This window comes from Bradyrhizobium erythrophlei (genome assembly GCF_900129505.1).
In the GTDB taxonomy this organism is placed as follows: domain Bacteria; phylum Pseudomonadota; class Alphaproteobacteria; order Rhizobiales; family Xanthobacteraceae; genus Bradyrhizobium; species Bradyrhizobium erythrophlei_D.
On record NZ_LT670818.1, the window covers coordinates 8,668,712 to 9,124,011 of the forward strand.

Here is a 455,300-nt window from a genome sequence, read left to right on the forward strand (position 1 = left end):
CCGTTCTTGGCGTCCTATTTTTCCTTGCGGCGTTGACAGGGTGCTCGGGATTCGGAGACATCAGGCAGTGCTTTAAGGGTTAACCGCTCGCCACGGCTGCACTCCGTCGCTACATACGGCTTATGACTTTGAACCACCTGTGGCTCGCTGCACCGCATCCATATGAGGCTGAGCTTTCTAAGCCTGCCGCGATGACCCTTAGGAATACGCGGCGCGAACACCTCGATGTCGCCGCCAAAGCTAAGAAGGACAGCGTTTGGCTCTTGCGAATGGGCGACAGTGGCTCGGCAGCTCCTTCAGATTTTCCTCCAGCAGTGAGTCAGTTCGTTGTCGGCGTGAGGTTTCTTCCGATTGTCGAACCCGGTTTGAACGACGCACGATCGGGCGCCGCTTGGGCAAGCGCCGTCTTTAAATTCCCGCGTGGCAGGAGCGTCGTTGGGGGGATTGAACGTTGGTGGCGTCCCTATTGGGAGCTGTTGCTGGAGGCGACTTTACGCAGCCGGGTTGTATTGATAAAATTCGCCGACGCTCGCGAGGAGCCACGATGAAATTTTCGGCCGATGCAGCTACGTACAAGGGGTGGTGCGATAGATTGATAGAGGGTTTGTTGATCGCTTTCTGCGTGATCATGGCACTTTTTCTAACCGGCCCGATCAAAGACGCGGTGGTTGCCGTAATCGGTGACACTCCAATATTTTCGACCGTCAAATGCGGCCTTGTCGAGCGCGCATTGAGCAGCCCTTATTTTCCCGACTCACTAAAAGAACATGAGCTTGGGATACGCTACAGAACAGGTTGCTATAAAAACTGAACGGCAATTCTAGCAAAGATATGGTGTTCGCATTCGAAACTCTCAACAAACGCCCGAGTGGTGCTCAGTCGAACTTAGGGCGGAACTCCCTCGGGTTCCAGCCGAAGTCCTCCTTTGCGGGCGCGGAATCAAAAATCATATCCTTGGCCATGCGGTTTCCCATCGCCACATTCGCGTTCGGGACGAACGGCTTGGCCACCGAAAACGCTGCTCGCCACAGCGCCGGCGGGATTGGGATGATACGGCGCGGTTTGTGCAACCCGTCAAAAATTCGTCCAACCATTTCGCGATAGGTTATCGTGTCTTTGCCTGGAATTGCGTAGATCTTATTGGCAGCGGCGGGACTGGCTGCTGCAGCGAGAGCGCCGATCGCCAAATCTTCTGCATGTACCGGCTGACGCAGACCTGTGCCTGAACCTGCAAGCGGTATGAAGCCTAGCCTCTGAATTAGCCGCGACAATCGCGTGATGTTTGCATCACGACCCTCGTCATAAATAATTGTCGGGCGCAACACAGTCCAGGCGACGCCGAGGCTGTCGCATGTAGAGATCAATTTCTGCTCGGCCTCCGCCCACAACCGCACGCTCTCGCGCTCAGCCGCAATATCCGAGTCGATTTTTGTGACGATGCTGGTCGACGTGAAAGCAACAACACGTGTTAGCAGTGGGCTGTACAAATGTGGCAGCGCATTGGCGAGCAACCCTGCGTGGGCCGTGCAATAGAGCGTCGTAACCGGCGGCAGTTCGAAGACATCGGGCTCGGCAAGGTCGCCCTTTAACCACTCGACGTCTGTCACACTGCTGTGCGTAGAGCGTGACAATGCGATTGGCCTTTCGCCGGCTTGCAGAAGCCGGTCAACAATATAGCCACCAACGATTCCGGTAGCGCCTATGACTAGGCTGGTCATCACATCATCCCGCAAGGTGACCGCCGGAATCGGTCCGCCTTGGTAAGCCCCTCAGACGCAAAGCCAATTCCGATCCTTGCTTTGATCCCTGTCCGACAGTAAGAGTTTGCCCGAATGATAGCAGCCTTCCTCAGATCCGGACTAATCCAGCAGCTGAGGCGATTTTTGCCTCAGCCACCGATGTGGTCGTTTGAACAGCATGCCCCTAAGCCCCTCCGCCTTAGTTCGGTTCGAGAACTGCCGACGCTGACCAATCCCCCGCCCCGAATTGCAATTGTAACGCCGAGCTATAACCAGCGCAAATATCTGGAAGCAACCGTCGCGAGCGTTCTGGGGCAGAATTACCCTGCCCTTTCTTATCATGTTCAGGACGGCGCTTCGCAAGACGGAACCGTCGAGCTACTGGATGCGTATGGTGGGCAAGTCAGCTGGCGTAGCGAACCCGACAGTGGCCAAGCCAACGCTATCAATGCCGGCTTCAAGACAGCCGCTATCGATTGCGACATCATGGCCTATCTGAACAGCGACGACACGCTGCTTCCGGGCACGCTGTGCTATATTGCACATGTTTTTCAGACGCGGCCAGACATCGATATCGTGTACGGACATCGAATATTTATCGACTCGGACGGATCGGAAATTGGGCGGGCGGTCTTTCCGCCTCACGACGCCAATGCTCTCCTTTACGTTGGATACGTTCCGCAAGAGACAATGTTCTGGCGCCGCCACGTATGGGACCAGATAGGACCAATCGACGAAACCTTTCGTTTCGCGCTGGACTGGGACTTCATGTTGCGGGCACAACAGGCAGGGTTCAAGATGGTCCGGCTTCCGCGTTTCCTCGGATGCTTCCGCATTCATGCAGAACAAAAAACCTCCGCAATGATTGATGTCGGACAGGAAGAGATGCAGCTTCTTCGCCGAAGATATCTTGGACATACTCCAACGCAGCCTGAAATCTACCGCGCAGCTATGCCATTTTTGGCTCTCCAACTTTGCTATCATTGGATGTACCGGCTAAAGATCTTGAAATATTAGAAGCCGCGATCCGGATTTCCACGGACTTCTTTATGTAAGAGGCACATCTTAGGAACTGCGCAAATGGAAAACTCGTCGGCTAAAGCTAGCGCGCCGAGCCTGCTAGCTTTCTTCTGGGCCCTGCTGTATTTTTGACTGATGGCCGCCCTCGTCAGTTCCACTCAGATTACAAAATTGAGCGACGTCATCACGCCCGAAAACCTCGGCGCCAAGCGCCGCATTCATACTGTGCTACTGATCACATTATTTGCCGTAGAAGCGGTTATTTTTTTTGCGCATGTCGCGCGCAACATTGCGCCGTTCTATCCTTCGAATTTCGACCAGTTGTCTTATTATTTGGCGACGTATGATTTGATCAGCGCGTTTCACGCCAGGGGCCCGAGCGTCCTTGTCGAGGAATTGCTTCAGCCCAATAGCGCCACTGGCACCACTTTCGTTTTGCAAGGCGCCCTGCTGTCTCTCATCGGCGGAGAAAATCGCACGGCGATCCTGAGCATCAATCTGGTTTACCTGTTCGCCCTGCAATTCGTATTCTTTGTCGTCATCCGAACCCGCACCGGTCGCACCGATCTCGCCTGGGTCGGAATGGCCTTCCTGCTGTCATTGTCCACCCTGTTCAATGGCGCGGGAGGCATCTACGACTATCGTATCGATTTTTCGGCATTTTGCCTTTACGGCATCTGGACCTGTCTCCTTGTCTGGTCCCGCTCGTTTCTCCGGACGAGCCGAGCACTCCTTGTCGTAGCGATCGGCATACTGTTGGTCTATTCGCGTTTTTTTACGATTATTTACATAGGCGGCGTATTGGGCGCGCTGTTGGCAATCAACACGTATGTGATCTGGCGGAATCCTTCGCAATACCGAACTGCTGTGGCGGCACGGCGCATACGCAACATATTATTGTCAGGTACGATCATCGCGGCCATTTGCGGAGCGCGATTATTCCTCTCGAGAACCGCGATATACGACTATTACGTGATAGGACATGTGCTCGGCGAAGAAAAGTTCATTCGAGCTCATGAATTGGGCATCTACACTGTCGCGGGTCATCTATTCTACTATCCGAAATCAATCCTTGAGAAGCATGTCGGACTGCTCACGCTTTTGATGGCCGGTGCACTGGGGGGATGGTCATTTTGGAACGACCGCGTGACGACAAGCGAATTGTTCAACCGCCTGCGTCGATTCCGGCAGGAGTTCGTCACCCTTGGCCTCGCGATTCTGATTCCGGTCGCTCTCCTGACGATCAACGTGTCGAAGTCGCCGGTGGTCGGCGGAATCGTCGCCGTTCCAATTCTGCTCGCGTTGGTCCTATTCGGCGCCGCTGTCTGGCCGCGCGAGGGGCGGCTGGAGCTGGCGCCGCCATGGGCGAGAATGCTCCCTGCTCTTGCAATGGCAATCGCGCTCACCGCCTTTGTTTCGAAGGGGTTATCCTCGAAGCATCTCCCGGCCCGAGCCGATCTCGAACGTATCACGCTTTTGGCCAAAACAATCGCGAGCTATGCGGCGGAAAATAACCTCACCCGGCTGAGCATGTCGCAGGATCGTGTCGTTGACTACCAAAATGCCGCCACGCCTAAATTGTTTAGCATTGAATTGCTCCATCGGAATTTGGACATCGATCCGCGGTTCGGTCACGGCATCTACGGCATTTTTGCCACTTCACGCGAAGATGCGTTGCGGCTTTTTGCAGACAGCGATGTCATTGTACTCACCGATGCCGTCACTGACCGATCGTATCCCTACCCGATGAACACCAAGATTAAGGAATATTGGGACGAGCTGTGGCAATGGACAAACCAGAATCGTGTTTTGCTATTTTCGACGGAAATCCACGGCATCCCCTATCGGGTCTTCGTGCGACCACTCACCGGTGGAAGACCTCTATCGGAGAGACCATCGACCGGTCATACGCATCTGCACTAGGCGAGTCTGCGACTCGTTTGGGCAACAATGCCGAGACGCCGCCCCATCAGACTGAAACATCGAGGATTGGGCGGTACCGCGCGCAGCCGATTCGGCGACCGGCCCCATCTGGCGTTTGTGCGGCCCCCCTGTTATAATTCGAGGAGATGAAAAACTTAGGTGCCAACCCGTATGAAGATCGGCAATCGGCCCAAGAGAACAACCGCGGAATTGATCGCCCTTATCAATCAGCGACAAGCGGATTGGTGGCCGGCCGAATTCCGACTCACGATTGACCGATCTGCCGAGCATGATTGGGTAGCCATCGTGGATGCTCAAGCGAGCGACATCAATAGAAATCGGGGTGCTGATTTTTCAAACAGCCTTGCGCAAGTTGTAGCCGAACTCAGGCTTCGCAACGCCTGGGCTGGGCACTAGGAGGAGTTTCTGACGGCCTTCGCTACCGCATGGCCAAGACCACCAAGCTTCGACTTGCTAGCCCTGAATTGGGCTTTACCTCGACCACAAACTGATGGATCTCCCGCACGATCTTGCTGTGAAAGCCTTCACCGCTGGTCAGCGAGCCGATCACGCTCTCACGCGCCGCGGTAGGGCTCGGATGGGTTCACCCTGAGGCCTAGCATTGCGCTTTGCGCAAACGGACACCCGCTCCCCCACCGTTTTCATCAATGAATTCGATGCCGGCCTTTTCGAGGGCCTCCTGCACATCTTCAAGCGTACGCGGATATGGTTCCCTTGCCCCGCGTTCAAAGTCCGCAATGGTCTTTGTCGCTGTTTTGCTTGCCTCTGAAAGATCCGCTTGGGACCACCCTAAAAGGCCGCGAGCACCACGACATTGCGGCGGGCTAATCGACATTTTTAATGTAACCTTACATTTTTATTGACTTTTCATTTCATGTAGCATTACATTAATGATGTAATTAGCCAACTCAAATTCAGGAGCGACAATGAATAACAACACCAATTCGGTGAACGGCGGAGCTATGCCCAGAAACGGCCGCGCCACCGTAATAACGCGCGACCGCACCCAATTCATCGGAGGCTCGGACGCGCGGATCATCATGGGAAAGGACGAGAAGGCGCTTCTGCGCCTTTGGAAGGAAAAACGAGGTGACGAAGCTGCTCTCGACCTGTCGGGCGTTCTGATAGTCCAGCTCGGTCTGGTCACCGAGGACCTCAACCGCCGCTGGTATGAGCTCAACTCCGGCCACCGGATCGGTGACGTCCAACGCCATGCGATCCATCGGACCATCCCGTGGATGGCCGCCACGCTGGATGGACTGGTCAAGGAAACCGGCGCCGTCTTCGAGGCCAAATTCATGCTGCCATGGTCGTTCTCGGAAGAGGCGGCAGCGGAGAAGCACATGGCCCAGCTCCAGCACAACATGCTGGTCGCTGGCACCAAGAAATCAGTACTCTCCATTATCAGCGGCGGCGGCAAGTGGGTCGAACTGTCTGTTGAAGCCGACCCTATCTACCAGACAATCCTGATGGCCGCCGAAAAGGCTTTTTGGCGGGCGGTCAAGACCGGCGAAACCCCTGCCCTGTTCGATTGCGAACCTCCGAAACCAAGAATCGAAGCCGTCCGCGTCGTCGACATGAACGCTTCCAATTCTTGGGCCGAGTTTGCAGCCCTGTTTTGCGAGACCCGAGAGGCCCACGCCGACCACGAGCGCGCAAAGAGCGAGCTCAAGGGGCTGATGCCGGAGGACGCCAAGGAGGCCATGGGCCATGGCATCCGGGCCAAACGCTCCAAATCAGGCGCCGTCAGTTTCGATCTGGTCGAGCTGGAGGTTTCGCATGGCATCGGTCCAGTGAAAGCGTCGCCGCCATCGCAACGGCGCTGGCGAAAGCCCAGACCGAACTCTCCAACCCCGAGAAGGCGATGGTGGGAATCGTTTACAACAATCGTACGGACGCTCCGCAAAGCTTCCGCTATGCTTCCCTGTCGAGTGGACTGGACATCGTCAGAAAGGCCCTGGGCGGTCACCAGATCGCCATTGCGCAAACCACTGACATCGATCGAGCCAGCGGCACGGTCAACTTGACGACCGTCCTGCTGCACACCTCGGGGGAGTGGATCTCCTCGGACTGGCCGGTCTGCCAGCTATCCGAAACCTCTGCGCCCCGCAGGATGGGTGCGGCGCTGACCTACGCCCGGCGCTACGCGCTGTTCACCCTCGTGGGGATTGCAGGCGAGGACGACCTCGATGTGCCGCCCGACGTCACCAACGACCCGCCAGTGGCAAACAATTCTGCCGCCACCGGCCTTACTCCCATTCTCACCCCTGTGCGGGTACCTGTCCGTCCGATCCACCTCCAAACACGGGGCGAACCCGCCAGTCCAGCAAAAGCTTAGCGCCGAGGAGTCCGCCGCGAGCAGGGCACAGCTGCTCGAGAAGATTGAAACCCTGCCGAAGGATGACGTCCACTCCCGCGCGATCTCTATCCTGAAGGCCAAGAACCGCCTTTCAGCGGATGATGCCAGGCTGGTCGAGAAGGCCTTCGCCGCTAGGATGGCCGAACAGGAGCCGTCGTTAGAGGCTGTGACGACGGATCCACCGGCGTACGTGCAAGCTGGCCCGATCCTGCCTCAGCCCCTCCCGGCACCAACCGGTGTCGTCAAGCGGCCAAGGGGACGTCCCAAAAAGATCAGGCCTGTCGCCGAACCATCGGCTCCCTCCCAGGTCGCCTCGGAGCCGATGATCGATGATCGCCCTGCGACTCCGGTCCCTGTCCAGGCCGATCCGGCTCCCGGCAAGATCGACAAGAGCGTCCTTACGATCAGCGAACCGCGCCGGTTGCGCGACAAGGCGCACCTCAAATTCGTCGGATCGCAGCCATGCCTGATCTGCGCGAGAAGCCCCGCTGACGCCCACCATCTAAAGTTCACTCAGCCGCGCGCCATGGGGCGGAAGGTCAGCGATGAATTCACGGTACCCCTGTGCCGAACCCATCACCGTGATATCCACAACTTCGGCGACGAGGCCGCCTGGTGGGAAAGGCGGGCCATCGATCCCGTCGCCACGGCGCGAATGCTCTGGATTTCGACGCGCCGTATCGAATGACGCATGGGTGGACAAGCCCGTGTCCTCGCGGGTTTCGTGCGGTCACGCGAAATCGAACAGGGGGGATGACGGGATTGAGGGGTCATTTGGCGCCCCCCAGAATTGGCAGCACGGCGCGCGCCGCCGCCGTGTAAGAGAAAGAAACTGACAATTTTGGCGGCCTGGCTGAAACAACCCCTTAATCCCCTCATCCCCCTTCTTGAACGAGCCGTCAGAAGTGGCGCAATCTATTTTCAAGATGATGGACGTTACCCGCACAACCCTCAAGGCAATAAAGCCGTCTGGCTAGACCGGAAATCGGCCTTTCCGGCCCCCCTCTGATCGCAGATGATAACAGTCGCTAGCACATGCTGTGCAGGGTCGATCCCGTCCGCCCTTTAGGCGCTCGCCGAATCTAAGCCGGGCCGCTTCCCCTGCGAGCAGGTGCCCAACCGCGCTACTGCCTCTTATCGACAGGGCAGCGCGACATCAGTGCATAACGCCAGTCTTCAGTCCCCTTTGCAACCCGCCGTCGCCCTAGGATTCTATTTTTATCGAGGGTCACCAATCCGCCTCCTCGCCAATTAATGGCGGCAATATCCAAACTCAACTAGAGCGAGGGCGCAAGCGCACACCTAGTCCAAAACTGGATTTTCCACGTTCTGGCGTTTGCTGTGTTTTCCCAACAAATCATTAATCACAGTGATCTCGATGAGTTAAAAGGTGCAGGATATCCTATAGTTTCTATCTGCTCCATCCATTGAACTGCCGTTGATAAACCGCCCGTGCATCGACTAAATAGCGCAGCCCCGCAAATTCCCGCTTTCGCGGTAATATCCGTCGCTTCGGCGGTCTCCATCATTCTCATTTCGACATTGGCTTATGTGTCGTGGCGCTTCGTCGAACTGCCCGTCATTCCAGCTAAAGCACAAACGCGAGTCCGCGCCAAAGAGCTATTCAAGCCTATGCCGGTGCAACGCTCCTGTGGATAAAACCGAAATCGCTCTCGGACTCTGGCGCTGCAGCTGCGAGGTTATTGGCCTTTGCGATGGTCAGCGCCGTCATCGCGGTGAGGTTCCTGCATCACTGACGCGTCGCGGCTGTGGTTGGTGGACCAAGAACTTCCATAGTTTGGCGCGAAGCGGCCGCTGGAGCGCGACGAACGAAGAGCTCACGGATACGAGCATTAAGAGGATCAGAGAAGTATCGCTGAACGCCAAGACCCGCACAAAATGCCGCTACGAGCGCGGCCGCGACGTTAATGTAAGATCCTGCACCGAATATGCCGGTCAACCCGGGAGCAACCAGCACAAAAACGGAGTAGTGAAACAGGTAAAGCTCATAGCTGCATTCTCCGATAGTTCCGAGGAGACTGAGCCTCTCCGGCCGTGTCGCGCGATCCTCTTCCACCTTGAGCGCATACAGCATCATGACACCGCCTAATGCGATCAGGCTTGGACCTACGGTAACGTGTTCGGCTACTGGCAGAAACAAGTAGGCCGATAAGGTGATCACCGCTCCGAGCCATTTCGCCCACACTAACGACCATTGCGGCGCTAACACCCTATGGGCTGCAATTGCGGCAAGTGCGCCCATCGCGATGAGGTCAAAACAACCCCGGTATGTGTAGAGATTGCCCGGAGTGGTGCGACCGGAAACGCCATACGCGATGATCAGGAGCAGCACGCCGATCAGCACTTGTTCTTTCCGAAGAACAATCGCAATGACCGGATAGAGAACGTAGAACGCTTCCTCAATTGACAGAGACCATAGAACGGACCACCCGAGTGGACTGTTCATACCAGACTTGTTGAACGATAGAGTGAGAACACTCCAAATAGCCTTACCCAAAGAATCGTGCCCTTCTTCGAAGACAAATCCCGGGTAGCGGACGATCGCAAGGGCGGAAAGCAGCACGATAAGTAGCGTCAGGCTAGGCAGGATTCTCGCGGCCCTCATCACGTAGAAGTCACGTACGTTAACGGCGCCAACGGCGCCGTAACGGCGCAGAATGTTCGTTGTGATCAAAAATCCTGAGATCGCAAAAAAGAGTGAAACACCATAGTAGCCCGATGCGTAAAACGGGGCCGCGGACAAGTCTACAGGCAGGACCATCACACAGTGCATAAAGACCACCACGAGGGCCGCGAGACCTCGCAGACGACTTATTCCAAGAATCTGACCGGATTTTTTCAAGTCTCGCCTTGCACGGATAAGGGGGTGACTAGATTGGCAGCGTGAACGGGAAGCGTACCTCACTATTTTCGAGGAGGAAACCGTCGTCTGCAATTTGCGCTTCACCAAATACGCGCCGCAGGCCCGCGCCGTGCTCGATGCTCTGCTCGAAAAGTACCGGGACGAGGGCGTGCTCATTGTCGCGAGCGAGTGGCGTCGAGAGATTTTGATCCGTACTGCCAGTATAAAATTCATAAGTGGCTGACTGGCGCACAAAGTTCTATGAGGTGATTGTTGTTCGATTAAGGGAAATGCAAAACTCGATCCAGGCTGAGGATCGGTAGCAGCAGGATGGTGATGATTTTTTTGACTTATGATTTCGTGTGGTTCGCCCTGACATTTCTTGGTGTCTACTCACTCACACGATGGCCGCAGGCGCGCCTTTTGCTGTTGATCGCAGCCGGCGTTTGGTTTCAGGCATTTTATGGCGGTGTCGCGAGCCTATCGGTCGTCCTGGTCCTTTCGGCAATCTCATATGCAGCGGCCCTGACGGAAAACAAAACTATCATTGGAACAGCAATAGCGGCGTGCGTTGTAACATTGCTATATTGCAAGTACATGCTGTTTCTGGCGAGCAGTCTTTTGGCGCCGTTTTTACCTGTAAGCACAGGCGCCATAGAATCCTGGTTGCCCTCGGTTATCCCACTCGGTATCAGCTTTTTTACGTTCGAGTTCGTGCATTATTTGGTTGACGTGTATCGCGGTGACACTCCCGTCAGAAGTATCCGCGACTTCGCAAGCTTCGTACTCTTCTGGCCAACGATGATTTCCGGACCGATCAAGCGATACCAGAAATTCATCCCTGCAATGCATCACGGCATAAAAACCCAATCGAGCTCCGACGCCATGCAGGGTCTCATCCGCATCGCCATCGGGCTTACAAAGAAGTGGGGAGCCGACAATCTTACTGGCTTGATTAATTACGCTGAGCCTAACTTGCATCAGCAACCATTGGCGTTGCGCTGGATATTCCTCATCGCAATCGCCGCCAGAATTCTTCTCGACTTTAGCGGGTATAGCGACATGGCGATCGGCTATGCCAAGGTCATGGGCATCACGGTGCCCGAAAACTTCAACTGGCCATATCTAGCGAGGTCGCCGATCGAATTCTGGCAGCGCTGGCACATGTCACTCAGTCTGTGGATTCGAGATTACGTATATATCCCACTAGGCGGCAACCGTCTGGGCGTTCCGCGCAGGATTGTAAATGCTCTCGCCGCAATGACCATCTGCGGGTTCTGGCACGGCGCCGCGTGGAATTTCGCGGTATGGGGATTTTACCATGGAATCGGGCTGGCTACCGCTGCCGGGCTGCAGCGCGCATTCTCTGAGACAACACCAGGGCCTGTGGTCAGCTTCGCCGGTTGGTTAGCAACGATGATCTTCGTCTCGGTCGGGTGGCTACTGTTCTTCTACCCAATCGATAAGGCGGTTACGATCGCGAAGATGCTGGTGATACCATGAAACCAATCCCATTCTTCCTGGGCCTGGTAATCGGGCTTTTTTCACTATCGATTGTCGGTTGGTCCATTCAAAATACGCCGCTGGCCCAAGGTTTTGTCCGATTTCATGCACATAACAATGCGGAGGCTGGCTTCCTGACGACCGCTGCCGAGTTGGCGACAATTATAGATCAACAACCGCCACCACGCGCCTACATCATCGTTGGCGGCTCATCGGTTCTTAACGGAGTCGGGCAAAGTCGAGACCTCGTTTGGACTCGACGTTTACAGAACCTCCTCGGCAAAGATTTTGTTGTTCTCAATTTTGCTAATCGTGCCGGTGGTCCGATAGACTTTGGATCTGTGGCGGCAGAGATGCTGTTGCGGCAACATCGCCCGGTCATTTATGTCGCAGACGCCAATGAAACGGTCTACGCCAACAACCCGCGGACTTCGTTCTACCGGCACATGCTTTTCGACGGCTGGCTCCGATCCTATTTATTGCCGTGGCCTCCACGTGATGCTTATCTGCGCTGGGCTGCATTTGATGGAGATGAAGGCGTGCGCAATGTTGCGCTTGGTGAATGGCTGAACTCGTTCCTGCGCTTCAACGAGCTTTGGAATTATATCACCTTCAACTTCGTGGGGCTGCAGTGGAATAATACGATGACCGCAAAATCCTTCTCTCCCTTCCGCCGGAGGTCAGACCCCGGATGGACGGCAAGATACGGGGGAAATAAGGAAGCTGAACTTGCGATCGTAGCAGCCCAGGCGGGACGACCGATCGAGCGGATGATCGACTACGCGAGCTTGACCGAACAGTTCGTACCCTTACAACTTCGGTCGATAACACTGGTCGTAGTCGATCTCCTCAGTCCCTACTATCTCGACATGCTCCCAGGGAGCCGTGAGGCTCTTTTGGCCAGGGCGACCGAGCAGCAGACGGCGATGCAGAAAATGGGCTTCAGCAAAGTGATGATCCCGGCCAAAGATTTTACCGCTGACGACTACGCAGATCGAGTGCATCTTTCGGTCGACGGCGGAGACAAATTGGCGGCGGCACTGGCGCCGGTCGTTCGGCAGATGGCTTCGGATTTGGGGTATCTGCGATGACACTTCGAAGGGCGTTTTCTTTTTGCGCCGGCCTGGCCGTTGCCGTCGTCTTCCACTACGCACTTTATCGGATCGCGCAACCAGTGACACCGTTCATTTACGTCGTGTTTTAGTACGCCGTTTGGTGCTTGAAATGCTTTAAGTTCACCCAACCCCGCGCCATGGGCCGGAAGGTCAGCGACGAATTCACCGTCCCCCCGTGCAGGACTCATCACCGCGACATCCACAACGTCGGCGACGAGGCCGCCTGGTGGGAGAAGCGGGCCATCGACCCCGTCGCCACGGCGCGGATGCTCTGGATTTCAACTAAGAGAATCGAATGAACCGCACATTGCAACTATCGACATTAAAAATAAGCCGGTTACAAAAGTCCCGAAGCTTGGCCTTCACGCACGGTTTATTACGCTAACGGCAAAACGTACAGCCTCATTCAAAATGAATGAACAGTGGTCGTGTCGTACGCGGCATCCGAAATGATGGCATTGCCGCCCCGACGGCAGTGGCTCGGGATTTCGACCGACAGTCTTAATAAAGCAAAAGCCAGGTTTGGTAAAATCGGCCCAAGTCGCACATCCGTGTACCCGTCGAGAAGCTGTCCCCCATGCTACCGACGGAAATCTTCGCGGGCATAGGGACAGGGACTGGAAATAGTCTCCATGTCGCTTCTTGGCAGTGCGCCCCGAAGGCGCGGATCACTAGTGGAGGAAGATTCCACCCAGAGAGTTGTCGATTGATCTGGTAGCTGACGAGCGGTTCGGCCGGGTAACCGGCAGGGCTGGAGCCTCGTGACAAAGGCCGCTTTTAGGCGGTTGAGCAATCCGGCGGGCCGTAACGTGAGTGAAGCCTGAGCAGGCCTCGAAAGTGACAATGCGGATGCCGACCCTCCTGCCATTTGGGGAAGGCTGTATGAGCGGGGAAGCAATCGACACGCGCACCCGCTCGATCCGCCGGGGTAGTGGGCACGGCACGTCGGAAAGGTGGTTCGGGTAATCGGGGGAGACCCGTCAAGGGTGAGGGTAGCGGCCTCAACGTCGCGAAAGGCGGCGGCCATGGCGGGAGTCGGACGGGGTCGTATGACCGTTGAAGCCGGGTAATGCTGGCTGAGGAAAGGGCCCCGACTTCTGGTGCGCTTTCGAAGATGGCGAGGTCGTGGTGATTGGCGATGAGCCTGCAAACACCATTAACGACAGGCGCCGCCGGAGATTGCTGTGTCGAGGGGCGAAGGAGAGTTACTCACTGCGCCGAAGCCGCGTGCGGTTAGTTTGCTCTCCGTGTGCCTCACGGTGAAGCCAGTCGGAGAGCCGGATGCCTTAATCGGGCACGTCCGGTTCGATGAGCGGGGATGGGAAACGGAGCGTTGCCGAATGGCCCAAGCTACCGCGCCCATCCTCGACTCTACCCCCGAACCGGACATTCGGGCCGCCTCCTAGCGCCGGATTAAGCTCGAAAATTCGAGCGGACGAATTGGTCGGTTCATTGCTTGCTGTCGCAACATTGGCTAAAGCCTGATAACCATCCAAATCGCCAAATGACTGCACCGATCAACACAACTACTCTCGACCACAACTATCGCCCCGATATCGACGGATTGCGGGCGATGGCTGTGCTTTCGGTGGTGGTCTTTCACGCGTTCCCTGATGAAGCGTGGCTTCCTGGCGGCTTTGTTGGCGTAGACGTGTTTTTCGTCATCTCCGGATATCTCATCTCGAAAATCCTGTTCAGTGAAATCGAGCAGCACCGGTTCTCCATAGCGAGCTTTTATGGGCGCCGCATCAGGCGCATCTTTCCCGCCCTCGCCGTCTGCCTCGCCGCGGTGCTGGTATATGGTTTCGTCGTGTTGGTGCCCTCGGAACTTGCTCAACTCGGCAAGCAAGTCTTTTTCGGGGCCAGCTTCCTGTCCAACTTCGCACTCTGGAGCGAGAGCGGATATTTTGACAGGGCCGCTACTTCAAAGCCGCTACTGCATCTTTGGTCTTTGGGCATTGAGGAGCAGTTCTATATCCTCTGGCCACCGCTGCTTTGGATCGCCTTCACACTAAAGGCCGCGATCGGGCGATTGATAGTTGGGCTGCTGGTGGCTTCCTTTTCGGTCAATATCGCGCTCTCGCTCACTGACATGTCGAGCGATTTCTACCTGCCGATCTCGCGCTTCTGGGAACTGCTGGCCGGTGCAGCACTGGCTTGGCGCCGGGATATCAATCTCAAAGCGGGCCTGAAGCAGGTAATTTCATTGGCGGGCATGGCAGCCATCTTGATGTCCGCGAGATTGTTTGCTTCGGAGATGCGCTATCCCGGCTGGCTCGCTTTGCTGCCCGTGGCGGGTTCGGTTGCGGTCATCCTGGCCGGATCAAATGCCGTTGTTAATAAAACCATTCTTTCAAATCGCGTCGCGGTGTCCATAGGGCTTATCAGCTATCCTCTATACCTATGGCACTGGCCACTGATCGCCTTCTCTTATGTTATCCGAGGGAAGCCCCCGACCTCTTTTATGGCCTTCGGAATTGTGATCGCGAGCTTGCTGTTAGCCTGGGCCACATACCGTTTCATTGAACGCCCTGTTCGCCTTAGTTCTAATCGCTTGCGACGCACTTACATTGTCGCGGCCTGCGTCGCCGTGCTTGGTGCTTGTGGCTTGGCGGTATGGGTCACAGGTGGTGTGCCGCAACGTTTTACCGCCAACCTCGATCTGGAAAAGATGAACGCCGCCACTCTCGACGAGATCTACGCGCCGACGAAGGGCATGAACGTTCTTGCGTATAATAGCCGCGGATATTCCATGGTGGCTCAAATCGGCCAGGGCGCTCGCAAAGTAGCACTGGCTGGCGACAGTACGATGTTTCACTACGGCCCTCGTTTGCAGCAACTCGCAGACGAAGGGCGGTTAGCGGTCCGTGCTTATTTCGTCACAGGCCCAGCATGCCCGTTGGTGCCTGGTGTGATCGCCCGCGATTTATATGCATACTGCGACAACGTCGCGAACAGATTGTCGGAACTGGTACAAAGAGAGAAGGTGCAAACGGTCGTTATCGGTCCTCATTATTCGCCCAGGAAAAATGCCTTCATCGAACGGGAGGGCAAGTCTATTCCTCTGGATGGGGAAGAGGAAGGGAGGCGTGCTTTTTATGCCAACCTCGAAGATTATGTTCGCGAACTGAAGCTGAACGCGACAGTTTACCTCGTGCTAGGTACGCCGCAGTCTCCCACAGGCCTAAACCCTCAACGTATGGTCACGCGAGGTGTCACCGGGATTCGCGTCGATCCGAATGCTGAGAAGTCCGTGCCGATTGCCGACTTGCGCGCGGTTTATGCTCGACATGACGCTGATCTGCGTGCCGTCGCGGAACGCACCGGAGCAAAGCTGCTAGATGTCTTTCCCGACGTCTGCGGGAACGGTGAAATGTGCTCACCTTTTTTCGGAGCACGCGAGCCAAAATTTACAGACGGTGTCCATCTGCGTCCTGTCTTCGTACGGGAGCACTTGCACTTCCTCGATTTTTTATTGATGTAGTTGTCTCCCGCCTTCCCGGAATGTCCGAAGATGACACCAAACGGACATGGCGACGCAGTTGCTCGTTCGCTGTTGAGCGATGAGCGAATCTACCTCGGACGCGGTTAGAGGTCCGATGACCGTTCTCGGACTTCCCGGCATGCCCCTGCGCATTTCAGTGGAAAACTGGCTCCGGCTGCCATATTCCGATGGCAAGCTGGATCTCCCACATTCAGGGAATCGCGCCCCGAAGTCGGGCAGCCGATCGGACGCCGTGGGTGGCAGAGCATGCAAAAAGCAAAAAAGCTGAAGGAATATTATGCGCGCCTTCCAAATATTGAACGCGCGCGACACGCCGCGATCGAATACGCCGTAGACCCGAGTCATGAGGAACTAGCAGCCATACTCGGAAGCGCCCCGCAGATTTTTGCAGACGAAGGCGTGCTGGGCTCCGCGTTTGCTTCCGAATTGAAGAATATACCAGGAGCGCAGATTATTCCTCTGAAAGCAGGCGAAGCGTTGAAGTCTGCTGGTTTCGTCAAGCAGATCCTTGGCACGATCGACCAACGCGGGAGCGGAAACCTTATCATCTTCGGTGGGGGCACGATTATAAATCTAATAAATTACGCGGTCGCGACTTTTCGCGAAGCCGGAACTGAATCGCGATTTTCCCGTAAGTTGATAATTCTGCCGACAAACAGCATGTCGATCGCAGACGTTGCATATGGAAGCCTTGGTCTTTTGAACGATGACGATAACAACCTTAAAAATGCAAAGAGGAAAGTTATCGACCCGGATATGATCATTTTGTGCGAGGCGGTTTTGGCGGGTGGCGACGATCAGATGCAGAAGGAGGGGCTTGTTGAGACATTGAAGCATTGCCTACTTCAGGACAGGCAAACCGTTTCCGCCGTCTTGGAGGTGCTAGGGTCACCAACCTACGACTACCGCCAAGTATTCGATTTGGCCGCCTGGGGATTGAAACTGAAGGCAGATGTTGTAGCATCCGCGCATGCGAATCCCGGAACGAATGTGGAGCTCGCAAAAAATTATGGTCACCTCCACGCGACTGTAATTGAAGAGAGCTACGAGTTCGGCGCCTTACATGGTGATTGCGTGATCATCGGACTGATCATAGACCTCAAGCTTGCCGGCGAGTATGGACTGGCGCGCGATCTAAAAGACTCTCTCAACGGAAAACTTAGGGACCGCATTGCGGCGGTTATGAATAAACTGCCTATCGCAGAGCTGGACGCGTTTTATGGACGAGCCCGTCGATTTAGACGAACTGACGGGTTATTCGATGTCATCGAATTACCGGAACATGGTGATTATCAGCTGTTCGATGACTTCAGTGGATTCCGCACGGCTGCCGTCGACCTGCAATCAATAAAGGGAGAGCTTCAATCGCTTAGATGCGCACTGTGCTCGGTAAATCAAAACAAAGTGGAATGATCACAACGCCAGCAGTTCAGGCCGCGCGCGAGATCGAGAATCGATCGTGCTTGAGAGGTGGCCGCGCGCTCACCGCTAGTTTGCGGCTGCTCAATCTAGCACCTCATATTCGAATGCCACGTCTTCAGGATCGTTCTTCTGGAACCACCCGTCCGCGGCCTTTGGATCGGCGAAGGCTTGATGTGGTCGGGATGGCCGACTTGATATCGAGGCAAGGTGGCTATCTGCAAGAAAAAGCCACCATCCATTTCTAAAGTGCCGCTGCTATCTCGAAGAGGAGGCGCATAAATCATGGACGCTCTCTTTTGGTATTCTGGGGTCGCCGCGTGGTTATTGATCGCGCTCGTCAGCGCGTCGATACTTGCTGCTGAGGTCAACGATCGTGTCAGGAGGCGGGTCCTTAAGTCCACGATCACGTGATGCCTTAAGGTTTTAGGGGCTTCCAAAAGGTCACAATCGACATTATCGCGCCGGATATTCTGATCTGCCCCGGACAACTGCTGAGCATGAGTAAACATTATTGCCAGCAGCGGTACAGTCTTGAACCGTCTCTCGACCAACCCAAAAGGGTACGGCGAAAACAACCAGAACGAAAATTGCTACGCAAGAAATACCATTTTTGCCCATAGGTGAAGTCTCGGGTAGTGGTTTCGCCACGTCAGAAGCGGCGGGCCCGCGGATTCCGCATCGCCCGGGCCGGTAAGGTCAATAGGACCGGACGGCCACGGCGGGCCGCCGATCAGCCGGCGCCGCGGATGGCGGCGTTATCCCCATGTTGGCGCCGAATCTCGCTGTACGGAACGCCACCTGTCATCATAAGAGCGCTCGACATCCCGCTCAGTGTTTCAATCCGTTTCTGACCTAAACATAGTTTAACTCGCGCTCTTCATCGAGGGGTTTTTAGATACGACTCGACTCGCAGCGGCGCCGTTGGACACGGGCCGTTGCTGTTTTAGTAGAGGCGAGCGGGCTGCGATGGTGTTGGATGATCTCGGACTCATTTTTGTTCACATCACTCGAACCGGCGGAACTAGCATCGAGGTCGCCTTAGCCGGTCAAGATTGGTGGCAGCTTTCGCCGCAGACAAAACATTTGAGTGCTCACCAAATCCGCATTCAGGTCGGCGAGCAGAAGTGGTCCGACTATTTTAAGTTCAGCATCGTTCGAAACCCCTGGGATCGGGTGGTGTCAATGTTTGCTACTGGTTGGTGGATGGATGACGATCGACAACTATGTGCCGAGGCCGAGTTTGAAGTTTTTATAAAGAACCTCGCTCCGCATCCGCACGAAATCTACTCGAGCTTGATGTACTCGGAAATTATCAACGAAAAGCTCGACATGACTATTCGGTATGAGGCACTTCAGCAGGGCTTCGATGAGGTGTGCGAAGCGATCAACAAACCAACCATACTTCTCGGTAGAGAGGAATCCAGGGAGAGGCTCCACTATTCCACGTACTACACCGATACAACGCGCCGGCTCGTGGGCAAGTTATTTAAGCAGGATATTGAAGACTATCAGTACGTGTTCGAGCACAAAGATAGCTTCAGTCACACCGAACTGACCTCGCTTTGCGAGGCCGCGATCAAGCGCCGACCACCGCCGCCGGTCCCTCCAGTAAAGGAAGCATCTGATCGCCTTTTATGGCTTGGACCAAAACTATCCGTGGCGGCGACCAGGCTGTTGCGACAGGCCCGAAGCAGTCTGATTACGGACCGTGCTCGGGGCACATGATCAAGCTGACCGAAATGCATGAGATTACGATCGAACCTAAGATGGCCCGATAACTCTTTTGCCGATCACAGTGGCCATCGAACTGACGACGCCGCCGAACATGAGAACTTGCAGTTTCTCTAACTCCGGTACTGATGCCTACGCTTGGACGGATACGCTGAACCTTGCAGATCAATTCCGCCTTACCGTATACGATGCCGCCTACCTTGAGCTTGCGCGGCGAAAAATACGACCACTCGCTACGCTCGACCAGGAACTGCGAACTGCTGCGACTGCCATCGGCATGACAGTGCTCGGGAACTGAACCCATCACCGTGACATCCACAGCTTCGGAGATGCAGTCGCTTGGTGGGAGAGACGGCCTATCGATCCCGTCGCCACGGCGCGGATGTTCTGGATTTCAACCGGGAGAATCGAAATGAACCGCAACATTGCAACTATCGGCATCAAAAATCAGGCGGTTACAAAAAGTCCGAAGCTTGGCCTTCACGCGCGGTCTAATACGCTAACGGCGAAACTTACAGCCTCATACAAAATGAAAGTCGCTTTGGTAAGCCAGCAACTGCGCGGTGGTGACGTTCTGAATAGTGATCGTGTCGTGCGCGGCATCCGAAATGATGGCGTTGCCGTGCGCGTCGTCATGGGTCGCTGTCAGCAGAGAGCTTACATCTGCAAAAACTGAGTGGCTGATCTGGATTGTGTCCGTTGCGGGTTTGAAGTTTGCGATGTTGACCTGGCCGAAATTCGGCGCGAACACGAATGTGTCCTGGCCGGCTGCCACGGAGACATTCAACGCGCTGATCGCGGCGACTTGGGCCGCAGCAGTCCCATCCCCCGCGCTCGTGGGAATCGGTTGGCCGGTGGTTGGTAACGCGTAGACAACAAATCCGCCGCTGCCGTCGCCCGCAAACTTGAAACTATCCTGGGAATAGTTCCCAACGAATTGAAGATTCGCAGTGCTCGTTCCGTCGTTGAGTTCAAGCATGCCGGTAGAACTGGTGTAGCTGGAATGCAGCGTGGGGTAGTTCATGCCAGGCAAATCGATCTGATCCGAGCCCGCGAGGGTCCCGTCTCCGGTAAAGCCAACGATATGGCCGCTGTACGCCGACGGCGTCTCAAGTGTCAGGATGCTTGGCGACCCCGTGAACATCACCGAGTCAGAACTCGCACCGGCCGTTGCGAGCGGTGCGCTCGTGGGGCTGGGGGGAATGCCGATCATGCCGTCGCCGTTGAGGTCCTGATGGAAGGTGGTCTCGAGGGATTCCAGCGCTGTGCTGGTTCCCGAAACGGCAGGGATGAGATTCAATTGGTAGTTGCCGTTGCTGTCGGAGCCCCACACCGTGTACAGACCGGTGCCGGGGTCTTTCCACGCAACGTCGTAGCCGCTGCTCACCTGCACCGCGCCGATCGGTGTCCAGCCACCGAACTCGCCAGCGGTGACGGCCGCGCCAGCATATTTCAATTCAGGGCCGGTCCCACCGCTGTAAAGGTAAAAATTGTTTCCAATCTGCGTCAGGGCGGTCGATCCGTCGGTCTGCATCACCACTGTGCGAACACCGATCGTGCCGTCGCCGTTCAGGTCCTGATGGAAAGTGGTCTCCAGCGATTCCAATGCGGAGCTGGCGCCGGATGCTACCCCGATGATATTGGAGATGTAGTTGCCGTTGCTGTCTGCACTCCATACCGTGTATTGATCGGCGCCGGGGATCTTCCAGGCTACGTCGTAGCCGCCTGCCGTCTGCTCCGCGCCGATCGGCGTCCAGCCGCCGAACTGGCCGGCCACCACGGCCGCACCGCCATAGTTCAGTTCGGGTCCAGTCCCGCTGCTGATGCTATCAAGATAGAAATTATTGCTAACCCCGACCAGACTGGTCGATCCGAACGCCTCAATTACGCTGGTAAAAACACCGATCGTGCCGTCGCCGTTCAAGTCCTGATGGAGAGTGGTCTCTAGCGATTCCAGTGCAAAGCTAACGCCGGATACTACCCCGATGCTATTGGAGACGTAGTTGCCGTTGCTGTCTGCACTCCATACCGTGTATTGATCGGCGCCGGGGATCTTCCAGGCTACGTCGTAGCCGCCTGCCGTCTGCTCCGCACCGATCGGCGTCCAGCCGCCGAACTGGCCGGCCACCACGGCCGCACCGCCATAGTTCAGTTCGGGTCCAGTCCCGCTGCTGATGCTATCAAGATAGAAATTATTGCTAACCCCGACCAGACTGGTCGATCCGAACGCCTCAATTACGCTGGTAGAAACACCGATCGTGCCGTCGCCGTTCAGGTCCTGATGGAAAGTGGTCTCCAGCGATTCCAATGCAAAGCTAACGCCGGATACTACCCCGATGATATTGGAGATGTAGTTGCCGTTACTGTCCGCGCTCCATACCGTGTATTGATCGGCGCCGGGGATCTTCCAGGCTACGTCGTAGCCGCCCGCCGTCTGCTCCGCGCCGATCGGCGTCCAGCCGCCAAACTGACCTGCTATAACGACCGCGCCGCCATATTTTAATTCCGGGCCAGACCCGCTGCTGATGCTATTGAGATAAAAGTTATTGCCGACCTCGACCAGCTTGGTCGATCCAAACGCCTCGATCACCGTCGTAACAGGCGGCGCTATATGAAAGCCCAACGCATCGAGCAGTTCTTTGTCGACAGTCGTGAGCGTCTGACTCGTACTACCGGTATAGAATTCATTGAACGGATCGTTGGGGCCCTGCACACCGCTATTGAGGAAGTCGCTCGGATCTGAGGTTTGGCCGAAGTCGGCCAATTTCGTGTTGCCTCCGTCCGCGGAAAAATAAGCGGCCGGCGCAGTATTGCCACCCGTGATCAGCCGCGTGCCTGAGCTCGTAAAGCGAAACAAGTCAAAAATATCGGGTTGCGAACCATAGGGCGGACCGTAAGGGACGCGGCCCATTGCGTGGGTCAACTCATGAAGCGCGACGCCAACCAGCAGGTTCGAATTGATGTCGGTCGCAAAGGTGGCACTGCCGTCGTCAGTGGTGGTGTCGTTGGCGCCCAGCAACCCCCAAAGCTTCAGCTGCGCGTTCCAGACGGCGACATTGGATTGCCCCTGGATTGATGACCCACTCGGCAGCGCGTTGAAAATCGTATCGCCCGGCGTCGCGTTGTTGATCAAGTCGGCCTTGACCGACGTATAACTTTCGAACAGGCCACTGTCGGGTCCGGCCGCAGCCCCGCCGCCAGTGCCACTATAGTCGATTTTTATGTTTACAGTGATCTTGTCGGAAATCGCCGACGTTAGAATCGATGCCGCCTGCTGTATGCCCGCCCGGAAACTTGCCGGCGCTGCCATTGCTGCGGCATCAAACAAGAGATTGATGATGATGCCGCCGGACGTCAGGGCGACGAGGGAAGTCGGGCCATTTTGAGCGCTTGAGGATTCGACAGCTTCGCTCGTAAGGACCGGAGTCAAAATCTCCAACGGAGCACTGGTGGACAGATTTCCGCTGCTATTCAGCGCCGGAGGCAGGTAACTCGCATAGATCTCGGCCCAGGCGGTATCGAAAAGGCCGTCAAAGGGGTCTTGCGGGTCAGTGATGAATTTGGACATCGTCACTTAGTCCTTAGACCTCAACAAGAGTTTTGGGCCATTCAACTGCGTCCAAAAACCCTTTTCGGTGCCCGCAGCCATGAGCGGCATGCTAATATTGACCGTGTCCACATGCGGAACATTTAAAAAAGACACCAGCTATTGAGCCAACAAGCATGACGACAAATACTGCAATGGCGACCCGGCCGACAAGCCTCGACATTCGATCAATTTTAGCGTGCCGCACGAGCGCTTCGACACATTTCTTTTTGATCATTTGATCGTTAGCATGTTCCATAACTTCGCGCGCTGCCTCGCGTTCTTGATAGCTCCCAGAGACCTAACATACCAGTTCCAGACGATCCAGATAATCCAGTCAGCTTTGGTCACGGTAGGACGAGGATTTCTCCTCGACCACCGGGTCACCGGAGGCGGTCGCCCGCCCCCGGTTCCCACAAATCGTGGCGTGCGGATTTCCGCACCACGCTAACATTTCAAGTTTCGTTTCCATGGTCAGCTGATCTTCTCTTAGAATGACCGGACGCCATACAAGACTCGGTTCGCGGCTGCTCGCAGGCTTTGCTGCTGGCCGTCATCGCAGAGGGCAGACTTCAACGCGCTAAAAGGCGCAACCCGCACAGATCCCGACGGGCGCTGCTAACGCACCGGGCTGCTCCCTCGAGTCAGACTGAGCAATGGCGGCTTCATTCGATTACCCGATCGGAACAGTTCCAACGGCGTCTGCTGACCGCGCACACCGCGACTTGCGAGCCGACGCGCGAAAGACCTGGCGGCGGGAGTTAAAGGAATTTGCTGAGCATGCCAAGGCAGGGCAAGCTCCCGGTCCGTTTGTAGCAGCAAACGGGTGCGGGGAGACTGTGCCCATTGGTTGGGCATCGTCGAGAGAGAATTGGCCTGAAGTGGACGTCTCCGGCAATTGTGATTCTGGGTAGATCCGCCGCAGAAATATGTTAACGCATCCGCACTGTCAGCTACCGTCAAATTCGGAGATAAAATGAAGGCAAAGAGTTTGCCCGAAAGACTGTTGATTGGCCGTCAGATTGCCGCGGTAGCAACCGCGTTCATGATTCCCGTGAGTACCAGCGGACAAGCAATCGCACTGTCAATTTTCATTTTACTCGTCGCTCTAACAGTAAAGCGCGAGGAGTGGCTGGTTACCTTCGCGACGCCCGCAGCGGCCATTCCGGTTGGTCTATTCGTGCTAATATTGATTGGCATGTCGTGGTCGCCAACCCCGTTCGCCCCCGGGGGCGGTTTAGTGCACTATGCAAAATTGTTGGTCATCCCGATTGCGATGGCGTCTTCTTTCACGCCGCGGCAGGCCCTTCAAATCGGCTACGGGTTTTTGGCGGGATGTCTTGTGGTCCTAGTCCTTTCTTTTTTGTCTTTCTTCATACTTCTACCGCCCCCGTTTCGCCACGCGATGGACGGAGTGCCGCTGAAAGACAATGCCGTTCAAAGCGGATGTTTTGCGCTGTGCGCCTTCGCGCTGGCTTTGGGAGGGGTCAGCGTGTGGGTTGGGGGAAATCGGCGGCGTGCAGCTGCAATGATTATCTTGGCATTAGTATTCCTTGCGGACATCTTCATGATTTTCATCTCGAAGACCGGGGTCCTTATGACGGCAGCACTTATTGGGTTGTTTGTCGTACATGTTGAGGGTTGGAGACGGTCACTGTTGATCGCGGCGCCGATCGCACTTGTCGTCGCGATTGCGCTTTGGTCGTCGGTTCCAGCACAGCGTCGTTTGGCAGAAATTGCGACCGATATACATGCCGTCGACGGTGACAAAGCGAGTTCCGAAGCAACCCTCTCGACAGCGAGCCGGCTCGACTTCTGGAGCAAAGCTGTCGAATTCATTAAGGAAGCCCCGTTGTTTGGTCACGGCACTGGCAGCACGAAATCGCTGTATCAGTCTCTCGAGGCTACCAGGCCGTCTCCATATGGCGAGGCAGTGCCCGACCCGCACAATCAGTTTTTTGCGATCGCTATTCAGGTCGGTCTGGTAGGCGGCGTGATACTACTCGTTATGTGGGCCGTGCATTTTTCAATGTTTATCGGCCGTGGTTTCGCAAGCGCGATCGGGCAGGCGATCGTCATACAGAACTTCATCGGGTCGCTTTTCAACAGTCACCTATCGACCGTAACGCAGGGAATGCTGTATTGTTTGGCTGTTGGCTTGCTTGGAGGCATTGTGCAGCGAGCGCGTCGCCGACAATTGATCGCTGAAAGTCCGTCCAGCCAGCTTAAAAGCAACCCACAAAATGAATGATATGGCCTCGCGATTGACTTTTATCGACAATGCGCATTTTTTAATTCGGTGCCTACGTTATCGTTTTCGGACCGAAAAGCTGCAAATCAAGACGATGATGGGGCTCCTTCTGAAGGGCGCGACGGTGCTGGATATCGGGGCAAACCACGGAATCTATTGTTTCTGGATGATGCGGGTGGTTGGACCTTCGGGCGACGTCATCGCGTTCGAACCGCAACCCGAGATGTGCGACGGCATTGAACGTCAGAAACTTCGATTTAATTGGTCGAATCTTCGAGTGATCAACGTCGCCTTATCGGATTTGGAGGGGCAAAAGAGTCTATCGCGACAAAGGATCGGCGACGGAAGCGCGACCCTCGAAGCGACGCGTCGTCGTAACACGGATGCGACGCTCAAGGTCCAGGCAACCAAATTGGACACGATTGCCGACGAAACATTCTCGAAATTGAAATTCATTAAATGCGATGTGGAAGGGCACGAACGTAACGTGTTTTTGGGTGGCGAACAGACGATCCGACGCTATCGACCGGTAGTACAATTCGAGAGTACGGTTACAGACCCAAAAACACAGGATATCTTTCAATTTTTCCGCGGTCTCGGATACTCAGGGGTGCTTTTATTAGGAAACACGTACCTTCATTATTCCAATCCTGACAACGTTCCTCACTACAAGTTTGGGATGGTAGGCCATCGTGATTTTCTATTTTTTCCGCCGGAATCGATCGGGACGACGATCCCGACCAATCTGTCGCGACAATTTCCGCAGAGCGCTCTCGATTTTTAGGGCGAAAGATCGACCACTATGCATTGCCGGATCGGTTGTGATCTCCACGAGCATCGGCAGCGACAAGTGCTCCCTTGATCGCGACGGCGCGGCGCGGTGCTTGATCGTAAGGAGATATCCAGCGAACAGCCGCAGCGGGCGAGGCTCTCCCCTCAGCCACAGCCAGCGCACCTCCGGTCAACCCGATTAATCGCTTGTGTTTCAACACAGACCACGGTTTATCCTTTTCCAGAGAGCACCATCGGATGAAGGCAACGCAGAGGCTCGGATGCACAGCGTTCTGATCACCGGCGGAGCGGGTTTCATCGGCCAGAACCTGGTGCATGCCTGGCGCACCGCGCGTCCGGACGACCGGTTGACCGTCATCGATGCGATGACCTACGCAGCCAACGTCCGAAGCCTGGAGCTGCTGATCGCCGATCGCAGCATCCACTTTGTCAGGGGCGATATCCGGGATGCGGAGCTGATACGACGCCTGTTCGACGAGCATAGATTCACCCGGGTCGCCCACCTCGCCGCCGAATCGCACGTCGACCGGTCCATCGTCGATCCCGAGGCCTTCCTGCAGACCAATGTGCTCGGCACCTTCACTCTGCTCCATGCGGCGCTGGACGCATGGCGCGCGTCGGGCGTGATCGATCGCGCGCGCTTTCTTCACGTGTCGACCGACGAGGTCTATGGCTCGCTTGAGCCGAACTATTCCGCCTTTTCGGAATCCTCGCCGTACCGTCCCAACTCGCCCTATGCCGCAAGCAAGGCGGCGGGCGACCATCTGGTGCGCTCATACGTTTCGACGTATGGGATGCCGGCGCTGATAACCAATTGCTCGAACAATTATGGTCCTTACCAGCATCCCGAAAAGCTGATCCCGCTGATGATCATTCACGCACTGAAGGGCAAGCCGCTGCCGATTTATGGCGACGGCTCCAACGTCCGCGACTGGCTGCATGTATCCGATCATTGCGAGGCGCTGATCAGCGTGATCGAGCAGGGCCGCATCGGGGAAACCTACAATATCGGCGGGGGCAACGAACGCAACAACCGCGAAGTGGTCAGACTGATTTGCGACACGATCGACCGGGCCTTTGCAGCCGATAGGGCCCTCGCGGCGCGTTTTCCATCCTGTCCGGCGGCGTCAGGGACGAGCTGCCGTACGCTGATTTCCCACGTGACCGACAGGCCGGGCCACGATCACCGTTATGCGATCGACGCCACGAAGCTCAAAACCGAAATCGGCAACCAATGCAGCGTCGGCTTCGAAACCGGACTGCTTCAGACCGTTCGCTGGTACCTCGACCGGGAGGATTGGTGGCGCGACGTGATCAGCGGCGCCTATCAGGTTTGGATCGACAAGAATTACGGCTTTCGGATCGAGATATAGAATAATTAGGACGGCGTAAGCGCTGCCGCGATGATTGAATCGCCGTCTGTACCGCGTGCACAAAATCGCTGGCGAAGGCCTGATCGACATCTGCTTGCTGGTGGGTCGGCGTGGTATAGTCTAGACAGATGCCGGCCTGCCCGGAATCGGCCGCCTCGAAAAGAATCTACCCCTGAAGGTGGATGCGCCGCGAGAACTGAAACTCGCTTTTGTGGGCTGATCCGGAATCGACCGCAGCGGCTCCAGGGATCATTTTGAAGCGTTTTCCTCACGCGAACCGGTACCCGCTTCGGTCAAGAACGCGATGCCGTTGACCTAAACGCGTCAGCCGGGGTTAGCTCAGAGGCCGTCCGATTCGCCGTTCTTCGGTGTCGAGCGTGGGACGACGAAGGGCGCGTAGGAGGTGTTGCCGCCGGCGGCCGCCGGGACCACCAGTCCGGGTGCCGCCACAGCGCCGGCAACCCCCGCAGGACCGTCCTGACGCTTGAGGCTCAGGATTTCGGTGCGCTCGGCCTTCTTGAAAGTCGCTTCGCGGGGCGCCACCGCGCTTAGCTCCCAGCCGGCATGGCTTTCGCCCAGGTGCAGCCGGACAATCTTCTGGTTGGTCTGATCGAGGAAAACCGCAATGGCGTCGCCTTCCCCGACCACGGCCCCGATCAGCGCCAAGGAGGGCCGTTCCGGCGCTGCGGCTTTCTGGGGAGGCGGCACACTGGCCTGATCGACCGGTGGAGCAACCACGGCGCGCGGCGCCGGCCTCCGGGACGCCGAGAAGATGGGGCGCTCCTGGGTGGCCGTCAGGACCGAGAGCGGGATGGCCCATAGCGGGTTTCCACTCGGCAGCGGCCCGGCCCCTTCCCGGCTCGGTCCCGAGATCGGCTTCACGCTGCCGAGGTCCACGGTATCGGGCCCCCTTCCGGCCGTGTCGTCGGGCAGGATGTCCAGCGTAGCCGAGGTCGCAGCCCACGCCTGCGGCATTGGGCCGGCCGTCAGCGCCCCCGCGGAAAGCAGGGTCAAACCGAGAATTTTGAGCCACCTGAGCATGTCAGTCCCCAGCCCCCCTTGGCGAATTTGCACGCGAGCCTAACCCCAACCACCCTCTCCATCAACACGGTCCGACTCAACGTCAGGCTGCCAACGCTTGATGGCTTAAGTGGCTCGGACGAAAGGTATTTCGTGAACTTTCCAACCCCGCCGACCAGGCAAATGTTGCCAAACGGTCACGTCGACAAAAATACCAAACTGCGGGCCCTCCGACAGCTTCGCAAAATCAGCCCGTTCGCGCGACCGGTGCAGCGCTGGTCAGCGCCGAAATGAAGTGGCTAAAGGGCTTCTCGCTGACCGCCACATTCGAAGGCGAATTCTCCGGCAACCTCACGAGCCAAATACGCTTGGTGAATTTACGCTTGGTGAATTCGGGCACCCCTTGACGGCACCTTATATTGTAGCTACAATATAAAGTGTGAAGATCGTTTGGGATGAACCAGAACGCCTCGCCAACCCTGCGAAGCACGGGTTGGACTTCGCCGATCTCAATGAGGCATTTTTCGACGATGCGCTGGTTTTGCCTTCGTATCGTAGACGTTGGGCTGGCATCGGCAAAAGCATTCGCGGCGTAATCGTCGTCGTGTTCGTTTCCTTGGGTCAGGAGGCTATCAGCGTCATCAGCATGCGCCCAGCCAGCAGGAACGAGAGGAAGCTATATGCGGAACATCAAGAACACTAAGAAGAAGGGTTATGGGGCCAGCGATCTTCGCGAAGTGAGCAATAATCCGGAATGGACCAGGAAAGACTTCGCCAGGGCGCGACCATTTGCAGAAGCCTTGCCCGAACTCGCTGCATCGATCCGTAAAGGTCGCGGCCCGAACAAGGCTCCGACGAAAAAGCTGGTTTCTCTCCGGCTATCCAGGCAAGTGCTTGAAGCGTACAAAGCCAAGGGACCGAACTGGCAGTCACGGATCGATGAGGACTTGCGCCGCATCAACAAGATCAAATGACCCGTATGGTCCCGCCGGCCCTGACTCGGTGGCGGCGCGGTTATGCAACCGACAAGCGCTGGATGCTTCCCTCTATTTATTCCCCTGCCATTGCCCGGAAACGCCGAGCACGACCCTGACCCGGCCTGAGCCACTTTCATTCAAGGCCGTGGTCTGCGGCACCTGCACGTCGAGCTGTTCGACGAACAGGAAAGGCATGCCGGCCTCGAGATCGTAGAGCAGCTTCTGCAAGGCGGGCTGTTCCATCTCGCAACTGACGACGAGGCCTACGAGGCCGTCCCTCGCCTGGGTGCCGAGCACATCGACCTGCGACGACTGGATGGTGCCGCCGACTTTGCCGACGGCGGCGGCGACCCGCTGCAGCAGCGTGGCGCCGGCGACGGTCACCGTCGGCCCCTCCAGGAACGGCGTGCCCCGATGCTCGGCCGCGAGTGCTGCCGCATCGCCGCCGCGCGGCTTGCGGCCCCGCAACTGGTCGAGCAAGTCGGCGGTTTGCGTCAACGCCTGCCTGTGATCGAGGATATCGGAGATCGAGAAGCTCACCGTGGCCAGCAAGCCGCCGAACACGGCGAAATACAGCACGACGGCGATCAGCGGCGAGCGCGTCAAGGTGCGGACGATGGTATCTGCCGAGTTCATGGGTTCGCCGTGTTCTTCGGTTCGATCCGCGCCTCGATATGGAAACGCTCGCCGGGATCGGAGGGCGATCGCGTCGTCGGGGCATAGAAGGTGGCGCGGGTGAAATGCCGGGACTGCTCGATCAGCGGGATCAGCGACGGCGCGTCGCGGGTGATGCCGGCGATCTGCAGCTTGTTGCCGGCCAGATGCAGTTCGGTGACATAGGTATTGTCAGGCAATATCTGGCTCAGCGCGTCGAGCACCAGTACGCTGGCGGGCGTTTCGTGTTTGCGCCGCTCCAGCGCCGCGATCGGCGAGCGGTCACCGTCACTGCCTGAGCGAATGGCGGCGCGCCACTTCGAGATCTGCAACGCAAGCTCGCCTTCCTGCGTCCCGAGATCGTTCCCGATGTAGGTCGCCGCCATCGCCGACAGCAGCGCGGCCGCGGCGGCGATGCCGAGCGCGATCAGGAGCGCCCGGCTCAGGCGCGCGGCATCCAGATGTCCCCGCGCCTTCTGTTCGAATACCTTGACGCGGCCGGCGTTGCGCCCGGCGACATCGGTGCAGACGGCGACCGCGGCGGGATAGAAGCCGGAGACCGCCTGCACATAGCTCATCGCGACCTTGCGCGTGGTGGCCGCGATCACCGTGGTGATGCTCTCGGTACCGCTTTCGACGGGCGCGCTGCAACCGAACACGGCCTCGCTGGCGTTCCACGGCGTCAGGCGGTCGATCTGGGCCCGCACGATGCCCTCGAGGAAATCCGACGCCCGCGCCGGCAGTTCAAGCGGACGAAACAGGAAACGCGTCGGCTGGAGCACGATCTCGACCCGGCTTCCCTTCAGGACCGGCCCGAGGTTGGGCGCGGAAAACGCGCCATCCGCGAACGCGAGCCGCGCCGGCAGATTGTCCGACTTTGCCGCCTCGACCGCGAAGCCGCCCTGTTCGTCCTCGATCAGCCTGACCACGCGCGGCGACACCACGCGGTCGAAACCGGCGATAATCGCGGCGGCCACGCTGCCCACCCATGCCTTGAGGACCGCGCCGATGGTTTCAAATTGCTTCATCCCGGAAAGGCCCTTTGCGGCGCGGCGCTGCCGTCGGAGGCGTTGCGCCACGACAATACACGATAAGGCTCGGCGCCGGTTTCGAGAAGCAGGATCACGGCTTCCGCCGCGCTGCGCCGTCCGTTGCCGGCCTCCACGCCGACCGTGATCCGGTAGGCTTTGGAACCGGCCAGCGTCGCCCCCTCGCTGCCGGCGATCCCGAGCAGCGATTGCCGGTCCTGCGCCGGATCGGCCCGCTGCGAGAGTACGTCCTGCAACTTCTCCGGCGTCATGCCTGGCAGCGCGGCCACCACCTGGGGTGCTGCGTCGAGAATATTGACCGACGCAAGATTGCTGAACACCGTGACGAACGGCAGCATGCGCTCGACGATCGCTGGCGGAATTCCTTTCACCAGCCACAGCTCTTCGGCGGCCGGAAACGGCGCGTGCCGCGGCAGATAGGCGGCGCCCGAGGTGCGGTAGAAGGAATTTTCAGGATCGTCGTCGCCCAATTCCGTGGGCGCGCGCCATGCCAGGATGCGGTCGGCATAGCCGGCCGCGTCGGAGGGTGCTGCGCCCAATCCGGCGATGAAGCCGGCGAGCAGGCCTTTTGGCGCGGCATTGAGATCGATGCGCGCGCCTTCGGAGCGGAACGTCACGGTCACCCTGCCCGCACCCACTTTGGCATTGAAAGTTCCGCTGGTCGGACGTGTGGCCTCGTTGACGGAAGTCAGCTGATAGACCGCGAGTTCGACGCCGGCGCTTTCCAACGCCTCGGCCTGGACCCGGTCGGCGCTCCCGGTCACCACGATGGCGGTGTTGGTGACATAGGTCAGATAGATCAGCACCAGCGCCGACAGCGCCGCAAGGATCCAGAGCACGACGACGACGATGAAGCCCCGCGTGTTCTGCCGTTTGCCGCTGAATACGAAATCAGGCTCCATGCCGTCAGATGCAGCTCGCTAGAGCTGCTCCTCCTTTTTCTGGGCGGCGGCCGGTTTCAGCCGCGCGGTCAGGCAGGCGGTCGCATTTTTGGCCCGCGCGCATTCGGCCCAGGCGTCGGCGTGAACCATGATCGCGCTGGACATGCGAAGCATCTGGCCTGTCGCACCGTCACGGACGGCGATACGGATTTTTTCCGGCAGCTGCATCTGGCCGCGCCACTCCGGCTGCCAGACCTGATCCGGTCCCGCAAAGGAAAACGTCACGCGAAACGGCGAGCGGACCAATACCACCTGGTCGGCAAAACGGATCTGCGCGTCCCCCGCCATCGGCACGAACGGCGCCCGCTCACGCACCAGCGCGAGACCCTGGCTGTCGGCCTTCTCTACCAGCCTGACGATTTCGAGGCCGGGACGCATGTTGGGACCGACCGCGGTCCGCACGAAGGTGACGGCCAGTTCGGACCCCTCGAACAGCGGCACCTTGGCATTGCCATTGATCGGGACCATCTCGGCGACCGCGAGGTCGGCGACGATGCGGTCGAGGCCGAGCGCCAGCCGCTCGGCGCGCTGCACCCGCACCATCCCGCGGTTCCAGTTCGGCATCCACTGCGCCGTCACGGTGGCGAGCGCGGCGAGGATCATCGTCATCAGCAGCGTTGCCACCAATACTTCGATCAGCGTGAAGCCGGCCTCGCTGGCCAGCGCACATCGCGGCTTCGCGCTCATTCGGCAGTCCTTGGCACCAGCCGGACGGTGGTGAGCTGGATGGCCGGGCCATTCGGCGCCTGCAGCCGCATGGTGACGGCAAGCGGCACGAAGCGGGTATTTTGCGGGGCGTCGTCGTTCGCTGCAGATGTATTCGCCGGCGAGACGTCGATCCGCCAGCGATGGCCGGCGAGTTCGCCGGACTGCTGGCCCGCCTTCAGCAGATTGCGCGCCGGCAATTCGGCAAGCAGCATCTCGGCGGCTCCGGTCAGGGCAAGGCGCTGGTCGATCGAGCGCGTGCCCTTCACGCTGGTCGCGATGACGGCAGCGATCGGCGACAACACGGCGGCGACGATCGCCAGCGCCACCAGCGCTTCGATCAGGGTGAACCCGGCGATGTCAGAGCAGTTTCTTCGGGACAATATCGACGCCTCCCGTCAGCCAGTTGACGCGAATTTCATATCCCATCCCTGGACGCGCCAGCGCGATCGCGCCGCCACACGACATGCCCGAGGGAAAGAAATCGATCGACCTGCCGGCGGTTCGATCGCCGCATCGCGATGCCAACATCGCCTCCAGCGTGACATCCTTGGGCAGGCGGACAATGCGGCCGGTGACGCCGGAACGGATCGAGCGCGCTTCGGCGTCGATCGTCGTCTTGACCGGGATTTGCCGGCGCAGCGCCGTGTTGCGATCGGCCTTCAGCAACGCCGCGGTCTCCACCGCGTAGCTTTCGAGCTTGGCCCGCGTCGTCGCCCGCGGCAGCGCCGGCAGGATGATGGCCGCGAGCAGGCCGATAATCGCGAGCATGCACACGATCTCGATCAGCGCGAAACCACGCTCGCCGCTTCGCTCAGCGCGCGCCACTGGCAATATCGGTGGCCGTTCCACTGCCGCCTTCCTGACCGTCGGAGCCGAGCGAGATGATTTCGTAGGGCGCGCGCTCGCCCGGCGAGCGATAGACGTAGCTGTGTCCCCAGGGATCGTTGGGCACCACGCCGCCGCGCAGATACGGCCCGTTCCAGCCGGGCGTATTGTTGCTGCGGGCCAATGCCGCGAGGCCTTCATTGGAGTTGGGATAGCGGCCGAGATCGAGGTAGTAAAGATCAAGCGCGCTGGAAAAACTCTCGATCTGGATTTTCGCGGCCTTCGCCTTGGACTCGCCGAGATAGCCGAGCACGCGCGGTCCCACCAGCGCCATGATCATCCCGATGATGGTAATCACCACGAGCATCTCGACCAGCGTGAAGCCGGCCTGTCCGCGGCGCCGCCGCTGTATTGCCGAAGCTCGAACCTTTCGACCCACCGCAGTCGCCTCCTCGAATTTCATTTTACGTCTTCCGTGCTAGCCGACAATCTGACTGACGGAAAGCAACGCCGTCATGACAGACACGATCAAACCGCCGACGACGATGCTGATCGTGATGATCGCCGCAGGTCCGGCAATGCCGACCACGCGATCGAGCGTGCGTTGCAGCTTTGCCTCGTAGAACTCGGCGACCCGGCTCGCCAGCATCGGCAATTGCCCGGTTTCGTCGCCAAGCCGCAGCATCCGCACCGCCATCGACGGCAACGCCTTGGTATCGGATAGCGCATCCGACAGTTTTGCGCCATGGCGAACACGATCGGCGGCGTCGGTCCATACCACGGATGGACCCGTTGACGACATCATGTCGACGAGAATCCGCAGCGTGGTCGTGAGATTGACGCCGCTTCCGAGCAGGAGTCCGAGATTCCGGCAAAATAGCGATGTCCGATAGAACATCATCACCTCCCGGATTGCCGGTAATTGTGTAATCGCGTTGACGATGCCGCGGCGGATCCGCTGCTGTCGCAGCAGCAGCCAGCCCCCGGCGATGGCGATCGCGAGGCCCACCAGCAGCAGATCGGAATTGTTCCGCAGGAAGCTCGAAAGGTTCAGAAAGGTGAGAACGATCGGATCGACCTTGGCGCCGAAATCCGTCAGCACGCTGGCGAATTGCGGCAGGACGAACGTGACAAAGAACAGCAGGACGCCGCCTGCCGCGCTGAGCACGAACAGCGGATAGCGGATGGCGTCGCCGAGCCTTTGCTTGAGCGCCTCGGTGCGGCGGCGTTCGTCGGCGAGCACCTCGAGCACCTGGTCGAGCGATCCCGACGCCTCGCCGACCCGGATCAGCGCCACATACATCGGCGGAAACAATCCCTCGTGCCGCGACAGCGCTTCCGCGAAGCTCTCGCCGGCAATGACGTGCGAGCGGATATCGACGACCACTGGCCGCAGCCTGCCGAAATCGCCGTCGGCGGCGAGCAACTCGAGGCCGTCATTGATCCGCGCGCCGGCGCGCAGCAACAGCGCGAGATCGCGGGTGAAGATCGTGACGTCCTCGGCCTTTGGCTGGTTGAAGATGCTGAAAAGGCTGCGGGTCGAGCCGGCGCCCCCCTCGAGCGTGACGTTGTCGACCAGCACCAGGCCAAGACGCTCGATTCGCTGCGCGACATCGCCCGGCGCGGATGCCGCGATCGCACCGGAAACCAGTTCGCCATTGCCGTTGAGAGCGCGATAGCGGTAATTCGGCATGAGATCACCGAACCGTCGTGACGCGGAAAACCTCGGGCACGGTGGTCAACCCAGCTCGGCATTTCGCGATGGCGTCGGCCAGCATCGTGGTCATGCCGCCCGCTATCGCCGCGGAATCGACGACGTGCGAATCCGTCTGAGGTCCGATCAGCTTGCGGACCTCCTCGGACATTTCGAGGATCTCGAACACGCCGTTGCGGCCGCGATAACCGGTGCCGCCGCAGCGCTCGCAGCCGCCGGCCTCGTGAATCATCTCGCCGGCCTTGAAGCCGATCACGGCGAAGCGCGGGTCCCTGTCGATGTCGGCTTCCGTGAGCCGGTGCGGCACCTTGCAGCGATCGCACAGCACCCGCACCAGCCGCTGCGCCACCACCGCGCGGAGTGTCGACTTCAGGAGAAAGCTTTCGATACCGAGATCGATCAGCCGCGGCACCGCGGCCGCCGCGGTCTCGGTATGCAGCGTCGTCAGCACGAGATGACCGGTCAGCGCCGCATGGATGGCGATATGCGCGGTCTCCGCGTCGCGGACTTCGCCGACCATGATCACGTCGGGGTCCTGGCGCACGAAGGCGCGCATCGCGGATGCAAAGGTGAGGCCGATCGACGGCTTGACCTGCGATTGGTTGACGCCGGGGATTTCGTATTCGACGGGGTCCTCGATGGTGAGGATATTGCGGGTCGGCTCGTTCAGGATCGACAGCATGGTCGCAAGCGTCGTGGTCTTGCCGCTGCCGGTTGGCCCCGTCACCACGATCATGCCGTGCGGCAGCGCCAGCAGACGGGTCATGATCGCTTCGTCACGGGCGGCAAGTCCGAGCTTGCCCATCTCCAACAGACCGCGGTCACGCGGCAACAGGCGGATCACTGCGCTCTCGCCGGCCTGCCTCGGCATGGTCGCGACGCGGACGTCGAGCTCGGAACGGCTGACACGCACCCGCGCTGCACCGTCCTGCGGCAGTCGCCGCTCGGCAATGTTGAGACCGGCAAGGATTTTCACGCGTGAGATCAGCGCCTGCGGCGGAATGCCCGCGGGCACCGGCATCGCGCGCAGCAGGCCATCGACGCGCATCCGCACCACGAGGCCGGTACGAAACGGCTCGATGTGGATATCGCTGGCGCGCAGCTCGACCGCGCGCTCCAGCAGATCGTTGAATGCACGCACCACCGGCGCGCCGCTGGCGAGGTCGCGCAGGCTCTCAATGTCGTCGTCGGATTGCTGACTAGACCCTCTCGCGCTTTCATCCGCTTCAGCGCCGTCCGCCTCGGCGCGCTGGTCGAGCACTGTCGTGATATCCTCGAACGAGGCCACCGCAACCTCCACCGGAGCACCGAACACGATTTCGGCGGCGCGAATCGCCGCGGTATCGGAAGGATCGGCGACCGCGAGCCGATAGCCTCCGTTCGGCGTTCGCACCGGGAAGATGGTGGACTCCCGCAGGAAGCGTCTTGAAAATCCGTCGAGGCACGGCGTCGATGCGAGCAGCTGCGGCAGGTTCAGCCGGATGACGCCCCAATAGTCCGCGACTTCGTCGGCGAATTCCGCGGCCGACAGATCGGTGGCTTCCCACAATTCCCGAAGCGGCCGGGCGAGCGTGGAGTTGGCCGGGTTTGCGACGCGCGCGCGCGCCTTCGGCGGCAATGAATATTTCTCGAGTAGATGCTGCCGGAAGGTCTCTGCCGAAAGGTCTCGCATCGAGCTCACAACGCTAACCTTGTTACTGGAAAGCAACAGCGCTCACGCGCTGCAACAGGCCCTTTTCTCTTGACTTGTTTAGTAGCAAAAACATAATCATCAGGCAAATTTTTGAACGTCCGAACCATGGGGGGTCGGGCGTGTTTTCCAGTTCGCAGCGTTGGTGGGCGTATCTTGAAAAAAGTGGTCGAACCGCTTTCGCGCCTGCGTTCAGGGTTGGCTGGAGCGCTCGTAATATTCCTGTCATCGTTCCTGCTTACAGCCTGCATCCTCACCGGCGATCAGTCTGTCGAAGGCAATCCCAAGGATCCCCGCGCGCAGGGTATCGTCGACAGGGTCCGCTCAATCGATTTGATGCCACGCGAGACAGCCGATGCCGGCAGTACCGGCGTCGCGCAGCCGACGTCGTCGCGCCCTGCGGTCTATCTCAGCGACGGCACCACACCGCCGGGCTCGACCGCGATCGAACGCGAGGATACCGGTTCCGGCAGCGGCTATGACCTCAACTTCGAAAACGCGCCGGTCGCGACGGTGGCAAAGGTCATCCTTGGTGACGTACTTGGCGCCGGTTATACCATCGACCCCCGCGTGCAGGGCACGGTGACGCTGGCGTCGGTTCGTCCGGTGGCGAAGGCGGATGCGCTCTACGTGCTAGAAAACGCCTTGCGGATGTCCGGCGTGGCGCTGGTGCGCGATCGCACCGGTTACCGCCTGCTGCCGGCCAACGAAGCCGGTCCCGGCGGCATCGATCGGGCGGCTTCGGCCGAACCCGGCCAGGGCATCAGCGTCGTGCCGCTGCGCTACGTCTCCGCGCAGACCGTCTTCAAGCTGCTGGACGCATTCGGCGTCAAGGCCACCACGCTGCGGCCGGACAACGGACGCAATACGCTGATCGTCACCGGCAGCGGCTCCGACCGCGCTTCCGCCATCGACACCATCCTGAGCTTCGATGCCGACTGGATGCGGGGGCAATCGGTCGGCATCTTCCCGGTGCACAACTCCGCGCCCGAGCCGGTGATTTCCGAGATCGAGAAGATCATGGATTCCGGCGAAGGCGGCCTCAGCCAGAATGTCATCAAGTTCCAGCCGATCGGCCGGCTCAATTCCATCCTGGTGGTCAGCCAGAAGCCGGAATATCTCAAGCGCGCCCAGACCTGGATCGCGCGGCTGGACAAGTCGGATACCGAAGGCTTCAATCTGAAGTCCTATCCGTTGCGCTACGGCAGCGCCAAGCCAGTCACCGCGCTGCTCAATGAAATGCTGACCGGTCGTAGCGCCGCGAGCGAAACCAACCTCGACAGCGCATCGAGCCAGATTTCACCCGGCGCCGGAGTTTCGATCTCCTCCTCCTCCCCCTCCTCCTCACTCAGCAACAGTCCGATGGCGCAATTGAGCGCGCTGCCGACGGCGGCCTCGGGTGCCGCGCCGCCCGGCTCCGCGCCGTCGCTGAACGTTCGCGCCGCGCCTTCCCCCACCTCAGGCAATTCGAGCAATCAAGATAATTCATCGGGTGGCCTGCTCGGTTCGGGCGGCAAGCCGGGCAACGGTATCCTGCCCAATATCCGGATCACGGCAGACGTCACCAACAACGCGGTGCTGGTCTACGCCAACGGGGAATCGCAGCGCGTGGTCGAGCAGACCATCCACCAGATCGACCGGCCGCAGCGCCAGATCGCGATCGAGGCGACCATCGCCGAAGTGACGCTGAACGATCAGTTGAACTACGGCGTGCAATATTTCCTGGCGAGCCAGAAGGGCTCGATTTCCCAAGTGTTTCCCGGCGTCACCCCCAGCAGTACCGCGATCGGGTCCGCGACCACGACCACGACTGCGACCACGACCGGCACCACCACCCCCACCACAGCGATCGAGCCCGCCAGCAACGCGGTCAACGCCGCCGCTGGTGCGTTGCTCGGACGCGTGCTCCCCGGGTTCAATCTTTTGATCGGATCGGAGAACTCGCCGCGGGTCATTCTCGACGCGCTGCACGGCGTCACCGACGTCAAGGTTCTCTCCAATCCGTCGCTGGTGGTGCTCGACAACCAGCCGGCGACCCTGCAGGTCGGCGATCAGGTGCCGTTCTCGACCGGCAGCGCGACGGTGCTGACCGCCAACAACACCGTGGTCAACACCATCGACTACAAGAATACCGGCATCATCCTTCGCGTGTTGCCGCGCGCCAATGCCAACGGCAATGTCGTGCTCGACATCGAGCAGGAAATCTCGAGCGTGGCGGCAGGGAGCGCGGGCTCGCTGACGCCGACGATATCGCAGCGGCGCGTCAAGAGCTCGGTCGCGGTCACGAGCGGCCAGACCGTACTGCTCGCCGGACTCATCAGCGAATCCGAAAACAAGCAGCGGCAAGGCATTCCCTTGCTGGATTCGATTCCTGGCGTCGGCGATGCTTTCGCGCATCAGACCACTGCGCGGGCGCGAACCGAACTGATCCTGTTCATCCGGCCGACGGTGATCAGGGACGCCGTCGACGCGCACGTCATCGCGGAGGAAATGCGCAGCAAGATGAACGGCCGGCTGGTCGGCACAAGCCTGCCGGTCGTGGTGGTCGATCCGCCGAAGGCCACGCGCTGAGCTACGTCAACCATCGACCGGTCTGGCAAGTCGCTCTCGGCCTCGCGCTCGCGGCGGCGGCGACGGCTGCCAGTGTTTTCGCCGCTCCCGGCCCCGATGGGCTGTTCGGGGCTTTGCTGGCAGTCCTGATGCTCGCCATCGCCGTCATCGACTCCGAACGCTACGTCATTCCCAACGAACTAAGCGGCGCAGCACTGGTGCTGGCGCTGTTGCGCGCCGGCCTGGTCGGACCGGAGGCGGATTGGCATGCCGTGATCTGGGCGGCCTTCAGGGCCGTCGCGATTACGCTACCCTTGATTCTGCTCATGACCGGATACCGGCGCTGGCGCGGCCGCGACGGGCTGGGACTCGGCGACATCAAGCTCGCTGCGGTCGCAGGCGCGTGGCTCGGCTTCGCCACGATCTTCGCGGTGATCGAACTCGCCGCGCTCTCGGCCCTCGCGGCTTATGCCGTCATCGCCTATTGGCGCAAGCGGCCGCTGCGAGCCACCGCATTTCTTCCGTTCGGGGCGTTCCTCGCGCCGGCGATCTGGATCGGCTGGCTGGCCGAGGCGCTGTTGAGCCCGGGCGCGTACTGACATGTCGAGCTTGATTGGCGCGGATTGCCCGGTGTCCGCTATTTTCGCGATAGCGTCCAAATTCTGCAGCGCAACGAAAAATGTCGCGATGTGCCAGGAACGGGCGTTGGCTCGCAATCAGTGGGGCGAAAAGCGGAAATGATTTCAGGGCGCCACTCCGCCGCTGGTTGATGATGCAGCCGTGGGAAACTGCAGCCTCGAATGTGAAGAAGCCAAATCAGTGCTCGCGGCTCGGCGCCCATTCGAGCGCTCGCAGGCGCGCCCGCGCAAGTTCGCCGCGCGTCATCTTGGTGGTCACGGCATCGCGGATCCGGACGCGCGCTTCGCGGGCGCGGCGCGGCGCGGCGGCGGCGGAAAGATTGAGCCACTTGCTGGCCTCGATGATGTTCCGCGGCACCCCAAAACCCTTGTCGTAGAGCAGGCCGAGCGAATATTGCGCGCCGCTGTCGCCCTGCTCCGCGGCGCGACGGTACCACATCGCGGCTTCCGTATAATTCTGCGGCACGCCACGCCCGGTTTCAAACATGAAACCCAAATAGGATTGCGCGGCGGCAACGCCCTGCTCAGCCAGTGGAATCAGGATATGCGACGCCGACACATAGTCCTGCCGGTTCAAGGCGGAGACGCCCTGGCGAACGGATTGGGCGTCGGCAAGGCCCGCGGTCGACAGCGCCAGCAGCGCTGCGCCAAAGGCAACGCGCAGCATCCTGATCAGGCATGCGGCTGTTGGCCTGCGTGCGAGCAAGGCCATTCGCGCATCAAAATTTGCCGTCCGGGCCCAGCTCACGCTCATCTCGTATCCTGCCGTCGATCACGCGCACACTAATACTGCAGTCCGGAAATATCCATACCCGCGCGGCGCCGCCGGCGCGCGAGCGCGCCGACCGCCCGGCGCAAAAAACTGCTTTGCCATGATCGAACGAGACTAGTCACGCTCTCCGAGCCAAGATACCTGTCTGTCATCAATGTGACGCAACCGCATCGCACTAACGGAGTATCCTGAGATGGCATTTCCGAGGGCATCTTCGGCCCTGTCCCGCTTCACCGTGCTCGATCTCACCCGTGTCCGCTCCGGGCCGACCTGCGTGCGACAGCTCGCGGACTGGGGCGCCAACGTCATCAAGATCGACGCCCTGACGGAGGACGCCGGCGGCGAGCAGCCGGGCGGCCCGCGCCAAGGTTCGGACTTTCAGAACCTGCACCGCAACAAGCGCGCGATGACGCTCAATCTGAAGGATCCCCGAGGGGTCGACGTGTTCCGGCGGCTGGTGGAGAAGGCCGACGTCGTGGTCGAAAACTTCCGCCCGGACGTGAAAGCGCGGCTCGGCATCGATTACGATGCCTTGCGCAAGATCAATCCGCGCCTCGTCTATGGCAGCATCTCCGGATTCGGCCAGGATGGCCCCTATCACAAACGTCCCGGCTTCGATCAGATCGCGCAAGGCATGGGCGGGCTGATGTCGATCACGGGCGCGCCGGGAGAAGGCCCGATGCGGGTCGGCATTCCCGTCGCCGACCTCACCGCGGGCTTGTTCTGCGCGATCGGAATTCTCACCGCGCTCTTGGAGCGCGATGTCTCGGGCGAAGGCCAGTGGGTGCAGACCTCGCTGCTGCAGGCGCAGATCTTCATGCTGGATTTCCAGGCCGCGCGCTGGCTGATGGAAAAGGACGTCGCCAAGCAGGCCGGCAACAACCATCCGACCAGCATTCCGACCGGCGTGTTCAGGACCTCCGACGGTTATATCAATATCGCGACCACGGGCGGGCGGATCTGGGAACGCTGCGCGCAGGCGATCGGCGCGCCCGAACTCGCCGCCAATCCCGACTACGCCACCGCACCCGCGCGTTCCAAAAACCGCGACGCGCTCAACGCGGAGATCAACAAGCACACCGAGCAGAAATCGACCGAGACCTGGGTCGACGAACTCAACGCCGCCGGTGTCCCCTGCGGGCCGATCTATTCGATCGACCAGATGTTCGAGGACGCGCAAGTCAAGCATCTCGGCATCGCCCAGGATGTGCCGAACGCCGAAAGCCGCCACATCCGCCTGGTCGGCCAGCCGGTAAAACTGTCGCGAACCCCAAGCAGCATGGCGGCGCGGCCGCCGGAGTTCGGCGAGCAGACCGACGAGGTGCTCGCCGAGTTCGGCTTCGACGCGAAGGAGATCGCGGGACTGCGGCAGGCGAAGGTGGTGTGACGAAAGCCGGCTGGGCCCCACTCAGGGGACGCAAAAATGCAAAAAGCCCGGCACAAGGCCGGGCTTTTGAATTTCCGAGAACTGGAGGCTCAGTATTTCGCGACCACCGGTCCGGCAGTGAATTGGTAGTTGATGCCGGCGCGGACGATCTGGTCATGGAAGCTGACGTCGATGTCGTTCCCGGTTCCGCGAAAATACGTCTTGGTGCCGAAATCGACATACAGATATTCGAGTTTTGCCGACCAGTTCTGGCTGAACTTCTTTTCCAGGCCCACACCGGCCGTCCAGCCGACCCGGGTCTGACTTTCCGACAGCGACGCCCCCACCAGCGTAACGGGACCCCCAACGGGAATCGTTCCAGCGGTGCCAGGGCCGAACAGCTGAGCCGTCAGCGTCCCCTGGGTCGTATACTTCACTTCACCGACCGCAAGACCGCCGGTTGCGTAGAGCAGCAAGCTCGGATCGGCGAGGAAGCCAGCTCTGCCCCTGAACGTGGCAAACCAGGGGAGTTTGGTTTCGTTGCTGAGCGAGGCGGAGGCCAGAACATTGAAATCGTTACCCGGAGTGGGGAACCTGATCGAGCCAAGAAAGTCGTTGCTGCTGCCGCGTTCGCCAGTCCACTGGCCGTCCGCTTCGAGGCCGAGCACCCAATTGCGATCCACCTGCCAGTTATAGCCAATCTGACCTCCGAAGAGGCCACCATTGACGTTTTGTTTGACGGTCGCAGAGGCATTTGCAGGAAATGGCGCACCGATCAAAGCCGTTTCGCTGGCCCGGCCCCAGCTATAGCCACCATTGAGACCCACGTAAAATCCGGTCCAATTGTAGCCGGGCTCGGCTATGACCGGCGCCTTAGTGTAGGGCCGCGGCGCCAGATCGGCCGCGAACGCAGCCGTCGAAAGCAGCCGTCGAAAGCAGAGATGCGATCACGACAATCCCGGTGGAAATCGACTTCATAAAAATGGTCCTCGGATGAATCAACTGACGGAAACATACGGATACAAAACGCCCAAGTCTGTCGCGCGAGGGCCACAGTCGGCGGTAATCCGATCTGGCTCGCTCTTGGAGCGAATATTCAATAGACGAGACAAGCCTTTGATAACACAATATATTACACAGTCGAACGGTTAGCCGGCCGTTTTCAGCGGCCGCCACAATCGCCCCAGGCTGCCGAACGCCTTGTCGATCACCGGCCAGAACAGCAGCAGGATCGCCAGCGTGGTGATGGAGCCGACGAGGCCGTTCGACCAGAACACCTTCATGTCGCCACCGGAGCCGATCATCGACAACCGGAACGCATCCTCGGCGCGGTTGCCGAGGACCAGCGCCAGCGTGAACGGCGCGAGCGGAATTTTGATCTTCTTGAAGACATAGCCGACCACGCCGAATCCCAGCATCAGCCAGATGTCGAACATCGCGTTCTGGATCGCATACGCGCCGATCGCGCAGGACACCACGATCATCGGCGCCACCGCGGCGAACGGCACCCGCAGGATCGAGGCGAAGATCGGCACCGTCGTCAGCACCAGTACCAGGCCGACGACATTGCCGAGATACATTGAGGCGATCAGGCCCCAGACGAAATCCTTGTGCTCGACGAACAGCAGCGGGCCGGGATTGAGCCCCCACACCATGAGACCGCCGAGCAAAATGGCCGCGGTGCCGGAGCCGGGAATGCCCAGCGCCAGCATCGGCAGCAGTGCCGCGGTGCCGGAGGCGTGGGCCGCCGTTTCCGGCGCGAACACGCCCTCGATGCGGCCCTTGCCGAAACTCTCGGGATCCTTCGAAAAGCGCTTTGCCAGATTATAGCCCATGAAGGAGGCGGCGATCGCGCCGCCCGGGGTGATGCCGAGCCAGCAGCCGATGAACGACGACCGCAGCAGCGTCACCCAGTATTTCGGCAGGTCCTTCCAGACCGACAGCACCACGCGCAGGCTGATCTTGGCCGCATGGCCGCGCAGCGCCAGGCGCTCCTCCATGGTCAAGAGGATTTCGCTGATGCCGAACAGTCCGATCACCGCGACCAGGAAGTTGATGCCGCGCAAGAGGTCGTTGGAGCCGAACGTCATGCGCAACTGCCCGGACACCGTATCCATGCCGACGCCGGCCAGGAGCAGCCCGAGCGACATCGAAATCAGGGTCTTGTGCTTTTCCTCGCGGCCAAGGCCGACAAAGGAGCAGAAGGTCAGAAGATAGACCGCGAAGAATTCCGGCGGCCCGAATTTGAGCGCGAACGAGGAGATCAGCGGCGCCAGGAAAGTGATCAGGAGCACTGCGACCAGCGAGCCGATGAAGGAGGAGGTGAATGCCGCCGTCAGCGCTTCGGCCGCCCGGCCCTGCTGCGCCATCGGATAGCCGTCGAAAGTGGTCGCGACCGACCACGCCTCACCGGGGATGTTGAACAGGATCGAGGTGATGGCGCCGCCGAACAGCGCGCCCCAGTAGATGCTCGACAGCATCACGATCGCGGATGTCGGGTCCATGGTGAAGGTCAGCGGCAGCAGGATCGCAACCCCGTTCGGGCCACCAAGCCCCGGCAGCACGCCGACGAAAATGCCGAGCACGAGGCCAACCATCATCAACGTGAGGGTTTTCCACGTCATCAGGACGGCGAAGCCGTGAATCAACAGGCCGAAGGCTTCCATTACAAAGTCCCAATCAATTCGTCATTGCGAGGAGCGAAGCGACGAAGCAATCCATACGTGTCCCGGTAGCTTCTGGATTGCTTCGCTGCGCTCGCAATGACGATAAGTGAATGACTAATAGCCGAAGGCCGCTTCCAGCGGTCCCTTCGGCATGATGACGTCGAAAGCGATATCGAAGGTCACGAACATCGCGGCGGTGAAGACGAAAGCGGTGAGCAGCGATTTCCACCATGCGATGCGTCCAACCATCCGCATGAAGCCGGCGATCAACAGGAAGCTCGCGACATAGAGTCCGAGAAATTGCGTGGCCAGGCAAAACAGCAGCGTCGGAACGAACACCGCCATGACCCGGCGCGCTTGCGCGCGGGTGACGAAGGTTTCCACCGCCTCGTTGCGCGACAGCCAAGCGGCGACGAGGCCGTAGAGGCTGGCGCCGGCGAGGATGACCGACAGATAGAACGGGAAATAGCCGGCCTGCGGGCCGGTCGAATCCCAGGAGATGCCGGTGCGCCAGTTGTCGTAACCGAGCGTGGCGGCGAGCGCGATCAGCAGCAGCGATACCGCGATATCGACGACGCGGACGTCGGTGACGGCGGGCGAGTCGCCTTGCGGCGCGGTCGGATCGTCGACGACAATTTCAATTTCGGAATCTGACATTAGTGGCACACCGAGTGGGAGTTCTTGACCTCGCCCCGCTTGCGGGGAGAGGTCGGATTGAACCGGCGATGCGCAGCGTCGTCGGTTCGATCCGGGTGAGGGGGACTCTCGGCGATCTGACCTGGTGGAGAGTCCCCCCGACCCCAGCCCTCTCCCCGCAAGCGGGGCGAGGGAGAAGGAAGCGCCCTACTTCGCGACAAAACCGGCCTTGGTCATCAGAGCCGTGTTGAGCGCGTCGTCCTCTTCGAGGAACTGCAGCATGTCCTTGCCGGTGAGGAAGATCGGCTTCAGCGCCTGCTTTTCCATGTAGTCCTTGTATTCGGCGGTTTGCGTCACCTTCTGGAACAGATCGACGTAGAACGCCTGCTGTTCCGGCGTGACCTTGCCGGGCAGGAACATGGCGCGCAGCATCAGGTACTGGACGTCGAGCCCCTCCTCCTTGCAGGTCGGGATGTCGTGCCACGACTGCGTCTCCGTCACCTTGGTGGTGTAGGAGATCCGCTCCCTGTCGAACACGCAGAGCGCGCGGACCTGGCCGGCGCGCCAGACCTCCAGATTTTCGGACGGGTTGTTGACGTTGGACTCGGTATGGTTGCCGACCAGTTGCGTCGCCGCCTCGCCGCCGGACTTGTAGGGCAGATAGGAGAATTTCGCGCCGGTCTTCTGCTCCATGAACACGGTGAGCACGTTGTCCTCGCGCTTCGATCCGGTGCCGCCCATCTTGAATGGCGAAGGGGCGGCCTTGGCGGCTTCGATGAATTCCTTCACCGTCTTCGGCCCGGCGGCATTGTCCCACAGCACGAACTGGTCCAGCGCCACCACCGACACCGGCGTCAGCTCGTGCCAGTTGAAGGGAATCTTCGCCGACAGCGGCAACATGTAGATCAGCGAATAGGCGATCAGCACCTTGTTGGGGTCGCCTTCCGAGGATTTCATGTACATCAGCGCTTCGGCCCCGGAGGCGCCGCCCTTGAGCGACACCACCATCGGCTGCTTCATCAGATTGTTCTTCTGGATCGCGGCCTGCATCATCCGCGCCATCTGGTCGGAAGCGCCGCCGGCCCCGGCCGCTACCACGATTTCGACGGGCTTGGTCGGCTCCCAGGCGGCGATTGCCGGCGCGCTGACCAGCATGGCCGACAGCGCGGCCACGGCTTTCAGGATATGTCGCACGTATTTTCTTCCCTGTGACTTTTTTTTGCCCCGGATCCGCCGGCACGGATTGATGGGACCCATTGTGCGGGGTTGCGTCCCCGAGTTCAAGCTGGCCTCGAACTCTCCGCTTATGACTTTCGCATGAGATCGCAAGCGCTTAAGGAAACTACTTGCCCTTCCAGTTCGGCGTGCGCTTGTTGAGGAAGGCGTCCATGCCCTCGCGAAAATCCTCGCTCATATAGGCACGCAGGATCAGATCCCGGCCCTCCTCGCGCGACAGCGTGCGCCGGATGCGCAGCACGGCTTCCTTGGCGGTTTCCATCGTGATCGGCGCATGGCCAGCGACGAGTTTCGCGGTTTCGTCGGCGCGGCGCTGCAGCGTCGGAAGGTCGGGCACGATTTCGTTGAGCAGGCCCAGTGCAAGCGCCTCGGGCGCCTCGACCAGCCGCGCCGTGAAGATCAGATCCTTGGTCCGCGCCGGACCGACCAGCGCCACCATCCTGGAGATGTTCGACATCGACAGGCAGTTGCCGAGCGTGCGCGCGATCGGAAAGCCGAACCGCATCGCCGCAGTGCCGATCCTGATATCGCAGCAGGCGGCGATCCCCGCGCCGCCGCCGGTGCAGGCGCCGGCGATCGCCGCGATCGTCGGCACGCGCACCTTCTCCAGCGCGCCCAGTACGCGGTCGATCCGCTCCTCATAGTCGATCGCGTCCTGCGCGGTCTTGAAGGCGCGGAACTGGGAGATGTCGGTGCCTGACGCGAAGGCCTTGTCGCCGGTGCCAGTAAGGATCATCACCTTGATCGAGCGGTCGTCGTTGACGCCAGCGCAGATCTCGGCCATCCGCTCGTACATCGCGAACGTCAGCGCGTTGCGCGCCTGCGGACGGTTGAAGGTCAGCCGCGCGATGCCGTCCTCGACGACATAGAGAAGGTCTTCAGTCGCTGCTACCGGGGCGTTCATCGCGCGCTCTTTCTGTTGTTCGCGTCACAAGGCTTTCGAAGCGCGCGAGGATCGCGCACTCCGGAACGATTGCATACTGGCTTTTTACGCAACCGCGGCCTTCGATTTCGGCATCGCGACCACGTCGCGTCCCTTCAGGACGTCCATGGCGGCGATCACCCCGCCGCCGCGATGCGGCACCTTGGCGAGATCCAGGCCCATCTCCACGCCCGACAGCGTTCCCATCAGCATCAAATCGTTGAAATGCCCGATATGGCCGATCCGGAAGGCCTTGCCCTTGAGCTTGCCGAGGCCGGTGCCCAGCGACATGTCGAAATTTTCCAGGATCACCTTGCGCAGGGCGTCGGCATCGCAGCTTTCCGGCACCATGACGGCGGTCAGCGCCGCCGAATAGCCGTGCGGGTCGAGGCAGACGAGATCGAGGCCCCACGCCTTGACCGCGGCGCGGGTCGCCGCGCCATGGCGCACGTGCCGCGCCCAGACGTTTTCGAGCCCCTCCTCCTCCAGCATCGCGATCGCTTCCCTGAGCGCGAACAGGAGATTGGTGGCCGGCGTATAGGGGAAGGTGCCGAGCTTGTTGATCGCGATCATGTCGTGCCAATCCCAGTAGGACCGCATCGACTGGTTCGCCTTGGACGCGGCCAGCGCCTTTTCCGAGACCGCGTTGAAGCTCAGGCCCGGCGGCAGCATCATGCCCTTTTGCGATCCGCCGACCGAAATATCGATGCCCCAGGCATCGTGTTCGTATTCGAGCGAAGCAAGCCCTGAGATGGTGTCGACCATCAGCAGCGCCGGGTGGTTGGTGCGATTGAGCGCCTTGCGCACTTCGAGCGGATGGGTGACGCAGCTGGTCGAGGTCTCGTTGTGCACCACGCACACGGCCTTGATCTTGTGCTCGCGGTCGGCGGCTAATCTCGCCTCGATCTCCGCCACGTCGGCGCCGCGGCGCCAGTCCGTCGGCATGAACTCGACGTCGATCTTGAACTTCTCGGCAATGCCGCGCCACAGCACCGCGAACTGCCCGGTCTCGGCCATCAGCACCTTGTCGCCCGGCGACAGCGTGTTGACGATCGCGGCTTCCCAGGCCCCGGTTCCCGACGACGGATAGATGATGACAGGCTGCTTGGTGCGGAAGATGCGCTGGCACCCCACCAGCACGGCATGGCCGAGTTCGGCGAATTCCGGACCGCGGTGATCCAGGGTCGGCATATCCATGGCCCGCAGCACCCGGTCGGGCACGTTGGTCGGTCCTGGAATCTGGAGAAAATGCCTTCCTGTGTGCAGGGTCATCTGGCGTCCTTCCCGGGGGCGGTATTTGTGGTTTGGCTGCGCTCGAATATCACTATTCGGCGGGCTTGTCCCCTGCCCGGCGGGAGACGTCAATCCCTGAAAAGATACGCTTTTACCGGTTTTTATACCCCGCGGGAGCGCGCCTGCCGCGGGAGGTGCGACCTCGTCCTGCTCGAACGGCGTTTTGGGGTGCATCAGGAACGGCGAGACAGGCCGAGCAGCAGCAATCCCATCGACCTCAGGAACGGCAAATACCAGTTGCAGGTGCCACCAACATTCGCGGCGCAGGGTTCGTTCTCGCTGCGGGCGCCTATTCCGGAGAACAAAGCGCGCGATCAACTTCGCGCACCCGCCGCTCAAGATTGTCGGCCAGTCGATCGAACCGTTGAGCCATCGCACGGTCGGCGCTCTCAGCCGCAAGGCGACGGCATCTGATGATCTGACCTTGAACTCCGCTAAGGTGGTCTAAAACGTCCATGGCGGGTCTCATCTCACCAGCTTCGGAATCGTGGACCCGTCCTGAACCTCGTGCGTGGCGGCATTGCCGGGTTTGATGGCAGGTTGCCGCTTCGGCCAAGCCTCAGTCACGGCACTCTCGATAATGTGGCGCTGAACCCTTTTGCATTCCGGGCAGGTAAACGTCCGCAAATCTTGGCCCGTCGCGCTCGGCTCGATCGCCGACAACTTCATCGGGGAACCGCAAGCGGTGCACTGCGGACCCTGGTTTTGTTGGTCCAGCATGGCGTCGGCCCTCAATTCGGCGGCTTGAGTTCACCCACAAGCCAACCCGCCGCCCTTGACCTGAAGGGATCAGATGCATTGACGTCGATCTCGACGTGATCGCATCTAGGGCATTCGAACAACCGGTGTTCGAAGCCCGTTGGCCCCGCGGAGGTCCGTTCAAGCATCATCCGAGTATGGCAGCGGGGACAGTGCGGGCGCTCGATAGGGGTCGGGGGTTGGTAAGTTTTGAACATGGCGCTCACCCTGGATCAGGCGGGAGCACAACACTCTCAGTCACCGATGACTGCCGATGGCGGGGCGGTGATGTCAGGACGATGCGCCCTTTAAGTCGGAAAAGCGACTCAATTCGCAACGGACGCTGCATCAAATAACGGCCCTGCGGGGGGGCAGCTGGGGCCGTGTTGGGTGTGTCGAGTGGGGGGCGCGACACGCCGATTTAACCCCCGGCGATATGAACCGTTCCATGCAGACCGCCAATCAACAGCGAATAGCGGGCCGACGAGAAACAACGCCCAGGCGCCGCCATGCCTCCCGAGCTGCGGATCGTTATCGTCAACGGCGCCACGGCGCCCAAGGTCATCGGACCCGAGCCGTCCCCCGCGCCGGCTGCGCGCCCCACGCGCACCATCGACCACGACGCCGCAGTGGCCGAACAGACCACCAAAGAAAGATACAGGCCTGTTTCGACCCCTAGTGGCCTGATTTGAAATTGGCAGGGGCCCCATTCGCGTCAGAACGTGATATCCTGCGCTCCTGGAATGCAATTGGCTGATCCCCGCATTTCGGAGGACAAAGCTATGAGGATTTCGTCACTCTTCGTTGCGAGTCTAGCTGTCGCTATCTTGTCGATTGCACCGCTGCTGTTCGGCCTAAGCAGCACAGCAATGGCGCAAAACGCAACACCCTCGGGCGGCGCCACCACCTCGCTTCCCAACGTCGTGGTCGAAGCGCCGAAGCAAGTAGCCCGGCCACAGAAGCCGAAGCAGCGTGCGGTGGCCCGCAGCACCGTATCCCCTCGGACATCGTCAACCACCCCAGCGTCGTCGGCCTCGCCGATGTCGCCAACCGCGCAGCTTGAAAAGCTTCCGAATGCCATCACCGGCAGTTGCGTCGATGGTTGCGTATCAAGCCTTCCATCAGGAAACAAACCCTGGGTAGGATGCAACCTATCCGCTGGCGTATATTCGTCAACATGCAGAAACGTAGGCCACTACAAAACCTACAACGAATGCACGACGGCCGGACTGGCAATCGGTTGGAGAAGCAACGAAACCTTATGGTATTGCACCAGCCTGGCGTTAAAGTAACAAAAAACCGCGTTTAGAACTAACGAGGCCCGCCAAAACTGCGCTCCCAACGGCACCTCGGGCCGCTGGGCCAAATTGAAATTGGCAGCGGGTTAATTTGCTGGCGCGGGATGTTTTGCTTTCCTCCGTCCGAAACTCCGGGCATCTCCAAAAGAAACGGAAAAGGACGAATACTCCGAGACTGTAAGCGATTATCACAGCCGCGGCCGCTCGGAGGAAAGCCTTCTTCTCGGGCGCTCTGTTCGATGTCAAATATCTGAACAACATCACGACCGCTTCTTCGATCAAGGCCGCCGCAGTTTGCGGCCTCCTTCATGTCAGACTAAGACCTGCGATGTCGCTTGTTGGGACATCGCGTCACTTGGGAAGGTGTAGCGACATGTCCGGAGTTGGGGGTAGACCGGAAGCGAGCGAGCTGCGGTCAAAACGGCGCTTTTGACCCAAGGGGACCTGGATCAGGATATTGCGGTGCACCACGCTATTCCCGGACTCGATTCTGGTAATTCAGGATAGTTGTGGCATCACGATCTCTGGATCGATTCATCGGCGTCGATGATGTGGACTCTCCCCGGTCAACGCCGGTGATTTGTGGAAATATTGTTCGGACAACAGGAGTCCCATCATGTCTCCTATGGATTCCAACGAAGCAAAGCCCCGACACACATTCGATTCCGCCGAAATGGGCGCCATCGCTCATCTCTACCGGGGCGAAGTCTATCGCTCGACGATCTGGCGAACGCGGCTCGACAACACGACCAATTGGGCGATCGTCACGATGGGCATCGCGCTGTCAACGACCTTTTCCAGCCCGCAGGCTTCACCCCTGCCCCTCCTGCTCGTAGGGCTGCTCATTGCCGTGTTTCTCGGCATGGAGGCGCGGCGCTATCGCTATTTCAATGTTTGGCGCGCCCGGGCTCGCTGGCTGGAGATGAATTTCTACGCGCCAATATTCACTGGTGAAGCCCGCGACGATAGCTGGCGGGCGATTCTCGCGCGCGACTACACTGCGCCCCGTCACCACATTTCGTTTGTCCGCGCGGCGGGGCGGCGGTTGCGTCGCAACTACGTTTGGATTCTTGCCGTACAGGTGATTGCCTATTACGGCAAGATAGCGATCCATCCGACGCCTGCGGCGACCTGGGCGGAATTCTCCGATCGCGCCGCCGTCGGGCCGATTCCCGGCTGGATCGTTCTGATGGTAGGCTTTGCCTACAATTTCGGTTGGCTGGCGTTCGCGCTCGGTACCATGTGGCTCGACCAACGCAAGCATGGTGTCAAGGGCGAAGCGGTGGCGATGGGTTAGTGACAATGAGTAAGAGCCGGTACGCTCGCTAATGCGGCATGGTTGAGCGAACAGTCTGACGCCAAAGCGTAGCTTCTTGACCGCCCCAGCAGCCTTCGTTGCTCGCCCGCGCCGACGAGGTGATCGAATAACTTCGCTGTTTTGCTGCGGTGCATGAGTCTCTTCCTGGCACATGGCGTCATGTCACTGCGCCGCGGAATTTGGCCGCTATCGGTGCCTCGCGGACATCGATCACTCCGCAGCGAGCGGTCCGGGTGCGACAGCCACGACCCCGTCCTCCTCGAACGGCGTCTCCGGGTGCATCAGGAACGCCGAGAACAGGCCGAGCAGCAGCAATCCCATCGACATCAGGAACGGCAAATACCAGTTGCCGGTGACGTCGATCACGTAGCCGGCCACCAGCGGCGAGACGATCGCCGCCAGCGCCGAGCCGGTGTTCATCAGGCCTGCGGCGGTCCCGGAATATTTCGGGGCAATGTCCATCGGGATCGACCACATCGGGCCGATGGTAATCTCGGCGAAGAAAAATCCGCCGGACAGGCACAGCGCCACCACCGTGATGTCGCGGGTAAACAGGATCGGCAGCAGGGACAGCAGCGCCCCGGCGAAGCCCGCGACCGTGACGCTCAGCCGCGCGAAGCGGACGTCGCCCGTTCTCTTGAAAATGCGGTCGGACAGGATGCCGCCGAGACTGTCGCCGACCACGCCGGCAAAGAACACGCCCGAGGCGAACAGCGCGGAGTTCTTGATGTCGAGGCTATAGCTGTTCTTGAAGAACAGCGGCAACCAGTTGAGGTACAGCCACAGCGTCCAGCCGTAGCAGAAATAGGTCAGCGTGACCGGCCACATCCGGCGCAACAGCGGCCTCCAGGGAACCTCGGGCCGCTTGTCCTGGGAGCGTGGCGGCAGCGACGCCAGTTCGGCATCGGTAATTCCGGGATGATCCTTGGGGTCGTTGCGGAAATAGAGCGCCCAGACCACGCCCCATGCGAGGCTGACGAGCCCGAGCGCGACGAAGGAGCCCCGCCAGGTCAGCCAGGCCATCAATACCGCGATCAACGGCGGCGTGGCGGCATTGCCGAGCCGCGCGAAGGCGTGGGTGAGGCCTTGCGCGAAACCGCGTTTGTCGGCCGGCGTCCAGTACTGCATGGCGCGCGTTGCGGTCGGGAAGGTCGCGCCTTCGCCGAAACCGAGCGCGACGCGGGCAATGAACAGCGTCAGCAAGCTCGTGACAAAGCCGGTAGCAATGGTCGCGACCGCCCAAATCAAGCCGCACCAGAACAAGGTCTTGCGCGGCCCCAAGCGGTCTCCGATCCAGCCGCCGATCACCTGGAACAAAAGGTAAGGATAGGCAAACGCGGAAAATACCAGGCCAAGCTGGGTATTGCTGAGGTGAAGCTCTTTCTGGATCTCGCTGGCGGCGGTGCCGATATTGACCCGGTCGACATAGGTGATGAAGTACATGACGCACAGCATCGCCAGCACGACATGGGTGGCCTTGAACCGAAGGCGCATTTGTTTCACTCCCGAACTTCTTGTTGCTTTTGTGTGTTGCTTTTGTTGCGGCATCGACCGGCCCGCCGGCGCGGTCATGGCGAGCGTCAGGTCTTGACCACTTTCAGATGCCCGGGAGAATTCGTCGTCGGCCGCTCTTCCAGCGAGGCCATCGCGGCATCGACGCCGCCGGCCCGGTGCGGCACGCCGGCGGCGGCAAGCCCCATCTCCACGCCCGACAACGCACCCATCAAGGTGAGTTCGTTGCATTCGCCGAGATGGCCGATGCGAAACACTTTTCCTGCGACCTTGCTCAGCCCGGAGCCGAGCGACATGTTGTAATTGTCGAGCACGATCTTGCGGAACTTGTCGGCGTCGTGCCCCGGCGGCATTAGCACCGCCGTCAGCACCGGCGAATATTCCGACGGATCGAGGCACAGCACCTCGAGGCCCCAATGCGTGACGGCGGCGCGCGTGGCGGCCGCAAGCCGCTTGTGCCGCGCGAACACCTGATCGAGCCCCTCCTCGAGCAGCATCGCGATCGCCTCGCGCAGGCCGTAGAGCAGGTTCGTCGCCGGCGTGTAGGGAAAAAACCCGGCCGCGTTGGGCTTGAGCATTTCTTCCCAGTCCCAATAGGACCTCGGCATCTTGTTGGTCTTGGCCGCCGCGCGCGCCTTTTCGGAGACGGCGTTGAAGCCGAGCCCCGGCGGCAGCATGAATCCCTTCTGCGAGCCGGCGACGGTGACGTCGACCTTCCACTCGTCGTGCCGGTAGTCGACCGAGCCGAGCGAGGAGATCGTATCCACCAACAACAGCGCGGGATGTCCGGTCCGGTCGATCGCGGCGCGAACATCCGCAACCCGGCTGGTGACGCCGGTCGAGGTCTCGTTATGCACCACCATGACGGCCTTGATGGCCCGCTTGGTATCCTGCGCCAGCTTCGCCTCGATCGCGGCGGGGTCGACGCCGTGGCGCCAGTCGCCCGGGATGAAGTCGACCTCGATACCCCAGCGCGCCGCCATCTGCTGCCACAGCGTGGCGAAGTGGCCGGTCTCGACCATCAGCACCTTGTCGCCCGGCGATAGCGTATTGACGATCGCCGCCTCCCAGGCGCCGGTGCCCGAGGACGGAAAGATCATGACTGGCCCGGCCGTCTTGAAGATCTTCTGGCAGCCCTCGAGCACCGCCTTGCCGAGTTCGGCGAATTGCGCGCTGCGATGGTCGATGACCGGCATGTCCATGGCGCGAAGCACCCGATCGGGCACCGGGCTTGGACCGGGAATCTGCAAAAAATGGCGTCCCTGCGCTGTCATGGCTATTTCCTCACGTTCGATCTGGCCCTTCGCCCATATTGCATTCAATTTTGGCTGCGGCAACCAAACAATTGTTTACATTTTTGCATCGACGGCGCCACCGCCAGGGCCTATGTTCCGCTCCATGAAACCCCTGATTCCCGGTGACGCCGCCTCGACCGCACTTGCGGCCCATGCGGTTCCCGACCGCGAGGACCAGTCGCTGCATGACGAGACCCTGACGCGACTGCGCGATCACATCGTCGAAGGCCATATTCCGGACGGCGGCCGCATTCCCGAACGGCAGCTTTGCGAGATGCTGGGCATCTCGCGCACGCCGCTGCGCGAAGCGTTGAAGGTGCTGGCCGCCGAAGGCCTGGTCGAGCTGCTGCCGAACCGCGGCGCCCGGGTGCGCCCGTTGAGCGAGCGCGACCTTGCCGAATTGTTCGACCTGATGGGCGGGTTGGAAGGCCTCGCCGGGCGGCTCGCCTGCGAAAACATCACGGAAGCCGAAATCGCCGAGATCGAGCGGCTGCACTACGAAATGTACGGCTTTTACCTGCACCGCGACATGCACGGCTATTTTCGGGTCAACCAGGAGATCCACCAGAAGATCGTCGAGGCCTCGCGCAATGCGGCGCTCAAGAGCACCTATGCGAGCCTCGCGGGACGGATTCGCCGGATCCGCTACGCCGCCAATTTCGCCCGCCAGCGGGAGCGCTGGGGCGAGGCGATGCGCGAGCACGAGACCATCCTGGACGCGCTGCGGCGCCGCGCCGGCAGCGAGCTCAGCGATATCCTGTTCAGGCACCTGCGCAACAAGCGGACTGCGGCAGTCGAACATCTGAATGAGGGCGCGCCGGCAGCGTCCGAGCCGGCCTGATCGGCCCATATCAGACCCAATTTTGCATTCAAAATCCAAAAGCGAGCTGGACGGCTGCATTTCATCCCCGCTCGGCTTCCGGGCAAGCATAATCCAGCCGCAGCCGTAACGGGGACAGGATGGCCAAGGGCTCAACGACACTCGAAGACCGGCTGAAGCGCGAAATCTCGGGCGACGTATTGTTCGATGCCTTCAACCGCGGCCGCTATGCGACCGACGCCTCGTTCTACCAGATCATGCCGGCGGGCGTGGTGGTGCCGAAAACCATCGACGAGGCGCTGCGGGTGCTGGCGATTGCCCGCGACGCCACGCGGATCGTGACGCCGCGCGGCGGCGGAACGTCGCAATGCGGCCAGACCGTCAATGACGGCATCGTCGTCGATTTCTCCAAACACCTGAACCGTATCATCTCGCTCGACGTCGAGAACCGCACTTGCGTGGTCGAGCCCGGCATCGTGCTCGACGACCTCAACCGCCAGCTCAGGAAGCACGGCCTGTGGTTTCCGGTCGACGTCTCCACCGCGTCGCGCGCCACCATCGGCGGCATGGCCGGCAACAATTCCTGCGGCGGCCGTTCGCTGCGCTACGGCACCATGCGCGACAACACCCGTTCAATGGATGCAGCGCTGGCCGACGGCACGCTGTTGCATTTCGGCGAGGTCGCCCGCGATCTGGCGCAAGCGAACGCTGGCGACAGCGGGCTTGCGCTGTTTCGCGACATGCTCGATCTCGGCGCCCGCGAGGCCGACGAGATCGCCGAAAGATTCCCGAAAGTGCAGCGCCGCGTCGGCGGCTACAATCTCGATGCGCTGGTGCCGCGCAACACGCCGAACAATCTGGCGCACCTGCTGGTGGGTTCCGAAGGCACCCTCGCCTTCACCACCCAGGTCAAACTAAAACTCTGGCCGGTGATCCGCAACAAGGTTTTGGGCGTCTGCCACTTCGGCAGCTTTTACGAGGCGATGGACGCCGCCCAGCACCTGGTAAAACTCCGCCCGATCGCGGTGGAGCTGGTCGATCGCACCATGCTGTCGCTGGGGCGCGAGATCGAGATGTTCAAGCCAATCATCGGAACCGCCGTGCGCGGCGATCCCGATGCGGCGCTGATCGTCGAATTCGCCGAAGAGGACCAGGCCGACAATCTCGGCCGGTTGAAGGCGCTCGGCGAACTGATGGCCGATCTCGGCTTCGGCTGGAACAATCCCCAGCGCAAATGGGGCGGCGTGGTCGAGATCACAGAACCGGCCTTGCAGACCGGCATCGCCGAGTTTCGCGCCGCCGGCCTCAACGTCATGATGTCGATGAAGCAGGAGGGCAAGCCGGTCTCCTTTGTCGAAGACTGCGCCGTGCCGCTGCCGCATCTCGCCGACTACACCGCGCGGCTCAACGAGATCTTTGCGAGGCACGGCACCCGCGGCACCATGTATGCGCACGCCTCGGAGGGCTGCCTGCACGTCCGCCCGGTGCTCAACCTGAAACTGGAAAAGGACGTCAAGGCGATGCGCGCCATCGCCGAAGAGACCTTTGCGATGGTCAGGGAATACAAGGGATCGCATTCCGGCGAACACGGCGACGGCCTGGTGCGCTCGGAATTCCACGAGACCATGTTCGGCTCCCGCATCATCGAGGATTTCCGGGAGGTCAAGCACCGCTTCGACCCGGGCAATGTGCTCAATCCCGGCAAGATTGTCGACGCGCCGAAGATGGATGACCGCGCGCTGTTTCGCTATCCGCCGGACTACCGGGTCGGCGAGCTGACAACCGCGCTTGACTGGTCGGCCTGGCCCGGCGCCGGCGGCGGCTTTCAGGGCGCGGTCGAGATGTGCAACAACAACGGCGCCTGCCGCAAGCTCGAGGGCGGCGTGATGTGCCCCTCCTACCGGGCCACCCGCAACGAGAAGGATGTCACGAGAGGCCGCGCCAATACGCTGCGGCTGGCGATCTCCGGCCAGTTGGGTGCCGACGCGCTGTCCTCCGACGAGATGATGGACACCTTGAAACTCTGCGTCTCCTGCAAGGCCTGCCGCCTGGAATGCCCTACCGGCGTCGACATGGCCAGGATGAAGATCGAGGTTCTGGCCGCGCGGGCGGCGAAGCATGGGCTGTCGCTCAGGGACCGGCTGGTCGGCTATCTGCCGCGCTATGCGAGCCTCGCCGCGCGCTTCGCCCCGCTCGCGAACTGGCGCAATAAAAGCCCCCTGCTTCGAAAATGGTTCGAGAAATTCGCCGGCATCAGCGCGCAGCGCAACTTGCCGGAATGGCGGCGCGATGTGTTCAGATCCGAGACCGAGACGGTCGGCCCGGCCGATGGCCACGAAGTGATCCTGTTCGCCGATACCTTCAACCGCGCCTATGAGCGCGAAAACCTCGACGCCGCGCTGCGCGTGCTGGTCGCCGGCGGCTATCGCGTCCACATTCCCCGGCCCGCCGATGGCGGAAGGCCGTTATGTTGCGGACGGACGTTTCTGTCGGCAGGTCTGGTCGATCAGGCGCGCGTGGAACTCGACCGGCTGGTGGCGACCTATGCGCCGTTCGCCGCGCGCGGCGTTCCGATCATTGGTCTCGAGCCGAGCTGCCTGTTGACGCTGCGCGACGAACTGCTCTCGCTGCGCTCCGACGACACCGCAAAAAGCATCAGCGCGCAGGCGCTGCTGTTCGAGGAGTTTTTGGTACGCGAGGCCGAGGCCGGGCGTCTTGCGCTGCCGCTCGGCCCTGTCGCCGGCAAGGCGCTGGTGCACGGCCACTGTCATCAGAAATCCTTCGGCGCCTTCAAGCCGGTCGAGCAGACGCTGCGGCTGATTCCGGATCTGAAGGTCGAGACCATCGAATCCAGCTGCTGCGGCATGGCCGGCGCCTTCGGCTACGGCGCCGACACCTATCAGGCCTCGATCGACATGGCCGAACTCTCGCTGCTGCCGGCAGTGCGCGGTGCGGAAGCCGCCGCGCTGATCGTCGCCGACGGCACCTCGTGCCGGCACCAGATTGCCGACGGCACGGACCGCGCGGCCGTTCACGTCGCCCGCGTGCTGGCGATGAGCCTCGACAGGGCGCCGCCGACCCCTTAAATCCTCGTCAACCGCAAAGGAACCGATCCATGTCCGAACTGACCCTCGATGTCGCCCGCAAGATTCTCGATGCCGCGCTCGCCAAGGCGATCGAGAAGAAGCTCAAGCCCCTCGTGGTCACGGTGCTCGACGCGCGCGGCTGCGTCAAAATCACCGCGGCGCAGGACGGCACCAGCCTGCTGCGCAGCGAGATCGCCCACGGCAAGGCCTATGGCGCGCTCGCGATGGGCATGGGTTCGCGGGCGCTGTTCCAGCGTGCGCAGGAGCAGGCCTATTTTGTCGATGCGGTGAACACATTGGCGCAAGGCCGGCTGATCCCGGTGCCCGGCGGCGTGCTGATCCAGAGCGGCGGCGTGCTGCTCGGCGCCGTCGGCATCAGCGGCGACACCTCGGACAATGACGAAGCCTGCGCGATCGCCGGCATCGAGGCGGCGGGGTTGAAGGCCAATCCGGGATAGCAGGCGAGCCGCGCTGCTTACAGGCGTGAGCGGATGTCACCCACCGCAAAGGCAGCTAAAAAAAGGCCGCCCGAAGGCGGCTCTCAATTCAAACCCGCCGATCGTCGTTCACTTGGTGGCTACCTTGTGGATTGGAATCAACGCCTGGGTAATGACGCCATGACCGCGCCCGCGTCAGCATCCTCGACGCAAGGTGTGACGGTCAACTGGAGCACGTCGGCCCATTGGGCGACCCACTCATACATGGCTTTCGCATCGGTCGATTCGCTGACCGCAAATCCCCGGCTATCCATTCCATGCCAACGCCCCAGCATCGTAACGCCCTTGGGTGGGGCACCGCCGGTCTCGAGGAATCGCGCAACCGCCGCATTGAACGTGCTTTGCGGCACCGTCCAGCTGATAATATACTTCATAATAAATGCCTTTGCTGTCTAAGAGGGTACCTCATAATTCGTGGCACACAGGATACGTCTGGCAACGGTTCCAAAGGTTCATACAAATCGAGCTGGTGGCGAAAGCCGACAGGCATTGTGCCTTAAACAATGACGAGACCGAATGTCGCCTTGGGTCAAAAGCCCCCGTTTTGACAATGGGCCGGCCACTTCTGGTCTTCCCCATGAGCAGACCTTTTCAGTGTCCGCCGAAATGTCTCAAAAGTGCCAAAAGCGGTAGTTCAACCAGAGTTGTCTGAGTTCACAATCCGATGTCGGTCGGGCGACTTATCGACCCGACAAAAATCCAAGCACCGCCGCGTTAAACGCCTGAGCGTTTTGGCGGTTCATGCCGTGGGCGGCATTGGGTATGATGATCAAATCTTCCATGTTGTCAGGCAGGCAGAGCCGCATCGCTCGGAGCGTCTCCTCGGAACGTTTTGGACTCTTCTCGCCTACGATCGGCAGGATGGGAAATCGGAATTTGCGGATCGCCTCGCGTGCAAGGCTTGGTCTCGGTTCGGTGCGGGTTGAGGGTACCGCATTGTCCAAATGGATTAGCTTCTGGTCGGCGCTAATCTGATCCCATCGCCCCGGCCCGCTTAGCGCGTCGACATATGCTCGCAATGCGGCGTCACGATCACCTTTGGCCAGATCGGCCGCCAAGCGCTCGGCATTTGTTTGCCTTTCGGCCGCCATGGCGCGGCTTTCAGGCGTGTCTGGCAATAGCTCCTCGAGTCCGCCTGCATCCGCCAGGATCAATGTCCTAATCACCTCAGGGTAACGCGCGGCGACATGGAGCACCACCGCACCGCCGCGCGAATGGCCAAGCAAGTGAACAGGCGAAAGGTCAAGTCTGCGAATGAACTCAGCGACATCGTCGGCATGCTGGAGTATGGAAAAGTCGTCGCCACGTCCATCCCATGGCTCGGGAAAGTAATGCCGAAGGCTGACGGCGACGGTGCGATAGTGCGCAGCAAACGGCTCGATCTGAGGATTCCAGTGCCGATAGTCATTGATCACGCCATGTACCAGAACGAGCGGTGTTCCGCCTCCGCTCTCCCGGTAAGCCATGGATATCCGTTCACTTCGACCGATTTGATGCCCTCTGGAAGCGGCCAAACGCTCTGTAGTGCCATAAGCGACCTCATGTGTTGGAGCCGACGCACGAAATCTAGGTTAGGTTGTACTTTAGCGCACGCGCCTATCGGAGAAATAATTGTGTGGTCCGGGTTGGGTCAATCGCGTTGTTTTCGCCATGCAACCGAGGAGTCTGGTTTACCCCGAATAGCGGACATCCGTCGGCCGCATGCGAGAGCGATGCATCATTGCGGTCAGCCGCCCCCGCCGCCGATCATCGCGGTTATGCACCCGCTTTTTCCCGATTAAGCAGAAGCGCCACCAAATCGCCCGACTCAGAACCGCGTTCTAGTGCGAGTTGTGTTGTGGGGAGTTGGCAGATGCCGCATATGTCCGCAAAGAAGTCCTACGTAGCAGTCACCGCCAGCGCGCTCGCTATCGGCACGCTGCTGTCGCTGGGCACGATCCTAATTCGCGATGTCGTCGCGCCTGACAGGGACTGCCGCATCACGTCGGGGACTGCACCAATTGCAAAATTGACACTGGACTGAGCTTCCAGGCACCGCGGATCAGCGCAGATCGTGCAACAATGCTTTTGCCGCCGTCAGGTCGATGGTGTCGAGCCCGTCGGCCGTTGCGTAAAAGTCCTCGAACAGCGTCTTTCAAAAGACGCGCCACGGCGTAGGTCCCCGCGTTCGCGGGGACAACGATTGGGGTTCACTTCCCCGGCCAAACGGGTTTGCGCTTTTCGCCGAACGCCTTGAGGCCCTCTTTGGCGTCTTCCGTCAGCGCCAGAAGCGCGATCTGGCTTTCGGTATAGGCGATGCTTTCGTCGAACGACATCGAGGCGATTGCGCGCATGGCGTATTTGCCGCGGCGGATCGCGGTCGGCGATTTGTCGACGATGCGGCCGATCAGCCAGTCGACCTTGGCGTCGAGCTCGGCCGACGGCACCACGTAGTTGAGCAGTCCCGCGGCCTGCGCCGTCTTCGCATCGAAGGGCTCGCCGGTCAGCGCCCACTCGTTGATCAGGCGGCGCGGCGCGACCTCCTGCAACAGCGCCATCACCTGCATCGGGAACACGCCGACCTTCACCTCGGGCAGGCCGAACATCGCGTGGTCGGCTGATACCGCCATGTCGGTCATGCACAACAGGCCCATGCCGCCGGCCATGCAGACGCCGCCGACCCGCGCGATCGCGGGCTTGGTCGCGTTCTGCGACAGCCGCAACAGATCGGCGTAGTCGACATTGGGCCTGGCGAAATCCATCGCGAAGGCAGCGCCCGAATTCTGCAGATCGGCGCCGGCGCAAAATGCCTTGTCGCCCGCCCCGGTCAGGACGATGACGCGGACGTCTTTGTCGTCATGGGCGTCGCGATAGCCTTTGGCGATGCCTGATATCACCTCGCCATTGAGGGCGTTGCGCTTGTCCGGCCGGTTGATGGTGATCCAGAATGCCTGCCCGCGCTTCTCGCACACGACGCTGTTGGTGTCGGTCATTGTCCTGCTCGCTTCTCTGCACTGTCGGCGGACATTAACGGCAGGACGGGGCAGGACTGCAAGGACGATTTAAACCGCCGGGTTCGCGGATACCGCGGCCTTCTTCATCCAGACCTTGTTGTCATGGAATGCAGCACCGCCGATCGGCGCCACCGCCTCGGCGCCGGTCAGCGTGTTGATGCCGCGGCCTCCGATATGGGCCTTGTTCGGCTGGATCGATTCCGCGATCAGAACACCACGGCGAAGGCCCTCGAACAGTTTCGCGGTCAGCGTGGTCTCGCCCCTGTCATTGCCGAGGGTGACGGCGTCGCCATCGGCAATTCCAAGCGAGGCAGCGTCAGCGGGGTGGATCATCACCGAAGGCGCGCCCTCGCGGGCCTGCGACGACGGCGTCTCGTTGAAGGAGGTATTGAGGAAACTGCGCGACGGGCTGGTGGCGAGCCGGAACGGATGGGCCTCATCCGCCTCCTCAATGATGGTCCAGTGGTCCGGCAGCGCCGGCATTTTCTCGAACTCGCCCATCAGCCGGCCGAATGGCGGATGTGCCCAGTCCGCCTTGAAATGGAATTTCTTGTCGGCATGCCCAAAACCGTCGAGATAATGTGCGGTGCGGAAATCCGGCTGCAGGTCGCGCCAGAGATCCGCCTCCAGCGTTGCGATGTCGCCATGGCCGCTCTTCTTCAGGGTGGCGTCGATCAGTTCGCGCGGCGTCATCTCGAACCCGGGATGCACGGCGTTGAGGCGGCGGCCGAGGCCCTGCAACACCCAATGGTTGGAGCGGCATTCGCCGGGCGGTTCGATCAGCTTGGCGCCAACCGAAATGTGCTGGTGTCCGCCGCCGTAATAGAGATCGTCATGCTCCATGAACATGGTCGCGGGCAGCACGATGTCGGCCATTTGAGCCGTCTCGGTCATGAACTGCTCATGCACCGCCATGAACAAATCTTCGCGGGCAAATCCCCTGCGCACCAGCGCCTGTTCGGGCGCGACCGTCACCGGGTTGGTGTTCTGGATCAGCATCGCCTTGACCGGTGGGCCGCCGTGCAGCGCCTCGGCGTCGCCGGTCAGGATGCGCCCGATCTTGGATTGGTCGAGCACCCGCGTCGAATGATCGATCGCGTCATGGCCCTCGATGATGGATTCGTTGAATTTCCACAGCGCGAAATTGTTGAAGAAGGCGCCGCCGCCCTCGTACTGCCAGGCGCCGGTCACCGCCGGAATGCACAACGCCGCATGCATCTGCGCCGCCCCGTTGCGGCTGCGGGTAAAACCATAGCCGAGCCGGAAGAACGAGCGTTTGGTCTGGCCGACCAGGCGCGCAAAAGCCTCGATCTCCGCGACCGGCACGCCGCAGATCGAGGACGCCCATTCCGGCGTGCGGGTGGCCAGATGCGCCTCGAGCTCGGCGGGGCAGTCGGTGTAGCGCTCCATATAGGCCCGGTCCGCAAAACCTTCGCGGAACAGCACATGCATCACGCCGCAGGCGAAGGCGCCGTCGGTGCCGGGCCGCAGCACGATCTTGATATCGGCCTGCTTCATGGTGTCGTTGTTGTAGATGTCGACCGCCGCGATCCTGGCGCCACGTTCTTTCCGCGCGCGCATCGCATGGGTCATCACATTGACCTGGGTGTTGACGGGATTGGTGCCCCAGATCACGACCAGGTCGGAGACGCCCATCTCGCGCGGATCGACGCCGGCGATCTTGCCGGTGCCGATCGCAAATCCGACGCGGGCGACATTGGCGCAGATCGTCGAGTAGAAGCGGGAATATTTCTTCACATGGGCAAGGCGGTTGATGCCGTCGCGCATCACCAGTCCCATGGTGCCGGCATAGTAATAGGGCCAGACCGACTCCGCGCCGAACTCGCGTTCGGCGGCGTTGAAGCGATCGGCGATTTCGTCGAGTGCCTCGTCCCAGGAAATCCGCGCGAATTGGCCGGAGCCCTTCGCGCCCGTGCGGCGCATCGGGTGCATCAGCCGGTCGGGATGATGGATGCGCTCGGCGTAACGGGCGACCTTGGCGCAGACCACGCCGGCGGTATAGGTCTGCTGCTTGGACCCGCGCACCCGCCCGATGGTCGAACCGTCGATCACTTCGACATCGAGCGCGCAGGCCGACGGACAATCGTGCGGACAGGTGGAATGCCGAATGTCTATCTTGGCCTGCTGGTTCATGCCCTGATTGCTACCATCAAAATGGGGGACCGCCGAGCGCATTTATCCGGCATCCAGCGACGAAAACAGCAGCGCCCCATGCGCTACGCGCCGAGGTAGGCCCCGCCATTGCTGTGGATGGCCTGGCCGGTGATATAGCGCGCCCCGGGGCCGCACAGGAACCGCACGGCCGCGGCGACGTCCTCCGGTCTGCCGCGGGCGCCGGTGAGGGTCTGATGGGTCATATGATGCGCGGGTTCCGGCTTGTCCTTCGGCCGCGGCGTGCCGATCAGGCCCGGAACGACGCAATTCACGGTGATGTCGTCGGAGGCCAGGTCGCAGGCCAGCGCCCGGGTGAAGCCGATGATCCCCGCCTTGGCCGTCACCACATGGGCGCGGTCCTTGGCGCCGGTATGCGCGGAGAGGCCGCCGATATTGACGATGGTCCCCGCGCCGCTCTTTTGCAAAGCAGCGAGGCAGGCCTTCACGCAATGGAAGGTACCATCGAGGGTGACATCCATGATTTCGCGCCACTCGGCATAGCTCATCTCGGCGAACGGCCTTTCGCGCCGCAGCGCCGCGTTGTTGACGAGGATATCGATGCGGCCGAACTGTTTTATCACCGTGTCCGCCATCGCCTGCATGGCCGCGGCGTCGGCGACATCGCCAATATGAACGAGCGCCTTGCCGCCCCTGGCCTCGATCTCGCGCGCGACGGCGTCCGCTTCGGCGCGATTGCTGCGGGCATTCACCAGAACGGACGCGCCGGCCTCCGCCAGCGTCAGCGCGATGGCGCGGCCGATGTTGCGTCCCGCCCCGGTGACGATGGCGACCTTGCCGCCGAGTTCTTTGGTGCCGGCCATGTCGTCCCCCTCGGTAGTCATCGTCCGCGAAAGCGGACGATCCAGTAAACGCCGGCGTCCGCGTTCATCCGCTAATCCTGCGATTACTGGATGCCCCGCCTTCGCGGGGCATGACAGCTACTGACGCAACGCGGTCAGATCGATCTTCCCATGATACAATCCCGCCAGCAATTTCAGCGTCGCATCGCTTTGCGCCTTGGTCCAGCCGCCATGCCGGGCGTTGAGCGTGAACTTATCGGCGACGTCCTGCCGGGTCAGTGGCTCCTGCGCACCGCCGCGCAAATGCGGCTGCCGCTCCTCGATCACGCTGCCGTCCTTCAGGGTCGCCCGGATGTGACCGGTATAGTTGGCGGGATAAGGATTTTGCGGATCGATCACGAATTTCACCTTCGCCGCCAGCGCCAGCACACTTGCGTCGTGGATCGCAGCTTCCGTGAATGCACTGAGGCCGACCCCGCCATGGACAAAACCGGTCGCCAGCAGATAGGGCGTGGCGAATTTGGCCGCATAGCCATTGGGCGGGCGCTGCTTGGAAGCCAGGGGCTCCCACAGCCGGTGCACCGTCCCCTCCGCCACCTCGCAGACGATCTCGGCGATATCCTCCGCCTTGACACCCCGCGCGGCCAGCCGCCGCGCGCAATCGATGTAAGGCTGCGCCATTGTCCCACAGGGGTAAGGCTTGAACGCCAGCGTGTCCGTGACCCAGCGCGTGCCGAAATCGCCGATCAGCGCGTCGTAATCGCCGTCCATCGTGTGGGCAAAACCGTGAAACAGCCCATGCACGCCCTCGAACACCGTGCGCGGCCCGACAAAGCCCTGCCGCGCCAGAAGCGCCGCACGCAGACCCGATTGCGCCGCCCAGCCCGCATGCAGCCGCTTGGTCCAGGCGCCCTCGGCGAGATATTCGATGATGCCGCCGGCCATGCTGCCGGCAATCCCGAACGCGTCGACGATCTGCCGGGCATCGAGCCCGATTGCTGCGCCGACGCCGGCCGCCGCCCCCATCGCGCCAAAAATCGCGGTCGGGTGAAAGCCGGCCTTGTGCACGGCCTTCGGCACCACGAGGCTCAACCGGCAGAGAACCTCGGTGCCGACCGCAATGCCCGTCAGCGCCATGCGGCCATCCGGATTGTGCCGCTCGCATGCCGACAGCACCGCCGGCACGATCACCGCGCCGGCATGCACCGGGCCACCCTCGAACGTGTCGTCGAAATCCTCGCCATGCGCCGCGGTGCCGTTGACGAAGGCCGCGCCCGCCGCGGTCAGCGTGCGCGCGTGGCCGATCGCCGTGCAGGGGCCGTCGTCGTCCCAGCCGGCCAGCGCACTTGCGACATAATCCTCGTTACGTGCGGTGACACAGAGACCGACAACGTCGATCAGCAGGTCCTCGCATTTGCGCGAAGTCACCGCTGGCAGAATCCCCAGTTTCAACGCAACGATCCTGTCGGCGAGCGTCTCGGCGACCGATATCTTGGGCAGTTGAGAAGTCATCGCGCGTCAGACATGAAACAGCTTGGTGTAATGCGTTTTGATCGCATCGCCCTGTTGCTCCACCGCGGCCGCGTCGTCCTTCATGGTCTTGATGTCCTTGAACGGCGTGCGACCCGGCTTTTCCTCCGTCTGCGGATGCACCGAGCGCAGGCCGCCGACATCGATGATGAGCTGCTGGGCCTCGCGGCTGAAGCAGAACGACTGGAACAGTTTTGCCGCGTTCGGATTGGGCGAGGACTTGAAAATGCCGTTGGGGCCGATGATCAAGGGCGAGCCCTCGGTCGCATAGACCGGCTCGACCGGACGCCCTTTCTCCTTGAGCTGGAGGATATTGTACTCGTTGCCGTCGGCCATGACCGCGCGTTCACCGAGGTCGAGCTTCTTGGGCGGATCGGCTGACGATTGCACCTGCATGATGTTTTGTTTGGCGAGCTGCTCGAACCAACTCCAGCCGAGATCGCGCTGCATCTGATAGGTCGCGGTCATGATGGTGCCGCTGTAGCCAGGATGGGCCTTGACGATCTTGCCCTTCCATTTGGGATCGAGCAGATCGGCAAAGCTCTTCGGCGCTTCCTCGGGCTTCACCATGCCGGTGTTGTAGGCGATGATGCTGAGCCAGACGCGCCAGCTCGCAAACTGGCCATCGGCATCCCGGTGCTCGGCCGGATAGAACTTCGCGACGTCTTCCGGCACATAAGGCGCCAGAATGCCGTCGCGCTTCCAGACGATGAAATGCGCGGCGTCCGACGAATTCACCACGTCGACCGCATGGATGTTGCTGGAATATTCCTGGCCGATGCGCTGGAACACCCGCTCGGCGCCGGTGCGCTCGACGTGAACCGCAATCCCCGGATATTTCCTCTCGAATGCCTTCGCCAGGTTCTCGGCGACCGGCAGGTCGGTCGAGGTGTAATAGTTGACCTGGCCTTCCTTCGTCGCCGCCTCGATCAATGCCGGCGTGACCGGCTCCGGCGGCGGCGCCGCGGCCATCACGCGGGTCGAGAATGCCGCACCCGCGAACAATGCGCCCGATCCCCTGAGCACGGCGCGACGCGATATCCCCCGACGTTTCATCTTCTTGTCCCCTGGTTCGGGCGAGACTTGGTACCCCGGAAACTACCCTTTATTCCTATCGGGCACAGCGAGTCTTTCGTCGACAGCGCGGTGTTTGCCGCTAGACTTTTCTCCCGGAGTTGGCCAACAACCGGCACAGAACAAGACCAGAATATTCGGGAGATTGAAATGACGGCCCCAAGGTTTGTGCTGGCGTTAGCGGCCATCCTTCTTGCGCTGCCGAACCTTGCAGCGCCGTGTGCCGCGCAGGATTATCCGACAAGGCCGATCCGCATCATCGTTCCCTTCGGCGCCGGAGGGCCGGCGGACGTAGCGGCGCGCCTGATCGGCAACGTCCTGCAGGAGAAGTTCGGCCAGGCGGTCGTGGTCGAAAACCGCACCGGCGCCGGCGGCGTGATCGGCACGCAAGAGGTCGTCAAATCGCCGCCGGACGGCTACACGCTGCTGATGATGTCCAACACCCAGACCGCGAACGAATCGCTGATGGCGCCGGCGCAGCGGAAATACGAGTTGATGCGCGATCTCGCGCCGATCGCGCCGGTCAACTCCGCCGACCTCGTCATCGTCGTCCACCCGCAAGTCGCTGCCAAGACGCTGGCCGAATTCATCGCGCTGGCCAAATCGCAACCGGGGAAGCTGAATTACGCCTCCTCCGGCACCGGCACGCCCTATCACATGGCCGGCGAGTTGTTCAAAGCCATGGCCGGCATCGACGTGGTGCACGTCCCCTACCGCAACAGCGGCGAGGCGCGCTCAGGCGTGATCGGCGGCCAGGTGCAGATGATGATCGATGCCGTGACGACGATGGCGCCGAACGTCACCGCGGGCCAGGTCCGGGCTCTCGCCACCACCGGCAAGAGCCGTTCCGATGTGCTGCCCGATGTGCCGACCGCCGGCGAAGCCGGCGTTCCCGGCTATGAGGCGACCATCTGGCTCGGCCTGATGGCGCCGACCGGGACTCCGAAACCCATCATCGACAGACTGAATGCGGCCGTTAACGAGGTCGTGAAGCGGCCGGACATCGTCAAGCTCTGGAAAGACCAGGGCGCGGTCCCGATGTCGATGACGCCTGAAGCGTTCGACAAATATCTGCGCGGCGATATTGCGAAATGGGCCGAAGTGGTCAAGAAATTCCCCGACAAGCCGCAATAAGATCAGATCCGGGTCAAGGTCCTCGATGCCAAGTGTTCGCTTTCGCCTCAATGGCGTCGAGACGGAGGTCGACGCCGATCCAGATTCATCGCTGCTCGCCATCCTGCGCGGGCGGCTCGGCATGACCGGTCCGCATTTCGGCTGCGGCGCCAACGAATGCGGCGCCTGCAACGTCATCGTCGGCGATCATGCGGTGGCCTCATGCGACACCCCGCTGTGGTCGGTGGCGGACAAGGACGTCACTACCCTCGAAGGACTCGGAAACGCGGAAAAGCCGCATCCGCTGCAGCGCGCCTTCATCGCCGAGCAGGCCTTGCAGTGCGGCTATTGCGTTTCCGGCATCCTGATGAGTGCTGCGGCGCTGTTGATGCAAAACCCCACCCCGTCGGGTGCAGAGGTCAGGGCCGCGCTCGACCGCAACCTTTGCCGCTGTGGTTCGCACAACCGGATGGTGCGGGCGGTGCTGCGCGCGGCGGCCGAAATGGCGGTACCATGACCAATCCAGCGCCCTCGCCCGCACCGAGCCTGCCGGTCAGCCTTTCGGCCAACCCGGTGCTGTCGTCATGGATCCGGTTCTCGCCCGAGAGACAAGTGATGGTCTCGCCGGGCAAGGTCGAGATCGGGCAAGGCATCGTGACGGCGCTCGCCCAGATCGCCGCCGACGAGCTCGATGTCGAGATCGGCCGTGTGCAGATGATCCGCGCCTCGACGGCGGGCAGTCCCAATGAGGGCGTTACCTCGGGCAGCCTGTCGGTCCAGCAGTCCGGCCGCGCCATCCGGCATGCCTGCGCCGAGATCCGGCAGATTTTCCTGACTGCGGCGTCCGATCAGTTCGGCGTCGGGATCGACGCGCTCGACATCAAGGACGGCACGATTTCCGGACCCGGCAATATCAGGACCAGTTACTGGGAACTGGCCGACAGGATTTCGCTGGATCGTGACGCCACGCCGGGCGCCGTGCCGAAACAATCGGCCAAGCGCATAGTGGCCGGAAATTCGGTTCAGCGGCTCGATATCCCCGACAAGGTCTTTGCCCGTCCGCGTTTCATTCACGATTCTGCGCTGCCGGGGATGCTGCATGGACGCGTGCTGCGCTCTGAACTCTCGGCGGCAAAACTCACGGGCCTGAACGAAGTTGGCGCGCGCGCTATTCCTGCTCTAGTCGCCATCGTGCGCGACGGCGATTTCGCGGGAGTCATAAGCGCAACCGAGGATGGCGCCGAGTCGGCGCTGAATGCCTTGCGCAAAGGAGCGAACTGGACGGCGGGCGAAACGCTGCCCGATGAAAACGGGCCGGCAGAATGGCTGAAAGCCCAGCCGTCGGAGACGACGGTGATCGACCGGAGAACGGCGCCGGCATCAAGCGAAAAGCAGCGCACCATCCGGCGGCAGTATAACCGTCCCTATATCGCGCATGCCTCCATCGCGCCCTCCTGCGCCATGGCGCAATGGAGCGGCGACCGCGTCCATGTCTGGACCCACAGCCAGGGCGTCTACTTTCTGCGCGCCGACCTCGCGCTGGTTCTGAAATTGCCGCTCGAGAACATCACGGTCGAACACATGGAGGGCGCCGGCTGCTACGGGCACAACGCCGCCGACGACGTCGCACTCGATGCGGTGCTGCTGGCCAAGGCGGCCGGCGGCCGGCCGGTCCGGGTATTATGGTCGCGGGCGGACGAGCTGTCGCACGCCCCGTTTGGTGCGGCGATGACGATCGAGATCGAGGCCGACCTGGATGCGGCGGGCGAGATCGTCGACTGGCGTCACTCGATTTGGAGCAATGGTCACACCGCGCGGCCAGGCCGCGCGGCGCAGCCTGCCCTGCTGGCTGCGACCGAACTGCAAAACCCCTTCCCGCGCTATATCGCCACCAATCCGCCGCAAGCCAATGGCGGCGGTGCCGACCGCAACTCGGTGCCATCCTATGATTTCCCGTCCTGGCGGATCGAATGCCACCGCCTGCTCACCATGCCGATCCGCACCTCGGCGCTGCGAACGCTGGGCGCGCAGGGCAACGTGTTTGCGATCGAATCCTTCATCGACGAACTCGCCGCCGAGCGTGGCGAGGATCCGGTCGCGTTCCGGCTGCGGCATTTGAGCGACGAGCGGGCAAAGGACGTCATCCGCATCGCGGCAAAGCGCGCCAAATGGAAGCCTGACAGGCAGACCGGCCGCGGCTGGGGACTCGGCTTTGCGCGCTACAAGAACACCGGCGCCTATTGCGCCGTGGTCGCCGAGGTCGAGGGCGCCGAGGACATCGGCGTCAGGCGGCTGACCATCGCGGTCGATGTCGGCGAGGCCATCAATCCCGACGGGGTGATCAACCAGATTGAAGGCGGCGCGATCCAGGCCACCAGCTGGGTACTGAAGGAACGCGTACGGTTCGATCGCACACGCATTACCAGCAACAGCTGGAGCGAGTATCCGATCCTTCGCTTCAGCGAGGTGCCGGAGGTCGACGTCGAACTGATCGAGAGGCCCGACAGCGACCCGCTCGGCGCCGGCGAAGCGGCCCACGGTCCGGTCACGGCGGCGATCGCCAACGCCGTTTACGATGCGCTGGAGTTGCGCATCCGCAATCTCCCGATCACCCGCGACAGCCTGATCGCGGCGATGGAATTGAGCACATGACAAGCCTGAACATCTTAAGCGGCGGCGCGGCCCAGGGCCTGGTCGCGAGCCTTGCGGCGAAATTCAAGGCGATGAGCGGGTTCGACATCGCGGGCGAATTCGGCGCGGTCGGCGCCATGGCCGACAAGTTACGCCAGGGCACGCCAACCGACATCGTCATTTTGACGGCGGCTATCGTTGCAAAACTGGCGGAAGAGAATCTTGTCGTCCCCGCTTCGATCGCCGACGTCGGCCTGGTTGAAACCGCGCTTGCGGTCCGCGCCAATGATCCCCTGGTTACGGCCAGCGACGCCGCAAGTTTGCGCGCTGCATTGCTGGCGGCGGATGCGATCTTCGTTCCCGACACCAAGGCCTCGACGGCCGGGATTCACGTGGCAAAGATGCTGCGGCAACTCGGTATCGCCGACGAGGTTGCGGCCCGGCTCAAGATCTATCCGAACGGCGCCACCGCGATGCGCCATCTGGCCGCCTCCGACGCGGTCAGGCCGATCGGCTGCACGCAATGGACCGAAATCATCAGCACGGTGGGTGTGGTTTTGTCGGGTTCGCTGCCGCCGGGCTGCGAGCTCGCGACCACGTACACGGCGGCGGTTACTATCGGTGCCGCTAATGCAAAACAGGCCCAAAGCCTGATTGGCTTGCTGACGGCCGCGGAGCAGCGCGCCCTGCGTGGGCGCGCCGGCTTCATCAGCGGAAAATAGCGAGGCTCTGCCGCAAAATCTGTTGGCCGGTTGCGTCAGGCGTCAGTAAGCCTTGACGGTGCGGACTTGCCCGGCTGGTCGTTCGGCTTCCGCGGGAACAACTCCCGTCGCCTGACCCGAGGCGACGAACTCGGCCTGCACCGCTTCCGATATCCATCGGGATCCGTCCGGCTTGGCTATCGCCAGTCCGACGAGAAAGGCCACCAGAAGTAAGGGCAGAACAACGATTCCAATGCCAAAGCTTCGCGTAATGCTCTGATCGGTCGTTTCGTCCGATTTGTCGAATCTGCCGTGCATCGACGCCTCCAGTGTGTGGAAGTCCTCGGCGTGGCTTAGCTCATGGCGCGCAAGGCCGATGTGAATTGCTTCACATGGGATGCGATCACAGTTTCGGGATCGTGCTCTAGCTGTCTTCGCCGCCGGCTTCAACGAGCTCCCGAAGCATCTCGACATTCAGCACGACGATGGCACCGTGCTCCAGCCGCACCCATTCGCGCGCGGCCCAGGCCCGCAGTTGCTTGTTGATGCTCTCGCGGGTCATGCCGACCATCTCGCTGATCTCCTGCTGGGTAACGGCGATGGTTCGACCCTTGGGCTCCTGCTTGTGCTTTTCGGTCAGACGAATGAGCGCGCTGGCGAGCCGTCCCGGCAGGTTCTGAAGGATGACCTGCTCGACCTGGTCGCTGGTCCAGCGCAACCGCGCGCACAACAGCTCGATGAATTTCATCGCCAGCGCCGGCTGGCTTCGCACAAAGGGAAGAAATTCGCGGCGATCGATGGTAAAGATCTCGCAATTGGTATTGGCGATGGCGTCGGCGGAGCGCGGCTGTCCATCGAGCACCGACATCTCCCCGAAAATCTCGCCCTGGCCGATCAGGTTCAGGATCGCGCTGCGGCCATCGACGGAGGAGACGCTGATCTTCACCGTGCCGCTGATGACCGCGATCAGACTGTTGCCGGGATCTCCCTTGGAGACGATCGTCGTTCCCCGCTTCAGCGTGGAGTGCTTGGCGTAACGACAGAGCTGGTCGAACGCCTCGGGATCAAGATCGCAGAAATACGGATGCTTGCGCAGGACCGAAAGCTTGCTGCTCGAAAACGGCCGAGTTTCACCCGTCTTTTCCTGAGGCACGCCGGTTACAACTCCAAGAGCGGAGCCGGCGAGATGCCGGCTCCCTGGATCAGATCATTTTTTCAGTGACGTATTCGGACAAAGCATGTGCAGACCGATGTGGTCCTGGCCCTTATGCCTGAAGGTCTTGACATGCAGATCGTGGTTCGCGTCGACGTTCTCGCCGACTTTCAAGACCATCGGTTTTGGCTTTTTGGATCGGAGATTGGCCCTGATGACCCGGGTCAGCTTGTTGCGAATCTTCACCGGTATATCGCCGGAGTTCTTCTCCCACTTGCTGTGTCCCTTGGTCGATCCCGATTCATCCGTCCAGTGCTCGGTCTTGGGGACCAAAACCTTCGTATAGCTCTGTCCGAATTTATAGGGCCCGTGCTTTTTCTCATACTCCGCGAATGTCTTCGCGGTCTTCTGAATATTTTTCGGACTATACAAGTCATTAATGTGTTTTTCGAATTTTCCGCCGTAGGTAAATGCCATTTGTCACTCCTTGATAGGCCGCTGAAAATACGGGTGGCTGCAATACGTCATCAATTCGAGAACTTGGAGAGCGCTGCTTTAGCACGTTCCAGATGAACAGTCATTCGAGACCGGTCAAAAAGCGCGATCGCCTGGACCAGTTCGTCTTGAGCCTCGGCCGTCCTGCCGGAAGCGGCCAGGACGCGGGCCAGCAATCCCCTGGCGGAGCCGAGCAGCGGCCCCGCTTCGAGCCTGGAGGCAATTTCGATGGCCCGGCTCGCGCACCCGATGGCCTCCGGCGCCGCGGCGCCCCCCTGTGACGCAAGAATATTCGCTTCGGAAAGCACCGCGATCGCCTCGATACCTCCGTAGCCCTTTTGCTTGGCGCTGGCCTGGCAGGCCCGCACCATCGGCAACCCGCGCTGGATGTCGCCGAGCTGGCAGTAGGCCGCCCCGAGATACGCCGACACCGCAACCATGCTGGTGGCGTGGCCGACGGCCTCGGCTTCGTCCTTGGCCTGAAGCAGGATGTCCCGCGCGCGCGCGGCCTGGCCTTGCTGAGAATAGAGGTTGCCGAGCGCGAGCATCACGAGGGGCAGAAACAGCCGGACTTCATTCTCGCGCGAGAGCAAGAATGCGCGATTGAGGACGATTTCAGCTTCCTCAAGATGACCGCGCATGAGTTGCACCAGGCCGCGGCCATAATCCGCCGCGATGATGTCGTAGGGGCGCTCGCTCTGTTCGGCGAGGCCTCTGGCCTGCGCCAGGCATCGTTCGGAGTCTTCGAATTCGCCCAACCAGCCATGAACGATGGCTCGCATCATATGGCAGAGCACGAGCAGGCTCGAGCCGGTCGTCCCCGGCGGCACGCTTTCCGGCGCGTCGGTCAGACGCGCGCTGGCTTGATCGAGACTTATCATCGCATCGCGATAATGGCCGGCGATGAAATGAGCCTGACCAAGCACGTACTGGGCGTAGCTGAGCCAGGCCTGGTCGGACGAAACATTGGCCAGGGCAACAGCCTCCTCGGCCGCGCTGATGCCTTCGAAGGGTGTCCCATAGAAATTCAGCGCAACCGCCTTGGCGACGATCGAAGCAAGCCGGCGCCCTTCGTCACCGATCTTCCCGGAGCGCGCTTCCGCATCCCGACAAAGCCCGAACCATTGCTCCATGCTTCCCAGCGGCGCAAAGGCGAGACGAGCCTCGATTCGCAGGTCAATCGCCTGTTGCTCGCGCGCGACCGTTTCCGGCAGCCTGTCGACCGCGTTGATTGCGGTCTCAAAATAACCCGTGGCATCCCGGAATGCCGATCTCGCCAACGCCTTTCGCGCCGCGAGCTGGGCATAGTGGGCCGCTTTCACCCAGTCCCGCGCCTCGACCGCGTGATGACAAAGCGCTTCCGCGACTTCCTGCTCGCGCCCCTGGGAAAGCGCCTCCAGAGCCGCTAAAATCCGGCGGTGCAATTCCTCCCGCTGCGGGCGGAGGATCGAATCATAGGCGACCTCGCGAATGAGATCGTGCGCAAAGCCGTATTCGGTCGAACCGAGCCATTGCGTCTCGATCAGGAAATCCAGAATCTCCAGCGACCAAAGCCGGCTTTGCAGCTGGGCGGCGGGCATGCCGGTCACCGCCGTCAAGACGGCCGGCGAAATCCGCGGCCCGACCACGGACGCGAGTTGGAGAAGGGCTTTGTCCTCCTTGGAGAGGCGATCGATTCTGGACGCGATCACCCCTTGGATCGTGGGAGGAATCCCCAGCGCGTCCCACGGCGCCTTGGCGGCAAACCGGCTGGCGTCTCCTTCGAGGACGCTACGATTGACGAGCTGGCGGGCGACCTCTTCGATGAAGAGCGGAACCTGTCCGGTGTGGCGAAGAATGTGCGCCTTGAGGGCGTCGAGATTGGATGCCGTGCCCAGGAGATCGCCGAGCAGCGCATTGGCCGAGGCGATATCGAGGGATCGCAGCCATATCCTGCGAACGTCGAGCCGCGCCAGCCAACCCGGCGTGTCTTCGGTCCGCCATGTCAGCAGGATCAGAAGCGGACGGCTTGCCGCCAGCGACATCAGGGCCTCGACGACGTTCTCGCTTTGGCCATCGCCCCAGTGAAGGTCCTCCAGCAACAGGATGGTCGGGCGGGTCGAGACGACGCTGTCGATCGTGTTGCATAAGGCGTCGGTGATCACGCGACGTCGCAGCAGGGGTTCGAGATCGTTCCAGCGCGGATCGCTGATCGGCTGGTCGAGTACGGCGCAAAGGGCCGCGGGCCAAAGATCGGAATGCACCGGCGCCGAGCCCTCGGGCAAGTCGGGCCCGACCTCCGGCAAGATGTCGCCCGCGCGTAGCGCGCTCTGGAGCAGCTTCTTCACCAGTGCATAGGGAACAGCCTGTTCCAGCGGGTTGCCCTCCGCTTCCAGGACCTGCCAGTTCTGCTGCCGCTGCGTGGCGACAAATTCGTGGACTATTCGGGATTTTCCGATACCGGCCGTACCAACGAGGGCAATGACCTGCCCGGCCGCGGCAACGTCCCTTGCCGCCCGCTCGAGCAGGGAAATCTCCTCCGCCCGTCCGACGAATGACGAAAGGCCCTTGGTCGACCGCGCGCGCCAGCGGGTCAGGCCGCTGATTTCGACAAGCTCGTAATGGGGAACCGGCGCGGAAAATCCCTCCAGCAGCCTCGGAGGCAGCGCGTTGAAGGTCACGAGTCCCGCGGCCAGGCTTTGGCAGGATTCCGACACTAGGATCTGGCCGGCCTGCGCCGCGTTCTCCAGCCGCTTGACCAGATGGACCGCCGGACCGCCGGCCTCATAGATCGAGGAGAGGTCGGCCTCGATGACGTGCGCGACGACATAGCCGGAATGAACGCCGACCCGGACCCGCAGCGCCGGATCGTTCAAGAGCTTGACGCGACGAACCAGTTCGACCGCCGCATGACAGGCCATGACGGCATGATTGTCATCCGCGTGCGGTGCACCAAAAAGCGCGATTAGGCCGTCGCCGCCTTCCTTGCTGACGATGCCGCGGTTGCGACGAACCGAGACTCGCATGGCGGTCAGAGCCGGCTCCAGGCGCGAAATCGCAGCCTCCGGATCCAGTTCAGAAATCAGATCGGTTGAGCGCTGCAGGTCGGCGCAGAGCACGGTGAGATACTTCCGCTCGCCGGCGATCCGGCCGCGCACTTCTGCAGCTGGCGGCTTTGCGGCGTTTTCCGGAACCACCGATCCACAGGACGAGCAAAATACATCGCCCGGCTTCAGGGTCGAGAGACAGACCTGACAAAACACTCTCGGCTCCTTCATCCACCCGCTTCAGATTAACGAAAGATCACGACAGAACAAGCGTTTGCGGCATCTGTGGGGGCCGACAACGCTTCGAATATGGAAGCGTTATACAGGAGGATTCGCGAGCGCAAAGATTAGACAACAATTTTAGACAATGACGCGGGGGGTGGCTGCCCCACGGCCACAGTATCCGCAAGGATGCCGCCGCCGCGAACCTTGCGGGAATACGCTCTCTTTATTCAATGGCGATGCCCATCTCTTTAATGACACGTGCATATTTGGCGAGTTGTTGGTGCGTCAGGGCGCCCAGTTCCTCGGGCGAAGTGCCGCGCACCGAAAAACCCAGATCCTCGAGCTTGTGCCGCACTTCGGGATCGCCAACCGCTTTGAGGGTTTCGGCGTTCAGCCGGGCGATGATGTCCTTCTGCGTGCCGGCCGGCGCCAGCATTGCGAACCAGGAATTGAACAAGAACCCGGGCAGGCCGGATTCCGACACCGTGGGCACATCCGGGAATTGCGGCAGCCGCTTCTCGGTGGTCACCCCGATCAGCCTCAGTTGGCCGCCGCGCACCAGGGCGGCGACAGTGCCCAGCCCCTGGAAGCCGACGGGAATCTGGCCGGAGGCGACGTCGGTCGCCGCCTGCGTGGCGCCCTTGTAGGGCACATGGGTCAGCGATATGCCGGCGCCGGATGCAAACATCGCCATCGCCAGATGTTGCGGGCTGCCGGGGCCGCCGGAGCTGTAATTGATCTTGCCCGGCGCGGCCTTGGCGGCGGCGATCAGGTCGGCCGCGGTCCTGTATCCGGTATCGTTGCCGGCGATCAGTCCCCACTCCACCGTCGCCACCAGCGATACCGGCTCGAAATCCTTCAAAATGTCCCAGGGCATTTTCGCATGAAGGTTGGGCACCATGGTCATGACGCTGTCGTTGAACCCGCCGATCGTGTAGCCGTCCGGCGCGGCTCTCGCGACCTGCTCGGCGCCGATCAGCCCCGATGCGCCGGCCTGGTTGATGATGACGATCTGCTGGCCCATATTTTCGGCCATCTTCTGCGTGACGATCCGGGCTGCGACATCGACGGCGCTCGCCGCCGCCAGCGGCACGATCATCTTGATCGGCCGTTCGGGGTAGGCGGTCTGCGCGACCGCGCCGGAACCGGCCAGCAGCGCAAGCGCCGCAACCAGCGAACCAAACAAACGCATCCCGAAGCTCCCCGTGGTGAATTGGATCACGTTTCCCCTGTAAGCGGCCGTGACCTCTACCGGAATGATTGCCCTCCTGCCCCCGGCTTGGCAATCTGTTCGACAAAGAAATCAAAATGGGCCGTTCGATCGGACGGGCCGCGAGAAGCGCCGGTTTCCGGCCACCGAGGGAGGGACGGATGACCACGCGCAGAAGCTTCTTGAAGGGCGCGGCCGCGACCGGAATTGCCTTTTGCAGTTGCGGCCTGGGCGACGAGGCCCGCGCCCAATCAAAGGCGCCGCGCCTGCCGGTCAAGGTTGGCGGCAAGCGCGTCCTCACCGTCGATGTTCATGCGCACTGCTATTTCCACGAAGCCATCGATCTGATGGGGGACGCGGCCGACAAGGTGCTGCCGCCGGTGAAGGGCGTTCCGGAGCATTTCATCGTCATCGAACAGCGTCTCAAGGAAATGGACGCGATGGCGATCGACATGGAGATCCTGTCGATCAATCCGTTCTGGTACGGCAAGGACCGCGATACCGCGGCTGACATCGTCAAGCTGCAAAACGAGAAGCTGGCCGAATTATGCGCGTCGCGGCCGGATCGTTTCGGAGCGTTCGCCTCGCTGACGCTGCAATTCCCCGAGCTGGCGGTGCAACAGCTGGAAACCGCGATCAGGAAGCAAGGCCTGCGCGGCGCCGCCATCGGTGCCAGCGTGCTGGGGGAGGATTTTTCCGACCCCAAATTCCATCCGGTTTGGGTCAGGGCCGAAGAGCTCGGCGCCGTTCTGTTCATCCATCCGCAGAGCACGCCCGAACTCGCCAAGCGCTTCAAGGGCAATGGCTGGCTGTCGAACACGATCGGCAATCCGCTCGACACGACGATTGCCCTGCAGCACCTGATCTTCGAGGGTACCCTGGACCGTTTCCCCGGTCTCAAAATCCTTGCCGCGCATGGCGGCGGCTTTCTCCCGTCCTATGCGGCGCGCGGCGACCATGCATGCTTCGTGTCGCCGCAGAATTGCAACGCGACGATCACGCTGAAAAAGAAGCCTTCGGAATACCTGAACCAGCTCTATTTCGATGCCATGGTGTTCACGGCGGAGGGCCTGCGGCACCTGGTGGCACAAGTTGGCGCGAGCCAGATCATGCTCGGAACCGATCACCCGATCCCCTGGGAGGATCACCCGGTCGACCACGTCCTCGCCACCGCCACCCTGTCGGACAGACAAAAGGCGGCGATCCTGGGCGGCACCGCCGCGCACCTGTTCGGGATCAAGGAAGCCTGATTGCGCCGTGGTACGGCCTAAGGCCTCGGAAGCTGCGCCGGCAGGAGTACTCTTGATGTTCCTGGTGTTTGCGGCCGGGAAAGACGGTCTTTGATCCGGATCAATGCACGGAAATTGGCTGGGGAAACAGAACCAGCCCTTGGCTCACGCGGCGGGAAATCCCGCGATGCCGGAGGCCGAACTCAGTCCCGACCAGATCCACGACCTGCTGACGTTCCTGAAGACCCTCGAATAACCTCGACCAGCATGATTCAACCGGGTTACTTCAGGCTCGTCGTCCATCTTCTTGTTTATGCGTGATCTTTCCGGAAAACCGGTGGCCACTTTTCCGGATCGTGCGTTGGCGGTTTTACTGCAGCGCCTGCACGGTCCACCCGACCATCTCCCTGGCGATCCGGCCGAACGCCTCGTTGAACGCGGCAACCGCCGCCGGCGGCTCGAGCTTGTCGAATTTCTCGCTGTCCTCGAACAGGCGCGAGGCGATAACCTTGCCGTTCTTGTCGACGATCCGCGCCGACAATCCGATCTCGGCCGCAGGCGCATCGGTTGCGATCCGGTAGCGCCGGACATCGATCAGGAGCTGGGAGTCGGCTTGGCCCAGATCCGCGACCCGCAGCGGCGCGTGGGCTATATCGTAATTCTCGAAACTTTCGATCAATCTTGCCTGCAGCAATTTCGGGATGGCATCGGCCCAGATCGAGTCTGCAAAGCCGGGATAGTCCCCGGCAGGCGCGAACAGGAACCGCTGCGTCTCCAGCATCGCGACGGCGGTCGGCTCCGGGATTGCCAACTGTCCCTTGAGGGTCTTGCCCGGCGTTCCCAGATTTCGCGGGGCGCGCAGGTCATAGGTGATCTTTTGCGCCGGCGTGCCGCCACCCACCGTCTTGTCGAGGCCGGCAAGGATGCTGTCGATTTTTCCGGTATTGCGCGCCAAACCGTCGGTGAAGGTCTCCAGATTGGCAAAGGTCTTCTTCAGCGGCTCCGAATTTTCGCTGAGCACCGAATCGACCTTGCGCAACGCATCGCGGGCGGCCTGGGTCATGCTCTGCCCAGCGCCCTGATCGGCAATCAATGTCGGCACCGGGCCGGAATTGGTCAGCTGGGTGCCGCCTTCGAGCGCGATCACGGGAACGCCCGTCAATCCCTGGAAGTCCAGGCCGACCTTGGTGTCGGCGCGCACCGGCGTCGTCGAGGCGACCGAGATCGTCGCATTGACGCGGCGCGGATTGTCCGCCGCAAGCGCGAGATCCGTCACCTCGCCGACGCGGATGCCGTTGAACAGCACGCCGGCGCCGATCAACAGCCCGGGCACCGAGCCGTCGAACTGGACATGATAGGCCGTGCGCGGACCGAGCCCGCCGGTGTTGTGAAGCCAGTAGACGAAGCCGAACAGGGCGACGATGGTCGCCAGCACGAAGGCGCCGACGACGACGAAGGGAGCGCGGGTTTCCATCTCTTTAGCTCGCTTTGGGTTGCAGCATCTGGGAGCGCTTGCCGTGGAAATAGGCCCGCACCCAGGGATGCTCGGATTGAAGCAGTTCGCGCATCGGTCCGATGGCGACGATCTTGCCGTCCGCGAGTGCCGCCACGCGATCGCACACGGTGTTCAGGCTGGCGAGGTCATGGGTGACCATGAACACCGTCAGCCCCAGCGTTTTCTGCAAGGTCTTGATCAGGACATCGAAGTCGCCCGCGGCGATCGGGTCGAGCCCGGAAGTCGGCTCATCGAGAAACACAATCGCTGGATCGAGCGCGAGCGCGCGCGCCAGCGCCACGCGTTTGGTCATGCCGCCGGACAGTTCGGAAGGATACTTGTCGCCGTCCTCCGGCGAGAGTCCGACCATTTCCAGCTTGGCGGTGGCGATTTCGTCCAGCAGCGCCGGCGACAGCACCAGATTCTCGCGCAGCGGAAACTGGATATTCTGCCGCACGGTGAGCGACGAAAACAGCGCGCCCTGCTGAAACAGGATGCCCCATCGGCCCGCCGCACTCTGGGTGCTGCGATCTTCGCTGCGCCCGATCGAATTGCCCATCACCTCGATCTCGCCGCCCTGGCGCGGAATCAGCCCGATGATGGTTCGCATCAATACCGTCTTGCCGCCGCCGGAAGCGCCGACCAGGCCGAGGATCTCGCCCCGCCGGACGTCGAGCGACAGATGGTCGATCACGACCTGGCGGCCGAAGCCGACCACGAGATCGTGCACGCGAATGGCGAATTCCGGAGCGGCTTGCGGCATCGCTACATTCCGATCGAGGCGAAGAAGACCGCAAACAGCCCGTCGAGCACGATCACCAGAAAGATCGATTTCACTACCGAGGTCGTCGTCTGCTTGCCGAGCGACTCGGCGCTGCCCTTCACGCGCAAGCCCTCGCTGCAGGCGACGATGCCGATCGCCAGCGCCATGAACGGCGCCTTGATGATGCCGACCTGGAAGCTGGTCACGGACACGGCGTCATGCAGCCGCGCGATGTAGATCGCCGGGCCCATACCGCCATAGAACTGCGCCACCAGGCCGCCGCCATAGAGAGCGGCCATCGATCCGATGAAGCTCAGGATCGGCAGCGCGAAAATCAGCGCGACGATGCGGGGCAGGATCAGGACTTCGACGGGATCGAGGCCCATGGTCGACAGCGCGTCGATTTCCTCGCGCATCTTCATCGAGCCGAGTTCGGCCGTGTAGGCGCTGCCCGACCGGCCGGCGACCATGATCGCGACGATCAGCAGGCCGAGTTCGCGCAGCACCAGGATGCCGACCATGTCGACGACGTAGGAGTCGGCGCCGAACTTGCGGAAATGGAAGAAGCCCTGCTGCGCGATGATGGCGCCGATCAGGAAGGTGATCAGCACCATGATCGGGATCGCCTGAAAGCCGACCCTGTACAATTGATAGATCAGCGAAGTCAGCCGCAGCGATCTCGGCCTCCGCAGCACGCCGACCAGGGCCAGGAACAGCGAGCCCAGCATCTGCAGGAATGCGCTGACGTCGTCGGTCGCGTTGACCGCGGAGCGGCCGACATCGTTCACTCTGGCCACCACCGGATTAAGTGCGGGCACAGGCGCCGGAGTGCGGCGGTTGACCTGACGGACCTCCTCGATCAGCCCGGCGTAGTTTTCGGCGACACCGACCACCTCGGTACGATGACCCGCTGACGCCGCGCGCCGCGATATCTTTTCGAGCAACCAGGCGCCGAGCGTATCGAGCTCGCGCACCCCGGCCATATCCACTTTGACGGCTTTCGACCGCTCAAGCTGATCCGCGACGCCGTCCGACAGCGCTTCCAGGGTGGTCACATTGGCCGCGGTCCAGGACCCGCCCGGATGCAGTTCAAGCACATCGCCGGACGGCGTGGCCGTCAACAGAGGTGGGGACGCCAAGATCTCAATTCCTTAATCACGAGGGAATGTCTGTTCCCATGGCCTCTTACTAGGCCCTGGCGCGACGGCGGGATTGACCTGCCTCAAACCGGTACCGGCCCCTGCCCGGTTGACGCAAATCAATAGCCTTGTTCAAGGCCCGCCTAGATTGGGTTCGCATCGAATTTCGGCTGGATTATGCAGCAAGGGCAAGAACGATGTTCGACTCACACGAACTCAGGGACGAGCTGGAAGCGCTCAAAGGCGACGTATCGCGCCTCTTGAACACGACGAGCGAGGGCATCTTCGACACCACCAGGAATCGCGCCGAGGCGCTCGCCGATCAGATCAAAGCAGCGCTCAACGAGCTCGGCGAAACCCTGGGCGAGCAGGAGGAAAATCTCGAAGGCATCATGTCCGAGCGGCCGATCACCTCGCTTGCTTCCGCCTTTGCGCTTGGCGTGGTGGTCGGCTTCATGCTGAGGAGACATTAAAAGTGAATACCGAGAACGTCGTCAAGCATTTGCGTGTGCTCTGGCGCACCGACAGGATTATCGCCGAAATCCAGATGCGTCACATGCTGATCGGCCTGGGCTTGAGGGCATTTGCGGCACTGATCGCCGCGTTCGGTCTCCTGATGCTGGAGCTGTCGGCGTATTTCGCGCTGGTGCAGATATGGAGCGCGATATCGGCCGCGGCCATTCTCGGCGCCGTCAACTTTGCGATCGTAGCGATCCTGTTCCTGATTGCCGGAAGGCCGCCAAGCGGGCGAGAGCTCGACGAAATCCACGGCAGCTCGATCGACGCGCTGCAAATCGAGGCGCGGGCGCTGCAGTCGCAGGTGTCCGCGGCAATTCACAATCCACTCAACAGCGTCCTGCCCCTGCTGATCGTTCCTTTGATCACGATCATCATCAAGAGCCTTCGGAAGCCGGCAGCCAAGCCCGCCGCAACGGCAACCGCCGCCGAACAAAAATAACGGAGCCCAGCAAAATCCACCGCAGCGCGTCGGTGACGCGCCTCTAGGCTTCGTCATTCCGGGGCGTGTCGCAGACACGAACCCGGAATCTCGAGATTCCCCGATGTACAATAGCACATCCGGGGTTCGCGACTTTCGTCGCGCCCCGGAATGACTTCAAAGCTTGAGCCTCACGTCGCAGATGTCGTGCTCGACGGAATCGGCCTTCACCTCAAAGCCGAGGTGCCGGCACATTTCCAGCATGACCGTGTTTTCCATCAGCACGTTGCCGGAGATAGTTTTCAGACCCTCGGACTTGGCGTATTCGATGATCAACTGCATCAGCGCCCAGCCGAGCCCCCGGCCCTTGAGATCGGACCTGAGCAGGATCGCGTATTCGCCGCTCTCGTAGATCGAATCGGAGTGAATGCGAACCACGCCGACCATCTGATTGGTGGCTTCGTCGAACGCCACGAAGGCCATCGCACGGGCGTAGTCGAGCTGGGTCAGACGGGCGATGAACTCGTGGGTGAATTCCTTCATCGGCGCGAAGAACCGGAGCCGCAGATCATGGACGGTGACGTGCCGCAATAGCTCATGGATCAGCGGTTCGTCCTCGGGGCGGATCGGTCGCACAAAGACCCGCCAGCCGTCCTTGACCTCGATGTGCCGCTGCCATTGCGACGGATAGGGGCGCACCGCGAAGTTGGCGGGACCCTTGCCGGCCAATTTCTGCTCGACCTGCCCGACCGAGACCCGCGCATCGACGGCCAACACGCCGCTTTCACCCGCGAGCAGCGGATTGATATCCAGTTCCCGGATCTCGGGGATGTCGGCGGCCATCTGGGCAAGCTTGACCAGAACCATCGCCACCGCGTCCGGCTTGGCCGCGGGCACATCCCGATAGGCGCGCAACAGTCGCGAGACACGGGTGCGCTCGATGAGGTCGCGAGCGAGCTGCAGGTCGAGCGGCGGAAGCGCCAGGGCCTTGTCGTTGATGACCTCGACCGCGGTACCGCCACGGCCGAACACGATGACAGTGCCGAAGGTCGGATCGTCGGCGAAACCGAGGATCAGCTCACGCGCTTTCGGCCGCAGCACCATCGCCTGCACGGCGACGCCGGAAACCCGCGCCTCCGGGCGCAGTTTCTTCGCCCGCGCCAGGATATCGGCGGTCCCGGCACGCACGGCCTCCGGGGTGGTAAGATTGAGTATCACGCCGCCAACGTCGGACTTGTGAATGATGTCGCGCGACATGATCTTGAGCACCACGGTGGCGCCTTGCGCGAACAGCTCGGAGGCGCAGGCGACGGCCTGCCCGGCGTCGGCAGCCGCGAAGGTCGGCACCATCGGGATCTCGTAGGCCTCGAGCAGCCGCTTGATCTCGACCGGATCAAGCCACTGGCGATCGTCGGCAAGCGCCGCGGCGACGATGGCCCGGGCGGTAGCGGTATCGGGCTCGAACTCCCTCGGCATCTCCGGCGGAACCTGCGCCAGTTCCGCTACCAACTCGCGATGCTGCACCAGATACATGAAGCCCCGCACCGCGTCGTCTTCGGTGGGATAGTTCGGAATCCCGGCGCCGCTCAACAGCTCGATGGTCTTCTGGTTCGCACCGACCCACACCGCGAGCACGGGCTTGGCCGCACGATGGTGCTGCTGGCGATATTTGCTGACCAGGCCGGTCACGGTGGCGGCGATGTCGTCCGCGCTGGCAATCGCCGTCTGCACGTTCATCACAAGGATCGCGTCATTGCCAGGGTCGGCCAGCAATACTTCGAGCGCCGCCGCGTACCGCGCAGCGTCGGCATCGCCGACGATATCGACGGGATTCGATCCGGACCAGTTCCGCGGCAGGACGGCATCGAGCTTCGCGCGCGTGGCCGGCACGATCGCCGCCGGATTTCCACCGAGCTCAACCAGGCGATCGATCGCGAGAACCCCGATGCCGCCGCCATTCGTCAGCATCATCAGGCGCTTTCCCGGAGGCGATCCGACACGCCCGAGCGTCTCGGCGCAATCGAACAATTCGCGCAGATCGGAAACCCGTAAGATTCCGGCGCGGCGGAACGCGGCGTCGTAGACCGCGTCCGCGCCGGCCAGCGCGCCGGTGTGAGTCGCGGCGGCTTTCGCGCCCTGCGCCATTCGCCCGGATTTGACCACCACGACCGGCTTGATCCTGGCGGCGGCCCGCGCCGCCGACATGAACTTGCGGGCGTCCTTGATGGCTTCGACGTAAAGCAGGATGGCGCGGGTCTTGCCGTCCAGTGCGAAGTAATCGAGCAGATCGGCAAGATCGACGTCGAGCTGATCGCCGATCGAAACGATGCCGGAGAAGCCGACCCCGCGCTGGGCGGCCCAATCCACCATCCCCGTCGCAATCGCCCCCGACTGGGAGATCAGCGCCAGATTTCCCGCGCAAGCCATGTGCGCCGAGAAACTGGCGTTGAGATTTGAACCGGGCATGATGATGCCGAGACAATTCGGCCCGATCAGCCTCATGCCGTACTTGCGTGCGGCGAGCTCGGCCGCCTCCGCCAGCGAGCCCGCACAGTGGCCGAGCCCCGAGGTGATGATGAGAACGCCCACCGCACCCCGCGCGCCCGCTTCCTCGATGAGACCAGGGATGGCGGCGGCCGGCGCGGTCATGATCACGAGTTCGGGTACAAACGGCAATTTGCCGATGCTGCCGACCGTGGCAACGCCCTCGATCTCGGGGTAATGCGTATTCACCACCCCGAATTCGCCCTTGAATGCGGCCTTGCGAATATTGCCGAGAATGGCCCGTCCGACCGAACTCGGGCGCGGACTCGCTCCAATCAGCGCGACCGAACGAGGTGAAAGCAGACTTTTCAGTCGATAGGTGGACATGCGCTCAATTGCCCGGCTGGCGCCGGCCTGGATGTTATGAATCTTAACGCGGTTCTATGCGCGTGACCGGGCCGCCTAACGCGACATCATGACCCAGCACGGTGGCCGCCCTATGACGGTTTTTGTCGCACCACCCCAAACGACTTCGTTGAGCCGGGAGTGGCGGTAGGCGCCCATGACCAGAAGATCGATGGCTTTTGCCTTCACATAGGCCTCGAACACTTTTCCGACCGAGCTGCCGTCGATCTCTGCGGTTTCGAACGAAGCCTTGATGCCATGTTCGAGGAGATGGTTCACCAACGCGAGCCCGGATTCCTGCTCGGTGGGCGTCATCTCGTCGGTCGCCGTGAAGATACGCACGTTCGCGGCGGCCTGAATCATGGGCAGCGCGTCGGCAACGGCTCGTGCCGCCGGCGCGGAATGGTCCCACGCGATCGCGGCATTGTCGAACGCCACCGGAAGCTCGGTGGCGAATTCATCCGGACATAGCAGAATTGGCCGGCCCGATTCGAAGATCAAGGCTTCGACGATCTTTTCAGAGAGACCATCATGCGCGCTCACCGGGACCAGCGAGAGATCCTTCAGCCGCGCAGCCTGGGCAAAATGCACTGGAATATCCGTCGTCGCCAGCCGGACGAGCTTTTGCTCGTTGCGCACGCCAAAGCGATTTGCCGCAGCGTCGAATGCCTGCAGCAGACGGTGCGCGCTGGATACGCTGCGCACGGCCTCGGCCGCCGCGCTATTCTCCAGATCGGACGAGATCGTTACCTTCGGCCGGACCATCACTTCCGTTTCGACGGCCATTGCCGTCACCCGGGCTCCGATATCGCCGGCCACCGCCGCGCATTTGTCGATTGCGGCAATCGCCGCTGCATCTGGTTCGCCGACGAGCGGCAGCAGGATATCCCTGATCGGCATCGCTACTCTCCAATCCTGCCATCACGATAGGTACCGGCACGGGGCCGGTGTTGATCTCCATCAAACGCCCCCTTCCAATTCATGGCTGCCGCCATGCATTTTGAGGGAGGTCAAGGGCTCCCCGGCCCGCGGCCCTATGCATATGCTACTCCGTTCGGGCCCAGGTTGGGAGAAGCAGATGCGTGCGATGGTGTTGCCGGCTCCGGGGGAACCTCTCCGGATGCAAGAGCGCCCGAATCCGCTTCCAGGCGACGGAGAAATTCGCGTCACCGTGAGCGCCTGCGGGGTTTGCCGGACCGACCTTCATGTGGTCGACGCCGAGCTTCCCGGCATCAAATATCCGATCGTTCCCGGCCATGAAATCGTCGGCCGCGTCGACCTCGTCGGCCGCAACGTCACCAGCCACCGGATCGGCGAGCGGGTGGGAATCCCCTGGCTCGGATACACCTGCGGCGTCTGCCGCTTCTGCAGGGAGGGCATGGAAAATCTCTGTGACCACCCGCTCTTCACCGGGTATACGCGGGATGGCGGTTTCGCCACGCACACGATTGCGGATGCGCGCTATGCCTTTCCGCTCGGCGAAGAGGGCGACGATGTTGCCATCGCGCCCTTGTTATGCGCCGGCCTGATCGGATGGCGTTCGCTTGTCATGGCAGGCAACGCAAAGCGGCTCGGCATCTATGGCTTCGGCGCGGCAGGACACATCGTCGCCCAGGTCGCGCGCTGGCAGGGCCGCTCGGTCTACGCCTTCACCCGATCCGACGACGTCGCCGCGCAGGACTTTGCCCGAAGGCTTGGTGCGGTATGGACCGGAGCCTCGGATCAGATGCCTGACACGCCGCTCGATGCGGCCATTATCTACGCGCCAGCCGGAGAGCTGGTGCCAGCGGCGCTGCGCGCCGTACGCAAGGGAGGCCGGGTGGTGTGCGCGGGGATTCACATGAGCGATATCCCGAGCTTCCCCTACGACATCCTCTGGGAAGAGCGGCAACTGGTGTCGGTGGCCAATTTGACGCGTCAGGACGGGCTGGACTTCCTCAAAATCGTCCCCCTGGCCGGGATCCGGACCCAGACCACGGCGTTTCCACTCACCGAGGCCAACGAGGTCCTGAAAAAACTGCGGACCGGACAAATCCTGGGCGCCGCGGTCCTCAAACCCTAAAACGCGGACCGGGATGACAAATTCAGCACCAGCCGACGTCCGGATGCAGGAGAAGGTGTTCGCCTTTTTGAGCGATCCCGCGATACGTCCGCGTGTCCATCGCATCGATACCCACGCGGCATCGGTTTTTCTTTGGGACGCCCGCGCGCTGAAGATCAAACGCGCCATCCGTTTTCCCTTCCTTGATTATTCGACGCTGGAGAAGCGAAAAGCCGCCTGCGACGAAGAGATCAGGATAAACCGCCGGTTCGCGCCGCAGGTCTACCATCGCGTGGTGGCGATCACGCTAACGCGCGATGGATCGTTCGAGATCGACGGCACGGGTGAGCCGGTCGAATATGCCGTCGAAATGAGCCGCTTCGACGAAAGCCAGACCATCGACCATCTGGCCGAGGCTGGCCCGCTCGATCCCGGTCTGGTCGATGCCATCGCGGAAGCGATCGCGGCCTCCCACAGGATGGCGCCGCTCGCGCCGGCAGAACGCTGGATCAATTCGATTCCGGGGATCATCGAGGGCAATTCCTTAGCCTTTCGGGAAGCGGCCTGTTTTGCCGCCGGCGACATCGACGATCTCACGCAGGCATCGCTGTCCGCCTTCGCCCGGATTCGCCCGCTGCTGGAGCAACGCAGCCGGCAGGGCTATCTGCGGCGCTGCCATGGCGATCTGCATCTGGCCAATATCGTTTTGATCGATCGCAAGCCGGTCCTGTTCGATGCGATCGAATTCGATCCGGTGATCCCTTCGACCGATGTGCTCTATGACCTCGCCTTCCCGCTGATGGATTTGATCCACTACGGCCGGCAGACCGCGGCCAACGCCCTGCTCAACCGATATCTGGCGCTGACGGCAAGCGAGAATCTCGACGGGCTCACCGCCCTTCCCTTGTTCCTGTCGCTGCGATCGGCGATCCGCGCGCGTGTCCTGCTCGCCCGTCTTGGCCGCAACTCTCGTGACGATCATGAGACAATGCCGTCCGCTCGGACCTATTTCGCACTCGCATGCCGGACGATTGCGCCAGAGCCACCGGTGCTGGTCGCGGTCGGCGGATTGTCCGGGACAGGGAAATCCCTGCTGGCACGCACGCTGGCGCCTTCCGTGTTGCCGCAGCCGGGCGCGGTGCTCCTGCGCAGCGACGTCCTGCGCAAGCAGCTGTTCAAGGTCGCTGAAACCGACCGGCTGCCCGAAAACGCTTACCGGCCGGAGATCACCGAGCAGATCTACGAAATCCTGGTGCAGCGCGCCGCTCACGTTCTCTCGCAGGGCCATTCCGCCGTGGTAGACGCGGTGTTTGCCCATGAAGCCGAACGCAACGCCATCCGCGATGCCGCCCGCAGGCTGCATGCACGGTTTGTCGGGCCGTTCCTGGTGACCGACCTTGCGACCAGACAAAGCCGTGTCGGCCACCGGCAGCGAGATGCATCGGACGCGACGCCGGAGATTGCCGGCCTGCAGGAAAAATATGATGTCGGCAAGGTCGATTGGGCTGTCATCGATGCCTCCGGCACGCCCGAACAAACCCTCCAACTATGCCAGAAGGCGATAGCCCATCCCCCCGATTTCGCCGCCAAAACCAGATAGCAAGACGTCGACGGCTGCGCTATCCTGATTGCTGCAGCGCGTGCAGCCTGCGCGGCGATGCAATGACCCTCTCAATGCCACCATCCCTAAAGAACAAAGCCGCCAGCCGCCCCGGGCCGGCGCAGAAGCGATGCCCACCTCCGGCGCCGCGTCTTTCTCCGATGATGGCGTGCGAAACGGCATTTCGAATTGTTGCCCGCCGCTATCTCGGGGACTTGACGGCAAACCGTGATGCGACTTGCAAAGGCGATCCGGTCGCGCTGCATCAAATGCGCGTTACGCTGACGCGCCTGCGCACCGTGATATTGTTTTTCTCTCCCATGGTTGCGGACTCGCAGCGGACGCCAATCAGGAATGGGCTGAAATGGCTGAACGCGCATCTTGGCGCGGTACGCGATCTTGACGTCGCGATCGAACGGCTCGGCGCCGTCGACAAGCGGCCGAGGGCCGCTCTTTATCGTCGCTCCTGGGGCGACAAGCGTGCGGACAGCCACAGCCTTCTGGCACGGGCACTCCAGTCAGCCAGGTATCGGCACCTGATCAAGGATACATCCGCCTGGATCGAGAACGGTCCCTGGTCCGCGCGCGGGGGAACGCAGGCGGCAAGGGAGCGCACCACCCCCATCGCCGAATACGGTGTGGAAAAACTCACCCGGTGGCAGGAAAAAATCCTGAAGAGAAGCGGCAAGCTTCTGAAAATGGATGCGGCGCAACGGCACCAGGTGCGCCTGTTGAACAAGAAACTCAGCTATTCGATCGAAGCATTGGAAGACCTGCGTTCGGATGAAACATTTTCGCGGCTGCTGGCTGGATTGAAACATCTGCGCAAAGCGCAGCGAACGCTCGGCCAGTTGAACGACGATGAGAGAGCCCGCGCTCTGACGGCTACAGTGAAGCGGGACGGGGCTCGCGCGCCCTGGCGCTTCATCGGCCCAAAGCGCGAAAGGCACCTGTTGCAAACCGCCGTCACCGCCTACCGGAAGGTGGCGGCGCTGGAGAAGTAAGACGGTCCACTACTTACTGGTGGACGTAGTCGCCGGGCGCATCCGGCAGGCTTTCACCGTCAACCGGACCAACACCGATCCGCGGCGGCTCGCATGGCTCGCCCGATCGCGCGGCCAGCCATCTCGTCCATTCCGGCCACCACGATCCTTCGGTCCGCGGCGCCGCCTTCAGCCATTCATCAGGGCCGACATAGGGCGCATCCTGCGGCTTGTGCTTGACCTGATAGGAGTGGCCTTGCTGACCGGGGGGCGCGACGACGCCTGCATTGTGACCACCGCTGGTCAACAGGAACGTGACATCGGCGTCCACCTCGTAGTGGATCTTGTAGACGGACCTCCATGGCGCCACGTGATCGCGCACCGTGCCGACCACAAACATCGGCGAGTGAATACCCGACAGCGCGATCGGCTTGCCCTCGACGAGGTAGCGACCCTCCGCCAGGTCGTTGTCGAGGAATAGCTTGCGCAGATATTCGGAATGCATCCGGTATGGCAAGCGCGTGGCGTCGGCGTTCCAGGCCATCAGGTCGCTGGGCGGAGCCTGTTCGCCCATGAGGTAATCGCGGCTGACCCGCGACCAGATCAGATCGTTCGAGCGCAGCAGCTGAAAGGCCCCTGCCATCTGCGTGGTGTCCAGCACGCCCTGTTCCCACATCATGTCTTCGAGGAACGTAACCTGGCTCTCGTTGATGAACAGCGTCAGTTCGCCGGCTTCGGTGAAGTCTGTCTGCGCCGCCAGCAGTGTAATCGTCTGCAACCTGTCGTCGCCGTCGCGCCCCATCGTTGCGGCCGAAATTGCCAGCAGCGTGCCTCCCAGACAATAGCCGAGCGCATGGATTTGCCGGCCCGGAACGATCTGACCGATGATGTCGACCGCGGAGTTCACACCCAGCTTGCGATAATGGTCAAAGGCGATTTCGCGGTCGCCGGTTCCCGGATTGCGCCAGGAAATCATGAACACGGTGTAGCCTTCGCCGGTCAGGAACTTCACCAGCGAATTGTTCGGCGACAAATCGAGGATGTAGTATTTCATGATCCATGCCGGCACGATCAGGATCGGCTCCGGACGTACCTTGCCGGTGGTTGGATAATACTGGATCAGTTCGATCAGCTCGTTGCGGTAGACGACCTTGCCGCGTGATGTCGCCACGGTCTTGCCGACGACGAATTTCTCGTCCGCGGCTGGCTTGCCGGCCGACAGCACACGCATCAGATCGTTGCACCAGTTCTGCCAGCCGAACACGAAATTCTCGCCGCCGCTCTGGAAGGCCTTCTGCAAGACCTCGGGATTGGTGACAGCGAAATTCGATGGCGCCAGCATGTCGAGCACCTGGCGCAGCGTGAACTCGACCACCGCCTCGTTCGCCGGCGACACGCCGCGCACGCCCGTGGTCGCGTTGTGCCACCACTGCTCCCTCAGCAGAAACGCCTGGGCGAGCAGATTGAACGGCGGACTTTCCCACTCCGGTGCGGCAAAACGCCGGTCCTGCGGCTTCGGCTTGATCAGGGACCACGGCCCCTGACCCGGCGCGAAACAACGCATCGCAGTTTCGAAGAATCCGGCCGCGTCCCGCATTCCCTCCTGAGCGATCTCCGTTCGCCGCTGCGGCGCAGCCGCCAGATGTGAGGCCCAGTCGATAAAGGCCAGCGACAGCGCGACCGGCGATATGCCGCCTGTCAGGCGAGCCGCCAGCGCATGAAGCGCGCGGTCGGCCTGATAGGTCTCCACCGGTTGGGTTTTGGACGCGGGCTGTGCATGAGGCGGCTCGGCAGCGACCGCGGCGCCGCGGCTTTCGGCATAGCCTGGGGCGTGGGCGGGACACGGCAATCTCGGTGCCTCCGCCTGCGGCAGAGTCGATGTCGACGGCATGGCAACGGCCTCTTTCACGTTACGCCGGGTAAATGGATGGTGACCCATGACAGCCGGAAGACGGATCAGTTCGGCTTGTTGCCGAACAGACTGGATGCGCGCTCGAGCATCCGCTCACCATGCCTAAAAAGCCGTTCGCTGTCGCGACGGACAAAGTCGATCTGGTGCTGGCCGCATTCCGTGCACATCGTCCTCAGATCCCTAACCGAATGAGATCCGGCCATTTTCGAGACGAATTCGGAGAACAGGTGTGTTTCGGTTTGCGCCCGCTCGAGCATCTCATTGGCGGCGAATACCATCTCCTCAAGCACCACCTTTTGCGCGCCCATCAGGAAATCCAGAGCGTGCCTGTTCGCCTTGGTTAATCTAGCGGCGGCGTCGGCCACAGATTGCTCGAAAATCTCGGCACGGGGTTCGGAAGGCTCTGGCATCGTAACCTCCGCTTTTTATGTTTTTACAGGATACGCCCCTGACCCGGCGGCGCATTGAGCTGCATCAAGTGGATCGCTGCCCGCCCTCCCCTTGACCTGCGTCAAATCGGAGCAGGACGGCTGGCATAACCCGTCAAATATCAACTTTGATCTCGAACTTGCGGAGGCCCCCATGCGCGCCCACCAGATCATGACCCGGCCGGTCATATCAGTTACACCAGACACCAAGGCCAATACCATGCTGGCGAAGCACATCAGCGGACTTCCGGTTGTCGACCCAACCGGCAAGCTCGTCGGCATCGTCTCCGAAGGCGACTTCATCCGCCGCAGCGAAATCGGCACTCAGCGCAAGCGCGGCCGGTTCCTGAAATTCATTCTCGGTCCCGGCAAGGCGGCGGCCGATTTCGTTCATGAGCACGGCAGCAAGGTCTCCGAAATCATGACATCACAGCCGCTCACGATCACCGAAGACACGCCGCTCGAAGAGATCGTCGAACTGATGGAGACGAACAACATCAAGCGCCTGCCGGTGATGCGCGCCGACAAGATCGTCGGCATCGTGTCGCGCTCCAACCTGTTGCAGGCAGTCGCGAGCCTGGCCAAGGAAATTCCTGATCCGACCGCCGATGACGATCACATCCGCAACCGCGTCATCGATGCAATCGAAAAGAACGACTGGTGCCCGTTCGGGCTCAGCGTGATCGTGCGCGACGGCATCGTCCATCTCAGCGGCGTCATCACCGAAGAACGCGCGCGGAAGGCCGCGGTGGTCGCCGCCGAGAACGTCACCGGCGTGGTTAGGGTTCACGACCATCTGTGCTGGGTCGATACCATGTCCGGAATGTATCTGAACTCCCCGGAAGACGACGACCTGGCAAAGGCGAGCTGATCGGCAGGGGCCGTCAGAGTATCGGGCGCGTTTGGATCGGGAGCGGCTTCTGCAAGTAGCGATTATCCGGGTCTAAACGCGCTCGATGATGATCGCCGGCGCCATTCCGCCGGCCGCGCACATGGTCACCAGCCCGCGCTTGAGGTCGCGCCGTTCCAACTCGTCGAGAATGGTGCCGATCAGGATGGCGCCGGTCGCGCCGATGGGATGCCCCAGCGCAATCGAGCCGCCGTTGACATTGACCCTGCTGCGCTGGAGGCCGAGATCCCGGATGAATTTCTCGGCTACCACCGCGAAGGCCTCGTTGATCTCGAACAGGTCGATATCGTCCAGCGTGAGGCCCGCCTTCGCCAGCACCTTGTGCGCCGCCGGCACCGGCGCGTTCAGCATCAGGGTCGGCGAGTCACCCATATTGGCCATCGCCACCACGCGTGCGCGCGGCTTCAGGCCGTGCGCCTTGGCGTAACTCGGCGACGCCAGGAGAAGTGCTGCCGAGCCATCGACGACGCCTGACGAGTTGCCGGCATGGTGCACGAAATTGATGTCGAGGCCGGGGTGCTTCTGCAAAATCAAATTGCGATAGGTCGTACCCTTGTCGTCGAGCGGATAGTCCGCCACCGCCGTGAAGGCGGGTTTCAGGCCGGCCAGCCCTTCGAGCGTGGTTTGCGGCCGCGGATATTCCTCGCGGTCGAGCGCCAGGCTGCCGTCCTCGCAATAGACCGGTACGTGGCTCTTGTCGAAATGGCCGCCCTTGATGGCGTTCGCCGCCCGCTGCTGGCTCTCGTATCCCAGCCGGTCGACATCCTCCCGCGTAATGCCTTCGAGCGTCGCGACAGCGTCGGCGCAGACCCCTTGATGCGACTGCGGATGGATGGCGCGCAAATGCAGGTTGCCGGCGTCCATCATGAACGGGCCCTCGCCGCGGCGTCCCTCCATCGACATCATCTCGGTGCCGCCGGCGATCACGAGATCCTCGGAGCCCGACATGATGGAGGCAGCCGCCATGTTGACGCTGGTGATCCCGGAACCACAAAAACGATCCAGTGTCACGCCGCTGGCGCGGACATCGTAGCCGGCATCGAGCGCCGACATCCGGCCGAGATCGCCGCTCTGCGCGCCCCTCTGCGAGCTGGTGCCCCAGATGATGTCGTCGACGTCAGCCGTGTCGATCCCCGTACGGTCGGCCAGCGCCCGCAACACGGTGGCGCCCAGCCGCTGCGGATGAATACCCGAGAGCGCGCCCTTGCCCGCCTTGCCGATGCCCCGCGGCGTTCTGCATGCATCGATGATCAGCGCGTCAACCATGGTGTTTCCCTTGAAGATTTTGTTTGCGGCATCTGGATTACGAAATCCGCCCTCTCAAAGCAACTTGCCGTCCGGCCCGAAAAACGGATGCGGTCCGTCGAAATGGCCGATCGGAACCTGATGGGTGACAACGCTTCCAAAACCCTCGCCGGGAAACCAGCTATGGAGATGGAAGGCCGGCGGCTCGACCTTGAAGGAGGGCTCGCGCAATTCCGCCAGATCGAGATCGACGGCGTGATTTGGCGCCGGACAGATCGTGGTCGCGACGCCAGCGAACAGCGACAGCGCCGCGCGGTGGACGTGGCCGGTGGCGATCCGCTGGATGTGCGGGTGGCGTCTGATGACGGCTGCGAGCCCGGCGCCGTCGATGAGATTCTGGCGGTCCATGTGCCAGATGCCGGTCTTGAACGGCGGATGGTGCAGGAACACCAGCGCCGGCTTGCCGCGCGAATCCGCGAGCGTCGCGTCCAGCCATTGCAGGGTTGGCGCATCGAGCTCGCCATGCGGCTTGCCGGGTACGCTGGAATCCAGCAACAGCAGATCGAGTCCGCCGATTTCGATCCGCAGATTGAGTGGGCCGGATGAAAACACATATGGTTGCGAGGCAAACGCGGCCCGCATCAATTCGCGGGAATCGTGATTGCCGGGAATCCCGGCATACGGCAACGCCAGCGGCGCCAGCAGGCGCTGGAGATGCTGATATTCCCCGGCCATCGGCGTGTCCACGAGATCGCCCGATATCACCAAGAAGTCGGGCTTTGGCCTGAATGCATTCAGGGCCGCGACGCAGCGCTCGAGCGCGGCCGCGGTATCGACACGACCGTAGGCCAGCGACCCCGGTGACTTGATATGCAGATCAGAAATCTGCGCGATGAGAACTGGTTTTTCCGGCATCGGGATTCTTCAACTTTCCGGTGGCAAGAGGCGGATGGCATCCGGCGCGATCAATAGTCCGACGCGCTCACCGATCGCGGCGTTGACGGTGTTTGACGCGTCGACGGTAAGAGCCTTGCCGGAGGCGCCGCTGACGACCATGCGTTGCCGGTCGCCGATAAAACTGACGCTGTCAATGGTTCCCGACAGCGGCGCGCTCCCGACCTCGACCACACGGATGGTCTCGGGGCGGATCATCGCGACCGCCGCCGGCAGGCTTGCATCGCCGCCGATCGGCTGCCGGCCGCCCGGCAGCACCAGATGACCGTTCTCGACCGCGGCTTCGATGATGTTCGCGGCGCCGATGAATTCCGCCACGAAGCGATTTTTCGGCTTGAAATAGATCTCGCGCGGCGTGCCGATCTGGGCGATCGCGCCCTTCTGCATGACGACGATGCGGTCGCCGAGCTCCATGGCCTCGGACTGATCGTGTGTCACGTAGATGGTGGTGATGCCGAGCGCGCGCAGCAGGCGATTGAGTTCACCGCGCAGGCGATCGCGAAGCGCAGCATCGAGCGCGGTCAGGGGCTCGTCGAGCAGCAGGATGCCCGGGCGGATCGCCACCGCGCGCGCCAGCGCGACGCGCTGGCGCTGGCCGCCGGAGAGCTGGTTGATCCGGCGGTTCTCCAGCCCGGTGATATTGGTTAGCGCCACCAGTTCGGCGACGCGCGCGGCCCGCTCCTTAGCGCCCATGCCCCGGATCTTCAGGCCGTAGCCGATGTTGTCGGCGACGCTCATATTGGGGAACAGCGCGTAGGACTGGAACACCATGCCGACATTGCGCTTCTCGATCGGCACCGAGGTCATGTCGTTGCCATCGAACAGCACCCGTCCGCCCGCATCAGGCAATTCGAGCCCTGCGATGATGCGCAGCATCGTGGTCTTGCCGCAGCCGGAGGGGCCGAGCAGCACCAGCGTTTCGCCGCGCGCGATGTCGAGTGTCGCGGGCTCCAGCGCGCGGGTGCCGTCGGCAAAGGTCTTGCCGCACGCCTCGACGCGGACCGAGGAGCCATGTCCCGCCGCTACCTTCATCGTGCCTGCTCCCTGTCGGCGAACATCTGCATCGCGACCAGAAGCGGAATGATCATGATAAAGAAGATCAGGGTATAGGCCGACGCCACTTCCAGCCGCATCGAGGCGTAGCTGTCGGCAAGCCCGATCGGCAGCGTCTTGGTCAGCGGCGTGTGCAGCATCCAGGTCAGGTTGAACTCGCCGAGCGACAGGGTCACCACCATCAGGCTGCCCGCCAGAATTCCCGGCAGGGCGTTGGGAACGATCACGTCGCGAAAGCGCCGCCAGGGCGAAGCGCCCAGCGACGCCGCGCCCTCGTCCAGCGTCTTGATGTCGACGGTCGAAAACACCGCCATCACCGATCGCACCATGAACGGCATGGTGAAGATGACGTGACCGGTGAGGATGAACAGCCACGAGCGACGAAACTCGCTGAAACCCTGATAGGTCAATAGCAGCGCCAGCGCGATGGCGAGGCCGGGAATTGCGAGCGGCAAGGTAATGATTTCCTCGACGATCCGCGACAGCCGCCCTCCCTTGACGTGCAGCGCGTAGGCGGCGGGAACGCCGGCGACCAGCGTCACGGCCAGCGTCGCAAAGGCGATCACGAACGACAGCAGGATGGTGCCGGCATAGAGATCCCAGACCTGGAACACCCATTGCAGCGTCAGGCCTGAGGAGATGCCGCGAAAGTAATTCACGGTGACGCCCGCGGCGATCGACTGGATCGCGGGCACGACCAGGAAGGCCGCGACCAGCAGCGTGAATAGAAGTTGGCCGGTGAAGATCAGACGGTCGCGCATGGGTTCATCCGGCCGCCGCAACCGTGCCGCCGCTGAACGAGCGCGCCAGCGCCAGGATGGCCCAGGCGATAATTCCGAGCCCGACCGACAGCGCCGCGGACGTTGCAAAATTCGCAGCCAGCGTGAACTCGGTATAGATCAGCATCGGCAGCACATCGATATTGGTCGCCAGCGTAAACGCCGTCCCGAACGCGCCCATCGCGGTCGCAAAGGCAATGGCCCCGGAGGCCACGAAAGCCGGCCCCAGCGCCGGCAGCACGACGTCGCGCTGCACCTCCCAGGGGCTCGCGCCGAGCGAGCGGGCGGCTTCTTCCAGCCCGACGTCGAGTTTCTGCACCGCCGCCATGATGGTGAGGATGACGCGCGGGATCGAGAAATAGAGATAGCCGAGAAACAGCCCATAGATCGAATAGGCAAAGACCAGCTTCTCGCCGAACAAACGGCTGGAGATGTCGCCGATCAGGCCCTGACGGCCGGCGAGCAGGATGATCAGGAAGCCGACGACCACGCCGGGAAACGCCAGCGGAAAGGTCAGCATCGCGATCAATCCCGTGCGGCCGGGAAAGCGATGGCGCTGCAGGAACATTCCCGCGATCGTGGCGATGACCAGCGTGGCGATCGTGGTCGCTGCCGCCAGCAAAACGGTGTTGATCAGGGTGGCGCGGTAGCGCGGTTCGGTGAGGATGGCCAGATATCCGGCCAGCCCATGCGGCCCCTCGGCGCCGGTCACCACCAGCCGCGCCATCGGCAGCAGGAAGAATGCCACCGTCACCACGGCGAGCGGCAACAGACACAGCCAGACGAAGGTTTTATGCGGCATGAAGAAATGGCGCTCTTAGAAAAGAGCGCCATATTGCATCAGCGGACCTCGGCGAGATAGCGGTCGACGAAGCCTTTTTGCACGTTTTCCATCTGGCCCCAGTCGACGCTTTTGGCGCGGGCATAGTCGCTGTCCGGCAGGAACTTCTTCTTCACGGCTTCCGGCAAGTCAATCGGGCGCGCCGGGCGCAGATAGGCGTTGGTCCAGATCGCCTGCCCCTTGTCGGACAGCAGATAGTCCAGCACCTTCTTGGCCTTTTCCTTGTCGGGCGCGTTTTTCACGAGGCCAACGACGTAAGGGAACACCACCGAGCCCTCGCAGGGAATCACAAACTCGAAATTGCCCTTCTCCGAATATTTGGCGCGATAGGCGTTGAAGTCATAATCCAGCAGGATCGGCATCTCGCCGGACACGACGCGCGCATACGAGGTCTGCTTGGGAACGATCGGATCGTTCTTGCGCAGCTCCTTGAAGAAGGTAATCGCCGGGTCGAAATTCGAAGCGGACCCGCCGAGCGCCAGATTGATCGCCACGGCGCCGACATAGCCCACCGCGGCCGAGCTTGGATCGAGATAGCCGACCATGCCTTTATAGTCCGGCTTCAACAGATCCTTCCAGCAGGCCGGCACCGGTTTGCCGCCCAGCGCATCCTTGTTCACGAACAGGCCGAGCGTACCGGAGTGGATCGTGGTCCAGTAGCCGTCCGGGTCCTTCAAGCCTGCGGGCACCTGGTCCCAATTGGCGGGCTTGTAAGGCTCGAGCGCGTCCTGCGCTTTCGCCTTCATGCCGAAGGTGACGCCGAAATAGCCGATATCGCCGACCGGATTGCTCTTCTCGGCCAGGATTTGCGCCAGCGCCTGCCCCGAATTCTTGTTGTCGTGGGGAATGTCGTAGTTGAGATCGGCCTTGATGGCCTTGAGCATCGAAGCCCAGTCCGCCCATTCCGGCGGGCAATTGTAGCAGATCACGTCGGCCGCCTTTGCAGGCTGCAACGGCGCCACCAGCGCCAGCACAAGCAAGGCGAGGACGAAACGCACGGTCTTCATGAATGGCTCCGAAGGCAAAGGAAGGCGTTCCCGAGGGTCGGGACATCAACCCTGACGGCCGATCAAGTATAGGCCGCGTATGAAGGATTTGCGACAAGCGGTCTTTTGCTGTGCAGCAAAGCTGTGAAGCGGACCTGCCGCTCCGGCCACGGATCATTCGCCGACGGCTGCGCGCCGGCGATGGCTGAGTTGCATCGATGGTTGCGACACTACCTTGCGGCGCAACTTGAGTTGCAGGTATCGTGAAAGCCAATCGGGCGACCCCAAGCCTTCACGAAATCACCCGTTGCAGCGGAGACGTTCCATGACCCCTCCCGTCAATTCTCCCGCGATCAAAGTGGTAAGATCGGTCCGCGAGCAGGTGAGCGCGGAGGAATGGCAAACCCGCGTCGATCTCGCGGCCTGCTACCGCCTCACCGCGATGTACGGCATGACCGAGATGATCGCCAACCACATCTCCTGCCGCGTTCCCGGCTCGCACGGTCACTTCCTGATCAACCCTTATGGGATGCTCTACGAAGAGATTGATGCCTCCTGCCTGATCAAGATCGATCTCGACGGCAACGTGCTCTTCAACGCTTCCGACTACGGTGTCAACGCCGCCGGCTTCGTCATTCACAGCGCCATTCACATGGCCCGGCACGACGTCGACTGCGTCGCGCATACGCACACGCCGGCCGGCATGGCGGTCTCGGCGATGGAATGCGGGCTGCTGCCGCTGGCGCAGACCTCGATGCGGTTTCTCCATATCGCCTACCACGACTTCGAGGGCATCGCCGACGATGTCGGCGAACGCGAGCGGCTGGTCAGGGACCTCGGCGATCACGAAGCGATGGTATTGCGCAACCACGGACTGCTGGTGGTCGGACGAACCATCCCCGCCACCTTCAACCTGCTGTATCGGATGGAGCGCGCCTGCGAGGTGCAGGTGATGGCGCTGTCCTGCAACACCAAATTGGTCTACCCGCCGCGGGACGTCCTGGAAAAGACCTTCGACAAGGTCAAGCCGCGCCCCGAGCTGCCCAACCGCAACGGCGAACTGGCCTGGCCGGCGTTGTTGCGCAAACTCGACCGCGCCGATCCATCCTACCGGAATTAGACTGGCGGAATCAGCGCGGCACCACCGCCGTCGCCTCGATCTCGACCCGCGCTGCCGGCTCGACGAGGCGCACCACCTGGACCAGCGCCATCGCCGGATAATGCGCGCCGAAGATCTCGCGATAGATCTGGCCCAGCATCTTCAGGTTCGCCAGATATTCTTCCATGTCGACGACATACCAGGTGAGGCGGACCAGATGTTCGGGCCGCGCACCGCCCTCGGCAAGAATGGCCGAGATGTTGCCCAGGGCCTGACGAACCTGCGCGATGAAATCCGCCGGCAGATGACCGTGCGGGTCCCAGCCGATCACGCCGCCAGTCACCACAAGGCGGCCGTCGGCTGCCATGCCGTTGGCGTATCCCTTCGGCATCGGCCAGCCGCTCGGCTGCAAAATCTGCGCGCGCCCTGGCGAAGGCTCGTCCTTCGCCGCCGGCAGCACCGCAAGCGTGGGCCCTTGAGTGCTCACGACCAATTCTCCGTCATTCCAGATGCATTCATTCCGCGGCCATGCCCGGCGAGCCGCCGCCTGCCTGCGCGATTTGCCGCAGCGCGAACCGCTTCAGCTTGCCGGTCTCGGTCTTGGGCAGTTGCGCGACAAATTCAATTGCACGCGGATATTTGTAAGGCGCAATCTCGCGCTTGACATGATCCTGCAGCGCCGTCGCCAGCGCGTCATCGGCGGTGACGCCGGACATCAGAACCACATAGGCCTTGACGATCATGCCGCGCGCTTCGTCGGGCGCGCCGACCACGCCGCACTCGGCTACGGCCGGATGGCTCAGCAGGGCGGCCTCGATTTCCGGGCCTGCAATGTTGTAGCCGGAGGAGACGATCATGTCGTCCGAGCGGGCCACGAAGGAAAACCGTCCCTTCTCGTCGCGCACGAACGTGTCGCCCGTGAGATTCCAGCCATCGCGCACATAGTTCGACTGCCTGGAATCCGCGAGATAACGGCAGCCGGTCGGACCGCGAACCGCAAGCTTGCCTGCGGTGCCCGCCGACACTTCGTTCATGTCATTGTCGACGACCTTTGCCTCGTAACCCGAAACCGGGCGGCCCGTCGTTCCGGCGTTGGCGTCCCCTACCCTGTTCGTGATGAAGATATGCAGCAATTCCGTGCTGCCGATCCCGTCGAGAATCGTCTTGCCCGTCTTGCGCATCCAGCTTTCGAAAACCGGCGCCGGCAGGGTCTCCCCGGCCGAAACCGCAAGGCGCAGCGACGACAGATCGGCGCCCTTGTCCATCGCGGCCATCATCGCCCGATAGGCGGTCGGCGACGTGAAGCAGATCGTGGCCTTGTGGGTCTCGATGATCTTGACCATCTCGCCGGGGGCTGCATTTTCCAGCAGTGTCGCGGTGGCTCCGAACCGCAACGGAAAGATCGCAAGGCCGCCGAGCCCGAACGTGAAGGCGAGCGGCGGCGAACCCACGAAGACATCGTCCGGCGTGACGTTGAGGACTTCCCTGGCGTACCCATCCGCAACGATCAGGAGATCGCGATGGAAATGCATCGTCGCTTTCGGCTCACCCGTGGTCCCGGATGTAAAGCCCAGCAGTGCGACATCATCCCGGCCGGTCTTGACCGCATCGAACCGCACCGGCTTGCTCAGCGCCACGCGGTCGAGCTCGGCATCATGGTTCGACGTTCCGTCGAAATTCACGACCTGCTTGAGGAAGCGGCTGGTCTTCGCGCACGCAACGAGTTCGTCGGCGATACGGCTGTCCGTCAACGCCAGCGCGATCTCTGCCTTGTCGATGATCTTGGTCAGTTCACCGGCACGAAGCATCGGCATGGTATTGACGACGACGGCGCCTGCCTTTGTCGCCGCCAGCCATGCAGCGACCAGGGCCGGATTGTTGCCCGAACGGATTAGGACGCGGTTACCGGGTTTTACGCCGTAATTCTCCACCAATGCATGTGCGAGGCGGTTCGACCAGTCGGCCAGCTCCTTGTAGGTGCGCTGGCGACCGTTGCCGATCAGCGCGACCTGATCGCCCATCCCCTGCTCGACGATCCGATCGGTCAGTTCGACGGCGGCGTTGAGATATTCGGGATACCTGAACTCCGGCCGGTCGAGGATCAATTCCGGCCATTGGTCAAACGGCGGAAGATTTCGCCGCGTAAAATCATCGACGTGACCGGATGGACCAAGGCTCGTTGGACCAAGGCTTGTTGGGAGAAGGCTTGTTGCACCAGGGCTATTTGGGACAAGGCTTGTCTCAGCCGACATGTTCACTGCCCTCCTTTTCGGGACGAAAGGCTTCAGTCCAATAGGCCGTCCGACAGCGCGCCATGCGAAACATTTTATACTTAAAGTAATTTGGCGCAATAGTCCAAATCCGGGCGACCCAATACTTTTTTGCTGCCTAGCGTTTCGCCAGTTCCTTCAGGCGCAAGGTCATCGGCGAGCCCGGAACGGCCAGCGGGGCAATCGCGGTGAAATGATTGGCGGCGGGGACGACGCCGAACCGGGTGGCGAGGCCCGCCGCGCCCCAGTGCTCAACGATTGTTCGGCTCTGCCTAAAATATTCCGCGCTCTCGTTTTCGCCGACCACCGCATCGAGGCTGCCGCGCGAAGGCGCCTTCCAGAACAACGGGCTCGCCGCCCGGGCGGTGGCGTCATCGAGCTGCAATGCCCCGTTGATCGACGTTGGAACCAGCGGCCCCAACTCGAACAGGCCAGAAATCGCGTAGGCCGCAACGACGAGATTTTCGGGCAGCGACGCGTCGTAGGCCGGCCAGTCGGTCGCCAGCATGCAGGCGGCGAGATGCCCGCCGGCGGAATGGCCGCTGATGATGAGGGAGCGTCCCATGCGCGCCAACTCACGCGTCGCCATCCGCATCTGCTGGATGATCTGATCGACCGTGACCGCGGGACACAGGTCGTAGCTAGGAATGGCGACACCGATGCCGTGGGCATTCAGCCCGCCCGCGAGATGGCTGAAAAAGGAGGCGTCCAGCGCCTGCCAGTAGCCGCCATGGATGAAGACGACGATCGGCCCTTGATCGCTGCCGGGAAAGAAATCGATGCTGTGCCGCGCGCCCGGGCCATAGGCGATCACCTGCGGCGCGTGCCGCTCGCGATAGGCGGCCGCGTCGGTTGCCCAGCCAGCCATGATCGCGGCATTTTCCGGGACCCGCGCCCGGTTGTTGTATTCGGCTTCGTAGTCGACGGCGGCGGCCAAGACGCGACTAAGCCCGTTTTTGCGCGGACTTCTGCGCCGAGGCCTTGGTCTTGGCCAACAGCCGCATCAGTTCGCGCACGTCTTTCGGGGTCAAATCGAAAAATATGTCGGCGATCCAGGTTTCGTGCTCGGTGGCCATCTTGCGAAACTCGGCGCGGCCGGTTTTTGTCAGCCGTATCACCTGCACGCGGCGGTCGGTGTCCGATGTCCGCCGGTCGAGATGGCCGGATTCGACGAGACGCTCGACCAGCCCGGTGACGTTGCCGTTGCTGACCATCATCCGCTTCGAGACGTCCGACAGCGTCATGCCGTCGGGCGCCTTGTCGAGCTGGGCCATCAGGTCGAACCGCGGCAGCGTGACATCGAACCGCTCGCGCAGCCGGCCGCGCACCTCGCCTTCGATCAGGGTGGTGCAGGTCAGCAGGCGCAGCCATAATCTGAGTTCGTTGCCGTGATCTTCCGGGAGTTCGACGGCCTTGGTCTCGGAATCAAGGATCATGATGCAATCACACCTGCCTGGGTCGTCACCGCAGCACGGATGCCGGTGCTGCCAACCTCGCATTTCGGGCTTGGCTATTGTTTTGACCTTCAAATAATTCGCGACGCACTGCAAGTCAAAAGGCTGCAGGCCCCGCATCCCGTGCCGAGATATGCAAATTTCTTTAGGCTTCAAACAATTGGCGTGCCGTTTGCATGCTGGTCTCGCGGTGGGCTCGGACCTGGCGCGGCTCTGCTTGCGGCAACAGCCGTCATCAGAATAAGCTCCAGCCTCGAGCACGGGTTGGCGTAACGGGGGAATGGGTCATGAAGCAGCAGTGGAAGTTGGCAGGGCTCGCGGTTCTCTTGAGCGTCGCGGCCGGTCAGGCCACAGCCCAGGAGAAGCTCAAGATCGGCGTGATCGTGACGCTGTCGGGCCCGGCGGCGGTGCTCGGCCAGCAGGCCCGCGACGGCTTCATGCTCGCGGTCAAGGACCTCGGCGGCAAGATGGCAGGCCGCGATGTCGAGGTCGTGGCGGTCGATGACGAACTCAAGCCGGACGCCGCGGTGACCAAGGTGAAGGGCCTGCTCGAACGCGACAAGGTCGATTTCGTGGTCGGGCCGATCTTCTCCAACATCCTGCAGGCGATCCACAAGCCGGTTACGGATACCAAGACGTTCCTGATCAGCCCGAATGCCGGCCCGTCGAGCTATGCCGGCAAGAATTGCAGCCCCTTTTTCTACGTGACCTCCTACCAGAACGATCAGGTGCACGAGATCCTCGGCAAGGTCGCGCAGGATCGCGGCTACAAGCGCGTCTACATCATGGTGCCGAACTACCAGGCCGGCAAGGATTCCGCGGCCGGCTTCAAGCTCGACTACAAGGGCGAAATCGTCGAGGAGACCTACGTGCCGCTGGGCACGCTGGATTTCCAGGTCGAACTCTCCAAGATCGCCTCCACCAAGCCCGATGCGGTCTTCACCTTCATGCCGGGCGGCATGGGCGTCAGCCTGGTGAAGCAGTACAGCCAGGCCGGTCTCGCCGACAAGATTCCGGTGCTGTCGGCGTTCACCGTCGACGAATCGACGCTGCCGGCGCAGCAGGATGCGGCGGTCGGCATGTTCGGCGGCGCGAACTGGGCGCCCAATCTCGACAATCCCCAGAGCAAGAAATTCGTCGGCGCCTATGAGGCGGCCTACAACAGTGTGCCCGGCACCTATGCCATGCAGGGCTACGATACGGCGCTATTGATCGACAGCGCGGTCAAGGCGGTGAAAGGCGACCTCTCCAACAAGGAGGCGGTTGCGGCGGCCTTGAAGAAGGCCGACTTCACCTCGCTGCGCGGCAGCTTCAAATTCAACACCAACGGTTATCCGATCCAGGATTTCTATCTGACCAAGGTGGCAAAGCGCGCGGATGGCAAATTCCAGACCGAGATCGTCGAAAAAGTGTTCGAGAACTACGGCGACCGCTACGCCAAGGAATGCACGCCGGGCAACTAAGAAATTCAAAGCGTTTTCGAGCGAAGTGGATAGCGGTTCGCATAGCAATCAAGTTTACGCAGATTGCGTAGACTTATCTGCGGTAGAAAACGCGTCGCCATAACGATGGGAAGGAAACACAGCCATGACCAGCGAGATCACCGGCATCACCCGCGCCAACGAGGGTATGCAAGGCATTTCCTGGAACATCCTCGGCCAGACCTATGTGCCGAAAAATCGCAGCGACCATTGCTTCTCCTGGCACGCCACGCTGCCGCCCGGCACCTTCGTCCCGCCGCATATTCATCCCGATCAGGATGAGTATCTCTATATGCTGGAAGGCAAGCTCGACTTCATGCTGGGCGGCGCCGAGGCCCAGGCGACGCCGGGCGACCTGATCCGGCTCGGCATGGGTGTTCCCCACGGCATCTTCAACAAATCCGACCAGACCGCGAAAGTGCTGTTCTGGGTTTCGCCGACCCAGAAGTTGTATGACCTGTTCTGGGGCCTTCACAACATGAAGGAGCAGAAACCCGAGGACGTCGTGGCGATGGCGGCCGAGTTCAACATCCACTTCCTGCCGCCGCCTCCGGGGGCGTGAGATACACGGCACCGTGGCGCCTTGAGACCGTCATTGCGAGCGAAGCGAAGCAATCCATCGCCCAACAAGGAAGTATGGATTGCTTCGTCGCTTCGCTCCTCGCAATGACGCGGGAGATTAGCGCGCTCTGCACATTCTCGATATTTTTTACGGCACCTCGCTGAGGGCGGATTAGCTAACCCACCTTACGCGCTGGGCTCAAACCTTGAAGTAACCCGGCTGGCCGATGTCGGCGATCAAGTTAGTCCCAGTGGGCGTCCAGCCCAACCGCTGCTGCGTCAAAGCGCTGGAGGCCGGCATGTCCAAACCGGCGAACATCGCCAGTGGCCCGTAATAATCGCCCGCCTCTTCTTTCTTGATCGAAACTACCGGCACATTCAGCGCGCGGCCAATCACTTCGATGACCTGGCGCATGGGTACGCCTTCCTCGCCAACGGCGTGGTAGATCCCGTCTACCGCGCCCTCCTCCAACGCAAGCCGGTATAGGCGGGCGACATCCAGCCGGTGCGCCGCAGCCCAGCGTTCGGCGCCTTCGCCGACATAGGCGGCGGCGCCTTTCTGACGCGCGAGCTCGAGCAGATAAGTGATCAACCCAGCTTTTCCGTCGGCGCCATGCACTTGCGGCAGGCGTATCGCCATCGCGCGCACGCCACGCGACGCATAGGCCAAACCGGCCTGCTCCGACACGCGCGGAACATGCGGGCTGGAATCGCGCCGCATATCTTCGGTGATCACCACACCTGGCGCGATGAGGCCCGTTCCCGAGGTGACGATGAAAGGCTTGTTGGTGCCTGCCAACACATCGCCCATTGCTTCGATGGCGGCCTTGTCGATCGCGCCATTCTCCGCGAATTTCGAGAAATCAGCGGCGCGAAGAAGTGGCGCAGCGCGCGAATGTGAGCGCCACCTGGTACACCTGGCTGGAGCAGGGGCGCGGCGGTGCGCCCTCCGCCGATGTGCTGGATCGCATCGCCCGCGCCATGATGCTGACCGACGTGGAGCGCGAACATCTGTTTCTGCTCGGTCTGGGCCGGCCACCCGAAGTCCGCTATCACGCGCCCGAAGGTATCTCACCCCGTCTGCAACGCGTGCTCGACACGCTGGAATACAGTCCCGCTTTTATTCGCACGGCGACATGGGATGTGATCGCGTGGAACAGGGCCGCCGCTGCGGTCCTCACCGACTACAGCACACTGCCGGATGGGCAGCGCAATGTTCTGCGCATGATGTTCCGCGACAGCGGCGTACGCGCCGCGCAGCCCAACTGGCAAAGTGTTGCGCGCTATGTGGTGGCGTCCTTTCGCGCGGATGTGGCGCGCGCCGGTGCAGCGCGCAATGTGCAATCGCTGGTCGATGAGCTCTGCGCGACAAGCCCCGAATTCGCGGCGATGTGGCGTGACAACGATGTGCAAGGGCATGGCGATGGCGTGAAAGTCCTGCATCATCCCATCGCCGGATCGCTCTCGATGGAATTTTCGGCATTCGCCGTCGATGGCCGGCCCGACCTCAACATGGTGATCTACAATCCTGCAACGCCCGCGGACGCGGACAGGATCCGCGCGCTGCTGATACGCAACGCTTAACTCTTTTGCCCAAGCTCGCGCGCGTTATCGGCTTCCTCTTTCAACCAATTGATGGCTTTGGTGACTCGTTTAAACTCAACTTCAGCGGCGCTCGGTATGGTATCGGATGAGTCTTTCGTTGTTGTCGCTGGCTCCGGTGGTGCGTCCTTCAGACCGCCCCTCAGGCCGGCGAGGATATCGCGCGACCAGTTGGCCTTCTTCGTTTGTGCATCTTCATCTTCGGCGGTGCGCGGTTGTACGGTTTGAGGCAAATCTCTCGGCGTTATCGCTGGTTCCTGTAGTGCGCCTCCCTTCAGACCGGCGACGATCTGGCGAGCTTCGACGATCTCGCGCGGTTCATCGGCATCCTCTTTGAACCACTTGAAGGCGTTAGTAACTCGTGTAAGCCCATCTGCAGTGGTGCTCGGTATGGCATCGGGTGAGTCTTTCGGCGTTATCGTTGGCTCCGGTGCTTCAGTGTTGTTGGCGATTGGCTCACGCATTCGTTCGCGTTCAGAGCTTATTCGGCTTGGCTGAGGAGCATTTCGGCCAGCTAACCACGCCCTTAGCGCGACGATGCGCAGCCGCTGCTCGTTGAGAAGTCCGCGCAGCTCATTGACCTGACCGCGTAGTTCCTTGATGTCTCTTTCGCGACCGATAGTGAGAAGTATCGTCAGTAGTTGGGCGACTGCGATTGCGATTACGCAAACGGCAAGTTCTAGATTGCTCATCCAACCTTCTCCGCTGGAATGCTCCGCTGCACGATGCGGGCCCTACCGCAAACAGCTTGCGACAGCCCCAAGGCAACAATACACCGATCCGTAGGACGCTCCATACATCATCGCGGTTTCGGGTTACCCTTAACGGACCGACATGTGTAATTCAGCGCCGGGAGCACACGGAACTTTATGAGTTTCGAGTAATGTTTCGGGGCGGCGCCCGCCTGGATCCGCGTACCAAGCTCAGGCTCCCGCCGCGCAGCCTCTGGGCACAGCAGATTAACGGCTCGTGGCATGTGTGTTGGATTGGGTCGGCCGTCGTTCCACGCCATGTCCGATACCGGTCATACACGTCGCTTCCGCTACGCAACACCGAGGTCGGGTTCGCGAACTGGGGCAGCAGGCGGCGACAGAGCGCATCCGCGACCCGACGGGCAAATCACCTGGGCAATTCATCGACCCCTCTGTCCAGCCCCTTTTGCAAAAATATTCTGATTTTCCGAAGACGCAAATCACTTTATAACCACGGCCGTCCTGTCCCACAGAGGGGCGGCTCGAGATCGTCACGGACGCGGGACAGGATGCGGTGGACGCAAGCGGCGCCAAAGACGAGGGCGCTCGCTTTGCGGACGGCAAAATCGTGTGGTCCTGACGCCTCGACGCTGGCGTCAAGCTCGTGAGAGGCAAGCTTCTCAGGGGTGACGGCGGCAAGAAAGCCCGATCGCCGGGGAGAGTACGACATAAGCCGTAAAACCACTGCGCGGGGAATGCCGGGCGATTCCGGTGTGACCTGACTAACGCGTGTGCGCAACACCCACTATCTCTGCACACGCGGCTTGCGGGCGCATCGGGCGCCCGGCATTCCCTGCGCCGATAGGAGAGGGCCGAACGAGAAGGCCAAAACTCGCGCGACAGGCGCGGCGAGATCGTGAAGGTGTGTCCCGGTTGTCATCGTCCGCCATCCGGTCCGGCCTTTTGGCCGGCCGAACGACAGGCTCCGGCGGACGATCCAGTATTCCAGAGATGTTAGCGATCGAACCGAGAAGTCGCGGCGTACTGGATCCCCGCTTTCGCGGGGACGACAACCGAGTTTAGTCGTTGGACAATGCCGCCGTTCAAATTCGAATGCGTCGTGAGGACAAGCGCGTATCTGCACCGCGCCCACCCTATCAGCGCAAAGCGCAACGGTGGGCTCGCTTCGCTCAGCCCACCCTACGCCCTCACCGCCGTCAATCCCGGCACGGCCGCAAAACCGGCCTTGCTGGCATAGCCGCGCACGATGGCCTCGCGCTGCGAATAGCTCAGCACGTTCTCGACATTATCAAAACCGTCGGGCGCCAGTTGCTCGACCGCGTCGATCACGCCCTCGGGGCCGCCGCGGCGGTTCGAGCGCACGATCTCCGCCGTCATCGGCAACCGCTTCTGCTCATAGGCCAGCAGGGCCTGGCGCGGATGTTCGGCGCGCGCCAGCGCGTCGGCAAGACAGCGCGCGTCAAGAATGGCCTGCGAGGCGCCGTTCGAGCCCACCGGATACATCGGATGCGCGGCATCGCCGAGCAGCGTGACGCGGCCGCTGGACCACCAAGGCAGGGGATCACGGTCGCAGGTCGGATATTCGTAGAATTCTGGTGTCGCCGAGATCAGGCCGGGCACGTCGACATAGGGCACCTTGAACCGCGCCACGTGCGGCATCAGTTCCTCGCGCTTGCCCGGCCGCGACCAGTCCTCACGGCGCGGCGGCGGCGCATTGCCGTCGCCGACCTTGACCAGCACCGCCCAGTTGGTGAGGCGGTTGGCCGGGCTCGACCCTTCGGCGATCGGGTAAACCACGACCTTGGCATGCAGGCCGCCGGCCACGATCATCGATTTGCCGGTCAGGAAGGCCGGCCAGTCGCGCGCGCCGCGCCACAGCATCAGCCCGTTCCAGCAGGGCGGACCTTCCTCGGGAAACAGCATCTCACGCACCCGCGAATGAATGCCGTCGGCGCCGATCAGGATGTCGCCGCGCACGGTTTTGGTGTGGCTGCCGGCGCGATCGAAGAAATAGGCGGTGACGCCGCCCTCGTCCTGGGTGAAGGCGCCGAGCCTGCAACCGGTATGGATGGCGTCGTGTCCAAGCCGCTGCTCGACGGCGCGATGGATCACGCTTTGCAGCCGGCCGCGATGGATCGAGAATTGCGGCACGTCGTGGCCGGCATCGATGCCGCGCGGATCGCGCCAGACTTCCTGGCCGTGGCGATTGAGATAATACAGCACGTCGGTGCGGATCGCGATGTCATCGAGCTTCTGCAACAGGCCGAGACCGGCGAGTTCGCGGATCGCATGCGGCAGCGTGTTGATGCCGACGCCGAGTTCGCGGATGGTGTCAGATTGCTCGAACAGTTCGCAGCCGATGCCGCGGGCCCGCAGCATCAGCGCGGTGGAGAGGCCCCCGATGCCGCCCCCGACGATAATCGCCTTCATGGCCGCAAACTCCACTCAAACCCTAAATGCCACGCGAACGCCTTAGGCTGGCACGGCCGGTCACTCCGCCGCAAGCGGCTTTGTCGCCTCCGCCTTCAGCTCCGCCCGGGTTTTCGGCTTAGCCTTAGTTTTCAGGTCCTCAAAATCCTGCCGGTCGCGCACGCTGTTGCGGAAAATCTGCTCCTTGCCGGGCTGGTATTGCGGCGGGCAGAACACGCCGTCGGCGCCATACCAGGCGGCGGCCTTCAGCGTGAACGCGGGGTCGACCAGATGCGGCCGGCCGAGCGCCACCAGGTCGGCGCGGCCGGCGGCGAGGATGGTGTTGACCTGATCGGCGGTCGTGATGTTGCCGACACACATGGTGGCGACCCGCGCCTCGTTGCGGACCTGATCGGAGAACGGGGTCTGGAACATCCGGCCGTAGATCGGCTGGGCATCGCGCACGGTCTGGCCGGTGGAGACGTCGACCAGATCGACGCCGGCTTCGGCAAAGGCGCGCGCGATCGCGACGGCGTCGTCACCGGTGATGCCGCCCTCGGCCCAGTCGGTGGCGGAAATGCGCACCGACATCGGCTTGTGGGCCGGCCACGCAGCCCGCAACGCCTCGAACACTTCCAGAGGAAAGCGCAGGCGGTTCGCGAGCGAGCCGCCATAGGCGTCGGTGCGGTTATTGGTGAGCGGCGAAATAAAACTCGCCAGCAGGTAGCCGTGGGCGCAATGCAGCTCCAGCATGTCGAAGCCGCAGGCCTCGCCGCGCAGGGCGGCCTGAACGAAGGCCGCCTTCACGGCGTCCATCGCGGCGCGGTCCATCTCGCGCGGCACCTGGCTGTCCGGGAAATAGGGAATCGGCGACGCCGAAATGACGTCCCAGCCGCCCTCTTCCAGCGGCCGATCCATGCCGTCCCACATCAATTTGGTGGCGCCCTTGCGGCCGGCATGGCCGAGCTGAAGGACGATCTTCGCCGCGGAATTGGCGTGGACGAAATCAACGATCCGCCGCCACGCGGCTTCCTGCTCGTCGTTCCACAGCCCGGCGCAGCCCGGCGTGATGCGGGCGTCACGGCCGACACAGGTCATTTCGGTGAAGATCAGACCGGCGCCGCCGATGGCGCGCGAGCCGTAATGCACCAGATGGAAATCGCCGGGCACGCCCTCCTTCGCCGAATACATGCACATCGGAGAGACCACCGCGCGGTTGGCAAGCGTCATCTCGCGCAGCCGCAGCGGCTGAAACATCGGCGCCAGCGGTTTCCTGAGGTCAACGTTGAAGCCCTTGGCTTGAACCTGTTTCGCAAACGCCTTGTCGACCTCGCTGACAAAATCCGGTGCCCGCAGCGTGAGATTATCGTAGGTAATCGCCTTGGCGCGGGTCATGACGCCAAAAGCGAACTGCACCGGATCGAAATCCCAGAAGCGGTCGACGTGCTCGAACCAGACCAGCGACACGTCGGCGGCGTGCTGGGTCTTCTCCACCTCCTCGCGGCGGCCGGTCTCGTATTCCTCCAATGCGGCTTCGAGGGTCGGCGCCCGATGCATGGCATCGGCCAGTGCGATCGCGTCTTCCATCGCAAGCTTGGTGCCGGAACCGATCGAGAAATGCGCGGTCGCCTTGGCGTCGCCCAGCAGCACCATGTTATCCTTGACCCAGCGCTTGCTGCGGATCATCGGAAAATTGCGCCACATCGAGCGGTTGATGAGGAGCTGATGTCCGTCGAGGAACCAGTCGAAGATCTCGGCCATCCGGTCGGCCGATTGCCGCTCGTCCAGGCCCTCGAGCCCGGCACGCTTGAAGGTCTCGGGATCGGTCTCGAAGATCCAGGTCGAGTGTCCCATTTCGTACTGGTAGGCGTGGGCGATGAAAGGGCCCCACTCGGTCTCCTGAAAAATGAAAGTGAAGGCATCGAGCGGCCGGGTCGAACCCATCCAGGCGAACTTGTTGGAGCGAAGGTCGATTTCGGGCTGGAAATGCTCGATATATTTGTCGCGGAAGCGGCTGTTGATGCCGTCGGCCAGCACCACCAGATCGGCATCGGCGAAGCGGGCCTCATCCTCGATGTCGGCTTCGAACAGCTGGGCGACGCCGAGTTCGCGCGCCCGCTCCTGCAGGATCAACAGCAGCGTGCGGCGCGAGCAGCCGCAGAAACCATTGCCGCCGACCCGGTGCACCGTGCCGCGGAAGTGCACGGCGATATCGTCCCAATAGGCGAACTGCTCGGTGATGCGGCGATAGCTCGGAGCGTCGTATTTCTCGAAATTGTCCAGCGTCGCATCGGAAAACACCACGCCGAAGCCGAACGTATCGTCGGCGCGGTTGCGCTCATAGACCGTGATCTCGGCCTCCGGCCGCTGCTTCTTCAGCAGGATCGCGGAATAGAGGCCGGCCGGCCCACCGCCGATGATTGCGATCTTCATGAGAGCCTCCGGCGCAGCGGGACCAATCCAATTATTTTAAACCTAAAACAATTTGGCTGGCAAGCCCCCGCCGGACGGCTCAATTGCCCTGAAACACCGGCTTCGCCTTGTTGGAAAACGCCTCGAACGCCCGGGCGAAATCGGCCGTGGTCATGCACAGCGCCTGCGCGACCGCCTCGGCCTCGATCGCTTCCTCTACCGACATCGCCCATTCCATCGCCAGCATCCGCTTGGTCATGGTGTTGGCGAAGGTCGGCCCCGCGGTGATTTCTTTGGCCAGAGACTGCGCCTGCGCCAGCACCTGATCCGGCGCGACAATACGGCTGAAGAACCCCCAGCGCTCGCCCTCCTCCGCGGTCATGAAGCGGCCGGTATAGAGCAGTTCCGAGGCGCGGGACTGTCCGATGATGCGCGGCAGGATCGCGCACGCGCCCATGTCGCAGCCGGCAAGCCCGACCTTGTTGAACAGGAATGCGACCTTGGCGCCGGTAGCCGCCAGCCGCAGGTCGGAGGCCATGGCGACGATCGCGCCGGCGCCGGCGCAGATACCTTCAACGGCAGCCACGATCGGCTGCGGACACGCCCGCATTGCCTTGACGAGATCACCGGTCATGCGGGTGAAAGCGGTAAGACCCTTGGTATCCATCTTCACCAGCGGGCCGATGATCTCGAACACGTCGCCTCCGGAAGAAAAATTGCCGCCGGCGCCGGTCACGACGACCGTCTTGATCTCATCGTCCATCGCGCAGGCGCGAAAGAAATCCGTGAGTTCCCGGTAGCTTTCGAAGGTGAGCGGATTCTTTCGCTCCGGGCGGTTCAGCGTCACCGTCGCCACGCCATCCACCACGTCAAGCAGGAAATGCCTGGGCGAATATTGCGAAAGCGGCAGCGTGACGGGATTGGCGGGCGTGTTCATGGGATCTCCCTTGCAGGTCGTTCGTTGTTGTTGCGCGCGGTCGACGCTTTCCTAGACTTCTCCGCCGGCCACCGCGATGGCCTGTCCGGTAATCGCGCTTGCTCCTTCGCCGCACAGCCACAGCACGGTGTCGGCGACTTCGGCAGGAGCGACGATACGGCCTTGCGGATTGTGCCGGGAAAGGTCGGCGACGGCCTGCTCATGGCTGCGCCCGGTCTTCTTCATGATGTTGTCGATGCTGCCGGCGAGCAAATCGGTATCGGTAAAGCCGGGACATACCGCGTTGACGGTCACGCGGGTGCTGGCGAGTTCCAGCGCCAGCGAGCGCGTGAGCCCGACCACCGCGTGCTTGGCCGCGCTATAGGCGCTGGCATAGGCGTAGCCCCTGAGGCCGGCGGTCGAGGCGATCGCGACAATGCGGCCATAGGGGCGGTCCTTCATCCCCGGCAGCACGGCCTGGACGGCATGAACCACGCCCATGAAATCGACATCCATCATGCGCCGGAACAGCGCGGCATCGGATTTTGCAAACGGCGCGGATTCCGCAACGCCGGCATTGGCGATCAATATATCGATCGGCTGGCGGCTAGCGGCCTCCGCAATCGCGGCGTTGACCGCGGCCTGGTCGGCGACATCGGCGACGCCCGCAAAATGCGCGTCGCCGGCAGCGACGGCTTCATCCAGCGTTGCACGATTGCGGCCAAGCACCGTGACGGTTGCGCCCGCGCGTACCAGCGCCGACGCGATGGCGCGGCCGATGCCTCGTCCGCCGCCGGTGACGAGGGCGTGGGAGGAACGCGGCAGTCCGGACATGCGTGGCCTCCCCGAGTGCATTCATCGACGTCGCGAGCATATATTTTAAACTTAAAGCTGTTGCAAGAAAGGCAGGAATTGTTGGTGCCCCGGCTACCGGCTCTTGCGCAGCGTCGCCGAGGGGCTTTCGCCGAATTTGGCGCGGTAGACATGGGCCATGCGACCGGGATGGCTGAAGCCGAGATCGAAGGCTATATCAATCACGCGCTCGCCCGGCCGGGCCTTCGACAGCCGCGCGTTTAGCTGTTCCAGACGGATATCCTGCAGCACGCCGGATATCGACTCGCCGAAATGACGCTTGAAGCCGAGCTGCAGCGACCGGACACCGATGCCGGACAGCCGCGCCAGTTTTTCCAGATCGAGCGGCTCGGCCGCATGCGCCTCGAGCGCGGCCCGCGCCCGCCTGTACGCCGCGGGCAGCGCGTCGCAATGCCGCGCCGATCGATTGATTGCCGCACTAAGATTATTGGGCTGGCCGGTGAGAAGCAGTCCGACCATGGACTCGCGCAGGGTCGCCAACGCGGCCGGCGACTGATGCGACCCGCCGTGCTCGGCAAGATCGACCAGATATTCGAGATGGAATTGCAGGGCGCGGCCAAAAGGCGTGTCGAGGTCGATCCGCGGGTCGAACTCCACCGGGTCGGCCGGCCGTTCCGCCAGCGCCGCCGCCCGGCTTTCGATCCGGTGCCGGTCCACCAGCAGGATCAGTTGCGCACAATCATCGTGCCAGATCATCCGGGTCGGCAGCGTCGGCGACAACAACGACGCAACCCGGCCGGGGCCGGACTCGATGTCGCGGCCTCCGGTCCTGATCTGCGCCCTGCCATGGATCGGCAATTGCAACAGAAAGAAGCGATCGAGGCAGCCGGGATCGATCGATACAGAACCGCCATAGGCAACGTAGTTGACCGAAAATCCGTCGAACGCGGCGGAATTGTGCAGCGCATGAAAATCCGGCCAGGAATGTCTGAGCGGGTCGAGCGCATGCGGACAAAATATCCGCCCGATCGACTCCGCGGCCTCATCGACATCGGCAGTGCGAACCCGCGAAAAGGCCGCCAGCCTTGCGCCGGCGGAGGCACGGTCGATACCCGAAACGGCTGCGCCCATGGCCCGATCGCCCGAATTATTTGAACCCTATAATATCCGGACCGCGGCATTTGGAAAGCCGTACCTGTGACCTAATTGCACTCGTTTCCCGCCCATTGGATGGGCAGCAGCCCCGGCCATCAGGCGCTGAACGGCGGCGTTCCGAGCTTTCGTCAGACGGACAATGGATTCGTCCGGCGGCTAGACGAAGGGCGGCGGACGTAGCAGGCTGCGGGTCGTCGCAAGGCAACGCAAGAGAGGATCATCGCCGTGTCAGCACTTGAAAAAGGCATCACCCGGAAGGGCGAAGGATTTGCGGGTACGTCCTGGAACATTCTCGGTCAGATTTATTTTCCGAAGGCCGTCTGCGAGGCGACCTTCTCCTTCGAGGCCAATACGGAGCCGGGGCAATTCGTCCCCGTCCATATCCATCCCACCCAGGACGAATTCATCCTGGTCCAGGAAGGCACGCTCGACCTGAAACTGGACGGGGTCTGGACGCAGGCCAAGGCCGGCGACCTCGTGCGCATGCCGCGCGGAATTCCCCACGGCTATTTCAACAAGTCGGACAAGCCGGTGAAAGCGCTGTTCTGGGTTTCACCGGCCCGCAAGCTGGAAGCGCTATTCCAGCACCTGAACAATCTCACGGACGTGGCTGAAGTCGTTCGTCTTTCGGCGGAGCACGAAGTGGATTTCCTGCCCGAAGACGCCAACGCCTGACGCTTCGGGCTGTCGTAACACTCCAACAAGGGCGATCAACGTCCGACTGGCGATGGTGCACGCGATAGCCGGCGCGCACGCCTGAGTTCTATTGCCCGCATTAAGCGGGCGTCCGCAAGTGCAGTCAAACCAGGAGGGCGGGTTCATGGTCAAGCAGAAGAATGTTTGTGTTATTGGCGCCGGCGTCTCCGGACTGGTTGCGGCCAAGACATTCGGCGCGCGCGGACACAAGGTGACGATCCTGGAACGCTCGGGCGACCTCGGCGGGGTCTGGGAGCCGGCGCGTTCCTATCCCGATGTGCAGACCCAAAGCCCGAAGGATCTCTATCGCTATACCGACAAGCCGATGCCGGACTCCTATCCCGAATGGCCCAAGGGACCGCAGGTTCATGCCTATTTGAACGACTATGCCAGGGATCACGGCCTGCTGCAGCCGCTGCGGCTCAACACCGCCGTGGTCGGGATGGCGCGCCGCGCGTCAGGCCTGCCGGGGTGGACGCTGGAAATCAGGAATCCCGATGGCGGCCTTACCCACGAGGAATTCGATTTCGTCGCGGTCTGCACCGGCCAGTTCAATGAACGCCAGACGCTCACCCACCCCGGAGAAGATGCCTTCAAGGCCGCGGGCGGCCGGATCCTGCATTCGGCCGAGCACACCGATGCCGCAACCGCCAAAGGCAAGAAGGTCGTCGTGCTCGGCGGCTCGAAATCCGCTACCGACATCGCGGTCAATTCCGTCGATGCCGGCGCCAGCGAGGTGACGCTGGTCTATCGCGAACCGGTCTGGCGGATCCCCTACTTCATCGGAGGCCTGATCAACTTCAAGCGAATTCTCTACATTCGCGCCCAGGAGGAAATGTTCCGCGGCTGGGGCCTCAGCGCGATGTCGCGCATCTCGCACGCGATCGCCAAGCCGTTCATCTGGGCGAACTGGCGCGGGCTCGAAAGCATGCTCAAGTTGCAGTTGAAGCTGAAGAAGTGCGACATGGTCCCCGAACAGCGCATCGAGGACGGTATCAACTGCTCGGTACCGATCGCTACGCCGGATTTCTTTCCGATGGTGGCCGACGGCCGGATCAAGGCTATTCGCGGCAGCTTCGACCATTACGACGGCAAGACCATCGTCATGACCGGCGGACAAAAAGTTGCCGCCGACGTCGCCATCCTCGCGATCGGCTTCAAGCTTGGTGTTCCCTTCCTGCCGGAGGAATACCGCAACAGACTGGTGCAGCCGGATGGCCAGTACCGGCTGTACCGGGTGATCGCCAATCCTGATCTTCCCGACATGGGTTTTGTCGGCTTCAACTCCAGCTTCTGCACGGTGTTGTGCGCGGAGCTGGCCGCCAACTGGCTGGTGCGCTATTGCGACGGTCAGCTGGCGAAGCAGCCGACCGCGGCCGAGATGTATGCGAGCATGGATATGATGCTGCACTTCAAGCGGGTCGAGCGGCCGGCCGCGGGCGTTTATGGTGGACTCTGCGTTGCGCCCTACCACTTCAAGCATTTCGACGAATTGCTGGACGACATGGGAACCACAATACGCCGGCGCGGCGCACTGGCGGAAAAATTCACCCCGCCCGACGCCGACGCCTATGCACGCTTCCTGGCATCTGCCCCGGATTACAAGGTCGAACCGCCATTGGAGGCCGTGGCCGCATAAGTGCCATGCGAGCGGCGAGGCAAGACGAGGCAAAATGCTTTAACTCTAAAACTTTCTCTTTTTCATGCCCGACAGGCCAGCTAGGATCGGACGTCCCCGCAAGGAGGGAAGTCCGGCGTGCCAGCCTCTGCCCCCATGAAAACCAGCGACGGCCGCTTCGGCTATGAAGCCGCCGGCGATCCCGCAACTCCACCGCTGGTGTTCCTGCATGGCATTGGCGGCGCGGCGCGGGCGTGGCGCGGTCAGATCGAAGCCTTCAGCGACCGCTATCGCGCGATGGCCTGGGACATGCCGGGCTATGGCGGATCGGCGCCGCTGCCAGCCGTCAGCATCGCCACGCTTGCGGACGCCCTGCATGATTTCCTCCGAGCGGTCGGCGCGGCAAAACCCATCCTGGTCGGGCATTCGATCGGCGGCATGATCGTTCAGCAATGGCTGACCAAATACCCTGATGCTGCCGGCGCTATCGTGCTCGCACAGACCAGCCCGGCGTTCGGTAAAGCCGACGGCGACTGGCAGAAGGAATTCATCGGCGCGCGGCTCGGCCCGCTCGATCGCGGCGAAACCATGGTTTCGCTGGCGCCGACCCTGGTGAAGGAATTGGTCGGCGACGACCCTGATATCCGGGGTATGGAGCTTGCCCGCGACTGCATGGCCGCCGTGCCCGAGGCGAGCTATCGTGCCAGCATGCTGGCGCTGCTGGGATTCGACCAGCGCAACGCCTTGAAGAATATCGCGGTGCCGACGCTGGTATTGTCGGGTTCCTGGGACAAGAATGCGCCCGCGCCCATGATGGCGAAAATGGCAACCTACATTCCATCGGCCACTTGCGTCGAACTCGAAGGCGCCGGCCATCTGGTCAACCTCGAGCGTCCAGCCGCCTTCAATTCCGCGCTGGATTCCTTTCTGAAAGCCCATGCGGCTGCAACCGAAGTGACGGCATAATGACGGTACAAGCGAGCAAGAGCGTGACTGCGGCCGACAATATCAATCTGGACGCGCCGATCTTCGACCCCAGCGCGTTTCGCCTGAACAACGAACAGGCCGGAATTATCGCTCGGGCGCGCGAACTCGGCCAAAGCGTGTTCGCGGGCCGCGCGGCGACTTACGATCGCGAGGCGAAATTCCCAACCGAAAATTATAAGGACCTGCATCGCTCGGGCCTGCTCGGCATCGCCATTCCCAAGAAACACGGCGGCTTCGGCGCGGACTACCAGACCTATGCCCTGGCGGCGGCCGAGATCGGCCGCTATTGCGGCGCCACCGCGCTGACCTGGAACATGCATGTCTGCTCGACGCTGTGGTCGGGTCCGCTGGCGGACGATCTCGATATGGATGCCGCCACCCGCGCCGAGCACGAACGCCGCCGCGCCGTACATTACAAGCGCATCGTCGAGGACGGCGCGGTCTATTCGCAGCCGTTCTCGGAAGGCGGCGCGGCCGCGGCCGGCGGCGTCGCATTCGGCACCGAGGCCAAGCCTGTTCCGGGCGGATGGATCGTAAACGGCAAGAAAATCTTTGCCTCACTGGCGGGCCATGCCGATTATTACGGCGTGCTCTGCACCGAAGTCGCAGAGGGTGAGAAAGCCTCCCGCCGCAACACGCTTTACCTCGCGGTGCCCGCCAAGACCGACGGCGTCTCCGTGGTCGGCGACTGGGATCCGCTCGGCATGCGCGGCACGGTATCGCGCACGCTGCTGTTCAAGGATGTGTTCGTGCCGGAGGATGCGGCGCTGATGCCGCGCAGCGTCTATTTCCAGACGGCGATGCGCTGGCCGCATATGTTCCTGACGCTGTCGCCGACCTATATCGGCCTCGCGCAGGCGGCCTACGATTTCACCGTGCGCTATCTGCGCGGCGAGGTGCCGGGCACGCCGCCGGTCAAGCGCCGGATGTATCCGACCAAGCAGATCGCGCTGGCGCAGATGCAGATCAAGCTGGAGCAGATCAAGGCGATCTGGTTTCAGGCCGTCACCGAGGCGCGTGCCAACCCCAGCAAGGAGCAGGTGCTGCGCGCTTACGCCGCGCAATATTCCGCGATGGAAGGCGCCAACGAACTGGCGACGCTGGCGATCCGCACCTGCGGCGGGCAGTCGATGCTGAAATCGCTTCCGCTGGAGCGGATCTATCGCGACAGCCGCTGCGGTTCGCTGATGCTGCCTTGGACCGCCGAACTCTGTCTCGACCGCATCGGCCGCGAAGCGCTGTACGAGACCGGCGAGACGGACGACTAGTTCGAAAATGGACCTTTCCGATCTCATCGAACGGAACGCGGCGTTTACGCCGGACAAACCCGCGACCATCTTCGAGGGCGAGACGCTAAATTACGCCGCATTCAATTCGCGCATCGCGCAGACGGCACGCGCGCTGAAGTCCGAATGCGGCGTCGGCCGCGGCGACCGCGTCGCGATCCTCAGCCTGAACCGGCCTGACTATCTGGTGCTGCTCTATGCCTGCGCCCGGCTTGGCGCCATGCTGGTGCCGCTGAACTGGCGGCTGGCCGTGGCCGAGCAGGTGTTCATCCTGTCAGACGCCTCGGTCAAGGTGCTGGTGCTCGAGCAGGCGTTCGCCGACGTTCTTCCCGTGCTGGAAAATAGCCTGCCCGACGCCAGCATCGTCGGGCTCGATTTCGAGCCGTCACGAGGAACCGCGTTCGATACGCTGTTGGCGCAGGCGCGCGGCGACGGCCGTAATCCGCACACCGATCTGACTTGTCCGCTGCTGATCGTCTACACCTCGGGCACGACGGGAAGGCCCAAGGGCGCTGTACTGCGGCAGGAGGCATTGTTGTGGAACGGGGTGATGAGCCAGCACATGCACGGCCTCACCTCGGACGATCACGTTCTGACCGTGCTGCCGTTCTTCCATGTCGGCGGCCTCAATATCCAGACCACGCCTGCCCTGCACCAGGGTGCCACCGTGACCATCCATTCGCGCTTCACACCGGATACGACACTCGCGACCATCGCGCGCGACCGCCCGACCTTGACGGTGCTGGTGCCCGCGACCATTCAGGCGGTGAGCGACCATCCCGCCTGGGCCACGACCGATCTGTCCTCGCTGAAAGCGGTCTCGACCGGATCGACCATCGTGCCGCCGCATCTGGTCGACCGCTTTGTCGCGCGCGGGGTGCCGGTGCTGCAGGTCTATGGTTCGACCGAAACCTGCCCGGTCGCGATCTACACAAGGCTCGGCGGCGATCTTGCTCGGGTCGGCTCGACCGGCCTGCCCGGCCTGTGCTGCGAGGCGGCCATCACCGATGATGCCGGCAACGAGCTGCCGCCGGGCACGCCGGGAGAAATCGCGGTGCGCGGTCCCAACGTTTTCTACGAATATTGGGGCAATGAGGAAGCAACCCGCGAGGCGCTGCATGACGGCTGGTATCGCACCGGCGATATCGGCCTGCGTGACGCCGACAGCTATTTCTGGGTGCACGACCGCAAGAAGAACCTCATCATCTCCGGCGGCGAAAACATCTATCCGGCGGAAGTCGAGCGCGTGCTGCTGGAGCATCCCGATGTCAGCGAATGCGCCGTGATCGGCCGGCCAGATCCGCGATGGGACGAGGTGCCGGTGGCTTACGTCATCAGGCGAACGGGGTGCTCCGTGGAGGCGGAGGATTTGAGGGCGCATGTACTGACACAGCTCGCGCGCTTCAAGGTGCCGCGCGATATCGTTTTTGTCGATGACCTGCCGCGCACGGCGCTGGGCAAGGTCCAGCATTTCATGCTGAGACGGCTCGACGCGCCGGAATCCTCGCAAGGAGAAGCCATTTGAAGATCGCGGTACTCGGCGGCGGCAACGGCTCGTTCGCGGCCGCGGGCGACTTTGCGTTGCAAGGTCATGAGGTACGGTTATGGCGGCGCGACGCGACTGCGGTGGCGGAGCATCGCTCGGCGGGGTCGCGCGTTATCCTGAAGGATTCAAATGGCCGGCACGAGGTGAAGCTGGCGCTGGTCGCCACCGACATCGCCGAAGCCGTGCTTGGCGCCGAGCTGATCCTGTGCCCTGCCCCGGCCTTTGCACAGCCCGATATTGCCAGGCTGCTGGCGCCACATCTCAGCGATGGGCAAGTGGTGTTCCTGCCGCCGGCGACATTCGGCTCGATGATTTTTGCGAAAGCCGCGCATGACGCCGGCAATCGCGCCGCGGTCGCTTTTGCGGAGACCGGCACGCTGCCATGGCTGACGCGCAAGCATGGCCCGTTCGAGGTTGCCATCACCATCCGCGCCAAGCGGCTTCCGGTCGGTGTCTTTCCGCTGAAAACTGCCGACCACGCGCTCGATGTGATCGGCCGCGCCTTCCCCGGCGCGATCGAGCCCTGCGGCAACGCACTGTCGGGCGCGCTGATGAATGCCGGGCCGATCATCCATCCGCCGCTGATCGTGATGAACGCCGGCCCGATCGAACATTTCGAGCGCTGGGACATCCACAAGGAAGGTACGCAGGCCGCGATCCGCCGGGTCACCGACGCGCTGGATGCCGAGCGTATCGCCGTGCGCGAAGGCATGGGATATGGCGGCCCGCATTTTCCGCTCGCGCATCATTACGCAAGCGAAGGCGAGCAATGGATGTATGGCCGCGGCTCGCACGGTCGCCTGACCGATTCCGGCGATTGGCGCGAGCGGATCATTCTCGGGGAGCATCGCTACATGCGGGAGGATCTGCGGCTCGGTCTGTCGTTGCTGGTCTCGGTCGCTGAACTGGCCGGCGTCGCCACGCCGCTGGCCAAGGCTTTTCTTGCGATCGGCGGCGCAATCTGCGGCGAGGACTTCATGCAGCACGGCCGCACGCTGGCGAGTCTCGGCCTCGGCGGCCTCGGCTGCAGTGAGTTGCAAACCCTGTTGCGCGATGGATTTGAGCAATGACCGCGCCCCGCCCCCTGGTTGCCTGTCTCGGCGCCGGCCGCATGGGCCGCGGCATCGCGGTGGCCTTCGCCTATGCCGGCCACGCCGTCACCATGATCGACGTCAAGACGCGCTCCACAGCCCAGTTCGCGACGCTCGAAGCCGACGCGCTCGGCGAGGTCAGGAAGACGCTGGCAAGCCTGGCGCGGTTCGGATTGCTGTCGGAGGGGGGTGCCGATGCAGTCATCGCCCGAGTCTCCGTGGCGCCTGCACAGAATATGGCTGCAGCGCTGACCGGCGCCGGCATCGTGTTCGAGGGCGTGCCCGAAATGGTCGATCTCAAGCGCGAGGTGCTGGCGGCCGCCTCAAAATGCGTCGACCCCGAGGTTATCATTGCCTCGACCACTTCCACTATCCTGGTCGACGATATCTCAGGTTCGGTGCAGCGCCCCGAGCGTTTCCTCAACGTGCACTGGCTGAACCCGGCCTATCTGATCCCGCTGGTCGAGATATCACCGGGCGCGGTGACGGATCCGGCTGTGATCGCCCAGGTGAAAACGCTGCTCGAAGGCATCGGCAAGGTGCCCGTGGTGTGCGCGGCCACGCCCGGCTTCATCGTGCCGCGGATCCAGGCGCTCGCCATGAACGAGGCGGCACGAATGGTCGAGGAAGGCGTCGCCAGCGCCGAGGACATCGACAAGGCGATCCGCTACGGCTTCGGTTTCCGCTACGCGGTGCTGGGCCTGCTGGAGTTCATCGACTGGGGCGGCGGCGACATCCTCTATTACGCCAGCCGCTATCTCGAGGGTGCGCTCGGCAGCGACCGCTATCGCGCACCCGAGGTGATTTCGCGCAACATGCGCGACGGCCGCATCGGCATGCGCACCGGTGCGGGCTTCCTCGATTATTCCGGCCTCGATGTCGATGCCTATCGCGAAAAGCGCCTTGCGGAGATGGTCGAATTGCTCCGGCATTTCGGCCTGGCACGGCCGCCGGTGCTGGATCGGGATTAGCCGAACACGTCCTGCAGCACGCCCTCGCGCACCACGGCGACGCCGTCGAGCTCGATCGTGGTTCCCATCATCGGCAGGTCGAAATGCCCGGCCGTATGACGGCCGGCGAACTCGTTGGCGCCGGTGGAGAACAGGAAATTTCCGGAGACCGCGCGCAGCTCCGTGCCGTTGGTGTCGCGCTGGTCGTACATCGTCAGCGCCTCATAGCGCGCGCCGGGGTTCATGCCGAAGCCGACATGCGACACCGCATAGGCCTCGCGGTCGCCCCAAGCCGCCAGATAGGAGCGCATCATGGTGGCGTCCGCGCCCTCGCCTTCGAGATCGGTGACGTAATCGTTTTTCAGGGTCATCTTGATAGGCGAGGTCAGATAGCGCTTGAAGGTGAGGTTGATGTCCCCGGCCGCCATCACCAGCGTGCCGTTCACGGTACCGCTCTTGGGGAAACTGACGACGATACCGCCGGGCCAATGCGCCAGCGTGCCGGGTCGGTCGGTCCAGCCCCAGACGCCGACGGTGGAAGCACCGACCATATCGACGTCGAGATCCGTGCCGGCTTTCGAGGTCACGCGCATCCGTTTGGTTCCGCGCAGCATCTTGGCCGCCGCGCGCACCCGCTTTTCCAGCGCCAGGTCAGGCACCATGCGCTCGAGCGCTTCCGGATGTTCATTGGAGATGTTGAGAATACGCGCGCCCGCTTTGAGGATTTCCGGCGTTTCCGCCGCATGCATCAAGCCTTCGATGGTGCAATCGACCACGAAACCCGCCTGCTGCAACGCCGTGACGACAGGCCCAAGGCGCTGGATTGCGATGCTGGCGCCGGTGGAGCGGATCGGCACGGCCTCGCGGTTGCGCGGCGTCGGCACGATGATGTGAAAGGGCTTGGCGCCCATTCTCAATAAAGCGAGTTCGGCGAGGTGGACATTGAGCGCGCGCGACTGCGTTTCCGAAAGGATCGCGGCGGTATCGCCCGGCTTGACCGCGCAGCGCTCGAAAATCTCGCAGAACGCGTCGATCCATTTCGCTTCGATGCGATCTGCCAGCATGTCTTATCTCCACTCATGCCATAGTCGTCATGCCCGGCCTCGTGCCGGGCATCCACGTCTTAACAGCATAGCAGCAAAGAAGACGTGGATGGCCGGGACAAGCCCGGCCATGACGAGAAAATACAACACCGCACGACCCGTCATCAGACTTCCGGAAACCCGCGCAGCAGATAGGTCCGCAAGCTTTCCAGGAGACCATTGAGGATCAGGCCCAGCAGCGAGATCGTGATCAGCGGCACGAACATGTCAACCGCCTGGAAGGTCCGGGCCGCCGTCACCAGCACATGACCGAGGCCGTCGGTCGACGTGATCATTTCCGCGAGAAACACCACGATACAGGAGATGACAAGCCCGATGCGGCAGCCGGTCAGGATCGACGGCACCGCGGCAGGCAGCACCACCTTGAACAGGATTTGGCCCCGCGGCGTGCCCGCGGCCATCGCCGACCAGATCAGCTTTTGCTCGACCATAGAGGCGCCGTAATAGGTCGACAGCAGGATCGGAAACAGCGCATCCGCGGCCACCAGCATGATTTTCGATTGATGCCCGAATCCGAGCAACAACAGCAGCGCCGGATACAGAGCCACCTTCGGTAAGGGCGCCAATACACGAACGATCGGACGGACCACTGCGTTGATCGCGGGGTTCGCCGCCGCGGCCAGGCCGATGGTGACGCCGAGGATCACCGCAATCGAAAATCCGGCGAACAGACGAAACAGCGTTGCGGCAATCTCCTCCTGGAACGTCGTGGTCGCGAGTTGATTCACCAGCCGCAGGAACACCATCCCCGGCGGCGGCAGCAGCGCAGGCGGCGCGTAGCCGAATGACGAAATCGCCTGCCACAGCGCGATCAGGACCGCGATCGGCGCGATCCCGAGAAGAACATCCGTGGTGACGGCGCGAAGGTTCATGCGAAGCTCAAGGGAATGTCGAAGCCCGGCTCGGACCATTTTACCAACCTGCCGCGCATCTTCTCAAACGCAGCGTCAAGACCTATGCCCATCGCGCCGATGATGATGATCATCGCGTAGACGGTATCGTATTGCCCCATGTCGAGTGCGTTGAACAGGATGTTTCCGGCACCCGACTGCCGTGCGATCATCTCCGAGGTGACCATGGTGATCAACGCCAGCACCAGCCCGGTGCGGCAGCCTGTAAGAATTTCGGGCAATGCCGCCGGCAGCACGATCCAGATCATGCGCTGCGCCGCGGAAAGTCCCATGGCGGCGCCCGACCACAGCATCTTTTCCTCGACCGCCTTGGCGCCCTGAAAGCTGTGATAGATCACGGGCAGGCTGACGCCGAGGAAGATCACCAGCGTCTTGGCGACGTCGCCGACTCCGAGCCAAAGCATGATGATCGGCATCAAGGCTGCCTTCGGCACCGGATAGATCACCATCAATAGCGGATTGAAGAACGACGCGACACCGCGCGAACGACCCATCATCAATCCCAGTGGAATCGAAAAGATTACGCCGACGCCAAAGCCGATCGCCATGCGGCGCAGCGAGGCCAGAATGTTGATCAGGGACTCCTTGTCGCCGAGGATGGAGGGGATCGCCCGGACGGCCTCCCACGCGGTTGGAAAGCTCTCCGTGTTCAGGATCAGCGCCCCGATCTGCCAGACCCCGAGCAGGCCGAGACAGGCGAGCCACGGCGCCGAGCGCGAGAGCAGCGCGCGCCCTGACATCATGGCCGCAACTCGTCTTCGCTCGAGTCGTCGAACATGCGCTCGATATCGACCACGTATTTCTGGTAGCGGGGATCGAGCAGCAGCTCCGTCCGACGGCGCGGCCGCGGCAGGTCGATATCGATGACCTCCTTGATGCGTCCGGGTGAACGCGTCATCACCACGACCTTGTCCGACAGATACACCGCCTCCTCGACCGAGTGGGTGACGAACAGGACGGTCTTGCGGTCGCGCTCCCAGATATTGAGCAGGTCGTTCTGCAGCCGCGTGCGGGTATGCGCGTCCAGCGCGCCGAACGGCTCGTCCATCAGCAATACCGCGGGGTGATAGGCCAGCGTGCGCGCCAGGGCGACACGCTGCTTCATGCCGCCGGACAATTCCTTGGGGTAAAAATGCTCAAAACCCTTGAGGCCGACCATCTCGATCAGCGCCCGGCTTTGCGCCTCGGCCTCGGCCGGCTTCACGCCCTGCTGGCGCGGACCGTACATCACATTGCCGAGCACGCTCTTCCAGGGAAACAGCGCGAACTCCTGAAATACCGGTCCGCGATCGGGCCCGGGCCCGGTGATCGCTTTGCCCTTCACCCTGGCGACGCCGGCGCTCGGGCTGACAAAGCCACCGACGATATAAAGCAGGGTCGATTTTCCGCAGCCGGAGGGGCCCAGAATGGAGACGAAGGCACCATCCTCGATTGTCAGTGAAATCTCCGACAATGCAAGATGGTCCTGACGGCCGGAAGTGCGGAAGACCTGCGAAACCCGGTCGATCTCGATCATGGCGGCCGCCTGCTGCCGCGCAGGCGGGGCCTTCGCCTCGATGTCTGGTCGCGATGGCACCAGCTTCATTTCCGCTTTTCTTCCCGGCATGGATCCGTCAGGCACGGATGGTTAAACCGAGCATAGCGGAAACTTGCAAGGCCCGACGATGTCCATTTGGCTTAGTTGCCGCCTGCTGCCCCTTCCGGATTTCACGACCCATGATCATTTTCATCGCCTGAGTACCGCTCGAACAGGTGCTGCGTCGAGACCTCTTAATTTCAACGGCAGCGCGATCAATTCGTAATCGCCGGGCGCGACGTCGGCGAGCAAGAGATTTTCGATAATGCGAAGATCGTGTTGCCGGCAGACCATGTGCGACGGCAGGCTTTTCGACGTTTCCGGATCGACGGAGGGAACGTCCACGCCGATCAGGCGCGTGCCGCGAAGCGCCAGGCGCTCCACCATTTCCGGAGCCAGCGCGCGGAAACCTGTCGGCCAATCCAGAGCGTCGCCCCTATCCATCAATTTAAAGAGGAGGCGCGGCGGAGCGCCATCGAGCGCGGATGCGATCTCATCATAGCCACAGAGAGCGTCAGTCCCGCGCGCGTCAATGACCCTTGCCGGACCGATGAAATTGCCGAGATCCAGCCTATCGATACTGGCCCCTCGGGCATCGTAGTGCAGCGGTGCATCGACATGCGCGCCGCAATGGGTGGACATCGAGATGCTGGCAACATTGACCGGACATTCCGGCCCGATCGAGAAGGTCTGGCTGACCTCGAATGGCGCGTCGCCCGGAAACACGCCCATGCCGACGCGCAGCGCGGGCGAGATGTCGATCAGCGTGCTCACAATTGTGTCCTGACCTGCCAGAGTTCAGGGAATAGCACGACATCCAGCATCTTGCGCAAATAGGAAACGCCCGAGGTGCCACCGGTGCCGCGCTTGAACCCGATGATCCGTTCGACCGTCGTCACGTGGTTGAAGCGCCAGCGGCGGAAATAGTCCTCGAAATCCACCAGCTTTTCGGCGAGTTCATACAATTCCCAAAACCGCGCCGGCTCGCGATAGACCGACAACCAGGCGTTCAGGACGCTGTCGTTTTCGACGTGCGGCACCGAGACATCACGCCCAAGAACGGTTTTATCGATACCGAGGCCGCGACGATGCAGTAGCTGTATGGTGAGATCGTAGATGCTGGGAGCAAGGCGGACCGCTTCCAGCCGCTCGGCAACGGCCTTGTCGTCGGCATGAACATGCGCCATCGCGGCATTCTTGTTGCCCACCAGAAACTCGATCACACGATACTGCCAGGACTGGAAGCCGGAGGATTGCCCAAGGAGGCTACGGAATTCCGTATACTCGCTGGGCGTCATCGTGCGAAGCACATCCCAGGCCGAGTTGAGCTGTTCGAGGATACGGGATACCCGCGACAGCGTCTTGAAAGCGGGTTGCAGATCGTCCGCGGCGATCAGCCGGCAGGTGGCACCGAGCTCGTGAATCGCGAGCTTCATCCACAGCTCCGACGTCTGGTGCTGGACGATGAACAGCATCTCATCGTGCGCGGTGGAAAGCGGCTGTTGCGCCTGCAAGATACTGTCGAGCTGGAGATAGCCGGAATAGGATATTTCCTTGCGTTGCCTCATCGCGGTTTCGCCAGGTTCAACGACATCATCCCGTCTCATCGTCGGCCACGGATCGGCTGCAGTGAAATCTCCACCACGACTATCTCGTCCGAACCGCCCTCGAGGCAAGGATTTGCCTCTACCTGAAAGCACCGGCGGGTGATGTTTTAAGCCTAAAAGGATAGACTTTTGCTGTCAATCGGGATTTCCTTGGCGGGTTGAACAGAAAGAGAGCTGCGCAAGCGAATGAAACAGGCAGTTACTAACGTCTCGACTGCGGGGCACTCATGACATCGTCAGCCGACCTCACTTCGCGCGAGGCATGCGTCGCGCGCGATTCCGCCGATCCGCTTCGCAACTTCCGGGAGCCCTTCGTGATCCCCGAAGGCATCATCTACCTCGACGGCAATTCGCTCGGCCCGATGCCGCGAGGCGCCGTGGAAGTCCTGGGCCGTACCATCGAACAGGAATGGGGCCGGGATCTCATCAAGAGCTGGAACAGCGCCGGATGGTTCGACATGCCTGCCCGACTCGGCGACCGCGTCGGGGCGCTGATTGGGGCCGCACCAGGTCAGACCCTCGTTTGCGACACCACGTCGATCAATCTGTACAAGGCGATCCAGGCGGCCATTGGATTGCGACCCGGCCGCGACGTCATCATTGCCGAGGACGAGTCGTTCCCGACTGACCTCTACATCGTCGAAGGTGCGATGAAATCCGCAGGCCGTTCGATGAAGAGACGATTGATCGGCGCCGACAGCCCATCGATCGAGGCCCTGCTCGACGAAAAGGTCGCGGTTGCCGTGCTCTCCCACGTCAATTACCGCACCGGCGCGCTGCTCGACATGGCCGCCATCACCAGGCAACTGCACGACGCGGGTGCGCTGGTGGTCTGGGACCTCTGTCATTCGATCGGCGTGGTCGAAATCGCGTTCGACCTGGATGCCGTCGATTTCGCGGTCGGGTGTACCTATAAATATCTCAATGGCGGTCCCGGCTCTCCGGCATTTATTGCCGTCGCAACGGCCCATCAGGCCACCGCTCAACATCCGCTATCGGGATGGTGGGGTCATGCCGCCCCCTTTGCTTTCGATCGCGACTTTCGACCCGACGCAGGCATCAAGCGATTCCTCTGCGGTACTCAGCCGATCATTTCCCTGCGCGGCGTCGACGTGGCTCTCGACGCCATGGAGGGCGTCGAGGTGGCGGCGTTGAGACAAAAGAGCCTCGCGCTGACGGAACTTTTCATGGCGCGCGTTGCCGCGCTTTTGCCCGGCCTCCAGATCGTGACGCCGCGCCAGCCGGCGCTGCGCGGCAGCCAGGTGGGAATCTGCCTGGATAAGGGCTATGCGGTGATTCAGGCGATGATCGCGCGCGGCGTGATCGGCGATTTCCGCGCGCCCGACCTGATGCGCTTTGGCTTCGCGCCGCTTTACGTCCGGTTCCAGGACGTCTGGGACGCTGCCGAAATTCTTGCTGAGTGCATCAATGCAGAGGTCTGGCGCGATCCGCACTTCAACCGCAAGCTCGACGTGACCTGAGGCGGCTTGCTACCCACGGCTTGCGTGTCAATCGAACCACGGCCATTCCGCCGCGCCGTCATGGGTGACGGCTCCGCCGGGCGCCTGGCCGACCAGACGCGCATATTTCGCCAGCGCTCCCGCCCGGTGCCGCGGCGGCCGTGGTTTCCAGGCCTGCCGGCGTTTCGCGAACTCGCCGTCGTCGATCAACAGGTCCATGCGACGCGCGGCGGCATCGATCCGGATATGGTCGCCGTCGCGCACCAGTGCCAGCGGCCCGCCGATAAAGGATTCCGGAGAGACATAGCCGATGCACATGCCTCGCGTGGCGCCGGAAAAGCGGCCATCGGTGATCAGCGCGACCTTCTCGCCCATCCCCTGCCCGTAAATCAGCGCGGTAACGCCGAGCATCTCGCGCATGCCGGGACCGCCGACCGGCCCCTCATTGCGGATGACGAGAACCTCGCCCGCCGAATATTTTCGGTTGCGCACGGCAGCGACGCACTGCTCTTCGTCTTCGAACACGCGCGCGGTGCCTTCGAATAGCAGGTTCTTCAGACCAGCCACCTTGATGACCGCACCGTCGGGGCAAAGATTGCCCTTGAGAACCGCGACGCCGCCATCCGGCATGATCGGCTTGCTGGTATTAAAAACGATCTCGCCGTCCGGCGCGTTCGCCTCGCCGTATTCTTCCGCGATCGTCCGTCCGGTAATGGTCAGGCAACCGCCGTCAATGTGACCGCTCTCGACCAAAGCGCGGATCACAACGGCGGCGCCGCCAATGTCGTAAACGTCCTTGGCGGTGTACTTGCCGCCGGGGCGCAGATTGCCGATCAGGGGCGTGCGCGCAAACACCTCGCCGACATCGTCGAGCGTGAAGGATATGCCGGCCTCGTTTGCCAACGCCGGCAGATGCAGTGCGGCGTTGGTCGATCCACCGGTCGCGGCGACGATGGCGGCGCCGTTTTCCAGCGCCTTTCGGGTGACGATATCGCGCGGCAATGGCCCGCCGCGCCCGAGCATCTGCATCACCAGCCGCCCGGCCCGGCGCGCCACCTGCGCGCGCTCGGCGTAGACGCCGGGGATCATCGAGACGTTGGGCATCGACAGCCCCATTGCCTCGGAAACCATGCCCATGGTGTTGGCGGTAAACTGTCCCGCGCAGGCGCCAATGGTCGGCAGGCAGGAACGCTCGATACCTTCGAGTGTCGCCGCGTCGATCTCGCCCGTCATGAAGCCGCCGACCGCCTCGTAGGAGTCCAGCACGGTGAGGGTTTTTCCCTCGAACCGGCCGGGCAGCGCGCTGCCGCCATAGATGAAGATCGCCGGCACGTTGCAGCGGATCATTCCCATCATCACGCCCGGCAGCGTCTTGTCGCAGCCGCCGAAGCCGATCAGCGCGTCATAGGCGAGGCCATGCACCACAGCCTCGATCGAATCCGCGATCAATTCGCGCGACAGCAGCGAGAACTTCATGCCCTCGTGGTTCATGCTGATGCCGTCGGAGACCGAAATGGTGGCGAATTCCCGCGGCGTTCCACCGGCCTCCGCGATCCCGGCCTTGGCGGCATCAACCTGGAAATCGTGGGTCATGTTGCAGGGCGTCTGCTCGCCCTTCATGCTGACCACGCCGATCATCGGCTTGCTGAGCGCCTCGTCGTCGAGCCCCATCGCGCGCATGAAGGCGCGGTGGGGCGCACGATCGAGGCCATCGGTCGTCACGCGGGATCGCCACTTTTTCATCGGTCAAAATCTCTTTCCAGGCCGTCCCGGCCCTCGCCGGGACGACGCGTGGAGCCTCGCTTACTGGATCGGCGCGACGATGGTCGGATGCTTGAACTGCGCGACGTCCATCTTCGGCAGCATGCCTGTTGCCGCGTAGATATCGAGCATCTTCTGGATCGCCTCGAAATTCGGCGCCGCACCGGGATCCCTGCCGAAATCATTGTCCTTGAGCAGATAGGTATCAAGAACGGGGATCGGTGCTTTCAGAACCTCGGAAACCACCTTGAGCGTCTCCTCGCGGTTGGCCAGCGCTTTCTTCATGCCAGAGGTGATGTCGCGAACATAGGCTTTGACCAGATCCGGATTCTTGTCGACGAAGTCGGCGCGGCAGGCCTCCAGAATGTGAACGATGTTCGGCATTTCCTCCGAAAGCGAAAACAGCTTGCGGGTGCCGCCCTTCGCCTCCGCGCGCGCCGCGAACGGCTGATTCATGTTCACGGCATCGACGCGGCCTTGGCGCAGCGCGTCTTCGGAGACGGCGAAGCCGACTTCGACCAGCTTGATGTCTTTTGCGGGATCGACGCCATTCTTTTTCAGGAGCATCGCGAACGGGCCGTAGGTGCCGCCGCCGATCACCGAGATGCCGATGGTCTTGCCCTTGAGATCGGCAATGGTCTTGATTGGGGAATTATCCATCACGGCCCAATAGACCGAAAAACCGCCGGGCTTTTCATAGACGTGCTGCGCCACGATATAGGCCTTCAGATTTCCGCCGACCACGCCGTTCGCCAGCGACAGCGGCGCCTGCGTTGCGCAGTCAAGCGCGCCCGCGGCCAGCGCCTGCGTCATCGGCGCGGTGCCCTGGAATTGGGTCCATTCGATATTGTAGGTCTTGCCGAGATCGGGAAATTCCGCAGGGCGGCGCATCATCCAGTATTTCGATTCCTCGGCCGGAATGGTCCAGCCGACGCGGATCGTCTGCTGCGCCTGCGCCGGGCCCAGGCTACCAAGAATCGCAGCGAGAGCCCCGGCAGCCAAAAGCCATTTTGAAGATATCCGCATCAATCCTGCTCCACTTTTTTCGATGCTGCCCGGCGCCAGCGCATCTAACATGGCCCAAGCCTTTCATGGTTCAAACAATCAGGCAAGCCACCGGAGCGTGCTTGTGGCGGCCAGGGCTCGGCCGGAATGTGTGGTAAAGCCACTCCGTGAGATAAGGTTTTGTGGCGACGAATAAGGGAGAAGTGGAATGGCTGGTGTTCGCGGGACGGACGGGGGAAGAGCGGAAAAGGTCGGCTATCTCGGGCTCGGGATGATGGGATTTCCGATGGCGCGGCGCCTCCTGAGCGCCGGCCACGATGTCACCGTCTGGAACCGTTCCGCCGGCAAGGCCGCAACACTGATCGAGGCCGGCGCGAAACCCGCCAGCCGTCCGCGCGACGTGGCCGACGCCGCCAGCATCATCTTCATGTGCCTCACGGACGCTGCGGCCGTCGAGGAGGTGGTATTCGGCCGCGACGGTCTGGCGACCGCAGGCTGCCAGGGAAAACTCGTCGTCGACTTCTCCTCGATTCACCCGGATGCGGCGCGCGCCATCGCGGCGCGGCTGAAGACGACGAACGGCATGGGATGGATCGACGCGCCAGTGTCCGGCGGCACCATGGGCGCCGAGGAAGGCACGCTCGCGGTGATGGCCGGCGGCGATGCCGCCGATATCGAACGGGTGCGGCCCTATGTTCTGGCGATGGCACGGCGGCTCACCCATATGGGAGCGACCGGCGCGGGCCAGACGACAAAACTCTGCAACCAGGTGATCGTCGGCTGCGCCATGGCGGTGCTCGCGGAAGCGACCCGGCTTGCCGTGAACGCCGGTATCGACGCCAAGCGGCTGCCCGAGGCACTTGCCGGCGGCTTTGCCGATTCGATTCCATTGCAATTGTTCGTGCCGCGCATGGTGCAGGGCATTCACGCCCCGCCGCTCGGCCATATCGCCACCATGCTCAAAGACCTCGACACGGTGATCGACGTCGCGCGCGACACATCGAGCCCGGTACCTATGGCGGGCCTCGCCGCGCAATTGTTCCGGCTGGCCAAGGCGGCGCGCGGCGCGGACGCCGACGCGCTCGAAATCTACAAGCTGTCGGCCGAGCAAACCGGATGAGGCAGCCTGATTTGCGCAACAGGGAATTTCGCCGCGCAACGAATTCCGATAGGCTTCCGCTACACGGGGATAATCGCCAATGTACAAGCCTGCCGGCGTCAAGACGTCACCCGAATTTGCCGTTCCCACACACATGAAGGCCTGGGTTCTGGGCGACCCGGACCAGCTGCTGCTGCGCGAGAAGCCGACGCCCATCCCGCGCCGCGCGGAAGTTCTGGTCCGTATCGACGCGGTGGCGATCTGCGCCACCGATCTCGAGATCATCCACGGCGGCTCGCCCGCGAGCATCGGCGGCGGCCTGCCCTTCAACAAGGATTTCACACCCGGCCACGAATATATGGGCACGGTGGCAGCACTCGGACCCGACGTCGACGAGTTTGGGATCGGCGAGCGCGTCAGCGTGGAAATCCATGCCGGCTGCGGCCAGTGCAAGCGATGCCGGCAAGGCATGTACACCTCATGCCTGAACTACGGCAAACCCGAGAAGGGTCACCGCGCCAACGGCTTTACCACCGATGGCGGCTTCGCCGAATACGCGGTCAATCACATCAACACGCTGGCGCGGGTGCCGGACACCATGAGCGACGCGGAAGCAACGCTGGTGGTCACCGCCGGGACCTCGATGTACGGCCTCACTGAACTCGGCGGGCTGGTAGCCGGCGAAAGCGTTGTCGTGATCGGTCCGGGCCCGATCGGGCTGCTCGCGGTCGCCGTTGCCAAGGCGCTGGGAGCAAGTCCCGTGATCCTGACGGGAACGCGCAACAGGCGCCTTGCGATCGGCAAGGAACTGGGCGCCGACCGCGTCGTCAACATTGCGGAAGAGGACGCGGTCGATGTCGTGAGGGCGCTCACCGGCGGCATCGGCGCGGATTATGTGGTCGAGTGCGCCGGCACCGAGGCCACCGTCAATCAGGCCATACACATGGCTAACCGCGGCGGCAAGATCTGCCTTGCCGCCTTCCCGCACGATCCCGTCACCACCGATCTCGCGCATCTCGTGAAGAACAATATCTATGTCTACGGCATTCGCGGCGAAGGCCGCAGCGCCACGCGGCGTGCGATGGCACTAATGGCGGAAAAGCGGTTCGACGCCACGAAGATCCACACCCATACGTTTGCGCTGGCCGACCTGCCAACCGCGCTGCGCTATGCAAGGGACCGAGTCGAGGACGCCATCAAGGTGGTGGTTACGACGAGGCAGGCAAACATGCTGAGCGGCGTCGCAGCAGAGTGAGGCGCGGGCCCGTATCCCGCGCGAGACTTGGGGCGTCGTCGTAGATCCAGGCCCCGGCCTGCTTCAATAATGCGGGTGGTACATCTGCGACTGAACGAACGCCATCAGATCGTTCGGCGCCGGCGCGGTTGCGAGACCGCGTTTATAGGCCACCTCGGCGACCGCCACGGCGATATGGGCCGAGACTTCACGGATGCGCGGCAGCGCCGGGTAGAGGCTGCCCTGCTCGATGTCGTCCTTGTTGACGAGATAGGCCAGCGTGTGCGCGGCGGCCATGAACATCTCGTCGGTCACCAGCCTCGATCCACTTGCGATCGCACCAAGTCCGACGCCGGGGAAGATGTAGGAATTGTTGCCTTGGCGCGGCACGAAGGTCTTGCCGTCGAGTTTTACCGGATCGTAAGGGCTACCACAGGCGAACAGCGCGCGACCGCCGGTATGGCGATAAGCTTGCTCGGCGGAGCATTCCGCTTTCGACGTCGGGTTGGAAAGCGCAAACACGATCGGCCGCTCGTTGATCGCGGTCATGGCCTGCAGCACCTCCGGCGTGAAGGCACCGCCGACGGCTGCAACACCGATGATCGCAGTGGGCTTGAGCGTCTGGAGCGCGGTCAGGAAGTCGCCGATCGGCGCGTGATCATGCGCGTAACGCAGCTTGTGGTCGGTAAGGCCTGCCCTGCTTTTCACAACGAGGCCGCGCGAGTCCACGAGCCAGGTACGCTTGAGCGCGTCGGCCTCGGACGCTCCCTCCGCCATCATCGCCGAGACCACGAGGTCGGCGATACCGGTCGCGGCCTCGCCCGCGCCCAGGAAAAGCACCCTCTGGTCGGCAAGTTTTCCGCCGGTCACCCGCAATGCCGAGAACAGGCCCGCGAGCGCCACGGCGGCGGTGCCCTGAATGTCGTCGTTGAAGACATTGATCCTGTCGCGATATTTGTGCAGCAGCCGGAATGCCGAGTGATTGGCGAAGTCCTCGAACTGGATCAGCACGCCGGGGAAAGTCTCGCGCGCGGCGCTGATGAATTCGTCGACCAGATCGTCGTAAGCCGCACCGCTCAGGCGCTTCTGGCGCATGCCGATATAATAGGGATCGTTCAGGAATTCCTCGTTGTTGGTGCCGACGTCCAGCATGATGGGCAGCGTGTGCTCCGGATGGATGCCGGCGCAGGCCGAATAGAGCGAGAGCTTGCCGACTGGAATGCCCATGCCATGCGCGCCGAGGTCACCGAGACCGAGGATCCGCTCACCGTCGGTGACGACGATAAGCTTCGCCGGATACGGCCAGTTGGCGAGCATTTCCGCGATACGCCCGCGATCATTGGCGCTGATGAACATGCCCCGCGGCCGCTGGAAGATGAGGCCATAACGCTGGCAGGCAAGGCCTACCGTCGGGGTATAGATCAGCGGCTGGATTTCATCGATGTTGTCGCATACGACGCGGAAGAACAGCGCCTCGTTGCGATCGTGCAGCGAGTTGAGCGCGACGTATTTTTCGAGATCGCTGGGCAGCCCGCGCAGATTGACCAGCACACGCTCGACCTGATCCTGCATCGAAAGTACATGCGCCGGCAGGAAGCCCCGCAGCCCCAGCGCGTCGCGCTCGGCCTCCGTGAAGGCCGTACCCTTGTTAAGCAGCGGATCGCGCAACAGCGCCAGGCCGCGCGGTGTTTCGGGAGGGCGTGGGCTGGGCCGCGCCCGCACTGGCTGCACGCTCATCATATTCCTCCCAAGGCAGGCTGATTATTGTTCTAGCTTCTACTCGATTGAAGCAGAAAGCGTTGATTGAGATCAAGGCAGGAAGAGGGCTTTCCGGCTCTTCGCACCTGCGCATCTGCCTGTTACGTTGCAATGCGACAAGGCCGAATCATACCGAGCAGTAGCGCTCCTTGATCTCGTTGTCAGCCAATAGTTCGCTCGCGGCGGCGTGATAGACCACGGCGCCCTGGTCCAGAACGTAAGCGCGGTCGGCGATATCGAGCGCCAGTTCCACATTCTGCTCCACCAGGAGCACCGTCGTCCCCTGCGCCTTCATGGCGCGAAACAGCGCGAACATTTCGTCGACCAGCACCGGCATGATGCCTTCCGAGGGCTCGTCGAGCATGATCAGGTCGGGCTTGGCGATCATCGCGCGGGCAATCGCCAGCATCTGCTGTTCGCCGCCGGACATCGTGACCGCTTCCTGGTCGAGGCGCTCGGCAAGCCGAGGGAAGATGCTGGCGATGTTCGCGATCAGTTCGACCTCGCGCTTCTTTTCAGGCGACGCCACGAGACCAAGCCTGAGATTTTCGCGCACCGAAAGTCCCTGCACGATGCGGCGCTCCTCCGGCACATAGGCCAGTCCTTGCGCAAAGCGCACGTGGGCGGGCTGCGTCAACAGCTCCTTGCCCTTGAAGATCACCGACCCGCGCGTCCTGTCCATCAGACCCATGATCGACTTCAGCGTCGTGGTCTTGCCCGCACCGTTGCGGCCGATCAGGCAAACGATCTCACCCTTCGCCACCTCGATGGAGATGTCCTGCAGCACATGGCTCGCGCCATACCAGGCGTTCAGATTGCTGATCTGCAACATCCGGTCAGTGCTCCCGCTGGCCAAGATAGACCCGCTTTACCGCCTCGTTCTGGCGGACCTCCAGCGGCGTTCCCTCCGCCAGCAGTTCGCCATGGTGCAATACCAAAATACGGTCGCTGATCCCCAGCACGAGTTTCATCTTGTGCTCCACCAGGATGACGGTGCGCTCGCTGGCGAGCTTTACGATCAGGTCCATCATGGTCCGGGTTTCCTCCGGGCTCATTCCCGCGGTCGGCTCATCCAGCAACAACAGCCGCGGCCGGCTGGCCAGCGCCATGCCGATTTCCAGCGCGCGCTGTTCGCCGTGCGCCAGCGTCTTGGCCGTTCGCTCCCGCGACTCCCACAGGCCGACCAGCGCCAGCAGTTCGTCAGCCTGCTCGATCAGCTCGGTATGCCTCGCGCGCGGACGCCACATGTCGTAGCGCGACACCAATGCCTGCAACCCGATGCGGATGTTCTCGCGGGTCGAGAGCTGGGGGAACACGTTGGTGATCTGAAAGGATTTTGCCACGCCCATATGGGCAAAATGATGCTGCGGACGCCCTGTCACATCCCGGCCTTCGAATTCCACGCTGCCGCTCGTAGGCCGCAGCGCGCCGGAGAGCAAATTGAAATAGGTGCTTTTTCCCGCACCGTTGGGGCCGATGATCGAGGTAATGGCGCCCTTGGTGAATTCGGCCGAGATATTGTGCAGCGCGACGAATTTGCCGAAGGTCTTGCCAACGGCCCTGGTGCGCAGGATCGGCTGCAGCCGCGATTGGGAAGACGCCGCCGTCATGGCTTGCCCCGCGAAATCAACGTGCCCCAGATTCCCGCCGGAAAGAACAGCACGCAAATCATGAAGACGGCGCCGACGAACAATTGCCAATGCACCGTCCAGAGCGAAACGAGATTCTCGAGCAGCAGGAATGCCGCCGCGCCGACCATCGGTCCGAAGAACGTTCCCATTCCGCCGAGCAGCGCGATCATCACGACAATGCCCGAGGTGTCGTAGTGCATGATTTCGATCGGCACGATCGACAGATGCAGGGCTTGCAGCGCCCCAGCCAATCCACAAAACCCGCCTGACAGCACGAACGTCAGCAGTCGCGTCACGGTGACGTCGTAGCCGGACGCCCGGGCACGGGTCTCGTTCTCGCGCACCGCCTCGATCACCGCACCGAAGGGGGACGCCAGAATCCGCGACAGCACGAAGAACGCCGCGATAACAAAGGCCGCGATCACATAGTAGCGCGTCAGCGGATTGATGAAATCGAGCTTGATGCCGAGGATATCGATGGTGCGGACATTGATGCCGCGCAGGCCGTTCTCGCCGCCGGTCCAGTCGACGGCCTGGTAGAACAGGTAGTAGACACATTGCGACAGCGCCATCGTCACCATCGCGAAGTAGATGCCGCGGGTCCGGATCGCCAGCACGCCGATCAGCGCCGCCATCAACAGGCCGCCGACAATGCCGATCGGGATAGCGAGGTACCAGGGCAGCGCGAAATGCACGATCGCGATGCCGCAGAGGTAGGCGCCGGTGCCGAATAGCGCGGCATGGCCGAAGGACAACAGGCCGAGATAGCCGTAGACCAGATTGAAGCCGAGGGCGTAGAGACCATAGATCAGGATGTTCACCGCAAGCGCCGTGAACGGCATGACCAGCGGAAACACCAGCACCACGAGGCTCGCGATGCTGGCGCGGTGCCGGGTCGCGAACTGAAACCAGCTCACGGGCGGCGGCTGCGCCAGTCGAATTGGCTGGGTCATCTCGTTCATGCGCTGATTTTCACCTTCAACTCATCAACCCGGCGCGGCCGAAGAATCCCTGCGGCCGGACGATCAAAACAATTGCCATCAGCGCGAAGATCGAAACCTTCCCCATTTCCGGGGCAAACAGCGAGGTCATGCTGACGACGACGCCGACCAGGAGACCGGCGAGCACTGCGCCGCCGATCGACCCCATGCCGCCCACAACCGTCACGACAAAGGCTTCGGCGAGAATGGTGCTGCCCATCTCGGGAATGACGCCCTGCAACGGCGCGGCCAGCAATCCCGCAAAGCCGGCGATTGCGGTGCCGATGCCGAACACGATCAGCCAGACCCGCGCGACGTCAACACCGAGCACGCGGACGATCTGCGGATCACGGGCGCCGGCGCGGATGATCAGCCCGAAACTGGTCTTTTCCAGAAACAGCCAAAGCGCCAGCAGAACCGCGGCCGTCGCGCCGATCACGAACAGCCGGTAGAGCGGGAAATAGCCGACCCCGATATTGACCGCACCTTGCAGGATTTCCGGGGTGTCGAACGGAAATCCGGTCTTGCCGAAGGCAATCCGGACGAGTTCGACCATTACGTAGCTGAGCCCGAACGTCAGCAGCAGCGGGTAATCGATCCCCCGGCCGTAGAGCGGCCTTATCAGGACGCGCTCCACCGCCAGACCCAACAGGCCAACGGCCAAGGGCACGACGATCAGGCAGATCCAGAAGTTTCCGCCGAGCATGAGGACGTAAACGCCGACGTAAGCGCCGACCATATAGAACGCGCCATGGGCGAAGTTGACCACGGTCAGCATGCCGAAAATCAGCGACAGGCCGATGGCAAACAGCACGTAAATCGCGCCGAGCGCCAGCCCCGCAAACAATTGCAGCGCGATGAGATTTAGGCTCAGACCGGCCATTGGCGTCCCCCAAAAGCGGTGTGTGCCGTTACAAAGGCACACACCAACGATCGCATCAGGCCTTGTGGCCGAGCTCGGCACAACTGCGCAGATTTGCCTCATTGGGCTCATCGGTGCTGATGACCTCGAACACGTCGGACTCGTTCTTCATGTCTTTCGACTTCGACTTGATGACCAGGACCGACTGCACCGACTGATGGTCGCATGTACGATAATATTGCGGCCCCTTGTAGAAGTCGTACTTCAGGGCTTCCATCGCCGCGATCACCTTGTCGGTGTCGACGCTGCCGGCATTCCTGACGGCGGTAAGCACCGTGCGCACACCGCCATAGCCGAGCGCGCCGTAGTCCGACGGCAGCCTGCCGTCATACATCTTCTTGAAGGCGTCATTGAAGGCCTTGGTGGAGGCGAACTTGTCCTCGATGCCCCAGTAGAACGAGCAGCCGCCGATCACGCCCTCGAACGCCTGCGGACCGGCCGCGACGCGGCTCGCGTGCGACAGCAGCGGCGCGATGATCTGCGTCGTCTGCTTGATGCCGAAATCGGTCGCCTGCTTCAGCACGATCTGCTGGTCGCGGCCAAAATTGCTGATGCAGAGAATGTCGGGCTTCAGCGCCTGAATGCGCGGGAGCAGCGTCGAAAAGTCAGACGTGCCGAGCGGGTGACGGATGTCGCCGAGATTCTCGACATTGAAGGCTTTGCCGACCTCGAGGAAGCCGCGGACCATCTCATGGCCGTAGGCATAGTCGGCGGTGAGGAACGCGACTTTCTTGCCAAACTTGGAAAAGGCGTAGCGGCCCACCGCGCCCGAAGTCAGATGCGGGTTCAAGGCCTCGTGGAAGGTGTATTTGCTGAAGTCGGCCACTTCGTTGATGGCGTCGGACTGGCTGATCGAATTGAAGATGATGCCGCGCTCTTTGGTAACGTTGTTGATCGCAAGCTGCACGGCGGCGGAAAGACTGCCGACCACGAAATTCACCTTTTCCTTTTCGACCAGCTCCAGCGTCCGCGTCGCCGCTTCGCCGGGATTGAGCTTGTCGTCGCGCACCACCAGCTCCGCCTTGCGACCGTTAAGCCCGCCGGCGTCGTTGAACTGGGCGACGGCCAGTTGTCCGGCCCGCACCTGATCCTGCGCCTCGGTGCCGTACGGCCCGGTCAACGGAACGGGAAAGCCGATCTTGATGTTGGCCTCCTGCGCCTGCAGCAGATTGATGCGAAATGGCGAAGCGGCGAGTGCGACGCCGGCGCTGACCGTCGTCAGCAAGCGGCGTCGGGTTATCGGTGCGGATTTGGCGGCCTTCTTGGTCATGGTGTCCTCCCCTGGATTTTATGTTGTTGGCTTTATTATATTCGGTTTTGCGGCCTCGTCCTTGTTCAAATTTTTCGCAGTGCGGTCAGGATGACCTGCGGCGTCAACGGAATCTCCGTGATCGCAGCGCCGAACGGCCTCAGCGCATCATTCACCGCATTGGCCACCGCTGCGGCGGCGCCGGCTGTCCCGGCCTCGCCCGCGCCCTTTGCCCCCAACTCGGTCTCCGCGGTCGGCGATACCACGTGGCCGATATCGATATCGGGCATTTCGCCGGACATCGGGACCAGATAGTCGGCCATATTGGCGTTGGTCAGCTGGCCGCGCTCGTCGTAAGCGCATTTTTCGAACAGCGCCGCGCCGAGGCCCTGCACTACCCCACCCCGGATCTGCTCGTCGACCAGCTGCGGATTGATGATGGTGCCGCAATCCTCGACCACCCAATGCCGAAGCAGTTTCACGAAGCCGGTATCGGTGTCGACCTCGAGCCAGGAAGCCTGAACGCCGTTGGTGAAGGCGAACGGATATTCGCGCGGCACGAAATGCCGTGTCACCATCAATTCCGGTTGGATGCCGGGTGGCAGCGTGTCCGGACGGAAATAGACGATCCTGGCGAGTTCGCGCAGCTCGATGCGCGACGAGCCGTCGTTTGCGTTCACCACCGCACCGTTGGCGATGTCGAGTTCGGCCGGCGACGACTGCAGGATCGCGGCTGCGACATCGAGGATGTTCTTGCGCAGGATTTTCGCGGCCTGAAGTGCCGCCTCCCCGCCAATGCCGGCGCCTCGCGATGCCCAGGTGCCGCCGCCATAAGGCGTGTTATCGGTATCGCCCAGAATTACTCGGACCCGCTCCATCGGAACGCCGAGCACGCTGCCGACGATCTGCGCGGTGAGCGATTCGGAGCCCTGCCCCTGCTCGGTGATGCTGGTCTGGCAGACCACCGAACCCTGGGCGTCCAGCCGTACCGCGACGCCATCCTGCGACGAGATCCGGGCGCCGCCAACCCCGTAAAACGCCGCGCTGGGATTGGTGACCTCGATGAAACTGGCAATACCAATGCCGCGATGAATGTTCTTATTTCGCAACGCGGCCTGTTCGGCGCGCAGCGCGTCATAATCCATCATCGCCATCAGCTTGTTCATCGCCGCATGATGCGACAGCAGCTCGAACCGCAGGCCCGACGGCGACGCACAGGGATAGGCATCGTCGGCAATGAGATTGCGGCGGCGGATCTCCACGGGATCCATCCCGATCTTTGCCGCCGCCAGATCGACCAGGCCTTCGGTCACCGAGCAGGCGATGGGATGGCCGACCGCGCGGTACTGGCACATTACATTCTTGTTCTGGAACACGACGCGGGCGCGGGCGCGATAGTTTTTCGTCACATAAGGGCCGCCGACGAGATTGACGACCTGGTTCGCCTCGATGGCGCTGGTGCGCGGATACATCGAATAGGGACCAATGCCGGTGAGATCGTCGATCTCGAACGCGGTGATCGCACCGTCGCGCTTGACGCCGATCCTGCCCTTGCAGCGATGGTCGCGGGCGTGGATATCGGTGTTAAAACTTTCGACCCGGTCGGCGACAAACTTTACCGGCCGGCGCAGCAATTTCGACAGCGCGTAGGTCGCCATTTCGTCGGCATAGATGTGAACCTTGATGCCAAAGGACCCGCCGACGTCCTTGCAGACTACGCGAACTTGCTGTTCCTCCAGCCGGAGATGCAGGGCCGCGATGTTCTGCACCATATGCGGCGCCTGTGTGCCCTGATAGATCGTGAGCCTTTCTTCGGCAGCGTTCCAGTCGGCGACCACCGCGCGCGGCTCGAGGGTGACGCCGGTGTGCCGGCCGAAGACAAATTCCGCTTCCACCACCGCGTCGGAATCGGCGAACGCTTGATCGACCTTGCCGGCGTCGAGATTACGCTCGAAGGCCAGATTGTCGCCGAGCGAGGGGTGGATCACCGGGGTTTGCGGATCGAGCGCGGTGCGCATGTCCGTCACCGCCTCCAATTCCCTGTATTCGACCCGCACGAGTTCCGCGGCGTCCTCGGCCACGGCGCGATTGGCCGCCACAATGGCGGCGACGGCCTCGCCCTGCCAGCACACACGATCGATCGCAATCGCGTGCTGCGGCGCCGATTTGAGGCCCTTCAAATGTGAGAGTACGCCGACCCAGGGCGTAATAACCGCTGCAAGCTCCGGGCCGGTCACGACGGCGATGACGCCGGGCAGCCGCCGCGCTTCGCTGGCGTCGATGCCGACAATTTTCGCGTGCGCATGCGGTGAGCGCAGGAACACCACATGGGCCATCCGCGGCAATTCCATATCGCTGACATACAGCCCGCGCCCCTGCATCAGCCGCTCGAGGTTGGGCCGCGGCACGACTTTGCCGATATAGGAGTTCGGCCGGTCAAGCTCAGAGAGAATTTCGGGATTGGCTGATGTCACGCTCATGTCTGGCGCCCTGCGCGCCTGCGGGCCGTGGTCTCGACCGCGTCGACAATGGCCTGGTAGCCGGTACAGCGGCAGTAATTGCCGGAAAGGTGCTCGCGGATCTGCTCGCGGCCCGGCTCGGCCTGCTGCATCAGCAAGTCCTGCGCTGCCATCAACATGCCCGGCGTGCAATAGCCGCACTGCAGCGCGTTGCGGTCACGGAAGGCCGCCTGCAGATCGGCAATCTCGCCGCTGTCGGACAATCCCTCGATGGTCTGGACCGATGCGTCGTGCGCCTGCACCGCCAGCATCAGGCAGGAACGAATGATGTCGCCGTTGACGCGCACCGTGCAGGCGCCACACACGCCGTGCTCGCAACCGACATGGGTGCCGGTCAGCTGAAGATGCTCGCGCAAGAAGTCCGCCAGATTGAGACGCGGCAAAACATGCGCATCGACGCGCTCGCCATTGACCTCGAGCGAGATTGGAACGGAAGCCGTCACGCAGATCCCCCGGCGTCGAGATCCGTGCGGCCGAGCAGCGCGGCCACGCAACGCCGCATCAGCACCGTCGCCAGATGCCGGCGCATCGAAGCCGAGGCCTCTTGATCCTCCTGGGGATCGAGCTCCTCGGCGAGCGCCGCCGATGCTTCCGACAGCACCGCGGGCGTGATGGAGATGTTGACCAGCCGGTTCGCGGCCAGGGCCAATACCGGCCGGTCGCCGACCGCAAAGAAGGCCAGCCGCAGGTCGGCAAAGACATTGGCGCCCATGACCGCCTGAGCCGCCAGGCCCGCGATGGCGTAGTCGCCATGCCGCCGGGCGAATTCGTGGAAAAAATACGCGGAATTCGTACGCTGGACCGGCAGCTCGACGGCAATCAGCAATTCGTCCGGCGAGAGCGCCGTCTCATAGATTCCCATAAAGAAATCCTCGGCCGCGATTCGCCGCTCGCCCTTTGGACCGCGCACGACAATTGTCGCATTCAACGCGACCATGCAGGCCGGCAATTCGGAGGCGGGGTCGGCATGCGCCAGGCTGCCGCCGATCGTTCCCCTGTTGCGGATCGCGGGATGCGCGACGTGGGCGATGGCTTCCGTCAGGAGCGGCGCGTGCCCAGCAACATCAGACGATCGCTGCAGATCGACATGGCGGGTCAGCGCACCGATTTTGAGAGTATTGCCATTGACGGCAATGCCCCGCAGCTCCGCGAGCTCGCCGATATCGACGATCAGCTCCGGAGAAATCAGGCGCAGATTCATTGCGGGCATCAGGCTCTGGCCGCCCGACAGCACCTTCGCCCTGTCCCCATGCGCAGCCAGCAGCTCCAATGCGTCGGCAACGCTGGTTGCGCGTGCGTAACTGAAAGCCGAGGCTTTCATTGTCATGACCTCCCAGGCCGGTTTTTCGCCGCATTTTTCGCGGGATTAGACGGTGCTGCCCCTCAAAGGTCAAGTTTGTTTATCGAGCGATTATTTGGCAGCATTCGACTTTTGGACATGTCATGATATCACGAACCACGCACGGTTCGCGCTCATCAAAATCGGGCCCGGGGGAGGAGCAGGCAATGAATCTGGGTTTCTTCACGATGCCGATCCACCCACTCGGCAAGGACTGGAAGCTCTCCTTGCGGGAAGACCGCGAAGCGTTCCTGTTGGCTGACGAACTTGGGTTTACCGAGGCCTATGTCGGCGAGCACGTCACCGATCAGGCCGAGAACATCACTTCCTGCGTCGCGTTCCTGGCCTGGATCGCCGCCGCCACCAAGCAGATCAGGCTCGGCACCGGCACGATCAACATGCCGAACACCCATCCCGCCACCGTCGCTGCCAGCATGGCGATGCTCGATCACATACTGGACGGACGCCTGATTTTCGGGATCAGCCCGGGCGGACTGCTGTCGGATGCGGAACTGTTCGGCAATCTCGACGCCGACCGCAACGCCATGTTTCTCGAATCGATCAACCAGGTGCTGGAAATCTGGGCCGGCGAGCCGCCGTATGACATTCAAGGAAAATACTGGAACGTCTCGACGCGGAAGACCCTGATCAAGGACATCGGGCAGGGATTCATTGGGCGGCCGTTGCAGCAGCCGCATCCGCCGATCGTGGTGACCGCGGTTGCGCCTTTTTCCAAAGGCGTCACCGAAGCCGCGGCGCGCGGCTGGGATCCGATCTCGGCCAATTTCCTGATGCCGGCCTGGGTGAAAAGCCACTGGCCGAAATATGTCGAGGGTTGCGAACGAAGCGGCCGTGCCGCCGATCCCCGCAACTGGCGCGTCGCCAAGAGCGTGTTCGTCGCCAAGGATGCGGCAACCGCGAAGGCTTACGCCACCGATCCCGACGGCCCCTACGTCTATTATTACCGCTCGCTGTTCACCAAATTGAAAATGAACGGACGCATCGAGCTGTTCAAGACCCGCCGCGACCAGCCCGACGACGAAGTGACGCTGGAAATGATCTGCGACAGGCTAATCATCTACGGCACGCCGGACAGCGTGGCGGATCAGTTGCTGGCGTTCCAGGACGAAGTCGGCCAGTTCGGAACATTGTTATATGCCGGCAAGGATTGGAAGGATCGCGAGCTCGGACGACAGTCCATGATCCTGATGGCTGAAAAGGTCATGCCGCGCGTCAACGCGGCCACGTCGAAGCAGCCGACATCCGCGCAATCATCCGCAGCCAGTTGAGGGCGCCCCGTGGCTCTTTCCGACCGCATCCCCTATCAGGCTCAAATCGATCGGCCGAAACTGAAGCTGCCGGGCGGTAAGAAGCTCGCGGTATGGGTCATCCTCAATGTCGAGGAGTGGCGGATCGAGAACCCGATGCCGCGGACCGTGCTGAGCCCGCCGATGGGACAGCCGCTGTTGCCGGACGTGCCCAACTGGTCATGGCACGAATACGGGATGCGCACTGGCTTCTGGCGCCAGTTCAAGGCGCTGACCGAACGCAACATGCCGGTCACGCTGGCGTTGAACGCCAACGTCTGCAACTCCTATCCCCGGGTCGCTTCCGCCGCACTCGAAGCCGGCTTCGAGTTCATGGGCCACGGCTTCGTGCAGGGCCCGATGCACAAGCTCGACAACCAGGCCGATGCGATCAAGCGGGCCGTCGACACCATTGCAGAGTTCAGCGGCAAGCCGCCGCGGTCGTGGGAGAGCCCGGGGCTGACGGAAACCGGCGAGACGCTGGATCTCCTGCGCCTCAACGGCATTGAATATGTCGCGGACTGGGTAATCGACGACCTTCCGCAGGATATCGCGACCCCTCACGGCACCATCACAACGATCCCCTATTCGGTCGAAACCAACGATATCGTCATCCATGCGCTGCAGCACCTGCCGTCAGAGCAGTTTTTGAAACGCTGCACCGATCAGTTCGACCGCCTGTACCTTGAGGGCGCAAGCAATGCGCGGATCATGGCGATCTCGATTCACCCCTACATCACCGGGGTCCCGCATCGCATCAAATATCTGGAAGCGCTGCTCGACTATGTCCTCGGCCATGACGGCGTGGCACTGATGACCGCGAGCGAGATCGGCGATTGGTACCGGGCCGAAATGGCGAAGTTGTAGAGATTCACCGAACCGGTCTCGTTGGAAGAGATGCTGGAAAATGTGCGAAGTTTCGAGGCGATCCAGCGGTCGATGAAAAGCGGTGCGATCGAGAGCATCAGAAGCCGGTTCAGCCAACCGCCTTCACCGGCGCAGGCTTGGGCGCGGCCGGCGCGGCAAGGACGCGCTCGAAGCCCGCCAGAAAGACGTCCAGCGCATCGCTGATCATCTGTCCCTTGTCCTCGAGCACCGGAGATTCGTAGATATATTTGCGAACCCCGTAATAGAAGATGCCGCCGTGGAATACCCACGCCATCTCCAGTTCGGAAGCCGTCGGCTTGCTCTGCGCCGGCAACCCCGCTTCATGCCGGCATTCCCTGATGATGCGCGTCAGAATCTTGTCCCGCACCACGCCGACATACCAGCGGTTGATGTCGAGCCCCTTCAGACCTGAATAGAGATAGATACGCAGCCATTTGCGGGTGAAGATCACGTTGGTGTAGGCGTTGTAGAATTCCTGCAAGCGATCGCGGATCGGCCGGGAGCGGTCGGTAAGCAGTTTCTCCCAGCCGGTATCGAGCGGCTCGAGATAGACCGTGCGATAGACTTCCTTGATTAGGTCGTCCTTGCTCGGAAAGTAGCGGTACAGCAACGGCTGGGTCACGCCGAGCCGTCGCGCCAGATCGCGCGTACCGCCGCCAAATCCCTCCTCCGAGAAAAACTCGGTCGCCTTGGCAACGAACTCCCTGCGGCGATCGTCGGGAGATAGGCGCTTCTGCTTCGCGCGAGCGCGCTTGGGCGGCGGCCTCTTGCTCATGGCTTCGACGCTGAACCGCCGTCACCGGGGAGAAACCGGCCGTAGCCGCCGCGCGCGAACAACAGCGGCTCCTTTCGGTTATACGCATAGGCCTCGACGGCACCCAGGAAGATGATGTGGTCGCCGCCATAGTAGCGCCCAGCGGAGCGGCATTGAAAATTGGCCACACTATCGGCAAGAAGCGGCGCGCCGCCAAGCCCGGGAGTCCAGTCGACGCCGGCAAATTTGTCGTCCGAGGATTTCGCGAACCTGTTGGCGAGCGCCTGCTGCGATGCGCCAAGCACATTGACCGCAAAATGGCTGGCGTTCTGGAACGCACTCATGCTCGTGGAAAAGATCACCAGGCTCCACAGCACCAGCGGCGGGTTCAGCGACACCGAGGCAAAGGAATTGCAGGTGATGCCATAGGGTTTTCCGCCGGCGCCGGCGGCGGTGATGATGGTGACGCCGGTGGCATAGGTACCGAGCGCGTTGCGGAAATCCCTGGGATCGATCGGCGAATGGTCGCTCGCCAGCTCGTTAGCCGGATCCGGATTGATCGGATGCTTCGGGGCGTCGGTCATTGCACCTGCCTCAAAGCGTCAGATTTTCGGAGGGCAGGCCGAGCGCAACGCGGCCGTAATTGGTGCCAGCCGCATCAAAATTGAACGCAAGGTGCGAATTGATGGCGTGGGCGTCGCGAAACTGCCGCTGCAACGCGGCCGTCGTGAATAAACCCCGCGCGCCGCTCGCCGCAAACAGCAGCGACACCGCTTCAGTGCAGAGATTGACGGCAAAAGCGCCGTCGCGCCGCGTTTTGGTCTTGGCGGCGATATCCGGAAAATGACCGCGCCTCGCATCGGCCATCGCCTCGATACAGGTCGAGCGCATGATCAGGCGGGCCGCATCGATCTTGGCGGAAGCTTCCGCAATCTTGATCTGCGTGCTCTGAAGGTCGCCGAGCTTGGTGCGATTGTAGGTCGAGGCGCGGTGCCGGGCGACTTCGACATAGTCGTCGAGACAGGCCTGTGCGTTTCCGAGCGCCACGCCCGACAGCACGTAGGGAAACAGCGAGAATACCGGCAGCGCGTAAAGCGCATTCGGGTTGACCGCGCTTCCCGGCGTCGGACCGCCGGCCAGATCGTTCACCGCAACCGTCATCGGCTCGGCAACAAAGGCATCTTTGACCTCGACATCGTTCGATCCCGTTCCCCTCAGTCCCGCGGCATTCCAGGTATCATTGATCTTGTAATCGGTCTTGTTCAGCAAAAAGATCCGGTACTCGATGCCGTCGGCCTCATCGTCGGAGGAAACAACGCTCGCCAGCATATTCCATTCGCAGGAATCCACTCCCGACGAAAACGGCCATCTGCCCCGCAATACATATCCGCCATCGACCTTCCTGGCGCGACCGGCCGGAAAAATGAAGGAGGATGCGATCAGGACGTTGGCATCCTTGTTCCAGACCAGATCCTGAGCACGCTTGTCGAACATGGCCAGCATCCAGTGGTGACTGGCCAGGTTGGCGAAATTCCAGGCCGCCGAGGCATCGGCCTGTCCGATCGCATCGCCGCAATCGATCAGCGCGACATAGTCGAGTTCGGAGCCCCCCACCCGCTTCGGCTGCACGATCCTGAACAAGCCCGATTCGTGCAGCTCGCGTTCGGTCTCCGGCGGGAGCCGACGCAATTCTTCCGTCTGGGAGGCACGATCGCGCAATCGCGGAATAAGCGCCCTGGCACGGGCAATCATGGCGGCATACGTGCCGTCCGCCTCCGGCCCCGCGGGCAGGCTTGCATTGGGTCTTCGGCCGGCACCTGGCATCTTGGCGTTCCTTGCTCGCCCTTGTTGCAGCCTTGACACGGACGATACAGGTTTCGGTTTATCGCCTGATCAACGATTGTTCAAGACGCGGGAGCGCCCTTTAATCTGCTGGGGGTGCCCGCTGCCGCTCCGCAAGACGATCCCGGGCAAACAGACTTGACCTCACAAAGCGACTTGGTGATTACCTATCGTCCGATCACTGACTGTTCAGCGCGCCGCCGGCGCCGCCCGTAAAACCGAATTCATTGGCTGGGAGCGAACCTCATGGACAAGACTGTTGGAATAATTGGGCTTGGCATCATGGGTGGCGCGATCGCGCGCAACCTCGTCGAGCGCGGTTGGCGGGTGGTCGGCTTCGATACCGACGCTGAGCGATGCGCGGAGCTTGCGCAAGCCAATGTCGAGATTGTCGGCGACGTCGCCCGGGTCGCGCGCTCCGCTCCCATCATCATGACCAGCCTTCCCACGCCTGCCGCCGTCGAGGACGTCGCGCAGAAGATCGCCGGCTCCGGCCAGCCTCCGCGTATCGTGGCGGAACTCTCAACGCTGAGTATCGCCGACAAGGTTCGCTTCGAGGCCATTCTGAAGAAAGCCGGCCATATCGCGCTGGATTGTCCGCTGAGCGGCACCGGCGCGCAGGCGAAGATTCGCGATCTCATCGTCTATGCCAGCGGCGACGGCAACGCCATTGCGCAGTGCAAGGATCTGTTCGCCGATTTCGCCAAGCAAAGCGCCGATCTCGGCAGATACGGCAATGGCAGCCGCATGAAATTCATCGCCAATCATCTGGTGGCCATCCACAATGTCGCCGCGGCCGAGGCGATGGTGCTGGCGGAACGCGCCGGGCTCGATCCGAAAATGGTGGTGGATATGGTCGGCCCGGGCGCGGGGGGCTCGCGGATGTTCCAGATGCGCGCGCCGATGATGGTCGAAGGTGTCTACGAGCCCGCGACCATGAAGGTCTCTATCTGGAAGAAAGATATGGCGGTCATCGCCGAATTCGCCGACGAGGTCGGCTGCGCGACTCCACTGTTTACGCTGACGCAGCCGGTCTATGCCAAAGCCCTGGCCATGGGGTTGGGCGACCAGGATACGGCAGCCGTATTTGAGGTCCTGAAAAAAACGATTGTCACGGCTCCCAAATCAACCGCGCGCGAGCCGGACTAGTCTTCGATACCGCACTGCATCAAAGAGCACCCGCGGGTAATCCCCCGCTACGAAAATATCAGGCGCCGCCAAGTCGATGACGTGGTTATCACTTGATCATTTACGGCTTACATCGGATAAATCGCTCAACCAATAAAAATAGCTGATGGTATTCAGTTTGTAGCGTTCCGGGGAGGATCCAATGACGATATCGCGGCGTCAGTTTGTCGGCGGCGTGGCCGGCGCGGGTATCGCCAGCCTGGCAGCCCCTCGTGTCGCCTTTGCCCAGAACAGCGGACCGATCCGCATTGGATTGCTGGCGGCCAAAACCGGACCGCTCGCCTCCGGCGGCATCGACATGGACCTTGCGCTGACGATGTTCATGAAAGAACGCGACAACATGCTGGCGGGCCGCAAGGTCGAATTGATCGTCGCCGATACGGCCGGTGCTCCTGCGACGGCGCGGACCAAAGCACAAGAACTGGTCGAAAAGAATGATGTCCATTGCATCATTGGCCCGCTTGCCGCCTTCGAGGCGCTGGCGATCGCCGACTATCTCACGGAAAAGGAAATCCCCACGATCGGTGTAGCCGCGGCGGAGGACATGACGCAGCGGCATCCAAGTCCATGGTTTGTGCGCGCGACGTCAACGTCGGCGCAATGCGCCTACCCGCTGGCAGATTATGCCGCCAAGGAACTCGAGTACAAAAAGATCGTCACTATCGCCGACGATTTCGCCTATGGACATGAAATGTGCGCTGGTTTCCAGCGCGCGTTCGAGGATAGTGGCGGCAAGATCATCCAGAAGATCTTCACGCCGCTGGCGACGCCGGATTACGGCAGCTACGTTGCCCAGGTGAAGAGCGCGGACGCGATCTTTCTCGGCACCGCCGGCTCGAACGGTTTCCGCTTCCTTCGCCAATTCATCGAATATGGCCTCAAGGACAAGATGGCCGTCATCGGCGGTATGACGGCGCTCGATGAATCCGTGCTTCGCAATATGGGCGATGAGGCGCTGGGGATTGTGACCACCAGCTGGTATTCCGCCGAACTGGACAACGCGCTCAACAAGGCCTTCGCGGCGGCGTTCCGCAAGCAGTTCAAATACGATCCCGGCTATTATGCCGGGGGCACCTATGTTTCCGGTGAAGTCCTGGAAGCCGGGCTAAAGGCCACGAAAGGAAATGCGGAGGACAAGAAAGCACTGATGACGGGGATCCGCAACAGCAACGCAGAGACGGTGCGCGGCGTCGTCAAGTTCGACGAATTCGGCAACGCCGTCGGCGATGTTTATATTCGCAAGGTAACGAGAAAGGACGGGCGGCTGGTCAATTCCGTCATCAAGACCTACCCGGATGTCAGTCAGTTCTGGACCTATGACAAGACCGCATTCCTGAAGAACCCGGTCTATTCGCGCGACTATCCGCCGGCAAAAAATCTGGAGCAATAATTCCATTTCCGTCGCGGGCACCGAAGCGCGCAACTTTCCGGACGAGATCGGCAGACGATGCAGTTTTGGATCATCCAGGGTCTCAACAGCCTGTCGCTCGGTGGTCTCCTGTTCCTGCTCTCGTCGGGCTTTTCGCTGATTTTCGGCCTGATGAGACTGGCCAACCTGACGCACGGCGCCTTCTTCATGCTCGGCACCTATTTCGGAGCAACTGCGCTGCGCTCGTTCGACGGCCTGAATATCTGGGTGACGGCGCTGGGTGCCGGAATTGCGGTAGCTGCGATCGGCGGTCTGTTCGAGCGGCTGGTGCTGACCCGGCTGAAGACCAATCCGCTTGGACAAGTGCTGGTGACGCTCGGCATGTCCTTCATCATTTCCGACGCGTGCCTGCTGCTGTGGGGCGGCGATTCCATTCCGGTGCCGACCCCTCGCAACCTGCAGGCGCCGACACGGGTGCTCGGTTTCGTGTTTCCGACCTATCGGCTGGTGCTGGTGGGCTGTGCCGTCGCCACCGCGATCGCGCTGTATTTCCTGCTGGAGCGGACGCGCCTGGGGGCGATGATCCGCGCCGGCGTCGACGACCGGCAAATGGCCCGCGCGGTCGGAATTCCCGTCTCGAATTTGTTTACGATCGTGTTTTGTCTGGGTGCGGGCATCGCCGGCGCCGGCGGCGTGCTGGGCGGACCGATCCTTTCCGCCTATCCCGGGCTCGATGCCGATATGCTGCCATTGGCGCTGATCGTCGTCATCCTTGGTGGCATCGGAAGCCTGCTCGGCGCGTTCATCGGCAGTTTTATCATGGGCTTCGTCTACACGTTCGGCACCGCGCTGTTTCCGGAACTGGCCTATATCATTCTGTTTCTGCCGATGATCTTCGTCATTGCGTTCCGGCCCCAGGGCCTGTTTGGGCGCGTCGGCGCATGAAATGGATCGGCGTTGCCCTCCTTGCGGGATCGCTTCTGCTGCCGCCTTTTTTTGCGGGCGATTTCTACATCAACCTCGCCAGCCAGATCCTGATTGCGGCAATCTTCGCGCTCAGCCTGAATTTGCTGGTGGGCTTTGGCGGCATGACGTCGCTCGGACACGCCTCCTATCTCGGCGTAGCCGCCTATATTTCTGCGCTGCTGACAAGCCGATACGGGTTCGGACATGGTGCAGCCGCCCTCATCTCGATCGGGGGCACCACCGCGATGGCCGCGTTCTTCGGCGTCATCGCACTACGCGCCACCGGGCTCGGCTTCCTCATGATCACGCTGGCGTTGTCGCAGGTACTTTGGGGACTCGCCTACCGGATGTCCGGCGTCACCAATGGCGACAATGGAGTTGCCGGTCTGACCCGACCGATGCCGTTCGGCCTTTCGCTCGAGAGCGCGGCGTCGTTCTACTGGTTCGCGCTGATCGTGGCCACGTTCGCCTGCCTGATGATGGCGATCTTCGTGTCGTCGTCGTTCGGATCATCGTTGAAGGGCGTGCGCGACCAGCCGCGCCGGATGGCGGCGCTCGGCTTCAATCCCTGGATGATCCGCTGGATCACCTTCATCTACGCCGGCTTCTGGGGCGGCGTGTCCGGGCTGCTTTATGTCTATTACAACAAATATATCCACCCCACGTCGCTCTCCACCACGAGTTCGGCGGAGGCCTTGCTCGGCGTGATCGCCGGAGGGTCGGGAACATTGGGTGGCCCCGTCGTCGGCGCGGCGCTGGTGCTGCTGTTGAAGAATTACGCCTCGGCCTATATCGAGCGCTGGAACATGCTGCTGGGTCTGGTGTTCCTGTTCATCGTTCTGGTGATGCCGACCGGCATCGTTCCCGGCCTGAGCAGGCTGGCGGCGACGCTGCGCAGGGGACCGCGATGATCCCGCTGACATCCGATTACGCCCTTGAAGTCGTCAACCTGAAGAAGGCGTTCGGCGGCCTCACGGTCACGCACAACGTTTCGCTTGCGATCAAGCCAGGTGAACGCCGCCTGATCATCGGCCCGAACGGCGCCGGCAAGACCACGCTGTTCAACCAGATCAGCGGCGACCTGCGGCCGAACGCCGGTGCGATCCGGCTGTTCGGCACCGACATCACGTTTTTCACCCCTTACAAGCGCGCGCATTTCGGGCTTTCGCGCACCTACCAGATCATCACGCTATTTTTCGGCGATACGCTCGAACACAATGTCACGCTCGGCCTGCTCGGCCTGCGGCCCTCGCGTTGGCAGATGTGGCGGCCGATTTCCCATTACAGCGATCTTGCGACCGAAGCCCGCCGGACCCTCGACGCGGTCGGACTTCTGCATCTGGCGGAACATCCGGTGTCTGATATTGCCTATGGCGAAAAGCGCCGCGTCGAACTCGCCATGGCGCTGGCGCAGAAGCCGCGGGTGCTGCTGCTGGACGAACCGCTGGCGGGTCTTTCCAACACCGAGCGATCGCAGGTGAAGTCGCTGATCGCCTCGATCCCGCGGGAGACCACCGTGATCATGATCGAGCATGACATGGATACGGCGCTCGACCTTGCCGAAACCGTGACACTTCTGAATTACGGCCGCGTCATCGTCGATGGCGAACGTGACGCCGTGATTGCTGATGCGCGAACGCGTGAGGTGTATCTTGGCGCCTGACGCACTCAGCCTGACCAATGTGCATTCCTATTACGGCGACAGCCACATCCTGCACGGCGTAAGCTTTTCCTTGGCTCCGGGCGGCGTACTGGCGCTGTTGGGGCGCAATGGCGCGGGAAAGACCACCTGCATCTCGACGATTATCGGCTTCCTGAAACCGCGGGATGGGGAGATCAGGCTGTTCGGTGAGCCGATCCAGGGGCTCAGCCCCGAACGCATCTCCCACCTCGGCATCGGTCTTGTTCCGCAAGGCCGCCGAATTTTTCCGTCACTGACGGTTCGGGAAAACCTTGTGGTGGCCCAGCAGCGCGGGAGCACCACGGACAGGCCGTGGAATGTCGAGCGGATCTACACTATGTTTCCGCGGCTGCGCGAGCGCCACGCTCAAATTGCCGGCACACTGTCGGGCGGCGAACTGCAGATGCTGGCCATCGGACGGGCACTGATGGGCAATCCACGGGTGCTGCTGCTTGACGAGCCGTCGGAGGGTCTGGCGCCTTTAATCGTCGCGGAAGTGGGCCGCACCATCCGCCGTCTGAAGGAAGAAGGACAATCGATCGTTCTGGTCGAACAGAACCTCCAACTGGCGCTCGACGTTGCGGATCAGGCTGTCATCCTCAACACCGGACGCTGTGCGTTCGCCGGGCCAGCTGCCGGCGTCTTGACCAACGAAGATTTGATCGCGCAAAATCTTGGCGTGTTTCATGCTCAATAATTCAATATCCAGTCAAAGATGAGGTCAGACCATGAAGATCGGTATATGCGGAACTGGACGAATGGGATCGGCGATCGCGCAGCGATTGATGTCGGCAGGACATGAAATCGAGGTGTGGAATCGCAATTCGGCCAAGACAAAGCCTCTGGTCGATGCCGGCGCGAAGGCGTTCGCGTCGCCCGCCGAACTCGTCGACGGGTCCGAAGTCACCATCGTGATGTTGCTGAACGACGCCGCGACAGAAGCGGTTTACGGCGCGCCGAATGGCATCCTGAAGGCCAAACTCGCGGGCAAGCTCGTGATCGATATGAGCACGATCCGCCCCGAGACCATGAAGACGAACGGTTCTGCGGCATTGCAGCAGGGCGCCGCCTTCGTCGAATGTCCGGTCGGCGGAAGCACCGCGCCGGCGAAGGAAGGCAAGCTGCTCGGCCTTGTCGGGGGATCGAAGGCGGACGTCACCCGGGCGATGCCGATCATGGAGCAAATGTGCCGACGCATCGAACATGTCGGCGACATCGGCGCCGGTTCGATGATGAAGCTCGCGGTCAACCTGCCGCTTCTGGTGTATTGGCAGGCGCTCGGCGAAGCCCTGACGATCTGCAAGCCGCTCAACCTTCCGGCCGACCGGCTGATCGATATCCTGACCGACACATCAGGCGCGCCGACCGCCATGAAGGGCCGCGGGCCGGTTATCGCCAAGGTGCTGGGCGGTGCGCCGCTCGGCGAAACAGCTTTCGGTCTCAATGCCGCGACCAAGGACCTCGCCTGTGCGGTTCAATTCGGCGCATCCCTTCATGCCGAGATGCCGGTCACGGCCAGCGCACTCGCCTGCTACCAGGAAGCGGAAGCCGCCGGCCTGGGCGACGCCGACGCCACCGCGGTATCGACCCGCTGGACCCAGCGCAAGGCCACGTCGTAGTCCCCTCAAGCGTCACGTTCCCCGCACATTCATTCAACCGCAGAGCCAATTCAGATGATCGATCGCAAGAACCGTTATGGACGTACCGCCGCACGTATCCACGACGCCGACGGCCTGGCCCGGCGGCCGTCTTCCACCACGATCGACATTCACGCCCATATCGTGGTGCCCCAGGCCGCCAAGCTGGCGCAACCGCATGTTGATATCAGCCGGATTCCGCTGGCCTACTTCGCCGATGCTGCGACCAAGGAGATCAATGCGCAGCAGGAGAAGGACGTCAGCGAGGTCATGACCACGATCGATCGCCGTCTATTTGACCTCGACAAGATGGGCATCGACATCCAGGTCGTGGCGCCGGCACCGGGCCAGTGCTACTATTCGGTCGATCCGAAAATCGCGGAAGCCGCCCACCGCCTCGCCAATGACGGCGTGGTGGAATATTGCGCGCGCAAACCCGACCGCTTCGTCGGGCTCGGCGTCGTCACCCTGCAGGAGCCGGAGATCGCGGTCCGCGAACTCGACTACATCATGAAGGATTTGAAACTAAAGGGCGTCGAAATCCTGACCAATGTCGACGGCCAGGAACTGTCCGATCCGAAGTTCCGGCCGTTCTTTGCCAGGGCCGAACAGCTCGGGGCGTTCATCATGATGCATCCGAACGGATTCACCCATGGGGAACGCCTGACGCATTTCTATTTCAACAACGTGCTCGGCAATCCCCTGGATACGACGCTCGCGCTCCACAATTTGATCTTTTCGGGAACGCTGGCGCGCTTCCCCGACCTGAAGCTGATGGCCGTGCACGGCGGTGGCTACCTGCCGGGCTACTCCGGGCGAATCGATCACGCCTGGGGCGCGCGGCAGGATTGCCACGGCGACCTGCCGCTGCCGCCAACAACCTACCTGCGGCAGGTCTATCTCGACACCGTGGTCTTCTCCTATCACCAGCTGGCCTATTTGATCGACGTCTTCGGGCCCGATCGCATCGTAATGGGTACCGACTACCCCTTCGACATGGCCGAATATAATCCGGTCGGACATATCGCGGGGGTGCAAGGCATGGACGAGGTAACGCTGGCCCAGATCGCCGGCGGCAATGCCGCGCGGGTGCTCGGGATCGATGTCTAGCCGGGCATCAATGCGCGGCCGATTTCTTGAACCCGGGCTGCTCGAACGGATGGGACGTCTTGAAGGCCGGCAGCTCAAAGCAGCGGTCGGCCAAGCGTGCGACCACCGGAAAGGCGCCGAGCTCGAGCTTGAGGAAATGCGCGCCGACCACCTGCCCCGCGATGCAGATATCGGCAAGGCCGGGCTCGGCGCCAAGCGCAAACGGCTCGGGCCTGCGTCGTGCCAGCAGCCGTTCATAGGTCGCAAGTCCCTCGTTCGTCCAATGCTTGCCCCAGTCCTCGATCGCCTTGGCATCCGCGCCGAAGGTCTTGGCGAGATGATTGCGGACCCGCGGCACCACCAGCGGGTGCGCGTCGGCGATCGTCATCAGCGCCAGCGAGCGCGCATAGGCACGCTCCCGTGGGTCTTGCGGCAGCAGGCGCGGCTCGGCCTGGATATCGTCGAGATATTCGATGATCGCCAGCGACTGGAAGATGGAATGGCCGTCGTGAATGAACGTCGGCACCACGCGCTCGGCGTTGACTGCCTCGTAGCCCGGCTTGAATTGCTCACCGGAAAGAATGTCGATCGGGATTTCCTCGAAAGGCAGCCCCTTGAGCCGTAAGGCGACGCGCACACGAAACGAGGCAATCGACCGCCAAAATCCGTAGACCGTTATGCTCATCGGGAGACCTCCGCCTGGCGAATATGCGGCCCCAGTCTACTCCACCATATTGTGCTGCTGCCAGCGCAACAGATAGGCCTGCAATCGCCAAATTATGGCCGACAACACCACGCCGACCAGCATCAGCACGATCACCGCGACCATCATGCCCGAGGCCTCGGCCCGCGCCTCCGATTCGATGATCAGGCGGCCGATGCCCCGCTCCGCACCGATGAATTCACCGACGATGACGCCGATCAGCGCGAAGGAAATGGCAGGCGAGAGCGAGGCGAATACCCAGGCCATGGTCGACGGAATCACCACTGTGCGGGTGATCTGCCATTCGCTGGCACCAAGCAGCCGCGCGACATTGATGAACCCTTCGTCGATCGAACGCGCGCCCTCAAAAGTGTTGAAGAACACCAGAAACACGACCACGATCCACGACGTGACGACCTTCGACATGTCGCCGATCCCGAACGCCAGCACGATGATCGGCGCCAGCGCAATCCTGGGAATGGAATTAACGGCGGTGATGAAGGGCTGGAAAATGGCGCTGAGCCGGTCAGAGCGGCCGAGGATCAGCCCGGCGATGAAGCCGCTGGATACGCCGGTCAGGAAGCCGAAGAAGGTATTCTTCAGCGTGATGGCGGTCGCAATCCAGAGATTGTTGTCGTTGCGCGCCATGCACTTGGCGAAGTCGCCGTTGAACCAGCCGTTGAAGGCGCCCATCTTGGACTTGAGGCAGCTCAGAATGAGAAAGTGCTGGAAGATCTCGGAGGGTTTTGAAACGAAATACGGATCGAGCAGATCGGGCACCAACCATGGCACGACGGCATGCAGGTCATAGCCCCACTGCCAGACCGAAAGCACGGCGACGCAGATCGCTAACTGCCATACCAGCGCATTGACGGGCCGGCGCGTCCTCATGGGTGGCGTCCCCTGACGAATTCTTCGCCGAGCGAGTGCCATATCTTCTGGAACAGCTCGGCATAACGGGGCGTTTCGCGCACTTTCACGGCATCGCGCGGCCGCTCGAAGTCCACCTCGAACGTGTCCTTGATCTGGCCGGGCCGCGCCGAGAACAGGATGATGCGGTCGGCGAGCGTCAGCGCCTCGCCGAGGTCATGCGTCACGAATAACACCGTTTGCTGCTCGCGCTCCCATATCCGGAGCAGGACTTCGTGCATGTCGATCTTGGTATGGGTGTCGAGCGCGCCGAACGGCTCGTCCATCAGCAGTATCTGCGGCTCGACCACCAGGGTCCGCATCAGCGCCGCGCGCTGCCGCATGCCGCCCGATAGCGCCGAGGGATAAGCATGCTCGAAACCCTTCAGGCCTGCCTGTCCCACGCAGGCCGCGATGCGGTTTTTCCGCTCGGTTTCGGGAACGCCGGCCAGTTGCAGTCCGTACCCGATGTTGTCGGCGACCGTGCGCCACGGAAACAGCGTGTCGCGCTGAAACACATAGCCGACGTCCGGTGTCGCCCTGCCGGCGACGACCGGCCGGCCGTCGATCAGGATCTGACCGCTGGTCGGCCTGATCAGGGTCGCGATCATGTTGAGGATGGTGCTCTTGCCGGAGCCGGACGGCCCCAGCAAGGCGACGAATTCGCCGCGCCGGACGGTGAAGGAGATGTCGCGCACCGCCTCGATGGCCGTGCCAGCCAATTGGAACGATTTGCTCAAACCCCTGACGTCGATCCGTCGTGCATCCGACGAGTGAGGTTGCGGCGTGACCATCTTTGCCGTTTTCAACCCGGATACGCCTTCCGTGCCGCTTCGATGAAGGTGGGGCTGACGAGATCGGCAATCGCAAGCGGCTTGATGCCGGTCATTTCCCGGAACCAGACCTTTTCGCCGCGCGCCCAGCCCGCCGCATCGATGGTACCCTCGTAGTCGGCGACCTGCTTCAGCGTCGTGATCTCCAGGATATTGGCATCGCGCGACGTGCTGCCGACGTAAGGTTCAATGGCGTCATAAATGTCTTCGGGCGAATGCGCCTTGATCCACTGCGTGGCGCGCCATAGTGCCGTGACGAAGGCCTGCATCTTCGGCGGGTCCTTGTCGATGGTCGCCTGCAAAGTGAAATGCGCCGTCACCGGGACTTTGCCGCCGATATATTTGTTCCAGATCACCTCGTCCGTGCCGTCGAAGAGTAGCGCTCCCCAGCCTTGCGCCACCGAATCGTTCAGCAGGGACAGCGAGTTCACGAGCACATCGACCTGCTTGGTCTTCAGCGAACCCAGCATGGTCTCGACATTGCCGGTACCGATCCAGGTGACTTTATCGTCCAGCCCCATGGTTTCCATGTAATAGGACGCCCAGACGTGATTGGTGCCGCCCAGCGACGACACCGAGACGATCGGCTTGCGGCCGTCCGGCCGTTTCCAGGCCGCCAGTTGCTCCAGTGTCGCGATGCCCTGGTCCTTGAGGTCCTTGCGGATGATGAATATCACCGCGCCGCTCCTGGTATCGACCGGCATCAAGACGCGGCCGGCGCGGCCATGATTGCTGAGCTGCATCGGATGGGTAATGTCGCCGATGCCGATGTCGCCTTGCGAAGAGGCGATGATCTCGCGGGTTTTGACGCCGCTGCCGCCCTGGATCAGCTTGCAGTCGAGGCCGGCCTCCTTGAAGAAGCCGATTCGGTCCGCCACGTACTGGGTCTGATAGACGGGCACCGCCACCGGGTATATCGCGCGGGCGGTCTTGTCTTCGGCGAAGGCCCGGCCCGCGGCCATCGAAGCGCCGCCGGCGGCGATGATCGTCAGCGCCGATCGCCTGGTGAAATGCTTTGCCATCACGCATGCTCCTTTTCCTTGCTGGCGACCTGTTCCAGGGCATTCAGCACTGCGTCGCCCATTTGCTCGGTCGAAAGCCTGGTTGCGCCGGATTCGGCGATATCGGCCGTGCGTGCGCCAGCGGCGAGCGCGATACCGACTGCCTTCTCCAGCAGGTCGGCATCCTCGGGCCGGTTCAGCGTCAGACGCAGCATCATGGCGACACTGAGGATGGAGCCGAGCGGATTGGCAATGCCCCTGCCCGCGATGTCGGGCGCGCTGCCGTGGACCGGTTCGTAAAGCGCCTTGCGGCGGCCGAACTTGTCGACCGGACCGAGCGAGGCCGACGGCAGCATGCCGAGCGATCCCGACGCCATCGCGGCGCAATCGGAAAGAATGTCGCCGAAGATATTGCCGGTCACCATCACGTCGAACTGCGATGGCTGCCGGACGATCTGCATCGCGGCGTTATCGACATACATATGGCTGAGTTCGACATCGGAAAACTCCGCGGCGTGCAGCGCGATGACCTCCTCGCGCCACAGCACGCTGGTCTCCAGCACATTCGCCTTGTCGACCGAACACACCCTGCCCTTGCGTGTGCGCGCCAGCTCGAACGCCGCCCGCGCCACGCGGCGCACTTGATGGGTGGTGTATTGCTCGGTGTTGAAGCCGCGGCGCTGCCCGTCCGCCAGGGTTTCGATACCGCGGGGTTCGCCGAAATAGATACCGCTGGTCAGTTCGCGGATGATGACGAAGTCGACATCCCTGAGCACTTCGGCCTTGAGCGGCGCCGAGTCTGCCAACGCCGGATCGGCGACGATCGGCCGGAGGTTGGCGTAGAGATCGTATTTGCTGCGCAGCGACAGCAGGCTGCCCGCCTTCCGCGCTGCCGCCGGAACCCCTTTCGTTTCCGGCCCGCCGGTGGCGCCCCAGAGAATGGCATCCGCCTCGTCCATCGCCTCGGCAGTGTCCGGCGGCAAAACCTTGCCGGTCGCCAGATAAGGAATGAGCCCGTACTGCGCCTCGCGCAGCACCATCGGAACGTTTCTCCTGGCGGCGAACCAATTGAGCACGCGATGCGATTGCGCGGTCACTTCCGGCCCGATGCCCTCGCCACCGACCACCGCGACCTTAATCATGTTGGACAGATTATTCATGCCGATTTCCCTGCAAAATGGATCCACGGCCGCACGGCGCGGTCGGCCGCCTGAAAAGCGCGGATTTCGTCGTCACGCTGCAGCGTCAGCGCGACTTCATCAAGACCGCCAAGCAGCCCGGTGCGCCGACGCGGATCGATCTCGAAACGGATTTGTTTCCCCGAGGGCGAATTGATCGTCTGTGCCTCGAGATCGATGCCGATACGCCCGGCTCCCTGGGAGTGCTCGACCTCGGCGGCGAGGCTGTCGACGACCTCCTTGTCCACCACGATCGGGAGGATGCCGTTCTGAAAACAATTGGCGAAGAAAATATCGCCGAAGCCCGAGCCGATAATGGCGCGGATACCCATTTCCTGCAGCGACCACACCGCCCCTTCACGGGAAGAGCCGCAACCGAAGTTCGGACCGGTAAGGAGGATTTCCGCCTGCCGGTACGGCTCGCGGTTGAGGATGAACTCCGGGTTCTCGGAACCATCGGGCAAATAGCGCAGCGAACCGAACGCCCATTTTGCGAGAGTGCCGCGGATGGAATTCCCGACAAGACGCTCGATACGGATGATGACATCGGTGTCGATATTGCTGCGCATGATCGGCGCCGCAACCGACGTTAGCGTGGTAAAGGGTTTCGGCATGCTAGCGCTCCAGGGTCCGCACGTCGGCGATGGCGCCGGATATCGCGGCAGCCGCCGCCATGGCGGGGCTCGCCAGATGGGTACGTGCTCGCGGCCCCTGGCGGCCGATGAAATTGCGATTGGAAGTCGAAACCGAGCGCTCGCCGGGAGCAACCGTTTCGCCGTTGGCGGCGAGGCACATCGAGCATCCGGGCTCGCGCCATTCGAAACCTGCCTCGGTGAAGAGCTTGTCGAGTCCTTCGGCCACTGCTTCGCGTTTCACCGTTTCCGAACCCGGTACTACCCAGGCGCGCACGCCGGGCGCGACCTTGCGGCCACGCGCGACCGCGGCCGCCGCGCGCAGATCGCTCAAACGGCTATTGGTGCATGATCCGATGAACACCCAATCGACGGGCGTGCCGGCGATCGGCGCCCCACCCTTGAGGCCCATATAGTCGAGCGCGGTCTCGACCGCGGCCCGCCGCGCCGGATCGGCAATCTCCCGGGGATCGGGAACATGACCGTCGACGCCGATGACGTGTTCGGGACTGATGCCCCAGGTCACCTGCGGAATGATCTTCTCGACGTCGATGACGACTTCCCTATCGAACACCGCGTCGGGATCGCTCGGAAGCTCGCGCCACGCCGCAACTGCCCGTTCCCACATCGCGCCCTGCGGCGCATAGGCCCGTCCGCGGATATATTCAAAAGTCTTCTCGTCCGGCGCGATCAGACCCATCTTGGCGCCGAGCTCGATCGAGAGATTGCAGATCGTCAACCGCCCTTCGACCGGCAGGTCACGGATCGCGCTGCCAGCATATTCGACGGCATAGCCGGTGCCGCCGGCCGCACCGACATGACCGATCAGCGCCAGGATCAGGTCCTTGGCCGTCACCCCGAACGGCAGCCGGCCCTCGAACTTCACGCGCATCGTTTTCGGCCGCCGCTGGATGATGGCCTGGGTTGCCAGCACATGCGTTAGTTCGCTCGACCCGATACCGAAGGCCAGCGCCCCCAGTCCGCCATGAGTGCAGGTGTGGCTGTCGCCGCAGACGATCAGGCAGCCCGGCAGGCTGAGGCCGAGTTCGGGTCCGATGACATGGACGATGCCCTGACCGGGTTCGTCGATATCGAACATCGCAATGCCGCTGGCCGATGTTTCAGCCCTCAAGGCCGTAAGCAGTTCCTGCCCGATCTTGATGGTACCGGCCCGCCCGCGGGCCGTCGAAATGGCGTGGTCCGGCGTCGCGAACGTCAGTTCGGGATTGTGGACCGAAAGGCCGCGGCTTTTGAGATCGAGCAAGCCACGCGAGCCACCGAGATCGTGCAGCAAATGGCGATCGACGTGAAGCAGATCGGTATCATCGCCAAGTTTTGCGATGACATGCTGGTCCCAGATCTTGGCCAGCAACGTACGGCCGGGCTTTTGCAACGCCTGTGCTCCCTTTGGCTTCTTTGGCCGGCGGCGTCAGCCGCTCACCGCGTTTTGCACGGCTTATGTTCAGGCCTTAGCCTCCCCGGTATCAAAGCACAGCCGACGGCCATTCGACTAGAGCCTAAGCCGAATAACAGCTAAACGGGACGATGCCAGCCCGATTGTCATTTGCGATGCAATATCGCAACATCCGGCGCCTGAAATCACCGAGCAAGTCATGCCCCGTCCCAAAAACGTTCTCTGGATCATGTGCGATCAGCTTCGCTTTGATTATTTGGGGTGCACGGCGCATCCCACCCTGAAGACGCCGAATATCGATGCCATGGCAAAGCGCGGGGTACGTTTCTCGAATGCTTATGTGCAGTCGCCGATCTGCGGCCCGTCACGGATGTCGTTCTATACCGGCCGCTACATGCGCTCGCATGGCTCGCACTGGAACGGCTGGCCGTTGCGCGTGGGTGAGCCGACGCTGGGCGATCATCTCAAGAAAATCGGCGTGCGCAATGTGCTGGTCGGCAAGACCCATATGGCGGCGGACCTCGAAGGCCTGAAAATGCTGGGGATTGCGCCGGACTCGATCATCGGCGTGCATGTTGCCGAATGCGGCTTCGAGCCCTATGAGCGCGATGACGGCCTGCATCCGACCGGCAGGCCGCGTCCGAAGTATGACACTTACTTGCGCCAGCGCGGATATGACGCTTCCAACCCGTGGGAGCACTGGGCCAATTCCGGCGCGGCGAACGACGGCACGCTGCAGAATGGCTGGTTGCTGGTGCACGCCGACAAGGCAGCCCGCGTCGCCGAGGAGGATTCCGAAACTCCCTACATGACACGCCGTGCAATGGACTTCATCACGGAGGCGGAAACGGACGGGCGGCCGTGGTGTCTCCATCTGTCCTACATCAAGCCGCACTGGCCCTATATTGCGCCAGAGCCCTATGCCAGCATGTATGGCTCAGCCGACGTCATGCCGATGGTCCGCTCCGAGCAGGAAAAGCAAAGCGCGCATCCGGTTTTCGCTGCCTATATGGACATGCGCTATTCCCGCAACATGGCGCGTGACGAGGCGCGGGAAAAAGTAATTCCGACCTATATGGGCCTGATCAAGCAGATCGACGACCAGATGGGCGTGCTGATGCAGTTCCTGGAAGCGCGCGGCCTGCTCGATACCACCATGATCGTGTTCACTTCCGATCACGGCGACTATCTCGGCGATCACTGGATGGGCGAGAAGGATCTGTTCCACGATCCATCCGCCAAGATCCCGTTGATCGTGATCGATCCGTCCGATGCGGCTGACCGTACGAGGGGCACGGTCTGCGATGCGCTGGTCGAGGCGATCGATCTGGCACCGACCTTCATCGAATATTTCGGCGGCAAGCCGCCGGATCATGTTCTCGAGGGGCGCTCGCTGATGCCGCTGATACGCGGCGAGGCGCCGGCCGACTGGCGCAAGGTGGTGTTCTCGGAATACGACTATTGCATGCAGGATGTCCGGCTCAAGCTCAACCAGCCGATCGAGCAGTGCCGGCTGTTCATGGTGTTCGACGGACGCTGGAAGTACATCCACGCCTCCGGCTTCCGGCCGATGCTTTACGACCTTGCCCAGGATCCCGGGGAATTGACCGACCGCGGCGAAGACCCCTCTTGTGCCGACATCATTGCCCGGATGCAATCGGCCTTGTTCGAATGGGCGCTGCATCCCAAGGGCCATATCACCACCAGCACCGAGAGGATCGCCGCCTATGCCAGCCAGCAACTACAGGTCAAAGGCGGAATCCTGATCGGGATCTGGGACGAGACGGAGTTGTCCGCTATCAGGAAAAAGATCGGGATCGGCGAACTCAATAGGTGATCTTGTAGCCGGTAGCCTTGACGATCGGCTGCCAGAGCGCGGTGTCGGCAGCCAATTCGCTGGTCAAGCCATCAGGCGTCGTCCCAACCGGAATCAGGCCGATCGCCAGCAATTTCTCGCGCACCTCCGGCCTGGCGAGCGAGGTGGCCACGGCGGCGCTGATCTGGCTCGCGAACTCCCGCGAACTGCCGGCTGGAAGCCACATTCCGTACCAGGCATCGGCGACGAGGTCGACGCCGCTCTCTTTCAGGGTTGGCACATCAGGCAGGAACGGCGAACGCTCGGGCGCTGCTCACGGCCAGAATTTTAACGGTACCGGCCCGATGCTGCGAGATCGCGTCGGCGGTGGTGATAATGGCGAACGGCAGATGGCCGCCGATCAGGTCGTTGAGGGCGAGCGCACTGCCGCGATAGGCTACCCGCGTCAGTGGAACGCCCAACATCTGCTCGAGTTTCGAGCCCGCGAAATGCGGGATCGTGCCGTTGCTCGGGACGCCAAATGTCGCCTTGCTCGGGTTGGCTTTGAGCCAGGCCACAAACCCCTTGAAATCCGTTGCATCGACAGCGGGGCCGACGACGACGCCGAATTCGAAGCGCGCCAGCAGTGAGACCGGAACGAAATCCTTCTTCAGGTCGAAGCTCGGTTCGGTCTCCACCATCGGCAACAGATACATTGTCGGACCTGTGGTTACGAGGATGGTGGCTCCATCGGGATTGGCGTTCTTGACCCATTTGATTCCGATCAATCCATCGCCGCCGGTGCGGTTTTCGACGATGATTGTGCGATCCAGAAGCTGACTCACCTGTTGGGCCAGCAGACGGCAAAGCGTGTCCCCACCGCCGCCGGCCGCGAAGGGAAAGATTATCCTGGTCAGCGGGCCGGACTCGCCGAGCGCGGCCTTTGCGATCAGGGATAGTGACAGGCCGGCGCAGCCAGCCATAAAAATTCGGCGATCCATTGTTCTCCCCCCGTCAGATGTTTTGGTTAATTGCGTCAGAGTACGTGGCCGATTGAAAGCATACCAGAGTTGCCGTCGGCGTTATTCTCGATTCCAGCCCCGGGGGGGCCTACCTGACTTGAACCACTGCCCACCCAAAGGCGACATATGGCCGTGCACCGGGTCCATCGGTGGATTGGCGTGCCGGGGCACCATGGAAGAGCTGTTCGAATTTCTGCTCGGCGCCAGTGGGCGCATCGGCCGGGCGAAGTATTGGCGTTCGGTTCTCATCTATATCGGCGGGGGGCTGATGACCTCCGTGATTCTGTTCACGGCCGCCGGCATTGCCGCGCCGCTCCTTGTCGTCATGGTCGTCGTCGTCCTGATCCCGTGGCTGTTGTGGGGGGCTTCCTTCGCCACCAGGCGGCTGCATGACCGCGACAAGAGCGCGTGGTGGCTCATGTTGTTTTACCTGGTGCCGGGCGCGCTTGGCCAAGTCGCAAACGCTGCATGGCTTGGCGGAGCGGCGGGTACGGCGCTGCACTCCGTCCTCGCGCTCGCGGGCTTTGCGCTTACGATCTGGGGATTCGTCGAGATCGGCTGCCTCCGTGGTACCGCGGGACCCGACAGCTATGGACCCGACCCGCTATTGCAGCCGCGACAGCGGCGCAGAGCGGCATCCAAAAACGAAAAAATGCCCGGCGGCCGCAAGGGCCACCGGGCGGGTATTCAATCTCGGATATATCGTATGAACTCGCCGACGCCCCCGAGGGCACGGCTCAGATCTCAGCTGGCTCCAACCGTCGCTACCATCCCGAAAGCGCCGGCCTCGGACAACGCGGCGATGCGCGCGTCATCATAGCCGAGCGTCTTGCGCAGGACTTCCTTGGTGTGCTCGCCGAGCAGCGGCGCGGCGACGGGGTCGATGGCCGGCGTGAAGCCGAGATTGATCGGCGATTCGATGTTGGGGACGGAGCCCGCGGCTGGGTGCGGAATCTGGCTGACACGATGGCGCTCGCGCAATTCCGGCGAATTGAACGCCTCCTCGACCGTCCGCAGATAGCCGACGGGAATGTTGGCCGATTTCATCTTCGCGACCCACTTCTCACGAAGATCCTGCACAAAAATCCCGGTGAGGATCGCGCGCAGCTTCTCCTTGTTCGCCGTTCGTGAACGCCGGTCGCCGAATTCGCCGCTGGCGAGATCTGGCCGGCCGAGCACTTCGATGACGAGGCGGCGATACAGCCGGTCATTGGCACAGGCGATATAAAATGGAGCGTCGGAAGCCTCGTAGACGCCAACGGAGGGCGATCCGTTCGGCGAATTGCCCTGGCGGGTCGGATTTACGCCGCTCATCAAATAGGCCATGCCGTAAAATTGGGTCATCGCCACTGCGGTGTCGAACAGCGCGACCTCGACATGCTGGCCGCGGCCGAGTCGATCGCGGGCAACAAGCGCCAGCAAGATCGCGTTGCAGGCTGACATGCCCGTCAACAAGTCGACAGCCGGTGGTCCGGTCCGCACCGGTGGCCCGTCTGGAAAGCCGTTGAGCGACATAAATCCGCTTTCGGCCTGGGTGATGGGATCGAAGCCCGGACGGGACGCGAACGGCCCGTGGCGGCCGTAAGCGGAGATCGAGCAATAGATCAGGCGGGGATTGGCTGGCGCGACCGACGCATAGTCGAGGCCATACTTCTTCATCACGCCGGAGGAGAAGTTTTCCACCACGACATCCGCCCGCGCGATCAGTTCACGCGCAACCCGGCAACCCTCGGGCTTGGCAAGATCAAGCGCGATGCCGCGCTTGTTCCGATTCAGGCTCACGAAGGCAGCGCTCTCGCCGGCGAGGTCCGCGTGTTCATAATGCCGCGTATCGTCGCCGCCGTCCGGGTTCTCGATCTTGATGACCTCGGCGCCAAAATCGGCCAGCGTTTGTGTACAGGCAGGACCGGCGACCACCCGCGTGAAATCCACCACCAGCAGACCGTCGAGCGCAGTCGGCGCGCCGTTGGTTCGTGGCACGCGGTCCGGCAATTGTGGTCTGGCGGTCATGATCGGTCTCTTCCCTTCCCGTTCTCATTGGCACCATGGTCGGCGGCGCAAGCCGACTTTAAGGCCTAATTCCGGAAGGGCAATGTTGGCAATAGCTTGGGGGCATGCGCGAATTGCGCCCCACGGCATTTCATATGATGGATTTGCGCCAATAGAGCGTATTCGGCCAAGCCCAGGGAGCTTGTGGCCTGTACAGCCAATAGCCGGCCCGGATGAAGTTATTGGCAGAGGCAAGGTTGTCCGTGGTATCCGATACGATGCAGCCCCAGCCGATGCGGCGTGCCCTCGATTCGAGCGCACGCATCAGCCGCAATTGAAGGGCGTTGCCGCAGTGTTTCCTTAGCACGCCTACGCGGCAGAAATATCCCGCGTTAATCGCCCGCGTCGATGGCACGACACCGGCAAAGGCGATCGGGGTCGTCTCGTGGAAGGCGAGCCACCAGTGCCCATGATCGAATTCCGGGACGGGCGCGCCATCGAAGAACGTCAGTCGGTGAAGATCGGCGAGTGCGTCGGCGATTTCGTCATCCTGCCCGTCGACCTCGCGAATCCTGTACATGCGCCTCAAACTCCCTTGATCAGGACTTTTCCACTCGGAGAAGGTTCGATCGTAACCGTCCTCCATCGCGAATTTTGGCTCGCGGATTCTGCATTGCCGAGGGTTCCCTGCGTCGCTTTGGCGCAAAGCACATCGTTCCGTGCGAAACAGAAATATCCCCTCGGACGCTTCCGGATATCCTGACCTCCAAGGCGGAGTTGAAACCGGCGCAGTTGCCGCGGTTTCGGATGGAACTTCGGGCGGACCAGCATCGTTGCAGCTATGCGGAGATGTAAGATGGCTCAATCAAGCTCGGCGCACCGAAGCGGAGCTCCAATCCCGATACCCGACAAGCTGTCGGTACAGATAAGGATCAATGGAGTGGAAACGACGCTCAACATTGCGCCGTGGACCACGCTCCTCGACGCCTTGCGGGATCATCTCGATCTGACGGGCACCAAGAAGGGGTGCGACCACGGGCAATGTGGCGCCTGCACGGTGCTGGTCGACGGCCGGCGGATCAATTCCTGCCTCGTGCTAGCCGTGATGAAGGATGGTGCCAGCATCACGACCATCGAAGGATTGGCAATGAAGGATCGGCTGCATCCGCTGCAGCAGGCATTTATCGACCATGATGCGTTCCAGTGCGGCTATTGCACGCCAGGACAGATTTGTTCTGCGGCTGGTCTGATCGCCGAAGGAAAAGCGAAGAGCGTGGACGAAATCCGCGAACTGATGAGCGGCAACATCTGCCGATGCGGCGCCTATCCAAACATTGTGGCGGCGATCCAGCAGGCCATGGGCCAGATGGACGGCAAACCATGATCAATTTCCAGTATTCCCGCGCCCGTGATGTCGCCGATGCAGTACGCCAGATCGCGGCCGACGAGACCGCCAAATTCATTGCGGGCGGCACCAACCTTATCGATCTGATGAAAGACGATGTCGAACGTCCCTCCCGGCTGATCGACATTTCGCGGCTACCCCTCAGGGCCGTCGAAGAAGCCGCGGGCGGCGGACTGCGCATCGGCGCGCTGGTGCCGAATTCCGACCTCGCCTATCATCCGCTGGTCGAGCAGCGTTATCCGCTGCTCTCAAGCGCTATCCTGGCCGGCGCCTCGCAGCAGCTGCGCAACATGGCATCGACCGGCGGAAACCTCCTCCAACGCACGCGCTGCCTTTATTTCTATGACACGGCGACACCCTGCAACAAGCGCCAGCCCGGCAGCGGCTGTTCTGCAATCGGCGGCATCAACCGGATCAGCGCCATCCTGGGGACGAGCGAAGGCTGCATCGCGACACATCCTTCCGACATGTGCGTTGCGCTTGCCGCACTTGAGGCCAAAGTGCATGTCGTCGGTCCCGCTGGCGAGCGCGTGATCGCGTTCGACGATTTTCATCGGGTGCCAGGAAATACACCGCAACTCGACACCAATCTGCATCCGAGCGAGATTGTTACCGCGATCGAGCTGCCCGCGCAGGGCTTTGCAAACAACTATTCCTACCTGAAGATCCGCGATCGTCTTTCCTATGCCTTCGCTCTGGTCTCGGTCGCGGCAGCCCTCGAACTCGACGGCGCCGCGATCAGGCAGGCACGCCTTGCGCTCGGCGGCGTCGCGCACAAGCCGTGGCGGGACACCGCGGCGGAGGCCGAGCTGCGCGGGAAGCCAGCGAATAAAGAGACTTTCGAAGGTGTGGCAAATCTGCTGCTGCGGGATGCCAAGGGCTTTGCGCACAATTCCTTCAAGATTGATTTGGCTCGCCGCAGCATCGTCCGGGCTTTGACGCAGGCGGCGCTGGGCACCCCACAATCGCAGTCCGACAAGAAAATCCGATGAGCGCGCCCATGACGAACTACATTGGTACCGCGACCTCCCGTGTCGACGGCCGTGCCAAGGTCACCGGCGAGGCCAGATATGCCGGCGAGTTCAATGCCGGCGGATTAGCCTATGGCAGCGTCATCGTGGCGAATATACCGAAGGGGCGCATCGCGCGCGTCGATGCCAGCAAGGCGTTGCGCGTCGAAGGCGTGCTTGACGTGCTTACCCACCAGAACCGGCCACGCATGGCCGCTATGGACCAGGCCTGGAAAGACGATGTCGCGCCGGAGGAAGGCTCTCCGTTCCGTCCGCTCTACGACGACAAGATCCTGTTCAGTGGTCAGCCGGTGGCGCTGGTGCTGGCCGAGGAATGGGAGATCGCGCGCTACGCGGCCACGCTCGTGCAGATCGAGTATGAGACGCAGGCATTCGTCACCGATCTGCATGAACGGCGGCAACAGGCCTTTGTCGTCGAAAAACCCGACAAACCCCGCGGCGATGCCGCCCAGGCCTATGCGGCAGCCGAAGTTCGCCACGAAGCCGAGTATTTCATCCCGACCGAACATCACAATCCGATGGAATTGTTTGCTTCAACGGTGACGTGGAACGGCGATGGCAAGCTCACGGTTTATGACAAGACACAGGGCGTGCAGAACGTGCAGCGGTATCTCTGCAGTATCTTCGCCAAAAAGCCGGACGATTTACGCGTCATATCGCCGTTTGTGGGCGGAGCCTTCGGCGCGGGGCTGCGCCCGCAATACCAGGTGGTGCTCGCTGTGCTGGGCGCATTGGCGCTGGAACGCTCGGTCCGGCTGGTGCTCACACGCCAGCAAATGTACGGACTGGGCCATCGGCCGGCTACCATTGAACGGCTGTCTCTTGGCGCGAAGTCGGACGGAACCCTTGAGGCGATCACCCACGAGGCGCTTGCGGTGACCTCACAGTTCGAGGATTTTTCCCGCAACGACACCGCCTGGTCGGCACAGCTCTACAAATCCGCCAATGCCACCTACGTGCACCGGCTGGCGAAGCTGGACGTTCCAACCTCATGCGACATGCGCGCGCCGGGAGCGGCGACGGGGGTTTACGCGCTCGAGTGCGCAATGGACGAGCTTGCGGTGGCACTGAAGCTTGATCCCGTCGAGTTGCGGCTACGCTGTTACTCGGATCGGGACCAGAACGAGGATCTACCCTATACCAGCAAGCAGCTGCGCGAATGCTACCGGCAGGGAGCCGCGGCCTTTGGCTGGGACAAGCGAACGCCTGCACCGCGCTCGATGCGCGATGGAGCCGACCTTGTTGGCTGGGGCATGGCAACCGGCGTCTGGGAAGCCCTGCAGATGCCCACGGCCGCACGCATCGTGCTGGGCGCAAACGGACACGCAGAGGTGTCGTGCGCGGCTTCCGACATCGGCACCGGTACCTACACCATTCTGGCGCAGGTCGCGGCCGACACGCTGGGCCTGCCGATCGAGAACATCAGCGTCAAGCTCGGCGATTCCACGCTTCCACAGGCCCCCGTCGAAGGCGGATCCTGGATGGCGGCCTCGGCGTCGCATGCGGTCGTGGCGACGGCGGAAGATATCCGCAAAGAGCTGTTCGCTCTGGCCAAAAAAATGAAAGCTTCACCGCTGGGAAACGCAGAACTCGAGGATGTCACACTCGCGGACGGCAAGATCGTCAGCCGCCTGGACGCGGACTCCTCCGTCTCAATCGCCGATGTCATGCGCCATGGCGGCATAGACAGAATCGAACGAGAGAAGACAAATTCCTTTCCCGAAGACATCTCGCACGCACGCAACACGCACTCGGCAGTCTTCGCCGAGGTAAAGATCGATGAACAACTTGGCGTCATCCGCGTCAGTCGCGTCGTTAGCGCGGTCGCGGCAGGGCGTATTCTCAACACCAAGACCGCCCACAGCCAGATCATGGGCGGCGTCGTCTGGGGTATCGGTATGGCGTTGCACGAGGAGACCCTATTCGACCACCGATACGGCCGTATCATGAACGCCAATATTGCCGAATACCATGTGCCGGTAAATGCTGACATACACGACATCCAGGTGATCTTCGTCGACGAGCCGGATCGGATAATCAATCCGCTCGGCATCAAGGGGCTCGGCGAGATCGGCATCGTCGGCGTGGCGGCAGCCATCGCCAACGCGATCTATCACGCCACCGGAAAGCGCGTGCGCGATCTGCCGATCACGCTGGACAAACTGCAGGGCTAGCTGCGAAGCCCCAAGAAGCGCTTCACCTCAGGCATTGCCGGGCCCTCTGGATCTCCTTTTCGGGAATTCCCTTCGCCCTCGCCCAGGATTCCACAGCCGACGCGCCATATTGGGCGACGGCCCTCCGGACCATCCAGCAGGGAAAGGCGTGAGCGGAAACCGGCCACAGCAGCGCCGCAGCCATCAGACAGACACGGATCATTTGCCGAGCATGACCTTGATGCCGAGCCAGACTGCTCCGACAAACCCGGTGACGATCACGGTGATGACCGCCTTGAAGGTGTAGCCCTGCATGCCGCGGAAGATGATGATGCCATCGCCCGGCGTCTCGATCTTGTCGCTATAGATCTTGAAGCGGTGGCCGAGACCGAGGGCGGCGACCTTGCTTTCGATCAGGCGCTTGGAAGATTGCGCCAGCGTCCGTTGCGCCTCGCGAATGCAGACCGCCAGCGTGCCGCGCTCGGCCTGGCAGGTCTCGACCAGAAGCTCACCGAAGAAGTGCGATTTTCCCGAGCCGCGGCCGCCGAACACGCCTTTGTACCGCGCGGGCATAAGCAGGGGTTCGAAGACTCTAGCTGTCGGGATTTTCAGGGTGGACAATGACACGCTCGATTCTATGGATCAGTTCGAGGGCGCCGTCGTCGCCATTCTCGATCGCCTGCGTCGCTTTACCCCAGCCGCGATCCAGGATGGCATTGGCTGCGGCGATTCGCGCCGGCGGCGTCGCCTTGGTATTGCGCATCACGGCGACCAGTACGTTGAGCGCGGTCCGGGTGTGGCTGCGCGCCAGCGAGCGGATTTCCGTCACCGACCTAGGCATCGCCCGATCCTGCAGGCTCGGGGCGGACATCCTCGCTCGGCGCGGCATCGGCATGATCCATCACGAGATCGTCTGGCCGCGCCGCCGAGCGAAATACAATCGTAGGAAAATCGGAATGCTTGCGATTCCGTTCCGGCCCGCGGATGAACTGAATGATCTCTGCACTCATGACAACCCCTCCCACACCGCGATCGCAACCAGGCCGGCCAATGCGAGCGAAATCAGATACGCGGTCATGCCAGGCCTCGCTTGATCGGAATGAAATATGCGGCATGACCGTATTCCTACGGCCATTTCAGGCGCGAACCCTATCTCTGCAAGAGAGGCCGCGTGCGGACGCGGACCATGCCCGCGCCGCGTGCCGACGCGTTCGCGCGCGCCGGCAAATTTATCGGCATGATCCCGCCCCGAAGAGCCGCGTCAGCGCAAAGCGTGAAGCGGTTTTCCTTTGGGACAAACGCCACGCGTTTGCCCGGAGATCATGCCCTAACTCAAATGGTTCGGACGGCAGCGCGCTTTGAGGCGCGTCTTGCGACGATGCGCTGCCTGGGGAGGATGGTGCGCCCGTGAAATGCGGCCGCCGTCCGATTCGGGAAACCCGATTCATCGATTGCAAATGAAAAAGCCCGCGGCCGGTTTCCCGGGGCGGGCTTTTGTAGTTCTTGCGATGATGAAGATATGCCGGTGATTTGCCCGACGTGTCAAATTCTTTTTGGAAGTCGCCGCCGATCTCGCGATCGATGCTTCTACTCAAACCCCTGGACCGGCGGCACGGACTTTCCGGCGCCGACCGCTTCGGCTGGCTTTGCGACGGGCAACGGCGTCACCCTGGCGGCAGTCTGCTGCTCGGTGGCGGCGCTGACCTGTGTTGCACGACGCGCGCGCGAGCGCGAATGTCCGGCACCCCAGGAATGTGCGATCGCGGGACCAGCCGTGTAGCCGATGAATGCGCCCGCCACCGCGCCGACCGGTCCCAGAACGACTGCGCCCGACACCGCGCCCAGAGCTGCACTTCCCGCGCGCTCTTGCGCGTTCGCCACGAACGAAAAAAATGTCGCTGCGATTGCCGCTGCAACAGCCAGTTTCTTCATCGCGGTTCCCCTGGATGCGCCCAAGGGGGCAAGGCACCGCAAGAATGCGGCAGCAGGAAGGTCGCACCGCGGCAGCCACCGTTCCGATTCAAGGCGATCGATTCAAGATAGCAGATTCAAAAAGCCCGCGACCGGTGGCCGGTGCGGGCTTGCAAATTTCTTGCGACGATGAAGATATGCCGGTGATTTGCCCGACGTGTCAACTACCCTCGCCGTGTTTTAATTTCGCACCGCGTAAAGCGGCGTCCTCATGGTCAACATGTAAGCCGGCTTCGGCACCCAGGCGATCTCGGCCGTCACGCCGAACAGGCGGTTGTCGTTGTCGTCCATCCGGTCCAGATCCAACCTCACGATCGGCTGGGTAAAAGGCTGGAACGGCGTCAGGTTCAGAAGTTGCGCGCCGCCGAAGGACTGAACGCCGACGCGGCCGGTGAACTTCCAGTTGTTGTCCCACTGATAGTAGCCACCGACATAGCCGATGGTGTTCGGGCTTACTTTCGCCAGCGGAGAATCGACATCAACCCTCGTGTACTGGACACCGGCAAGCAGGCCCCTGGTCTCGTCCTCGTTCAGCGCATAACTGAACTCGACAATATTGTTGAGCGACGTCGTGGCGAGCGGGGAATCCGGCACCGATCTCGTGACCGTCGATTGCAGCGTGATCGTCGGGATCGATCCGCCATTCTGCTGATAGACGTCGGCCTGGAATCCGACATTCCAGCTGCTGACCGCGAACGTCGACCAATCAGACGTACCGCTTTGCGAGGCACTGGCACTGAAGCCGCCATACAGCGAGACGCGGTCGCTGACATCCACCGTCAGGGGAACATCCACCGCGACGCTCCGGCTTGACGGCGATGACAGTGTTGGCAGCCTCGGAAGCACCTGGGAATTCGTCAGCGTCGAGAGCGTCTGCAGCGTCGCAATGGCCGTGGACAACGAAGAATTGCCGAAGCCGATCGAGAGCGTGTTGGCCGGCACGGTGGCATAGTTGGTCCGCAGGTCCAGATAGATGTTCGGCAGCGTTGAATCCGCCTTCGCCGACGGGTCGTCGCTGCCGTCCTTGTCCTTGCTCAGGGCCATGCCGGACAGAGACGAGGAAGCCAATCCCGCGAGCGCGATGCAGAACACGGCCCTTGCCGGCCGGATTTTCAAAGCGCCTCGCGTTTTCAGCCACCCGTTTCCCAGCGGCCCGCGATCTTCGCTTGATTGAGGTCGCAACGCTGTTACTCGATCACTTCATCGGCGAGCGCCGTCAGCGTCGGCGGAATTTCGAGCCCGATCGACTTCGCGGTCTTGAGATTGATCACGAACTGGTAGCGGGTCGGCTGCTCGACCGGAAGGTCGGCGGGCTTTGCACCCTTGAAAATATGGTCGACCATCGCAGCGGCGCGATCGAAGGATTCCTGCAGGTCGGCGCCGTAGGACATCAGCCCGCCGTCGCGAACGATGGAGTCTGCCTCATAGATCGCCGGCAGCCTGTGCTCGGCGGCATAGTCGATCACGCGCTTGCGGTTGAGCAGCGTCAGCGAGTCCGAGACCATCAGGATGGCGTCTGGCGGATCGCGCGTCATCGCCGCGAACGCCGCATTGAAATCGTCGGGCTCGCGCACACCGAGCGGCTGCACGGTGATCCCGACGCCCTCAGCAGCCTGTGCCGAAGCCTGGTAGCGCAGCGACATGCCGAGATCTTCCATGTTCCACAGCATCGCGATCCGGCGGAGCTTTGGCGACAATGCGGTCAGCAGCGAAAGCCGCTTGGTGGAGAGCATAGAGGCGTCGTCGGCGATGCCGGTCACGGTGCCGCCCGGCCGCGCGAGGCTTTCGACCAGCCCCGTCTTGACCGGATCGCCCGAGCCGGACGCCAGCACGGTTGTGACGCCCGATGCCTTGGCCGCCGCCGCGGCCGGATAGCTGATGGTGACCACCACATCCACATTGGCGGCCTTCAGCTCCTGCATCATCTGCGGCACCAGATCGATCTTGCCGGCGGCGCCGCGACTCTCGAGGACGAGGTTCTGTCCCAGCACATAGCCGCGCTTAGCCAGCGCATCGAACAGAATTGCGCCAGGGCCGGCTTGGGCAACGATCGGAAGGCCGGGGGTGAGGGTGCCGATGCGATACACCTTCGCCGTCTGGGCAACGGCGGCGAACGGCCAAAAAGCCGCGCCACCCATGAGCGTGATCAACTCGCGCCGATTCATTTGTCCTCCTAACGGCCGACCGTCTGCCGATGTCTAGGTCTAGCACTTCGGCGACAGGACGGTGAGCGGGAAATTGCATCAGGCGACGCCGTTCGGCACAAGGACGTCAGGCAGGTGTCGATAAAAACCATGCCCCAGGCGCTAGCCCGCCGCGCGGCCCAAAAGAGGCCAAGGCGGGATGCATCCGCTGCCGCCGCGCGGGCTTCCTCGCCGGAACATTTTTCAGTCGCGAATGTTCACCAAAGGGTTTACCGATACAGTCGTTCTCGAATCTCAAAGAATTTCATGACCGAAGCGATCCGCCAAGGGGCCAGGAAGAAGCCTCAAAACATGTTGCTTCGGTTGCTGGGCCCGGGACTGGTGACCGGCGCTGCCGATGACGACCCGTCGGGCATAGCGACCTACTCCCGGGCCGGCGCGCAATTCGGCTACGGCCTGCTCTGGACGGTGTTCTTGACCACACCGTTCATGATTGCAATCCAGCTGGTGAGCGCGCGGATCGGTCGCGTGACCGGCAAGGGCCTCGCCGCCAACGTGATGGAGCTGGCGCCGCGCTGGCTGGTGCTGGCGCTGGTCTTTCTTTTGGTCGCGGCGAACACGTTCAATATCGCAGCCGACATCGCCGCGATGGGAGAATCCCTCTCCCTGGTCATCGGCGGGCTCAACCACGAACATGCCCTGATCTTCGCCTCCGTATCGACCTTGCTGCAGGTCTTCGTGCCGTATCGGCGATACGCGCCGGTGCTCAAATTCCTGACGCTGACGTTGTTTGCCTATGTCGTAACCGCCCTCACCGTGAACATTCCCTGGGGCACGGCGCTGCTGGCGGCAATCTGGCCAAGGCCCACCATCACTGCGGATTACTTCCTGATGGTGGTCGCGGTACTGGGCACGACGATCAGCCCCTATCTCTTCTTCTGGCAGGCTTCGCAGGAAGTCGAGGAGATGAATCAGGGCAAGGTACACCGTCCACTGCGGGAGCTTACCCGGGGCGGTCTGACCGAGATCGACCGCATCAAGCTCGATACCGTGGTCGGCATGTTCTTTTCAAACGCGATCGCCTTTTTCATCATCCTGACCACCGCGGCCGTCCTGAATGCGAACGGCGTCACCAACATCAATTCGGCAACGCAGGCCGCCGAAGCGTTAGGGCCACTAGCGGGCGATTTCACGTTTCTGCTGTTCGCACTCGGCATCATCGGCACCGGCCTGCTGGCGATCCCGGTGCTGGCGGGCTCCGCCGCCTATGGCGTCTCCGAAGCCTTCGGATGGCACGCGACCCTCGAAGCCAAGGCTCCGGACGCCGTCGGATTCTACACGATCATCGCAGCCGCGACCGTGATCGGATTCGGTCTTGGCTTCACCGGAATAAGCGCCATTCACATGCTGGTCTGGAGCGCAGTGCTCAACGGCATTGTCGCGGTTCCGATCATGGCCATGATGATGGTGATTGTCACAAATGAAGGACTGATGGGGCGGTTCAAAGCCAGCCGCTGGCTAACCATGCTGGGCTGGGTCGGCACTGCGCTGATGGCCGTGGCGGTGATCGCCTTGTTCCTTTCCTTCCTTATCGGATAGGCGCGCAGCCGGCAGCCGCGCTCAATTCTGGGCGTTGTGCACTTGAGTGGCCGATTCCATTCCCGGCGGCGCCTTGACCCAGGAGTAGTTGTGGCTAGCGAGGTCATAGCCGCGCTCGAAAAGCGCGACCATGTATTTCTGATCGAACGGCTCGTCGCTGGTGTCCTTGAAGTCGGGCGGAATGCTCGCAAGATTGAAGTCGATTCCATCGCGCCGGGTGACGGAATAGATGCGGTAGAGGTCGCCGATCCCCTGGTTCTTGATGAGCGTCGAGATCGAACGCTGCGTAATGGACAGGACGTTCTCGTCGACGGATTGCCATTCCGGATCGATCTTTCCATTCTTGATCACGAACAATCTCGGCTTCGCCGCGGGCCTCGCCGATTTTTGATCGTGGAAAGTAAACGAAAATATCGAGGGGGCGATGAAGACCTGCCTGGTGACGCCACCATCCACGTGCAGCTCGTCATAGTTCTGTCCGCCGACGCGGACCTGAATCCGGACCGGCGGGAAAACGCCTGGCAGCGTTGCCGATGCCAGCAATATCCTGTGGAACAGGCTTTTCGCGTCGGGATTATGGCTCATCGCGATCCGGCCCATGTCCCACATGACAGGCCTTTGCGTATCGAGATTGGTGGTGCCGATCAGCAAAATGCGGCCCCTGATCCGCTCGTTGGCGATTTCCTGCAGAAAGGCATCGTCGACATATTTCTCGATCAATCGCGCCAGGGGCGCGTCGTCCGCCAGCGCGGAGCCTTTGAGCAAGCCTGGCACGTTGTAGGTGAAAATGTCCTGCCGCCCGTATTTGGTGAAGATCTCGCGCAACTGGCCGTCACGCTCGCGTCCGAGGAACGCAAAGGGAGCAATCAACGCGCCGGAGCTAACACCGGTGACGAGGTCGAAGACCGGCCGCGTGCCGGCATCGCTCCAGCCGACCAGCAGGCCGGCGCCGAAGGCGCCATCCTCGGCGCCGCCGGATATCGCAAGCAGGTTCGAGACCGGCGAATGTTTTTCAGCTCCTGACAGCGACCGCATTTCCGCTCTCGGCGCATCCTCCATCATGATCGCCTGGATATCCCGGGCCGGGGCGTCGCCCCAAAAGCGGATGTTGTGAAATCCTTCGAGCTCGATCTGGGCGGCGCTGGCCTGCGGCAAGACGTTGCGCGGCGCGATCGTTGCACATCCACCCGTCAGGAAGATCGACAAGCCGATCAAGGCAAGACGCATCGTCGACCGCAGCAGACGGCAAGCAGGCAAGGCTCGCCTGTTCAGCCGGCCAAACCTCGGTCCTCTCAGATATCGAAAGGACGTATTCAAATCGGCGACCGGAGCAGCATTTTTAAGAATATCTCGGTATTCCCCGCTCGGGGCTATTGCACACCCCGGGCGCGCGCACTTCAGTTATGGCGCAGCGGCGGATGAATGTTCGATTTGGGGCATTATCGCGGCGACCTGCAAAGCCGGGAAATAACTGGACACAGTCAGCTGGCCGGCGCCCGTCCGGATCCGATTTTTTTCAGTTAAAAGCTGAAGGATGCGTTAGCGCAAAACGCGTGGCACCATCACGGCCCTGTCACACCCCACCTCGCCTCGCATAAGGCATATGCACGGCTTTGTCAGCCCACCACGCGAAGTAGGCATCGCAGTGTGCTCCTCTCCCAGGCTAGATCGCAATCTGCCGGCCGATCTCGACGACCTGGTCGGTGGGAAGGCTGAAGAAGTCGCTGACATGGACGGCGTTGCGCTCCATGACGGCGAAGAACCGCTCCTGCCAAGCGGGCATTCCGTTGCCGTCCTCGCGGGCAATCACCGTCTCGTGCCCGACGTAATAAGTTACGTCGTCGAGGTCGATCGTGCATCCCAGCGCCTTGCTGGTGGCAAGCAGCTCCGGGATATGCGGCCGTTCCATGAAACCGAACCGCGCGTCCGCGCGCCAGAAACTCGGTGCGACCTCCTGGATGGCGATCCGGTTGCGGGAGGAGACCCACGGCACCGACAGGATTTCGATGCGCAGCACGAACAGATGCTCGTGCAAGGCACGGTTATGCTTGACGTGCCAGACCATCACCGGCGGCGTATCCCGCTCGGTGCGCGTGGGGAATACCGCCGTGCCGGGAACGCGCGGGATGTTTTTTGCGGCGATCCTGGCCATGAAGTCCGGCACCGGGATCAGCGCTTCGTGTATCCGTGTCGCGACAGCCTCGGAGCCGCGGTGCCAGATCCACATCACGCCATAGACGCAGATTGCCAGGATCAGCGGAACATATCCGCCCTCGCCGATCTTGGTGAGGTTGGCGAGGAAGAAGGCGCTGTCGATGACAAGAAAACAGGCCGCAACGGAGCCTGCCGCCCACAGGCTCCAGTTCCAGATCTCGCGCATCGCGATGAAAAGCAGCGCCGACGTCATCAGCATGGTCAGCGAAACCGCGATGCCGTAGGCGGAAGCCAAATTGTCGGATTTGCCGAACCCGATCGTAAGGCCGACGGTCACGATCATCAGCAGCCAGTTGACGACCCCGACATAGATCTGCCCATAGCCTTCCGAGGAGGTCTGCTTGATCGCGAGCCTCGGCAGCCAGCCGAGCTGGATCGCCTGACGCGTCATCGAGAACGCTCCGGTGATGATCGACTGGCTGGCAATGATAGTCGCAACCGTTGCCAGCATGATCAGCGGCAGCAGCAGAATTTCGGGACAGAGCCGAAAGAAAATATTGCCGTCGGTGGGCGCGCCTTCCAGCACCAGCGCTGCCTGGCCCGCATAGTTCAGGATCAGGCTGGGAAAGACGATCGCGTACCAGGCGAGTTTGATCGGCCTCCTGCCGAAATGGCCCATATCGGCATAGAGCGCTTCGGCGCCGGTGACGCAGAGAAACACCGCGCCCAGCACCCGAAAGCCGGCGGCTCCGTTGGAGAGCAGATAGGACATTCCGTGGACCGGGTTGAGCGCGGCGAACACCGAGGGATGCCGGACGATGCCCGATATCCCCATCACCGCGATGGTGACGAACCAGACCATCATCACCGGTCCAAACAGGTGACCGATCGCCGCCGTTCCCCGTGACTGGATCGCAAACAGCGCGATCAGGATCGTCACCGCGGCCGGAACGACGTAGGGCTGCAGCGCAGGGGTTGCCATGTTCAGGCCCTCTAGCGCCGACAGCACCGAGATCGCCGGCGTAATCGCGCCGTCGCCATAGATCAGCGCCGCCCCGAACAGGCCGACCGCGACGATGGTCGGCCGCTGCTGTCTCTTCACGCCCAACAACGCCATCAAGGCGAGAATGCCACCCTCCCCGTCATTGTCGACGCTCATGGCAAACGAGACGTATTTGACTGACGTGATGATGAAGAGCGTCCAGAGCACCAGCGACAGCGGCCCCAGCACGGCATCCGCCCCATGGGATGGGCCGGCCACGCCAAGTATTGTCTTGAAGGTGTAGAGCGGGCTGGTCCCGATATCGCCGAATACGATGCCGAGCGCCGACAGCGCCAGAACCGGCAGCTTGCCCTGCGGAGGTTGCCGCGCCGTTTCGCCGGCATCCGATGTCGAAGCTTCGCTCAATTTTTCGCCTATCCGATGCGGCAGTGTGATCGTTGGTCGCCCGGCGGAAAGCTGCCGCGCGATCCTGTATTGGCATCACGGTCACTTAAGCGGGGCTGGGCGCAAGAGCCAATCCCCTGTCGAACAAATAATCGGGTAAGTTGACAATCGAACGACCGGCGAGCCCGTCGTGTGGCTATTTGACTGCATCGCTCTCAGGCTCCGGAGCGCCCAGCGTGAAATCCGGCGTTTGCCCGTCGGCTGTGGCGATCAGGTGTTTCGGCACCAGCAGCAGCGCCGGCAGGATGAGAGCGTAGACGATCGTGATCGCAATGACGCAGACGGTAAAGCCGCCGTAGCGATCAAAAAGATGGGTCCCCAGCACGTCGCCGAACCGCGAAACGACGTAATAAAGGCTCCAGGACATCATGAGCGTCGTGCCCTGCAGGCCCCGAGGGCAGGATCGAATGATCAGATCGAGGTAAGCACCGGTGGCAAGACCGCCCATCAGGCCGATGGGCACGGCCGCGACCAGAGCCTGCGTGGTCGTCTCAATGAAGAGCAGGGGCACCATTTGCGGAACGGCGAAAACCGTTCCCCACCACAGCAATTTCTTCAGGGCAAACCTGCGGCAAAGCAGTCCGTAAACGATATAGGTCGGAATGAAGGAAGCGGCGAAGATGGCGTTCCATTCGCCCCATTGGGCATCGGTGGCGTGCAATGTGTTCTGTAGGTGATACTGCAGCGGCGTGTTCGAGCCCGGCGCGAAATTCCACAGCAGCCAGATCAGCATCGCCGGATAGATCGGCCAATGCCGTACCAGCCGCTTCATATCCGCGATCGGATGACGGCCGGCGGCGTTCTCGACGCGCACATTGTCGAACACTTCCGCCGGCTTCCATAGCGAGTAAAGAGCAATGACGGCCATGATCGCAGCGCCGACCAGAAACAGGATGCGGAGCGCCTGATCGGGATCCTTCTCCTCGAGCAGACCGCTGAGCTTGCCGCCGATCAACAGGGCTCCTACGGTGGGGATCGACAGAAAGACGTTCCACACCGCGCTCACCTGACCAGTCATTGCGTGTTGCTGGCCGATCACCGACGTCAGCCCGTTTTGGGCACTGGAAACAAAAAGGAACGAAGCCGTCAGCGTGACGACCGCGACGAGCAGCATCGCATAGGTCATCGCCGTGAATGCACACAAGACGTAGAGCGACGCAGTGACGCCGCCAAACAGCAGCATGAACCCGCGATCTCTCATCCGGAGCGGGCTCCACATGTCGCGGATGAATCCGAACGCGAAGGACAGATAGAGCGGGATTGAGGCCGCGAGGCGGAACGTGGCGACCTCGTGCGCCGTCAAATGCAGCCTGTTCTTGAGAAAGAAGCTGATGGGAATATCGATCAGGCCTCCCGATGGGCTGCCGAAAGCCAGCAAGATAATCAAGGTGCCGAGATAGAGGAAAATGACGTGCCGCTCCGACGGCGACAGATCGGCGGGAGCAGCAGCGACGGCCGGCGCGGAGGTTGTAGACCGGTCAATCGTCATCGCGAGGGGATCTGTCCTTTGAGAACGGCAACGGTGAAGCACGCTCTTAAGGGGACCGCGGACCGCTGGAACGGGCGAACTAAACCACGAGCAGCATCGCAATAACGGCGCTCGCGATCAACGCCGAATGGCGGATCGCCAACCGGGTGATCCCGATGTCGTAATGCGCGACATGTCCCAGCAGCAAAGCAACCAGCACCGCGGAGCCGGCAATCACGGAAAAGGTAATGATACGGCCGAGCCAGTGCATAACCCATCCCCGTCGAGGCGGTTGCCCCGCCTCTACGCCAGTTCCGAATAGGACGACGTCGGTACCTGGGCCTCGATCGCCCGTTCCTCGGCGACGATCTTCGGCTTGCGCAGCCAGACATAGATCTGGGCCACGATCAGCACGACGCAGATCAGCAGGAAGAACGCGCTGATCGGGCGCTCGATGAACGTCATCAGGTCGCCGCGCGAGATCAGCAGGCTGCGCCGGAAGTTCTCCTCGAAGCGCGGCCCAAGCACGAAGCCGAGCAGGATCGGCGCAGGGTGGAAATCGAGACGCAGCAGGATGTAACCGATCACGCCGATGAACAGGGTCTCGCCGACCTGGAACATGTCGTTATTGGCGGCATAGACCCCGATGCAGACGAAGAACATCGCGCTCGGATAGAGATAGCGATAGGGAATGCTCAGAAGCTTCACCCACAGCCCGATCATCGGCACGTTGAGGATGACCAGGAGGATGTTGCCGATCCAGAAGCTCGCGATCAGGCCCCAGAAGATGTCGGCGTGCTGGGTGATCAGCTGCGGACCGGGAACGATGCCGTGAATGATCAACGCGCCCAATAGCAGCGCCATCACGGTGTCGCCGGGAATGCCCAGGCTCATGGTCGGGATGAAGTCGCCCTGCACCGAGGAATGCGTTGAAGCCTCGGGGCATGCGACGCCCTCGATCGCGCCGTGGCCGAAGCGCTCCGGCGTCTTCGATATCTTCTTCTCGGCGGCGTAGGACACGAACGAGGCGATGGTCGGTCCGGTGCCCGGAATCAGCGCACAGAGACTGCCGAGAAGGGTGCCGCGGATCATCGGCCAGAAGGATTTCTTGAGATCGGCTTTCGACGGAAACATGTCGGAGATACCGACCTTGGCGTATCGCAAGTCCACGGTCTCGGTATTGTTGATGCTGTTCATGAACTCGGCGATGCCGAACATGCCGAGTGCCAGCGCGATGATCTCGACGCCGTCGAACAGTTCAGTGACGCCGAAGGTGAAACGCGGCTGTCCGGTCTCGATGTCGGAGCCGACGATGCCGACCAGGAGCCCGAGAACCGTCATGGCGATGCCCTTGAGCGGCGACCCTTTCGCCAGGGTCGAACCCGCCAGCAATCCGACCAGCATCAGCGAACAGACTTCGGCGGGTCCGAATTCGAGCGCCACCTTGACCAGGAACGGCGCCAGGAAAATCATCTCGGTGATGCCGAAGGAGGCACCCACGAAGGCGGCAATGATGGTGATGCCGAGCGCGGTGCCGCCCTTGCCCTGTTTGGTCAGCGGAAAGCCGTCCAGACAGGTCACGGCGTGCGGCGGATGGCACGGCAGATTCAAGAGAATCGAGCAGATCGCTCCGCCATATTGGGCGCCGTAGTAGACGCCGGACAGCATCAGGATCGCCGGCACCGGCTGCATCCCGAACGTCAGCGGCAGCAGGATGGAAATGGTGGCGACGGGACCCATTCCCGGCAGCACGCCGACAAGGTTGCCGACCAGCACGCCGAGAAAGCAGTACATCAGATTGTGCGGCTCAAGCGCTACGCCAAAGCCGTACCAGAGATCGGTAATCGCCGTTGAGATCACAGATTGAACCCCCGGAGCAGGGGAAACGGGATGCTCAGGAGATAGTGGAACAGCACGACCCCGAACACGGTGACACCGGCCGCCAGGATCGCCGAGGATTTATAGGTGGCGGTGTTGTCCCCGAGCGCGCAGACGAAGACGCAGGCGAATACCGCCGGGATCATGCCGCCGTACTGGCCCAGGATGATGAACAGGACGGGGCCGCCGATGATGCAGAGCCAGCCGAACCATTGCGGATTGTCCGGCAAGAACTTGCCTTCCTCGGGCTCGGAGGACCCCAGCGCGGTGCCTGCGATCAAAAGCCCGAGAAACGCCAGTACGACGCCGAGCACGACCGGCATGAAACCGGGGCCCATTCGGGCGAGGCTGCCGAACTTGTAGCCCGACCCAGTCACCGCGGCTCCCACACCGAGCAGCAGCATCAGCCCCCCGGCATAATAGTCGCGTTTCAGCGTAAAATTCCCCGGCAACGGAGTTCTCCCCTTATCGTCTTTGCGCCGGACCCTACCCGGGGAGGCGTGGCCTGTCGATACTGCCCTAGGGGCCCCTGAACCGCCGCCCACGAACGAAAACGACGTTCGCGCGTTGAGGAGCATGCCCAAAAAGCCGCCACCTCCTGACAGTACCGGGCCGATGGGAATGCAGCCCCAGGCGCACAGCCCGACGGCGGCCACGCAAATGCTGCCGACGATGCCCTGCGCCGGGGAAGACAATCAGGAAATCAGAGGCAAAACGGCGCAGCCGGCAAGAGCGCCGGCGGCGAACAAGAAGCCTCCCACCCGGGCCGAGGCCGTCCGCGCCGCGCGGGCCCGGATCACACGCCGAAAATCGCTGAGAAAACAGCGGGACGCCCAGAAGAGCTAACCGCGCGACCTCGACCGGCGGTACTGCCGCTCAGCTGTCACGCTCGCGGTCGAGCTTTTGCAGATGGGAAAGCCCGTGAACGGTCAGGCGATGCGGATCATGCTCGCCCTCGAGAACGCCCTTCCAAATCGGAAACGTTCGCCCGATCCGCGCACCATTCGGTCGTCAATCAGTTTGGGCTATCGCCAGCTCTGCCGGAGCCTGGCGGGGCATTACCCCGCCCGAAATCTGCGATGCGACCAGGAATGCCACAACCACCGCAGGCACACTTATCGATCTCAAAAATTGATCTACCGAAAGCACCGCCCACGTCCCCGAAACGGCCGGCAGCAAATGGCTGGTTTCAATCGGCCCTTTGCGCAGTCTGCTGATCGCTGGTCAGAATCTGGTCTGTGTAGGCTGCCCCGGAAATCGTGAGCAGCGCCAGAATCGAAATGACGGCCAGCGTTTTCATGCTGGGATGCTCCGGCTCGATTGTGGCCAAAAACGTCAGAACTTGGCGCCTTTTCTGGCCAATCCAGCGAAACAATCATGGCCGCGCCTCAATTTGTCGCCACTTTCAGCGTCTCCCCTTTTCTCTGCCGAGGCACAACGTAGGATTAATTTTCCGGTCCGTAAAACTACGGCGCGACAATGATACGGGCTTCCGGCGCAGGGGATTTTCCTCATCAACCGACGCCGGCGCGTCACCGTCAGTTCGCGAGATACTTGCGCAAGATCTCGCTCAATCGATCGGGACCGGTCTGCGGCGGCATGAAGCCCAGATACTCGCCGTTGCGTCCCATCAGGTAAATAACCCCGGCGTGGTCGATCGAATACTCCCCGCCCCGCTCGCCCGGCACTTTCGCATAAAACGCCTTGTAGGAATTGGCGACCTTCCGGATCTCGTCCGGCGAGCCGGTAAGGCCGACAAAACTGCGATGGAAGGCAGCGACGTAATCCGCCAGCACCTTGGTGTCCCGCTCCGGATCGATCGTGATGAAGATGGGCTGGACGTCTGCAGCGGCGGGGCCAAGCGCGTCGAGCGCCTGGGTAATGGCCGTCAGATCGGTCGGGCACACGTCGGGGCAGAACGTATAACCGAAATACACGATCATCAGCTTGCCGCGGAATTCGCTGTCGCTGCGCGGCTTGCCGGTCTGGTCGGTCAGCGTGAACGGACCGCCGACCGAGCCGCGGCCGTACATCAGATCGTCCATCATCTGCGCCGCCGATGGTTGCTCTGTCGCGGCGGCCGGGCCGCAGCCAAGCAAGGACGCAACGACAAGAAACGCGCGAGCCCTTGAACCAGCCGCCCTCGAAGCAGCCGTCCTTGAACCTGCCATGGCGATATCCGCAGTCAGATACCGAAAGTGATGCGGGTGCCGGTCGTCGTCGTCAGAACCTTGCCCGGCATCTGCCGCTGCGCTTCCTGGGTGAAATTCAACCCGCTGCAATGCATCGGAATCAGCACATCCGGGTTCAGCTTGCCGATCTCGCTGACGACCTGGGTCAGATAATCCGCCGGCGCCGGCCCGAGGTGAAAGCCGCCCATGATCGCGTGGACCTTATCGACACCGGACACCTCCATCGCCTGGCGCACGGAATTCACGATGCCGACATGACCGCAGGAGCTGATGACGATGAGGCCCTTGTCCTTCAGATTGAAGCAGGTCGCATGCTCGTGGATATGCTCGTCCGGCACGATCTTGCCTTCCATTTCGGCGGGCAAATAATGGCTCCAGTTGCATCCGGCGCCGTCCTTGAGCTTGAACTCGACCATCGAGTTCGGCAGCACTTTCTCGATGCTGTTGCGCTTGATCTTGCCGGTCGTGAACGCCTGGCCGCCGATCACCACCGGCGACTCGCACAACACGACCTTGACGTTCTGCTTGGCGATGTCGCGACGGTCGAGCATTCCGTAGTCGCTCAATTCGCCCTGGCCGACGCGGGCATAGCGCTGGCAGAAATTATCCTCGCCGCCGGCATACATGGTGAGGTCGGCGGGCAAATCGTTGCGGTGCTTGGCCAGAAATCCCAGCAACCCGCCCCAATGGTCGAAATGACCGTGGCTCATGATGAGCGTATCGATCTTCGATGCATCGACCTTGAGCAAATCCATATTGCCGTTGATGGTCTCAGGCGTCCAACCGAAATCCAGCAGGAAGGTGCGCTTTTCATCGCCGCGCTGCGGCTCCAGCAGCAACGCCAGTCCCCATTCGCTGTGCAGCGGACGCGTCGTATCCGCCGACCGGCCGGGCTCGGTCTTGACCCCGCCCGCGGCCTGCGGCTTGAAGAAAATATCGGTGGCGCTGTCGACCAGCACGCGAACGCTGAGCTTGTCGATCGTCGGCACCTCGATCGGACCTGCCTTGGCCATCTCGATACAGGAAAACCCACCGGCTGCGGCAGCCAGCGCGAAACTGGCGGACATCTTCAGAGCTTCGCGTCGATTGAAGTCAGGCATGGCGTCCGTCCTCTTGGAGGGATTTGAGAGAAACCGGCAGGTCATTCGCAACATGGGAAATACAGGGCCGATTGACCGTGATGTCAATCGATATGCCGCGGTACATCGAATTGAGATCGCCTAGGATCGTTGCCGCCCCGGGCGATTTGCCGTAACCTCAGGCAACGAGAACAGGGAGGATTTACCGATGGATATCGTGCCGTTGGGTCCGGGATTCGGCGCAGAACTGCGCGGTGTGACGCTTGCCGACGTCGCCTCCGACGACGGCGTCTATGCGGCGGTGCGCGCGGCTTTCGAGGAGCATTCCGTTCTGGTGTTTCGCGACCAGGAGGCGACCGACGAGCTCCAGCTCGCCTTTTCGCGCCGCTTCGGCCCGCCGGAGGTGACCAAGGTCGGTTCGCAGGGCACCGGCTCGCATTTCGTGATCCTCTCCACCATCGGCGCTGACGGAAAAGTGGTGCCGCCGGATCACCGGCTTTCGCTGCGCAGCAAGGCCAACCAGCTCTGGCATACCGACTCTTCGTTCAAACGCGTGCCGGCGCTGACATCGATCCTTTCGGCGCGCATCATCCCGGCGAACGGCGGCGAGACCGAATATGTCTCGACCCGCCTCGCCTTCGAACGGCTAGATCCCGCCATGCGCAACAGGCTGCAAAGCTCCTTTGCCTGGCACGACTACGCGCATTCGCGCAGCCAGATCGCGCCCGATCTCGCCAGCCCCGAGGAGCGCGGGGCGCTGCCGCCGCAATGCTGGCGCATGGTGTGGAAAAATCCGGTCAACGGCCACGGCGCGATCTACCTCGCCTCGCACGCTTATGCGGTCGAGGGCATGGAGAAGGCCGCCGGCAAAAAGCTGATCGACGAGCTGATGGCGTTCGCGACCGCGCCCGGCACGAGCTACCTGCACCAATGGCGCAGAGGCGACGTCGTGATGTGGGACAACCGCGCGACCATGCATCGCGGACGGCCATGGCCGGCGCACGAAGCGCGGCTGATGGTGCGCACCACCATCTCCGCGACCGACGCCGATGGCGTCGACACCATGCGCCCGCCGTCGTCGCAGGCGGCGGAATAGCGGCACTGCGCATTTCTCGGGTATTCACTGGCGGCAATCGGGCCAGCCTTGCCGGACTGGCCCAAAGAACAAGAAACGGACCCACATGACCGAGAAAGCGAAGATACGTAGCGTCGAACTGCTCGCCTGCGACGCAGGCTGGAGAAATTACCACTTCGTCAAGATCACCACCGAAGACGGCATCGTCGGCTGGAGCGAATTCGACGAGGGATTCGGCTCGCCGGGCGTCGGTGCGGCGATCCAGCGTCTCTCGGCGCGGGTGATCGGACAGAACGCCTTTGCACACGAGCGCATCTATGCCGAGCTTTTTTCAGCGACCCGCCCGGCAGCCGGCGGCGTTGTCGCCCAGGCGCTCGGCGCGATCGAAAACGCACTGCTCGATGCCAAGGCAAAACTGCTCGGAGTGCCCTGTTACGAATTGCTCGGCGGCAAGATCCGCGATCGCATCCGGGTCTACTGGTCGCATTGCGCGACCTGGCGCATCAACCATCCCGGCTGGTACAGGCCGGCGATTACAGATCTCGACGGCGTCAAGTCAATCGGCCGCGAAGTACGCGAAAAGAAATTCACCGCGCTGAAGACCAACATATTCACCTATGACGAAGGCAAGCCGAGGGGCTGGCGGCCCGGTTTTGGTTCGCCGTTCGAGCCGGAGATCAATGTCGACCGCAAGGTATTGCGCGATCTGCGCATGCATCTCGAAGCCATCCGCGATGGCGCAGGGCCCGATGTCGACATCCTGCTCGACCTCAATTTCAACGCCAAGACGGAAGGCTACCTGAAGATCCTGCGCGCCATCGCCGACCTCGACATGTTCTGGATCGAGATCGACAGCTTCAATCCGGAAGCGCTCGGCTATATCAGGCGTCAAAGTCCGCATCCCGTCTCGTCCTGCGAGACGCTGCTGGGCTTGCGCGAATTCCTGCCCTATTTCCGCGAACAGGCGATGGACGTCGCCATCATCGACACGCCCTGGAACGGCGTCTGGCAATCGATGAAGATCGCCGCCAGCGCCGAGGCGCACGAGGTCAACGTCGCGCCACATAATTTCTACGGCCACCTCTGTACCATGATGAATGCCCATTTCAGCGCGGCGGTGCCGAATTTGCGGATCATGGAGACCGACATCGACCGGCTGGCCTGGGATCACGAGCTCTTCACCCATCTGCCAGAGATCAAGGATGGCTATCTCGTGATGTCGGACCGGCCCGGCTGGGGCACGGAGCCCAACGAAGAGGGTCTGCATGCGCATCCGCCCAAGAGCGTCGGCGGACTGCTAAATTATGGGCAGAAAGCTCAGTAAGAGAGGGCTTGTTACGCGGCGGAGTTGGTCGAGTAATTCGGCCAGCGACGTTCCGGGCAAAATCGCAATTTCGCGTTACCGGCGGGTGTCGCGCGGTTTCGCCGCAAATCGAACATTGCGGCACCGCAGAACGAAACTGCCGAGCGGGAGTTGTCTCGCCGTAAAGCGAGACACGGGAGAACATGCCAGAATCGTTCAATAAGGTTCCCGAGGTCACGCTCGCCTTCTGGATCATTAAAATCGCGGCGACGACTCTGGGCGAAACCGGTGGCGATACCGTCACCATGACGCTCAACTGGGGCTATCTGGCCGGAACTGCGCTGTTCCTCGCCGCATTGGTGCTGTTGGTCAGTCTGCAAATCGCGGCGAAGAGGTTTCATCCGTTTCTTTACTGGGCGACCATCATCGCCTCGACTACGTTCGGCACCACCATGGCGGATTTCGCCGACCGATCGCTGGGGATCGGCTACGCCGGCGGCGCCTCGCTGCTGCTGGTGCTTCTCCTCGCCACGCTCGGCCTCTGGTATCGATCATCGGGCTCGATCTCTGTCGACACCGTCAGCGCGCCGAAGGTCGAGATGTTCTACTGGGCCGCCATCACCTTCTCGCAAACGCTCGGGACCGCGCTCGGTGACTGGATGGCCGATTCAACCGGCCTCGGATATGAAGGCGGCGCGCTGGTCTTCGGGGTCGCATTGGCGATTGTCGCTGTGGGCTATTACCGGACCAATGTCTCGCGGGTCACCCTGTTCTGGGCGGCCTTCATTCTGACCCGGCCGCTGGGCGCGACCGTCGGCGATTTTCTCGACAAGCCGGTCAGCAACGGGGGATTGGCACTGAGCCGGCCGCTGGCCTCGGCGGTTCTCGCGATCTTTATCCTGGGCTGTCTTCTCGTTCTGCCGCAGCGTGCCGGCTCGCATCCGGCCCGAGCGGAAGCCGCGGGTGAATAGTGCGACTCATTTTACAACAATTTTCTGAAAATCACGCAGCCCGCCTCAACCGAAGTCAAATACGTTTGCGCTGAAATGGAACAATCGAAGATTACACATTCGGCAGCGTGGCAATGGCATCGAAACCAATTGTCCCGCCTGCACCTTCATCCCGATGCGGAGGGTCCGATGTATCTTGCGGCTGTGGTTCTGGCCATCTCGTCTGCGGTGTTCTACGCCGCCGGCCAACATGAGATCGGCAGTTTAGGCTCGGATGTGTGCCGATATGGCGACACTTTCTGTGACAACCCTACTTGGGTTTTGGTCGGCGCCGGTCTCGCGGCGGTGTGGGGAAAGTTGGTCAGCGTCCGCTGAGACGGTCCAGCCGAGAAGCTCAAGCGGACCCTCGCGCAACCCACACCACCTTGTTCCCACCGTCAGGGAACTGGCCACGCGGACAATGATCTGGCGCAAAAACGTCGTCGCCATGCCGTAACGCACCCGCGGCCTTGTCCCACACACGATCGAAGGGCCCGCCTGACGGCGGGCTTTTTTGTTGGTCGCTCGGCGGGCCCTCTACGCGCCCTCTCGACGGTCTCCGCGGTTCGGAACCTCCAAGTGCCCCGGATTTGGCTCCACTCATCGACATGCCGAAAAAGCCGGGCTGGCATGAAGCCGGCGCCAGAGGAGGCTCTTGAAGCATTTGCAAGGAAGCTTATTATAAGCTAGCTTATTATGAGGTTCCAATGGAAGATCACTCACCCACGCTCGGCTTCCTGCTGCATGACGTGGCCCGGCTTCTCAAGCGAAGGTTCGAGCAGAACGCGAGAGGCACCGGGCTGACCCGGTCGCAATGGCAGGTGCTGGCGCTGCTCGCCCAGAACGAGGGTATTCACCAGGGCAAGCTGGCGGAACTGCTCGATATCGAGGCGATCACGCTTGGCCGCATCGTCGACAAGCTGGAGACACAGGGCCTGATCGAACGCCGTCCGCATCCTTCGGACCGCCGGATCTGGCTGCTTCATCTCACCGAGGCTGCCCAGCCGAAACTGACGCAGCTCCGTCAACTCGGCGAAATCACACGCGGCGAGGCGCTGGCCGGCACGACCGAGCCAGACCGGGAGTGCCTGTTGAAGACCCTGCGTATCCTGAAAGCAAATCTGACGGACCCATGCGATTCGCCGGTTGCAGAACAAAAGAGGGCGAACCATGGCTAATTCAAACGATACCGACCGCGCCGCCGCGCGCGTGACCGATGCAAACATTCATCGGCTGGCACGAATCCCGTCGCCGGCTGGCGATCAGGGCGATGCAGCGGAGGCTGCCAAGGCCGACACCAAACAACGGCAGCCGCAGGATCGCAAACCCGAGCCGGTCCCTCCGCTGCCGCCGCGCGGTAACGAACGTCCGTCGGGCCGCCAGACGTCGAAAAAATCCTTGCGGCGGCCGCTGCTGTTCGCGCTGTTGCCGCTCGCCCTTGTCGTCGGCGGATATTTCTACGTCACCGGCGGCGCCGTCATGTCGACCGACAATGCTTACGTCCAGGCCGACATGGTCGGCGTGTCCACCGACGTTTCCGGCCTCATCAGCGAGGTTGATGTCCACGACAACCAACAGGTCGCGAAGGGCCAGGTCCTGTTCAAGCTCGATCCGCAACAGTTCCAGCTCGCACTTGACCGAACCAATGCGCAGCTCGCCAGCACCGGAGACGATCTCCGCGCGCTGCAGGCGAGTTACCGCAACATGCAGGCCCAGATCGATCAGGCGCAGAAAGACGTCGACTTCAACATGGTCAACTTCCAACGCCAGGAGCAGCTGATCGCCAACAATTTCACCCCCAAGGCGACCTACGACGCAGCCAAGAACACGCTGCAGGGCGCGCAGCAAAAGCTCGCCTCGCTGCAGCAGCAGCTCGCCGGCCTCGCCGCCAATCTGAACGGCGATCCCAACGCGCCGGTCGAAAATCATCCCAAGTACAAGGACGCGCTGGCCGCGCGCGACGAGGCGGCACGCCAGCTTGCGCATTCGGTCGTCCACGCCCCCTTCGCCGGTATCGTGACCAACGTGCCGTCGTTGCAGCCCGGCCAGTATCTCGCCGCGTCTGCCACCGCCTTCAACATCGTCTCGACCGACCACGTCTGGGTCCAGGCCAGCCCGAAAGAAACCGAGCTGACCTATGTCCGGCCGGGACAGCAGGTGACCGTCGAGGTCGACACCTATCCCGGACAACAATGGACCGGCACGGTCGACAGCATCAGCCCGGCCTCGGCGTCGAGCTTCTCGCTGCTGCCGGCGGAGAATACCAGCGGCAACTGGGTCAAGGTGGTGCAGCGGATCCCGATGCGGGTCAGCGTCGGCAACGCACCCGGCAAGCCGCAGCTGCGCGTCGGCATGAGCGTCGAGCTGAGCGTCAATACCGGTCACGAGCGCGGCCTCCCGGGTTTCCTGACGGGATGGTTCAGCACACCGAGTGCAGCTCATGAGTGACGAAGCCACCGCCCCGCAGGCGATCAACCGCCCTGCGATCACGGCCTGCATCATCCTCGCCGTCATCATGCAGGCGCTGGACACGACGATCGCCAACGTCGCGCTGCCCTATATGCAGGGCAGCGTCTCGGCGAGCGCCGACCAGATCAACTGGGTTTTGACCTCCTATATCGTCGCGGCCGCCATCATGACGCCGCCGTCGGCCTTCCTCGCCAACCGGTTCGGGCGCCAGCGCGTGCTGATGGTCGCGATCGGAGGCTTCGTGCTGGCATCGGTGCTGTGCGGCATCGCCCAGTCGCTGTTCGAGATCGTCGCCTTCCGCCTGATGCAGGGCTTTTTCGGCGCGGCGCTGGTTCCGATCGCGCAATCGATCCTGCTCGACATCTACACCCCGGAAGAACGCGGCTCGGCGATGGCGCTGTTCGGCATATCCGTCATGGTCGGGCCGGTGCTCGGGCCGGTCATCGGCGGCTATCTGACGGATCAGTTCAGCTGGCGGTGGGTGTTCTATATCAACGTGCCGATCGGCGCGGTGGCCTTTGCCGGCATCTGGTTTTTCCTGAGAGAGAGCAAGATCGCCGCCGCGGCGAAACTGGACTGGCTCGGATTCGGCAGTCTCAGCGTCGCCATCGCCGCGATGCAGGTTTTTCTCGACCGCGGCGCGCAACTCGACTGGTTCTCCTCGTTCGAGATCCTGCTCGAGGCGGCGGTCTGCGTCTCGGCATTCTACATCTTTCTGGTGCACACGTTCACAGCCGAGAATTCCTTCGTGAACCCGAAATTGTTCCTGGACCGAAATTTCACGGTCGGGATGCTGTTCATCTTCATCGTCGGCATCACCTATCTGGCGTCGATGGCGCTGCTCACGCCCTACCTGCAGACACTGATGGGTTATCCCGTCGTCACCGCCGGACTGGTGATGGGTCCGCGGGGATTGGGCACGATGGCCTGCATGTTCCTGGTTGGCCGTCTGATCGGCAAGGTCGATACGCGGATCCTGCTGATGATCGGCCTGTTGCTCACGGCATGGGCGATGTACGACATGACCGGCTGGAACCAGAACGTCTCGCAATGGACCATCGCCGTCACCGGCTTCATCCAGGGCGCGGGACTCGGCTTTCTGTTCGTGCCGCTCACCACGGTCACATTCGCGACCCTGGCGCCGTCGCAGCGCGCCGAGGCCACCGGCCTCTATAATCTTTCGCGCAATGTCGGTTCCAGCGTCGGCATTTCGGTCGTGTCCTATCTCTTGATCCGGAACGGCCAGATCAACCACGCCACCATCGCGAGCAACGTCACGGCGACCAATCATGCCTTCAACAACAGCGCCGTGCTGCACGCGGTGAGTCCGTGGACCGCCGGCGGACGCGCCGCGCTCGATCAGGTCATCCAGATGCAGGCGTCCATCATCAGCTATATCGACGATTTCAAGCTGATGATGATCCTGTCGCTGGCCGCCATCCCCCTGGTGCTGCTGCTGCGCCGGGCCGAAACCGCCGGCGCCGACGATCATGCGATGGTGATGGAATGAGGGACGGCTGAACCGCGCCAGCCTGAGCTATTCCGTTTCGTCGGCCGTCTCTTTTCTTGGGGCTGCCGGCGAATCCGCCCAGGCCGCCACGCAGCGTTCCAGGTCCTTCAAATTCTGCCGCATCTGCTCCAGCGAAAATCCGAGCGCGAAGAAACGCTCGGCCACATCCCCCGGCACACCTCTTGTGAGTCCTTCGCTGCGCACCGCGGCGACTTCCGCGGCGTAATCGCGCAATACCGCCTGAACCGGTGAAATCGCCGGCGGAAGTGTTCCCTTCTGCAAGCTCGTGGCCGCGGCCCTCAGATATTCGGCGAAGGCGTCGCTGACGCGCTTGAGCGGCAAGGCCAGCCGCTGCTGCAGCTCGGCCGGCAACGGCACCACGCTGGCGCGTCCGATCATCACGAGATCATGGCGCAGCCGCAGCACGGTTCGCAGCAGCGGGCCGGTATCGGGCCCGCTGGTGAGGCGCGCGGCGCGTTCTCGCTCCGCCTCGGCGCCGACCGCGTTCAACGCGACCAGCGCGGTGCCGATACCGTCCTGCAGATTGTGCAGCGCATCGTTGTCCCGGCCGCGGGTGAGACCGGACAACAACTCGTTGAGCGCGGACGCCATCAGCTCAAGCGCTCTTGCGGCGTTGGCGCGGACCTGGCTGTGCGCGCGCGACGGCAGCACCATAAAGGACACCAGCAGACCGGTCAGCGCGCCGACCGTGACTTCCAGCACGCGATCGATTGCCGAATCCAGCACATCGGCATGGTTCATGATCGGCAGCAGCAATACGATGATCGCCGTGACGGTTGCGACATTCAGGCTGGGATTGATGGCGGCGATGAACGCCAGCGGCGCCACCGCAAGCACCAGAACGGCGAGCAGCGCGCCCTCACCGTTGTGTGGAATCAGGATCGCGACCGCCGCGCCATAGAGCGCGCCGCCGACGGTGCCGATCAGATAGTCGCGCGTCGCCTTGAGCGAGCGCCCGACGCTCATCTGGGTGACGATGATGGACGTCAGCACCGCCCATAACGGCAGCTTGAGGCCCAGCGCCAGTGCGATCGCAAGCGCACCCATCGCCGCCACGGTGACGCGCAGGCCCAGGCCAAGCTCGACCTTTCGCGACAGCAGCCAGGCAGTGACGGTTTTGAAATAGGCGATCAAGGTCTCCCTACTTGCTTGCGCCGCAATCCCTGATGCATTCCGGATTCCTGACGTCGGGCCGCGGGTCGCCGACGAACGTGTCGCGGTTCGGCATCTTGATCGCACTCAGTGCCTTGGCGTCAAGCGTTGCTTCGGCCGGCAGCAGGCCGTTCAGATTGAGAATATACGCGGAGACCGCATAGACATCGTCATTGCTGAGCGACTCCGGCGCATTCTGCGGCATGGCGCGGCGGATGTAGTCGAACAGAGTCGGAGCGTAGGGCCAATAGCTGCCGACGGTGCGTATTGGCTTCTTTGACGCCAGCGTGCCCTGCCCGCCGGCCAGCTGGTCTCCGATGCCGCCCTCGCCCTTGGCGCCGTGGCAGGCCGAGCATTGCTGGTCGAATATCTCATGGCCGCGACTGACGCTGCCGCTGCCAGGCGGCAGGTTGTTGCCGTAACGATCGATGTCGATGTTCCAGCCGGCGATCTCCGCCGATGTCGCCGGCCGGCCGATGCCGTAGGGGCTTTGGGCCTGCGCCGAAGTAGCGATCGACAGCACGACGATGACCAGCACGGCGTAAAGCTCACGCATTCGCATTGGTCACCTCGCCGTCGGCCGCGATCCGCCAGGGCCAGATCGCGTTGTTATGGTAGAAATGGTTTTCGCCGCGCACGGCCAGCAGTTCGGCTAGCGTCGGCTGCACGTAGCCGGTTTCGTCGACGGCGCGGCTCTGGATCACGGCCGGCTGGCCGTCCCAGTGCCAGGGCAGCCGGAAACGGGTCAACGCCCGCGTCAGTACCGGCTCCTGGAGCTGCGCTTCCTGCCAGCTCTTGCCGTCATCGACCGAGACGTCGACCCGCTTGATCTTTCCGTGACCGCTCCAGGCAATGCCGGTGATCTCGTGAAAGCCCGGCATGGTCAGCTTCTGGCCGCCCGACGGCCGCGTGATGATGGATTTGGCTTCCATGTAGAAGGTGAATTCGCGCGCGCTGCCATCCGGCATCAGGTCGGTATATTTGGACGTTTCCTCACGCGAGTAAGTCGGCTCGGCGGCGACGCGGAGGCGGCGCAGCCACTTCACATTCATGTTGCCTTCGAAGCCCGGCAACAACAGCCGCAGCGGATAGCCCTGCTGCGGGCGCAGTCGCTCGCCGTTCTGGCTGTACACCAGCATGGCGTCGTCGAGGCATTTCTCGATCGGTATGCTGCGGGTCAGCGCAGCGGCGTCCGCGCCCTCGGCGACCACCCATTTGGCGCCCGGCTGCAATCCTGCTTCCTGCAGCACCAGCTTCAGGCTGACCCCGGTCCATTCGGCGCAACTCAGGAGGCCGACGAGATCGGAAGCCGTCTTGCCGTAGGGTCTGGTGTAAACGGGATTGCCGGAGCATTCGAGAAAGTAAATCCGCGATTGCGACGGAAAGCGCTTGATATCATCCATGGTGAAGATCAGCGGCTTGTCGACGAGGCCATGCAGCATCAGCCGGTGCTGTGCTGGATCGATCGTCGGAACGCCGCCGTGGTGGCGTTCATAGAACAATCCGTTCGGCGTGATGATACCATCGAGATCCTGCAGCGGCGTTCGCCCGGACGCGGAAAGATATTGCTTCAGGTTTTTCGGAATGTTCTTGATCACGCCCTTCTCGAACTCCGACGGCGTGCCATAGAGCTGATCTCCCATGGGAGCGCCGGGCGTCTTCATCCACTCGGGAATATTCGGCGGCAGGTTGTCGGCAGTCCCCGCATCGGTTGCCGCCATCGCCGTGTTGCCGGCAAGACCGCCGAGGACGGCCCCGCCCATCAATGCACCGCTCTCACGTAAAAAATTCCGGCGCGATGTAACGGCAAGTTCGTCGTCGATGTCCATTGGCTCGGTCATCAGGGATCCTCCGGTTCGAAGCGGGCTTACAGAATACCGCAAGGAGGCCCGCAAATATTTCAAAAACAGGCGTTCCCGCCGATCAAATATCTGAATTCCGCCCGCCGAGACAGGTTCCGTTCTCCCGCTGCGTTTATCGCGACATCGCAGACAGAGCCGCGAGTGACAGCAGCAGCGCGGGCGGCATGATGACGAGTCCAAGCTTGAGAAACCGCAACGTGCTGACGCTCTCCCCTTCGCGCCGAAGCGCGATCAGCCAGAGGATGGTGGCAAGCGAGCCCGTCACCGACAGATTGGGTCCGAGATTGACACCGATCAGGATGGCGCCGGTGACATGGGCGGGAACCTGCGCCGTTTGAGTGGTTGTCGCCGCGATCAGGCCGATAGGGAGATTGTTGGCGAGGTTCGATGCCACGGCAGCCGCGATGCCGGCGATCCAGGCCGTCGCCTGCGGAGAGGCCTTGGTCCCCTCCTTCAGAAGACGCGCAAGGGCCGGCAGTACGCCGGTGCGGTTCAGGCCTTCGACCAGAATGAACAGGCCCGCGACCAGCGGGAGTACGGACCAGGAGATGTCCCTCACCACCGGCAGCGGTGACCGCCTTCTGATCAGAAGAACGACCGCGGTGACGGCGGCGCCGGCGACGAAGGTCGGCAACCCCAGATCCCGGCCCATTGCGGAAGCCACCAGCAGCACAACCGCCGTGAGCATGATTCCGAACGCCGCGAGCGCTCCTCCCATCGTCAGCGGGGAGATGTCACCGACCTCGGCGACTTCCGAATCGAGCGCGTGGCGCTGGGTCAGCCGCAGCGCCAGATAAGTCGCGACGATGGCGACGACCGAAGGCAACGCAAAAATGCGCAGCCATTCCCCCAGCGGCGGCATTTCTTTGCCGAACACGACGAGGTTGGCCGGATTGGAAATCGGCAACACGAAACTCGCCGCGTTGGCGATGAAGGCGCAAATGAACAGATAGGGCAGCGGCTCAACCTTGGCGGCGCGGGTCGCCGCATAGACCGCCGGCGTCAGCACCACAGCCGTGGCATCGTTCGACAGCAGGATGGTGACGATCGTTCCCACCACATAGACGATCAGAAACAGCCGCTTCGCCGAGCCCCGGGAATGCCGGACCGCCCAGGCCGCGAGCCAGTCGAACAGCCCTTCCTGGCGCGCGACTTCGGCCAGCAGCATCATGCCGACGAGAAAGAAATAGACGTCCGTGCCCTTGGCGGCTGCGGCCAGCGCGTCCGGCCAGGGCAGCAGATTGAACACCACGAGCAGCGCCGCGCCCGCGATGGCCCAGATGAATTCCGGCAAATTCCAGGGACGTGCGATCACGCCCAGCGTTGCGAGCGCCGCAATTCCCCAGACTGCGGCGTTGCTCTCAGGCGTCACTGCGCACCCGCCAGTGCGGTTGCCATCCGTCGATCGCCGCGCTCGATCGAGACCGGGGCGCCCACTTCACGAAAAACAGCCGCGCGCGATTCCATCCTTTATGATGCATCGGCAAGGCCGGTTCGAGCAAGCATCATGGGCGGGGCGGGGACGAACCGAAGGGCCCCGGACAGGTGATTAGCCGGGGTGTCGGGGCGGTCGTAAACGGAGACCAAGATGACGGATACTGACGTTCTGATTATCGGCGCCGGTCCGACCGGCCTGGTGCTCGCGCTTTGGCTGACAAAACTCGGCGTCAGGGTGCGCATCATCGACAAGACCGCCGAGCCCGGCACCACCTCGCGCGCCCTGGCGGTGCAGGCGCGCACGCTCGAACTCTACCGGCAACTCGATCTCACCGATGCGGTCGTCGCGCAAGGCCACCGGGTGCCCGCCGTCAATCTATGGGTGAAGGGCGAAGCCGCGGCGCGCGTTGCGTTCGGCAGCGTCGGCTCGGATCTCACGCCCTATCCTTTCCTGCATATGTTTCCGCAGGATCAGCACGAGCAGCTCCTGATCGAGCGGCTCGAGGCGTTCGGCGTCATGGTCGAGCGGCGCACCGAGCTGATCCGTTTCGCCGACAACGGTGACGGCATCACGGCTCGCCTGCGCGGGCCCGATGGCGGGGAATTCGATTGTACCGCGGCCTACATCGCCGGCTGCGACGGCGCCCGCTCGATCGTGCGCGAGGGCATCGGCACCGGCTTTCCCGGCGGCACCTACCGGCAGGTCTTCTACGTCGCCGATGTCGACGCCGCCGGCCCCGCCGTCAATGGCGACCTCCACGTCGACCTCGACGAGGCCGATTTCCTCGGCGTATTCCCGCTGGCCGGCCAAGGCAAGGCGCGGCTGATCGGCACGGTGCGCGACCAGCGCGCGGCCGATGCCGGCAACCTGACCTTTAACGATGTCAGCGACCGGGCGATCACCCACCTCAAGGTCAAGGTGAACAAGGTCAACTGGTTTTCGACCTATCACGTGCATCACCGCGTCACCGACCATTTCCGCAAGGGCCGCGCCTTCCTGCTCGGCGATGCCGCGCACATCCACAGCCCGGCCGGCGGCCAGGGCATGAATACCGGCATCGGCGACGCGATCAATCTCGCCTGGAAACTGGCCACCGTGACAGCCGGGCGCGCGGACGACAATCTGCTCGATTCCTACGAGGCCGAGCGGATCGGCTTTGCGCGGCGGCTGGTCGCGACCACCGATCGCGTCTTCAGTTTTGCGACTGCCGAAGGCAGGATCGCCGATCTCCTGCGCACCCGTATCGCGCCGCTTCTGATCCCGAAGGTGGCAGCTTTCAGTGCGGTTCGCGAATATCTGTTCCGAACGGTCTCGCAGGTCATGCTGAATTACCGCGGCGGTCCTTTGAGCCGCGGCACGGCCGGGCATGTGCAAGGCGGCGATCGGCTGCCCTGGGTGCGGATCGACGACGCCGACAATTTTGCCTCGCTCGCCGGCATGGACTGGCAGGTCCATGTCTACGGCACCGCCACCACCGAACTCGCGGCGTGGTGCGCGGCGCACAATATCCCCCTCCATGTCTTCGGCTGGCGATCCGAATATGAGGCGGCAGGGCTCGCCCGCGACGCGCTTTATCTGCTCAGGCCCGACACTTATGTGGCGCTGGCCGACGACTCGGGCGCGCCGGATGCCCTCGCCCGATATTTCCAGGATCAGGGAATCCGGGTTGCACCGCTCCCGCGAAGCTAGCCGGCTGGCGTTTCACTCGCCCGGCTCGATCGCATTGGTCGGCGTGGGCCGGTCGGTGATCTGCTGGCCGAACAGGCTGGCGATCAGTTCGACTGCGGTGCGCGCGGTGCGGCCGCGCTCGTCGAGAAACGGGTTGAGCTCGACGATATCGGCCGATCGCACCAGCCGGGAATCGTGCAGCATCTCCATCACCAAATGCGCTTCGCGATAGGTGGCCCCGCCGGGCACCGTGGTGCCGACGCCGGGGGCGAGACTCGGATCGAGAAAATCGACGTCGAAGCTAACATGCAACACGCCATTGCGGGCCTTCACCTTGTCGATGACGCGGCGCATCAGAACGCTGACGCCGAACTCGTCGATCTGGCGCATGTCGGCGACGCTGACGCGGCGATTGCGCAGCAGGTCCTTCTCTAGTTTATCGATCGAGCGCACGCCGAACAGTTCGAGTTGGTCGGGGTCGATCGATGCCCGCGGCTCGTCGCCCAAAAGCCCGTCGAGCCCGGGCTCGCCGCACAAAAACGCCGCCGACATGCCGTGCATGTTGCCGGACAGCGTGGTGGCGGGCGTGTTGTAATCCGCATGCGCATCGAGCCACACCACGAAGAGCTCGCGGCCTTGTTCGCGCCAGTAGCGGGCAAGCCCGTTGACCGAGCCCATCGAAAGCGAGTGATCGCCGCCGAGAAAGATCGGAAGCGCGCCGGATCGCGCCAGCTCGTAGGCCCGCGCGCTCAATGTGCGGATCCAGCGCTGGATTTCCCGGTAATGCCGGGCGTTGTCGGGCGGCGCATCCGTTAGCCCGGGGACCTCTCCGACCGCGATGTCGCCGTGATCTTCCACCTCGAAACCGAGGGCGTCGAGCACTGTCGACAGGCCTGCCGTCCGCAGCGCCGCCGGCCCCATCAGGGTTCCCCGCTGCGACGCGCCGATCTCGATGGGCGCGCCAAGCAGCGCGATTCTCCTCGTCAGATCTGATCTCGAAGTGTCGCTCACAAACGAATCCCCTCGGGGTGACAAACTACCCGCGACGGATGGCGGGGGAAAGACGGGGCTAAGCCTTGGGCCTCTCATACCGGTCATACCCCTCGCTTTCCCGGCCATTTTGCGGGGCAATCCACAGCCCGCGACGGAACAAACCACCGCGCGCCGCATTTGCTCCCGTGAGGCCGCCACCCGCCGTTCAACACGGCGCCTGCCGCGGATAGCCAAAGGTCCCTAAGACCCGCTGTTCCAAACGAGCGCACGCGCGGATAGCCAAAGGTGGCGGCCTCATTGCGCGGCGGTCCAAGACTGCACAAGGCTCCGAGGGCATGGAAATGGCGGATTTCGAAATACCCGAACCGACGCTTCAACCGGGAATGGCGGAGCGCGCGATCGACACCGCAACCGACGTCTCGCGCACGCTGACGGAGATCTCCGCGGGGCTCCAGGCCGCAGTCAGCCGGCTGAGCGAAGCCATTGCGACCGCGCGGCAGCCGGGCAAGCCACTTTCGACCATCAGCGCCATCACGCGAGAGGCGCCGCTGGCAAGCCTGTTCGTCGCCTTCCTGTTCGGCGTGGCCGTGGCACGGCGGCGCTAACCCGATCTTGGTTCGCGGTCGGCGTGGACGTTCTACCGGTAATGTTCGCGTTCGTAGCGGTTGGCCTGCGCCGCCGTCATCACCGGCGCCGGCGAGCCCTTCGGCGTCGCCATGGCGGGCGCGGCCGAAGCGACGGTCTTGCCGCCGGCCAGGTCCTGCCGCAGCACCAACACGTCGATGCCCTGCGGCGTAACCTTCATCGCGAAATCGTAGCCGTCGAGAATGCGCGCGGTGACGCGCTGCAGCGAACCGTCAAAAATCCCGGTCTTGCGTGTATCGAGCGCGTCGTCGGTGCGGTAGTGCAGATTGAATTTCGCCTGCAGCGCCGCCAGCACCTCCTGCAGCGGCACATCGCGCGCCTCGACATGGGCCGCATCCGGCGATCCGTCCACGTGCACTTGCGCCCGGGCCGCGTTACCCGATACGGCAAACAGCGCTCCCGAGACGATCGCAAATGCAAGCAACCGACGCGCCGGCGATGGGGACAACATAAGGTCATGCTCCGTATTTTCCCGCAAAAGCCCGCTGGCTTCGCCAGCGGGCTTGCAGTCGTTACTATACCGAGACCACGCCCCGTTCAGTGATGATCGTGGTCGTGGTCGTGGTCATGATCATGATCATGATCGTCATGAGCAAGACCCGCGACCTGGTCGATGATCGCCCGGGCGCGGCGGACCAATTGATCCTCCTGCCGCTCGTTGATCGGCTGATTGTCGAAAGCAGCCGAGTCCAACAGCGGCTTGATCTCGGCGGCCAGGGCGTCGCGCCTGGCCGTAATGTCGGCGATGGTGGCGAGGAAGCTGGTGTAACCTGCGTCGGCGCCGAGGATCGACCGGTTCGCAAAGGTCAGGCTGTCGAGTCCCACCGAGCCGAGCGGCGCGTTGAGCTGCTTGTAGACCTGGGCGAGTTCGAGAAAGTTCTCGCTCCGCCGCAGTGATTTCGGCAGGGCGTGATCGTCGAGGAACTCGACCAGGACCCGGCCGTCGTGAGTATAATCGTCCTTCAGGCCGGCCAGCGCGATCATGGTCGGGCGAAGGTCGGTGTGGTCCGAAAACACCTGGTCGTTGCGGCCGGCGTGAATCACGCCGGGCCCTACCATCCCCATCCAGGTGCGGGTGATCTGCTTCTGGACGTCACCGTGGTTCCAGGCGAAGCCCGGGCCCTCGGACACGCAGGCAGGCGCCTGCGAGCAATCATGACCCTGCCCGGTCGACGAACTCGACGTCTCGTTGAAATAGTCGGGATTGCCGAACATCGTGAAGCTCGGTGAGCGCGCCGGGTTCGACGTGATCATGTGCAGCACCGCCATCTCCGCGCGGTCGGCGAGGAACGCGTTGAGCTTTTCGACATTGCCGGTGATCGGGTTCGTCACCCGCAGCGCGTCGACGTCGTGTTCCATCGTGCGCGTCAGCGGATCCTGCGGCCCCGGATTGCCGTGGATATAGAATGTCGGCGCGTCGTCGAAGTGAATGTCGAACGGCGTCGTGTTGTTGCGCTGGGTAAGCAGCAGCCGGTCGAGGAACGTGTCGATCTCGCCGATCTGGGCATAGGTGCAGGGCACATGGATGCCGTCGCAATTGGCCGGGCTCGGCGCGCCGCCGACGAAGTGGTCGTTTTCGTCCGCGGTCACGATGAACAGCGTATTGTCCTTATTGATGCCGTCGGCGGCAAGACGCGCGAAGAACTTGCCGAACGCGACATCATCGGCCTTGAGCTGGGCGACGTATTCCGCTTCGCCCGCGCCGAATGCATGGGCCGCTCCCGGCAGGTTGGTGACGGGGTCGAGCGGCAGCGGATTGCGGTCATGCGCATCGGCGACATATACGTAGGCAACAGGCATACCTGCTTCGAGCATGGTCGCGGCGTAACCCAGCGCCTGACTGGCCGTCGGGCTGAAGGTGTTGGGGAAGCCGGGCCGGCCGTAAGGGTCGGCGATGACGCCGCCGTCGGTATCCTTGACCGCGCCGCTGCCGTTGCAGCCGGCGGGTGCCGCCGAACAGATCACCGGCGCCACATTCACGTTGCCAAACAAGGCCTTGAAGCCGGAATAACCGCCCGGCTCGTCGGGCAATGCATCGGTACGGGCGTGGCTGTTGTTGCAGAGCGGGCTGCCCAGCGCGCAATGCACGGCGACGCCGAGATAGTCGGTGCTCGGTGCCTGGCGGGCGGGCGCGTTCGCGGGCGTACGCGGCAACGCCAGTGCCGCCGAGACCGCCAGATCCTCCGGCGAACCGATGCCGAAAACGGTGCGCACGTCGGCCGGCAGGCTCTCGAATTCCATATTGGCGATCGAGAACGCGCCGACGTCGCAGCCGGCACGGGTGAACGGCGCCCACGGCGCCGGGAAGATCTTGCCGTTTTCATTGATCAGCTCCGGCTTGCCGTCGGCGCTGAGCGCGGTCCAGTACAGAAACGAGCTGGAAAAGCCGACGGAACCGTCGTTGCGGAAGAAGCCATAGCTGTTCGCCACCGGCACGCCCATGCGGTCGCCATAGGCACCGGTGAGCACGGTGAGAATATCGGTCGCGGTATGCGAGATCAGCGGCGTGTGGTGATTGCCGCTCACCGTGCCATTGTTCTGCATGAAGTTGAGCAGGTTGGGCATCTGCTCGAGGTCCGATGGCACGTTGGGATTATCCCGCCGCAGGTGGACATTGTCGAACTGGATGTGCACGACATGCTTGATCTTGTTGCCGGCGGACTGCAGTCCGCATGCCGCCTGCGCGGTCGCGGATCCTCCGAAAAACAGCGCGGCGCCGAGCAGCAACGGAGTTGCAGCGCCGAAAATGCGTTTATGACGCATGGCCTTCTCCTCAATGTGTCTAATTGTTGCGAAGCCGATAGTGCGCGGGGAACCTAGAGCGCCACCCATGACATCCAGTTGACACGCCCTTGACGAAGGCGCGAAGGCTCAATGATGTCCACAACCGGGAGGCGATCAATTCGGCTGGCGTGCGCGGTACGCCGCCTTGATTCAAAACAGCTTCGGCCCGTGCCGGTCGAGCTTGGCTTCCCATGTCAGCAGGGTCGCCGCCGCGATCATCAGTGCGATCCCGGCGAAGCTGACGGCGGCCTGCATCGCGAAGCTGCTGGAAAACCGGGCGAAAATCACAAATCCCAGGAACGCCAGCAAGACGCCGAGGCAATACATCGCCAGCGAGTTCTCGCCGCAGCGGATCAACACCCTGATCAAAGGTTTCGGCAGCCCGTGCCAGTGTCGCGGCGTCAGGTCCCGCCACGGAACCAATCGCCGGGCCCCGGATTGTCGCAGCACCTGTTTTCTCGGAGGTCCACCATGAAGCCGCTGATCCTTGCTACTGCCATTCTGGGCCTGGCGTTGGCTCCCGCCGTCGCCGAGGCCAAGGGTTGCATCAAAGGCGCCATCATCGGGGGCATCGCGGGCCATATGGCGGGGCACGGCAAGGTCGGCGTTGTTGCCGGATGCGTCATCGGCCATCATGAGGCCAACAAGCGAGACGCAGAGAAGGCCGATCAGAGGACACAGCCTGCTTCGCACGGGGACAATCACCTCTAGCGCCGTACCCGTCGCGGGCAAGACTCCCCCCGCTCAGGCTGCCCTGCCGGCTCCCGGTGCGTCGACGGCCTGGCTTACGGCAAGAAATTGGCTTTCGAACGCCTGCGCCGGCACCGGGCGGCCGAAGAAATAACCCTGCCCCTCTTCGCATCCCATGCTGATCAAGAGATCGGTGGTCGCGCGGTTCTCGATCCCTTCGGCGATCACCGACAGCCCGAGCTGCCTGCTCAGAGCGACGGTCGAGCCGACGATGGCCGCATCGCCCGAATCGGAGAGCAGTTCGAACACGAAGGTGCGGTCGATCTTCAATCCATCGAGCGGAAATTTCTTGAGATAGCTCAGGCTCGCATAGCCGGTGCCGAAATCATCGAACACGATGCGGACGCCGAGCGCCCTTATTCTTCGGAAGGTGTCGAGCACGCTCTCCTCGTCCAGCAGCAAAATATCCTCGGTCACCTCGAGTTCGAGCAGCGACGGCGTCAGGCCCGTGCTCTTCAGTATCTCCGCAACCGCGGTTGCAAGGTCGGTCGACTGGAATTGCGAGGGCGAGAGATTGACGCCTACACGAACGGCGTGGCCGCTACTCTCCCATAGCCGAGCCTGGCGGCAGGCGGTCTCGAGTACCCAGGCCGCAATGCGATCCGAGATCGAAGAGGTGTTGACGACCGGCATGAATTCCGCGGGCGAGACCAGCCCGCGCACGGGATGGCGCCAGCGAATGAGCGCTTCGGCGCCGAACACGCCGCCGTCGGTCAGCCGGACCTGCGGCTGGTAGAACAATTCGAATTCGTCTCGCTCGGCGGCAAGCACCAGCTCGGCCTCGAGCGTCAGGCGGGCCTCGAGTTCCTGCCGGATCACGTTCTCGAAGATCACGTAGCCGCCGCGCCGGGTCGCCTTGGCCCGGCAGAAAGCGAGATGGCTGTTGGCCAGAAGCTCGCCGGCGTTCCGGCCCCCCTCCGGATAGACCGCCGCCCCGAGGCTGACCTTGACGCGGTGCTGCCGCGTTCCGGCCAACAGCGGGGCGTCGAACGCACGCGCGATGCGTTCGGACAAGGCCGCGACCGTCTCGGCCGCATCGGCACGCGGGATCGCGATTGCGAATTCGTCGCCGCTCAGGCGCGCCACCAGGGCGGTATTTCCGGCTTCCGCGTTCAAGCGTTCGGTCACCGCGCACAGCACGAGGTCACCGCAGGCGTGGCCGAGCATATCGTTGATCTGCTGGAAGGCGTCGAGGCCTGCCACCAGCAGCACGACCTCGCGCCGCTGCGCTTCCGCCGCGGAAATCATCGCGGCCAGGCCGGCGTGAAGGCTGTTGCGGTTGGCGAGCCCGGTGAGGGAATCGTGTTCGGCCAGATAGCGAACTCTTTCGGCTTCGCGCTTTCGCACCGATATGTCGCGCAGGATGGCGCCATGCTGGAAGCTTTCGGTGCCCTGCCAGCCGGAGAAACAGGCCTCGACCGGAAATACTTCGCCATTCTTGCGGCGGCCGTCGAACTCCATCACCAGGCCGCCGGGCGATTGCGACCGCGCGCGCGCCGCCTCGCCGACCGCATTCGAGACGGCGGCAATGTCGTCGCTGCCGGCGCAAATCGTGTCGAACCACCGGCCGATCATCTCGGCGGGCTCGTAGCCGAATATCGCCGCCGCCCCCGGATTCCATACCGTGATCCGGCGGTCCTGGTCGGTGCACACCAGCCCGTCGCCCAGCGACATCGCGATGCGCTGAAAGCGGCTCTCGGCGATACTGCCGAGCAGATCCCGGAAGTCGATTTCGTCGAGCGCAATCGCGGCCATGTAGACGACGATCGCGGTGTGGAACAGCGAGGTATCGAGGATGAGGGGAAACTTTGCCTGCAGCAGAACTGCGATGACTTCAACGGCGGCGGCCATGCCGACAAGGATGATAACCCGCCGGCCGGCGCCGACGCGGCGCCACGAGAGCATCATGATCAGCGCGATGATGCACAGCCCCGCCAGCGTGACGGCATCGGAGGTGAAATGCAGGGTTCTGTTCTGCAGGATCGACTCGGCGGCCAGGGTCTGCAGCAGCGGCCCGGAAACCACGCCGCCATTGGGAATGCTGAAGCGGTCGCCGAGTTCCAGCGCGGTGCCGCCGATGATGACTTTCTTGTCCCTGAGCTTGCCCAGCGTCGCCTCGTCGCCGCGCAAGACATCGACATAGGACACTTTCGGAATCGAGGCGGCGCGGATGCTGAAATCGACCAGGAAGGGCGCTTGCTTTTCGGCATATTGTTCGGCCAGCGCCGCGCCCATCGCGGGAAGATACTGCCCGTTGAAGGTCTCGCCGAACGGATAGCGCCGGACCAGGCCGTCCCGCTCAACCGTGACATTGACGACCGCCGACCATGCATGATCGGCGAATGGTTTCAACGGACGATTGATGTGGATGGCGCTTCCATTGCCGATGTCCGTGCCGGGTTGCTTGAAGGACGGCAGCACCACGCTGCCGCCCGCGCGCTCCAGCGCCTCGACAAACGCGCGGTCCGACGCCGGGTCGGATGGTGAGGAGAAATCGACGTCGAACGCAACATCCCGCACGCCGGCGCTGTCCAGCCGCCGCAGCAAGTCGGCGTGGAGCCGGCGCGGCCAGGGCCAGACGCCAATCTGCTCGATCGAGGGGGCATCGATGGCGACAACGACAATGTTGCCGCTGGCCTGGCGCTGCTGCCATGCAAATCGCAGGTCGGTCAGCGCATTGCGCAGCGCGCCGTGCAGGCCGCACAACAGTACGATCGCCAGCGCAACCACCACAAAGATATGCGGCCGGTAGTGTTTCAAAAACGTCCCCATCGCACCCCATGGGCGAGGTGCCCCTTTTCTTGATCCTCAACCCTTCAAGTTAATTCTTTCGACACTTGCCTTCTGTCGACCCTCAAAGGTCCTTGCCGGCTGCCGCTATTTCTTGTTGTGGCCGTAGGCGTAAGCGTTCCCGTTTCCATTGCCATTGGCGTTGCCATTGCCACTGCCGTTGGCGTTGCCGTTGGCGCCAACTCCGTTGGCGTTGCCATTTCCGTTGCTATTTCCGTTGCTATTTCCGGAATTGACCGCAGCTGCGGTGGTCGCGGCTACCTGCGCCGCCCCTCTCGAATTCGTCGCGGCGCTTGTGCTCGCCACAGCGCTGGCGCTGCCGCTGGTGTCGTTGGAATTGCCGTTGCCGATACCCGTGCTCGCCTTGGCCTCGTGCGAGTTCCAGATCGTGTCCTTGTCCGCACCATGTTTCGTCGAACCCGGTGCCGAGACCGCTGCATGGGCAAGACCATGCGTGACCTTCAGGAAATTGAGCCTGACGTCGCCGAGCGGGGCCGCTATCCGCATCCCGGCGGGCTTCGTGGCGGCGTTGCCGGCGGCGAGGTGGCCGAGCGCGTGCACCTGCAGCCCGTTCGCAGCGCGGAGCGGAGCGGAGAGTCCGGTCTTCGGCACCATGATCCGTTCGATCAATGAGGGGCGCGGCTTGCCTTGCTCGATCGGATTGAGCGCGCCCGATCCGCTCAGTGACAGGCCCGGCTTGCCGTGCGCGAAAGCGGTTGCATGCTGGCCCTGCATCACTTGCGCGATCTGGCCCGACTTGAAATCCGCGACCTCGACCTGCCCCCTCAGCACGTCGACGCTGGTCGAGCCGGCGTTCACCGAGACGCGAAACTGCGTTCCCTTGACGACGGCCGCAAGGTACGGAGTCTCGACCTCGAAATGCTTGACGTTGCGCTTCTCCACTTCCAGCAGGATCGAACCGGCTTGCTGCAGGATCGTCGTCGACAGGCCGTCCTTCTTCTCTGTGGGAAGGCCTATCACTGAATTCGGCGAGACCAGAATGGTCTCCTCGCCGCGCAGCAAAAGAACGCGGCCATTGCGCCCGGTCCGGATGGTATCGCCCGGCTTCAAAACCTCTTCCTGCGTCAGCGACGCCTGCTGGGCGCCCGGGGTGTTCATCCAGACTTCGCCCGAGGACTTGCCCACCCGCCAGACATCATCTTCGGCGGCGAGCGCACCGGAGGCGGTAGCCAGCAAGAAGGCCGCCGTCAGGAGGCGTGAAAATCCGCCATTCCAAGCCATGAAAAACTCCGTCTGCCCGTCAGTGACCCGCAGGCGTATCGGAAAAGTTTCAACATTGAGTGAGCGCCCGTCCGCAGTTCTACGGTCGGCGTTAACGATTCATTGACCATAAAAATCTAAGAAATATCAGTTAGCTAGGGATTTGATGGTGCCAGAGCGGTTGCTGTTTCGCTGCGTGGGATCGCCGACAGGACCGCAACCGCGTCACCGCGGGCTGGGCGCTATCCTGCTGCTATTGTCCGCGATCGTCTCGATGCCCGCAAAAGCCCAGCAGGGCTTCGACCCGAGGCAGACCGAACGGCAATTCGACACGCCGCAATCCGGGCAATCGCCTTCCTCCCGCTCCGGCTTGCGGGTGCCAAGGGCGTCCAGTCAGGAAGGTTCCGCGGATAGCAAACCGATATTCGTGCTGCGCGGCGTTTCGCTGAGCGGGGCGGGTGCGATCCCGCACGAGCGGATCGCAAGCGTCTATCAACCCTATTTTGGAAAGAAAGTGTCGCAGGCCGATCTTGCGGCAATCGCCGCCGGCGTCGGCGACCTCTACCGCGCGGCCGGGTTTCACTTGAGCCGGGCGGTGGTTCCGCCGCAGGACATCAGGGACGGCAGGGTCCGAATTCAGGTGATCGAAGGCGTCATCGCGGAAGTGGCGCTGAAGGGCGATGGCGCCGAGCAGTTCGGCATAAGGCCGCTGCTCGATCCGGTGCTTGCGGAATCTCCGTCACGCCTGCCAACGCTGGAGCGCCAGCTCCTGCTGATCAATGGCCGGCCGGGAGTACGCATCGCCGATACCGCGCTGGAAGAGATCGGCAACGCGACCGGCCGTTTCCGCCTCATCGTCTTCGTCAACACCTGGCACATCTACACCTCGTTCGGGATCGACAATCTGGGATCGTCGTCGGTCGGCCCCTGGCAAATCTACGCGACCGGCGCATTCAATTCCTATCTCGCTCCGGGCGACACGCTGGCCCTCAATTTGTCGACCACGCCCGGCGATCCACGCGAGCTCGCGTTCGGCCGCTTGTCCTACGATGTCCCGGTCGGCGTCGACGGCGTGCGGATCGGCGCATCCGTCGTGCACAGCGAGGTCCGGCCGGGCGACGAGAGGCGGCTCAACGATGATGTCACCAGGACCGATTCCTTCGAGGTGCGCGCCAGCATCGTCCCGTTGCAGTCAATCAGATCGGCACTGACGCTCACCGCGGCGGCGGGTTTCAGCAATGTCTCCGAGAGCGACATGTTCGGCCCGATCTACAGCGACCACATCCGCGCCGTCAGCCTGACTTCCGATTACCGGCTGCAGGACAATTTCGGCGGCAACAATTACCTCACACTGGCGTATCGTCAGGGTCTCGATATCCTCGGTGCTTCGCATTTCGGCGACGATTTTCTGTCGCGTGACGGCGCCTCGGGCAATTTCTCCGTGATGGATGCATGGTTCACCCGCTATCAGACGCTGACCGATGCATGGTCGGTGAAGATTGCCGCCGCTGGCCAGATCGCTTCCGGTCCGCTGTTCACCTCGCAGCAATTCTATCTCGGGGGCGCCGCGTTCGGGCGCGGTTATGGCAGCGCCGAGATCAGCGGCGACAACGGCATCGCCGGCTCGTTTGAACTGCGCTTCGATCAGAGACTGAACTTCCGTTACCTGACCGGCTATCAGCTCTATGGTTTCGTCGACGCCGGTGCTGCCTGGAACGATGGATTCAGCTACAATGACGGCCCAGCGCTGACCTCGACAGGCGCCGGCGTGCGGTTCTTTCTGGGCGGCGATCTGCAGGCCGATATCGCGGTGGCCTTTCCACTGAGCTACCGCGCGCCGGACAATGCGAGCCGCAGCGCGCGTCTGCTGTTCTCCTTGTCCAACGCCTTCAAGCTCTGCCCACAGACCCGCTGCCTTTAGATTAGGCGGAATTCTTTCGAATCTGAATAATCCCGCGGAACATTTTCCTGGCCGGCATCCCCATTTTGTCCCAGCTGGTCCCGTAATCACCCGGATTGATCGCGGACTGCAAACGGTGTTTCCCATTTCCGGGCGATGGGAACTTCCGTGATCTACAAGGGCATCGAATACACGATCGCAGCAACTGCCGAGCCGGACATCTGGCGCTGGCGGTTCCAGGTCGGCGATACCGTCAGGACCGGCAGAACCCAGACAAGGATGGTGGAGTTGGCCGCCCGCCGCGTTCAAGCAAAAATCGACGCTGCACTCAGGGCATTGGCCTCATCGTCACCGCGAGAAAGCGGCGATCGCACCGGCTTGTGAGCACGATGAGTTGCGACTTGGTGCTAAAATCTATCGGCATGAACAAGCTTGATCGCGGGCGAACCGGTTTCCCGCCAACTTTCTCTTATCGGTCCATAGCTGGATACGGGTTCTTCCGAGGCTTACACCGGCGCGGCAATGACTGCCTTGCGAGAGAGGCGCAAATGGAAGAATTCGTTCATAGCGAGAACCTCAAGCTCCATCGGAAGATGCTCGCGGAAACCACCGACGAACAGAAGCGCCAGACGCTGCTGAAGCTCTTGTCGGATGAGGAGGCAAAGGACGCGCAGCCTTCCAAAAAAGGGCAGAGCTGAGGCTCGGTTTCGAAGAACCGGAGCCGAGGTCAGCCGACTGTGGTAACGATGGCCGCGCCATCTTCCCGAGAAATTCCTGCGGCCGCGAACTTCCGCAACATATCATCAAATGCCGATTTGATGCGGTGGACGAACGGAGCCTTGTAAAAGAACTTCTCATTCTGATCGTGGACCAGCATCGAGGCATTGGCCTCGAACATCACGAGATTTCCCGACCGGTCCAGCGCACAATCGACGCCGAAATAATCAAGGCCGACACGCTCTCGGATTTCCCGCAGCACCTGATAGTGGGAGGGGCCGAACACACTGGCGGGATCGTTGAGGAAGGCTTCCTCTTCCCGCTGCATCCATGGATGATCGGCCATGTCGGTGCTGTCGTGGTGCACCTTCCAGTGGTCCGCGATCGCGAGGTGATAGGGCAGAATCTCGCCGTTCACGAAGATAAAGCGGTATTTGCGGAAATAACCGTCGACCGAGCGATAGTCGATATATTCAATGAAATAGCGATCCGTGTCCGTTCGTTGCGCAAGAGCGGCCGCCAGCGCCTCCGGGCCTTCGAGCTTTTCGAGATCGTCGCCGCCATGGGTTCCCGCCGGCCGCACCAGAACGGTGGATGCAGGTGCAAGCGCAGCTAGCAGGGTCGCTGCGGCAAGGTCGGTTCCGGCTTTCTGCCGCAAGACCTTCGGAACCAGGCACCCCGGTATTCCCTGAAGCGCGGCCGCGACCGCGTCCCGCGTCGTGCGCTGGATCTTGCGCGGATCGTTGACGGTCGGCTTGCCGAACCGATCGGCGACGTCGGCGGCCAGCGGCAGCAAGGCATCCGCCTGGTCGGCGTCGGAAATCAGATTGACGACGACCTGCACATCCCGTTCCAGAGCTTCGGTATGGTACTCGCGCGACGCAAATACCGCGAGCGTAGCGATGTCGTAGGCCGTATCCTTCAACAGATAGTCGGTCGGCAAGTTACCGGCGAAGGGAGCGAACAACGTCACAATGCGAAACTCGGCCGGCAATTTTGTCGCCGGCCGCCTTATCAAGGGATATATTTTCGCCGCCTGCGCGTAAGCCGCTTCAGCGGCGTCGATTTCGCCCATCTTCTGCTGGATGCTGCCGGTCCAGTAGATGCTTTCGGAATCGAGCGGGTTGAGGGCGATCGCCCGCGCGAAGCATTGCAGCGCGGATTCGAGCTCGTTCACCTCGAAGTAAAGCTTGCCGAGCTGATGGTGCATCGAGGCGTCTTGCGGCCGCTCCTCGACCAGTTCTTCCAGCAGCAGCTTCGCCAGAAGGTGTTGCTGCGTGGCCATCAGGGCCTGGACCAGGTTGGTGCGCGAGGGCCAGTGGCCGGGATTGAGTGTCAGTGCCTGAAGATAGAGGGTGACGGCCTCCGCGGGCATTCCCGACTTCAGATAGGCATTGCCGAGATTGCACCAGCAGAAGGTCAGATGCGGAGCCAGCCGCAGCGCGGCCTTGTAGTTTTCGGCGGCCAGCCCGAGATCGCCGCGAAGCATGCAGGCGTTGCCGAGCTTCGAATGCAGTTCCGAAAGAGTCTCGGTGGATGCGTCCCCGGAGGAGGCGGCGAGACCACGTTGAAACGCCTCGATGGCTTCGTCGATATTGCCGGCGGAAAGATATTCAAGGCCCGCGCGCAGCTGCCGTGCGACGACCGAGCCGGCAGTGACTGCGTCCGGGTACCGGGCGGCTGGCGTCGATGGGGTCATGGATCGGGCTTCTCGCGGATTGGTCACGACCCCACCATGTTCAATGTATGGTAAATATAATCTTGCCGGATGGCTCGGAAACGTCAGTAGAACTGCGGAGATAGGCCCCGAAACGAGGGCAATTCTTTAACTCCCCCGGTATCGGGCGCTCCCCGGCTCGCCTCGTGCGCGGGGCCATATTTTTCAAAAATAGGGCACTTCGTCGGGAACGCGACATAGTCCAAATGCTTAGCTCAGACAGATGCTTGGCGCAGACCAGGTAATGCTCGGCCGTTGGTGTTGACCGTTGGTTCGGCCGGCGTGGTCGCGCGGCCTTCTCTCAGTCAAGGGAATGCGGACGATCTCAGGAGGCGCCGATGGTTGGCATGCGAAGCGATCGCGCGCGAGCGCGCGCCAGGAACTTGCTGGCAACGATTTATCCCCTCCCCGACGACCCCGAACTGCACCGTCTGCGCGAGCTTGCGGTCGATTATATTCGGGAAGCCGAGCGGCTCGAGGCCGAGTACAAGGGTCGCGCGGTCGCCGAATCCGACGAACTGATTTCAACCGCGCTGGACGCGGTCGCAAGGGATTACTTCGTACGCGCCATTGCCCGCGCGAAGTTGCAACGCAAAGCTTAGCCGCCCGTGCCTCGGTCAAACCGAGCATCATCAGGATCGTCGTCGTCTTGCCGGCCCCGTTAGGCCCGAACAGGCCGAACACCTCGCCCTTGACAATGTCGAGGTTGATGGCATCGACAACGCTGACCGCGCCATAGCGCTTGGTCAGGCCGCGCGCGGCGATGACGATGTCGCTGGTGGTCACGACCGCCTGGTTTTCTGGAATGCTCATCGTCGTCCGAACCTCGCGACCGTACCGAGCATCAGAAGCAGCGCAACTCCGATGACCCCGGCGCCGACCATGCCCCATACCGTCGAGGTCGACACGGTGATGCGAAACTGGCCCGAGGCGTTTTCCCCGTGCGACGTCGCGCTGACCGCGGTCATGTAGTCGCCTGCCAGCGACTTGTCGCCGGGCGTGACCAGCGCCTGCACCTCGGCGTCCTTGCCCGGGACCAGCCGGTCGATGGTGGCCGGCTCGAAGGTCACTTTCCAGCCGGTCGGGGCGCTCGCCGAGAGCTTGACGTTTTCGGCCGGCGTGGTGCCGGTGTTGGTGACGACGATTGGAATCGAGCTTTGCTGCGCCGCCACGGCGCGCGCGCTCAACAGCCCGTCGCGTCCCGACACCTGGAGCTGCGGCTGCCCCACGACGTCGAGGGCAAGATCAACCTTGGCCGAAGCATCCTCCGCGTTGACCGTCACCCGCACCGGGAAATGCCCGGCGTCGATGGTGCTCGGTGGACGGACTTTTAACTTGATGTCCTTAGACTGGCCGGCGTCGATCGGAATCGAAGACAGCTCCTGGCTGCCATAGGCTTCGGTGAACGAGGTTTCGAAATTCGATGGCGCTTCGGCGGCAAAGCTCGCGACCAAATTGCGGCCGCTGTCGTTCTTGATGTTCAACGTATACTCGAAGTTCGATTTCGGGCTGCCACGACGCGACGGAAGTTTCGACGTCACTGTAAGTTTTGCCGGCAACTCCTTGGCGAGCGCCACGTTTACCGGCGCAAGCGCGTTGTGCTGCAGAGCAACAAGATTTCTTAAATTTAATTTGGGCGGCGTGGCGCCCGCCTCGCTGCTGGCGCGTTGGTACACCATCTGTTGGTACACCATCTATTGAACGAAAGTGATAAGGACGGAAACGATGAAGCGAGGAATCGCGGTTTTGGCGTGCGTCTGTGCCCTCGCTGGTACCGTCTATTTTGGCATCAGCAAGTGGGGCATCCGGCACGAGACGCTGAACTGGTTCGACGAGGCGCGGCAGCGGCCCGTCTCCGTCGATCTCGCCGTGCGCCGCGATTACGAGATGAAAGCCGACGACGGCTACTGGAAGCTGCCGGTCGCCATCTTCAGCAACGGCAACACCGTCAAGAACACCGAGTATTCGTTCCTGGCCAATGTCTTCGCGGCCAGGGGATACCTGGTTGCCAGCATCCAGCAGGATCTGCCGACTGACCCGCCCTTGATGACCAAGGTCGGCATGCCCTATGTGGGCCGCCGCGGCGTCTATGAAAAAGGCGAAGCCAACATTCTGTTTGTGCTCGAGCAATTGAAGAAGTTGCAGCCGAATGCCGACTACGACCACCTGACGCTGGTCGGACACTCGAACGGTGGCGACACCGCGATGTATTTCGCCAAGGAACACCCGGAGTTGGTGTCGAAAGTCGTCACGCTGGATAATCTGCGCGTGCCCTTCGTGCTCCGCGACAAGATGAAGATCCTTTCGTTCCGCTCGAAGGATCCGAACTTCCAGACCGATCCCGGCGTGCTGCCGACGCCGCAGCAGGCCAAGGCCGACGGCATCGATATCATCCACACCGAGTTTCAGCACACCTGGCTCAGCGACCGCGGCCCCGATTCCGCGAAAGAGAGGATCCAGGCGACACTCGACCAGTTTCTCGGCAACGGCAGTGCCAGCGAACTGGCGCCGGCCGACACCAATAATTTGATCGTCAGCAATGCCGGCGCGCCGCTCCCTTGAGATCTGCGCCCGTTGGCGCTGAAGCGGAACGATCGCGGTTCTTTCTTTGATCGGCGTTCGGCGGTTGGCAAGCTAGCTTTTTCTGGAGGGGGCGATGTCTGGAAAATGGGCGGTTCTGGTTCTCGCTATCGGCCTGGCGATGACGCTGCTGAATCTGGCGATCTTGGCCGGGCAGATATCGACTCCGGCGACCGCGCGCGGGCCGAGCAATGCCAGCAAATTGCTGGATGATGACGATTTCACCGACGGCCTGACCAAGATCATCCGCAAGACCGTTCGCGATTATTGCACCGTCGGCAAGCGAGACGGCATCGACTGTTAGGACGTTTTCAAGCGAAGCCGCCCTGTCGGCTCTTGGATGCCCGGCGGGCATGCGGCGTCAAGAAAACGACACCAGAAATCCAAAACAGCACCGTTTTTGCGCGTAATTTGAGCAGCGCATCGGGGAACCCGGATCGCTTGTTTTCATTCTTTCGAACGCCTGTTTCCAATCTGCCAGGCGTTTGTTCCAACAGGAGACTAAAGTAATGCGAAATCTGCTTATCGCGGCTTGCTGCGCGGCCTTCGTGGGAAGCGTGTCCGTTGCTTCCGCTCAGACCGCGGCGCCGGCCCCTCAGGATTCCATGAAGACCGGTAATCCGATGAACGCCCACGCCGAAGCCAAGATGAAGAAGAGTTCCAAGAAGACCAAGAAGCCCGACGACAGCATGAAGAGCGACGCGCCAAAGGACGACACGAAGAAGGACAGCAAGTAGCTTTCTGCAGACGCGAACAACAGCCGCGATGCCTTTTGGGGCATCGCGGCTTTTTCCATTTCCGGCACGAGCGCCCTGCACATGCATGATGACGGTGTCCAGGATTCTCAAGGCGATCATCTTCGACGTCATCGCGGCCACCCTCATCGCGTGGATTTGAATTTGACGTCGCGATGCCGATGAAAGGCGCTTCCGGGGCTGCCGCGATAAACCCTGAAATCCCTGAGCTCGGTATCGGAAAGATCGCCAAGCGCCGAGAGCGTGGCCTGACGCTCGCGATCGGCGATCATCGCGGCGATCCAATTATTCACGATCCTCCAGACACGACGGGACGGTCCGGCTGCCGCCGCACGCAGCCTTTGCCGCAAGCCCGGCTTTGCCTGGTTCGACGCCTCGGCAGCGCGCATCTGGGACATGACAGCGACGACGATCATGGCGACCGCCCTCTTCGGATAAATCTTCTTCATGAAAGCTTCCTTCGAACCAAAGCGGGAGAGTTCCGCCTTTGGTGCTACAGCTAATTCCGTCAAGGCGAGCCGTCTTGTCTCAAAACGACATCGCATTGGACAAAAGAGACCGCCATGGTTGGCGCGCGTCACGATCGATTGATCATACCGTCGCCCCTCACCTCGCGCGGCGTCAGGCCGTACAGACGGCGAAAGCGGCGGTTGAAGTAGGACAGGTCGCCAAAGCCAACGTCGTAGGCGATGGTGCTGATCGCGGCATGAATCGATTCGTGCTCGCAAAGCCGCCGGTGAGCCTGCGCAAGACGCTGCGTGACCAGGAATTCCGAGAAGGTGGTGCCGTCCTCCTCGAACAGACGCTGCAGGTAGCGCGGCGTCACGCACAGATGCGCGGCAACGCCGCCGACCGAAATCTGGCGCCGATGGCTTTGCTCGATAATATAGGCCTTCGCCAGCTTCAATCGGGCCGCCCGCAAGCCGCGGGTCCGCGCGACTTCCTTGAAATCGTTGGCCGCGCCGAGCGTCAGCGCCAGCACGTCCTGGATATGCCGCACCGAAAGGTTCAGGAGCTCAGGGTCCAGCGATGTACCAACCCTGAGCAACCAGCCGGCGTAGCGCGACAGCAGCCCGAGCGCGGCGCGGTTTCGCGGTATCACGCGCATGGCGGCATCGTCAGCATCCGCGACGATCGACCGGAGCAGTGCCCGCGGCACCCGCAGGGTGAAGGAGCGTCCCGGACAGGTCCGCTGGAACGACGTGGGCTCGTTGCCCAGCAACAGGATAGCTTCCTGCTCGCGGAGAATCTGCTCGCGACCGCCTGACCAGACCGAAGCGATCCCCGTCTGGTTGATGGCGAGCACGGCATCGTCGTTGCCGTCGGCCAGATATTGTCCGGTGCGGGAAATCCTTGCCGGCGACGCCGAGCCTTCGATCAACTGTAATCCGGGAAGCGACAGCGACGTCATGCAAGCCTGGAAGGTGACGTCCTTGGCCGGCTCGAGATCGACGCGGAGCATGACGTGTCCATAATGCTCGCGCCAATACGCGATCCGATCCTCTTCGGGCAGGAAATCAGTCGAGAATTCCACAATGCGGGCGCATGTTTCTGTCATGAAAAATTACTCTGATGATTGAAAAGGGGGCGCCGGCGATACGCGCCGGAGCATTCTGCTGATGGTCATAGGTAGCGTCGCCGATGCCGTTCTGCGTCCTCCAATCAGATGACGGCTCCTGATCGCGCTGGAGCGGGCTCGCGCGGCGACACCGCCGCGGCGCGTTTATTCCATCGTCGGCGGTTCCATCGCCCTGGATCGGGCGATCGAATGAGCGCGTCGCCAAACGCCTGGAATCGGTCGCGGGAGTCCAAGACACGGTGCCGCGCAGATGATTGCTGTCCGCGTCCGGAAACCGGCCCGGTTCTCTGCACAGCGGGCAGCCCGCCCCTCACGTCAAAACAAGGAAATGCTCATGAGCCTCACAGGAAAATGCTTTTGCGGCGCGGTCGAACTCGAAGTCACCGGCGCTCCGGAGGCGATGGGCTATTGCCATTGCGGTTCCTGCCGTTCGTGGTCCGGCGGCCCGGTGAACGCCTTCAGTCTTTGGAAGCCCGAGGCGGTGCGGATCACGGCCGGCGCCGAAAACGTCGCGATGTTCCAGAAAACCAAAACGAGCCAGCGGCAATATTGCGGCAAATGCGGCGGGCATCTCATGACCAATCACCCGACATTCGGCCTGGTCGACGTGTTTGCCGCCACCATCCCCGGCCTTGCCTTTGCGCCGGGGGTGCACGTCAACTACGCCGAAACCGTGCTGCCGATGCCGGACGGCCTGCCCAAACTGAAGGACTTTCCAGGGGAACTCGGCGGATCCGGTGAAATGGTTGCTGAATAGCGAGGCGGCGACGGGGCTTGGGCCGGGAAGCCGGCCCGAGCCCGCGACCCGACACATCGCGGTCGCGACGATGCCTCAGATCAATTTGTCTGCTATTCGGTGTTTGTTAGTTCCCGCGGCCACCACAGCGACGGCGCCGTTCGCCTTGCCCCGGTCACGTCGCGCGGCCGATCGAGCAGCTGCTTGTGGAACCTTACCGCCCGCCAATCGTCCGATCGCGCGGCCACGAAGCCGGCTTTCCGGGCCAGCGCCTTCATCTGATCGTTCGTCTTCAACGTTTCGCCGTACAGGCCGAAATATCCCAGGCTGATGGCGCGCCATTGCAACGCCGACAACAGCGCGGAGCCAAGGCCCCGGTGTTGCCAGCGGTCACACACCGAGATCGCGAACTCGCCGAGCCCGGTTCGGCTTTCGACCGCGTAGCTGGCCTCCCCGATCACAGCCTCGCGCGCCTCATGCTGCACTTCCGCAATCAGCGTGAAACGATCCGCCCTTCGGTTCTGCACCAGGCAGTCGAAGGCGATCCTAGAAAAATTACTGACCGCTCCCATGAAGCGGTTGTACCGCGACGGACAGGACAGCCTGCTGAAATGCTCCGCCAATCCGTCGACGTCCCGCTCGGTCGCGGTGCGAATATGAAGCCGGCTCGCCCCGTTCGCGGCAGCACCCTCCGACCATGGAATGATGAACATCAAGCGGCCTTTCGTTGTCACTGCGGCGGCGTCGGCCGTTGCCCGGCGACGCCTTGGTTGGCGACATTCCGATGCGCAAATTCCCGTATCAGTTTTGCGGCGGCGCGCATCCGGGATTCGTGCAGGGCATACAGCAACGCGCCCGCGGCACGTGCGGGAAGCCATAAAAAATAGAGAGCGGCGTTCGCAAGCGGAAGCGACTTGAACCAGGCCTCGCCGACATCATGCTCATTGCGATTCTTTCCGATGTAAGGCGTGAAACGGATGAACATGGCAGCGCCATCGAACTCATGCAGCGGCCGATAACCACGCCTACATGCGATGAGGCACCGGCGCTTGGACGGAAGCGCCAATCGCCGGGTCTTGCGCGAAGCAATGACGCCGCATCGGCGCTTGCGAATGAGTCAGGAAAAATTTTGTCGGGCGCCTTTGAACCGCAGCGCCATTTTCGCGACTAACCGCGCCAATGATTGCGCGATCAGCGCGCAAGCGGTGCGATCGTTTTCGGAGCGCCGTGACCGGCTATTCGTCCGGATCAAAAGCCATCGCGGGGGCATCGTCCCGATAGCGATCACTACGGCGATATGGAACCAGTTGGGTCATGCGGCGGCCATCGGGGAGTTCGATGGTACGCAAGGTCATTACCTCCAGCGGCCGCTTGTCGGAACGGCGGCTCGCCTGCCGAACATGCGGCCGCTTCGGCGGGATCGCGGCTGAAGCCGGCGCGGCCGAGGCAACGGATTGAGCGATGCCCGGCGATATGGCTCCCGGGGAAACGGCCTGGGCCGATTGCTTTTCTTCCTGATTGGCTGGAGCCGAATGATCCTGACTGGTTCCGGGCACCGGCGCTGCAGCGTGCCCGGCTCCCTGGTCGGCTGCGGCTGGGGATATCTCAGCCTGGGCCGAGCGGTCCGGTTGCTGCGCCGGCGCGGTTGCCGCCGCCTTGGCGTCCTGCTGGCCGGCAGTTGCCGGCTGTTGCGGCTGAGAGGACGACGAGGCCGGTGGCTTCTGATCGCTTGAGGCAGCCTCGTTCGAACTTGAGGCGGCCTCGTTCGAAGCTGTCTTCACCTGGTCGGTCCCGACCTCAGGCTTGCTGATTGCCTCCGGCTTGGCCGCTTCTGTCAGACCAGCCTGCGGCGGATTCGTCGGCGTGGATGCTCCGTTATCGTCCGCGTAGCGCGGCGGTGCTGGCTTCGGCTTTGCCTTCGCCACCACCTTCATTGGCTCCGGCGCGGCAAGCCAGTTCAGCGCGCCGTAGCCGCCTCCGAGAAGCAGCGCGACCGCGATCAGATAGGCGAACAAGGCAGGCATAACGACCTCCACTGAAAAATTGCGAGCCTGCGACAACGGAAAACGGCCTCGCCGGAGCGAGGCCGCCGCACGATCGATTAGTCGATCACCTGGACGATCCGATGCGTCGAAGGATCGACCAGCACGGTACGATCATTGACGACCGTGTAGCGATATCTGGTCACGCCGTATTCGCGCGGCACCTCGTAATAGGTGGCGCCGGCCGGCGGCAGATCCTCACCGACGCGAACCTCGTGCTCGTAGCGATAGGAGGGAACATGGCGCTCCTCGACATAGCTGCGGAAGCGCGGCCATGTATCGTCGGCGATGCCGCCAGCCACCGCACCGACGCCCGCGCCGACGATCGCGCCTGTCACCGCACCGGTGGCGGCGCCGACCGCTGGGCCGTCTTGTGCCTGTGCCGCGAGCGGAAACGAAAGCGCTGCGGCGACCGCGGCGGTCACGAGCAACTTCATATTCATGGTGTTCTCCAGTGCTCGTGTGTCCCTTGCGGTGTGCGAAACGGAGAACGTCAGAGGCGAATGGGCGTTCCCGCACCAAGACGGGTTCCTGCAGGAACTTTCCCCCCGGTCCCACATTTCCTGATCACGACTGACTGAACCGCTTTAATGGCCAACAACATTCACCTTCCAACACGGCTGAAAATGAAATCGAAATATCTGGCGGCGGCACCGCTCGGCAGCGCGCTTCTGACCGGGGCTGCCTTCGCGGCGGAAACCGCCACGACCGATCGTTCCAACATCAACACCGCCGTCCACAAGGAAGGCCAGTGGCGGTCGATGCCATCGCCCACAAATCCGATTTCACCGCGGAAAAAGTGGCCTTCTTCCTGCTCGACCCGCACCCGAAGATGCCGAATTTTCCGTTGAGCCGGAACGAGGCGGCCGACCTCGCCGCCTATATCGGCTCGCTGCGCAAATAATCCGCCGCGGCAAATAATCCCGTTAAACAAGCCACCAAATGCAAATCCCTGCCGGTGATAGCCGACAGGGATCAGCAGAAAAGTCGACGGACGGCGAGCGGCGTCACCCGGTGGCCCGTCAAGGACCTGCGCGATAATTAAAATCTACCGCGCAAACCTATGCAAGACTAATTTGTGGGCGTGAACGACTGGCCCCCGCGCCGATCTAGAATTTTCCCTTGGTCGCATCCTTTGCGGTGGTCATCATGCCACCGGTGATCTGGCGCATATGTTCGCCGGCGTTGGTGAACTGGCTTTTCAGGAAATCCGACTGGATGCGCATGGCTTCCTGGAGATCGGTCGCGTGAACCAGCTTTCGGGCGTGCTCGAATGCGGCCTTCAGGTTCTGCTCGGTGAGCGACAGGGCCTGCTTGGCCATCTCCGTCCCCGGGGCCGGAATGGACGCGATCGACTTGTTCGCCGCGTCGAAGAACATTCCGAACGCCTTTTCCGCCTGGTCGACGGTTTTTTCGGCCAGATCGCGCAATTCGGCGGGCACTTCCAGTTTCGGTTCGGTCATCTCGCCATCCTCCGGTTTGGACCGTGGGTTACCACACTTCGGCAACGGCGTCTGCGCAGTAATGGCCGCGATTGGACGTTAGGGTTGATCGGCCGATCCGGCTGATCGTCATCGGTCGTCGTCGGGATGAACCCAGGGATATGGCGCGATCTTGCGCTCTCTGGTCAGCCGGATCAGGTGCACCGGCGGCGCGTATCCGGGGGTGGTGCAGGAGCGGCATTTGAGCGCCGCTTCCAGCTTCCAGATCGGCGTATCGCGCGGCCGGCGGATGGCATCGAGCGGCAGGCTGGCGCGGCTCTCGCAGCGGTGACACATCACCTCGAGCCAGCCATATCCGCCATTGAGGCATTGCGCGATCGTGGGCGACGGCTGCGCCGGCCCGCCAAAGCCTTCCATCTGCTCCGACCACAACAGGCACTCGGCGGCATCCGCCGCGCGGATGGCTTTTTCGGCCTGTTCGCGCGCATTCTGCGCGTTGATCCTAGCGCCACGGACGCGATCGCCAAAAATCCGTTGTCGGCTGCGGCCTCCCATCGGGCCATTATCGGCGGCGCTTGCGGAGTTGCGCAATCCCACTAGGCATTGAGGCTGGGAACGGTGACGCACCCCCACGGGTTCGGTCAACGGGCCGGACAGCGCGATCGCGCGCGAGAATTGCTGGAGCAATCCGGCGGAGAAGTGTCGGTGACCCAGATTGCGCTCAAATGCGGCTTCCAGAATCCCGGCCATTTCGCCCGGGACTTCCGGCTCGCGTTCGGCGAGCTGCCGTCCGAAATCCTGAGAAAAATTGGCCGGCCGTGCCAAACCCTGAAGTGCGACCGCTCGGCGCGGTGAGAACCTGATGTCTGACGAACGGCACCCGAAACCATCTGACGAAGTGATTCTCACCCATCTCGGTTCGGCTGCCCTGCTCTGCTGGGACGAGTTGCCGTTCAGCGCGCAGACCAGGATCCTGGCACAGATCAACGATATCATTCGGACTTGCGCCAATTCCCGATATTCGCAGCCGGATCGTCAAACTGCTGTCGCGTCGCTCCAGGATGCAGGGCGCCTGCTTTCCGACAGGATTGCCCTTCAGCCCGCAAAGCGGTTTCGGTATTCCGAAGGCGATATTCCGAGGTGGCGCATGAACGCCCGCCGCATCCGTTCGTCGTCGCCGAATCCAGCCCGCCGCGCCACCTCGACCACGCCGCTCATATCGCTGCTTTCAAGCAACAGCCGCGCCGTCTCCACCCGCAGCGCCTCCACGCCCGAGGCCGGCGTCATTCCGGTGCGGCTGGCATAGGCGCGCGCAAAGGTCCGCGGACTCATGCCGGCCTTCGCGGCCAGCGCTTCGACCTTGAGGTCCCCGGTGATGTTCTCGATGATCCAGGCGTGCAGCGCGCTGAAGCGTCCCTCGACGTCGGAGGCCTGCGCCGCCAGCACGGTCGAGAACTGGCTTTGGCCGCCGGGCCGCTTGAGAAACACCACCAGCCGCCGCGCAATGTCGAGCGCGGTGGTATGCCCGAAATCCTCTTCGATCATGGCGAGCGCGAGGTCGATGCCGGCGCTGACGCCGGCCGACGACCATACCCGCCCGTCCTTGACGAAAATCGCATTCGGCTCGACGCGAACGGAGGGAAAGGCATCCGCCAGTCTCGGACAATACCGCCAATGCGTCGCGGCGCGCTTGCCGTCGAGTATTCCGCTCCAGGCCAGCACGAACGCGCCGAGGCACACCGACGCAACCCGCCGCGCCTTCGGCAGGGCCTCGCCAATCCATTTCATCAAGGCCGGGTCCTTGCGCAGCTCCCATATGCCAGGGCCGCCCGGAATAACGAGAGTATCGATCTGGTTCGGCCGGACGCTTGAAATCGGCGCGGTATCGATCATCATCCCGACATCGGTCTGCACGAGGCCGCCCGAGGTCGAGAGGTAAGACAGCGAGTAGCTCGCGCTCGGCAGTTCGATCTCCTGCAACTCCGCGAAAACCTGCGCCGGACCGGAGATATCGAGCAGCGTCACGCCAGGAAAGGCGACGATCGCCACGCGCCTCACGGAGGCTTTTTCGGGCAGATGGGGCCGCCGGGGTTTGGCAGATTTCGAGGGCATATTGTCCTTTAAGCCATTCGAGGCGCGCCTGTATAGATCAGCAGGGAAAGCGGAGTGATTGAACATGTCACCGGAGCTCGACCGCCAGTACGGCACCCTCCAATCGCCTTGGGGTGAATACGCCATCTACAGCTTTCCGGACGCCTCCCTTGTCAGCCCCGGGGAACGGCGTCCCCTGATGGATGCGATGAATGGCATTATCGCCGTCAACTGGAAGGCGACGGAGCCGCATTGGACGGCGGAGGCCTCCCCGTTCGACGGGAAATTCAGCCTGATCCTGGTCTACGCCCGTTCCGGACTGGTCGCCTTTTCAGTCTACCGAAAGCTTCGGCTCGCGGCCGGCCCCGCCATCTACCGGAGCGGCACCGAGGTACTCCCCGCCCATCAGGGCCGTGGCCTGTACGGGTTCTTCACCTCGGAAGTCCTGAAGTCTTCGGGTGCGGCCGATACTCCCGAAAGCGGTATCCTCTACGGGTGGCGGACGCGAAATCCCATCGTCTGGGCGGCCAACGCCAAGATCTGCGCAAGGGTCACGCCGTCTCTGCTCGGCGACACAAAGGACCCCGCATTGCGGGCGGCCTGCGTCGAGATGTGTGCGCTGCTCTACCCCGGCAAATCCCTCGAAACTCCCACCATGATCATGCGCGGCGCCTACGGCCACATCGAGCATCACCGGCAGGCCTATCACGGCACGGCGTCGCTGGTTGATGCGGCGATGTCCCGCCTGATCCCGGACTCGGCGGACGCCCTGTTCTCGGTCGGTTTTGCGAGCGCGTGATGACGATAACGGAACAGCGCACCGGGCTTGCGCCCGCCGTCCGCTCGCCGGATCGCGCTTATCTCGCCTGGACTGCGGTCGCCATTGCCTATGCGATCGCGTTCCTGCAGCGGGTCTCGCCGCAGTCGATCACCGCGAATTTCATGGCGGACTTCTCCACCGACGCCGCCGGTGTTGCGATGCTGGCCTCGAGCTATTTCTGGGGCTACACGCTGATGCAGATTCCGGCGGGCCTTCTGGTTGACCGCTACGGCGTCAAGCGCGTGGTGCTGTTCAGCATGGCGGCGTCGTCGCTGGGAAGTGCGGCGTTTGCGCTGGCGCCAAATCTGCTCGACGTCTTTGCCGCCAGGCTCGTCGTTGCCTGCGGCGATGCGCTGGTGTTCACCGCCCTGTTGAAACTCGTCGCGCTGAGCTTCAAGGACGAACGGTTCGGCATCATGTCGGGCATCTCGCAGGTATCGGGCTATGTCGGCGGCGTGATGGCGACGACACCGCTGGCCGCCGCGGTAAGCGGATTCGGCTGGCGCGCCTGCTTCGTCTTCATCGCCTGCGTCGGCCTCGCCAACCTTGCCTTCGCCTCGCTGGTCCTCAAGCGGGATCCGGCCGCGCACTCTGGCAAGACGTTGCGCGGCGTTCTTGCCGCCAGCGGAAAATCGCTCTCGCATTTGGCGAACTGGGGATGCGCGATGAGCTTTGCGTCCCACTTCGCGGTGGTAACGACGCTGTCGGGCGTCTGGGGAATTCCGATGGTGGCGCATTTCTTCAACATCTCGCCGTCGGCGGCGAGCACCCCGTTGCTCACCTTCATGGTCGGCAACGCGCTCGGCTCGATCTTCCTCGGCCATATGGCGGACCGGGCGGCGGCGCTCGATACCGCGCTGATCCGCATCTGCCTGTTGCGGATGCTGCTGATCGCGATGCTGCTGCCGCCGGTAGCCCACGCGCTGGGCTTCGTCTATGTCACGGTCGTGTTCGCAGTGCTCGGACTTGTCGCCGGCGGCACCGTGCCGCTGGTGCTGAAATGCACCAAGCGGCTTTACACCGCCGAGCTGATCGGCGTCGGCGCGTCGGTCAACACCACCGCAGCCGGAATCTTCGCCGGCGCCTCGCAACCCGTGATCGGGCTCGCCATGGTCGGCGCCAGCCGGCTTTCCGGCAGCGGCGCCGAGCACGGTGCTGCCTCGATCAGCGATGCGGGCTTTGCGACCCTTATCGGAATTCTGCTCGTGATGTCGCTGCCGGGCATTGCCGGCCCGTGGTTGATGAAGAGCAAATTGATAGTCCGTAAGTAGCGTTAATGCGAGTGAGAGGGAACAGAATGTCGCGCTTGTATTTGAGGAAAGGCGAAGTCGGTTCGAATTACGCAGTGAGTTCGTGGCAAAGCGTATTATTCTCCGAATTCGAAGCGCAGATGTGCAGCGATGCGAGGCCCTTTCCCTGCATCTTCGGCGTGACGGGCTACCGGCTCGATCAGTTGCGCTATCTGTTTCTCGATCCCTTCGAAGTCGAAATTCTCGGCGACCAGCTCGCGCAATTCGTCGCCGAATCCCGCTCGCACGGACCCAACACGTCGCTTGTCGTGTTTACCCGGCCGCGGCCGGTGCAGACGCTGGATGCCTATTACAGGAAGTTCTGGCTCATGCTCGACCAGCTGGCGCGGCTCGACAAGAGCCCCTGGCCCGAGGCGATCCCGGAACAGATCGATCATCCGATGTGGGAGTTTTCGTTCGCGGGCGAACCGATGTTCGTCGTGTGCAGCACGCCCGCGCATGTGATGCGGCAAAGCCGCCGCTCCAGTTCCTTCATGCTGACGTTCCAGCCGCGATGGGTGTTCGAAAAGATCCTCGGCACGGAAAAAGCCGCAGCGGCGGCGTTCGCCGAAGTGCGCAAGCGCCTCATCCCCTACGACTCCACCGCCCCCTCGCCGCTGCTCGGCCGCTACGGCGCGCGGGACGGCCGCGAGTACCAGCAATATTTCCTGCACGATGACAATCAGGCGGAGAGCGGCTGTCCGTTCGCCAAGCTCGCGCAGGCCAAGACCCCAAAAATCGACGACAGGGAGCAAGCGGCATGACCGAGATCATCGCCGGCACCAGAGCCGAATTTGCCATCGACCCCGCCATCCTGGAACTGCTTCCGGACCAGGGTTGCGTCGAATTGCAGCGTGACGCCCCGGGCAAGGTGCATCATTTCCACACTCACCCCGTGGACGAGATCCTGGTGATCATCAAGGGCGCGCTGAAGTTCTGGTGCGAGGATGGAATGCGGATCGTCGGTCCGGGCGACATCATCAAGCTGCCGGCCGGCACGCTTCACCAATCCGAGGCGCTGGAGGGCGGCGCCATCTACGCGATTGCGATGCGCCCGCCTGCCGCCGGTTCGACCAGCAATTGAAACAGGGAGTGCGTGGCGCCGCTGGAACGAAATTGTCAGGACAATGGGTGGTCAAGACAAGAATGGTCAGGACAGGGATGGTCAGGACAGAGGGCGGTCGGGGGAGGCTTGCGCGTCGATCGCGAGACGTTCGACCGTTTCGATGACTTCGGACCGCTGCGCCGGTGCAAGCTTGAGGAAAGCTTTCAACAGCCGCAGGCTTTCAACAGTTTCGCTCGATGGAGCTCCGAGCCTCTTGTGCAGCTCTGCAACAAATGTGGGATTCTTCATCTCGCACCTTCGATAGGGAACGGTAATGGCATTTCTAGGCAGACGTGAGGGCTTGGCCCAAAAGGTCGATACGGCAGCGATAGAGGCTGAGCGTCTCGGCCTGACGACGGCTACTTTGATACTTCGAATGGCACGCCTGGAAATTGACCGGGCCGAACCCGACGAGGTTGAAAGTATGCCAAGGAACAACTGCGTCGGCAAGCCTAACTGACAGGCTGAAATGCGCCTCGACTGGTCAAATGGCGCCAAAGCGCCCTGATGTGACAGGTTTTCACCGCGCCCGGTCCCCAAAATGGGCACCACGACTGGCTCGTGCGGGGGGCGGTTTGCTTCCGGCGCAACCACGCCGGCTCCCGCCGCGGGCACTGGCAGCGCCGATCGTCGACGTGTCGCAGATCAATGCCTCCAACTGATAAGCCAGGGCAAATTCGGCAACGCAAGACCGAGAATTTCAACCGGGTAGACTAAGCCCCACGTCCCGAACCGCGGCATGTTGCGAGGCTTTCGCAGCGTTTCACCGCTTCACGTTATTGGTGCGGTGAACTTGCAGGGCGCGCGCCTTGTCTCGCGGCTGCTCCTGTCCCTTCTCGTCGTCGCGCACGATTCCCTGATCGGGACCGTGCGGCCGCTTGGGCTCCGGCTTCGGCATGCCCTTCTGGCCGCCGTGTTTGCCACCTTGATCCTGCACACCTTCCAGATCGTTCTCCCGTGGCATCGTGGTCAGATCCTGTTCTGAGCGGCTCGAACCTCTCCAGCGGCTTTCCCGGTCGCTAACGCGGTCCGCGGCAGCCGGGTTCCATCGGATCAACCGCGCCAACGCGTTCGCCGGGAACGCTCGAAAGTGAACGCCCGATCTGGAACCGAACCCACCGGCTCCCGGTTTGACTCCCGCATCATTTTTCCAAGCAGGAGATATCCTCATGCGTTCCAAGCTTGCACTATCGGCTCTCGTGATCGCCTCGCTGCTCGGCGCGACAACGGTAGCCTCGGCACAAACCCAACCCGCTCCCGGCGCGTCCGAAGTCGGACCCGGCACCACCGCACCCCACATGAAATCCGGCAAGATGTCGAAGAGCAGCAAGATGAAATCCGGCACCACCACCGGAATGAGTTCCAGCACCCACAAGAGCCACAAGGCTGACCAGAACAAGGCCGACCAGAAATAGCGCACGATGGCATTATAGGGCGGAGGCATCGTAGGGCGGAGGCGTCCTTCAAACAAAAGGACCGCGCAAACAAAAGGACCCCGGTGCGAACCGGGGTCCTTTTGCCATGCCGATCACCGGGCGGCGATCAATGCATGTGGTGGCGATGATGGTGGTGCGGGTGATGCCACTGTGCGTGGCCCATATAGGCGTAGTCGTTGCGCCAGCCCCCGGCGGGGACGCCGGTATAGGGATTGCCGGGCCCCAGATTCTGGCAATTTGCGTTCGGATAGAAATTCTCGCAATAAGCCGGGTTGTCGATCACTGCCTGTGCGTTCACGGGCGTGGCCAGTGCGCTTGCCGCGATGACCGCAGCGCCCAACAACAATACAGATCTCATGTTAGCTCTCCTTGAATTGCACCCTCCGGGAATGTGGTGTCGGGACTTGAGCTTCGCGAATTATGCTTTTGCAATGTTGCGCCGATCGACAGCGGATGCGACGGGACCCCGCGAATCGCAATATCGAAATTGGAATATTTGCTGCGCGCCGGGTCGAGGCCGGCCTCACATTTTAGTGACCTTTTCGACCAAATGATTCTTCTTCAGGCCTGAAATAAACCATCCCCGTCGCTGTTTCTATCATGACGAAGGGCAGGAGAGTTCTCGCGATGTCAGAGGCTGCGATGTCCAAGGCCGCCATGTCCAAGGCTGCCGTGGTCAAGGCTGCCGTGGTCTCCCTGGCGACATCGGTGCCCCCACACGTGTTGTTGCAGAAGGATGTCCTGGCCGCGGCGTGGGACGTCTTCCAAGACCGCTTTCCCGAATTCGAACGCTTCTCCAGCATTTTTTCCAACACCGGCATCATCAAGCGCCACGCCGTAAAGCCGTTCGACTGGTATCTCGAACCGCGCGGCTGGCCGCAACGCACGGCGGCGTTTCTCGAAGGCGCCGAGGCGCTGTTCGTCGAGGTCGCCGAAAAAGCGCTGGCAAGCGCGCACCTCACCGGCCTCGACATCGACACCGCCGTCACCGTCACCTCCACCGGGATCGCCACGCCGAGCCTGGAGGCGCGGGTTGCCCGCCGCATGGGCTTCCGATCCGACATTTCGCGCGTGCCGGTGTTCGGGCTCGGCTGCGCCGGCGGAGCCTCGGGGCTGTCGATCGCTTCGCGCCTCGCCCAGGCGCGGCCGGGCAGCAACGTGCTGCTGGTGACGATCGAGCTCTGCTCGCTGGCGCTTCGCCACGACGAACTCACCAAAGCCAACATTGTCGCCGTCAGCCTGTTCGGCGACGGCGCCGCCGCGGTCGTGCTGCGTGCGGGCGACGGCGGCGCGACGCAGATCGAAAACGCCGGCGAACATCTTTGGCCGGATACGCTCGGTATCATGGGCTGGAGCGTCGATCCGGAGGGCTTCGGCGTGATCTTCCGCCGCACCATTCCCGATTTCGTGCGCGCGCATCTCAATCCCGCGATCGTGCAGATTTTGGCGAACATGCAGCTGACGACGGCTGATATCGGCCGGTTCATCTGCCATCCCGGCGGCGCCAAGGTCGTCAATGCGCTGGAAACCGCGCTCGCGCTCGATCAGGGCACGCTCGACTGCGAACGCCAGGTGATCGCCGACTACGGCAACATGTCGTCGCCAACCATCCTGTTCGTGCTCGAACAAGCCGCCGCAAAGGGGCTGCCGGCGCGCTCGCTGTTGACGGCGCTCGGCCCCGGATTCACCGCGAGCTGCGTCGCGCTGCGGCACGCCGCGTGACCTCTGCCGAATTCATTCTCGCCTTGGTCACGCTGCAGCGCGCCGCCGAACTCGTCGTCTCCAGCCGCAACACCAGCCAACTCAGGGCACGCGGCGCATTCGAGGTGGCGCCGCGGCATTATCCTTTTGTTGTCGCGGTGCATGCGGCCTGGCTGATATCGCTCTGGTTATTCGGACGCGATCAACCGCTAAACGCCGTTGCCTTGCTCCTTTATATCGCGCTGCAAGGCCTTCGCCTCTGGGTGATGTGGACGCTCGGCGCGCGCTGGACGACGCGGATCATCATTCTGCCGGGAGAACCGCTCGTCGCGGCTGGCCCGTACCGGCTTCTGCCGCATCCCAATTACGCCGTGGTGGCCAGCGAGATCGCGATCCTTCCGCTGGCGCTCGGCCTTCCCTGGCTGGCCGCACTCTTCACCGTCCTCAACGCCACGGTTCTCTTCATTCGCATCCGCGCCGAGAACCGGGCGCTGGCGGCGTCGCGGACAATGCTTGCGCGTGGCGCCTGATGAGCGGGCGGGTGACGAAGACGCTTGATGCCAGCCCTGCCACCTGGCTGGGATTCGCCCTGATGTGCCTCGGCATGTTCATGGCGATCCTCGACATTCAGGTGGTCGCGACCTCGCTGCCGACGATCCAGGACGCGCTGGCGATCTCGCGGGAGGCGATGAGCTGGATCCAGACCGCGTATCTGATCGCCGAGATCATCGCCATTCCGCTCACGGGGTGGCTGACGCGCGTGCTGACCTTGCGATGGCTGTTCGTGACGGCGATCGTCCTCTTCACCGCCGCCTCGATCGGCTGTGCGCTGTCGGGCGATTTCGCTGTCTTGGTCGGCTTCCGCGTGCTGCAGGGCTTTGCCGGCGGCACATTGATTCCGGCGGTGTTTTCCGCGGTGTTCCTGCTGTTTCCGGTCCGGCAGCATCCATTGGCGACCACGATGGCCGGCATCATGGCGGTGCTGGCGCCGACGGTCGGGCCCGTGGTCGGCGGCTGGATCACCGGCACCTGGTCCTGGCACTGGTTGTTCCTGATCAATGTCGCTCCCGGAATCATTGCGGCCGTCGCCAGCCCTCTGCTGCTGCCGCGCGCGCAACCTCGCCCCGGCGACCTCTTGACGCTCGACGGTATCTCGCTTGCACTCATCGCGACTGCGCTTGCGAGCTTTGAGATCGGATTGAAACAGGCTCCGCAGGACGGCTGGCTCTCCACGCGGTGCGCCCCGTTGTTTGCGTTGAGCGCCGCGGCGACAATCATCTTCGCGATCCGAACGCTGAGAGCGGCGCGTCCCCTGGTCGATCTGTCGACATTCCAGACGCGCTCGTTTGCGATCGGCTGCGCCCTGAGCTTTTGTCTCGGGATCGGCCTGTTCGGCTCGGTCTATTTGATGCCGGTCTTCCTCGCTTATGTCAGGCACCACGATGCCTTCGAGATCGGCACCATCATGCTCGTTACCGGCGTGGCGCAGCTTCTGGCCGCCCCGCTTGCCGGCAGCCTGGAAAGCCGGTTCGATCCGCGCTGGTTGTCGGCTCTCGGCTTCGCCCTGTTCGCGCTTGGCCTGGGTTGCAGCTCGCTGCAGAGCCGCGTCGCCGATTTCGACGAGATGTTCTGGCCGCAGGTGCTGCGCGGCGCAGCGATCATGTTCTGCCTGCTGCCACCGACGCGGCTGGCGCTGGGCGCGCTCGCTGAAGCGGCGGTGCCCGACGCCAGCGGCCTATTCAACCTGATGCGAAACCTCGGCGGCGCGATCGGCATCGCGCTGATCGACACCGTTCTCTACGGCCGCACCGTTGGACACGCCGAAGCGCTGCGCGACCGGCTGATCGCGGGCGACGTCACGGCGGCGCGGGCGATCGGACTCGACCTGAATCTGTTCCTGCATCGGCCGCCGGATGTGTCGGACGCCACCGTCGAAGCCTATGTCGGCCCCTTGGTCGAAAGAGCGGCGTTCGCCCTGAGCGCCAACGAAGCCTGGGCCCTGCTCGCTTCCGCGGCCCTGCTCGGCCTGCTGCTGATTCCGTTCGCGGGCCCGCCGCCGAAGCGGGTGGGAGTGGAAGCTGACGAACGGTTCCAGGAGCCGGTTATTTCGACGCCGAATCCTTCGACAATAGCGCGATCGCCTCCTGCACCGTCGTCATGAATTGCGCCGGGAAGATGATGGTGGAATTCTTCTCGACCGCGATCTCCGCCATCGTCTGAAGGGTGCGCAGCTGCAGCGCCACCGGGTGCTGCGTGATGATGTCGGCCGCCTGGCCGAGTTTCACCGCCGCCTGGTATTCGCCTTCGGCGGCGACGATCTTGGCGCGGCGCTCGCGCTCGGCCTCGGCCTCCTTGGCCATCGCCCGCTGCATGTTGTCCGGCAGTGTGATGTCCTTGATCTCGACCGCCGTGACCTGGGTACCCCACGGCTCGGTGTGCAGGTCGATGACGTTCTTGATCTGGTCGTTGATACTGGCGGTGTCCGACAACAGTTGATCGAGACTGAAGCGGCCGACCACGTTGCGCACCGTGGTCTGGCTGATCTGGTTGATCGCGTTGTAGACGTTCTCGATGGCGATCACGGCCTTTTCCGGATCGCTGATGTGGTAATAGGCGACCGCGGCGATATCGATCGAGACGTTGTCCTTGGTGATGATCTTCTGCGAGGGGATCTGCATGGTGACGGTGCGCAGGGACACCCGCGTCATCTGCTGGATTGGAGCGAAGATCAGCGTCAGGCCGGGGCCACGCACGCCGGCAAACTTGCCGAGCAGGAACACCACGCCGCGCTCGTATTGCTTGAGCACGCGCAGCGAAACCGCGCCATAGATGACAAGCAGTATGACGAGAATGAAGATAGCTTCCATGGCGCCCTCACCGCTTGCTTCGCCGGAGACTAGCACTTCGCGGTCGGGTCGCCAGTGTTGAATACGAAGCTAGCTGCCGTCACCAAGCATCGCCGCGGGGCGCGACGGGTCTCAATGCATCAATGCGCGGGCTCCGGGTGTTTGGTCTCGCCGCCCTTGACGTCTGCATAGAACTGCGGCGCCTCGCGGCGGTCGAACCGCCCGTAGTCGCGCACGACCCGAATCCTGCGGTGCCGCAGTTTTTCGATGTCGTCCATTTTTCGCGGGGACCACGCATTGCCGGCCTTCGAGTCCTGCCACGACACCAATAGCGCCAGCTTTCCCGGATTATAGATGCTCGCGAACACGTCATGCTCGACCACCGCGCCGCCTGTCAGATCGACGCCGAGGTGAGCCGGCAACAGATCGGGTTGCGCCGCGAAAGCCGCGCCTTTCTCCGGGGTGATCTCGGTGAATGTCACAAGCTTCGCGGCGCCCACTTCGGTTTCATCGAAACGCCGTTCGAGGATGGGCGCTTGCCTGGGCGGAGCGGTATCGAAGGTGACATCGCCGACCCTCAGATGGTAGTCGGCGAAAATCTCGAACCTGCCCTTGCCCTGGATGACGTGGTGTTCGCCCTGGGTACGCCAGCGCACCACCGATTTCTCGTCGCGCCAGGTGGAATGCGACAACACCCATCCCGGCCTGCGCCTGCTTTCAAAGCGCTCATTGTCGACGAAACCGTCGATCGTCTCCAGAATCGGCTTCAGGTGTTTGGCGAGATCGAGGTACTCGTCCTTGCGGCCCCCGACTGGCAGAACTTCGAAGATCACGGAAAACATCGGTTTTTCCTTTTCGCTGTTTCAGGCTGGCGCCGGCGAGGCATCGCCGCCGAGCAGGAAATTGATGCTTTCCTGCCAAAGCGCCGGCCGCATCGCTTCCAGATGCAACAAATGTGTGCCGCGGCCAATCTTGATGTCGCGCTTTTCCGGCGATTGGGTGAAGGCATCGAACAACCATTTCGCGTCGTCGTCGAGCATCAGCCCGTCCCACTCGCCGCGGATGATGGCGACCGGCGCGCGGACCAGCGCCGGATCGTACGCCAGATGGCCGTGCCACGCCTTGATGATCTCGCTGAACGGTCCGAGCGGAGTCTTGACGCCGGCGGGATCGCGCGAGCGGCTCTGCGGATCGCTGTCGAGATAACGCTCCGCCCATTCCTCGAAATGAGCCCGCGACAGAACCGGCGACACCCGGGCGGGAACATCTTCCACAAAGCGGTTCCACTGATCCTGCGCCGTCACGATCCGCCATGCGGGAAACGAAGCCGGAGCCTCATAGCGCCGCGGTCCGCGGCGTCCGATCGGCGCAAACAGCACCCAGCGGTCGATCAGTGCGGAATACTTGCCGGCGAACAGGCCCGCAGGCATCGAGCCCCATGAATGGGAGATCAGCGATAGCTGCTCGAGGTCCTGGTGCGCCAGGATGAATCGAATGGCGGCTTCCAACTGCAGGGCTGCATCCTCCGCGACGCACAGCGCGGGATTGACCGCCGCGGGCTGGTCCATTTCCGGATAGCGGTCGGAATGACCGAAGCCATAGAAATCAAGCCCCCAGACGTCGAAGCCGGCTTCGTCCAGCGCATCGCGCCACGACTTGCCGTCAAAGCGATGGGCGATCGACAGCGCGGACGGGAATGTCGCACCATGCACATAGAGCACCGAGCGGCGCCGCCGAAACCGGGTTTTCTCCGCTGGCAGGAACCGCAGGAATAGCGAGAGTCCGTCCCGCGGTCCGGGAATGCGGAAATGCTGCTCGCGGCCATCGAGCCGCGGCGCGACGGAAAAATCAGTCATCGAACCATCCATGGCAAGGCTTCCAGTTGCAGCTGGTGTGTCCAGCCTTCAACTCGAAGCAATGCCATGTGTTTCCACCGATCGATTCGATCGCGGTCGAAGTAATTTAATTGCGGGACGCGTGGAGACGGCCGTCAACGGCATCCCACGCGTAGCACCGCCCTTATCTATTGCCAGAAATCTCGCAGCGCGCTCGCGAGTTCAGCCGGCCGGTCCCACGGAAGAAATAATTTCGCACCCTCGAGTTCGACGACTTTGCGCGCTCCCGGGATGGCGCCGCGCAGCCAATAGGCCCATTTCACCGGAAAGAAGGCATCGGCGGTGCCCCACACGATCAGCGTTGGCGCCTCCAGCTTGCGAAGCAATGGCTCGACCGCCACAGTCTGCCTGTTATCGAAGGAAGCAATGAATCGCTCGAGGTTACGCGTCGACGCTGGCGATTTGAACAGAGGCTCGAGCCAGGTCCTGAAATCCTCTGACGATAGTTGCTCCGGACATTCGAAGCCGGGGCCAAAGCTAGCTCTGGCAAAGGCGACGTCATCGAGCATGCGGCGTCCGATCGCGCCAAGGCCACCGTCCTTCGCCAGCCTGTGCAAGGGCTCGGCCTGCTTCGGCGGCCAGTTATCGTGGGTATCGCAGTCGGTCAGCGCAAGGCTCCCGATGAACTCCGGGTGACGTGCCGCGAAGATCTGGGCAATTCCCCCGCCGCTGTCATTGGCGACGACGTCCACCTTTTCGAACTTCATGGCCGTGCAGAACGCGGCGAGCATGCCCGCCTGAGCATCGAACGACAGGTCCTGGTCGCTGCCCGCGCCGGTCGCGCCATGCGCGAGAATATCGATCGCGATGCATCGCCTGACATCGGCAAGCCGCTCGATCAGCCTGTCCCAGAGATGGCCATTGAGGAGAACGCCGTGAACGAGGATCGCAGGGGGCCCTGATCCGGCCTCCCGGTAGGCGATATTTCCGAACTCGGTCGCAACATATTTGTATTCATCTGGCGAAGACGGTTGTTTTGTCGGCATTTCCATGTGTCCTTGCTGTGGTTCGTCGGATGCGAGAGCGTGCCCTTATCCCTTGGCTGGATTGTCGAGAGCCAACGATGCGATCGCCAAAGCGAGAACGATCGCGTCGACGGCGTAGAGCGCCAGGATGGTGGGACCGTAACCGGTCACCCCTCCATGGAGCGCAAGGCTGACCAGGCGGCCCGCGAGCAGGCCGCCAAACACCGCGCCCATTACGACGAACGACGCCTGTCGCGAGATCAGACCGAAAAGAGAGGCCGTGCAGACCAGTGCGACCGCCAGGAAGAAGCCTGAACATTGCGCCCTGACTTCGTTGATGCCGCCGGCGTTGACGATCGCGAGACCCAGTTTCGCGGCAAAGCCTTCCGGCGCGGTGCCGCTCCGCCATGCCGTCAGCAGGCAAAACAACACGTTGATCATCAGAGCGATGGTGCCAAAAACCTGCGGCATGGCCGAAACCTTTCAGACCCGCGGCTTATGAAATAGGATGGCCCGGTGGAGAGCCGACGGGTTACATAATACAATTATGCAAGATATTTTACTTATGTCAAGCGGGCTGGAAATGAGAATATGGTGAAATCGCGCAGGGAACAGAATCTTGAAGCGACCCGCGCGGCATTGATGGCCGTGGCCCGCAAGCATTTCGCCCGCGACGGCTATTCCGATGCGGAGATCGCCAAGATCGCCGCGGACGCGCGGGTCACGACCGGTGCGGTCTATCACCACTTCGCCAACAAGAAGGGACTGTTCGTCGCGGTGGCCGAGGATCTGGAAACCGAGATCCTGGCTACCGCCGCTTCCGTCGGATCGGATGATCCCTGGCAACGGCTCAAGCTGGGCTTTGAAAAGCTGATCGACCTCTGCGCCTCGCCAGCAGTGCAACGCATCATATTCGTGGAAGCGCCCCAGGTTGTCGGACCTGACGCCTGGCGGAAGATCGAACTCCGCTACGCGTTCGGAACGCTACGCACCGTGCTTGCCGCGATGCGCGACGCCAAGATCATCAAGCCTTACCCTATCGACCTTGTCGCGCGGACGTTGCTGGCGTTGCTGCACGAGACCTCGGCCGAAGTGGCGCGCTCGAAACACGATCCGAAGATACGCGCAGAGGTCAGCGATCTCGTGACAGGCGTGTTGGACGCTTTTCTCGTACGCTGATCTTACCGCCTGCTCACCTCATTGCTGCTTTTCCCAGAACGACAGCAGGCCCTGCGAGGCCGAGCCGCCGATCACGCAGGGGATGCCGACCGCGACCTGGCCGAGCGCCGCCGCGGAGACGCAGCCGAGCGCCACCGCGCCGACGCCGACCTGGCCCCAGAAGTCGAGGTTGCGCCGCGAATCCGAACCCTTGGTCTTGAGCTCTTCGACGGCGGCGAGCGCATCCTTGCGCACCGCGCCGAGCTGGACGGTGTCGGCGGCATCGACAACTTCGGTCAAAGGCGCCTTGACCGCTTCCGGCTGGGTGGCGAGCTCGCTGCGGAGAAACTCGCGCAAGCCGGTATCGCGGACCGCATAGCTTGCCAGCGTATAGCGCGCCATGCTGCCGACCGTCAGCTTGTCGATGGTGTCGCGGCTTTTGCTCCAGGGCAGCATCTGCATGATGCGCAGGATCGGCAGATGCGAGCCGGTCGCGAAATAATATCCCCACAGCGTGTCCAGCAGATCCTGGTTGCTGGCGAAGGTCTGAACCATCTTCACCTTCTTGTCGTCCTTGGCAAACGGGTTGGTGGTGAAGACGCCGCGCAATTTGTCGAGCATGCCGGGTTTGGTTTCCTCCAGCGGAATATTGGCGAGCGTCGGCAGCTTGCCCTCGAGATAGGCGTCGATCATCACCTTGCGTCCCGGCATCTTCGGCGCGACCTTGCGCATCAGGTTGCGCCAGTCCGGCAAACCGGAATAGGCAATGGCGCGGACGATCACCCACTCGTCTTCCGGCGCGACCGGAAAGAAGCTGTTGACGAGCTGCTCGGACTTCGCCGGGTTCGACCCGATCGCGCCGGCGATGAAGCCGAGATAGATGCCGGCATTCTCCGGCTCCTTGAAGCTTTGCGCGTGAAACAGCACGCGCACCGCCGCCGGCACATGGGCGTAATCGGGCTTGGCCCGGTAATTATAGATCCACTGCTGGACCACGTTGAGCGAAGCGCTCGGGTCGATGTCCGGCGAAACCGCCGCACGTGCCGGCGCGATCAGCAGAAGCATGGTGGTGACGAAAACTGCGTAGCGCATGGAATGCTCCCAGAAAGCGCGCTCGCTGCCCGCGTGTGACCGCGCGCCGCGAACGTTTCGGCCCCCATGGCTAGAAAGGATTTGAAGCGGCTCTACGACATTTTCGGGAACTGGCGGTTCGCCGCTGCGTCGAAATTATGGCAAACAGTTAACGCTCAAGTCCGCAACTGACCTTATCCCAGTCATTTTTTCGCCCGGCGGGTGCATTTTCATCGCACTGTGTCGAATGGGAGACAGGCGGGACGATGACGGATGACAGGACGCCGCGCGGGCGATGCCGCCGGCCGGTCGCAGCGGGCGCGCTGCTGATGGCCGCGCTCGGGCTGCTCGCAGCGCAGGCCAGTGCGGCCGAGACCATCGAGGTCCAGGGCAACCGCCGGATCGACGCCGAGACGGTGCGTTCCTACTTCCACGCCGCGCCCGACGGGCGATACGACGAAGCCGCGCGCGATGCGGGGCTCAAGGCCATGCTGGCGACCGGCCTGTTTGACAAAGTCACCATCGAGCGCCCCGGCGATCGCCTGGTCGTGCATCTGCATGAAGCGCCCGTGCTCGGCCGCGTCGCCTTCGAAGGCAACAAGAAGATCAAGGACAAGGAACTCGAGGCCGTCATCGAATCTAAGCCGCAAGGCGCCTTGCAGCGCGCCGTCGTGCAAAGCGACGTCGGCCGCATCATGGAAGCCTACCGCCATGCCGGGCGTGACGATGTCGGCGTGGTGCCGCAGATCATCGATCGCGGCAACGATCGCGTCGACCTTGTCTATGCGGTGACCGAGGGAAAGAAGACCACCGTGCGGCAGATCAATTTCGTCGGCAACACCGTATTCGGCAAGCGGCAGCTCGCCGCCGTGATCAAGACCTCCGCCACCAACATGCTGAGCTTCCTGACCGGCGGCGACGAATACGATCCCGACCGCGTCCTGGCCGACCGCGAGGCGCTGCGGCTGTACTATCGCAGCAAGGGTTACGCCGATGCCAGCGTGACCTCGGCCACCGCCGAATACGATCCCGCCATGCACGGATTTACGCTGACATTTTCAATCGACGAGGGCCCGCTCTATCGTTTCGGCGACATCAGCGTCGTCTGCAACGTGCCGGGCGTGGACAGCGAAAAGCTCCGCCGCCTGCTGGTGGCACGGTCCGGCGCGACATTCGACGGCCGCGCGCTGGACAAGACCACCGACGTGCTCGCCACCGAGCTTTCCAAGCTCGGCTTTCCCTTTGCCCAGGCCACCCCGCGCACGACCCGCGACGCCGCGGCAAGGCGCATCGACGTCGCCTTCACCATCGACCAGGGACCGCGGACCTATGTCGAGCGCATCGATATCCACGGCAATAGCCGCACCAAGGGCTATGTGATCCGGCGCGAGTTCGATATCGCCGAAGGCGACGCCTACAACAAGACGCTGATCGATCGTGCCGAGCGGCGGCTGAACAACCTCAACTATTTCAAGACGGTCAAGATCACGACCAAGCCGGGCTCGGTGGCGGACCGCGTCGTGCTCGACGTCGAGGTGCAGGAGCAGTCGACCGGCGACTTCAACATCGCCGGCGGTTACTCGACGACCGACGGGCTGCTCGCCGAGGTCAAGTTGGGCGACCGCAGTGTTCTGGGAAGCGGCATTTCGGCCAACAGCTCCGTGACCTACGGCCAATACGCGCGCGGCATCGATCTATCGGCATCGGAGCCTTATTTCCTCGGCACCCGCGTCGCGGCCGGGATCGAACTCTATGGCAGGCAGAACCAGACGAGCCCCTACCAGTCCTACGGCAGCGAGATCTATGGCGCGACGCTGCAGTTGGGCACGCCGATCACCGAGCAGATCGGCGTGCAGTACCGCTATTCGCTCTATAACCAGGACGTCACCTTCGATCCGACCTCGACGGCCGCGGCGCCGTCACTGCCGGTGCAGCAGGCCGCAGCGGCCGGCCCGCAATGGGTTTCCTCGATCGGCAGCACCGTCACCTACAACACGCTGGATAACAACAAGAGCCCCACCAGCGGATTCAATGCGCAGCTCAAGCAGGATCTCGCCGGCCTCGGCGGCGACGTGAAGTTCCTGCGCACCGCCGAAGACGTGCGCTATTATCACCCGATCAACGACGATTTGACCGCACTGGTGCGCGGGCAAGGCGGCTACATCACCGGCTGGGGCGGCCAGCAGGTGCCGCTGCTCAACAGCTTCTTCGGCGGCCCGACCATGGTGCGAGGATTTGCACCCAACGGCTTTGGCCCGCGCGACCTCACGCCCGGCACCACCATGGATAATGTCGGCGGCAACATGTACTGGGCCTCCACGGCCGAATTGCAGAGCGCCATCCCCGGCGTGCCGCAGGAGTACGGCATCAAGGCGTCGGCATTCGTCGATGCCGGCAGCGTGTTTCATTATGGCGGGCCGACGATTTTTCCAGGTTCCGCGCAATCGCTGCAGGTCGCCAACAGCAATGTCGTCCGCTCGTCGGTCGGCGTGGGCCTGACCTGGGCTTCGCCATTCGGCGCACTGACCGTCAACTACGCCGTGCCGGTGACAAAGGCGGCCTACGACGTGGTCCAGCCGCTCAGCTTCGGTGCCGGACCGTTTTGATTTCACGCGCGAACCGGCATCAGATGCGCCAGCTATCACCCCTTGCCATGTGCGCGATGCTCCGGGGTATTGGGCGGCAGCGACAGGCCGCGGAAGAAGGCGAATACACCGAGGCCGACGACACCGGCAGCAATCGCCAAACCGATCCAATGAAAGAAGCTGGTCATCCGATCCTCGGCGTCTTGCCCGGCATGTTGGTCGGTGCGGGCAAGCGATTGGTTCATTCGGATTCCAGTCCAATTCAACTCGAATTGAAGGCAAGCCGGAAGAAGATTGATAACCTGAAACCCAGAGCAGTTTGGCGTTTAGTCTTCACAAAGGTTACTCATATTAGACCTAATTGCGGGCTACCCGGGGGATTGCGACGTGTCCGTCAAGGAGTTTCTCGGCCAGCAGGCTGTCAACGTCGCCATTGGCGGGCATTACACCCTTGCGAACTGGTTTGACGCCCAGGGAAAGCCGCGCACCTTCGCGTGCCGTACCAGCCGCGTTTCACCGTTCCGGATGATGGTCGCCGTTCCCGTGGTCGGCAGGATCGGTGACCGCATCACCTCCTATTTCGGCGATTTCGGCAAACTCGACGGCCATATCAGCGACATCGCTGCCGGCAGCTTCCTGCTCGAACTCGCGATGACCACCTCGATGCGCGAGAAGCTCGCAACCAAGCTCTCCTGGCTGGACAAGAAGCAGAGAGATCCCGCGGTCCGCGAAGCGCGGATACACGCACGGATCATCCCGGCGGCGTCGCATTCGACCCTGACCTTCGCCGATGGCTCTACCCGGAGTTGCTTCGTCATCGACATGTCGGCGTCCGGCGTCGCGGTCTCGGCCGACGCGCAGTTGCAGGTCGGAACGCCGCTTGCGGTCGGGGCTTGCGTCGGCCGTGTCGTCAGAATTCTGCCCCATGGCTTCGCCGTCAAATTCGTCGAACAGCAGAACCGCCAGGAGCTCGAGCGGCTCATCGTGCGCCCCGCGCCTCCGCGTCCTGCCGGCAGCGCGGAACCACCGGTACGACGCGCCGGTTGATCCGCCGTCGGCGCGGCCAACGACTCGCGCCGTCTACCAGACCCACGGCAGCAGGCGGTACCGCACGCTATTGCGGTACGCGACATATCCCGCGAGGTTCTCGGCCAGGAATTTCTCCTCCTCGAGCAGTCGCCAGATCAGCGCGGGCAGGATGACCGCGACGACGAGCACGCCCCACCACGAACCGAGCGCGATCGGCATGCCCAGCAACATCACAAGCGCCCCCGAATACATCGGATGCCGCACCAGCGCATAGGGACCGCTCGAGATGACCTTCTGGTCCGGGGCAAGCTCAATGGTGGCGAACGCGAAACTGTTTTCCCTGAAGACAAAAAAAATGGCGAGCCAGCCCGCTCCCACCAGCACGTTCCCCGCCAGCGTCATATAGGGCGGCATCTGCGACCAGCCGAAGCGATGATCTAGCGCGGGGACGACAAGCAGGCCGACAAATCCCAGCGACGCGATCAACATGATGATCTTCTGAATGGGTTCTTTCTCGGCGGTGGGCCCACCCCGCATCCGCCGCTGCAACAGCGCCGGATCTTCCTTGATGAGGTAGAGGGTGAGCGCGAGCGACGACGCGAAATAGACGGCGAGGAATGTCCATGCCTGCCACCAGCTGCGGGTTCCCGCCGGAACAAACAGCAGCGCCGCCATCGCGACGAAAAGAAAGAGCAGTCCAGCAAATCCCTTCAGAAGCAGCCTGTTCATCGGACAATCTTAGCACGCCCGAACGCGCCGCGCATCGCTCAGCCGTGCAGCGAGCGCAACGCTACTGTTTCTTCAGCGTATAGACGTAATCGTTGAGGCCGATTTCCGCGGTCGCGGCATCGGCGAAATGAAACTCGATCTCGCAGCCGGTTTCCAGTGTCTTGACGGTCTTCCCGGCGAAACCGAGCGAGGTGGCGAGCTTGTTCGGATCGATCGCTTGTTCTTCGGTTGCATTTCCTCGAAGGCGCCCTGGAACAGCATATCGGCGGTGACATCGCTTTCTTGCCGCTTGCAACCAATGAGAAACCCGCCGGATGCAATCCGGCGGGTTAGATCTCACGGAGTCTCAGCCCCTCCTTGAGAAGGAGACCGGCAGAAATCACTTCAATGAGCTGCTGATCGAACTGAACTTGTCGTTGAGCGTGCTGCCCAGGCCGTTCACCACAGCGATGATCGCAAGGGCGATACCTGCTGCAATCAGACCGTATTCAATCGCGGTCGCGCCGGACTGGTCGGATAGGAAATTCAACAAAGTGCGTTTCAAACCTGCCTCCTCTGGGGTTCCGTACGTGGAACTGGAACTGCTGAACGGGAGTAGAACTACCTGTAGCCGCCTAAGGTTGGCTAAATCGGTCCGTGCCAATTTTAGATATAATTGCCTCTAACACGAATGACGGCACCTCGCGGGGCTTCTGGACGCCGATCGGCGTCGGAACGACGGCGTTTCGAGCCTTTCAGGCGCCAGGCTGCATCGCCCTGAGGCGAGTGCTCGGTACGAGAATCCGCTATCGAGGAGTCGAAACGACGCCGATTCTCATCCTGGATTTACAGCTAAGACCTTGATTTGCCTGGGCCGGGCGCGGAATGCGTGGAATTTTATCATTATCCGCGCGATCCGTTGCCGAGCCTGCGTTACATCCTAGTAAGGATAGTATCGATAAAAGCGACGGCCATAGTAGGGACCGTAACCGTAGGCCGGCGGACCGTAATAAGCGGGCGGCGGTCCATAATAGCCTGGTCCATAGCCGTAGTAATCGTAATACGCATCGCGCTGTTGCTGGGCGGCGATCGCGGCCCCCATGGTCCGGATCATCATGCCCATGATCGCGAGGCCGGCGGCGTTGCCGCGACGATAGTGGCGCCGGCGCGCGCTGATATCGGTGGCGCCGCCGGACGGCGCGGCCGCCGAGATGCCCTTCGCGACCGGACTTGCCGAGCCGGCGGCTGCCATCGGCGGCTCCGCCATGGTGATGACCAGGCCTGCGACGACGGCGGCGACGACGCCGCGGCGGGCCGAAGCAGGCAATCCTTTACGCATTAACATCGGAAGTCCCCTCACCGGTTGCAGGTGAGTAGCAGATCGTGCCCTTGCCCCGATGCCTTGATAGCGGCTGGCCGGAGCAAGTGGTTGACGTGGGTCAAATACCATTTCGCCCCTGTCCGCTTCGCGATGCCAGGCAGGGTCCGGAATCGCCAAAGCGAGATATTGCAGCGGGGATTTGCGCGTGGCGCGCCCGGTCATCGCCGGCAGTCCCTTGCACGTTGAAGCCCGGCCGATCGCTATTCGCGATGCTGCTTGTTGTCGGAACTGAAGCACTTTCGTGGAAACCCGCGTGCCCAACTACCGCTTCTCCGTGGCGAACCCGTAGATCAGCGCCAGCCGGTCGAGGCACTCACGGAATCGCCGCGAGAAATAATCGATCCAGCGCTGGCCCCGCAGTGCGCGCCGCAGCCCGATCTGCTCCATGCTCATGCCGAGAATCAAAACCTCATGCACCAGCGCCGAGCCGTCGGCACCGAGTTCGCGCTCGGCGCGGTTGAGCCGCAGTACGGCCTTGCGCTGGCGCTCGGTGATCGGCTCCCGCCCGCGTCCGCCGTCGACATATTCCCGGGTCGGATCGACCGCCTGCGGCCCGCGCTCGGCCTTCTCCCAATCGTCCTGAAAGGCCCGCCCGCCCTGGAATTGCGCCTCGTCGATCTGGCGATGCGAATGCAGCTTGCCCAGGGGATCGTTGCGCAGCGAACGCAGCGTGACGATCTTCTCTCCGGGCTCCAACCCCAAGGGATCGTCGACCTCGACGGCCGCCACTTCGGCGTTGCGCGGCAGATCCTTCGACCTGCGGTCATGAACTTTTTGCGTCTTTTGCTGCCTGTTGCGTTTGGCCCGTGCCATGCTGGATCACTTCCCTGCTGGAGAATTTGAATGCGCCGTCAAAGCGTCCCCCGGTTACGTCGTTCGTCCGGCGACATAGGCGGCGAGTTCCGGGCTGACTGACAAGGCCGGCTTTTCCGTTTGCTGCCTTGCCGGCTCGGCCGGTGCTGTCCGCGCTTGAAGAAGACTCTGATGTGAGTGTGAGTGGTCGGCGTTTGCCTGAGCCACGCCAGACGACGGCGCGGCAATTGCTCGCAGCGGGGCTCGCCCGGAGTGCGAGGCATTTTCCAGCTTCATACGCGCCAGCGCCGATCCGATACCGCCCTTTTGCCCGGCGATCGCGCGCTTTTGCGACACGCGCAGCATCTTCGCAGGCTCCGCGTCGATCCGCTTGTGCTTCCAGCCCTCGCAGAAGAAATCCTGCAGGGTCGGGCGATACTCGCACCAGGTCTTCAGCGGCAGCTTTGTGATCTTGGAGAGCTGCCGGTCATCGTCGGGCAGTTCGCCCTTGCGCCAGTAGTGCATCATCAGCAGCAGATAGGCCCCGTGCTGCGCCGTGGTGAGGTGGCCGGTGTCGCCGAGATAGTCACCGACATAGAGCGGCATCCAGGGACGGTTCATGCGCGAAGGTCTCCGCAAGATGACGGCGCGCTCATTTCGTCGCGCAACAATGCCGCCAGTTCCTCGCGGCGAGCCGGACACGCCATTGGCCGTCGCAACAGCGCCCGCAAATGCGCGATGCGGTGGCGCCGCGGCAGCGGCTTCATTCTGATGTGCATGATCGCGACTGACGTGTTCATGCCACCTCCACCAGCCGCAACACGACCGTCCCGGCCGGCCGTTCCAGGGCGATGTCGGGATTGCGCGTCAGCTCAAAATGCGGCGTGCAGTAGCTGAAACCTTCCCGCCGCGGATGACCGCAGAAGGTGATAGCTTCGCCCTCCTCGTCGCCGCCATAGGGATAGCGGCAATCGCCGGGCTCGAGATCGACCAGCGCAAGATGCCGCGGCACGATTTCGACGCAGCGCAGCTTCGGCATTTCCGCCGGATCGAACACCGGTATCCGCGGCATGAACTCGGGAACATGGCGCTCGCGTGGCGGGTGAAGCCGTGGCTTTTTGGCTTTCGGCGCCCGTTTCGGGAAATGCAGGAGGTTGTCGGCGGGCCGCTCGGGACCGGCAAGCCCCAGGCGCTTGGCGCGGCCGATCGCGGCATTGCGTGAATAGGCGGTGTTGAACCTCGCGTTGATGGTATCGGCGATTTCCGAATAGGACAGGCCCTTGGCAAGATATTCGCGCAGCGCCTGTGTATGTTCCGCCTCCCAGTTGGATTGCATTTCCGTTTACCCTTGCGTTTCCGTTATGTTCTAATTTCTGATATTCGGAAATAGATGTCAAGCCTGATTTCTGATAATCGGAATTGCAATTGGTTCGGAAATTCGGAAAGGATGGTGCCATGCTGGATGTCAAGATGATCGAGCGGGGGCTGGAGAAGCCGGGCAAGACCAAGGGCGGTCTGGCGGCGGCGATGGGCGTGCGCCCGGGCGCGGTTTCGGAAATCCTGGGCGAAATCCGCCTGATCAAGGCGAGCGAAATCCAGCCGATCATCGATTATCTGGAACTGAACTCGGTGCCGATCATGGGCCGCGTCGGCGCCGGCGCGATCATCGAGCCGGAACACGAGCAGGTGCCGCCGGAGGGCCTTGGCGAGGTCGAACTGCCCTTCCCGGTTTCGGAGGAAACCATCGCCTTCGAGGTGGCCGGCGATTCCATGCTGCCGAAATACGAGAACGGCGATATTATCGTGGTCTACCGCGAGCAGCGCCACCCGGTTTCCAGCTTCTATGGCGAAGAGGCCGCGGTCCGCCTGAAGACCGGCGAGCGCTATCTGAAAACCATCGAACGCGGAAAGTCCCCGACCCTGGTCAACCTCACGAGCTTCAACGCCAAGCCGATCAGCAGCGTGAAGCTGGAATGGATCGGGGAGATCTGCGTGACCCTGCCGAGGGGCCAGATCGAGCGCCTGCGCGCCAAGGCCGCGGTGCGGGCCCGCAAGGCGACCAAGGCGCATGGCGGGCGCACGGCGGAAAAATAAGGGACCGCCGGACGGGAAACACCCGACCGATTCGCGCCACCCCGGGGCGCCAAGCCTGCCGCGAAGCTGCAATTTCTGATTTTACGAATTTTACGCTTGACTTATTTCTGATTTTCAGAAATACTCCGCCGCGACCAAAAGGTCCCTTTTCGGGAGACAGAACCAGCGCATGCAATATTTCGTGGTGATGATCGACTATGGCCGGCGTGGCCGCGAGGCTGTCGTCGATCCCGCAGGCGCGAGGTCGTCTCGCGCGTGGCTTCCGGCGAATACAAAAATATCAGCTTCATCCACGAAATCGCCGATGCCGCGGTCGACGACGTCACCGCCGAGATTCTGGCGGAGGCCGCGTTGCCGGAAATCCCGGTCACGGGCGCGGACCTGCAGGCCAGCCGCTTCGACCATGCCCGCGACTTCCGCAAAGCGGAGGCGACGTGACCGGCGCAAGCGGCAAGCCTTTCTCTTACATCTTGTCGGGCTTGTTCTGCTTGTTGAGCGGTCGCACGCCCTGACTGCTGTCGGGCATCCTGTCCCTGCCCTGGTCGCCATTGGCATCGCTGCCACCCGAGGTGGAGGTGCCGCCGGCTCGGCTTCATCGAGCTTCCCGTGGTCGGCGAGGTGCCGTGCGTGGCCGAGCTTGCCGCGGGATCGCCGGTCGTGGAACCCCGGCCACTGGGTGCGCCGCTTTTGGGCGAGAGCGAGGGTGCCGGGGAAAATCAGGACTGAAGCGGATGCAATCCTTGTAAGTTTAGGGCTTGCAAGTTTGATGGCCGCTCCTTCCGGGAGATGACCACGATAATCCGGCATCGAAGGAACAGTTCCGCAGGGCTTATATTCCCTTACCCTAGCGATCGGCTCGCGCGCGCTGCACGGCCCTGAAATTCCGTCCCAACGACCGCGTCGATCGGCGCCGCTACATCGCGTTGCACCGAACGGGCAGCGAGTTCATCCTCCGCTTTGTGATGCCACATCTCTGCTTGAGCAAGCAGCCGCCAGCTATCATGCGGGTGAAACACCGCGCTCTGTCGACAAAGGGATTCCATTGCGCGGTAGCGACTGAGATCCTTCATATCGCGCCTCCAACACCCTGCCTGGAATTACTTAAAACCGTTTTCAAGACAGAGTCATTATGATTCTGAAAAGAGTTCACTTGGCTCTGAAAAGAGTTCGTTTGGTCCGCACGGGAACCCAAATTTCACGGCATAGCGACGCCGCGCGAACCCCTCGTTACGTCCTTCGATGGAACTTCTGCGTCGCGCAGGGGTTATCGTGATACCCGAGTAAGCCGCACTCACAACTGGTTCTCGGAGGGGGAGGCGCGTGAGGGTGCCATGTCAAAAATCAAGATTTTCAGCGTTGTTGTTCTGACGGCCGCTCTCGCGGGCGCCGCTTACGCAGGCCCCGGAAGAGGCGGCGGCGGTGGCGGTGGATTTCACGGCGGCGGTGGCGGCGGATTCCACGGCGGCGGTGGCGGGGGATTTCATGGCGGCGGAGGTGGCGGATTTCATGGCGGTGGAGGCGGCGTCCCCCATGGGATGGGCGGCGGGGCACACTTCGGCGGCGGCGGCATGCGTATGGGTGGAGCGCCCCATTTCGGCGGTGGCGGGCCTCATTTCGGCGGCGCGCACGTTGGTGGAGCGCCTCGCTTCGGCGGCGGCAGGCCGGCAATATCGCACTTTGCCGGGCGGCCCGCTTTCCACGGTCAGCGCTCGTTTGCGGTACACGGCAACCGGCTTGCCGGCCCCGCGCTGAACGCAAATCGAGGCGACCGCTTCGGCGGAAATCGCAATGCAGCAGCTTTCAGTCCAGGTCGAAACGCGGCGGCAAGATCCGCCGCGGTGAGCCACGCCTTGAACTCGCGCGCGATCGCGGGCCCCCTGCACAACAGGGCCGCGCTGCTCAATCCAAATACCCGCGCCCAGATTGCGGCGACCGCGGCCACGGCGGGCTGGCATGACGGCCGCGGCCGGGACGGCTGGTGGCGGCACCGCAATGGCGGCTACGGCTGGGTCGGCCCGGTGTTCTGGCCGTTCGCCTATTACGACTTCTATGACTACACGATGTGGGGCTACGGTTACGACGACCCGTTCTGGGATTATGGCTACGGCGATATTTACGCCGGTATCTTCTCGCCTTACGGCTATGACGACCTCAGCGGTTACTGGTCGCAAGGGAGCGTTCAAGGCAGCGGTGGCCGTCGGGTCAGCGCCCGGCAAGCCTTTGCTAGTCAAACCTCGACGCCCGACCAGCTGGCGCAAATGTGCGGCGACGACAGCCGCGACATCGCCGGCCTGCCGATCGATCAGATCCAAAACGCGATTGCGCCCAACGACGCCCAGCGCGCTGCGCTCGACGATCTCGCCAACGCCTCGGTGAAAGCGGCCCAGGATATCAAGGCCGCCTGTCCGACGAAGATCGCGCTGACCGCACCGGCCCGGCTGGCGGCCATGCAGACACGGATCGAGGCGATGATCTCGGCGGTCGGGACGGTGCAACCGCCGCTGCAGAAATTCTACGATCTCCTCACCGACGAACAGAAGGTGCGGCTGAACGCGCTCGGCGAAGATCAGCGCCGGGCCGAGGCCGCCAAAAACAAAAATGGCTCGCTCGTCGGGAACTGCGGCGCCGCGCAGCCAGGCGTGACCGGCTGGCCTTCGGCGGAGATCGACGCGAAGGTGCATCCGACCGAAGCGCAGCGCGCCAGTCTTGCGGCGCTGCAGGACGCCACGGCAAAGGCCGCCGATATGCTCAAGGCCTCCTGCCAGACGAGCGAGGCCATCACTCCGCCGGCGCGGCTCGAGGCCGTCGGCAAGCGGCTCGACATCATGCTGCAGGCGGTCAAGAGCGTGCGCACGGCGCTCGACGACTTCTACGGCAAACTGAGCGACGAGCAGAAGGCGCAGTTCGAGTCGATCGGGCCGGGGCGCCCGGCGGCTTCGCGTCAATCGAGCGCGGCGCCGCTCCATGTTCACCACCGCACCCACGCCAGCATCAATGGATTGATCCGTCACTTCATGTCGATGGCGCGGTGGTGAATCGAGCATCCAATGCCGTCAGGCCGTCATGCACGCCGTGGAAACCCGAGCCATCGCCAAAGCCAGCAAGGGGCTGGTGCCGTTCCTGGTCATCTGTTGTTTCGTGACCGGATTTGTGGTCAACGATTCCGAGGTGTTGGGGGCGGTCCGTCGGCGTCACCGTGGCGCATGACGGCGCGCTTCTGGTTTCCGAAGACGGCAACGGCACCATCCGGCGCGTGACGCACTGACTGAGGCGTCACCTTCTGTTCATTTGCCATCCCGACGTCACCGGCTGAAAATCCCTTTTTGTCATAACCGGAGTTTCGAGCGATGCGTCTACCTATCATTCCACCATCAGAACTCAGCGCCGAACAGAAGCCGATTTACGACGACATGCGGGAGGGTATCGCCAAAAACTTCCAGGGCTTTGTGAACATCCGCGACGACGGCGCCCTGCTCGGCCCGTGGAATCCGTGGATCCACGAGCCCAAATTCGGCAAGCCGGTCTGGGAATTGACCAAGACCATGGTTTCGAACCCGTCGCTTCCGTCTAATGTCAGGGAGGTCGCGATCCTCGTCACCGGCGCGCACTTCAAATCGGCCTATGAACTCTATGCGCATGTGATCGTCGCCGAACACCGGGGCCTTTCCGATGAAAAACTGGCGACCATCGTCGCCGGCCAGCGCCCCGGCGATCTGACCCGGCAAGAGGCTGTCGCGTTCGACTTTGCCTGGGCGCTGGTCAACGGCGGCGTCCTGCCGGAACTGACGTATCGCGCGGCGGTCGAACAATTCGGCCAGCAGGGTGCTGCGGAGTTGTCTTACCTCATCGGTTTGTATTGCCTGGTGTCGGTGACGCTCAATACGTTCGACGTTCCGGTGCCGGACTGAATTTCGGCCGCGCCAAGGATTTTCATGAAGTCAGGTCCCAACGTTTCCTATTTCAGCATGCCGGCAAATGTTTTCGCAAAGCTGTGGACGTCGCCCGGCCATCGCGCCGAAACGTAGTTGCGATCCCGCACAACAAAGGCTGCCGTCTCGTCATCCCTGGTGTCGCGCACCAGGCCCGAGGTCTTGCGGCGATAATGGGGATCATCGCTCGGTACATCGCGGAAATCCTCCGGGCGTGCCAGCGCGCGCGTCACTTCCTGCTGCACAGACATATAGCCTCTGGGCTGACCGGCCTGCTCCGGATAGGTGCGGTAATAATCGGGATCCCAGAACCGCGTGAAACGCGCGACCGACCACGCGCTGTTTTCGAACGCCCAGGTCAGGGCGGTGGTTCGGTATCCCCAGAGAACCGAGCGTCCGGTGTTTTTCGAGACGCTGCGGGCCGCCAGCAGCACGCCGTGACAGATCGCCGCCACCGGTTTTGTTTCCTCGAAAAAGCGCACGATGATGTCTTGCAGGATCTTGCTTTCGAGGTAGTCGCGCATGCCCCGCGCGCGATGCCCACCGGGCAGCAGCAGCCCGTCATAGGCGGAGGCATCGATCGCCTCCCAGCGCCGCGGCGCGAGATAGCGGGGATCGGCGGTCATCTCGGCGTAGGCCTTGCGCGCGTCACGATTGGCCCGCATCAATAGTCCGATCAGCGGCAGCTTCCGCAACAGCGGGATGGCGCCCCAGGGATCGAGGCCCTGCCCCGTCAGCATCATCTCGTCGGCCACCGCGGGCCGCCCATCGGGGGTGGCGAAATCGATCGTGTGACCGGCATCGACCAGCACCCGCCATCCAATCGCGGCTTCGCTCGGATCGAAATCCCGCGCCGGCAACAGGACAAGTACGCGCGCCATCGACCACCCTCGCTTCGCGAGCAAAACCGCGAGCTCACGCGCATGTAATGGGTATTCCGCTTCGGCGCCAGAACCGGCTATACCCGCCCGGCAAGAATGATCTGGAGACAATCCATGAACGCCAAACCGCCCCATCTGCCGCTGTCCGGCATCACCGTGGTCTCGCTGGAGCAGGCGATTGCCGCACCCCTGGCCAGCCGGCATCTGGCCGATTGGGGCGCGCGGGTGATCAAGATCGAGCGGCCTGGCAAGGGCGACTTCTGCCGCGACTATGATTACGTCATGAACGGCATGTCGAGCCAGTTCGCCTGGACCAACCGATCCAAGGAAAGCCTCGCGCTCGACGTCAAGAGCAGCGAGGGCAAGCGCGTGCTCGATGCGCTGCTGCCGCAGGCAGACGTGTTCCTGCAGAATTTGGCGCCGGGTGCGGCGAAGCGGCTCGGGCTCGATGCCGCAACGCTGGCCGAACGCTTCCCGCGCCTGATCGCCTGCGACATTTCCGGCTATGGCAGCGGCGGCCCCTATGGCGAGAAGAAAGCCTACGACCTCCTGGTTCAGTGCGAAGCCGGGTTCCTCTCGGTCAACGGCACCGAGGAACAGCCCGCCAAATGCGGCATCGCCGTGGTCGATAGCTCCACCGGCATGTACATCGTCAACGGCGTGCTGATGGCGCTGTTCGATCGCGAGCGAACCGGCAAGGGCATGGCGTTCGAGGTATCGCTGTTCGACTCCATGACGGAGTGGATGAGCTATCCCGCCTACTACACCGACGGCGCCCGCAAGCCGCTGCTGCGCACCGGTACGCGTCACGCCACCATCGCACCCTACGGGCCGTTTCGCTGCGGCGACGGCCGCACGGTGTTCTTCGGCATTCAGAACGCGCGCGAGTGGACCGCGCTGTGCGCGCAGGTGCTCGACGATGCGGCGTTGGCCAGTGATCCGCGCTTTTGCACCAACCCGCAGCGCATGCAGAACCGCGATGCGCTGGAGACGCTGATCGAGCGGCATTTTGCCGACTTCACCGCCGATCAGGTGTTGCAGCGGCTCGACGACGCCGCGATCGCCAACGCCAGCATGAACACGGTCGAAGCCTTTCTCAAGCATCCGCAGCTTCATGCCCGCCACCGCGTGCGACAAGTGGGATCGCCGAACGGAGCGCTGATGAGCTTCCTGCCCGCGATCACCATTCCCGGCGTTGAACCCGTGATGGGCGATATTCCCGCCGTCGGCGAGCACACCGATGCGATCCTGGCCGAACTCGGCCTTCTGGAAAAGGCCGGATCATGACCGCGCCGCGACTGACCCGAACCTATCTCGCAGCACCGGCGCATCGCGCCCGCCTGGTGCAGAACGCGGCTGCGTCCGCCGCCGATGCCGTGTTCCTCGATCTCGAGGACGCAGTCCCGCCGGCCGAGAAAGCCGCCGCGCTCGAAGCCGCCGCCACGGCGCTGGCCACGCACGACTGGGGAAGCAAGACCGTCGCGGTGCGGCTGAACGCGATCGACAGCCCGTCGATCCAGGAAGAGATCGGGCGGCTCGGCCGAATCCGGCGGCTCGATGCCTTCATCATTCCGAAAGCGGAGGCCGTGGCCGACGTTGCAAAAATCAGTGACTGGATTACCGAGGCCACCGGTTCGCGCGACGCCCCCGTCGAGATGGAGTTGCTGATCGAGACCGCGCGCGGGCTGATCAATGTCGAGACGCTGGCGGGGTGCGATTCTCTGGTGACCGGCTTGCATCTCGGCGTCGGCGATTTTGCGGCGTCGATCGGGGCGCGCAGCGCCGAGATCGGCGCATCGCCGCCGGGTTACCGGCATGTCGGCGGTGCGGCCGACGGACACCGCGAAACCCCGCTCGATCTGTTCGCCTATCCGATGATGCGTCTTTTGGTCGCCGCCCGCGCCTTCGGCCTGCGCGCGATCGACGGCCCCTGCGGCGCGTTCCGCGATGCGGTCGCGACCGAAGCCGCGGCGAGGAAGGCGGCGGCGATGGGGTTCGACGGCAAGCAGGTGATCCATCCGACGCAAATCGAAATTACCCGCGATGCCTTCATTCCCTCCGACGAAGAACTCGCCAACGCCCAGCGCGTGATCGCGGCGATGGAGGAAGAGGAGCGAAACGGCCAGGCCGCGGTCACCGTCGACGGCAAGATGGTGGACTATGCCAACCTGCGGATGATCAAGCGCCTGCTGAGCTTTAAAGGCCAGATGTGAAAGGGGCGGACAAAAGCTGCCCGCCTCTCCTTGCATCGTAGAACGCGTCAAGCCTCACACCGTCAGCACCGTCGATCCCGTGGTCTTGCGCGCGGCGAGATTGGCGTGGGCTTTCGCCGCGTCCTTCAGCGGATAGGTCTGGCGCACCTCGATCTTGACCGCGCCGGATTTCACCACGTCGAACAGCTCGTTCGCCATCGCGACCAGGTTCTCGCGCTTGGCGGCATAGGTGTTGAGCGTCGGCCGGGTGACGTAGAGCGAGCCCTTCTGCGCCAAGAGGCCGAGGTTGAGCGGCTCGACGCTGCCGGAGGATTGCCCGAACAAAGCGGCGACACCGAGCGGCGCCAGGCAGTCGAGCGATTTCAGGAACGTGTCCTTGCCGACAGAATCATAGACCACCGGCACCTTCTTGCCGCCGGTGATTTCGTCGACGCGTTTGACGAAATCCTCGCGCGTATAGACGATGGTGTGGGCGCAGCCATGGGCCTGGGCGAGTTTTGCCTTCTCGTCGCTGCCGACGGTGCCGATCACGGTGGCGCCGAGATGCTTCGCCCACTGGCCGAGGATCAGGCCGACGCCGCCGGCGGCGGCATGCAGCAGAATGGTGTCGCCGGCCTTCACGCGATAGGTCTGGCGGATCAGATATTGCGTCGTCAGGCCCTTCAGCATCATCGCGGCGGCGGTCTTGTCGTCGATGCCGTCGGGCAGTTTCAACAGGCGATCGGCCGGGATCAGCCGTGCTTCGGCATAGGCGCCGAGCGGCGCGGCGCCATAGGCAACGCGGTCGCCGACCTTCAGATCGGTGACGCCGGGTCCTATTTCCTCGACCACGCCCGCCGCCTCGCCGCCGAGCCCGCTCGGCAACTGCACCGGATAAAGACCGGAGCGGTTGTAGATGTCGACGAAGTTCAGTCCGACCGCCGTGTGGCGGATGCGCGCCTCGCCGGGACCGGGCTTGCCGAGATTGACTTCCTCCCAGAGCAGAACTTCGGGGCCGCCGGGCTTGTGAAAGCGGATGGCGTGCGTCATGGAATTACTCCTTGGTGAGACGACAATGGCGAAATCGCAGGGAACGGGGAAAATCTCGGCGGGGTCCGGTCGCCCGGCAGTGATGATTACAACAGGCGCGCCTTGCCCGGCAAGGGAACACGCTTCAAAGGTTATGCTGCCGCCGGACCGGCGGGGCTTCAAGACACGACTGCGCGATCCCGCGGCGCGAAATGCTCGAGTCTTGCAAAGACCTTCCGCCCGAAGAGGGCGTGGGGAATGCCGGGTGCCAGCGCACCCGCAGCCGCGCGTGTAGTGTAGAAAGCACGCGCGTTAGTCACCACGGTTGCGCCGAAACACCCGGCATTCCCGCACGCAATGGTTTTAACGGTTTCCTTCGTACTCTCCCCGGTGATCGGGCTTTCTTGTCACCGTCATCCCTGAGAAGCTTGCTTCTCACGAACTTGACGCCGGCGTCGAGGCGTCAGGACCACACGACTTCTCCGTCCGCAAGCAGAGCGCTTTCGTCTTTGGCGCTCCTCGCGTCCACCGCATCCCGTCCCAACGTTCGTGACGATGGCCAACGCCCCTCTTTCGAAGGACAGGACAGCCGCGGATATACAGTGATTTGCGTCTTCTGAAAATCGGAATATTTTTGCAAAGAGGGCTGGACAGGTTTTTTTGATTTGCCCGTCGGGTGGGTTTCCGCGTGTCGCACTCGATCAGTTCCGACCGTCATTGCGATGCACGGGTCGCGCGAACGCGCGCGGCATGAAGGTCCGCATGGTGGTGTGAAGCTGAAGGCGGATTGGGAGCCGCCGGCGTAGCCGAACCAATCGAAACCGAAATGCCGGACGACCGCCATGGACTGCCGACCGGCGCAAACGCTGGGTCGGGGACTGCTGTTGGACAAACCGCAGCTTTCAAAGCGAGCGGCCGGGGCGCCTGTCGTGTCAGTGCGCCTCCGGCCGATTGCACTTGTGTCAATGATCGGCGGCTTGCTTGCCGATGTCTTTGTCGGGGTCTTTGTCCTGGTCGACACATTCGAAACTGGATGCCACGGTCGTGCTGAACATTCCCTTATATTTCGATATCTTCGGGAATGGGCAGAGCGGCCGCTGGAAGGCGATGCCCTGCGCCGGACTATCGTTCGCGTATTTCGTCGCGACGATCTTGTCAGGCGCAACTCGATGCTCCACCCATCGGTCGAGGGCTGAGATTATATCGTCCGCGGGGTCAGAGGGGTTCGGGCCGTTGACGCCCTGCCCGAAGGCATTTGCACCTGGTCCGCCGGCGCAGTGAGCCATTCCCGGAACCATGAAGAGACGATAAAACTCCCGGGTTTCTTCCTTGCCGCCCATTACGTCAGTCACGGCCTTATAATAATTGATGTCGCTCTGCGGCGAGATGGCGCTGTCGCTCCAGCCGACATAGTGGATCAACTTGCCTCCTCGCGATTTGAAGGCAGCCAGATTGGGGTCGACGGAATTCAAGATCGCGCCGGTCCGAACATCTGCCTGATGGGCATTTTCGGCAACGCTAAATGAGTTCGGGGTCCACCCGGAGTTCGGAAACACAATGTACTTGAAGTAGTTGTTCGAGAACAATTCCTGCAATCCAACGGCCGGGTTGCCGCCACCCGTGATCCAGGCCGGCCAGTCAGCGGGATTGCTCGCCTCCCCGCCCGGACCATAGCCCGGGAAGATGCCAGGAGGTCCGGATGAGATCTTCTCGATTGCTTCCACCCTGTCCTTTGTCAACGGCAGCTTGTCCGGGTTGAAGCGGCAGGCCAGCGGATTGTTGAGGAATTGATCCGTGCTTAGCCCGCCGTCATGCCCGGCGCACTGTGCCAATACGGCATTGTTCAGGACGTTAAGGTCGCCTTGCGAAAGATCCCCGCTGGAGGTAGCGGTGAGCGCCAGCTGGTCCCAGACGAATCCGGCCATCAGGTGGGTCCAAAAATTTGCTGGAGACCCAGCCACGATCCCGTCAAAATCCTGCGGGAAGCGTTGCGCTTCCATCAAGGCCTCGCGACCGCCATCCGAACAGCCCATGAAATAGGAGCGACGAGGACCAGTCTTCTGGAATGCAACAATGAGGTCCTTGGCAACATCGGTTGTCTCCTTGAGCGATCGGTATCCGAAATCGACCACCTTCTCGGGATGGCCTGCGGCCCAGCTCGCATCGATGCCACTGGCCTCATGGCCGTCGTCGGTCGCCGCGACGACATATCCTCTGCGAAGCGGCTCAGCCATACTGCTATACGAAATCGAGCCACAGAAGCCACCACAGCCCGCCTGAAGATATTTTGAATTCCAACCCGATTCCGGAATCCAAACCTCGAACTGGATGTGCGAGTCACTGGTTGGCGTCGTGAACCCCGCCACCCGGCAGAATTCCGGCAATCCCGTTATTGACTGAGGCGGAACGGTTGGCGTGACAAACGTCCCCGCCGAAACCGTTTGAGCCGTTGTTATGGTTGTATTCTGCCGATGGAAACTGCTGGCCAAGCTCGAGCAATTGTCCGCACTTGCTGGTGTTGCCATGGCGACCGCTGTGGCCGCGAGCGTGGCGGCGGCGGCAGTCTTCAAGACATTTCTTGAGATTCCACGTTTGTTGTCAAATCTAGTCACTGTTTTACCTCCCTGGTTTGCGCCGGTAACCACGGCCATGTGGATTCCGGGCACGTCAGTGCTGCTGACTGATTCTTATTGGTATTGAGATCTCGAGAGAGAGAGAGAGAGAGAGAGAGAGAGAGAGAGAGAGAGAGAGAGAGAGAGAGAGAGAGACGCTCGGACTTATCGTCGAAAAATAACTTTAGTAAGACGAAACGCCATTGAGAACCAAAATTTGCTCAACAATGTGTAGTTGAATCCCTCGGCTTTGTTTCGGCGGCTTTGCTGCACTCGCAATAACGACGCTGGAGCGGGATGAGTTTTGATTGGATCGATCCGTCCGCGTTCCGTTCACCTCTCCCCATCGGGGAGACGTGAGCAGAGCCCGCGGATAAACTGATCTAAGCAAACCTCATCATGCAGTAGCTAATGAAGCACTCGAACATCGGCAGCCTTCGGGTCTCGATCATATCCTTGATCTTTTTCCGCTCGCCAAAGCCGCTGCATCTCACCCCGGCAATTTGCATCCCAGCTGCTTGAGCGTGGTATCGACCCAGGCGCGGTCCATCGAACCGCCGGCTTTCAGCTCGGCGAGGATCTTGTCTTCCAGCTTCTTCTTGGCGGCGGCGGCCTCATACACTTCCTCGACCTCGTCGAAGGGAATGCAGAGCAGGCCGTCGCCATCGCCGATGATGAGGTCGCCCGGCTCGATCACCATGCCGTCGAAGGCGATCGCCCTGCCAATTTCGCCGGGGCCGGTTTTCAACGGACCGCGATGGGTCACGCCGGCCGCGTAGACCGGAAAGTTCAGCTTGCGCAGCGCGTCGGAATCCCGGATCGAGCCGTTGATCACAATTCCCGCCAGCCGGCGATTGATGGCGTAGCTGACCATGATCTCGCCGATGATCGAATTGGTGAGATCGCCGCCGGCGTCGACCACGACGACGTCGCCGGGCGAAGCGATATCCAGCGCCTTGTGCACCATCAGATTATCGCCCGGGCGGGTCTTCACGGTGAACGCCGGACCGGAAAGCACACCTTCGCCGTGATGCGGCCGCAGCCGCGGCCCGCCGCCGGTCAGGCGCGACATGCAATCGCTGACATTGGCAACCGGCAGCGATCGAAACTTGCGCACATATTCCGGACTGACCCGGCGCCCGATCGCCTGCACTGAAAATCCTATCATCGAGGCATCTCCGTCTTTTTTGTTTCTGGTTCCAGGCTCTCGCTGCAAGCGCTGGGGGAACCCGTAGGCATTCCAAGTAAGTATTCCGACACCTTTTCGGGGAACAAATGTTACGGGAATGTCACACCAGCCGACAATAGTGTTCGGTTCCGCCGCCGTTCGAAAGAGTTCATGATGGGTATACCGCGACGCACGCTAAATTGGCGGCGGGGTTGAGGTTGCTTCCTAGTTAAGGAGAACCGATATGCCAGCCTACATCCAGCATCACGAAATCGAGAATGCGCCGGTCGTCTGCCCCGGCTGCGTGGGACTGGTTCCCATGTATGTCAGGGAGATCGAGCCCCATTGGAGCATGGCGAAAATCGATTTCATCTATGAATGTTCGGACTGCGGCGCCGAAGTCAGGCAGACCATCACGAGGCCGCAACGGCGGCACTAGCGCGGTAGAGGGCGAGATTCATCGCCTGATGGTTCGGGACGCGCGGCGCTGCCGCGCTCCTCCCCAAAGGGACCGGGAAACCACCGAATTATAAAATCATAAAATGCCTAATGCGAGGTGGCCTGCGACTGGACCTGGTCGAGGTTGCATTCCCTGAAATGATACGCAATCTCATCGAGCGCGCGCTGCTCCCACTCTTCGGCCTGTGCCAGCCAGAAAACCTTGCGCGCGGAATCCAGCATGGCGCGCTCTCGGCACATCAACTCCTGGCCGCGAATCTCCGCGAGCTTTTTCATGAACTCCACTCCCTCCGTGAAGCCAAGTTGCGGCCCAAGCTTAGCAGAGTGCGGGCAGGAGTCTCTCAATTTGCCGTGTCGGATGTGTTGATAACGCGGCATATATCGCAGCGCAGCACGGTAAACCAACCACTTGGCAGCCGCTCACCACAGCGATTGCTGCGCCCGCTCCGGCCATTCCCGATCATAGCTTTCACCGCCGACGCGATTCCCGCTCATGTCGGCGAGGATCTGGCCCGGCGTCGGCAGCGTTTTGGGGTCGACCCGCTTGTCGGGATTCCACAGGTCCGAGCGCACGATGGCGCGCGCGCATTGGAAATAGATTTCCTCCACGGTCATGACGATGACCGTGCGCGGCATCTTGCCGTCCATCTTGAACGACGCCAGCAAATCGGCATCGGCCGAAACCTGCGCGCGGCCATTGACGCGCAGCGTCGAGCCGGAGCCCGGGATCAGAAACAGCAGCGCGACGCGGGGATCACGCACGATGTTGCGCAGCGAATCGACGCGGTTGTTGCCGCGGCGATCCGGCATCATCAAGGTCCTCTCATCGTGAACCCGGACAAAACCGGGCAGGTCGCCGCGCGGCGAGCAATCCAGTCCTTCCGGCCCGCAGGTCGCCAGCGCCGCGAACGGCGACTTGTCGATCAGCACGCGATAGGGCGGCGTGACGCGGCTGGCGACCTTGACGGTGGAGGTTTCGCCGGGCTGGCCGTAGATCGCCTCGAGCTGCTCGATGGTCGCGATAACGGACATGGCTCTCTCCCCGCCTAATCGTCCCACTTCTCGCCCTTGATGATCCGCACCAACTGGCGCGCGTGATACTCCGCGCTGGCCGTGTTGACGATGGTGACATCGGGCGCCGCGGCCGCATCCTCAACGGTGCGATGCAGCCGGTGCTCGATCCGGCCATCGCTGCCGCGCCCTCGCATCGCCAGCCGTTCGGCCAGGACGTTCGGCGGCGCGGTGACGCACACCACCACGATTTCGGCATAGCAGCGGCGCGACGCCGCGATCACGGTGCGCGAAACGTTGACGACCACGGTCCGCCCGGCGCGGATATCGTCGTCGATCGCGCGCGGCAGCGCATAGCAATGGCCGTGCGCCTCCCAGTGCATGGCGAATTCGTTGCGCGCCAGCGCATCCCTAAAGGTGCCGGCGCTGACCTCTTCATTGTCCTCGGAGGCCGATGCTTCGCGCGTGATCACGCGGCGCGGAAACACGATATTTTCGTCATCGACACAGGCTGCTTTGGCCAGACGGAGCAGGGTATCCTTGCCGGCACCGCTCGGCCCCACCACCAGAACAAGACGGCCCGGGCCGATCGCGGCGGAGGGATCGGCGGTGATATCAGGTGCTTCGCTCATGCGACACGCTGCCCTTCGCGCCAGACGCTGCGCACCACCGGAATGTCGCGCGCGACATGGACACGGATCAGGTCGGCGCGCTTGCCGGGTGCGATCTCGCCGCGGTCGGCGAGCCCGACCGCTTCGGCCGGCGTCTTGGTGACGGTGCGGACGGCGGAGGCGAGATCGATGTCGGCCACGCGCTGCGGCAGTTGCAGCGCCGCCATCAACAGGCTCGAGGGAATGTAGTCGGACGACAGGATGTCCAGCAGTCCCTCACGGGCGAGATCGATGGCGGCGATGTTGCCGGAATGCGAACCGCCGCGCACCACGTTCGGAGCGCCCATCAGGATGCCGATGCCGGCCTGGTGCAGGCCGCGCGCGGCCTCGATCGTGGTCGGGAACTCCGCCACCGAAACCCGGTCGCGGATGGCGTCGGTGACGTTCTCATCCGTGGTGTCGTCATGGCTGGCGAGCGGAATCTCGTATTGATGCGCCAGCGCCACGATCTCGCGCATGTTGGTCGCAGCATAGGCCTTCTGATAGGCAAACCGCCGCTCGAACAGCGTGTCGAGCTCGGCGTCGGTCATGCCGGCGCCCTTGCCGCGATAATAATCGCGCAGCTTGCCTTCGTCGCGGAACTGGCGCTGGCCCGGCGTGTGGTCCATCAGCGACATCAGCCGCACGTCCGGCCGGCCGATCAATTCCCTGGCTTCTTCGACCACGCTCGGCATCGGAATTTCGCAGCGCAGATGCAGGAAATGATCCGAGCGCAGCAGGTTCGAATCGCGCGCCGCGGCGATGGCTTCCGCCAGCACCCCTGCCCGGCCGTCGACTTCCTCGGCGCCGTCCTCGCGCCAGACCCGTAAAGAGTCCAAAACCGTGGTGATGCCCGACGTCGCCAATTGCCCGTCATAGGAGACGACGGCGGCGATCGGATCCCAGAACACTTTTGGGCGCGGCACGTAGTGCGCCTCGAGATGATCGGTGTGCAGCTCGATCAGGCCGGGCATGATCAGGTCGCCAGCGGCGTCTTCGCTGCCGGCGGGCGCGTTGCCCTCGCCGATTTCGGCGATGCGGCCATCCGTCACCGCGATCCAGCCGCGCTCGATCACGCGGTCCGCCAGAACGATCCTGGCATTGCCAAGCACGGTCTCGTTCCCCATCGAAGTCATCTCTCTTCCCTATGCCGCTGCGGCAAACGATGTCACGTCGACCACCCGGTCGGCGATCAGTCGGCGGATCTCGTCGTCATGGACAATCGCCACCATGGCAACGTCCGCGCGTTTCTTTTCGTCGATCAGTTCGACCACCACGGCGCGATTGGCCGCATCGAGCGAGGCAGTCGGCTCGTCCAGGAGCAGCACCGGCAGGTCCGAAATAAAGCCGCGCGCGATGTTGACGCGCTGCTGTTCGCCGCCGGAAAAGGTCGATGGCGGCAGCGCCCACAGCCGTTCCGGAATATTGAGCCGGCGCAGCAGCTCCCCTGCCCGCTCCCGCGCCTCGGCCCGCGCCATGCCGTTGACGATGAGGGGCTCGGCAACGACATCGATGGTCGCAACCCGCGGCACCGCGCGCAGGAACTGGCTGACATAGCCGATGGTCGCACGGCGAACACTGAGCACCTGGCGCGGTTCGGCGGCGGCGAGATCGATCACGGTGCCCGCATGACGGATGCCGATACGGCCGCCATCGCAGCGGTAGTTGCCAAAAATCATTTTCAGGATCGAGGATTTGCCGGCGCCGGAGGGTCCGGACAGCACCACGCATTCGCCCGCCTTGACCTGAAAGGACACGCCGCGCACGACAGGCAGTTCCACCCCGCCCTGCAAATGCATGATGAAGGTCTTTTCGGCGTTTTCGATCTCGATCATCGCAGTCATCGGTTCAACTCACGCCGGCAAAATCGAAGAGACGAGCAACTGGGTGTAGGGCTCGCGCGGATCGTCGAGCACCTGGTCGGTCAGACCGGTCTCGATGACGCGGCCCCCCTTCATCACCATCACCCGGTGCGACAACAGCCGCGCCACGGCGAGATCATGGGTGACGATGATCGCCGCAAGGCCGAGTTCGCTGACGAGGTTGCGCAGGAGATCGAGCAGACGGGCCTGCACGGAGACGTCGAGCCCGCCGGTCGGCTCGTCCATGAACACCAGCCGTGGCTCGGTGACGAGATTGCGCGCGATCTGCAGCCGCTGCCGCATGCCGCCGGAATAGGTGCGCGGCGCATCGTCGATGCGCCCGATATCGATCTCGACCCGCTCCAGCCAGGACGACGCGGTATCCCTGATCCGGCCGTAATGGTTCCAGCCCACCGCCATCAGCCGCTCGCCGACATTGGCGCCGGCCGACACCGCCATCCGCAAGCCCTGCGCGGGATCCTGATGCACATAGCCCCAGTCGGTGCGGAACAGAAACCGCCGCTCGGCCTCGCCGAGGGCAGCGAGATCGCGCAATACCCCATCGCGCATGCGGTACGACACGTGGCCGGCGCTCGGCGCCAATTGCGCCGACAACAGTTGCAGCAGCGTCGTTTTGCCCGAACCGGATTCGCCGACGATCGCCAGCACCTCGCCGGGATAGAGCGCAAAGGAGACGTCGCGGCAGGCGGTGAGCCGGCCGTAATTCTTGCCGAGGCGCTCCGCAACAAGCAGCGGCTGGTCGCGGTCGGCTATGTTTTGTGGTTCAGCCATGCGCGCCCTCCTTGTGCGGCGCCGCGCTCTCGGTGCCGCGATGTCCCTGGGCCTGCCGGGTCTCGCAAAAATCGGTGTCGGAGCAGACGAACATCCGCCCGCCCTGGTCGTCGGTGACGATTTCATCCAGATAGGAGTCGTCCGCCCCGCACAGCGCGCAGGGCGCGTCGAAGCGATAGCGCGTGAACGGATGATCCTCGAAGTCGAGCGACTTCACTGACGTGTGCGGCGGAATCGCATAGATGCGCTTCTCGCGGCCGGCGCCGAACAATTGCAGCGCCGGACAATCGTCCATCTTCGGATTGTCGAATTTCGGCGTCGGCGAAGGGTCCATCACATAGCGCGCGTTCACCTTCACCGGATAGGCGTAGGAGGTGGCGATGTGGCCGAAGCGCGCGATGTCCTCGTACAGCTTGACGTGCATCAATCCGTATTCGCCGAGCGCGTGCATGCGCCGCGTCTCGGTCTCGCGCGGCTCCAGAAACCGCAGCGGTTCCGGGATCGGCACCTGATAGACCAGCACCTGGCCGGCGTGCAGCGGCGCCTCGGGAATGCGGTGCCGGGTCTGGATCACGGTGGCATCCGCGGTCGATGTCGTGGTTGCGACGCCGGCGGTCCTCGCGAAGAATTTCCGGATCGAGATCGCGTTGGTGGTGTCGTCGGAGCCCTGGTCGATCACCTTCAGCACGTCGTCCGGCCCGAGGATCGCCGCCGTCACCTGCACGCCGCCGGTGCCCCAGCCATAGGGCATCGGCATTTCGCGGCTGGCGAACGGCACCTGGTAACCTGGGATCGCGATCGCCTTGAGGATGGCGCGGCGGATCATCCGTTTGGTCTGCTCGTCGAGATAGGCGAAATTATAGGCGGGCGCGTTCATTCCGCAGCCTCCTGCAGCGGCGCGGAATCATCCGACGTTTCCGAAAACTCCTTGCGCAATTTGCGCAGCAGACCGAGCTCGGACTGGAAGTCGACATAATGCGGCAGCTTGAGATGCTCCACAAAACCGGTCGCCTGCACATTGTCGGAATGCGACATCACGAATTCCTCGTCCTGTGCGGGCGCCAACACTTCCTCGCCGAGCTCGCGGGCGCGCAGCGCGCGGTCGACCAGCGCCATCGACATGGTCTTGCGCTCGCTCTGCCCGAAGGCGAGCCCGTAGCCGCGGGTAAAACACGGCGCCTCGGTGGCCGAGCCCTTGAACTGGTTCACCATCTGGCATTCAGTCAGCGCGATGGCACCAAGCGGCACCGCGAAGCCGACCTCCTCGGCGAAAAACTCCACCTCGACCTCGCCGAAGCGGATTTCGCCGGCAAAGGGATGGTTGCGGCCGTAGCCGCGCTGCGACGAATAACCCAGCGCCAGCAGAAAGCCCTCGTCGGCGCGCGCGAGATTCTGCAGCCGCAGATCACGGTCGGCAGGGAAGCTCAGCGGCTCGCGCGTGAGGTCGCCGACCGGCGTATCGGCATCGGCTTGCGGTGACGATTCGATCAGGCCGTCGCGGCCGAGAATGTCGGTGACGCGCGGCATCGCCGCGGGGGACGCCTCCGCGGTCGCGGGCGCCTCGGGCACAAATCCTTCGGCCAGCTGCGGGTCCAGCAGCCGATGGGTGTAGTCGAAAGTGGCCCCAAGAATCTGGCCGCCCGGAATATCCTTGAAGGTCGAGGATATCCGCCGGCGTACTTGCATCTCGCCGGTATCGACGGGCTCGGTCGCGCCGAAGCGCGGCAGCGTGGCGCGGAAGGCCCGCACCAGGAAGATCGCCTCGATCATGTCGCCGCGCGCCTGCTTGATCGCGAGTGCGGCGAGTTCCCGATCGTACAGCGAGCCCTCGGACATCACGCGGTCGACGGCAAGGCTGAGCTGCCCGGAAATCTGGTCGAGCGCTATTTCCGGGACGCCGGGATCGCCGCGGCGCTCATGCGCCAGCAGCCGATGGGCGTTCTCGATGGCGCGCTCGCCTCCCTTGACGGCGACATACATGGCTCAATCTCCCTTCGCGGCGAGCCGCGTGGTGCGCGGGATCGCGACAATGGCATCGTCGGCCACCAGCACGACGTCGATGCCGCGCGGAAACAGCGCAGCGTTGATGGCTAGCCGGTCGAACAGATCCGTCGGCTGGATCATGGCCCGCAGTGCGGCCGTGCCGTCGATGCCGGGTCCGCGCAGTTCGAAACCTGGGCCGTCCGTCAGGCTTTCGACCTGCAGGATCAGCGTGGTCGAACGATCCGGATATTCATTGCTGCCGAACGCAAAACGATCCAGCGCGGGCAGCGAGCGGGCATCGCCGAACAGCGCAAAGCTGCAGATCGAGGAATCCGCGATGACCGGCGCGCCGGTGTGGAACTTCAGCCACTTCGTCACATCCGAGGTCCCGGACATCGCAGCGTCGAGCCAGACCGGCGTGTCGTGGTCGAACAGGGTCAGCGCGATGGCAGCCGCGCCGCGCATGACCGGCGACGGCGCGCCGCTTGTGGCCACGATCCGCTGGACGCTGCCGGGGCGCGCCATCGCGTCCATCACGGAACGGAACGTCGATTGCGCCGACAACACCTTGTCGGCGAAGCCCGCGGGCAGTTCGGCAATCGTCGTCATCGCTTCAGCCTTCCCCGCGCACCAGCGTGTAGAAATCGACCCGCGTCGCCGCGGTCTCCCGCGCGTTGCGGTCTCTGGCGGCGACGATCGCCGCGCGCAGCGGCGCCAGCACCGTCGTCTCCACCGCGTCCGAAAACTCCTTCGACTGCACCAGCGCGTCGCACAGCGCGATCAGCCGCGCCTTCTGCCGGTCGCGGCCGAGCGCGTAGCCGAAGCCGACCTCGCCGCTCGCCAGCCGCACCGCCGCGCGCGACACCGTGGCCTCGCCGACGTTGAACGGCGCGCCGTCGCCACCGATGCGGCCGCGCACCATCACGAGGCCGTTCTCCGGCTCGCGCAGATCCTCATAGGCCGGCGCGGTGACGGAACCGAGACAACCCGCAATCGCGGCAGTGTCGGAATGCGCCAGCACCGCCATCGCCGCCTGGCGCCGCGCCTGTTTGCCAGTTTCGCCGCCTGCCGTCATATCGGTCTTGTCCTATTCAGTTCTTGCTGGAATCAAGTTGTCTATGATACTAGACAACTTGATAGCGTTGCGCCATGACTGTTTCGTGACAAGGCCATGATTTTTCCAATGCCCCTCTCTCAGCCACATGAGCGGTTCCCACCATGAGCATCCAGGACGCAGCTTCCGGCGTGGCGCTGTGGCGGCAGGTTGCCGACGGCATCGAGCGCGGCATCGCCTCCGGCGCATTTGCCGCCGGCGAGAAACTGCCGGGCGAGATCGAGATCGCCGAAACCTACCGCGTCAACCGCCATACGGTGCGGCGGGCGCTGGCGACGCTGGCCGAGCGCGGCCTGGTGCGCGCCGAACGCGGCAGCGGCACCTATGTCGAGGCCGCGAAGATCGCCTACCCCCTGCGCTCGCGCACGCGGTTTTCCGAAATCGTCGGCGCCGGCGGCCGCGAGCCGGATGGCCGGCTGATCGGCGCCTCCGAAGAACTCGCGAGCCGCGAACTGGCGCGCCTGCTGGCGTTAAAGACCGGCGCTCCGCTGATCCGGATTGAGGTGCTGCGGCTGGCCGATCGCACGCCGATCTGCGTCAGCACCATCTGGCTCGGCGCGGAGCGCTTTCCCGAAGCCGCGCCGGCCTATGATCGCCTACGCTCGATGACAAAACTGCTGGCGCATTACGGCATCCGCGACTATCGCCGGGCCTCGACCCGCGTCACCGCAGCGATCGCGGACGCGACCGATGCGGCGCGGCTCGAGCTTGCCCTGGGGCGTCCGGTGCTGGTGGTCGACAGCACCGACATCGCCACCGACGGGACCCCGCTCGCGACCAAGCGCTCGCGCTTCGCCGCGGAGAGAGTCGAGTTCGTGGTGGAGAGTGGTTAACTCGGAATCGTCACACCACTGCACGCCGCCCGATGATCGCAAAGCGGAGCTTGCTGGAAATCCAGTCGATGGCGGCGACCGCGACCAGGATCATCAGGATCAGGAACGACACCTTCTGCCATTCCAGCACCCGGATCTGCTCGGCGAGCTGCAGGCCGATGCCGCCGGCGCCGACGATGCCGATGATGGTCGCCGAGCGCGTGTTCGACTCGATGAAGTAAAGCACCTGCCCCGCGATTACGGGCAAGACCTGCGGCAGCAGGCCGAAGCGGATTTCGTGCAGCGCGTTGCCGCCGGAGGCGCGGATGCCTTCGACCTGCTTCTGGTCGGCGCCCTCGATCGCCTCGGAGAACAGTTTTCCGAACGCGCCGAAATCCGACACCGCGATCGCCAGCACGCCGGCGAACGGACCGAGACCGACGACGTTGATCCAGACCAGCGCCCAGATCAGGGTGTCGACACCGCGGATCGAATCGAGGAAACGGCGCACCGGAAAGCGGAAGATATTGGACGGCACGATGTTCCTGGCCGCCAGCAGGCTGACCGGCAGCGCGAATAATGCGGCGAGCGTGGTTCCGAGCAGCGCGATCGACAGGGTTTCGCCGAGCGCCTTCAGGTAAAGCGGCAGCGAGGAGCCGGGATCGGGCGGGATCATCATCATCGTGATCCAGCCGAGCTGATGCAGGCCCGCCAGCATCCGCGCCGGCGAGAAGCCGAGATGAACCAGCCCAAAGGCAAAAATCGCGAATGCGCCCAGCAGCATCAGCGGCGTGGCAAGCCGCGCCGACAGCGGCCGGTCGAACACCCCGGGGTGCCGCGTGTAAAGGCCATCGAGATCGGGTACCGGCAATTTGCTCATGCGCGCCGTTCCCTGCCGAACAGCCGGCCGCGTATCCACCCGGTTCCGATGTCGATGACGAAGACGGTGAGGATGATCATCACCAGAATGGCGCTGACATCCGAGTAATAGAACTTGCGGATCGCCACCACGAGTTCTTGTCCGATGCCGCCGGCGCCGACAAAACCCATCACCGAGGCGCCGCGCACATTGATCTCGAACCGCAGCAAAGTGTAGCTGGCAAAGCCCGCCGCGACCTGCGGCAGCACCGCGAACCGCATGCAGGAGATCCAGCCGGCGCCGGTGGACCGCACCCCCTCGACCGGCTTCATGTCGACGTTTTCGACGATCTCGGAAAATTGCTTGCCGAGCGCGCCGATGGTGTGGATGGTAATGGCGAGAACGCCCGCCATCGGACCGAGACCGAAGGCGATGACGAAGATCAGCGCGAATACGATATCGGGTACCGTGCGGCAGAACTCCATCAACCGCTTAACGACGATGCGCAGCCAGGTTGCCGGAGATGTGTTTTCCGCCGCCAGAAAGTTCAGCGCAAAGCCAAGCACAGCGCCCGAGACCGTGCCGACGTAGCTGATCAGGATGGTCTCACCGAGATAGAACGACCATTTGCGCCAGCCCCAGAGCCATTCGCCGATATCGGTCCAGACCCGCTGGCCGTTGTCGAGCGTGGCGATGCGGTCGAAATAGCTGATGAAGTGGCCGAAATAGCCAAACAACGTCCGCAAGTTCACTTCCGCCCCGACCGAAGCGACGGCAAGCGCGAGGAGAAACGCCGCCGCCCCCAGCGTGATGCGCAGACGCTTGCGCGCCACCGCCTTGCGATAGGCCGCGTTGAGCGCGGTCAGTTGCTGGCTGGGGAGTATGGTGACAGCGACGGTCATGCGGGCTTGGGTTCAGGCCATCGGTGAAGGAGATGTCGGCAAACAAAAGAGCCGGGTCACGGGACCCGGCTCAGGTTTCGTGTCCTGTCGATCAGGACGCCTTCTTGCGCAGATTGTCGACGAATTTGATCAGCTCGATGGTCTTGTTGTAGTCGTCATTGGTGATCGGCTGCCACGGCAGGTTCTTGCCGTCGGAGAGCTTCTTGAACGCGTCCTTGTCCTTTTCGGGAGCTTCCAGGAACGCCTTCTTGATCGCGGCCTTCATGTCGTCGGGCAGGTCGCTCAGATAGGCATAGGGCGAGTTGATGATGAGGTCCGACTTCACGATGATGCGGAAGTCTTCCTTCTTCAGCGGAGTGCCGTCGCTCGACTTGACCATGTTCTTGGCGAGCATGCGCGTCAGGTTGGAATCGTCTTCCGCGTTCCACCAGTTGGCGGCGACGTCGACCGTGCCCTGCGCCAGCGCCAGCACCGCGTTCTCATGGCTTCCGGTGAACAGCACCTGCGAGAAGTAGGTGTCGGGATCGATGCCCATCTGGTTCATCTTGAAGCGCGGCATGTTGTTGCCGGAGGTCGAGTTGGGGTCGACCAGGCCGAGGTTCTTGCCCTTCAGATCCTCGATCTTCCGGTACGGGCTCTTGGCCAAAACGTAGAACACCGAATAATAGCCCTTGGAACCGTCGGCATTGACGTCGATCACGAACGCATCGGTCTTGACGCCGGTGACGCGCGCCCGCGCAAACGACGCCGGACCGTAGTAGCCGATCTGGATGTTGCCGGCGCGCTGGCCTTCGATCACGGCGGCATAGTCGTTGGCGACGCGGAGCGTGACCTTGACGCCGAGTTCCTTCGACAGATAGTTCACGAACGGCGTATAGCGCTCGGTCACGCCGGAGCCGTTCTCGGCCGGAATCACCGCGAAGGTGATCTCCGGATATTTCGCCTTCCAGTCCTCCGCAAAGGCGGTGGTGGCGGTGAATGCCAGCATGGCTGAGCCGGCAATAACGGTACGACGGTTGATCATGACGTCCTCTTTGTTTTCAGTGTGGAAGTCGATTGCCTGCAAATTCGCAAGAACGCGATGGCGACGGACGGGTCTTCAGGCCGCGGCAGCGGTGCCGAGAGCCGGGATCGTTGAACCGGCGGGCAGGCCGGCCGGCGCAGTGCCCATCACTTCATTGGCCTCGAGATCGTAGAGTTCGCGCGCAATGTGCTCGGTCAGGGTGGCCGGAGCGCCATCGAACACCACCCGGCCCGAGGCCATCCCGATCAGGCGGTCGCAATAGCTGCGCGCCAGATCGAGCGAATGCAGATTGCAGATCACGGTGATGCCGAAGTGCTTGTTGATGCGCAGCAGCGCATCCATCACGATGCGGGTGTTGCGGGGATCGAGCGAGGCGATCGGCTCGTCGGCAAGAATAATGTCGGGCTCCTGGACCAGGGCGCGCGCGATCGCGACCCGCTGCTGCTGGCCGCCGGAGAGCTGGTCGGTGCGCTGCGCCGCCAGCGACGCCATATCGAACTGCTCCAGCGCCGACATCGCGACCGCGAGGTCTTGTTCGGGCCAGAGCTGCGCCAGCGAGCGCCACAGCGGAATTTCGGAGATACGCCCCATCAGCACATTGGTCAGGACATCGAGGCGGCCGACCAGGTTGAACTGCTGGAAGATCATGGCCGAGCGGGCGCGCCATTGCCGCAGCTCCCGGCCGCGCAGCGCCGTGACGTCGACGCCTTCGAAGACAATCCGTCCCGAAGTCGGCTCCGCGAGGCGATTGATCATGCGCAGCAGGGTCGACTTGCCGGCGCCGGAGCGCCCGATCACCCCGACAAAGCCGCCGGGTGTAATCGAGAATGACGCATTGTCGACCGCGGTCTTTGTGCCAAACCGGCACGTCAAACCATCCACCACCAGCATGCAATGCTCTCAGCTCGTTGTTTGAGCGCGATCTTTTTCGAAAACCGGTTCCCGGCTTCCCGGACCATGCTCCGACTCCCTCCATCGCTATCCTCTGGATTCGACAGTTATGTGACAGTCGCGCTGCAGTGCGGCCGTCGTCCACACCGGCGCGCTCCGTCATGCAATCGTCATGACATTGTCATCAAGCCCATCGATGACGTGCAGCCTTGATCCTTTTTCGGATCGTTATCCATCGTTTGAGGACGCCCGCATGGCCGGCAAGATGCTTTCGGTTGATCCTACGGTGGATCCGAGCGCCAAACTGCACGACGTCAAACTCGGCGCCTATTGCGAAGTCGGCGCGCGGACGATCCTGCAGGAAGTGACGATGGACGATTATTCTTATGTCGTGAACGACGCGCAGATCACCTATGCGGGAATCGGAAAATTCTGCTCGATCGCCGCGATGACCCGGATCAACCCCGGCAATCACCCGATGCACCGCGCGACGCAGGCCCACTTCACGTACCGCGCCAGCACGTATTTTCCGGAAGAGAGCGACGACGCCGAATTCTTCGAATGGCGGCGCTCCCATCGCGTCCAGATCGGTCACGACGTCTGGATCGGGCATGGCGCCGTCGTGCTGCCGGGCCGCAGCATCGGCACCGGCGCCGTGGTCGCGGCCGGCGCCATCGTCACCAAGGACGTCCCGGCCTACACCATCGTCGCGGGCAACCCGGCGCGGACGATCCGGCGGCGGTTTCCCGAAGATGTGACCAACCGGCTGGCGGAGCTTTCGTGGTGGGACTGGAGCCATGAGGCCCTGCGCAGGGCGCTGCCCGACTTCCGCAAACTGGTGGTCGAGGATTTCCTGGCAAAATACGAGGCTGCGGCCACGTTAAGCCGATCGTCCCTCCCGAAGCGAAGTACAGCATTGTGACCGACATTCTTATCGAAGGCGGCGAGGCGCTCCTCGCTGGCGAGTTCGTTGAAACCAGCCTGCGGATCGAGGACGGCGAAATCGGCGCGGCCGGCGCCCGCCATGGCCGCGCTTCCCTCGGCCTCGATGCCAGCGGCCTGAAGGTGCTGCCCGGAATCATCGACCTGCATGGCGATGCGTTCGAACGGCAGATGATGCCGCGCGCGGGCGTCGATTTTCCCGCCGACGTGGCGCTCTACGACAGCGACCGGCAGGCGATCGGCAACGGCATCACCACTGTCTTTCATGCCACGACCTGGTCGTGGGAGCCGGGCCTTCGCAGCGCGGATAATGCAAGGCTGTTGCTCGAGGCGATCGAGACCATGCGGCCCCAACTCGCCGCGGACACCCGTTTCCACCTCCGCCAGGAAACCTACAACCTCGATGCAGAGGCCGAAATCCGCCAATGGCTGTCCGACGGGCGCGTCGACCTGTTCGCGTTCAACGACCACATGGATTCCACGGTCGCCAACTTGACCAAGCCGCAAAAGCGCAGCCGCATGGTCGAGCGGACCGGCCTTTCCGGCGAGGCGTTCGATGCCCTGGTGGCGCGCGTCGTCGCCCGCGCCGACGAGGTCCCCGCCTCGATCGCACGGCTAGCGGAAGCGGCGCGAAGTGCTGACGTGCGGATGCTCTCGCATGACGACGATAGTGCGGAAATGCGCAAAACCTTTCGTGGCATGGGCGTGAAGATCGCCGAATTCCCGGTCAACGAGGAAACCGCCTGCGCCGCGGCCGAGGCCGGCGACGCCATCGTGTTCGGCGCGCCCAATGTCGTGCGCGGCGGCAGCCATACCGGATGGACCCGGGCGTCAGACATGATCGCCAAGGGCCTGTGCTCGGTGCTGGCCTCCGACTATTACTATCCGGCGCAGCTCTTGGCCGCGTTCCGCCTCGTCGCCGATGGCGTGCTGCCGCTGGCCGCTGCGTGGGACCTGATTTCCGCCGGCCCGGCCCGCGCCGCCGGACTTTCGGACCGCGGAGTTCTGGCGGAGGGCTGTCGTGCCGATATCATTCTCGTCGACGACGAAAAGCCGCTGCGGCCGCGCATCGTCGCCGTCATCGCCGCGGGCCGCCTGGTTCATTTTACCGACGCGAGCCGCCTGATCCATTCTCCGGTCGCCCGGCGCGAGGCTGTTGCGGCCGAGTGAGGCGGCTTGGATTCTTCTTTGACGCGTTTTACGCGAACCGGTTCCCGACTTCGCTTGAAAACGCTCTATGTTGGCGATATGGCCCCCTTTCCCCGCTATGCGATCTATTATGTGGCCGCAGCCGGCAGCGATCTTGATCGCTTCGGCGCGCAGCATTTGGGCTATGACGCCTTTAACGGCACCGACCTGCCCTTTCCCGAAGACGTGACGCAGACGGTGCCGGATTGGCGCGAGCTGACGCACGATCCCCGCAAATACGGCTTCCATGCCACGTTGAAGGCGCCGCTGCCGTTGGCACAAGGCAAGTCCGAGACCGAACTTCTTGGCGCTTGCGACATCTTTGCCCGCACGCCACGGCCGATTCCGGTGATCAGGCCGGTCGTCGATTCCATCAGCGGCTTCATCGCGGTGGTGCCGGCGGAGCCGGTGGCCGAACTCGAACGGCTGGCCGCGGATTGTGTCCGCGAATTCGATGGCTTCCGCACGCCGCTCGCGCCGGAGGACCGGGCGCGGCGCAATCCCGAAGCCCTGACGGCGCGGCAGCGCGACTATCTCGATTGCTGGGGCTATCCTTACGTGCTGGAAGAGTTTCGATTCCACATGACGCTGACGGGCCGGCTCAACGCGCAACGACGCGCCCCCATCCTGAACATGCTGCGCGATCGCTTTGCCGCGCTCGGCCTCAGGACGCTCGCGATCGACCGAATCGCGCTGTGCCGTCAGGACGTGGCCGATTCCCGGTTTCGTATCCTGAAGCCATTCGCCCTGACGCCAGCCGCCGACTAATCACTTTGGATTTTCAGCCGAGCGCGCGTCAGCACCCGCGGCAGATGTTCAACTGCTTGTCGAGCTGCTCATCGAGCTTCTGCTGCTGCGCATCCTGGACCGCCTGCTGCTGCTGCTCGGCCTGGTCCGCGGAGGAATTCGGCGTGAACTGCTGGGCGCGGGGCTGCAAATGGCCGATCGGCGCGTTGCCGTAGACGGTGAGCCCGGAAGTCACGGGTTCGGCATTGCCAACGGCGCTGCCGGACACGAGCGCGCCACCGAGGATCGTCGCGATGAGAAGAGTCTTGCGCATTGGATTACTCCACCGAAATTACGCCGGCGCTGACAACGAAGATGGCTCGCCACCGCCGCCCGTCCCATTACACAAATATAAATCCGGGGTTCTCGGCTGCCATTAAAAACGGCTTTACTTTTCTTCAACTGCACGATCACGCGCTTGAGGCGCTTTGAAAACGGGCGAGCCAACATGAATCTTTTTCTAATCGCACGCGCCCGTTACTGACCCGTCCAGGCCGGGCAGGCTCGTCAGGCCTGCTGGCTGTCGGGACAGACGATATCCACGCGGCCGCCCGGCCCAGCGTGAATGGTCAGCTTAAAACCGTGCAGCCTGACGATCGCAGCCACCAGGTTCAGGCCAAGACCCACTCCCGGCGTATTCCTGATCTTGTCGGAACGGTAGAAACGCCGCAGCACGGCCTCGCGCTCCTGCTCGTTGATGCCGCAGCCGGTGTCGGTCACGCGCACGATGGTCTGACGGTCGCCGCGCAGCAGCTCGATGCTCACTTGACCGCCCTCAGGCGTGAATTTGATGGCGTTGTCGACGAGGTTGGCAACCGCCTCGAACAGGAGATCGCGGTCGCCGCGCACGCTGAGCCGCTTGTCGGCCTCGACCCGCAGATTGATGCCCTTGTTTTCGGCGATCGGCTCGTAGAGGTCGTAGACCTCGCGCAGCATGTCCTGCAGCGCCACGCTGCCGAAACCCGCCGAGCGCCGGCTGTTCTCGATCTCGGCCAGCCGCAGCAGCGCCGTGATGATCGAGAGCGACTGGTCGATGCCGGCGATCGCCTTGTCGGCCACGGCCTGAAGCTGCTCGAGGCTGGTCGCGTTGGTTCGCCCGCGCTCGAGCGCGAGCCGCGCCCGCGTCAGCGGCGTTCGCAGATCATGGGCGATGTCGTTGCCGACGCCGGCGAGCGCGTTGATCATCGTCTCCATCTCATCGAGCATGCCGTTGACGATGACCGCGAGCCTGGAAAACGGCTCGTCGACGTTACGGTGCGGCAGCCGTTCGCGCAGATCGCCGGCGATGATGCGCCGGACCCGCTGGTTGACCTCTTCGACCCGCTTCTGGGCGCGCATGCTCAGCCACGCGCCGGCCATCAGGCAAAGCAGAAATGCCGGCAACAGGCCGAGCGCCAGCGCCTGACCGACGACATGGGAGATCTCGCGTGCCTCGTCGACCTCGCGCCCGATCAGCAGCGCATCGCCGCTCGGCATGCGCCGGGCGATCGCGCGGATCACGTGCTTCTCCTCGCCGGACGGAAACGTCCTGACGATCGAAACGCTCTGGACGGAATCATCCAGTCTGAGCGGGGACGGAAAATGCTCGAGATTGCCGGCGAGCTTGCGGCCGTCCGCATCGAACAGCCCGGCATACTGGACGCCGCGGGAATCCTCGTTGAGCTGTTGATCGATGGCTTCGACGCGGCGACCGGCGGGCAGCGCCGTAATGAAATCGAGTTGCCTCGCGATCATGGTGTCGGATCGCGCGACCAGATAGTCGTCGGTCTTCCAATAGATGAAACCGAACAGCACGATGACGAAGATCGCGAACACGGCCGCGACCGCGAGCGCCCAATGGAAGGTGTTGGAGCGGATGAATTGCGGTTGACGCATCGAATCCTGCCGGCCGGATGTCATGCCTGACGTCAACGGCGGCGCAATGCTGCCGGCCATCCGAGCCCTATGAACCGCTGCGAAGAATGAATCCGGCGCCGCGGACATTGTGGATCATGGGGACGTCATCGGGCCCGTCCACCTTATGGCGCAGACGGCCCATATGCACGTCCACCAGGTTGGTGGCCGGCACGAATTTGTAATTCCAGACCTCCTCCAGCAGCATGGCTCGGGTCAGCAACTGGTCGCTGCGCTGCATCATGTATTCGAGCAGGCGAAATTCCCGCGGCAGCAGGTCGATCGCGCGCTCGCCGCGCTTGGCGGTGCGTTCGATCAGATCGAGTTCCAGCGGCCCGACCCGCAGCGTGGTCTCGCGCGATTCCGATGGCCGGCGCAACAGCGCCTCGATGCGAGCGACGAGTTCCACGATCGCGAACGGTTTTGTCAGATAATCGTCGCCCCCCATGCGCAATCCGCGCACCCGGTCGTCCACCGCGCCAAGCGCGCTCAGCACCAGCACCGGTGTGCGCACCTGGTCCTTGCGCAAGGCCTCGATCACCGTGAGGCCGTCCATTCCCGGCAGCAGCCGATCGACGATCATGGCGTCGGGCCGCGTCGAACGCGCCTTGTCCAGGCCCTCGACGCCGTCGGCCGCCCACTGCACTTCAAAGCCGCGATCGGCGAGTTCCGCAGTAATTTCCTCGGCGGTTTCGCGGTCGTCCTCGATCAGAAGTAGCTTTGCCATCAATTCAATCTCTACGGCCGCGGCAGAATGCGCGGCGCCCTCGCCCGGCTTCCTCGGAACCCTAACCTTGTCGGGTATCAATGCCATAACGTGTACCACCCGCAAATACCCCGGTTTCGCATTTGAAAGAGCCGGACAGCGCCGCGGTCCTATTCAGGGAGGATAAGACCAGCGTGCGCCGTCCGCTCTGCGGCCGCAGCCACCGCCTCCGGGGGCAAGCGCGGTGGGGCCGCTCGACAACAAAGATAATCGCGGCGGGCCGGCCGCACCATTAAATAGCGTTTTAGAGTTGGTAACCGCCCGGGGGCGTCAGCAGCCCGACGGCGAAGCAGGCGTCGAGACGCCGGGAGTTGCGAGGGCGCCCGAGGCGTTGGCCGGCGCCATCATGCCGGGTGTAGCCAGATTCATCGTCACGCTCTCGGCGCAGGCGGACGTGTTCGGCGTCGGCATCACCGCCATGGTCGGATCGATGCTGGTGCCGGCGAGTTGCGTGACGTCGGGCTCAATCGTGCCCGGCGCCGGGCTCGCTGGGATCTGCGGCGTCGACAGCGGCAACGCCGCGCCGTTAACCGAGAGACTTCCCGGACTTAGGCTGCATGCGCTGGTCACCGTTGAATTACCAAGAGTGATTGGCGCGATGGTCCCGGTCGTACTTCCGCTGATCGAAGTGGAGGTCGTTGCCGATGGCCCCAATGGCATCGCCGTCGTCGTGCTTGTGCTCGCCGTTGACACCACGCTAGTCCCCTGCGTCACGGTCGTCCCCGGCGTCACGACGATGGTCCCCTGCGGCTCGATCGTCCCCTGCGGCAGGATCACGATCGTCCCCGACGGCAGGGTCGTCCCCAGCGGCACGATCGTCCCCGGCGGCGCTGCAAACGTCGACGAGGTGGTGGCGCCGCTCGGTATTGCGCTCGCCGTCACCGGAGCCGATGAAGTGGTTTGCGTTGGGAACGCGGTTTGCGCCGATACCGGAGAGCAGTTGACGCTGGTCCCCGGGGCTGTGGGATCAAGCGCCAGCGGCACCGCCGCCAGCGTCGTGTCGGGAGCGCCCGGCTGGGTCGCCGCCGAGAATGGGCTCGGGCCGTTGAGCGGAGAGGACAACATCGCACCCGGCGTCGATGAAAGGCCCATCGCCGTGGTGCCCATGGTGGAGACCTGCGCCAGGCTTGCGTGGCAGCCCAACAGCAGGGCACCAGCCGCGAACAGAAAGCGTTGCATGGCGATGGCTCTCCTCCGTGCCGGTCTAGCTTGTCCGCACCTTGTTGCGCACCGCGACCTTGTTGCCCTCGGCCAGGTTCACCATCGGATTGAGGATGACCTGATCGCCCGGCTTGACGCCGTCGTGCACTTCGACCTCTGTGCCGAAGTCGCGCGCGATCGTGATCTTCTGCATGTGCGCGACGCCGTTCTCGACGACCGCGACATGCAGGCCGTTCTGATCGAACACCACCGCGTCGGCCGGGATGATCATCGACGGCGTCTTGCGCGGGATGAACAGCTCGACGGTGCAATAGATCCCGGGACTGAGCGCGCCGTCCGGATTGGGAACGTCGATCTCGGTCAGCAGCGTCCGGCTGCCGGGCTGCAAGGCGCTCGCGATGCGCGTGACCTTGCCGGGAAAGCCCCGATTTGGAATCTCGGGGACACGGACCATCGCATCGACGCCGGGTCCAAGGCCGAAGGCCTGATCCTGGGGAACGAACACCTGGGTGCGGATCACGTCAGGGTGCATCAGTGTGAACATGAAGGTCGACCCGGACTGCACCAGGCTGCCATTGTCGATGGCACGCTGAGTGATCACGCCGTCGAACGGCGCCACGACGCGCTGATAGGCCTTCTCCTGCTCGAGGATTCGTATCTGCGCTTCCTGGGCGGCGATGTTCGACTGAGCCACTCCGACCGCCGCCTGCTGCGCCTGCAGGGTCAATTGATCGTTGTCGCCTTGCTGTAGCGTGAGCCATCCCTTCTGGACCAGGTTGCTGTCACGGGCATTGGTGCGCTGGGCGAGATCGCGGCTTGCCTGGGTCTGCTGCAATGTCGCCTGGTCCTGGGCCAGCGTCGCCTTGGCCTGCGTGATCTGGTGGTCGAGCTCGGGCGCGGTAATGTCCGCCAGCAGGGTGCCGGCCTTGACCTTGTCGCCGATGTCGACGTAGCGCTTCTCGATGTAGCCGGAGGTGCGCGCAAAAATATTCGCCGCCTCGAAAGCCGTCGTCGTCGCCGGCAAAGTGACGGTAATCTTGCTGTCAGCCGCGCGGACCGCGGCCACGCGAACGTCGGGCACAAAGGTGCTGGCTTCCCGCTCGGTGGCCGCCACCGCAAGCCCGGCCTGGTAATGGCGCCAGCCGCCCAGCCCGAGGGCACCCAGCAGCAACAGCAGCACACCCGCCCCGAGCAGCGCGCCGCCGTAACGGCGTCGCCGCTTGGGCGTCACATTGGGGAGTGCAACAACGCGGTCGGTGTCGGAATCAAGCCGCTCCCGCCCACCATCATTTTTCGGCCGCACACGAATCTCGGTCATTCCGGTATTTCCTCGAATACGCCATGGTGAGGCTTTCCGTCGTTGCCCTTGCGCAGCATGGCGAACAGGTAAGGCACGATCAGCAGGGTTGTCGGGGTCGCGAACAGGAGGCCGCCGATGACCGCGCGCGCGAGCGCGGCGTTCTGTTCCTCGCCGGCACCGCCGATCGCCATCGGAATCATGCCGACGATCATCGCAGCCGCCGTCATCAGCACGGGACGGATTCGGGTGTGGCCGGCGCTCAGCGCCGCCTCGAAGGCGGTGTGTCCGTTCAATTGCTGCTCGCGCGCGAAGGTCACCAGCAGGATCGAGTTCGCCGAGGCGACGCCGACCGCCATGATCGCGCCCATCAGCGACGGCACGTTCAGCGTGGTGCCGGTGATGAACAGCATGGTGACGATGCCGCACAGCGTCGCCGGCAGCGCCAGGATCACCACGAACGGATCGCCGAAGGTCTGGTAGTTCACGACCATCAGGAGATAGACGAAGACCGCGGCGAACAGCAGCCCGATGCCGAGATTGCGGAACGAGTCGTTCATGCTCTGGATCTGGCCGATCACCTGAATTGTATTGCCGGGCTTGAGCTCCTTCTGAAGATCCGTCGTGACCTTCTTGATATCGGCCGCGACGCCGCCGAGATCGCGGCCCTGCACGCTGGCGTAAATCTCGAAAACCGGCTGAATGTTGGTCTGGTTGGAGTTGGTGGGCACCTTGTCCCGCTTGAAGGTCGCCACATTGCTGAGCATGCCCGGGACGACCTGGCCGCTGACCGCGAGGGAGGTGGATACCGGCGTGTTGGCAAGCGCATTCAGCGAGTTGACCTTATACTCCGGCGTTTGCACGGCCAGATAATACGGAATCCCCGAGGTCGGATCGGTCCAGAAATTGGGCGACACCTGCTCCGACGATGAGAGGCTGACGTTGATATTGGTGGCCACCGTGCTCGCGTTGAGGCCGAGCTGCGCGGCCCGGGTGCGGTCGATCTGGGCATAGAACGCCGGCGCGTCCGTTTCCTGCTGCAGATGGGCGTCGACAATGCCGGGTATGGCGGCAAGGCGTTGACGCAACTTCTTTGCCACCGAAAGATTGTTCAGGTCGTAGCCCACGGTGCGGACGTCGATCTGCGCCGGAAGGCCGAAGTTCAGAATCTGTGTCACGATATCCGCGGCCTGGAAGTAGAAAGTATCCTCCGGGAATGCCGCCGGCAGCACCTGGCGCAATTTCTTGATGTAGTCGGCGGTGGGCTTGTGGCCGTCCTTCAGCGCCACCTGAATCACACCATCGTTGACTCCGATCGTCGAGCCGTCGGCGAATGCCAGATTATAGGCCCGCGCCGGTAATCCGATGTTATCGACGATCAGGCTGCGATCCTTCTCGGGAATGACTTCGCGGATCTTGTCCTCGACCGCCTGGAAGATCGCCTCGGTGCTTTCGATCCGGGTTCCGGCGGGAGCGCGAACGTGAAGCTGGATCTGACCGCCGTCGATCAGCGGGAAGAAATCGCGGCCGACGAGCGTCAGCATCACCCCGCCCAGGCCCAGCATCAGCACGGCGACGACCGGCACGATAATGCGCCGCTCCAGCAATGTCCTGAGCAGTCTCGAATATCCGTCACGCAGGCGCTCGAAGCCGCGCTCGAAGGCGGCCGACATCCGCGAGAAGAAGCCGGTGGGCGCGCCGTCCTCGGCGTGATGCCGTTTCTCGCCCTTCAGCAGCAATCCGATCGTGATCGGGGTCAGGGTCCGCGACAATCCGTAGGACGCGAGCATCGCAAACACCACGGCGAGTCCGAGCGGCGTGAAGAGGTACTTCGCCGGTCCGTCCAGGAACACCACCGAGGTGAACACGCAACTGATGGCAAGTGTCGAAACCAGCGTCGGCATCGCGATTTCAGCGGCGCCATGCAGCGTTGCATAGGCAAGCGGCTTGCCCTCCTCGGTCCACAGGCGGTGGGTGTTCTCGATGGTGACGGTCGAATCGTCGACCAGGATGCCGACGGCCAGCGCCAGCCCGCCCAGCGTCATGGTGTTGAGCGTTTCGCCGAGGAAATACAGCACGACGAGCGATGACAGGATCGCCAGCGGGATCGAAATCATCACCACCAGCGTCGAGCGCCAGGAGCCGAGGAAGACCAGGATCATCAGCGCGGTGAGGCCCGCCGCGATGGCGCCTTCGCGCAGCACGCCGTCGACCGAGTTGGTCACGAATACCGACTGGTCGAACAGCTCGCTGATCTTGAGGCCGGGAGGTGCGGCGGCGCGGATCGCTCCCAGCGCCTGCTTGACGCCGTTGACGACCGCGAGCGTCGAGGCATTGCCGTTCTTGATGACGCTGAGCAGAACCGAACGGTGGCCGTCTTCCCGCACGATGTTCTGCTGCACCAGCGATCCGTCGCGGACCTGCGCCACGTCCTTCAGGAAAATCGTGGCGCCGTTGACGAATTTGACCGGCATCATGTTGAGGTCGTTGATTGTCGCCGGTGTCGCGTTGGTCCGCACCGTGTACTGGGTGTCTCCGATCTTCGCCGTTCCCGAGGGCAGCGTCAGGTTCTGTGTATTGACGGCATTGACGATATCGAGTGGCGTCAATCCGCGGGACAGCAGCTTTTCCGGATCGATATCCACCATGATCTGGCGATACTTGCCGCCGGCCGGGGTCGGCAGCGTGACGCCGGGAACCGGCGCCAACTGCTGGCGGACCTTGTAGATGCCGAAGTCGTAAAGCTGCTGCTCGTTCAGGGTTTCCGAATTGAGACTGAGCTGCAGCACGGGAACGCTCGACGCATTGAACTGCACCACGATCGGCGGCTGGATGCCGGGCGGCATCAGCGCGCGAATGGCGTTGGTGGCGGAGACGATTTGCGCGATCGCGAGGTCGAGATTGACGTCCGGCTGAAAATAGATCTTCTGGATCGACAGGCCGTTGAAGGTCTGCGCCTCCATGTTCTTGATGCCGTTGACGTTGGCGCTGATCGAATACTGGCTGTAGGTACTGACGCGCTGTTCCATTTCCGGCGTGGAAAGACCGGTGTACTGCCAGATCACGGTCACGACGGGAATGCGGATCTCGGGGAAGATATCGGTCGGCATCGAGCGAATCGCGGCGACGCCGAGAAACAGGATTAGCGCGGCAACCACGTAGAAAGTGTGCGGAAATCTCAATGCAAATCGAACGAGGCCCATGGTCTATTCCTGTTGCATGCCGGCTGCGCTGGCTGCGCAGCCGGCAGCATTTTTTATTTCAACTGCACCTGTACAATGGAGCCGGGCTGGTCGGCATGCCCTTCCGCGATTACCAAATAACGCCGCTGGATCTTGTCCTCGCCGTGCACCACCTGCCGGATTGCGCCGGTGGCATTGACGATCGCAGAGCCAGCCGGATTGGTCATGAAGGCCGCCAGCGGCTCTAGCGGCCCCACGCCGTCTGGCTCGTGTGACAACGCGAGAATGTAAGGCTGCTTGGGCTCGAGGCCCGTCACCGAAGCCTGCAGCACCTGGATCAGGCCCTGATCGAACAGCGAGACGCTGGTCGGAGCCTTGTCTTCGCTGCCAGCGCCACCGGCGCTGCCGACGGTCTTGCGGCCCTCCATCGGCCCCAGCACAAGATGGGCGGTCTGACCGGCAACGCCGAGCTGCTGCAGGCCCTGCGTGCCATCGCCTTCAGGCACTGCCTCCGGAACATAGGTAATCGCCTGCGGCGCCTGACCGACCGGGCTGGTCGCGATCAGTCGATTGGTGAGCGTGTCGATCGCGGCCATGCCGTCGGCATTTTCCAGCCCGACATAAACCCGGCGGCCGTCACCTGACGGCCAGATGCCGTGCGGTAGCTTGCCGACCGGGATTGTGGCAGCTACCGAGAAATCGTCGGTACGAAATACCTTGACCTCATTCAGTCCGCCAACCGTGACATAGGCGAAGGTGCCGTTGGCATTGTGGACGAAATTGACGTGATTGGTGATCGGTCCGGTATCGATCGACTTCAGCACCGCGAACGGCGGCTTCGCGTCGAACACTTCGGTCCGGCCGATATCCTTCAGCGTGAACCAGACCTGCTTGCCGTCAGGCGTCGCGGCGATATTCGGACAGAACGGGCTGTCCTGCTTGACGTGTCCGACGATCTGATGATCGGCAACCGTGATGACGACCGTCTCGGGGTTGAACGAGGAGCAGACATAGCCGTATTTTCCGTCAGGCGAGAAGATCTGCATACCCGGCCCGGCCGGCACCTTGATGCGCGATTTCTCCTCGAAACTCTGGCCGTCGAGCACGGCGATATAGTCCTCGCCGCGGACGGTGACCCAGACCTCCTTGCCGTCGGGCGTGAAAAACGCCTCGTGCGGCGAGCGGCCGACATAGGTGGTGTGCTTGACCGCGTTGGTCGCGGTGTCGATGAAAGTGACGGAGTTACTGCCGATTGAGACCACCGCAATGGTCTTGTGATCGGGCGAGAAGCCCATGCCGTGGACCAAAACCTGCCCTTTGTATAGCGGGCTGAAATTGCCCGGCTGGGGGTCGCCCAAATGGATTACGCCGAGCAATTTGTTGTCGACGGGATCGGTGACCGAAACGGTGTTGGAAAACTGCTCCGCCGAATAAACCCGGTCGTGACGGCTGATCGGAATATCCGGGTCCGAGGCCGCGCCTGGCACCTGGCCGGCCCAGGCTGCGGTCGTTCCAACCAAGGATATGCTCGTAAGAACAGTTAAAGCCAAAAGCGCCGGCTTCATGTTTCACTCCTGCTGCATGTTCATTTTCATTGAGTCATGTCGCACGGCACCGTGCGACATCATCGAGGACGTCATCGGCGCGGCCTGTGTCGGGGACGTCATCGACGGCGGCAGATCCTCGCCGACGGCGAGACGCATCGCGGCGATCTCCTGCTGTTGGGTTACGACGATCTCCTGCGCCAGACGGCGAAGCTGTTCGTTGCGGCCGTATCGAAGAACGGCCTGCGCCATGTCGATGGCGCCCTGATGATGCGGCACCATCATCGCCACGAAGTCCCGATCGACATCGCCGGTCGGCTTGATCGTCATATCTGCCATCATCTTGTTCATGGCGGTGTCGTTCTCCGACAGGAACGGCTGCTCGGCGGAAAGGTCCGGCCGGTATGCGACATACTGGACCGGCATCGCGCCGCGAACGTGATAGGCGCTCGTCGGATCCCGCGCCAGGGCGAACGAGGTCGCCGCGACCGACGCCGTGGTCGCCAGCGAAATCACACGTTTGCGAACGAAGGTGCGCGAGAACAGAGCCATCTTTTTCCTCCGGACCTATTCGACCAATGTCTCAACCATTGTGCGCGTGGGTTATTCCACGGCCCAGCCTTTTGCGTTTCCCCGGTTATCTTCTTGGAAGGTTCGCCCAACAGAGCTCCCGGCAAGGCAAGCCAACGCCGGGAGCGATTCGAACATGGCGGCGCGCCGCAGCGTTCTCAATTAAAAATCAATTTAGGATTTCGAAAATGCATTTGCAGCGGAGCAGTCCAAATCCTGGGCCGACTCACTTGATCAACGATCGGTGAAACCTCTTGAGCGTCGACTCAAGATTGCTTGAGCAAGATCGCTGGACGCTATTTCTCGCCCTTGATGCGATCCAGATAGTCGACAATCGCGCCGACGTCCTCCGGCGCAACCGGGGCCTTGTAGGCGGTAATCATCTTGTTGACCTCCGCCGTCCACGCCTGCCTCGACAATGCCGGCTGGTTCAACACCATGCCTGCGGAGTGGCAGGCTAGACAATTGTTGTTGATCGCGGCCGCCCCCGATCCCTGGAACATCCTGTCGCTCTCCGGCAGGTCGACCTTGACCGGCTTCAATTCCACAGGCGATGCGGCGCGCGCGACGGAGAGCATCGATAGCGCGCCCAAAAGAGTCCCCAAAATAACAATGACGGCTGGCGGAAGGTGGCGAAACATGGCGGTGCTCCGTCAGACGGCGATGAGGTTCACGGATTCCACGACATTGCGCATGAAGCCGGCGGGATTCCAGTTCGGCGTATCCGGTTGCGCCACGCCATTGACGTTGGTGCAGCGGGTCATCACGGTATAGGCGCCGGCCGAGGGCAGCGTGATTTGCGCGCCCCACTGCCGAAAACCGTATTTTCCCTTGTCTTCACCCAGTTGCGCCTGGCGCCAGCTTTGGCCGCGGTCGATGGAATAGTCGACCTTGGCCACCCCGCAATCACCGCCGAATGCAATGCCGCGCAAGCTCGTCTGTGCTGCCGCCTTCACCTTCTGGCCCGAGGGAATGTTGGTGACAAAGGATCTCGGCACCATCCGGCTGATCGGGATCATCTTCACACCGGATTCGCCCGGCGTGACGCTGGCGTGCGGCGTGTCGGGAATCGTGTAGGCCACTTTGGTCCAGTAATTGGTGTCGGGCTGGTCCAGCACCTCGATATCGCTGAGCATCTTGACCCAATAGGTCGCGTACCAGCCGGGCACCACGAGCCGCAGCGGAAAGCCGTTCACCAGCGGTAGTTGCTGGCCGTTCATGGCATAGGCGATCATCACCTCGCCGTCGCGCGCATGCTCGATGTCGAGCGATTTCATGAAATGCGGCGCATCCGAAACCACGGGCTCGTCGAGCCCCTTGAACCGCACCTGCAGCGCACCCGGCTTGACGCCGGCTCTATCCAGCACGTCCTTCAGTCGAACCCCGGTCCAGAGCGCATTACCCATGGCGCCGTTGGCCCATTCCCCGCCGGGCACGCGGGGCTCGAAGAAGCCGCGCGAATTACCCGAGCACTGGTTCACCGCGGCGAGATCGACACTTGGCAACCCATGCAGGATATCGTTGAGGGACAGCGACAGGGTCTGGTTGACATGACCGCGGACGTTCAGGACGAACTTGGCGGGATCGATATCGGTCGGGATCACCGCCCAGTGCCAGCGCACATAGAATTGGTCAGCCGGGGTGAAGACCCCTTTGTCGAAAACTTCAAACGGCGTTTCCAGCAAAGGCGGGCGGGTCCGCTGCAGGATCATCGGCCCCTTCTCCGGAAACGCCGATGTGATCGGCCGCGCGCCGGGACCGCCGGGCAGCGGAAGCTCCGTCATGGTTTCCGCCAGCGCGCGGCTCGAGCGCGCGAAGTTCGAAAGGGCGATGGCACCGACGCCGGCCGTTCCGAGCAATCGCCGTCGCGTGATCGCGTGGTGAAGAGGACCGGTCTCAGCCATTTACTCCTCCGGAAAAGTTCCAGTTCTCGCCCTGATAACCCCAGCCTGTCCATCACCCGTCCATCAACAGATGGTGACAGCGGACGGGAACGCCATCGCGAGATCGGGCGAATCTGGAATCGGGCGAATCTGGAACCCGGTCATCGAACGCAATCAAATAAATCCCTTTTTAGTCGAACTCCCGCACCGGCATGACCATTTTCATCGCAACGATCGAAATCAACGGCGTGCACTTCGGTCGCGCCGCCGTCATTTGCAGGAGTTGAACGATGAACCGCATTCCCTCCCATCATACCAGCATGGAATTCGTCGATATTCCCGGAACCTCCATTCGCGCCTCGCGCGTCGCGCTGGGGACGTGGGCGATGGGCGGTTGGATGTGGGGCGGCAGCAACGAGAGCGACGCCGTCAGCGCCATCCACGCCGCGATCGACCGCGGCATCAACCTCATCGACACCGCGCCGGTCTACGGCTTCGGCCGGTCAGAGGAAATCGTCGGCAAGGCGCTGGCCGAGCGCGGACGGCGCAAGCGCGTCTACATCGCCACCAAGGTCGGACTCGACTGGAAAGACGGCAAGCCGTTTCGCAACGCCAGCAAGGCACGGATCATCGCGGAGGCCGAAGCGTCCCTCCGGCGTCTGCAGACCGACGTCATTGATCTCTATCAGGTGCACTGGCCGGATCCGAACACCCCGATCGCGGAAGTTGCCGACGCCATGGGCGAACTGCATCGAACCGGAAAGATTCGCGCCATCGGCGTCAGCAATTTCACCCCGGCGCAGATGACGGAATTTCGCAAGGTAGCGCCGCTGCACACCGCGCAGCCGCCCTACAATCTGTTCGAACGCGCCATCGAACAGGACGTGCTTCCCTATTGCCGCGCGCAAGACATCGCCGTGCTGGCCTACGGCTCGCTGTGCCGCGGGTTGTTGTCCGGCGGCATGTCGCGAACGACCCGGTTTGCGGGCGATGATCTGCGCAAGAACGATCCGAAGTTTCGCGAACCGCGATACGAGCAGTATCTCGCCGCGGTCGAGAAACTCGACCAATTCGCGCAAGACCGCTTCGGCAGGCGGGTGATTCACCTGGCCGCGCGCTGGGTGCTCGACCGCGGCGAAGCCAATATCGCCTTGTGGGGCGCGCGCCGCGCCGATCAGCTCGCGCCGATCGCCGACGTCGTCGGCTGGCACATCGACAAGGCCGCGATGGACGAGATCGACCGGATTCTCAAGGAGACGGTCAGTGATCCCGTCGGCCCCGAGTTCATGGCGCCGCCCGATCGTCTTGCGGCGTAACCGCTCGGCTAACATCAGGGAAACAGCATGAAGCGATTGGGTTGCAGCCCGCTTGTCCCAGGCCGGCATGGTCACGGGCGCACCCACCTTGGGGTCACCTCGCCGCAGATCCCTCGTCGCCAACACCCACAACGTCGTCTTCGCTCCTTGTTCTTTCCATTGTCGTGGCGACATACGTCGAGAGATGTTCCTAATCGGATAGATGCTTGCGATCAGAAACGATCCAATAAACATCGATAGCGAACGCGATCTCCTTAACCAAAACTATTTTCAAGCTTTCTACGCCAGCTGTGTGAACGCTTACACAGTGCGTTTCGAAAAAATTACAAATTCACAGACATCAAATTCGAGCTCAGCTGGTTTTCCATCGATAAACTCGTATTTAATTGAATGGATCACGCGAGCGAGCCATCTTCTGAAGAAGCGAAACCGTGAGCGCTCAGCAACGCAGTCTGTGCAGTCACTCGGGTCATATCGGGGAATTCTTCATGAGACTTTTCCTAGTTGCCGCGACGGCCTGGCCATTACTCTGTGCCAGCCCCGCATTCGCCCAGGTCGGCGATGCGCTCGCCGACCCACTTTCGCCCATGCCTTCGCTCGACGCCACCTCTCCGCTTGGAATTGGCGCCGGTGGATCGGTCGGCCCGACCGGAGTCCCGCTGGGCGCCACCGAACTCATGTCAACGGGAGTCAGTCCGCTGCCCACCGGCGTAACCGGCACCATCGCGATCCCAACCAACGGAGCCATTACAGGCGGCGGCACCCCATGTTCATCGGTGGGGACTTTGCCATCGGGAATGTACGGATCGACCGCCACCTACGACGGCGGCGGAACGGCAGCCGGAACCGCTGTGCCTGCTACCGCGGCAACGACGGGCAGCCCGGTGACGACGGGCACTGCGACGCCGGACGCGATGGCGATGCCGGGAATGTCCCCGTCGCCGGGAATGTCGACATCTTCGGGAATGATGGACACGTCGGGAATGTCGGGAACGTGCGGCTCCGGCTCAAGCAGCCTCGCCGCATCCTCCGCTCCAACGTCAACTTCGCCCACCACACCGGGCGGCGCGGCTCGAACCGGAATTCCCTTTGGATCATTCGAGATTGGCAATCTTGGCGTTAGTTCGGCACCAGCCGTACCGCTGCCAGGCGCATTGCCGATCGCCGGCACCATCGCGCCGATTCCGTTGGCACCCGCGATGCCGACCGTTTTACCCGTGACGTCACCCGCGACGACGTCAAGCAATCCGGCGTGCGCGAGCCCCGGCACCAACAGCGGGATCGGGAGTTTCGCCGGCGAGGGCAACGCCGGGATCACCGGAACGTCGAACGCGGCGCGACTGGAGAGACAATCCATCCTCTGTCAACGGCCATGAAGAAGAACATCGTCGCCTCCGCTGCCTTACTGACTGCGCTGCTTGCGGTCGCTCGCTGCGTAATCCTTACGCTCTTATGGGAGAATCTTGCATGAGACCATTGTTAATCGTCGCGGCGACCTTGCCCCTGCTGTGCTGCGGCCCGGCATTCGCCCAGGTCGGCACGGCCATGCCCCCGCTCGGCGTCACCTCTTCGCTCGGAACGGATCCCAGCGCTACGGTCGGCACAAATGGTCTGGCGCCGGGCGTATCGACTCCCGTCAATCCCGTACCCAACGGCGTCACCGGCACGATTGCCGTTCCAAGCACAAGCAGCGGCGCGGGGGGGTGCTCGACCTTGGCGACTTCGCCAATGGGAACGTTCGGATCGCCCGCGACCTACGACGGTGGCGGAATGGCAATGGCAAACGGAACGACGACGCCCGCCACTGCAGGGACGATGGGCGGCGTAGCGCCGTCGGGAACATCGACGTCGTCGGGAATATCGACCTCGACGGCAATCTCGGCGACGTCGGGACTGTCGACCTCCTCGGGAATGGTGGAAACGTCGGGATTGACGGGGATGTGCGGCTCCGGTTCGAGCAGCATCGCCGCATCGTCGAGCCCAACATCAACGTCACCTGCCACGACAAGCAGCAACACTCGCGCCGGGGTTCCGTTGGGATCCTACCAGATCGGCAATCTCGGGATTAGCCCCGCGGTCCCGGTACCGGCGCCAAGCGTGCCACCCATCGTCGTGCCCAGTTCGCCGGTACCCGTGGTGCCCAGCGTTTCACCTGTGGCGGGAAGTACCATTCCCTGAAGCAACTGTCTGGTTTGTGAGAGAAAGCCGTCATGAAAAAGAAAATCGTTGTCCCTGCCGGCCTGCTGGCTGCGGCGCTCGTGGCCGGCGGTCTGTACTTCACACATGTCCACGCGTTGCAGAAGGTCGACGCCGAGCCCGCTCCGCCAACGGCGCCGATCGTCGCTGGGACGGTCGCCCAGCATGAGGTGCCGATCTATCTTACCGGTGTCGGCACGGTGATTGCGTACAATACAGACGTCGTACGTGCCCAGATCCAGGGGCAAATCATCAGCATCAACTTCACCGAAGGCCAGACCGTACATGCCGGGGATTTGCTCGCGCAGATCGATCCGCGGCCCTATCAGGCCCTGGTTGATCAGTATACCGGGAACCTGGAGCGCGATCAGGCCCAGCTCAAGAATGCCCAGGCCAATCTCGCTCGCTACACCAATTTGGGGGATAAGGGCTACGCCACCCCACAACTGGTCGAGACCCAGCAGGCACAAGTGGGGGAGCTGCAGGCGGCCATCAAGACCGATAACGCGCTGATCGACGCCGCAAAGGTGCAGCTCAGCTACACGCGCCTGACGTCACCCATCGATGGCGTGGTTGGTATTCGTCAGATCGACGTCGGCAACATCATCAGCCCGTCAAATACCAACGGCCTCGTCGTCGTCACGCAGCTCCATCCGATTTCGCTGATATTCACGCTGCCGGAGACGAGTCTGCCGCTAATCCAGCAGCAGCAGGAGAAAACCAAGAAGCCGTTCACGGTCTTCGCCTACAACCAGGATAACACGATGCTGCTGGATCAAGGCCAGCTCGGCCTCGTCAACAACGAGATCCTGCAGACCACCGGCTCGATCCAGCTCAAGGCGAACTTTGACAACAAGGCGAACAAGCTCTGGCCGGGAGAGCTCGTCAACGCGCGGCTGCTGGTCGATACGCGGCATAATGGTCTGACCGTTCCCGCTGGGGTCGTGCAGCAAGGTGCGAAAGGACCCTACGCCTACGTCGTCAATCCCGACAACACCGTGGCAATCCGCCCCATCAAGGTCGCGCAAATCAGCGACGGCCAGGCGTTGATCGATTCCGGCCTTTCGGCCAACGAACAGGTGGTGGTTGACGGACAATACAAGCTGCAGCCGGGCACGCATGTCACGTTCCTGCACGGCCAGGCGGCACAGGAAGCAGCCGCGCAGCAAGCATTACAGGCGCCGATCCCATGAATATTTCCGCACCGTTTATCCAACGGCCGATCGCGACCGCGCTGATAATGGTAGGGTTGTTGGTCGGAGGCCTGGTCGCCTATCCGCTGATGCCGGTGGCGTCGTTGCCCAACGTCAACTATCCGACGGTTACGGTCACGGCCCAGTTGCCGGGTGCGGACCCGCAGACCATGGGATCGACGGTGGCATCGCCACTGGAGCTGCAGTTCGGCGAGATCCCGGGCCTCACTCAGATGACGTCGGCGAGCGCGGTCGGCTACACCCAGATCACCCTGCAGTTCGACTTGAGCCGCAACATCGATGGGGCGGTCAGCGACACGTTGTCGGCTATCCAGACCGCGTCCGCGTATCTGCCCAAGGGCATCCCGTATCCACCCATGATCCGCAAGGTCAATCCGGCCGACACGCCGATCCTGGTGCTCGGCGTCAGTTCGGACACCCTGCCGATAACGGTCGTCGATGCCTATGCGCAGAATATCTTGTTGCAAAAGATCTCGCAGATATCCGGGGTCGGCCTCGTCGGTGTCGGAGGGCAGCAGCAGCCGGCCGTCCGGGTACAGGTCGATCCGCAAGCGCTGGCAGCTCGCGGCATCAACCTGGAGGATGTCCGTACGGTGCTGGGCCAGGCCAATGTCGACCTTCCGAAAGGTCAGCTCAACAGCCCGCGCCAGACCTTCACGCTCAATACCAACGATCAGTTGTTCGAGCCCGACAAATACGCCGACCTGGTCATCGCCTATCGCAACGGATCGCCGGTCCGCATCCGCGATGTCGGCCGTGCCATCAGCGCGGGCCAGAACGAACTGATCGCCGGCTGGGAAAACAACAAGCACGCCGTCACTCTGGCGATCCAGCGCCAGCCCGGCGCCAACGTCATCGAAACGGTGCAGCGAATCAAGGACATGATGCCGGTGCTGCAGGCGTCGATCCCGGCTGCCGTCAAGATAGACACCATTTCCGATCGCACCCAGACCATCCGCGCATCGGTTGCCGACGTGCAGTTCACGCTCATGCTGACTGTAGCGCTCGTCGTCATGGTGATCTTCATATTCCTGCGCAGTTTCTGGGCGACCGTTATCCCGGCCATCACCGTGCCGCTGTCGCTGGTCGGCACCTTCGCGGTGCTCTACGAAATGGGCTATACTCTGGACAACCTCTCGCTGATGGCCTTGTCGATCGCGGTCGGATTCGTGGTCGACGACGCCGTCGTCGAGATAGAGAACATCCAGCGACACATCGAGGAGGGCCTCTCGCCGTACGACGCGGCGATGAAGGGATCCGGCGAGATCGGCTTCACTGTCGTGGCGATTACGTTTTCCCTCATCGCCGTATTCATTCCGCTATTCCTGATGAGCGGCTATGTCGGACTGCTGTTCCGCGAGTTCGCGATCACGGTGAGCGTGGCCCTCCTTCTCTCGCTGGTAATCTCGCGGACGCTCACGCCGATGATGTGCGCCTACCTGCTCAAGCCCGAGAGCAACGAGCACGGCTGGCTCTACCGGATGTCCGAGCGCGGCTTCGATGGCCTGCTTAACGCTTATGAGGCAGGCCTCAAGATCGTGCTGCGGCACCGCTTCATCACGCTCATGGTGATGTTCGGCACCATCGCGCTGACCGGGTATCTCTACGTCATCATTCCCAAGGGCTTCTTTCCCCAGCAGGATACCGGCCTGATCATCGGCCAGTCGGAGGCGGCGCAGGATATTTCCTTCCAGGCCATGACCGAGCGCGAGCAGGCCCTGCTCGATGCCATCGTGCGCGATCCGGCCGTAGCTTCCGTGGCTGCGGCGACCGGCGCCGGCGGTGGCCTCTACACGATCAACGATGGCCGTGTATTCATTCAGCTCAAGCCGAAAGCGCAGCGCGGTCCAATCGACCAGGTGATGGCGCGGCTGCGGACCGAACTTGGCAAGATCCAGGGCATTACGCTCTACATGCAGGCGGCTCAGGACATTACGATCGGCGCGCGGCTGAACAAGACCCAGTTTCAGTACACCATGAACGACCCGGACCCGGGTGAACTCAACCACTGGACGGACCTGTTCGTCGAGAAGTTCAAGGCGCTTCACAGCGTCACTGATGTCGCCACCGATCAGCTCAATGCCGGGCCGCTGCTCGACATCACGATCAAGCGCGACGTCGCGTCGAGCTACGGCATCCTGCCCTATACGATCGACAACACGCTCGACGACGCGTTCGGCCAGCGTATCGTGTCCACGATCTACACCACCCTGCAGCAATACCATGTCGTTCTGGAGGTCGACCCCAAATTCCAGTATGGGCCGGAAGCGCTCAACGGCATCTATGTCAAATCGTCGAGCGGACAGCAGGTGCCGATATCCACGCTGGTCGATTCGGCCGTGAAGGTTGCGCCGCTTGTGGTCAACCACACAGGACAGTTCCCGTCGGTGACAATCTCGTTCAACCTCGCGCCGGGCGCCGCGATCGGCCAGGCGGTAAGCGATATTCAAGCGGCCGAAAAAGCGCTTCACCCGCCGCTCTCGCTCCAGACCAGCTTCCAGGGCAACGCGCAGGCCTTTGGCGCATCGCTGAAGAGCACGCCGATCCTCATACTCGCGGCGTTGTTCGTTATCTACCTGATCCTCGGCGTGCTCTATGAGAGCCTGATCCACCCGATCACGATTATCTCCACGCTCCCCTCGGCCGGCGTCGGCGCGCTGCTGCTGCTGATGGCGGTGCACATCGATCTCAGCGTGATCGCGATCGTCGGCCTCATACTGCTGATCGGCATCGTCAAGAAGAACGGCATCATGCTGGTGGATTTCGCCATGCAAGCCGAACAGAGCGAAGGCCTTACGACGGAAGAATCGATCTATCAGGCCTGCATCAAGCGCTTCCGGCCGATCCTGATGACGACGATGGCGGCGCTGCTCGGCGCCGTGCCGATGATGGTGGGTACGGGGGTTGGCTCGGAGCTTCGCCAGCCGCTCGGTTACGCCATCGTCGGCGGCCTCGCGGTGTCGCAGATCCTCACCCTCTACACGACGCCGGTCGTCTACATCTATCTCGACAAGCTGCAGAACCGGCTGTTCGGACACAAGAAGCAAGCGGAACAGCAAGCGGCTCCCAGCGGCGCACAGCCGGCACCCGCCGAATGATCAAGGGTCAGCGGTGTCCAATTCGCTCGCATGCAGAGGACACGCGACCGTCGTGGCGGCCACTCAGTGCCGCCGCCTCGCCCAACATGGCCGAACAGGCGTCTTCGACATAAAACGTCGCATCTACACTGCTCGTGCGCGGCGCACTTTGGATGCCCTGTTGCAATTTTGCACCCTCAAGAAGCCGAAGCTCAAGGCAACGCGGTTTCGGTTCATCTGGCACTCGCTCACGCTCGGCTTGCGTCGCGCCAGGCGCCTCAATTTCGGATGATTGAACGCGAATTTAGTAGAGACGGCGAACAACGATCCTCATCTTCAGTCCATCGCGACGTCGGCGTTTGCCATGTTGGGACACGCCAGCGTCCGACTACATTCCTGCGGCGGAAAGTCCCGCCCATCCCAAAGGAGAATATCATGAGAGGACGAGTAATGATGATTCTGGCAAGTGCCGTGCTTGCCGGCAGCCTTCTTGCCACGGGTGCACAAGCCCGCGGAGGCGGAGGTGGCGGAGGCCATGGAGGCGGCTTTGGCGGAGGTCACATGGGTGGCTTTGGCGGAGGTCACATGGGTGGCTTCGGCGGAGGTCATATGGGCGGCTTCGGCGGAGGTCACATGGCGGGCATGCGCGGAGATCACTTTGGCTATCGGGGACGTCATTTCGCTCGCGGCGGCTTGTACGGCGACGGCCTTGGTTGCCCGTATTACACACCATATACCTGGCCGTACAACTGCACCTACTGATCGGTGAGCGGATCCAAAAGCTGCTGGCTCGCGCCCTTCGTTAAACGAGCTCACATTTGAAGCGGCGAGCGGCGCGGCACAGGACAAGCTCTAGCTAGCTCGACCAGCTGCAGACCCGGCTGTTCGGGGACAAGAAGATGCCGGCGGCTGCCTCTGGTGAGGCAGCGCCGGCGCCCGCCGAACGACGATGCTGGTCGCTCGCCGCTTATCCGTTGTTGCCGGTGGCGTCATTCTCCATCTCGACCGTTTCCGTGTCCGGGTTTCTTGCGCCCCTCACGGCGCCGTCGAAACTCCGAGCGCCGTGCCCGCGGAGTGAGCGCGCGCTTCGGCTCAAATCGAAGTGAAGTCCTTAAACCTCATTTTAATGGTTCTGACTTCGCAGCGAACCTAGATCATGGCCATCGATTTCAAACGCAACTGCGACGCCATGAGCACCCCTGCCGCCATCCGCATCGTCAGCCCCGATCAATTCGACCGTGGCACCGCGCAAACCTCCGGCTCCGAACGCCGCGCGGCGATCGCGCCGTCGCTGGGCATCGCCTCTGCCATCTGGGGCGGCATGTTCGAGGTGGAACCGGGAGCGCGGACCGGCGTTCATCATCACGGCCAGCAGGACACGATCGCTTACGTCCTCTCCGGAATCTGCGACATCCGCTGGGGCGCAAGCGGAGAATTCAGCGCGCGCGCGAAGGCCGGCGATTTCATTCATGTGCCTGCCTTCCTGCCGCACATGGAGATCAACCCTTCGGAACACGAGCCGTTTCTATGGATCGTCGTGCGGAGCACGGCAACGCCGATCGTCGTCAATTTTCCGGACGACGTCTGGCCCTGAGCCTCGCGGAAGCCAGCTTGCACCGGACTTTGCGAACACGGAGTAGTCATGGACGATAACGATTCCATCCACATCGAAATCACGCGGCGCACGGTCATCGAGACCGGAACCACCGCGCTGTTGCTGACCGCGCTGCCGCAGGCCGCGCTGGCAGCCGGGCCGTCGGACGACGCCGGGCCCCCGCCGCCCGCGACGGTGGAACTCAGGATCAACGGAAGTTCGCACACGCTGACGCTCGACCCGCGCACCACGCTGCTGGATGCGCTGCGCGAACATCTGGCGCTGACTGGCTCGAAGAAAGGCTGCGATCACGGCCAGTGCGGCGCCTGCACGGTGCTGATCGACGGACGCCGCATCAATTCCTGCCTGACGCTCGCGGTGATGCATGACGGGCAGGCCATCACGACGATCGAGGGCCTTGCCGAGAGCGACAGGCTGCATCCGATGCAGGCGGCCTTTGTCGAGCATGACGGCTTTCAATGCGGCTACTGCACTTCGGGCCAGATCTGCTCGGCCGTGGGCATGCTGGCCGAGAGCCGAAACGGCATGCCGAGCTATGTGACCGACGATCTGACCCAGCAGCCGCAGCTCAGCGATGCCGAGATCCGCGAGCGGATGAGCGGCAACATCTGCCGCTGCGCGGCCTATCCGAACATCGTGGCGGCCATCAAGCAGGCCGCGGAGACCCCGACATGAAGGCTTTTACCTATCAACGCGCCGACTCCACCGCGCAGGCAGCCGCTTCAGCGTCCAAGCCCGGCACCAGGATCATCGCCGGCGGCACCAATCTGCTCGACCTGATGAAGCTCCAGGTCGAGACGCCGTCGCAGCTCGTCGACATCAACCGGCTGCCGCTCGACACAATCGAGGAGACTTCCGACGGCGGCCTGCGTGTCGGCGCGCTGGTTCGCAACAGCGATCTCGCGGCCGACTCCCGCGTGCGCCAGCGCTACGGCGTATTGAGCCGCGCCTTGCTGGCGGGCGCCAGCGCCCAGTTGCGCAACAAGGCCACCACCGGCGGCAATCTGCTGCAGCGGACGCGCTGCTATTATTTCTATGACATCACCAAGCCATGCAACAAGCGCAATCCCGGCTCCGGCTGTGCCGCGCTCGCCGGCTTCAACCGCATCCATGCCATCCAGGGCGCCAGCAACGAGTGCATCGCGACGCATCCGTCCGACATGGCGGTGGCCATGCGGGCACTCGACGCCAGGGTGGAGACAACCAATCGCGCCGGCGAAGCCAGGACCATTCCAATCGCCGAGTTTCACCGGCTCCCCGGCAAGACGCCGGAGATCGAGACCACGCTCAGGCCGGGCGAAATCATCACCGCGGTGACATTGCCGCCGCCGCCGCCGGGCGTACAGGTCTATCGCAAGGTGCGCGACCGCGCCTCTTATGCGTTCGCGCTGGTTTCCGTCGCGGCCATCGTGGACTCCGCCCGCGGACGAATTCGTTCGGCACGGCTTGCCTTCGGCGGCCTCGCGCACAAGCCGTGGCGCGTCGGCCAGGCCGAGGAACGACTGGCCGACGCCTCGGCAAATTCAGCGAGCTTCAACGCTTCAGCCAATGCGGTGCTCGACGGCGCGCGCGGGTACGGCGGCAACGATTTCAAGATTCCGCTGACGCGGCGAACCCTGCACAGCGTGCTGGCAGAGACCACCCGGACTTGAGGGAAACAGTCTTTTAAGGGACGTAAACATGGAAATGAACTCACCCGTCGGCCCCAATGCGCTGGATGCGCAAGGCGTCGTCGGCAAGCCACTCAATCGCGTCGACGGTCGGTTGAAGGTCACCGGCGGCGCGCGCTACGCCTATGAAATGCAGCAGGATGCGCTGTACGGCTTCATGGTCGAGGCCTCGATCGGCAAGGGAACGATCCGGTCGATCGATACCAGCGCCGCGGAGAAGGCGCCGGGCGTCGCGCTGGTCCTCACCCACCGCAACGCGCCGGAGCAAGGCAGCGGCAATCACCGCGAGGCCCACCCGGCGCTGACGGGACCGGAAGTGACGCGTTACGGCCAGCCGGTCGCCTTCGTGGTCGCCGAGAGCTTTGAGCAGGCCCGCGCGGCGGCTTACCTCGTGAACGTAAAATACGACCGGGAAAGCGGCAAATATGCGCTCGGCAGCAACCTCGATTCCGCGCGCCCTCCCCATCAGAAAGATGGCGCACCGGCGGATAGCAAGGTGGGCGATTTCGCCGGCGCCTTCGCCGCCGCGCCGGTGCAGATCGACGTGAACTACACCACGCCCCTGCAAAGTCACGCCATGATGGAACCGCATGCAACGCTGGCGATGTGGGATGGCGATAAACTGATCCTGCACACCGCCAACCAAATGCTCAGCCAGGGCCAGCAGGCCGTCGCCACCACCTTGAAGATTCCGCCGGAGAATGTGCGGCTGATCAGCCCGTTCATCGGTGGCGGCTTCGGCGGCAAGCTCTGGGTCAACGCCGACGCCATTCTGGCGGCGATCGCCGCGCGGCAACTCAAGCGGCCGGTGAAGACCGCGCTGACCCGGCAGCAGATCTTTCACGTCACCACGCATCGCTCCGACACCATCCAGCGCATTCGCCTTGCCACGGATCGCGACGGCAAGATCCTCGCCATCGGCCACGATGTATTCTCGGGCAACCTCCCGAGCGAGCAAACCTACGAGGCGGCCGCGCTGCAGACCCGCACGCTTTATGCCGGACCAAACCGGCTGACGCGGCATCGGCTGGCGCCGCTGGATATCCCGGTCGCCTCTTCGATGCGCGCGCCCGGCGAGGCCGTCGGGCTGCTGGCGCTCGAATGCGCGATGGACGAGCTCGCCGAGAAGCTCAGCCTCGATCCAATCGAGTTGCGGGTGCGGAACGAGCCAAGCGAGGATCCGGAAAAGAACATCCCCTATTCCAGCCGGCATCTGATCGCCTGCATGCAGGAGGGTGCAAAGCGGTTTGGGTGGGACAAGCGCAATGCCAGACCGGGCCAGGTGCACGACGGACGCTGGCTGGTCGGTATGGGCATGGCCGCGGCAACCCGCGGCAATCCGCTGCGGCTTTCCAAGGCCAATGTCCGGCTCAACCCCGACGGCACCGCCATGGTGCGGATGGCGATGACCGATATCGGCACCGGCACCTACACCATCCTGGCGCAGATCGCGGCCGAGATGCTCGGCCTGCCGGTGGAGCAAGTGCGGGTTGAACTCGGCGACACCGATTTTCCGGAAGCCGCCGGTTCGGGCGGATCGTTCGGTGCCGGTAGTTCCGGCTCGGCGCTGTTCGAGGCCTGCCAGGCCTTGCGCGAAAAGTTGGCGCAGCTCGCCCACATGGATCCGCAAACCGCGCGGTTCAACAACGGCAGCATCGAATCCGGCGAGCACTCGATACGGCTCGCCGAGCTTGTCGGTTCCGGCGTCGAGGCCGATGGCGAAATCCGGCCCGGGCGCAACAACAAGGACTTCTCGCAGCAGTCCTATGGCGCGCACTTCGCCGAAGTCGGTGTCGACGCGGATACCGGCGAGGTGCGGCTGCGCCGCATGCTCGGCGTCTTCACCGCCGGCCGTGTCCTCAACGCCAAGACGGCGCGCTCGCAGGCGATCGGCGGCATGGTGTTCGGCGTGGGCGCCGCGCTGCACGAGGCAATGACGCTCGATCCGCGCTTCGGTTACTTCGTCAATCACGACCTCGCCGAATACCACGTGCCGGTGCACGCCGATATTCCCGCCATCGATGCCGTATTCCTGGCCGAGCTCGACGACCAGTCCAACCCGCTCAAGAGCAAGGGCATCGGCGAACTCGGCATCTGCGGCGCCGGGGCGGCGATTGCGAACGCGGTCTACAACGCCTGCGGCGTGCGGATCCGGGATTATCCGATCACGCTCGACAAGGTGATCGCCAAAATGCCGGTGCAGGCATGAGGTCTGACACATATCGATCGCGCACAGTATGGGCGGCAACTGATCACGCAGACGATGCGGTTCATCGCGCGGCGTGGTCGATCTGGAAAATACGGGCTCGAATTGAGAAGACCCGGGTTTGCAGTCGACGCACTATCATCTCAGCCGCGCAACGGTGCGCATAGCAAGACACCCTCACCACCAGAGTAAGGAGCAACACTGTCATGCGCGAAGGCAATCCGAGATCGACGGACACGGTGGATGGAAGAGCGCTTCTCCCCATCGTCGCGCCGTTTCCGTTCGCCTGCTTCGCGGGCGCCCTTGTCACCGATCTGGTGTATTGGTGGACCTCCGCGGTGATGTGGGAGACATTCTCCATCTGGCTGATTTTTGCGGGCATGATCATGGCGGGCGTTGCGACCGTGGCCGCCGTGATCGACTTTGCGCGCAACAGGCGGATCCGGACGTCGATGCCGGCCTGGCTTTACGCGATTGGCGGCGCGATCGCTTTTGTCCTCGCTTTGATCAACGCCTTCGTTCACAGCCGCGACGGTTATACCGCGGTCGTGCCGACCGGCCTGACGCTTTCCGCGCTGGTCGTCCTCATCCTCCTCCTCACGAGCTGGATGGCGGGGCCCTCGGGACGTCGAAACAGCGAAGGAGCCTCCGCGTGACCCACGCCTTGCAGATCTCATCTTTTGCCAATCTGCCGCGCGCGGCGTTGCTGTTTGCCTTCATCTCCGGCCTGGGACTTGCCGGCTGCGACGATCGCGGCGGTGACCCGGCCAGGCAAATCGGTGCCAATCCGCCATTGCCCGCGCCGCAGCAATATCTGGTACCGCCGATGCGAATCGCCAAGGTGGTCGCGTGGGGCAACGAAACTCCGACGGTGCCGCAGGGATTGCAGGTTCATGCGATGGCCGCCGGGTTCGAGCATCCGCGGTCGCTTTATGTGCTTCCCAATGGCGACGTCCTGGTGGTCGAGAGCAACGGCCCGAAAGCGCCGATCCACCGCCCCAAGGATCTCGTCACCGGCTGGGTGCAATGGCTGGCCGGCGCAGAGGGCAAGGGCGCCAACCGCATCACGCTGCTGCGCGACACCAACGGGGATGGCGTTCCGGAGCTACGCACCACGTTCCTGGACCACCTCAACTCGCCCTTTGGCGTTGCCCTGGTCGGCGGCAATCTCTACGTGGCGAACACCGACGCCATCATCCGCTATCCCTATCAGGAAGGGCAGACCAGCATCACGGACCCGGGTACCAAGCTCACCGACCTTCCCGGTGGCCCCATCGATCATCACTGGACAAAGAGTCTGCTGGCGAGCCGGGATGGCTCCAAGCTCTATGTCGGTGTCGGCTCCAACAGCAACATCGCTGAAAACGGCATCGGCGCCGAGTATGAGCGCGCCGCGATCTGGGAAGTCGACCGGACGTCAGGCGCGCATCGCATCTTCGCCAGCGGGATACGCAATCCCACCGGCCTGCAATGGGAACCGCAGACCGGCAAACTCTGGGCGATCGCCAACGAACGCGATGAACTCGGGCCCGATCTCGTTCCGGATTACCTGACCTCGGTGAAGGACGGTGGTTTCTACGGCTGGCCCTACAGCTATTACGGCCAGCACCTCGACCCTCGGGTCAGACCGCAGCGGCCTGATCTGGTGGCGACGGCGATTCCACCGGACTATGCCTTGAGCTCCCACGTGGCCCCGCTCGGTGTCGCCATGTACACGGGCACCGGCCTTCCCGAGAACTACCGCAGCGGTGCCTTTGTCAGCGAGCACGGCAGCTGGGATCGAAGTCCCCTCAACGGCTACAAGGTGGTGTTCGTGCCGTTCAGCGGCGGACAGCCCAGCGGCAAGGCCCAGGATGTCGTCACCGGCTTCCTCGACGCGAACAACGAAGCGCGCGGACGGCCGGTTGGGGTTGCCGTCGACAGGACCGGCGCATTACTGATCGCCGACGATCTCGGGAATAGAGTGTGGCGGGTGTCGTCGGCTAATCCGCAGTCCGCGTCCAGCAATTGAGATCGACGGACGAAGCGAACGCTATCGCGCCCGTAACTCGGGCTGTTCAGCTCCGGAAGCGGGCGCGATAATCGTGAGGACCTGTGCCAATGCGTCTCAGGAAGGTGCGGCGCATGGTGTCGGCATTGCCGAAGCCGCATCTGGACGCCACGCGCTGCAGCGGAACATCGGTATCCTCCAGCAGGCGGCGTGCGGCATCGAGACGCGCGGCTTCGACATAGTCCGTCGGCGTCACGCCGGTCTCGCCTAGAAAAACCCGGGTGAGATTTCTCACGCTCATCGCCGCGCGCTTGGCGAGCGCGGCGATCGATAGATTGGCGCCGAGATTATCGAGGATCCAATGCTGCAGGCTCTGAATGCGGGTCTCCGACGCGATTTGCGCGGCCAGATGCGCGCTGAATTGCGACTGCCCGCCGGGGCGCTTGAGAAACACCACCAACCGCCGGGCCACGGTCAACGCCAGTTCTCGTCCGTGATCATCCTCGACCAACCTCAAGGCGAGGTCGATCCCCGCCGTGACGCCGGCGGAGGTGTAGAGCGGACCGTCCTTCACATAGATCTGGTCGGGTTCGACCCTCGCCGCCGGATAACGGGCGGCGAGTTCGGCGGCGTGCTGCCAATGCGTCGTCACGTTGCGCCCGTCCAGCAAGCCGGCCGCGCCGAGGAAGAACGCCCCGGTGCAGACCGAACCATATCTCGGCACCTCGGCCGCGCGCTGCCTCAGCCATTGCTGAAAGTCCGCGTAGGACTCCGCGTGCGAAAAATCCGGCGAGCCGGCCACCAGCAACGTGTCGTAGGGGCCATCGGAATCGTAGATCGACTTGTCGACAAGCAGCGACACGCCGCCGGTTCGAACGACACTCCCTTTTTCGATCGCGACCAGACAGGTGTCATAGACTGCGGTTCCGCCGGATTGCCGCGTGGCCTCGACGAAGACATCGAGCGGACCAAACACATCCAGCGACTGTGCATTGGGTGGCACCGCGATCGCTATTCGCTTCGATTGCGTATCTGCTTTCATCATTCTCCTCGACACGCGCCGGGCGATGGCGCGGGATTGAATCAAGACAGCGGATGGCCGGAATTCGCGGCGCTTTGGCCAGATCCGTCGGGCCACGGCGATGGCGAGGAAAATAGCACCAAACTATTATTTGCCCATCGAAATCACGACGAAGGATATCGGTGATGTACACGCTGTATTATTATCCCGCCAACGCCAACGCCGCGCCGCATATGCTGCTGCAGGAAATCGGCGCGGAATACCAACTGGCTTTGGTCGACCGCAAGGTCAACGGACAGAAGTCGAAAGCGTACCGGCAAATAAATCCGAACGGGCGTATTCCCGCCCTCCAAGACGGCAAGCTCGTCCTGTTCGAGTCCGCAGCGATCGTGCTGCATCTGGTCGACCATCATCCGGAATCAGGACTGGCGCCGCCCGCCGGCACCGTAGAGCGTGCCAAATTCTATCAATGGCTGATCTTCCTGACCAATTCGCTGCAGGAGGAGCTGATGATCTTTCAGTACCCCGATCGCCTCACCGGCGACAACGCCAAGGCCATGGCCAGCGTGATGCACGGCGCCGAAAAGCGCGCGAGCAATTTCCTCGACGTCATCGACGATCACCTCCGGGACAATGGACCCTATTTCCTGGGCGATCAGGTCAGCGCCGTCGATCTCTATCTCGTCATGCTGGCGCGGTGGGCGCAACCGATGACCAAGCCGCCGCGGGCTCGCCCGCATGTCGCGAAGCTGCTCGACCTCGTCGCATCGCGGCCGGCAGTACAGCGGGCCTATGCGGCCGAGGGCATCACCGCGCCGATCTGCTGAACGACAGCGCCGTCGCTCGACAGCCCCCAGTCGACGGTCTTTTCCAACCGAACAGGAGTTTCGCCATGCTCAATCGACCCAGCCGCAATACGCCGAACCGAATGGACCTGCCCTTCGTCGGCCTCACCACATTCGCGCGCCAGCCGTCCTGCCCGGACTGGAACGCGCTCGACGGCGCCGATGTTGCGGTCCTCGGCGTCCCCATCGACACCGCCTCGAGTTACCGCGTCGGAACCAGGTTCGGGCCGCGCGCGATCCGCGAAGCCTCGATGTTCCACGGCTTTGGCCCCGAGGGCGTGTTCGATTTCGAGGACGAAGTGACCTATCTGACCGCGGACGAAGTCTCAATCGTCGACGCCGGCGATTCCGACGTCATCTATGCCGACACGAAGCGCAGCCTTGCCAATGCCGAGCAGGCCGTGCGCGCGCTGCTCGACGCCCGCGCAATGCCCTACATTCTCGGCGGCGATCATGCGATCACCATGGCCACCGTTGCCGCCTATTCGAACGAGAAGCCGTTCCACATCGTCCATCTCGATGCCCATTTCGACTTCATCGACGAACGCAACGGCATTACCTGGGGCCACGGCAGTCCGATGCGCCGGGCTTCGGAAATGTCGCATGTCAAGGGCATCACGACGCTCGGGGCCCGCAACATGGCGGCGGTCAGCCGCAGGGATTGGGAGGCGGCGCGCGCCTACGGCACGATTGTTTCGCCACTCCGCAAGGTGCGGGACGAGGGTGCTGAAGCATCGCTTCGGCACATCGGCGAAATGGAGCGCGTCTACGTATCGATCGATATCGATGCGTTCGATCCGTCGATCGCGCCGGGCACGGCGACCATCAGCCATGGCGGCTTCAGCTACTACGAGGCTCGCGACATCCTGAAGCTGATCGCCCGGCGGTTCGATGTCGTCGGCGTGGATTTCGTCGAGGTTTCACCGCCGTACGATCCCGCGGGGATCACCTCCCTGCTCGCCGCGCGGATCAGCCTCGATTTCATCGGCGCCATTTTCCACCAGCGCGCCAGGCGGCGCGCCTAACCCCAGCGCCGCGCTCTCGCGCGGCTACCACCCCCAACCGAAGGATCAAGCACCATGAACAAGTTCACAACCGAATTCGGCGCGCCCGTCGTCGACGACAACAACGTCATCACCGCGGGGCGGCGCGGGCCGATGCTGCTGCAGGATGTCTGGTTCCTGGAAAAGCTGGCGCATTTCGATCGCGAGGTCATTCCGGAGCGAAGGATGCACGCCAAGGGCGCCGGCGCATTCGGCACCTTTACCGTCACGCACGATATCACGCGCTTTACCAAGGCGAAGATCTTCGCGAGGGTCGGCAAGGAGACCGAGATGTTCACCCGCTTCTCGACAGTGGCGGGCGAACGCGGCGCGGCCGATGCCGAGCGCGATATTCGCGGCTTTGCGATGAAATTCTACACCGAGGAAGGCAATTGGGACCTGGTCGGCAACAACACGCCGGTGTTCTTCATCCGCGATCCCCTGAAATTCCCCGACCTCAACCACGCAATCAAGCGCGACCCGCGAACCGGCATGCGCAGCCCCGACAACAATTGGGACTATTGGACGCTTTTGCCCGAAGCCCTGCATCAGGTCACGATCATCATGAGCGATCGCGGGATTCCGCGAAGCTTCCGCCACATGCATGGGTTCGGTAGCCATACCTACAGCTTCCTGAACGCGAAAAACGAGCGCTTCTGGGTCAAATTCACCTTCAAGACCCAGCAGGGCATCGAGAACCTGACCGACGCCCAGGCGCAGTCGACGATCGGACGCGACCGCGAGAGCAATCAGCGCGACCTCTACGAGAGCATCGAGAGCGGCGCATTTCCGCGCTGGACGTTATTCATCCAGGTCATGCCGGAAGCGGAAGCCGCCACCTACCGCCTCAATCCGTTCGACCTGACCAAGGTCTGGCCGCACCGGGATTACCCGCTGATCGAGGTCGGCGTCATGGAGCTGAACCGCAATCCGGAGAACTTCTTCGCCGATGTCGAGCAGGCTGCGTTCAGCCCCGCCAATATCGTGCCGGGCATCGGTTTTTCGCCCGACAAGATGCTGCAGGGACGCCTGTTCTCCTACGGCGACACCCAGCGCTATCGGCTCGGCGTCAACTTCTCCCAGATCCCGGTGAATGCCCCAAAATGCCCGTTCCACAGCTATCACCGCGACGGCCAGATGCGGGTCGACGGCAATGGCGGCGGCCGCACCTCCTACGAGCCGAACAGTCGGGGCGAATGGATTGCCCAACCGGATTTCGCCGAACCGCCGCTGGCGATCGAAGGCGCGGCGGATCGCTGGAATCACAGCGAGGATACCGATTACTTCTCGCAGCCCGGCGAGCTCTTCCGGCTGATGACGCCGGCGCAGCAGAAGGTCCTGTTCGAGAACACCGCGCGCGCCATCAAGGGCGCCTCCCCCGAAGTCGTGGCGCGGCATATCGGCAACTGCAGCAAGGCCGATCCCGCCTATGGCGCCGGCGTGGCCGAGGCGATCACCCGTCTCGGGTGATCTGCTCCCGCATGGATTCGTCGGGCGAGGATCGCTGCGATCTCACCGCTCGACGAAGGCGCGCTGGAGCTGATCGGTGATCGGCTTCAGGAGGTAACTCATCATGGTCCGGCTCCCGGTCTGCATGAAGACTTCGGCAGGCATGCCCGAGACCAGTTGCTGACCTACGAGGCGCCGGCGTTCCTCCTCAGGGAGCGTCACTCTTACCGTGAAATACGGCGCATTGGTCTGCTGATCCCGGGTGGTATCGGCCGAGACATAGGACACCTGACCGTTGAGCTGCGGCGTCACCCGCTGATTGAAGGCCGAGAAGCGGATGAATGCCTTCTGGCCCATCCGCACCTGGTCGATATCATTGGGCTGCAGCCGCGCCTCGATCTGCAGATCGTCGAGGTCCGGCACCACTTCCATGATGGTGTCGCCGGCGCGGATCACGCCGCCGATGGTGTGCGCCGAAAGCTGGTGGATCACGCCCGAATTCGGCGCCCGGATTTCGATCCGTTCGAGCTGGTCGCGCGCCGCGACGCCGCGCTCGACCAGCTCGGCTTCCTTGGCCTGGTTCTCGCCGAGCTCCTTGACGACATCGGTGCGAAAGTCCTGATCGAGCCGAACGATCTGAAGCTGCGCCTCGCCGATCTTGGATTTCGTTTCGGCGATCGCCGACGTCAATTGCCCGCGCTCGCCTTCGATCCGCGCGCTCTCGCGCTGCAGGGTGGTGAGCCGGGTCAGCGGCACGAGCCGCTTGTCGTAGAGGTCCTGGACGCCCGTGAGTTCGCCCGCGATCAGTTCCAGTTGCTTGGATTTTGAATCGACCTGGGCATCGAGCCCCGCAATCTCCTCGCCGAGCTGCGCAACGCGGCTTTGCAGAAGATCGGTCTGGCTGCGGCGCGCATTGGCCCGCGCCTTGAAGAGCTGTTGCTCCGACGCCAGCAGCGTCCTGACGGTGGCTTCCGCCGATCGCGCCGAAAGTTCAGGCGGCACTTCGAGCTGTGCTGCGCCCTCGCGCTCGGCCTCCAGCCGGGCGATCCGGGCGCGCGCTTCATCGAGCTGCTTGCTCACCATCTGCAGGCTGGCCTGCGCCTGGGTGGCGTCGAGCCGCAGCAGCAGATCGCCCGCGCCAACCCGCTGGCCGTTGTGAACCGGAATTTCCGCCACGACGCCGCCGGTCGGATGCTGGATCGCCTTGACGTTCGATTGAACCACGAGATTGCCGGGAACCACGACGGCGCCCGCCATCGGCATCAGCACGGCGAGGCCCCCGGCCACAAGGCCGACGCTCAGCAGCACCCGAAGTCCGGCCCGCAATTCGCCCTCGAACGCGCGTCCGGTCCGCAGCGCCAGGCTCTCGCCCCGCGCATTGTCGTTATCGGCGACGCCATCGCGATTGACGAGAAAAGCGACGCCCGTGGTGAGGCCGACGCGGCAGCTCTCGATCAACTGTCCAACGGCCGTTGCGGGCTTGGCGCTCACTTGCGGAGGCGAAAGCGTCAATCGAGGGCTCTCGATATGCATCGACCGATGCTTGTCGCCCGCTGACCGATGCTTGTCGCCCGCTCCCGGAAGTTCCGGCCCGGGCCGCATCACATTGATCAGGGACGGGTCGTCGGGCGCAAGGATCGGGCGATCCCGGTCGGGCGGCGGATCGATCGGCAACTCGCGCGCAGGTTCGCTCTTTCGCCACGCCGGAGCGGCAGCCTCCTTGCGTCCATGCTCGCTTCTGCGCGCAACCGGAGTGACGGCCGGCTCATGCACATGCTCGTTTCGGCGCCTGGTCGGTGCGGCAGCTGGCTCGGGCGGGGGTTCGATTCTCCGCGCCGCCGGAGCGGCGGCCGAAAGTCCCAGTTGCTCCAGGCAGACATCGAGCGCTCGTCCCATCTTGCCCTTGTGCTTCCGCTGGCGCGTTCGCTGCCGCGGAGCCGGACGCAAACTCTCGCGCGCGGGACGGCGGGCTTTCGCCTCATGCGGCGCATCCGGTTGTTCCTGCTCGAAGGCCTGGCGAAGGCGCTGCAATTCGAGAATCAGGGCCGCGCCTTGCGGGCCGACAGCGTCATCCTGGGATTCCCCGACCCAGCGGGACGCGCGCCTGAGATCGTGCGGTGGGCTGTCTCCCCGTCTCATGGCTCGACGCTTTCGGCAATCGGCGCACGGCGCGCCGTTTTCATATCGGCCGCCGCTGCCGCGGGCGGTCTCGCCGGCGGGGGCTGTCGCGCCGGCGCAGGCTCTCTTGCCGTGGCGGCTTGCCCAGTCGCGTTGCGAACGCGCGCAAATATCTCCCCGCAGGGACCGAATGCGATCGCCTTGCCGTCATAGAGCACCAGCGCCATGTTCAGTGCGGCCAGCGCACTGGGACGATGCGATATGACAATGACGATGCAGCCCTGCAGGCGCAGGATCTGAATGGCGCGGGTCAGGGCGTTCTCGCCGTCGGCATCGAGATTGGCGTTGGGCTCGTCGAGCACGATCAGGAACGGATCGCCGAACACCGCCCGCGCCAGGCCAACGCGCTGCCGCTGCCCGGCCGACAGCGACATGCCGCCCTCGCCGATCCGGGTCGAATAGCCGTCCGGCAAACGCAGGATGATGTCGTGCACGCCGGCGATCTGCGCGGCTTTCAGGATCGCGTCGGAGCTTGCATTCTCGTCGAAGCGGCAGATGTTTTCGGCGACCGTGCCGTCGAACAGCGCCACGTCCTGCGGCAGGTAGCCGACATAGCGGCCGAGATCCTCGTTGCACCATTGATCGAGCGCGGCGCCGTCGAGCCGCACCACGCCGTTCTGCGACGGCCAGATTCCGACCAGCGCCTTGGACAGCGTGGTCTTGCCCGAGGCGCTGGCGCCGAGCAGCGCCAGTCCCATGCCGGCCTTGAGCGAAAACGAGATGTTCGAGACGATCGGCTTGGTCGCGCCCGGTGCCGTGACCGCGAGTTCCTGCACCGACAGCTCGCGGCAGGGGCGCGGCAGCACCACCGGCGGCGCCGGAGGTGCCGCGGTGGCCTTGCAGATGTCGCGCAGGCGCGTGATGCCCTGGCGCGCGGCGACGAGCTGCTTCCAGGTGCCAAGCGCGATTTCGACCGGCGCCAGCGCGCGGCCCATCATGATCGACGAGGCGATCATGATGCCGCCCGAGGCCCTGTCGGCGACGACGAGATAGGCGCCGAGGCCGAGCATGCCGGATTGCAGCACGTAGCGCAGCACCTTCGCCCCCGAGCCGAGATTGGCATAGACGTCGGTGGCGCGGATATTTTCCCGCAAATAGCGCTCGTTGGCCTGCGACCAGCGCGCGGTGAAGCGGTCGGTCATGCCGAGCGCGCGAATAACTTCGGCGTTGCGCTGGGTCGCGTCCGCCAGCACCTGGCGCTGGGCGCTGGAATCCATCGCCGCTTTCGCCGCGCCGCGCGACATCCGCTCGGTCAGCAATGTCATGGCGATGATCGCCGCGGTGCCCAGCAGCGCCGTCATGCCGATCGCCGGATGAAACAGGAACAATGCGACGAGGAAGATCGGGATCCAGGGCATGTCGAGGAACGCGGTCGGCCCCATGCTCGACATGAAGCTGCGCACCTGGTCCAGATCGCGCAACGGCTGCTGCATCAGCATCGGCTTCGCCCCGCGAAGCGGCAGCGTGGCGAGTGCGGTGTGGATCGACTGCTGCAGGCCGGCGTCGAACAGCGTGCCGACCCGGCACAGCATGCGCGTGCGCAGCGCGTCGAAATATCCCTGCACCAGATAGGCGAACAGCACCATCAGCGAAAGCCCGAGCAGGGTCGCGGTGTTGCGGCTTGGAATCACCCGGTCATAGACCTGCAGCATGTAGAGCGAGCCCGACAGCATCAGGATGTTGATGACGCCGCTGAATACGGCGATGCCGACCATGCGCCGCGCACTCTCGCGCAGTCCCACCGCCACGGGATCGTCGGACTGAAGCGTCGACCTGAGGCTGGAAATCGCGCGCGACGGAAACGTCGCCTCTGCGTGACCGTGAGCGATACTCATGCACTGCGCCCTCTCGGCTGCCATCGCAATTGCCGCGATCAAATCTCCTTGACGGCTGATACCGACCATTTTTCGGCAAGAATGCGACGACGGCGAAGAGTTCTGGACGGAGTCTGGACGGAGTTCGGAGTAAAACCACGGCGTGTGGTGTCATATTTTTCTGGACGCGTGTCATAATTTTCCGGACGATGGCGTCGTACCGGCCGCGCAAGATTTGCGGCCCGCCAGATTTTCAGAGCAAATACCGGACAACGCTTTCAGATTTTCCGCTCGCGGCCGGGTTGTTCTCGCCTCAAACGCATCAGCGTCACGGATTCGTCCGCCTATCACCTTGCTTCTCCCGCGCATTGGCCCCGGTGTCGGCTGAAAGCCGCCACGAAGCTAAATAATTCTTCATCTCTCGCATCACGTCGCCGCGGAAGTGATCACACGCGTCGGCCGTCAAGCAGTTTTGACGAGACAACAGGGGACGAACATGGCTCGCATCGCAAACGATTTTCATCACCATCACGCTGGTAACGGTCACCAAATGGATCCGGGCCCGCCCGCGCCGCCCGTCACAGATCCCGTTCCCCCCACCCCCCTGCCGCCGCCGCACCGGCTTTCTCTGACCTCGGCTTGACATTCAACGACGCCACGCGCGCGCTGGAAGGCGGACTGTGGCAAAATACGGTCTCGGAAGGCGGTCAGGGGCTCGGCAGCATCGGGCGATACACCACCGATCTCACCAACGTGCAAACCGGCCTGCAGGCGGAAGTAGCCGCGGGGCAATTCACCGGTGATACACTCACCCATGTCAACGCGATCCTGGCCGATATTACGACCTCGCTATCGGCGGCCACCGCCTCGTTGGATGGCGGCGGGACTTTCGGCAGCGTCGCCGCCGCGGAAACGGCGTTGCACAACAGCCATCTCGATATCCTCAATATCGTCAACAACGACGCCAATCTCGCCACGTTGGCGACACAAAACGGCGCGGCCGGATTTCTCGCAGCGCCCACAGCATTTGCCGCAGGCACCACGGCCGCGAACGCCCCTCACGCCACTTTCGCCGACATCGGCGCCATCTTCAACGATCTCGCCAACATCTCCATTGGCGGCATCAACGCCTCCAATACGGCGCAGGCGACGGCCGACACTAACGCGGCCATCACCGACCTGCAGAGTTTGATGGCGGCCAACCCGACGCTGTTCGGCGGTCTCACCGGCATCCATGCGGATACCATCGTGCGGCAACTTGAACTCGAGAAAACCTTCATCAACCAGGCCGGGGTAAGCCAGGATGCGGGACGGGCCAGCAACGACAATCTGCTCGACATCATCGACATCGTGCAGGGCGACAACAACCTGTTGAACATGGCAAACCAGAACGGCGTTCACGGCTTTACGCCCTTTGGCGACGCGCTGAACCCGACACCGAAATATATCGACAATTCGGACCAGACGAATTTCTGGGCCAACTTCATCGCCCAGTCCAACACGCTGGGACAGCAGGCGGAGAACCTGGTCGGCGGCCACGATGCAGCTGCGATCACCGCGCTGATCGGCAACATTCAGACCTTCGAAAAGACGGTGACCAATTTCGACGCTGCCCAGGGCGGCATCTTCGAAGCCCGCTTCGACAACGAACTGCTGGGCCAGACCAGCACGCTGGGCGCCGAGGTGAGCGCGATCATCAAGGGACTGCAAACCGGCAATGCGGCGCTGGTCACCGCCGCCGCGGAAGAGATGCACGCCAACGCCGCCGACGTCGGCGGCAACAACACTCCCGCGACCGGCGGCACCTACAATGCCGACGGCGCGACGGTGGCCGACGTGCTGTCGACAGCGGTGGCGGCTCCCGCGGTGGCCGCGGCCACGCCGGTGACCCCGGCACCGGCACCGGCGGCACCCGCTCCGGCACCGGCGGCACCCGTCGTGGCCGCGGCGCCGTCAGCGGCCACGCCCCCGGTCATCGATCCGCATCATTCGATTGCGGAGATGGCGCAGCATTTCCACCACATGTGGGGATAACGGCGGATCGACGTGACCTCCAGCCACCCGTCGCGTCGACGGGTCGCTGGAGGTCGGGCGATCGGGCGGTCCGGCTCTTGCCAGCTCTTGCGGTTTGAACCGTCAACACGACGCGGCCGGGCAGCCGCAAAACAAAGGGAAATGTTCATTCGTCGGGTTCGGCGAATCCTGATTTTGGGGGACGTGTCATTTGTGTACCGGTAACGATGGCTTCTTGCGGCGTATTGCACGGGCCAAGACGGAAGATCGTGCGATCGGGCGCGATGCGCCGGCGCGTGGCAGATTCGAAGTTAGCGTAAAGTCCAGGCGCCACCCTGATGGTGCCCGCTGCGGGCTCCCCGACCACGGAGCGCGCGCGTGAGGCAACGGAAAACCGATTACGGCACGATCATCCTGCACTGGCTGCTGGTGGCTGCGTTCGGCGTCGCCTTTGTCAGCGGATTGCGGATCGCGACCGAAGCACCCGGACGCGGCTGGATCAATCTGTTCGACGCCGTGCTGCCGCGCCAGAGCGTGTGGGTGGCGCACATGCAGGCCGCCATGGTGCTGGTGGCGGTGTCGATCGCCTACGTCGTCTATCTGGCGAAGTCCGGCCTCGGCCGCCGCGTCCAGTTCGACAAGATTCGCCTGCGCGGATTGTTCGGCCGCAAGCAGGCCAGGCTCGGCGCCTACAACATCGTCCTGTACTGGATCTTCTTCGTCACGATGCTGGCGCTGATCGTCAGTGGCGGGCTGTTGTATTTCGGCTTTTACGCCGGCCACGACGTGGCGACGCTGCACTGGTACGGAACCTGGGTGATAACGGCGTTCGCAGGCTTTCATGTGCTGGCGCATTTCCGGATCGGCGGCGCGTCGCAGCTGCTTCGGATTTTTCGCCCGACCCGTCTCACCGCGCCGCCGCCGCGGCTCGATGCCGTCGAATTGCTGACATTGCTCGCGGAGCAATCGGCGCGGCTGGCTCCCGACACCGCCCAACCGCCTGTCAATCCGGCACCGCCGCTCAACGACGGCGCGCGGGATCGGACGGCCGCCCAGAGTTCGACCGCGCAAGCGCGGCCCGCAGCCAGGGAGCAGAGCCGCGCTTCAAAGCCGCGCAATCCGACCTTCCAATCCAACCCTTTCGTCGTCGCCGCGGCCGTCGCCATCACCGGCGCGTCCGTCATCCTGGCGGCCGACCGGCTGGCGGTCGACCAGTTGCGGATTCACCGCATCACCAGCGTGGACGCGCCTGTGCTCGACGGCGACACCTCCGATCGGGCCTGGCGCAACATCACGCCGTTTTCGCTGATGACCAGCGAGGGCGGCAATTTCGACGGCACCGGCGAAACCAGAATCGAGATTCGCGCGGTGCACGACGGCACATGGGCGTATTTCCTGTTCACCTGGGAAGATCCGACCCGATCGCTGAAGCATTTGCCGCTGATCAAGGAAGTCAACGGGTGGCACGTGCTTCACGACGGCCTCGAGGCCGGCGACGAGCATGACTACAGTGAGGACAAGTTCTCGGTGCTGTTTACCACCATGAATGTGACGCTAGCGGGCGACCGGACGTTTCACGCCAGTCCGCAGCCGATTGCGGATGCGCCGGCGACCATGACCGGCCGCGGCCTGCATTTCACCGCGGCCGGCTACGCCGACGTCTGGCAATGGAAGGCGACCAGCGGCGGCTCGACCGGATGGATGGACGACGCGCATTTCGGTCCGCCTTTGGCTCCGACGCCGATGCAACTGCGCAATGTCGTTCCCTACAAGGGCGGTTTCGCGCCCGACCCGGGGACGGCAAATTACTCGGACAATTTTGTCGTCGACGCCGATGGCAGCGGCGGCGCCCGGCTGATCGCGCCCCGGCGGTTGCCAAGGGATCTGGCGGCCACGATCGCGGCCATGGGCCAGGTTGATATCGATCCCAACCACGGCGAGAACGAAGGCTCCCGCTGGTACATGACCGAGGATGAATCGATCCCGTATTCCGCGGAGGCCGATGCCCGCATCCCGGCAGGCACGGTCATCCCGGGCGTGATCATTGCCGGCGAGTTCACGGGCGATCGCGCCGATGTGCGATGCGCGGCGCGCTGGGCCTCGGGGCACTGGGCGCTGGAAGTGGCGCGCCGCCTCGACACCAACAGCCAATACGACGTGCCGATCAAGACCGGCGTCTTCATGCGGGTCGCGGCCTTCGATCACAGTCAGATCAGACATACCCGGCATGTCCGGCCAATCCGTATCGAGGTGGAATAATGGCAAAGACCTGTAAAGTGACGCTGAACAACGAGGCGTTCCTCGCGAATTGCGGGGACCTGCTGCTCGATTCGGCGTTGATGAACGGCATCGACCTGCCGCATGACTGCCGCAGCGGGATCTGCGGCGCCTGCCGCGTTCGCCTCGTCGATGGCAAGGTGTTCGGCGGCCAGGAACATGGTGACGACATGATCCACGCCTGCCAGGCCCGGGTCGTTTCCGATCTTGAGATCGTAAGCGAACCCGTGCCCGATCAGGTCTCCTTGCCGGGGCGGGTGGCTAAGCTGGTTCGGTTGGCGCCCGACGTCATCGGCGTCGACGTGGAGCTGCCGAAACCGCTTCACTATCTTCCCGGCCAGTATTGCAAGCTGCAGTTCCGCGGCTTCCCGGAGCGGTCTTTCAGCCCGACCTATCCGCTGGAGGGACGCCCTGATCCTCGCCTGCTGCATTTTCACATCCGGCGGCTTTCCGACGGGACCGTCTCCTCCGCGCTCGGCCGGGAGATCGGCATCGGCCATCGCGTCAAACTGACGGGGCCGCTTGGCACCGCCTTTCTGCGGCCAGATCATGCCGGCAGCATCGTTGTCGTCGCCAGCGGCACCGGCTTCGCGCCGATGTGGTCGATCGCGGTCGCCGCGATCATGGAGCGGCCACAGCGCGAACTGATCTTCGTGGTGGCGGCGCGAAAGCTGCAGTCGCTGTATATGCACAACGCGCTGTGCCGGCTGGCGCTGTTTCCCAACGTCACGATCATTCCGGTCGTATCGGAGCCGCAGAACGTCTCGCCCGCCATCCGCGTCGGACGGCCGACCGAGCATCTGCCGAATTTGTCGGCCGACGATGTGGTCTACACCTCGGGCGCGCCGGCCATGACCGAAGCAGTGGCGCAGATCGCACGCGCCGCCGGCGCCAAATGCTATACCGACCCCTTCGTCGCGAGCAGTCGACCCGACGACCCGGCCACGGTGGTGGGACGCCTCACCGGCTGGCTCAACAACCCGCGAAGCGGTCCGCCGATCGTGCGGCCGGCGCGGAAGCAGGCGAGCCGGATGGCCGCGCCGCGTGCCGCGTTCGGCAACGCGCGCTGAACGCATACGCTGATCGTGTGCGCGGGCTAGAAGGCAGTGGCTGGAGCCAGGCTGATACGGATCGACTTGTAATGGTCGAGCCGCGCAATCTCGCGATCGAGCTCGGCGCCGGGCGATTGTTTCGCCAGGCCTTCCTGCATCTCCGCGATCTCGGCCTCCAGTGCGGCAAGATCGAGATCCTCGACGGAAGTGGCGGATTCCGCGAGGATCGTGAGATCGTCCTGCGAAAATTCGGCCAGGCCGCCGAAAACCACAAACCGGTCGCGGATGTTTCCCGCGATCGCGGTCACGAGCCCGGGGCGAAGCATGGCGACAACCGGCGCGTGGCCGGCAAGGACGCCGAAATCGCCCTCTACACCGGGCAAATCGACCTGATCGACCTGGCCCGAGAACAACAGCTTCTCGGGCGATACCAGGCTCACTTGAAAGGTTGGCACAATGCTTTCCAGTCGTTCGTCGCATTATGCCGGCACTTTACCCGGCACAATGCCGAAGTCCAAACGGCCTGTCAGCGCCGCCCGGCTCAGCAGCCACGGCAGATGTTCTTAATCTTGGCGTCCAATCGGGCATTTTCCTCGGCGAGCAGATCGCCAGCCTGGCCCGTTGACGCCGCGGGCGCTGGCGCTGCCGCTGATGGCTTGACCCTGGCGGCCGATGCCGCAGCCTTGTCGTAACAAGCGAGGCGATCGCTGGACTTCGTGATCGACCGGCATTCGCTGGTTTGAGCGATCGCAGGCCCGCAAAACGTACAAAGCACGACCAACAGCGCAACGGCTTTCATCATTATTCTCCAAAAGGACTTGAGAATCATATTGTGCCGGATAGTCGCAGGTGCTGTTGATCCAACTCAAGGGGGATGACGGCATTTGCCGCTGCCGAACCCCGCTCGTTTGGGCCGTCGCGGATGAACCATTTGAGTTCGGGCAAGCCCGCCCACGCGCCGATGGCCCAATCATGCCCGTCCGCAGGTCCTGCCAGCAGGTAATTCCCTGTCCGGGCTTTTTTAGGAAATGACTCGGTCCGCGATTGTGTCGTACCGTCCGGCCACGTGCCCCCGAGCCCCCGCTGGCGATGGTTTACGTTGAGGAGTCTTTTCGATGGATTTAACACGGCTGGAGATCAACCGCCGCACCGCCCTGCTGACCTCGGCCGCAATTGCCGCAAATGTCATCAACCCGATGCGGGCCTTTGCGGAGGAGACGCCGCGCAAGGGTGGCGTTTTCAACGTTCACTATGGCGCCGAACAGCGCCAGCTCAATCCCAGCATCCAGGCGTCCACCGGCGTCTACATCATCGGCGGCAAGATCCAGGAAAACCTGGTCGATCTCGACGGCAAGGGCCAGCCGGTCGGCGTTCTCGCCGAAAGCTGGGAGGCCTCGCCCGACGGCAAGACCGTCACCTTCAAGTTGCGCAAAGGCGTCACCTGGCACGACGGCAAGCCGTTCACCTCGGCGGATGTCGAATTCACGGCCATGCAGATGTGGAAGAAGATTCTCAACTACGGCTCGACGCTGCAGCTGTTTCTCACTTCCGTCGACACCCCCGATCCGCAGACCGCCATCTTCCGTTATGAGCGGCCAATGCCGCTCAACCTGTTGCTGCGCGCGCTGCCGGATCTCGGTTATATCTCGGCGAAGCATCTGTATGAATCCGGCGATATCAGGCAGAACCCGACCAATCTCGCACCCGTCGGCACCGGTCCCTTCAAGTTCGTCAAATACGAGCGCGGCCAATACATCATCGCCGACCGCAATCCGGATTATTGGCGTCCCAATGCGCCCTATCTCGATCGCATCGTCTGGCGGGTGATCACCGACCGGGCCGCGGCGGCCGCGCAGATGGAAGCCGGCGAACTGGACTACAGCCCCTTCTCGGGCCTGACGATTTCCGACATGGCGCGGCTCGGCAAGGACAAGCGCTTCATCGTCTCGACCAAGGGCAATGAAGGCAATGCCCGCACCAACACCATCGAATTCAACTTCCGCCGCAAGGAATTGTCGGATGTCCGCGTCCGCCGCGCCATTGCGCACGCCATCAACGTTCCGTTCTTCATCGACAATTTCCTCGGCGATTTCGCCAAGCTCGGCACCGGGCCGATCCCGTCCACCTCGACGGATTTCTATCCGGGCGCGAACACGCCGCAATATCCTTACGACAAGGCGAAGGCGGCAGCGCTGCTCGATGAGGCCGGCTTCAAGCCCGGCGCCGGCGGCACCCGATTTTCGCTGCGCCTGCTGCCCGCGCCATGGGGCGAGGACATCTCGCTGTGGTCGACCTTCATCCAGCAGTCGCTGTCCGAGATCGGCATTCCCGTCGAGATCGTGCGCAACGACGGCGGCAGCTTCCTCAAGCAGGTCTATGACGACCATGCGTTCGATCTCGCCACCGGCTGGCACCAGTATCGCAACGATCCCGCGGTATCGACGACGGTATGGTACCGCTCCGGCCAGCCCAAGGGCGCGCCCTGGACCAACCAGTGGGGATGGGAAGATCAGACGGTCGACAAGACCATCGACGACGCGGCGACCGAAATCGAGCCCGCCAGGCGCAAGGCGCTCTATGCCGAGTTCGTCAAGGAGGTGAACACGGAATTGCCGGTCTGGATGCCGATCGAACAGATCTTCGTCACCGTCATCAGCGCAAAAGCACGGAATCATTCCAATACGCCGCGCTGGGGATCGGCCAGCTGGCACGATCTTTGGCTTTCCGCGTGACGTAAACTCCGACAAGATGACCCGATGCGCATCTTGAGACTTGCGGGGCGGCGTCTCGCCGCCTCGATCCCGACATTGTTCCTGATCCTGATCGGCATCTTCGTGCTGCTGCAGTTCGCGCCGGGCGACACCGTCGACGCGATGATGGCGCAGATGGGCGGCGGCGACGCCGCCACCGCGCGGGAACTGCGCCATTTCTACGGGCTCGATCTTTCCATTCCCCTGCAACTCGGAAACTACCTCTGGCGCCTTGTCCGTCTCGACCTCGGTTTCTCCTCGATCTACGGCAAGCCGGTCGCATCCGTCATCCTGGAACGGCTGCCGCCGACCATCCTCCTGATGACGGCGTCGCTGTCGTTCGCGTTCTTCTTTGGCCTCTTGTTCGGCGTAATCGCCGCGCGCGGCGTCAACAAATGGCCGGACACGCTGATCTCGATCACGGGCCTGATCTTCTACGCCACGCCCTCATTCTGGTTCGGCTTGATGGCCATCGTGGTATTTTCCATCTACCTGCAATGGCTGCCCGCCGGCGGCTTCGAGGATATCGGCGCGGTGCAGACCGGCCTCTGGCGCACCATCGACATCGCGCGCCATCTCGTTCTGCCCACTTTGACGCTCGGCCTGATCTTCCTCGCCATCTATCTGCGCATCATGCGCGCCTCGATGCTGGAGGTGCTCAATCTCGATTTTGTCCGGACCGCCCGCGCCAAGGGGCTCGACGAGACACGTGTGGTGACCCGCCATGTCCTGCGCAACGCGTTGCTGCCGATGGTCACGCTGATCGGGCTGCAGGCGGGAACCATGCTGGGCGGCTCGGTGGTGGTCGAAAGCGTATTTTCGCTGCCGGGGCTCGGCCGGCTCGCCTATGAATCCGTGGTCCAGCGCGACCTCAACACGCTTCTGGGAATCGTCTTCGTTTCCGCCCTGCTCGTTATCATTGTGAATTTCGCCGTCGACCTCATCTACGCGCGGCTCGATCCACGCATCATGGCGGAGGGCTGACGGCATGGACGCGGTCAAACGCTATTTTCGGAGCCCTCCCGCCGTGGTCGGGCTGGTGCTGCTCCTGATCGTGGTGGCGATGGCGATCAGCGCCAGCTGGATCTATCCGCGCGAGCCGCTGGCGCTGGCGGGCCGGCCGCTGATCTGGCCGTTTTCCAATCCGCGGTTCCTGCTCGGCACCGACAATTCCGGCCGCGACATCGCCGCGCAAATCTTCTATGGCGCGCGTATTTCGCTCCTGATCGGTGGCGTCGCCACCGCCATTGCCATCACGATCGGCGTCCTGATCGGCGCTTTCGCGGGCTTCTATGGCGGCTGGGTTGACAACGTTCTGATGCGCATTACCGAAGCGTTCCAGACCTTGCCCAATTTCGTGCTGCTGCTGGTGCTGGTCGCGGTGTTCGGCTCGACACTGACCACCGTCACCATCGCCGTCGGCGTGGTGTCCTGGCCGGCGCCCGCCCGGCTGACCCGCGCCGAATTCCTGTCGCTGCGAAATCGCGAATTTATCCAGGCCGGGCGGACGCTCGGCATGCGGGACATCCAGCTGATCCTCGGCGAGATCCTCCCCAACGCCCTGCCGCCGGTCATCGTCTACGCCAGCGTGGTGATGGCGGTCGCGATCCTGCTCGAAAGCGCGCTCGCATTCTTGAGGCTGTCCGATCCGAACGTGGCGTCCTGGGGCAATCTGATCGGCTTGGGACGCGATGTATTGCGGGTGCAGTGGTATGTCTCGGCGATCCCGGGCATCGCCATCCTGCTGACGGTGCTGGCGGTGTCGCTGGTCGGTCAGGGATTGAACGACGCGCTCAACCCGAGGCTCAAAGCAGGATGAGCGAGCCATCGGGCGCCATCCTGGCCCTCGAGGGGCTTAGCGTGCAGTTGCCGCCCGGAGCCGACCGGCCGCATGCGCTTTCGAACGTGTCGCTCGAGATCGCCGCGAACGAAATTCTTTGCGTGGTCGGGGAATCCGGATCCGGCAAGTCGATGATGGCGAGCACCATCATGCAATTGCTGCCGAACGGCGTCAGCATCGATGGCGGCCGCGTGATGTTCGAAGGCCACGATCTGGCGAAAGCCACCGCGACCGAGATGCGCCAGGTGCGCGGCGCCGGCATCGCGATGATCTTCCAGGAGCCGATGACCGCGCTCAATCCGCTGCGCACCATCGGCGACCAGATCGGCGAGATGTTCTCGATCCATACCGATCTGTCCCGCGCCACGATCCGCGCCAAGGTGCTGGCGCTGCTCGAAGACGTGCGCATCTCCGATCCGAAAGCCGCCGCACGGGCCTTTCCGCATGAATTATCGGGCGGCCAGCGCCAGCGCGCCATGATCGCGATGGCGCTGGCGCTCGACCCAAAGGTCCTGATCGCGGATGAGCCTACCACCGCGCTCGACGTGACCACGCAGGCGCAGATCCTGGCGCTGATCCGCGACCTGCAGCAGCGGAAGAAGACGGCCGTGCTGTTCATCACCCATGATTTCGGTGTCGTTGCCGAAATCGCGGACCGCGTCGCCGTCATGCAGCACGGCTTGATCGTCGAACAGGGCGTTGCAGCTTCGGTCCTCAACGCGCCGCAGCATCCCTATACGAAGCAACTGATCGCAGCGGTCCCGCCCCTCACCTCCCCGCCGCCATGCGGGCTGTCCGACGACATTATCCTGAGCATCGACAACGTCTCGAAGACCTACCGGACAGGCGGGTTTCTCGGCCGCGGCGCGCGTGTGACGAAGGCGGTGAAAAACGTTTCGCTGAAACTTCCGCGCGGCGCGACGCTCGGCATCGTCGGCGAATCCGGATCGGGAAAATCCACCCTCGCCCGCTGTCTGGTCCGGCTGATCGATCCCGACGCCGGCGCGATCGTCCTTGAGGGCAAAGACTGGGCGAAAATGGCGCGCGAGGACGTTCGCCGCGAAACCCGCCATATCCAGATGGTGTTTCAGGACCCGTTCGGCTCGCTCAATCCGCGCCGCAGGGCTGCCGAGCTGGTCGCACAAGGGCCGATCGTGCACGGCACGCCGCGGGCCAAGGCGCTCACTGATGCGAAAGAGCTGTTTGCGCTGGTCGGGCTCGATCCGTCGGCCAGCGACCGTTTTCCGCACGAATTCTCCGGCGGCCAGCGCCAGCGTATCGGGCTTGCTCGCGCGCTGGCGCTCCGTCCCGAGGTGCTGGTCGCGGACGAAGCCGTCTCCGCGCTCGACGTCTCCGTACAGGCGCAAGTGCTGCAGCTTCTCGCCGGCCTGCGCCAGCGGCTCGGTCTTTCCATCGTCTTCATCACCCATGATCTCAGGGTAGCCGCGCAAATCTGCGACCTTGTCGCGGTGATGAAGGACGGCGAAGTAGTGGAGCAAGGGCTGGCGGGCGATGTCTTCGGCCGGCCGCAGCATCCCTATACGCGAGCGCTGCTGGATTCGATTCCCGGCGGCGCTTTTGCAAGGCAGCACGAGGTATAAAACTCAGGCGATTTCCCGCGCATCGCGCCGCCGGTAGACCATCAGCATCAACGGCGCCAGACGGCGCAGCAATCCGTGCGCGGGAATCGGCACGGGTTCGGAGAACGGCAGCGCGAGATCTTTTTCCGCGACGCCGCGCACGGCCTTGGACAATTCATCGCCAAGCGCGATGGCGAGCGCGACCGCGCGGCCGTTGCAGCCGGTCCAGCCATAGGCGTCGGTCCCGAGCCGGTGAATGCGGGGAAAGAAATCGGTGGTCATGCCGACATAGCCGTTCCAGACGTAATCGAATTCGACCAGCCCGATCTGCGGCCACAGCCGCTGCAGACGCTCGGTTACTCTCGCCTTGAGCCGCTCGGGCTTGTTGCCTGGACCGATCACGGCGCCGCCCGTGACCAGGCGATTGCGCGCATCGTAGCGCGCGAAGTAGAGCTCGCCATGCGTGTCGGACATCGCCTGCCGGTCGGGAATGACGGTCTTGCGCGCCTCATCGGACAAAGGCTGCGTCGCCATCTGCCAGGACAATATCGGCATGACCTCATGCGCGATATCGGGCATCAGGGATTTTGAAAATTCGTCGGTATAGGCGTTGGTCGCCATGACCAGGGCGCGACCGCTGATCTCGCCCTTTTCGGTTTTGACAATCCAGCGGTCGTTGCGCCGCTCGAAGCTGATCGCAGGCGAACGCGCGTAGATGCGGCAGCCCTGCTCCAGCACGACGCGCGCAAGCCCGCGCGCCAGCGCCAGCGGATTGATGTGGCCGCCGGTCTTGTTCCAGAAGCCGCCGAACCAGGCCTCCGATCCCAGCATCTTCCCCACCTCGTCGCGGGAGAGCAGTTCGACCGGCGCGCCGAATTTCGACCACTGCCGCACCCGCCGCTCGGCGATCTTGATACGCCCCGGCGAATGCACCGGCTGCACCCAGCCGGTCTGCTCCTGCTCGGCCTCGATCTGATAGCGCCGCGCGACGTCGAACAAGGTCGAGGCGCAGTCGCGTAGCAGAGTTACAAAACGTTCGCCCGCAGCGCCATGCTTTGCCACGATGTCCTCGGGATCGGGCCGCGACAAGGTCGGGATCACCTGCCCGTTGTTGCGCCCCGATGCACCCCAGCCCGGCTCCATGGCCTCGACGATGGCAACGTCCACGCCCGCCTCGCGCAAATGCAGCGCGGTCGACAATCCCGTGAAACCGCCGCCGACGACGATGACGTCGGCCTCAGCCGTCCCGATCAGCTCCGGCAGCTCGGGACCTGTGGGAGTCACCGCGGCCCACAGCGAATTGGGCCAGCGGACATTTGCGCTATCCATCATCGTCCTCATCTGTGCCGATCGGCGCACGCACGCGCGACACCCATGCATGGGTCGGCTTGCGGTCGCCGGATCGATCTGGTTAGCTTAGTACGCCAATTCACGCCGGGGAAACAACAGAGTGGCACTCAAGAACGTCATCGGAATCGACCATGCCGTCGTCATGGTCAGGGATCTCGACAGGGCCGCCGAGAGCTGGAAGCGGCTCGGCTTTACCGTATCGCCGCGTGGCACGCACAGCGCGCATATGGGATCGGGCAATTACACCATCATGCTCGACCCCGACTACATAGAATTGCTCGGCGTGCTGGTTGAAACAGAACATAATGCTCCGGCGCGCGCATTTCTCGCCAGGCGCGGCGAAGGCATCGAGCGCATCGCATTTACGGCGGTGGATTCGGCCGCCGGTGCGGAGGAAATTCGCGCGCGCGGCTTTGAGCCCGTGGGCCCGATCGATTTCGAGCGGCCGGTCACGATGCCGGACGGCAGCCTGTCGTCGGCCAAATTCAGGGTGTTTCAGTGGCCGGTTGCGGAAGCGCCGGGCGGCGTGCGCATTTTCGCCTGCCAGCACAAGACGCGCGAAACGGTCTGGATTCCCGAGTTGATGAAACACGCCAACGGCGCCAAGCGTCTGCGGCAGGCGCTGATCGTTTCACCGGAGCCGGCGAAGGATGCCGCGCACCTCGCGCGCATGATCGATCGCGAGACGAGGGCCGAGCCTGACGGCGCGGTGGCGGTGCCCTCCGGCTCGGATCGTGCCGATTTCGTATTCCTCACCAGGGATCAGTTGGGCCGGCGCTATCCCGGAGTCTCGCTGGCAGGCGTACCGGAACGCGGCGGCGCGGGCCTCGTGATCGCATCGGATCTCGCCGCGGCGGAGAAGGCGTTCGGCAGCGCCGGCGTCCGCAGCGGCAGCGCGGTTTGCGTCGCGCCGGCCGCGGCTAACGGCACGCTGCTCGCCTTCGTCGCGGCGTAGCGCTACATCGCGGGCATCACATCTGCGCTCGAAGATGGTGGTGCCAGGCATTGGTTTTACCTGACCCCTGGCCGGCGCGATTTGTTCTGGATCAAATCGAAGCCGGCCGGACCGGATGGTCAGAAAGGCAGCCCCACATAATTCTCGGCCAGCGAGCGCTGCGCGGCCTCGGACGAGAACAGATAGGACATATCCGTTTCCTGCAGCTTGTCGTCATAGGGGATGTTGTTCGGGAAGCGATGCAGCAACATGGTCATCCACCATGAAAAACGCTGCGCCTTCCAGACCCGCGCCAGCGCCTTTTTCGAATAACCATCAAGGCCAGTGTCGTCACCCTTTTTGTAATGATCGACCATGGCGTGATAGAGGTAATAGATATCGGAGGCGGCGCTGTTGAGCCCGCGGGCGCCGGTCGGCGGCACGATATGGGCGGCGTCGCCGGCGAGAAACAGCCGGCCATACCGCATCGGCTCGGCGACGAAGCTGCGCAAGGGCGCGATGCTCTTCTCGATCGAGGGGCCGGTGATCAGGCTGCTTGCGACCTCGGCCGGCAAGCGGCGCTTGAGTTCGGCCCAGAACGCATCGTCCGACCAGTCTTCCGGCTTATCCTCGAGCGGCACCTGGATGTAGTAGCGGCTCAGCACCTGCGAGCGCAGCGAGCACAGCGCAAACCCCCTCTCATGCTTGGCGTAGATCAACTCCGGCGAAACCGGCTTGGTCCGCGAGAGAACGCCGAGCCAGCCGAAGGGATAGATGCGTTCGTATTCCCGCAGCACATCCTTCGGGATCGATTTACGGCTGACCCCGTGAAATCCGTCGGCGCCGATGACGTAGTCGCAATCGATCCGGACGATCTGATCGCCGTCGCGATAGGTGACGTAGGGTGCATCCGATTTCAGGTCGTGGGGCGTGACATCCTCGGCATTGTGGATGACCTTGCCGCCCATTTTGTCGCGCGCCTCATAGAGATCGCGCGTCAGTTCGGTCTGGCCGTAGACGACGACCGAACTGCCGCCGGAGTATTTGAAGAGATCGACGTGATCCATCACACCGTCATGGGCGATATGGAATCCCCGGTGAATCTCGCCCTCGCGGTCCATGCGCTCGCCGCAGTTCGCTTCGCGCATCAATTTTGCAAAACCGTGCTCCAGCACGCCGGCGCGAATCCGCGCCAGGACATATTCGCGGCTGTATTTCTCGAGAACCACGGTTTCGATGCCCTGCAGATGCAGGAGCTGCGACAGCAGAAGACCCGACGGTCCGCCGCCGATGATGCAAACCTGGACTTTCATCGCCTTTCCTCCCTGTTTGGACGATTCTGCCTGTTTTGTATCGGTAAGGAATGGATCGAGTTTCCATTTTCTTGTACAATTCGAACATGCAGAAGACGGCGGCCAGCCACACTGTTCAGACCTATAATTTGTTCGGCGAGGCCGGCGATCTACCCGACGTCGTGCATTGCGAAACCATCGCAGCGCGTTCGGTGCTGCACGAATGGGAATTCGCCCCGCACCGGCATGCGCGCCTGCACCAGATTCTGCTGATCGAACGCGGCAGCGGACAGGCGACGCTGGAGGGACGCATCCACGCGCTGCGGCCGATGCGGGTCGTCAACGTGCCGGTCGGCCATGTCCACGGCTTCACTTTCAAGCCGGGAACGCAGGGCTGGGTGCTTACCGTCGCCGCCGAAATGCTGGATGAGGTGCTGACGCCGTTGGAGGGATTGCGGCGGGTGCTGGCGCATTCGGCCGTGCTGCGCGGCACCGCGCAGATGCGCATGGCGATGCAGCAGGTCTTCGCCGAATTCGCCGGGCGCGAATTTGCCCGGGCGCATGTGCTGCGCGCCTTGTCCGGTGCCCTGATCGGGCTGGTCGCGCGCGAACTGGCCGCGGGCGGGCGGGCGCCGGGCGGCCTGGCAAAATCCGACCTCTTCGTGCGGTTCGAAGCGCTGCTCGAGCAACACTTCCTGCAGCACTGGACCGTGTCCGACTATGCGGCCGCGCTGTCGATCACGCCGACGCATCTGAGCCGCCTCGCCCGTTCGGCGACCGGCCACGCGGCATCGAAGCTGATCCTCGACCGGGTCATTCGCGAAGCCCGGCGCAATCTCGTCTACACCAACCTGCCGGTCTCGATGATCGCCTACGCGCTCGGCTTCAACGATCCGGCTTATTTCAGCCGGATCTTTTCCGCCTCCACCGGCCTGTCGCCGCGAAGCTTCCGCGACAAGGTGCACGCATCCGCCTGACCGGCCCATCAGCAAGCGTGGATCGGCGGGGTGCTTCGGCAAACTCTCTGCCGGGGAGTGAACTGATAGACCCCCCAACCCGACCTCGAGAGCGAGCTTTGCTCGCCTCGGACCCCGCCACGCGCAAGGGCGCGTGGAGGGAGGGGAGTTCAAGAGCGGTGCGCGGTCGTCCGGACGACGAATTCTATTTCCCGATTCAAATTTCAAACAACGAATATGCGTTCGCAGTCTCGCGGCGAAAGCTGATCCTTTCCCCCCTCCCCCCGCGAAGCGGTGGGGAGGGGTCGGGGGTGGGGGGTCTATCGGCTGGGACCGCAGCTTCGGTGGACGCCGCACTACCCCCCACCCCCGACCTCGAGAGCGAGTTTCGCTCGCCTCGGACCCCGCCACGCGCAAGGGCGCGTGGGTGGAGGGGAGCTCAAGAGCGGCGCTTCGCTTGGCCGGGACGACGGGGTTACTTTCCGATTCAAATTTCAAACAGCGGATATGCGTCCGCGTTCTCGCGGCACGATGTCGCCCGAGTTTTGCGTTTCGTTGTCCCTCGAAAGAAGAGGGAGCAGGGAATGCCGGATGCGCGCTGCACCCGCGGTCTCGTGTGCAAAGATGTGCGAAAGAAAACGCACACGAGCATACAGGTTCAGCGGAGGCACTCCGGCATTCCCTGCGCAATGGCTTTACGGCTTATAACGCGCTCTCCCCGGAGAATCGGGCCTTGTTGTCTCCGTCGCCTGCGAATAGCTGGCGCATCCGCGCCCGGTCGGGCCGACTTGCCTTTTCGCAGACTTGACGCCAACCGCTGAGGCGTCAGGACCACACGACCTCACCGTACGCTTCGGCACCGCTCGTCAGCACGCACGACGATCGCTCACGGGCCCGAAGGCCGCCCTACCATCCTGTCGCGCGCACGACGCCACCGCGTCCACCGCATCCCATCCCAACGTTCGTGACGATGGCCAACGCCCCTTCCTCGGGGACAGGATGTCGGAAGTAAAAAGTGATTTGCGCGACGACGATAGCGAAAATCTGCCCGGCGGGTTGTTTTGTCGCAGGCCGGGGCGCAGGATTGCGCCTGTGTGGAGAGCGAGCTTTTCTCCGACCTCATACTGAGGAGCCCCGCGCAGCGGAGCGTCTCGAAGGATGGCCGCGAGGCCGACACGGACGAGACGTCGCGACGGGTTTCGCTTCGCTCTACCCATCCTACGCGCTTCCGCGACAAAATTCTTGGGGTCGCCTAGTGTGACCCAAAGGCGACTTGCGCCCTCTTTGGCCACATCACACAACCATCAAATCTTTGCCGACGATGATCTCGCCCTTGAAGTACTTCGCCACCGGAGCGCGCCAGGTTTCATCGTCGATACTGTCGATGGCCGGAGTGAGGTGCGACAGCACGAGCGTTTTGACGCCTGCTTCCTGGGCGATGCGGCCGACATCTTCGGAGGGTGTGTGGTCCGCCTTCATATGCGCCATGAAGGCGTCGAATTTCACCGGCCGACCCTGGGCGATCTGTCCTCTGATGTATGTCTCGACGGCCGGCACGTACATCGTTTCGTGAACCAGCACGTCGGCGCCTTTGGCCATTTTCGCCACAGCTTCAAGCGGTGCAGTGTCGCCAGAAAATGCAATAGAGCGGTCCTTGAAGTCGAAGCGATAGGCCAGCGCTGGTTTCACCGGCGGATGCTCGACAAGGATCGCCGACACCTTGACGTTGTCGTCCTGCGTTACCACACCGGCAGTGAGGATTTCCTGGACGTTGACTGACGCCAGCGGCTTCATGTGGAAATCCTCAGCCCAAAAATCGATGGTCTGCTTGTAGGCGCGCATGAAGTCCTCGGTCATTTGCTTGAGGGGTGGCGGGCCGAAAGCACGCACGTCGAGTGGCAAACCCTGCATCCAGCCGACGATCAGTAGCGGACCGTATTCAATGTTGTGATCGGCGTGATGGTGGGTGATGAAGATCGATTTCAGCGCGTGAAATGGGATCCCGGTGCGAGCATATTGGTTGGTAACTCCCATTCCGCAATCAAGCACATAGGCTGCGCCGTTGCTCAGCATCACGTGTGAAGTCATTTCGCGCGAGCGACCCGGCACCGGACCAGCGGCAGTGCCGAGCAGCACCAGCTTAGTGCCCTTTGCATCCTTCAAAACGGCTTGCGCTTGTTGCGGGGTCCAGCGCGGCCCGTCGGTTTGCGCGGTGCTTGGCCCGACTGTGGCGGCCAGCGTCGGCGTAGCCAACAGACCGGTCAGCAGGCTGCGGCGTGAAAGGCCGAATAGCGTGGATGTATCTGGCACGGTTTGTCTCCCTGGATCCGATGTTTTGCGGTCGGCTTTTGCTCGATGTGGTTGAAGTGGCGCGATATCGACTTCTCGATGACCGCACAATTCGAAGACGCCAGCTGTTGGCACATAGCGTCCGTTAACGCGATGCGGCGATGTCCGGAGTTGGCAGCAACCCGGACTCCTCGCCGACGGTCTCGATCTGAAGCCCCTTGGCCAGATGCCGACGTTCATGTCTGATCCAATTCGGCCGTCGGAATGGGCATCAAGCGTCGGATTTCAACCCCTATGTGAGTTCATACCTCTTCGTTCTCGATCTCGAACAATATGGCCGCGTCCTGGCGTGGCTCCGTGACGGCGGGTGGACAGGCGCGCCGCGCTTGGCGTCGCGCCTCTTTTCAAGCGGCGTTGAGCTGCTGCTCCAGATCGTGCAACACCTGGTAGCACGGCAGCACCTGGGCGACGCTCGAGTTCGGCTCGCGGCCCTCGCGGATGGCGGCGAAGAACTCGCGGTCCTGCAGTTCGATGCCGTTCATCGACACGTCGACCCTGGAGACGTCGATCTTCTCTTCCTTGCCGTTGAAGAGGTCATCGTAGCGGGCGATGTAGGTCCCGGTATCGCCGATGTAACGGAAGAAGGTTCCGAGCGGACCGTCGTTGTTGAAGGACAGGCTGAGCGTGCAGATCGCGCCATTGGCCGCCTTGAGCTGGATCGACATGTCCATCGCGATCCCGAGCGTCGGATGGATCGGCCCCTGGACCGCGTTAGCCTTCACGACCGGCGAGCGCGTCTGGTAGGCGAACAGGTCCACCGTATGCGCCGCATGATGCCATAACAGATGATCCGTCCAGCTGCGGGGCTGGCCCAGCGCATTCATGTTCGAGCGGCGGAAGAAGAAGGTCTGCACATCCATCTGCTGGATATTGAACTCGCCGGCCACGATCTTCTTGTGCACCCATTGATGGCTGGGATTGAAGCGCCGGGTGTGGCCGCACATCGCCACCAGCCCGCTCTTCTTTTGCAAATCGACAACGGCCTGCGCATCGACAAGCGAATCGGCGAGCGGGATCTCGACCTGCACATGCTTGCCGGCCTTCAGGCAGGCGATGGATTGCGCCGCGTGCATTTGCGTCGGCGTGCAGAGGATCACGGCATCGACTTCCTTCAGCGCGAGACTGTCGGCAAGGTCGGTAGCCGCATGCGCGATGCCGTATTTGGCGGCGATTTCCCTGGTCGGCTCCAGCCTGCGGCCGACCAGCGAGACGACCTCGACGCCGTCGATGTTCTTGATGCCGTCCAGATGCTTGATGCCGAACGCACCGGCGCCGGCGAGCGCCACCTTGATCGTCTTGGTCACGTCAATTGTTCTCCAGAATCAGATGGCCCACGGCGGTGTTGCTGGCGGGCACATGGTAGAAGCGGTGCCGCGTCGTCAGCGGCTTGCCGCCATTGACATCGTCCATGGCGCCGCGGGCGATCAGCCACATCACGAGCTCGATGCCCTCGCTGCCGGCCTCGCGGACGTAGTCGATGTGCGGCGTGGCGGCGAGTTTCTCAGGCTCGGCAATCAGGCGATCGAGGAAAGCCTGGTCCCACTCCCTGTTGATCAGGCCGGCGCGCGGCCCCTGCAGCTGGTGGCTCATGCCGCCGGTGCCCCAGATCTGCACGTTGAGCGGCTCGTCGTAGGACTCGATCGCCTTGCGGATCGCCTTGCCGAGCATGTAGCAGCGCCGGCCCGAGGGAACCGGATACTGCACGACGTTGACGGCGAATGGAATCACCGGGCATGGCCAGGCCTGCGGCTGGCCGCACATCAGGCTCATCGGCACCGTCAGGCCGTGGTCGACCTCCATCCTGTTGACGATGGTGAGATCGAAATCATCCTGGATCACGGATTGCGCGATATGTGCCGCGAGCTTCGGATGGCCGATCACCTTGGGTACCGGACGCGGGCCCCAGCCCTCGTCGGCGATCGCGAACTCGGGCGCGGTACCGATCGCAAAGGTCGGGATGATGTCGAGGCTGAAGGCGTTGGCGTGATCGTTATAGACGAGGAAAATCACGTCCGGCTTGTGATCCTTCAACCATTGCTTGGAGAAGTCGTAGCCCTTGAAGACCGGCTGCCAATACGGCTCGGCGGTCTTGCCGAGGTCGAGCGCGGCGCCGACGGCCGGAATGTGCGAGGTGTAGACGCTCGCTGAGATATGGGCCATCACTTCTTCTCCCCGGTGTAGCGGTTGCCTTCGATCGAGCGGCCACCGCCGACCATCATGTTGCGGTATTCCTCTTCGCTCATTCCGGTCATGCTGCCGGCCATCTGCTGAAAACTCTTGCCGTCGGTCGCGCCGATCTTGGCGAGGAAGTAGATATTGCCGCCGAGCTCAATGCAGCGATTGAGATCGCGCGCGAGCACGGCCTTTTTCTGGTCCTCGCTCATCGGCCATTCGTCGAGATAGGCGCGCTCATCGGCCTTGAAGCGGGCGCGGTTGTCCGCTTTCATCAGCGACATGCAGAACTGGTTCAGATGATAGCCCTGGCGCGACATGTCGGCGTCGAAGACCGTGGTACCGGGCACATCCTTATAGGGTTTTTCCAGTGACATCGGATCGTCTCCTCAGGATTGTTCGGGCCAATAGAGCCGCATCGGATTGTCGACCAGCAGCTTGCGCTGCAGCTCCGGCGTGGTCGCAATGTGCGGAATGAAATCGACCAGCAGGCCGTCATCGGGCATGTGGTCCTTGAGATTGGGATGCGGCCAGTCGGTGCCCCACAGCACGCGATCGGGAAAGGTCTCGACGATACGCCGGGCGAACGGGATCACGTCGCGGTAGGCGTTCTGCTCGCCGTCGAGCGCGCGCGGGCCCTTGACCGACAGTCGCTCCGGGCAGCTCACCTTGGACCAGACGTTCTGGTGATCGCGCATGAATTTTACGAACAGCTCGAACTCGGGCCCCTCGAGCGGCTTGGTGATATCCGGCCGCCCCATGTGGTCGACGACGATCGTGGTCGGCAGCGAAGTGAAAAAATCCCACAATTCGGGCAGGTCCACCACCTCGAAATAGATCACGACGTGCCAGCCCAGTCTGGCAATGCGGCCGGCGATCTCGATCAGCTCATCCTTGGGCGTGAAATCGACCAGGCGCTTGACGAAGTTGAAGCGCACGCCGCGCACGCCGGCGTCGTGCATGCCCTTCAGTTCGGCATCGCTGACGTTGCGTTTGACGGTGGCGACGCCGCGCGCTCTGCCGCCGGAATGGACGAGCGCGTCGACCATCGCGCGATTGTCGGCGCCGTGGCAGGTCGCCTGCACCACCACATTGCGGGCGAAGCCGAGATGGTCGCGCAGCGCATAGAGCTGCTGCCTGGAGGCGTCGCAGGGGGTGTATTTGCGCTCCGGCGCGAAAGGAAACTCGGCACCCGGGCCGAACACATGGCAATGCGCGTCCACGGCGCCGGCCGGCACCTTGAAGCGCGGCTTTGAGGGGCCGGCATACCAGTCGAGCCAGCCGGGTGTCTTTTCAAATGGGGTCTTCTGGGATTCCATCGCTGCCTGTCTCATTCCTTTGACTTTATCATGCCGAGGATCCGGTCGGCTTCCGTGCGCCAGTCGGGACTCTTGGCAAATTCCCTGGTGCCTTTGGGACCGAACAGGCCCTCGTCGGCAAGGTCCGCGACCCAGGCCTGACGCTCGGCCGTACCCTGCGCCGACCACGGCGTCAGGCCGATCTCGCGCACGGTCTCGGCCACCTCGCGCACTTCCTCGCTGCGGCGGCGGCCATGTTCGATGACGCGCTGGAAGAAGTAAGCACCCTGTTTCTCCCAATTGATGCCGGGAAACGTCTCCGCCAGCGACGCCAGCACCGCGTCTTCGACGCCGTAGGCCCGCGCGGTCGTAAAACTTTCGATCACCATCGCTTCCAGGCCCTTGATCATGACGCTGCGGCACATCTTGACCGCCGACGCGACGCCGAGTTGTTCGCTCGCGACCTTGGCGTCGAAGCCGAGCTCCACCAGCAGCGGCGCGAAGTCCCGTGCGCTGCCGCCGCCCAGCAGCAACGGCACCTTGATGCGGTACGGCGGGACCGAGGTCATGACCGCGCCTTCAACATAGCGGCCGCCGGCACCATCGATCAGGTCAGCCGCGCGCCGCTTGGCGCCGGGCGAGGCCGAGTTGAAGTCGAGAAACCAAGCGCCTTTTTTCACAGCGGGCGCGCAAGCACTCGCCACCGGCACGGCCTGGCTCGCCGTCACCGCAGAAACAATCAAATCAGCCTTGGCTGCGAGATCCGCGTGCGAGGATGCCAGCGCCACGCCGAAAGCTCCGGCATGATCGCGCAAAGGTCCAGCCTGTTCGCCGCCGAGCTTGATGTCGTAGGCGCTGACCTTGACGTCCTGCTTGCGCAGGTCCTCGGCCAGGATACGGCCGACCTCGCCGTAACCGACCAGACCCACATGCCACTGGTTTGAAGCGACGGACATGACCATCAATCGATATATTTGAGGCCGGCTTTCGCCAGCGGTTCGCGCATCTTGTACATGTCGAGGCCCAGCACCCCGGCCGCGAGCTTTTCGCGCTTCTCGCCTTCATTGGCCTCGCGCGCCTCCGCCGCATCGGCCACCTGCCGGGCGACGCCGGCGGGGACGACGACGACGCCGTCGACGTCGGCGATCACCACGTCGCCCGGGTTGACCAGCGCACCGGCGCAGACCACCGGGATGTTCACCGAGCCGAGCGTTGCCTTCACCGTACCCTTGGCGCTGATCGCCCTTGAAAATACCGGGAACTGCATTTCGGTCAGGTCCGCCACGTCGCGCACGCCGCCATCGATGACCAGGCCTTTGGCGCCGCGGGCGCGAAAACTGGTCGCCAAGAGGTCGCCGAAGAAGCCGTCGGTATTCTCCGCGGTGCAGGCCGCGACCACGACGTCGCCCGGCTGCAATTGCTCGGCCACCACATGCATCATCCAGTTGTCGCCGGGCTGCAGCAGCACGGTGACCGCGGGTCCGCAAGCTTTCGCGATCGGATAGATCGGCCGCATGTAAGGCTGCATCAGGCCGACGCGGCCCATCGCCTCGTGGATGGTGGCGACGCCGAAGCGCGACAGTTTTTCCACGGCCGCCTTGTCGGCGCGGAGGATGTTGCGCTTGACGATACCGAGATCGTTCATCGGCTGACTCATGTCACTTGCCTTTCGCTTTCAGCGCCGCATCGAGGCGCGGGAACACGCGCCGCGCATTCCCCTCGTAGACTTTCTGCCTGTCCTGCGCGCTGAGGTTCATCGTGCCTTCGATGTAGCGCTTGGTGTCGTCATAGGCAAAACCGGTTTCGGGATCGATGCCGCGCACCGCGCCGATCATCTCGCTGGCGAACAGGATATTGTCGACCGGAATGACCTTGGTCAGGAGATCGATGCCCGGCTGGTGATACACGCAGGTGTCGAAGAAGATGTTGTGCAGCAGGTGATCCTTCAAAAGCGGCTTCTTCAGCTCCTGCGCGAGGCCCCGGAAGCGGCCCCAGTGGTAAGGCACCGCGCCACCGCCATGCGGGATCAGGAATTTAAGCTTTGGAAAATCCTTGAACAGGTCCGAGGTCAGACATTGCATGAAGGCCGTGGTGTCGGCGTTCAGATAATGCGCGCCCGTGGTGTGGAAGCAGGCGTTGCAGCTGGTGGAAACGTGGATCATGGCGGGGATGTCGAGCGCCACCATCTTCTCGTAGATCGGATACCAGTGCCGGTCCGACAGCGGCGGCGAGGTCCAGTGCCCGCCCGACGGGTCGGGGTTCAGATTGATGCCGACGAAGCCGTATTCCTTGATGCATTTCTCGAGCTCGGGGATGCAGGTCTTGGGATCGACGCCCGGCGACTGCGGCAGCATCGCCGCACCGACGAAAGAGTCGGGGAAGAGCCTGCCGACGCGCGCGCACAGCTCGTTGCAGATCGCCGCCCAGGTCGAGGATACCTGGAAGTCGCCGATATGGTGCGCCATGAAGCTGGCGCGCGGGCTGAAGATGGTGAGATCGCTGCCGCGCTCCTGCATCTTCTTGAGCTGGTTGTTGACGATGCTCTCGCGCAGCTCATCGTCGCTGATCTTGAGCTCGCTGACCTTCGGCATCGCCGAGGGATCCTTGATGCCCGCGATCTGCCGGTTGCGCCAATCCTCAAGCGCCTTCGGCGCCGTCGTGTAGTGGCCGTGCACGTCGATGATCAATTTTCTCTCCTTCCGGAACGGCGGCCGACCAGATCGGTCTTTTCCGCCCCCTTAGCGTTTCCCAAATCCCAACTTCTATTTTGCCGCCGCTTCGAGTCTCGATTTCGGCGCCCAGAGCGATCCGGGAATCATGACCTCGCCGCGCATCAACAGCCGCGCGGTGCGCAGCAGAGCGGCGCGGGTCACGTTCTGCGGATTGGCCGGATCGACCTCGATCTCGACGCTGAATTCGCCGGTCGGATGCTCGACCGATACCTTCTTGACATTGCCCACCGGCATCGACGCGATGCCTTGCGTAATCGAACCGTCGAGCACGCAGGCGGTCGCCACCGTCACCGCCGCCAGCACGCCGATCGCGTCGTGGCAGACATGCGGGATGAAGCTGCGCGTGCAGATGCTGCCGCCGGTGCGCGGCGCCGATATCAGCGTCATCTTCGGGTAGTTCTTGGCCGTGACGTCGGCGAGCTTCATCGCGTGGCCGCAGGCGATCCGCAACCGCTCGATCCGCGCCTTCAATTCGGTATCCGCGTTCATCTGGTCCACGCTCTCGTAGCCGGTGCGACCGACGTCGCTGCCCTTGAAGATCACCAGGGGCATGCCGTTGTCGATGCAGGTCACATCAACGCCATCGATGTTGTCGCGGACATTGCCGGTCGGAAGCAGCCCGGGCGCGACCGAGCCCGCGGTGTCGAGGAAGTTGACCGTGATCGGGGCCGAGGTTCCCGGCGCGCCGTCGATGCGGGCATTGCCCTCATACTCGACATGGCCGTTGGGCGTTTGCACGGTGATGTCGCACTGCATATCGGTGTTGAGGGTCAGCACGCGCAGCGTGGTGGTATCGCCTTTGGGCCTGACCATGCCGGTCTCGAGCGCGAACGGCACCACGGCGGCAAGCATGTTGCCGCAATTCGGCGTGGTGTCGACGGTGTCCTTGTCGGGCTGCAGCTGGGCAAACAGGAAATCGAGATCGACGCCCGGCTTGCTGCCCCTGGACACGATGCCGACCTTGGAGGTCAGCGGGTGAGCGCCGCCGAGACCGTCGATCTGGCGCTTGTCGGGGGAACCCATCACCGACAGCAGCACCTTGTCGCGCGTCGGCAGATCGGAGGGCAAATCGCTGGCCTTGAAGAACGGCCCTCGCGAGGTTCCTCCACGCATGAAAAGACAGGGGATGGCGGTTTGCATCGGTCTCTCCGCTCACATCTGGATTGGCAAGGCTGGACTCGCCGGCCGGCCTATCCGCCGATACCGAACGCTCGCGGCAGCGCTTGCCGGTTGGCTCGGTCTCAAGATTACTCCAACGGCACGCATTACTCGACCCTGATATTCGCCTGCTTGAGGATCGGCCCCCATTTGGCGGCCTCTGCCCGCATATAGGCATCGAAGTCCTGCGGCGAGCTCCCGACCGGCACGGCGCCCAGCTTGTCGAAGGCCGCCAGAACCGTGGGATCTTTGAGGGTCGTCAGCAGATCGGCGTTGATCTTCGCCACCAGTTCCGGCGCCATTCCCGCCGGTCCCAGAAAACCCCACCACACCGAAGTTTCGTAACCGGGCACGCCGGATTCCGCCACGGTGGGCACATCCGGCATCGCCTTCGAGCGGGTGGCGGTCGTCACCGCGATGGCGCGAACGAAGCCGCCATTGAGCTGGCCGACGACTTCCGGCAATGGATTGATGCTCATGGGGATGTCGCCCGCCAGCACCGCCGTGAGCGCCGGCGCCCCGCCCTTGTAGGGAATGGCGAGGATCTTGACATCAGCCATGTAGTTGAGCAGTTCGCCGGCCAGGTGCGCCGATGTGCCGTTGCCGGACATTCCGTACGACAACGAGTCAGGCTTCTGCTTTGCCGCCGCAAGCAGCTCCTGCAAATTCCTGACGTCACTTTTCTGGGATACGACGATGGCCAGCGGCGAACTGGCGACCTCGGTAATCGCGGCGAAATCCTTGAATGTATCGTAGGGCAGCTTCGGATAGAAAAACTGGTTCAGGGGATGACCGCTCGCCACCAGGATCAGTTTGTAGCCGTCCGGCGCCGATTGGGCCAAGGCCTGGGACGCAATGATGCCGCCGGCGCCCGGACGATTTTCGACGACCGGCTGCTGGCCCCAGATCTTCGACAGCGACTGACCGATGGTGCGCGCCAGCACGTCCACGGCGCCGCCGGCGGCGTAGGGAACAAAGATGGTCACCGGCCTCGTTGGAAAAGGCTCGGCGTGCGCGCTCCAGCTCGCGAGGAATACAGACGCAGCGAGGCCCGCGATGCGGACGAACTTGGGCAGAACCAACATTAATTGACGCTCCCTGGGCAGGACATTCTTTTCAACCTTTTCAACTGACGCGACGACCGGCGCCTCCGCATTATTTGGACTCCGACGTCATGGCGCCGCGCAAGCCGGCCCGTGCAATCGCGGCTTTGACAAGGCCCTCCGATTTCGCATCGCTGGTGAATTTCTCCACGAACGGCCTGCCCTGGTCCCTGCCCTTGGGAATGGCGATGGCGTGTCGCTCAACGCCCCAATGGCCGTCGAGGACCCTTGCCCCCGGAAGCTTTTCCGCCATTTCGTACAGGGTCGCCTTGTTGGTCGCGAACGCGTCGAGCTGACCGGCGGCCATCATGTCGGCCGCGGCGCCGACGGTGACCGCGCGAGCGACCTCCGCGGATTTCAGGTCGCGCGACAACACGCCGTCGGATGAACTTCCCTTGGTCACGCCGACGCGGACGCCCGGCTTGTCGATATCGGCCGGCGTCGAGATGACGGATTTTTGCGACACCAGGTAGCCAAGCTCGATCTCGAGGTAAGGTGGCCCGAAATCCATATCCTTGGCGCGCTCGGCGGAAGCGTTGGTGAAGGCCATGTCGACCTGCGCCGTCTTCACCGCCTCGAGCACTTCGGCGTTCTTGGAAAACACCACAGGCTCATAGGGCACGCCAAGCCTTCGCGCGAACTCCTTGCCGAGATCGTAGCCGACGCCGCGCGGACCGTCCGATTGCGGATCCGGCAATATCGATGTCGGAGTTCCCGGATAAAGCCCGACCCTCAGCTTCCGGGTCGGCGCCAGCACCTGTTGCATGTCCGGATCGGCCGCGCCGGCGGCGCCTCCTCCGGCCACCACCAACGATCCGGCGATAGCCAGCGCCGCGACAAGTTTGACCATCATGCGGCGCATGGGGTCGCCCGGCTCAATCAACATGCGACTGTTTCCGCATCCAGAACTTGCTTCACTGCCTACCGACATGCCCACACTTCGCTCTTCTCGCCCTAATCTAGAATTTGAACAGACGTACGGGATTGTCGACCAAGAGCTTACGCTGGATCGCGGGCTCGGGTGCGTACAACGGAATGAGATCGACCAGATCGCCGTCATTCGGCATGATCTTGACATTCGGGTGCGGCCAATCCGTCCCCCAGATCACGCGGTCCGGCGCGTTGTCGATCAGGCTCTTGGCGAACGTGACCGAGTCGCGGAACGGAGGCCCTGACGCCGACGTACGCTCAAGCCCTGTAATCTTGACCCAGCACTTCTCGTCGTTCTTCTGAAGCTCGAGCAGCGCCTTGAACTCGGGGTCATCGAGACCCTTGGCGGCGGCGATCGTGCCCATGTGATCGATGACATAGGTGGTCGGCAGCGCGGTCAGGATCGGCGTGAACTCGCGGATGCTTCCCGGCTCGAGATAGATATCGACATGCCAGCCGATCGCGGCGGCCCGTTCGACAAGCCGCCTGAAAGCGTTCATGTCGCCAATACCGCCCAGCCGCTTGAGGAAGGCAAAGCGGCACCCGCGTATCCCGGCCCTGTCGAGGGCCAAAAGATCCGCCTCCGACATCGCACTATTGATATTCGCGATGCCCTTATATTTGCCGTCGCTCAGCGCGATGGCGTCCGTGACGACCCGATTATCGAACCCGTGCAGGGTTGCATTGACGATCACGGCACGCTTGACGCCGATCTTTTCATGCAGGGCACGAAACATCGCCAGCGGTGCGTCGGGGGGCGTGTACGGCCGCGTCGGCGAGAACGGATATTCGGCGGCGGGACCGAAAATATGGGTATGCGTGTCGACCGCACCCGCAGGCACTTTGAAGGCCGGCGTTTTCGTGTTTTTGTCCGGACCTGGAATTTCAGGGATCGATTTCGTTTCGGGAGCCGAATTCTCGGCCGCCCGCGATTGGCTCGCGGCAACCGCCGACATCGCACCGAGGCATGCCGCACCACCGAGAAAGCTGCGTCTAAGCATGCTGGCGCGCTCCCTTTTTAATCCGGCCGGTGGACCGTGAAATGATTGGAGCCGACCGGGTCGAATTCCCCGGACCGGCGGTCGTTTCGCCCTGTAGATGGTTCAGCTCGGACGATTGTCGCCGCGTGTCAGGCGAGCCCGGCCGGAAGTCACTTTGACGAGCCTGCCTGCGCTGCGCCAGCGGCGCGCGCCCTATATCAGCTATCGCGATTCAGCATGGCTCATGGGCGCCAACTATACCGAAAATGGTCAGGCGGGAAGCTCGCGCACCAAGGCGGTCAACAGCCGCATCGTGTGCTGGGTCAGCGGCGTGGGGCGCCGGTGCGCCGAGATCGCCAGGCAAAGCACGCTGACCGGGGTGGGATCCACGAGCCGGCGCGTCACCAGTTCACCGGAACGGGCGGACGCAGCCACGCCGCTGGCGGTAAGCACCGCATAACCGTAGCCGGCGCAGACGAGATCGATGATGGACGGAACGCTCGATACTTCCCAGGCAATGTCGAGCTTGATGCCGGCCAGTGCCGCCTGGGTATCCAAGAGCCGGCGCATGGCGTGAATCCGCTCCGGAACGATCAGCGGATAAAGCGACAATTCCTTCATCGGCAGCGGCGGCAAGGCCGCTCGCTTCTGCTTGCCCTTGGGCGCATGACTGACCAATCCGAGCTGCTCCTGGAGCAGCGGCGTGATCTCAAGCCCCGGCTGCGCCTCCGGGTTGTAGACCAGGCCAATGTCGATCCGGCCGGTCGTCACCCACTCGACGATGTGGGTCGACAACCCCTCGACGATCGCCAGCCGCGCCGCGGGAAGCTCCTTCTTGAAGCGGTCGATCAAGGGCAGCGTGAGCTGGCGGCCCATGCTCGGCGGCAGCCCGATGGTGACCCGCCCGACCGGCTCGTCGCGGCTCGCGCCGAGGTCCTCGCGCGCATGCGCCATCAGCTGCAGCACCGCGACGCTGTGGTCGAACAACCGCTTGCCCGCGTCCGTCAGCGTGACGCCCCGGCCGTTGCGCAGGAACAGTTGCTGGTGCAACTCCGTCTCGAGGCTGCGAACCTGCCGGCTCAGCGCCGGCTGCGCGATGTCGAGCACCACGGCGGCCTTGCTGAAGCTGCCGAGCTCAGCCACCTGCACGAAATATTCGAGCTGTTTGAGGTTCATGGAGCGGCCAGATCAGGACGAAACCGAGCCCAAGTCAACGCCCCGGGGCAGGACCTATCGCCGCTATTGCCTGGGGATACCGGCCTTCTCGATCACCGCCCGCCATTTGTCGATATCGGACTTCAGCCGCGCCGAGATCTCCTCGGGCGTCGAGCCCCTCGCCTCGATACCAAGCTCGAGCAGCCGCTTCTTCACCTCTGGTTCTCCGAGTATTTCCTGCAGCGCCTGATTGAGTGTCTTGACGATGTCGGGCGGCGTTGCAGCGGGAGCAAACAGCGCGTTCCAGGAGACGACGTCGTAATTGGCAACGCCGGCTTCCTGCAAGGTGGACAGATCCGGCGTGCTTTCCGAGCATACCGGTCCCGACGACGCCAGCGCCCGGAGTTTCCCCTCGGCGAGATTCCCTTTCATGGAGGAGTAACTGTCTATCATCAGAGCGACGTTGCCCTGCATGGTCGAGACAAGCAGTTCCGGCGTTCCCCGATAGGGAATGATGGTGAAATCAATGCCCGCCGCGGTCTTGAACAGCTCCGCCGACAGATTCTGCGTGCTGCCGATATTGATGGTCCCGACATTGAGCGTGCCGGGTTTTGCCTTTGCCGCGGCGATGAAGTCCGCCAGCGTCTTGAATCCCGAGTCCGCGTTGGTGGCGAACACGAAATCGAAAGTGCCGAGGCTCGAAATCGGCGCGAAATCCTTCAGGGGGTCGTAAGGCAAATGGCTGAACAGGGAGACGCTGATCGCGGTTCCGTTGGACAGCAGCGCCAGGGTATATCCGTCCGGCGCGGAAGAGATGACGGTTCGGGCCGCGGCGATGCCGCCGGCGCCGGGCTGGTTCTCGATGTAGAAGCGGCCCCCGAGCTTGCCGCTGAGCTTCTCGGCAATGACCCGCGCGGTAATGTCGGCGACGCCGCCTGCTGCGAAGGGCAGCACGATCCGCACCGGCTTGCTCGGATATTTGGTCTCCGCACCGGCCTGTCGCTGTGGAAACGCGAGTACCAGCAGAACCGGCACGGTGAGGAACACCCGGACCAGAGTCTGGGTGACGGTACAATCAGGGTCTCTCATGGGCATCTTTCCAAAATCGCTGCGGTTCCAGCCAGCCCGGCTTTTACCTGTCGCTGGCGGTTCGGCTCAATGAATTATTGATAGGCCGCCACGATATCCGTCACCGCCCGTTCGAGCTGCTTTGCGGTCGCGCACTGGCGCACGACAGTGCAGAAGGTGGCGTAGCGCGGCATTTCGGAATCGCCCCAGCCCCAGGCCATGCGCCCTTCGGGGTTGAGCCACACCAGCCGCTTCGAGCGTTCCGAAATGGTGCGAAGGATATCGGCTCGGGGATCGAGGTTGTTGGTGCGAGCGTCGCCGAGCACGATCACGGTGGTCTTCGGCGTCACCGTGTTGATGAAATCCTTCTCGAAATCCACCAGGGATCCGCCGTAGTCGGACGAGCCGAATCCGACCTTCGACATGATCTCGCTCATGGCCTCCTCGGGCGTTTTCTTGTCGAGGATATCGCTGACCTCGATCAGGTGGCCGGAGAACGCGAACGAGCGCACGTCGTCCACCACCTCATGCAGGCTGTGGATCAGAAGCAGGAAGAAGTCGGAGACCTGCGCCACCGATCCCGAGACATCGCAGAGCGCCACGATCTTGGGCCGGTCGCGATGCCGGCGTTTCCAGGAGATCAGGAACGGGACGCTGCCCCAGGCGGCGTTGCGCCGCAGCGTGCGCCGGAGATCGAGATGACCTCGCCGCTGCCGCTTGCGGGGCTTGCTGTATCGCTCGCGCAGCCGCCGCGCGATGGCGCGAATCAGCGCTTTCATCTGCTCGACCTGCCGGCGTTCGAGCCGGGCGAGCGGCGCGTTGCGCAGGATTTCGTGGCGCAGGTTCTCGGCTTCCTCGCGCCCGTAGAGCAGCAGGGCCTGGCTGACGACGTCCCGCACGTTTTCGCGCAGCGCCTCCAGGGCAGCCGCGAGCCGTTCGGCCTCCGCCGGATTGGTCGCGGTGAGCGCATCGAGATCGTCGCGCAGGCGCTCGATGCCGAGTTGCTCGAGAATCCGGGTCGAGAAGATGCCACGCTGGGTGAAATAGCGGATGTCGGAAAGCGAGGCGGCATTCGCAGCAGCCGCCATCGCCGCCGCGATCGCGTTGCGGTCGCGCGACATCAGCATTTGCGCGAGATCACCGAGCGCCGGCGACGGCGCGCCAGCGTCGTTGCCCGGCTCGGCTTCGCTGGCGCTCGAATCCGGCTCCTTGGTTTCGTCGGAGTCCTCCGGTGCAGATTCTTGTTCTGGTTCGGGCTGACTGAAAAAAAGATCAAAACAGTCGCCGAGCGCCTGCTTTTCTTCCTCGCTCTTGGCGAGCGTCAGCAGCAGCGTGTCGCGTAAAATGCCGCGGTCGGCAAATCCGACATCGGCCACCGCCCTCATCGCATCGATGCTCTCCGCGGGCGATACCCGAACGCCGGCGCCGCGAGCCGCCCGGAAGAAGCGATGCAGCTCCTCGCGCATCAGCCGAACACGCCCTGCCGGCCGGCCCTGGCGACGAAGGTCGTCACCTGCGGCAGCGTGGTCTCGATGTCGGCCTCGTATTTCAGCAACACATTAAGGGTGTCCTTGACGGTTTCATGATCCAGTTCCGATGACTGCAGCAGGACCAGCACGCGCGCCCAATCGATGGTCTCGCTGACCGAGGGCAGCTTCTTCAGATCGAGCGCGCGGACCTGGTTGATGAAACCGACGAGCTGCGTGCGCAGGGTTTGCGATATCCCGGGGACCCGGCTTTCGACGATGCGTTCTTCCAGCTTCTGCTCGGGGAAACCGATATGCAGATGCAGGCAGCGGCGCTTGAGCGCATCGGAGAGGTCGCGCTCGCCGTTGGAGGTCAGGATCACGATCGGCTTCACGCCCGCCACAATGGTCCCGAGTTCGGGAATACTGACCTGGTAGTCCGACAGGATCTCGAGCAATAGCGATTCGAATTCGGCGTCCGACTTGTCGATCTCGTCGACCAATAGCACGCAGCCTTTGGGCTGCTCCAGGGCCTGCAGCAAGGGGCGAGGTTCGACGAATTCCTTGGAGAAGAACACGTCGCCGAAATCGTGCAGCTTGTCGAGCGCCGCTGACAGCGTCTCGGCGCCGCCGAGCACTTCGCCGAGCTTGTCCTTCAGGATCTGGGTATAGAGCAGCTGCTTGGCGTACTTCCACTCGTACAGCGCCTTGGCCTCGTCGAGCCCTTCATAGCATTGCATGCGTATCATCTTGAGCCCGCGCCAGGCCGCAAGCGCTTTTGCGAGTTCGGTCTTGCCCACGCCCGCGGGGCCTTCGACCAGAATGGGCTTTTCGATCTTCTCCGCGAGATAGATCGCGGTCGCGATCTGCTTGCTGGCAATATATCCGGCCGATGCCAGCCCACGGGTGACGGCCTCGATCGAATCCGCCGGTAGAGTATTGTTGGTCACAGTTTCACGCTCCATAAGGAATTTCCAAGCCGCGCCTGCCGCACCTTGCGGGGCTCGCGCGCAACCGAAGACAAAATATCGTAGGCGCCGAGCGCACGGGCAATCGATTCATCGGCCGGCGCGCCCTGTGCCAGCAGTTCGCGGATTTCATCGACGATCTGCCGTGCCAGCAGCCGTACGCCGATCACCCGCGCCGGAACCTCAGGCCCCTCGCCATCGAGTGCCGCCACCGCGAGCCGGCTTGCCGCGTCCACCAGCGATACCAGACCCGCGAGGCGGCCGAGCCGCAAGGCGTTGTCTTCCGTTTGCTCGATGTGCACAGCGCATTTTTCGAGTAGCCAGTTCAAGAGCCCCGACATGTTGGCGGTACCGACGGTGTCCTCGGTACCGCGAAACGGCAGCGCCATCGCCGGATAGGCATCAAGCATATCGCCGATCCGCGCCGTCGCCGGCACCTCGCATCCCCTGAGTTCCAGTTCGCAATGCGTCGCCGGCGCGAGCGCCTCCAGCGCCGGCATCGGCTTCACCGAAAGGCCTTTTGTCTCCTTCGGGATCAGAAACAGCCCGTATCGCTTGCGCCCTTCCTCGATCCCGGTCACGGCGAGCACCAGAAACACATCGGCGATCGGACCATTGGTCACCCAGGCCTTCCGGCCGCGCACGATGTAGCCGGTGCCCCGTGGTTCGGCCGACGTCGTCAGATGCTTCGGATGGGCGCCGGCGCCGGGCTCGGAGATCGCAATCACCGTGCAGACCTCGCCCGCCGCCACGCGCGGAAGCCATGTGGCGCGCTGCTCCTGATTGCCAAAGCCGGCGAGGAAAAAACGCGCCACCATTTGTCGTCCGGCGAACGCGCTCGCAAGCCCCAACAGCCCGGTCTTCGCGGCGATCGCCTGCTCGGCGGCCGCGATGGCGCGATAGTTGTCGAGCGCGCCCGTGCCGGGCAGGCCGATCTGGAACAGGCCGGCTCTCGCCATCGGCCCGAATGGGTCGGCCAGCACGTTGCCTTTCGCGATCGACCACCAATCGTCGATACGTCCAGCGACTTCCAGGCTTGAATCTTGCGGCATTTAATGAAGGACCCGGATTACGGCATGCGCGTGTCTGGCGACATCGAGACGCTTTTGGAGCACAAGGATGCCGGTCGCGAGCTTGTCGTTGCCGACCATGAAAGCTTGCCCGGTCACGAAGCAAGCGGAATTTTGTTCCGCCTCACGGAATTGCCGGATGGAACGGATTTTTTCCGGATCTTTGCGCTTACTGCGCTAGGCAAAATACAGATCCTCTCGCCCTATCATTCATCTTCTAAGTAACATCGTTGGCGATCAGAGGGGACTTCCGTCAGAACTGGGCACTCCAACAACGCCGTTAAGTATCGCTGGGAAGGTGCTGGGGCAATACAAGCACGGCGTTACCAACAATCACGGAATTCGAATTTCGAGCGATCCTAAAACGCCATTTAAATACTAAAACGCTATTTATTGGTGCGAATAGACCCGCGAGCCTACATCAGTTGACAGCACCGGTTTTGTCCCAGGGTAATCAGATGTCCTGCTCCCGGGAATGAAGCTGTTGCTGGTTCGGTCTCCTCCTCAGGGTATTGAACAAACCTCAACGCGAAGCAGGACAAACGACCCTGGTCGTCGGCCCCAGTAGCCGATTAAGCGGGTCTGGAGCACGATACATGAACATCAGTCACAAGTTGATAACGCTGGGCCTTGCATTTAGCCTACTCGGTAGCGCGTCCGCGTTCGCAAGACCGACGCCGCATTTCGAAAATGGCCGACTTTCGCAAAAGATGATCGAAAGTCATGTTCCGACGGCAAAAACATCCGATGCGACCGGCTATGCGCGTCGTCCGTCGACTAATGCGGTTAAAGATGATTGGCCGGCCAATATGCTCCAACAACAGGACCAAGGATAATCGCCCTCGCGATCAGGACTCTCGATGAGGCGATCAAAAAGCCCGAGGCCGCTGGTACGGGTGCGTATATTGAGGTGGTGACGGATTTGCCGCTCTTTTGAAGTTGTTCGAGCCAAGCAACTGCAAGGCTTGTCTTGCCGAATGCGAGCGAACCATCGGAATCGAGAAACACCGGATCTATCGTGCATGAGTCCGAAAGTGGCACGAACCGGACAAGCCGATGCAGTCGCAGCATATCTGCTGTTGAGGGTTGAACGGACCTGGATTTTGACGCGGCCTGAGGTCTAAAATTGACCGAACTCACAGATCACCCTCGGGCAACCCGACGAGGCGCTGGCCTACCTCGGCTCGCGCTTGCGCTTCTTGGTTCAGCACTTCCACGGAGTGCGTTTTCGTAGCCCGCTTTGACCGCCTGCACGGAGAATTGCGCGGTCAAAGCCAAAATTTTCAGTAGCCGTAGCCGCCGTAACCGTAGCCGGGGTAGCCGTAGCCGGGGGCGCCACAGCCACCGTAGCCGTAGCCACCGTAGCCGTAGCCACAGCCACCGTAGCCGTAGCCGTAGCCGTAGCCGTCATCATAATCGTAATAGGCCGGGTAGCCGTAGGCGCCATAGGCGCCGTAGAGGGCGCCGGCGCCTAGCAGCCCGAGGCCAATCCCTAGGCCAATCCCGCGACCGCCAAAGCCGCGATGAAATCCGCCGCCGCGGAATCCGCCGCCAAAACCGCCGCCGCGGAATCCGCCGCCAAAACCGCCGCCATGGAAGCCGCCGCCAAAACCGCCGCCATGGAAGCCGCCACCGAAGCCCCCACGGGCATCTGCCGCGGTTGGCGTAAGGGCACCGAGCGCGGCCACCGTGGCGAGGGCAATCATCGTTTTACGGAACATGACAACCTCCTTACACAACGTTCGCCGGCATAAACGTTGCAGGTCGCGGATCGTTGCATTCTGGCGAGCGGAACAGGAATTAAACTTACGGCGTTTGACGCGGAAACGCGCCTCGAGGCCAGCGCCTCGTCCGAGACGCCGCTCTCGATCCGGCACTACCCGCCGCATCTCGGCAAACACGGCGGCGTGATCCTATGCGAGGCCGGCTTACGGAAAGCGAGATCGAAACGCTCCCCGCCGAAGGTGCGATGGTCGAGGCCGATCCCGCGGAATCCCCGCCGACGTAATCGGACATTCTCAGATCGGGCGCTTCGCCTGGGCGAGGATCTTAATGGCGGCGCGAAGGTGCGGCCTGTCGAGCATCTTGCCGTCCAGCTTGACCACGCCGGTATCCGGATTGTCGTCGAAGGCTTTTATCACCCTCTCGGACCACGCGATCTCCTCATCCGTCGGCATGAAGGCCGCGTTGACGACGTCGACATGCTTGGGGTGAATGACCGCCTTGGAGAGAAATCCATCATGCCGGGCCGCGATCGCCTCTTCCCTCAGCGCGACCAGATCGTCGATATCGGTAGCGATGGTATCGATCGCGACGACACTGATCGCGGCTGCGCTGATCAGGCAGAGATCCCGCGCCAGCAAAAACGGACCGTGAACACGGCCCGCCGTCCGGTTGCGCGAGGCGCCGAGCGAAGCCGCGAGGTCCTCGGCGCCCCACATCATGCCCCACAGCCGCGGGCTCGCGCCCTCGAAGTCGAACAGTTTTGTAACCGCCCGCGCCGTCTCGGTCGCGACCACGACAATCCTTGTGCTGCCCTGCTCGAGGCTGGATGCCGCCTCGAACGCATCGAGATACAGTGCCAAATGATTGACGTCGGCGGCGCCCGCGCATTTCGGCAGCACGATGCCGTCGGGCCGGCCCGGCATGACGGCGGCAAGGTCGCCGAGCGTCAGGCCGGTATCGAGCGCGTTGACGCGAACATACATTTTCTGGTTCGGATGGCGCGCATCGAGCATTTCGCGCGTAATGCCGCGCGCGGCGACCTTCTGGTCCGGCGCGATCGAGTCTTCGAGATCGAGGATCAGCGCGTCGGCCGCGGTCTTCTTCGCGCTTTCGAACTTGCGGGTGCTGTCGCCGGGAACGAACAGGAATGATCGCATCGGCTCACACCTTCGCTTGCGGTTTGCAATGCATCAGCCCGGTGCGGCGACAGCTTGCGACCACCTCGCCGCGCTGGTTGGTCGCGGTGTGCTCGAACTCGACGATACCCTGCGTCGGCCGCGATTTGCTGATGCGCTTGGAAATGATCTTGGTGTGGGCCTTCAGCGTATCGCCGTGAAACACCGGCTTCGGAAACTTGACGTCGGTCATGCCGAGATTGCCGATTGTCGTGCCGAGCGTGGTGTCGTAAACGCTCATGCCGATCATGATGCCGAGGGTATAGAGGCTGTTGAACAGCCGCTGGCCGAATTCGGTGGTTTCCGAGAAATGCGCATCGATATGCAGCGGCTGCGGATTCATCGTCAGCAGGCTGAACATTGTATTGTCCATCTCGGTGACGGTCCGGCTGAATTCATGATGAAATTCGCGACCGACCTCGAACTCCTCGAAATATAATCCTGCCATGGCTTCCCCTTTCCAGGTGTTGGTTTTTGTCGATTGATCGTTCGGCGCCGGCGCGGCCTGGAGCGGCATGACTTTTCTTCGAGCCGTCATCCCGCTCCAGCTTTTTGTTTGAGCATGATCTTTTCGGAAAACCGGTTCCCACTTTTCCGGATCATGCTCTAGCGTAGTGGAACACGCACGGCGCCGGACTTGATCAAATCGTCGATGGCGCCGGGCTCGAACCCGGCGTCCAGCAGCACCTCGCGGCTGTCCGCGCCGATATCCGGCGCGGGACACAACTGATCTTCGGAAAGACCCAGCTTGCCCGGTGTGCGCGGCGCGTAGATCGGGCCAACGCCGGGAGTCTGCCGGCAGACCGCGCCCTTGGTCGCCTCGACGTGAACATTGTGCAGCCAGTCGCCGGGCGTGAGGATGCGTTCGGCGATGATATCAGCCGCGTGCAGCCGGGTAAGCCAGGCTTCGCTCGACTGGCTCAGGAACACCTCACGCACCTGCGGGATCAGCGCATCTGCCGAATCCGCGCGGCTGGCAAAATCCGCAAAGCGCGGATCGCTGGAAAGATCCTCTCGCCCGATCGCCGCGCAGAGGCGCTTGTACTGCGACTCGTTCACAAGCGTGACCATCAGCCAGCCATCCGTGGTCTGATAGGATCCGGCCGGCACGTTGAGCGCGCGCGGGGCGCCGCCTTCCAGCACATATTCGGCGACCTTGTGGCCCAGCAACGCGGCCGTCGACTGGGTGAGACTGACATCGATCCAGCGGCCGGTGCCGACGGCCGCCCGCGCGAACAATGCGGTCGCGATGGCCTGGAAAGCGTAGACCCCGGTCGCGACGTCCGAGATGGTGGTGCCAACCCGGTGCGGGGTCTTGTCGCTGCCGACATTGACCGACACCAGGCCGGAAAACGCCTGCGCGACCGAATCCGAACCCGGACGCTTGGCGTAAGGTCCGTGCTGCCCGAAGCCGGAGACCGAGAGGTAGATCAGGCCGGGGTTGTCGCGGGCGAGTTCGTCATAGCCAAGCCCAAGGCGGGCGGCAACGCCAGGCCGGAAGCCTTCGATGAGCACATCGCAATCCCGCGCGAGCCGTTTGGCGATGGCAATGCCGTCGGCGTGCTTCAGATCGAGGCACAGGCTGCGCTTGCCGCGATTGTAGACCGCAGACAGCGCGGTGTGGTTTCCGTGGGTCGTTCCGAGGTAACGCGACCAGTCGCCTTCCGGCGGTTCGACCTTGATGATCTCGGCGCCGTAGACGCCGAGCAGCATCGCGCAATATGGCGAAGCGATCCCCTGGCCGAAATCGAGAACGCGCAAGCCGCGATAGGGCGCCTCATGCGTCGGCGACAAATTTCGTTCGACTCCCAAACTTTCTTCTTTCTTTTTTGCAGCCGGGTCAGGCCGGTCGATCCGCGAAGAGAAGAGGATGGCTATCGACGAGTCAAGCTCCCGCCCACTCCGAAAAACTGCCGTTTAAAGCGGATTTCTGCGGACCACTCCCGATTCACATCTCGCTTGTACAAAGCCGCGATTAGCGGTCTAATGCCTTCCGAGGCGTTCCACGAACGCCTGACTGCGCGCTCCGAGGCTGTGGCGCGCCATATGGCGATGCTTGCCGAACCCCACTTGCGGAGGGGCGGAGGTCTTCACATCGACAGGCGGTCTCCCCACGCACCAGTCCCGTGGAGATGCGCGTGAACCTCGATGCCTACCGAATCCCATCCGAGCCCTATTACCAGCCGGTCGGCGACGAAATCGCGGTGTTCGAGGCGGCCTTTTCCGAGCGGCTGCCCGTCATGCTGAAGGGGCCGACCGGGTGCGGCAAAACCCGGTTTGTCGAGCACATGGCATGGCGACTGGCCAAACCCCTGATCACCGTCGCGGCACATGAAGACATGACCGCGTCCGACCTTGCCGGCCGCTTCCTGTTGGAGCCGGACGGCACGGTCTGGCACGACGGCCCGCTGACGATGGCCGTCCGCTATGGCGCGATCTGCTACCTCGATGAAATCGTCGAAGCGCGGCAGGACACCACGGTCGTGATCCATCCGCTGACGGACGCGCGGCGGATCCTGCCGCTGGAAAAGCACAACGAGATCGTGCCGGCCCACGCCGATTTCCAGCTCACGATCTCCTACAACCCCGGCTACCAGAGCGCGGTCAAGGACCTGAAGGAATCGACCAAGCAGCGTTTTCTCGCGATCGATTTCGGCTATCCGTCTCCATCAGTCGAAGCCGCCATCGTGGCGCGCGAGGCCGGAACCGACGTCGAACTGGCCGGTACCCTCGTCGCCATCGCGGAACGCTCGCGCAATCTTCAGGGCCACGGCCTCGATGAAGGCGCATCAACCCGGATGCTGATTCATGCCGGTCGGCTGGTACGCGCCGGCCTGCCGCTTGCGGCCGCGGTCCGCTCCAGCATCGTTTTGCCGATCACCGACAATCATGACATCCGCGAAGCGCTCAACGCGGCGATCGAGGCCTGTATCCCGTGAGCGCCGCCGTCCGAGCGGGATCGCTGCGGGTCATCGAGGCCAAGCCGGATGGCGCGGTCCGCCGCGTCCATTTGCTGATGCGGCAGCGCGAGGCGCTGCGGCCGCTGTTCCGCACCGCCTGGGACGACCTCGCGGCGCGCTTCGAAGCCGACGAACTCGAGGGCTGGGCGGCGGGCGTGCTGGAACTCGCCGACGTCAACGCCGGCCCTTCCTGCCTGGTTGCTTTTTGGGAGCGCAGCCGAAACCAGCCGACCGAAGAGGGCGTCGCATCGCTGATCGTGGCCGCGCACACCGCGGCCAATATCTGCCGCAACGCCGGCGCGCAGGCGGCGGCCGCCACGCTCGTGGCCGTCGCGATCGCCCGCCGATTTCTCGGCACCGGCGCGAGCCTGGCGCGCTGGTGGCGCACCATGGACGAGCTGGCGCTGCAGGCTCCGGAATCGGTGGAAGCGGCGGCGGCGCGCATAGGCGAAATCCTGGCCGCCGGCGACATCAACTCCTTCGAGAGTTTTGTGGCGGCCGGGTTGAAACTGGCGGCCGGCAACGGACGCAAACGGCTGAAATTCTTCACGCTGCAGGACGAGTTGGCGCAGCGTCTGGTGGCGCGCGCGACGGCCGGCATCGGCTTTGCCGAAACCGAGCGGCAGACCAAAGCGTTCGTGACTTCGTTGTGGGGCCGCCCGCCTTTGCTGCGCAGTTTTCCGGCGGACACCGGTCAGACCGCGCAACGCCGTGCCGGAATCGCGGGGCCGCTGATCCGGTTGCCGGAGATCTATCGCGGCGTGCAGGGCGAGGCCGCCTACGCGCTCTACAGAGCCGCGGCCGCGCATGCCCAGGCCCATCTCGTTTTCGGCGGGACCAAGTTTCCGGTGGGCAAGCTGAAGCCGCTGCAAATCGCGCTCGTCACCTTGATCGAAGACGCCCGCATCGAGCTGCTGGCGATGCGCCAGCTGCCGGGATTGCGCAAGCTTTGGTCGCCCTATCATGTCGCGATGCCGGCCGGCGTCGCCACGGCACCGACCCTGCTGGTGCGGCTGGCGCGGGCCTTGTTCGACCCGGCTTACGAGGACGGCGACAATTTTGTCGCCAAGGGACGCGAGATGTTCGAAGCCCGGCTTCCGCGCCTGGAGGACCCGGCGATCAGCCGCGAGATCGGCATGTTGCTCGGCAACGATCTCGGCCAGATGCGGGTGCAGTTCAACGCCAAGACCTATGTCGTCGAACCGGTCTATCGCGACGATGGTCTCGGCCTCTGGGATTTTGGCGAGGACGCCCCCACCTCCGGCGAACCGCTCGACCTCGCGGTCGATGCGGTACGGCTTGAGCAGCAGGAGAAGCCGGACCAGGAGCTGCGTCCCGATCGGCGCGAGGATGAAGGCAACACCGGCCGCGCGCGACCGGTTGCCGCGGACCAGCGCGGCGTCGTGATCGCGAAATACCCCGAATGGGATCGCGCGCACGGCGTCGAACGCCCGGAATGGACCACAGTGCGCGAAGTAACTGCCAAGCCCGGCAACCCGCGTTTGGTGGAAGAGGCACTCGACCGCGCCGACGTCTTGCGCAGCCGGATTCGGCGACTGGTCCGCGGCGTCCGCGTCGGGCGGACGATCCGGCTCAAGCGTCAGCTCGACGGCCATGATCTCGACGTCGATGCGGTGATCGATACCGGGATCGCGCTGCGCATGCGGCAAGAACCGGACCCTCGCGTGTTTCGCGCCACCACCTCCAAGCACCGCGATCTCGCGGTCCTGCTGCTGCTCGATATTTCCGAATCGACGCGCGATCGCCTGGCGTCCGGCACCTCCATTCTCGACGTCGAGCGGCTCGCCGTCGCGGTTCTCGCCGAGGCCATGAGTGCGCTGGGCGATCCCTTCAGCATGCTGGCCTTTGCCTCGAACGGCCGCGACGATGTCGAGATGACCACCGTCAAGGCCTTCGGCGAACCCTATGACCGCGCATGTGTCGGACGGCTGGCCGCGCTGTCGTCTGGGCTGTCGACCCGGCTCGGCACCGCGCTTCGCCACGCGGGTGAGCTGATCAGTCACGCCCGCAGCTTTCGGAAACTCGTCATCGTCCTGACCGATGGCGAGCCGTCCGATGTCGACGTTGCCGATCCGCTCGATCTCGTCGAGGACGCGCGCCGCGCCGCGGTCGGATTGCGGGCACGCGGCATCGACGGATTCGGCGTGGTGCTGGGAACGCATGCGATGAATTCGGCGATCCGCATCTTCGGACGCGGCAACACCATGCTGGTGCCCCGCGTCGAGGATTTGCCGGCGCGGCTGTCCGAGCTCTATTTCCGGCTGGCGCGCCGCTAGGTCGCGCCAGCCAGGCCGTCTTCCGTCTGCTGGTCCGAGGCGGCCCCGCGGCCCTCCTCCTCGTCCAGAATGCTGACACCGATACGACGCGCGGAAATCATTTCCTCCAGCCGCGCGGTATAGTCCTCGGGCCGGCCCTCCAGCGCGACAACCAGCGCCTCGCCCTGGAACCGAACACGCCAGTGCAGATTGCCGGCTTGGAAACCGAGTTCGATGGCGTCGCTGATCGAACGCGGCTCGAGCCGCATCCATCGCCCGGTCGCGGCGCGGACGACGATCGCGCGCTCGCCGTCGATCAGGAGAATTGCACCGTCGAACAGCTTCTGGTGAGGCGGCAGCGCGATCGCAAGCTCCTCGCCTGCGCGCGTCACCGCCAACAGCCGCCGGCGAGCCAGGTCGGCCATCGGGATATTGACTTCATCCACGGCACCGCGATGCTCGAGGCGATGTATTTCCTCCGAGAACGCGTCTTCCAGGCGGCTGCCAACGACATGATCAATGCGCAGCATCGCTGCCAACCCTTTCAAAGGCCAGGTGTTCGAAGAGCGTGGTTGATGCTTGGCATGCCCAGATATCCTTCCCGAGAAAACAATTGACCGGCCCCTTCGCCGACTGCTGAACACCTACGACGCAAGAAGCTCCTTTAGTTTCGCATCGATGAATTCGACATCCTTCGGATTGGTGCCAGGCCCCCCGGCGAAATGGCCCCAGACGGAGGGAACGGGGACAAGTTTGGCGTTCGGCATATGCGCGACCTCGAACTCGCTATCTGCCGGCGGGAAATACAAATCGGTCTCACCGGGCATGACATAGGCCTTGGCCTTGATCGCACCGAGCGCCGCCTTGAAGTCGCCCTTGTAGAGCTCGTTATCGCCGATGTCTCCGTTTTGCCAGGTCCAGAGCATGGTCAGTAAATTATTGGGGTCCTTCGGCAAGAAAAACCCTTCCCAGAACGCCACCAAAAAATCCTCAAGCGAGGAGTAACCCAGCGCCTCGATATCCAGCTTCTGGCGATAGAACGCCTGCGAAAAACCCCAACCGGCATAAACCCGTGCGGCCGCGCGCAAACCGCGTTGCGGTTTCTCGGTGTACCAGCCCTCCTTCCATGCCGCATCGGCCGTCAGCGCGGCCTTGACACCTTCCAGGAAAACGAAGTTGTGACGCGAGCATTTCGCGGACCCGCAGAATGGCGCGATCAGGTCCATCATGCCAGGATAGAGTGCGCCCCAATGGAACGTCTGCAGGGCGCCCATCGACCAGCCGGTCACGAGCCGGATATGCTCGATGCCGAATTTTTCGGTGACAAGACGGTGCTGCACCCGCACGTTGTCGCAGGCCGTCACTTGCGGAAAGCGCGGGCCATTGTAAGGCTCCGGCGTATTGCTGGCGGAGGACGACAGGCCGTTGCCGAGCATATTCGGGATGATGATGAAGTATTTCTTCGGATCGAGCGCCCGACTTTCGCCCACCAGCCATTCATTGTCGTAGTGCTGGCCCGAATACCAGGTCGGATAAACGATGACGTTGTCCTTCTTCGGACTGAGCGTCCCGAACGTTTTGTAAGCCAACTTACAGTCGCGCAACGTAGCCCCGCGCTGCAGCTTGACGTCGCCCAGATTGTAGACCTCGTAATCGAGACTCATGACGGACACCCTTGTTTCTGGTTTCTGGTTCATGCCGGAACGTTGGGTCGGCCTCCGTGAAGGCCGACCGGCGATCACAAGGGCTTTGTCACCGCCACGCTGGCGCTGCGCGATTTGGCTATAGCGTAGTAGGCGATGCTCGCAACGAGGGCCGCGGAGATCGCGGTCGAGAGATATGGCATCCGCTCCTCCACGATGAAGGCACAGATCGAACCGATCGCCCAGGCCATAAAAGCCTCGGGCCGCCAGTCTGCTTCGATCTGCGCATTCGGCCGGATCAGATACTGGTCCACAAGGATGACCGCGCCGATAGGCGGCACGAGGATGCCAAGCAGCGACAGCCACTGGATGAAGAACGCCCACACATTGCCGGCAGCTACGACGATCCCGATCGCGCCAAGGATCACCGCCATCACACGCATGTGGTTGCCGAGGATGCGCGACCATCCCGTTGCCGCATTATAAAGACAGTGCGAGCAGACCGAGCCCAGATTGACGTAAAGGAACAAGAACGCCAGGGCGCTCAGCCACGTCATCTGCTTGCCGTTCATGAAGCCGAACATGTTGTCCGCGCCGAACGGGTTCGCGTTCGGCACCGCTAGCGCCGCCGTCATCACGCCGCCGACCAGCATCGCAACGAGATTGGCGAACGGAAACGCGCTGAAGGTCGACACCAGCGAGGCGGTCGGCGTCTTGGCCCATCGATTGAAATCCGCGGTCACCGTGCCCGCGTCGATGAACAGCGCAAGGACCACCGTGAGACCGACGCCCGTGGACATCGTCGCGACGCCGTTGTTGCCCGCGTAGTTGAAGATTGCCGACACCGTGCTGGTGGACGCGGCATCGAACGCAACTGACAGACCGAGGACGACGAACAGCGGGACCGAAACCAACCCGATATAATGCAGCCCCCTCACGCCCACGAAAGTGATGCCTATATAGAGCAGTCCGGCGATCACCGTCATGGCCACATAGTTCAATCCATAGGTCGAACTGACGAGAGCGCCGGTGATTCCCGTCTGCACCGCGTACCAGCCGAGCAGCAGGGTCGACAGCAGGCCCGATGCAAAGACGTAGCCCTTCTTGCCGAAAACGATGCTGGCAATCAGGGCGAAGTTCATGCCGCGCTTCGTCCCGATAAGGCCGAGAAGCCCAACGTAAGCGAACATGATGACATTTCCGACGATCATCGCGGTGAGCGCTCGCGAAAAACCCATGCCGAGCACCAGGATTGAGCCTGTCATTGCTCCCGTGATGATCATGGGAAAGCCGAGCCAGACCAACGTGACGGAGAACGCGCTGCGGCGCGCACTCATCGGCACGGGTTCGTGCTCGTACTCGTCTCCGAGAAGATGATCGACCTGATCTTCGGCAACATGGAGGTTATCGACCACGGAGCCTGGTTTCGTCACACTGCCGGTCATAATACAACATCCTTCAATGAATGGGTTTACGGGGGCACGTCTGAGACTCTTCCTCGCCGTCGCGGCTGCGGCGGCGAACAGCCGATGATTGTTATTATGAGTTATGCGTCGCTTTGGACGGATAAATAGCGAAAGCCAGAACGCCGATCCGGATAAGCAAACTCCTCCCCTAACCCTTGCGCGCCGGCGCGAGTGCGCCGACGCGAAGCTTCAATTCAGGACTCAGCGGTGAGCGGCCACCTTGTTCGGAATGCCCTCGATGGGAGCCTCTTCCGTTCCGACCGCCTTGCGGGTGAAGCTTTCCACCATTTCGCGGGTGCCTTCGGGATCGGCGATCCATTTCGAGTAGAACTCGTAGGGACATGCCGCGAGGCCCCGGTCGCCTTCGCCGGAATTGATCAATCCGGTGTAGCCGCGGTGCACCAGCTTGAAGAGATGGTTCTCCGATTGTCCGTTCTTGCGCGCGTCGCGGATCAGCATTTTCGAAAGCTGGGCGTACTGGATGCCGTATTCCTCTTCGCCGCATTCGCCGAGCGTGCGGCCGTCAAAGCCGACGATCGCGGAGTGGCCGAAATAGGAGTAGACGCCGTCGAAGCCGGCGGCGTTGGCAACGGCCACATACACATTGTTCGCCCACGCCATCGCCTTCGCCATGACGACCTGCTGGTCCTTCGCCGGATACATGTAGCCCTGACAGCGGACGATCAGCTCCGCGCCCTTCATCGCGCAGTCGCGCCAGATTTCCGGATAGTTGCCGTCATCGCAGATGATCAGCGAGACCTTGAGGCCTTTGGGTCCTTCGGAAACATAGGTGCAGTTGCCCGGATACCAGCCTTCGATCGGCACCCACGGCATGATCTTGCGATACTTCTGCACCACCTCACCCTTGTCGTTCATCAGGATCAGCGTGTTGTACGGCGCCTTCTTCGGATGCTCCTCATGACGTTCACCCGTGAGCGAGAACACGCCCCAGACCTTCGCCTTGCGGCAGGCTTCCGCGAAGATCTCGGTCTCCTCGCCGGGCACGACAGAAGCCGTTTCGTACATTTCCTTGGAGTCGTACATGATCCCATGGGTCGAATATTCCGGGAAGATCACGAGGTCCATTCCCGGCAGGCCGGACTTCATGCCGACCACCATGTCGGCGATCTTCTTCGCGTTGGCCAGCACCTCGGCCTTGGTGTGAAGCCGCGGCATTTTGTAATTCACGACGGCGACGCCGACCGTGTCGTTGCTCGATGAGATATCGCCGTGCAGCATGTTGTTCTCCTTGCTTGGTTGATAACTGGAACTTCTTCGTCGTCGATCTTCAGTTTGAACCCGCGATGATCCGCATCACACCGCCATATGCCGGTGGACCATTTCATCGCTGAGTTCGGAAATTGCACCAGACGCCACGACCCGCCCTTTTTCCATCATGGCGAAACAATGGGACGCCTGGCGCGCAAACAGGACATTCTGCTCGACCAGGACGACCGTCAGGCCGACCTCCCTGTTGAGCCTGATGATGATGGCTTCGATCTCCTCGACGATGGACGGTTGGATGCCTTCATTGGGCTCGTCGAGCAGGATGATCTTGGGGTCGGCGGCAAGCGCCCGAGCGATCGCGAGTTGCTGCTGCTGACCGCCGGAAAGCACGCCGCCGGCACGCTCGAGATTGGCCATCAGATAGGGAAACAGCTCCGGGACCAGTTCCGGAATCTGCCGTTTGCCGTCGGTGCGCGCGAACGCGCCCATCAGGATATTTTCGCGGATGCTGAAGTCCGGAATGATCTCGCGGCCCTGGGGAACGTAGGCGATGCCGGCGCGGGCACGACGGAAGGTCGGCTCCTTGCCGATCTCGGTTCCGTTAAGGCTGATCTGGCCTTCCATCCGGTCGGTGAGGCCCATCAGCGTTTTCAGAAGCGTGGTCTTTCCGGTGCCGTTGCGGCCGAGTACCGCCGTGACCTTTCCGATCGGAATATCCAGGCACACCGCATGCAGGATGTGGCTGCGGTCGTAATAGCTGTCGACATTGGTCAGCTTGAGCATCAGCCGATCCCCTTCGATCCGAGATAGGCTTCGCGCACCCTGGGATCGGTTTCGATCTGCTCGACATTGCCCTCCGCGAGCACCGATCCGAGGTGAAGGACCGTGATGCGCTCGGCGATTTCGCGCACGAACGCCATGTCGTGCTCGACCACGATTAGCGTGTGCTTACCCTTGAGGCCGTTGACGATCTGCGAGGTCTTGTGGGTTTCCGCCTGCGTCATGCCCGCGGTCGGTTCATCGAGCAGGATCACTTTCGGATTCTGCGTGATCAAAAGACCGAGCTCGAGCCACTGCGTCTGACCGTGGCTGAGATAGGCGGCGAGCCGGTTGGCTTCCCCGGTCAGGCCGATCAGTTCGAGCACCCGGTCGACGTCCTGTTCGGCCTCCTTGTCGAAGCCGAAGCGCAGATTCGCCAGCACGCCGGGATTTCGGCAGCTTGCGACTTCGAGATTGCGGCGAACGGTCAGATCCTTGAACACGCTCGGAATCTGGAATTTTCGCCCGATGCCGGCGCGCGCGATCTTGTGTTCTTCCCAGTTGGTGATGTCGGTGTCGTTCAGAAACACCCGCCCCTCGGTACTCTTGGTCTTGCCGGAGACGAGGTCCATCAGGGTGGTCTTCCCGGCGCCGTTGGCGCCGAGCAGAACGCGCAGTTCACCCTCTTCGATGGTCAGCGACACGCCGTTGACGGCCTTGAAGCCGCCGAAGTCGACCCCGAGCCCATCGATGGTAAGCGCGATCTCTGCCATCCGCCCTACTCCGCCAGCTGCGAGGCGTCGGTGACCCCGACCTTGTGTTGCGGCGGCGCTTTGCGGCGGGCGAGAAGGCGATCGACCAGATCGTGCGCGAGGCCTGCAAAGCCGCGCGGCAGGTACAAGACGACGAGGACGAAGATCAGGCCGATGATCACTTTCCATGCTTCGGCGAAACCTTGGGTCTCGCTGACGGTGGCCGAAATCATGTTGATCACGATGGCGCCGATGCAGGCGCCGAGGATCGACGACCGCCCGCCGACCGCGGCCCAGACCACCATCGTGATCGAGAAGGTGAGATCCATGAAGGTGGGCGAGGCGAATTCCGAGACGACGACGTAGAACATTCCGGCCAGGCCCGCGATCCCCGCCGACACCGCGAAGAAGAACGTCTGATACAGCGGTACATCAAAGCCCAGATAGCGGGCGCGGTTCTGGTCGTCGCGGATCGCCTGGAGGATCAGACCGGCCCTGGTCTCGATCAGCAGCCGCGCGCCCGCGAGGACCAGGCACAGCGCGACCGCGACGAAATAATAGGTCGGAACGATATAGGGATCGAACTCGAACCCTCCGATCTTGAACCATCCGAGATCGGTCAGCCCGTTGAAGCCGTTGGTGATGGGCTGGGCGTCGATCACCACGAGCCGCACCAAGAGGACCAGCGCCAGCGTGATGATGGACACGAATACGCCCGCGATGCGCTTGCGGAACACGATGACCCCGATGCCCGTGGCGATCACGACGGGCAACACCAGCCCCATGACGACACCGAACCACTGGTGCTGGAATGGAATCCAGAGGAACGACGCCTTGTTGATGCAGCACAGTTCGGTCGGCGCGCCGGGCTCGGCGTTCCACAGCATGAAATCCGGTACCGGCTTGTCCGAGCCCTGCTGCAGGCTCGTCGGGCTCGCTAGCTTGAGCGACATCGCGATCATGTAGGCGCCCGCGCCGAAGAAAAGCCCCTGGCCGAGATTGAGAATGCCGGCATAGCCCCAACTCAGCGCCACCGCGATGCCGAGCATGCCGAACACCAGATATTTGGCGATGCGGTTGAGCCAAAACGGATCCAGCAGCAAGGGCGCGCACATGATCAGCGCGAAGAACGCCAGATAGATCGCTATTTCGACGCGGCGCTTGTCGGACATCGCGTTAGCGCCCTTTAAGCGAAAACAGGCCCTTGGGCTTCAGGATGATGATCATGATCACGACGCCAAAGACCACGGCCCGCGCCAGGATATCGTTGGTACCGGCCGCCACCAGCCCATTGATCTCGCCGAGGATGCCGGCCGAGAACACCGACCCGAGCAGGCTGCCGACGCCTCCCATCACCACGACCATGAAGCCGTCCACCACCATCGGCGTGCCCATGTCGGGGAAAACGGTCTTGAAGCCGGACATCATCACGCCGGCGATGCCGGCGAGCCCGGAGCCGAGCGCGAATGTCAGCGCGTTGATCCGCGCGACGTCGATGCCGCAGGCTTCGGCCATTTTCGGATTTCGAATGATCGCGCGCACCTGGGTGCCGAACGGCGTGCGGTACATGATCAGCCAGGAGGCCGCTGTCAGCACCGCCGTCACGACGATGATGAAGGCGCGATAGCGGTTGATCTCCGCGCTGCCCAGCATGAACGTTCCCTGCAGCACGGCGGGAACGCTGACATTCTGCAGCCCGGGCCCCAATCCCGCGATATGGATGCCGAAGAACGACAGGCCCAGTTCAAGCCGCACCGCCTGCTGGATCAGGATCGCGATACCCCAGGTTGCCAGCAGCGTGTCGAGCAGGCGGCCGTACAGACGGCGTACGATGACGCGCTCGATGGCGAGCCCGATCAGCGCGGTCACGATGAAGGCCAGCGGAATGGCCACGAAGATATTCGCGCCCAGCCAGATGCCTGTGAGCACGGTGACGTAAGCGCCGATCATGACCATCTCGCCATGGGCCATGTTGATGACGCCCATCGCGCCATAGGTGATGGCGAGACCAAGCGCTACCAGCAGCAGGATCGAGCCGAGACTGAGGCCGATAAACAAGACTTCAAGCATTCAGAGCAATCCCATCACTCCGGCTACCGCGCCGATGCGCGATAGCCGGTATTGACGCCGAGTTCAGATTTTCAGCTTTGACGTATCGAGTCCCTTGGCGGTGCAGAACAGATTGCTCTCCGTTTCGCCGTACGCCACGTAAGGAAGCGGAATGGTCGGCTCCTTGTAGGCATCGATGATCTTGCCCTGTCCGTCCGTCTGCCACTGCGCAATGCGGGGCGTAAGATAGGTGTGCAGATTGTCGGGATCGATTTTCACGTGGCCGTTCGGGGCGTCGAATTCCTGCCCCTTCACCGCGTCCCTGATTGCAGTCGGGGTAATTTCCGCCGCCTTTTCGACCGCCTGCTTCCACAGGAAGACCTGGAAGTAGGAAGATTCCAGCGCGTGATGCGTCACCGCCTTCGGGTCCTTGACGAAGGCGCGATAGCGTTCGACGAATGCCTTGTTGCGGTCGGTGTCGATGGCCTGGAAATACGGGAACGAGGTGTAGCTTCCCACCGCGTATTCCGGTCCCATCGCGGCGATCTCGATCTCCGAAGTGACCGTGGCGCAGATCGGCAGCTTGTCGTGGGTCAGGCCCTGGTTCTTGTATTCGCGGTAGAACGCGACCACGGAGTCGCCGACGACGTTCGACAGCACGACGTCGCAGCCCGAGGACTTGATCTTGTTGACCATGGAGCCCCATTCCGAATGGCCGAGCTCGAGGTATTCGTCCGCGATCCATTCGCCGCCGTTCTTCTCGATCAGGATCTTCGATACCTTCGCCATTTCGCGCGGGTAGATGTAGTTCGATCCGACGATGAAGAACTTCTTCTTGCCCAGCGTCTTGATGATCCAGGGGATGAAGTTTGAGAGCTGCTGGTTCGGAACGGCGCCCGTGTAGACGACGTTCTTGGAGCACTCGAAGCCTTCGTAATAGGTGGGATAGAAATACAGATTGTTGCGCTTCTCGAACACCGGAAGAACGGCCTTGCGGCTTGCCGAGGTGTAGGAGCCGAACACGGTCGGCACGCGATCCTGGATCACCAGCTTCGAGGCCTTTTCGTTGTAGGTCTTCGGATCCGAAGCACCGTCCTCGACGATGGCGTTGATCTTCATGCCCTTGGCGCCACCCGCGGCGTTGATCTCGCTGATCGCCATCAGCGTCGCATCGTGCAGCGATTTTTCGATAATCGAGAGACCACCGGTTAACGAGAATAATACGCCCACATTCACCGTACCCGCGGCACGCACCGGACTACTGATGATGTAAGGCGAAGCGATCGCCCCGGTTGTCGCAAGCAGGCTGCTTTTCAAGAACTTACGCCGATCAATCGACATAGTGACACACTCCCCTGATGGCTGCCCGTAACCAGGCATGCCGGTTCCGTTCACGCCGAAGCGCGTTGTTTCGAGCCAAAAAAGATCAAAAACTCCCCCAGGGCCAGCGGACCCGAGCAGATCCGTGCCGATTCCCGGTCGCCAAACAAAAAAAGCCCGCGAGATCCTCACGGACCTCTCGGGCTTACCTAGCCAAGCCGGACCAACATCATCGGTGATCCAGCGATAACCGCGTCTAGAACTTCCCCGTCCCATCGCAGTTGCAAAAATTAAACATCTTTTGCGCGGTACTGCAAGAGTTCATTTGCATGAATGATCGCAGCCGCCATGTCGTCCATCGACAGGCGCTTCGCCATCGCCTGGCGGCGGATGCTTTCGTAGGCTTCGGCTTCGCTCAATCCCTGACCATCCATCAGGATCGCTTTGGCTTTCTGGATTCGCTGAATGCCGGAAAGCTTGCGTTCAAGTTTTCGGATTCGCTTTTCGGTCTCGCGTTTCTCGAGCCAGATGCTGCGCGCGATCGTGAGGTTCGTGAGCAGACCGAAAGGGCGGATCGGGCGCTCGATGACGGCGACCGCGCCTGCCTCCAGCACCAGCTGCAGGGTGCTCGGGTCTTCATAACCCACGATGGCGATCAGTGTCGGCCGCGTTCCGTCGTTTGACTTCAGCAGGCGCTGAATATCGGCTCTGACGTCATGCTCGACGGCCAGCAGCATCACGTCGCAACCATCGCTCCAGCATTCGGGGACCGGCCAGTGCATCTCGACCATGCAGCCGATGCGACGAAGGTGCTCGACCAGCCTGACGCGTTCGTTGTCCGGGGGATGAACGACCAGGACGCGCAGACCACGAAGATCGCGAAGGATTTGGATCGCCAACCGTCTGCTCCTACGCTCAGAACCTCAGTGGCTAACCGTCTGAAGGTCGTCGACCGACCAGTCGTCAAGGCTCTGTACGACACAGTAGGGGTCCGGCTTGATCCGCACGCCGGGATTCCAGACTGTCTGGAACCGGGCGAATTTGTCCAGTCGCGCGATCCGCGGCCACAGATAGGTGTGATTGTTTTCCGGATCGATCCGGACCCGGCCCTGAGGGGCGTCGAATTCCGAGTCGCGCAGCTCCTTCAGCACCCGCTCCGGATCGTCGGATCCGCAGCGCGCCAGAGCGCGCATCGCCAGATGAACCTGGAAATAGGCTGCTTCCGCGGCGGCCGGCACCGGCGCATCCGGACCGTATTTGCGCTTGAAGCTTTCCACGAAACGGCGCGCAGAGGCCGACGACGAGGTCTCGAAGAACGGCGCGGCCGTGATATGGCCTTCGGCCGCCTCGCGATGCATTTCCGCGACTTCCGCCTCACTGGTGGTCAGGCTCGCGATCGGCATCTTCGCCGGATCGAACCCGGCCTTCCGATAGGCCTCGTAGAATACCGACGTGCCCCGCCCGACAACGGTCGAGAAGATGACGTCAGGCGAGGTCTTCTTGATCCGGCTGATGACCTTGTCGAAATCCCCCGCACCGACCTCGAGCGGAACATAGATCTCGTCCAGCACCTCGCCGCGGCCCTGCGCGACGAAATCAGCCATCAGACGATTGGATTCGTAAGGATAGATGTAATTCGATCCCACCAGCAGAAAACGGTTGCCGTAGGTGGACAGCAGGAACCTCGCAAGCTGCAACGAATTCTGGTTCGGCGCCGCGCCGGTATAGATGCAGTGCCTCGAATATTCGAAGCCCTCGTAGAGCGTCGGATAAAACAGCAGGCCGCGGTGGCTCTCGACGACCGGCAAGACCGCCTTGCGGGTGCTCGACATGTAGCATCCGAACAACAACCTTATGCGATCGATCTCGAGCAAGCGCTCGGCCAGGCTGCGAAACTGTTTCGGATCGGACGCCGGATCGTAAATCACCGGCTCGATCATGCGATCGAGCACGCCGCCGCTGGAATTGATCTCCTCGATCGCAAGGAGCGTCGCATTCAGCTGCGACTGTTCGACGGTAGAAGTCACTCCGGTCTGTGAGAACAGCACCCCGACGCGCCAGGGGCCGCCGGTATTTTCGTTGAAATTCATGAGCCTGACGTACACCAATTCGTGGTGAGGTTTGAGCGACCATACGTCAGATTGCGGGAAACTCAAATCGTCCCGGTCGAGGCAAGCCGTCAGCCTCGCCGGGTCAGGTATCCGGCGAGGCTGCTGCAGATCGCCGTCGGCCAGCGGCGCCAGCGCTAGACCGCCTTGGTGAGAGCGCCGTCGATAATGAGGTTGGTGCCGGAAATGCGGCTCGCCACCGGGCTCGCAAGGAAGACCACGCCGGCGGCGACTTCCTGCGGCGTGCCCATCCGCCCGGTCGGGTTCAGCGACATCGCGGTCTTGTAGAGATCCGGCATGCCCTGCTCGATGTTTTGCCAGATGCCGCCCTCGAAATAGGTATTGCCCGGAGACACCACGTTGGCGCGGATGCCCTTGGCGATCAGCTGGTTGCTCAACCCCTTGCTGTAGTGAATCAGCGCCGCCTTGAACGCGCCGTAGGAACCGGCGGCGAAATCAACCTCGAACCCGGACACGCTGGAGACGATCACGATGGAAGCCGATTTGGATTTCTCCAGATATGGCATCGCCGCCGCGACCGAATTGACGGTATGCATCATGTCGGTGCGAAACGACTTCTCCCAGGTTTCCGGCGTATCGCCGACAGCCAGAGCGCTGACGTTGCAGACGATGGTGTCGATACCGCCGAGCTCGGCGGCCGCACCCTCGATCCATTGCTTCAATGCCGCGGGATCGGCGACGTCGATTCCCTTGCCCCACGACTTGACGCCCTTGGCGGCGAGCACCTTCACGACCTTGCCGACCTCGTCGGCGTTGCGCGCGCATATCGCCACGTTAGCGCCTTCCGCCGCAAACAGCTCGGCGATCGCGAGCCCAATCCCCTTGCTCCCGCCGGTCACCAGGACGTTCTTTCCCTTCAATCCGAGATCCATGGTCGCCTCCGTTGCTGATATCGCCTGATCAAGCGACCTGCCGTCACCGACGGCAGGCCGGATCGCTGCTTACATTTTCGTCCAGTCGCCCGCGCCTTCGAACGCGGCGGCGGCGCGGTAGATGACGGATTCGTCGTAATACTTGCCGATCAGCATCAGCCCGATCGGCAGGCCGTCGCTCATCCCGCAGGGAATGGTCATCGCCGGATGTCCGCTGGCGTTGAAGGGGGCCGTGTTGGGAACCATCTCGAACGCGCGCTGGATATAGAGTTCGCGCGGCGCATCCAGCGGCGGCAGCGGCGTCGCCTTCATCGGCAAGGTCGGCATCAAGAGCAGATCGTAATTGCTCAGCGCCGCGTCGTAGGCGGCGCGCAGCTTGCGGTTCAGGTTCTGCGCCTTGGAATAGAAGTGACCGCGATAGTGCTTGGTGAAGTAGTGGCCGACCAGCATCGTGATCTTCAGGCTGTCGGACAATTCGTCGGCCCGGTGGCGCCAGGCGGAGTGCGCGTCCAAGAGCGTCGTGTTGTAGAGACCGCGCCAGTTGGTCCCCATGCCGTTGCCCTTCATCATGAACTCGGTACCGCCTTCGGCCGCGATCGGCAGCCAGATCGCGGGGCCCAGCAGATGCATCGGCACCGATATCTCGTCGACAGTGGCGCCGAGTTTCCGGAACAGCTCGGCCCCCGCCATGACCTTGGCATCGACCTCGGGTTCGGAAACCGCAAGTCCGAAACCTTCCTTGACGATGCCGATGCGCATTCCCTTGACGCCGCCTTCGAGCTCTTTGGTGTATTCGGCGACCTTGGGCGCGATCTGTCTGGGATCGACGCCATCGGCGCCCGCCAGCACCTCGAGCAGGAGCGCGTTGTCGCGGACATTGCCGGTCATCGGCCCGGTGTGATCGAGCGTGATTTCGATCGGCATCACCCCGGTATAGGGAACGAGGCCGTGCGTTCCCTTCATGCCGTAGATGCCGCAGAACGACGAGGGAATACGGATTGATCCGCCCTGGTCGCCGCCGATCGCCATATCGGCTTCGCCGAGTGCGACCACGACGCCGCTGCCCGAAGACGAACCGCCCGCCGAATAACCCATCTTGTGGGGGTTATGCACCGGGCCGGTCGCGTTGGTGTGGCTGCCGCCGGAAAAGCAGAAATACTCGCAATGGGTCTTGCCGAGGATGGTGCCGCCGGCGTCCAGGATGCGCGTCACGATGGTCGCATCGACATCGGGGACATAGCCCTCGAGGGTCGAGGCGCCGTTCATCATGGGCACGCCGGCGAGGCTGACATTGTCCTTGAGCGCCACCGTCTTGCCGGCGAGCTTGCCGCTGGGCGCGCCCTTGACCGTCGATTTGAAGTACCACGCATTGTACTTGTTCTCGTCGCCCTCGGGGCGATAGCCGGGCGTACGCGGATAGGTCACGGCCGGGACATAATCGGTCATGGCATCGACGATGTCATAAGCGGCGTAATTGCCCTGCATCAGGGCGTCGTAGGATTTGAGTTCCTCTTCGCCCATGTGCATGCCGAGATCCTCGGCGACGCTGCGCAATTGATCGAGTGTCGGTCTTCTGACTGCCATGGTGCTTCTCCCCTTTGGATCGTGCCCGCTCAGTCGGGCCTTACGTGGTGATTCCGATAAATTCGCCGACCAGGCTTGCATCGGCGAGATCGTCCGGCGGCAACTCCCGGGTGATGGTGCCCTTTTGAATGATGAGAATCCGTCGCGATAGCGCGGCGATGAAGTCGAGATTCTGCTCGACCAGAATCATGGTGAGGCCGCTGTTGTCGCGCAAGCGCTGCAGGACCTCGACAATCTCGTCGATGATCGAGGGCTGGATGCCCTCGGTCGGCTCATCCAGCAGAATGAGGCGCGGTTTGCCGCAAAGGCAGCGCGCGAGCGCCAGGAGCTGCTGCTCGCCACCGGACAGCGCGCCGCCGGAACGATCGAGCAGCGGCTTGAGGCGTGGAAATTCCTCGAGCACTTCCTCGATGGTTTCCTGCTCGCCGCCCGTCTCCTTGGTGCAGCCCATGCGCAGATTGTCGTAAACCGTGAGCCCGGGGAAAATTTCCCGCCCCTGCGGCACATAGCCGAGCCCCAGCCGCGCACGCTGATAGGGCTCGGCCGTGGTCACGTCGTGGCCATCGAAACGGACGGTCCCGGCGGTCGCCGGCAAGAATCCCATCAGCGCCTTGAGCAGCGTCGTCTTGCCCATGCCGTTATGGCCGAGAATTCCGATGAACTCCCCGACCTTGACGGCAAAGTTCACCCCGTTGAGGATCGGGATGCGGCCGTAGCCCGTGCACAGCCCCTGTACGTTGAGCATCATGCGGCTGCCTGCTTGCCGAGATAGACGTCGCGCACCAGCGGATTGCGCAGGATATTCTCCACCGAATCCTCCACCAGCACGCTGCCTTGATTGAATACCGTCACCTGCTTGGCGATCATGCGGATGAATTGCATGTCGTGCTCGACGACGATGAGGGCCTTGGTGCGATTGATCTCGCGCACGAGTTCGGCGGTCTTGTTCACTTCTTCATGTGTCATGCCGGCGGCGGGTTCATCGAGCAGAATAAGGTCAGGATCGGTCGACAACACGATGCCCAGTTCAACCCATTGCCGCTGACCATGGGCGAGCTGGCCGACCAGGCGGTTCGCAGCACCGGTGAGGCCGATGCGTTCCAGCATCTCGTCGACCACGGCGTTGACGCGATCGCGGGGATGGATGCGGCTCGCCGCCAGCCAGATATTTTCGCGCACGTCCAGGCCGTCGAACACGCTCGGCACCTGGGTCTTGATGCCGATGCCGAGACGCGCGATCTCGTGGGCGTGGGCCTGGGAAATGTCGTGGCCGCGGAACAGCACCTGGCCGAGACTTGGCTGCAGCTGTCCGGTGAGCATCTTGAAGAACGTACTTTTTCCGGCACCGTTCGGCCCGATCAGGCAACGCAGCTCGCCTTCGGCCAGCGTGAAATTGACGTTGCGGACCGCCTTGACGCCGCCGAAATGCATGCTGAGATCGCGGGTTTGCAGAAGCGGCTCGGCCATCACCCCTCCTCCGCCTGCTTGGGCTCGAGGCTGGTTGCGACCCGGCGCGTGCGCGCCCGCAGCAGCCATTGGCCGAAGTCCCCGAGCGTCGGCACCAATCCCTTCGGCACCAGGAGCACGAACGCAATAAGGATGACACCGAAAATCAGCGGCGCATTGGCGAGCAGCTTCGTCCACCAGTCCGAGCCGCTGGGCTGGTTCGCCCCGAGCGCCGTGGTGAGCCACTGGATGCCAATGCAGCCGATGATCGGACCGATCAGCGTGCCGCGCCCGCCGACGATCACCCAGATGATGATCTGCGCGGACTGGGCCAATCCGAAGATGGTCGGGCTGACAAAATTTCCCCAATTGGCGAACAGGCATCCGGCGAAGCCCGCCAGCGCGCCGCCGATGGTGAAGGTCACGAGCTTGTAGGCCCGCGGATCGTATCCGAGGAGTTCGGCGCGCCGTTCGTTTTCCCGGATACCGACGATGATGCGGCCGAACCGGCTGGCCAGCAGCAGCCGCAGTCCGAAATAGGTCAGGAGCAATGCCGCCGTCGAAAGATAGAACATGCCTTCGAGATCGACCGACGCAGTCTTGTTGAAGGGATAATTGAGCGGCGGGATGCCCGGGATGCCGTTGAAGCCGCCGAGCCGCGCCGTGCCGATATGGAATTCCGGGCCGGCGGTGGAATTGATCGAATTGAACAGGATCAACGTCACCGTCAGCGTGATCACGCCGAGATACACGTCGCTGATGCGCCCGTAGAACATGAAATAGCCGAGCAGCGCTGCGAACGCCGCCGGCAGCGCGATGGCCAGCAGGAACGGAATGGTGCTTTCGCCCATGTTGAACATGGCAATCGCGTAGGTGTAGGCGCCCAGTCCGAAAAACGCCGACTGGCCGAAGCACAGGATGCCGCCATAGCCCCAGATCAGCGCCAGGCTGAGCCCGAGGATCGCCATGATCATGTAGACCGTGAGTTCGAGCACGGTATCGAGTTCGGCCAGACGCGGAGTCAGGATGAGAAAGGCGATGCCGACGATGCCGACCAGTCCGAGGCCGAGATAGTTCAGGGTGCGGGCGTTCACAGGCCTCTCCGGAAGAAGCGGCCGGTGATGCCCTGCGGCAGCAGGCGGATCAGGACGATGGCGGTGGCCAGCAGCGCGACCTCGCCAAACACCGGCGTCGTCAAGAAGGTCGCGATCTGATTAATGGTGCCGAACAGTACCGATGCAGACACGGTTCCGCTAAGAATCGCGGCACCGCCTCCGATCACGGTGATGAAGGATTTCGCCACATAGGCGACGCCGATGGTAGGGAAGACGCCGGAGACCGGCGCCAGCACCGCGCCGGCGAGGCCCGACAGGGCGGCTCCGATGCCGAAGGTGATGGCATAGACCCGCGGCGGATTGACCCCGAGCGCCGCGGCCATGTTGGCGTTCTGCATGGTGCCGCGGGCGATCAGGCCGAGCCGCGTGAAGCGCAGCACCGCGAAGATGCCCGCCATCACGACCGCTGACACCGCGATGACGAACAGCGTGTATCCGCTGGTGCGATAGGCGCCGATCTGGAAACTGCCCAGCGGCGCCGAAATGCCGACCGTGGTATTGCCGAAAATCGCGGTCGTCAGCCCCACCAGGAAGAGGCTGAGACCCCAGGTCGCCAGCATGGTGTCGACCATGCGGCCATACAGGAAGCGGATGATCGTCATCTCGACGATAATCCCAATGAGGCCGACAATAACAGGCGCCACCACCAGAATCGCAACCCAGATGTTGACGCCGCGGCTGGTGGCGACGATCGCGGCATATCCGCCGAGCATCAGAAACTCGCCATGGGCGAGATTGATGACCCGCATCATGCCGAAGATGATGGCCAGCCCGACGCTGATCAGCGCCAGGCTGGCAACCGCATAGAGGACCTGGATCGCCAGGAGAACAACGAAATCCACGTTTATCTTTCCCAACGCATGCGAGATCCAACCGTCCTTTAGATCTTGATCACGTATTGCTGGTTGTCGGTCGGGTTCTTGATGAGATCGCACACCGCGGCGGTATCGGCAGGCTTCTGCTGCGCGAAGTCTTCCAGCACGTTGAGCTTCTTGTCGTTGACCTCGGCGATATGCACGTCGAGCACGCAATGATGCGTCGGCGGGTCGATCGTGACCTTGCCGGACGGCGCATCGATGCTGATGCCGGTTTCCAGCGCCTCGATTACTTTCAGGCGGTCGATGCTGCCGGCTTTCTTGACCGCCTCGGCCCACAGGCGGAACCCCTGGTAGGTCCCCATCGCGAGTTCGGTGACGTTGGGATAATCGGCGCCGAAGCGCTTGTGGAAGGCGGCGACGAAGGTTTCGTTGGCCTTGTTCTTCAAATCCTGGAAGTAGTTGTAGCAGACCAGCATGCCGTTGCATTCGTCGGGCGACAGCACGATGTGCTCGTTGCCGACGGCGAAGGTGGTCGACGCCATCGGAATGCTCTTGCGCATGCCGGCCGCCGCCCACTGGCGATAGAACGAGATATGCGCACCGCCGACCAGCGCGGACCACACGAAGTCCGGCTTCGCCGCCTGGATCTTGGAGATGGTCGGGCCGAAATTGGTGACGTCGAGCGGGAAGAAGTCGATCGATGAGACTTCGCCGCCGTTTTCGGTGACGTATTTCTTCACCCACTGCGACGTGATCTGGCCGTAATTGTAGTCGGCCGCGACGACATAGACTTTCTTGCCCCACTTCTTCATGGCGTAGGGCACGAGCTTTTCCACGGTCTGCGCTGGCGTCACGCCGGTATCGAACTGGTTGCGGTCGCAGACGCCGCCTTCATATTGGGTGTTATAGAAATACAGCGTCTTGAACTTGTCGAGCACCGGCCGGATCACTTCGCGCGAGGCGGAGGTGATGCCGCCATGCACGACGGCAACCTTGTCCTTCAACGCCGCCTGCTGCGCGAACTGAGTGTAAAGCTGCATGTTCGACTGGGTATCGTAGTTGATCAGCTTGATCTGCTTTCCAAGCAGGCCGCCGGCCGCATTGGCTTCTTCGACCGCGAGCGTCAGCGCGTCGACCATCGGCTTGCCGTAGATGTCGAGCCCGCCCGAGAGATCGTGAATACTGGCGACGTTGATTTCGTCCGCCGCCCAGGCGCTGGAACCGAAGGTGCCGGCAGCAAGGGTTGCCGCCGTGCCCTGTACGAATTTTCTGCGATTGAGTTTCATTGCAGTAGTCCTCCTCGAGGTTGCCGAAAAATCATGAGACCAGATATTTTTTCAAAATTGACGCACGCCCATCGCGTATTTCCGATCGCCCACGTTCTCCAACCGGATGCCCCCGGCCTGACTGGGTAGCGTGCAGGCGTCGATCTCGTCGAAGCCGTAATCCGCGGCCATCCAGCGCACCCGTTTGCGATAGGCGATCCGAGGCGCGCTTTGCCGTGATCGGGGATTTGAGCCGGGGATCGGTGATCATCGCGGTATTCTCAACTCGTCAACGCGTGAGCCCAAAGCAGTGCAAATACCATACCGACATCAGGTCACAGCCTAATTGCGCGCTAGTTCAGCTTCCAGTCGCCGCCGGCCTCGACCGCCGCAGCAAGCTGAATCAAGGTGGTTTCCTCGAAATGGCGGCCCACCATCATCAGCCCGACCGGCAAACCGTTGACACGTCCACATGGCATGGTGAAGGCGGGATTTCCGGATACGTCGAATGAACAGGTATTGGCCTGCATGTTGAGTGCCGTGTCAATCAGGGTGCCCAGCGGTGCATCGGCCGGCGGTATCGGCGTGGCCGTGAATGGAATCGTCGGCATCGCCAGCACGTCGAATTTCTCCAGCGCCGCATCATAGGCGCGGCGCAGCAGCACCCGCAGGTTCTGCGCCTTCGAATGATAGCGCCCGTGATAGTTGCGATGCATATATTCGCCGAGCATCAGCACAAGCTTCACGGTCGGCGAGACATCGTTGATCCGCGTCCCCATCCCGCGGGCAAAGGCTTCCTGCATCGAAAGCGGATAATAGCCCTGGATGTTGTTGCCGACGCCGTATCCCTTCAGCATCATCTCGGCCGCGCCTTCCAGGATGATGCCGCTCCAGACATGCGGCCCGTCGAGATGCCAGGGAATCGAAATTTCTTCCGCTTCGACGCCCGTCTGCCTCAAGGCCGCGATCGCTTCGCGCACCTTGGCATCGACGGCAGGATCGCTTTCGGGATGGCCAAATCCTTCGCGCAGGATGCCGACGCGCAATCCCTTTGCCGGCTTGCCGACGGCGGCCATGTAATCGCCCGTACGCGCCGAGATCGTCCTTGTATCCCAGCCGTCATGACCCGCGATGACCGTAAGCAGCCGGGCGACGTCCTCGACGGATGCACCCATCGGACCGCAATGATCGACGGAATAGCTGATCGGCATCGAACCCGTGGTCGGCACCAGGCCCCAGGTCGGCTTCAATCCATAAATGCCGCACCAGCTGGACGGCGTGCGGATCGATCCGCCCTGGTCTCCGCCGAGCGCCATCGGCACTTCGCCGGACGCGACCAGCGCCGCACTTCCGCCCGACGAACCGCCGGCACTATGCTCGGGATTGTGCGGATTGCGGATCACGCCGCCCGCGCAGGTATGGCTTGCTCCGGAGAAGCAGAGGTCTTCGCAGGCCGCCTTGCCCGCGATGGTGCCGCCGGCTTCAAGAATGCGCGTGACCACAGTGGCATCGATCTCCGGGACATAGCCCTCGAGCAGCGCCGAGCCGTTCATCATGGGAACGCCGGCGACACAAATGTTGTCCTTGATCGCGATCTTCTTGCCGCTGAGCAGACCCTTTGCACCGCTCCGGATATCCGTCTTCCAATACCAGCCGCCGTAAGGGTTCTCCGACGCTGAGGGCCGGTATCCAGGCGATCGTGGCGGAACCGGCGCCAAGGCGGGCGGGACCAATTCGTCGAGCCGGCCATAGGAGACCAGCGATCCCTTGAAGGCCTGCTGAAAGGCCGCAAGCTCGTCAGCGCTGAAAACGAGACCGAAATTGGATCCGAGTTTTTCGATTTGCTCCAATGTCGGAAGCCGTACTGACATGCTCACCCTCTTGTTGTCTTTCGGAAGACAAACGAAAAAAGCCATCCGTGACCCGAAGAGGTCTCGAATGGCATCAACGCCGCTGCTATCAAAGGTCGCGTAGGCCTACATTACAGAACGAAATTTTCGGAGGTCGCCCCGCAGACGTCATCGGCTGCGCGAGAACTGTTTCGCAATGCACGTATTAGCGTACAATTTGATTGTGACTTGGCGTCGCCAGTCTTGTCAATGCGATGCCGGCACCTTTTTTAAGCGCCGATAGCCCAAACAACGCGCAGCGCCGCTCGACGATACGAGATGACAGACTGGGCTTCCTGGGCTGAGATCGCCTGCCACGCAACGCCCGGATTACAGATGAAAAAGCCGTCCATCCCTCTTGGTCTCGTGTTTTCCCAATCGGGACCTTACGCCATGATGGCGGGCGAGATGCGAAAGAGCGCGCTGATGGCGATCGACGAAATCAATCAGAGCGATCAGTTCGATTTCGTGTTCGCGCCGCATCTGCGAGATCCCGGCGGGGTCGTCGCCGCCTATCACACCGCATGCGATGCGCTCATTCGCGAGGAACACGTCGACCATATCATCGGCTGCTACACCTCGGCTTCCCGCAAGCAGGTCATTCCCATTGTCGAGCTCACCGAACGGTTGCTCTGGCATCCGGCGCGATACGAAGGATTCGAAAGCAGCGAAAACGTCATCTACGTCGGCGCCGCGCCCAACCAGCACGTCGTACCATTGGTGCGGCATATGCTGGACCATATCTCCGGCGACGTGTTCTGCACTGGCTCCAACTATGTCTGGACGTGGGAAACCAACCGGGTCATTCGCGAAATCGTCACCAGCGCCGGCGGCCGCATTCTCGCCGAACGCCTGCTCGAGTTCGGCGAAACCGCGGTCGACCATATCGTCAAGGAGATCATCGAACGAAAGCCGCCGGCGGTGTTCAACACGCTGGTCGGCGAATCCAGCTATGCCTTCATGCGCGCGCTGCATCAGGCGGCAACGCGCGCAGGCCTTTCAATCCCCATGCTGAGCTGCAGCCTGTGCGAACCGGAGCTCAAGCTGATCGGCTCGTCGGCCTCCGTCGGATGCATCACCTCGTCGGCCTATTTCGAGAGCATCGATGGCGCGGAAAACCGCGCGTTTGTCGCACGCTGGCAGGCGCGCTACGGCGCGGACAGCACCCTGTCGGTCGACGCCCTGTCGACCTATGTCTGCGTCATGTTGCTGGCCCGCGCCATCCGGCGCGCAGGCTCGGCGGATGTCGGCGCGGTCCGCCGTGCTGCGGCTAATCACCGCTATGACTCCCCGCAAGGGCCCGTCTGGGTCGATCCCGACAATAATCACTGCTTCCTGACGCCCCGGCTGGCACGCTCCGTGCCTGGTGGCCAGTTCGAGATCTTCTGGGAAGCCGACGCCCCCGAACGGCCGGACCCCTATCTTTCGAACCTCGATCTGGCAACGATTGGCACAAGGCAGGAAAAGAGCAATGATACGATGATGAGGCGGTCAAACCATCTGCGTGTCGTGAAATGACAAGGCTATCGCCTTTCTCCGTCCGCGGCCGTCGCGCCCTCATGGTGATGAGAGACGAGCGCGAGATTTCGATTGTCCGCCGCCAGCTCAACCGGCTGGGCATGACGATTTCCGAGCATGACCCGAACGAGGAATCGCCGCCGGTCGAGGCCGTCGACGTCATCGTGTTGGATGCCGACAGCATTCCGATCAAATCCGAGCCGGCCACGGCGTGGAAATCCCTGGCTCCGATCATCGCGCTGATCGGAACGGAAACGCCGAGCCGGTTGAAGTGGCTTTTGGACCTGCGGCCGGCTTCCTTCCTGGTCAAGCCGTTGCGCTCGGCGGGGCTCTATACCGCTTTGGTGGTTGCCTTCGATTCCGCGCAACGGAAAATGGACGAAGCCGCCCACCTCGAAAGACTGGAAGACCGCATCCGCTCCCGCCGGGTGGTGTTTGCGGCCGTCTTGCAGATCATGCGCGTCCACGCTCTCTCCGAGACGGACGCGTTTGCGCTGATCCGGCAAACGGCGATGCGGCATCGCACGACCGTCGAGCAATTGAGCGCCGAAATCGTCGCGCTCGGCGGAATGCCGAACCGGAACACGCGAACCGCGTGATCAGACCATCGCGCTAACCGAGATTGTCGACACGCTGCACGCCGGCTGCTGCCATCTCCGTCCAGGCGGCATCGAGCGAACCCGCCAGATCAATCGCTCTGCATCCGGCCTCGATGACTACGGTATCAAAGCCGAGCCGGCGCGCGTCGGCTGCGGAGTAGAAGACGCAAAAATCGGTGGCGAGCCCGGCCAGGAATATCCGTTTCAGGCCGCGCTCGCGCAAATAGCCGGCCAGCCCCGTTGGCGTGCGCCGGTCATTCTCATAGAACGCGGAATAGGAATCGATTTCACCGCGGAAGCCCTTGCGGATCACAAGCTCGGCGCGATCCGTCTTCAATTGCGGATGAAAGGCCGCCCCTTGCGTGCCCTGGACGCAGTGATCCGGCCAGAGGGTCTGCTGGCCATAGGGCATCGTGATGGTTCCGAAAGGCGCAGAGCCCGGATGTGAGCTGGCGAACGAGCTGTGGGCCGGCGGATGCCAGTCCTGGGTCAGCACGACATGACCGAAGCGATCGGCGAGGCTGTTGATGACGGGCACCACGGCATCCCCGTCGGCGACCGCGAGCGCGCCCCCGGGACAGAAATCGTTCTGGACATCGATAATCAGCAGCACATCGTCGTCGCGAACCTGCATTTTACACCTGCGATAGAGTTGGTCGTGTGAAACCCTAGCCCAACGCAAAGGTTCTGCCAGCGGGATTTCCGGGGCAGGACTGCCACAAAGCCACTGGTTGCATGGCTTCCAGCGGGATAAAGTTCGGGCTATGGCAGTCACAGACATTGCGAGCAGAACCTACAACCACGGCTGGCGGCTGGATCCGATCGTGCGGAGCCTGCTCGATACCGATTTCTACAAGCTATTGATGCTGCAGATGATTCGGGAATTCTACCCGAGCCAGAAGGTGACCTTTTCGGTCATCAATCGCAGCCGGCATGTGCGGCTTGCCGAGATCATCGACGAGACGGAGCTGCGCGCCCAGCTCGATCATGCCCGCACCATCCGCTTTTCCAAGAAGGAGCTGATATGGCTTGCCGGTAATACGTTTTACGGCAAGACCCAGATGTTCTCGCCCGACTTTATCAACTGGCTCGCCGCGTTCCGTCTCCCCGAATACGAGCTTAAAAAGGTCGACGGCCAGTACGAGTTGCATTTCCACGGACCGTGGACCCACACCACCATGTGGGAGATCCCGGCGCTGGCCATCCTCAACGAGTTGCGTTCGCGCCAGGCGATGAAGGGACAAGGCCGGTTCGTCCTCGACGTTCTCTATGCCCGCGCGAAGGCAAAGCTCTGGAGCAAGGTCGAACGGCTGCGCAAGCTGGACGGATTGCGGCTGTCCGATTTCGGAACGCGGCGGCGCCATGGCTTCCTGTGGCAGCGCTGGTGCGTCGAGGCGGTAAAGGAAGGTCTCGGACAATCCTTCACCGGCACCTCCAACGTCCTCTTGGCGATGGACAACGATCTCGAAGCGATCGGCACCAACGCGCATGAACTGCCGATGGTCGCCGCAGCGCTGGCCAATGACGACGACGAACTTCGCTGGGCGCCGTACCGCATACTAGATCAATGGCGCCACACCTATGGCGGCAACCTTCTGATCGCCCTTCCCGACGCCTTCGGCACCAAGGTATTCCTGCGCGACGCGCCGGAATGGGTGGCGGATTGGACCGGCTTTCGGCCCGACAGCGCGCCGCCGATTCCGGCCGGCGAAGAGATCATCAAATGGTGGAAGCAAATGGGCTGCGACCCCCGGAAAAAGCTGCTGGTGTTTTCGGACGCCATGGATGTCGGATCGATCGAGGAAACCTACCGCCATTTTGCCGGCCGCGTGCGGATCAGCTTCGGCTGGGGCACCAACCTGACCAATGACTTCGTTGGCTGCGCGCCGGATGGTTCGGTCGACCTCGATCCGATCTCGATCGTCTGCAAGGTGACGTCGGTCGACGGCAGGCCCGCCGTCAAGCTCTCCGACAACCCGGAAAAAGCCACGGGCATCGAGTCTGAAGTCGAGCGTTATTTGCGCGTCTTCGGCAATGCGGGCCGGGTTCGCGCCGCGGTGCATGTCTGAAGACGCGTCCTGATCGGTCGAGCGTCGCGCGTGAAATGAAGTGCCGCTTTTCAGCGGACCTGAGGAGAAGGCCCTCAAACAAAAGGCCCCCTTGCGGGGGCCTTTTTCTTTTAGACGGCGTCCTTGGCGGCTTTGACGGGCCGGGCCCGTACGATCTTCCGGGCTGGCTTGGCCTTGAACATCATCTCTTCGCCGGTGAACGGATTGGTGCCCTTCCTGGCCTTGGTCGCCGGCTTCTTGACGACGACGAACTTGGCAAAGCCCGGTACCAGAAACAGTCCGTTCTTCTTCAGTTCCTTGTGGCCGACATCGGTCAGCGTATCCATGACGTTCTTGACGTCGCGCTTGGAAAGCTCGGTGGTGGTCGCAATCTTTTCGATCAACTGCGACTTGGACATTTGGGTAGCCATTGTGTCTCCTCTGATTCGTGGCGAGGCGATATTAGACCAACAAGCAGGCACTGAGAGCTTTCTGCACAGATTTGTTGGTTTTTTACGGGAAAAACAGCCATTTTATAGCTGATTGCGCCGTTCAACCCGGCTTATTGGGCCCAGCCGGAGGTCCCCCCGCTCGATTCAGCCTATATTTGCCGGGGAATCCGGAATCGCCCCGGGCGGCGTCAGCGCTCCGCGAAGGCCTTCTCGACCACGAACTGGCCCGGCTCGCCGTGATTGCCTTCGACGAAACCCCTGCCCAGAAGCAGCGCGCGGGTGTCATGAACCAATGATGGGCTGCCGCAGATCATGACGCGATCCTGTCCGCTCGCGAGCGGGGCAAGACCAATGTCGCTGAACAGCTTGCCTGAATTCATGAGCTCCGTGATCCGGCCGCGATTGCGGAACGGGTCACGCGTCACGGTCGGATAGTAGATCAGCTGGTTGCGCACGAGGTCGCCGATCAGATCGTCGTTCGGCAGTTTCTCCGTGATCATCTCGCCATAGGCGAGTTCGGCGACGCGGCGGCAGCCATGCAGCAGCACCACCTTTTCAAAGCGCACGTAGGTCTCGGGATCCTTGATCACACTCAGAAACGGCGCGAGCCCGGTCCCGGTTCCGATCAGATAGAGGTTGCGTCCGTCCTCCAGATTATCGATCACCAGCGTACCGGTCGCCTTGCGGCTGACGATGATCTCGTCGCCCTGTTTCAGGTGCTGCAGACGCGAGGTCAGCGGACCATCCGGCACCTTGATCGAGAAGAATTCGAGCCGGTCCTCGTAATTGGCGCTGGCAACGCTGTAGGCCCGCAGCAGCGGCTTTTCGCCGACCTTCAGGCCGATCATCGTGAATTCGCCGTTGCGAAAACGGAAGGACGGGTTGCGCGTGGTGGTGAAGCTGAACAGCGTTTCGGTCCAGTGATGGACGCTCAAAACGCTTTCCTGGTTGAAATTGCTCATCGCGACAGTTCCGCTCATCCTAAAACCGATTGTTCCGGGCAACTCGTTCGTATACATTCATTCGTATACAAATGAATAATCCGGCTTGATCCCGGCGTCAAGGCGCGGGCAAGATGCTTTCCGAGCGGCCTGCGAAGGCATTGAACAACAAGGAAAAACCATGGCCCACGACGAACCCCAGGCAGGCGGCCCGACCAAGCTCGTGATCCGCAATATCGGGCTGCTGCTGAGTGGCGCCATGGAGAAGCCGATCCTCGACGCCGACAGCATCGTCGCGGAGAACGGCAAGATCACCGCCATCGGCCGCGCCGGGGATATCGATGCCGAAGGTGCTACGACCGTGATCGACGCCAACGGCACGACCGTCGCACCCGGACTGATCGACAGCCATGTTCATCCCGTCGCCGGCGACTGGACCCCGCGGCAAAACCAGACCGGCTGGATCGACAGCTATCTCAATGGCGGCGTCACCACCATGATCTCCGCCGGCGAAGTCCATATGCCAGGCCGCCCCCGCGACGTCGTCGGCCTCAAGGCGATGGCGATCTTCGCCCAGCGCGCGTTCTGGACCCTGCGGCCCGGCGGCGTGAAAGTTCACGCCGGCGCGCCCGTGATCGAATGCGAAATGGTCGAGGACGATTTCAAGGAACTCGCCGCGGCCGGCGTCAAGCTGCTCGGCGAGGTCGGCCTCGGCGGGGTCAAGGACGGTCCGACCGCCCGGAAGATGGTGGGCTGGGCGCGCAAATACGGCATCCAGAGCACGATCCACACCGGCGGGCCTTCGATTCCCGGCTCCGGACTGATCGACAAGGATGTGGTGCTGGAAGCCGATACCGATGTGATCGGCCACATCAATGGCGGCCATACCGCGCTTCCCGACGACCAGATCCGTTGCATCTGTGAGGGCTGCAAGCGCGGTCTCGAACTGGTTCACAATGGCAATGAGCGCTCGGCGCTCTACACCTTGCGGATTGCACGCGAGATGGGTGATCTCAGCCGCGTCATTCTCGGTACCGATGCGCCGGCCGGCTCCGGCGTGCAGCCGCTCGGCATCCTGCGGATGGTGTCGATGCTGTCGTCGCTCGGCGAGTTGCCCGCCGAAATCGCCTTTTGCCTGGCAACCGGCAACACCGCGCGAATGCGCGCGCTGGATTGCGGCCTGATCGAAGTCGGGCGATCGGCCGATTTCGTCATCATGGACCGGGCCCAGCATTCCCCCGGCAAGACCATCCTCGACAGCGTGCAGCTCGGCGACCTCCCCGGCATCGGCATGACCATCATCGACGGCATCGTGCGCACCCAGCGCAGCCGCAACACGCCCCCCGCGACCAGGGTGCCCATGATTGTCGCGCATTAGGCGTCGGCGTTTTTCACCTCTTCCCGTCGGGAGAGGTGAGCAGAGCCCCGCGCATCAATTGATCTGACCGAAATTCATTCCGCTCCAGTCCATCAACGTCATTGCGAGCGCAAGCGAAGCAATCCAGAAGCCACGCATGCTGACAGATGGATTGCTTCGTCGCTTGCGCTCCTCGCAATGACGCTTTGAGAGTGGCTCTGCGAGCCTACTACAGGTGTCCACGCTGATCCGTCTCCCCTTCCCCCGCGAAGCGGCGGGGAGGGGTCGGGGGTGGGGGCGGTTCAGCAAATTCTCTGCCAGAGGAGTAAACTGATAGACCCCCCACCCCCGACCTCGAGAGCGAGCTTTGCTCGCCTCGGACCCCGCCACGCGCAAGGGCGCGTGGGTGGAGGGGAGCTCAGGAGGCGCTTGTCCGGGGCGACGAATTCTATTTCCGATTCGAATTTCAAACAGCGGATATGCGTTCGCATTCTCGCGGCACGATGTCGCCCGAGTTTTGCGGTTCGTTGTCCCTCCGAAATGAAGGGAACAGGGAATGCCGGATGCGCGCTGCACCCGCGGTCTCGTGTGCAAATATGTGCGAAAGAAAACGCACACGAGCATACAGGTTCAGCGGAGGCACTCCGGCATTCCCTGCGCAATGGCTTTACGGCTTACTTCGTGATCTCCCCGGAGAATCGGGCTTTGTTGTCTCCGTCGCCCGCGAATAGCTGGCGCATCAGCGCCCGGTCGGGCCGACTTGCCTTTCGCAGGCTTGACGCCAACCGCTGAGGCGTCAGGACCACACGACTTCACCGTACGCTTCGGCGCCGCTCGTCCGCACGTCCCAAGGATCGCTCACGAGCCCTGAAAGCCCGCCCTGCCATCCCTTCGCGCGCACGACGCCGCCGCGTCCACCGCATCCCATCCCAACGTTCGTGACGATGGCCAACGCCCCTTCCTCGGGGACAGGATGCCGGGAGTTCTAAACGTGATTTGCCCGACGGCGAAAGCGAAAATCTGCCCGACGGGTTGTTTTGTCGCAGCCGGGGCGGCCGAAGGCATGAACGCCTGAATTCGCATTGTTGGGCAGGCGGCTGCTTTTGCTATGCATCCCGGACTCAAGTCGGACGTCGCGTGATGTCAGAAATGTGCCACAACCGGACTCACATCGCCGCAAGAAGCTCTATTCGACCCACCTCGTCGGCGCGGCCGCGACATCGAACCGATTGCAAAGCCGGTGTCCACTCTTGCAGGACACCTCAAGGTTCGACCCGGTACAGGCGCCATCGCTCCGGCACGCCTTTGAGTTGGTGAACGCCGTGATCCCTGAAGCGGATTCCAGATTGCGACATCAGGTCCCTGACCGCGCTCGAGACCAGGACTTCGCCGGCCCGCGCCTTCGCGGCGACGCGCGCGCCGATGTGAAACGCGAGACCGACCACCTCGGACCCGCTCACTTTGTATTCGCCTGCATGCAGCCCTACCCTGATCTCGAGCCCCAGCGTGCGCACGGCCTCGCGGATCGCGGTCGCGCAACGGACCCCGGCGGCCGGCGCCTTGAACGTCGCCAGCAGTCCGTCCCCCGTCGTCACGACCTCCTTTCCGCGCAAGGTCTTCAGCTCTCGACGGACGGCGGCGTAATAGTGACTCATCACCTGCGTCCATCGGGCATCGCCGAGCCGCGCGGCTTTTTCGGTGGAGCGGACGATATCGACAAAGAGGATCGTGGCGAGCGCTTGTTCGAGTTCGGCGCCACGGCTGGGGGATCGGCGCCGGATCGCAATAGATCCCACCAGCGGTTCATAGCGATGGCTGCGTCGCCGCGCGATCGCGGCTTTTGCATAGTCTTTGGCACGCGGCACGGTGCCGCAACGAATTGTTTTCACCCTCGGTGGAAGCGTCCAGTAAACCCTTCGCCCATCTCCGGCGCCATAGACCTCCACGGGGCCCCACTTCAGGAAAACCGCCGAACCAACCCGTCGAACGCACCATGCCTTTGACGTGTATCCGGAAACGTTCGACTGATGGATTCCGATGCGAAGGAACTTGGGCATGAACGTGCGGCCAATCGAAAGACCGTTTGGGCGTACCTCGGGTAGAGCGTAATCATACATTCGTGCGTTGGCAACAGTACTCCTAATCGAGGATTTGCCAACGCCGTCGGAAACTGACGGTTCTTTCCTCTTGCTGCCACAGGCCATCCTCGAAATGAGCCTGTCACAGAAATTATCTGTGTCTCGTTCCAGGGGTGCAGTCCAGCACCGTCACCGTAACTAAAGCGGCCGCAAGATCATGTCCTAGTAGACGCGAGGATGCTGGCGATAATGTCGTCTCACGGGCTCTTCCGCGCTCGCAAAATATGGATTGATGACGCACTCGGCCGCGCGGCCCGATGCCGACGCGTTACACTGAGGCAGTGACGCGTACCTGCATTCGTAATAGTTGGCCCCCCTATCGTACACGTGCAAGCAAACCGGATAGGCCGGATCGTACGTCTGGGCCGTCGCCGACCCTATTGAGAGCGTCCCGAAAATCGCCAAGGCCAGAATGCGCATCAGAATCTCCCTCGAGATAGACGGGACAGCATCAATGCCTAAGAACAGACAAGCCATAATGAACTTAGTCAATTCACGTTCGCGCGCGAACCCGCGAAAGCGCGGTGCGTGAAATTCAGAGCCATGTCCGAGTTGGGTCAAACTGAGAGGAAATCAACGTGAAGCGCGGTAGGGACGATCATTGCTGACCGCCCCCCGCCCAAATCCGTGCAGGCGGGATTCCCGCACACGGCTCCTACCTTGGGTGCATGACGGCAAAACGCCTATCGGGATATGGGTGAAGGATGCGCGGTTGGGGGAGCCAGTCGGCGGCTAGCCCATGCATTCGCTGCCACGAGAAGCGGTCCTTCTGGCTACGCCGCCGCAGCGTGCGCAACCAGATGCGCTTCACATAATAGTAGAATGCTCTCAGTGCAGGGCCGTTGGTCGGCACGGCATGATAAGCGAAGAAGCCTCTGACCACCTGCTTGAGCCAAGCCCCTTGCTCGGGGATAGGCTCGTGCATGCGCCGTCGCAATTCCTCCTTGATCCTCCTGAGCGTTGCCTGCATGCGATCGCGCCGTGTTGTTCTTTTGACAAGGAACTGTCCACGGCTGTTGCGTTCACAGATGAAGGTAAAGCCAAGAAAGTTGAAGGTCTCCGGTTTTCCGAGCCCGCGATGAGCGCGTCGTTCCGCCGCAAAGCGGCCGAACTCGATCAGGCGAGTCTTGTCCGGATTGAGCGACAGCGAGAACTCCTCGAACCGCTTGCGCATATCGTCCCAGAAGCGCCGGGCGTCCCCCTCGTGCTCGAAGCCGACGACAATGTCATCAGCATACCGCATGAGGATCATGTCGCCCGTGGCCTCGTGCCGTCGCCAGCGCTCGGCCCAGAGGTCGAACACGTAATGCAGGTAGACGTTGGCGAGCAGCGGTGAGATTACCGATCCCTGCCCCGTTCCCTTTTCACTGACCGTGACAACCCCGTTCTCTAGGACACCCGCCTTCAACCACTTCTGGATCAGGCGGATAATGCGCAGATCGCCGATGCGGTGCTCCACGAATCGCACCAGCCAGTCTTTGCTGACTGAGTCGAAAAAGGAGGCCACATCTGCGTCAAAAATGAAGTTCACTCGCCTGCTCGTGATCCCGACAACCAGCGCATCCAGCGCATTGTGCTGACCTCGCTTGGGTCGGAACCCGTAGCTGAACCCGAGGAAGTCTTCCTCGTAGATGGCGTTCAACACAGCTGCGGTCGCTCTCTGGACGATCTTGTCCTCGAGTGCCGCAACCGCCAACGGACGCTGTTTCCCATCAGCCTTCGGTATGTATGTCCGGCGTGATGGCAGTGCCCGGTATGCTCCCCGATGAACCCGCTCATGCAGATCAGTGAGGTTTCGGTCAAGGTCTGCTTCGTAGGTCGGCCACGTCAGTCCATCCACCCCAGAGGCGGCATCGCGTTTGAGCGCGAAGAACGCTATCCGCAGGCAGTCGATACTGATGTGGTGGAGGAGTGCAGTGAGCTTCCCCTTCTTCCGTTGCCTTGCGGCTTGCCGTACGCGCTCCAGCGCCTGTGCCACGCGCTCCCGTCCCTGTGTCCGGTGCGTGCTTTGCCGGCGCGCGTTCCCCTTGGCCCCCGCCCTTGGCTCCACCGGCTCCGCTGCGGTCGGGACCGCTTTGTTCGTCGGCTTCACAGCTACTATGGCAGAGTCTGACTTCTCACGACCGTGCATCATCGGCTACGGCTCCTCACCTTCCCGATGCGGACCGGCGGCTGTTGCCGAACGGTCGATCGCGAGATCTCCCGGTTCCCGCGCAAGGAGCGTCTGCACATGCCAGGGTCTCTGACCACGCCGGGTCGTCCTGGCGCTCGCGATGACGCGCCCAGACGTATTGCCTTCCACGATCTGCACGGTGTCGGCACCCAGAATAGGAATCTTTCGCGGCTCGATGGCTGGCCTATGCGCTCCCCTGTCAACGCTTCGCCGAAACCCTCGCGGGCAACTGCGCATGACTCGGGGCCGATGTGGATCGCTACTCCCTCATCGTAAGAGACTTGCACTCTCTACTCCTTGCCGGTCTCCCGGCGCTTCGCAGATGTATTCTGCTTTGCCTCTAACAACGGACATCGCTCAACAGGGTCGGCATGTCCGTTCGGGTAGAGTCGAGGATGGGCGCGGTAGCTTGGGCCATTCGGCAACGCTCCGTTTCCCATCCCCGCTCATCGAACCGGACGTGCCCGATTAAGGCATCCGGCTCTCCGACTGGTTTCACCGTGAGGCACACAGAGAGCAAACTAACCGCACGCGGCTTCGGTGCGGTGAGTAACTCTCCTTCGCCCCTCGACACAGCAATCTCCGGCGGCTCCTGTCTTTGATGGTGTTTGCAGGCTCATCGCCAATCACCACGACCTAGCCATCTTCGAAAGCGCACCAGAAGTCGGGGCCCTTTCCTCAGCCAGCATTACCCGGCTTCAACGGTCATACGACCCCGTCCGACTCCCGCCATGGCCGCCGCCTTTCGCGACGTTGAGGCCGCTACCCTCGCCCTTGACGGGTCTCCCCCGATTACCCGAACCACCTTTCCGACGTGCCGTGCCCACTACCCCGGCGGATCGAGCGGGTGCGCGTGTCGATTGCTTCCCCGCTCATACAGCCTTCCCCAAATGGCAGGAGGGTCGGCATCCGCATTGTCACTTTCGAGGCCTGCTCAGGCTTCACTCACGTTACGGCCCGCCGGATTGCTCAACCGCCTAAAGCGGCCTTTGTCACGAGGCTCCAGCCCTGCCGGTTACCCGGCCGAGCCGCTCGTCAGCTACCAGATCAATCGACAACTCTCTGGGTGGAATCTTCCTCCACTAGTGATCCGCGCCTTCGGGGCGCACTGCCAGACTCAGACATCGGCGGCTCGCCTATTCGCCGGGTTCGCGATCAGGCGTCGGCGAGATCATCGCTGCGCGCCGCAAAAAAGAAAACGGTCTCGGGGGAGCAGGCTGACGCGCTGAAACATATCGAATTGCTTGTCGGAATTCACGCTTAGAGATTCCGCTTGCGGGCCGAGCGAGGCTGAACGGCGTGGTCAATAACCAAAGGCCGCGATATCCAATGAGACCAAGAGCGTGATCACGCAGGCTCAACAAGAGTTTACGTCGAGGCTCGTGCAGAACGTGCGTTATCCCCTATCTATCACGGAGGAGGATCAAGCGATGAACACGATTAAACTGGCGATGGCCGTGCTCGTGGCCGCAGGAATTGCTGTCACCCCGTTTGCTGCGCAAGCGAAGAAGTACAGGCACAGCAGGCACTCAATCTCCTATCAGACGTCCACGTCCGGCCCTTATCCGCTGGCCGGAGTGTCGGTACCGCGAAACGGTGGCTATGGTACATCCGGAAATCCGGTTGGAACTGTCACGGCTCCGTCAATAGGCACATACAGTTGGCCTTCGGTGGGAGTCACAAACGCGGTTCCCACCTGGAGCAACACCACTCCCGCCGTTCGCTAAAGCGCGATGCGATAAGGTTGAATCGTCATCGCGCAGTGCGCTTGGATTCCTTTTCCGATACCCGACGGGACGCAATGTACGAGGAGCCCTTCCCAATTTTGGGCCAAGGCCGCTTGGAGAATGGCGCAAAATCCGACTGCTGCCCGGCCACGCAGTCCCGATCGAACCCAGTCTCCGGTCGCTGTCTCCCGAAAACGGGAATATTTCAAATATCCGCCGGAGACAGTCGGCGATTTGGCTCCTGCAGCGGCCAATTTCGGAGCCGGGAGACCGATAGCCGATTCGCAAAAGCCCGCCATTGGCGGGCCTTTCTGAGGTTACTGAGGGTAAAGTCTCCAGGCGCCGGACTGCTTGGCTGGGGCGGGAGGATTCGAACCTCCGTATGGTGGAATCAAAATCAGGCCATTTCACCAACGATTTCAAAGCGCATTCTGAAAAAAGCGTGGAATTCAGCCCCAAAGGTATCAATAAGTTAGCTGGTCATTCAGAATGACCCGAAGCGCCGAAGATCGAGACCGTAATACGATTCCCGGTCATCCCTCCCCATGGCTTTTTGCGCCGTCGTGTCGGTGAATGTCGGCTTTCGGGGGTGAAGCAGACATCCCGCAGCTAGGCCACGACTTCCGTTTGTGAACCCGGAACAGACATTTACTCCGAACGAAGCTCGATCCGAGGGGCGCGCCCCTGCGCAACTCGTTAGTGTCTTGGATCGTATCGCCAGCGCTGGTATAATGATGCACACTGAAGCGCATGGAAAGCCGAATGGTGTTCGGCGAGATCGTCGTTGGTTTCTGATGCAACGTCTGCTGCATCGCGCCAAGGCCCGACTTCGCGACACGACCACGCCGCTGGGCCAAGCCGCGGTGGGTGCGCTGACGATCGGAATACTGCGTACCGCCCGCTATTTCGATCCGATCAAGACCGCCAACCTGTTCGGCCGGATCGCCCGCTTGATCGGGCCCTTGATGCGGGAGCAGAAGATCGGTCGCGCCAATCTGACCGCCGCATTTCCGGAGAAATCGCCCGCAGAGATCGAGGCCATTCTCGCAGGCGTCTGGGACAATCTCGGTCGCGTCGGCGCCGAATTCGCGCACCTCGATCATATCTGGGAGCACGATCCGGCGCGCTCCAAGGATAGCCGGATCGAAATCGGGACGCGCTCCTACGAATTGTTTGCGCAGCTTCGACACGACGGCAAACCGGCGCTGATCTTTGCAAGCCATCTCGCCAACTGGGAACTTCCCGCTCTGGCTGCCGTCGCGCACGGGCTGGACACCGCGATTCTGTATCGCCGGCCCAACATCGCGGCGGCCGATCGCATCATCCAGGATATGCGCGCCCTAAAAATGGGCACGCTAATTCCGGCTGGCCGTGACGCGCCACTAAAACTTGCGGAGGCCCTGAAAAACGGTCAGCACGTCGGGATGCTGGTCGACCAGTATCTGACCAACGGCGTCGAGGTTACTTTCTTTGGCCGCAAGACCAGGGCCAATCCGATGTTGGCCCGGCTGCTGCGGCAGATCGAGTGCCCGGTTCATGGCGTACGCATCGTCCGCCTGCCCGGAAACCGCTTTCGTGGCGAACTGTCCGAAGAAGTGAAGCCGGTCCGCGACGCCGCCGGGCAAATCGATATTCAGGGAACGATGCAGGCGATCACGTCGGTGATCGAGGAATGGATCCGCGAATATCCCGATCAGTGGTTGTGGCTACACCGTCGCTGGCGGTAGCACCTGCTTAACCCCCCGTCGCCCTCACAGGATGCATACCGTCCAGCTCGGCAATGCGGCGGTCAATCTGGCTGATCACGTGCTTCGAGAACGGCCCGAGGTGCATGTACAGCGCCATCAGTATCACGATGTAACGCAGCGCGCCTGGATTGGTCTTGGCGACCTCGACGAAGGTCTTCCAGAACGGCTCGCGAACCTCCGGCAGGGCCCGTATGATCTTGTGCACGCTGTCGATGCCGCCAAGCCTCTTGCGCATGTCGCCATCCGGCAGCTCGCGGCGGCGGTCGGAGCGGTCGAGCTTGACAGCGAGCCTTGACAGCCGTCCGGCATATGCCGTCGGGCTGAACACGTGCCGGAGCACGGCCTTGTAATCCACAAGAATGTCACGAAGCGGACGCTTGGTGTCGAAATTGCAGCCGAGCGTGCATTGGTCGCCGGCCTGCTCGACCTTCATGAGGTCATGGCCTTTGTGCAGGCGGCCTTCCTCGGCTAGCCGCCGCGTCAGCTGTGTGCCAGGCAGCGCATAAAGTAGTCCAACCATGCAGACCGGAATGTCCGTCTCCTCGATGAAGTCGATCATCGCCTGTCCCATCGAGACTTTTTCGGTATCGAACCCGACGATGAAGCCGGCAGTAACGAACATGCCGTAGCCGTAAATCTTATGGATGCACTCCGCGATGTTGCGCCTGGTGTTCTGCTTCTTCTTCATCTGCACGAGCGTCTCTGGATCCGGGCTCTCGATGCCGACGAAAATCGCGAAGAAGTTCGCGTCCTTCATCGCCTGCAACAGCTCGTCGTCATCGGCGATATTGATCGAGGCTTCGGTCGAGAACTCGAACGGATAGTCGCGCTCTTCCAGCCAAGCTTTGAGTCGCGGAAGTAGCGTGCGGAGGTTCCTCTTGTTGCCGATGAAATTGTCGTCGACGAAATCGACATGCCCGCGATAACCGTGATCGTAGAGCGCTTGCAGTTCGGCGAGAATCTGATCGTTAGTCTTGGTGCGCGGCACGCGACCATACAGCTCGATGATATCGCAGAACTCGCAAGTGAACGGGCAGCCCCGCGAATATTGCACGCCGATGAAGAGATAGTGATCGAACTTGATCAGATCGTAACGCGGCATCGGGCTTTGCGTAACGTCGATCTTGAATTTCTCGGCGATGAACACACCCTTGCGTTCGCCGCTTTCCCAGGCAGCGATGAAGTGCACCATGACTTGCTCGGCCTCGCCGATCACCTGGAAGTCCGCGTCCGCGTAAAGATGCGGGCTGGAGGAGACGTCAGGCCCACCGACACATACCGGCTTGCCGTGCAGGTGGGCGAGATCGATCAGGTAGATGAAATCAGGCTGCTGGTTGAGCATACCGCCGATCATCACGAGATCGGCCCAGTCGAGGTCCGCGTCCGTCAAAGGCTCGGTGTTACGGTTAACGAGACGGATGTCCCAATGCTTCGGCAGCATAGCGGCGACCGTGATCAGGCCGAGTGGCGCCGCCGGATACTTCGCGCCGACCAGTTCGCAGGCTTCCGTATAGTTCCAGAACGAGTTCGGAATGAACTTCGGATATACCATTAGGACGCGGCACGGGATCGTCATGTGATTCCCCGGAGGTTGAGGCGCAGTTGCCTATAGATCCCTCGGTGCATTGAGAGTCAGGTACGAGCAAGCCCTGACACGAACATTACGGATCGTAAGGCTAGCATCAGAATCGACAGATACACTTTCTATTGTTTTGATTTTTTCGGCGCGTGCTTTTTTGGTCCAGTCCCGATAGACGACTCGGCATCGTCCCCTTGGCAGGGCCAAGCATCTCTGAATGCTTCAATAGCGATGGTGATCCCCGGTTCATTCACTCGATCCGGATTGTTATCAATATACCGCAGAAAGACCTTGGCACTCTGCAAAATGCTGCCTTGCGTGGGGGGGCATGCACGTATGCCAGCTGGCAGATTTGGTGAAAAGAGCATCGCAGTCTCGATCATTCCCTCACAGGCGCCGGCGGACCGAGCTTCGTCCTGATTGCGAAACGAGTTCTGAACAAGTAGCTCGCAAGACCTCTGCGTGTCGGTTCCTTTATCGACAACCGTGGCGCTTCCCCTTCCGATGATCGAAAGGACTAGGCCGGCAACAATGATATAGACCCGCATTGGTGTCCCCGAACCGGCGCAATAGTTTACATGCACTTGATTTGCCGCAATGGAGCCGCCGCCCGCGCCGGTGACCTCCGTCTCAAGGGACGAGCGCTAGAGACTGTGCATCGCGCCGTTACGGCCATTCCCGAAGCGCACGATCCGTTTTGGCGAACCTTCCTCAACTGCGCCACCAAGCGGGACTCATCCTCGGAACGGGTCCTAGGATGAGCTTAGCCATGAGTACCGTCTAAGCACCCACGAGGTGGGGCTGCATTGCTGCCGCACGGCGCGGACATTCGCACGATCTCCCAGCCTATTCATCAGTCAGGTGAGGCAGCACACGAATGCCCGTCGTATTGAGCCACACTTCCTCGAAGGACGCCGCTCGCTTGAACTCGTTGAAGACCGCGCACTATCCAGACGGCCAGGAAAGCTGGATGAACTCAATACTGAGGAGTCTAGCCTTGATCGGGTTCAAGCTGCACCGTTTTTCGTCCACCGTTCAGCTCTCTGAGCTGGTTTACGTATTCCTCAGGCTTTAACAGATGAAACGGAGCCTTCAGGCCCATAAAAGTTGCTATGCGGCCGATAAAAGCAGTGCAGTTGGCGGTTGCCGCATTCCAGAGCGGCGAAGTCTCCTGAAGGTGTTTGATATAAGCAAAGACCTTCTCGGCGTCAGCCTCATTCAAATAGACCCGATAGCTCGCCGTCAAATATTGCTCGTCAAGATCGCCATAGCTCGCCCCTGTCTCAGAGGGAACAAATATGATGTGTCCCAAGATATACGGCAGCGTGTCGCCAGCCGGAGCCAAACCCGCGACCTCGACCTCTTTTTCGCTTGTCTTTCCGTACCAGATGAATGCATGACCGTAGGTTGCTGCCGTGCGGGCACGAAAATCAACGTAATAGGGACCTCTGACCGTAGCTCTTTGAATTGGCTTTACATCTGACCTGGCCGGCGGGGCACTGGGCGTAACAGCAGCCATGCTCTCAGCAAGCTTCGCCACCGATTTAGGGAAAACGTCCTGTTGCTGATGGTCGGAGCGCGCCGTGAGTTGCTGTGCGCGACTACTCCCGGCCCCCAAGCTCACGGAGGCCGCAAGCAGCGTTACCACAGCAAGACGCTGTAGACTTGGATATTTCCGAGTCACTCCTAGCATCTTCGAATCCTCGTGGATCAAAGACCGGATGCCACAATTAGTCCATCTAACCCAAACGAACGCCGCCGGCGCACGAATAGATATTAGATCAACCTTTGGTCACTACCGGGGCCGCAACCGGATATTTGCCTACCGGGCTCTTGCCGACGGGATATTTGCCCAAGGGATATTTACCGACCGGCGCAGCCACCGGCTGCGGCTGAGGCCGTGGGAGGTCGGCAGCAACTGCTGTTCCCACGAAGGCTAGAGAGGCGACGCCGAGGATCACGAACTTCAACATCAGGATCTCCCACTGTGAATAGGGGTAGCTTGGGATTCACCAATCGTCAGATAACCTGGCGCTCGCCACGGCAGCAACAAATAGAACGAGGAATTGGCGGTCCCGACAGCCGTTTTTTGTCAAATGTTGCGAAAATGGCACGGAATTTGAGGCGTTTGGATCCCGGTCGCTTTGTGGTCCCAAAGATCCAATATCTGTCAGAACCTACTTCAGAGTACCGACGGGAAGACCCGGCCAGTCCTCGCCATATACGCGCGATAGCTGTCGCCAAAGGTCTCTAACATCATTCGCTCTTCTCTTGCGACGCGGCCAAAGTACAAAACCGCGAAACCGGCCAGGCCCGCGAAGCCGGCAATCCAGTTAGGCAGCAGCAACGGCTGGGCGATAGCCCACAGCCAAAATGCCGAATACATCGGGTGTCGAACTCTCCGGTAAATCCCTTCCGTCACGAGTTTATGATTCTCCCGCACATCGAGACTGATCGACCAATTCCGTCCGAGCGCGCGATGCGTCAAGTGAAACATACCCAAAGCCGCAATCGCAAAGAAAAGTCCCAGCCAAGCGAACAAGGGATGAAAGCTGTAAGTTGCGAAACGAGGTATCGCTGTCGCTACGTAGACGAGCGGCACAAGTCCAAGCCCTGCGAGAGATATGAGCAGTAGCGCAGTTTCCGCGGGGCCGCGAGCGCTCCATACAATCCTTTCGCGGCGAGAACGCCGCGCGTACTTATAACGTATGAGGTACCAGCCGATCACCAAGGCAACGAAAATGACTTTTGAAATAGTGGGCGTCATTTGAATTAGGCCGTCGCGCCGGGACTTCCCAGCAGTTCGCTTTCTGACAGCGGCTCGCTTGCGATCAGTCCTCCGTCGTCAGCGATCATCGACACGGCGCCATCCGGGGCGAGCGTCTGGGATTTGGCTGAAATAGGTCCGCATGTGAGCATAAAGTAATCGTACGATGTTCGCCTATCATTTCCACTCACGAACTGGCAGTGCACGCGGAAGAAATTGAGGCGGATGCGTCGATACATGTCGTGGTCAAGCATTCGACTTAGTTTAACGACCCTGACGGTCGCTTCGTTTTCTGTCGATAAGCCCATTTCGGCCATTGGCCGGCTTTTGTAAAAGTTCAACGGGTCGATGAGGGCCTGATAGTCGCCCCAGAAGATCGCGCGCGACTTGGCGACGCGTTCCATCGTCGTGCGAAAGCGTATTGCCTTCGGGTGCAGGCCGACCTTGAGTATGGATGATCCAACGCTCAAGAATGTGACGGGAATTTTGTTCCGACCGAGTGCAGGGTCCAGCTTCAAGGCGCGATCAAGTAGGTCAACCGCAAGGACGGCGCCAAGACTGTGCCCTATGACCAAAATTTCGTCTGCGGCAAAGTTGCTCGCGGCAGCAACGAGCTCGGTGGCCAACCTGTCTAGCCTTTGCTCGATTTCCGAATTACCGCATCGAATATACTCGCGAGAAAAAATCCAATCGTCGAACAAGTCGCCCAGGTGCAGCCAACGCCACGGACCCGCCAAAACGGCTGCGAACCCGAAGAGACCGCCACCAGTAGCAATGGGAATTGATCCGGTGATTTTGAATGCAAACACGCCAATCAAGAAGGCGGCCGCGATGAGCAGTCCGAACATGACGAACGGATAGAGAAAGAAACCTGCGTAGCGCCAGTTGGTCAGCAAGTAACGCCAAAGAGTGCCGGCCAAAACGAAATCCAGAAACGCAAGAATGCCGACGGAAATGCGTGAGCCAATGCTTCGACGTCCGAAGGCCTCAATTACGTCGTGCCATCGGACCAGACGGTAATCGGTTTCGACTAGCCAATCGGGGCCGGTTGTCGTCACGTTCCATTGCATCTGATCGGCGGTATCATGCAAACCGTCAACGGCCGCTTTCACTGACCAGGTACGTTGGAACCTGGCAATTTCGCGCACAAAGCGTCGTTGCGCGCGGACATCTGACGTGATTGGATCATAGCCGCCAATATGGAATACCAGCCGCTTCGCTACAGGCTTTCCGGTCATGGTCTCACCCGCGACTATCCGCGGATTCATCGTGTTACTCGCTACCCACGCGTCAATCGACCTGTAATTCAAGGACATAGCGAAACGTCTGACGCCAAGGTTTGTCAAGAGAGAATCGACAGTTATTGGGGGAAGATGTGTTGACCTATTTTGCCCTCCGTACCCGAACCGCTCGAACAATAGCGTCGATCGGCGCGGCCTTGCTTATCGGATTGTCTGGCAGTGCTCCGTCTCAAGCACAGGACGAGTTATCATCTGCGGAGAGATGCCTTTCGGCAAATTTGAACATCTCGCTGGGTGCACAATTGCCCCGCACGGCGGCGCGTTTGAAATCTGGTGAGCCGCTAAAGATTGTAGCGATTGGATCATCGTCGACAGTGGGACTCTGGGTGCTTAGGTCCGCGGCCACATATCCGGAGGTGATGCGCCGAGAGCTCTCGAGACTTAGATCCAACGCCACGATCAAGGTCATCAACAGCGGTCGAATCGGCGATACGATTCCGAACAACATCGCACGCTTCGAGCGCGACGTTTTCGCGCACACGCCTGATCTCGTTGTCTGGCAATTAGGTACTAATGACGTCGCCTGGGGTGGCCGGCCGGACGAAGGGCTCAAAAAAAGCGTTTTTGAAGGGGTAAGGGCACTTAAGGCAGTGTCTTCGGACGTCGTGTTGATGGACCTGCAATATGCGCCACAGGTGCTCGCTTCAGCTAGCTACTCAACCATGGAGGGCATCATCATCGATGTCGCAAAACAGGAGAGGGTGGGGCTATTCTCTCGTTTTGCGCTGATGCGAAACTCGATCAATGCCGGGGTTGCGCAGAGCGCACTTGTAACGTTTGACGGATTGCACAACACCGCCGACGGTTATGATTGCATTGGACGAGCCCTTGCCCGAGCCATCTCAACTAGTGCGCGTTGACAGGCGTGGCTCGGCCGAATCGAAAGCTGCGCCTTCATGAGTTGGGCGCTGGTGGGCACAGCGGCGCCAAGCGTGCAGATGCCCGAGAACGCCAACAAGACCAATTCTCCTCGATGATCACCGACAGTCGCTCACAGTGGGTGACAGCAGTTCGAGCTGACGCTGTCAGGAAGTGCGCTCATGCACCATTACGTCAACGAACTTATTGACTTATTACTAGTGCTTTTCGCCGCGTGGATGGTGCTAGCCGTCATCTTTGTTATCTACGTATATTTCGCACGTCTTAAGTACCCGGTGAGCGAATCGGTCTTTGGACGTGTGGTCGTCATTTCCTTCTTAATCATAACCACGTCGATTTGGCTCCCGATTATTGTGGGCGCGCTAGCCCTATCGCTGATCGGTCATTTGTGGTCTCGCTTCAGGACAAAACCACGCGTCGACAGTGCTAACCGACACCGATCCTGCAGCGCCCCAGGTGGTGCTGATCGGCGAGGGTGATAACGTCCCTCAGGCGCCCCTCGATGCCGCCAACAACGTCGTCGCGCTCTCGGTGCGGACGCCCCCGAGAACAATCGAATCGCGATGCATGAGTCCGGAAGTGGCACTTTTCAGACCTCCCGCAATGTCCGCCCAATGGTCGCTATCGGGGGCAAAGCGGACGTCGCACGGACAGTTCATTTCGGTCGCAAGTGACCCCATTTCGGAACTCGCAACTTCTTGGGTGAAGTCCGGTCAGACCGCGGACCACTCTTAGGTTTGATATTGACTCACATCAAAAATAGCTTGGTGCGGCGTGTTAATCAGCAACATGGGGCGGCACCATTCGACAGTCATGGAGACGAGCAAATGGTTACAGCAGACGTCGAACCACGACAGGTCTTGTACGGTGCAGCTATGTGTCCGGTGCTGGGTCAACCGGCCCGTGACCAAAGGCTTTGACCCGACGCTACAAGCCTCAGCTCTTGTCTGATCTATTCGAAGTATCAAGATTTTCACCCCCACTTCGAAGGTGTCCGTTGGAGAAATTCTCTGGCCGCATTCAGAATGAAAAACAGACGTTTCAAGAAGCACCTGATTTCATTGGCTAAAAGCTGGCTGGGGCGGGAGGATTCGAACCTCCGTATGGTGGAATCAAAATCCACTGCCTTACCACTTGGCGACGCCCCAAAACCTGCCTGGAAACCGGCGGGACTGGCGTACCCGGCGGATTCCCTTTCGGCCCCGCCGGTCTATAGACGGAGCTGAACCATTTCAACAGGCTAGAGCCGGGAATTCGGGCGGAATCAGCCCCACATCCCCTCTCTCCATATTGAAGTGAATGTTGAAGTGACGCTTCACCGGAAATGCGACCCTTTTGGCCTCGAAAGGCCCTGTCTCCCGGTACCGCGGGGCTCGATTTAGGCGCCGGGAGAGTTGAGAGATCAACGGTTTCGTGGGAAGACCTCGCACTCCCCGCTAGCTGCGAGACCCCGCCATGACCTACCGTGCGCCGATCAACGACATGCTGCTGGCCCTCAACCATGGCGCCGGTCTCGACGCCGCCGTGAAAGCCGGCCATTACGGCGATTTCGACGCCGACATCACCGCGGCCGTGCTGGAGGAAGCCGGCAAATTCGCCGCCGACGTGCTGGCGCCGCTCAACCGCGTCGGCGACGAGCACGGCATCACGCTCGACGCCGGCAAGGTCACCACCGCGCCCGGCTGGCCCGACGCCTACAAGCGCTGGACCGCGGGGGGCTGGAATGCGGTGTCGGGACCCGAGGCATTCGGCGGCCAGGGCCTGCCGCTCGCGATCAATGCGGCCTGCACCGAAATCTGGAGTTCGTCGAACATCGCCTTCGGCCTGTGCCCGCTCTTGACGCTGAGCGCCATCGAGGCGCTCGAGGCCCATGGCAGCGACGAATTGAAGAAAATCTATCTGGCCAAGCTGATCTCCGGCGAATGGCCCGGCACCATGCAGCTCACCGAGCCGCAGGCCGGCTCCGATGTCGGCGCGCTGCGCACCCGCGCCGAGCGCGCGCCGGACGGCAGCTACCGGATCAAGGGTACAAAAATCTTCATCACCTATGGCGATCACGATATGAGCGACAACATCGTTCATTTCGTACTGGCGCGATTGCCCGATGCGCCCGCGGGCACCAAGGGGATTTCGCTGTTCCTGATTCCGAAATTCCTGGTCAACGCCGACGGCTCGCTGGGCGCGCGCAACGACATCTTTGCCAGCGGCATCGAGCACAAGCTCGGCATGCACGCGGCGCCGACCTGCACCATGACCATGGGCGATCGTGGCGGCGCGATCGGCTATCTGATCGGCGAGGAAAACCAGGGCATGCGCTGCATGTTTACGATGATGAACCAGGCCCGGCTCGGCGTCGGCCTCGAGGGCGTCGGCATCGCCGACCGCGCCTATCAGCAGGCGCTGGCCTACGCGCAGGAGCGCCGCCAGGGCCGCGCCGCCGGCAAGCCCGGCAACGAAACCGACCCCATCATCGTGCATCCCGACGTCAAGCGCATGCTGATGCAGATGCGCGCGCTCACCGCGGCGTCGCGCACCATCTGCTACGCCACCGCGGTCGCGCTCGATATCTCCGTGCGCGCCAAGGATCCCGAGACCCGCGCGCTGGCCGCGGCCCGCGGCGCGCTGCTGACGCCGATCGCAAAGGCGTTTTCCACCGACATCGGCAACGAGGTCACTTCGCTCGGCGTGCAGGTCCATGGCGGCATGGGCTTTATCGAAGAAACCGGCGCCGCCCAGCATTACCGCGATGCCCGCATCACCGCGATCTACGAGGGCACCAACGGCATCCAGTCGATCGACCTGGTGACGCGCAAGCTCGCCGCCAATGGCGGCGCGTCGGTGTGGGCGCTGCTGGATGAACTCTCCGATATCGTCAAGCGGATCGAAATTTCCAACGATCCGGCATTCGGCACCACCGGCACCAAACTGCGCGATGCGCTGGGCGCGCTCGACCGCGCCAGCCGATGGCTGCTCGAGCGCGTCACCTCGGCGCCGAACGACGCGCTCGCCGGTGCAACGCCTTACTTGCGGCTGTTCGGCTCGGCGATCGGCGGCTGCATGCTGGCGAACGAAGCGCTGGCCGCGCGCGATCTCGGCGAGGGCGATTCCTCCCGTTACATCACGCTGGCACGGTTCTTCGCCGAAAACATCTCGGTGCAGGCGACTTCGCTGGAACGCACGGTGATCGACAGCGCCGAGGCGGTGAACGGCGCGGACGCGGTGCTGCTGGGGTAGGGAGTCGCGCGGCGCCCGGCGCCCTGCACTGGCTGTCATGCCCCGCGCATGCGGGGCATCCAGTACGCCGCGGCTTCTCGATTCCATCGCTGCCGCCGCGGGGTACTGGATCATCCGCTTTCGCGGATGATGACGACTGAGGGCGTAGCGCGCTCCATCAGCGTCATTGCGAGCGCAGCGAAGCAATCCATCTCTCCGCCCAAAGAAAGAATGGATTGCTTCGCTGCGCTCGCAATGACGGCCTCCAGACATGCGTATAATTCCCGCCGCGCAATGCGCTCGAGGTGTTGATGTAACTTCCGCCCCAAAAGAGGGCGCAGGGAATGCCGGGCGTCCGATGCGCCCGATAGCCGCGTGTGCAATGAGTGTGGTAGAACGCACACGCGTTGTCAGGTCACACCGGGAAACACCCGGCATTCCCCGCGCAATGGTTTTACGGCTTATGTCGTACTCTCCCCGGCGATCGGGCTTTCTTGTCACCGTCACCCGCGAGAAGCGTGGTTCTCCCGGGCTTGACGCCGGCGTCGAGGCGTCAGGACCATACGATTTTGCCGTCCGCATCCGGAGCTGTTCGTCAAGAGCGCCAACGCGGCCACCGCATCCCGCCCCGCGTCCGTGACGATCGCGAGCCGCCCCTCTGTGGGACGGGACGATGCGCATATAGAACTGATTTGGTCTTTCGGAAAACCAGAATATTTTTTCAAAAGGGGCTGGACAGAGGCCGTCGAAAACAACCAGGTGATTTGCCCGTCGGGTCCCGATCACGCCGCGAAATGACAGCAACGAGGGAACTTTGGGTCTGCCTTGCAGGTTCTCTTGCTGGCTGACTTGAACAGCCGGGACAGGATCACCCTTCCATGAGCCGCGCACAGTCTGCTTCGATCTTCTTTCAGGGATGGACGACGAGCCGGGCAGCACTGGTGAGCCTTGCGCTGCTTTGTCTTCCGGCATCCCCTGCGCGGGCCCAGGACGCCGGCGTCAGCGGCATTCCGCCGGGGCCGGGCAATGTCAACGGGCTCAACGGCTCGATCCGCGATCCCAGCGGCATCGGCAACGCGGCCAAAATACCGGCGCTGCCGTCCCCAAGAATTGCGCCCGTGCCCGTGCCGACCCTTTCGCCGTCAGCCGGCTATCGATCGTTCTCTCCGGCCGCTTCCTATCGGCCGCTCCACGTCCGACGCGCGGTGAAGGGCAAGCGAACCCGAGTTGCGACGACCAAATCGCACCGCGCGGCGGCCAAGGCGCATGTGAGCGACGAAGAGAAGCGGATCGACCGCAAGGTCATCAGCATCTGCAGGGGATGCTGAGGGCTTTACGCGTCATTGCAGCCCAAACTTCGTAGGGTGGGTTAGCGAAGCGTAACCCACCACAAGTGCACAGCGCGGTGACAAGACGGTGGGTTACGCTTCGCTAACCCACCCTACGCAACCTACCCGATCGGCTTCAGCCCCGCCTCGATCTGCGCCCGCCTCGCTTCCAAAAACGGCGGCAGCGCCAGTTTCTCGCCGAGCGTCTCCATCGGCTCGTCGGTCGCGAAGCCCGGGCCGTCGGTGGCGATCTCGAACAGGATGCCGTTGGGCTCGCGGAAATACAGGCTGCGGAAATAGAAGCGGTCGATCTCGCCGGAGTTGCGGATGCCGACTTCGTTCAGCCGCTGGGTCCAGGCGTGATACTGCGCCTCGTCGGGCGTGCGGAATGCGACGTGATGCACGGCGCCCGCGCCCTGCCGCGCCGGCGGCACATCTTTTTGTTCGAGCACATGCAGCTCGGCCGCGGGACCGCCCTCGCCCATCGCGAACACGTGAATATGCGCCCCGTGCGCGGCGTAGTCGCGCACCCGACGCATGTTCATGACCCCGGTCAGCGCCATCTCGGTCGAAGCGAGGTCGTGCACGGTGAGCACGATCGGGCCGAGACCTCGGATCTGGTTTTCTTCCGGCACCGTACTGCGCTCCCAGGGTGAAGCCGCGCCCTCGCCGCCATCGTCGACCAGCACCAGGCGTTGCCCCTCGCCGTCCTCGAACGGCAGGGTCAGCCGGCCGTCGACCTCGACCACCTCGCCGGTCACGCCGCCCGCCTGCTTCAGCCGATCGCGCCAGAACCCGAGGGCTTTTTCGCCGGCGACGCGCAAGCCGGTCCGCGAAATCGAGTTGGTTCCGCGCAACTCGGGTGCGGCCGGAAAATCGAAGAAGGTAAGATCGGTTCCGGGGTTGGCCTTTCCGTCCGCGTAGAACAGATGATAGGCGCTGACATCGTCCTGGTTGACCGTCTTCTTGACCAGCCGCATACCGAGCAGGCCGGTATAAAACGCCAGGTTTTCGCGCGGTTTGGCGGAAATAGCAGTCAGATGGTGAATTCCGGTTAACTGCATCGTGATCCCCCCATGCGCGTCAATCAGCCACCGTGGAAACCGGCCTCGGCCGGCTTGGAGCGCCGCGCGGATGATGTAGGGTATGTCTTGAAGACTCGCCAGCGGCAGCGCTTGCCGCTTGTCACGCCTCAAGGACCGCATCATGCCCGGCCACCTGATAGTCACCGACGACGACGCGACACGGGTGATCACGCTGCGACGGCCGGAAAAAAAGAACGCCATCACCCAGGACATGTACCGCGCGATGAGCGACGCCATCGACACCGCGCAGAACAATCCGAAGATCCGCTGCCTGATCATAACCGGCGGCTCCGGCGTGTTCACCGCCGGCAACGACCTGGAGGATTTTCTGAAAGACGGCACCTCCAATACCGACGCGCCGCGGGCGTCCAACGCCACCAAATTCCTTTATTCGCTCGCCCACAACGTCAAGCCGATCATCGCCGCGGTCGACGGCGTCGCGATCGGCATCGGCACCACCATGCTGTTCCATTGCGATTACGTGCTCGCCAGCAAGACCGCGACATTCTCTACGCCGTTCATCCATCTGGGGCTGGTGCCGGAAGGCGCCTCCAGCCTGCTGATGCCGCGCACCATGGGCTATCAGCGCGCCTTCGCCACGCTGGTGATGGGCCGCACGATGGACGCCGACGATGCCCACCTCGCCGGTTTCGTCAACGTCGTGGTGTCGCCGGGTCACACCGAAGCCGAGGCGCGCAAGGTGGCGCGGGAAATCTGCGCGCTGCCGGCCGAAGCGGTGGCGATCTCGCGCAAGCTGCTGCGCCCACCGCCCGAGGACCTGACCCGCCGGATCGACCAGGAGGGCCATCTGTTCGGCGAACGGATGCGCTCCAAGGAGGCGGTGGCCGCGTTCAAGGCGTTCTTCTCGCGCAAGAAGGCGTGAACGCGGCTTTCTTGAAATCGTCGTGCAACCACTTTATCCCGAGAGTACCACCGAAAATCTCACATCGTCATTGCGAGCGCAGCGAAGCAATCCATCGTGCATTAAAAAAGAAAGGTGGATTGCTTCGTCGCTTTCGCGCCCTTGCGCAAACGCTTCGCGTTTGTCGCAGGCAATGACGAGGAAATAGCCTCATGAACCATCCGCTACGGTCATTCCTCTCAGCTTTGACGCTGATCCTCGCCCTTGAGCCATCCTCGCATGCCTGCGCCCAGACCGCGCCGGTCGACGTCCGGATCCTCGCCATCAACGATTTCCACGGCAATCTCCGCCCGCCGCCGGGCGGGATTCAAATTGCCGATCCCGGCGACAAAACCAAGAAGATAGCGGTGCCGGCCGGCGGCTCCGAGGCGATGGCGACCCTGGTCAGGCAGTTGCGCGAGGGGCACGACAACACGATCTTTGTCGCGGCCGGCGACCTGATTGGCGCCAGCCCGTTGCTGTCGGCGATGTTTCACGACGAGCCGACCATCGAGTCGATGTCGATGATGGGGCTGGAATTATCCGCGGTCGGCAATCACGAATTCGACGAGGGCAAGGACGAACTGCTGCGGATGCAAAACGGTGGCTGCCATCCCGTTGACAAATGCCAGGGGCCGCATCCGTTTCCCGGCGCCCGATTTCACTACCTCGCCGCCTCCACCTTCGACACCAAAACCGGCAAGACCATCTTCCCGCCCTACGAAATCAAGCAGTTCGGCGGCATTCCCGTCGCCTTCATCGGCCTGACCTTGAAAGGCACGCCCGGCATCATCTCGCCCGAGGCCGCCGCCGGTCTGGAATTCCGCGACGAGGCCGATACCGTGAATGCGCTGATCCCGGAGCTGAAAGCGCGGGGCGTCGAGGCCATCGTCGTCCTGATCCACGAAGGCGGCATTCCCTCCGGCGATTACAATGAATGCCCCGGGATTTCCGGGCCGATCGTCGATATCGTCAAGAAATTCGACAAGGCGGTCGACGTCGTGATCAGCGGCCACACCCACCGCGCCTATGTCTGCGAGATCGACGGACGGCTGGTCACCTCGGGCGACAAATTCGGCACTCTCGTCACCGCGATCGATCTGAAGCTCGATCCCGTCACGCGCGACGTCATCAGCGCCAGGGCCGACAACGTCATTGTCCGCACTGGCGCACTCGCAAAAGACCCCGAACAGACCGCGCTGCTTGCCGCTTACGATGAGGTCGCCGCCCCGATCGCCAACCGAAAGGCGGGGTCGATCACCGAGACGCTGTCGCGGATCCCCAATGATGCCGGCGAGAGCCCGCTCGGCGACATCATCGCCGATGCCCAGCTGGCCGCGACCAGCCGTGATACCGACGGCGTCGCCGTGATCGCCTTCACCAATCCGGGCGGCGTCCGAACCGACATTCCCAGGAAAGAGGACGGCACGGTCACCTACGCCGACCTGTTCGCCAGCCAGCCGTTCCGCAATCAGCTGGTCACGCTGACGCTGACGGGAGCGCAGATCAAGAACATGCTGGAGCAGCAGTGGCTCGACCCGAAGCGGCCGCGGATCCTGCAGCTCTCGAAGGGTTTCAGCTATGTCTGGGATGCCGCGAAACCGTATGGCGAGCACGTGATCGCCGACCGCATGGCGCTGAACGGGCAGCGCATCGATCCCGCGGCGAGCTACCGCGTCACCGTGAACAATTATCTCGCGCTCGGGGGCGATGGCTTTACCGTGCTGAAGGACGGCACCGCGCCGCGGTTCGGCTCTTACGACGTCGATGCCCTCTACGCCTATTTCCAGGCCCATGGCCCAGTCTCGCCCGCGCCGACCGATCGCATCACGCGGCTGAACTGAAATGCCGGCCGATATCGGCCGTTGGGCCCTTTCCGGGAAGCCGGCGAACCCCTAAATTGGCCGCAAATCAGGGGTTTCTCGAAAGTGCGCCTTCAGGCGCCACGGACAATGCATGACACTTCTTCTAACCCACCCGGCCTTTCTCGACCACGAGACGCCTCCGGGACACCCGGAGCGCGCCGACCGGCTGCGCGCGGTCAATCAGGTGCTTGCGCGGGAGAGCTATGCGAGGCTGGAGCGCGGCGAAGCGCCGGTCGGCGACCTCGATCTGGTCACGCTCTGCCACAACGAACATTACGTCGAGGAGCTGCGGCACATCGCGCCGGCAAGCGGCATCGTCTATATCGACGGTGACACCTCGATGTCGCCGGGCACCTGGGAAGCGGTCATGCGCGGCGTCGGCGGGGCGGTCGCGGCCACCGACGCGGTGATGTCCGGCACCCACAACAACGCGTTCGTGGCGGTGCGGCCTCCCGGCCATCATGCCGAGATCAACAAGTCGATGGGCTTTTGCTTCTTCGACAACGTCGCCATTGCCGCGCGCCACGCCCAGCGCAAATACGGGATCGGGCGCGCCGCCATCGTCGATTTCGACGTCCATCACGGCAACGGCACCCAGGATATCTTCTGGGCCGATCCGACCGTGATGTATTGCTCGACCCACCAGATGCCGCTGTTTCCCGGCACCGGCGCCGCCGGCGAACGCGGCGAGCACGACACCATCGTCAATGCGCCGCTGGCCTCGGAAGACGGCGGCGCCAAGTTCCGCGCCGCCTTCGAAAACGTGATCCTGCCGCAGCTGAAGAAATTCAGCCCGGAACTGATCATCGTCTCGGCCGGCTTCGACGGGCATTATCGCGATCCCCTGGCCTCGCTCAATCTCAAGGCTGAGGATTTCGGTTGGGTCACGCAGCAACTGCTTGATGTTGCCGAGACGACGGCCGGCGGCCGGTTGGTGTCGGTGCTGGAAGGCGGCTATGATCTGCAGGGCCTGCAGGAATCGGTCGCCGCCCATGTCACCGCATTGATGGGCGCGTGAAATCGCGCCACAATAAGCCGCATAGCTGTCTCTGATTCCGCCACCGGCGTGGCGCATCCTGGAAAACATTATGGCCGAGAATACCCAACCTGACGTCAAGAAGCTGAGTTTCGAGCGCGCGCTCGAGGAGCTTGAATCGATCGTCAAGCGGCTGGAAGACGGCAAGGTGCCGCTGGAGGAATCGGTCGCCATCTACGAGCGTGGCGAGTCCCTGAAACGCCGCTGCGAGGAACTGCTGCGGCAGGCGGAGGCCCGCGTCGACAAGATTACCACCGACGCGTCGGGCCAGGTCACCGGCACCGAACCGCTGGACGTTCAATAACCGGCAACATTCAGCAAAATTAAGCGAATTCGGCCTCCAGTTCCTCATAGCTGGCGAGCCGCCGATGGCCGGCCTGATGCCGCCAATGCAGGCGGGCTGGAACCAAAGCCCGCCGTCAGGGTTACCATCCGCCCGAATGCCACCGGTTCCATGGCACTCTATGGTGCCCAATGGGTTGGCTTTAACCGCCGGTTTGGTGTAAAGGTCTCGACACTATGGGCTGTCGAAAGCGGCCTGGTGCCAGTTTATGACGTCAGTAACCGCTTCAAAAGCTTGGGGAAAATGGCTGGGAAGGGTGAAGCCGCCGAAGGTGATGCAGATCACATTGACCGACCCGGAACGCATCTAGGCTGCCATCTCAGGCTTCGGCCTACTCAGGTGACGTCCGGCGTCCGGGTTATCGCTGCGCTGAGATAGCGCATCCCATGTTCCGTCGGGCGGCTTTTCCCGACATGCAAAATTGGAATATCGCCGTGACCGTATTCAGTAAGACGCCGCTTCTCGACACCATCCGAACTCCCGAGGATCTGCGCAAGCTCAAGGTGGAACAGGTTCAGCAGGTCGCCGACGAGCTGCGCCAGGAAACCATCGATGCGGTTTCAGTGACCGGCGGCCATTTCGGCGCCGGCCTCGGCGTCGTGGAACTGACCACGGCGATCCATTACATCTTCGACACCCCGCGCGACCGGCTGATCTGGGACGTCGGACATCAGGCCTATCCGCACAAGATCCTGACCGGCCGCAGGGACCGCATCCGCACGCTGCGCACCGGCGGCGGGCTGTCCGGATTCACCAAGCGCACCGAGAGCGATTACGATCCGTTCGGCGCCGCCCACTCCTCGACCTCGATTTCCGCCGGCCTCGGCATGGCGGTGGCGCGCGACCTCTCCGGCGGCACCAACAACGTCATCGCCGTGATCGGCGACGGCGCGATGTCCGCCGGCATGGCCTATGAAGCCATGAACAATGCCGGCGCGATGAATTCCCGCCTGATCGTCATCCTCAACGACAACGACATGTCGATTGCACCGCCGGTCGGCGCGATGAGCGCCTATCTGTCCCGGCTCTACTCCGGCAAGACCTACCGCTCGCTGCGCGAGGCCGCCAAACAGATCAACAAGCGTCTGCCGAAGGTGCTGGCCGACCGCGCCAACCGTGTCGAAGAATATTCGCGCGGCTTCATGGTCGGCGGCGGCACGCTATTCGAGGAGCTCGGCTTCTATTATGTCGGCCCGATCGACGGCCATAACCTCGATCACCTCCTGCCAGTCCTGAAGAACGTCCGCGACATGAAGGACGGCCCGATCCTGGTCCACGTCGTGACGCAAAAAGGCAAAGGCTACGGCCCGGCGGAAGCCTCGGCCGACAAGTATCACGCCGTCGTCAAGTTCGATGTCGCCACCGGCACGCAGGCAAAGTCAAAACCGAACGCGCCCTCCTACCAGAACGTGTTCGGCCAGAGCCTCGTCAAGGAAGCCGAAAAGGACGACAAGATCGTCGGCATCACCGCGGCGATGCCGTCGGGCACCGGCATCGACATCTTCAACAAGGCCTTCCCCAACCGCACCTTCGACGTCGGCATCGCCGAACAGCATGCGGTGACGTTTGCAGCGGGTCTCGCCACCGAAGGCTACAAGCCGTTCTGCGCGATCTATTCGACCTTCCTGCAGCGCGGCTACGACCAGGTCGTGCACGACGTGGCGATCCAGAGCCTGCCGGTGCGCTTCGCGATCGACCGCGCGGGCCTGGTCGGTGCCGACGGCGCGACCCATGCCGGTTCGTTCGACAACGCCTATCTCGGCTGCCTGCCCAATTTCGTCATCATGGCGGCCTCCGACGAAGCCGAACTGGTGCACATGGTCGCCACGCAGGTCGCGATCAACGACCGCCCGAGTGCGCTGCGCTATCCCAGAGGCGAAGGCCGCGGCGTCGAGATGCCGGAAGTCGGCATTCCGCTCGAGATCGGCAAGGGCCGCATCGTCCGCGAGGGCACCAAGATCGCGCTGTTGTCGTTCGGCACGCGTCTGGGCGAATGCGAGAAGGCGGCCGACGAACTGGCCGCGCATGGCCTGTCCACCACGATCGCGGATGCGCGCTTCATGAAGCCGCTCGACGTCGACATGGTGCTGAAACTGGCGCGTGACCATGAAATCCTGCTCACCATCGAGGAAGGCGCGATCGGCGGCTTCGGCTCCCACGTCATGCAGGTGCTGGCCGAGCACGGCATGCTCGACGGCGGCCTGCGGATGCGCGCGATGGTGCTGCCCGACGTGTTTCTCGACCACGACTCGCCGGGCGCGATGTATGCCCGCGCCGGCCTCGACGCCAAGGGCATCGTCGCCAAGGTGTTCGAAACCCTCGGCAAGGACTTCAAGGTCGAAACGGTGAAGCTGGCCTGAGGCTCGAGGCCGCCAGCCGGCCTGGCCGCAGCCCATCCCGTTGAAGCAAGCCAAGGGCGAGAAGGCCATGCCCCCTCCCCGCAAGCGCGCCGATGTCCTTTTGGTCGAACGCGGCCTGTTCGAGAGCCGGGCGCGGGCGCGGGCCGCCATCGAGGCCGGGCTCGTGGTGGCCGACGACAGACTGGTGGCAAAACCTTCGGAGACCATCGCCGCCGACGCCGTATTGCAGGCGCAGCCCGCGCATCCCTTTGTCTCGCGCGGCGGCGTCAAGCTTTCCGGCGCGCTGGAACAGTACCCGATTGCCATCGAGGGCCACGTCTGTTTGGACGTCGGCGCCTCGACCGGCGGCTTCACCGAGGTGCTGCTCGCCAACGGCGCTGCCATCGTGTTTTCGATCGATGTCGGACGCGGGCAGTTGCATCCGTCGCTGCGCGGCCATGCCAGGATCGTTTCCATGGAAGAGACCGACATCCGCGATTTCGAGGGCAAGCGCTTAGCCGCGCGGCCGGACATCGTCGTCATCGACGTCAGCTTCATCTCGCTGAAAGCCGTGCTGCCGGTCGCGCTGTCGCTGGCGGCGGCCCCAATGCATCTGCTGGCGCTGATCAAGCCGCAATTCGAGGCGGCGCGAAAACATTCCAAGCGCGGCATCATCCGCAACGCGATGGTGCATCAGGAAATCTGCGACGACATCGCAGGCTTCGCGGCACAGCTCGGCTGCACCGACATCAAGGTGTTTCCGTCGTCCATTACCGGCGGCGACGGCAATATCGAATTCTTCCTCGGCGCCCGCCGTGGTTGAGCGTCTCCTCATCGATCACGTCGGGCATTTCGGCGACGGCGTCGCGCTGGGCGGCGGCGGCAACGTCTATGTGCCGTACACGCTGGGCGGCGAGACCGCCGAGGTGGAAGCAGTGCCGGGCCGTCATCCCGACCGGCGGCGCCTGCTCGCGGTCGAGCACGCGAGCTCCGAGCGGATCACGCCGTTCTGCCAGCATTTCGGCGTCTGCGGCGGCTGCGCGATCCAGCACTGGGAAGCCGAACCCTACCGCGCATGGAAGCGCAATCTCGTGGTGGAGACGCTGGCGCAGGCGAAGCTCGAATGCGACGTCGATCCGCTGATCGACGCCCATGGCCGGGGACGGCGGCGGATCACGCTGCACGCGCGGATGGGCACGCATGACATACTCAAGGTCGGCTTTGCCGCGGCCCATTCCCACGACATCATTCCGGTCGACCATTGTCCGATCCTCGATCCCGGCCTGAACGGCGCATTGGAGGCGGCGTGGGCAATCGCCGAACCGCTGGGGCCGACGGCAAAACCGCTCGACATCCAGATCACCGCCACCGAGACCGGTCTCGACGTCGACGTGCGCGGCTCCGGACCGTTGCCGACCAGGATGATCACCTCGCTGTCGCGCCTGGCCGAGCAACACCGGCTGGCGCGGCTGACGCGCCACGGCGAGCTGGTGCTGATGCGCACGCCCCCGTCGATCATGATCGGCACGGCGCGCCTGACCTTGCCGCCGGGCTCTTTCCTGCAGGCGACCGCCGCCGGCGAGGAAGCACTGGCGGCGCTGGTCGGCGCGCACTGCAAGCGCGCCAGGCATATCGCCGATCTGTTCTGCGGGGTCGGCCCGTTTGCGCTTAGGCTGGCGGCGCATTCGAAAGTTTCGGCGTTCGACAGCGAGACGAACGCGGTCGCAGCGTTGCAGAAGGCGGCACAGGCGACGTCGGGATTGAAGCCGGTCAAGGCCGAGGCCCGCGATTTGTTCCGGCGCCCGCTGGTGCCGCAGGAACTGCGCGATTACGACGCTGTCGTGTTCGATCCGCCGCGCCAGGGCGCGCAGGCGCAAGCCACCCAATTGGCGGCCACCAGGATTCCGCTGGTCGTCGCGGTGTCCTGCAACGTCGCGACCTTCGCGCGCGACGCAAGGATCCTGGTCGGCGGCGGCTATCGGCTGGACGCAGTGACCCCGGTCGACCAGTTCCGCCACACGGCGCATGTCGAACTGGTGGCGAAGTTTACGAAGTGATTTAGCGCCCCCAGCGGTCCTGCCAGATCTTCTCGCCGATCATGCAGGACACCCGCGGCTCCTTATCGGTCACCGGGACCATCCGGCGTTCGGGCGTTCTTCCCGCCACTTCGAGCAAAAGCTTGGAGCGGATCGCTTCCTTGAACTTTTCGCGGTCCTTGATCGAGACTACGAAGGAACCGGGCCCGCCGATCACGCAGTCCTCGTAATAGAAATCGAGATTGTCGATGTCCATGGTCGAATAAGACGGCTCCTTCACCATGATCGGCAGGCCGTTGATGATGATGCCCTTCTCCAGCGCCGCGTCGCGCGCTACGGTCACGGGGCCGCCATTGTTGTTGGGCCCGTCGCCGGAAATATCGATCACGCGCCGCAGGCCGTGATACGGATCCTCGTCGAACAGCGGCAGCGCGAAATTGATCGCACCCGAGATCGAGGTGCGCGACGCGCGGCGGATCGGCGTCTTCAGGATCTCTTCGGCGACGGCGTCGGCAGTTTCCGGCCCATCGATCAGCCGCCAGGGAATGATGATCTTCTGGTCGCTAGAGGCCGCCCACTCGAAATAGGTCACCGAGATCTTGCCGTTGGGCAGGCTTTTCAGCGCCTGCAGGAACTCCTTGGAGACGATCGCCTGCGCGTAGCCTTCGCGCTGGATCGCGAGTTCATCCATGTCCATGGAGTAGGAGACGTCGACGGCGAGGATCAGTTCGATATCGACGGATGCCGCGGCCTGTTTCTGTGCCGATTGCGCCGACAGTTCCGTTTTGGAGCCGGGCGCGGCGAACCCCGCGACGTCGCCGCCGGCCATCGCGCCCGCGACAAGCACCGCCCCGATCGAGACATACCAGCGCATCGCTGCCCTCCCGTCGTAAGCCTGTGATGGTGACACGCAAATTGGGCGTGGAAAAGCAGGAACATGCGCTCAGCTTCACATTCAAGTTAGCGGAGGCCGCCTTGACCTCACAAAGCCGTCCGCCTCGCCGGCGGCAAACGCTGCAGGCTTTGCGGGCGCCGGTTGGCCATGCAATACAGATTCCTCGAACGGAGGGGCATCATGTTTCGGATCGGCATCGCGTGCTGCGCCGTGCTGTTAGCTGTCAGTGGCCGCGCGACGGCTCAATCCTCCGCCGAGCGCGGCAGCTATCTCGTCAACACCATCATGGCCTGCGGCAACTGCCACACGCCCCGCGATGGAGACGGCAGGCCCGTCGCCGGCCGGGCCCTTTCCGGCGGCGGCCTGAAATTCACGACGCCGGCCTTCATCGCCACCGCGCCGAACATCACGCCCGATGTCGAAACCGGCATCGGAAGCTGGAGCGACGCTGAGATCAAGCGCGCGCTGGTCGAAGGGATGCGCCCGGATCACGGCCGCCTCGCCGGCGTGCCGCTGGCCGCGATCATGCCGGCCAATTTCTACCGGGCGCTGCTGCCGGACGATCTCGATGCCATCATCGCCTATCTTCGCACCGTCGAGCCGGTCCGCAACCAGGTCCCCGATCCCGTCTACAAGGCGCCGGTGCACCGCGAAGGCTATCCCGACGCCGAGGCCGGATTCGATCAAGCGATGTTTGCCGATCCGGTCAAGCGCGGCGCCTATCTCGTCACGATCGGCCATTGCATGGAGTGCCACTCCGCCCGGGCGGGCGGCAACTCCGATTATCGGAATGGACTGGGTCGCGGCGGCAGGGTATTTCCGCCGCGCGACGGCGCTCCGGAGGGAACGCCGCCCAGCGTCGCCGCCAACATCACGTCCGATCCGACCGCCGGGATCGGCGGCTGGACCGATCAGGAAATCGGCCGCGCCATCACCCATGGAATTGCGCGCGACGGGCAGACGTTGAAGCCGCCGATGGCGTTCGCCTATTATGGCGGGCTGAAAGAAGCCGATCTCGCCGATATCATCGCCTATCTGCGCACCGTGCCGCCGCTGCAATGAAGCCATCGCGAGACGGTCGGTTCCAAGGCGGGCCGGGAAGTTGTATTCTGACCGAGACAACCTGACGCGCAGAAGGTGCTGCTGGAATGATCGACGCCGTCACCAAGCCCAAAACCAAGGTCAAGACCAAGACCGAACGGCCCAAGCTTCACAAAGTCATCCTCGTCAACGACGACTTCACGCCGCGCGAATTCGTCGTCACCGTCCTGAAGGCCGAGTTCCGCATGACCGAGGACCAGGCCCACAAGGTCATGATCACCGCGCACCAGCGCGGCGTCTGCGTGGTTGCCGTGTTCACCAAGGACGTGGCCGAGACCAAGGCGACCCGGGCCACCGACGCCGGCCGCGCCAAGGGTTATCCGCTGCTGTTCACCACCGAGCCCGAGGAATAGCGGGCGGCGTTCAACCGGCCGGCGCTTCGTCCGCCAGGCCGTAGACCCGCTCGGCCTTCGAAAATCCCGCGATCGGAAATTCGCCGAGGTCGCTCCAGCCGCCGTCGCAGATGCCGGCAAAACCTTCCGAGGCCACGATGGTTCGGCTGAGCCGGCCGGCGATCTTTTCCAGGCGCGCCGCTAGATTGACGGCGGGGCCGATGCAGGTGAAGTCGAGCCGGTTGCCGCCGCCGATATTGCCGTAGAGGATTTTGCCGACATGCAGCGCGACGCCGAAGCGAAAACGCTCGACGGCTTCTCCGACCGGATAGTTCATGGCGTCGACGCTGGCGCGGGATTCCCGCGCGGCTTCGAGCACCTGGCTGCAAACCCGGCGAATGTCGCCGTCCGCTTCGGCGATCGGAAACACCGCGAGCAGCCCGTCGCCCATGAACTTCAGCACCTCGCCGCCATGGTTCCTGATCGCCGGTACCTGGCAGTCGAAGTAAAGATTGAGAATATCCACCACGGTCTCGGCCGGCAGCCGGTCGGACAGCGCGGTGAAGCCGCGCAAATCCGACAGCCAGATCGCGGCATGCATCGTCTCGGTGTGGCCGCGCCTGATCTGGCCGCCGAGAATGCGCTCGCCGGCGCGGTTGCCGACATAGGTATCGAGTAAAATCGAAGCCTTGCGACGATGGTTCGTGACTTCGACGAGACGGGCCAGCGGCGGCATCAGGGATCGCAGACCGTTCAATTGTTCGTCGCTGAAGCCGCCCGGCTCCTTGGTGGTCCAGCTCGTGGCGTGAACCGTGCCGTCGGTCGAAAGCAGCGGCAGCGCGATATAGTCGGTGACGCCTTCGGCGCGCATCTCGTCGAGAAACGGAAAGCGCCTGCTTTCGGGATCGTCGATGCGATGCCTGACTTCCCTTGCCTCGCCAAACACGATCGCGAGCGGGCTGTGCTGAAATCGCGGCGAATCCAGCAGATCGAAATCCGCGGTCCCGGCGACGACTTCCTCGCCCGGCTTCCAGATGAAATTGAGGCCGAGAATATCGGGATGCAGCGTGCGAACGAAGATGCCGACCCGCCACAGCGGCAAGCCGGCCCGCACCAGCCGCTCGCAGATTTCCGCCACCATCAAAGGCGGATCGACGACGGACCGCGCGCCGTCGATCAGCCAGTCGGCGATCTTCCTGAGATCCTGCGGGTTCATGGGATGCGTATTTGCGGCCCAGTTTCAGGAAACGTCAAGGCGATAGGAACGCCTCAAAGCCGTCATCGCCGGGCTTGACCGCGGCGATCCATCTTCTTCGGAAAAAGCCTTTCGTGAAGATTGATGGATTGCCGGGTCAAGCCCGGCAATGACGTCGCTCTGGCGGTGGCCCGTAGCCTGGATGGAGCGCAGCGCAATCCGGGAATGAATTGACACCGGCGCCGGGATTACGCTTGCGCTCCATCCGGGTTACGCTGCTGCAAAGCCTACCCGCCCACCTGCCCGCGATGCCTGAGGAAATGATCGGCCAGCACACAGGCCATCATGGCTTCGCCGACCGGCACCGCGCGGATGCCGACACACGGGTCGTGGCGGCCTTTTGTGAGAATCTCGGTGTCGGCGCCGCCGCGATCGACGGTGCGGCGCGGCGAAAGGATCGACGAGGTCGGTTTCACCGCAAAACGCGCGACCACCGGCTGGCCGGTGGAGATGCCGCCCAGGATTCCGCCGGCATGGTTGGACAGGAAGCTGACGCCCTGGTTGCCCATCCGCATTTCGTCGGCGTTTTCCTCGCCGGTGAGTTCAGCCGCACCAAAACCGGCGCCGATCTCGACGCCCTTCACCGCGTTGATGCTCATCAGCGCTGCGGCGAGATCCGCATCGAGTTTTGCATAAATCGGCGCGCCGAGGCCTGCCGGCACGCCTTCGGCCACGATCTCGAGCACCGCGCCGATCGACGAACCGCTCTTGCGGATGCCGTCGAGATAGCTTTCGAAGAATGCGGCCCTATCCTTGTCGGGGCAGAAGAACGGATTGCGCGCGATCTCGTCCCAATCCCACTTCTCGCGATCGATCTTGTGCGGACCCATCTGCACCAGTGCGCCGCGCACGGTGACGCCGGGAAGGATCTTGCGCGCGATGGCGCCGGCCGCGACGCGCGTCGCAGTTTCGCGCGCGGATGAACGTCCGCCGCCGCGATAGTCGCGCAGGCCGTATTTGGCCTCATAGGTGAAGTCGGCATGGCCGGGGCGAAACTTGTCCTTGATCTCCGAATAATCCTTGGAGCGCTGGTCGGTGTTCTCGATCAATAGCGCGATCGGCGTGCCCGTCGTCACCTGCACGCCGGTCTCGGGATGCGCCATCACGCCGGACAGGATTTTTACCGCATCCGCCTCCTGGCGCTGGGTGGTGAAACGCGACTGGCCGGGACGCCGGCGATCGAGATCGTGCTGGATGTCCTCGACCGCGAGCGGTAACAGCGGCGGGCAGCCGTCGACCACGCAGCCGATCGCAACCCCGTGGCTTTCGCCGAATGTCGTGACCCGGAACATGTGGCCGAAGGTGTTGAAGGACATCGCGTGCCGCTCGGTCGTCGGACGTGGAAATGCTGACTGTCGTAACGCGGGGCATCCGGCGGGTCAAATAAGACCTGAATCAGAGTGCGCCGTCATCATTCGAAGGCGGATGATCCAGTATTCCCGGTCTTGCGTCTCTCCACCGGCGCGGAATACTGGATGCCCGCCGGAGCCTGTCATCGGGCGGCCATCCGGCCGACCCGTTGGCGGGCATGACGGCAAATGGGGTTAACTATACTTCGACAATCCGCCGTCGACGAACACGTAAACCGCGCCCTGCTCGATGGTCAGGTCGGCGGCGCTGTCAGGCGTCTCGATGCCGAGCGCCACCATCAGCGCCCGCGCGGTGCCGCCATGGGCCACCGCGACGGTATCTTCCGTCAGTTGCTGGTACCAGTCGGTCACCCTCGCCTGCACCGCGACATAGCTCTCGCCGCCCGGCGGCGCCACGGTCCATTTCTCGGTCTGACGCTTCGCAAAGAGCTCGGGGTCCTTTTCTTGCGCTTGAGGCAAGGTCGAGCCTTCCCACTGGCCATAAGCGATCTCGCGCAGGCGGCCGTCGATCGCGTATTGATCTGAGGGCAGCTTCAGGCTTTCCCGTACCAGTTCCATGGTGGAGCGGGCGCGCACCAGCGGACTGGCGACGAACGCAAGCGAGGTCTCGCTGCGGCCATCGCGCGCAAAGCGATCGGCGAGGATGATACCGGCCCTGGCGGCCTGCCTGCGGCCGAGATCGTTGAGCGGAATATCCTGCGTGCCCTGCAGCCGGCCCAGCGCGTTCCACTCGGTCTCGCCATGGCGAATGTAATAGATCGTCGGCACGAACATGAGAGCTCTAAACGTCCACTCGTCGTCATTGCGAGGAGCCAACGGGTCGCGCAAATGCGCGCCCGATGATAAACTCCGCAACGAAGCAATCCAGCTTTCTTGCTTGTTGCCCGATGGATTGCTTCGCTTCGCTCGCAATGACGGATGCAATCAATCCTTCGCCAGCGAAATATCCGGCGCGTCGGGGCGCTTCATGCCGACGACGTGGTAGCCGGAATCGACATGATGCACTTCGCCGGTGACGCCGCGCGACAGGTCGGAGAGCAAATACAGCGCGCTGTCGCCGACTTCCTCTGTCGTCACCGTGCGGCGCATCGGGGCGTTGTATTCGTTCCACTTCAGGATATAGCGGAAATCGCCGATGCCGGACGCGGCCAGTGTCTTGATCGGTCCCGCCGAGATCGCGTTGACGCGAATGTTCTTCTCGCCGAGATCGGCGGCGAGATAGCGCACGCTGGCCTCGAGTGCGGCTTTTGCCACTCCCATCACGTTGTAATGCGGCATCCACTTCTCGGCACCGTAATAGGTCAGCGTCACGATCGAGCCGCCATCGACCAGCAACTTCTCTGCGCGCTGCGCGATCGCGGTCAGCGAATAGCAGGAGATCAGCATGGTCTTGGAAAAATTGTCGGCGGTAGTTTCGAGATAGCGGCCGTCGAGCTGGTCCTTGTCGGAGAACGCGATCGCATGCACCACAAAGTCGATCTTGCCCCATTTCTCCCGGAGCACGTCGAACACCGCATCGATGGTCTTGGGATCGGTGACGTCGCAATGGCCGAGCAGGGTGCCGCCGAGTTCCTTCGCCAGCGGCTCGACCCGCTTCTTCAGCGCGTCGCCCTGCCAGGTCAGCGCGATTTCCGCGCCCGCCGCGTGGCAGGCCCTGGCGATGCCCCAGGCGATCGAGCGGTTGTTGGCAACCCCGAGGATCACCCCGCGCTTGCCCTGCATCAGACCCGAACTTTGCGCCATTTACGTTTCCCATCACGCTTGATCTGATCTGGAGGTACACCAGCCCTCCCGGCCGGTACAGCCCAAATCCGTCCCCAATTTAGGCGGTTTCTTCCTCCCCCTTAACTGCCGGAATAGTGGCGCCATTTCGGTGTTATGCTGTGGACGAGGCGTTCGCGCTACCGAACCTGGACGCCGGCCGACCAACCCAAGATCGGGCGTCAATGACCGCGTTTCGCCAGAGCGTCGAAGCCATGATTCCGGCCTTGCGCCGCTATGCGCGCGCGCTGACGCGGGACGCGGATACAGCCGACGATCTGGTGCAGGACACGCTGGTGCGGGCGCTGCGGTCGGAACGGCTGTTTCTCGGAGGCGACGTCAGGAGCTGGCTCTACACCATCCTGACCAACCTCAACAAGAATCGGCGGCGGTCGCTGGCGCGGCGGCCGCAATTCATGCCGCTGCTCGACAACAACCCCGACGCCAGCGGAACCGAGGCGGAAGGACGCGACATCGCCCGCGCGCTGGCGACATTGGTGGAGGAACAGCGCGCGGTGTTGCTCTTGGTGATGCTGGAAGGCCTGAGCTACCGCGAGGTCGCCGACATCCAAAGCGTGCCGATCGGCACTGTCATGTCGCGCCTCGCCCGCGCCCGTGCCCATGTGAAGGCCGCCCTCGAGGGTGAGCGCCCGGCGCTGCGGCGGGTGAAGTGATGGCAGGCATTGTGCATATCGACAGGCATAGCGATGATGCGACGAATTGCGTGAACGTGCTTTTTTGATTGAGACTGGACAGAGACAACGCCCATGACCGACCTCCGGATTCCCGTCACCGAAGACGAGCTGCACGCCTATGTCGACGATGAATTGCCGGCGGAGCGTCGTGGCGATGTCGAGACGTGGCTGTCGGCGCATCCTGACGACGCCGAGCGGGTGCGCTCATGGCGCGAGATGGCCGAGACACTGCACGCGCGTTACGATTCCGTCGCCGACGAGCCGGTGCCGCAGCGGCTTTCGATCGACCGGCTGGCGCGAGAGCCGCGCAAATGGATGTACGGCGCCATCGCCGCCACGCTGCTGGCGTTCATCGCCGGCGGCGGCACCGGCTGGCTGGCGCGGGGCGTTGCCGCCTCGCCGTCGACGTTCCAGAATTTTACCGTGGACGCGCTCGACGCGCACCGGCTCTACGTCGTCGAGGTGCGCCATCCCGTCGAGGTGCCCGGCAGCGAACGCACGCATCTGCAGCAATGGCTGACCAAGCGCTGCGGCTGGGACGTCCGCGCGCCGGAATTGGGCGCAACCGGATTGAAGCTGGTCGGCGGACGGCTGTTGCCGGGGCCGACCGGGCCGGCATCGTTCCTGATGTATGAGAGCGCCTCGGGCGAGCGCTTCACGGTCTACACCGCGCGCGCGAAGTCGGAGACCACGCAGATGCGCTACGCCAAACAGGACAACGACGGCGCGCTGTTCTGGGCCGACAACGGCGTGGGCTATGTGGTCAGCGGCGGCAGCGACCGCGATCGCCTGACCCAGGTGGCGCGGCTGGTCTACGACCAGACCGAAAAGACCGGCGGGTGAGCCAGTTTGTAGCCCTGATGCAGCGAAACGACATTCGGGAAGACCGCTGAACGCGCGGTGATCCCGGGATTGCGCTTCGTTGCATTCGGGCTACAGGGGCAAAAAAAACCGGCGGATGATCAGGGTCAACGCCGTTGTCCCAATTAGGACATCGAAAATCTGGAATTGGAACATCGGTGCGTCTCAAATTCGCACCGGGTGTTCACGCGAAATTGTAACGCGTTCGATCCGCCGATCGACGCAAGCGGCCTCGACGGGGTTTTGTACCGCGCTGGTCCCCCGCTCGAGGCCGCTCCTTTTTTCCGCCACCTTTGGGGGGCGTCGGAACGCTCAGAATAGATCACTGCGCGGATTATAGGTGTGTCCGTCGCGCCACTTCTGCATCAACGCTTCGAGTTCGGCGTCGTTCCCGTCCGGTAACATGATGCGGGTGGTGACGAAGAGATCGCCCGGCGTCCCGGTCGGCTTCGGCAAGCCCTTGCCTTTGAGGCGAAACGTCCGGCCGCTCGAAGTGTTTTTCGGAATCGACAGTTCGACCGCGCTGCCGAGCGTGGGCACCCGGACCTTGCCGCCGAGCACGGCTTCATAGAGCGTGATCGGCAGGTCGACGCGCAGGTCGCTGCCCTCGACCTTGAAGAAACGATGCGGCGCGATATTGACGGTGATCAGGAGATCGCCGGGCGGGTGGCCCGGCGAGGTCTCGCCCTGCCCCTTCAGCCGGATCTGCTGGCCGGCCACGACACCGGCCGGGATCTTGACATTGAGCTCCTTGCCGGTCGGCAGCCGGACGCGCTTCTCGACGCCGTTGACAGACTCTTCCAGCGACACCGTCATCGCGACCGACAGATCGAGATCGAGCGCGATGCCGCCGGTGTCGAATTCGAAGGTGGTACCGCCGCCGGGCCGCGGGCCGCGCCCCGCCGCGCCGCCGAACATGCTGTTGAGGATATCCTCGAAACCGCCGCCACCCCCGCCTGCAAAGCCGCCGGGACCGGCGCCACCCGAGCGGAAGGTGTGGGTCTCGAAGCCGCCGCCACGGCCAGCCCGCGCGCGCGGGTCGCCGCCGGGAAAGCCCTGGAAGCGGGGCTTGCCCTCGGCGTCGATCTCGCCGCGATCGAATTGCTTGCGCTTTTCCTCGTCGCCGAGGATCTCGTTGGCCGAGTTCAGCTCGGAAAAGCGCGCCGCGGATTTCGGATCGTTCTTGTTGGCGTCGGGGTGGTGCTTCTTGGCAAGCTTGCGATAGGCGCTCTTGATCGCCGCAGCACTGGCGCCCCGCGGCACCCCCAAGACCTCATAGGGGTCGCGCATCCGTCACGTCTCCTTCAAGGAAAATCTGATCTTAAACTGAGGGCAGCCCGCCCACCACGATTTCATTTGGGGTCGTCGTGGCATTTTTGCAACGGGTTCCCTCTTGATGCTAGCCCTGTCTCCACGGCTTCAGCGTGTGAATTTCCCAACGGCCATTGCCGACCTGGCAGGCGGCCCCCTGCAGCCAGCTTTCATTGCTGCCATTGACATAGCTTGCCAGAAAATCCCGGCAGGTGCGTCCGTCCTCGCTATAGGCCTTCGCCAGCGGCGTCACCGAACCGCGCGCGCCCGTTTTGGGATTTTCCCAGGGCTGGCTGGAATCCTTGTCGCCCTTGGTCAGCACGTCGGAGGCGGCATTGCGGGCAAAGGCAAGGTCGCTCTCGGTCGGCGCCGGCCCGCCGGCGGCACCCGGGGCAAGCGAGCCCGTCTGGTCGTTGTCGCCCATCTTGGCGAACGCCGCGTCGATCCGGGACATGCTGCAGCCGCCGCTCCCGAAGGCGATTAGAATCAGTGTCAACACGGCGCCCGCCGGAGCGATCGCCGATAGGCCTGCGCGTCCCCATGCCCTATATAGGGCGAACCCATAGTGGGGCGGCAACGCGCAATTGACCGCGGGCGGACGCAATTCGGAACTCCCAGAAATGACCGACACGACCTCCATCAGACACCCGGCAGCGTTAACATCCGGTGATTTCACCGCGGCGGAGGAGCCGTTGGCGCTGTTCGGCGAATGGTTTGCGGAAGCCGCGAAGGCCGAACCCAACGATCCCAACGCCATGGCGCTGGCGACCGTCGACGCCGACGGCCTGCCCGACGTGCGGATGGTGCTGATGAAAGGCTACGATTCCGAGGGTTTTGTCTTCTACAGCCACATCGCCAGTCCAAAAGGCCGCGAACTTGCCGCAAACCCTAAGGCGGCTTTACTGTTTCACTGGAAGTCGCTGCGCCGGCAGGTCCGCATCCGCGGCAACGTGTCGCCGGTCACCGAAGCCGAGGCCGACGCCTATTTCGCCACGCGGCCGAAGCAGGCGCAGATCGGCGCCTGGGCAAGCAAGCAGTCACAGCCGCTGGAAAGCCGCTTTGCTTTCGAGCAGGCCATCGCCCTGGTCGCCGCCAGGCACATTATCGGCGAGGTACCGCGGCCGCCGGGCTGGAGCGGCTGGCGCATCGCGCCCTCGCGGTTCGAATTCTGGCATGATCGCCCATACCGGCTGCACGACCGCATCGAATTCCGCCGCGACACGCCGGCCCAGCCCTGGTCCAAGACGCGGCTTTATCCCTGATTGAAGGTCTCAAAGGACTCTCATGTCGACTTCGAGCAACCACGGACCGCGGCGGACGCTGCTTCTGACCGGCGCCAGCCGCGGCATCGGCCATGCAACCGTGATCCGGTTTTCCAGCGCCGGCTGGCGCGTCATCACCTGCTCGCGGCATCCGTTCCCGGAAGATTGCCCGTGGGACGCCGGCCCCGAGGACCACATCCAGGTCGACCTCGCCGACCACGACGACACCACGCGCGCGATCAGCGAAATCCGCGAGCGGCTGGAAGGCGGCGCACTGCACGCTTTGGTCAACAACGCCGCGATCTCGCCGAAGGCCGAAGGCGGCGCCAGGCTCGGCTCGATCGACACCGACATCGACACCTGGAGCCATGTTTTCCGGGTCAATTTCTTCGCGCCGATCATGATGGCGCGCGGGCTGATCGACGAACTGAAGTCGGTGAAGGGCTCGGTGGTGAACGTTACCTCGATCGCGGGCTCCCGCGTGCATCCGTTCGCGGGCGCGGCCTACGCCACCTCGAAAGCGGCGCTGGCCTCGCTGACCCGCGAGATGGCGTCGGATTTCGGCCGCCTCGGCATCCGCGTCAATTCGATCGCGCCGGGCGAGATCGACACCTCGATCCTGTCGCCGGGCACCGAGAAGATCGTCGAGCAGCAAATCCCGCTGCGCCGGCTCGGCACACCGGATGAAGTGGCGAAGATCATCTACGTGCTGTGCACGGAAACCAGTTCCTACGTCAACGGCGCCGAAATCCACATCAACGGCGGCCAGCACGTGTAGGGACGACGCACCGAACCGCGCTCCGCCGCCATTGCCACGCACGCAAGCGGCGAAGCCGAAAAATGGACGCCGGCGACGATGGGACGCTTCGCCACCACAGTTGCGCTGTACGAGGAATTGCGGCCGCCTTATCCGGCCGAATTCTTTCGCAACGTGGCGCAAAGGCTGTCGCTCGGAAAGCAGCACAGCCTCATCGACCTCGGGACGGGGCCGGGGCTGCTGGCGCTCGGCTTTGCCCCTTATGTCGGCCGCATCGTCGGCGTCGATCCGGAACCGGCCATGATCGCCGCCGCAAGAAAGGCGGCCGCGCGCGCGTCACAGCCCCTTACCCTGATCGAAGGCAGGGCCGAAGACCTTCCGGCCGATATCGGCAGCTTCGATGTCGTGACGATTGGGAGGGCCCTGCACTGGATGGATCGCGACGCTACGCTTGGGCTGTTCGAGCGGCTGGTCGCGCCCGAGGGCACGATCCTCGTCTGCTCGTCCCATTCCGCCGCGGATGGACGCAACCCCTGGCTCGGCGAATTCAACCAGGCGCGGCGCTTCTGGTCGGAGGCCAGCCTGTGGTCGGAGTCAGGCGGCGGCGAGCGCATCCATCGCGATCTTGCGGCGTTTTTTCACGGCACGCGGTTTCACGTCGCGGATGCCGTCAGGGTCGAGGCCAGCCACGAGATCAGCGTACACGATCTGGCGCGCCGCGTGTTGACGTTCTCGTCGTCCTCGCCCGACGCGCTCGGCGACAAGACGGACGCGATGCTGCGCGACGTCGAGCAGCGTCTGCTTCCCCTGAGCCGCAAAGGCTCCGTCACCGAGGTCGTCGTGGCCGCGGCGCAGACACTGAAGCGATAGGGCGCGCCAGCCGGGCGCGCGATCGGGCGGTCATTCCGGCCTTCCGGAAACGAAGCCTTTCAGATCAATCCGCGCAAGATCTGCGCGGCCTGCCAGCGCAGGCTGTCGACGTTGAAGGCGCTGGAACATTCGTCTTCGCGCTCGCCTTCCGACAGCGCCGCGCCGCAATGCCGACAGATCCTCGCCGAGATCGCAACGGCTCTGCCGTTGCGGCCCGCCTGATAGCGCGCGAAATCGACGACGTTCTCGGGCGACGTTATGAGTTTCTGATCCATTGCTGTCCTCGCGACTTGTCCGCTTGTTATCGCAGAAAGGTTTCGCTCAAACGTTCAGCGCAATGCTCAAATTTTAGCGGAGGGATTGAGGCAACCTTGTTGTCTCATTTCGAGCGTGGAACCCAGCGGGAACTCATGGTTTACAGCCACTTCTTCCATGTGAAGAAAACATAAGGCAGCACCGCGGCAAGCAGCATCGCCACCAACGCGTAAGGGTAGCCGTGGGTCCATTCCAGTTCCGGCATCTCCTTGAAATTCATGCCGTAGATGGACGCGATCAGGGTCGGCGGCATCAGCACCACCGCCATCACCGAGAACAGCTTGATGATGTTGTTCTGCTCGAGATTGACGACGCCGAGCATCGCATCGAGCACGAAGGTGATCTTGTTGGAGAGATAGGAGGCGTGGTCGGTCAGCGAGGTCACGTCGCGCTGCATGGTCTTGAGCTGCTCGCGCATGTCCTTGGACCATTTGACGCCGTCGACCGCGGCCGCGACGAAGGTCACGACGCGGCCGATCGAGACCAGGCTCTCCCGCACCTTCGAGGTCAGATCGCCCTTGCGGCCGATCGCGATCAGGATGTCGGAATAGCGCTTGGCTTGGCCGGTGCGCGCCGCGCCGCCGGGCTCGAAGATATCGTGGCTGATGGCGTCCATGTCGCTGCCGGCGCGTTCCAGGATGTCGGCGTTGCGGTCGATCACCGCATCGAGCAATTCCATCAGCACCGTTTCGCCGGTGACGCCCGGTGGGCAGCTGCGCGCCAGCTTGTTCTCCACCAGCACGAACGGCTTCGGCTCGTCATAGCGCACGGTCACCAGCCGATGGTTGGCGAGGATGAAGGTGACGGCGGTGGTGCGCGGATTCTCGGTATCCGCCGCGCACATCAGGGTCGCCGTCATGTAGCGCGCGCCGTTCTCGATATAGAGACGCGAGGAAATCTCGATCTCCTGCATGTCCTCCCGGGTCGGCACCGCGATCCCGGCCAGACGCTCCACCGCCTTGTCCTCCGCCGCGGTCGGTTTCACCAGATCGATCCAGACGGCGGCCTCGGGCAGCGCCTCAAGATCGGCGGCCCCGACTTTCTTCAGCGAGGCTTCCGAGGGGACGAACACCGCAATCATGAGGAACTCCGGGGCTGAGCGCGCAACCACCCAACAGGACTTAGATCGATTCTGGCAAGCGCTTCATGACCGAGCCATTCACCGCCGATCCATATTTGTTGCGGCGGGGTGGTGTCGGCGTGACCCGGTCCGGCGGTCACGGCCAAGCTGCCCAAAAATCAGCCGGGAGTCCGAAATTTTGCGGCAAAAAAGACACAGGAAGCATCCCGCAACGCGGGACGGCCATCTATGCTCTGGAATTATGACTGGTTTCGGCGATAATGGCCTTAATGGAATCGTAGCGTTCGCGGCGCAGTTTGGGCGTGTGGCGCAAGGTTTTCGACAAGACTTTCGATTGGAAGTGCACCATGTCGCCGCTCAAGGTCATCTTAGGAATTCTGGCTGCCGGCCTGACGCTGTCGGGCTGCATGCAGGCCACCACCTATGAAGCGACCAACACCACCAATTTCAAACCGCACGACAAGGAACTGCTGGCCAAGATCCGCTACACCAATGTTCCGGTCGCCGAGCCGTTCCGCCGCGCGATCGTCGACTACCACCGCAAGGAATTGCCCGGTTCGATCGTGGTCGATTCCGACAATCACTATCTCTATTACGTGCTCAACGACGGCAAGGCGATCCGCTACGGCATCACCGTCGGCGAGGAGGCCATGGCGTGGTCCGGCATCGCCAAGGTCGGCAGCATGACCGAGTGGCCGCCCTGGCATCCGACCAAGGGCGAGATCGAGCGGCTCGGCGTGCCGACCTTCGTGCCGCCGGGACCGGACAATCCGATGGGATCGCGCGCGCTGTATCTCTATTCGGGCGGCAAGGACACGCTGTTCCGGATTCACGGCACCAACCAGCCGGAATATATCGGCGCATCGATTTCCTCCGGCTGCATCCGGATGACCAATGAGGACGTCATCGACCTCTATGGCCGGGTAAAACTGGGCACGATCGTGGTGGTGCTGGAGCCGCACCATGGCGACTCGCCGTTCAATTCGCAGATGGCGCTGCAAGGCGGCGGCGGCAATGGCGGCGCGATAGTGCAGTAGCCACTAGCCTCAGTTTACACATTTCAAGAAGCGCCGGTTTTACCGGCGCTTTTTTTGTTGGCGCCGCGACGCTTCGGCCCTGCGGCCCGGGGGCTTGCGGGTTTGGCGCCATCCGATTTCGCCGCATCGGCCTTGTCCGCATCGGTCTTGTCTGTATCGGCTTTGGCGGCGACCTCGCGCGGCGGCGCTTCCTCGGGGCGCGCGGCCGGCAACAGCGGCGCGACCTGCGGCAGCGGGTCCCACACATTCCACTGGCAGATCTTGTAATTGTTGTGCCGCTCCATCAGGTCGAGATGGATGTGGTCCTCGTGATACCCGTCCGAGCCTGGCCCCAGCACCGTCATGAAGCGCGCGCACACCGAGTGCAGGATAGTCTCGCGGGTGTCGCGCGGTACCTCGCGGTCGGTGAGCGAAATCGAGCGGCCATCGGCGAGCTTGACGCCGCGAACGTCGAGCGCGTTGGCGCGGCCGTGTTCGGACAATTGAGCGCCCGCGACGCGGTTACGGCCGCGGCATTCGAACGAATCGAAATTGTCGAGATCGCTGATTTCGCTGCCGAGGCTTGCTGCCAGCGGTGCCATGTCGGTGCGGACCCAGTCCGCGATGGCGGAGGCCATCGTGCAGCGCAGGGTCGCCGCCGGTTTCAGCGCGACCCGGTGCTTGTCGGGCAGCACCACCGCCTCCAGCCGGACCAGATCCTCGCCGCCGCAGCCGCCGGGGCCATGGATGTCGGGAATGCTGGGCGCAATCGCGATCTCTTCCGACAACGCCAGCCGGCATGCCGAAGGTGGCGGCGGTGCGGCCGGCTGCTCGCGTTCCGCGGGCTGTTCGGACTTGGTCGCAGGTGCGTCTGCCGGACGCGGCTTCGGCACCGGCGCAGCACCTTCCGCCGGCGACCGGTTCACCACGGCGGGCTGTTCGGACTCGATTGCGGGTGCATCGGCCGGACGCGGCTTCGGCAGCGGCACGGTGGCATGAAGTGCCGCCCGGCGCGGCTTCGTCGCTCGCTCCCCGAATAAGCCGCCCCAGAACGGCAGCAGCCCGGTGGCGCGTCTGCGCGCGGCAGATGCGGGATCGTAGGCCGCACAGATCACCAGCAACAGGGTTACGCCGGTAACCATTTTTGCCGTTTCGCCGCAGGCAGACTTGCTAAAAGGCCATTTGCGGCGTGCTTTCCCCGGGCTAAAGTTCATGGCAATTCCAAGACCCGCGAGAAGCGACAACCCTTTTTCGGAGGAACGACCGTATGCTTGGTTTGATGCAAGACTGGCCCTTGCTGTGTCACCGGATTATCGAGCACGCGGCCGCGATCCATGGCACCCAGGAAGTCGTGACGCGATCGGTCGAAGGCCCCATTCATCGCACCAATTATGCCGAAATCCACAAGCGCGCGCTGAAAGTCTCGCAATGCCTCGACCGCGAGGGCATCAAGCTCGGCGACCGCGTCGCCACCATCGCCTGGAATACCTGGCGCCATCTTGAAGTCTGGTACGGCATCATGGGCATCGGCGCCATTTGCCATACCGTCAATCCCAGGCTGTTCCCCGACCAGATCGGCTGGATCATCAACCATGCGCAGGACCGCGTGGTGATGACCGACATCACCTTCGTGCCGATCCTGGAGAAGATCGCCGACAAGCTTCCCAGCGTCGAACGCTATGTCGTGCTCACCGACAAGGCGCACATGCCGCAGACCACGCTGAAGAATGCGGTGGCCTACGAAGACTGGATCGCGCAGGCCGACGGAAACTTCAAATGGAAGACCTTCGACGAGAATACCGCGGCCGCGATGTGCTACACTTCCGGCACGACCGGCGATCCCAAGGGCGTTCTGTATTCGCATCGTTCCAACGTGCTGCACGCGCTGATGGCCAACACCGGTGACTCCCTGGGTGCCAACGCCTGCGATACAATGCTCCCGGTGGTTCCCCTGTTCCATGCCAATAGCTGGGGCATCGCCTTTTCCGCGCCCTCGATGGGCACCAAGCTGGTGTTTCCGGGCGCCAAGCTCGACGGCGCCTCGGTGTACGAACTGCTGGACACCGAAAAGGTGACGCATACCGCCGGCGTGCCGACGGTGTGGCTGATGCTGCTCAATCACATGGCCGCCAACAATCTGAAACTGCCGCACCTGCGAATGGTGGTATGCGGCGGCTCGGCGATGCCGCGCTCGATGATCAAGACCTTCATCGACATGGGCGTGCACGCGCGCCACGCCTGGGGCATGACCGAGATGAGCCCGATTGGCACGCTCGCCGCCGAGAAACCTCCGTTTACCGGGCTGTCCGGCGACACAAGGCTCGACATCCTGCAGACCCAGGGCTACCCGCCGTTCGGCGTCCAGATGAAGATCACCGACGATGCCGGCAAGGAGCTGCCGTGGGACGGCAAGACGTTCGGCCGCCTCAAGGTGAGCGGCCCCGCGGTATCCAAGGCCTATTTCCGCGTCGACGCCGATATCCTCGATGAGGACGGTTATTTCGACACCGGCGACGTCGCCACCATCGACCAGCACGGCTACATGCGGATCACCGACCGCTCGAAGGACGTGATCAAGTCCGGCGGCGAATGGATTTCCTCGATCGACCTGGAAAATCTCGCGGTCGGGCATCCCGCGGTGGCGGAAGCCGCGGTCATCGGCGTCTATCATCCGAAATGGGACGAGCGTCCGCTTTTGATCGTGCAGCTCAAGCAGGGGCAGTCAGCGACCCGCGAGGACATCCTGAAATACATGGATGGCAAAATTGCAAAATGGTGGATGCCCGACGACATCGTGTTCGTCGAGGCAATTCCGCACACCGCGACCGGCAAGATCCTCAAGACCGCGCTGCGCGATCAGTTCAAGACCTACTCGTTCCCGACCGCGGCGGCGTAAAGCCCACGCGATCTCGTTGTTGGGCCTCTCCTCGTCCGCGGGGAGAGGCCATATCTTTTTCGGGTGATGGCCACCCGGCTGGGATCGGCACATTGAGCTGACGCAAGGGCCGGCGCATCACAGCCCGATAGGCTGCACCGATGAGTCACGACACCGGCAAGATACCATCAGCGACCTGGCGCAGCGTGCCGGCGACGGTCTGGACGCTGGGTTTCGTCTCGCTGCTGATGGACGTTTCGTCCGAGCTCATTCACAGCCTGCTGCCGGTGTTCCTCACGTCGGTGGTCGGCGCCAGCGCCGCGGATGTCGGCCTGATCGAAGGCATCGCGGAGGCGACCGCCGCCGTCGCCAAGGTGTTTTCGGGCGCATTCTCCGATCGTATCGGCAAACGCAAGCTACTGGTCGGCCTCGGCTATGGCCTGTCCGCGGTCACCAAGCCGATATTCCCGCTCGCCGGCACGGCCTGGGAAGTGCTGGCCGCGCGCTTTGTCGATCGCGTCGGCAAGGGCATCCGCGACGCGCCCCGCGACGCGCTGATCGCCGACATCACGCCGCCAGCCGTCCGCGGCGCCGGCTACGGCATCCGCCAGGCGCTGGATACGGTCGGAGCGTTTGTGGGGCCGCTGTCGGCGGTCGCCCTGATGACGCTCTATGCTGGCAATTTCCGCGCGGTGTTCTGGTGGGCGCTGCTGCCGGCATCGCTCGCGGTGCTCCTGATCGTGATCGGCGTGCGCGAGCCGGCTGGGACCAGGGCAACGGCGCGGCGCGGCTGGCCGGTGCGCAAGGAAGAGCTCAAGCGGATGCCTGCGGCGTTCTGGGTGGTCATCGCCATCGGCGTGGTGTTCGCGCTGGCGCGCTTCAGCGAGGCATTCCTGCTGCTGAAGGCGCAGGCCGAAGGCCTCGCGCTGGCGCTGATCCCGCTGGTATTGGTCTGGATGAACCTTGTCTATGCCATTACCGCGACGCCGGCCGGCATCCTCTCCGACAAGATCGGCCGGGTATATGTGCTGCTGTGCGGACTCGGCGCCCTGCTCGTCGCCGATCTGGCGCTGGCCTTCATTCCCGGGCTCGGCGGCGTCGTCATCGGCGTCGGGCTGTGGGGCCTCTATCTCGGATTTTCGCAAGGATCGCTGTCGGCGCTGGTCGCCGATACCGCGCCCGAGGACCTGCGCGGCACCGCCTTCGGGCTGTTCAATCTCGTCACCGGCGGCGCCCTGCTCGCCGCCAGCGTGGTCGCGGGATGGCTGTGGTCGGAGTTCGGCCCGACCGCGACATTCTCCGCCGGCGCGGTGTTCTCGGGACTGGCCATCCTGATCGTCGCGGTCGGCATCAAGGCGCGATATTAACCAAGATCACGATGCCCAAGGATGAGGCATCCACCTCCCGTCATCCCACTTCCGACGAAAGGCGAATGGACCCGGCCCGGCAGCTTTCTAAGTTGCCGCACCGGCAAATCAAAAAGACAAGGAAACGCCCAAAATGAAGAAACCAATCGGACTTCGAACCATCTCCTGGCTGCTGCTGGCGTCGCTGGGCGCGACCGCGGCGCATGCCGCCGGGAACAAGGTGGTGATCGGCGACATCGACGACATGTCGGGCCTCTATGCCGACGTGATCGGGCCCGGCGGTGTCGAGGCCGCCAAGATGGCGATCGAGGATTTCGGCGGCAGCGTTCTCGGCAACAAGATCGAACTGTTGATCTCGGACCATCAGAACAAGCCCGACCTCGGCGCCCAGAAATTCCGCGAATGGGCCGACCGCGACGGGCTGACCATGGTGCTCGGCGGGTCCAACACCGGCGTCTCCATCGCGATGTCGACGCTGGCCAGGGAGAAGAAGACGCCGTTCTTCGCGATCGGCGCCGCCGGCGCGTCGCTGACCGGTAAGGACTGCACGCCCTATACGGTGCACTACGCCTACGACACCACGGCGCTCGGGAACGGCACGGCGACCACCATGGTCAAGCAGGGCGGCAAGACCTGGTTCTTCCTCACCGCCGACTATGCGTTCGGCACCCAGTTGCAGGAAGCGGCGGCGAAAGTCGTCGAAGCCAATGGCGGCAAGGTAGTCGGCGCGGTGCGCGTGCCGCTCTCGACCTCGGACTTCTCGAGCTATTTGCTGCAGGCGCAAAATTCCGGCGCGCAGGTGCTGGGGCTTGCCAATGCCGGCAACGACTTCACCAACTCGATCAAGGCCGCCGACGAGTTCGGCATCGCCAACACCATGAAGCCCGCGGCACTGCTCGCCTTCCTCAGCGACATCCACAGTCTGGGCCTGAAGACCGCCCAGGGCCTCTATCTCACCACCAGTTGGTACTGGGATTCCAACGACAAGACCCGCGCCTTCTCAAAGCGCTTCTTCGAGAAGACCAAGCGCGAACCGACCGAGAACCAGGCGGCCTATTATTCGGCCACCATCACCTATCTCAACGCGGTCAAGGCCGCCGGAACCACCGATCCCGACAAGGTCATGGCGGAGCTGCACAAGGCCAAGATCGACGACATGTTCACCAGCAACGGCAAAATCCGCGCAGACGGCCTGATGGAACACGAAATGTACATCATGCAGGTGAAGAAGCCCGAGGAATCCAAGTATCCTTGGGATTACTACAAGCTGATCCAGACCATGTCCGGCGAACAGGCGTTCGGAAAGCTCGCCGATTCGGCCTGCCCCCTGGTTACGCACTAATCGACGGTTACACACCAAGCGACACCGCGCCGCCCGTTCCGGCAGGGCCCGCCATGCTGCTGCCGAGAGCCCCGGTTCTGAGTGAATCAGATCCGGGGTTCTTGCTGCCCGATTGAGGCGTTTTCGCGCGTGAAGGGGTTCCCACCCCGGATCAAGTCCCAAGGCAGGCTTTCGCTTGAAAAGGCGATGGCGTGGGCCGGCAGGCAGGCTTTTTCCGGCATAAACCGCTTCACAGCGCGCCGGAAAATGCGCTAGGTCACCTGCGCGCCCCGGCCGCCGGCCTGAGCCGGACGGGACTTACGTCCATACTGGAAATTCAAGGGATGACCCGCAGGTTTTCCGCTCCATATCAGTCGGAGCCCGTATCCAGCCTCGCGTCATGGGCGCGCAACCTCGCGATATTTTCGGTGGTCGCAGTCGTGGTTTCGATCCTCATCGTGCGCTTCGGCTTTCTCGAAATGAAACCGGCGCTGGCCACCTTGTTCGGCGCGCTGGCCTGCGCCGGGCTTTCCATCCTGGTCGGCTTCGCCGCCTTTGCCGCGATCTGGCAGAACGGTTCGCGCGGCATGAGCCGCATCCTGCTGGCGCTGCTGATCGACGCGGTGGTGCTGGCCTACCCTGTCTATCTCGCCGTGCAGTATCGCAAGCTGCCGCCGATCCACGACATCACCACCGATCCGATCGATCCGCCGCGCTTCGAGGCGCTGGCACCACTGCGCACCGGCGACGGCACCAACCCCGCGGTCTATGCCGGGCTATATTCGGCCGAGCAGCAGCGGCGGGCCTATCCGGACATCGATACGGTGGAACTCGACGTCCCCGCGCAGCGGGCATTCGACATCGCCAAGCGCATCGTCGCCAAGCGAAAATGGCTGGTCATCGACGAGCGCGAGCCGCAGCCGCCCCGCCGCCTTGGCCGCATCGAGGCGGTGGCGCGGACGCCGATCATGGGATTCCGCGAGGACGTCTCGATCCGCGTCACCCCCGACGGCGACGGCTCGCGCGTCGATATCCGTTCGGCGTCGCGCTATTTCGAGAGCGATCTCGGCAGCAATGCCGCGCGCATCTCCAAGCTGATCGATGAGATCAACACCGCGGCCGACGCCGCCGAGCTCAAGCCGGTGAAGAAGCCAGTGGTGCCGGTGAAGCCCGCGCCGAAAGTGGTGAAGAAGTAGGGGCGAATAGCGAGTAGCGAGTAGAGAGCTGGACCGCACAAGCGGAGTCTTCTTCCCTATTCGCCATTCGCTACTCACCATTCGCCAATCGATAGCGTCCACCAATCACCGGATCGCCGTCGGTCGCAACGATACCGCGCGCGACCAGATCCTCCAGGTGCGCCAGCACGGAATAGCCCGCCGCATTCGTCAGCCGCGGGTCGATGCCGATATAGACCGCACGCACGATGGTGGGAATGTCCGCCTCCCCCTTGGCGAGGCGATGCAGGATCGAGGCTTCGCGGGCCTGGCGATGCCGGATCAGGAACCGCACATAGCGCGGGCCTTGCGGGATTTCGGGCCCGTGGCCCGAGAAGTACAGATCCTCCTCGCGGCTCGCGAGCCGGTCGAGCGAGGCCATGTAGTCGACCATCGATCCGTCCGGCGGCGCCACGATCGAGGTCGACCAGCCCATCACGTGATCGCCCACGAAGGATAGTTTGCGGTCCGGCCAGGCGAACGCCAGATGGTTGGCGGTGTGGCCCGGCGTCGCCACCGCCTCCAGCGCCCAGCCGGCGCCCTCGATGAGTTCGCCGTCTCTCACCTCTACGTCCGGCCTGAAATCGCGGTCGGCGCCGGATTCGGGGCTGTGCTTCTCGCTCTCGAAGCGCGGCCGCGAGGCCCGATGCGGCCCCTCGGCATAAACGGTGGCGCCGGTCGCCGCCTTGATCCGCGCGGTGTTCGGCGAGTGGTCGCGGTGGGTGTGGGTGACCAGGATATGCGTCACGGTCTCGTTGCGCACGGCATCGAGCAGCGCGGCGGCATGCTCCTCATTGTCGGGACCGGGGTCGACGATCGCCACCTTGCCCTGGCCTATGATGTAACTCACGGTGCCGGTGAAGGTGAACGGGCTCGGGTTGTCGCAGAGAACACGCCGCACGCCAGGACGCACTTGCTCGGCCACCCCCGGCTTAAGCGGAAAGTCGCGGTTGAACGGGACGTCGTCGTTGTCGGCCATGGGCTTCCTATCTGCCGTTACTGACACCACCCGTGACACAACCACGGTCGTCATACCCCGCGAAAGCGGGGTAACCAGTAATCGCCGAAAGATGAGACGAGAAGCCGCGGCGTACTGGATCGTCCGCTTTCGCGGACGATGACGCCAGAATGTGGGGCCGCGCCCGGGGGTCTCATCAGCAGTTTTACGAAAACGCCTGAATGCCGGTGATGGCGCGGCCGAGGATCAAGGCGTGGACGTCGTGGGTGCCTTCATAGGTGTTCACGGTTTCCAAATTCGCGGTGTGGCGCATCACGTGATATTCGATCTGGATGCCGTTGCCGCCGTGCATGTCGCGGGACACGCGCGCGATGTCGAGCGCCTTGCCGCAATTGTTGCGCTTGACGATGGAGATCATCTCCGGCGCCATCTTGCCCTCGTCCATCAGCCGGCCGACGCGCAGGCTCGCCTGCAGGCCGAGCGCGATCTCGGTCTGCATGTCCGCGAGCTTCTTCTGCACCAGCTGCGTCGCCGCCAGCGGCCGGTTGAACTGCTTGCGGTCGAGCGTGTATTGCCGCGCGCGGTGCATGCAGTCTTCCGCGGCCCCCATCACGCCCCAGGAAATGCCGTAGCGGGCGCGGTTCAGGCAGCCGAACGGCCCCTTCAGCCCGGACACGTTGGGCAGCAGCGCGCTTTCCGGCACCTCGACGCCTTCCATCACGATCTCGCCGGTCACGGAGGCGCGAAGCGAGAGCTTGCCGCCGATCTTGGGTGCTGAAAGGCCTTTCATGCCCTTCTCGAGAATGAAGCCGCGGATCTGGTTGTTGTGCTCGGCCGATTTCGCCCAGACCACGAACACGTCGGCGATCGGGGCGTTGGAAATCCACATCTTGCTGCCGGTCAGCCGGTAACCGTCGGAGGTCTTCTCGGCGCGGGTCTTCATGCCGCCGGGATCGGAGCCTGCATCCGGCTCGGTCAGGCCGAAGCAGCCGACCCACTCGCCGGTGGCGAGCTTGGGCAGGTATTTCTTGCGCTGGTTCTCGTCGCCATAGGCGTAGATCGGGTGCATGACCAGCGACGATTGCACCGAATTCATCGAACGATAGCCGGAATCGACGCGCTCGATCTCGCGCGCCACCAGGCCATAGGCCACGTAGCTGGCGTTGGCGCAGCCATATTCCTCCGGCAGCGTAATACCGATCAGGCCGAGTTCGCCCATCTCGTTGAAAATCTCGCGGTCGGTCTTCTCCTCGAGATAGGCCTTGGTGATGCGCGGCGCGAGCTTGTCCTGCGCATAAGCGCGCGCGGTGTCGCGGATCATGCGTTCGTCTTCGGTGAGCTGCTCGTCGAGCATGAACGGATCATCCCACTGGAAATTCACCGCTGACGGCTTGTCCTTGGTCTGAGGGCGCACGCTCATGAAAATTCCTTTCGCATCGATGCTTTATTTTAAAGCGATACGGGTGGAAGCGCAAATGGATTGGTTCCGTCATTCCGGGGGACTGGATCCACCTCTGCCGTCATGCTCCGCGAAAGCGGGGCATCCAGTATTCCGCGACACTTATGAGAATCGAGATGCGGGCGCTTACTGGATCACCCGCCTTCGCAGGTGACGACAGCGGAATCGTGCAGAACGCGCGCCCTGGAATGACGAGAACGCTAGCCTTCAAGCTGTTCGCTGGAGACGATCTCGATGCCGAAGCCGGACAATCCCTTGTAGTCGTGCACCGACGTCGTCAGGTTCCGGATCGAGGAGACGCCGAGATCGCGCAGGATCTGCGCGCCGACGCCGACTTCGCGCCATTGCCGGTTGCGGTCGGCCTCCGCGGATTTCTCCTCCGGGAGCGGATTGACGGGAACGCCGGCGGCGCCGTCGCGCAGGTAGATCAGTACGCCGCGACCCTCCTTCTTGAAATGCTCGAGCACCGCCTGCATGCGCTTCGGCCCGGTAAAGAGTTCCTTGACGATATTCGGCTTGTGGAAGCGCGTCAGCACGTTCCTGCCGTCGCCGATCCCGTTATAGACGAACGCCACATGCGCGATGGAATCGAACGGCGAGCGGTAGGCATAGCCCTGCAGCGGACCGATCGGGCTGTCGGTGGTGAAGGTCGAGACCCGCTCGATCAGTTTCTCGCGCGCCTGGCGGTAGGCGATCATGTCGGCGATGGTGACGTGCTTGAGCTTGTGATGGGCTGCGAAACGGGCCACCTGCTCGCCCTTCATGACGGTGCCGTCGTCGTTCATCAACTCGCTGATGACGCCGACCGGCGGCAGGCCCGAGAGCTTGCAGAGATCGACCGCGGCCTCGGTGTGGCCCGAGCGCAGCAGCACGCCGCCGTCGCGCGCGATCAGCGGAAACACGTGGCCGGGCCGCGCAAAATCGCTGGCGCCGACGTTCGGATTGGACAGCGCCCGGCAGCAGGATGCGCGTTCGTCGGCCGAGATCCCGGTGCCGCCGTCCGACTTGTAGTCGATCGACACCGTAAAGGCGGTGGTATGGCTGGATTCATTGTGCGCCACCATCGGGTCGAGCCGCAGCCGGCGCGCGTCCTCGCCGGTGATTGGCGCGCAGACGATGCCCGAGGTGTGGCGGATGATGAAGGCCATCTTTTCCGCGGTGCACAGCGACGCCGCGACAATCAGATCGCCCTCGCCCTCGCGGTCTTCGTCGTCGGTGACGACGACCAGTTCGCCCTGGGCAAAGGCGTGCAGAACTTCCTGGATCGGGTCGGCCATTCTTTGAGATCTCGCTTTGTGGCAGGGAGCATTAGCCGGACTCGTGCGCCCGCGCCAGCTTCATTACGCAGGGCAGAACGGCTTTGGCGGCGCAGCGAGACAAGGGCCGCGGACTTGTCTAGGATCGAACCCAACCAAGAACAAGGGAGACGCCGGCCATGACCTCAGCAACGTTCGACTTCGCACCCCTGCTGCCCGCGGGGTTGCCCGCGCCGGCAGCGAAGTGGACGGGTCTTGCGAAATACAGTTTTGTCGGCGGCAACAACGATCCGGACCAGGTTCCGGTCGAGGGCCTGATCGAGGCCGTCAACGCCGTGCTGCGGCGCGAGGGCAAGACGCTCGCCACCTACGGGCTGGCCAGCGGCCCGCAGGGCTATCGTCCCTTGCGGGAATTCCTCACCGGCAAATTGAAGCACGACGCCGGCATTGACTGCGCCGCCGACGACATCCTGATCGTCTCCGGCTCGCTGCAGGCGCTCGACCTCGTCAATGCGACGCTGCTGGCCCGCGGCGATACCGTAATCATCGAGCGCGACACCTATCAGGGCGCGCTGAACCGGCTGACAAGGCTGGGCGTCAGTGCGGTCGGCATTCCCCTCGATCAGGACGGCATGCGGATGGACGCGCTGGCCGAGACGCTGTCCGACCTGACGCGGCGCGGCATCATCCCGAAATACATTTACACCATCCCGACCGTGCAAAACCCGACCGGCACCATCATGCCCAAGGCGCGCCGCACCGAGCTGCTAAAACTCTCGCAGCAATATGGCGTGCCGATCTTCGAGGACGATTGCTACGCCGATCTGATCTGGGACGGAAAACGCCCGCCGGCGCTCTACGCCATGAGTACGACGGGCGGCGTCATCCATATCGGCTCATTCTCAAAATCGATCGCGCCGGCCCTGCGGGTCGGATACATCGTCGCGCCCTGGGCGATGCTGTCGCGGATACTGGCAATGAAGACCGACGCCGGCAGCGGCGCGCTGGAGCAGATGGTGCTGGCTGAATATTGCGCGCCGCATTTTGCAAGTCACGTCCCGAAGCTGACGCGCGGCTTGCGCGCCAAGCTGGACACGCTGATGGAAGCGCTCAACGAGCAGTTCGGCACCTCGGCCGAATTCGAGGACCCCAAGGGCGGCATCTTCCTGTGGGTGAAATTGCCCGACCATGTCGATACGCTAAAGCTCTACCAGGCCGCCCTTGCCGCCGGCGTCGCCATCAATCCGGGCCCGGAATGGTCGACCGACAAGGCCTATGCCGGCAACCGCCTGCGGCTGTGTTTTGCAAGCCCGTCGCGTGAACAGATACGCGAGGGGGTCGCGGTACTTGCCGAAGTCTGCCGCAAGGAATTCGGCGTGCCCGCGCGCATCGCCAATGTGGAGGCACGCGCCCACATCTGAGCGTCGCGATATCCGGCACGACCACAACCTGACAGGATTTCCGGTATGGCAGGGACTCATTCCCAGCATCGCCTAGGCGTTGCACTCGTTGTGGCCGCCGCCGTGGCCTGGAGCACGGCGCCGTTCTTCACGCGGCTGTTGCCCTTCGACTCCTGGACCATCCTGTTCTGGCGAGGGCTGTTCGGCGGCGGGCTCATCGCGGCGATTCTGGCGCTGACGCAGGGCCGCGCCGGTTTGCGCGATCTGACCAGGATGGGAAGGAACGGCTGGCTGGTCGCCTCGCTGTCGACGCTTGGCATGGTGTCGTTCATTCCGGCCCTGCAGCTGACCAGCGTGTCGAACGTCGCGATCATCATCGCCACGGGCCCGTTCGTCGCCGCCGCCTTCGCCTGGCTGTGGCTTGACGAAGCCGCGCGGTGGCAAACCATGCTGGCCAGCCTTGTGGCTCTCATCGGCGTCGCCATCATCGTCGCCGACGCCCGCACCGGCTCCGACGTGCTGGGGATCGCGCTCGCCTGTTTCATGACCGTTGCGATCGCGGCCATGACGGTCACGGTCCGGCGGCACAGGCACACGCCGATGGTGGCGGCGGCCGCGATCTCGAACCTGCTGGGCAGCGTCGTCAGCATTCCCTTCGCCCACGGCATTGCCAGCGTGGCGGCAACCGACCTCGTGATCCTGGCGATGTTCGGGTTCTTTCAGGTCGCGCTGGGATTGACGCTGTTCGTGCTCGGCTCGCGGCTATTGCCGTCCGGACAGGCGACCCTGATCGCGACGCTGGAGACGCCGCTGATGCCGTTTTGGGTATGGCTGGCGTTCCAGGAGGTCCCTGCAACGCGGGCGCTCGCCGGTGGCGCGCTGGTGATGGCAGCGGTGGTCGCCGATATCGTCAACGACAGCCATGGGCAGAAGCGAGCGAGCTGATCCGCGCGGCGCCCGCCGTCATCCGTCGACGTGAAACTCGACGTTGACCTGACCGCTGCCGCTTGAGGGGAAATATTCGCAGAGCTGCTCGGCGGCGCCATGATAATCGTAGCAGCCGAGCGCCGCGAACAGCATGATGGTATCGGCCATGCCACCCTCGCCGTTGCACTTGACGGCGTAGTCCGGAAGCGCTGCCAGGGCACCGCAAACGGGGATTGGACGGATGTTGCTTACCCGTTTTCCGCAAGCCGGCGTTGATGGAGCGCGCCGCATTGCACAGCGGGATCGAAATGCTAAGGTTCGAGCACGAGTGACGTCAGGGCGCGGAGATTGGGACTTGAACGGGCAAATTAACCGACGGACGCTGGCCTGGCTGTTTGCCCCGGCCTTGGCCGTGCTCTTTTCCCTGGTGCTCCCGCGCGGCGCATCCGCGGAGACCGTGGCCCAGACCGTACTGAAGTGGGGATTGATCGGCCCATGGTCGCTGGATTGCTCGCTCAGACCAAACCGCGACAGGGGCGCGGTGCTCAACTATGAGATCGTGGGCGATGACAGGGTTGTGTTCCGGCGCGATTTCGGCGACCAGACCGATGAAAGCGAAGTCGTCACCGCTGAAATTTCCGCAGACGGCACGCTGAATCTGCGCGTATTCTTCCCGAGCCTCAAGCAAACCCGCGAATACGGCCTGACGATGCAGCCCGACGGCACCGTGCGCGCGATCTATAACCGCAACCAGAAGAACGAATACAGCATCAGGGATGGCAAATTCACCACCGATGGGAGCCCTACGCCGCCGCAGTACAAATGCAAATAACGTACGGCTGGCCCCAGGAAAACGAATGCAGCGATTGACGTGCGCATCGCGCGCCGATCGTTGCTGAACAACCGTTCAGAATTCTCTTCGGTTTCCCGGGGAACGTTCCCCGGGGATGCGATGTTTAATCCTCACTCAAACGAGGAGGACAACATGAACATGAAGAAGTTTGGTTACGTCATGGCGGCGCTGGGCGCGATCGCCATCGCCGCGCCGACGATTGCAAACGCCGAAACCGCCGTGATCAGGCACGACGCTCATCCCTACGGCGCCCGCGCCGAATTCCGTGAACATGGCGATCACGGCCGGCATGAAGGCTGGCATCGCCACCATGCCGACAGAGTCGTGGTCATCAAGCATCGCCATCACGACTACTAAAGACAAAAGGCCGACACAGGAATGGCCCCGCGAGGGGCCATTTTCCTGTACGCCGATATGCCCTGGCGTCGTCTATCCGGCAAAGTTCGTCATGCCCGGCCGTAGCAGTCTGCATTGCACAGACCGCGTAAACTTGTCTGCGATGCCGGGCATCCACGTCTACCTTCACTTACGAAACAAAGACGTGGATGGCCGGGACGAGCCCGGCCGTGACGAAAAACGGAATCGCTAGTCCCATGCCGGGGCGAAACCGGGGTTCACGCAGCGTCTGTCTTTCGGCAGGCCCGCGATCGCCTTGATGTCCTCGTCGTCGAGCCCGACATTGAGCGCGCCGAGATTGGCCTTCTGGCTTTCGGTGCGCGACGCCTTGGGGATCGCGGCGACGCCGTCCTGGTCGAGCAGCCATTTCAGCGCCACCTGCGCCGCGCTGGCGCCATGCTTGCGGCCGATCGCCATCAGCGTCGGGTCGGACGCCACCTTGCCCTGCGCCAGCGGACAATAAGCCACCAGCGGGATCGATTTCGCGGCGAGATATTTGCGCAGCGGCGTCTGATCGAGCATCACATGGTATTCGACTTGGTTGCAGGCGATCGGCGCCTTGATCTCCTCGACCACGGTCTTCAATAGCGCGACGGTGAAATTGGCGACGCCGATGGCGCGGGTGCGCCCCTCCCCCTTCAGCTTCATCAGGGTTTCGAACATCGCCGGCAGGTTCATGTTCTTCGACGGCCAGTGCACCAGATAAAGATCGACATGGTCGAGCCCGAGATTTTTCAGGCTGGTGTCGAACGAGCGACGGATCGCATCCGGCGCGAGGTTTTCGTGCCAGACCTTTGTCGTGACATGCAACTCCTTGCGCGGGAGGCCCGCTGCCGTAATGGCGGCACCGATGGGCTCCTCGTTGCCGTACATTTCCGCGGTGTCGATATGGCGGTAGCCAAGGCCGAGCGCACTTTCGACCGCCGCGCGACAAACATCGCCCTGCATGCGAAAAGTGCCGAGCCCGAGCCGCGGCAGGCTGATGCCCTGGGTTTGCAGATGTTCCATGATGACTTGCCTTTTGGGATTAGAACCCGCCGGATGAGTTTCCGGACGCCGGCGAAGGGGCGCGGGGTTGCAAGGATAGGTGAGACAGCGTACTGCCGTTTGATAGTCTGCCCGCAGAGCAGTGTCCAAATCAAGGTCGAGTGTGGCTAACGATGGTCAGCGCGTTACGACGATGGCTGGAAGCCAATGAGCTGCTTGCGATCGTCACCGGCGTGGTCGGCGGGCTGGTCGTGCTGGCGATGGTGCTGGTGTTCGGCGGCTATCTGATCGTGGCGCGCTGAGATCTTTTGTTTGACGCGTTTTCTTCACGCGAACCGGTACCCACTTCGCTCGAAAACGCTATGGATGCCGGTCAGATGTGCTGAGCCAGCAGTTTTCCGGGTCGCGCGTCCGGCCGTGGCTCGATATCGACCGACCATAGATCGCGGTTGCCGACATCCTTCAAGGTCACGGTCATGACTTCCGACCGGCCGTCGATATCGACGCGGCCGAAGAATTGCAGCCCGAAACAGGGCGCGAGATTGTCGCCCTGCTCCGCGCTGCAGCCCTTCTGGAACATCGCCTTCGGCCCGAACGTATTGTCGAGTTCGCCGGGGGACCAGGTGCCCGCATGAAGCGGGCCCGAGACGAACTCCCAGAACGGCTCGAAATCGCTGAAGACCGCGCGGTTCGGATCGTAATGATGCGCGGCCGTATAGTGCATGTCGGCGGTCAGCCACACCGTATTGCGGACGCCGGCGCGCTTGACGAATGACAACAGATCGGCGATCTCCTGCTCGCGCCGCTCCGGCGGGCCGTCGCCGAGCGCGATCGCATCGAGGCTGACCAGCCCGATCGGCAGGTCAGCGGCAATCACTTTCCAGGTCGCGTCAGAAGCAGCCAGTTCGCGCTTCAGCCACGCCAGCTGCGCCTTGCCGAGGATAAACGTATCGCTGCCATCGTCACGCCTGTTCCAGGTCGAATCGCGATAGCTGCGCATGTCGATCAGGAACACGTCGAGCAGCGGCCCGTAGGAAACCCTGCGATAGACCCGGCCGGCTTCCTCGCGGCTCTCGCGCATCGGCATGAATTCATGAAAGGCGCGGGCCGCGCGCGCGACCAGCCGCGACGTGCCGTCCTCGCTATAGCCGGTCTCGTCGGCGCTGCCGATCGGCGACCAGTCATTGGTCACTTCGTGATCGTCCCACTGCGCGAACATCGGCACCTCCGCGTTGAAGGCGCGCAAGTTTTCGTCGAGCAGATTGTATTTATAATTGCCGCGAAACTGCGCGAGGCTGTGCGCGACCGCGGATTTCTCTTCCGTCACGATATTGCGCCAGACCTCGCCGTCAGGCAGTTTCAGCTCGGACGGCACCGGACAATCGGCGTAGATGTGATCGCCGGAATGAATGAAGAAATCGGGGCGGTTCTCCAGCATGGTGCGATAGGTGCGCATGCCGCCGCGCGAGGCATCGATGCCCCAGCCCTGCCCCGCGGTATCGCCCGACCAGACAAACGAGATCGAACGGTCGTCGGTCGGCGCGGTGCGGAAATGCCCGGTTTGTGTTTCGCCCGGAATCCCCGAGATGTCTTCGAAACGCACGCGGTAGAAAATATCCTGCCCCGGCGGAAGGCCTTCGAGCAGGATCTTTGACGTGAAGTCACGATCCGGCAGCGCGTCCGCGGACGCCGCGCCGAGGATGGTGTCAAAACGTTCGCGCGTCGAATATTCGACCCGCATGCGCGCGGGCCGGTCGGCTCTCGCCCACACCATGGCGGAATTGGTCGACACGTCGCCCGACTGCAGCCCGCAGGTGATCCGCGGACGGTCCGCAGCGCGGCTGAGATAGGGCTTTGCAAGACTTCCAAGTCCTGCCAGCGCCAGCGTCGAGGCCGAGCGGACCAGCAGATGCCGCCGGGTCAGTCCCCGTTTGCCGCGTATCGCAATCGCCATGAAAAGCACCCTCGTCGAATCGCGACGAAGGGTGCCTGTCGAGTTTGACTCCCGGCCGAAGGTTTTGCGACGGGTGTGTGACTCCCGAAGATGGGTTGAACGGCTACGTGGTTACGATTTCCACGCTTTCGGGATCAGCGCTTCCAGTTACAGATGCCGCCGGACCTGCAGGGCCAGACCTGAACCCGCGTATCGAACGCTTGGGCATCGAGCAGATTGCCGTGGCGATAGGCGAGTTTCGTGCGCGCCGCGCCGCGCGGCTTCCCGGCTTGCAGGCGTGGTTTCTCGACGCGCACCCTGGGCTCCTCGACCCGCACCCACGGCTCCTCGACGGGCAAATGGGCAATGCGCGGGCTTTGCATGTGGAGCCTGGGCTCGGCGGTCGGCTCCGCACCTACCTGCGGGCCCTCGCTGTCGCGATCGCCGCTCGCCTCCACCGGAAGCGGCTCGAATTCGGCCGTAGGACCGAGCTTATTCGGCGACAGCACTGCCCTGGAAAGGTCGAGGCCGAGGAACTGGTCGGGACGATACTCGTCAGCGATCGACACCCCGCTCCATCCCAGAAGCAGGGCGACGGCGACGAACAGATTTTTCAGGACCACTCGAAGCCTCCCGAAATCCAAAAACTGCAGCAAGACCCTGATGTAGGAAACAAACGCGCGCAATTCCACACGATGTCGCGGGAAAGGTTACTGTCTGCCGGGGCTGCAGATTGCAATTTTCACGATTTTGTTCCGGAAGTGGGAACATATGCCGTTCGGCGCTGACGTTTCGAGTGGCGGTAGCGACGCGCGATCCGATCGTCGGCCCGGCAGAACCTTGATCCCCGTCAATCCGCGGCGGCGAAGATCGGATATCCAAAACGAAAGACTCCCGATAAAGCCCACGCTTGATCAGGCGAAGGCCTCGATCAGGCGAAGGTCCCGTTGCGGCCGTCGATATCGGCAAGCCAAGTCGGCTCGCTGTCACCATCGCCCCCTCCCAAAACGACGCCTTAGAATAGATATTTAAAACATCACTTATTGACACTTTGGCATCATTAGTTACGATGCAGCAGTGATGTTTGATGGGGATTCGGGTCCCGGGGCAGACTCATGTTCACAGCGGCACAATTGCGAGCGGCCAGGGTGCTTCTCGGCATCGATCAGCGCCGGCTCGCCGAGATGTCCGGGCTTTCCGTGCCGACCATTCAGCGCATGGAGGCCTCCGAGACCATGGTGCGCGGCAACGTCGATTCGCTGGTCAAATTGATCGCGGCGTTCGACGCCGCCGGGATCGAGATGATCGACGAAGGCGCCGCCAGCACCGCACAGGGGCGCGGGGTGCGCCTGCGGGTCGCCTCGGGTGCGGCCAAATCCGTTCCGGGCGATCGCTCATGATATCGACGGTGGCTTTACAACTGTCCTGTGCCGCAACCCTGCTGGCCACCGCCATTCTCGCGATCATGCTCAGCCGCAGCGAGCGCGCCACCACCATCATCTACGGCGCCACGCTCGTCGTCAGCCTGGTCGCCTTGTTCGGCGCGATGCGGGCATTGCTCGGCAATGCCGCTGACGGCTCCGATATCACCTTGCCGGTCGGATTGCCGTGGCTCGGCGCGCATTTCCGGCTCGATGCGCTGGCCGCGTTCTTTCTCGTCGTCGTCAATCTCGGCGGCGCTGCGGCAAGCCTGTATGGCCTCGGCTACGGCCATCACGATCCCTCCCCGCATCGCGTGTTGCCGTTCTTCCCGGCCTTTCTGGCCGGCATGAATCTCGTGGTGCTGGCGGACGACGCGTTTTCCTATCTGCTGTGCTGGGAATTCATGTCGCTCGCGTCCTGGGCGCTGGTGATGGCGCACCACCGCGAACCCGGCAACGCGAAGGCCGGCTACGTCTATCTGGTGATGGCGAGCTTCGGCACGCTCGCGCTGCTGCTGGCATTCGGCCTTTTGGCAGGACCGGCCGGCGATTACGGTTTCGCCGCGATCCGCGCGGCGCCGCACACGCCCTATGTCGCAGCGCTGGTGCTGATTCTGATGCTGCTCGGCGCCGGCTCGAAGGCCGGCCTGGTGCCGCTGCATGTCTGGCTGCCGCTCGCCCATCCGGCGGCGCCCAGCCATGTCTCCGCGCTGATGAGCGGCGTCATGACCAAGGTCGCGATCTACGGCTTCATACGTGTCGTATTCGATCTCTTGGGACCACCGACCTGGTCGGCGAGCGTGATCGTATTGTTCCTCGGCAGCATCACCGCGGTCATGGGCATCCTCTACGCGATGATGGAGAACGACCTCAAGCGGCTGCTCGCCTACTCCACGATCGAGAATGTCGGCATCATCTTCGTCAGTCTCGGTCTGGCGCTGGGCTTCCAGGCCAACGGCATGAAGCTCGCGGCGGCGCTGGCTTTCACCGCGGCGCTGCTTCACGTGCTCAACCACTCCTTTTTCAAGAGCCTGTTGTTCTTCGGCGCCGGCGCGGTCCTGACCACGACGGGCGAGCGCGACATGGACAGGCTCGGCGGCCTGATTCACCGCCTGCCCTACACCAGCGTCGCCGTTCTCGCCGGCTGCGTCGCCATCTCGGCGCTGCCGCCGTTCAACGGCTTCGTGTCGGAATGGCTGATGTTCCAGGCTGTGCTGCAAAGCCCGGACCTGCCGCAATGGGCGCTGAAGATCATGGTGCCGGCGGTCGGCGCGATGCTGGCGCTGGCGGCAGCGCTGGTGGCGGCAACTTTCGTCAAGGCCTATGGCGTGGCGTTTCTCGGCCGGCCGCGCAGCGTCGCGGCGGAAACCGCCAAAGAAGTCGACCGATACTCGCTGACGGCGATGTTCATCCTCGCCGCGCTGTGTCTGCTGGCCGGCATCCTGCCGGGAGTGGTGATCGACGCGCTGTCGCCGATCTCGCTCGAGATCCTCGGTGGCCGGATGCCGATCCAGGCCGACGAGGCCTGGCTGTCGATCGCGCCGATCGCCGAGAGCCGCAGTTCCTATAACGGACTGTTGGTGATGCTGTTCATCGCGATCTCCGCTTCGCTCGCGGTGTTCTTCATCCATCGTTTCGCCTCGCACGCGCTGCGGCGCGGACCGGCCTGGGGTTGCGGCTTTTCGGATTCCGCGCCCGAGGCGCAGTATGGCGGCGCAAGCTTCGCCCAGCCGATCCGCCGCGTGTTCGGCACCATGGCGTTCCACGCCCGCGATCACGTCGAGATGCCGGCCCCCGGCGATACCCGGCCGGCGCGGTTTCGGATCGAACTGCACGATCTGATCTGGGAGGGCATGTATGCGCCGATCGCGGGCGCGGTCGGCGTTTCCTCGGAATGGCTCAATCAGCTGCAGTTCCTAACCATCCGCCGCTATCTCAGCCTGGTCTTCGCCACCCTCGTCACGCTGCTGCTGGTGCTCGCGATATGGTCGTAATCTCCGACATATTGGTGCAGGGCGCCCAGATGCTGCTGGTGCTGCTGCTCGCGCCGCTGTTGACCGGCTTCGTGCGCAAGGTCAAGGCGCGGCTGGTGCGGCGCCAGGGCGCCTCAGTGTTCCAGCCCTATCGCGATCTGTTGCGGCTCTTGCGCAAGGAAGTGGTGCTCGCCGACAACGCCTCATGGCTGTTCCGGGTGACGCCCTACGTCACTTTCGCGGCGATCTGGGTGGCCGCGGCTTTGGTGCCGACCTTTGCCACCGGCCTGTTGTTCAACTGGACCGCGGACCTGATCGCCATCGTGGCGCTGCTCGGCAGCGCGCGATTCTTCCTGGCGCTCGCCGGCATGGACGTCGGCACCAGCTTCGGCGGCATCGGCTCCAGCCGCGAGGTCATGATTGCAGCCCTTGCGGAGCCAGCGATGCTGCTGATCGTGTTCTGCATGGCGCTGGTCGCAGGCTCGACGCAACTCTCAACGGTCGCGAATTTACTGGCCTCGTCCTATGTCGGATTGCGCGTGTCGCTGGGGATGGCGCTGGTCGCGCTCGTGATGGTAGCGCTGGCCGAGAACGCGCGCATTCCGGTCGACAATCCCGCAACCCATCTCGAACTCACCATGGTGCATGAGGCGATGGTGCTGGAATATTCCGGGCGCCATCTCGCGATGATCGAATTCGGCGCCTTCCTCAAGCTGCTGCTTTACATCTCGCTGATCGCCTGCGTGTTCCTGCCCTGGAAGATTGCCGTGTTCGGCACCGGGCCGCTGGCCTATATGGTCGGCGGCGTCGCCTACATCATCAAACTCGCGGTCGCGGGCTTCCTGCTGGCGCTGTTCGAGACTGCGACGGCGAAGATGCGGGTGTTTCGCGTACCGCAATTCCTGGGCGCGGCGCTAATGCTCGGCCTGCTCGGAACGCTGCTGCTCTTCGTGTCGAGGAGTTTCTGATGCAGATGCACAGCCTCTCCTTCGACATATCGCACACGCTGGCAGGCAGTCTCGTCTTGATCAGCTTCCTGATGCTGTACCAGGACCGGCTCTATTCGCTGCTCAACGTGTTCGCGCTGCACGCGCTGGTGCTCGCGCTTTCCGTCGCCTGGCAAGCCTTCATCCAGGATGCGCCGCATCTTTACGTCACCGCCGCCATCGCGCTGGTGTTCAAGGCGATCGTGATCCCGGTGGCGCTGCACCGCATCGTCAAGCAGCTCGGGATTCACCGCGACATCGAATCCGCGGTCGGGATCGGCCCGACCATGCTGGCCGGCATGGGGCTGGTCGCGCTGTCGATGGTGCTGATGCTGCGGGTCACCGCGGAAGCCGATCCGCTGGCGCGCGAGGACCTCGCCTTCGCGCTGTCCGTCGTGCTGCTCGGACTTCTGGTCATGGTGACGCGCCGCAACGCCGTCAGCCAGGTCGTCGGCTTCATGTCGCTGGAAAACGGGCTGGTGCTGGCGGCGACCGGCGCCAAGGGCATGCCGCTGGTGGTCGAGATCAGCGTTGCCTTCTCGATCCTGATCGCCTTCATCGTGATCGGCATCTTCCTGTTCCGGATCCGCGAACGTTTCGATTCCGTCGACGTCTCCGCCCTCGACGACTACCGGGGCGAACACCGATGAGCATCTCTTCGTACGATCCCGTCGCGGCGGTGCTGCTGATCCCGATTGGCGCGGCGGCGTTATTGGCCGCGCTGCCGGGCTATCGCCTCACGGCGCGGCTGAACGTCGTGGCGAGTCTCGCGACATTCCTGTCGGCGCTGTCGCTATTCGCAATCGATCGTCCGCCGCCGGGTCCTTACGTACTGATCGACGACCTCAACATCGTCTTCATCGTGCTCAACACCTTCGTCGGCTTCACCACTTCGATCTTCAGTGCGAGCTATATCGCCCATGAACTCGAAAGCGGGCGGCTGACGCCGGTATATCTGCGTTTCTACCACGCGATGTACCAGACCATGATGTTCGGCATGAATCTGGCGTTCGTGTCGAACAATATCGGCCTGATGTGGGTGGCGGTGGAAATCGCGACGCTGACCACGGTGCTGATGGTCGGCATCTACCGCACCCATGCGGCACTGGAAGCGGCGTGGAAATATTTCATTCTCGGCAGCGTCGGCATTGCCTTCGCGCTGTTCGGCACCATCCTGGTCTATATGGCGGCGCGGCCGGTGGTCGGCGAAGGCCAGGACGGCATGATCTGGACACTCCTGATCCAGCATGCGGCGAAGTTCGACCCTGCTTTGCTCAACGTCGCCTTCATCTTCCTGTTTCTCGGCTACGGTACCAAGGTCGGGCTGGCGCCGCTGCACGCCTGGCTGCCCGACGCGCATGCCGAAGGCCCGACCCCGATATCGGCGGTGCTGTCCGGCTTGTTGCTGAACGTCGCGCTCTACGCGCTTCTGCGCTTCAAGATCCTGCTCGCCGCCGCTCCTGACGCGATCGCGCCCGGCCCGCTGATGGTGACGATGGGGCTGGTCTCGCTGGTGTTCGCGGCCTTCATGCTGTACCGCCGCCGCGACATCAAACGCCTGTTCGCCTATTCCTCGATCGAGCACATGGGCATCATCGTGTTCGCGTTCGGCATGGGCGGCCCGCTCGCCAATTTCGCAGGCCTTCTGCACATGGTGATGCACAGCCTGACCAAGTCGGCGATCTTCTATGCGGTCGGCCATATCTCGCAGATCAAGGGCACGCAGCGGATCCACCGGATCCGCGGCCTGACGGTAACGCACCCCGCGCTCGGCTGGGGGCTGGTGGTCGGCGTGGTCGCGATCGCAGGCCTGCCGCCGCTCGGCATCTTCATGAGCGAGTTCCTGGTCGTGAGTTCGACCTTCGCGCGCCAGCCCCTGCTCGCCATCGTCCTGGTGTTCGGCCTGCTGCTCGCGTTCGGCGCGCTGACGTTGCGCCTGACCACCGTTGCCTTCGGCAGACCGCGCGGCAGCACGGCTTCGGCGCAAGCGTCCTATGTGCCGATGTTCGCGCATCTCGCCTTGGTTCTATGCGCGGGGATCTATCTTCCCGCGCCGCTCGTCGCCTGGTTCCAGCATGTGGCCCGCCTCCTCGGATAGGATGAACAGGATATGCCGTCGCTGATCGATCGCATTCTGGAAGGCCGCGCAATCCGGCACCGCAACCCCTGGCCGCGCGCCGAGGTCGGTGCGCATCTCTGGAGATTTGCGATCAACGAACTGGCGCAGGGACGTCTCGGCTTGCTTGGCCTGTGGGGCGAACCTTCGACGGTGCATATGGCGATCATGGATGGCGACACGGCGGAAATCGCGGTTCTCAGCCTGGACTGCCCCGATGGCGTTTATCCCTCCGTCGGCGCACTTCACCCGCCGGCGCTTCGCCTGGAGCGCACCGCCCAGGATCTGTTCGGCCTGGTCGCACAAGGCCTGCCCGACACCCGCCCCTGGCTTGATCACAATCAGTGGGGCGTGCGCTTTCCGCTTGGAGAACGTACCGACGCATTGCCGAACCCATCGCCCTATCGCTTCCTGCCGGTCGAGGGAGACGGCGTGCACCAGATCGCCGTCGGTCCGGTGCATGCCGGCATCATCGAGCCCGGACATTTCCGCTTCACCGCGAGCGGCGAGACCGTGGTGCGGCTGGAACAGCGGCTGGGATATGTTCACAAGGGCATCGAGGGGCTGATGACCGGCGCCACTCTCGATCGCGGGGTCCAGCTTGCGGGGCGCGTCTCCGGCGACAGCACGGTTGCCTATGCTTACGCGTTTTCAAAGGCCGCCGAGGCGGCGCTCGGGCTTGCCGTGCCCGAGCGCGCCGTCTGGCTGCGCGCGCTACTGGCCGAACTGGAGCGGCTTGCCAACCATCTCGGCGACATCGGCGCCATCTGCAACGATGCCTCGTTCGCGCTGATGCACGCCCATACCAGCGTGCTGCGCGAGAGCGTGCTGCGCGCGGCCGATACCGCCTTCGGCCATCGCCTGATGCAGGACATCATCGTGCCCGGCGGCGTCACAAACGATATCAACGATGCCGGTCGCGAGGCGATCCACGCCGCAGCGGACAACATCCGCCTGCACTTTCCGGCGCTGGTCGAACTCTACGACAACACCGCCTCGCTGCAGGATCGCACCGTCGATACCGGCCTGCTCAAGCCGGCGCTGGCCAGGCAATATGCCGCCGGCGGCTATGTCGGCCGCGCCTCGGGGCGATCCTTCGACGCGCGCCGGACGCTTGCCTATCCGCCCTATGACAGCCTGCGCTTCGAGGTGCCGGTGCTGAGCGAGGGCGACGTCAACGCGCGGGTCTGGATCCGGGTGCGCGAAGTCGAGCAAAGCCTGGCGCTGATCGGCCAGATCCTGGACCGGCTGCCGCAGGGCGAACTGCGCGCGGAAGTAACGCCGCGCCAGGAAGCGCGCGAGGGCATGGCGATCGTCGAAGGCTTCCGCGGCGACGTTCTGGCCTGGCTCCGCCTGCGCGATGGCAAGATCGAACGATGCCATCTGCGCGACCCCTCCTGGTTTCAATGGCCGCTGCTGGAGGCCGCCATCGAAGGCAACATCGTCGCGGACTTTCCGCTCTGCAACAAATCGTTCAACTGTTCGTATTCGGGCCAGGATCTCTGAGATGCGCAAACTGCTGCTTCAAAGCCTGTTTCGCTCGCCCCTCACCGAACCGGCGCCATTGCCGGACGACGCGGCGGTGGCCGAACTCGCAACCGCGCTCGGCCACGCGGCGCGGCGGCGGCTCGGCCGCAGCCTGTCGATCCGCGAGGTCGACGCCGGCTCCTGCAACGGATGCGAGCTTGAGATCCACGCGCTCAACAACGCCTATTACGACGTCGAACGTTTTGGCCTGCGCTTCGTCGCCTCGCCGCGCCATGCCGATGTGCTGATGGTGACCGGGCCCGTGACCAAAAACATGCGCGAAGCGCTGCAGCGCACCTACGACGCCGTCCCGGGCCCCAAATGGGTG

The 455,300-nt window shown here is 62.6% G+C and carries 421 protein-coding genes, 1 tRNA gene and 7 pseudogenes (2 of these 429 running past the window's edge); 172 read left to right on the top strand and 257 right to left on the bottom strand.

Features of this window, described 5'->3' with window-relative positions; all coding sequences use genetic code 11:
* Together B5525_RS41015 and B5525_RS41025 are read left to right on the top strand one after the other, a co-directional pair.
* A protein-coding gene (locus tag B5525_RS41015) for a hypothetical protein (RefSeq protein ID WP_154073742.1) crosses the window boundary here: on the top strand, positions 1 to 83 show its 3' portion. It extends 196 nt beyond the left edge of the window; only the last 83 of its 279 coding nucleotides appear in the window; its start codon lies beyond the left edge, outside the window; the stop codon is at positions 81 to 83.
* Positions 84 to 544: 461 nt separating this feature from the next.
* On the top strand, positions 545 to 811 hold the full coding sequence (locus tag B5525_RS41025; RefSeq protein WP_079572001.1) for a hypothetical protein: 267 nt from the start codon (positions 545 to 547) through the stop codon (positions 809 to 811).
* Between the two features lie 64 nt (positions 812 to 875).
* Here B5525_RS41025 and B5525_RS41030 read toward each other — a convergent pair whose 3' ends face one another.
* Positions 876 to 1,718, bottom strand: a complete 843-nt coding sequence (locus B5525_RS41030; protein ID WP_079572002.1) for an SDR family oxidoreductase — start codon at positions 1,716 to 1,718, stop codon at positions 876 to 878.
* A 114-nt stretch (positions 1,719 to 1,832) separates the two neighbouring features.
* On the opposite strand from B5525_RS41030, the gene B5525_RS41035 reads away from it, so the two are divergent.
* From B5525_RS41035 to B5525_RS41045, 3 genes are all read left to right on the top strand, one after another.
* Complete coding sequence (locus B5525_RS41035) at positions 1,833 to 2,756, top strand: glycosyltransferase family 2 protein (RefSeq protein ID WP_079572004.1); 924 nt, start codon at positions 1,833 to 1,835, stop codon at positions 2,754 to 2,756.
* Between the two features lie 174 nt (positions 2,757 to 2,930).
* Positions 2,931 to 4,682 (top strand): hypothetical protein, encoded by a 1,752-nt coding sequence (locus B5525_RS41040; protein ID WP_154073743.1) that lies wholly within the window; start codon positions 2,931 to 2,933, stop codon positions 4,680 to 4,682.
* A gap of 171 nt (positions 4,683 to 4,853) precedes the next feature.
* A complete protein-coding gene (locus B5525_RS41045) occupies positions 4,854 to 5,099 on the top strand; it encodes a hypothetical protein (protein ID WP_079572007.1) in 246 nt (81 codons plus the stop codon).
* A gap of 199 nt (positions 5,100 to 5,298) precedes the next feature.
* On the opposite strand, the gene B5525_RS41050 is transcribed toward B5525_RS41045, so the two are convergent.
* Positions 5,299 to 5,538: a helix-turn-helix domain-containing protein gene (locus B5525_RS41050; RefSeq protein WP_079572009.1), complete on the bottom strand. Its 240-nt coding sequence runs from the start codon at positions 5,536 to 5,538 to the stop codon at positions 5,299 to 5,301.
* 205 nt (positions 5,539 to 5,743) lie between these two features.
* On the opposite strand from B5525_RS41050, the pseudogene B5525_RS47680 reads away from it, so the two are divergent.
* The 3 genes and pseudogenes from B5525_RS47680 to B5525_RS41065 form a co-directional block, all read left to right on the top strand.
* Positions 5,744 to 6,025 (top strand): annotated as a pseudogene (locus B5525_RS47680) (YqaJ viral recombinase family protein); the annotation flags it as partial.
* 542 nt (positions 6,026 to 6,567) lie between these two features.
* Positions 6,568 to 6,834 (top strand): annotated as a pseudogene (locus B5525_RS47040) (ERF family protein); the annotation flags it as partial.
* A 58-nt stretch (positions 6,835 to 6,892) separates the two neighbouring features.
* Complete coding sequence (locus tag B5525_RS41065) at positions 6,893 to 7,750, top strand: DUF968 domain-containing protein (protein ID WP_079572010.1); 858 nt, start codon at positions 6,893 to 6,895, stop codon at positions 7,748 to 7,750.
* Between the two features lie 1,062 nt (positions 7,751 to 8,812).
* Here the strand turns inward: B5525_RS41065 and B5525_RS41070 are convergent.
* Positions 8,813 to 9,925, bottom strand: coding sequence for an acyltransferase family protein (locus B5525_RS41070; protein ID WP_172900082.1), 1,113 nt, complete (start codon positions 9,923 to 9,925; stop codon positions 8,813 to 8,815).
* 330 nt (positions 9,926 to 10,255) lie between these two features.
* Between B5525_RS41070 and B5525_RS41075 the strand changes: the two genes are divergently transcribed.
* From B5525_RS41075 to B5525_RS41095, 5 genes are all read left to right on the top strand, one after another.
* Positions 10,256 to 11,428 (top strand): MBOAT family O-acyltransferase, encoded by a 1,173-nt coding sequence (locus B5525_RS41075; RefSeq protein ID WP_079572013.1) that lies wholly within the window; start codon positions 10,256 to 10,258, stop codon positions 11,426 to 11,428.
* Entirely contained in the window at positions 11,425 to 12,519 is a 1,095-nt protein-coding gene (locus tag B5525_RS41080) for a hypothetical protein (protein ID WP_079572015.1), read from the top strand. The genes B5525_RS41075 and B5525_RS41080 overlap by 4 nt, the downstream gene beginning before the upstream one ends.
* Before the next feature lie 1,528 nt (positions 12,520 to 14,047).
* The gene (locus B5525_RS41085) at positions 14,048 to 16,027 is read left to right on the top strand and encodes an acyltransferase family protein (RefSeq protein ID WP_079572016.1); all 1,980 of its coding nucleotides are present in this window, start codon (positions 14,048 to 14,050) and stop codon (positions 16,025 to 16,027) included.
* A 267-nt stretch (positions 16,028 to 16,294) separates the two neighbouring features.
* Positions 16,295 to 17,461, top strand: a complete 1,167-nt coding sequence (locus B5525_RS41090; RefSeq protein ID WP_079572018.1) for a 3-dehydroquinate synthase family protein — start codon at positions 16,295 to 16,297, stop codon at positions 17,459 to 17,461.
* 975 nt (positions 17,462 to 18,436) lie between these two features.
* On the top strand, positions 18,437 to 19,195 hold the full coding sequence (locus B5525_RS41095; RefSeq protein ID WP_079572019.1) for a sulfotransferase family 2 domain-containing protein: 759 nt from the start codon (positions 18,437 to 18,439) through the stop codon (positions 19,193 to 19,195).
* 526 nt (positions 19,196 to 19,721) lie between these two features.
* Here B5525_RS41095 and B5525_RS41105 read toward each other — a convergent pair.
* Positions 19,722 to 22,769 (bottom strand): NF038122 family metalloprotease, encoded by a 3,048-nt coding sequence (locus tag B5525_RS41105; RefSeq protein WP_079572022.1) that lies wholly within the window; start codon positions 22,767 to 22,769, stop codon positions 19,722 to 19,724.
* Between the two features lie 994 nt (positions 22,770 to 23,763).
* Here B5525_RS41105 and B5525_RS41110 point away from each other — a divergent pair.
* The 3 genes from B5525_RS41110 to rfbB all read left to right on the top strand — a co-directional run bounded on the left by B5525_RS41110 (position 23,764) and on the right by rfbB (position 27,203).
* A complete protein-coding gene (locus tag B5525_RS41110) occupies positions 23,764 to 25,038 on the top strand; it encodes an O-antigen ligase family protein (protein ID WP_079572024.1) in 1,275 nt (424 codons plus the stop codon).
* Entirely contained in the window at positions 25,031 to 25,822 is a 792-nt protein-coding gene (locus tag B5525_RS41115; protein WP_244567753.1) for an FkbM family methyltransferase, read from the top strand. Before B5525_RS41110 ends, B5525_RS41115 begins: the two co-directional genes overlap by 8 nt.
* A gap of 268 nt (positions 25,823 to 26,090) precedes the next feature.
* A complete protein-coding gene (rfbB, locus tag B5525_RS41120) occupies positions 26,091 to 27,203 on the top strand; it encodes a dTDP-glucose 4,6-dehydratase (RefSeq protein ID WP_079572028.1) in 1,113 nt (370 codons plus the stop codon).
* Positions 27,204 to 27,542: 339 nt separating this feature from the next.
* Here rfbB and B5525_RS41125 read toward each other — a convergent pair whose 3' ends face one another.
* Positions 27,543 to 28,244: a hypothetical protein gene (locus B5525_RS41125; protein ID WP_079572029.1), complete on the bottom strand. Its 702-nt coding sequence runs from the start codon at positions 28,242 to 28,244 to the stop codon at positions 27,543 to 27,545.
* A 418-nt stretch (positions 28,245 to 28,662) separates the two neighbouring features.
* On the opposite strand from B5525_RS41125, the gene B5525_RS41130 reads away from it, so the two are divergent.
* Both B5525_RS41130 and B5525_RS41135 read left to right on the top strand, forming a co-directional pair.
* On the top strand, positions 28,663 to 28,926 hold the full coding sequence (locus B5525_RS41130) for a BrnT family toxin (protein ID WP_079572031.1): 264 nt from the start codon (positions 28,663 to 28,665) through the stop codon (positions 28,924 to 28,926).
* The gene (locus tag B5525_RS41135) at positions 28,904 to 29,197 is read left to right on the top strand and encodes a BrnA antitoxin family protein (RefSeq protein ID WP_079572033.1); all 294 of its coding nucleotides are present in this window, start codon (positions 28,904 to 28,906) and stop codon (positions 29,195 to 29,197) included. Before B5525_RS41130 ends, B5525_RS41135 begins: the two co-directional genes overlap by 23 nt.
* A gap of 72 nt (positions 29,198 to 29,269) precedes the next feature.
* Here the strand turns inward: B5525_RS41135 and gspM are convergent, their stop codons facing one another.
* The 9 genes from gspM to B5525_RS41180 are packed head-to-tail and all read right to left on the bottom strand — an operon-like array spanning position 29,270 to position 36,763.
* A complete protein-coding gene (gene gspM, locus B5525_RS41140) occupies positions 29,270 to 29,836 on the bottom strand; it encodes a type II secretion system protein GspM (RefSeq protein ID WP_079572034.1) in 567 nt (188 codons plus the stop codon).
* Entirely contained in the window at positions 29,833 to 30,882 is a 1,050-nt protein-coding gene (locus B5525_RS41145) for a PilN domain-containing protein (protein ID WP_079572036.1), read from the bottom strand. The genes gspM and B5525_RS41145 overlap by 4 nt, the downstream gene beginning before the upstream one ends.
* Entirely contained in the window at positions 30,879 to 31,805 is a 927-nt protein-coding gene (locus tag B5525_RS41150; protein WP_079572037.1) for a general secretion pathway protein GspK, read from the bottom strand. The genes B5525_RS41145 and B5525_RS41150 overlap by 4 nt, the downstream gene beginning before the upstream one ends.
* An 18-nt stretch (positions 31,806 to 31,823) precedes the next feature.
* The gene (locus B5525_RS41155) at positions 31,824 to 32,531 is read right to left on the bottom strand and encodes a PulJ/GspJ family protein (RefSeq protein WP_079572039.1); all 708 of its coding nucleotides are present in this window, start codon (positions 32,529 to 32,531) and stop codon (positions 31,824 to 31,826) included.
* Entirely contained in the window at positions 32,528 to 32,932 is a 405-nt protein-coding gene (locus B5525_RS41160) for a prepilin-type N-terminal cleavage/methylation domain-containing protein (protein ID WP_079572040.1), read from the bottom strand. The genes B5525_RS41155 and B5525_RS41160 overlap by 4 nt, the downstream gene beginning before the upstream one ends.
* Positions 32,910 to 33,401, bottom strand: coding sequence for a type II secretion system protein GspH (locus tag B5525_RS41165; RefSeq protein ID WP_079572042.1), 492 nt, complete (start codon positions 33,399 to 33,401; stop codon positions 32,910 to 32,912). Before B5525_RS41165 ends, B5525_RS41160 begins: the two co-directional genes overlap by 23 nt.
* Complete coding sequence (gspG, locus tag B5525_RS41170; protein ID WP_079572043.1) at positions 33,364 to 33,840, bottom strand: type II secretion system major pseudopilin GspG; 477 nt, start codon at positions 33,838 to 33,840, stop codon at positions 33,364 to 33,366. Before gspG ends, B5525_RS41165 begins: the two co-directional genes overlap by 38 nt.
* Positions 33,841 to 33,855: 15 nt before the next feature.
* The gene (locus B5525_RS41175; RefSeq protein WP_079572045.1) at positions 33,856 to 35,070 is read right to left on the bottom strand and encodes a type II secretion system F family protein; all 1,215 of its coding nucleotides are present in this window, start codon (positions 35,068 to 35,070) and stop codon (positions 33,856 to 33,858) included.
* 4 nt (positions 35,071 to 35,074) lie between these two features.
* Positions 35,075 to 36,763 (bottom strand): GspE/PulE family protein, encoded by a 1,689-nt coding sequence (locus B5525_RS41180; protein ID WP_172900083.1) that lies wholly within the window; start codon positions 36,761 to 36,763, stop codon positions 35,075 to 35,077.
* 126 nt (positions 36,764 to 36,889) lie between these two features.
* Between B5525_RS41180 and gspD the strand changes: the two genes are divergently transcribed.
* Together gspD and B5525_RS41190 are read left to right on the top strand one after the other, a co-directional pair.
* The gene (gene gspD, locus B5525_RS41185) at positions 36,890 to 39,352 is read left to right on the top strand and encodes a type II secretion system secretin GspD (protein WP_079572048.1); all 2,463 of its coding nucleotides are present in this window, start codon (positions 36,890 to 36,892) and stop codon (positions 39,350 to 39,352) included.
* A gap of 128 nt (positions 39,353 to 39,480) precedes the next feature.
* The gene (locus tag B5525_RS41190) at positions 39,481 to 39,930 is read left to right on the top strand and encodes a prepilin peptidase (protein WP_172900084.1); all 450 of its coding nucleotides are present in this window, start codon (positions 39,481 to 39,483) and stop codon (positions 39,928 to 39,930) included.
* A gap of 217 nt (positions 39,931 to 40,147) precedes the next feature.
* On the opposite strand, the gene B5525_RS41195 is transcribed toward B5525_RS41190, so the two are convergent.
* Positions 40,148 to 40,681 carry a tetratricopeptide repeat protein gene (locus B5525_RS41195; RefSeq protein WP_079572051.1) on the bottom strand — a complete coding sequence of 178 codons (534 nt, stop codon included), beginning with the start codon at positions 40,679 to 40,681 and terminating at the stop codon, positions 40,148 to 40,150.
* Positions 40,682 to 40,934: 253 nt separating this feature from the next.
* On the opposite strand from B5525_RS41195, the gene B5525_RS41200 reads away from it, so the two are divergent.
* Positions 40,935 to 42,128 (top strand): CaiB/BaiF CoA transferase family protein, encoded by a 1,194-nt coding sequence (locus B5525_RS41200; protein ID WP_079572053.1) that lies wholly within the window; start codon positions 40,935 to 40,937, stop codon positions 42,126 to 42,128.
* 89 nt (positions 42,129 to 42,217) lie between these two features.
* On the opposite strand, the gene B5525_RS41205 is transcribed toward B5525_RS41200, so the two are convergent.
* The 6 genes from B5525_RS41205 to B5525_RS41230 all read right to left on the bottom strand — a co-directional run bounded on the left by B5525_RS41205 (position 42,218) and on the right by B5525_RS41230 (position 48,839).
* Entirely contained in the window at positions 42,218 to 42,934 is a 717-nt protein-coding gene (locus B5525_RS41205; protein ID WP_244567754.1) for an outer membrane protein, read from the bottom strand.
* Positions 42,935 to 43,255: 321 nt separating this feature from the next.
* Positions 43,256 to 44,773, bottom strand: a complete 1,518-nt coding sequence (locus B5525_RS41210; RefSeq protein ID WP_079572056.1) for a tripartite tricarboxylate transporter permease — start codon at positions 44,771 to 44,773, stop codon at positions 43,256 to 43,258.
* A gap of 114 nt (positions 44,774 to 44,887) precedes the next feature.
* The gene (locus B5525_RS41215) at positions 44,888 to 45,430 is read right to left on the bottom strand and encodes a tripartite tricarboxylate transporter TctB family protein (RefSeq protein ID WP_079572058.1); all 543 of its coding nucleotides are present in this window, start codon (positions 45,428 to 45,430) and stop codon (positions 44,888 to 44,890) included.
* A gap of 186 nt (positions 45,431 to 45,616) precedes the next feature.
* Positions 45,617 to 46,564 (bottom strand): Bug family tripartite tricarboxylate transporter substrate binding protein, encoded by a 948-nt coding sequence (locus B5525_RS41220; RefSeq protein WP_425305346.1) that lies wholly within the window; start codon positions 46,562 to 46,564, stop codon positions 45,617 to 45,619.
* Positions 46,565 to 46,751: 187 nt separating this feature from the next.
* Positions 46,752 to 47,549: an enoyl-CoA hydratase/isomerase family protein gene (locus B5525_RS41225; protein WP_079572062.1), complete on the bottom strand. Its 798-nt coding sequence runs from the start codon at positions 47,547 to 47,549 to the stop codon at positions 46,752 to 46,754.
* An 84-nt stretch (positions 47,550 to 47,633) separates the two neighbouring features.
* Positions 47,634 to 48,839, bottom strand: a complete 1,206-nt coding sequence (locus B5525_RS41230; RefSeq protein WP_079572063.1) for a pyridoxal-phosphate-dependent aminotransferase family protein — start codon at positions 48,837 to 48,839, stop codon at positions 47,634 to 47,636.
* A gap of 2,673 nt (positions 48,840 to 51,512) precedes the next feature.
* Here B5525_RS41230 and B5525_RS41255 point away from each other — a divergent pair.
* Positions 51,513 to 52,193, top strand: a complete 681-nt coding sequence (locus tag B5525_RS41255; RefSeq protein ID WP_079572070.1) for a DUF2270 domain-containing protein — start codon at positions 51,513 to 51,515, stop codon at positions 52,191 to 52,193.
* A gap of 231 nt (positions 52,194 to 52,424) precedes the next feature.
* Here B5525_RS41255 and B5525_RS41260 read toward each other — a convergent pair whose 3' ends face one another.
* Together B5525_RS41260 and B5525_RS41265 are read right to left on the bottom strand one after the other, a co-directional pair.
* Positions 52,425 to 53,708, bottom strand: coding sequence for an MFS transporter (locus tag B5525_RS41260; RefSeq protein ID WP_079572071.1), 1,284 nt, complete (start codon positions 53,706 to 53,708; stop codon positions 52,425 to 52,427).
* Between the two features lie 86 nt (positions 53,709 to 53,794).
* Positions 53,795 to 55,000 (bottom strand): pyridoxal-phosphate-dependent aminotransferase family protein, encoded by a 1,206-nt coding sequence (locus B5525_RS41265; protein ID WP_079574455.1) that lies wholly within the window; start codon positions 54,998 to 55,000, stop codon positions 53,795 to 53,797.
* Positions 55,001 to 55,124: 124 nt separating this feature from the next.
* Between B5525_RS41265 and B5525_RS41270 the strand changes: the two genes are divergently transcribed.
* The 3 genes from B5525_RS41270 to B5525_RS41280 all read left to right on the top strand — a co-directional run bounded on the left by B5525_RS41270 (position 55,125) and on the right by B5525_RS41280 (position 59,385).
* Complete coding sequence (locus tag B5525_RS41270; RefSeq protein ID WP_079574456.1) at positions 55,125 to 55,862, top strand: GntR family transcriptional regulator; 738 nt, start codon at positions 55,125 to 55,127, stop codon at positions 55,860 to 55,862.
* A gap of 119 nt (positions 55,863 to 55,981) precedes the next feature.
* Entirely contained in the window at positions 55,982 to 58,927 is a 2,946-nt protein-coding gene (locus tag B5525_RS41275) for an FAD-binding and (Fe-S)-binding domain-containing protein (RefSeq protein WP_079572073.1), read from the top strand.
* A gap of 29 nt (positions 58,928 to 58,956) precedes the next feature.
* On the top strand, positions 58,957 to 59,385 hold the full coding sequence (locus B5525_RS41280) for a GlcG/HbpS family heme-binding protein (RefSeq protein WP_079572074.1): 429 nt from the start codon (positions 58,957 to 58,959) through the stop codon (positions 59,383 to 59,385).
* Between the two features lie 137 nt (positions 59,386 to 59,522).
* Here the strand turns inward: B5525_RS41280 and B5525_RS41285 are convergent, their stop codons facing one another.
* Entirely contained in the window at positions 59,523 to 59,798 is a 276-nt protein-coding gene (locus B5525_RS41285; RefSeq protein ID WP_079572076.1) for a DUF3303 domain-containing protein, read from the bottom strand.
* Positions 59,799 to 60,104: 306 nt separating this feature from the next.
* The gene (locus B5525_RS41290) at positions 60,105 to 60,890 is read right to left on the bottom strand and encodes an alpha/beta fold hydrolase (RefSeq protein WP_079572077.1); all 786 of its coding nucleotides are present in this window, start codon (positions 60,888 to 60,890) and stop codon (positions 60,105 to 60,107) included.
* Between the two features lie 386 nt (positions 60,891 to 61,276).
* Here B5525_RS41290 and B5525_RS45140 point away from each other — a divergent pair, with 386 nt between their 5' ends.
* Entirely contained in the window at positions 61,277 to 61,447 is a 171-nt protein-coding gene (locus tag B5525_RS45140; RefSeq protein ID WP_154073744.1) for a hypothetical protein, read from the top strand.
* A 166-nt stretch (positions 61,448 to 61,613) separates the two neighbouring features.
* On the opposite strand, the gene B5525_RS41295 is transcribed toward B5525_RS45140, so the two are convergent.
* The 5 genes from B5525_RS41295 to B5525_RS41315 all read right to left on the bottom strand — a co-directional run bounded on the left by B5525_RS41295 (position 61,614) and on the right by B5525_RS41315 (position 67,978).
* Positions 61,614 to 62,396, bottom strand: a complete 783-nt coding sequence (locus B5525_RS41295) for an enoyl-CoA hydratase/isomerase family protein (RefSeq protein ID WP_079572079.1) — start codon at positions 62,394 to 62,396, stop codon at positions 61,614 to 61,616.
* A gap of 69 nt (positions 62,397 to 62,465) precedes the next feature.
* Positions 62,466 to 64,571, bottom strand: a complete 2,106-nt coding sequence (locus tag B5525_RS41300) for a molybdopterin oxidoreductase family protein (protein ID WP_079572080.1) — start codon at positions 64,569 to 64,571, stop codon at positions 62,466 to 62,468.
* 83 nt (positions 64,572 to 64,654) lie between these two features.
* Positions 64,655 to 65,413, bottom strand: coding sequence for an SDR family NAD(P)-dependent oxidoreductase (locus B5525_RS41305; RefSeq protein ID WP_079574458.1), 759 nt, complete (start codon positions 65,411 to 65,413; stop codon positions 64,655 to 64,657).
* 117 nt (positions 65,414 to 65,530) lie between these two features.
* Positions 65,531 to 66,904 (bottom strand): MmgE/PrpD family protein, encoded by a 1,374-nt coding sequence (locus tag B5525_RS41310; RefSeq protein WP_079572082.1) that lies wholly within the window; start codon positions 66,902 to 66,904, stop codon positions 65,531 to 65,533.
* 6 nt (positions 66,905 to 66,910) lie between these two features.
* Positions 66,911 to 67,978 carry an ABC transporter substrate-binding protein gene (locus B5525_RS41315; protein ID WP_172900085.1) on the bottom strand — a complete coding sequence of 356 codons (1,068 nt, stop codon included), beginning with the start codon at positions 67,976 to 67,978 and terminating at the stop codon, positions 66,911 to 66,913.
* A gap of 168 nt (positions 67,979 to 68,146) precedes the next feature.
* Here B5525_RS41315 and B5525_RS41320 point away from each other — a divergent pair, with 168 nt between their 5' ends.
* The 4 genes from B5525_RS41320 to B5525_RS41335 are packed head-to-tail and all read left to right on the top strand — an operon-like array spanning position 68,147 to position 72,462.
* Positions 68,147 to 69,130, top strand: coding sequence for a tripartite tricarboxylate transporter substrate binding protein (locus B5525_RS41320; RefSeq protein WP_079572085.1), 984 nt, complete (start codon positions 68,147 to 68,149; stop codon positions 69,128 to 69,130).
* A 25-nt stretch (positions 69,131 to 69,155) separates the two neighbouring features.
* Complete coding sequence (locus B5525_RS41325) at positions 69,156 to 69,626, top strand: (2Fe-2S)-binding protein (protein WP_079572086.1); 471 nt, start codon at positions 69,156 to 69,158, stop codon at positions 69,624 to 69,626.
* On the top strand, positions 69,623 to 71,761 hold the full coding sequence (locus B5525_RS41330; RefSeq protein WP_079572088.1) for a xanthine dehydrogenase family protein molybdopterin-binding subunit: 2,139 nt from the start codon (positions 69,623 to 69,625) through the stop codon (positions 71,759 to 71,761). Before B5525_RS41325 ends, B5525_RS41330 begins: the two co-directional genes overlap by 4 nt.
* On the top strand, positions 71,758 to 72,462 hold the full coding sequence (locus B5525_RS41335) for a molybdate ABC transporter substrate-binding protein (RefSeq protein WP_079572089.1): 705 nt from the start codon (positions 71,758 to 71,760) through the stop codon (positions 72,460 to 72,462). Before B5525_RS41330 ends, B5525_RS41335 begins: the two co-directional genes overlap by 4 nt.
* A 42-nt stretch (positions 72,463 to 72,504) precedes the next feature.
* Here B5525_RS41335 and B5525_RS41340 read toward each other — a convergent pair whose 3' ends face one another.
* The 5 genes from B5525_RS41340 to B5525_RS41360 form a co-directional block, all read right to left on the bottom strand.
* Entirely contained in the window at positions 72,505 to 72,759 is a 255-nt protein-coding gene (locus B5525_RS41340) for a hypothetical protein (protein ID WP_079572091.1), read from the bottom strand.
* Between the two features lie 106 nt (positions 72,760 to 72,865).
* The gene (locus B5525_RS41345; protein WP_079572092.1) at positions 72,866 to 73,594 is read right to left on the bottom strand and encodes a Crp/Fnr family transcriptional regulator; all 729 of its coding nucleotides are present in this window, start codon (positions 73,592 to 73,594) and stop codon (positions 72,866 to 72,868) included.
* A gap of 54 nt (positions 73,595 to 73,648) precedes the next feature.
* Entirely contained in the window at positions 73,649 to 74,071 is a 423-nt protein-coding gene (locus B5525_RS41350) for a hypothetical protein (RefSeq protein ID WP_079572094.1), read from the bottom strand.
* A gap of 50 nt (positions 74,072 to 74,121) precedes the next feature.
* Positions 74,122 to 77,346 (bottom strand): ATP-binding protein, encoded by a 3,225-nt coding sequence (locus B5525_RS41355; RefSeq protein ID WP_079572096.1) that lies wholly within the window; start codon positions 77,344 to 77,346, stop codon positions 74,122 to 74,124.
* Positions 77,347 to 77,563: 217 nt separating this feature from the next.
* Entirely contained in the window at positions 77,564 to 78,532 is a 969-nt protein-coding gene (locus B5525_RS41360; protein WP_079572097.1) for a Bug family tripartite tricarboxylate transporter substrate binding protein, read from the bottom strand.
* Positions 78,533 to 78,711: 179 nt separating this feature from the next.
* Here B5525_RS41360 and B5525_RS41365 point away from each other — a divergent pair, with 179 nt between their 5' ends.
* Positions 78,712 to 79,800 carry an amidohydrolase family protein gene (locus B5525_RS41365; protein ID WP_079572099.1) on the top strand — a complete coding sequence of 363 codons (1,089 nt, stop codon included), beginning with the start codon at positions 78,712 to 78,714 and terminating at the stop codon, positions 79,798 to 79,800.
* Positions 79,801 to 80,149: 349 nt separating this feature from the next.
* Here the strand turns inward: B5525_RS41365 and B5525_RS41370 are convergent, their stop codons facing one another.
* From B5525_RS41370 to B5525_RS41380, 3 genes are read right to left on the bottom strand one after another with little or no spacing between them, the layout of a single operon-like run.
* Entirely contained in the window at positions 80,150 to 81,253 is a 1,104-nt protein-coding gene (locus tag B5525_RS41370) for an ABC-type transport auxiliary lipoprotein family protein (RefSeq protein ID WP_079572101.1), read from the bottom strand.
* 4 nt (positions 81,254 to 81,257) lie between these two features.
* Positions 81,258 to 82,037: an ABC transporter ATP-binding protein gene (locus B5525_RS41375; protein WP_079572102.1), complete on the bottom strand. Its 780-nt coding sequence runs from the start codon at positions 82,035 to 82,037 to the stop codon at positions 81,258 to 81,260.
* A gap of 2 nt (positions 82,038 to 82,039) precedes the next feature.
* Positions 82,040 to 83,176, bottom strand: coding sequence for an ABC transporter permease (locus tag B5525_RS41380; RefSeq protein ID WP_079572104.1), 1,137 nt, complete (start codon positions 83,174 to 83,176; stop codon positions 82,040 to 82,042).
* 197 nt (positions 83,177 to 83,373) lie between these two features.
* Between B5525_RS41380 and B5525_RS41385 the strand changes: the two genes are divergently transcribed.
* Both B5525_RS41385 and B5525_RS41390 read left to right on the top strand, forming a co-directional pair.
* Positions 83,374 to 83,649 carry a DUF883 family protein gene (locus tag B5525_RS41385; protein ID WP_079572106.1) on the top strand — a complete coding sequence of 92 codons (276 nt, stop codon included), beginning with the start codon at positions 83,374 to 83,376 and terminating at the stop codon, positions 83,647 to 83,649.
* A gap of 2 nt (positions 83,650 to 83,651) precedes the next feature.
* Entirely contained in the window at positions 83,652 to 84,134 is a 483-nt protein-coding gene (locus B5525_RS41390) for a phage holin family protein (protein WP_079572108.1), read from the top strand.
* 156 nt (positions 84,135 to 84,290) lie between these two features.
* On the opposite strand, the gene B5525_RS41395 is transcribed toward B5525_RS41390, so the two are convergent.
* Positions 84,291 to 86,984, bottom strand: coding sequence for a bifunctional acetate--CoA ligase family protein/GNAT family N-acetyltransferase (locus tag B5525_RS41395; RefSeq protein WP_079572109.1), 2,694 nt, complete (start codon positions 86,982 to 86,984; stop codon positions 84,291 to 84,293).
* Between the two features lie 75 nt (positions 86,985 to 87,059).
* A complete protein-coding gene (locus B5525_RS41400; protein WP_079572111.1) occupies positions 87,060 to 87,902 on the bottom strand; it encodes a universal stress protein in 843 nt (280 codons plus the stop codon).
* Positions 87,903 to 88,080: 178 nt separating this feature from the next.
* On the opposite strand from B5525_RS41400, the gene B5525_RS41405 reads away from it, so the two are divergent.
* The 3 genes from B5525_RS41405 (at position 88,081) to B5525_RS41415 (ending at position 91,647) form a co-directional block, all read left to right on the top strand.
* Entirely contained in the window at positions 88,081 to 89,064 is a 984-nt protein-coding gene (locus B5525_RS41405; RefSeq protein ID WP_079572113.1) for a zinc-dependent alcohol dehydrogenase family protein, read from the top strand.
* A 13-nt stretch (positions 89,065 to 89,077) separates the two neighbouring features.
* Positions 89,078 to 90,643 carry an AAA family ATPase gene (locus tag B5525_RS41410; RefSeq protein WP_079572114.1) on the top strand — a complete coding sequence of 522 codons (1,566 nt, stop codon included), beginning with the start codon at positions 89,078 to 89,080 and terminating at the stop codon, positions 90,641 to 90,643.
* Positions 90,644 to 90,807: 164 nt separating this feature from the next.
* Positions 90,808 to 91,647 carry a CHAD domain-containing protein gene (locus tag B5525_RS41415; protein WP_244567755.1) on the top strand — a complete coding sequence of 280 codons (840 nt, stop codon included), beginning with the start codon at positions 90,808 to 90,810 and terminating at the stop codon, positions 91,645 to 91,647.
* A gap of 13 nt (positions 91,648 to 91,660) precedes the next feature.
* On the opposite strand, the gene B5525_RS41420 is transcribed toward B5525_RS41415, so the two are convergent.
* On the bottom strand, positions 91,661 to 93,517 hold the full coding sequence (locus tag B5525_RS41420; protein ID WP_079572117.1) for a PHA/PHB synthase family protein: 1,857 nt from the start codon (positions 93,515 to 93,517) through the stop codon (positions 91,661 to 91,663).
* Positions 93,518 to 93,582: 65 nt separating this feature from the next.
* Complete coding sequence (locus B5525_RS41425) at positions 93,583 to 93,948, bottom strand: hypothetical protein (RefSeq protein WP_079572119.1); 366 nt, start codon at positions 93,946 to 93,948, stop codon at positions 93,583 to 93,585.
* 172 nt (positions 93,949 to 94,120) lie between these two features.
* Between B5525_RS41425 and B5525_RS41430 the strand changes: the two genes are divergently transcribed.
* Positions 94,121 to 94,837 (top strand): CBS domain-containing protein, encoded by a 717-nt coding sequence (locus B5525_RS41430; protein ID WP_079574460.1) that lies wholly within the window; start codon positions 94,121 to 94,123, stop codon positions 94,835 to 94,837.
* Positions 94,838 to 94,909: 72 nt separating this feature from the next.
* Here B5525_RS41430 and B5525_RS41435 read toward each other — a convergent pair whose 3' ends face one another.
* From B5525_RS41435 to B5525_RS41460, 6 genes are read right to left on the bottom strand one after another with little or no spacing between them, the layout of a single operon-like run.
* Complete coding sequence (locus tag B5525_RS41435) at positions 94,910 to 96,142, bottom strand: acetyl-CoA C-acetyltransferase (RefSeq protein WP_079572121.1); 1,233 nt, start codon at positions 96,140 to 96,142, stop codon at positions 94,910 to 94,912.
* Positions 96,143 to 96,196: 54 nt separating this feature from the next.
* Entirely contained in the window at positions 96,197 to 97,036 is an 840-nt protein-coding gene (locus tag B5525_RS41440; RefSeq protein ID WP_079572122.1) for a phosphodiesterase, read from the bottom strand.
* Between the two features lie 9 nt (positions 97,037 to 97,045).
* A complete protein-coding gene (locus B5525_RS41445) occupies positions 97,046 to 98,107 on the bottom strand; it encodes an ABC transporter ATP-binding protein (protein ID WP_079572124.1) in 1,062 nt (353 codons plus the stop codon).
* Positions 98,104 to 98,889 (bottom strand): ABC transporter permease, encoded by a 786-nt coding sequence (locus B5525_RS41450; protein WP_079574461.1) that lies wholly within the window; start codon positions 98,887 to 98,889, stop codon positions 98,104 to 98,106. Before B5525_RS41450 ends, B5525_RS41445 begins: the two co-directional genes overlap by 4 nt.
* Before the next feature lie 4 nt (positions 98,890 to 98,893).
* Entirely contained in the window at positions 98,894 to 99,709 is an 816-nt protein-coding gene (locus tag B5525_RS41455; protein ID WP_079572125.1) for an ABC transporter permease, read from the bottom strand.
* A 38-nt stretch (positions 99,710 to 99,747) separates the two neighbouring features.
* Positions 99,748 to 100,755 (bottom strand): ABC transporter substrate-binding protein, encoded by a 1,008-nt coding sequence (locus B5525_RS41460; protein ID WP_079572127.1) that lies wholly within the window; start codon positions 100,753 to 100,755, stop codon positions 99,748 to 99,750.
* A 304-nt stretch (positions 100,756 to 101,059) separates the two neighbouring features.
* Between B5525_RS41460 and B5525_RS41465 the strand changes: the two genes are divergently transcribed.
* On the top strand, positions 101,060 to 101,854 hold the full coding sequence (locus tag B5525_RS41465) for a class II aldolase/adducin family protein (protein WP_079572128.1): 795 nt from the start codon (positions 101,060 to 101,062) through the stop codon (positions 101,852 to 101,854).
* 10 nt (positions 101,855 to 101,864) lie between these two features.
* On the opposite strand, the gene B5525_RS41470 is transcribed toward B5525_RS41465, so the two are convergent.
* The 4 genes from B5525_RS41470 to B5525_RS41485 form a co-directional block, all read right to left on the bottom strand.
* A complete protein-coding gene (locus B5525_RS41470) occupies positions 101,865 to 102,326 on the bottom strand; it encodes a RidA family protein (RefSeq protein WP_079572130.1) in 462 nt (153 codons plus the stop codon).
* Positions 102,327 to 102,348: 22 nt separating this feature from the next.
* Entirely contained in the window at positions 102,349 to 103,938 is a 1,590-nt protein-coding gene (locus tag B5525_RS41475; protein WP_244567756.1) for a benzoate-CoA ligase family protein, read from the bottom strand.
* A gap of 283 nt (positions 103,939 to 104,221) precedes the next feature.
* On the bottom strand, positions 104,222 to 105,040 hold the full coding sequence (locus B5525_RS41480) for an alpha/beta hydrolase (RefSeq protein WP_079572133.1): 819 nt from the start codon (positions 105,038 to 105,040) through the stop codon (positions 104,222 to 104,224).
* A gap of 7 nt (positions 105,041 to 105,047) precedes the next feature.
* A complete protein-coding gene (locus tag B5525_RS41485) occupies positions 105,048 to 105,539 on the bottom strand; it encodes a MarR family winged helix-turn-helix transcriptional regulator (RefSeq protein WP_079572134.1) in 492 nt (163 codons plus the stop codon).
* Positions 105,540 to 105,844: 305 nt separating this feature from the next.
* Here B5525_RS41485 and B5525_RS41490 point away from each other — a divergent pair, with 305 nt between their 5' ends.
* Positions 105,845 to 107,020: an ABC transporter substrate-binding protein gene (locus B5525_RS41490; protein WP_079572136.1), complete on the top strand. Its 1,176-nt coding sequence runs from the start codon at positions 105,845 to 105,847 to the stop codon at positions 107,018 to 107,020.
* Positions 107,021 to 107,144: 124 nt separating this feature from the next.
* Positions 107,145 to 107,600 carry a cupin domain-containing protein gene (locus B5525_RS41495; RefSeq protein ID WP_079572138.1) on the top strand — a complete coding sequence of 152 codons (456 nt, stop codon included), beginning with the start codon at positions 107,145 to 107,147 and terminating at the stop codon, positions 107,598 to 107,600.
* Positions 107,601 to 107,798: 198 nt separating this feature from the next.
* Here B5525_RS41495 and B5525_RS41500 read toward each other — a convergent pair whose 3' ends face one another.
* Positions 107,799 to 108,410 carry a hypothetical protein gene (locus tag B5525_RS41500; RefSeq protein WP_244567757.1) on the bottom strand — a complete coding sequence of 204 codons (612 nt, stop codon included), beginning with the start codon at positions 108,408 to 108,410 and terminating at the stop codon, positions 107,799 to 107,801.
* Between the two features lie 53 nt (positions 108,411 to 108,463).
* Between B5525_RS41500 and B5525_RS41505 the strand changes: the two are divergent.
* Positions 108,464 to 109,183 (top strand): annotated as a pseudogene (locus B5525_RS41505) (helix-turn-helix transcriptional regulator); the annotation flags it as partial.
* Here the strand turns inward: B5525_RS41505 and B5525_RS41510 are convergent.
* The 6 genes from B5525_RS41510 to B5525_RS41535 all read right to left on the bottom strand — a co-directional run bounded on the left by B5525_RS41510 (position 109,180) and on the right by B5525_RS41535 (position 117,595).
* The gene (locus tag B5525_RS41510; RefSeq protein WP_079572141.1) at positions 109,180 to 109,893 is read right to left on the bottom strand and encodes a hypothetical protein; all 714 of its coding nucleotides are present in this window, start codon (positions 109,891 to 109,893) and stop codon (positions 109,180 to 109,182) included. The pseudogene B5525_RS41505 and the gene B5525_RS41510 overlap by 4 nt on opposite strands.
* A gap of 1,200 nt (positions 109,894 to 111,093) precedes the next feature.
* Positions 111,094 to 112,344: a flavin-dependent oxidoreductase gene (locus B5525_RS41515; protein ID WP_079572142.1), complete on the bottom strand. Its 1,251-nt coding sequence runs from the start codon at positions 112,342 to 112,344 to the stop codon at positions 111,094 to 111,096.
* 60 nt (positions 112,345 to 112,404) lie between these two features.
* Positions 112,405 to 114,756, bottom strand: a complete 2,352-nt coding sequence (locus tag B5525_RS41520) for a bifunctional salicylyl-CoA 5-hydroxylase/oxidoreductase (protein WP_079572144.1) — start codon at positions 114,754 to 114,756, stop codon at positions 112,405 to 112,407.
* A gap of 79 nt (positions 114,757 to 114,835) precedes the next feature.
* Positions 114,836 to 115,672 carry an enoyl-CoA hydratase family protein gene (locus tag B5525_RS41525; RefSeq protein ID WP_079572145.1) on the bottom strand — a complete coding sequence of 279 codons (837 nt, stop codon included), beginning with the start codon at positions 115,670 to 115,672 and terminating at the stop codon, positions 114,836 to 114,838.
* A gap of 51 nt (positions 115,673 to 115,723) precedes the next feature.
* Entirely contained in the window at positions 115,724 to 116,485 is a 762-nt protein-coding gene (locus B5525_RS41530) for an SDR family NAD(P)-dependent oxidoreductase (RefSeq protein WP_079572147.1), read from the bottom strand.
* A gap of 93 nt (positions 116,486 to 116,578) precedes the next feature.
* On the bottom strand, positions 116,579 to 117,595 hold the full coding sequence (locus B5525_RS41535; protein WP_079572149.1) for an AraC family transcriptional regulator: 1,017 nt from the start codon (positions 117,593 to 117,595) through the stop codon (positions 116,579 to 116,581).
* Positions 117,596 to 117,844: 249 nt separating this feature from the next.
* Here B5525_RS41535 and B5525_RS41540 point away from each other — a divergent pair, with 249 nt between their 5' ends.
* The 7 genes from B5525_RS41540 (at position 117,845) to B5525_RS41570 (ending at position 125,814) form a co-directional block, all read left to right on the top strand.
* The gene (locus tag B5525_RS41540; RefSeq protein ID WP_079572151.1) at positions 117,845 to 118,294 is read left to right on the top strand and encodes a cupin domain-containing protein; all 450 of its coding nucleotides are present in this window, start codon (positions 117,845 to 117,847) and stop codon (positions 118,292 to 118,294) included.
* A 145-nt stretch (positions 118,295 to 118,439) separates the two neighbouring features.
* Positions 118,440 to 119,954 (top strand): flavin-containing monooxygenase, encoded by a 1,515-nt coding sequence (locus B5525_RS41545; protein WP_079572152.1) that lies wholly within the window; start codon positions 118,440 to 118,442, stop codon positions 119,952 to 119,954.
* Between the two features lie 117 nt (positions 119,955 to 120,071).
* The gene (locus B5525_RS41550) at positions 120,072 to 120,899 is read left to right on the top strand and encodes an alpha/beta fold hydrolase (protein WP_244567758.1); all 828 of its coding nucleotides are present in this window, start codon (positions 120,072 to 120,074) and stop codon (positions 120,897 to 120,899) included.
* Positions 120,899 to 122,188 (top strand): acyl-CoA dehydrogenase family protein, encoded by a 1,290-nt coding sequence (locus B5525_RS41555; protein WP_079572155.1) that lies wholly within the window; start codon positions 120,899 to 120,901, stop codon positions 122,186 to 122,188. The genes B5525_RS41550 and B5525_RS41555 overlap by 1 nt, the downstream gene beginning before the upstream one ends.
* Positions 122,189 to 122,195: 7 nt before the next feature.
* Entirely contained in the window at positions 122,196 to 123,731 is a 1,536-nt protein-coding gene (locus tag B5525_RS41560) for a class I adenylate-forming enzyme family protein (protein WP_079572157.1), read from the top strand.
* Entirely contained in the window at positions 123,728 to 124,822 is a 1,095-nt protein-coding gene (locus B5525_RS41565; RefSeq protein WP_079572159.1) for an NAD/NADP-dependent octopine/nopaline dehydrogenase family protein, read from the top strand. Before B5525_RS41560 ends, B5525_RS41565 begins: the two co-directional genes overlap by 4 nt.
* Positions 124,823 to 124,863: 41 nt before the next feature.
* Positions 124,864 to 125,814, top strand: coding sequence for a 3-hydroxybutyryl-CoA dehydrogenase (locus B5525_RS41570; protein ID WP_425305347.1), 951 nt, complete (start codon positions 124,864 to 124,866; stop codon positions 125,812 to 125,814).
* Here B5525_RS41570 and B5525_RS41575 read toward each other — a convergent pair.
* From B5525_RS41575 to kynA, 6 genes are all read right to left on the bottom strand, one after another.
* Positions 125,811 to 126,857: a peptidase M29 gene (locus B5525_RS41575; protein ID WP_079572162.1), complete on the bottom strand. Its 1,047-nt coding sequence runs from the start codon at positions 126,855 to 126,857 to the stop codon at positions 125,811 to 125,813. The genes B5525_RS41570 and B5525_RS41575 overlap by 4 nt on opposite strands.
* A 143-nt stretch (positions 126,858 to 127,000) precedes the next feature.
* Positions 127,001 to 127,768 (bottom strand): ABC transporter permease, encoded by a 768-nt coding sequence (locus B5525_RS41580; protein WP_079572164.1) that lies wholly within the window; start codon positions 127,766 to 127,768, stop codon positions 127,001 to 127,003.
* On the bottom strand, positions 127,765 to 128,550 hold the full coding sequence (locus B5525_RS41585; RefSeq protein WP_079572165.1) for an ABC transporter permease: 786 nt from the start codon (positions 128,548 to 128,550) through the stop codon (positions 127,765 to 127,767). Before B5525_RS41585 ends, B5525_RS41580 begins: the two co-directional genes overlap by 4 nt.
* Positions 128,547 to 129,392, bottom strand: coding sequence for an ABC transporter ATP-binding protein (locus B5525_RS41590; protein ID WP_079572167.1), 846 nt, complete (start codon positions 129,390 to 129,392; stop codon positions 128,547 to 128,549). Before B5525_RS41590 ends, B5525_RS41585 begins: the two co-directional genes overlap by 4 nt.
* A 141-nt stretch (positions 129,393 to 129,533) precedes the next feature.
* A complete protein-coding gene (gene kynB, locus B5525_RS41595) occupies positions 129,534 to 130,157 on the bottom strand; it encodes an arylformamidase (protein ID WP_079572168.1) in 624 nt (207 codons plus the stop codon).
* Entirely contained in the window at positions 130,154 to 130,990 is an 837-nt protein-coding gene (gene kynA, locus B5525_RS41600) for a tryptophan 2,3-dioxygenase (protein WP_425305243.1), read from the bottom strand. The genes kynB and kynA overlap by 4 nt, the downstream gene beginning before the upstream one ends.
* A gap of 227 nt (positions 130,991 to 131,217) precedes the next feature.
* Here kynA and kynU point away from each other — a divergent pair, with 227 nt between their 5' ends.
* The gene (gene kynU, locus B5525_RS41605; protein WP_079572169.1) at positions 131,218 to 132,471 is read left to right on the top strand and encodes a kynureninase; all 1,254 of its coding nucleotides are present in this window, start codon (positions 131,218 to 131,220) and stop codon (positions 132,469 to 132,471) included.
* A gap of 27 nt (positions 132,472 to 132,498) precedes the next feature.
* On the opposite strand, the gene ilvD is transcribed toward kynU, so the two are convergent.
* Entirely contained in the window at positions 132,499 to 134,193 is a 1,695-nt protein-coding gene (gene ilvD / locus B5525_RS41610; RefSeq protein WP_079572170.1) for a dihydroxy-acid dehydratase, read from the bottom strand.
* 60 nt (positions 134,194 to 134,253) lie between these two features.
* Positions 134,254 to 135,237: an ABC transporter substrate-binding protein gene (locus tag B5525_RS41615; RefSeq protein WP_079574465.1), complete on the bottom strand. Its 984-nt coding sequence runs from the start codon at positions 135,235 to 135,237 to the stop codon at positions 134,254 to 134,256.
* A gap of 187 nt (positions 135,238 to 135,424) precedes the next feature.
* On the opposite strand from B5525_RS41615, the gene B5525_RS41620 reads away from it, so the two are divergent.
* The gene (locus B5525_RS41620; RefSeq protein WP_079572172.1) at positions 135,425 to 136,336 is read left to right on the top strand and encodes an NAD(P)-dependent oxidoreductase; all 912 of its coding nucleotides are present in this window, start codon (positions 135,425 to 135,427) and stop codon (positions 136,334 to 136,336) included.
* Positions 136,337 to 136,415: 79 nt separating this feature from the next.
* Positions 136,416 to 137,570 (top strand): zinc-dependent alcohol dehydrogenase, encoded by a 1,155-nt coding sequence (locus B5525_RS41625; RefSeq protein ID WP_079572173.1) that lies wholly within the window; start codon positions 136,416 to 136,418, stop codon positions 137,568 to 137,570.
* Between the two features lie 63 nt (positions 137,571 to 137,633).
* Here B5525_RS41625 and B5525_RS41630 read toward each other — a convergent pair whose 3' ends face one another.
* The 9 genes from B5525_RS41630 to B5525_RS41670 form a co-directional block, all read right to left on the bottom strand.
* Positions 137,634 to 139,226, bottom strand: a complete 1,593-nt coding sequence (locus tag B5525_RS41630) for an NAD-dependent malic enzyme (RefSeq protein WP_079574466.1) — start codon at positions 139,224 to 139,226, stop codon at positions 137,634 to 137,636.
* A 208-nt stretch (positions 139,227 to 139,434) separates the two neighbouring features.
* Complete coding sequence (locus tag B5525_RS41635) at positions 139,435 to 140,139, bottom strand: ABC transporter ATP-binding protein (protein WP_079572174.1); 705 nt, start codon at positions 140,137 to 140,139, stop codon at positions 139,435 to 139,437.
* A gap of 4 nt (positions 140,140 to 140,143) precedes the next feature.
* The gene (locus B5525_RS41640; protein WP_079572176.1) at positions 140,144 to 140,917 is read right to left on the bottom strand and encodes an ABC transporter ATP-binding protein; all 774 of its coding nucleotides are present in this window, start codon (positions 140,915 to 140,917) and stop codon (positions 140,144 to 140,146) included.
* A complete protein-coding gene (locus tag B5525_RS41645) occupies positions 140,914 to 141,891 on the bottom strand; it encodes a branched-chain amino acid ABC transporter permease (RefSeq protein ID WP_244568132.1) in 978 nt (325 codons plus the stop codon). The genes B5525_RS41640 and B5525_RS41645 overlap by 4 nt, the downstream gene beginning before the upstream one ends.
* A 25-nt stretch (positions 141,892 to 141,916) precedes the next feature.
* A complete protein-coding gene (locus B5525_RS41650; protein ID WP_079572179.1) occupies positions 141,917 to 142,801 on the bottom strand; it encodes a branched-chain amino acid ABC transporter permease in 885 nt (294 codons plus the stop codon).
* 55 nt (positions 142,802 to 142,856) lie between these two features.
* The gene (locus tag B5525_RS41655) at positions 142,857 to 144,110 is read right to left on the bottom strand and encodes an ABC transporter substrate-binding protein (protein ID WP_079572181.1); all 1,254 of its coding nucleotides are present in this window, start codon (positions 144,108 to 144,110) and stop codon (positions 142,857 to 142,859) included.
* 65 nt (positions 144,111 to 144,175) lie between these two features.
* Positions 144,176 to 146,569 (bottom strand): xanthine dehydrogenase family protein molybdopterin-binding subunit, encoded by a 2,394-nt coding sequence (locus B5525_RS41660; protein WP_079572182.1) that lies wholly within the window; start codon positions 146,567 to 146,569, stop codon positions 144,176 to 144,178.
* The gene (locus tag B5525_RS41665; protein WP_079572184.1) at positions 146,566 to 147,051 is read right to left on the bottom strand and encodes a (2Fe-2S)-binding protein; all 486 of its coding nucleotides are present in this window, start codon (positions 147,049 to 147,051) and stop codon (positions 146,566 to 146,568) included. Before B5525_RS41665 ends, B5525_RS41660 begins: the two co-directional genes overlap by 4 nt.
* The gene (locus B5525_RS41670; RefSeq protein WP_079572186.1) at positions 147,048 to 147,929 is read right to left on the bottom strand and encodes an FAD binding domain-containing protein; all 882 of its coding nucleotides are present in this window, start codon (positions 147,927 to 147,929) and stop codon (positions 147,048 to 147,050) included. The genes B5525_RS41665 and B5525_RS41670 overlap by 4 nt, the downstream gene beginning before the upstream one ends.
* Before the next feature lie 185 nt (positions 147,930 to 148,114).
* Here B5525_RS41670 and B5525_RS41675 point away from each other — a divergent pair, with 185 nt between their 5' ends.
* The gene (locus B5525_RS41675) at positions 148,115 to 149,236 is read left to right on the top strand and encodes an LLM class flavin-dependent oxidoreductase (RefSeq protein ID WP_079572188.1); all 1,122 of its coding nucleotides are present in this window, start codon (positions 148,115 to 148,117) and stop codon (positions 149,234 to 149,236) included.
* A 9-nt stretch (positions 149,237 to 149,245) separates the two neighbouring features.
* On the top strand, positions 149,246 to 150,121 hold the full coding sequence (locus B5525_RS41680; RefSeq protein WP_079572189.1) for a polysaccharide deacetylase family protein: 876 nt from the start codon (positions 149,246 to 149,248) through the stop codon (positions 150,119 to 150,121).
* A 109-nt stretch (positions 150,122 to 150,230) separates the two neighbouring features.
* On the opposite strand, the gene B5525_RS41685 is transcribed toward B5525_RS41680, so the two are convergent.
* From B5525_RS41685 to B5525_RS41695, 3 genes are read right to left on the bottom strand one after another with little or no spacing between them, the layout of a single operon-like run.
* A complete protein-coding gene (locus B5525_RS41685; RefSeq protein ID WP_079572191.1) occupies positions 150,231 to 150,917 on the bottom strand; it encodes a TetR/AcrR family transcriptional regulator in 687 nt (228 codons plus the stop codon).
* Positions 150,914 to 151,480 (bottom strand): flavin reductase family protein, encoded by a 567-nt coding sequence (locus B5525_RS41690; protein WP_079572192.1) that lies wholly within the window; start codon positions 151,478 to 151,480, stop codon positions 150,914 to 150,916. Before B5525_RS41690 ends, B5525_RS41685 begins: the two co-directional genes overlap by 4 nt.
* Before the next feature lie 10 nt (positions 151,481 to 151,490).
* Complete coding sequence (locus B5525_RS41695; protein WP_079572194.1) at positions 151,491 to 152,720, bottom strand: acyl-CoA dehydrogenase family protein; 1,230 nt, start codon at positions 152,718 to 152,720, stop codon at positions 151,491 to 151,493.
* A gap of 264 nt (positions 152,721 to 152,984) precedes the next feature.
* On the opposite strand from B5525_RS41695, the gene B5525_RS41700 reads away from it, so the two are divergent.
* From B5525_RS41700 to B5525_RS41735, 8 genes are all read left to right on the top strand, one after another.
* The gene (locus B5525_RS41700; RefSeq protein ID WP_079572196.1) at positions 152,985 to 153,887 is read left to right on the top strand and encodes an NAD(P)-dependent oxidoreductase; all 903 of its coding nucleotides are present in this window, start codon (positions 152,985 to 152,987) and stop codon (positions 153,885 to 153,887) included.
* Between the two features lie 181 nt (positions 153,888 to 154,068).
* Positions 154,069 to 155,316 (top strand): ABC transporter substrate-binding protein, encoded by a 1,248-nt coding sequence (locus B5525_RS41705; RefSeq protein WP_079572198.1) that lies wholly within the window; start codon positions 154,069 to 154,071, stop codon positions 155,314 to 155,316.
* A 57-nt stretch (positions 155,317 to 155,373) separates the two neighbouring features.
* A complete protein-coding gene (locus tag B5525_RS41710) occupies positions 155,374 to 156,240 on the top strand; it encodes a branched-chain amino acid ABC transporter permease (protein ID WP_079572200.1) in 867 nt (288 codons plus the stop codon).
* The gene (locus tag B5525_RS41715; RefSeq protein WP_079572201.1) at positions 156,237 to 157,172 is read left to right on the top strand and encodes a branched-chain amino acid ABC transporter permease; all 936 of its coding nucleotides are present in this window, start codon (positions 156,237 to 156,239) and stop codon (positions 157,170 to 157,172) included. Before B5525_RS41710 ends, B5525_RS41715 begins: the two co-directional genes overlap by 4 nt.
* Positions 157,169 to 157,924, top strand: a complete 756-nt coding sequence (locus B5525_RS41720) for an ABC transporter ATP-binding protein (protein ID WP_079572203.1) — start codon at positions 157,169 to 157,171, stop codon at positions 157,922 to 157,924. The genes B5525_RS41715 and B5525_RS41720 overlap by 4 nt, the downstream gene beginning before the upstream one ends.
* Positions 157,890 to 158,639, top strand: coding sequence for an ABC transporter ATP-binding protein (locus tag B5525_RS41725; RefSeq protein ID WP_079572205.1), 750 nt, complete (start codon positions 157,890 to 157,892; stop codon positions 158,637 to 158,639). Before B5525_RS41720 ends, B5525_RS41725 begins: the two co-directional genes overlap by 35 nt.
* A 61-nt stretch (positions 158,640 to 158,700) precedes the next feature.
* Positions 158,701 to 159,561, top strand: a complete 861-nt coding sequence (locus B5525_RS41730) for an NAD(P)-dependent oxidoreductase (protein ID WP_172900086.1) — start codon at positions 158,701 to 158,703, stop codon at positions 159,559 to 159,561.
* Between the two features lie 54 nt (positions 159,562 to 159,615).
* The gene (locus B5525_RS41735; RefSeq protein ID WP_079572208.1) at positions 159,616 to 160,689 is read left to right on the top strand and encodes an amidohydrolase family protein; all 1,074 of its coding nucleotides are present in this window, start codon (positions 159,616 to 159,618) and stop codon (positions 160,687 to 160,689) included.
* 7 nt (positions 160,690 to 160,696) lie between these two features.
* Here B5525_RS41735 and maiA read toward each other — a convergent pair whose 3' ends face one another.
* From maiA to leuC, 7 genes are read right to left on the bottom strand one after another with little or no spacing between them, the layout of a single operon-like run.
* Positions 160,697 to 161,353 (bottom strand): maleylacetoacetate isomerase, encoded by a 657-nt coding sequence (maiA, locus tag B5525_RS41740; RefSeq protein WP_079572209.1) that lies wholly within the window; start codon positions 161,351 to 161,353, stop codon positions 160,697 to 160,699.
* Positions 161,354 to 161,389: 36 nt separating this feature from the next.
* Complete coding sequence (locus tag B5525_RS41745; protein WP_079572211.1) at positions 161,390 to 162,262, bottom strand: ABC transporter permease; 873 nt, start codon at positions 162,260 to 162,262, stop codon at positions 161,390 to 161,392.
* Positions 162,259 to 163,074 carry an ABC transporter ATP-binding protein gene (locus tag B5525_RS41750; protein WP_079574468.1) on the bottom strand — a complete coding sequence of 272 codons (816 nt, stop codon included), beginning with the start codon at positions 163,072 to 163,074 and terminating at the stop codon, positions 162,259 to 162,261. Before B5525_RS41750 ends, B5525_RS41745 begins: the two co-directional genes overlap by 4 nt.
* Before the next feature lie 11 nt (positions 163,075 to 163,085).
* Positions 163,086 to 164,135 carry an ABC transporter substrate-binding protein gene (locus tag B5525_RS41755; RefSeq protein WP_079572212.1) on the bottom strand — a complete coding sequence of 350 codons (1,050 nt, stop codon included), beginning with the start codon at positions 164,133 to 164,135 and terminating at the stop codon, positions 163,086 to 163,088.
* Positions 164,135 to 165,274 (bottom strand): 3-isopropylmalate dehydrogenase, encoded by a 1,140-nt coding sequence (gene leuB / locus B5525_RS41760; protein ID WP_079572214.1) that lies wholly within the window; start codon positions 165,272 to 165,274, stop codon positions 164,135 to 164,137. Before leuB ends, B5525_RS41755 begins: the two co-directional genes overlap by 1 nt.
* Positions 165,271 to 165,906 (bottom strand): 3-isopropylmalate dehydratase small subunit, encoded by a 636-nt coding sequence (gene leuD, locus B5525_RS41765; protein ID WP_079572215.1) that lies wholly within the window; start codon positions 165,904 to 165,906, stop codon positions 165,271 to 165,273. The genes leuB and leuD overlap by 4 nt, the downstream gene beginning before the upstream one ends.
* Position 165,907: 1 nt before the next feature.
* Positions 165,908 to 167,317 (bottom strand): 3-isopropylmalate dehydratase large subunit, encoded by a 1,410-nt coding sequence (gene leuC / locus B5525_RS41770; protein WP_079572217.1) that lies wholly within the window; start codon positions 167,315 to 167,317, stop codon positions 165,908 to 165,910.
* 220 nt (positions 167,318 to 167,537) lie between these two features.
* Here leuC and B5525_RS41775 point away from each other — a divergent pair, with 220 nt between their 5' ends.
* Complete coding sequence (locus B5525_RS41775; RefSeq protein WP_079572218.1) at positions 167,538 to 169,175, top strand: alkaline phosphatase family protein; 1,638 nt, start codon at positions 167,538 to 167,540, stop codon at positions 169,173 to 169,175.
* Here the strand turns inward: B5525_RS41775 and B5525_RS47045 are convergent.
* A complete protein-coding gene (locus B5525_RS47045; protein WP_244567759.1) occupies positions 169,165 to 169,434 on the bottom strand; it encodes a tripartite tricarboxylate transporter substrate-binding protein in 270 nt (89 codons plus the stop codon). The two genes, B5525_RS41775 and B5525_RS47045, sit on opposite strands and share 11 nt — an antisense overlap.
* A gap of 1 nt (position 169,435) precedes the next feature.
* The gene (locus B5525_RS41780) at positions 169,436 to 170,134 is read right to left on the bottom strand and encodes a tripartite tricarboxylate transporter substrate-binding protein (RefSeq protein ID WP_244567760.1); all 699 of its coding nucleotides are present in this window, start codon (positions 170,132 to 170,134) and stop codon (positions 169,436 to 169,438) included.
* A gap of 193 nt (positions 170,135 to 170,327) precedes the next feature.
* On the opposite strand from B5525_RS41780, the gene B5525_RS41785 reads away from it, so the two are divergent.
* A complete protein-coding gene (locus B5525_RS41785) occupies positions 170,328 to 170,975 on the top strand; it encodes a DUF805 domain-containing protein (RefSeq protein WP_079572220.1) in 648 nt (215 codons plus the stop codon).
* On the opposite strand, the gene B5525_RS41790 is transcribed toward B5525_RS41785, so the two are convergent.
* Both B5525_RS41790 and B5525_RS41795 read right to left on the bottom strand, forming a co-directional pair.
* Positions 170,900 to 172,165 (bottom strand): CaiB/BaiF CoA transferase family protein, encoded by a 1,266-nt coding sequence (locus B5525_RS41790; protein ID WP_079572222.1) that lies wholly within the window; start codon positions 172,163 to 172,165, stop codon positions 170,900 to 170,902. The genes B5525_RS41785 and B5525_RS41790 overlap by 76 nt on opposite strands.
* Positions 172,166 to 172,295: 130 nt before the next feature.
* Complete coding sequence (locus B5525_RS41795) at positions 172,296 to 172,724, bottom strand: GNAT family N-acetyltransferase (RefSeq protein WP_079572223.1); 429 nt, start codon at positions 172,722 to 172,724, stop codon at positions 172,296 to 172,298.
* A 276-nt stretch (positions 172,725 to 173,000) separates the two neighbouring features.
* On the opposite strand from B5525_RS41795, the gene B5525_RS41800 reads away from it, so the two are divergent.
* From B5525_RS41800 to B5525_RS41810, 3 genes are read left to right on the top strand one after another with little or no spacing between them, the layout of a single operon-like run.
* A complete protein-coding gene (locus tag B5525_RS41800; RefSeq protein WP_079572224.1) occupies positions 173,001 to 173,528 on the top strand; it encodes a (2Fe-2S)-binding protein in 528 nt (175 codons plus the stop codon).
* On the top strand, positions 173,525 to 174,541 hold the full coding sequence (locus tag B5525_RS41805; RefSeq protein ID WP_079572226.1) for an FAD binding domain-containing protein: 1,017 nt from the start codon (positions 173,525 to 173,527) through the stop codon (positions 174,539 to 174,541). Before B5525_RS41800 ends, B5525_RS41805 begins: the two co-directional genes overlap by 4 nt.
* An 8-nt stretch (positions 174,542 to 174,549) precedes the next feature.
* Positions 174,550 to 176,754, top strand: a complete 2,205-nt coding sequence (locus B5525_RS41810) for a xanthine dehydrogenase family protein molybdopterin-binding subunit (RefSeq protein ID WP_079574469.1) — start codon at positions 174,550 to 174,552, stop codon at positions 176,752 to 176,754.
* Between the two features lie 198 nt (positions 176,755 to 176,952).
* Here the strand turns inward: B5525_RS41810 and B5525_RS41820 are convergent, their stop codons facing one another.
* The 6 genes from B5525_RS41820 to B5525_RS41840 form a co-directional block, all read right to left on the bottom strand.
* Positions 176,953 to 177,306 (bottom strand): phage terminase large subunit, encoded by a 354-nt coding sequence (locus tag B5525_RS41820; protein WP_172900087.1) that lies wholly within the window; start codon positions 177,304 to 177,306, stop codon positions 176,953 to 176,955.
* 19 nt (positions 177,307 to 177,325) lie between these two features.
* A complete protein-coding gene (locus B5525_RS41825; RefSeq protein WP_079572231.1) occupies positions 177,326 to 177,574 on the bottom strand; it encodes a hypothetical protein in 249 nt (82 codons plus the stop codon).
* Positions 177,567 to 177,743: a hypothetical protein gene (locus B5525_RS45150; protein WP_154073747.1), complete on the bottom strand. Its 177-nt coding sequence runs from the start codon at positions 177,741 to 177,743 to the stop codon at positions 177,567 to 177,569. The genes B5525_RS41825 and B5525_RS45150 overlap by 8 nt, the downstream gene beginning before the upstream one ends.
* A gap of 577 nt (positions 177,744 to 178,320) precedes the next feature.
* Positions 178,321 to 178,665 carry a hypothetical protein gene (locus B5525_RS47050; protein ID WP_079572232.1) on the bottom strand — a complete coding sequence of 115 codons (345 nt, stop codon included), beginning with the start codon at positions 178,663 to 178,665 and terminating at the stop codon, positions 178,321 to 178,323.
* 219 nt (positions 178,666 to 178,884) lie between these two features.
* Positions 178,885 to 179,820, bottom strand: a complete 936-nt coding sequence (locus B5525_RS41835; RefSeq protein WP_244567761.1) for a hypothetical protein — start codon at positions 179,818 to 179,820, stop codon at positions 178,885 to 178,887.
* A 71-nt stretch (positions 179,821 to 179,891) separates the two neighbouring features.
* Complete coding sequence (locus B5525_RS41840) at positions 179,892 to 180,869, bottom strand: ABC transporter substrate-binding protein (RefSeq protein WP_079572234.1); 978 nt, start codon at positions 180,867 to 180,869, stop codon at positions 179,892 to 179,894.
* Between the two features lie 285 nt (positions 180,870 to 181,154).
* Here B5525_RS41840 and B5525_RS41845 point away from each other — a divergent pair, with 285 nt between their 5' ends.
* Positions 181,155 to 182,447, top strand: a complete 1,293-nt coding sequence (locus B5525_RS41845) for an NRAMP family divalent metal transporter (protein WP_079572235.1) — start codon at positions 181,155 to 181,157, stop codon at positions 182,445 to 182,447.
* 21 nt (positions 182,448 to 182,468) lie between these two features.
* On the opposite strand, the gene B5525_RS41850 is transcribed toward B5525_RS41845, so the two are convergent.
* The 8 genes from B5525_RS41850 to B5525_RS41890 form a co-directional block, all read right to left on the bottom strand.
* A complete protein-coding gene (locus B5525_RS41850) occupies positions 182,469 to 183,674 on the bottom strand; it encodes a patatin-like phospholipase family protein (protein WP_079572237.1) in 1,206 nt (401 codons plus the stop codon).
* Positions 183,675 to 184,110: 436 nt separating this feature from the next.
* Entirely contained in the window at positions 184,111 to 186,009 is a 1,899-nt protein-coding gene (locus B5525_RS41855; protein ID WP_079572238.1) for a potassium transporter Kup, read from the bottom strand.
* 175 nt (positions 186,010 to 186,184) lie between these two features.
* The gene (locus tag B5525_RS41860) at positions 186,185 to 187,537 is read right to left on the bottom strand and encodes an MFS transporter (protein WP_079572240.1); all 1,353 of its coding nucleotides are present in this window, start codon (positions 187,535 to 187,537) and stop codon (positions 186,185 to 186,187) included.
* A 79-nt stretch (positions 187,538 to 187,616) separates the two neighbouring features.
* Positions 187,617 to 187,787, bottom strand: coding sequence for a hypothetical protein (locus B5525_RS45160; RefSeq protein ID WP_154073748.1), 171 nt, complete (start codon positions 187,785 to 187,787; stop codon positions 187,617 to 187,619).
* Between the two features lie 32 nt (positions 187,788 to 187,819).
* Complete coding sequence (locus tag B5525_RS41865; protein ID WP_079572242.1) at positions 187,820 to 189,376, bottom strand: tripartite tricarboxylate transporter permease; 1,557 nt, start codon at positions 189,374 to 189,376, stop codon at positions 187,820 to 187,822.
* The gene (locus B5525_RS41870) at positions 189,373 to 189,846 is read right to left on the bottom strand and encodes a tripartite tricarboxylate transporter TctB family protein (protein WP_244567762.1); all 474 of its coding nucleotides are present in this window, start codon (positions 189,844 to 189,846) and stop codon (positions 189,373 to 189,375) included. The genes B5525_RS41865 and B5525_RS41870 overlap by 4 nt, the downstream gene beginning before the upstream one ends.
* Before the next feature lie 1,086 nt (positions 189,847 to 190,932).
* A complete protein-coding gene (locus tag B5525_RS41885) occupies positions 190,933 to 191,442 on the bottom strand; it encodes an SCO family protein (RefSeq protein ID WP_244567763.1) in 510 nt (169 codons plus the stop codon).
* A gap of 137 nt (positions 191,443 to 191,579) precedes the next feature.
* A complete protein-coding gene (locus B5525_RS41890; protein ID WP_079572248.1) occupies positions 191,580 to 192,686 on the bottom strand; it encodes an MBL fold metallo-hydrolase in 1,107 nt (368 codons plus the stop codon).
* A 187-nt stretch (positions 192,687 to 192,873) separates the two neighbouring features.
* Between B5525_RS41890 and B5525_RS41895 the strand changes: the two genes are divergently transcribed.
* From B5525_RS41895 to B5525_RS41925, 6 genes are all read left to right on the top strand, one after another.
* Entirely contained in the window at positions 192,874 to 193,761 is an 888-nt protein-coding gene (locus tag B5525_RS41895) for a TauD/TfdA dioxygenase family protein (protein WP_079572249.1), read from the top strand.
* Between the two features lie 85 nt (positions 193,762 to 193,846).
* Positions 193,847 to 195,064: a mandelate racemase/muconate lactonizing enzyme family protein gene (locus tag B5525_RS41900; RefSeq protein WP_079572251.1), complete on the top strand. Its 1,218-nt coding sequence runs from the start codon at positions 193,847 to 193,849 to the stop codon at positions 195,062 to 195,064.
* 182 nt (positions 195,065 to 195,246) lie between these two features.
* Positions 195,247 to 196,014, top strand: coding sequence for a hypothetical protein (locus tag B5525_RS41905; RefSeq protein WP_079572253.1), 768 nt, complete (start codon positions 195,247 to 195,249; stop codon positions 196,012 to 196,014).
* A 725-nt stretch (positions 196,015 to 196,739) separates the two neighbouring features.
* Positions 196,740 to 197,210, top strand: coding sequence for a MarR family winged helix-turn-helix transcriptional regulator (locus B5525_RS41915; protein WP_079572255.1), 471 nt, complete (start codon positions 196,740 to 196,742; stop codon positions 197,208 to 197,210).
* Complete coding sequence (locus tag B5525_RS41920; protein WP_079572257.1) at positions 197,203 to 198,480, top strand: HlyD family secretion protein; 1,278 nt, start codon at positions 197,203 to 197,205, stop codon at positions 198,478 to 198,480. Before B5525_RS41915 ends, B5525_RS41920 begins: the two co-directional genes overlap by 8 nt.
* Positions 198,473 to 200,011 carry a DHA2 family efflux MFS transporter permease subunit gene (locus B5525_RS41925; RefSeq protein WP_079572259.1) on the top strand — a complete coding sequence of 513 codons (1,539 nt, stop codon included), beginning with the start codon at positions 198,473 to 198,475 and terminating at the stop codon, positions 200,009 to 200,011. Before B5525_RS41920 ends, B5525_RS41925 begins: the two co-directional genes overlap by 8 nt.
* Before the next feature lie 27 nt (positions 200,012 to 200,038).
* Here the strand turns inward: B5525_RS41925 and B5525_RS41930 are convergent, their stop codons facing one another.
* The 4 genes from B5525_RS41930 to B5525_RS41945 all read right to left on the bottom strand — a co-directional run bounded on the left by B5525_RS41930 (position 200,039) and on the right by B5525_RS41945 (position 204,418).
* Complete coding sequence (locus B5525_RS41930) at positions 200,039 to 201,163, bottom strand: FUSC family protein (RefSeq protein WP_079574476.1); 1,125 nt, start codon at positions 201,161 to 201,163, stop codon at positions 200,039 to 200,041.
* Positions 201,164 to 201,173: 10 nt separating this feature from the next.
* On the bottom strand, positions 201,174 to 201,746 hold the full coding sequence (locus B5525_RS41935) for a c-type cytochrome (RefSeq protein WP_079572261.1): 573 nt from the start codon (positions 201,744 to 201,746) through the stop codon (positions 201,174 to 201,176).
* A complete protein-coding gene (gene soxC / locus B5525_RS41940; RefSeq protein WP_079572262.1) occupies positions 201,733 to 203,025 on the bottom strand; it encodes a sulfite dehydrogenase in 1,293 nt (430 codons plus the stop codon). Before soxC ends, B5525_RS41935 begins: the two co-directional genes overlap by 14 nt.
* Before the next feature lie 133 nt (positions 203,026 to 203,158).
* A complete protein-coding gene (locus B5525_RS41945) occupies positions 203,159 to 204,418 on the bottom strand; it encodes an arsenic transporter (RefSeq protein ID WP_079572264.1) in 1,260 nt (419 codons plus the stop codon).
* 216 nt (positions 204,419 to 204,634) lie between these two features.
* On the opposite strand from B5525_RS41945, the gene B5525_RS41950 reads away from it, so the two are divergent.
* Positions 204,635 to 206,173, top strand: a complete 1,539-nt coding sequence (locus B5525_RS41950; RefSeq protein ID WP_079572266.1) for an FAD-dependent oxidoreductase — start codon at positions 204,635 to 204,637, stop codon at positions 206,171 to 206,173.
* Between the two features lie 12 nt (positions 206,174 to 206,185).
* Here the strand turns inward: B5525_RS41950 and rocF are convergent, their stop codons facing one another.
* Complete coding sequence (rocF, locus tag B5525_RS41955; protein WP_079572267.1) at positions 206,186 to 207,163, bottom strand: arginase; 978 nt, start codon at positions 207,161 to 207,163, stop codon at positions 206,186 to 206,188.
* A 317-nt stretch (positions 207,164 to 207,480) separates the two neighbouring features.
* Between rocF and B5525_RS41960 the strand changes: the two genes are divergently transcribed.
* Positions 207,481 to 207,750: a hypothetical protein gene (locus B5525_RS41960; RefSeq protein WP_079572269.1), complete on the top strand. Its 270-nt coding sequence runs from the start codon at positions 207,481 to 207,483 to the stop codon at positions 207,748 to 207,750.
* A 32-nt stretch (positions 207,751 to 207,782) separates the two neighbouring features.
* On the opposite strand, the gene B5525_RS41965 is transcribed toward B5525_RS41960, so the two are convergent.
* The 3 genes from B5525_RS41965 to opgC all read right to left on the bottom strand — a co-directional run bounded on the left by B5525_RS41965 (position 207,783) and on the right by opgC (position 211,024).
* The gene (locus tag B5525_RS41965; protein ID WP_079572270.1) at positions 207,783 to 208,241 is read right to left on the bottom strand and encodes a hypothetical protein; all 459 of its coding nucleotides are present in this window, start codon (positions 208,239 to 208,241) and stop codon (positions 207,783 to 207,785) included.
* 86 nt (positions 208,242 to 208,327) lie between these two features.
* Positions 208,328 to 210,553 (bottom strand): hypothetical protein, encoded by a 2,226-nt coding sequence (locus B5525_RS41970; RefSeq protein ID WP_079572272.1) that lies wholly within the window; start codon positions 210,551 to 210,553, stop codon positions 208,328 to 208,330.
* A 171-nt stretch (positions 210,554 to 210,724) separates the two neighbouring features.
* The gene (gene opgC, locus B5525_RS41975; RefSeq protein ID WP_244567764.1) at positions 210,725 to 211,024 is read right to left on the bottom strand and encodes an OpgC domain-containing protein; all 300 of its coding nucleotides are present in this window, start codon (positions 211,022 to 211,024) and stop codon (positions 210,725 to 210,727) included.
* Positions 211,025 to 211,045: 21 nt separating this feature from the next.
* On the opposite strand from opgC, the gene B5525_RS41980 reads away from it, so the two are divergent.
* Positions 211,046 to 211,285 (top strand): hypothetical protein, encoded by a 240-nt coding sequence (locus tag B5525_RS41980; RefSeq protein WP_079574480.1) that lies wholly within the window; start codon positions 211,046 to 211,048, stop codon positions 211,283 to 211,285.
* A gap of 33 nt (positions 211,286 to 211,318) precedes the next feature.
* On the opposite strand, the gene B5525_RS41985 is transcribed toward B5525_RS41980, so the two are convergent.
* Positions 211,319 to 214,084, bottom strand: a complete 2,766-nt coding sequence (locus B5525_RS41985) for an EAL domain-containing protein (RefSeq protein WP_079574481.1) — start codon at positions 214,082 to 214,084, stop codon at positions 211,319 to 211,321.
* A 117-nt stretch (positions 214,085 to 214,201) separates the two neighbouring features.
* A complete protein-coding gene (locus B5525_RS41990; RefSeq protein ID WP_079572274.1) occupies positions 214,202 to 215,356 on the bottom strand; it encodes a FecR family protein in 1,155 nt (384 codons plus the stop codon).
* A 253-nt stretch (positions 215,357 to 215,609) separates the two neighbouring features.
* On the opposite strand from B5525_RS41990, the gene B5525_RS41995 reads away from it, so the two are divergent.
* The 3 genes from B5525_RS41995 to B5525_RS45165 all read left to right on the top strand — a co-directional run bounded on the left by B5525_RS41995 (position 215,610) and on the right by B5525_RS45165 (position 217,933).
* Positions 215,610 to 217,256, top strand: coding sequence for a ShlB/FhaC/HecB family hemolysin secretion/activation protein (locus B5525_RS41995; RefSeq protein ID WP_244568134.1), 1,647 nt, complete (start codon positions 215,610 to 215,612; stop codon positions 217,254 to 217,256).
* Between the two features lie 147 nt (positions 217,257 to 217,403).
* The gene (locus B5525_RS42000; RefSeq protein ID WP_079574483.1) at positions 217,404 to 217,619 is read left to right on the top strand and encodes a hypothetical protein; all 216 of its coding nucleotides are present in this window, start codon (positions 217,404 to 217,406) and stop codon (positions 217,617 to 217,619) included.
* A gap of 38 nt (positions 217,620 to 217,657) precedes the next feature.
* Positions 217,658 to 217,933: a hypothetical protein gene (locus B5525_RS45165; protein WP_154073751.1), complete on the top strand. Its 276-nt coding sequence runs from the start codon at positions 217,658 to 217,660 to the stop codon at positions 217,931 to 217,933.
* Between the two features lie 29 nt (positions 217,934 to 217,962).
* On the opposite strand, the gene B5525_RS42005 is transcribed toward B5525_RS45165, so the two are convergent.
* Complete coding sequence (locus B5525_RS42005; RefSeq protein WP_079572277.1) at positions 217,963 to 219,651, bottom strand: tetratricopeptide repeat protein; 1,689 nt, start codon at positions 219,649 to 219,651, stop codon at positions 217,963 to 217,965.
* 356 nt (positions 219,652 to 220,007) lie between these two features.
* Here B5525_RS42005 and B5525_RS47060 point away from each other — a divergent pair, with 356 nt between their 5' ends.
* Positions 220,008 to 220,271, top strand: a complete 264-nt coding sequence (locus B5525_RS47060) for a hypothetical protein (protein WP_244567765.1) — start codon at positions 220,008 to 220,010, stop codon at positions 220,269 to 220,271.
* Positions 220,272 to 220,323: 52 nt separating this feature from the next.
* Here the strand turns inward: B5525_RS47060 and B5525_RS47685 are convergent.
* Together B5525_RS47685 and B5525_RS42015 are read right to left on the bottom strand one after the other, a co-directional pair.
* Positions 220,324 to 220,560 (bottom strand): annotated as a pseudogene (locus tag B5525_RS47685) (hypothetical protein); the annotation flags it as partial.
* Positions 220,479 to 221,348 carry an NEW3 domain-containing protein gene (locus B5525_RS42015; RefSeq protein ID WP_244567766.1) on the bottom strand — a complete coding sequence of 290 codons (870 nt, stop codon included), beginning with the start codon at positions 221,346 to 221,348 and terminating at the stop codon, positions 220,479 to 220,481. The gene B5525_RS42015 and the pseudogene B5525_RS47685, both read right to left, overlap by 82 nt.
* Before the next feature lie 46 nt (positions 221,349 to 221,394).
* On the opposite strand from B5525_RS42015, the gene B5525_RS42020 reads away from it, so the two are divergent.
* Positions 221,395 to 222,231 (top strand): alpha/beta fold hydrolase, encoded by an 837-nt coding sequence (locus B5525_RS42020; protein WP_079572281.1) that lies wholly within the window; start codon positions 221,395 to 221,397, stop codon positions 222,229 to 222,231.
* 94 nt (positions 222,232 to 222,325) lie between these two features.
* Positions 222,326 to 222,553, top strand: coding sequence for a hypothetical protein (locus B5525_RS42025; RefSeq protein ID WP_079572282.1), 228 nt, complete (start codon positions 222,326 to 222,328; stop codon positions 222,551 to 222,553).
* Positions 222,554 to 222,560: 7 nt separating this feature from the next.
* Here B5525_RS42025 and B5525_RS45170 read toward each other — a convergent pair whose 3' ends face one another.
* From B5525_RS45170 to B5525_RS42040, 3 genes are all read right to left on the bottom strand, one after another.
* Positions 222,561 to 223,118, bottom strand: a complete 558-nt coding sequence (locus B5525_RS45170; protein ID WP_154073752.1) for a hypothetical protein — start codon at positions 223,116 to 223,118, stop codon at positions 222,561 to 222,563.
* An 11-nt stretch (positions 223,119 to 223,129) separates the two neighbouring features.
* Positions 223,130 to 223,453, bottom strand: a complete 324-nt coding sequence (locus B5525_RS42035) for a hypothetical protein (RefSeq protein WP_079572285.1) — start codon at positions 223,451 to 223,453, stop codon at positions 223,130 to 223,132.
* Positions 223,454 to 223,581: 128 nt separating this feature from the next.
* Complete coding sequence (locus B5525_RS42040; RefSeq protein ID WP_079572287.1) at positions 223,582 to 224,562, bottom strand: AraC family transcriptional regulator; 981 nt, start codon at positions 224,560 to 224,562, stop codon at positions 223,582 to 223,584.
* 355 nt (positions 224,563 to 224,917) lie between these two features.
* Here B5525_RS42040 and B5525_RS42045 point away from each other — a divergent pair, with 355 nt between their 5' ends.
* On the top strand, positions 224,918 to 225,340 hold the full coding sequence (locus B5525_RS42045) for a GFA family protein (protein ID WP_079572288.1): 423 nt from the start codon (positions 224,918 to 224,920) through the stop codon (positions 225,338 to 225,340).
* Positions 225,341 to 225,432: 92 nt separating this feature from the next.
* Here B5525_RS42045 and B5525_RS42050 read toward each other — a convergent pair whose 3' ends face one another.
* The 4 genes from B5525_RS42050 to B5525_RS42065 all read right to left on the bottom strand — a co-directional run bounded on the left by B5525_RS42050 (position 225,433) and on the right by B5525_RS42065 (position 227,804).
* Positions 225,433 to 226,032 (bottom strand): GNAT family N-acetyltransferase, encoded by a 600-nt coding sequence (locus tag B5525_RS42050; protein ID WP_154073753.1) that lies wholly within the window; start codon positions 226,030 to 226,032, stop codon positions 225,433 to 225,435.
* A 17-nt stretch (positions 226,033 to 226,049) separates the two neighbouring features.
* Positions 226,050 to 226,385 (bottom strand): hypothetical protein, encoded by a 336-nt coding sequence (locus B5525_RS42055; protein WP_154073754.1) that lies wholly within the window; start codon positions 226,383 to 226,385, stop codon positions 226,050 to 226,052.
* A 169-nt stretch (positions 226,386 to 226,554) separates the two neighbouring features.
* Positions 226,555 to 227,343 carry a hypothetical protein gene (locus B5525_RS42060; protein WP_079572293.1) on the bottom strand — a complete coding sequence of 263 codons (789 nt, stop codon included), beginning with the start codon at positions 227,341 to 227,343 and terminating at the stop codon, positions 226,555 to 226,557.
* 77 nt (positions 227,344 to 227,420) lie between these two features.
* A complete protein-coding gene (locus B5525_RS42065; RefSeq protein WP_079572295.1) occupies positions 227,421 to 227,804 on the bottom strand; it encodes a DUF1236 domain-containing protein in 384 nt (127 codons plus the stop codon).
* A 323-nt stretch (positions 227,805 to 228,127) separates the two neighbouring features.
* On the opposite strand from B5525_RS42065, the pseudogene B5525_RS48130 reads away from it, so the two are divergent.
* Positions 228,128 to 228,265, top strand: a pseudogene (locus B5525_RS48130) (cytochrome c); the annotation flags it as partial.
* Between the two features lie 205 nt (positions 228,266 to 228,470).
* Here B5525_RS48130 and B5525_RS42075 read toward each other — a convergent pair.
* Positions 228,471 to 228,824: a phasin gene (locus B5525_RS42075; protein ID WP_079572298.1), complete on the bottom strand. Its 354-nt coding sequence runs from the start codon at positions 228,822 to 228,824 to the stop codon at positions 228,471 to 228,473.
* A 108-nt stretch (positions 228,825 to 228,932) separates the two neighbouring features.
* Entirely contained in the window at positions 228,933 to 229,358 is a 426-nt protein-coding gene (locus B5525_RS42080; protein WP_079572300.1) for a hypothetical protein, read from the bottom strand.
* A 150-nt stretch (positions 229,359 to 229,508) separates the two neighbouring features.
* Between B5525_RS42080 and B5525_RS48135 the strand changes: the two genes are divergently transcribed.
* Positions 229,509 to 229,658 (top strand): helix-turn-helix domain-containing protein, encoded by a 150-nt coding sequence (locus B5525_RS48135; RefSeq protein WP_244567767.1) that lies wholly within the window; start codon positions 229,509 to 229,511, stop codon positions 229,656 to 229,658.
* 240 nt (positions 229,659 to 229,898) lie between these two features.
* Here the strand turns inward: B5525_RS48135 and B5525_RS42090 are convergent, their stop codons facing one another.
* Positions 229,899 to 230,915, bottom strand: a complete 1,017-nt coding sequence (locus tag B5525_RS42090) for a GlxA family transcriptional regulator (RefSeq protein WP_079572304.1) — start codon at positions 230,913 to 230,915, stop codon at positions 229,899 to 229,901.
* A gap of 64 nt (positions 230,916 to 230,979) precedes the next feature.
* Between B5525_RS42090 and B5525_RS42095 the strand changes: the two genes are divergently transcribed.
* From B5525_RS42095 to B5525_RS42110, 4 genes are all read left to right on the top strand, one after another.
* Positions 230,980 to 231,693 (top strand): hypothetical protein, encoded by a 714-nt coding sequence (locus tag B5525_RS42095; protein WP_079572305.1) that lies wholly within the window; start codon positions 230,980 to 230,982, stop codon positions 231,691 to 231,693.
* A complete protein-coding gene (locus tag B5525_RS42100; protein ID WP_079572307.1) occupies positions 231,693 to 232,985 on the top strand; it encodes an MFS transporter in 1,293 nt (430 codons plus the stop codon). Before B5525_RS42095 ends, B5525_RS42100 begins: the two co-directional genes overlap by 1 nt.
* A gap of 74 nt (positions 232,986 to 233,059) precedes the next feature.
* The gene (locus B5525_RS42105) at positions 233,060 to 233,767 is read left to right on the top strand and encodes a YqcI/YcgG family protein (RefSeq protein WP_244567768.1); all 708 of its coding nucleotides are present in this window, start codon (positions 233,060 to 233,062) and stop codon (positions 233,765 to 233,767) included.
* Entirely contained in the window at positions 233,764 to 234,087 is a 324-nt protein-coding gene (locus tag B5525_RS42110; protein WP_079572311.1) for a cupin domain-containing protein, read from the top strand. Before B5525_RS42105 ends, B5525_RS42110 begins: the two co-directional genes overlap by 4 nt.
* An 81-nt stretch (positions 234,088 to 234,168) precedes the next feature.
* On the opposite strand, the gene B5525_RS42115 is transcribed toward B5525_RS42110, so the two are convergent.
* Positions 234,169 to 234,357, bottom strand: coding sequence for a hypothetical protein (locus tag B5525_RS42115; protein WP_079572313.1), 189 nt, complete (start codon positions 234,355 to 234,357; stop codon positions 234,169 to 234,171).
* A gap of 514 nt (positions 234,358 to 234,871) precedes the next feature.
* Positions 234,872 to 235,174, bottom strand: coding sequence for a hypothetical protein (locus tag B5525_RS42125; RefSeq protein ID WP_154073755.1), 303 nt, complete (start codon positions 235,172 to 235,174; stop codon positions 234,872 to 234,874).
* Positions 235,175 to 235,277: 103 nt separating this feature from the next.
* Here B5525_RS42125 and B5525_RS42130 point away from each other — a divergent pair, with 103 nt between their 5' ends.
* Positions 235,278 to 235,523 (top strand): hypothetical protein, encoded by a 246-nt coding sequence (locus B5525_RS42130; protein ID WP_079572317.1) that lies wholly within the window; start codon positions 235,278 to 235,280, stop codon positions 235,521 to 235,523.
* A 127-nt stretch (positions 235,524 to 235,650) separates the two neighbouring features.
* Here the strand turns inward: B5525_RS42130 and B5525_RS42135 are convergent, their stop codons facing one another.
* On the bottom strand, positions 235,651 to 235,902 hold the full coding sequence (locus tag B5525_RS42135; protein WP_154073756.1) for a hypothetical protein: 252 nt from the start codon (positions 235,900 to 235,902) through the stop codon (positions 235,651 to 235,653).
* 269 nt (positions 235,903 to 236,171) lie between these two features.
* On the opposite strand from B5525_RS42135, the gene B5525_RS42140 reads away from it, so the two are divergent.
* From B5525_RS42140 to B5525_RS42150, 3 genes are all read left to right on the top strand, one after another.
* Positions 236,172 to 237,266, top strand: coding sequence for a type III polyketide synthase (locus tag B5525_RS42140; protein WP_244567769.1), 1,095 nt, complete (start codon positions 236,172 to 236,174; stop codon positions 237,264 to 237,266).
* Positions 237,263 to 237,775, top strand: a complete 513-nt coding sequence (locus B5525_RS42145; RefSeq protein WP_079572321.1) for an isoprenylcysteine carboxyl methyltransferase family protein — start codon at positions 237,263 to 237,265, stop codon at positions 237,773 to 237,775. Before B5525_RS42140 ends, B5525_RS42145 begins: the two co-directional genes overlap by 4 nt.
* 62 nt (positions 237,776 to 237,837) lie before the next feature.
* Positions 237,838 to 239,406 carry a DHA2 family efflux MFS transporter permease subunit gene (locus B5525_RS42150; RefSeq protein ID WP_079574486.1) on the top strand — a complete coding sequence of 523 codons (1,569 nt, stop codon included), beginning with the start codon at positions 237,838 to 237,840 and terminating at the stop codon, positions 239,404 to 239,406.
* Here B5525_RS42150 and B5525_RS42155 read toward each other — a convergent pair.
* From B5525_RS42155 to B5525_RS42175, 5 genes are all read right to left on the bottom strand, one after another.
* Positions 239,348 to 240,112: an SPFH domain-containing protein gene (locus B5525_RS42155; RefSeq protein WP_079572323.1), complete on the bottom strand. Its 765-nt coding sequence runs from the start codon at positions 240,110 to 240,112 to the stop codon at positions 239,348 to 239,350. The genes B5525_RS42150 and B5525_RS42155 overlap by 59 nt on opposite strands.
* Before the next feature lie 119 nt (positions 240,113 to 240,231).
* Complete coding sequence (locus B5525_RS42160) at positions 240,232 to 240,933, bottom strand: antibiotic biosynthesis monooxygenase family protein (protein ID WP_079572325.1); 702 nt, start codon at positions 240,931 to 240,933, stop codon at positions 240,232 to 240,234.
* A gap of 21 nt (positions 240,934 to 240,954) precedes the next feature.
* Positions 240,955 to 241,947, bottom strand: coding sequence for an alpha/beta hydrolase (locus B5525_RS42165; protein ID WP_172900088.1), 993 nt, complete (start codon positions 241,945 to 241,947; stop codon positions 240,955 to 240,957).
* A gap of 167 nt (positions 241,948 to 242,114) precedes the next feature.
* A complete protein-coding gene (locus B5525_RS42170) occupies positions 242,115 to 242,972 on the bottom strand; it encodes an alpha/beta fold hydrolase (protein WP_079574488.1) in 858 nt (285 codons plus the stop codon).
* Positions 242,973 to 243,017: 45 nt separating this feature from the next.
* Positions 243,018 to 243,422, bottom strand: coding sequence for a hypothetical protein (locus tag B5525_RS42175; RefSeq protein WP_079572328.1), 405 nt, complete (start codon positions 243,420 to 243,422; stop codon positions 243,018 to 243,020).
* Between the two features lie 120 nt (positions 243,423 to 243,542).
* On the opposite strand from B5525_RS42175, the gene B5525_RS42180 reads away from it, so the two are divergent.
* Complete coding sequence (locus B5525_RS42180) at positions 243,543 to 244,130, top strand: TetR/AcrR family transcriptional regulator (protein ID WP_079572331.1); 588 nt, start codon at positions 243,543 to 243,545, stop codon at positions 244,128 to 244,130.
* Positions 244,131 to 244,148: 18 nt separating this feature from the next.
* Here B5525_RS42180 and B5525_RS42185 read toward each other — a convergent pair whose 3' ends face one another.
* Entirely contained in the window at positions 244,149 to 245,201 is a 1,053-nt protein-coding gene (locus B5525_RS42185) for a hypothetical protein (protein ID WP_079572333.1), read from the bottom strand.
* 245 nt (positions 245,202 to 245,446) lie between these two features.
* On the opposite strand from B5525_RS42185, the gene bamA reads away from it, so the two are divergent.
* Positions 245,447 to 247,786 (top strand): outer membrane protein assembly factor BamA, encoded by a 2,340-nt coding sequence (bamA, locus tag B5525_RS42190; protein ID WP_079572334.1) that lies wholly within the window; start codon positions 245,447 to 245,449, stop codon positions 247,784 to 247,786.
* 35 nt (positions 247,787 to 247,821) lie between these two features.
* On the opposite strand, the gene B5525_RS42195 is transcribed toward bamA, so the two are convergent.
* The gene (locus B5525_RS42195) at positions 247,822 to 248,010 is read right to left on the bottom strand and encodes a hypothetical protein (protein ID WP_079572335.1); all 189 of its coding nucleotides are present in this window, start codon (positions 248,008 to 248,010) and stop codon (positions 247,822 to 247,824) included.
* 142 nt (positions 248,011 to 248,152) lie between these two features.
* Between B5525_RS42195 and B5525_RS42200 the strand changes: the two genes are divergently transcribed.
* The gene (locus B5525_RS42200; protein WP_079572336.1) at positions 248,153 to 248,812 is read left to right on the top strand and encodes a PilZ domain-containing protein; all 660 of its coding nucleotides are present in this window, start codon (positions 248,153 to 248,155) and stop codon (positions 248,810 to 248,812) included.
* Between the two features lie 33 nt (positions 248,813 to 248,845).
* Here the strand turns inward: B5525_RS42200 and B5525_RS42205 are convergent, their stop codons facing one another.
* The 8 genes from B5525_RS42205 to B5525_RS42235 form a co-directional block, all read right to left on the bottom strand.
* Positions 248,846 to 249,469: an isoprenylcysteine carboxylmethyltransferase family protein gene (locus B5525_RS42205; protein WP_338075253.1), complete on the bottom strand. Its 624-nt coding sequence runs from the start codon at positions 249,467 to 249,469 to the stop codon at positions 248,846 to 248,848.
* Between the two features lie 115 nt (positions 249,470 to 249,584).
* Entirely contained in the window at positions 249,585 to 249,818 is a 234-nt protein-coding gene (locus B5525_RS42210; protein ID WP_079572344.1) for a hypothetical protein, read from the bottom strand.
* 84 nt (positions 249,819 to 249,902) lie between these two features.
* On the bottom strand, positions 249,903 to 250,067 hold the full coding sequence (locus B5525_RS42215; protein ID WP_079572346.1) for a Flp family type IVb pilin: 165 nt from the start codon (positions 250,065 to 250,067) through the stop codon (positions 249,903 to 249,905).
* Between the two features lie 375 nt (positions 250,068 to 250,442).
* Entirely contained in the window at positions 250,443 to 250,847 is a 405-nt protein-coding gene (locus B5525_RS42220; RefSeq protein ID WP_079572348.1) for a hypothetical protein, read from the bottom strand.
* A 297-nt stretch (positions 250,848 to 251,144) separates the two neighbouring features.
* Positions 251,145 to 251,696 carry a hypothetical protein gene (locus tag B5525_RS42225; protein ID WP_079572349.1) on the bottom strand — a complete coding sequence of 184 codons (552 nt, stop codon included), beginning with the start codon at positions 251,694 to 251,696 and terminating at the stop codon, positions 251,145 to 251,147.
* A 54-nt stretch (positions 251,697 to 251,750) separates the two neighbouring features.
* Entirely contained in the window at positions 251,751 to 252,296 is a 546-nt protein-coding gene (locus B5525_RS42230) for a YdaU family protein (protein ID WP_079572351.1), read from the bottom strand.
* Positions 252,293 to 252,475 carry a hypothetical protein gene (locus B5525_RS45175; protein ID WP_154073758.1) on the bottom strand — a complete coding sequence of 61 codons (183 nt, stop codon included), beginning with the start codon at positions 252,473 to 252,475 and terminating at the stop codon, positions 252,293 to 252,295. Before B5525_RS45175 ends, B5525_RS42230 begins: the two co-directional genes overlap by 4 nt.
* Positions 252,472 to 253,011 carry a GcrA family cell cycle regulator gene (locus B5525_RS42235; protein ID WP_079572353.1) on the bottom strand — a complete coding sequence of 180 codons (540 nt, stop codon included), beginning with the start codon at positions 253,009 to 253,011 and terminating at the stop codon, positions 252,472 to 252,474. The genes B5525_RS45175 and B5525_RS42235 overlap by 4 nt, the downstream gene beginning before the upstream one ends.
* A gap of 119 nt (positions 253,012 to 253,130) precedes the next feature.
* Here B5525_RS42235 and B5525_RS42240 point away from each other — a divergent pair, with 119 nt between their 5' ends.
* A complete protein-coding gene (locus B5525_RS42240; protein ID WP_079572355.1) occupies positions 253,131 to 253,769 on the top strand; it encodes a S24 family peptidase in 639 nt (212 codons plus the stop codon).
* 169 nt (positions 253,770 to 253,938) lie between these two features.
* Positions 253,939 to 254,207 (top strand): annotated as a pseudogene (locus B5525_RS42245) (hypothetical protein).
* 401 nt (positions 254,208 to 254,608) lie between these two features.
* On the opposite strand, the gene B5525_RS42255 reads toward B5525_RS42245, so the two are convergent.
* Both B5525_RS42255 and B5525_RS47425 read right to left on the bottom strand, forming a co-directional pair.
* Positions 254,609 to 254,839, bottom strand: a complete 231-nt coding sequence (locus tag B5525_RS42255; protein ID WP_079572357.1) for a hypothetical protein — start codon at positions 254,837 to 254,839, stop codon at positions 254,609 to 254,611.
* 264 nt (positions 254,840 to 255,103) lie between these two features.
* A complete protein-coding gene (locus B5525_RS47425; RefSeq protein ID WP_276328827.1) occupies positions 255,104 to 255,493 on the bottom strand; it encodes a hypothetical protein in 390 nt (129 codons plus the stop codon).
* Between the two features lie 114 nt (positions 255,494 to 255,607).
* Here B5525_RS47425 and B5525_RS42260 point away from each other — a divergent pair, with 114 nt between their 5' ends.
* Positions 255,608 to 256,804: a Spy/CpxP family protein refolding chaperone gene (locus tag B5525_RS42260; RefSeq protein ID WP_244567770.1), complete on the top strand. Its 1,197-nt coding sequence runs from the start codon at positions 255,608 to 255,610 to the stop codon at positions 256,802 to 256,804.
* Between the two features lie 312 nt (positions 256,805 to 257,116).
* Positions 257,117 to 257,677, top strand: coding sequence for a carboxymuconolactone decarboxylase family protein (locus B5525_RS42265; RefSeq protein WP_079572360.1), 561 nt, complete (start codon positions 257,117 to 257,119; stop codon positions 257,675 to 257,677).
* 47 nt (positions 257,678 to 257,724) lie between these two features.
* On the opposite strand, the gene B5525_RS42270 is transcribed toward B5525_RS42265, so the two are convergent.
* Positions 257,725 to 258,579, bottom strand: coding sequence for a type 1 glutamine amidotransferase domain-containing protein (locus tag B5525_RS42270; RefSeq protein ID WP_079572361.1), 855 nt, complete (start codon positions 258,577 to 258,579; stop codon positions 257,725 to 257,727).
* Between the two features lie 114 nt (positions 258,580 to 258,693).
* Between B5525_RS42270 and B5525_RS42275 the strand changes: the two genes are divergently transcribed.
* A complete protein-coding gene (locus B5525_RS42275) occupies positions 258,694 to 259,866 on the top strand; it encodes a CaiB/BaiF CoA transferase family protein (RefSeq protein WP_079572363.1) in 1,173 nt (390 codons plus the stop codon).
* Positions 259,863 to 260,792, top strand: coding sequence for an HpcH/HpaI aldolase/citrate lyase family protein (locus tag B5525_RS42280; protein ID WP_079572365.1), 930 nt, complete (start codon positions 259,863 to 259,865; stop codon positions 260,790 to 260,792). The genes B5525_RS42275 and B5525_RS42280 overlap by 4 nt, the downstream gene beginning before the upstream one ends.
* Positions 260,793 to 260,846: 54 nt before the next feature.
* Here B5525_RS42280 and B5525_RS42285 read toward each other — a convergent pair whose 3' ends face one another.
* The 3 genes from B5525_RS42285 to B5525_RS42295 form a co-directional block, all read right to left on the bottom strand.
* Positions 260,847 to 261,821, bottom strand: coding sequence for a quinone oxidoreductase family protein (locus tag B5525_RS42285; RefSeq protein WP_079572367.1), 975 nt, complete (start codon positions 261,819 to 261,821; stop codon positions 260,847 to 260,849).
* 941 nt (positions 261,822 to 262,762) lie between these two features.
* The gene (locus tag B5525_RS42290; RefSeq protein WP_172900089.1) at positions 262,763 to 264,370 is read right to left on the bottom strand and encodes a tannase/feruloyl esterase family alpha/beta hydrolase; all 1,608 of its coding nucleotides are present in this window, start codon (positions 264,368 to 264,370) and stop codon (positions 262,763 to 262,765) included.
* Positions 264,371 to 264,902: 532 nt separating this feature from the next.
* On the bottom strand, positions 264,903 to 265,580 hold the full coding sequence (locus B5525_RS42295; protein WP_079572370.1) for an RraA family protein: 678 nt from the start codon (positions 265,578 to 265,580) through the stop codon (positions 264,903 to 264,905).
* A 244-nt stretch (positions 265,581 to 265,824) separates the two neighbouring features.
* On the opposite strand from B5525_RS42295, the gene B5525_RS42300 reads away from it, so the two are divergent.
* The gene (locus B5525_RS42300; protein ID WP_079572372.1) at positions 265,825 to 266,019 is read left to right on the top strand and encodes a hypothetical protein; all 195 of its coding nucleotides are present in this window, start codon (positions 265,825 to 265,827) and stop codon (positions 266,017 to 266,019) included.
* Positions 266,020 to 266,126: 107 nt separating this feature from the next.
* Here B5525_RS42300 and B5525_RS42305 read toward each other — a convergent pair whose 3' ends face one another.
* The 10 genes from B5525_RS42305 to phnG form a co-directional block, all read right to left on the bottom strand.
* Positions 266,127 to 266,315, bottom strand: coding sequence for a hypothetical protein (locus B5525_RS42305; RefSeq protein WP_079572374.1), 189 nt, complete (start codon positions 266,313 to 266,315; stop codon positions 266,127 to 266,129).
* Between the two features lie 144 nt (positions 266,316 to 266,459).
* Positions 266,460 to 267,071 carry a pyridoxamine 5'-phosphate oxidase family protein gene (locus tag B5525_RS42310; RefSeq protein WP_079572375.1) on the bottom strand — a complete coding sequence of 204 codons (612 nt, stop codon included), beginning with the start codon at positions 267,069 to 267,071 and terminating at the stop codon, positions 266,460 to 266,462.
* Positions 267,072 to 267,085: 14 nt separating this feature from the next.
* Complete coding sequence (gene phnN / locus B5525_RS42315) at positions 267,086 to 267,682, bottom strand: phosphonate metabolism protein/1,5-bisphosphokinase (PRPP-forming) PhnN (protein WP_079572377.1); 597 nt, start codon at positions 267,680 to 267,682, stop codon at positions 267,086 to 267,088.
* Positions 267,679 to 268,836 carry an alpha-D-ribose 1-methylphosphonate 5-triphosphate diphosphatase gene (locus B5525_RS42320; RefSeq protein ID WP_079572379.1) on the bottom strand — a complete coding sequence of 386 codons (1,158 nt, stop codon included), beginning with the start codon at positions 268,834 to 268,836 and terminating at the stop codon, positions 267,679 to 267,681. The genes phnN and B5525_RS42320 overlap by 4 nt, the downstream gene beginning before the upstream one ends.
* A 9-nt stretch (positions 268,837 to 268,845) precedes the next feature.
* Positions 268,846 to 269,544: a phosphonate C-P lyase system protein PhnL gene (phnL, locus tag B5525_RS42325; protein WP_079572381.1), complete on the bottom strand. Its 699-nt coding sequence runs from the start codon at positions 269,542 to 269,544 to the stop codon at positions 268,846 to 268,848.
* Between the two features lie 9 nt (positions 269,545 to 269,553).
* Positions 269,554 to 270,354, bottom strand: a complete 801-nt coding sequence (gene phnK, locus B5525_RS42330; RefSeq protein WP_079572383.1) for a phosphonate C-P lyase system protein PhnK — start codon at positions 270,352 to 270,354, stop codon at positions 269,554 to 269,556.
* Positions 270,347 to 271,231 (bottom strand): alpha-D-ribose 1-methylphosphonate 5-phosphate C-P-lyase PhnJ, encoded by an 885-nt coding sequence (locus B5525_RS42335; RefSeq protein WP_079572385.1) that lies wholly within the window; start codon positions 271,229 to 271,231, stop codon positions 270,347 to 270,349. The genes phnK and B5525_RS42335 overlap by 8 nt, the downstream gene beginning before the upstream one ends.
* Positions 271,228 to 272,334 carry a carbon-phosphorus lyase complex subunit PhnI gene (locus B5525_RS42340; RefSeq protein ID WP_079572387.1) on the bottom strand — a complete coding sequence of 369 codons (1,107 nt, stop codon included), beginning with the start codon at positions 272,332 to 272,334 and terminating at the stop codon, positions 271,228 to 271,230. The genes B5525_RS42335 and B5525_RS42340 overlap by 4 nt, the downstream gene beginning before the upstream one ends.
* 3 nt (positions 272,335 to 272,337) lie before the next feature.
* Positions 272,338 to 272,946, bottom strand: coding sequence for a phosphonate C-P lyase system protein PhnH (phnH, locus tag B5525_RS42345; RefSeq protein WP_079572389.1), 609 nt, complete (start codon positions 272,944 to 272,946; stop codon positions 272,338 to 272,340).
* A 4-nt stretch (positions 272,947 to 272,950) separates the two neighbouring features.
* Positions 272,951 to 273,412, bottom strand: a complete 462-nt coding sequence (phnG, locus tag B5525_RS42350) for a phosphonate C-P lyase system protein PhnG (protein ID WP_079572391.1) — start codon at positions 273,410 to 273,412, stop codon at positions 272,951 to 272,953.
* A gap of 143 nt (positions 273,413 to 273,555) precedes the next feature.
* On the opposite strand from phnG, the gene phnF reads away from it, so the two are divergent.
* Positions 273,556 to 274,284, top strand: coding sequence for a phosphonate metabolism transcriptional regulator PhnF (phnF, locus tag B5525_RS42355; protein WP_079572393.1), 729 nt, complete (start codon positions 273,556 to 273,558; stop codon positions 274,282 to 274,284).
* Between the two features lie 10 nt (positions 274,285 to 274,294).
* Here phnF and phnE (B5525_RS42360) read toward each other — a convergent pair whose 3' ends face one another.
* The 4 genes from phnE (B5525_RS42360) to phnC form a co-directional block, all read right to left on the bottom strand.
* A complete protein-coding gene (gene phnE / locus B5525_RS42360) occupies positions 274,295 to 275,143 on the bottom strand; it encodes a phosphonate ABC transporter, permease protein PhnE (protein ID WP_079572394.1) in 849 nt (282 codons plus the stop codon).
* A complete protein-coding gene (gene phnE, locus B5525_RS42365) occupies positions 275,140 to 276,024 on the bottom strand; it encodes a phosphonate ABC transporter, permease protein PhnE (protein ID WP_079572396.1) in 885 nt (294 codons plus the stop codon). The genes phnE (B5525_RS42360) and phnE (B5525_RS42365) overlap by 4 nt, the downstream gene beginning before the upstream one ends.
* A gap of 91 nt (positions 276,025 to 276,115) precedes the next feature.
* Entirely contained in the window at positions 276,116 to 277,048 is a 933-nt protein-coding gene (gene phnD / locus B5525_RS42370) for a phosphonate ABC transporter substrate-binding protein (protein ID WP_079574490.1), read from the bottom strand.
* A 75-nt stretch (positions 277,049 to 277,123) separates the two neighbouring features.
* On the bottom strand, positions 277,124 to 277,939 hold the full coding sequence (gene phnC / locus B5525_RS42375) for a phosphonate ABC transporter ATP-binding protein (protein WP_079572398.1): 816 nt from the start codon (positions 277,937 to 277,939) through the stop codon (positions 277,124 to 277,126).
* Positions 277,940 to 278,192: 253 nt separating this feature from the next.
* Between phnC and B5525_RS42380 the strand changes: the two genes are divergently transcribed.
* The 3 genes from B5525_RS42380 to B5525_RS42390 all read left to right on the top strand — a co-directional run bounded on the left by B5525_RS42380 (position 278,193) and on the right by B5525_RS42390 (position 280,837).
* On the top strand, positions 278,193 to 278,861 hold the full coding sequence (locus B5525_RS42380) for a chloramphenicol acetyltransferase (protein ID WP_079574491.1): 669 nt from the start codon (positions 278,193 to 278,195) through the stop codon (positions 278,859 to 278,861).
* A complete protein-coding gene (locus B5525_RS42385) occupies positions 278,858 to 280,051 on the top strand; it encodes an alpha-D-ribose 1-methylphosphonate 5-triphosphate diphosphatase (protein WP_079572400.1) in 1,194 nt (397 codons plus the stop codon). Before B5525_RS42380 ends, B5525_RS42385 begins: the two co-directional genes overlap by 4 nt.
* 78 nt (positions 280,052 to 280,129) lie before the next feature.
* On the top strand, positions 280,130 to 280,837 hold the full coding sequence (locus B5525_RS42390) for a DUF1045 domain-containing protein (RefSeq protein WP_079574493.1): 708 nt from the start codon (positions 280,130 to 280,132) through the stop codon (positions 280,835 to 280,837).
* 28 nt (positions 280,838 to 280,865) lie between these two features.
* On the opposite strand, the gene B5525_RS42395 is transcribed toward B5525_RS42390, so the two are convergent.
* From B5525_RS42395 to B5525_RS42440, 10 genes are all read right to left on the bottom strand, one after another.
* The gene (locus B5525_RS42395; RefSeq protein ID WP_079572402.1) at positions 280,866 to 281,129 is read right to left on the bottom strand and encodes a hypothetical protein; all 264 of its coding nucleotides are present in this window, start codon (positions 281,127 to 281,129) and stop codon (positions 280,866 to 280,868) included.
* Between the two features lie 233 nt (positions 281,130 to 281,362).
* Entirely contained in the window at positions 281,363 to 282,730 is a 1,368-nt protein-coding gene (locus B5525_RS42400; protein ID WP_079574495.1) for a sensor histidine kinase, read from the bottom strand.
* A gap of 67 nt (positions 282,731 to 282,797) precedes the next feature.
* Positions 282,798 to 283,475, bottom strand: a complete 678-nt coding sequence (locus tag B5525_RS42405) for a response regulator transcription factor (protein WP_079574496.1) — start codon at positions 283,473 to 283,475, stop codon at positions 282,798 to 282,800.
* A 309-nt stretch (positions 283,476 to 283,784) separates the two neighbouring features.
* Complete coding sequence (locus B5525_RS42410; protein WP_079572404.1) at positions 283,785 to 284,693, bottom strand: hypothetical protein; 909 nt, start codon at positions 284,691 to 284,693, stop codon at positions 283,785 to 283,787.
* A gap of 25 nt (positions 284,694 to 284,718) precedes the next feature.
* Complete coding sequence (locus B5525_RS42415; RefSeq protein WP_079572406.1) at positions 284,719 to 285,993, bottom strand: efflux RND transporter periplasmic adaptor subunit; 1,275 nt, start codon at positions 285,991 to 285,993, stop codon at positions 284,719 to 284,721.
* Positions 285,990 to 289,175, bottom strand: a complete 3,186-nt coding sequence (locus B5525_RS42420; protein ID WP_079572408.1) for an efflux RND transporter permease subunit — start codon at positions 289,173 to 289,175, stop codon at positions 285,990 to 285,992. The genes B5525_RS42415 and B5525_RS42420 overlap by 4 nt, the downstream gene beginning before the upstream one ends.
* Before the next feature lie 53 nt (positions 289,176 to 289,228).
* On the bottom strand, positions 289,229 to 290,719 hold the full coding sequence (locus B5525_RS42425; RefSeq protein ID WP_079572410.1) for a YncE family protein: 1,491 nt from the start codon (positions 290,717 to 290,719) through the stop codon (positions 289,229 to 289,231).
* A 3-nt stretch (positions 290,720 to 290,722) separates the two neighbouring features.
* The gene (locus B5525_RS42430; RefSeq protein ID WP_079572412.1) at positions 290,723 to 291,250 is read right to left on the bottom strand and encodes a DUF305 domain-containing protein; all 528 of its coding nucleotides are present in this window, start codon (positions 291,248 to 291,250) and stop codon (positions 290,723 to 290,725) included.
* Positions 291,251 to 291,564: 314 nt separating this feature from the next.
* A complete protein-coding gene (locus B5525_RS42435; protein ID WP_425305244.1) occupies positions 291,565 to 291,909 on the bottom strand; it encodes a c-type cytochrome in 345 nt (114 codons plus the stop codon).
* Between the two features lie 12 nt (positions 291,910 to 291,921).
* Positions 291,922 to 293,172: a molybdopterin-dependent oxidoreductase gene (locus B5525_RS42440; protein ID WP_079572416.1), complete on the bottom strand. Its 1,251-nt coding sequence runs from the start codon at positions 293,170 to 293,172 to the stop codon at positions 291,922 to 291,924.
* Positions 293,173 to 293,441: 269 nt separating this feature from the next.
* On the opposite strand from B5525_RS42440, the gene B5525_RS42445 reads away from it, so the two are divergent.
* Positions 293,442 to 294,467, top strand: a complete 1,026-nt coding sequence (locus B5525_RS42445) for an aldo/keto reductase (RefSeq protein ID WP_276328828.1) — start codon at positions 293,442 to 293,444, stop codon at positions 294,465 to 294,467.
* 817 nt (positions 294,468 to 295,284) lie between these two features.
* Here B5525_RS42445 and B5525_RS42450 read toward each other — a convergent pair.
* Together B5525_RS42450 and B5525_RS42455 are read right to left on the bottom strand one after the other, a co-directional pair.
* Complete coding sequence (locus B5525_RS42450; RefSeq protein WP_079572419.1) at positions 295,285 to 295,824, bottom strand: hypothetical protein; 540 nt, start codon at positions 295,822 to 295,824, stop codon at positions 295,285 to 295,287.
* 397 nt (positions 295,825 to 296,221) lie between these two features.
* Entirely contained in the window at positions 296,222 to 296,485 is a 264-nt protein-coding gene (locus tag B5525_RS42455) for a hypothetical protein (RefSeq protein ID WP_079572421.1), read from the bottom strand.
* A 192-nt stretch (positions 296,486 to 296,677) separates the two neighbouring features.
* On the opposite strand from B5525_RS42455, the gene B5525_RS42460 reads away from it, so the two are divergent.
* Both B5525_RS42460 and B5525_RS42465 read left to right on the top strand, forming a co-directional pair.
* The gene (locus tag B5525_RS42460) at positions 296,678 to 297,856 is read left to right on the top strand and encodes an efflux RND transporter periplasmic adaptor subunit (RefSeq protein ID WP_079572423.1); all 1,179 of its coding nucleotides are present in this window, start codon (positions 296,678 to 296,680) and stop codon (positions 297,854 to 297,856) included.
* Complete coding sequence (locus B5525_RS42465; protein ID WP_079572425.1) at positions 297,853 to 300,975, top strand: efflux RND transporter permease subunit; 3,123 nt, start codon at positions 297,853 to 297,855, stop codon at positions 300,973 to 300,975. Before B5525_RS42460 ends, B5525_RS42465 begins: the two co-directional genes overlap by 4 nt.
* 315 nt (positions 300,976 to 301,290) lie before the next feature.
* Here B5525_RS42465 and B5525_RS42470 read toward each other — a convergent pair whose 3' ends face one another.
* The gene (locus tag B5525_RS42470; protein WP_154073759.1) at positions 301,291 to 301,632 is read right to left on the bottom strand and encodes a hypothetical protein; all 342 of its coding nucleotides are present in this window, start codon (positions 301,630 to 301,632) and stop codon (positions 301,291 to 301,293) included.
* A 478-nt stretch (positions 301,633 to 302,110) separates the two neighbouring features.
* Between B5525_RS42470 and B5525_RS42475 the strand changes: the two genes are divergently transcribed.
* The 6 genes from B5525_RS42475 to B5525_RS42500 all read left to right on the top strand — a co-directional run bounded on the left by B5525_RS42475 (position 302,111) and on the right by B5525_RS42500 (position 308,456).
* Positions 302,111 to 302,548 carry a cupin domain-containing protein gene (locus B5525_RS42475; protein ID WP_079572429.1) on the top strand — a complete coding sequence of 146 codons (438 nt, stop codon included), beginning with the start codon at positions 302,111 to 302,113 and terminating at the stop codon, positions 302,546 to 302,548.
* 48 nt (positions 302,549 to 302,596) lie between these two features.
* Entirely contained in the window at positions 302,597 to 303,244 is a 648-nt protein-coding gene (gene paoA / locus B5525_RS42480; RefSeq protein ID WP_079572431.1) for an aldehyde dehydrogenase iron-sulfur subunit PaoA, read from the top strand.
* Positions 303,241 to 304,221 (top strand): FAD binding domain-containing protein, encoded by a 981-nt coding sequence (locus tag B5525_RS42485; RefSeq protein WP_079572433.1) that lies wholly within the window; start codon positions 303,241 to 303,243, stop codon positions 304,219 to 304,221. Before paoA ends, B5525_RS42485 begins: the two co-directional genes overlap by 4 nt.
* Positions 304,222 to 304,249: 28 nt before the next feature.
* A complete protein-coding gene (locus B5525_RS42490) occupies positions 304,250 to 306,448 on the top strand; it encodes a xanthine dehydrogenase family protein molybdopterin-binding subunit (RefSeq protein ID WP_079572435.1) in 2,199 nt (732 codons plus the stop codon).
* 203 nt (positions 306,449 to 306,651) lie between these two features.
* Positions 306,652 to 307,101, top strand: a complete 450-nt coding sequence (locus B5525_RS42495) for a DUF2231 domain-containing protein (protein ID WP_079572437.1) — start codon at positions 306,652 to 306,654, stop codon at positions 307,099 to 307,101.
* 32 nt (positions 307,102 to 307,133) lie between these two features.
* Positions 307,134 to 308,456 (top strand): PQQ-dependent sugar dehydrogenase, encoded by a 1,323-nt coding sequence (locus tag B5525_RS42500; protein ID WP_079574498.1) that lies wholly within the window; start codon positions 307,134 to 307,136, stop codon positions 308,454 to 308,456.
* Between the two features lie 46 nt (positions 308,457 to 308,502).
* Here B5525_RS42500 and B5525_RS42505 read toward each other — a convergent pair whose 3' ends face one another.
* The gene (locus tag B5525_RS42505; RefSeq protein ID WP_079574500.1) at positions 308,503 to 309,477 is read right to left on the bottom strand and encodes a GlxA family transcriptional regulator; all 975 of its coding nucleotides are present in this window, start codon (positions 309,475 to 309,477) and stop codon (positions 308,503 to 308,505) included.
* Between the two features lie 164 nt (positions 309,478 to 309,641).
* Here B5525_RS42505 and B5525_RS42510 point away from each other — a divergent pair, with 164 nt between their 5' ends.
* The 3 genes from B5525_RS42510 to B5525_RS42520 all read left to right on the top strand — a co-directional run bounded on the left by B5525_RS42510 (position 309,642) and on the right by B5525_RS42520 (position 312,814).
* Positions 309,642 to 310,283 (top strand): glutathione S-transferase family protein, encoded by a 642-nt coding sequence (locus B5525_RS42510; protein ID WP_079572439.1) that lies wholly within the window; start codon positions 309,642 to 309,644, stop codon positions 310,281 to 310,283.
* Between the two features lie 65 nt (positions 310,284 to 310,348).
* Positions 310,349 to 311,326 carry an agmatinase gene (gene speB / locus B5525_RS42515; protein ID WP_079572441.1) on the top strand — a complete coding sequence of 326 codons (978 nt, stop codon included), beginning with the start codon at positions 310,349 to 310,351 and terminating at the stop codon, positions 311,324 to 311,326.
* 54 nt (positions 311,327 to 311,380) lie between these two features.
* Positions 311,381 to 312,814, top strand: a complete 1,434-nt coding sequence (locus tag B5525_RS42520; RefSeq protein ID WP_079572443.1) for a catalase — start codon at positions 311,381 to 311,383, stop codon at positions 312,812 to 312,814.
* A 42-nt stretch (positions 312,815 to 312,856) separates the two neighbouring features.
* Here the strand turns inward: B5525_RS42520 and B5525_RS42525 are convergent, their stop codons facing one another.
* From B5525_RS42525 to B5525_RS45180, 3 genes are all read right to left on the bottom strand, one after another.
* Positions 312,857 to 314,932 (bottom strand): HlyD family type I secretion periplasmic adaptor subunit, encoded by a 2,076-nt coding sequence (locus tag B5525_RS42525; protein WP_079572445.1) that lies wholly within the window; start codon positions 314,930 to 314,932, stop codon positions 312,857 to 312,859.
* Positions 314,929 to 316,686, bottom strand: coding sequence for a type I secretion system permease/ATPase (locus B5525_RS42530; RefSeq protein WP_079574502.1), 1,758 nt, complete (start codon positions 316,684 to 316,686; stop codon positions 314,929 to 314,931). The genes B5525_RS42525 and B5525_RS42530 overlap by 4 nt, the downstream gene beginning before the upstream one ends.
* 427 nt (positions 316,687 to 317,113) lie before the next feature.
* Positions 317,114 to 317,332 carry a hypothetical protein gene (locus B5525_RS45180; RefSeq protein ID WP_154073760.1) on the bottom strand — a complete coding sequence of 73 codons (219 nt, stop codon included), beginning with the start codon at positions 317,330 to 317,332 and terminating at the stop codon, positions 317,114 to 317,116.
* 92 nt (positions 317,333 to 317,424) lie between these two features.
* On the opposite strand from B5525_RS45180, the gene B5525_RS42535 reads away from it, so the two are divergent.
* The 3 genes from B5525_RS42535 (at position 317,425) to B5525_RS42545 (ending at position 322,145) form a co-directional block, all read left to right on the top strand.
* Positions 317,425 to 318,819 carry a hypothetical protein gene (locus B5525_RS42535; RefSeq protein WP_079572447.1) on the top strand — a complete coding sequence of 465 codons (1,395 nt, stop codon included), beginning with the start codon at positions 317,425 to 317,427 and terminating at the stop codon, positions 318,817 to 318,819.
* A gap of 357 nt (positions 318,820 to 319,176) precedes the next feature.
* Positions 319,177 to 321,057 (top strand): ethylbenzene dehydrogenase-related protein, encoded by a 1,881-nt coding sequence (locus B5525_RS42540; RefSeq protein ID WP_079572449.1) that lies wholly within the window; start codon positions 319,177 to 319,179, stop codon positions 321,055 to 321,057.
* On the top strand, positions 321,057 to 322,145 hold the full coding sequence (locus tag B5525_RS42545) for a 2Fe-2S iron-sulfur cluster-binding protein (RefSeq protein WP_079572451.1): 1,089 nt from the start codon (positions 321,057 to 321,059) through the stop codon (positions 322,143 to 322,145). The genes B5525_RS42540 and B5525_RS42545 overlap by 1 nt, the downstream gene beginning before the upstream one ends.
* Positions 322,146 to 322,171: 26 nt before the next feature.
* On the opposite strand, the gene B5525_RS42550 is transcribed toward B5525_RS42545, so the two are convergent.
* Positions 322,172 to 322,582 (bottom strand): F0F1 ATP synthase subunit epsilon, encoded by a 411-nt coding sequence (locus B5525_RS42550; protein ID WP_079572453.1) that lies wholly within the window; start codon positions 322,580 to 322,582, stop codon positions 322,172 to 322,174.
* Between the two features lie 660 nt (positions 322,583 to 323,242).
* Between B5525_RS42550 and B5525_RS42560 the strand changes: the two genes are divergently transcribed.
* The 4 genes from B5525_RS42560 to B5525_RS42575 are packed head-to-tail and all read left to right on the top strand — an operon-like array spanning position 323,243 to position 328,318.
* Entirely contained in the window at positions 323,243 to 324,859 is a 1,617-nt protein-coding gene (locus B5525_RS42560) for an ABC transporter substrate-binding protein (protein ID WP_079572457.1), read from the top strand.
* A 24-nt stretch (positions 324,860 to 324,883) separates the two neighbouring features.
* Positions 324,884 to 325,861: an ABC transporter permease gene (locus tag B5525_RS42565; RefSeq protein WP_079572459.1), complete on the top strand. Its 978-nt coding sequence runs from the start codon at positions 324,884 to 324,886 to the stop codon at positions 325,859 to 325,861.
* A gap of 4 nt (positions 325,862 to 325,865) precedes the next feature.
* Positions 325,866 to 326,696, top strand: a complete 831-nt coding sequence (locus B5525_RS42570) for an ABC transporter permease (RefSeq protein WP_079572461.1) — start codon at positions 325,866 to 325,868, stop codon at positions 326,694 to 326,696.
* Positions 326,693 to 328,318: an ABC transporter ATP-binding protein gene (locus B5525_RS42575; protein WP_079572463.1), complete on the top strand. Its 1,626-nt coding sequence runs from the start codon at positions 326,693 to 326,695 to the stop codon at positions 328,316 to 328,318. Before B5525_RS42570 ends, B5525_RS42575 begins: the two co-directional genes overlap by 4 nt.
* A 3-nt stretch (positions 328,319 to 328,321) precedes the next feature.
* On the opposite strand, the gene B5525_RS42580 is transcribed toward B5525_RS42575, so the two are convergent.
* Positions 328,322 to 329,626 carry an NAD(P)/FAD-dependent oxidoreductase gene (locus tag B5525_RS42580; RefSeq protein WP_154073761.1) on the bottom strand — a complete coding sequence of 435 codons (1,305 nt, stop codon included), beginning with the start codon at positions 329,624 to 329,626 and terminating at the stop codon, positions 328,322 to 328,324.
* A 121-nt stretch (positions 329,627 to 329,747) separates the two neighbouring features.
* Here B5525_RS42580 and B5525_RS42585 point away from each other — a divergent pair, with 121 nt between their 5' ends.
* The gene (locus B5525_RS42585; protein WP_079572466.1) at positions 329,748 to 330,602 is read left to right on the top strand and encodes a VOC family protein; all 855 of its coding nucleotides are present in this window, start codon (positions 329,748 to 329,750) and stop codon (positions 330,600 to 330,602) included.
* Between the two features lie 119 nt (positions 330,603 to 330,721).
* On the opposite strand, the gene pobA is transcribed toward B5525_RS42585, so the two are convergent.
* Positions 330,722 to 331,894 carry a 4-hydroxybenzoate 3-monooxygenase gene (pobA, locus tag B5525_RS42590; RefSeq protein WP_079572468.1) on the bottom strand — a complete coding sequence of 391 codons (1,173 nt, stop codon included), beginning with the start codon at positions 331,892 to 331,894 and terminating at the stop codon, positions 330,722 to 330,724.
* A 50-nt stretch (positions 331,895 to 331,944) separates the two neighbouring features.
* On the opposite strand from pobA, the gene B5525_RS42595 reads away from it, so the two are divergent.
* Entirely contained in the window at positions 331,945 to 332,850 is a 906-nt protein-coding gene (locus tag B5525_RS42595; protein WP_079572469.1) for a helix-turn-helix domain-containing protein, read from the top strand.
* A 1,272-nt stretch (positions 332,851 to 334,122) separates the two neighbouring features.
* On the opposite strand, the gene B5525_RS42605 is transcribed toward B5525_RS42595, so the two are convergent.
* The 17 genes from B5525_RS42605 to B5525_RS42685 form a co-directional block, all read right to left on the bottom strand.
* Positions 334,123 to 335,139, bottom strand: a complete 1,017-nt coding sequence (locus B5525_RS42605) for an MBL fold metallo-hydrolase (protein WP_172900090.1) — start codon at positions 335,137 to 335,139, stop codon at positions 334,123 to 334,125.
* A 383-nt stretch (positions 335,140 to 335,522) separates the two neighbouring features.
* Entirely contained in the window at positions 335,523 to 336,482 is a 960-nt protein-coding gene (locus tag B5525_RS42610; RefSeq protein WP_079572474.1) for a Gfo/Idh/MocA family oxidoreductase, read from the bottom strand.
* Between the two features lies 1 nt (position 336,483).
* The gene (locus B5525_RS42615; protein ID WP_079572476.1) at positions 336,484 to 337,338 is read right to left on the bottom strand and encodes a class III extradiol dioxygenase subunit beta; all 855 of its coding nucleotides are present in this window, start codon (positions 337,336 to 337,338) and stop codon (positions 336,484 to 336,486) included.
* On the bottom strand, positions 337,338 to 337,727 hold the full coding sequence (gene ligA, locus B5525_RS42620) for a protocatechuate 4,5-dioxygenase subunit alpha (protein ID WP_079572477.1): 390 nt from the start codon (positions 337,725 to 337,727) through the stop codon (positions 337,338 to 337,340). Before ligA ends, B5525_RS42615 begins: the two co-directional genes overlap by 1 nt.
* A gap of 12 nt (positions 337,728 to 337,739) precedes the next feature.
* Positions 337,740 to 338,669, bottom strand: a complete 930-nt coding sequence (locus B5525_RS42625; protein WP_079572479.1) for an amidohydrolase family protein — start codon at positions 338,667 to 338,669, stop codon at positions 337,740 to 337,742.
* Between the two features lie 11 nt (positions 338,670 to 338,680).
* Positions 338,681 to 339,604, bottom strand: a complete 924-nt coding sequence (locus tag B5525_RS42630; RefSeq protein ID WP_079574503.1) for a DUF1932 domain-containing protein — start codon at positions 339,602 to 339,604, stop codon at positions 338,681 to 338,683.
* 5 nt (positions 339,605 to 339,609) lie between these two features.
* A complete protein-coding gene (gene ligK / locus B5525_RS42635; RefSeq protein ID WP_172900091.1) occupies positions 339,610 to 340,305 on the bottom strand; it encodes a 4-carboxy-4-hydroxy-2-oxoadipate aldolase/oxaloacetate decarboxylase in 696 nt (231 codons plus the stop codon).
* Between the two features lies 1 nt (position 340,306).
* Positions 340,307 to 341,335: an amidohydrolase family protein gene (locus B5525_RS42640; RefSeq protein ID WP_079572481.1), complete on the bottom strand. Its 1,029-nt coding sequence runs from the start codon at positions 341,333 to 341,335 to the stop codon at positions 340,307 to 340,309.
* Positions 341,336 to 341,410: 75 nt separating this feature from the next.
* A complete protein-coding gene (locus tag B5525_RS42645) occupies positions 341,411 to 342,520 on the bottom strand; it encodes a 4-oxalomesaconate tautomerase (RefSeq protein ID WP_079572483.1) in 1,110 nt (369 codons plus the stop codon).
* Positions 342,521 to 342,645: 125 nt separating this feature from the next.
* Positions 342,646 to 343,623, bottom strand: a complete 978-nt coding sequence (locus tag B5525_RS42650; RefSeq protein WP_079572485.1) for a tripartite tricarboxylate transporter substrate binding protein — start codon at positions 343,621 to 343,623, stop codon at positions 342,646 to 342,648.
* A 70-nt stretch (positions 343,624 to 343,693) separates the two neighbouring features.
* Positions 343,694 to 344,527, bottom strand: coding sequence for a transporter substrate-binding domain-containing protein (locus tag B5525_RS42655; protein ID WP_244567771.1), 834 nt, complete (start codon positions 344,525 to 344,527; stop codon positions 343,694 to 343,696).
* Positions 344,528 to 344,600: 73 nt separating this feature from the next.
* Positions 344,601 to 345,572, bottom strand: coding sequence for an amidohydrolase family protein (locus tag B5525_RS42660; protein ID WP_079572486.1), 972 nt, complete (start codon positions 345,570 to 345,572; stop codon positions 344,601 to 344,603).
* A gap of 249 nt (positions 345,573 to 345,821) precedes the next feature.
* On the bottom strand, positions 345,822 to 346,727 hold the full coding sequence (locus B5525_RS42665; protein ID WP_079572488.1) for a LysR substrate-binding domain-containing protein: 906 nt from the start codon (positions 346,725 to 346,727) through the stop codon (positions 345,822 to 345,824).
* A 63-nt stretch (positions 346,728 to 346,790) separates the two neighbouring features.
* The gene (locus B5525_RS42670) at positions 346,791 to 347,795 is read right to left on the bottom strand and encodes a Bug family tripartite tricarboxylate transporter substrate binding protein (RefSeq protein ID WP_079572490.1); all 1,005 of its coding nucleotides are present in this window, start codon (positions 347,793 to 347,795) and stop codon (positions 346,791 to 346,793) included.
* 74 nt (positions 347,796 to 347,869) lie between these two features.
* Complete coding sequence (locus tag B5525_RS42675; RefSeq protein WP_079572492.1) at positions 347,870 to 349,240, bottom strand: vWA domain-containing protein; 1,371 nt, start codon at positions 349,238 to 349,240, stop codon at positions 347,870 to 347,872.
* Complete coding sequence (locus B5525_RS42680; protein WP_079572494.1) at positions 349,240 to 350,205, bottom strand: AAA family ATPase; 966 nt, start codon at positions 350,203 to 350,205, stop codon at positions 349,240 to 349,242. Before B5525_RS42680 ends, B5525_RS42675 begins: the two co-directional genes overlap by 1 nt.
* Positions 350,187 to 351,260, bottom strand: a complete 1,074-nt coding sequence (locus B5525_RS42685; protein ID WP_079572496.1) for an acyl-CoA dehydrogenase family protein — start codon at positions 351,258 to 351,260, stop codon at positions 350,187 to 350,189. Before B5525_RS42685 ends, B5525_RS42680 begins: the two co-directional genes overlap by 19 nt.
* A 3-nt stretch (positions 351,261 to 351,263) precedes the next feature.
* Between B5525_RS42685 and B5525_RS42690 the strand changes: the two genes are divergently transcribed.
* Entirely contained in the window at positions 351,264 to 351,503 is a 240-nt protein-coding gene (locus B5525_RS42690) for a hypothetical protein (protein WP_079572498.1), read from the top strand.
* A gap of 371 nt (positions 351,504 to 351,874) precedes the next feature.
* Positions 351,875 to 352,114 (top strand): hypothetical protein, encoded by a 240-nt coding sequence (locus tag B5525_RS45185; RefSeq protein ID WP_154073762.1) that lies wholly within the window; start codon positions 351,875 to 351,877, stop codon positions 352,112 to 352,114.
* Between the two features lie 447 nt (positions 352,115 to 352,561).
* On the opposite strand, the gene B5525_RS45190 is transcribed toward B5525_RS45185, so the two are convergent.
* The 4 genes from B5525_RS45190 to B5525_RS42710 form a co-directional block, all read right to left on the bottom strand.
* Positions 352,562 to 352,999 carry a hypothetical protein gene (locus B5525_RS45190; protein ID WP_197687893.1) on the bottom strand — a complete coding sequence of 146 codons (438 nt, stop codon included), beginning with the start codon at positions 352,997 to 352,999 and terminating at the stop codon, positions 352,562 to 352,564.
* A gap of 297 nt (positions 353,000 to 353,296) precedes the next feature.
* Positions 353,297 to 354,160, bottom strand: a complete 864-nt coding sequence (locus B5525_RS42700) for an HpcH/HpaI aldolase/citrate lyase family protein (protein ID WP_079572500.1) — start codon at positions 354,158 to 354,160, stop codon at positions 353,297 to 353,299.
* Between the two features lie 4 nt (positions 354,161 to 354,164).
* Positions 354,165 to 354,626, bottom strand: coding sequence for a MaoC family dehydratase (locus B5525_RS42705; RefSeq protein ID WP_079574508.1), 462 nt, complete (start codon positions 354,624 to 354,626; stop codon positions 354,165 to 354,167).
* Positions 354,627 to 354,784: 158 nt separating this feature from the next.
* Positions 354,785 to 355,990 carry a CaiB/BaiF CoA transferase family protein gene (locus B5525_RS42710; protein ID WP_172900092.1) on the bottom strand — a complete coding sequence of 402 codons (1,206 nt, stop codon included), beginning with the start codon at positions 355,988 to 355,990 and terminating at the stop codon, positions 354,785 to 354,787.
* Positions 355,991 to 356,316: 326 nt separating this feature from the next.
* Between B5525_RS42710 and B5525_RS42715 the strand changes: the two genes are divergently transcribed.
* The gene (locus tag B5525_RS42715) at positions 356,317 to 357,117 is read left to right on the top strand and encodes a CbbQ/NirQ/NorQ/GpvN family protein (RefSeq protein WP_425305245.1); all 801 of its coding nucleotides are present in this window, start codon (positions 356,317 to 356,319) and stop codon (positions 357,115 to 357,117) included.
* Positions 357,114 to 359,435: a nitric oxide reductase activation protein NorD gene (locus B5525_RS42720; protein ID WP_244567772.1), complete on the top strand. Its 2,322-nt coding sequence runs from the start codon at positions 357,114 to 357,116 to the stop codon at positions 359,433 to 359,435. Before B5525_RS42715 ends, B5525_RS42720 begins: the two co-directional genes overlap by 4 nt.
* Here the strand turns inward: B5525_RS42720 and ureE are convergent.
* The 20 genes and pseudogenes from ureE to B5525_RS42815 all read right to left on the bottom strand — a co-directional run bounded on the left by ureE (position 359,432) and on the right by B5525_RS42815 (position 379,730).
* Complete coding sequence (gene ureE / locus B5525_RS42725) at positions 359,432 to 359,944, bottom strand: urease accessory protein UreE (RefSeq protein WP_079572503.1); 513 nt, start codon at positions 359,942 to 359,944, stop codon at positions 359,432 to 359,434. The genes B5525_RS42720 and ureE overlap by 4 nt on opposite strands.
* Before the next feature lie 114 nt (positions 359,945 to 360,058).
* Complete coding sequence (locus B5525_RS42730) at positions 360,059 to 361,078, bottom strand: alpha/beta fold hydrolase (RefSeq protein ID WP_079572505.1); 1,020 nt, start codon at positions 361,076 to 361,078, stop codon at positions 360,059 to 360,061.
* A gap of 74 nt (positions 361,079 to 361,152) precedes the next feature.
* The gene (locus B5525_RS42735; protein ID WP_079572507.1) at positions 361,153 to 362,502 is read right to left on the bottom strand and encodes a purine-cytosine permease family protein; all 1,350 of its coding nucleotides are present in this window, start codon (positions 362,500 to 362,502) and stop codon (positions 361,153 to 361,155) included.
* Between the two features lie 222 nt (positions 362,503 to 362,724).
* Positions 362,725 to 363,762 (bottom strand): aliphatic amidase, encoded by a 1,038-nt coding sequence (locus tag B5525_RS42740; protein ID WP_079572509.1) that lies wholly within the window; start codon positions 363,760 to 363,762, stop codon positions 362,725 to 362,727.
* 75 nt (positions 363,763 to 363,837) lie between these two features.
* Positions 363,838 to 364,533 carry an urea ABC transporter ATP-binding subunit UrtE gene (gene urtE / locus B5525_RS42745; protein WP_079572510.1) on the bottom strand — a complete coding sequence of 232 codons (696 nt, stop codon included), beginning with the start codon at positions 364,531 to 364,533 and terminating at the stop codon, positions 363,838 to 363,840.
* A complete protein-coding gene (gene urtD, locus B5525_RS42750) occupies positions 364,533 to 365,282 on the bottom strand; it encodes an urea ABC transporter ATP-binding protein UrtD (RefSeq protein ID WP_079572512.1) in 750 nt (249 codons plus the stop codon). Before urtD ends, urtE begins: the two co-directional genes overlap by 1 nt.
* A 5-nt stretch (positions 365,283 to 365,287) precedes the next feature.
* Positions 365,288 to 366,433, bottom strand: coding sequence for an urea ABC transporter permease subunit UrtC (gene urtC / locus B5525_RS42755; protein ID WP_079572514.1), 1,146 nt, complete (start codon positions 366,431 to 366,433; stop codon positions 365,288 to 365,290).
* Positions 366,434 to 366,437: 4 nt separating this feature from the next.
* Positions 366,438 to 367,331 (bottom strand): urea ABC transporter permease subunit UrtB, encoded by an 894-nt coding sequence (gene urtB, locus B5525_RS42760; protein ID WP_079572515.1) that lies wholly within the window; start codon positions 367,329 to 367,331, stop codon positions 366,438 to 366,440.
* 63 nt (positions 367,332 to 367,394) lie between these two features.
* Positions 367,395 to 368,651 (bottom strand): ABC transporter substrate-binding protein, encoded by a 1,257-nt coding sequence (locus B5525_RS42765; protein ID WP_079572517.1) that lies wholly within the window; start codon positions 368,649 to 368,651, stop codon positions 367,395 to 367,397.
* A 269-nt stretch (positions 368,652 to 368,920) separates the two neighbouring features.
* The gene (locus tag B5525_RS42770) at positions 368,921 to 369,529 is read right to left on the bottom strand and encodes an ANTAR domain-containing response regulator (protein WP_079572519.1); all 609 of its coding nucleotides are present in this window, start codon (positions 369,527 to 369,529) and stop codon (positions 368,921 to 368,923) included.
* Positions 369,530 to 369,553: 24 nt separating this feature from the next.
* The gene (locus B5525_RS42775; RefSeq protein ID WP_079572521.1) at positions 369,554 to 370,720 is read right to left on the bottom strand and encodes a transporter substrate-binding domain-containing protein; all 1,167 of its coding nucleotides are present in this window, start codon (positions 370,718 to 370,720) and stop codon (positions 369,554 to 369,556) included.
* 155 nt (positions 370,721 to 370,875) lie between these two features.
* A complete protein-coding gene (locus B5525_RS42780; RefSeq protein WP_079572523.1) occupies positions 370,876 to 371,631 on the bottom strand; it encodes an SDR family NAD(P)-dependent oxidoreductase in 756 nt (251 codons plus the stop codon).
* Positions 371,632 to 371,700: 69 nt separating this feature from the next.
* Positions 371,701 to 373,215, bottom strand: coding sequence for an amidase (locus B5525_RS42785; RefSeq protein ID WP_079572525.1), 1,515 nt, complete (start codon positions 373,213 to 373,215; stop codon positions 371,701 to 371,703).
* Between the two features lie 40 nt (positions 373,216 to 373,255).
* Positions 373,256 to 373,963 (bottom strand): ABC transporter ATP-binding protein, encoded by a 708-nt coding sequence (locus B5525_RS42790; RefSeq protein ID WP_197687894.1) that lies wholly within the window; start codon positions 373,961 to 373,963, stop codon positions 373,256 to 373,258.
* Complete coding sequence (locus B5525_RS42795; RefSeq protein WP_079572526.1) at positions 373,960 to 374,682, bottom strand: ATP-binding cassette domain-containing protein; 723 nt, start codon at positions 374,680 to 374,682, stop codon at positions 373,960 to 373,962. Before B5525_RS42795 ends, B5525_RS42790 begins: the two co-directional genes overlap by 4 nt.
* On the bottom strand, positions 374,682 to 375,755 hold the full coding sequence (locus tag B5525_RS42800; protein WP_244567773.1) for an ABC transporter permease subunit: 1,074 nt from the start codon (positions 375,753 to 375,755) through the stop codon (positions 374,682 to 374,684). The genes B5525_RS42795 and B5525_RS42800 overlap by 1 nt, the downstream gene beginning before the upstream one ends.
* Positions 375,752 to 376,618 (bottom strand): branched-chain amino acid ABC transporter permease, encoded by an 867-nt coding sequence (locus B5525_RS42805; RefSeq protein WP_079574514.1) that lies wholly within the window; start codon positions 376,616 to 376,618, stop codon positions 375,752 to 375,754. Before B5525_RS42805 ends, B5525_RS42800 begins: the two co-directional genes overlap by 4 nt.
* A 38-nt stretch (positions 376,619 to 376,656) precedes the next feature.
* Entirely contained in the window at positions 376,657 to 377,880 is a 1,224-nt protein-coding gene (locus B5525_RS42810; RefSeq protein WP_079572528.1) for an ABC transporter substrate-binding protein, read from the bottom strand.
* Between the two features lie 31 nt (positions 377,881 to 377,911).
* Positions 377,912 to 378,087, bottom strand: a pseudogene (locus tag B5525_RS47075) (acetamidase/formamidase family protein); the annotation flags it as partial.
* A gap of 125 nt (positions 378,088 to 378,212) precedes the next feature.
* Positions 378,213 to 379,730, bottom strand: coding sequence for an amidase (locus tag B5525_RS42815; protein ID WP_079574517.1), 1,518 nt, complete (start codon positions 379,728 to 379,730; stop codon positions 378,213 to 378,215).
* 354 nt (positions 379,731 to 380,084) lie between these two features.
* Here B5525_RS42815 and B5525_RS42820 point away from each other — a divergent pair, with 354 nt between their 5' ends.
* Together B5525_RS42820 and B5525_RS42825 are read left to right on the top strand one after the other, a co-directional pair.
* Positions 380,085 to 381,266: a transporter substrate-binding domain-containing protein gene (locus B5525_RS42820; protein WP_079572530.1), complete on the top strand. Its 1,182-nt coding sequence runs from the start codon at positions 380,085 to 380,087 to the stop codon at positions 381,264 to 381,266.
* 41 nt (positions 381,267 to 381,307) lie between these two features.
* Complete coding sequence (locus B5525_RS42825) at positions 381,308 to 381,865, top strand: ANTAR domain-containing response regulator (protein ID WP_244567774.1); 558 nt, start codon at positions 381,308 to 381,310, stop codon at positions 381,863 to 381,865.
* A 13-nt stretch (positions 381,866 to 381,878) separates the two neighbouring features.
* Here the strand turns inward: B5525_RS42825 and pncA are convergent, their stop codons facing one another.
* Positions 381,879 to 382,499 carry a bifunctional nicotinamidase/pyrazinamidase gene (pncA, locus tag B5525_RS42830; protein ID WP_079572533.1) on the bottom strand — a complete coding sequence of 207 codons (621 nt, stop codon included), beginning with the start codon at positions 382,497 to 382,499 and terminating at the stop codon, positions 381,879 to 381,881.
* Between the two features lie 130 nt (positions 382,500 to 382,629).
* On the opposite strand from pncA, the gene pncB reads away from it, so the two are divergent.
* Entirely contained in the window at positions 382,630 to 383,934 is a 1,305-nt protein-coding gene (pncB, locus tag B5525_RS42835; RefSeq protein WP_079572535.1) for a nicotinate phosphoribosyltransferase, read from the top strand.
* Between the two features lie 110 nt (positions 383,935 to 384,044).
* Here pncB and B5525_RS42840 read toward each other — a convergent pair whose 3' ends face one another.
* Together B5525_RS42840 and B5525_RS42845 are read right to left on the bottom strand one after the other, a co-directional pair.
* On the bottom strand, positions 384,045 to 384,344 hold the full coding sequence (locus tag B5525_RS42840; protein ID WP_079572537.1) for an HU family DNA-binding protein: 300 nt from the start codon (positions 384,342 to 384,344) through the stop codon (positions 384,045 to 384,047).
* A 209-nt stretch (positions 384,345 to 384,553) separates the two neighbouring features.
* Positions 384,554 to 385,327, bottom strand: a complete 774-nt coding sequence (locus tag B5525_RS42845; protein WP_079574518.1) for a ferredoxin--NADP reductase — start codon at positions 385,325 to 385,327, stop codon at positions 384,554 to 384,556.
* Positions 385,328 to 385,487: 160 nt separating this feature from the next.
* Between B5525_RS42845 and B5525_RS42850 the strand changes: the two genes are divergently transcribed.
* Positions 385,488 to 386,684: an amidohydrolase family protein gene (locus tag B5525_RS42850; RefSeq protein ID WP_079572539.1), complete on the top strand. Its 1,197-nt coding sequence runs from the start codon at positions 385,488 to 385,490 to the stop codon at positions 386,682 to 386,684.
* 1,241 nt (positions 386,685 to 387,925) lie between these two features.
* Here B5525_RS42850 and B5525_RS42855 read toward each other — a convergent pair.
* From B5525_RS42855 to ltrA, 3 genes are all read right to left on the bottom strand, one after another.
* A complete protein-coding gene (locus B5525_RS42855) occupies positions 387,926 to 388,720 on the bottom strand; it encodes an adenylate/guanylate cyclase domain-containing protein (RefSeq protein ID WP_079574519.1) in 795 nt (264 codons plus the stop codon).
* 243 nt (positions 388,721 to 388,963) lie between these two features.
* On the bottom strand, positions 388,964 to 389,278 hold the full coding sequence (locus tag B5525_RS42860; RefSeq protein WP_338075321.1) for a DUF3551 domain-containing protein: 315 nt from the start codon (positions 389,276 to 389,278) through the stop codon (positions 388,964 to 388,966).
* A gap of 178 nt (positions 389,279 to 389,456) precedes the next feature.
* Positions 389,457 to 390,779: a group II intron reverse transcriptase/maturase gene (gene ltrA, locus B5525_RS42865; protein ID WP_425305221.1), complete on the bottom strand. Its 1,323-nt coding sequence runs from the start codon at positions 390,777 to 390,779 to the stop codon at positions 389,457 to 389,459.
* Between the two features lie 2,716 nt (positions 390,780 to 393,495).
* Between ltrA and B5525_RS42880 the strand changes: the two genes are divergently transcribed.
* Complete coding sequence (locus tag B5525_RS42880; protein ID WP_079572541.1) at positions 393,496 to 394,428, top strand: lipid A biosynthesis lauroyl acyltransferase; 933 nt, start codon at positions 393,496 to 393,498, stop codon at positions 394,426 to 394,428.
* Between the two features lie 7 nt (positions 394,429 to 394,435).
* Here B5525_RS42880 and B5525_RS42885 read toward each other — a convergent pair whose 3' ends face one another.
* The 6 genes from B5525_RS42885 to B5525_RS42910 all read right to left on the bottom strand — a co-directional run bounded on the left by B5525_RS42885 (position 394,436) and on the right by B5525_RS42910 (position 400,033).
* On the bottom strand, positions 394,436 to 396,025 hold the full coding sequence (locus tag B5525_RS42885) for a B12-binding domain-containing radical SAM protein (RefSeq protein ID WP_079572543.1): 1,590 nt from the start codon (positions 396,023 to 396,025) through the stop codon (positions 394,436 to 394,438).
* Between the two features lie 128 nt (positions 396,026 to 396,153).
* Positions 396,154 to 396,576 carry a Rap1a/Tai family immunity protein gene (locus tag B5525_RS42890; RefSeq protein ID WP_079572545.1) on the bottom strand — a complete coding sequence of 141 codons (423 nt, stop codon included), beginning with the start codon at positions 396,574 to 396,576 and terminating at the stop codon, positions 396,154 to 396,156.
* A 443-nt stretch (positions 396,577 to 397,019) separates the two neighbouring features.
* A complete protein-coding gene (locus B5525_RS42895) occupies positions 397,020 to 397,721 on the bottom strand; it encodes a hypothetical protein (RefSeq protein WP_079574522.1) in 702 nt (233 codons plus the stop codon).
* 88 nt (positions 397,722 to 397,809) lie between these two features.
* A complete protein-coding gene (locus B5525_RS42900) occupies positions 397,810 to 398,001 on the bottom strand; it encodes a hypothetical protein (protein ID WP_079572547.1) in 192 nt (63 codons plus the stop codon).
* Between the two features lie 209 nt (positions 398,002 to 398,210).
* Positions 398,211 to 398,795, bottom strand: coding sequence for a protein-S-isoprenylcysteine O-methyltransferase (locus B5525_RS42905; RefSeq protein WP_079572549.1), 585 nt, complete (start codon positions 398,793 to 398,795; stop codon positions 398,211 to 398,213).
* Positions 398,796 to 398,800: 5 nt separating this feature from the next.
* Complete coding sequence (locus tag B5525_RS42910) at positions 398,801 to 400,033, bottom strand: hypothetical protein (RefSeq protein ID WP_154073764.1); 1,233 nt, start codon at positions 400,031 to 400,033, stop codon at positions 398,801 to 398,803.
* Between the two features lie 140 nt (positions 400,034 to 400,173).
* On the opposite strand from B5525_RS42910, the gene B5525_RS42915 reads away from it, so the two are divergent.
* Positions 400,174 to 400,956: an SGNH/GDSL hydrolase family protein gene (locus B5525_RS42915; RefSeq protein WP_172900093.1), complete on the top strand. Its 783-nt coding sequence runs from the start codon at positions 400,174 to 400,176 to the stop codon at positions 400,954 to 400,956.
* A 1,092-nt stretch (positions 400,957 to 402,048) separates the two neighbouring features.
* Here B5525_RS42915 and B5525_RS42925 read toward each other — a convergent pair.
* A tRNA-Gln gene (locus tag B5525_RS42925) sits at positions 402,049 to 402,123 on the bottom strand.
* A gap of 307 nt (positions 402,124 to 402,430) precedes the next feature.
* On the opposite strand from B5525_RS42925, the gene B5525_RS42930 reads away from it, so the two are divergent.
* Positions 402,431 to 404,209 (top strand): acyl-CoA dehydrogenase, encoded by a 1,779-nt coding sequence (locus B5525_RS42930; protein WP_079572555.1) that lies wholly within the window; start codon positions 402,431 to 402,433, stop codon positions 404,207 to 404,209.
* Positions 404,210 to 405,066: 857 nt separating this feature from the next.
* Positions 405,067 to 405,516, top strand: coding sequence for a hypothetical protein (locus tag B5525_RS42940; RefSeq protein WP_079572559.1), 450 nt, complete (start codon positions 405,067 to 405,069; stop codon positions 405,514 to 405,516).
* Positions 405,517 to 405,638: 122 nt separating this feature from the next.
* Here the strand turns inward: B5525_RS42940 and B5525_RS42945 are convergent, their stop codons facing one another.
* A complete protein-coding gene (locus B5525_RS42945) occupies positions 405,639 to 406,586 on the bottom strand; it encodes a ring-cleaving dioxygenase (RefSeq protein WP_172900138.1) in 948 nt (315 codons plus the stop codon).
* Positions 406,587 to 406,722: 136 nt separating this feature from the next.
* Between B5525_RS42945 and B5525_RS42950 the strand changes: the two genes are divergently transcribed.
* From B5525_RS42950 to B5525_RS42980, 7 genes are all read left to right on the top strand, one after another.
* Positions 406,723 to 407,484, top strand: a complete 762-nt coding sequence (locus tag B5525_RS42950) for an enoyl-CoA hydratase-related protein (protein WP_079572561.1) — start codon at positions 406,723 to 406,725, stop codon at positions 407,482 to 407,484.
* 191 nt (positions 407,485 to 407,675) lie between these two features.
* A complete protein-coding gene (locus B5525_RS42955) occupies positions 407,676 to 409,346 on the top strand; it encodes a bifunctional metallophosphatase/5'-nucleotidase (RefSeq protein WP_079572563.1) in 1,671 nt (556 codons plus the stop codon).
* 112 nt (positions 409,347 to 409,458) lie between these two features.
* Positions 409,459 to 410,385, top strand: a complete 927-nt coding sequence (locus B5525_RS42960) for a histone deacetylase family protein (protein WP_079572565.1) — start codon at positions 409,459 to 409,461, stop codon at positions 410,383 to 410,385.
* A 70-nt stretch (positions 410,386 to 410,455) separates the two neighbouring features.
* Entirely contained in the window at positions 410,456 to 410,707 is a 252-nt protein-coding gene (locus B5525_RS42965) for an exodeoxyribonuclease VII small subunit (protein WP_079572567.1), read from the top strand.
* Between the two features lie 452 nt (positions 410,708 to 411,159).
* A complete protein-coding gene (gene dxs / locus B5525_RS42970) occupies positions 411,160 to 413,106 on the top strand; it encodes a 1-deoxy-D-xylulose-5-phosphate synthase (protein WP_079572569.1) in 1,947 nt (648 codons plus the stop codon).
* 67 nt (positions 413,107 to 413,173) lie between these two features.
* A complete protein-coding gene (locus B5525_RS42975; protein WP_079574526.1) occupies positions 413,174 to 413,908 on the top strand; it encodes a TlyA family RNA methyltransferase in 735 nt (244 codons plus the stop codon).
* The gene (locus B5525_RS42980; RefSeq protein ID WP_079572571.1) at positions 413,901 to 415,142 is read left to right on the top strand and encodes a class I SAM-dependent RNA methyltransferase; all 1,242 of its coding nucleotides are present in this window, start codon (positions 413,901 to 413,903) and stop codon (positions 415,140 to 415,142) included. Before B5525_RS42975 ends, B5525_RS42980 begins: the two co-directional genes overlap by 8 nt.
* Position 415,143: 1 nt before the next feature.
* Here the strand turns inward: B5525_RS42980 and B5525_RS42985 are convergent, their stop codons facing one another.
* Positions 415,144 to 415,995, bottom strand: a complete 852-nt coding sequence (locus B5525_RS42985) for a DUF1194 domain-containing protein (RefSeq protein ID WP_079572573.1) — start codon at positions 415,993 to 415,995, stop codon at positions 415,144 to 415,146.
* 201 nt (positions 415,996 to 416,196) lie between these two features.
* On the opposite strand from B5525_RS42985, the gene B5525_RS42990 reads away from it, so the two are divergent.
* Both B5525_RS42990 and clpS read left to right on the top strand, forming a co-directional pair.
* Complete coding sequence (locus B5525_RS42990; RefSeq protein WP_079574527.1) at positions 416,197 to 417,078, top strand: cytochrome c; 882 nt, start codon at positions 416,197 to 416,199, stop codon at positions 417,076 to 417,078.
* Positions 417,079 to 417,164: 86 nt separating this feature from the next.
* Positions 417,165 to 417,470 carry an ATP-dependent Clp protease adapter ClpS gene (clpS, locus tag B5525_RS42995; RefSeq protein ID WP_079572575.1) on the top strand — a complete coding sequence of 102 codons (306 nt, stop codon included), beginning with the start codon at positions 417,165 to 417,167 and terminating at the stop codon, positions 417,468 to 417,470.
* A 10-nt stretch (positions 417,471 to 417,480) separates the two neighbouring features.
* Here clpS and B5525_RS43000 read toward each other — a convergent pair whose 3' ends face one another.
* From B5525_RS43000 to fabI, 4 genes are all read right to left on the bottom strand, one after another.
* Positions 417,481 to 418,665, bottom strand: coding sequence for an adenylate/guanylate cyclase domain-containing protein (locus B5525_RS43000; protein WP_079572577.1), 1,185 nt, complete (start codon positions 418,663 to 418,665; stop codon positions 417,481 to 417,483).
* Positions 418,666 to 418,931: 266 nt separating this feature from the next.
* The gene (gene aroC / locus B5525_RS43005; protein WP_079572578.1) at positions 418,932 to 420,020 is read right to left on the bottom strand and encodes a chorismate synthase; all 1,089 of its coding nucleotides are present in this window, start codon (positions 420,018 to 420,020) and stop codon (positions 418,932 to 418,934) included.
* Between the two features lie 228 nt (positions 420,021 to 420,248).
* On the bottom strand, positions 420,249 to 420,848 hold the full coding sequence (locus tag B5525_RS43010) for a histidine phosphatase family protein (protein WP_079572580.1): 600 nt from the start codon (positions 420,846 to 420,848) through the stop codon (positions 420,249 to 420,251).
* A gap of 150 nt (positions 420,849 to 420,998) precedes the next feature.
* A complete protein-coding gene (fabI, locus tag B5525_RS43015; RefSeq protein WP_079572582.1) occupies positions 420,999 to 421,817 on the bottom strand; it encodes an enoyl-ACP reductase FabI in 819 nt (272 codons plus the stop codon).
* 203 nt (positions 421,818 to 422,020) lie between these two features.
* Here fabI and B5525_RS43020 point away from each other — a divergent pair, with 203 nt between their 5' ends.
* Both B5525_RS43020 and B5525_RS43025 read left to right on the top strand, forming a co-directional pair.
* A complete protein-coding gene (locus B5525_RS43020) occupies positions 422,021 to 422,509 on the top strand; it encodes an RNA polymerase sigma factor (protein WP_079572584.1) in 489 nt (162 codons plus the stop codon).
* Between the two features lie 93 nt (positions 422,510 to 422,602).
* A complete protein-coding gene (locus B5525_RS43025) occupies positions 422,603 to 423,373 on the top strand; it encodes an anti-sigma factor family protein (RefSeq protein ID WP_079572586.1) in 771 nt (256 codons plus the stop codon).
* Between the two features lie 330 nt (positions 423,374 to 423,703).
* Here the strand turns inward: B5525_RS43025 and B5525_RS43030 are convergent, their stop codons facing one another.
* Positions 423,704 to 424,681, bottom strand: coding sequence for a DnaJ C-terminal domain-containing protein (locus B5525_RS43030; protein ID WP_079572588.1), 978 nt, complete (start codon positions 424,679 to 424,681; stop codon positions 423,704 to 423,706).
* Between the two features lie 109 nt (positions 424,682 to 424,790).
* A complete protein-coding gene (locus B5525_RS43035) occupies positions 424,791 to 425,156 on the bottom strand; it encodes an RT0821/Lpp0805 family surface protein (RefSeq protein WP_338075254.1) in 366 nt (121 codons plus the stop codon).
* Positions 425,157 to 425,322: 166 nt separating this feature from the next.
* On the opposite strand from B5525_RS43035, the gene pdxH reads away from it, so the two are divergent.
* The 3 genes from pdxH to B5525_RS43050 all read left to right on the top strand — a co-directional run bounded on the left by pdxH (position 425,323) and on the right by B5525_RS43050 (position 427,591).
* The gene (pdxH, locus tag B5525_RS43040) at positions 425,323 to 425,964 is read left to right on the top strand and encodes a pyridoxamine 5'-phosphate oxidase (protein ID WP_079572590.1); all 642 of its coding nucleotides are present in this window, start codon (positions 425,323 to 425,325) and stop codon (positions 425,962 to 425,964) included.
* Positions 425,965 to 425,986: 22 nt separating this feature from the next.
* Positions 425,987 to 426,742 (top strand): SDR family NAD(P)-dependent oxidoreductase, encoded by a 756-nt coding sequence (locus tag B5525_RS43045; protein ID WP_079572592.1) that lies wholly within the window; start codon positions 425,987 to 425,989, stop codon positions 426,740 to 426,742.
* Positions 426,743 to 426,820: 78 nt separating this feature from the next.
* Positions 426,821 to 427,591, top strand: a complete 771-nt coding sequence (locus tag B5525_RS43050) for a class I SAM-dependent methyltransferase (RefSeq protein ID WP_079572594.1) — start codon at positions 426,821 to 426,823, stop codon at positions 427,589 to 427,591.
* 59 nt (positions 427,592 to 427,650) lie between these two features.
* Here B5525_RS43050 and B5525_RS43055 read toward each other — a convergent pair whose 3' ends face one another.
* Positions 427,651 to 427,866 carry a hypothetical protein gene (locus B5525_RS43055; protein WP_079572596.1) on the bottom strand — a complete coding sequence of 72 codons (216 nt, stop codon included), beginning with the start codon at positions 427,864 to 427,866 and terminating at the stop codon, positions 427,651 to 427,653.
* 140 nt (positions 427,867 to 428,006) lie between these two features.
* Positions 428,007 to 428,987, bottom strand: coding sequence for a magnesium transporter CorA family protein (locus B5525_RS43060; RefSeq protein ID WP_079572598.1), 981 nt, complete (start codon positions 428,985 to 428,987; stop codon positions 428,007 to 428,009).
* A gap of 65 nt (positions 428,988 to 429,052) precedes the next feature.
* Between B5525_RS43060 and B5525_RS45200 the strand changes: the two genes are divergently transcribed.
* Both B5525_RS45200 and B5525_RS43065 read left to right on the top strand, forming a co-directional pair.
* A complete protein-coding gene (locus tag B5525_RS45200) occupies positions 429,053 to 429,232 on the top strand; it encodes a hypothetical protein (RefSeq protein ID WP_154073766.1) in 180 nt (59 codons plus the stop codon).
* A gap of 102 nt (positions 429,233 to 429,334) precedes the next feature.
* Entirely contained in the window at positions 429,335 to 430,024 is a 690-nt protein-coding gene (locus tag B5525_RS43065) for a L,D-transpeptidase (RefSeq protein ID WP_079574530.1), read from the top strand.
* A gap of 23 nt (positions 430,025 to 430,047) precedes the next feature.
* Here B5525_RS43065 and B5525_RS43070 read toward each other — a convergent pair whose 3' ends face one another.
* On the bottom strand, positions 430,048 to 431,145 hold the full coding sequence (locus B5525_RS43070; RefSeq protein WP_425305246.1) for an extensin family protein: 1,098 nt from the start codon (positions 431,143 to 431,145) through the stop codon (positions 430,048 to 430,050).
* A gap of 125 nt (positions 431,146 to 431,270) precedes the next feature.
* Here B5525_RS43070 and B5525_RS43075 point away from each other — a divergent pair, with 125 nt between their 5' ends.
* From B5525_RS43075 to B5525_RS43090, 4 genes are all read left to right on the top strand, one after another.
* Positions 431,271 to 432,899 (top strand): fatty-acid--CoA ligase, encoded by a 1,629-nt coding sequence (locus B5525_RS43075; protein ID WP_079572602.1) that lies wholly within the window; start codon positions 431,271 to 431,273, stop codon positions 432,897 to 432,899.
* Between the two features lie 140 nt (positions 432,900 to 433,039).
* A complete protein-coding gene (locus B5525_RS43080; protein WP_079572604.1) occupies positions 433,040 to 434,245 on the top strand; it encodes an MFS transporter in 1,206 nt (401 codons plus the stop codon).
* 133 nt (positions 434,246 to 434,378) lie between these two features.
* Complete coding sequence (locus tag B5525_RS43085) at positions 434,379 to 435,587, top strand: ABC transporter substrate-binding protein (protein WP_079572606.1); 1,209 nt, start codon at positions 434,379 to 434,381, stop codon at positions 435,585 to 435,587.
* Positions 435,588 to 435,910: 323 nt separating this feature from the next.
* Positions 435,911 to 436,762: a DUF1499 domain-containing protein gene (locus B5525_RS43090; protein ID WP_079572608.1), complete on the top strand. Its 852-nt coding sequence runs from the start codon at positions 435,911 to 435,913 to the stop codon at positions 436,760 to 436,762.
* 70 nt (positions 436,763 to 436,832) lie between these two features.
* Here the strand turns inward: B5525_RS43090 and B5525_RS43095 are convergent, their stop codons facing one another.
* The 3 genes from B5525_RS43095 to ribB all read right to left on the bottom strand — a co-directional run bounded on the left by B5525_RS43095 (position 436,833) and on the right by ribB (position 440,474).
* The gene (locus B5525_RS43095; RefSeq protein WP_079572610.1) at positions 436,833 to 437,759 is read right to left on the bottom strand and encodes an MBL fold metallo-hydrolase; all 927 of its coding nucleotides are present in this window, start codon (positions 437,757 to 437,759) and stop codon (positions 436,833 to 436,835) included.
* 184 nt (positions 437,760 to 437,943) lie between these two features.
* Positions 437,944 to 439,158: an acyl-CoA dehydrogenase gene (locus B5525_RS43100; protein WP_079572611.1), complete on the bottom strand. Its 1,215-nt coding sequence runs from the start codon at positions 439,156 to 439,158 to the stop codon at positions 437,944 to 437,946.
* A 239-nt stretch (positions 439,159 to 439,397) separates the two neighbouring features.
* A complete protein-coding gene (gene ribB / locus B5525_RS43105; RefSeq protein WP_079572613.1) occupies positions 439,398 to 440,474 on the bottom strand; it encodes a 3,4-dihydroxy-2-butanone-4-phosphate synthase in 1,077 nt (358 codons plus the stop codon).
* A gap of 158 nt (positions 440,475 to 440,632) precedes the next feature.
* Between ribB and B5525_RS43110 the strand changes: the two genes are divergently transcribed.
* Both B5525_RS43110 and B5525_RS43115 read left to right on the top strand, forming a co-directional pair.
* Positions 440,633 to 441,874, top strand: coding sequence for a PLP-dependent aminotransferase family protein (locus tag B5525_RS43110; protein WP_079572615.1), 1,242 nt, complete (start codon positions 440,633 to 440,635; stop codon positions 441,872 to 441,874).
* A gap of 45 nt (positions 441,875 to 441,919) precedes the next feature.
* On the top strand, positions 441,920 to 442,798 hold the full coding sequence (locus tag B5525_RS43115; protein WP_079572617.1) for a DMT family transporter: 879 nt from the start codon (positions 441,920 to 441,922) through the stop codon (positions 442,796 to 442,798).
* 18 nt (positions 442,799 to 442,816) lie between these two features.
* Here B5525_RS43115 and B5525_RS47430 read toward each other — a convergent pair whose 3' ends face one another.
* Positions 442,817 to 442,948, bottom strand: coding sequence for a hypothetical protein (locus B5525_RS47430; protein WP_276328830.1), 132 nt, complete (start codon positions 442,946 to 442,948; stop codon positions 442,817 to 442,819).
* A 73-nt stretch (positions 442,949 to 443,021) separates the two neighbouring features.
* Between B5525_RS47430 and B5525_RS43125 the strand changes: the two genes are divergently transcribed.
* Together B5525_RS43125 and B5525_RS48140 are read left to right on the top strand one after the other, a co-directional pair.
* On the top strand, positions 443,022 to 443,612 hold the full coding sequence (locus B5525_RS43125; RefSeq protein WP_244567776.1) for a hypothetical protein: 591 nt from the start codon (positions 443,022 to 443,024) through the stop codon (positions 443,610 to 443,612).
* A 39-nt stretch (positions 443,613 to 443,651) separates the two neighbouring features.
* Positions 443,652 to 443,990: a hypothetical protein gene (locus B5525_RS48140; RefSeq protein ID WP_425305247.1), complete on the top strand. Its 339-nt coding sequence runs from the start codon at positions 443,652 to 443,654 to the stop codon at positions 443,988 to 443,990.
* 228 nt (positions 443,991 to 444,218) lie between these two features.
* Here B5525_RS48140 and B5525_RS43135 read toward each other — a convergent pair whose 3' ends face one another.
* Positions 444,219 to 445,037 (bottom strand): aldo/keto reductase, encoded by an 819-nt coding sequence (locus tag B5525_RS43135; RefSeq protein ID WP_079572618.1) that lies wholly within the window; start codon positions 445,035 to 445,037, stop codon positions 444,219 to 444,221.
* A 152-nt stretch (positions 445,038 to 445,189) separates the two neighbouring features.
* On the opposite strand from B5525_RS43135, the gene B5525_RS47435 reads away from it, so the two are divergent.
* Positions 445,190 to 445,318, top strand: a complete 129-nt coding sequence (locus tag B5525_RS47435) for a hypothetical protein (RefSeq protein WP_276328831.1) — start codon at positions 445,190 to 445,192, stop codon at positions 445,316 to 445,318.
* A gap of 71 nt (positions 445,319 to 445,389) precedes the next feature.
* On the opposite strand, the gene B5525_RS43140 is transcribed toward B5525_RS47435, so the two are convergent.
* Positions 445,390 to 446,970, bottom strand: a complete 1,581-nt coding sequence (locus tag B5525_RS43140) for an alkaline phosphatase D family protein (protein WP_079572620.1) — start codon at positions 446,968 to 446,970, stop codon at positions 445,390 to 445,392.
* Between the two features lie 134 nt (positions 446,971 to 447,104).
* The gene (locus B5525_RS43145; protein WP_079574536.1) at positions 447,105 to 447,572 is read right to left on the bottom strand and encodes a hypothetical protein; all 468 of its coding nucleotides are present in this window, start codon (positions 447,570 to 447,572) and stop codon (positions 447,105 to 447,107) included.
* 492 nt (positions 447,573 to 448,064) lie between these two features.
* On the opposite strand from B5525_RS43145, the gene B5525_RS43150 reads away from it, so the two are divergent.
* The 7 genes in view from B5525_RS43150 to B5525_RS43180 are tightly spaced (at most 12 nt apart) and all read left to right on the top strand, a layout consistent with a single transcriptional unit that may run on beyond the window.
* The gene (locus tag B5525_RS43150) at positions 448,065 to 448,349 is read left to right on the top strand and encodes a helix-turn-helix domain-containing protein (protein WP_079572622.1); all 285 of its coding nucleotides are present in this window, start codon (positions 448,065 to 448,067) and stop codon (positions 448,347 to 448,349) included.
* Positions 448,346 to 450,364: a hydrogenase 4 subunit B gene (gene hyfB, locus B5525_RS43155; RefSeq protein WP_425305248.1), complete on the top strand. Its 2,019-nt coding sequence runs from the start codon at positions 448,346 to 448,348 to the stop codon at positions 450,362 to 450,364. The genes B5525_RS43150 and hyfB overlap by 4 nt, the downstream gene beginning before the upstream one ends.
* Entirely contained in the window at positions 450,355 to 451,311 is a 957-nt protein-coding gene (locus tag B5525_RS43160) for a respiratory chain complex I subunit 1 family protein (protein WP_079572624.1), read from the top strand. The genes hyfB and B5525_RS43160 overlap by 10 nt, the downstream gene beginning before the upstream one ends.
* 5 nt (positions 451,312 to 451,316) lie before the next feature.
* Positions 451,317 to 451,979 (top strand): hydrogenase-4 component E, encoded by a 663-nt coding sequence (locus B5525_RS43165; protein WP_079574539.1) that lies wholly within the window; start codon positions 451,317 to 451,319, stop codon positions 451,977 to 451,979.
* The gene (locus B5525_RS43170; RefSeq protein ID WP_079572626.1) at positions 451,976 to 453,427 is read left to right on the top strand and encodes a hydrogenase 4 subunit F; all 1,452 of its coding nucleotides are present in this window, start codon (positions 451,976 to 451,978) and stop codon (positions 453,425 to 453,427) included. Before B5525_RS43165 ends, B5525_RS43170 begins: the two co-directional genes overlap by 4 nt.
* A gap of 12 nt (positions 453,428 to 453,439) precedes the next feature.
* Entirely contained in the window at positions 453,440 to 454,951 is a 1,512-nt protein-coding gene (locus tag B5525_RS43175) for an NADH-quinone oxidoreductase subunit C (RefSeq protein WP_079572628.1), read from the top strand.
* 1 nt (position 454,952) lies between these two features.
* On the top strand, positions 454,953 to 455,300 hold the 5' portion of the coding sequence (locus B5525_RS43180; RefSeq protein ID WP_079572630.1) for an NADH-quinone oxidoreductase subunit B family protein. The gene runs 183 nt beyond the window's last position; the window shows 348 of its 531 coding nt (coding positions 1–348); its start codon is at positions 454,953 to 454,955; the stop codon falls past the right edge of the window.

What these genes read in the sequence shown, in the direction of transcription:
- B5525_RS41025 (WP_079572001.1), top strand. Translation starts at nt 545, where the DNA reads ATGAAATTTTCGGCCGATGCAGCTACGTACAAGGGGTGGTGCGATAGA.
- B5525_RS41030 (WP_079572002.1), bottom strand. Translation starts at nt 1,718, where the DNA reads ATGACCAGCCTAGTCATAGGCGCTACCGGAATCGTTGGTGGCTATATT.
- B5525_RS41035 (WP_079572004.1), top strand. Translation starts at nt 1,833, where the DNA reads ATGATAGCAGCCTTCCTCAGATCCGGACTAATCCAGCAGCTGAGGCGA.
- B5525_RS41045 (WP_079572007.1), top strand. Translation starts at nt 4,854, where the DNA reads ATGAAGATCGGCAATCGGCCCAAGAGAACAACCGCGGAATTGATCGCC.
- B5525_RS41050 (WP_079572009.1), bottom strand. Translation starts at nt 5,538, where the DNA reads ATGTCGATTAGCCCGCCGCAATGTCGTGGTGCTCGCGGCCTTTTAGGG.
- B5525_RS41065 (WP_079572010.1), top strand. Translation starts at nt 6,893, where the DNA reads ATGTGCCGCCCGACGTCACCAACGACCCGCCAGTGGCAAACAATTCTG.
- B5525_RS41075 (WP_079572013.1), top strand. Translation starts at nt 10,256, where the DNA reads ATGGTGATGATTTTTTTGACTTATGATTTCGTGTGGTTCGCCCTGACA.
- B5525_RS41080 (WP_079572015.1), top strand. Translation starts at nt 11,425, where the DNA reads ATGAAACCAATCCCATTCTTCCTGGGCCTGGTAATCGGGCTTTTTTCA.
- B5525_RS41085 (WP_079572016.1), top strand. Translation starts at nt 14,048, where the DNA reads ATGACTGCACCGATCAACACAACTACTCTCGACCACAACTATCGCCCC.
- B5525_RS41090 (WP_079572018.1), top strand. Translation starts at nt 16,295, where the DNA reads ATGCAAAAAGCAAAAAAGCTGAAGGAATATTATGCGCGCCTTCCAAAT.
- B5525_RS41095 (WP_079572019.1), top strand. Translation starts at nt 18,437, where the DNA reads ATGGTGTTGGATGATCTCGGACTCATTTTTGTTCACATCACTCGAACC.
- B5525_RS41105 (WP_079572022.1), bottom strand. Translation starts at nt 22,769, where the DNA reads ATGTCCAAATTCATCACTGACCCGCAAGACCCCTTTGACGGCCTTTTC.
- B5525_RS41110 (WP_079572024.1), top strand. Translation starts at nt 23,764, where the DNA reads ATGAAGGCAAAGAGTTTGCCCGAAAGACTGTTGATTGGCCGTCAGATT.
- B5525_RS41115 (WP_244567753.1), top strand. Translation starts at nt 25,031, where the DNA reads ATGAATGATATGGCCTCGCGATTGACTTTTATCGACAATGCGCATTTT.
- rfbB (WP_079572028.1), top strand. Translation starts at nt 26,091, where the DNA reads ATGCACAGCGTTCTGATCACCGGCGGAGCGGGTTTCATCGGCCAGAAC.
- B5525_RS41125 (WP_079572029.1), bottom strand. Translation starts at nt 28,244, where the DNA reads ATGCTCAGGTGGCTCAAAATTCTCGGTTTGACCCTGCTTTCCGCGGGG.
- B5525_RS41135 (WP_079572033.1), top strand. Translation starts at nt 28,904, where the DNA reads ATGCGGAACATCAAGAACACTAAGAAGAAGGGTTATGGGGCCAGCGAT.
- gspM (WP_079572034.1), bottom strand. Translation starts at nt 29,836, where the DNA reads ATGAACTCGGCAGATACCATCGTCCGCACCTTGACGCGCTCGCCGCTG.
- B5525_RS41145 (WP_079572036.1), bottom strand. Translation starts at nt 30,882, where the DNA reads ATGAAGCAATTTGAAACCATCGGCGCGGTCCTCAAGGCATGGGTGGGC.
- B5525_RS41150 (WP_079572037.1), bottom strand. Translation starts at nt 31,805, where the DNA reads ATGGAGCCTGATTTCGTATTCAGCGGCAAACGGCAGAACACGCGGGGC.
- B5525_RS41155 (WP_079572039.1), bottom strand. Translation starts at nt 32,531, where the DNA reads ATGAGCGCGAAGCCGCGATGTGCGCTGGCCAGCGAGGCCGGCTTCACG.
- gspG (WP_079572043.1), bottom strand. Translation starts at nt 33,840, where the DNA reads ATGAAATTCGAGGAGGCGACTGCGGTGGGTCGAAAGGTTCGAGCTTCG.
- B5525_RS41175 (WP_079572045.1), bottom strand. Translation starts at nt 35,070, where the DNA reads ATGCCGAATTACCGCTATCGCGCTCTCAACGGCAATGGCGAACTGGTT.
- B5525_RS41180 (WP_172900083.1), bottom strand. Translation starts at nt 36,763, where the DNA reads ATGCGAGACCTTTCGGCAGAGACCTTCCGGCAGCATCTACTCGAGAAA.
- gspD (WP_079572048.1), top strand. Translation starts at nt 36,890, where the DNA reads ATGGGGGGTCGGGCGTGTTTTCCAGTTCGCAGCGTTGGTGGGCGTATC.
- B5525_RS41190 (WP_172900084.1), top strand. Translation starts at nt 39,481, where the DNA reads ATGCTCGCCATCGCCGTCATCGACTCCGAACGCTACGTCATTCCCAAC.
- B5525_RS41195 (WP_079572051.1), bottom strand. Translation starts at nt 40,681, where the DNA reads ATGGCCTTGCTCGCACGCAGGCCAACAGCCGCATGCCTGATCAGGATG.
- B5525_RS41200 (WP_079572053.1), top strand. Translation starts at nt 40,935, where the DNA reads ATGGCATTTCCGAGGGCATCTTCGGCCCTGTCCCGCTTCACCGTGCTC.
- B5525_RS41210 (WP_079572056.1), bottom strand. Translation starts at nt 44,773, where the DNA reads ATGGAAGCCTTCGGCCTGTTGATTCACGGCTTCGCCGTCCTGATGACG.
- B5525_RS41215 (WP_079572058.1), bottom strand. Translation starts at nt 45,430, where the DNA reads ATGTCAGATTCCGAAATTGAAATTGTCGTCGACGATCCGACCGCGCCG.
- B5525_RS41220 (WP_425305346.1), bottom strand. Translation starts at nt 46,564, where the DNA reads ATGCTGGTCAGCGCGCCGGCAATCGCCGCCTGGGAGCCGACCAAGCCC.
- B5525_RS41225 (WP_079572062.1), bottom strand. Translation starts at nt 47,549, where the DNA reads ATGAACGCCCCGGTAGCAGCGACTGAAGACCTTCTCTATGTCGTCGAG.
- B5525_RS41230 (WP_079572063.1), bottom strand. Translation starts at nt 48,839, where the DNA reads ATGACCCTGCACACAGGAAGGCATTTTCTCCAGATTCCAGGACCGACC.
- B5525_RS41255 (WP_079572070.1), top strand. Translation starts at nt 51,513, where the DNA reads ATGTCTCCTATGGATTCCAACGAAGCAAAGCCCCGACACACATTCGAT.
- B5525_RS41260 (WP_079572071.1), bottom strand. Translation starts at nt 53,708, where the DNA reads ATGCGCCTTCGGTTCAAGGCCACCCATGTCGTGCTGGCGATGCTGTGC.
- B5525_RS41265 (WP_079574455.1), bottom strand. Translation starts at nt 55,000, where the DNA reads ATGACAGCGCAGGGACGCCATTTTTTGCAGATTCCCGGTCCAAGCCCG.
- B5525_RS41270 (WP_079574456.1), top strand. Translation starts at nt 55,125, where the DNA reads ATGAAACCCCTGATTCCCGGTGACGCCGCCTCGACCGCACTTGCGGCC.
- B5525_RS41275 (WP_079572073.1), top strand. Translation starts at nt 55,982, where the DNA reads ATGGCCAAGGGCTCAACGACACTCGAAGACCGGCTGAAGCGCGAAATC.
- B5525_RS41280 (WP_079572074.1), top strand. Translation starts at nt 58,957, where the DNA reads ATGTCCGAACTGACCCTCGATGTCGCCCGCAAGATTCTCGATGCCGCG.
- B5525_RS41285 (WP_079572076.1), bottom strand. Translation starts at nt 59,798, where the DNA reads ATGAAGTATATTATCAGCTGGACGGTGCCGCAAAGCACGTTCAATGCG.
- B5525_RS41290 (WP_079572077.1), bottom strand. Translation starts at nt 60,890, where the DNA reads ATGGCTTACCGGGAGAGCGGAGGCGGAACACCGCTCGTTCTGGTACAT.
- B5525_RS45140 (WP_154073744.1), top strand. Translation starts at nt 61,277, where the DNA reads ATGCCGCATATGTCCGCAAAGAAGTCCTACGTAGCAGTCACCGCCAGC.
- B5525_RS41295 (WP_079572079.1), bottom strand. Translation starts at nt 62,396, where the DNA reads ATGACCGACACCAACAGCGTCGTGTGCGAGAAGCGCGGGCAGGCATTC.
- B5525_RS41300 (WP_079572080.1), bottom strand. Translation starts at nt 64,571, where the DNA reads ATGAACCAGCAGGCCAAGATAGACATTCGGCATTCCACCTGTCCGCAC.
- B5525_RS41305 (WP_079574458.1), bottom strand. Translation starts at nt 65,413, where the DNA reads ATGGCCGGCACCAAAGAACTCGGCGGCAAGGTCGCCATCGTCACCGGG.
- B5525_RS41310 (WP_079572082.1), bottom strand. Translation starts at nt 66,904, where the DNA reads ATGACTTCTCAACTGCCCAAGATATCGGTCGCCGAGACGCTCGCCGAC.
- B5525_RS41315 (WP_172900085.1), bottom strand. Translation starts at nt 67,978, where the DNA reads ATGAAACGTCGGGGGATATCGCGTCGCGCCGTGCTCAGGGGATCGGGC.
- B5525_RS41320 (WP_079572085.1), top strand. Translation starts at nt 68,147, where the DNA reads ATGACGGCCCCAAGGTTTGTGCTGGCGTTAGCGGCCATCCTTCTTGCG.
- B5525_RS41325 (WP_079572086.1), top strand. Translation starts at nt 69,156, where the DNA reads ATGCCAAGTGTTCGCTTTCGCCTCAATGGCGTCGAGACGGAGGTCGAC.
- B5525_RS41330 (WP_079572088.1), top strand. Translation starts at nt 69,623, where the DNA reads ATGACCAATCCAGCGCCCTCGCCCGCACCGAGCCTGCCGGTCAGCCTT.
- B5525_RS41335 (WP_079572089.1), top strand. Translation starts at nt 71,758, where the DNA reads ATGACAAGCCTGAACATCTTAAGCGGCGGCGCGGCCCAGGGCCTGGTC.
- B5525_RS41340 (WP_079572091.1), bottom strand. Translation starts at nt 72,759, where the DNA reads ATGCACGGCAGATTCGACAAATCGGACGAAACGACCGATCAGAGCATT.
- B5525_RS41350 (WP_079572094.1), bottom strand. Translation starts at nt 74,071, where the DNA reads ATGGCATTTACCTACGGCGGAAAATTCGAAAAACACATTAATGACTTG.
- B5525_RS41355 (WP_079572096.1), bottom strand. Translation starts at nt 77,346, where the DNA reads ATGAAGGAGCCGAGAGTGTTTTGTCAGGTCTGTCTCTCGACCCTGAAG.
- B5525_RS41360 (WP_079572097.1), bottom strand. Translation starts at nt 78,532, where the DNA reads ATGCGTTTGTTTGGTTCGCTGGTTGCGGCGCTTGCGCTGCTGGCCGGT.
- B5525_RS41365 (WP_079572099.1), top strand. Translation starts at nt 78,712, where the DNA reads ATGACCACGCGCAGAAGCTTCTTGAAGGGCGCGGCCGCGACCGGAATT.
- B5525_RS41370 (WP_079572101.1), bottom strand. Translation starts at nt 81,253, where the DNA reads ATGGAAACCCGCGCTCCCTTCGTCGTCGTCGGCGCCTTCGTGCTGGCG.
- B5525_RS41375 (WP_079572102.1), bottom strand. Translation starts at nt 82,037, where the DNA reads ATGCCGCAAGCCGCTCCGGAATTCGCCATTCGCGTGCACGATCTCGTG.
- B5525_RS41385 (WP_079572106.1), top strand. Translation starts at nt 83,374, where the DNA reads ATGTTCGACTCACACGAACTCAGGGACGAGCTGGAAGCGCTCAAAGGC.
- B5525_RS41395 (WP_079572109.1), bottom strand. Translation starts at nt 86,984, where the DNA reads ATGTCCACCTATCGACTGAAAAGTCTGCTTTCACCTCGTTCGGTCGCG.
- B5525_RS41400 (WP_079572111.1), bottom strand. Translation starts at nt 87,902, where the DNA reads ATGCCGATCAGGGATATCCTGCTGCCGCTCGTCGGCGAACCAGATGCA.
- B5525_RS41405 (WP_079572113.1), top strand. Translation starts at nt 88,081, where the DNA reads ATGCGTGCGATGGTGTTGCCGGCTCCGGGGGAACCTCTCCGGATGCAA.
- B5525_RS41410 (WP_079572114.1), top strand. Translation starts at nt 89,078, where the DNA reads ATGACAAATTCAGCACCAGCCGACGTCCGGATGCAGGAGAAGGTGTTC.
- B5525_RS41415 (WP_244567755.1), top strand. Translation starts at nt 90,808, where the DNA reads ATGGCGTGCGAAACGGCATTTCGAATTGTTGCCCGCCGCTATCTCGGG.
- B5525_RS41420 (WP_079572117.1), bottom strand. Translation starts at nt 93,517, where the DNA reads ATGCCGTCGACATCGACTCTGCCGCAGGCGGAGGCACCGAGATTGCCG.
- B5525_RS41425 (WP_079572119.1), bottom strand. Translation starts at nt 93,948, where the DNA reads ATGCCAGAGCCTTCCGAACCCCGTGCCGAGATTTTCGAGCAATCTGTG.
- B5525_RS41430 (WP_079574460.1), top strand. Translation starts at nt 94,121, where the DNA reads ATGCGCGCCCACCAGATCATGACCCGGCCGGTCATATCAGTTACACCA.
- B5525_RS41435 (WP_079572121.1), bottom strand. Translation starts at nt 96,142, where the DNA reads ATGGTTGACGCGCTGATCATCGATGCATGCAGAACGCCGCGGGGCATC.
- B5525_RS41440 (WP_079572122.1), bottom strand. Translation starts at nt 97,036, where the DNA reads ATGCCGGAAAAACCAGTTCTCATCGCGCAGATTTCTGATCTGCATATC.
- B5525_RS41445 (WP_079572124.1), bottom strand. Translation starts at nt 98,107, where the DNA reads ATGAAGGTAGCGGCGGGACATGGCTCCTCGGTCCGCGTCGAGGCGTGC.
- B5525_RS41450 (WP_079574461.1), bottom strand. Translation starts at nt 98,889, where the DNA reads ATGCGCGACCGTCTGATCTTCACCGGCCAACTTCTATTCACGCTGCTG.
- B5525_RS41455 (WP_079572125.1), bottom strand. Translation starts at nt 99,709, where the DNA reads ATGCCGCATAAAACCTTCGTCTGGCTGTGTCTGTTGCCGCTCGCCGTG.
- B5525_RS41460 (WP_079572127.1), bottom strand. Translation starts at nt 100,755, where the DNA reads ATGAAGACCGTGCGTTTCGTCCTCGCCTTGCTTGTGCTGGCGCTGGTG.
- B5525_RS41465 (WP_079572128.1), top strand. Translation starts at nt 101,060, where the DNA reads ATGACCCCTCCCGTCAATTCTCCCGCGATCAAAGTGGTAAGATCGGTC.
- B5525_RS41485 (WP_079572134.1), bottom strand. Translation starts at nt 105,539, where the DNA reads ATGATCCTTGATTCCGAGACCAAGGCCGTCGAACTCCCGGAAGATCAC.
- B5525_RS41490 (WP_079572136.1), top strand. Translation starts at nt 105,845, where the DNA reads ATGAAGCAGCAGTGGAAGTTGGCAGGGCTCGCGGTTCTCTTGAGCGTC.
- B5525_RS41495 (WP_079572138.1), top strand. Translation starts at nt 107,145, where the DNA reads ATGACCAGCGAGATCACCGGCATCACCCGCGCCAACGAGGGTATGCAA.
- B5525_RS41500 (WP_244567757.1), bottom strand. Translation starts at nt 108,410, where the DNA reads ATGGGCGATGTGTTGGCAGGCACCAACAAGCCTTTCATCGTCACCTCG.
- B5525_RS41510 (WP_079572141.1), bottom strand. Translation starts at nt 109,893, where the DNA reads ATGAGCAATCTAGAACTTGCCGTTTGCGTAATCGCAATCGCAGTCGCC.
- B5525_RS41515 (WP_079572142.1), bottom strand. Translation starts at nt 112,344, where the DNA reads ATGAAGGCGATTATCGTCGGGGGCGGCATCGGGGGCCTCTCCACCGCG.
- B5525_RS41520 (WP_079572144.1), bottom strand. Translation starts at nt 114,756, where the DNA reads ATGAAGATCGCAATCATCGGCGGTGGGCCGGCCGGCCTCTATTCCGCG.
- B5525_RS41525 (WP_079572145.1), bottom strand. Translation starts at nt 115,672, where the DNA reads ATGAACACGCCCGCCAATCCCGTCACGCTGCCGCTTTCGCAATATTCG.
- B5525_RS41530 (WP_079572147.1), bottom strand. Translation starts at nt 116,485, where the DNA reads ATGTCCGGACTGCCGCGTTCCTCCCACGCCCTCGTCACCGGCGGCGGA.
- B5525_RS41535 (WP_079572149.1), bottom strand. Translation starts at nt 117,595, where the DNA reads ATGGGCGCAGCCGTTTCGGGTATCGACCGTGCCTCCGCCGGCGCAAGG.
- B5525_RS41545 (WP_079572152.1), top strand. Translation starts at nt 118,440, where the DNA reads ATGGTCAAGCAGAAGAATGTTTGTGTTATTGGCGCCGGCGTCTCCGGA.
- B5525_RS41555 (WP_079572155.1), top strand. Translation starts at nt 120,899, where the DNA reads ATGACGGTACAAGCGAGCAAGAGCGTGACTGCGGCCGACAATATCAAT.
- B5525_RS41560 (WP_079572157.1), top strand. Translation starts at nt 122,196, where the DNA reads ATGGACCTTTCCGATCTCATCGAACGGAACGCGGCGTTTACGCCGGAC.
- B5525_RS41570 (WP_425305347.1), top strand. Translation starts at nt 124,864, where the DNA reads ATGGGCCGCGGCATCGCGGTGGCCTTCGCCTATGCCGGCCACGCCGTC.
- B5525_RS41575 (WP_079572162.1), bottom strand. Translation starts at nt 126,857, where the DNA reads ATGCTGGCAGATCGCATCGAAGCGAAATGGATCGACGCGTTCTGCGAG.
- B5525_RS41580 (WP_079572164.1), bottom strand. Translation starts at nt 127,768, where the DNA reads ATGAACCTTCGCGCCGTCACCACGGATGTTCTTCTCGGGATCGCGCCG.
- B5525_RS41585 (WP_079572165.1), bottom strand. Translation starts at nt 128,550, where the DNA reads ATGATGTCAGGGCGCGCGCTGCTCTCGCGCTCGGCGCCGTGGCTCGCC.
- B5525_RS41590 (WP_079572167.1), bottom strand. Translation starts at nt 129,392, where the DNA reads ATGAAGCTGGTGCCATCGCGACCAGACATCGAGGCGAAGGCCCCGCCT.
- kynA (WP_425305243.1), bottom strand. Translation starts at nt 130,990, where the DNA reads ATGAGACGGGATGATGTCGTTGAACCTGGCGAAACCGCGATGAGGCAA.
- kynU (WP_079572169.1), top strand. Translation starts at nt 131,218, where the DNA reads ATGACATCGTCAGCCGACCTCACTTCGCGCGAGGCATGCGTCGCGCGC.
- ilvD (WP_079572170.1), bottom strand. Translation starts at nt 134,193, where the DNA reads ATGAAAAAGTGGCGATCCCGCGTGACGACCGATGGCCTCGATCGTGCG.
- B5525_RS41615 (WP_079574465.1), bottom strand. Translation starts at nt 135,237, where the DNA reads ATGCGGATATCTTCAAAATGGCTTTTGGCTGCCGGGGCTCTCGCTGCG.
- B5525_RS41620 (WP_079572172.1), top strand. Translation starts at nt 135,425, where the DNA reads ATGGCTGGTGTTCGCGGGACGGACGGGGGAAGAGCGGAAAAGGTCGGC.
- B5525_RS41625 (WP_079572173.1), top strand. Translation starts at nt 136,416, where the DNA reads ATGTACAAGCCTGCCGGCGTCAAGACGTCACCCGAATTTGCCGTTCCC.
- B5525_RS41635 (WP_079572174.1), bottom strand. Translation starts at nt 140,139, where the DNA reads ATGTTGCAGATCAGCAATCTGAACGCCTGGTATGGCGCGAGCCATGTG.
- B5525_RS41640 (WP_079572176.1), bottom strand. Translation starts at nt 140,917, where the DNA reads ATGACGGCGGCGTCTTCCCAATCGCGGCTGCAGCCGATCCTGCGCACC.
- B5525_RS41645 (WP_244568132.1), bottom strand. Translation starts at nt 141,891, where the DNA reads ATGACCCAGCCAATTCGACTGGCGCAGCCGCCGCCCGTGAGCTGGTTT.
- B5525_RS41650 (WP_079572179.1), bottom strand. Translation starts at nt 142,801, where the DNA reads ATGGCCGGTCTGAGCCTAAATCTCATCGCGCTGCAATTGTTTGCGGGG.
- B5525_RS41655 (WP_079572181.1), bottom strand. Translation starts at nt 144,110, where the DNA reads ATGACCAAGAAGGCCGCCAAATCCGCACCGATAACCCGACGCCGCTTG.
- B5525_RS41660 (WP_079572182.1), bottom strand. Translation starts at nt 146,569, where the DNA reads ATGAGCGTGACATCAGCCAATCCCGAAATTCTCTCTGAGCTTGACCGG.
- B5525_RS41670 (WP_079572186.1), bottom strand. Translation starts at nt 147,929, where the DNA reads ATGAAAGCCTCGGCTTTCAGTTACGCACGCGCAACCAGCGTTGCCGAC.
- B5525_RS41675 (WP_079572188.1), top strand. Translation starts at nt 148,115, where the DNA reads ATGAATCTGGGTTTCTTCACGATGCCGATCCACCCACTCGGCAAGGAC.
- B5525_RS41685 (WP_079572191.1), bottom strand. Translation starts at nt 150,917, where the DNA reads ATGAGCAAGAGGCCGCCGCCCAAGCGCGCTCGCGCGAAGCAGAAGCGC.
- B5525_RS41690 (WP_079572192.1), bottom strand. Translation starts at nt 151,480, where the DNA reads ATGACCGACGCCCCGAAGCATCCGATCAATCCGGATCCGGCTAACGAG.
- B5525_RS41695 (WP_079572194.1), bottom strand. Translation starts at nt 152,720, where the DNA reads ATGCCAGGTGCCGGCCGAAGACCCAATGCAAGCCTGCCCGCGGGGCCG.
- B5525_RS41700 (WP_079572196.1), top strand. Translation starts at nt 152,985, where the DNA reads ATGGACAAGACTGTTGGAATAATTGGGCTTGGCATCATGGGTGGCGCG.
- B5525_RS41705 (WP_079572198.1), top strand. Translation starts at nt 154,069, where the DNA reads ATGACGATATCGCGGCGTCAGTTTGTCGGCGGCGTGGCCGGCGCGGGT.
- B5525_RS41710 (WP_079572200.1), top strand. Translation starts at nt 155,374, where the DNA reads ATGCAGTTTTGGATCATCCAGGGTCTCAACAGCCTGTCGCTCGGTGGT.
- B5525_RS41715 (WP_079572201.1), top strand. Translation starts at nt 156,237, where the DNA reads ATGAAATGGATCGGCGTTGCCCTCCTTGCGGGATCGCTTCTGCTGCCG.
- B5525_RS41720 (WP_079572203.1), top strand. Translation starts at nt 157,169, where the DNA reads ATGATCCCGCTGACATCCGATTACGCCCTTGAAGTCGTCAACCTGAAG.
- B5525_RS41725 (WP_079572205.1), top strand. Translation starts at nt 157,890, where the DNA reads ATGCGCGAACGCGTGAGGTGTATCTTGGCGCCTGACGCACTCAGCCTG.
- B5525_RS41730 (WP_172900086.1), top strand. Translation starts at nt 158,701, where the DNA reads ATGGGATCGGCGATCGCGCAGCGATTGATGTCGGCAGGACATGAAATC.
- B5525_RS41735 (WP_079572208.1), top strand. Translation starts at nt 159,616, where the DNA reads ATGATCGATCGCAAGAACCGTTATGGACGTACCGCCGCACGTATCCAC.
- maiA (WP_079572209.1), bottom strand. Translation starts at nt 161,353, where the DNA reads ATGAGCATAACGGTCTACGGATTTTGGCGGTCGATTGCCTCGTTTCGT.
- B5525_RS41745 (WP_079572211.1), bottom strand. Translation starts at nt 162,262, where the DNA reads ATGAGGACGCGCCGGCCCGTCAATGCGCTGGTATGGCAGTTAGCGATC.
- B5525_RS41750 (WP_079574468.1), bottom strand. Translation starts at nt 163,074, where the DNA reads ATGGTCACGCCGCAACCTCACTCGTCGGATGCACGACGGATCGACGTC.
- B5525_RS41755 (WP_079572212.1), bottom strand. Translation starts at nt 164,135, where the DNA reads ATGGCAAAGCATTTCACCAGGCGATCGGCGCTGACGATCATCGCCGCC.
- leuB (WP_079572214.1), bottom strand. Translation starts at nt 165,274, where the DNA reads ATGAATAATCTGTCCAACATGATTAAGGTCGCGGTGGTCGGTGGCGAG.
- leuD (WP_079572215.1), bottom strand. Translation starts at nt 165,906, where the DNA reads ATGCCGAAACCCTTTACCACGCTAACGTCGGTTGCGGCGCCGATCATG.
- B5525_RS41775 (WP_079572218.1), top strand. Translation starts at nt 167,538, where the DNA reads ATGCCCCGTCCCAAAAACGTTCTCTGGATCATGTGCGATCAGCTTCGC.
- B5525_RS41780 (WP_244567760.1), bottom strand. Translation starts at nt 170,134, where the DNA reads ATGGATCGCCGAATTTTTATGGCTGGCTGCGCCGGCCTGTCACTATCC.
- B5525_RS41785 (WP_079572220.1), top strand. Translation starts at nt 170,328, where the DNA reads ATGGAAGAGCTGTTCGAATTTCTGCTCGGCGCCAGTGGGCGCATCGGC.
- B5525_RS41790 (WP_079572222.1), bottom strand. Translation starts at nt 172,165, where the DNA reads ATGACCGCCAGACCACAATTGCCGGACCGCGTGCCACGAACCAACGGC.
- B5525_RS41795 (WP_079572223.1), bottom strand. Translation starts at nt 172,724, where the DNA reads ATGTACAGGATTCGCGAGGTCGACGGGCAGGATGACGAAATCGCCGAC.
- B5525_RS41800 (WP_079572224.1), top strand. Translation starts at nt 173,001, where the DNA reads ATGGCTCAATCAAGCTCGGCGCACCGAAGCGGAGCTCCAATCCCGATA.
- B5525_RS41805 (WP_079572226.1), top strand. Translation starts at nt 173,525, where the DNA reads ATGATCAATTTCCAGTATTCCCGCGCCCGTGATGTCGCCGATGCAGTA.
- B5525_RS41810 (WP_079574469.1), top strand. Translation starts at nt 174,550, where the DNA reads ATGACGAACTACATTGGTACCGCGACCTCCCGTGTCGACGGCCGTGCC.
- B5525_RS41820 (WP_172900087.1), bottom strand. Translation starts at nt 177,306, where the DNA reads ATGCCCGCGCGGTACAAAGGCGTGTTCGGCGGCCGCGGCTCGGGAAAA.
- B5525_RS41825 (WP_079572231.1), bottom strand. Translation starts at nt 177,574, where the DNA reads ATGCCTAGGTCGGTGACGGAAATCCGCTCGCTGGCGCGCAGCCACACC.
- B5525_RS45150 (WP_154073747.1), bottom strand. Translation starts at nt 177,743, where the DNA reads ATGAGTGCAGAGATCATTCAGTTCATCCGCGGGCCGGAACGGAATCGC.
- B5525_RS47050 (WP_079572232.1), bottom strand. Translation starts at nt 178,665, where the DNA reads ATGAAGAAACTGGCTGTTGCAGCGGCAATCGCAGCGACATTTTTTTCG.
- B5525_RS41840 (WP_079572234.1), bottom strand. Translation starts at nt 180,869, where the DNA reads ATGAATCGGCGCGAGTTGATCACGCTCATGGGTGGCGCGGCTTTTTGG.
- B5525_RS41845 (WP_079572235.1), top strand. Translation starts at nt 181,155, where the DNA reads ATGACCGAAGCGATCCGCCAAGGGGCCAGGAAGAAGCCTCAAAACATG.
- B5525_RS41850 (WP_079572237.1), bottom strand. Translation starts at nt 183,674, where the DNA reads ATGCGTCTTGCCTTGATCGGCTTGTCGATCTTCCTGACGGGTGGATGT.
- B5525_RS41860 (WP_079572240.1), bottom strand. Translation starts at nt 187,537, where the DNA reads ATGACGATTGACCGGTCTACAACCTCCGCGCCGGCCGTCGCTGCTGCT.
- B5525_RS45160 (WP_154073748.1), bottom strand. Translation starts at nt 187,787, where the DNA reads ATGCACTGGCTCGGCCGTATCATTACCTTTTCCGTGATTGCCGGCTCC.
- B5525_RS41885 (WP_244567763.1), bottom strand. Translation starts at nt 191,442, where the DNA reads ATGATGGACGATCTGATGTACGGCCGCGGCTCGGTCGGCGGTCCGTTC.
- B5525_RS41890 (WP_079572248.1), bottom strand. Translation starts at nt 192,686, where the DNA reads ATGCCTGACTTCAATCGACGCGAAGCTCTGAAGATGTCCGCCAGTTTC.
- B5525_RS41895 (WP_079572249.1), top strand. Translation starts at nt 192,874, where the DNA reads ATGGATATCGTGCCGTTGGGTCCGGGATTCGGCGCAGAACTGCGCGGT.
- B5525_RS41900 (WP_079572251.1), top strand. Translation starts at nt 193,847, where the DNA reads ATGACCGAGAAAGCGAAGATACGTAGCGTCGAACTGCTCGCCTGCGAC.
- B5525_RS41905 (WP_079572253.1), top strand. Translation starts at nt 195,247, where the DNA reads ATGCCAGAATCGTTCAATAAGGTTCCCGAGGTCACGCTCGCCTTCTGG.
- B5525_RS41915 (WP_079572255.1), top strand. Translation starts at nt 196,740, where the DNA reads ATGGAAGATCACTCACCCACGCTCGGCTTCCTGCTGCATGACGTGGCC.
- B5525_RS41920 (WP_079572257.1), top strand. Translation starts at nt 197,203, where the DNA reads ATGGCTAATTCAAACGATACCGACCGCGCCGCCGCGCGCGTGACCGAT.
- B5525_RS41925 (WP_079572259.1), top strand. Translation starts at nt 198,473, where the DNA reads ATGAGTGACGAAGCCACCGCCCCGCAGGCGATCAACCGCCCTGCGATC.
- B5525_RS41935 (WP_079572261.1), bottom strand. Translation starts at nt 201,746, where the DNA reads ATGCGAATGCGTGAGCTTTACGCCGTGCTGGTCATCGTCGTGCTGTCG.
- soxC (WP_079572262.1), bottom strand. Translation starts at nt 203,025, where the DNA reads ATGACCGAGCCAATGGACATCGACGACGAACTTGCCGTTACATCGCGC.
- B5525_RS41950 (WP_079572266.1), top strand. Translation starts at nt 204,635, where the DNA reads ATGACGGATACTGACGTTCTGATTATCGGCGCCGGTCCGACCGGCCTG.
- B5525_RS41960 (WP_079572269.1), top strand. Translation starts at nt 207,481, where the DNA reads ATGGAAATGGCGGATTTCGAAATACCCGAACCGACGCTTCAACCGGGA.
- B5525_RS41965 (WP_079572270.1), bottom strand. Translation starts at nt 208,241, where the DNA reads ATGTTGTCCCCATCGCCGGCGCGTCGGTTGCTTGCATTTGCGATCGTC.
- B5525_RS41970 (WP_079572272.1), bottom strand. Translation starts at nt 210,553, where the DNA reads ATGCGTCATAAACGCATTTTCGGCGCTGCAACTCCGTTGCTGCTCGGC.
- B5525_RS41980 (WP_079574480.1), top strand. Translation starts at nt 211,046, where the DNA reads ATGAAGCCGCTGATCCTTGCTACTGCCATTCTGGGCCTGGCGTTGGCT.
- B5525_RS41990 (WP_079572274.1), bottom strand. Translation starts at nt 215,356, where the DNA reads ATGGCTTGGAATGGCGGATTTTCACGCCTCCTGACGGCGGCCTTCTTG.
- B5525_RS41995 (WP_244568134.1), top strand. Translation starts at nt 215,610, where the DNA reads ATGCCCGCAAAAGCCCAGCAGGGCTTCGACCCGAGGCAGACCGAACGG.
- B5525_RS45165 (WP_154073751.1), top strand. Translation starts at nt 217,658, where the DNA reads ATGAACAAGCTTGATCGCGGGCGAACCGGTTTCCCGCCAACTTTCTCT.
- B5525_RS42005 (WP_079572277.1), bottom strand. Translation starts at nt 219,651, where the DNA reads ATGACCCCATCGACGCCAGCCGCCCGGTACCCGGACGCAGTCACTGCC.
- B5525_RS47060 (WP_244567765.1), top strand. Translation starts at nt 220,008, where the DNA reads ATGGTTGGCATGCGAAGCGATCGCGCGCGAGCGCGCGCCAGGAACTTG.
- B5525_RS42015 (WP_244567766.1), bottom strand. Translation starts at nt 221,348, where the DNA reads ATGGTGTACCAACGCGCCAGCAGCGAGGCGGGCGCCACGCCGCCCAAA.
- B5525_RS42020 (WP_079572281.1), top strand. Translation starts at nt 221,395, where the DNA reads ATGAAGCGAGGAATCGCGGTTTTGGCGTGCGTCTGTGCCCTCGCTGGT.
- B5525_RS42025 (WP_079572282.1), top strand. Translation starts at nt 222,326, where the DNA reads ATGTCTGGAAAATGGGCGGTTCTGGTTCTCGCTATCGGCCTGGCGATG.
- B5525_RS45170 (WP_154073752.1), bottom strand. Translation starts at nt 223,118, where the DNA reads ATGACGTCGAAGATGATCGCCTTGAGAATCCTGGACACCGTCATCATG.
- B5525_RS42035 (WP_079572285.1), bottom strand. Translation starts at nt 223,453, where the DNA reads ATGAAGAAGATTTATCCGAAGAGGGCGGTCGCCATGATCGTCGTCGCT.
- B5525_RS42040 (WP_079572287.1), bottom strand. Translation starts at nt 224,562, where the DNA reads ATGACAGAAACATGCGCCCGCATTGTGGAATTCTCGACTGATTTCCTG.
- B5525_RS42045 (WP_079572288.1), top strand. Translation starts at nt 224,918, where the DNA reads ATGAGCCTCACAGGAAAATGCTTTTGCGGCGCGGTCGAACTCGAAGTC.
- B5525_RS42050 (WP_154073753.1), bottom strand. Translation starts at nt 226,032, where the DNA reads ATGTTCATCATTCCATGGTCGGAGGGTGCTGCCGCGAACGGGGCGAGC.
- B5525_RS42060 (WP_079572293.1), bottom strand. Translation starts at nt 227,343, where the DNA reads ATGCCTGCCTTGTTCGCCTATCTGATCGCGGTCGCGCTGCTTCTCGGA.
- B5525_RS42065 (WP_079572295.1), bottom strand. Translation starts at nt 227,804, where the DNA reads ATGAATATGAAGTTGCTCGTGACCGCCGCGGTCGCCGCAGCGCTTTCG.
- B5525_RS42075 (WP_079572298.1), bottom strand. Translation starts at nt 228,824, where the DNA reads ATGACCGAACCGAAACTGGAAGTGCCCGCCGAATTGCGCGATCTGGCC.
- B5525_RS42080 (WP_079572300.1), bottom strand. Translation starts at nt 229,358, where the DNA reads ATGGGAGGCCGCAGCCGACAACGGATTTTTGGCGATCGCGTCCGTGGC.
- B5525_RS42090 (WP_079572304.1), bottom strand. Translation starts at nt 230,915, where the DNA reads ATGCCCTCGAAATCTGCCAAACCCCGGCGGCCCCATCTGCCCGAAAAA.
- B5525_RS42095 (WP_079572305.1), top strand. Translation starts at nt 230,980, where the DNA reads ATGTCACCGGAGCTCGACCGCCAGTACGGCACCCTCCAATCGCCTTGG.
- B5525_RS42100 (WP_079572307.1), top strand. Translation starts at nt 231,693, where the DNA reads ATGACGATAACGGAACAGCGCACCGGGCTTGCGCCCGCCGTCCGCTCG.
- B5525_RS42110 (WP_079572311.1), top strand. Translation starts at nt 233,764, where the DNA reads ATGACCGAGATCATCGCCGGCACCAGAGCCGAATTTGCCATCGACCCC.
- B5525_RS42115 (WP_079572313.1), bottom strand. Translation starts at nt 234,357, where the DNA reads ATGAAGAATCCCACATTTGTTGCAGAGCTGCACAAGAGGCTCGGAGCT.
- B5525_RS42130 (WP_079572317.1), top strand. Translation starts at nt 235,278, where the DNA reads ATGCGTTCCAAGCTTGCACTATCGGCTCTCGTGATCGCCTCGCTGCTC.
- B5525_RS42135 (WP_154073756.1), bottom strand. Translation starts at nt 235,902, where the DNA reads ATGAGATCTGTATTGTTGTTGGGCGCTGCGGTCATCGCGGCAAGCGCA.
- B5525_RS42140 (WP_244567769.1), top strand. Translation starts at nt 236,172, where the DNA reads ATGTCAGAGGCTGCGATGTCCAAGGCCGCCATGTCCAAGGCTGCCGTG.
- B5525_RS42150 (WP_079574486.1), top strand. Translation starts at nt 237,838, where the DNA reads ATGTGCCTCGGCATGTTCATGGCGATCCTCGACATTCAGGTGGTCGCG.
- B5525_RS42155 (WP_079572323.1), bottom strand. Translation starts at nt 240,112, where the DNA reads ATGGAAGCTATCTTCATTCTCGTCATACTGCTTGTCATCTATGGCGCG.
- B5525_RS42160 (WP_079572325.1), bottom strand. Translation starts at nt 240,933, where the DNA reads ATGTTTTCCGTGATCTTCGAAGTTCTGCCAGTCGGGGGCCGCAAGGAC.
- B5525_RS42165 (WP_172900088.1), bottom strand. Translation starts at nt 241,947, where the DNA reads ATGACTGATTTTTCCGTCGCGCCGCGGCTCGATGGCCGCGAGCAGCAT.
- B5525_RS42170 (WP_079574488.1), bottom strand. Translation starts at nt 242,972, where the DNA reads ATGCCGACAAAACAACCGTCTTCGCCAGATGAATACAAATATGTTGCG.
- B5525_RS42175 (WP_079572328.1), bottom strand. Translation starts at nt 243,422, where the DNA reads ATGCCGCAGGTTTTTGGCACCATCGCTCTGATGATCAACGTGTTGTTT.
- B5525_RS42180 (WP_079572331.1), top strand. Translation starts at nt 243,543, where the DNA reads ATGGTGAAATCGCGCAGGGAACAGAATCTTGAAGCGACCCGCGCGGCA.
- B5525_RS42185 (WP_079572333.1), bottom strand. Translation starts at nt 245,201, where the DNA reads ATGCGCTACGCAGTTTTCGTCACCACCATGCTTCTGCTGATCGCGCCG.
- bamA (WP_079572334.1), top strand. Translation starts at nt 245,447, where the DNA reads ATGACGGATGACAGGACGCCGCGCGGGCGATGCCGCCGGCCGGTCGCA.
- B5525_RS42195 (WP_079572335.1), bottom strand. Translation starts at nt 248,010, where the DNA reads ATGAACCAATCGCTTGCCCGCACCGACCAACATGCCGGGCAAGACGCC.
- B5525_RS42205 (WP_338075253.1), bottom strand. Translation starts at nt 249,469, where the DNA reads ATGGCGGCGCTGCTGTTTGTTCCGGCGGGAACCCGCAGCTGGTGGCAG.
- B5525_RS42220 (WP_079572348.1), bottom strand. Translation starts at nt 250,847, where the DNA reads ATGTTAATGCGTAAAGGATTGCCTGCTTCGGCCCGCCGCGGCGTCGTC.
- B5525_RS42225 (WP_079572349.1), bottom strand. Translation starts at nt 251,696, where the DNA reads ATGGCACGGGCCAAACGCAACAGGCAGCAAAAGACGCAAAAAGTTCAT.
- B5525_RS42230 (WP_079572351.1), bottom strand. Translation starts at nt 252,296, where the DNA reads ATGAACCGTCCCTGGATGCCGCTCTATGTCGGTGACTATCTCGGCGAC.
- B5525_RS45175 (WP_154073758.1), bottom strand. Translation starts at nt 252,475, where the DNA reads ATGAACACGTCAGTCGCGATCATGCACATCAGAATGAAGCCGCTGCCG.
- B5525_RS42235 (WP_079572353.1), bottom strand. Translation starts at nt 253,011, where the DNA reads ATGCAATCCAACTGGGAGGCGGAACATACACAGGCGCTGCGCGAATAT.
- B5525_RS42240 (WP_079572355.1), top strand. Translation starts at nt 253,131, where the DNA reads ATGCTGGATGTCAAGATGATCGAGCGGGGGCTGGAGAAGCCGGGCAAG.
- B5525_RS42255 (WP_079572357.1), bottom strand. Translation starts at nt 254,839, where the DNA reads ATGAAGGATCTCAGTCGCTACCGCGCAATGGAATCCCTTTGTCGACAG.
- B5525_RS42265 (WP_079572360.1), top strand. Translation starts at nt 257,117, where the DNA reads ATGCGTCTACCTATCATTCCACCATCAGAACTCAGCGCCGAACAGAAG.
- B5525_RS42270 (WP_079572361.1), bottom strand. Translation starts at nt 258,579, where the DNA reads ATGGCGCGCGTACTTGTCCTGTTGCCGGCGCGGGATTTCGATCCGAGC.
- B5525_RS42275 (WP_079572363.1), top strand. Translation starts at nt 258,694, where the DNA reads ATGAACGCCAAACCGCCCCATCTGCCGCTGTCCGGCATCACCGTGGTC.
- B5525_RS42280 (WP_079572365.1), top strand. Translation starts at nt 259,863, where the DNA reads ATGACCGCGCCGCGACTGACCCGAACCTATCTCGCAGCACCGGCGCAT.
- B5525_RS42285 (WP_079572367.1), bottom strand. Translation starts at nt 261,821, where the DNA reads ATGACGCACGCCATCCGCTTTCACAAGCCCGGCGGCCCCGAAGTTCTG.
- B5525_RS42295 (WP_079572370.1), bottom strand. Translation starts at nt 265,580, where the DNA reads ATGATAGGATTTTCAGTGCAGGCGATCGGGCGCCGGGTCAGTCCGGAA.
- B5525_RS42300 (WP_079572372.1), top strand. Translation starts at nt 265,825, where the DNA reads ATGCCAGCCTACATCCAGCATCACGAAATCGAGAATGCGCCGGTCGTC.
- B5525_RS42305 (WP_079572374.1), bottom strand. Translation starts at nt 266,315, where the DNA reads ATGAAAAAGCTCGCGGAGATTCGCGGCCAGGAGTTGATGTGCCGAGAG.
- B5525_RS42310 (WP_079572375.1), bottom strand. Translation starts at nt 267,071, where the DNA reads ATGTCCGTTATCGCGACCATCGAGCAGCTCGAGGCGATCTACGGCCAG.
- phnN (WP_079572377.1), bottom strand. Translation starts at nt 267,682, where the DNA reads ATGAGCGAAGCACCTGATATCACCGCCGATCCCTCCGCCGCGATCGGC.
- B5525_RS42320 (WP_079572379.1), bottom strand. Translation starts at nt 268,836, where the DNA reads ATGACTTCGATGGGGAACGAGACCGTGCTTGGCAATGCCAGGATCGTT.
- phnL (WP_079572381.1), bottom strand. Translation starts at nt 269,544, where the DNA reads ATGACTGCGATGATCGAGATCGAAAACGCCGAAAAGACCTTCATCATG.
- phnK (WP_079572383.1), bottom strand. Translation starts at nt 270,354, where the DNA reads ATGGCTGAACCACAAAACATAGCCGACCGCGACCAGCCGCTGCTTGTT.
- B5525_RS42335 (WP_079572385.1), bottom strand. Translation starts at nt 271,231, where the DNA reads ATGAACGCGCCCGCCTATAATTTCGCCTATCTCGACGAGCAGACCAAA.
- B5525_RS42340 (WP_079572387.1), bottom strand. Translation starts at nt 272,334, where the DNA reads ATGTATGTCGCCGTCAAGGGAGGCGAGCGCGCCATCGAGAACGCCCAT.
- phnH (WP_079572389.1), bottom strand. Translation starts at nt 272,946, where the DNA reads ATGACGACGATTGCCGAACTGCCCGCGGGCTTCGCCGACAAGGTGTTG.
- phnG (WP_079572391.1), bottom strand. Translation starts at nt 273,412, where the DNA reads ATGACGGCAGGCGGCGAAACTGGCAAACAGGCGCGGCGCCAGGCGGCG.
- phnF (WP_079572393.1), top strand. Translation starts at nt 273,556, where the DNA reads ATGAGCATCCAGGACGCAGCTTCCGGCGTGGCGCTGTGGCGGCAGGTT.
- phnE (WP_079572394.1), bottom strand. Translation starts at nt 275,143, where the DNA reads ATGAGCAAATTGCCGGTACCCGATCTCGATGGCCTTTACACGCGGCAC.
- phnE (WP_079572396.1), bottom strand. Translation starts at nt 276,024, where the DNA reads ATGACCGTCGCTGTCACCATACTCCCCAGCCAGCAACTGACCGCGCTC.
- phnD (WP_079574490.1), bottom strand. Translation starts at nt 277,048, where the DNA reads ATGATCAACCGTCGTACCGTTATTGCCGGCTCAGCCATGCTGGCATTC.
- phnC (WP_079572398.1), bottom strand. Translation starts at nt 277,939, where the DNA reads ATGCTGGTGGTGGATGGTTTGACGTGCCGGTTTGGCACAAAGACCGCG.
- B5525_RS42380 (WP_079574491.1), top strand. Translation starts at nt 278,193, where the DNA reads ATGGCCGGCAAGATGCTTTCGGTTGATCCTACGGTGGATCCGAGCGCC.
- B5525_RS42390 (WP_079574493.1), top strand. Translation starts at nt 280,130, where the DNA reads ATGGCCCCCTTTCCCCGCTATGCGATCTATTATGTGGCCGCAGCCGGC.
- B5525_RS42395 (WP_079572402.1), bottom strand. Translation starts at nt 281,129, where the DNA reads ATGCGCAAGACTCTTCTCATCGCGACGATCCTCGGTGGCGCGCTCGTG.
- B5525_RS42400 (WP_079574495.1), bottom strand. Translation starts at nt 282,730, where the DNA reads ATGCGTCAACCGCAATTCATCCGCTCCAACACCTTCCATTGGGCGCTC.
- B5525_RS42405 (WP_079574496.1), bottom strand. Translation starts at nt 283,475, where the DNA reads ATGGCAAAGCTACTTCTGATCGAGGACGACCGCGAAACCGCCGAGGAA.
- B5525_RS42410 (WP_079572404.1), bottom strand. Translation starts at nt 284,693, where the DNA reads ATGCAACGCTTTCTGTTCGCGGCTGGTGCCCTGCTGTTGGGCTGCCAC.
- B5525_RS42415 (WP_079572406.1), bottom strand. Translation starts at nt 285,993, where the DNA reads ATGACCGAGATTCGTGTGCGGCCGAAAAATGATGGTGGGCGGGAGCGG.
- B5525_RS42420 (WP_079572408.1), bottom strand. Translation starts at nt 289,175, where the DNA reads ATGGGCCTCGTTCGATTTGCATTGAGATTTCCGCACACTTTCTACGTG.
- B5525_RS42425 (WP_079572410.1), bottom strand. Translation starts at nt 290,719, where the DNA reads ATGAAGCCGGCGCTTTTGGCTTTAACTGTTCTTACGAGCATATCCTTG.
- B5525_RS42430 (WP_079572412.1), bottom strand. Translation starts at nt 291,250, where the DNA reads ATGGCTCTGTTCTCGCGCACCTTCGTTCGCAAACGTGTGATTTCGCTG.
- B5525_RS42435 (WP_425305244.1), bottom strand. Translation starts at nt 291,909, where the DNA reads ATGTTTCGCCACCTTCCGCCAGCCGTCATTGTTATTTTGGGGACTCTT.
- B5525_RS42440 (WP_079572416.1), bottom strand. Translation starts at nt 293,172, where the DNA reads ATGGCTGAGACCGGTCCTCTTCACCACGCGATCACGCGACGGCGATTG.
- B5525_RS42445 (WP_276328828.1), top strand. Translation starts at nt 293,442, where the DNA reads ATGAACCGCATTCCCTCCCATCATACCAGCATGGAATTCGTCGATATT.
- B5525_RS42450 (WP_079572419.1), bottom strand. Translation starts at nt 295,824, where the DNA reads ATGGATTGTCTCTCCAGTCGCGCCGCGTTCGACGTTCCGGTGATCCCG.
- B5525_RS42460 (WP_079572423.1), top strand. Translation starts at nt 296,678, where the DNA reads ATGAAAAAGAAAATCGTTGTCCCTGCCGGCCTGCTGGCTGCGGCGCTC.
- B5525_RS42465 (WP_079572425.1), top strand. Translation starts at nt 297,853, where the DNA reads ATGAATATTTCCGCACCGTTTATCCAACGGCCGATCGCGACCGCGCTG.
- B5525_RS42470 (WP_154073759.1), bottom strand. Translation starts at nt 301,632, where the DNA reads ATGACGTCCCCGATAGCCAAAGTGATCTCCGCGCATGCCCGCCATGTG.
- B5525_RS42475 (WP_079572429.1), top strand. Translation starts at nt 302,111, where the DNA reads ATGGCCATCGATTTCAAACGCAACTGCGACGCCATGAGCACCCCTGCC.
- paoA (WP_079572431.1), top strand. Translation starts at nt 302,597, where the DNA reads ATGGACGATAACGATTCCATCCACATCGAAATCACGCGGCGCACGGTC.
- B5525_RS42485 (WP_079572433.1), top strand. Translation starts at nt 303,241, where the DNA reads ATGAAGGCTTTTACCTATCAACGCGCCGACTCCACCGCGCAGGCAGCC.
- B5525_RS42490 (WP_079572435.1), top strand. Translation starts at nt 304,250, where the DNA reads ATGGAAATGAACTCACCCGTCGGCCCCAATGCGCTGGATGCGCAAGGC.
- B5525_RS42495 (WP_079572437.1), top strand. Translation starts at nt 306,652, where the DNA reads ATGCGCGAAGGCAATCCGAGATCGACGGACACGGTGGATGGAAGAGCG.
- B5525_RS42505 (WP_079574500.1), bottom strand. Translation starts at nt 309,477, where the DNA reads ATGAAAGCAGATACGCAATCGAAGCGAATAGCGATCGCGGTGCCACCC.
- B5525_RS42510 (WP_079572439.1), top strand. Translation starts at nt 309,642, where the DNA reads ATGTACACGCTGTATTATTATCCCGCCAACGCCAACGCCGCGCCGCAT.
- speB (WP_079572441.1), top strand. Translation starts at nt 310,349, where the DNA reads ATGCTCAATCGACCCAGCCGCAATACGCCGAACCGAATGGACCTGCCC.
- B5525_RS42520 (WP_079572443.1), top strand. Translation starts at nt 311,381, where the DNA reads ATGAACAAGTTCACAACCGAATTCGGCGCGCCCGTCGTCGACGACAAC.
- B5525_RS42525 (WP_079572445.1), bottom strand. Translation starts at nt 314,932, where the DNA reads ATGAGACGGGGAGACAGCCCACCGCACGATCTCAGGCGCGCGTCCCGC.
- B5525_RS42530 (WP_079574502.1), bottom strand. Translation starts at nt 316,686, where the DNA reads ATGGTCGGCATCGCCGTATTCAGCGGCGTCATCAACATCCTGATGCTG.
- B5525_RS42545 (WP_079572451.1), top strand. Translation starts at nt 321,057, where the DNA reads ATGGCAAAGACCTGTAAAGTGACGCTGAACAACGAGGCGTTCCTCGCG.
- B5525_RS42560 (WP_079572457.1), top strand. Translation starts at nt 323,243, where the DNA reads ATGGATTTAACACGGCTGGAGATCAACCGCCGCACCGCCCTGCTGACC.
- B5525_RS42565 (WP_079572459.1), top strand. Translation starts at nt 324,884, where the DNA reads ATGCGCATCTTGAGACTTGCGGGGCGGCGTCTCGCCGCCTCGATCCCG.
- B5525_RS42570 (WP_079572461.1), top strand. Translation starts at nt 325,866, where the DNA reads ATGGACGCGGTCAAACGCTATTTTCGGAGCCCTCCCGCCGTGGTCGGG.
- B5525_RS42575 (WP_079572463.1), top strand. Translation starts at nt 326,693, where the DNA reads ATGAGCGAGCCATCGGGCGCCATCCTGGCCCTCGAGGGGCTTAGCGTG.
- B5525_RS42580 (WP_154073761.1), bottom strand. Translation starts at nt 329,626, where the DNA reads ATGGATAGCGCAAATGTCCGCTGGCCCAATTCGCTGTGGGCCGCGGTG.
- pobA (WP_079572468.1), bottom strand. Translation starts at nt 331,894, where the DNA reads ATGAAAGTCCAGGTTTGCATCATCGGCGGCGGACCGTCGGGTCTTCTG.
- B5525_RS42595 (WP_079572469.1), top strand. Translation starts at nt 331,945, where the DNA reads ATGGATCGAGTTTCCATTTTCTTGTACAATTCGAACATGCAGAAGACG.
- B5525_RS42615 (WP_079572476.1), bottom strand. Translation starts at nt 337,338, where the DNA reads ATGGCCCATATCTCAGCGAGCGTCTACACCTCGCACATTCCGGCCGTC.
- ligA (WP_079572477.1), bottom strand. Translation starts at nt 337,727, where the DNA reads ATGTCACTGGAAAAACCCTATAAGGATGTGCCCGGTACCACGGTCTTC.
- B5525_RS42625 (WP_079572479.1), bottom strand. Translation starts at nt 338,669, where the DNA reads ATGGAATCCCAGAAGACCCCATTTGAAAAGACACCCGGCTGGCTCGAC.
- B5525_RS42630 (WP_079574503.1), bottom strand. Translation starts at nt 339,604, where the DNA reads ATGTCCGTCGCTTCAAACCAGTGGCATGTGGGTCTGGTCGGTTACGGC.
- ligK (WP_172900091.1), bottom strand. Translation starts at nt 340,305, where the DNA reads ATGAGTCAGCCGATGAACGATCTCGGTATCGTCAAGCGCAACATCCTC.
- B5525_RS42645 (WP_079572483.1), bottom strand. Translation starts at nt 342,520, where the DNA reads ATGCAAACCGCCATCCCCTGTCTTTTCATGCGTGGAGGAACCTCGCGA.
- B5525_RS42650 (WP_079572485.1), bottom strand. Translation starts at nt 343,623, where the DNA reads ATGTTGGTTCTGCCCAAGTTCGTCCGCATCGCGGGCCTCGCTGCGTCT.
- B5525_RS42655 (WP_244567771.1), bottom strand. Translation starts at nt 344,527, where the DNA reads ATGTTGATTGAGCCGGGCGACCCCATGCGCCGCATGATGGTCAAACTT.
- B5525_RS42660 (WP_079572486.1), bottom strand. Translation starts at nt 345,572, where the DNA reads ATGCTTAGACGCAGCTTTCTCGGTGGTGCGGCATGCCTCGGTGCGATG.
- B5525_RS42665 (WP_079572488.1), bottom strand. Translation starts at nt 346,727, where the DNA reads ATGAACCTCAAACAGCTCGAATATTTCGTGCAGGTGGCTGAGCTCGGC.
- B5525_RS42670 (WP_079572490.1), bottom strand. Translation starts at nt 347,795, where the DNA reads ATGAGAGACCCTGATTGTACCGTCACCCAGACTCTGGTCCGGGTGTTC.
- B5525_RS42675 (WP_079572492.1), bottom strand. Translation starts at nt 349,240, where the DNA reads ATGCGCGAGGAGCTGCATCGCTTCTTCCGGGCGGCTCGCGGCGCCGGC.
- B5525_RS42680 (WP_079572494.1), bottom strand. Translation starts at nt 350,205, where the DNA reads ATGGAGCGTGAAACTGTGACCAACAATACTCTACCGGCGGATTCGATC.
- B5525_RS42685 (WP_079572496.1), bottom strand. Translation starts at nt 351,260, where the DNA reads ATGCCGCAAGATTCAAGCCTGGAAGTCGCTGGACGTATCGACGATTGG.
- B5525_RS42690 (WP_079572498.1), top strand. Translation starts at nt 351,264, where the DNA reads ATGAAGGACCCGGATTACGGCATGCGCGTGTCTGGCGACATCGAGACG.
- B5525_RS45185 (WP_154073762.1), top strand. Translation starts at nt 351,875, where the DNA reads ATGAACATCAGTCACAAGTTGATAACGCTGGGCCTTGCATTTAGCCTA.
- B5525_RS45190 (WP_197687893.1), bottom strand. Translation starts at nt 352,999, where the DNA reads ATGTTCCGTAAAACGATGATTGCCCTCGCCACGGTGGCCGCGCTCGGT.
- B5525_RS42700 (WP_079572500.1), bottom strand. Translation starts at nt 354,160, where the DNA reads ATGCGATCATTCCTGTTCGTTCCCGGCGACAGCACCCGCAAGTTCGAA.
- B5525_RS42705 (WP_079574508.1), bottom strand. Translation starts at nt 354,626, where the DNA reads ATGGCAGGATTATATTTCGAGGAGTTCGAGGTCGGTCGCGAATTTCAT.
- ureE (WP_079572503.1), bottom strand. Translation starts at nt 359,944, where the DNA reads ATGCTGCGCATTGATCATGTCGTTGGCAGCCGCCTGGAAGACGCGTTC.
- B5525_RS42730 (WP_079572505.1), bottom strand. Translation starts at nt 361,078, where the DNA reads ATGAGTCTCGATTACGAGGTCTACAATCTGGGCGACGTCAAGCTGCAG.
- B5525_RS42735 (WP_079572507.1), bottom strand. Translation starts at nt 362,502, where the DNA reads ATGACCGGCAGTGTGACGAAACCAGGCTCCGTGGTCGATAACCTCCAT.
- B5525_RS42740 (WP_079572509.1), bottom strand. Translation starts at nt 363,762, where the DNA reads ATGCTGCACGGCGATATCTCATCGAGCAACGACACGGTCGGCGTCGCC.
- urtE (WP_079572510.1), bottom strand. Translation starts at nt 364,533, where the DNA reads ATGCTCAAGCTGACCAATGTCGACAGCTATTACGACCGCAGCCACATC.
- urtD (WP_079572512.1), bottom strand. Translation starts at nt 365,282, where the DNA reads ATGGCAGAGATCGCGCTTACCATCGATGGGCTCGGGGTCGACTTCGGC.
- urtC (WP_079572514.1), bottom strand. Translation starts at nt 366,433, where the DNA reads ATGTCCGACAAGCGCCGCGTCGAAATAGCGATCTATCTGGCGTTCTTC.
- urtB (WP_079572515.1), bottom strand. Translation starts at nt 367,331, where the DNA reads ATGCTTGAAGTCTTGTTTATCGGCCTCAGTCTCGGCTCGATCCTGCTG.
- B5525_RS42765 (WP_079572517.1), bottom strand. Translation starts at nt 368,651, where the DNA reads ATGTCGATTGATCGGCGTAAGTTCTTGAAAAGCAGCCTGCTTGCGACA.
- B5525_RS42775 (WP_079572521.1), bottom strand. Translation starts at nt 370,720, where the DNA reads ATGAATTTCAACGAAAATACCGGCGGCCCCTGGCGCGTCGGGGTGCTG.
- B5525_RS42780 (WP_079572523.1), bottom strand. Translation starts at nt 371,631, where the DNA reads ATGGATCTCGGATTGAAGGGAAAGAACGTCCTGGTGACCGGCGGGAGC.
- B5525_RS42785 (WP_079572525.1), bottom strand. Translation starts at nt 373,215, where the DNA reads ATGGCAGTCAGAAGACCGACACTCGATCAATTGCGCAGCGTCGCCGAG.
- B5525_RS42790 (WP_197687894.1), bottom strand. Translation starts at nt 373,963, where the DNA reads ATGATGCTCAACGTACAGGGGCTGTGCACGGGCTACGGCCGCATCCCG.
- B5525_RS42795 (WP_079572526.1), bottom strand. Translation starts at nt 374,682, where the DNA reads ATGGCCGAGCCGCTTCTGCAAACCCGCGATCTCAGCATGCATTTCGGC.
- B5525_RS42810 (WP_079572528.1), bottom strand. Translation starts at nt 377,880, where the DNA reads ATGAAACTCAATCGCAGAAAATTCGTACAGGGCACGGCGGCAACCCTT.
- B5525_RS42815 (WP_079574517.1), bottom strand. Translation starts at nt 379,730, where the DNA reads ATGTCAGTACGGCTTCCGACATTGGAGCAAATCGAAAAACTCGGATCC.
- B5525_RS42820 (WP_079572530.1), top strand. Translation starts at nt 380,085, where the DNA reads ATGAAAAAGCCGTCCATCCCTCTTGGTCTCGTGTTTTCCCAATCGGGA.
- B5525_RS42825 (WP_244567774.1), top strand. Translation starts at nt 381,308, where the DNA reads ATGGTGATGAGAGACGAGCGCGAGATTTCGATTGTCCGCCGCCAGCTC.
- pncA (WP_079572533.1), bottom strand. Translation starts at nt 382,499, where the DNA reads ATGCAGGTTCGCGACGACGATGTGCTGCTGATTATCGATGTCCAGAAC.
- pncB (WP_079572535.1), top strand. Translation starts at nt 382,630, where the DNA reads ATGGCAGTCACAGACATTGCGAGCAGAACCTACAACCACGGCTGGCGG.
- B5525_RS42840 (WP_079572537.1), bottom strand. Translation starts at nt 384,344, where the DNA reads ATGGCTACCCAAATGTCCAAGTCGCAGTTGATCGAAAAGATTGCGACC.
- B5525_RS42845 (WP_079574518.1), bottom strand. Translation starts at nt 385,327, where the DNA reads ATGAGCAATTTCAACCAGGAAAGCGTTTTGAGCGTCCATCACTGGACC.
- B5525_RS42850 (WP_079572539.1), top strand. Translation starts at nt 385,488, where the DNA reads ATGGCCCACGACGAACCCCAGGCAGGCGGCCCGACCAAGCTCGTGATC.
- B5525_RS42855 (WP_079574519.1), bottom strand. Translation starts at nt 388,720, where the DNA reads ATGCCCAAGTTCCTTCGCATCGGAATCCATCAGTCGAACGTTTCCGGA.
- B5525_RS42860 (WP_338075321.1), bottom strand. Translation starts at nt 389,278, where the DNA reads ATGGCTTGTCTGTTCTTAGGCATTGATGCTGTCCCGTCTATCTCGAGG.
- B5525_RS42880 (WP_079572541.1), top strand. Translation starts at nt 393,496, where the DNA reads ATGCAACGTCTGCTGCATCGCGCCAAGGCCCGACTTCGCGACACGACC.
- B5525_RS42885 (WP_079572543.1), bottom strand. Translation starts at nt 396,025, where the DNA reads ATGACGATCCCGTGCCGCGTCCTAATGGTATATCCGAAGTTCATTCCG.
- B5525_RS42890 (WP_079572545.1), bottom strand. Translation starts at nt 396,576, where the DNA reads ATGCGGGTCTATATCATTGTTGCCGGCCTAGTCCTTTCGATCATCGGA.
- B5525_RS42895 (WP_079574522.1), bottom strand. Translation starts at nt 397,721, where the DNA reads ATGCTAGGAGTGACTCGGAAATATCCAAGTCTACAGCGTCTTGCTGTG.
- B5525_RS42900 (WP_079572547.1), bottom strand. Translation starts at nt 398,001, where the DNA reads ATGTTGAAGTTCGTGATCCTCGGCGTCGCCTCTCTAGCCTTCGTGGGA.
- B5525_RS42905 (WP_079572549.1), bottom strand. Translation starts at nt 398,795, where the DNA reads ATGACGCCCACTATTTCAAAAGTCATTTTCGTTGCCTTGGTGATCGGC.
- B5525_RS42910 (WP_154073764.1), bottom strand. Translation starts at nt 400,033, where the DNA reads ATGACCGGAAAGCCTGTAGCGAAGCGGCTGGTATTCCATATTGGCGGC.
- B5525_RS42930 (WP_079572555.1), top strand. Translation starts at nt 402,431, where the DNA reads ATGACCTACCGTGCGCCGATCAACGACATGCTGCTGGCCCTCAACCAT.
- B5525_RS42940 (WP_079572559.1), top strand. Translation starts at nt 405,067, where the DNA reads ATGAGCCGCGCACAGTCTGCTTCGATCTTCTTTCAGGGATGGACGACG.
- B5525_RS42950 (WP_079572561.1), top strand. Translation starts at nt 406,723, where the DNA reads ATGCCCGGCCACCTGATAGTCACCGACGACGACGCGACACGGGTGATC.
- B5525_RS42955 (WP_079572563.1), top strand. Translation starts at nt 407,676, where the DNA reads ATGAACCATCCGCTACGGTCATTCCTCTCAGCTTTGACGCTGATCCTC.
- B5525_RS42960 (WP_079572565.1), top strand. Translation starts at nt 409,459, where the DNA reads ATGACACTTCTTCTAACCCACCCGGCCTTTCTCGACCACGAGACGCCT.
- B5525_RS42965 (WP_079572567.1), top strand. Translation starts at nt 410,456, where the DNA reads ATGGCCGAGAATACCCAACCTGACGTCAAGAAGCTGAGTTTCGAGCGC.
- dxs (WP_079572569.1), top strand. Translation starts at nt 411,160, where the DNA reads ATGCAAAATTGGAATATCGCCGTGACCGTATTCAGTAAGACGCCGCTT.
- B5525_RS42975 (WP_079574526.1), top strand. Translation starts at nt 413,174, where the DNA reads ATGCCCCCTCCCCGCAAGCGCGCCGATGTCCTTTTGGTCGAACGCGGC.
- B5525_RS42985 (WP_079572573.1), bottom strand. Translation starts at nt 415,995, where the DNA reads ATGCGCTGGTATGTCTCGATCGGGGCGGTGCTTGTCGCGGGCGCGATG.
- B5525_RS42990 (WP_079574527.1), top strand. Translation starts at nt 416,197, where the DNA reads ATGTTTCGGATCGGCATCGCGTGCTGCGCCGTGCTGTTAGCTGTCAGT.
- clpS (WP_079572575.1), top strand. Translation starts at nt 417,165, where the DNA reads ATGATCGACGCCGTCACCAAGCCCAAAACCAAGGTCAAGACCAAGACC.
- B5525_RS43000 (WP_079572577.1), bottom strand. Translation starts at nt 418,665, where the DNA reads ATGAACCCGCAGGATCTCAGGAAGATCGCCGACTGGCTGATCGACGGC.
- aroC (WP_079572578.1), bottom strand. Translation starts at nt 420,020, where the DNA reads ATGTCCTTCAACACCTTCGGCCACATGTTCCGGGTCACGACATTCGGC.
- B5525_RS43010 (WP_079572580.1), bottom strand. Translation starts at nt 420,848, where the DNA reads ATGTTCGTGCCGACGATCTATTACATTCGCCATGGCGAGACCGAGTGG.
- fabI (WP_079572582.1), bottom strand. Translation starts at nt 421,817, where the DNA reads ATGGCGCAAAGTTCGGGTCTGATGCAGGGCAAGCGCGGGGTGATCCTC.
- B5525_RS43020 (WP_079572584.1), top strand. Translation starts at nt 422,021, where the DNA reads ATGACCGCGTTTCGCCAGAGCGTCGAAGCCATGATTCCGGCCTTGCGC.
- B5525_RS43025 (WP_079572586.1), top strand. Translation starts at nt 422,603, where the DNA reads ATGACCGACCTCCGGATTCCCGTCACCGAAGACGAGCTGCACGCCTAT.
- B5525_RS43030 (WP_079572588.1), bottom strand. Translation starts at nt 424,681, where the DNA reads ATGCGCGACCCCTATGAGGTCTTGGGGGTGCCGCGGGGCGCCAGTGCT.
- B5525_RS43035 (WP_338075254.1), bottom strand. Translation starts at nt 425,156, where the DNA reads ATGTCCCGGATCGACGCGGCGTTCGCCAAGATGGGCGACAACGACCAG.
- pdxH (WP_079572590.1), top strand. Translation starts at nt 425,323, where the DNA reads ATGACCGACACGACCTCCATCAGACACCCGGCAGCGTTAACATCCGGT.
- B5525_RS43045 (WP_079572592.1), top strand. Translation starts at nt 425,987, where the DNA reads ATGTCGACTTCGAGCAACCACGGACCGCGGCGGACGCTGCTTCTGACC.
- B5525_RS43050 (WP_079572594.1), top strand. Translation starts at nt 426,821, where the DNA reads ATGGGACGCTTCGCCACCACAGTTGCGCTGTACGAGGAATTGCGGCCG.
- B5525_RS43055 (WP_079572596.1), bottom strand. Translation starts at nt 427,866, where the DNA reads ATGGATCAGAAACTCATAACGTCGCCCGAGAACGTCGTCGATTTCGCG.
- B5525_RS43060 (WP_079572598.1), bottom strand. Translation starts at nt 428,987, where the DNA reads ATGATTGCGGTGTTCGTCCCCTCGGAAGCCTCGCTGAAGAAAGTCGGG.
- B5525_RS45200 (WP_154073766.1), top strand. Translation starts at nt 429,053, where the DNA reads ATGACCGAGCCATTCACCGCCGATCCATATTTGTTGCGGCGGGGTGGT.
- B5525_RS43065 (WP_079574530.1), top strand. Translation starts at nt 429,335, where the DNA reads ATGTCGCCGCTCAAGGTCATCTTAGGAATTCTGGCTGCCGGCCTGACG.
- B5525_RS43070 (WP_425305246.1), bottom strand. Translation starts at nt 431,145, where the DNA reads ATGGTTACCGGCGTAACCCTGTTGCTGGTGATCTGTGCGGCCTACGAT.
- B5525_RS43075 (WP_079572602.1), top strand. Translation starts at nt 431,271, where the DNA reads ATGCTTGGTTTGATGCAAGACTGGCCCTTGCTGTGTCACCGGATTATC.
- B5525_RS43080 (WP_079572604.1), top strand. Translation starts at nt 433,040, where the DNA reads ATGAGTCACGACACCGGCAAGATACCATCAGCGACCTGGCGCAGCGTG.
- B5525_RS43085 (WP_079572606.1), top strand. Translation starts at nt 434,379, where the DNA reads ATGAAGAAACCAATCGGACTTCGAACCATCTCCTGGCTGCTGCTGGCG.
- B5525_RS43090 (WP_079572608.1), top strand. Translation starts at nt 435,911, where the DNA reads ATGACCCGCAGGTTTTCCGCTCCATATCAGTCGGAGCCCGTATCCAGC.
- B5525_RS43095 (WP_079572610.1), bottom strand. Translation starts at nt 437,759, where the DNA reads ATGGCCGACAACGACGACGTCCCGTTCAACCGCGACTTTCCGCTTAAG.
- B5525_RS43100 (WP_079572611.1), bottom strand. Translation starts at nt 439,158, where the DNA reads ATGAGCGTGCGCCCTCAGACCAAGGACAAGCCGTCAGCGGTGAATTTC.
- ribB (WP_079572613.1), bottom strand. Translation starts at nt 440,474, where the DNA reads ATGGCCGACCCGATCCAGGAAGTTCTGCACGCCTTTGCCCAGGGCGAA.
- B5525_RS43110 (WP_079572615.1), top strand. Translation starts at nt 440,633, where the DNA reads ATGACCTCAGCAACGTTCGACTTCGCACCCCTGCTGCCCGCGGGGTTG.
- B5525_RS43115 (WP_079572617.1), top strand. Translation starts at nt 441,920, where the DNA reads ATGGCAGGGACTCATTCCCAGCATCGCCTAGGCGTTGCACTCGTTGTG.
- B5525_RS47430 (WP_276328830.1), bottom strand. Translation starts at nt 442,948, where the DNA reads ATGGCCGATACCATCATGCTGTTCGCGGCGCTCGGCTGCTACGATTAT.
- B5525_RS43125 (WP_244567776.1), top strand. Translation starts at nt 443,022, where the DNA reads ATGTTGCTTACCCGTTTTCCGCAAGCCGGCGTTGATGGAGCGCGCCGC.
- B5525_RS43135 (WP_079572618.1), bottom strand. Translation starts at nt 445,037, where the DNA reads ATGGAACATCTGCAAACCCAGGGCATCAGCCTGCCGCGGCTCGGGCTC.
- B5525_RS47435 (WP_276328831.1), top strand. Translation starts at nt 445,190, where the DNA reads ATGGTCAGCGCGTTACGACGATGGCTGGAAGCCAATGAGCTGCTTGCG.
- B5525_RS43140 (WP_079572620.1), bottom strand. Translation starts at nt 446,970, where the DNA reads ATGGCGATTGCGATACGCGGCAAACGGGGACTGACCCGGCGGCATCTG.
- B5525_RS43150 (WP_079572622.1), top strand. Translation starts at nt 448,065, where the DNA reads ATGTTCACAGCGGCACAATTGCGAGCGGCCAGGGTGCTTCTCGGCATC.
- hyfB (WP_425305248.1), top strand. Translation starts at nt 448,346, where the DNA reads ATGATATCGACGGTGGCTTTACAACTGTCCTGTGCCGCAACCCTGCTG.
- B5525_RS43160 (WP_079572624.1), top strand. Translation starts at nt 450,355, where the DNA reads ATGGTCGTAATCTCCGACATATTGGTGCAGGGCGCCCAGATGCTGCTG.
- B5525_RS43165 (WP_079574539.1), top strand. Translation starts at nt 451,317, where the DNA reads ATGCACAGCCTCTCCTTCGACATATCGCACACGCTGGCAGGCAGTCTC.
- B5525_RS43170 (WP_079572626.1), top strand. Translation starts at nt 451,976, where the DNA reads ATGAGCATCTCTTCGTACGATCCCGTCGCGGCGGTGCTGCTGATCCCG.
- B5525_RS43175 (WP_079572628.1), top strand. Translation starts at nt 453,440, where the DNA reads ATGCCGTCGCTGATCGATCGCATTCTGGAAGGCCGCGCAATCCGGCAC.